Below are 461,373 nucleotides of genomic sequence, written 5' to 3' on the forward strand. Positions count from 1 at the left end.
TGGTGTCAGACTTTTTTATTAGTCTGGTTAAATCTAGACTTTTACTTAGACCTTACTCTCTTTTATAAAATTCTAGAAACTAGGGTTAAATCCTTTAAGTTTCACTCGACAAATAAATGCGTTATTCATCGTATTTTGATAAGATAAAATCATATTTACGATTACCTAGGGGGGATTACAATGTTTCATGTCGAACAATACAACGAGAACCGTGTAGAAAATTACAAAATGGTCATAAAACAGTTATCTGCACTAATTGAGGGAGAATCAAATCCAATTGCTAATTTAGCGAATGCTGCTGCATTATTAAATCAATTTTTACAGGAAGTAAATTGGGTTGGGTTTTATTTAACTGAAAATAACCAGCTTGTTTTAGGTCCGTTTCAAGGCTTACCTGCCTGTGTAAGAATTCCTTTTGGCAGAGGTGTGTGTGGTACTGCTGCTGAAAACAAAAGAACTGAACGAGTTGAAGACGTTCATGCGTTTCCAGGTCACATTGCCTGTGATGCAGCATCACAATCGGAAATTGTCATTCCAATTATTAAAGATGGACTAGTGTATGGTGTGCTTGATATTGATAGTCCGATCAAAAATCGATTTGATGAAATCGATCAGGAATATCTTGAAGAATTTATTGGAGTGCTAAGTAAACATTTATAACAAGAAAAGCGCAAGGCGCCCGTTTATCGGCGACAGGCATAAGACAGGCCGGCTTGAAGGTTTGCTTTTTAACCTTCACGGCGGATTGGCTTATGACCCCGAGCCGATGGCGCCTGGAGCTAGACACTAAGAAAAGCGCAAGCGCCTTGTTCAGCCCCGACAGGCATAAGGCGAATCACGCAGGAAATCTTGATTTCTGAAGTGATTTGACTTATGACCCCGAGGGGCTAGGCGCTGGAGCTAGACACCATGAAAAGCGGAAGCGCCTGGTCAGCCCCGAAAAGTGCTAGAGGACCCTGACTAGGAAGCTCGCTTCCGACGGAAGGGTCTGAAGCAATCGAGGGGCTAGGCGCTGGAGCTAGACACCAAAACCAGGTTCGAAATTTATATACTTTCTTATCTTGTAAAAAAGCAGGAGCGCCTTAAACTAAAGGCACTCCTGCTTTTTTATTGTATTAATAAATCCTGTACGACCACTTTATTTTTGCCAGTATCTTTTGCAATGTATAGTGCTTGATCGGCTCTATGGAATAATTGTTGAACACTGTCTTTGTGTTCGGCTGACCAATGTGCAACCCCGCATGAAATCGTAACCTGTGGTGTTGTGTTATCTTGTACCTTTTTAACTAGCCGATTAGCAATTACAATCCCTATTTCTAGGTCCACACCAGGCAAATAAACCGCAAGCTCCTCGCCACCCCACCTTGCCCCAATATCATTATCACGAATATTAGCTTCTAATACATTAGCCACCTGAACGATCACTGAATCACCAATTTGATGCCCGAATGTATCATTGATCGCTTTAAAATTATCGATATCAATTAATAGAAAAGTTCCGAAACCGTCTCTTTCCATAGATAAATGAATTTGATCATCTAAAAAGTTTCTTGAATATAGTTTGGTCAAATGGTCTGTAATGACTAAATTCTCCAACTCTTCTCTTAAGGTTGAATTTGAAAAAGCTAAAGTTGAATGATGAATTAATGATTGAAACAACTTGAAAGTTTCAAAGGAAAAGAAATACGGATTACGATGAAGAACAATCGCAAAGCCTATCACTACACCGCTTTGAACCATCGGCACAGCCATAATAGAACGAAATACACTGGATTCCTGATCTGCATCATTATCGCTACCATAGTCAAAATCGCCTATAAACAATGTGTCACGTTCTTGAATTAATCGACTACGAACATATTCAATGATTTGTAGCGAATCATCTGAAGAAAAATAAACTGTACTTCCATCTAACACTTCAATCTGATTATCTTTTTTAATAAAAACAAAACCAACCTCATCACCAAGTAAATACCTGCTAATCTGACCTGACATAAAAGAGATTGTATCGTTTAGTCTCAAATTAGAATTTAACTTATGGGTAGTATCATTTATTAACTGTAAATCTGCGACAAGGCGCTTGGATTGTTGGTAAAGTTGAGCGTTCTCTAAAGCACTTCCAGCAGTATTGGCGAGTAGTTCAATAAAATTAATTTCTTGATTTGGAAACTTTATATTACCTGAAGCAATTACTTCAAGTACTCCATATACACCTTGCTTACCCTTTAGCGGGGCATATAGTATTGACTTTTGATCCACAACAATATCTTCTTTTTGAATATCACCTGTTACATAAGCCTGAATCGCAGGTGAGTTATCATAATTATTATATTGTAGGTCCTTAATAGGTAGATTTTCATTTTCAACATTATCATGTGATAAGAGTAAGTAATACTTAAAGGATGGATACACCTTCTGCAATGTTAAAATGACCTCACCTAATACCTCATCTATATCCATTGAAGAGTGAAATTTTGCTGTCAATCCGAATAGCTTTTCGTACCTCAATTCTTCATTCAAAAACTTCGTATATTTTTGCGACCGGTCAATCACTTTCGTGCATTCTTCATTAATTGTCGTGATTAGCTTCTTACTAGTGGTCTGATTTTCCTGTAAATCCAGTAAAAGAAAACCAATAATGTTTTCTTGGTTTTTCATTGGCACCAACACTTGATTGTTTTCATTCGGAGTATGGAATTCAAGTATATGAATTTCCTCTTTCGAAATCTTCGTTCGGCGAGGTTCGTTTTTATGTAAATCAAGTGTCGAAGAGGCTGGAACAAACTGTTCTTCCCATTCATCAAATAAATAAATTGTCACTGCTTTTAAAGTAAATTCGTTTTTTATTAAATCTAAAAGCTTTGGTATAATCGTTGTGTGTTCATTTTCTAGCATTAATATCTCATACAATTTACTTTTAAATAGTATAAGCTGCTGTACCTCTTTATCATGTAATTCCAATTTATCACCTACATTTATATTGCCGATCTACTTTTAACTAAAGATAATATATCTATTATAATTTAAAAATCTTCAGATTTCCCCAATTTATTCACTTATTTTTCAGAAAATGTGATTATTTTTTTACACTAATCTGTAGCTTTAAGTCAAATAACTAAATCAGCTTGACTTAATGTATAAAAAATCATATAATGGTCGTTGTGTAAAATATTGCAGCATTTGTGGTCACTTTGTGTCATCATTTTGTTCCTCTTAAAGCTTAAGAAGGTGTATCGTGTAACTCTTTGCTGCTAGAGCGAGGATACATGAAAACAAAATGAGCATAATGAAAAGTCACATCTGTTTTTATTTTACAACAAAATAAAAACATTGAAGGAGGAGTCATTCATGGCTCGTTATACAGGTCCAAGCTGGAAATTATCCCGTCGTCTTGGCATTTCATTAAGTGGTACAGGTAAAGAATTAGAAAAGCGTCCATACGCTCCAGGACAACATGGTCCAAACCAACGTAAAAAGCTTTCTGAGTATGGTTTACAATTACAAGAAAAGCAAAAATTACGTCATATGTTCGGAGTTAATGAGCGTCAATTCCGTAACTTATTTGATGCTGCTGGTAAATTACAAGGTAAGCACGGTGAAAACTTCATGATTCTTTTAGAATCTCGTCTTGATAACCTAGTTTATCGTTCAGGTTTAGCTCGTACTCGTCGTCAAGCTCGTCAATTAGTTAACCACGGTCACATTTTAGTTGATGGAAGCCGTCTTGATATTCCATCATACCGCGTGAAGCTTGGTCAAACTATTTCTTTACGTGAAAAATCACGTAATCTTGACGTTGTTAAAGAAGCTGTTGAAACAAACAACTTCACACCTGATTACTTAACTTTTGATGCTGACAAATTAGAAGCAACATTCACTCGCTTACCAGAGCGTTCTGAATTACCTGCTGAAATTAACGAAGCACTTATCGTTGAGTTCTACTCTCGTTAAAACAAGCAACCCCAGGATTTATCCCGGGGTTTTTGTTTTGGTCTTTTTACCAAAAAACCACCAATTCCAATCCCCAAATAGCTTCATTAATGCTGGTACTAACACCATTCTAATAATAGATGCATCGATAAAGATCGCAATAGCAATACCCACTCCAACCTGCTTAACTGGCATGACACCGGTAAAGCCAAATGCTCCTGTTACAACAATCATAATTGCAGCTGCAGATGTAATGATTTTACTTGTTGCAGCAAGACCATCAATTGTTGCTGAATCATTATCAAGTGTTAGTTGATAATTTTCATATATACGAGAAATTAGAAAAACTTCGTAATCCATGCTTAATCCAAAAACTAAGCTAAAAACAAAAACCGGAACCATCAAACTAATATCAGTCGCTTCAAACCCTAAGTGACCTTGTTGAAAAACCCATACAATTATTCCAAATGCTGCAATTAAACTTAACATATTCATCATTATTGCTTTAATTGGAATTAATAAAGACTTAAAAGCAAACATCAAAATAAAAAATGTCGTTACCAAAATTAAGGTTAGTCCATAGGGAGATTTGTGATAAATTTCATCAAATATCTCTTGCTCAAAAGTTGGAGTACCACCATAATATAACTTTAGTTGAGATTGATGATTCTCTTTTTCCTTTTCCTTTCTTACCCAATCCTTTGCTTTCGTTTTATTTTCAAAGTAAAGATTAAATAACATCATATCCTTAGTCGTGTACTGATCAAGAATCTGTTTTACTTGTGGCGAATTGGATTGAAAAGCAAGGACATTCAATAATTCATCAGCACTGTCTACCTCCAATATTGTAAATAAAGATTCAATTTCGAGGGTGCCTCCTCCCTCTGCTTCCATCTTATTAATGGTATTTTCTAGCTTTGTAAGGTCTTCTTTCTCCATCACATTGCCACCAACTACCTCAGCAATCATAATAACCTTATGATCATCTTGCTTTTGCTCATCTACAAAGGTTTCGTTGAAAGTTTCAATTGCAGTTCTTGCTTCATAATTAGTTGGTAGTGCCTCAATACCTGGTATGTCTAACTTCATATCACGGACAGGCAAAGAACTAACCGTTAGAATGATAATGGCAATCAGCATCATTATAATGGGCTTTTTCATTACAAATGTGGCAAAAGACTTCCACATTCCATTTGTGTTATTTTGAACTTTTAAAATACTAAAAGTGTTCACTTTCGCCCCTAATATAGATAATAAGGATGGTAGTAAGGTTATCGCTGATATGACAGAAACCAAAACAACCAGCATTCCACCTACTGCAACATTCATAAATAAATCGATTTTTATAAAAAGTAACCCTAAAAGCCCAATAAATACACACACTCCTGAAAAGATTACAGATCGCCCAGCTGTTGCCAGGGTAATACAAATCGCATCATGAACGTCTTTGCTTTTAATTTCGTCTTTAAATCTGTTAATAAATAGTAGGGCAAAATCAATGCTTAAAGCCAGTCCAATCATCGGGACAATATTCAGAATAAAAATAGAGAAATCTAAATGATAACTAAACAGATAAAGAAGACCCATTGTAATGATGATCGAAATGACTCCTATTAACAGTGGAATACTTGCTGCAACAAGACTACCAAACGCTAATACTAAGACTAGAAGTGCGATAGGTAATCCAATCATCTCTGCTTTGGCCAAATCTTTCTGACTAGCTTCATTTAAGTCTTTTACAATAACTGGCTCGCCTGTAATCGTTACTTTCAATCCGCTTTCATTTCTCAAAAGTGCTCTTATCTCTTCAATTTTCTCACTCATTGACTCTGATTCTTCATTGAATAAAAGAATTCCATAGGCTACATTTTTCTTAATCATACCTTCTTGATCAAAGGGTGTGATAAACCCTTCGAGGTTTTCAATTCCATTAATTTGACTAAATGTTTCTTGAATATACTGTTTCCATTTACCTTCTGAAATAACATCTTCTTTTTCAAATAGTAAAATAATTGATGATTCTGCTTGATTAAATTCATCCTTTAGCAAGTTCGTAGTCTGCTGATAAGAACCTTCAAATTCAAACCCATTTCCACTTAAAACTGAAGGAAGCTTGAAAGCGCACATGCTAAATATGATAATTAAAATGACCCAAAGGAATACAATCGTTTTCCGAAATCGGTACAGATAATCTCCTAGCTTATTCACGCTTTAACCTCCAATACGTCATAAAGATAGCATTTGTTAATATGAGTTACCGTAATCATGTTTATTAAAAAAACAAAAAGAGAAGTGGTTTAAACCACCTCTCCTCTTTTGTACTTAGTATTTAATTAAGTAGTATTTTTTCTTTCCTCTTCTAATGACTGTAAATTGACCTTCGATTCGGTCGTTCTCTGTAATTATACGATCTAGAGCCTGTTCTCTCTCTCCATTAATATAAATGGCACCATTTGTAATATCTTCTCTAGCTTGGCGTTTCGAAGGGGTAATTTTACTATTTACTAATAATTCAACTAAAGCTATCTCAGTTTCTCCCTCTACTTGGTATGACGGGACATCTTTAAACCCCTGAATAATTTCAGCAGCAGAAAGATCACGAATCTCTCCACTAAATAAACTTTCTGATATCTTAACCGCTTGAAGAAATGCCTCTTCACCATGAACTAGCTTTGTAACTTCTTCTGCTAAAGCTTTTTGAGCTAATCTCTTTTCTGGTGCATTTTTTATTTCCTCTTCAAATTGATTAATTTCTTCTTTCGTAAAGAATGTGAAGTATTTAAGGTATCTTATTACATCACGATCATCTGTATTAATCCAGAACTGGTAAAACTCATATGGAGAGGTCTTTTCTTTATCTAACCAAATCGTACCTCCCTCAGTTTTTCCAAACTTCGTACCATCTGATTTTGTAACAAGAGGAATCGTTAAACCAAATGCCTTTGAATCATCCACTGTTTTTCTAATTAATTCAAGTCCAGCGGTAATATTCCCCCACTGATCACTACCACCAATTTGTAATTTACAGTTTTGAGTTTCATATAGTTTCAAGAAATCATATGACTGTAATATCATGTAACTAAACTCTGTGAATGATATACCTGCATCAAGTCTTGATGAAACAGAATCCTTTGCAAGCATGTAGTTTAAACCAAAGCTTTTTCCAATATCACGTAAAAATGTGATTAAGTCTAGTTGGCCAATCCAATCATAGTTATTAGCGATTTGCGCTGGATTTCCTTCTTTTTCAAAATCTAGAAATTGAGAAAGTTGATTCTTTATACTTTGGCTAAAGCCTTCTACCACATCTTGTGTATTTAATGTTCTTTCAGCCTTCTTACCACTTGGGTCACCGATTAGTCCGGTAGCTCCTCCTACTAATGCAATCGGCTGATGACCAGCCATTTGGAATCTTTTAAGCGCCAGAACTCCCACTAAATGACCTATGTGTAAGCTATCTGCAGTAGGATCAAAACCACAATATAATTTAACACTTTCTTGACTTAATAATTTCTTTAAACCTTCTTCATCAGTAATTTGATTAATTAAACCTCTAAATTGTAAATCATCCAATATTTGCATTAAAATCGTCTCCTTTTTATCTTTTAGACAATAAAAAAACCCGCTCCTTCGTAAACGAAGGGGCGAGTATTATATCGCGGTACCACCCTACTTAAAAACAAAAATAATTGTTCTTATCTCAATTTTCTATAACGGGAAAAAACCGTCTTTTGCTACTAACACAAATGTTATGTTCACAAAAGATGCTCAAGGTGGTAATTCATGTTAACCTATGTACTGATTCACACCAACCATCAGCTCTCTGGGACATGGAAGTTATACACTACTTTGACCTCTCATTGCATAATCATATTAATGTCTTTTTATCATAAAAGGTAAGTTTATGTCAAATAAAATAATGGAAATTGCGAAAAATATAATACTTCCTTCCCTCTTTATGCTATAATGTACATGATTTTAGGGGGCTGATGATATGAATTTTAATAAATCTCAGTGGAAGGAACGACTACAATCGTTCGGACAAGTTCTTACAAATAAACAAGCCTGGAAAGGAATAAGAATTACATATAACGTGATTTGGAACTTATTCTTAATTTTCCTCATTATAGGTTTAATAGGACTATCTTTTGCTGGTGGTGTTGGCGCAGGATATTTCGCTTCACTAGTGAAAACAGAACCTGTTAGAGCTTATGAAAGTATGCAAAAAGATATTTACAACTATGAAGAAACAACAGAAGTTTACTTTGATCATGATATTTATTTAGGTACATTACGAACTGACCTCGAACGTGAGGAAGTTGACTTAAGTGAAATTTCCCCTCATTTAATTAACGCTGTAATTGCGACAGAGGACGAGTATTTTTATGAGCATAATGGGGTAGTACCTAAAGCGATTATGCGTGCCCTCCTACAGGAAGTCACAAATTCTCCAATGCAAAGTGGGGGAAGTACACTTACCCAACAATTAATTAAAAATCAAATATTAACAAATGAAGTATCGTTTGATCGAAAAGCAAAAGAAATTCTACTAGCAATGCGTTTAGAGAAATTCTTTGAAAAAGATGATATTTTAGAAGCTTATCTAAATATCGTTTCTTTCGGAAGAAACTCAAATGGTCGAAATATTGCTGGTGTACAAGCAGCAGCTAAAGGACTTTTTGGTGTAGAAGCAAAGGATTTAACAATTGCTCAAGCGGCTTTTATAGCAGGCATTCCACAAAATCCATATGCACACACTCCATTTTATAATAAACCTAACGCAGAAGGTCTTTACGTAAAAGATAATCTAGAACCTGGTTTAGAAAGAATGAATACTGTCTTAAGGAGAATGCTATCAGCAAAATTTATTACCCAAGAGCAATATGAAGAAGCTTTGGCGTTTGATTTAAGATCACAATTAATAAAACCTTTGAACTCATCACGTGATGATTATCCTTGGTTAACTGCAGAAGTCGAAGAAAGAGCTGCAAATATCTTAATCTATAAAATTGCCGAAGAAGATGGATATGAACAGAGTGACCTAGACGCTGATGAAGAGCTAAAAAGCTATTACAATTCCGAAGCTCTTAAGCAACTACGTCAAAATGGGTATCGTATTTACACCACAATTGATAAAAACATTTATGATTCTTTTCAAAAAGTGGTCGATGAATTTGCTTACTATGGCAACGATAAGAAAAATAAAAAGCCAGATCCAGAAACTGGTGAAGCCGTTTTTGAACCACTTGAAACTGGTGCAGTTTTAATTGAAAATAAAACTGGAAAGATTATTAGCTTTGTTGGAGGTCGTGATTTTAATAGAGAAGAATTAAATCACGCAACAAAGGCAATTCGTCCAAATGGTTCAACAATGAAGCCTTTACTTGATTATGCCCCAGCATTTGAATACGGGACACTTCAACCTGGCTCAGTACTAGCAGATGTTCCTTATAAATACCCTGGTAGCCCAAAACAAGTTCACAACTATGGGGGAGCATATGATTATAAGGGATTAATGTCTGTACGACATGCGTTAAAATTATCTCGAAATGTTCCAGCTGTTAAAGCTTATGTTGATAACTTTAACCGAAGACCACTTACCTTCTTAGAAAAAATGGGCTTTACATCATTAGTTGATGAAGATGAACATGCTTATGCAGTTTCATTAGGTGGATTAACTTATGGGGTATCGGTTGAAGAAAATGTCAATGCATATGCGACATTTGCGAATGAAGGAAAATTCATTGATGGATATATGATTGAGAAAATCACGACTAAAGATGGGGATATTGTCTATGAACACAAAGTTGAAGCAGTAGACGTATTCTCGCCACAAACAGCTTATTTAACGATTGATACGATGAGAGACGTTATAAGAAGTGGAACTGCTACATCATTATACAGCCATCTTAAATTCAATTCTGATTGGGCTGGTAAAACAGGAACTGGTCAAGATTTGAAAGATGTTTGGTTCGTTGCTACCAATCCAAATGTATCATTTGGTACTTGGATGGGTTATGACACACCAAAACCAGTTGATAACACTTATAAAGGTGTTGGCTACTCACAACGTAATATCATGCTATGGGCGAAATTAATGAATGCTGCCTATGACATCCGACCAGACCTCGTCGATCCTGAGGCGTCATTTAAAATGCCTGGAGGGATTGTTCGACGCTCATATTGTGTTTTATCAGGATTAATTCCTTCTGCGTTATGTAGCGAAGCAGGACTAGTAGAATCAGACATCTTCAATGCGAAATTCGTACCAACTAAGGTCGATGATAGTTTAACAAAAGGAAAATATATAGTAGTTGATGATAAAGCATATCGTGTACCAGCTAATGCTCCTGCAGAGTTTGTACAAGAAGGCGTAATGATTAAGAAGGAATTCTTAGAGTATCACAAATTAACAGATACAAAAGCGATAGAGAAGATTTTACCTAACACTGCAAAGTGGAAAAATTTAGTTATCACAGAAGATAAAGAAGTAACTGACAATGGCGCTGTCCCTTCGACAGTTAATGCATCAATTGCTGGTAGTACTTTATGGTGGAAAAAGCATGATCATAATGATGTGCTCGGATATCGTATTTATCGTGCGAACAATTTCACGACAGATTTCAAGCGAATTGGCAGTGTTCCTGCTAGAGATACACTTCAATTTAATGTCGGTAATTCAATTGCTGCCTATTATGTAACAGCAGTTGATGTAAACGGAAATGAGACACCATTATCACAAAGTACACTTGTTAAATCTGGTGATTATCAACAAGAAAAACCCAAAGTGGAGGCTCCACCTGAGCCTCCACCAGTGGAACCAGCCCCTCCTGAAGAGGTCAATCCTCCTGAGGAGAAGCCTCAACCTCCGAAACCTGAGGGTCAAGGCGAACAAGATCAAAACTAAAAACACCGGATTTTCTTAAGAGGTAGACACATTCGTCTACCTCTTTTTGATATAACAAAGAGGCTGACCCGTGCATTCTCTGCTTTGGATCAGCCTCTTTGTACTTAATCTTCCATCGTTGATAAGTCCCCTGTTGGTAAGTCTAATTCCCATGCCTTTAAGACACGTCTCATAATTTTACCACTTCTTGTTTTAGGTAGCTTATCCCGGAATTCTATTTCACGTGGTGCAGCATGTGCTGCAAGTCCTTTCTTCACAAAGTTACGAATGTCATCTTTCAATTCCTCTGATACCTCATAACCATCACGAAGCGCTACAAACGCTTTAATAATTTCTCCTCGTACAGGGTCTGGTTTCCCGATAACACCCGCTTCTGCGACCGCTGGATGCTCCACAAGCTTACTCTCAACTTCAAAAGGCCCTACTCTTTCACCACTTGTCATAATGACATCATCAATACGTCCCTGGAACCAGAAGTAACCTTCCTCATCCATATAAGCTGAATCTCCAGATACATACCAATCACCCGGCATAAAATAAGATTCATATTTTGCTTGATTATTCCAAATTGTATACATCATTGATGGCCAGCCTCGTTTAATGGCTAAATTACCCATACGATATGGCGGAAGCTCCTGACCTTGATCATCGACAATCGCTGCTTTTATTCCTGGAATTGGTTTGCCCATGGATCCAGGCTTTATTTCCATACATGGGTAATTACAAATGGTCTGTCCACCAGTTTCTGTCATCCACCACGTATCATGAACTCTTAAGTTAAAAACCTTCATTCCCCAGCGGATTACTTCAGGATTCAAAGGTTCTCCAACGCTTAATATATGTCGTAATGAACTCATATCAAATTGTTTAACTAATTCATCTCCCGCTCCCATTAACATGCGAAAAGCAGTTGGAGCACTATACCAAACCGTTACTCCATATTCTTCAATTGTTTGATACCAAGTTTCCGGCTTAAAACGACCCCCTAAAATCACATTGGACACACCTGATAACCACGGTCCAAATATTCCATAAGAAGTTCCTGTAACCCACCCAGGATCTGCAGTACACCAATATACATCATCATCTTTTAGGTCTAGTACCCACTTAGCTGTTTGATAATGCTGTACCATTGCATTGTGTACATGTAAGACTCCCTTTGGTTTCCCTGTAGAGCCTGAAGTGTAATGAAGGATTAAGCCATCATTTCGATCTACCCACTCAATCTCAAGGTCTTTACTAGCACTTTTCATTCTTGTATAAAAATCTATGATAGGTCCTTCTTCTTTTATGTTTTCACCCACGAGTACCACATGCTTTAAAGCAGGAAGATCTTCTAACGGTACTCTTTCTAATAGTTCGGGAGTTGTTACAATCACTTTGGCCGCACTATCTTCTAACCGGTCTTTTACTGCGCCTTCCATAAAAGCTTCAAACAATGGTCCCACGATTGCACCCAATTTTATTGCACCTAATATTGTAAAGTAACACTCAGGAGATCTTGGCATGAACACAAAAACACGGTCCCCTTTTTCCACATCCGCAGCCTGTTTTAATAGATTTCCAACTCGATTGGACATCTCCTTCATTTCTTTAAATGTATACTTTTCTTCCCTTGAAGGATCACGGTAGTATAATGCCACCTTGTTTTTTCGCTCTCCTTGTGCATGGCGATCAATTGCTTCATACGCCATATTCACCTTTCCAGTTTCAGACCATGAAAATTGTTTTTCAATTTCTCCCCAATTGAATTCACGATACATTTCATCATAGTTCTTTAAATTAAAATCCCCTTTAATTACTGGTAGCGCTTCCACTTTCATACATAAATCCCCCTTATGTAAGTCTTTACCCTTCTATTATAGTACAAATGGATTTTTTTCTCAATTTTTAAAATTCTTTTATTAGAACCTAGCAGGCTGAATACACGTAGACTCCTGCTCAGACCAGTGGCCAAAGTGAGACCCCACAGGAGCACTAGCGACGAGGAGGCTCACTAGTCACCCGCCGGACGCGGAGTGTATACAGCCTGCGGCTTTTAAAGCAACAAGCTAAACAGTCAAAGATTTTTCAGAAAATATCATGAAAACGCTTTATTCACCTTATTTTCATGTATAATAGGAACAAGTACTTTTACATGGTGGTGATGTGATGGAACATCGAAAAACGTATAATGCAAAGGAAATAAAGACGCCTAGTGGAAACTTAATCATTGAAGGCCCAATTTCAGGAAAAAAGCTAGAAAGCTATGAGTTTCACCATGACCTTGTTGCTTTTCGTCCACCTGAACAACAAAAAAAGGCATTGGTTGAGATTGCTGATTTACCAGAAGGTAGAATCATTATCGCAAGAGATCGAGATAAAATAATTGGCTATGTTACATATCTCTACCCAGATCCATTGGAAAGATGGTCAGAGGGTAAAATGGACAATTTAATAGAACTAGGTGCAATTGAAGTGGTTCCAGACTTCCGTGGCTATTCTGTGGGTAAGAATCTGCTACAGGTTTCGATGATGGACGATGCAATGAATGATTATATTATTATTACAACTGAATACTACTGGCATTGGGATTTAAAAGGTACCGGTTTAAATGTATGGGAATATCGAAAAGTGATGGAAAAGATGATGAATGCTGGTGGCCTTGTATGGTTTGCTACTGACGATCCAGAAATCAGTTCACACCCCGCAAACTGCTTAATGGCTAAGATTGGCACACGAATTGATAATGAATCGATCCAAAGATTTGATCAATTAAGATTTAAGAATCGTTTTATGTATTAACAAAGGAGGATTATACCATGATATTAGAAGATATTATGAAAAAAAGCGTGATAGCCGTCTCTCCTTTGGAACCGATAAAATCTGCTCTTTCTCTCATGAATCAGCATCATATAAGACACATCCCTATTATTGATAGTAATCAGAAGATTGTAGGGATAATCAGTGACCGTGATATCCGGGATGTCAGTCCCTCTATTTTCCATCAGGATGAGCACTTGGAAGACCTTGAAAAACCTGTTCAAACGATAATGACTAAAGATGTAATCACAGGTCATCCAATGGATTTTGTTGAAGAAGCAGCTGTCATCTTTTTTGACCATAAAATTGGTTGCCTACCTATAGAAAAGGATAATAAGCTCGTTGGAATCGTGACAGAAACAGACATATTGTATACACTTGTTCAGCTTACCGGAGCACATCAGCCAAGTTCACACTTAGAAATTAGAGTGGCAAATCAAACTGGAGTGCTTGCTGACGTTGCGGTCATTTTAAAAAAATTCAATATTAATATTGCAAGTGTGCTTATTTATCCTGAACAAGACGTCCGATATAAGATTCTAGTGTTCAGGGTTCAAACAATGGATACAACCAGAATCGTTTCAGAATTGAAAAAGAATGGCTATACTGTTTTATGGCCTAGTGACCAGGAGTTTTTACATGAGTAAGTCTTCCGTTTTTATTTATTCAGAACTTTTTTCAACGTATAAATTTAACGATACACATCCGTTTAATCAATTGAGAGTTCAATTAACCTATGACCTTCTAAAAAGCGTGGATGCACTGAATGATTCTATGATCGTTACTCCCCGTATTGCCAACGATGATGAGCTTTCACTTTTACATGATCCGAAATATATTGAGGCAGTGAAACTCGCAAGTAAAGGGGATTTAGCTTTAGATATTGCTGCAAATTATGGACTTGGAACTGAAGATACACCTATTTTCCCCAACATGCATGAAGCAAGTTCCTTACTAGTAGGTGCAACACTAACTGCAGTTGACTTTGTGATGAATGGCAATGCAACTCATGCTCTAAGTATTGGCGGTGGACTTCATCATGGATTTCGCGGAAAAGCGTCAGGCTTTTGTATTTATAATGACAGTGCAGTGGCCATCAAGTATATTCAACAAAAATATCAAGCTCGGGTGTTATATGTAGATACAGATGCTCATCACGGAGATGGTGTTCAGTGGGCTTTTTATGATGACCCTACCGTTTGTACCTTCTCGATTCATGAAACTGGCAGATACCTTTTTCCTGGAACAGGCAATGTAAATGAACGGGGATCAGGTAAAGGGTATGGCTATTCTTTTAATATTCCTTTGGATGCATTTACTGAGGATGAGTCATGGTTAGATGCTTATACTACCGGTCTAACAGAAGTAATAAAATTCTTTAAGCCTGATGTAATTCTAACTCAAAATGGAGTTGATTCACATTACTACGACCCCTTAACACATCTATCTACAACAATGAAAATATATCGTGAAATCCCTAGACTCGCACATCAATTAGCACATGAATACTGTAATGGGAGATGGATTGCTGTTGGTGGGGGTGGCTATGACATATGGAGAGTTGTCCCAAGAGCTTGGTCATTAATTTGGCTTGAGATGACAGAACAAATGACTAAAATTGAAAGTCAGCTACCAGAGGATTGGATTAACAAATGGCAAAGCCAAGCTCCAGTCACTATTCCAAAATTTTGGGATGACCCAATCAATTTATATCAACCTATCCCACGCAAACAAGAAATCACTGAAAAAAATGCGAATACAGTTTCGAAAGCACTATTTACTATAAGAAATAATTAAAGTGTCGTAGTGTTTTGATATGTATAAAAAGGAGGCTATCCCAATGGTTAATGGGTAGCCTCCTGATTTTACAAAGCATTTGTATTATTCCTTTTCAATCATTGATTGACGATATTCAATTCGATGAGGTAACTCGACGATATGATTTTCAACGATTTCTTTGTTCATAAACTTTGTTAATAGTCTCATGGCTACTGCCCCGATATCATACATTGGTTGAACAACCGTTGTAAGACGTGGTCGCACCATAGTTGCAAGTCGAGTATTATCAAAGCCTATAATTTCAACATCCCCAGGAACAGAAATTCCCATATCTGTTGCACCATGGATTACACCAAGAGCCATTTCATCTGTGCTAACAAAAACAGCAGAAGGCCTATCAGAAAGTTCTTGAATCTTTTCGAATGCTTCCATTCCAGATTCATAACTATAATCACCTTCAACCACAAACTCTTCAACAAACGTTAAACCAGCTTCCTCAAGGGCGCGACGATATCCAGCAAATTTTTCCACACCCACTTGTTCCTCAACTGGTCCAGAAACAAATGCAATCTTCTTATGGCCCTTTTGAATTAACGCTGCTATAGCGTCATATGCTGCTTGCTCATAATTTATTGTAACAGAAGGAATCTTTTTACTACCTTCTATTGACGCAGCTAACACAATTGGAGCTGGTGATCTTTCAAACTCATATACATGCTCTTCAGTTATATTACCGCCCATAAACACAATTCCATCTACCTGTTTACCAAGCATTGTATTTAAAAGATGTAATTCCTTTTCTTTATTTTGATCAGAATTACTTAGGATAATATTATATTTATACATGGTTGCAATATCTTCGATTCCACGTGCTAATTCTGAATAAAAGATACTTGAAATATCCGGAATAATAACACCAACAGTTGTTGTTTTTTTGCTAGCTAAGCCACGTGCTACCGCATTTGGACGATATCCTAATCGATCAATCGCCTCTAACACTTTTTTCCTTGTTGTCGGTTTAACATTTGGATTTCCGTTAACTACGCGTGAAACAGTTGCCATGGAAACATTGGCTTCTCTTGCTACATCATATATTGTGACATTCATCGACAACACTCCTTATACGTACATTCAATATTTATTAGTATGAGTATATATAGTCATAATCATTACTTATTTGGCCTACTTGTTGATTTTATTCATAAAGAAACTTTACCTTTATGTCAAATTTTCATACTTTATGTATGTAATCATACGACACAATACCCGTTATCGCAACGACTTTACATACATTTTGTGAAAAACTTTCAATATATTGGGCTATTTTTTAGTGTAAGCGTTTAATCACACTCTTTTAAAAGTAGAAGCTCATTACTACTCAGTTTCCAGATTGATTATTTACATGAGACCTCTCGTCATCTTAATTCTTTGAGATTTTTGATTTTCTCCACAAAAAAAAGCTGACATTTGATTGTCAGCTTTTTACTGTTATGCTTTAACAGCAGCTAATTTTTTTAATTGAGTAATGTATTCATTGAATTGATCAAAATCCATTTGCTGTGCAGAATCTGAAAGAGCTACCGCTGGATCTGGATGAACCTCTGCCATAACGCCGTCTGCACCAATCGCAAGTGCTGCTTTTGCACACGGAATTAATAGATCACGTCTACCAGTTGAATGTGTAACATCAACCATAACCGGTAAATGTGTTTCTTGCTTTAAGATCGGAACAGCAGAAATATCAAGCGTGTTTCTTGTCGCTCTTTCATATGTTCTAATTCCACGTTCACAAAGAATAATTTGACCATTTCCTTGTGAGATAATATATTCAGCTGCATTAATAAATTCATCAAGTGTTGCAGCTAAACCTCTTTTTAATAATACTGGTTTGTTAACCTGACCTGCAGCTTTAAGTAAATCAAAGTTTTGCATATTCCGAGCACCAATTTGAATGACATCAATATAGTCAATTGCCTTTTCAATGTCTGCAGGGTTGACGATTTCACTAATCGTAGCCATATCATACTCATCAGCTACACGCTTTAGTATTTTTAATCCTTCTAAACCAAGTCCTTGGAAATCATATGGTGAAGTTCTAGGTTTATATGCACCACCACGAAGTAGCTTTAACCCTTGAGATTTAGCAACAGCTGCTACTGCTGCAACTTGTTCATAGCTTTCCACAGCACATGGGCCAACTACAAAGTATTGACTTCCGTCCCCAATTTTTTCACCTTTAATGTCTACAATCGTATTTTCAGGCTTTTTCTTCCTAGATACTAGAAGAGCCTTTCGGTGATCATCCTTTTGAAGCTCAAGACCTGCTTTGAAAATTTCTTTAAAAATATGTTGTAATGTAGATGTTTCAAACGGTCCATTATTATTTTCATTGATTAAATTTAACATATGACGTTCACGCACTGGGTCGTATTGATTAACACCCTGTACCTCTTTAGCTTTACCGATTTCTTGAACTAGGTGTGCTCGCTCATTGATTAAATCTAATAATTTTAAATTAATTTCATCTACTTTGTCACGAAGTATATCAAGTTCCGCGTTACTCATCTCTCTCATCCTCTCTCAACTTTAAAACATGTGATTATCTTTGATTAGGCTTATTATAAAACATAAAGTAATGATTGTCACTAAGAAACTTTAACATTTAAACGCTTTTAAGCGATAAAGTATTATAAATGATTCTAAATCATTAAAAATATTAGTGTATTTTGAATATAGTACATGATAAAGCCTATGTAAGCAAGGAGAATATGTCTATTAGATCTTGTTAGTTTACTCAGTATATAGAAAAACGTGCAAAAAAACTGTTCCCTTTATATGCCCGGCGTTGCACAGTAAGGAACAGTTCTTTTTATTATGCCATTATTTCTGCTAAAGAAGTTTTCGTTATTTTCCAATGTGAAGCATTCCAAGAAACTGAATTATTTTCAAACACTAAAGCCTGTGGTGATTCATGTTTAACTCCATATTCATCGGCTATGTAGTTTGATAATGGTCTAGCTTCTTGAACATATAAATAATATGATTTCACTTCAGGATTTTCCTTCATAAATGCTTCATATTCATCAAATGCTGCCAGACTAACCGGACAAGTTAAACTATGTTTGATCAACAAAACTTTTTCATTTTGCTGCACAACTTCTGCAAATTCTTCAACTGTTTCAATTTTCACTTGTGTCATTTTACTTCTCCTTTGTACGAAAAAAGAGAGGTGAAGTAAATTCCACCTCCTTCTCGTCTTAGTGATTATTTATTTTCAGCATCTTCCAACGCTTTTTGTGTTTCTGCTAGTTTTCGTTGAAATTCCTCTGTCCCACTGATTGTAGAATTAACTGCTTCTTCAGTAGCCTCCTGGACAGTTTCTTGAGCAGTGTCAACTGCCTCTTTTGCTTCCTCAGCTGTTTTATTACTATAATCTTTCACCTTATTATAAATCTGTGACGATTGCTCTGATACAACATTAGTCAGGTGTGCTGATTTTTCTTTCGCCACTTCTGTTAAGTGTGCCGTTTTCTCTTTAGCCACCTCAGCAATGCCTGTTCCTTTGTCAATTGCGGTATTTTTTAATTGGTCAGTTTTTTCTTTGACTACACTCGCCTGTTCAGTTAAATTTTCACGAAGCTCTTTTCCAGATTTTGGAGTTAAAAATAACGCAGTTGCTGCTCCAATAACTCCACCAATAATTGAACCGGTTAGAAAATCCTTGCCACTCATACCTTTTTTACCCATTGTTGTTCATCCCCCTTAAAAATTTTAATTATATAAGTAATCTAGACCTGTATATTAATGGTCTACATCATTCTTATGCATTAATGGTTGTTTCTGTTTTTTATCTTTCCACATATCCCAAATATCTATTACAACATTCCCCCATTGAACGACCTGTGATACTTTCTCCTGATTTTTATGAAGCTGATATGTAACTGATTCTGAAACCTCTTGAATCGAACCGTTGAACTTTTGAATTGAGACACCAACATCTTTGACAGCGTCAACTACAGGATTTAAACTTTCAGATTTCTTTTGTAAATCGTCAGCTAGAAGGTTTGTTTTTTGTAAAAGAACTGCTGTTTCCGATGTAATGCCTTTCATTTGTTGTTCAAGACCTGATAAGGTACCAGCAACTTGATTTAAAGTTAGCTGCAACGATTTCAATGTTTTTCCTAAGTATATGACAAGGACCAAGAATGCCAAAGCAACAATGGCCACACTTATGTATACGATTATGATCATGATTTACACCCCCTCTTTAATGATACATTAATTCTTTACCCTAGAAAATGCAATTCAAAACCTATAGCCTTCAATATTTTTTAATTCTTTTTTCTTTGTGAGTATTTTGATTCATTTTATATGATTTGACTAAACAGGTTTATATTTAACTTCGACATAAGTTCTATCAACTCCTCCCCTCTATTTAAATGTCTTGTTACTAGCCTATAAATCCGACCTATTATTAAACAATTATCACAGATTAGGTTACAATATACAGGTATCTTATTTTAGTAGATGGAGGCTTTTTGATGAAAGATAATCGCATAGAAACTTTGGCAAGAAATTTAATAAATTATTCTGTACGCCTACAAAAAGGGGAAAAAGTATTAATTGAGAATTTCGGTCTACAGCGTGAGCTAGTAACGGCATTAGTAAATGAAGCATACAAAGCAGGGGGCTATCCCTTTGTGTTACTGAAAGACCATCAGGTAGACCGCGCATTACTTCTCGGGGCTCAGGAAGAACAATTTAATATGATTGCTGAGTATGAAGCAAATGTAATGAGTAATATGGATGCATACATTGGGTTACGTTCAGGTGATAACATTAATGAACTTGCAGATGTACCAGATGATAAAATGAAGATTTCTGGAAATACCATTGGTAAAAAGGTACATAGGGATATAAGAGTTCCAAAAACAAAATGGGTTGTGTTACGTTATCCAACTTCTTCAATGGCTCAATTGGCAAAGATGAGTACAGAAGGGTTTGAAGATTTCTACTTTAATGTATGTAATTTAGATTATGGAAAAATGAGTGAGGCAATGGATTCACTTGTTGAACTTATGAATAAAACTGATAAAGTTCGGATTACTGGTCCTGGTACTGATTTACAGTTTTCAATTAAGGACATTCCAGCAATCAAGTGTGCTGGCCAAATGAATATTCCAGATGGAGAGGTTTATACAGCACCAGTTAGAGATTCTGTTAACGGGACAATTACTTATAACACTCCATCACCATATCAAGGATTTACATTTGAGAACGTGAAGCTCACTTTCAAAGATGGAAAAATTATTGAAGCAACAGCCAACGATACTGAAAGAATCACAAAGATATTTGATACGGATGAAGGCGCAAGATTTATTGGAGAATTCGCAATTGGAGTAAATCCTTATATTCTTCACCCAATGCAAGATATTCTTTTCGATGAAAAAATTGATGGTAGTTTCCACTTTACACCTGGCCAGTGCTATGACGATGCATTTAACGGTAACTCGTCAAATATTCACTGGGATATGGTAAACATCCAACGTCCTGAGTATGGTGGCGGAGAAATGTATTTTGATGATGTCTTAATTCGAAAAGATGGCAGATTTGTCATAAGTGAATTAGAAAAGTTAAATCCTGAAAACTTAAAATAATTTGGGGGTGCCAGGCACCGCAAACGGGACAGAATTTGTCCCACAAAAAAAAGAGGATTAAGTCGATTTTCAACCGATTTAATCCTCTTCTTGTTTTCACTATATTAATACATTTTCATAAGCTTCTTGAAACTTTTGAATATCTCCTGCACCCATAAAGATTAATACACTGTTATCATGCTGCTTAAGCACAGCAGTGTCAGCTTCATCAATAAGTGATGCATTTCCAATCTTATCTTTTAAATCTTGAATTGAAAGTTTGCCATGGTTTTCTCTTGCTGAACCGAATATATCACAAAGATACACTTTATCAGCATTACTCAAGCTTGAAGCAAATTCATTTAAGAATGTAAGAGTTCTCGTAAAAGTATGGGGTTGAAACACGGCGACAATTTCTCTTTCTGGATACTTTTGTCTAGCAGCTTCTATTGTAGCGTTAATCTCAGTAGGATGATGGGCATAATCATCTATTAAGATTTGTCCCCCTATCTTCTTCTCAGAGAACCTTCTCTTTACACCTTGGAATGTGTCTAGTCGTTCTTGAATAATCGATACATCAATATTTTCATATTGACATAATGCAATGACAGCTAATGCATTCAATACATTATGATCTCCATAGCCTCTAATTGAGAACGAAGCATAAAAAGTATTACGAACAAAAACATCAAAAGTTGAACCTTCAGTTGTTTTATTTACGTTTCTTGCTTGAAAGTCATTATCTTCAGCAAATCCATAAAAAACAACTGGAACATTTGCACGGATACTTTGAAGATGTTCATCATCACCACATGCAATAATTCCTTTTTTAACTTGTAATGCCATTTCTTGAAACGCACTAAAAACATCTTCAACATTTGCGAAATAATCAGGATGATCAAAATCAATATTGGTCATAATCGCATAATCAGGATGGTAGCTTAGAAAGTGGCGTCGGTATTCACAAGCTTCAAAAACAAAGTACTTATTATTTTCCGCACCTTGACCTGAACCATCTCCGATTAAATATGAAGTTGGTTCCGCTCCTTGCATAACATGAGCTAAAAGGCCGGTTGTTGATGTTTTTCCATGTGAACCAGTTACGCCGATACTTGTATATTTTTGCATGAAATCACCTAAGAAACGGTGATATCTTACCACTGGAATTCCTAGCTCTGTAGCAGCGCTTATTTCTTCATGTGTATCTGGGAAAGCATTACCTGCAATAACAATTTGATTTGATGTAATATTGTCTTTGCTAAATGGAAGGATTCGTATGCCACGTTCCTCTAAAGGTTTTTGGGTAAAGAAGCGCTTTTCTACATCTGATCCTTGTACTTCAAAATTCATATCATGAAGTACTTGAGCTAAAGAACTCATGCCAGTGCCCTTAATGCCAACAAAATGGTAAACTGTCATATAAAGAACCTCCAACAATCGTCTATCTGTAAACAGTATATGATATTCATCTATTTTTGCTAATTTGAACTCATATGATGGGGATGATTACATAAAATGCTAGTTGTTATGTTATTGTTACTGTTGGCTTATTACTCAACGATTATGTATTCATTTTCCAACAGCCAAAACTAATAAAAATCACTAAAAAGATAAGGCATCAATCAACCCGCATTTTTTCATTATAGCATTAATTAAATCTGGTGACTACGTATATTATAACTAGGTAAAATTTCTTAAAGACACTCTGTGATACAATGGGGATTTTCATTCGCTGAGCCGCAGGCTGAATACACTCCGCGTTCGGCGGGTGACCAGTGAGCCTACTCGTCGCTCATGCTCCTGTGGTCTCACTTTGGCCACTGGTCCCGCTGGAGTCTACGTGTATTCAGCCTGCTTGTATAACTTCCATTTCAATGTTTTATGACCTAAACAAAAACTATGAGAAAACAGCCTTTACAAAAAGGCCTTATAAAAAAAACTGGTGGAATGTTTCCACCAGTAGTTTCTCCCTATTTGCTGTATTGTATTAATTCATGTTCAACTATTTCTAGTTTTGGATTGGGACGGTATTTCCTTCCGGCTTTGGCACTTGGTTGACCATTTAATATGACATTGTCACCTGTGAAACCGATATTTATCTTTAATAAGCTACCACCTACACCATACATATCTACTGGTGCATGTGCTTCTTCAAATTCTGTAATACGTTTTTCATTAAAGCCACCACTCACCACTATTTTTACATGAGAAAAACCTTCTGAATCCAAAGCTTCTCTCAAGGCAAAAATAAGCTGAGCGTTTACTCCTCTTGGATCAAATGTTCCCATAAGTTCAGGATGACGAATAAAATGCTGATCAATCATGGTTCTTGATGTATCTACACGGACCGCCTTAAGCTTATCACCGAATTCTCTAGCAACTTTTAGGGCATCTTCTATACAATCGTTATTATAATCAACAAGAACGATTAACTCATCTTCTGGGAATCTTGCATGATATGCCTTAGCAGCTTCAACAATATCACCATCAAACAGTTGAATTAAAGCATGTGGCATTGTGCCCATCCCCTTCTTGCCCCACCATTCACTCATAGCATGAGTTGCCTGCGCAGTGGAGCCTCCTATAAATGCAGCATATCCGTCACCAGCTTGTTGAGTGTAATGATCATCACGATCCCCCATAAAAATAACTGGCTTCTGAACACCAGATACTTTTGCTGCCTTGACCACATTATAGACATTGGTTGAAACCGAGGTTCTTCTTGAAAAGATCCCATCAATAATTCCTTCTAAATATCCGAAGTTTTGATAAGGTCCTGTAATAGTCAAAACTGTTTCAAATGGAGTAATCTTGTCTCCATCCTTTAACGAATGAATTTCTAATTTCTCAGGTTCATCTGCAAAGGTATGAATTAATGCAATTACTTCATCTGTACCACATAATACAGCATGCTCTTTTTGAAAAAATTGCATCGTAATAATATTATCAGCCTTGAAGGCTTTTGTGATTTCTTTCGTTTTAAGGAAATATACGGCTGAAAACCATCCATCCTTAATTCTTTCATCGAATTTAAACGTTTCGTTTGTTAAACGTTTAATGTGTCCCTTGAGCTTTAATTCAATCTCTTTCATCAAAACAGTTCCCTTCTTATGTCCATGTAAATCTTAATTCTCTTGTAAACTATTCAATTCATCCTCTGAAATAAGAATTTCTCTTGGCTTACTTCCACGTGCCTCTGATATTATCCCTTGATCTTCCATCATATCAATTAATCTCGCGGCTCTATTATAGCCGATTCTAAATCTTCTTTGTACACTTGATGTGGATGCTCCACCTTGTTCAAAAACAAATTCGCATGCTTCTGGAAATAACTCATCATCATCACCTGACATATTCGAGTGTTTCTTAATTAATTCATCCTGTTCAAATAAATAAGACGGTTTTACCTCTTTTTTTACATGTGAGACAACCAGCTCAATTTCTTCGTCAGAAACGAAATTCCCTTGCACTCGCTTAGGTTTTGATGACCCATTCTCAAGAAATAGCATATCACCTTTTCCTAATAGTTTTTCAGCACCACTAGAATCAATAATGGTTCTAGAATCTACTTGTGAGGAAACTGAGAACGCTATTCTAGTAGGAATATTAGCTTTTATTAATCCAGTAATGACATCAACAGAAGGCCTCTGGGTTGCAAGAATTAAATGAATACCGCAAGCCCTAGCTTTCTGAGCAATACGACAGATCGCTTCTTCAACATCTCCAGGTGCAACCATCATTAAATCAGCAAGTTCATCAATAATGATTACTAGATATGGTAGTCTGCCACTTAGCTCCTGATGCTTGTCCACCAATTCGTTATAACGGGAAATGTCACGTACACCTGAGTGTGCAAACAGTTCATATCTTCTTTCCATTTCCTCAACTGCCCATTTTAACGCCGCAGTCGCAGCCTTTACATCTGTAATAACTGGACTAACTAGATGTGGAATGTGGTTATAAGGTGCCAATTCTACCATTTTAGGATCAATTAATAATAACTTGACTTCATGTGGGGCAGCTTTGTACATCAAACTTACAAGCATTGTATTTATACAAACACTTTTCCCTGAGCCTGTTGCTCCAGCGATAAGTCCGTGAGGCATTTTATTTAAATCAGTAATGATTGGATTTCCAGAGATATCAAGACCTAATGCAACAGTTAATGGTGAAGAACTATTTCTAAACTCCTGGCTATTAACAATTTCATGAAGGAATACTGGTTTGCTTACCTTATTTGGCACTTCGATTCCGATTGTGTTCTTACCTGGAATCGGTGCTTCAATTCGAATTTCTTTAGCTGATAAATTTAACTTAATATCGTCAGACAGATTCGTAATCTTATTAACTTTAACTCCAGGTTCAGGCTGTACTTCAAATCTCGTTACAGCAGGACCTTGGGTCACATTTACAACTTGCGCTCTCACTTTAAAGCTCTTTAATGCTTCATCTAAAAGCTCTCGCTGGTCTTCTACCCAATTTTCATCTTCTTCATGACCGACAATTTGTTGATTCAAATAAGATAAGGAAGGGAATGTATATCCTGAATGATTATCCGGAGTATCCGTTAACGCTTTTTGAGTAGATTCATTATTCTTAGCAATACCCTGCTGGACATTTGTATCTTCTCTGGACAGAGGACCTACACTTCTCTGGACTTGCTGTGTTTGCACAGCCTGTTCAGTCGTTTCTTGATATTCTGACTGAAATACTGGTGCTTCCTGATCTCTTACTTCTTGTTGTTTTTTTCGATCCTGCTTTAACATCAGTACATTGAATGGAATCGGTCTTCCACTTCTTACATTTCTAGGAGGATCGCTTTGTTCTACTTCCTCAGCTATATTGTCCTCATTTTCTATTTCAACTACAGACTCCGTTACCAGCTCTTGATCTACTGCTTGTGCACGTTCATCTTCATTTCGTATAGGGATAAGTGGTTGATCTTCAACGAATTTGTGAACATTTATATTCTCTTGAGCTTCCGGCGGTTCCATTTCAATAGGAAGTTCATCCTCTTGCTCTTTTATATCTTCATCTATTTGAAGTTTATTTAATAAATCACTTATGTCTACTGTCTTAGCAGATTCGTTAGTTGAAATGAGGGTCTCAGCTTGAGCATCCTGGTGGGCATTTTCAAATTCTTTTTCGATAGTAACCGATGTTTCCTCCAATCCATTTCTAAACACTGGTAATTGTTGTCTAAGATTACTATTATCTATTGAGGGAAGTTCAAATTCGATTACACTTTCCTCTTTCGCTAATCTAGTAACCGGTGGTTTAAAGCCATGTACCGCCGAAGGAATCTCAGTAGGACGGAATGGTTTCTTCTTCTTCTCTTGTTCACTAGTTGAATGTTGTTTCTCTTGTTTAGGTTTGAGACGGATTGGCTGCTGGCCAACTGTATGTTCTTGTCGACTAGTTCTTTTTGATTTAGTGCGGTCATCGTTCCCGTCAGGTATGATAGGGAATTTAAATTGACCTTTTGGATACTGATATGTGACCTTTGTATCAATATTTTTATGAGGTATTCTCTTGTTTTGATGTGTGGTATTTGTTAAGGGTACATCATCATTCTCAATTTCTTCCTCGTTAAACAATCCCTTTAATTTCTTAAACCATTTCATGTAATCACTCTTTCATTTCTTCTACTTCGTCACTTACTATCTTATTGTAACAATAAATCATAGAATTTGAAGTAAAAATTAAATAAGAAAAGCGCAGACGCCGAAAACTGCGCTAAAACTCTTATCCTTTCATAAAAACGGAAAAATACCAGGTACGCTTATTTAATATCTAGCACCTAGAACTAAGTCTAGAATTCTAAATACTTGATAAACGTAACTGGTATATTTATTAATTGTTCCTTTGACCTCTGCTTACCGGTCTATTTTTTCCAAGGATGAAAATGGGCTCAAGCTTACCATTCTCATAAATAAATGATAGGGCAGTAATTGGCACTCTACCATTTGCAAAGAAACTCATCGTCATTTGTGCGAGAACATCATAGCCCGTATCATTTCGTATATCTGCTATAATTAGCACATCTTGATGTGGAACAGCTACTGCCATATTGCCTTCTATTTGTTGGCTTATCTTTTGTAGAAAATGATCATTTAGAATTCGACTCGCATCATATCCATCATTTTTATTTAAAAAATAAAACGTATTGCCAGCGACAATATCTTCTTTCAACGTATAGTCTAATGACCTCATATTAAACTGAGCAATTTCTTTTATACGATCAAGTTCCCATTTTTCTTTTTCAATAATGTTTTGATCGATTAACCGGTAAGTTGTCCCCAAATCTAAAGCATAATAGATTCGTGTTTCCGCGGTATGCTCTTCGAATATGAGGGCAATCCCCTCATTTGATTCGGTTGGAAACGAGGTGGATCGGATGACAGGAAATATTTGTTTCTCCTTGCCTCTTAACTCCAACTCTTTATTCATAACCGTTAAGGATTCTTCAATATAATAGACGATCTCATCAATGGCTTTTTCCTTTTCAACATGCCATTTTGAAATAACACTTGGTATCGTTAAGTTCATTCCTTTTTTTGTTGTGCGGTCCTCAATTCTCAAAGAGTCCTTTTCACGATCATAGGTGAACGACCACTCATCTCTTTTGAGTCGGTCTTCTAAAATCATTCTCATTTTTTTACTGTCCATCTTCATTTTCTTACCCTCCCATTCTAAAGAAATGATCGTTTGTTGTACAAACCTTTTAAAAACTCAACGATTTCTTCTTTTGTTTTTCTGTCTTTACTTACAAATCTCCCCAACTCCTGCCCTTTATCAAAGGCAACAAAACTTGGGATTCCATAGATTTCTAGGCTTTGACAAAGTTCAATAAATTGATCACGATCTACATAATAAAATTGAAACTCATTAAACTCTTCCTCAATCTCAGGTAAGATTGGTTCAATTACTCTGCAATCCGGGCACCAGTCAGCCGAAAACATAAGGACTACTTTTTCGGTTTGTAACAATTCTTCATATTGTGAAAGATTCTCAAGTTTTTTCATATCATTTAGCCCCCAGTTTTTATTTTCATATCACCATATTTTATCCAACCTTTTTTTCTCATCCACTCGGATAATACCAAACTTATCACTGCAGGGCTAATAATATGCAACAAAAGGACTTTCCAAAAAATATCAAATGTAAATCCATTGCTTGTAAATGTCATGATTTGCCCTACAAGACCACTGGTCCCCATACCTGCTCCTTCAGCAACATTCGTTAATTCGAAGTAAACTGTACTGAATGGAGCCAAAATCATCCCAGCTATTGTAGGAGGAATCAAAATGAGAGGATTTTTGATGATATTCGCTACTTGAAGCATCGAAGTTCCAATACCTTGAGCAATAAATCCACCAAATCCGTTTTCCCGATAACTACTTACTGCAAATCCTATCATTTGAGCACAGCATCCAATTGTAGCTGCACCTGCAGCAATACCGTGCAAATCAAGCATCAATGCAATGGCTGCACTTGATATTGGAGCAGTTAATGCCCATCCCATTAGTACAGCCACTAGTATACCCATCACAAATGGTCGCTGTTCTGTGGACCACATGATCACTTCTCCAAAACTTTTTAAAACGAATTGAATGGAAGGACCGAGTGTTTTCGCTGTAAGAAAACCAATAAATATGGTCGTGAAAGGAGTAACAATAATATCAATTTTGGTTTCATTGCTAATCGCTTTACCTACTTCTGTCGAAATCAAAGCCGCAAGATAACTACCAGCTGGACCACCAAGTGATGCACCAGCTGCACCACTAATGATTGCTGAAAACAGGACAAGTGGTGGAGCCTTCAAGCCATATGCAACTGCTGCACCTATTGCAGGACCAACCAAACTCATTGCAAGACTTCCCATATCAGTAAGAAACACAAAACCTAATTGCTTTCCAATTGTATTAATAATTAAACCTATGATTAAGGATGAAAATAATCCTAAAGCCATAAAGCTTAATGCTTCAATAAAATAAACCTTTGGTGAAAGCGTTACTCCCTTTTTATTAAGAAATGATCTCACTATTAATCCCTACCTCTTAAAAGACTTTTTTTCAATTCTTCTACTATTATGTACGGTAATACATTTATTAAAGCAAATAGCGCTAACTGATCTAAGAATCTAGAACCTTCTAGACAATTATTAATCAGGAAGCGCTATTATGTTAATAATCAACAGATGAAACAATTTGCATCATTTTCTCTGCATTTTCTTCTATCTTGTTAAGTTTAGTAACGGTTGTCATTTTCACTCCACCGATCCCAATCGATAGCTGGTAGCTATCCTCCTCAACCTCTTCAACTTTTATATAGCCAAATCGCTTATCATCTTTAAAGGTTTCATTTAATAAGTCACTCTCTGTTTGTGCAACAGTTGACTGATATAGCTCTTCACTGCTTTTTTCTTCATTAGGGTTCACAAAAAGAATAAATAATTGCTTGCCTTTTTGAAGAATAAGATTATTTTCTTCTACAGTTTCTTCTTTCATATCACTCGGTAAGAAATATGAAAATGTTGTTTCGGTTTGATTTGGTTCAATTGGATCTGCTTTAAAAGCTTCCTCAGTTGTTGTTTCTGTTTCTTTGATCACTTCATCAACCGAAGCAGAGCAACCTACCAAAAGTCCTATTAAGATCATATAGGAAATTATACCTTTTTTCACCATTTTCTCACTTTCCCCTTTGCAATTAAGGAAGTTTTTTTGGATTAATCTCTATAATAATATACCTAAGTATTGTACTATGACAACCTTTTCTATGTAATTTCACTGATTTTACTAATTTAAAAACCTTTTGGTAAACTATGGTACAAAAGATGTGTTTCTAGTTTTTATAAGAATACTGCCCAACTAACAGCCTTGTAACATGAGTAAACATTTCTGTACGATCAATATATCCATTCGTAAAAATACCAATCGCTCCCTCTTTTGTTCTTACATTATTTTTCTTCGTAAACTCATCCATGATTTCACCTAATTCTCTCCCCTTTCTTAAATCTTCTTTAAAGTCTTCAGGGAGTAAAATACGAGCTCCTCCAGCAAGGATTGGGGAATCTTCCATATGATATACTAATGCTCCCCAATTACATAAAAATAATCCATAATCTGTTTCAATTACTCCACCTTCAAGCCCAATACCGATATCTGCATTTTTCTGTAGTCTAGATTCACGAGCCCTATTAATCGCTCCTTGAATTGTTTCTTGGTCTGACATAGGTTGAGCTGAAACACCTGAAGAAACCGAACATGGATGGAAGCTAACTTCTAATCCCTCAAACCCTTCTTTCACAGCACTGACCTTTGTAGGGTTCGTTGTTCCAATTGCAATACGCATAAATCTAATCCCTCCTTTTATCATAGAGAAGAGGTTTCCCTTGACATGGAAAACCTCTCTTAGTCTTAACTTTTCTTAGCTATTTTGACGAATAGATTCCACTGTAGATCGATCAGATGACTTAACAAGTCTTACTAATAGTTCTTTTGCTGCTGCATAATCATCAACATGCACAATTGATGCGGCTGTGTGAATATAACGAGAACAAATTCCAATTACTCCAGAAGGTACACCTTCATTTGAGAGATGAACCCGTCCAGCATCAGTCCCACCTTGTGAGATAAAATATTGGTATGGAATGTTATTAGTTTCTGCTGTATCTAAGATAAATTCTCTCATTCCTCTATGTGTCACCATTGAACGATCATAAATACGAAGTAATGCACCTTTTCCTAATTGTCCAAACGAATTCTTATCACCTGACATATCATTGGCCGGACTTGCGTCTAATGCAAAGAAAATATCTGGTTTAATCATATTAGCAGCTGTTTGAGCTCCTCTTAAACCAACCTCTTCTTGAACGGTTGCACCAGAATATAACAGGTTAGGGAGATTCTCATCCTTTAGTTCTTTTAATAATTCAATAGAGAGCCCACAACCATAACGGTTATCCCATGCTTTTGCTAGAATTTTCTTTTCATTAGCCATTGGTGTAAATGGACAGATTGGTACGATTTGTTGCCCAGGCTTTACTCCAATTTTCTTAACATCTTCACGGTCATCTGCACCAATATCAATCATCATATTTTTAATGTCCATTGGCTTATTTCGTTGTGCTTCCTCTAATAAATGAGGTGGAATGGAGCTAATCACTCCAATAACAGGACCATTGTCTGTAATGATTTGTACTCGTTGAGCTAGTAATACTTGACTCCACCAGCCACCAAGTGTTTGAAAGCGAATTAAGCCTTGATCTGTAATAGATGTAACCATAAAGCCAACTTCATCCATATGTCCCGCAACCATTACAGTCGGACCAGATTCATCTCCTCTTTTAACACCAAATATACTTCCAAGTCCGTCTTGGACTACTTCATCTGAATATTTTTCAAGTTCACTCTTCATAAACTGACGTACAAGGTGTTCATTACCAGATGCACCTGGTAGCTCAGTTAGTGTCTTAAACATTGATAATGTATCTTGATTCATATTCTCTCTCCTTTAGAAACCTATGTATTATTTATTTAGTATAACGAAGTTATTACCCTCTTTCCACTTTTAATCCCCCTTAACATAGCCTATTAAAATTTGTATACTATATAGAGAGAGAATAAATTTGAGGAAAGTCGGTGACTTATCCAATGAAATGGCAAAAGTTTTTCCTTGGTGTGGGTGTAGGCTTTGCAAGTGCCTATTTTTTAAATAAAACCATTACAGAAAAAGGAGTTTCAGCTGAAAAAGCACTGGGTAATGTAAAGGATGCCTTTAAACAAGATGGTCCTATTAATGGCTCATGGATTCAAATGGTACAAGAGGAATACAAAAAAAACCACATCCTCTATAAAGTTTATAAAGGTGGAATTTCAAGAGAAATAAATGGTATGTTAGAACAATACGAGTTCATCGTTGATGCAACAACCGGGACTATTATTGAAATTAATCCTTTAAATTGATAAAAAAGAAGAGGTTTTCCTATTTAACCAATATAGGGGAACCTCTTCATATTTATTAGTTAGTTTCTTTTTAAATGTTCACTAATATCACCATGTTGATCAAACTTTACCGCTCGATAAATGGCATCATGGTAAAAACTAAACCAGGCTTGTTTTTTCTGCATCAAATTCATAAACTTCTGCTTCATCTCAATTGATCTCATTGGATAATCATCATATGCCATAACCCATAAGACATGTTTATGAGCATGTGTAGGCATGAGATCTGCTAAGTGAATTAATGTCTCATTCCCACTTTCAATCATAATGATTGAATGCCCTTGACTATGCCCCCCCGTATGCACCATCGTTAATCCAGGTACAATCTCAATATCGGTTTGAAAGGTTTCCACCATTTCTTCAATAGCTTCCCAATTTTCTCTCCAATACGTATTTTTAGAACGTATATTGGGAGATCTCATCTCTATCCATTCAATTTGTTGAGTATATATTTTCGCCCTAGGAAAAGTAGGTACTAACTGATCTGACTCCCATGAAGTTAGTCCACAAGCATGATCAAAATGCATATGGGTCATTAACACATAATCAATGTCAGTCGTACTTAGGCCTAATTGATTTAATGATTGCTGAATTTTAGACTCTTCAGTTACTCCATAGTTTCTTCTTTGCTTATCTGACATTTTATTATTTCCAATACCTGCTTCAACAACTATATTTTTTCCATTTGTTTGAATGAGGATGGGATCAGTTCTTAATTCAATTTGATTCTGTTCATTATATGGGTATTTTTTGGACCATAATGCACGTGGGACTACACCAAACATCGCTCCGCCGTCTAAATGGGTCACTCCTCCATTTAACCAAGTTAATGTAAAATCACCAATTTTCAACGTTTCCACATCATCACCTCATCGTATTATTCTTCTATTCTTAACCCGAGAATAACCAAATCTCTTTCATCCTGATCAAGTAAAGCTACCCTTGGCAATAGAGCCATTTGCGTGAACCCAAATCGTTCAAATAGTTTTAAACTAGGTTCATTATGACCGAAAATAAACGCCAATAAGGTTTTGATCTTTAACTTCGGACATTCATTAATCGCGCGCTGAACCAATTCTTTACCAATGCCTTTTCCTCTATAGTGTGGATGTATGTAGATACTGATTTCTGCGGTTTGATTATAGGCTGGGCGTCCATAGAATTTTTCAAAGCTGACCCAGGCACAAATCTCTCCATCTATTTCAGCAACCCACAAAGGTCTGAAACCAGGAGAATGATTGAAAAACCATGGTTCTCGGTCTGATACCGAAACAGGTTGAAGATCTGCTGTCACCATGCGACTTTCGATCGTCGAATTATAAATGTCAACAATAGTTGGAAGGTCCTCTTTAACAGCATCTCGAATAAACATTGGATTTTCCATAGGTAAATCTCCTCACTTATATAGATATGTTTCAATAAAGTCTTTTCAACCTAAAATTACTAAACGGAGAAAAAAATCCGCTTAAGTAGACAGTACAATGGATTAATTATACTGTCCACTTTATAGCGGAAATTTTTTATAAATTTAGGATGTATTCGTATGGAGTGTTGCTCTTTAAATAAAGCCGCAGGCTGAATACACTCCGCGTCCGGCGGGTGACCAGTGAGCCTCCTCGTCGCTTATGCTCCTGCGGGGTCTAACTTTGGCCACTGTTCCCGCAGGAGTCTACGTGTATTCAGCCTGCTTGTACCATTCCAAGTTTTATGTCTAAACAGCTAACTTTGAGAAAACAGCCTAAATCAATGATTTATTTTGTTTTAAAACGGGACTCACTTCGATAAATAGGATGTCCTAATTTTGAGAACTTTTCTTCATACTCCGTCATAATGTTTCCTTTGAAATCACTTTTGTGTAAGTCGAGACTTACATAGGTTAACAGCATTCCATAGTCGGAAAAGCTCATAAGAGATGATTCAAATAATCCTCGGTTATCCGTTTTAAAATGAATCTCGCCTTGATCGACTAAAATGTTTTCATACATTTCAAGAAAGGTTCGGAAAGTAAGCCTTCTTTTTGCATGTCTTTTTTTCGGCCAAGGATCTGAAAAGTTTAAGTAGACTCGATCCACTTCACCTTCTTCAAAGAAGTTCAATAACCCCTCTGCTTTAACGTTCATTAACTTTAAATTTGAAATATCTGCCTCAATTGCTAAATCAAGTGCAGAAACAATTACACTTTCTTGTAACTCAATTCCAATAAAATTAATTGAGGGATGAGCCTTTGCCATTCCAGTAATAAATTGGCCTTTTCCAGTACCAACTTCTATATAGATTGGTTGTTGGTTATTGAATATAGTATGCCATTTTCCCTTGCATTCCTCGGGATTAGCTATTACATACTGTGGATAAGCTGCGAGCTTATCTTTTGCCCAAGGTTTATTTCGTAATCTCATGATGCCACCTCTTTTTAATACAATTGATATTTTTAAAAAACAATATCGTAAAATGATGATTGGGTAAGGTGTTATGCTAAATTCTATAGATGAATTGGGTAAAGCCTTACGCATAAATTAACCCTTCATTACACACTTTAATATCAGGCACTACACTTATAAAGGAGTGAAATTGATGTCTTTAAATCATACAGATCAAATGCATATTCTAAAAGACATATTAACGAATCACCAAGATGATTGTTCTGGAACTGTTGCTGAATGCGAACAAATGGAACGATTAGTTAAATCTCTTATGGTTAATTCAAATGTTGACCAAGACATAAAAACGTTATTAACAGATATCTATTCCTATAGTCAACAAGGGAAATACACTCAACATTTAGATGCTCATATAAATGAACACCAGGATCAATTATCACAGTGGATTTCAGAGATTGACCAATTCTCTTAATTTTTAATTAATAAGTGATGAAGATATTGTAGCCAGTGCTTAATTTCTTTGTCACTATTTTTAGATGTATACCATATAATTTGCATGATTGTCTGGGAAGTTACATACCATTTCATTCGTCTATATAAATGTTCAGATGGTTCAATTCCATAACGGGTAAGCCATTCGGTCCACTCTTCCTCGTTGATATACCAATATAGTAGCATTCCAATATCAATAGCCGGGTCAGCAATCATTGCTCCATCCCAATCAATTAGATAAAGCTGGTTTGTTTCAGTTAACAGCCAATTATTATGATTGATGTCACAATGACAAACAACCATTTCTTCATATTGGACCTGCATTAATTCTTGTTCTAACAAGTCGATTGCTTTCCGAATCTCCGATATTTCCGCTAAATGTGCAAAATCAGTAAGAGACTGTTTAAGATCGAATAAGATGGCCTCTGGCTTTAAGGGTTGTTTTCCAAGACGCTTTAGCATAGATAAGAGCTCTTCTGACCGGTGTATTTTGTGAAGGAGCTCTGCTACATTTTGACCATTCATATCCTTAGGTTTCAGCTCTACACCACTTAACCAATGTTGAGCTGTAATTACATCACCGTTTTCAAGACGCTTTGTCCAAATAAGCTTTGGAACAATTCCTTCTGCTGATAGTACTGCAAGAAAAGGCGAAGAATTCCTTTTTAAGAATAGCTTTCTTTCATTAAATTGTGCAAAGTAAGCATCCCCTGTAGCACCACCTGCAGGAGAAATTACCCACTCATTACCTAATACATCTTCCAACCATTTCACCTTCAAATTCAACACAACATTTCATTTAGGGATTAAAATTCTATATAAGAAAAGCGGAAGCGCCTGTTTAGCCTCGGGCAGGCATAAGGCAGAGCACGTAGGAAATCTTGTTTTCCGTAGTGATTTGACTTATGACCCCGAGGGGCTAGGCGCTGGAGCTAGACACTAAATCTGAGTACGAAGTTTTATACTTTCTTATCTTTTAAGAAAAGCGCAAGACGCCTTGATCAAAACTGAGTCGAACAACATCATCACTTTACATGATATTTATATTTAAACTACATATTAGTTTTAGCAAATAAAAAGATAGCTATTGATTTAGCTTTCTAAACAATAGCTATCTTATAAATTTTAGCTTCTTTCTCTTTTGAAATCAAGAGAAACTATATCATTCTCCATTGTTTTCATATAAAACAATGGTACTAATAGGTGAAAGCTTGATCGCTTCCCCCCGAACTGTGTAAAGACTCCTAATTCCTGCATTTTCATTGTCACAAATTACCTCCCATATTCCTGCAGTTGGTAATTCTACTAGAGTCTCTTCATGAAGATTACTGTGCATAACGACTAAGTGATTCCAGGGCCCGTAATGCTTCACCTGATTTAATGAGTAAAGGATGATTCCATCTTGAGATTTATGGAAAGTTAAATGCTTTCTTATAAGAGCAGCGGTAGGAAGTCTGAATGCTCCGTGTGTTTTCCTAAGCGTAATCAACCCTTTGACATAATTTACTTCGTCTATATTTTCTTCTTTACGCTTCCAGTCCATCCAGTTTATCTCATCAGGTGATTTGTAACTATTTTCAACACCCTGCTTTGTTCTATAAAACTCTTGGCCACTATGAATAAACGGAACTCCTTGTGAAAGCAAAACAAGCGAAGAGGCTAACCGTTGTCTCTTTTTACGGGTTGTAACACTTTCATTCGAGTTACATTCTTCCATTTTATCCCACAATGTATGATTATCATGGGACTCCACATAGTTAATCGTCTGTGAAGGCTCATAAAAAAGACCCTTTTCTCCTTTTCCTAATGAAATACTGCCAGCAATTGATTGTTTCACATCATATTCCTTATGCATATTGCCTAGGGCATATCCACGATCATACAAATTAAATGTACTTCCCTTAACTACATCACGAAAACGATCATTAAATTGTCCAATCCCTGGAAGATGTCTTGCATTCTTAATAACCGCTTTTTTATCAAATGGAAGAGGTGTATTTAAATCCCAACCTTCCCCAAACATGATGATGGTAGGATCAATCTCATCAACAACTCTTCTGATTGTATTCATTGTATCAATATCTAAAATCCCCATTAAATCAAAGCGCAAACCATCAATCCCATATTCTTTAATCCAGAATACAACAGAATCTAAAATGAACTTTCGTACCATTTTCCGTTCAGAGGCAATATCATTTCCCACCCCTGTTCCATTAGATGGCATCCCATGTTCATCATGTCGGAAATAATAACCTGGAACAATTTTTTCAAAAGACGAATCTTCTCGGATATAAACATGGTTATAGACGACATCCATAATGACTCTAATCCCATGTTGATTTAATACATCGATGGCCTTCTTCAATTCAATGATTCGGGAATATGGATCAGACGGTTTTGTCGCATAACTCCCTTCTGGTGCGTTAAAATGCAGAGGATTATATCCCCAGTTATAACTTTTATCCGGCTCTCTTTCATCAACACCACCAAAATCATTGAAAGGTAACAACTCAACATGTGTAATACCAAGTTCCTTCAAATACGATAGTCCTGTTGAAGTATGATTATTTCTTCTGGTTCCTAATTCAGTTAAACCTAAGTATTTGCCTTTGTGATGAATACCACTCTCTGGGTGGATCGTAAAATCTCGAATATGTGTCTCGTAAATAACCGCATCTGTCATATGTTGAAAGTAAGGTAATATCCTTTTTGTTGTACGTGTTTTCCGTAGATCAACGACGATTCCATACTCTCCATTAAGCGACAGAGCTACCGTATACGGGTCTACCGCTTCACGCCATACCAAATTGACACAGACCTTATATTTATAATAAAAGCCATCAAGATCTCCCGGAATTGATAGCACCCATACACCGTTATTTTCTCTTGACATCTGATGAATTTCTTCACGATTAGATTGTTTTTGATAGAGCACTAACATTACTTCAGAAGCTGTAGGTGCCCATAATTTAAATTGAGAAGAAGTAGACTGGTAAGTTACACCTAAGTCATCTCCCTCATAATAGTAGGCTTCATCAAATTCCTTTGTTCGAATGACAGCACCAATCTGAAGGTCTGTTTCTGCTTGATATTCATCTCTAATTACATAGGAGGAACCAATATCTAAAAATGCATTTACCGTACATTGGTATTTATTATATCCGTCAATCACAGCTACTTCTTTAATTTCAAGTTCCCATAAATGATGCTGTTGATCATACAATGTAAAGGTGGTTGACTGTCCATTGTTATATGAATGAGGCATTAAAATGGTAATGACATTAAGTCGATCGAGATACGCTTCAAACACTCGTGAAATCTCCGCCAATTTTTGCACCTCCTATTCAACAGGATTATCTCTTACTTCTACAGATTAATCTTACCTTTTTAGGTTCAATCGAAATGGAAACTGGAGAACTTCCAATAAACTCTCCATCTGCATGAAGTGGTAACTTTGTCTCTGGTAATATTCGAATCTCTTTTCCCTTAAAACTGTCTACACCTTTAAATAGAGTGTGTTTACCCATATAGACGGTTCCTAATAAAAGTAATAACTTAAAGGGTGAAAAATGATGTACAACAGTCACATTTAATAATCCATCAAAAGGACTTGCTTGTGGTGAGATTCTCATACCTCCACCATAAAACCGTTGGTTTGAAACCGTGACGAACCACACATTTTTATAGTGATGGATGCTTCCATCAATCTCAACATCCATGCTACATGGTTTGTAATTAAATAATTGATTCAAAATCGCCCCTAGATATACAAAAGGACCTAACTTTAGTTTATTAAAATACCTTTTCATTTTAGACTGATTTACTTTTTTTGATACCTCTGCATCAAAACCAACCCCTAAACTATTCACAAAATAAAGAGGCTTTGATCGTTCTCCTAACTTAAAACGACCTACATCTATCTTCGTAATAGACTTTCTTTTCATTAAGATGTTGCGAAGTGCGACTTTCGGGGATGTAGGTATATGAAATCCACGACAAAAATCATTAGCAGAACCCGCAGGAATATACCCGATGGTTACACTTGAACCACACACACCATTTATCACCTCAGAAATCGTGCCGTCACAACCTACAGCAACGATTGCCTCGATTTGTTCCTCATGAATGGCTGCAATTTGCTTTCCAAGTTCTACTGCATGCTTTTCACTATTCGTAAAAAAAGAGCGATAATTAACCTGCTGCAGGTCCAATTCTTTTTTTACTTTATCCCAAACTTTTAATGATGCTCCATTTGCTGCAACAGTATTAACGATAAAGAAATATTTTTTCATAGAAGGTTCCTTCGATTGATAAGATTTTATCTATTATTCTACAAAAAAATGAAAAATAAACAAATAGATTTATCAAAATGGTAAAGATTATTAATTTTCAACCGAAATATATACTATGGTATCTTACACGACTAATACTCAGAATAGGAGTGCTCATCTATGTTTCATACTAACCCCTGTGTAGAGTGTGGTATTCCAATGGTTATCCATGACACTGGATATATATTAATTAAAGGGAACTCAGTATCTACTCTATTTGATCAAATGAACATCGAATATGAAGTCAAACAAGATAAAGTTATCTATTATTATTCAAGTCGAGATGTTCTTAAGACCTTAATGGACAACCTTTTTCATCATGTTGATAACATGAGTCATTTTCAGGCAAGTATTCACCAATCTAAAGATAGCCTAAAGTACAATTTAATCCCACTTCTTCATTTATATGAAAGAATTGTCAATGAAAGAATCGTTACTTTTATTCAGAAGGGTGAGTTCATCAGTTATATTCAGCCAATTATTGACTTAAATAAACATCACCAACTTTATGGTTATGAGTCATTATTACGTTCAGCAGATCCATCTGAGAATATATATCCTAGCGAAATCTTTTCTGTAGCAGAGAAAACCGGCTTAAAATCAATGCTCGATCAACGAGCAAGAGAAGAAGCCATCAAGTCGCGATTGAACAAAATTAGCCCTGGTGTTAAGAGTTTTATTAACTTTCTTCCGTCAACTATCTATAATCCTGAATACTGCCTACGACACACTTTTGCGATTGTTGAAAAATACAATGTGAATCCGTCTGACCTTGTATTCGAAGTAGTAGAAACCGAAAAAATCGATGATGTTGAGCATCTTAAGAACATCTTAAGAACCTACAAAAATTCAGGAATGAAAGTAGCCTTAGACGATGTTGGAGCAGGCTATTCTACGATTAATATGTTAACTGAATTAAAGCCTGATTATGTTAAAATTGATCGAGAATATATTTCATTTTGTGATCAAGACTCAAGAAAACAAGCCTTTTTAGATCAAGTTATTTCAATTACAAAACAATTGGGGATTATTGTATTAGGAGAAGGAATTGAGCGAAAAGAAGAGCTTGATTACTGCAAACACATTGGGATGGACTTAGCTCAAGGCTATTACATTGGAAAACCAAGCCCAGAAGCAGCAAATATCCCTTCAATGATTTAGAACACAAATTAGGTCGTCTGTTTACAATGTAAAGGTTTAATCTCGGGTAACGAGATTCCTTATTGTAAACAAACGACCTTTTTTATAACTATCCCTGACGTTTTATATAAGTGGCATGGCAATGCGTAAGTAGTGATTGCGCGGCCTTTATTTGAACAAATTTCAATGGTGATGTAACTGCTCTCATACTATTAAACCATTCTTCATAAGCCTTTTTATCCACAAACGTAATGTCATACGGTGCGAATGGATAGTCAAAAAAGCCACTTCGATTTAATATAATCTTTTTAATTGGTAACTCAATTCCATTTAACTGGTAAATTTGGCGAATAACCTTTTCAGTTCGATTTAATCCAATCAGTGGGGAAAGTACTTTCTTTTCTTCTTTCCCGTTTTTTTCTATCCAAAAGCGTTCCTTAGATCCCATGAACACACTATTTTCTTCACCTTCCAAAAAGCTTATACACAATGTAGCAATGGGAGTAATTAGAATGATTTCAAGCTCTACAGGTGCCTGCTTTAAAAGAAATACAGGTTTATATAATACAAAATAAGTATCCGGGAATCTTTGTAAGAAATATTTTAAATAAGGATCATCATAAAAATGGTCATCAACAAATGACCTCTCTCGAATCGTCGAGCTAGCCCATTTCATTTGAAATGAAAAAATAGAATCTAAAAAAGATTGCTTCATTTCTTGAATCGAATCTGGTCTTTTGGAAAATGAGAATAAAAGAGTTGACTCCTCATCGCCTTGGCTCATTTCCTCAAATTCGTCGGACTCATCTCCAGAGAAAAGTTTTCTTCTCATCTTAGTAAAAGGATTAAACAAGTTTCTCTTCTGACCATCTATATTTTTTTGTTCTTTTTCCTCATCAATTTTGGATAACTCGTTCTCCCACTCGGTTCTCACCTTATCCCACTGCTGTTTCTTTAACCGAATAAACTGACTAGGATATCGGTACATATCCATTTCATAACGTGAGATATAATCCTGAAGCTTTATTAATTGACCCAGTTATAACAACCCCCTTTCCAAGAAAAGCGCAAGTGGCCCGTTTATGTTCAATAAAGTAACCTTAAAGAACAACACTAATTAAAATTGGACAAACAACAGCTGCAAATATCGCACTTAAAATCATTGAGATTGAACTAATTGCTGCCTCTTTTTGACCTATTTCTAATGCTCTAGCAGTTCCAATCCCATGAGATGCTGTACCAAATCCAACACCTACCCCAATATAGTGATGAATACGACATAGTTTCAAGATTGTCGGACCAAACATTGCTCCACCAACTCCAGCAATCGTTACATAAACAGCAGCCAACGTAGGTATCCCTCCAGACATTGAGGCGATATCCATTGCGATTGGTGTCGTTACATTTTTAGGGATAAGAGAAATTAGTACCTCTTTATCTATATTTAATAATGATGCAAAAGTCAATCCAGACAAAATCCCAATAGATGCCCCTATAAGGACCCCGACGACTACTGGAGCAAAGTATTTTTTTAAGATTTCTTTATTTTTATAAAGTGGAAATGCTAACGCTACAACCGCAGGACCTAACAACTCCCCAATCCAACTTCCACCTTGTAAATATGTATCGTATGGAATATTGAAAAGAAGTAACAAGACAATGATTACTGTTGTTGAAGTTGCAACTGGCACTAATAAAGGATAGTTATACTTTTGGTATAGTGCCTTCATCAATTGAAAAATTAAAATGGTGAATACACAAGTTCCAAATGCCCACAAGATACTCAAGCCTCAAATCCCCTCTCATTAGCAACTTGCTTCTTTTCCTCATGAGTAGAAATGGTTTGAGCAATTAGACCTGAAATTGTCATGACCATTACAGTACTAATAAAAGCTACAACAACCGTTAAGAATCCCCATCCGGAAAAAAAAGAAAAATACTCCATTACCCCAACTGTAGCTGGGACAAATAAAATGGCTAAATGATTTAATAAGAAGGTGCTTCCTTGAGCCAACCACTTCTCTTTAACAATTTTCAATTGCAATAATATGAATAAAAGCAGCATTCCAATTATACTCCCTGGAATACTAATGTTTAATAATTTCTGAATTAAACATCCGATATAATAAATTCCATATAAGCTACCCATTTGAACAATCGTGAGTAGTATTTTCATAAATTCCCCAATCCTTCCTATTCGATAAACCTAAACCTTGAAATCTTTTCATACTTAGGTGTCCGTTTTAGATGTGTTTGATATAAGACTATTTCTTCACACCGAAAAGAAGTATTTTCTTGTGATTGATTAAACAGATCTATTTGTAATTTCTTATAGTCCTCTTGCCCCTTCCACCTTCTGGCTAAGGTAATATGTGGGTTATATGGTCGATTATCTAATGAGAAGCCAATTTCTGTACATACACTATGAACCTTTTTCTGCAAAGCATTTAATTCTTCCGACCCTTCTACTCCTGCCCAAAAAATTCTGGGTGCTTCCTCTCGGCCGAAAATACCAATTCCGTTCATCGTTAGATCAAATGTATTGGTTTGATCCGAAATGATTTGCATTTCCTCTTGAATCCTTTCAAGTATCACTTCTTCTGTCTGTCCAAGAAAAGCTAATGTTAGATGAAAATCCTCTGGATGCACCCATGATTTGAAAGGGAATTGATCCTTTAAACGATTACACCAATCACTTAACATCTCCCTAATATGCCCAGGAATTGGTACTGCAAGAAAGTAATGAGTTTGTTCAGCCATTTTTCTTGCTCCTTTACAAAGTAATAGTACATATTGTACACCATTATAGGCTCGTTATTAAATTAGATTTATCACATAATTTCAACAAACAATAGTCAAACTACTTTGACTTATTAGTATGGCAAGTTCACTATGTATATTTTATTGATTGTCATATGATAAAATATAAAAAAACCTTACTCAAGTATAAAGAAATAAGGAAGTGAAATTATGAAGGTTGTTTCTAGTTTATCAGAATTAATTGGGGATACCCCCCTATTAAAATTACGTAAATTAAACCCTGAAAATGGAGCTCAAATTTATTTAAAGTTAGAGTTCTTTAACCCAAGTGGAAGTGTAAAGGATCGCGCTGCATTAAATATGATTATTGAGGCCGAAAAGGCGGGTTTAATTAAACCGGGTTCCACGATCATAGAACCTACAAGTGGCAACACAGGTATTGGATTAGCCATGAACGCCGCTGCAAGAGGCTATAAAGCCATTCTTGTAATGCCTGATACGATGACAAAGGAACGGATTAACTTATTAAAAGCGTATGGTGCAGATGTTGTTTTAACACCTGGTCAGGAAAGAATGCCTGGTTCAATACGGAAGGCACAGGAATTAGCTGAACAAATCCCTGATAGTTTTATTCCAATGCAATTTGAGAATAACGCAAATCCAGATGCTCATCGTCATTCAACTGCTGTTGAAATCATCGAAGCCATGAAAAGTATCGGCAAACCGTTATCAGCTTTTGTGGCAACTGCGGGTACCGGCGGAACGATTACTGGAACTGGTGAGGCATTGAAAGAATATGATAAAAACATCTCTGTTCATGTCGTTGAACCAGCAGGTTCACCTGTCCTTTCTGGAGGACAACCTGGCAATCACAAATTAGTTGGAACAAGTCCTGGATTCATTCCAGATATTCTTAATCAAGATGTGTATGATGAAATTTTTAAAATTGAAGATGACGATGCATATGATATCACTAGAAGATTAGCAATTGAAGAGGGAATCCTTGTTGGTCCGTCCTCTGGTGCTGCTTGCTATGCTGCAATTCAAGTAGCAAAACGCTTAACACCAGACGATATTGTTGTTTGTATCGCCTGTGATACAGGTGAACGTTATTTATCAAGTGATTTATTTCAATTTTAATTGATTTGGTTCACATCTAAATAAATTACGCTTGGGAGTTTATCCTAAGCGTAATTTTTTAATCTTTTCTTACATTTTCATTTACTGCCCAATCACATTAGGCGAATTTCCATATAATGCCTTTGTTATAAATCAATTTTGGGAGGATTTAGAATGTACTACGGTTATGAGATGCCACGTCAGCAGGGTACTACTAACAATCTAAATACGCAATATCAAACAATGGTGGATCCATTTGTTGTTCAAACATTCAACAAATTGTCTGAATTATGCCAGACAATTAAGCCCTTCTTTTAAAACACGTATCATATTTGTCATACTGGGAAGACTCCAAGTATGACATTTGATGTACTCGCAATAAGAAGGGGATTTTTTTGAAATGAACGATGTTAAACTTTCCACCTCAGAAATCGCACATCTATGGACCACATATATGAATGATACTTTAGCCTATACTGTCCTTCCACATTTTTCACAAAATGTAGAAGACGAAAAAACAAAAGAACTGTTAGAGTTTGCACTATCAACTTCACAAGAACACTTGAAATTTTTGACAAGTCTTTTTGAACAAACTCAATTCCCTATCCCAACCGGATTTACGAAAAATGATGTAAGTCAGACAGCACCTAGATTATACAGTGATGTATTTTACTTATGCTATTTAAAAAACATGTCATTTATAGGTGGAAACGGTTATAGCCTTGCTTTAGGTAATTCTGCCAGACAAGATGTCCGAAAGTTCTTTATGGGAGCCATTGATAAATCAGCTCAGTTATATGACCGATCTGCAGAAGTGATGTTAGAGAAAGGTGTTTTCTTAAGACCATCTCAAATCAATTTTCCTGATAAGGTAGGCTTTGTTGATAAACAAACCTTTCTTAGCGGTTGGTTTGGTGATAGAAGACCCTTAACCTCGATCGAAGTCATGAATCTTACGTTTAATATTGAAAGAAATGAATTAGGTAGATCACTGTTAACAGGCTTCCAACAGGTTGCTAAATCCAAGGCTGTTAAGGATTTCTTATCTAAGGGAATAAAAATCGCTTCAAAACACGTTGAAATATTTGGATCTATTCTTAGTGAATCAGGCTTACCTACTCCTATGATTTGGAATACACTTCCTACTGAGTCTACCGAATATACTTTTTCTGATAAATTGATTATGTTTCATTCAGCCGCCTTAACAGCAGCTAGTACTAGCCATTATGGTACAAGTTTAGGCTCTAGCCCAAGACGAGATATCGGTCTTCATTACACAAGGCTCATACTAGAGGTAACAAAGTTTGGGGAAGATGGAGCTAATATCATGATTGATAATGGATGGCTAGAGCAACCTCCTTCAGCTTCTGATCGAGAGGCATTGAAGAATAAAAATTTATCTAAATAATGTCCCACTAATAAAATAGACTCTCACTGGAAAAGTGAGGGCCTATTTTTTCTTCGCCCGAAGATACATAATAGCTGTTGCAAATATAAGAGATTGTCCAATCAGTAGGATGTAGCCTCCTATTTTCTGTTCTTTTAAAGGGGGATATGGTAGTAAATCATTAAAGAAATCCTCTGGTATTGATTCAACCGATACCCCTGGTGGTAGGCAGACTTCAAGTGATGATTTAATTAAATCAGGATCCATATACAAGGAATATAGGATGTTATTTGACATCAAGAGATAGAGACTGACTGGAATGAAAAGGGCAAGATTTAACACACAATATTTCATCTTTTGTTGACATGATATATGAGTTAATTCTTTCTCGTTTATCATAATAGGTGCCCATAGCAAAAGCGCTGCAATAAACAAGCATAGCAAGTAGAAATAATTTAGAAAATAGTTAACTCTAATAAAATCAAATAAGCTAGGTACATGATAACCAATAAATAAAACATGAAAAACAGGAATCGTTAATCTTGGATCAACTACTATTTTGAAAAAACTATTTATTCTAGGAAAGGTCATTGCCTTTTTTATGATTTCTGTTTTGAAGCCTAACAGCAATAATGGTGCAGCAATTAAAAGTAAGATAACCATCTGAATCATGTGTCCTCTAAACACAATTCTGCCCAGTAGATTTAACGGACTTCCCACTGTAAGAAAGATTAAAAACAACCCACTTATAAATATAATCGTCTTCCATATAGGATGCTTATTAGATGATGGTAAAAGAAATAAATAAAAAACAGTTCCTAATAAAACCATTAACAAGATCCCAGCATTCCATTGTGTATGAAACGTAAAATTTTTTAATAAATCGAGCATTAGTACATCTCATCCCTCAGCTAGTCTTTCCTTCTATTGTAAAATCAAGTGAGAGAAAGAGATGTGACAAAAATCACCATACAGGCTTTATATTAGCAACTCAAAATGTAATTATAATCGGTACCTTGATAAATACTCCAAAAATTCGAGCTGAAGAGAATGCTCGTATTTAATGACAGCAAAGGTTGAGGCTTCAGGTAATTGAATCGAATGACAATTCACTTCCATTAATCTCCCTTCTAGTAGTTCTCTTCTAACAACAGACTCAGGGAGAAACGATACACCTAATCCTTCTACAATGAACCTTTTCGTAATATGAGTCTGCGATACTTTCATCATTCGAATACTAGGAAATTTTTGTTTAATAATCGTTGTAAGTTCATCCCAGTAACCAGGATGGTTATGCGTTAGTACATAGTTATTGGTGAGAACCTCTTCCTCGTCTAATGGAATTGCTGACTCACTATCCATGCCATCATGTGAACAAACAAGTATAACGGGATCCTTACTTAATATACGACTAATCGTTTCTGGATGATTTCCTTTAAGACATGATAAGCCTATATCTACATTTTCATCTAGAACAGCCTTTTCAATTTCTGTTGACTCTAGAATCATTACTGAAATTTCTACATGCGGATAATCATTCAAATAACGCTTTAACACATGTGGAAGAATGGTTTCTGCAATTAATGGCGAAATCGCAATTGACAAGGTTCTCGTGAAGCCTTGATTACTTCTATTCATCTCTTCCAAGCTTTGTTGGTAGCTACTAATTAGTTTTCTTGCATGTTTTAAAAAAGTTCTCCCTTCTTCTGTTAGTTTAATTTTCTTGCCCTCTCGATTAAATAAAGAAACTCCTATTGCTTTTTCTAATTGTTTTATATGAAAAGTCACTGACGGCTGAGAAATATACAATAATTCAGATGCACGTCTAAAATTCTCTGTTTCAGCCGCAACCACGAATGTTTGGAGCCAATTAAAATCCATATCAACACACCTTATTAATTTTTTTAATTAATATCTTTTAAAATATTTAATTTTCCTTATCAATTATATTTTATAAAATAAAAGCAGGTATTGAAAGGGGAAAAAAATGATGTTTTCAAAGGGACTAAAAGGAATTATCGCAGCAGAAACAATGATCTCACAGGTTGATGGTGAGAATGGGGAATTACTATATAGAGGTTATGAAATAAAAGACTTAGTAAAAGGGAAATCATTTGAGGAGATTGCTTATCTTTTGTGGTATGGGGAGCTTCCATCCTCAGAACAGCTTGATGAGTTAAAAAATACTTTAATAAAAAATCGCTATTTACCTGAGCATATGATAAAGATTTTAACGACGCTTCCTGCTGAAATGGATTTAATGAGTGTTATTAGAACCTGTATTTCAGCTGAAGGATTACAAGAATATGGTTGGAAACCTACTGTTGAACAGGCCATTCGTTTAACTTCTATCATTCCAATCATTATTAGTTATCGAACTAGAATAGTAAGGGGTCAAGAGATTATTACTCCAAGTCTAGAGTTAGGACATGTCGCTAATTACTTATACATGCTCGAAGGGAAGCTGCCAAATGCTGCACACTGTGAGGCATTAGAGATGTATATGATTTTAACACTAGAGCATGGGATGAATGCTTCAACCTTTTCAGCAAGAGTAACAGCGTCTACTGAATCAGAAATGATATCAGGCATTACTTCAGCCATTGGTACGATGAAAGGTCCACTTCATGGTGGTGCACCTGCAGGTGTTCTTGCTTTCCTTGAAGAGATTGATGAAAGCGAAGATTCAACGATAGAATGTATTCGCAAGAAGATTATCAAAGGTGAGCGATTGATGGGCTTTGGCCACAGAGTTTATAAAACACTAGACCCTAGAGCAGCAGCATTAAAAGCAAAGCTTATGGAACTAGTTGGCGAAGATCGTTGGCTAGATCTTGCGATAGAAGTAGAAGAGCTTTCAATTAAAGCTTTAGAAGAATTAAAACCAGGTCGTTCTCTATATACGAATGTTGAATTTTACGCAGCAGCCATTATGAAGGCCATTCATTTTGATCCTGCATTGTTCACTCCGACATTTACGGCAAGTAGAGTCGTTGGTTGGTCTGCTCATGTATTAGAGCAAGCAGAAGATAACACGATTTATCGTCCTGAATCCACTTATATTGGGCCGAAATATTGAGCTTGAAGTGAGCTTGATAATACGGTTAAACAGGTAGTTTCTAGCAGGCTGAATACACGTAGACCCTTCTCTGACTAGTGGCCAAAGTGAGACCCTACAGGAGCTGTGCTGTGAGGAGGCTCATTGGTCACCAGCCGGACGCGGAGTGGATTCAGCCTGCAGTTTTAAAAGCAACAATCTAAACAAAACAGGAAAAAAAAGACTCCCCTCCATTAAAATGGGAAAGGCAGCCTATTAAAGTATATGTATTTATGATTATGATTGGACTTGTTTTACACTAGGTCCTTTTGATGTTTTTACCTCATATTTTCCATGACTTACATCAATGATATGATCTGGCTTTGGTTGACCTGCTTTTTGACGATGACCCGCAATATGCTCTGGACTCTTTTCCCATTGTTTCCAGTGGTCTTCTGATTCCCAACGTGTCATAACAATTACTTCCTCATCGCCACGTCTAACTTTTTTAACTAAGACACTTAGGTCAATAAATCCTTCTGATTTCTCGATGATGCCTTCACCTTTAAACCGATTGACAACAATATCTGACGTACCTTCTTTTACAGTAATGGTCTTTGTCTCAATAAACATTTTCCAAACACCCCTTTTCAACTATTCATACTAATTCTAATGATAAAGATTCTCATTGTCAATTAATTGATCATAATATTTCAACAATTCCCATCCAACTAACAAAACCTTTTAACTGGAAATAACAACCTTGCTTTGGAGTTTTTACAATATTTTATGATCCACTTTAAGGGGAATCTAAGAATGTGTAAAACCAAAGGAGGAAACTTTAGTGCCGGTTAGTACATTTTTTATAAAAGATATAAATGGGGAAAAACAAATTCAAGACCTTGAAGTGTTCTTAACTAAGGTGAATGGAGTCGAACGTGCACTATTTGACACCGACGATCATGAAATCAAAATTGAATATAATGAAAAAGAAATTGAATTAAAAAAGATTGTCGAAAATATAGAAGGTCAAGGATTTCAAATCCAGTAAATCCCCTAAAATATATGGAGGCTGATTCTTTCAGCCTCTTCTTTAGAGTGGAATTATTTCCCGGGACGAACAGCATTCGACACATGGTGCCAGGCACCAAAACGAAAAAGCAGCTCCTAGTACCACCAGTTCAATAGGTAGCCACCGACAAAAAAGGTTAAAACGATAACAAAGACAAACATTAACCAATATGTTTTTGTTTCTGAATTAATCGGATTCCGCCATTTATTAGGAACGATTCTTCGACTAATGAAATCAAACAAACGTGAATATAGCCAGTAAAGCGAATACGAATCTCAAAAATCCCAGCCGCCTCTAAATTCAATAAAACCGACAGCATCTTTTAGTATTATTTCCATTGAAAAAGTAACGTTCAATGTCATAAAGAAAAAGGGAAACGTGTATGTTTCAGGACGAAACCGAGTAATAAAAAGAATGAGAAAACCAAAGCTTAAAATTACCGCTGGGAGAATCACAGGAAGGGGATAAACAAACCGATAAAGGTTATTATAGTAGAAAAATACGCATAATAACGAACTAGATATAGCGCTTAGACAAAATAAGACTCCATATCGCAATACATTCTTACGAATAAGATAAATACAACCAATTCCACTCACTATAATGACTAGGCATAAGATTATTAAATGTATTTCTATCATTCTTTTTCTCCAATCGTCGATTACAAGAGTTTCATATTGCTATTCCTTTTTCTATTTTTCACATTAATCGAGTGATTATGTTACATCAATGGAATTGGGGATATTAACCAATTATTACGAGAGAAACCCGCCGGACGCGAAATGTATTTAGCCTGTGATTTAAATGGAACAATTTATACAAAAAAAGATTAAAAACAGTCACATGCTTATGCAACGTTTTTAACCTCTTTTTTTTTTTGATCCAAATACCTAATGATGAACAAAGTTAATATCCCTATAAGAGTTAACGATGTGAAAAACAAATAAACATTTAATATGCCTGAAGTTTCCAAAATAACCCCACCTACATACGTGCAAAACCAACTACCTAAGCCATTTCCAATTGCTGCGTATAAAGAAACAGCCGTTGCTCTTACGGAATTCGGGGATATATCCCGAACATATTGAAGTGCAGCAGGGATAAATAAACCAACAGATACTCCTTGTGCAATGGTCGTTGCATACACAAGCATTAAGGACGGTTCCACAAAGTAAAAAGCCCATCTTAAGCATGAGATGATTCCGGCAATCAAAAGAATATGCAGCATTCCGAGTCGCTGAATCCAGTTTCCTGCCACCTTCATAAATGGTGCCTCACTACCAGCGCTAAGCAAAAACGCAATTCCAACCCCAGTTAATGTGCCACCCATATCTGTAATAAAGATTCCAAAATAGACATTATTAGCCGCTATGGGTCCAAAGATCATAAAAGTAGTTAATAAGAATAAGACAAATCGAGGCATTCTAAATAAGGTTGTGACCCCTTTTTTTAGGTCTACTTGAGCACTTGATCGCTCATTTGGCATTTTCCAAGCAATAATAGCAGTTATGAATAATGTGATAGAAAAGATATAAAAGATGACTGACAGACTTACTATTTCTGATAGCCGTCCTGAGAATAAGACAGCAATGGCGAAACCAATTGCTCCCCATAGACGGAGTGCCCCATAGTTTCCCTTTACCCTTTGTACATAAGAAATTGTAAGGCTATCTGAAATAGGAATAACTGCACTTTGAAAAAAAGAAAGCATTGCTGCTATGAATATTAATATGGAAAAAGTATTGACTGAAGAATAAATCAAGCCAATTACAGCCGCCGTAATTAGCGTACCAGTTAATACTAATCTTGGCTTTTGTGTATAATCAGTAATCATTCCCCACATTGGTTGAGCAATAATCATCACAATCGGCGTAATCGACATGACCGTTCCTATCTGGGTACCTGATAATCCCATCTCATTTAAATAAACGGATAACAACGGAGTGAATGAGCCGAGTCCAAAGAAAAAGAAAAAATAGAATATGCTAATCGTTAAATTTGTTTTACTCTCTTGTTGACCATTAGTTTGTTTTAGTGACACTTCCATTAAGTGACTACTTCCTTCCAGATGACTACGAAGTAGATATTTAGTAGTAAGTTTAAATGGTAACTGTTCAATTTTTGAACAGTCACCCAATTGTTACTAAGAATATCTCTCCATAATTATTACTTTGCTAACTCAGAGATTGCTTGAGCATAAATCGCGGTTGCTTTTAACAAATCATCGATAAAAATATGCTCATCCTTTTGATGTGCAACATCCTCTCTTCCAGGAAATAATGGTCCAAATGCGACACCGTTTTTTAATGAACGTGCATATGTGCCCCCACCAATTGATATGAGGTCTGCATCTTGACCAGTTTGTTCAACATATACTTTTTGTAACGTTTGTATAAGTGGATGATCCTTAGCTACATGATGTGGTGGTGAGTCACTGAAATTGTGCAAGCTAAAAGAATGCTCTTCACATACTTTTTGAATTTGTTCTCTTGTCTTAGTGATGTCATTTGTTACAGGATAACGCATATTTAACCCTATAACACCATCACTATGATTAGAATAACTAACTTTCCCTACATTAAGGGTAAGTGCTCCACTTATATCATCTTCAAATCCAATCCCAAGACATTTCCCTCGTGAATCTTCTGAAAAATAGCTTACTATAAATGATAGAAATTCATCTGCTTTTTGATCCCACTTATATTGATTTAAAAAGCCAGCTAAACAAATCGCTGCGTTCTTTCCTAAATTAGGTTCCATTGCATGTGCTGATTTACCTTCAACCTGTAAGATACATAGGGTATCTAATAAGATAGCCTTACCTATATATCCATTTACAGATAAATACTCATTAAATTGCTCCACAAACGAAGTGTGAATACCTGCAACCTTCATTTTAGCTTCTGCAAAATCGGGGACCATATTGTATCGTCGACCTGACTGAAAAGAAATTAACTTGGACTCTTGTTCCTCTTTAAGCACTTCATGATTCTGAACTAAGTCAAAATCAACGATTCCTTTCTCTGCATAAATGATTGGGAAGTCTGCATCTGGTGCAAACCCCACCGCTGGCATCTCTTCATGCTTGAAATAGTGGGCCACACATTGCCAATCACTTTCTTCATCAGTGCCAATAATCATACGAACACGTTTAGACAAAGGTAGGTTCATTTCCTTCACAATTTTCATTGCATAAAAAGCCGCTATTGTCGGCCCTTTATCATCAATTGCTCCTCTTGCAAAAATTTTCCCCTCTCGAATTTCAGCTCCAAACGGATCACTAGTCCAACCATCGCCTTCAGGTACAACATCAACATGACAAAGAATTCCGACGATCTCTTCACCTTGCCCCATTTCGATATGACCTGCATAACCGTCTACATTTTTCACTTGAAATCCTTCAGAGGAACCCTTCTTCAGTAAAAATTCAAGCGCTTCGTTTATTCCGTTACCAAAGGGAGCAGTGACTGATGCTTCGCTTTCATCTAATACACTCTTTATTCGCAAGAAGTTTTGCGTATCCTCAATGATTTCTTTTCTATATTTAGATACTTGCTCCATCCATTCATTCATGTTTGTCACATACTCCTTTTAAGACTTATGTATTTGAAATTTTTTCATACGAGGTTTTGTCACAAATAATATAAAGTTCCATGTCCCGTTCGATCGGATCATCTAATCTTCGACTAATATTAATTCCTTCTCTGTTTGCAATTAATGTTGCACCTTCAAGTATTAAAGCATTAAATGCATCACGGTAGGTTTTCCAATCTGGCCTAGGTGTAATTTGGTACAAATCGTCACCATATTTATGACTCATAAGTTGGGAATACACGTAAGAAACACCTTTTGTGAAGGCTGAACGAACCGCCATTCTAGAAACGGTTTCGTGAGTAACAACAAACTCATCTACATGGACATGAACGAAATTTTCAATATGTTCCTCATGCAAGACTTCAACGGTAGTGTGAGCGTTTTTGGCAAGTCTTTCAACAGCAGTAGCAATTAGTAATGTCTTTCCATCAGCTAGCAATGAATCTTCAATTTTATGATCTGCAAAAATAATAACAGCTCTACTCCCTATAATATTCGCTTTTTCTAAAATGATATGATTTGTAGCACTACCTTTTACATAAAATACCCGATTATTCGCACATGGAGTCTTTTCTAGTAGGTCTATCAGTACAATTTCCATGCTCGGATCTGTTTGAAGGATCTCTTCAACCGCATACTCAGCCTTTTTTGACCATCCAATAATGACAATATGATTCTTACCCTTATAGTCCAATTTGCCCTCCTCCCTCATTTTGCGTAACACACCAAATGAGTCTATTATTTTTCCGATGACCACCCCAATTAATCCAATACCGAAGATATATAAGAAGATCGCATATATTCTTCCAGTGATTGTAACAGGATAATAGTCCCCATATCCAACTGTTGTTACAGTTGTCATCACCCACCAAAAGGAGTCAAACAAGGTCGGAAATGTTTCTGGCTCAAGTGCTACCATCATAATGGTACTCACTAGAAGTAAGGTCGTACTTGACCAAAATAAGATCCAATTATTTAAATGAACTAATTTTAAAAGGATTCTATGAAGTGAAAACAATACATAACCTCCTTTCGATTTCTAGTAATTATTCTTTTCCTTCCATTACATTATAGCTAAAAAAAATGTCAATTTCTAAAGTTTTCCTATTTTTAAAACATTAATAAATCTGTAATGTGTTTGTTACTTAAGAATAATAGAAATAAATTATGATAATAATAGAATTAATGAAGGATTTTGACAATTTATGTAGAAATAGTCATACTATTCAGAACCAGTTACATATAGATAAGTAAAAGCTACCGTCCACAACCCTTGGACACGCAAATCCTTTATTCTTACAACTTATTAAATTGTGATAAGTAGTGATTGAAAGGAGCGATGCCAATATTAAAAATTTTACCAACAAGAGGTTAAAGGTGTAAAAAAGGAATCTCTAGTATTATTAAACTAATTTGTGTAAAATGTTAAGAAACATCAGATAATTTCATTTCCTGTAAACGAACATGCCATGCGAAAAAAATATGAGGAGTGGTTCTTTGAAACCTTCAACAGACCGTATGCTAAATCGTATCAAATCCGTCTACATGTTTATCAGTGAAAAAGGAACTGTTTCAACACAGGAGCTTGTTGACGAATTTGGAATAACACCAAGAACCATTCAACGTGATTTAAACGTGTTAGCATACAACGATTTAGTTCGCAGCCCTAGTCGCGGCAAATGGACAACAACAAGGAAGAAAGTAAAGATGACATCATAACAATTACTGCGCTAACTATGAAGAGGAATCGATAAAATCACTCAATCTTAGACATTACATATAGAACCTAAAATGAAAAAGCAAGGTGGGACACTCGAATCCCCCTTGCTTTTTTTTAGTTTTTAAAGATGATGATTTTTTAGTTCTGTTAGTTCTTCATCAGTTAGTTCCCGATACTCTCCTAATTCTAATGATTCGTCCAATTGAAGCGGTCCCATGCTTAATCTTTTTAAATACTTTACACGCTTTCCAACCGCTTCAAACATCCTCTTTACTTGATGAAACTTGCCTTCCATAATGGTTACCTCGATATCTGAAGTTATTCCACTTTTTAAAACATCAAGGTGCGCAGCCATTGTCTTATAACCATCATCTAATACAACGCCCTCTTTAAATGCATCCACATCCTCTGATGTTACCTCACCTTCAATTACCGCAAAATAGGTTTTGGGTACATGCTTTTTAGGTGATAGCAATTGGTGTGATAATCCACCATCATTGGTGATCAAGAGCAATCCCTCTGTATCTTTATCTAATCGACCAACTGGAAAAGGATTAAAAACCGCATCATCAACCTCTAGTAAATCTATTACCGTTTCATGTAGAGAATCCTCGGTGGCGGATATCACCCCTGGTGGTTTATTCAACATTAAGTAAATAAACTCCTTATATTCAATTACATCACCATGAATAGTGACAATATCTTCTCCAGGTTTAAAATGAGCACTTGCATCTTTTACAGGTTTTTCATTTATCTTAACAAACCCGGATTTAAGCAGTTTCTTTACTTCCTTCCTACTTCCATACCCTCTATTTGCTAATAACTTATCTATTCTCAAAAATCATACCACCTTTCATTTGTACGCGGGACAGCAACCGTCCCACTTTCGGTGCCTGGCACCAAAAAAAGAAAAAATTTGTTGTTTGGGCATTTTCCTTATACCGTTTTGCACACCCATCATAGACTACTATCATGTTACAAATACCTAACAAAATCTAATTCTAAAAGGAGTGTTTTATATGTATCAGCATCGTCAACAAGTACCACAAAGTGGAATTTATCTTCCAATCCCTGGATTTCCTGGAGGAGGTTATCCTGGTGACGGCTATCCTGGTGATGGCTATCCAGGAGGCGGGAGCATCTATCGTCAATTAGAAAGATTAGAACGTCAAGTTGAAAGAAACTCTCGTCAAATCCAACGATTAGATCGCAGAATTGATCGATTAGAACGCCGTCTTGGAGCATATGGACAGCAATACTAAAAGAACAAAAGGTGCCAGTACCGCAAAGCGATGCTTGGCACCTTTTACTGTTATTGTTCTTTGACTTGCTTTCTTTTAAACCTACTTAAAATTTTCTCCAACTGATTTCCCATTAGTCTTTCTAACAAATGGGAGCGATAAGTCAGAAATAGGTAAATACCTGCCCCTACTCCGACACCTACCAACAATAAAATAACAGAATAAATTTTTCCATCTTCATAGGTAAACACATTTGAAAACAAATAATTAACCAATAAAATACTCACCATCATCACTCCAGCAAAAATGCTCATTAGGAAGGAGCGTCTAGCAAATAATTTGAATTTATAATGAGCATGTCTTGAAATCATCCAAAAACTATAAAGAATCGATAATGTGAAACCAAGAGCCGTCGCAAGGATTGCTCCGATTTCGCCAAACCAAAGAATAAATGGAACATTAAAGATCATCTTTACAATAAAACCAAAAAATAAGCTAATGACAGCAAACTTTTGTTTGTTTATTCCTTGCAGGATTGCAGCAGTAATCGTAAAGAATGAAAATAAAATCGCTACTGGTGCATACCACTGTAAAATCCTACCCCCAGCCTCACTTATTTCATAAAACGAAGCATATGCTGGATAAGCTAACACTGATAATCCTACAACTGCAGGTAAAACAAGAAGCACACAGATTTGAAAGGTTTTATCGATTTGCCTTCTAAGTATAGTAAAATCACCTGAAGTAAAAGAATTTGTAATTGTTGGCACAAGCGTTAAACTAAACGCGGTTGCCAATGAAACAGGAATCATCACAAGCTTGGGCACAAAAAGATTAATCATACCGAATAACTCTTCTGCAATAGCCCCTTTTCCGATTTCCACCATTGCCCGATTAAAGGTTAATTGATCGACATATTGATATAACGGAATTGCTAAACCGACTAAAACAAATGGTCCTGCATAAGAGAATAATTCCTTGTACATCTCTTTCGTCGTCATTACCGCTGCAGGTCGACTTTTTTCAAGCATTTCATCTAAATGAGGCTTTCGTTTGATCCAATACCAAATCAACACCCCTAATCCACCAAGTGCACCGATAAAGGCTGAAAAGGTTGAGAACGCCACTGCAGTTGCAATCTCTCCTTCTAATACTCTCATAATGATAAAACTTGATCCTAACAGAAAAGCAATCCTGACTACTTGCTCCACAACTTGTGAAACAGCTGTCGGTCCCATTGATTGATATCCTTGGAAAAAGCCACGTAATAAACTCATGATAGGAACAACAATGAGCGCTACACTAACCATCCTCATGACTAGCACAACGTCTTCCACCTTGTTTCCGTGTTGATCACCACTACCACCAAGTACAATTTCCGCTAAGATCGGAGCGAAGGAGAATAAAACTAAAAATCCTAAACCTCCCATTAATGTCATAACAAGTAAACCTGATTTTAATATCCTTCTACCTGTATAGTAGTCACCTAGAGAATTGTATTTGGAGACAAACTTTGAAACTGCAAGTGGAAAACCTAGAGTCGATATAAACAAAAAAATCGTATACTGCCCATATCCATATGAATATAATGCCCCACCAATTTCACTGACTAAAGCATAAAACGGAATAACATAAATCATTCCTAAAATACGAGAAATATAAGTCCCCAATGTCAGCACAAATGTGCCACGAAGTAATTTAGATTCAGACATAAAAATCCCCATTCTTCTATAAAATGTCTTCTCATTAGAAGACCATCTTTTTCTATGTATTACATTATTTAACTAATCTATTTTAACATAAACAAACAACTTGTCATTTTATTTGTGTACTATATGTGAGAATAATTTGTGAAGATATAATCAATCGCTTTTTTTCTTTTCACTCTTTTACTATATAATAGTTGTTGGACAAAAGAAAATTTCAAGGTTGGTGTATGATTTGAGATATGATGTAGTCGTAATAGGTGGAGGGCCTTCTGGCTTAATGGCAGCCATTGGTGCTGGTGAAAAAGGTGCAAAGGTATTACTTATAGATAAAGGAGACAAATTAGGGCGTAAATTAGCGATTTCAGGTGGCGGACGTTGTAATGTAACAAACCGCCTTCCCATTGATGAAATCATCAAACATATTCCTGGGAATGGCCGCTTTCTTTATAGTGCGTTTTCGTTATTCAGTAATGAGGATATCATACGTTTCTTTGAAAACCTTGGTATTAAATTAAAAGAGGAAGATCATGGGAGAATGTTTCCAGTAAACGATAAGGCCCAATCAGTAGTTGAAGCACTAATTGAACAATTAAAAAAACTAAAAGTGACAGTGAGAACTAACACACCTGTGAAAAAAGTGAATTATCAAGATTCAACAGTAAAAGGTGTAGAACTCAAAGATGGTACATATATCGAAACGACTTGTGTTGTGATCGCCGTTGGAGGAAAATCTGTTCCACATACAGGGTCAACCGGTGATGGGTATGCTTGGGCAAAAGCTGCGGGTCACACGATTACAGATTTATTCCCAACAGAAGTACCCGTGACATCAAACGAACCTTTTATTAAAAACAAAACACTTCAAGGGCTGTCTTTAAGAGATGCTGCACTTAGTGTATTGAATCCAAAAGGAAAAACGGTAAAAACTCATACGATGGATTTGATCTTCACTCACTTCGGCATCTCTGGACCGGCAGTCCTAAGATGTAGTCAATATGTGGTTCAAACAATGAAGAAGTTCAATGTGAAAGAAGTGACAATGAGTCTTGATGTTCTTCCACATATGACAGAAGAACAGATTTTCCAAAGCATTATAAAAATGGCCAAGGAAGAACCGAAGAAAGCGCTAAAAAACCTATTAAAAGGTTTCCTGCCTGAACGTTATTTATTATTTTTATTAGAAAAAAATACGATTGATCCACTTGTTACTGCTTCAAATCTTACACATGAAAACATTAGAGGATTTGCAAAGGACTGTAAGCAATTTCAATTCAATGTACACGGAACATTGCCGATTGAAAAGGCTTTTGTAACAGGTGGAGGTGTTTCTGTGAAAGAAATTCATCCAAAGGAAATGGAATCAAAACTAACGAGTGGTCTTTTCTTTTGTGGAGAAATCCTTGATATACATGGATATACAGGTGGCTATAACATAACGTCTGCCCTTGTAACAGGACGCCTCGCAGGAATCAATGCAGGATTAAAATCGAAAAATTACTATAAATAAAAACAAAAGAAGGCTGGGACAAAACTAAAGTTTTAACAGAACTTCCGAACAAATCATTGCCTTAGCGGATGAAATATACGTAGACTCCTGCGGGATGAAAAGCAACGGTGAGACCCCGCAGTGCGAAGCCGAGGAGGCTCACCAGCTTCCCGCGGAAAGCGAAGTATATTTCAGGAGCGGTGTTTCTACTGCACCTTTGATTGTTCGAATTTTCATTTAGTTAAAACTTATTTGTCCCTGCCTCTTTATAGATGATACAAGCCGAAAAACAATAAATTTGTTCATCCTCTTCTGATACCGAACATGCTACCTGATACTTGATATCAATAACCTCATCTTCTTCTAATCCATCTAAAAATCGATTTACAACCTCTTCTAAATCTCTTTCATGACATTCGTCAAACACCTTAATTCGAATAGCCATTTCATCACCTCCTTACCATTATTAACAAGGCTCTGTATTTTTTAGACTGAATTAGTTTCCGATTAAAATAAGAATCAGTATAAGTCTAATGTTTTTATTCATACTAGAAACATATGCGAGGATAAGGAGTATAATCATGAAAAAAAAATCAGTAGTTGCTTTTTTCCTTATTGTAATAGGTGGCTTATTGGCGGTTCGGTTTATTGGTTTTGAGTATGCATTTGTACCTTTAGATGATAAAATTATAAACTCTAACCAGGTTGGACCAGCCATTCAAGGTTCAAATCCAGTTAACGAGGAACAAATTAATCTCGGGAAGGAAATGTTTTTTAAAGAAACGTTCGGGAATGAGGTTTTCTTCACAGACATCCTTGGGATGTTTAATGGTCCCTTTACGCTTGGAAATCTTGCAGAGGCAATTATCAAGTTAAAAGGCGAAGGGACATCAAATTTACAAGTAGAAGCTGCAGATTCTTTTTCAGCTGGTGATGTACATATAAAAAAAGGTGGTCTCATAGATACTGGTCTAGATGTTGCAAAAGGCTCATTAACCCCACTTGGCATCAAAATTTCAATGGATGAAGGAAGACCAAAGGTTGGAATAAGCTGTGCGGCTTGTCATGCTTCTGTTGATCGAAAAGGTAATGTGGTAGCAGGCATTCCTAATGCAGATTTAAATGTCGGACTTGCATTGGCGATGGGAACAAATACAGCCTCCTACTTTACCCATACCGAAATGGAAGGCTTAAAGGAATATCTACAAAAACATGAAACAAGCACACTTAAAGTAAAAGGCGAAGAAATGAAAATCCCAGATATGAAAACATTTGAGGAATTCGTGGATTCACAAGTTGTTCAATGGCCATTGGGGAGCAATGATACGACAATTGACTTTAAGAATAACCCGGTTCAAATTCCTGATACCTTTACAAAAGGAGATCACCCATATGGTTGGAGTGGTCAAGGTCAACTTGGTCCTTTTAAAGGATTAAGTGCAGCAATCAATAATGCACATTCACAAAATATGGATGCTGTTTCACAGTCACATATTAGTAAAATAGTTTTTGATATTGAGGAAGATGTTTATCTAGGTACCTTACTACAAAACGCTGCCAACCCTAAATATCGGTACAATCTAAAAAGTGGTGCATCACCCACTGACTTTTTCAAAGAAGTTGACCCAACCCCTGAAGTACCTGGTGTGAACGAATTAATCCCAAGTCCAACCTATCCAAAGATGAACTATTTAACAAGTATAGGTCTATTATCAAGTTCACCAGGATTCAATGCATGGGAACAAATTAATGCAATGAGCGCTTATATGAATACATTACATCCACCAACCACAGGATTAGAACAAGACAAAGCAAAAATGGAAGAGGGTCAGATGGTCTTTTCAAAAGCTGGTTGTATTTCATGTCATGGTGGACAATATTTCACAGAGAATAAAGTAATTCCATCTGAGGAAATTGAAACAAACCCTTCAAGAGCAAAAGCATTCAAAAAAACGGAGCTATTTTATGCTGACCCTAAAACATATTCAGAAGATACACCTGTACCATTACCTAAAGATCCTAAAACAGAAAAATTAACAATAACAGAAAAACAACAACAACAATTAAATTTAGCGTGGGCACATAATAATACAAATGGGGGCTATAAAACGATTAGCTTATATGGTCTACATTGGAGTGCTCCCTACTTAAATGATGGCGGAGTTGCTGTCGGACCAAACCACGAAATGGGGGTCACTAATACATTGTCTAAAAATATTCAGCCAGACCCGACTCTGAGTTTAAAAGCTCTTATCGACTCTAGCATGCGTAAAAAGGTGATCGACGCCAACCAAACAAAAGACCCATCTTCAACAGTAAGAGTTACAGGAGAAGGACACGAGTTTTGGGTCGATCAAACAACAGGATTTACCGACAAAGAACAAGAAGCTTTACTGTATTATTTACTCCGTTTGACAGATAAATAATTAACCAAAAGTAGCTGGAATATCTTCTTCGGCTACTTTATTTTTTTGTATGTTTTCTGAAAGGCTGTTTTCGTATAGATTGTTACTTTTAAAACCGCAGGCTGAATACACTCCGCGTCCGGCGGGTGACCAGTGAGCCTCGTCGCTAGCGCTCCTGTGGGGTCTCACTTTGGCCACTGATCCCGCAGGAGTCTACGTGTATTCAGCCTGCTTGTAACACCGTTTGAATGTTTTATAGGAAAACAACCATCTTTTAAAAACAGCATTTCTAAAAGATTGTTGTTTTAAGCCTTATTTAATGTGGTAGAGCTCGTTGATTGGAACGGAAGGTATGTGACTCCAGCGGGATGCGCAGGAAGGATGAGACCCCACAGGAGCTTGGCGACGAGGAGGCTCATCACCTGCCCCGCGGAAAGCACATACCTGTAGTGCAAATCAACACAACCTAGTCAAATAGCAACAAAAATTTACGAAAACAGCTATTCCCAAAAAAACTTAGGAATATTCACCAAAATAACTAACACTTCATCCCTTGTAATCCAACCTATCCCCCTGTATAATTATATATTGTATTTTTTGCAATTAACACTTCAGAACCATTCTAAAGCTTTCGCATAAACTACTTAAAACTAAGCAAGTGTACGTTCTGAAAACACCGAAGAAGGGAGCCTTTAGATCATTGCTTTTTAATAGACTACAAGAGGATGAGTATCAGAGAAAAGACCCATTACAAGTAAGAAAAGAACTAGTGGATCTTGAATTCCAAGTATTCCGAATGCAGGAAAACATAAAAGAAATATCTAAAAAGAATCAAATCATAGGAATTGACCAGACGAAGGATGATAAATGGGTCATCGTTTCAGCAGAGGATAATGGCAATCAATGTAAAATCATGATTAATGATTGTGAGAATCCATATCGAGGAAAATGGGATTTTTCCATTCATGCCGAGTATGCGGACGAAAATAAGATTCATATAGGTGATATTAGAGGCCCTGCCAATAAAGGCTACGGCTCAATCTGTATGAACTATCTTAAAGAGCTTGCTCGTGATCAAAACATCCCCTATATTACTGGTGATATAGCGGAAAGAGATTGGGATCATGTTGAACGTCTTGTCCATTTCTATGAAAAACACAACTTTTCAGTTGAAATTGATTATGAAGAAAAATCTGGAGAGATTGTGTGGAGTGAATAAAAAAGCATTCCTAAAAGACACGGAGTCGTTTTAGGAATGCTTTTTTTATCATGGTTTGCTAATCGTTATGAAATTCTTCTTCACCTATTTTAATCACAGCTGCAAAAACATTTTTCTCACTATTAACCCGAAACGAAACATAAAATGTTTTTGGTTCAATGCCATCTCCTTCATACCAAGGTCGTAAGGACTCGTATAAAAGTGTGCTTTTCAAATTATAAACGACCACTGCCCCATCCTTTTTACTAACCGTTTCCGACACTTCCATATCAATAGGAAGATGTTCCTTCAAATGTTCAAAAGCTTGCTCGTGTGTTTCTATTCCATCATCAAAATAGAGGGTTGCCCCTAAACAGAGCTGACGATCAGTCTGCATACATTGCATTTTAAATAAGGGAGTGTGGAGACTACCTTGAGAATACTCGTTACCTTCCTCTTTACCTTCTGCTCTAATGAAATCCATTGGATCACCAATTCCACCTTTTAATGTAATTGGCTCTGGATTTTTCTCCACTGTATCTTCAGGTTTTTCATTAGGTTGAGATGATTGCACTTCCTCCGTCACAATGGCTGGTCTTGATTCATCTAAGGCATATTCCATAAATAGAAACACCACAATTGCAAAAATAAGATAGCCAACCAATACATTAATGATCTTCCTTATTTTAATCACCTCACTTGCTTCAATTAATTCGGTATGAACCTATGCCTTAACCCACCTTTTCCGTAAACCTTCACCTAATATGTTAAAGGTGAAAATCACATATGTAATCGCCAAAGCCGGAAATAACGGAATCCAAGTCGCATTTAAAATATCATTCTTCGTATCTCCTAATAGAGAGCCCCAATTATAGCTTGTATTTACAAGTGGTGGCGTCCCCCCTATAAAAATAGCATAATCAATAAATACCTTGAACACCCCAAGCTGTCCTATAAGTAACGCCATCCTCCCTAAATCCATAATAAAATGAATGAAGATTTGTGGGCCTAGAACAGGCAGGTAGTGGCCAAACATAATAGAAGTCGGTCTACTTCCAATGGTGATGGCAGCATCGATATAAGGCTTATTTGAAAGTGAGTGTGCTTGCTGTTGGAAAACCATCCCTACCTTACCAACCTCTAGCATCGCAACCGTAAAAACGATGAGCAAAAACCGTTCACCTGAATAGTTAAAGAGCGGCAAATTAAATAAAATAACTGCCATAAAAATGAGCGGTATACCTGATAAAACAGAATTCCAGGTTGAAAGAATAAAATACACAAACCCCTTACCCTTACTTGCTAACAGCCCTAAAGGCACAGCTAGTAAATGTTTGATAAATGTACAAGAAATCATAAATAATAGAGTATCTTTTGCACCTAAAACCATTAAACTTAATAAATCTCTGCCATCACGATCCGTCCCTAACCAGTCTTCACTTGATGGAGGATGGGGAGCTTTTGAAAATTTCCCAGTCCCTTCATAAAATCTCATTCTACCTTCCTCAAACTCTGTATCAATAAATGGAAGATAAGGACCGATGAATGTCACGAGAAGAAGCGATGATAATAACACTAGACCTAAAGTTAATTCTTTATTCCTCATGAGGCACTCCTTTCTCTCGGATCAAAATAATACCGGAGTAGATAGGATACAATTTGTGTAATGAACACAATTGTCATAAACAACCATGCAAGAGCAATTATCAGCTCTCTCTCTTCAGGAATTGCCATAAACAATCGATAGGCAGCCCCCTTATAATCTAGAAACAATTCTAAGACTAATAGATTAGATAATAAAAGCAGCATAATCGATGGTAGATGACTAAAAACAGTACCTAAGGAGTTATGTAACATATGATTCGTCACAACAAAACGCTGTTTGAACCCTTTTGCGAAAGATACTTGTACATACTGTTCTCCTTGCTCATCCAAAAGTGCATTCATGGTAATCTTTGAAACATAGGTTAGTGGATACACAGAAACAATAAGCGAAGGTAAAATAAATCCGTACCATTCCTCATATGCAAAAACATCAACAAAAGGAAAGTAAAATAATAAGATCCAAATCAACGCAAGAATAAAAAAGAAGTCAGGAAATGACTGTGCCAATGATGTAAAACGGTTACCCAACAGGTTCGTCCAACGAAATTGGTGTCGATAATCAAATACCCCTTTTAATACCCCTAATACGACAATTAAGAAAAATGAAGTTAATATAATCTTCACTGTTCTAGGAAATACCCGCTCTACCTCATCAGTTACTAGCGTATTTGACCTCGTTAAACCGAAAAAACCGTCTGTTACTACTTGTTTTACAAAAGTAGTGATTTCAGGAATATAGGTATCCCATGAACCATGAAAAACTGGGACGATTTTACCAGGTTCCTGCATGATCACGGCATCCTTCGGAAAATAGACAATGAATACAATAAGTAATGCAGCCAGAATATAGATAAATACCGTTCGAATCAAAAAGCGTGCAAGCAATGACATCCCCCCTGAATTCTGATAATTCTCTATTTTAATATATTAACAGAACCTTACATATTTTGGTAGATTGGTTTTCTTTACCGACAATCTTTTGATACTACTTCCTAAATACGAAAAAAACTGGCAAGTGAATAACCAGTTTTAATGATAAAATTTCTTAATCATAGTATTGAAATAACAATTAATATGGACCTCTAATATAATCTGCTACATGCTCACGGTAAAATGCATTCAACTTACCAAGTTCCTCATCTGTAAAGGTTGGAACATTCGCAGCCTCCAAATTAGCTAATACTTGCTTTTCTGTTTTAAAACCAGGGATTACACAAGTAATTCCTTTTTGGTCAAGGCACCATCTTAGAGCAGCCGTGGCCATTGAGGTTCTTCCTTCTTGAATCCAATTTACCTTCTCACTTAACTCAACACCACGATTGAATTCTAAGCCAGCAAACGTTTCACCTACATTAAATGATTCTCCGTCCTTATTGAAATGACGATGATCATCTGACTCAAACGTTGTTTCTTTTGTGAATTTGCCTGTTAGTAATCCACTAGCAAGTGGGACACGAGACAAAATACCTACTCCTTTTGCTTCTGCTTTCGGAAATAACTCATCTAATGGCTTTTGTCTAAATAGATTAAAGATCACTTGAAGAGCACTAACATTAGGTTGATCTAAACAGAATAAACCTTCTTCTACAGATTCAACACTTACTCCATAATATCGAATTTTTCCTTCTTGCTTTAGCTGGTCAAGGACTTCAAAAACACTTCCGTCTTTTAGAATCTCAAAAGCAGGACAATGAATTTGATATAAATCCACAGCTTCACGGTTAAGGCGTTTTAAACTAGCTTCCAAATATGTACGAACTTGTTCTTTTGAATATGTTTTAGGGTCGTGAATATCTCCTGCTCGACAAAATTTTGTCGCAATGTGAATACGATCTTCTTTCCCTTTTGTTGCTGTAGCTAGGAGCTCTTCCGCATGTCCGTCACCGTATACATCTGCAGTATCGAAAAAGTTAACACCATGTTCCATCGCTGTTCCAAGTGCTCTAAGCGATTCCTTGTCATCTGTTTTCCCCCATGAACCACCTATAGCCCAAGTACCAAAGCTAATTTCACTTACCTTTAAATCCGTGTTTCCTAGTTGACGATATTTCATAAGTAGTGCCTCCCTTTTCAGAACGATATGTGCTAAGAATAACAAACTAGAATGGATACGTTTTCAAAGTTAATTCTATCTTTTTTGTTTCAGAAAGTAAAACAATTAAACCATTAGAAAAGGCTGACCAGGAAAGAGCCATCGACTCCTCTATTTAAGAAGAACAGTCTGATTCTATCATAGTCAACCTACCTAATTCATTGATATATACTACCATTTTGCTCCCGCTGGATTTGGGCACTTTTTATAACCCAATCTAGCTCTAAATTCCACAAAGCATCCACAGTGAGTACATGTTGTTTGAGACGATAATGATGAACAGCTTTTACATTGATGAAGTCTGCTTTCATATAATTCATCAGATACAAGATTCGTTTCTAATTGTAACTGCTCCTCAACAAGCTGTCTAACTTGTTCATCCGACATAAGTGGCGATCGAAAACAGCCTTTACACTTTGATTCTGTCTGCTGATTACTCATCACTTTATCCTTTTATTGTGCAGCTGTTAACAATAGCACTGACATTGGTGGCATTTCAACAGTTAAAACATTATTTTCAATTGTGAAGTTTGTGAATTCAACTGGTTTAACAACGTCTGGATTTTCGAAATCATTATGAGCATTCATAGAAGTAGCTGTTAATACAGTTCCTTTAACATTAGCTACACCATTTGTTAATCCTCTTAATTCAACATTTACAGTTGAACCTGTGTTGTAATCTAGATTACATAGAGTAATATTTACATCACCATTAGCTGCTTTAGATGCTGATGCTTGAACAGCCGGAAGCTTATCATCATTGTTTTCATAGCTAGCAACATTCGCATCAGTCGGAAGTAATGTTGCATCTTGGTGAACTTTGTACATATTAAACACGTGATATGTTGGTGTTTTAATCATCTTGTCACCTTCAGTTAATATCATTGACTGAAGTACATTAACGGTTTGAGCGATATTTGTCATTTGTACACGATCTGCATGATTATTGAAGATGTTCAAATGTAGACCAGCAACTAGTGCGTCACGAATCGTGTTTTGTTGATATAAGAATCCAGGATTTGTACCAGGCTCAACATCAAACCATGTACCCCACTCATCAATAATCATACCTACGCGTTTTTCTGGGTCAAATCTATCCATAATCGTACCGTGCTTTTCAATTAACTCTTCCATGAACAGTGATTTTTTCATTGTGATAAACCACTCATCTGTTGTGAAATCTGTTGCAGAACCTTTTCCTAACCAGAAATCACCTGGAATTGTGTAATAGTGAAGACTTAAACCATCCATCATTTTTCCTGCTTCACGCATAAGAACTTCTGTCCAGTTATAATCGTCAATATTCGCTCCACCAGCAATCTTGTAAATCTTATTGTCACCATAATTTCTTACATAGGTTTGGAAGCGACGGTATAGGTCAGCGTAATATTCTGGACGCATATTACCACCACAACCCCAGTTTTCATTTCCAACACCAAAGTACTTAAGTTTCCATGGTTCTTCTTTACCATTTTCAGCACGCCAGTTTGCCATCGGTGACTCACCATTAAATGTCATGTATTCAACCCACTCAGACATTTCTTGAACTGTACCGCTTCCTACGTTTCCACAAATATATGGCTCTGCCCCAAGAAGTTCACATAGCATCATGAACTCATGTGTACCGAAGTGATTATTTTCTACAACGCCGCCCCAATGGGTATTAACCATTCTTTTACGAGATTCTCTAGGACCTACGCCATCTTTCCAATGATACTCATCAGCAAAACAGCCACCTGGCCAACGTAATAGAGGAATTTGAATTTCCTTAAGCGCTTCCAATACGTCATTTCGAATTCCATTTGTATTCGGAATTGGAGAATCCTCACCTACCCATAGTCCTTCATAAATACAACGTCCTAAGTGTTCAGCAAAATGCCCATAAATATTTTTGTTGATTTTACCTTTATCAATATCAGTATTTACAATGATCGTGTTCTTTGTCATTTTTACACCTTCTTAGCATTAGTATTTTGTTCATAGTTTGATTGATTAACTAAAATATTAATCAATAATAAAACCATTAACACTTTATAGTGTAAGTATATTTATTAATAGAATACATGTCAATGTGTTTTCAATAAAAAGGATGAACTTATTTCGGACAATTTTCGCCTTCTTTCATGGAGACGTTTTACTTGACTTATCAATATTGTTTACGCTTTCTTAAATTACCATATTAATTAACCATTAGAGGACTTCTTGATCATGCCTTAATACTGTGTAATCTTCTTGTGAATATACTAACTAGAGTGTATAGTAAATTTACTAACCAATTTATTTTTTCTTATGGAGGATCCCCATGAATATAGATATATCGAACGAACATTTACCAGTTTACGAAGCACTTGCTAGTGCTGTTCGTTTAAAAATGATTCAATTACTTGCTCACCGACCAATGAATATTAGAGAACTAGCTGAAGCGACGGAATTAAGTAGTGCGATTATGACCATGCATGTTAAAAAACTTGAAAAAGCTGGCATTATTTATACGGATATGATACCAGGAAAAGCAGGCGTACAAAAATTATGTGTACTTGATGTAGAAAAAATTGAGATTGCCTTTCCTGCTAATCTGAGTCAAATTAAGGATTTTCACCAATTTGATGTGTCTGTTGGTCACTATACCGATTTTCAAATAGAGCCAACCTGTGGACTAGCTACAAGAGAGAAGATTATTGGTGAATTTGATGAGCCTCGCTATTTCCTTGATCATGATCGTGTAAATGCAAGTATACTCTGGTTCGGCCAAGGGTATGTTGAATATAAGATCCCTAATTTCTTACTTTCTAGTAACAAGCCTGAGGAGTTAGAGATTTCAATGGAACTTTCTTCGGAGGCACCTGATTCAAACAGTAATTGGCCCTCTGATATAAGCTTTTACCTAAATAATATCCTTTTAGGACAATGGACAAGTCCTGGTGACTTTGCAGATAACAAAGGAAAATATACACCTTCATGGTGGCCGAGTATTATCAATCAGTACGGTCTATTAAAGTTTCTTCGTGTTACTTCGACTGGCACATACATGGATGGCAACAAAATTTCTGATGTGACGATTGGAGATATAGGAATCCGTGATAAACAATGGACATTCCGAGTTGCTGTCAACAAAGATAGCGAGCATGTTGGAGGAGCTACATTATTTGGTGCTGGATTTGGAAACTATAATCAGGATATTATTTTCAGATTGTATTATACAAAAGAGCAAAAACAAAGCTAACCATTCGCCACCCTAAGGGAAGTAATTGCTGAACTTACCTAGGGTGGTTTTTATTGTTAATAGATTTATTATTGATTAATATTGTTATATATATGATAATGTAATCTATAGGTTAAAAGTAGCAGAGTTTTATTAATTGTAAATGAAAGGGTTTTCTACCTATATTGTGTTCTCTCTACTAACAACCTCTACAACAACACTAGTTTTACGATCTTAGGAGGTTTTTTATGAAAATGATTAAGAACTTAACCATTGTTGGGTGCTTATCTCTATTTTTAAGTGCTTGTAGTGGTAATGATTCAACACCAATGACTGAACCTAGCTTCTCAAACGTAACGGTTCATGATCCATCAATCATTAAAGCAGATGACACCTTTTATGTCTTTGGTTCACATCTTGCTTCTGCAAAATCAGAAAACTTAATGGATTGGACACAAGTCTCAAATGGTGTGCAAAAAGGGAATCCATTAATACCAGATGCACGTGAAGAAATGAAAGAAACATTTGAATGGGCTCAAACTGACACTTTTTGGGCAGCCGATGTGATCCAATTAGAAGATGGAAAATATTATATGTACTATAATGCATGTAAAGGCGATTCTCCAAGGTCTGCAATGGGACTTGCTGTATCTGACAATATAGAGGGCCCTTATGAAGATTTAGGGATTTTCATGAAATCTGGAATGTGGGACCAGCCTAGTGAGGATGGAACCATTTATGATGCGACGGTTCATCCTAATGCAGTCGATCCTGACACCTTCTATGATAATGAAGGAAAGTTATGGATGGTATATGGCTCATATTCAGGAGGAATTTATATTCTTGAAATGGACCCTGTAACAGGATTCCCGCTTGAAGGTCAAGGTTACGGTAAAAAATTATTAGGTGCAAATCATAGCCGTATTGAAGCACCATATATGATGTACAACCCTGATACAAAATATTACTATCTATTTCTTTCGTATGGTGGTCTAGATGCGATTGGTGGGTATAATATCCGTGTATCACGTTCAGAAAATCCTGATGGACCTTTCTATGATGTTGAAGATCAAGATATGATTCATGCACATGGAAAATCAGGAACAGTTTTTGATGATCTCTCAATCGAGCCTTATGGTGCGAAATTAGTTGGAAACTTTGACTTCGTTCAACTTGAAAGTGAAGAGAATACAATTAAAGAAACCGGATATGTCTCACCAGGACATAATTCCGCTTATTATGATGAAGAAACAGGAAAGTATTTCAATATCTTTCATACACGTTTCCCTAATTCTGGCGAACATCATGAGGTAAGGGTTCATCAAATGTTCTTTAATGAAGACGGTTGGCCGGTCATGGCCCCACATCGTTATGGTGGAGAAACGATTGAAGCTTATGATAAAAAAGAGGTTGTTGGTGAGTACAAATTTATTAATCACGGAAAAGATATTTCGTCATTAATCAAAGAGTCAGAGCTTATCACTCTTGAGAAAAATGGAAAAGTAACTGGTTATGTTAGTGGTGAATGGAAACAAACCGGTGAGAATTCAGTACAATTAGAAATCGATGGAGTCACATATGATGGTGTATTTTTACGCCAGTGGGATGAAGTAAACTCTAAAGAAGTAATGACATTCACAGCTTTATCTAATGATGGAACAGCTATTTGGGGAAGCCAGGTAGTAGAATAATAAGAAAAGCGCAAGGCGCCCGCTTATCGGCGACAGGCATAAGACGAGCCGGCTTGAAGGTTGCTTTTTAACCTTCTAGTCGGATTGGCTTATGACCCCGAGCCGATGGCGCCTGGAGCTAGACACTACGAAAAGCGCAAGCGCCTTGTTCAGCCCCGACAGGCATAAGGAGAATCACGCAGGAAATCCTGATTTCTGAAGTGATTTGACTTATGACCCCGAGGGGCTAGGCGCTGGAGCTAGACACTATGACTAATTACAAATTTAAATTTCTATTTTTAAACTAGGAGGCCTTTTCGACATAGGCCTCCTATTATTTTAAAGTGTAAAGTAGTTGATTTAACATTAGCTGCAATCAACTACTTATCTAAATGATTTACTATACTTTCAAAAATTATTAGCCATAGTACACTGAAACGATAGTAACAAAAGCAGGCTGAATACACGTAGACTCCTGCGGGATCAGTGGCCGAAGTGAGACCCCACAGGAGCAGTAGCGACGAGGAGGCTCACTGGTCACCCGCCGGACGCGGAGTGTATTTAGCCTGCGGCTTTAAAAGCAACAATTTATTCTAAAAAGCCTTAACTAATTTGAACTATTGAATCCGTCTTGATCGATTGATAACAAGCTTCAATCACCTTCATGTTTAACACAGCTTTTTCTCCTGGGTAAAGTAGTTCTAATGTTTCATCTAAAACAGCAGCAGAGAAATGTTCTACTTGAAGTACATATTGTTCTCCGATATAACTTTCCTCTCTTTTCACTGAACCTTTTTCGATGATCACTTTTCCGACATTTCCATTCACATCAGGACGAAATGCTGCTGGAACCTTAATGGTGCCTTCTGTTCCGATAATCTCATATTCTTGGCGAGAAGCCATATTAAAACTTGAATCAAAAACAACATCAACTCCGTTGTCCATCTTCATCTTAACAAACGATGTCGTTTCAACCTTGTATGTATCATCCACTATCGCATCTACCATGACTGATACTGGTTCGCTATCAAGCAGGTATCTGGAAGAGTGAATACAATAGCAGCCTACATCAAATATACTTCCTCCACCCATATTCGCGTCCATTCGAATGTTTGATTCACGGGAAACTGGATCCATAAAATATGAAAAACTAGATTTCATCAATTTCACTTCACCTATTTCACCCGATTTAAGGATTTCCTTTACTCGAGTATGCTGTGGATGAAATTGGTACATAAACGCTTCCATAAAACGTACACCATATTGTTTACAAACAGTAACCATGTCAAGCGTATCAGCAGCCGTAAGCGATGCTGGTTTTTCACATAATATGTGCTTTCCTTTTTGTGCAGCTTTTATGACCCATTCCTTATGTAAAAGGTTAGGAAGTGGAATGTAAACGGCATCAATTTCCTGATCATCGAGTAACTCTTCATAACTTGTATAAGCTTTAGGAATTTGTAAACTTTTTGCTACTTCAATTGCTTTTTCTCCTCGGCTAGCTATTGCAACAACTTCTGCATTCTTTGCACCTTTTATTGCCGGTATTAATTGTGTTAGTCCAATATTCGCTGTACTTAAAATTCCCCATTTTACTGTTGTCATCTTATCGCCTCCACTATTTATTATACTAATGATTGAATACTAGAAACAATCATTGAATTTAGATCCTACTAAAAATGCCTAACACCATTAAACCACATTGGAGTTAGGCATCCTTTCTTTCTCTTACTTTCTAAATTCTTTAAGGCCTTCATTTATTTCTTTCGTTTGCTGATAAATCATTTTATAGAGATCGAATAGCTTTTTATAAGCAGCCACATTTTCCTCAATAGGCGTAAATTTCTGAGCAGGCTCGGTGAACACATCTGCACATTCTTGAAGCGTGTTGAACCACCCAGAACCATAGGCAGCTAAAATCGCTGCTCCCATTCCAGGACCTTGCTCACTTTTCAGCTTAACAATTTCCGCCTGAAAGATATCTGCTTGAATTTGTAACCATGTATTATTTTTCGCTCCTCCGCCAATAGAGATAATGGTGTCAATTGTCTTCCCATTTTCACGGAAAATTTCAATTGACTCATTTAAGGAGAACGTAATTCCTTCTATGACAGAGCGAACAAAGTCAGGACGTGTATGTGATGTATCCCCACCAACAAAGCTTGCTCGAATAACCGAATCTGCATGTGGTGTTCTTTCACCAACGACATAAGGAGTAAACAATAGTCCATTTGATCCAACCGGTACTGTCTCTACTCCTTCTACAAAACTCTCGAAACTTTCATTAGCTGCAAATACATCCTTAAACCAACTAAGACTGTATCCTGCAGCAAGCGTCACGCCCATTGTATAGAACGCATCTTCTTTACCATGATTGAAATAGTGAACCTTACCTTCAAAATCAAGATCCCTATTAGATTCATACGATAAAATAACACCTGAGGTACCGATGCTACATAATGTCTTCCCTTCAGATAAAATCCCTGCCCCGATTGCTCCACAAGCATTGTCTGCTCCGCCTGCAAACACCTTTGTGCTTGCAGATAATCCAGTTGCATTTGCAAACACTGAATCAATCGTTCCAACACATTCATGTGACTCTACCAGTGGTGGGCATAAATCAACCGGTATATCAACTAAACGACAGATTTCTTCACTCCAACTTTTTTCAGCCACATTTAATAAAAGTGTTCCAGCAGCATCCGAATATTCACTATGTAACATACCTGTTATTCGGTAGCGCAAATAATCCTTTGGTAACAAAAAGACTGAAGCTTCAGCAAATACTTCTGGTTCATTTTCCTTAACCCATAATAGTTTTGGTAAAGTGAATCCCTCAAGTGCTGGATTTTTTGTAATGTGAAGTAACTTTTCTTTTCCAACTAGATTATAGATGTCTTGACATTGCTTTGTAGTTCTTGTGTCATTCCAAAGAATCGCTTGACGGAGGACTTGGTTAGAATTATTTAGTAAGACTAATCCATGCATCTGACCAGAGAAGCTAATCCCTTCGATGTCTTCTACATTCCCTTTAAATTGATGGAGGATGTCAGTAATAGCAACGGTCGTTTTTTCTACCCACTCCTCAGGATCTTGTTCACTGTATCCTGATCTTTCTTGAATGAGTGGATATGATTTTGATGTTTCGTGGGTGACATCACCTTGTTGATTGACTAGTAAGACTTTAACCGCACTTGTTCCTAAGTCGACACCAAGTACATATTTCATTGTGTTCTTCATCTCCTATAAAAAAGGATGTGCTATGGTCACTAACACATCCTTTTGTTAATTTTGCTATTTTGATAGTAGGTCTGTTGTAGTTACCATTCGCTACAGTCCGTTCGCGCCGCGGGCAGTGCTGAAAGTTTAAAAAATATTAAACAGTTACACCTGCTGATACGTTTAGGATATAGCGGTTGATTGTTGCTTTTAGTAGTTCTTGACGGCCTGATTTGTTTTGGATTTCTGGTAAGTCTAATGCGTATGCTTCAAGTTTATGAAGATCTGTTTTTCCTTCGACAATATCAAGGCCAATTCCTTGTGTGAAGCTACTGTAACGATCTGCAACGAAATCATCTAACACCTTATCATCAATTAACTTCTGTGCTACTTTTAACCCGATTGCAAAGCTGTCCATACCAGCAATATGAGCATGGAATAAGTCGTCAGTATCAAATGAGCCTCTACGAACCTTTGCATCAAAGTTTAGCCCACCTTTACCAAGTCCACCGTTTTTAATAATTTCATACATTGCTAGTGTTGTTGTATAAAGGTCTGTTGGGAATTCATCTGTATCCCACCCAAGTAGTGTATTTCCTTGATTTGCATCGACTGAACCTAGCATTCCATTAATTCTGGCAAGATGTAATTCATGCTCAAAAGTGTGTCCTGCAAGTGTAGCGTGGTTAGCTTCAATATTAAATTTGAAAGAATCTGTTAGATCATATTTTTGTAAGAATGCTAGACCAGTTGCCACATCAAAATCGTATTGATGAGTTGATGGCTCTTTTGGTTTTGGCTCAATTAAGAATGGTGCGTCAAAGCCAATTTCCTTCGCATAATCCACAGCTAAGTGGAAGAAACGAGCTAAGTTATCTAACTCAAGACCCATATCTGTATTTAGTAGTGTTTCATAGCCTTCACGGCCACCCCAGAATACATAGTTTTCCGCTCCTAATTCTTTCCCTACCTCAAGTCCTTTCTTTACTTTTGCGGCTGAATAGGCGAAAACATCCGCATTACAAGAAGTTGCTGCTCCATGAACATAACGAGGGTTTGAGAACATATTTGCCGTGTTCCATAATAATTTCGTGTTGCTAGTTTTCATATATTCTTTAATCATCGAGATAATTACATCGAGATTTTTATTCGTTTCTCTTAACGTACTTCCTTCTGGTGCTACGTCCACATCATGGAAGCAAAAGAATGGTGCGTTCATCTTTTCAAAAAATTCAAAAGCAGCCTCAACACGTGCTTTAGCCAAATCCAAACCAGTCAAATGATTCCATGGACGAAGTGCTGTGCCTACACCAAATGGGTCAGAACCGTCACCTGTAAATGTATGCCAGTAAGCAATCGAATAACGAAGATATTCTTTCATTGATTGACCGCCCACGATCTCCTCTGGGTTGTAGTATTTAAATGCAAATGGATTGTTTGAATCAGAACCTTCAAATTTAATTTGGTTAACATTCGGGAAATAAGTCATTATACGTTCCTCCTAAAGATTATTGGTTAAAAACTAATAAACTAGCATTTAATTAAAACTAAGGTTGTAAGCGTTTTTATGTAACAACTTAATCTGAGTATATCACCAGAAACTTACTTTGTCTATCCAATAAACAAAGTTTATGGTAAAATTATTTTATCAAAAGTCTATTTCTACAGGAGCGAAAACGATGCAATTAACATGGAATCAACAGGTTGTTAAACGTAATAATAAATCTCTAGTTCTACAAATGATTAAAGAACAAACTCCTCTTTCCCGTGCAGAGATCTCACAGCGCACCGGTTTAAATAAGTCAACTGTGTCTTCATTAGTAACTGAATTATTGGATGATGAACTCGTATATGAAACTGGACCAGGTGAATCGAGTGGTGGTAGACGTCCTGTGATGCTTTTATTTAATCATATTGCAGGCTATTCAATTGGCATTGATATAGGAGTGAATTATCTATTAGGAATTCTGACTGATCTTCAAGGAAAAATTATTTCTGAAAAGAACATTCCTTTACATGAGCTTGATTATAAAAAAGTAATGAATCAAGTAAATCAAATGATTACTCATTTAATAGATATGGCTCCAACCAGTAGATACGGTGTAGTTGGTATTGGAATTGGTGTCCCCGGTATAGTGGATGAAAAAGGAGAAATCTTACTAGCACCTAATCTTGGTTGGAAAGATACTTTGATTAAGGAAGAACTTGAAGAAACGTTTCAGCTCCCAGTCATTATAGAAAATGAAGCAAATGCTGGGGCATATGGTGAAATGAGATTTGGTGCAGGCCAACTTTTTGAAAATATTACTTATATAAGTGCAAGTATCGGGATTGGTGTTGGCTTTATTTTAAAAAGTGAATTATATCGTGGGAAGAATGGCTTCTCCGGAGAATCTGGTCACATGATGATTGATATGAACGGTAGAAAATGTAGCTGTGGTAGAAATGGCTGCTGGGAAGCATATGCCTCAGAGCACGCACTTCTTAATGAAGCAAAACAGCTATTAAAAGTAGATCTCACTTTAGAACAATTGATTGATGAGGGTAAAAAGGCAAACCCAGAAGTCATTGCTCTATTTAAAAGAGTGGGACAATATTTAGGAATTGGGATTACTAATTTAGTTAATACACTTAACCCACAACAAGTGATCATTGGAAATCGAATGTCAATGGCAAAGGAATATCTTCAGGAAACAGTAAATTATACAATTCTTGAGCAATCTCTGCCTTTTCATCATAAAAACCTATCGATTCAATTTTCAGAGTTAACGATTTACTCTGCAGCGCTCGGGGTTTCAGCGTTTGTCGTTGAAAACTTTTTTATAACAGAGGAATTAGTTGAGCAAACATAAATTCTGTTTGATGATTGACAAATAATTGTCTAATTCTCATAATTTAAGTTTGGTGCATTTGTTAAAAAGGAGCTATTCTATGACGATAAAAAAAGCGGTTAAACCCATTCATCCATTATATGACCCGTGGGAAGCATACTTAGATTTCGAGGAATATCAACAGCTTTCCTTGACAAATATTGAATTCACAACCACAACTCTTTGTAACATGAGATGTGAACATTGTGCAGTTGGCTACACATTACAAACAATAGATCCAAATGCATTACCTATTGAGCTAATTTTAAAGAGACTGGATGAAATCCCTGCACTTCGCACCTTAAGTATCACAGGTGGTGAACCGATGCTGTCTCTTCAATCAGTAAATAATTATGTAGTTCCTATTTTAAAATATGCTCACGAACGTGGAGTTCGTACACAAATTAATTCAAACCTAACATTAGAACTTTCACGGTATGAGAAAATTATTCCGTATCTTGACGTACTCCACATCTCACATAATTGGGGAACGGTTAACGATTTTGTAGAGGGTGGCTTTGAGATGATGGAAAAAAAGCCATCCTTTGAACAACGTGTGAAATATTTTGACCGGATGATTGAAAATGCGAAAAGCTTAAGCAACTCTGGTATTCTAGTATCTGCAGAAACGATGCTTAATAAACGAACACTCCCTTATATGAAAGAAATACATGAGCAAATAGTTGGTGAAATGCAATGTGCAAGACATGAGATTCATCCAATGTACCCAAGTGATTTTGCTAGTAAACTCGAAACTCTTTCACTTTCAGAAATTAGAGAAGCAATTCATCAATTACTTGATATTAGAGATGAAAATACATGGATGCTCTTTGGAACTCTTCCGTTTTATGCTTGCAGCACGAATGAAGATGATCTTCAATTATTAAAAAGACTTTATACTAGCAAAAATGTGACAGTTAGGAATGACCCTGATGGACGTTCAAGATTAAACGTGAATATATTCACTGGGGAAATCATAGTTACAGATTTTGGAGATGCACCACCATTAGGGAATATTAAAGACACTCCCCTTCCGAATGCGTATAAGAATTGGAACCACTCCAAACTTGCACGTTCAATCAATTGTCAGTGTCATGAAGTTAAATGTTTAGGACCAAACCTTCTCGTAAAAGATGCATACTATAACGAGATTGACTTTACGAAAAATAAAGCCGCACTTACATTTGAGTAGTGTAAATTCTTTAGTAGGGCTGTCCCATAAGTGCCTAGCACTTTGCTTCTGGGACAGCCCCTTTATATATATTATTCCTTCGGCATCCAAATACGATAATTCCCACTTAAAGCCAGCATACTAAACAAGTACAAACAGTTATCATAATACCTTCTCACACCTGTTCTTACTGGTGTATTCCAAAATAGTTCAACTGATTCACGAGCATGTGGACCATCAACAGTAGCTAATGCAGCCATCGCATTTGTTGAAATTAATCCAACAGGATGCAAAGATTTTTCTTCAAATGCCGCGCCATCGATTTTATATCGACGATAATCCTCAGGCTGTTTATCAGCAAAAAAAGCTTGAATTTTATCTGCTTGCTCAGTTTGCCACGGGTCTTCTCTAAACCACTCATAATCCAAACCGATATTAGCTGCAACACGATAAGAATCACTGAAAAAATGACCATATCCTTTCTCATCATTTGGCGTTCCATCATAAAATGCATACTCTGGTGCCAACCCTGTTTCGGGATGACACGAGATTTTCAAATAATCTCGACTTTCTTTCGCCGCTTCCTTCCAAAATGGACGATCCTCTGGGTTAGCCCATAATGCAAACAGCTCATAGAAATGTGGGAGATGATATGATGGGTCTGAGTATTCTACCTCAGGAACAAACTTAATCAATTTATTATTAGGATTCCACATTGGATAACCGTCATTATTTTCTCCCTTATGAATACAATCACTCAAAAGCTGTCTTGCTTGAGCACTGTAGTTGTATGGCTCTTCCCCATCTCCCCACCGATGTGATGCGAAAAACAAAGCTAGTGCGAAAAACTCTTCTCCATCAGGAGCAGGACCATATGCATTTTTCGTTCCATCAGGTTTACAAGACCAAGCAAAATAACCTGCATGCAACCCTTCAGTCATATACATATTTTTCTTTGTCCAATACCATATACGATCAAATACATCCTTCTTATCAAGCTGAACGGCCATCATCATCCCATAGGACATGCCTTCTGTTCTGACATCTAGATTCCCTGTATCTAGTAAATAGCCACTCTTTTCATTTGATTCATAATAAATCTTTGTATCTTCATCACCATAAAAAATTTTATCCCAGCTATCCTCAAGTCTAGCCTGAATCTCTTCTTCAGAATATCCATATTCCTTAAATAAGTTTCGATAAACACCCGTATAAAATGAACCCTTGTTTGTCAAAGTCGTCATTTGTATTCCTCCCTTATTTTTAATAGGCTGTTTTCGTAAACTTTGTTGCTATTTTATTAAAGGTAGTAGTTGATTTCCCAGGTACGAGCTTTCCGCGGGGCGGGCGCTGAGCCGCAAATCCCGCAGGAGTCTCGCACCCGTTCCAATCAACCAGTACCATATAATGCATAATAAATCTTACTATAAACAACAATCTTTTAGAAAAGAGCCTTTTAATAAGAAGTTATCCTTGGCTTTCTTTCACCTTTTTTTGTCTCTAGTAGATTTTTCTATTTAAATCATCGTTAATTCCGGATTTACGATAAAAATACGTATTAATTTGGTCACGCCACTCGCGGGAGTGTTTTGCTTGCTCTTGTAGACGATTTAGAATTCCTCCAAATCTAGTATAATCAATTTTTCCTTCAAGCTGCTTCCAGTCTTCAACAAGCTTATCTGCTTGTTCTACCCCTTCAAAATGTGTATTGTAAATATGTTGAATGACAGTAACACCGGATTTTAACCTGTGAGTATATGGAACATAGTGGAAGAAGAGTAGTAGCTCATCAGGACAAGTTTCAACAGATTCATATTGATCTTTATTTTCTTTAAAGTACTGGCCCGTGTAACCTGTTCCGTCCTTCAAGGTACGATTCACACCAATCCCGTGGCAATCCGCAAAATGATAGGTTCCCCATACGGAGTACTCATATCCATCTACGTTTGGTCCGTAATGATGATCTGTATTCACCATCCATCCTACACCAAGTGGCGCTGTATAATTTTCATAGATTTCCCAAGATTTTAATAGCATAGAAGAAACGGAAGCTACTACCTCTGAATCATTACCAAAGGTTAAACGAATCCATTCCTCTGTTATTTCTTCGGCGGTTAAATCAGGATTCCAAATCAAACGCCCATAGCCATAAAAGTTGGCTTGTGCAAGAGAATGACCAGTCCAGTTTCGATCATTACCTATATTTGATACAGCAGTAATTCCACTATTTTGATAGTTATAAAGCTCTCCATTAACAATTCGTTTTACAGTTGCGCCTTCTCCTACAGCATATGTATCAAAGTCAAGTACTCCCTTCCATTGAGGAACCAGGTAGCAAAGATGCTTTTGCTGTCCTGTATATTCCTGAGAAACTTGGAACTCAAGAACCTGGTTGGTATTTGGCATAGAACCGAATAGCGGTGAAACAGGCTCCCTCACTTGGAAATCCATTGGACCATTCTTTATTTGGAGGACCACATTATCAAGGAACTCTCCATCAAGTGGTTTAAAATGGTCATATGCCGCTTTAGCCCGATCTGTACTTCGGTCACGCCAGTCTTGTAAGCAGTTATAGACGAAACATCTCCAAAATACAATTCCTCCAAATGGCTTTAATGCTCTTGCAAGCATATTAGCTCCATCTGCATGATTTCGGTTGTACGTAAACGGACCTGGACGATGTTCAGAATCAGCCTTGACCACAAATCCTCCAAAGTCAGGGATATAGCTATAAATCTCTTTTACTTTTTCAATCCAACATTCTTGCACATTTTTGTCTAAAGGATCTGCCGTATCAAGCCCGCCTAGCTGAATCGAGCTCGCGTAGTTTGCACTTAGGAACGTTTTAATCCCGTACGCTCTAAAGATTTCAGCCACACGAGCAACATCTGGTAGAAACCTAGAGGTAATTAGATTTGTTTCGATTTCATGTACATTCACATTATTAATCGAGACCCCATTAATACCTACAGATGAAAGAAGACGAGCATAATCTTTAAGTCGGTCAACGTCTCCCGTAAACCGGTTATTCTCATAATAGATGGAATCCCCTGCATATCCTCTTTCAATTGATCCGTCCATATTATCCCATTCATTGATCATTCTTATTTGATTTTTAGGAGATTCAACGATGTATAAGTCATCTAGATTCTCTTCCATTTTAATCAAGCGGAGCAGATGAAATGTTGCATATAAAACACCTATATCAGTTTTACCGACTATTAATAATTGACGCTGACTACCGCTATGAAAAGAGGTAATTATATACCCTTCTTCATTCAAGTTCTGAAACTCTTCACTACTTAAATGGTCTGTCAGAGAAGGATGATCCTTATAAGTCGCTAAGACAATACCATATTGACTCGTCAGCTCATTCGAAAGAGTCGGAGTTATCCCAGCCATTGATTTAATGGCTTCAAAAAGTTCTTGTTTAGCTGATTTAACGACCATGGAACCATTCAAAACTATTATCTGTGATAAGAGAGACTGATGATGTTCAACCCACTCTCGATTACTAATACTTGTATATTGTAACCAGCATGAATAATCGTCATATTCAGTGCGTCTTAATCGGTCAACTTGAATGTCTATCCCCTGATTTTCCATTGGATTCCTCCTCCGATTTTTTCGTTCATCATTCTAAGTAGCATCCTCTTATTTGTTTACGATGCTCCAAAACGATGACTTAGGTTGATGTTTTGTATCAAAGAGAAATGGCCAATTCTTTCTACCTACAACCGGAAAATCATCTAGCCATGTATAATCATCTGCAATTCCCCAGAACGTGACATTACTAATTACCTCTTTATATTCCTTGAAAATGGAGAAAAATTGCTCATAGCGTTGTTGATGTAACGCTACCATTTCCTCTGTTGGCTCGGTTAGATCTATTCTTTGATCCTCGAAATTAAACATCGAAACGTCCATCTCTGTGATATGTAGCTGTAAACCCAAAGAAGCATAACGTTCAATTGCACAACGGATATCATCCAGTGATGGATTATAGAGATTCCAGTGAGCTTGAAGTCCAATACCATGGATGGGTACACCTTGTTCAACAAGTCCTTTCACAAGTGTATAAATTTTCTCCCGCTTTTCAGGGTTTGATTCGTTATAATCGTTGTAAAAGAGTGTAGCATCTGGATCAGCCATGTGTGCAAAATGAAATGCCTTGCTAATGTAATCTTCTCCAATTGTTTGTAGCCATTTCGAATCTCTTAATAGATCAGGACCACTATCTGTGACCGCTTCATTCACCACATCCCAAGCATGGATTTTCCCTTTATATCTTCCGACAACAGTTGAAATATGCTTACTCATACGCTCAAGAACCTGCTCACGTGATGCTTGCTCCCCACAATCATTCTTAAAAACCCAATCTGGTGTTTGATTATGCCATACCAATGTATGTCCACGAACAAGCTTGTCATTTGCTGCTGCAAAATCGATTATTTGATCAGCGTTTTCAAAAGTGTATACACCTTCTTGTGGCTGAATATTCTCAAACTTCATATGGTTTTCTGATGTTAAACTTTTAAATTGCTTAACTAGTAAATCGTTTCCACTTACTAATGTACTTGGATTTACTGCAGCACCAATTGGAAAGAACTCCTGTAAAGCCTTGTAAAATGAAGGAACATCTTTTTGAATTTGTGTCTGTTTCATGGTTCTCCACCTTTTCTATAGTAGTCTCAAACTATAAGGATGATGGTTGATCATCCTTTTACTCCACCAATCGTTAATCCCTTTACAAAATACTTTTGTAGGAAAGGATAAACGAGAATAATTGGAACACTTGCAATAATCGTCATCGTTGCTCTAATTGAGGTTGGTGTGACGACATTGGCACTGGCGTTTGCATTAGCAAATGCATCTGCTGCTGTTTTACCAGACATCGAAGCATTTGAGTTTTGTAAAATTTTCATAAGCTCATATTGCAATGTGCTTAAATTCGGAACCGAGCCATTATAGAGAAAGACATCAAACCAAGAATTCCATTGATACACCGCTACGAATAGTGACACAGTTGCTAAAACTGGTAACGATAGTGGTAAAACAATTTTGAAGAAGGTTGTAAAATCTCCAGCTCCATCCATTTTTGCTGATTCCATTAAACTATCTGGAAGCCCTTCAATGAATGAACGAATAACAATTAAATTAAAGACACCAATAATTCCTGGTAAGATATATACCCAAAAACTTCCGATTAATTCAAGGTCTCTCATTAATAAAAAGTTAGGAATTAATCCTCCATTAAAATACATTGTTAAAATAAAGGCGATTGTTGTAAACTTCCTTAAAACAAATTCACGACGGCTAATTGTATAAGCAACCATTGCTGTACAGAGAACAGAAACGAACGTACCGACAACCGTTCTTGAAACTGACATAAAGAAAGAACGAACTAAACTTGCTTCCCCAAAGACATGTTCATAATTATAGAGAGTAAACTCCCGCGGCCAGAGGAAGATTCCACCTTTGATCGAATCTGTTGCATCATTTAAAGAGATAGCCAATGTGTTAATCATTGGATAAATCATCACTATGCATAATAAAATCATAAAAGTATAGTTACTGATATCGAAGATGCGATCTCCTAAAGAGGAATGGCGCGCACTGACCTTGAATAATTTTTTCATAGGAACGCCTCCTAAAATAATCTTGCTTGGCCAAGTCTCTTGGCAATAGAATTGGCAGTAAATAAGAAGATAAAACTAACAACTGTTTTAAAGATCCCAGCTGCAGTAGCTAATGAGAAATTCCCCATTGAAATCCCGTATTTTAGAACAAAAATCTCAAGCACCTCTGAATAATCAAGGTTCATTGGGTTTCCTAATAAATATTGAGCTTCAAAACCAGCCTCAAGGATATGTCCTAGATTCATAATTAATAAGATAACGATAGTAGGTTTCAATGCTGGTAGTGTGATGAACATCATTCGTTGCAATCTAGATGCACCATCAATTTCTGCCGCTTCATATTGTTCTTGGTCAATCATAGTAATTGCAGCTAAATAAATAATGGTATTCCAACCAAGATTTTTCCAAACTTCACTTGTTCCGAGTATTCCCCAGAAATACTCACCAATTCCTAACCAAAGGATCGGTTCATCAATAAATCCGAACTTCATTAATGCAATGTTAATAATTCCATTTTCCAATGAAAGTGTATAAGAGATGATACTTGCTGCTACTACCCATGAAAGGAAATGTGGCATATAGCTGATTGTTTGCACAACCTTTTTAAAGGCAATATGCCTTAGCTCATTTAAAAGCAGAGCAAGAAAAATAGCTGTTACAAATCCGAGGATCAAATTAATTGCACTCATAGCAAATGTATTTCGAAGTACACGGAGGAACGCTTCATCACCAAATAGAAAGGTAAAGTGCTCGAGTCCTACCCATTCTTGTTCACTAAAACTCTTGGCTGGTTTAAAATCCTGGAAAGCCATCGACCAACCCCAAAGTGGGACATATTTAAAAATAAACAACCAGATTAAAAACGGTACACTCATGGCTAAAAGTGCTTTTTGCTGTCCACATTTTTTAAAAAACAGCTTGAGTCCAGTAGGTCTATTCGGTTCTGGTGATAAGACTACAGGTACTGGTTCACTTTTTATACTCATGACTAACCCTCCTTTTTCTCATCTTAATAAATGCTAAATTTAGAAGCGGATCCTGTTATAAGAAAAAAGGAGGAAAGGACACATCAAACCTATGTTAGGCTGTTGGCCTTCTCTCTCCTTCAAAGAAACACGTTCTTATTTGTTATCTTCGATTCTTTGTTTAACAATTTCAGTCAGTGTTTTTTCATACTCTTTAACATCTAGCTTATTGTATTCATTTAAATATTCTTCCCAAATAGCTTCAAAGTTGGCTTCTAATACTAGCTTAGGAAAATATTTTCTCTGTAAATCAGTTTTCTTTTGAATATAAATTTGTGCAGGTGAGCCTTGCTCTAATTCTGCACTCCATGCTGGATACCATGGGCGATCATCTGGATCAGAAAACAAATCAGCAAACACTTCAGCTTCATATTTCGCTAGAATTTCTTTATCTCCATCTGTATAGGAAGCTTGAGCAACTTCTGGTTGTCTACGTGGCTCCCAAGCATTTCCATCAGAGAACAAACCATTTCCACGAGGCCAGTACCATTCAAATTGTTGGAACCCAAATTCTTCACGGAACTCTTGATTTGAAGTTGTTGCAATTTGTTCGTCAGTTCTAATATAACGACCATTATCATTCACAAATGTTTCTCCTTCAATTCCCCACATAATCAGTTTTTGATTTTCTTCTTTTGCCATATTATCTAAGAATTTCATGATACGAACTGGGTCCTTTGCACTTACCGTAATACCAATTCCACGATTGTTTACAAATGACGGTGGTTCAATATACTGATCTTTAATATTTTCATCAAATACGATTGGTAGTGGCATGTAACGCTTATCTTCGTCACCAGCTTCTTTTAAAGCATTTTCCGCTTGGCTAATTTGCCATCCGTAATCAAAGAAACCTAGTACTCTACCAGACGTTAATTTTGCTAGATACTCATCATAGTTTGCAACAAATGCCTCTTTATCAAACAGGCCTTTTGTGTTTGCGTCATTGAGTTTCTCGAGCCATCTTTTTGTATATTCACTATTTCCATACACCTTTGCCTCATGTGTCTCCATATCAACAATGACTTCTCCATCATTTGGATAACCAGCTAAATGTGCAGGTGTGTTAGTCGTTGAAAAGAATCTCCAGTCATAAGTTAAGGCTGTGAAACCAATCGTACTAGCACCATCAACTTCTGGATATTTTGCTTGATATTGCTCTATTAATTCAAAATATTGATCAAGAGTTTTGATTTTTGGATATCCAAATTCCTTTAATACTCCACGTTGAATAAAAAATGCACCTTGATCAATGTTAGGGTTAGGAAGGTGTCCTTGACTTGCACCAAATGGGATAAAGTAAATGTTTCCGTCTTCAGCTTTCATTCGGTCTAAGTATGGCTCATATAGTTTCTTAAGATTAGGAGCATGCTCATCGATTAATTCATTTAATGGAATAAATGCCTCTGCTTCTAAGACTTTATCGATTGCGATATCTGGGTTTAACACATCAGGATATTGACCACTTGCAATCATTGTCCCAATCTTTGTGTTAATATCACCTACAAGAAATTCCATCTTTACGTTTGTACCGGTTTGCTCTTCAAAAATCTTTCCGATTTTCGTTTTATTTGAATCAATGTCTTTACCAGGTGAACCTGCGTTAAAATAAGTAAATGTAAATGGTGATGTGTCATTCTCTGATGTTGCACCATCATTATCTTTTTCATCTGTTGATGCACTATCATTCTTACAACCTACTAAAGCTAAAAATAAAATGAGAGATAAGAAACCAATTAGAAACTTTTTGCTCAAAACCATTTTGAAGCCCCCTTATCCTTTTTTGTAAGCACTTTCATTGTAAAACGCTTTCATTTTTTTGGTTACCCAATAAAGTATAGATTTTACTTAAAATAATTAACATGAAAGAGATTATCTTATAAAAGATGATTTCTTTGGAGAGGTAAATGGACAGAAACAATCGTCCCTTCATCTGAATGACTCTTTATTTTAAATTTGAAATCAGAACCATAATACATTTTTAATCGATAGTACACATTTTTAATTCCTACATTATCACCAATCGCCTCTTCTACTTGTAGCGATTCTAGCATTCTAGCTAATATTTCCTCTTCCATACCTGGCCCATTATCCTTAATTTCGCAGATGAGGTATTCTGAATTGCATTTAATATAAATCTCAATGATCCCTTTTTCCTTCTTAGGCTCAATCCCATGAATACTTGCATTTTCAACAAATGGCAAAAGGATCATATTGGGGATTATTACCTCATATGCATTTTCATCAATCGATATCTCATAATCTAGCTTTTCATCAAAGCGATACTTTTGAATTTCTAAAAAGCTAAGTACAATGGTCATTTCTTCTTTAACTGTGACCCAATCTCTTCCCCATGTGAACGATTTTCTTAACATTTTTGCCATGTTTTGAATAATCTTAGCGGTTTCATTTTCTTGCTTAATAATACTTCGCATTCGAATGGTTTCTAGTGCATTAAATAAGAAATGTGGGTTGATTTGACTTTGTAAAGCACTAAGCTGTGCTTGTTTTCTTTGTAAATCCAAGTCTTTTTTTTGAATATTAACTACATATACATCATTGATTAACTCATTTATTCTTTTAGACATTCGATTAAACTCACTGGTTAGTTGACCTATTTCATCCTTATATTTAATACCCTCAATTATCTCAAAATGTTGGTTTTTCATTTTTTTCATATATTTTAATACTTCATTTAACCTTACATTTAATGATTGAGAAATTAACACAATGATGGCTGTGGGCACTATAAAATTAAAGAAAGCTAAATAGAAAATGAATTTTCTTGAATCTGAAACATTATCTAGTAATTGTGATTCATCCAAAACCGCGATAATTTTCCAGTTTGTTAAATAGTTGTTAATGTCATAGTTTTCTTCAAGAGTAATAACCTTTTCAGGTTTCGTTACTTCTTGAAAGCTAACAACCTCCTCTTTCCAGTTAATTAAGGAATTTGTTGTATATTCAATCCCCCCATTTTCATTAAGGAGATATAATTCACCCTGTAAATTGGCATTCTCAAAAATATGGTCAATCATGTCTTGATCAATATCGATTTTCACGATTTTTGTAGCATTTTCATAAACCCTAAAAAAGTTTAATTCCCGAATGACGCTTATCGTATCCCGACTATGATTACTACTTGTCTTTGTAACAAGAGGGATTGAATCTGATTTTTCAAGAAGGGCCTGATACCACTCTTCTTCTTTCGTTAAGGTTGAAATTGGATTAACCCCTCCTGAAAAAACAACAGTAGGATTATCTGTATAAAAATGAATCGATTGTATCGCTGAAAATACCGGAGTATATTTATTAAATCCTCTTAAATAGGTATCATATGCCTCAATGTATTCTGAAGAGGATTGATATTCTTTTTCTAGGAATTCATTCATTTTGTTATCTGTGTAGAGTGCAGATGAAATACCAACGGCATGCTCGATGCTTTCTAAGAATTCACTTTTTATCTGATTCAGCACCTTTGAAAGATCATTCATTTTTTGCTCTTTTACATTATTAGTAGTTACTTGATAGAAAATAATATTTGTTAAAATGATGGGGAGAAACACTGAAAAGATATAAAGAATGACTACTTTATTTCGTAATTTAAGGTTGTTAAAGTAATTCTTCAATGATTCTACCTACTTTCTATGAGTTGAGAATATGATTTCGATATTCGGTAGGAGTAGTTCCCTCATGTTTTTCAAATTGAGTTACAAAATAATCAGTACTCCCAAATCCAACCTCTTCAGCAATTTCATAGACTCTCTTATTGGTTTGACGAAGTAGTTTCTTTGCTTCAGTTAACCGTAAGTTTAATAAATATTCCTTAAAGTACATCCCATACGTCTTCTTAAAAAGCTGCCCCATATATACTGGATTCAAAAAAAAGGTATTGGCAATTGTTTTAAGACTAATATTTTCACGAAAGTTCGATTCTATGTAACTTTTAATTTTATAAATATCTCCTTTTGAATTTTCCTTTCGCAGCTTGATAATGAGATTAGCTGATTCAATCATAAAATGTTTAAACTTCATTTTTAGTTGAGCTGTGGACCAATTATATGATTTCCAATTGATTATTTCCTCTAATGTTTGAAGCGATGATTCATCACCGTCAAATTCTTTTATTTTTCCAATCACACTATGTATACATCGGTTAATTGATGTACTAACAGCCTCTGGTGCAAATGTCCTCGTTTGAAATTCGATGAAAATCTTATCAATAATTGAACAAAATCCATCAGAGTTATTCTCTTCGAGCTGCTCCATTAACTGATTAAAAAGGTTTAAATCCAATTCAACATATTTTAATTCTAGATTTTCTACATTTCTATAAAAAATGGGTTTAGAAGTTGATTGGGTATATTTAAATTTCATCACATCATTTGCTGTTGTAAATGCAGATTTCAACTCTGCTATATGTGTGATTTCTTTTCCTATATATATCGTAATCTCTTCTTTTGTTTTACGTTGAAGTTCTTCTATCATTTTCTCTACAAAAAGAGTTAAATTACTCTGATAGTGTACTATATCATTTGAATTTATAATCACTCCAAACACACCTTCTCGTAATTCATAGAGGTAAATACGATAGTTTGTTCGACAAACAAACTTAATAGTCTCATATATCTGATTCTTAATCACCTCAGTCTTCTTTGAATTCTTCTCTATACCATTAAGCTCCATAATCATATAACAATAAAATGTATGTCTTGGATCGATTCGAAGAATTTTTTTCTGTTGAGGCGTTAAATTAGGAGTATTATAATCAAGTAATAAATCTTGTAACATCAGATTGATCGAAAATTGATTTTGAATGTCAGCTTCTTTCTTTTCTTGTGTGATAAAAGCTTCTAGTTTAATCAATGTCTCTTCTAATTCATCTTTGTCGATTGGTTTTAAGATAAAGTCTCTCACTCCAAACCTTAAAGCTTGCTGTGCATACTTAAAGTCATTAAATCCGCTTATTATAATGAATTTACTCATAAAAGTTGTCGACTCGGTGACATTCTGTATTAATTTCAGACCATCTAACACAGGCATTCGAATATCTGTAATGACTAAATCTGGTTGACACTCATTGATTAAATGAAGTGCATCCTCACCATTACCTGCCTCAGCAATGACCTCAAAGCCACAGCCTGCCCAATCAATTAAACTCATTAACCCTTTTCTAACAAATTGCTCATCATCAACTAAAAGAACCTTATACAGTATAATCTCCCCCTATGAATAAACATATTGCTAGTTGAAAGCCACACTGGAAGCGTTATCATCTATCATTATTCTAGTAGAATTTTCAATAATCTCAACTTAGACTTTGATACCGTTGGTCAAAGAACGGTTATGGGGCTTCAACAATCAGTGATATTGTTGATAAACATCTAGGGTATTAAGATCAAAACGGTGAGGAACAATCCAATAATCTGGATCGCTCTCCTTTTTATTTATTCCACTCACTAGCTAGCATCCCGTACACAACATGGTCGACATAATGATCATATAACCACTCTGCCTGGCGGATAACTCCCTCTTCCTGAAAGCCTAATCTTGTTGGAACTCCCCAACTTTTATCATTACCAACAGCAGCACGAATTTCAACCTTATTTAGATCTAATTCTCTTAAAGCATAATCTGTTAATGCTTTGCTAACCCGTGTAATAATACCTTTTCCTTGATAGGCTTCACCTAGCCAATAACCGATATAGGCAATTTTATTTGTCCAATCGATTGAATTGTATGAAGCCACTCCAACAATTTCTCCTTGAAAGGAGATAACTGTAGTCACACCTTTATTCTCAGCATATTGTTTTAATACCATTTGAATAAATCCCTTCGTATCCTCTACACTTGTTGTTGAATCCAACCATGGTAACCAATTCTTAAGATAAGCTCTTGATTCCTCTGTAAGCTGAAATACTCTCTCTGCATCTTTTAGTTCGATCAATTTCAATGATAACTCTTGGTCTATTTTATGAAAGAACATGTTATTGCCCCCTAAATTTAGCTTATACTTTTCTGGAAATTCCTTGCTATAAATGTTAACACATTTCTCCTTTTATCATGCATTTATTTTACTTGTTGTTGATAAAAATAAATGCATACTTCTAATCAATATTATGAAAAATAAGTACAAAGAAATCAGAGGTGATATTCCATTGAATCATAGAAGATTAAGGAAATCAAAAGAGAAGGACCATTGTCCGGAATGTCGTGGTAAAGGGTTCCACGCATTTGCAGGCAGTGATTTTTTTGTTTCTGATCCAGCACATTGCTCTGGCTGTAACGGAAGTGGCTTATTCGACATTTGGCAAAAACGAAATCCATTTTAAAAATGAAAAGCGGAATGCGCCCGTTTATCGGCTTATGACCCGAGCCGATGGCGCGTGAAGCTAGAAACAAAGATTGAGTTCAAAAAAGCAGTAATCTATATGGATTAATGATGTCCACGAGATTACTGCTGTATCCTTTTATTGGTTTAAGAAGCGTTTTTTCTTATTCTCTTCCTCGTTTAAAAAATCAATAAAAGTATTCAACGCGATAAACGGTTGTTCATCCACCCATCGAATGTACTCTTTTTTTCTACCGTCTGTTAAATAATCACTACGATTAATTCGTTCGTTAATATATTGATTAGCTATTCTTTTAATTTCAATATTAAAAAAACGCGTTTCTTTAACAAGAGCCATTCCAAACGCACCAAATACTGCTAATGCGAAAATCATAAAAAGAGTTTGATCACTTGAAGGTGCATAAAAAACAAGAAAGTAAAGATTCGTCAATGAAATCATTAATAGAAACATCGAGATAAACATATAAACAGAGCTCTTTTTCATTAATGGAGATACACACTGTTTGATTTGCTCTAACTCTTCTTGTGCATAGTCAGGCACATTATCCGACATAAACGTTTTCACTTATCTTCCTCCTTTTGTCATCTTTAAACGATTCATCAGCTAAAAATTCTCTTTATCTATATATAGTATAAATTCCACTTCAACATTCAACAAAACATATGCTTCCATCTATCTTCTCCAGAGTGTTCTCACTTAAACATTTATAGCATATCACGAACTAAAATTTACCATTTTCTCTTTTTATTCGTTTTTTCAAAATAAAGGGTTCCAATTATCGTCTATTTCCGATATAATCACTTTCATACACAAACTATATAACAACTCGTATAATCTTGGGAATATGGCCCATAAGTTTCTACCAAGTTACCGCAAATGACTTGACTACGAGTGATACACTGACATTTGTATTGGACCATATTTTTGTGGACCAAAGAATACTTGGGCATCTTATAAATGGAACCCGAATGTCAAGGCATCACTTTTAGTCAAAAAGTGGCCTTGATGTTCGGGTTTTTTGTATGTTTTAGTATCTCCGCACACACTTTATATACAAATTTAAGGAGGCAATAAATTGGAACAATTAAAAAATGCCATTATTGAAAGAGGATCTGTTGTTTCTGATGGAGTCCTAAAGGTTGATACCTTTCTGAACCATCAAATCGATACGAACCTCATGATTCATATAGGAAAGGAATTCGCCAATCGATTCAAAGAATCGAAGATCACAAAAATCTTAACAATTGAGACATCTGGTATTGCACCAAGCTTTATGGCAGCAAACGATTTAGACGTTCCTCTTGTGTTTGCTCGGAAAAAGAAATCGTTAACGATGAACAATGATGTTTTCACAAGTAGTGTTTATTCATTTACAAAACAAGAAACGACCGAAATAGCAGTCTCTAAGAACTTTTTACAGGAAAATGATCAAGTGCTTATTATTGATGATTTCCTTGCAAATGGACAAGCGGCTCTTGGATTAGCAGCTATTGTTGAACAAGCAGGTGCTACAGTAGCTGGAATTGGGATTGTCATTGAGAAGTCGTTCCAAAATGGAAGAAGCTTACTTGAAGAAGCAGGATACCGAGTAGAATCACTGGCACGTATTGAATCATTAAAAAATGGAAAAGTCACCTTTTTGGCGGATAAAACCGTACAAACTATCTAATTGGGGGAAGACAACATGAATAAAACGGTAAACTATCCTTGGTATAAAAAAGAAGATACTGACGCATTTTTTGCATTGTTTCAAAACAACCTAGCAAACTTCGTCCTAATAGCAGTGACTATGCTTGGTATGGGCTTTCCAACTAGTATCGTGTTTGGAAAAGTAATTCCTGGTGCTGCAGTAGCAGTTATGGTGGGTAATCTCTATTATGCCTATATGGCAAATCGCCTTGCTCAAAAAGAAGGTCGTACAGATGTGACCGCACTTTCTTATGGAATTAGTACACCGGTTATGTTCGTGTTCTTATTCGGAGTTTTAGCACCAGCAAAGGCTCTAACAAATGACCCTGAGCTAGCTTGGAAAATTGCTGTTGGTGCTGCATTCTTGAGTGGTCTGATTGAAACACTTGTTAGCTTCACAGGAAACTGGGTTCGTAACCACCTTCCTCGTGCAGCCATGCTTGGTGCTCTTGCTGGGGTAGCAATAACATTTATTGCTGGGGAAATGTTATTTAATACATTCTCAATTCCAGTTGTTGGACTTGTATCTCTTATCATTATTATTGTTGGTGTTGTTGGAAAAATGGCGATGCCTTTTAAAATCCCTACTTCCTTATTTGCAGTGCTAATTGGTACGATTTTAGCATTTGTGCTTGGTTATCAGTCACCTGAAAAAATCTCAGAAGGTCTTGCTAATGTTGGATTTTATCCTATTTTACCAAGCCTTGCAGCTTTTGAAGGGATGACCTATTTATTCGGTTCATTAATTGGACTTCTTGCTGTTATATTACCTATCACGATCTACAATGCGATTGAAACGATGAACAATGTCGATGCAATGGCAGCCGTTGGTGATTCTTATGATGTTCGTGAAAGTCAGGCAGTTGATGGTGTTGGAACAATGATCGGAGCTGTTTTCGGTGGTTTATTCCCAACAACTGTTTATATTGCAACAGTTGGGTCAAAAGCAATGGGCGCTGGTCGTGGATATAGCATTTTAAATGCGATTGTATTTGGAATTGCCGCTATGACTGGTGTCATTGCAGCATTCTCTGCAATCATTCCGTTAGCTGCTGTTGCACCGATCCTTGTATTTGTTGGAATGTCGATGGTGGTTACAGCATTCCAAAACAATGAAACGAAGTACTTCCCTGCAGTCGGTATCGCAATGCTTCCTTATTTCGCAAACTATGTAATGACACGTTTTAACAATGCTGCTGGAGAAGTCGTTGAGAAGATCTCTGGTGGAATTGTACCACTTGGCCAAGGGGCAATGTTTACTGCCATTATTTTAGGAGCCATTACAGTAGCGATCATTGATAAAGAGTTTGTAAAAGCGAGTATCTTCTCATTAGTCGGTGCATTCCTCTCATTTGTCGGGTTTATGCATGCACCAAAATTAGCATTTAACGCAGCACAAGACTTTTCAATCGCTTACTGTTTAGTAGCTGTATTTTTAGGATATTGTGCATATCAACAAGCAAAAATCTCTCAAAAAGAGAATAAGGATATTCAAAGAAATTTATCAAAAGTTTCATAAGAAAAGAGAGTCAGCTAATAATGGCTGACTCTCTATTTCTATTATACTACCTCTACCTCATTCAATACGTTCGTTTTAAATTTACTTCTCCGCTGAACATAAATTAATCTAGCCGTTAATCCGATTCCTGCGGCAAGTAACCCGGCTGTTAAACCAATCCAGTATCCTGGTGCACCAATCGATGTATGGTTAGCCAATAGATACCCTACTGGTAAGCAGATCAACCAATAGGCAATCAATGTCATAATAAATGCGAGATTCACATCTTTATATCCTCTTAATGCAGCAAGTGCGGTCGCCTGAATGGCATCCGAGATTTGAAAGAATAACGCATAGATCAAGAAATGTGCCGTTAATGTGATAACCGCTTCTTCATTTGAATAAAAACCTGCCACCTGATACCGAAATATCACGACTAATAGTCCTGTAACTAATGCAATCAAAATTGATAAATTAATTCCAATCCAGCTATAAGAGCGTGCATCCTTATACCTTTTTGCTCCGACTTCATACCCAACCAACACAGTTAGTGCCATTGAAATACTAATTGGAATCATATATAAAAACGAAACAATATTTAATGCAGACTGGTAAGCTGCAATGGTCGTGATATTAAATCGACTGATTAAAATCGTCACAACCGCAAACATACTTGTTTCAAAGAATATAGAAAGCCCCATTGGTACCCCAATTTTCAAGATTTCCAGACATTTGCTAAATGAAAACTCTTTAATACTAGCTAATGTAATAAACGTCGAAAAGGGTTGCTGTGTTTTGATCACAAATGCAGTTAATAGAGCAATCATCCAATAAGTAATCGCAGTCGCATAGCCAGCCCCGGCCCCACCTAATTCAGGAAAGCCCCAATGACCAAAGATCAGCACATAATTTAAAAAGAAATTAAGTGGCAATGCCGCTAACAGGATTACCATCACCACACGCGTTTTTCCTAATGCATAGAAAAAGGATCTTAGTACATTGAATATAAATAGTGGAATGATTCCAAAACTTAGTCCAACCAAATAATCATGTGCCGTTTCTTGTACACTTGGTGGTAAATCCATGATGGTGAGAATGGGATTAAGCAAGAAGGTCCCAAGCAGGATGACTGTAACTCCAATCATCAACGCTAGATAGATTCCATTTGCAACAATGGATGAAACTTCCCGTTCCTTTTTCTCACCAAAATATTGAGCCACAATGGGGGAAACCGCAAGCAGGATTCCACTTAAGCCTGTGAAAATTGGATTCCAGATTGAAGAACCAATCGCAACACCCGCTAAATCAGATGGGTTATATTTACCTGACATGATCGTATTAAAAAAGACCATTGAGAACATACCAAGCTGGGTAATAAGAATCGGAATTAATAAGATAAAAATCTGCTTAACCTTTTCCTTCATTGTAAAAGTTTGATTCATAAGTGAAGACTCCCTGGAAGTTTTATAGAGTAATAGCAAACCTATTATAAACGATAATTACATTTTTTATAAAACACCTACCCTAAACGTTTATTAACTATTTCAAAATAGTGGTTGATTTCCACTCCAGGTGCGATCTTTCCTTGGTGCAGGGATGCACCTCTCGTCGCTAAGCTCCTGCGGGGTCTCATCTGTCCTGCACATCCCGCAGGAGTCTCGCACCCTCCGTTCCAATCAACTAGTAGTTTCATTTAGTATAGTAAATCTTCCAAAAAACACACTTTTCGGCCTCATAAAAATAAACTTAACCCTATTTTCTAGGGTTAAGTTTATTCATATACCTTACTTATAAAACACTTTATCAATATTGTACTTTGATTGAAGTTCGTTAATGATATATGTTTCGTAAATTTCTCGGTCCATCGGGTCTTCTACATAACTAATATCGATTCGATATACTTCGTCTCTGTATTTTTTCATTGGTGATACGTTGTCTTCAAAATGCTTTTTAATTCTTTGTCTTAACTTACGTGCTTTTCCAACGAATAAAAGCTCGTCATTTATGTTAAAGAACATGAAGATTCCACCTTTATCTCTTGGAATCTGATGGAAATCAATGAAGCCGTATATATCTTTAATTTCTGGCTCATTTTCTCTTCGAATTTGTTCTCTTTGAGTAATGCTAAGATCTGTGTTTGGAATGTCAATTTTAATCAAATGGTTCACGTCCTTTATTGTATAGTGTTTAATCGTATCATAAGAGTAACAAAAAAGCTATTACACCTTTCCAAGTAATGCTCCAGCTACATCATAATGACTAAGGTCAATCTCAAGCTCTTCACCTAAAACAAGATTTGCTAACTCCCTACCTAAGTATGGACCAACTGTTAATCCAGAAGCACCTAATCCGTTAGCGACAACTATTCCTGAATAGCCTGGCAACGGCCCAATCACAGGTAGAAATCCTGGTGTAAACGGTCTGAAACCAACTCGTGTCTCAAGGATCGTACTATTCGCTAATTCTGGTGCGACCGAGAGAGCTTTATCCAACACTTCATGAATTCCACCAGCAGTTACTCTATGATCAAATCCGGTATCATTTTCATGGGTAGCTCCAATCACCACTCGTCCATCTTCAAAGGTCAATATATATTGATCACTTGGTGGCATGACTACTGGCCATTTCTCTGTATCATATTCCTGTACATGAAGGTGGATAATCTGCGCTTTTTGAAACGATACTTGAAATTGAACACCTAGTGGATCTAAGACTTCATTCGCCCATGCACCTGCTGTCACAATCACCTGATTTGCCTCAACGCTCTTTTCATCAATCTTTACACCTGTTATTTTCTTATCATTAAACAATAACGAAGCATTGCCTTTCACTACGTTTACCCCGTATTTACCTGCTGCATGAATTAATGCATTCCTCAGGGCTCTTCCATTTACCCGTGCAGCTCCACTAATATGTACAGATCCAAACTCCTCAGATAATACTGGAAAAAGGGCCTTCGTTTCCTTTGGTGATAATCTCGTGATTTCGCCAATTTCAGGAGCATCTTCACGCCGTTTATAAGCACGTTCTTCCATTTTATCTAGCTTACTATCATCATGATGTAAACTGATCGCACCTACTTTTTTATAGCCTGTTTCAACTTCACCATCTTGTTCTAGTTGGGTAATGAGTGTACCGTAATATTTTGCCCCATTTTTCGCTAAATTGTACCATGCTTTATTTCTCCGTTGAGAAAGCCAAGGGCAAACAATTCCCGCTGCTGCATCTGTTGCTTGTCCTAGGTCCTCTCGGTCGACAAGGGTCACATGAACCCCTGTTTTTGAAAGATGGTAAGCTGTTGAGGCACCTAATATTCCTGCTCCAATAATAATGACTGATTTCATGTTAACAAACACCTTTTCAAACTGATTTTAACTAACTGCCTCATTCGAACTAAATTGGCTATAATAAAGGTCTGCATAAAAGCCTTTTTGTTCAAGAAGTTCGTGATGGGTTCCTTTTTCAATAATATCTCCTTCATTCATCACTAAGATTAGATCGGCATCTCGAATGGTTGATAGGCGATGTGCAATGACGAAGCTTGTGCGGCCTTTCATAAGAACATTCATCGCTTTTTGGATATTCATCTCTGTTCTAGTATCAACACTACTTGTTGCTTCATCCAAAATCAAGATTTTCGGATCTGCTAAAATCGCTCTTGCGATGGTGATTAATTGTCGTTGACCTTGAGAAATATTCGTTGCATCTTCACCAAGCACAGTGTCATATCCTTCAGGCAATGTTCTTATAAAATCATCAGCATACGCACTTTTCGCGGCTGACATGATTTCTTTTTCAGATGCTCCCTCACGTCCATAAGCGATATTATCTCGAATCGCCCCATTGAAAAGCCATGTATCTTGAAGCACCATAGCAAACATTGATCTTGCTTGTTCACGTGTTAAATCATTTAAATCTACCCCATCAATGATAATACGACCACTATCTAACTGGTAAAACCTCATTAATAAGTTGATAATTGTCGACTTTCCAGCACCCGTAGGGCCTACGATGGCAACTGTTTGTCCTTCAGTGACTTCCAAACTTAAGTCTTTTATAACAGGTGTTCCTTGCTCATAGCCAAAGCGAACATGTTCAAATGTAAGGTTGCCTTTAAGCTTTTCTAGATCAACCTGTCTTTCCTGTTCTAGCTCTTGTTCTTCTTCATCCAATAATACAAAAATACGCTCTGCTGATGCCATTGCTGCTTGAATCATATTTGCAATACCTGCAGCTTGGGCCATTGGCTGTGACAACTGCTGGGAATATTGAATAAAGGCTTGAACATCCCCAATTCTTATACTTCCATTTAACACAAGCAGTCCACCTGCAATACTCACAAACACATAGCTTAAATTACCGACAAATGTCATCATTGGCATCATCATACCAGAAATAAACTGTGCCCTCCAACCAGAATGATAAAGTCGGTCATTAATCTCATCAAATTCCTTGATTGCTTCCTCTTCATGTCCAAACGCTTTGACAACTTGATGTCCAGTAAACATCTCTTCAATATGTCCATTAATGTGACCAAGTTCATTTTGCTGGGTAACAAAGTGTTTTTGTGAAAATGAAGTAAAAACACGTATGACAACTCCACTTAAGGGAATCGAAATTAATGCTACTAACGTTAACCATGGACTAATCACTAACATCATGATGATGATCCCAATAATTGAAATAAAAGAAGTAATTAATTGAGAAAGTGCCTGCTGCAATGAATTATTAATATTATCGATATCATTTACTGCCCTACTCAAAATATCACCATGTGGATGCTGATCAAAATACTTTAGTGGTAATCTTGTTAACTTTTCATTTACCTCTTGCCTAATTTTTGCACTTGTTCGTTGTGATACGCTTGCCATAATGTATTGCTGAATAAAAGCAAACAGTGCTGAAAGTAGATAAAGACTAATTAAAAGCATCAGAATTTGTCCGATAAAATCAAAATCCACTCCGACTTTAGCAGTGAAACTCGCAAACAATGAAGTTGTTGCATCTCCTAATAATTTAGGGCTTATCACATTAAATAAAGTGGAAAAAATCGCTGCAATCATAACAAAGGTTAGTTTAATCTTTTGTGGTTTCAAATAAGCAAGCAAACGTCGGAACGTTTTCTTAAACTCTTTTGGTTTTTCGACTGGACCAAAACTAGGTCCACCTTTTTTTGGAGTTGGAGTAGTTGAAGAACCAATTCCTTTTTTCACCTGTTTTTTCATGCGCTCTCCTCCTCTGTTTGTTGAGAAGAAACAATTTCTTGATAAATTCTATTATCACGAAGCAATTCCTGATGTTTACCAATACCAGCTATTTTTCCTTCATTTAGGACGATAATTTGATCAGCATCAATCACTGTATTCACTCGCTGTGCCACAAGAATTATCGTTGCTTCTTCTGTTTCATTTTTTAGCGCATGCCTTAGCTTTGCATCGGTTTTATAGTCTAAGGCAGAAAAACTATCATCAAAAATATAAATCTCAGGCTTTCTGACAAGTGCTCGTGCAATTGATAATCTTTGCTTTTGTCCACCTGATAAATTTGCACCTGCTTGTTCGATGATTGTATGAACTCCATCTTCTTTACTATTAACGAAGTCTATTGCCTGTGCTGTTTCAAGTGCCTGTTTGATCTCTAATTCTGTTGCATCCTTTTTACCATAACGGATATTTTCAGCAATCGTTCCACTAAATAAAGATGCTTTTTGAGGAACATAGCCAATCACTTCTCTTAATTTTTGTTGCGTAAGCTTTTTTATATCCACACCATTAACTAAGATAATTCCACTTTCGATATCATAAAACCTAGGAATTAACTTTACTAGAGTTGATTTACCTGAGCCAGTACTTCCAATAATCGCTGTCGTTTGTCCAGGTTTGGCTTGAAAACTAATATGTTCTAATGCTGGACGTTCCGCACCTACATAACGAAAGGTGACATCTCTAAATTCAACATACCCATGATCCTGGACTTGTTCTGAATGTTCAGGGTCCACGATATCAGGTTGTAGCATCAATAGTTCATTGATTCTTTTGGCAGAAGCTTGGGCACGCGGAATCATAATGAATCCCATTGAAAGCATGATAAGAGACATTAAAATCATCATTGCATATTGCAAAAATGCCATTAAGTTCCCTACTTGCATTAATCCTTGGTCGATCCGAATTGCTCCAAACCAAATAATTGCTATATTCGTGAAGTTCATCATAATCATCAGAATTGGGAAAAGGGAAGCCATGATTTTATTTACTTTAATACCTGTATCCCTGAAATCCTCATTTGCAGTATTAAATCGCTTTTTCTCATAATCAACGCGATTGAATGCTCTAACAACTCGAATTCCTATTAACCCTTCGCGTAATAATAAATTTAACCGATCTGTTTTCTTTTGTAGGGATACAAATAAAGGAATAGCCTTTCGTGTAACGAAAACAATTAACCCTGCCAAGACTGGTAAGGCCCCAAGAAAGATGAGAGAAAGAGTCGAATCACGTGATACCGCTAAAATAACTCCCCCGACCAACATTAAAGGTGCTCTTGTCATCATTCGGAGCATCATATTTATGACATCCTGAACTTGTTTGATATCGTTAGTTGTTCGTGTAATTAAGGAGGAAGGACCTATTTTATCAAACGCTTGTAGTGAAAAGTTCTCTACATTAATAAATAATTTCCTCCTAATATCTCTCCCAAATCCTAGTGCAACTTTTGAAGCAAAATAGGAAACTGCAACAGTAAGTAGTACAGCAAAAATAGCACTGACAATCATCAAGCCACCAGTTCTTAGAATAAAAGGAATATCCTGATTTACAATCCCTATATCAACAACATCTGCCATCAAGGTCGGCAAAAAAAGCTCCAACATGCTCCCCGCTAGTGTAAAAACAATAACAAAAAAGATTTGCAAACCATAAGATTTTAAGTGTTTCATCAAATCCAGCATTAATCAATCACTTCCTGAAATTTAGTTAAGTTAGTGAACCATTTATCATGTTATCTATTTTTTCATTTTATATAGAAGAAAGTCAAATTCTAGTAATCAGAAAAAGAAAATTATGTTTACCACTAACCAAAATCGGCTAAATATTAGTAAATAGTATATAGAAGGAGCGATTAGATGGGATTTCATAAAACGATTAAAAAGCTTGAACATACACAAACAATGAAACCAGACAAAGTTTTAACAATGTATTTAAATACAGATTTAAGTGATCAGGATCAGCAGGGTGGCGAATGGGAGATTGCACTCAAGAACGGCTTTAACCGGCTCGAGGAATACTTAGATGTAAGCTCTAAAGAAGAACTAAAAAAATTGAAACAGCTACGAAAAAAAATTGATGATTATGTTTATAGCTTAAAACGAAGTCTGCCTCGTAGTATCGTTGTGTTTGCTTCTGTTGATGATGCTCTTTGGGAGACCTTTGAACTTCACGTCCCAGTTGAAACGTTTTTCTACTGGGAAGAGAAACCGATGCTAGATCAATTAAAAGCTCTACACGCGAAGCACCCTTTAACTGCTTTAGTATTAATGCAACAAAATCAAGTGAAAATTATCGAAACTAGCTTCGGTGCGATTCATGGATCCAAAATGTATGAATTTGATTTAGATAATGAAGACTGGAGAATTCACTCAGGTCCACATCCTACAGGACCTAGCAATGGGACGCAAATCACACAGCATGATCATTATGACCAACGTGTTAAAGTGCATCAACAAAGATGGTGGAAAAGCTTTGGAAGCAAATTAGATCAGAAAGCAGCTAAACAGCAGTGGGAGAGAATTATCCTTATTGGGGATAAAGAAGAATCTGATGTTCTTGAAGACGTGATGAACAAAAAAGTAGATGCTAAGATCCATAAGAACTTATTAAATGAGAATGAACATAAGGTACTAAAAGAGTTAGTAGGTTAACATCTTGTTCATATAAGGCAAAGCAAATTTCGATTGATTTTGCTTTGCTCTTTTTTATCCTTTCTCTTTGTTTGTTAAGCAACAAAGTGGACTAAATGATCGTTCAATAGGTATACTATTGATGAAAAATGAAGGAGGAAATAACATGCTTATTGAAATGTGGACAGACTTTGCTTGACCATTTTGCTATATCGGCAAAAAGCGTCTGGAAGATGCTATCAAACAAATTAATCACCCGATTGAAGTTGTATATAAGAGCTTTGAGCTAGACCCTACATCAGATCGAGACATTCCATATAATATTTATGAGGCTCTTGCTAAAAAGTATGGAATGAGCATTGAACAAGCAAAAAGTAATTGTAACAATATGGTTCAGATGGCAAAAGGAGTGGGAGTAGAATTCAACTTTGATACTCAAATTCTAACGAATACATTTGATGCACATCGCCTAACCATGTTTGCTAAAACGCAAGGACTTATGCACGAAATGACAGAACGTATTTTACGTGCTTACTATACAGAATCAAAGCATATTGGAGATCACTCAACATTAATTGAGTTAGCAGTTGAAGTTGGGCTAAATCGTGAAGAAGTTACGAAGATGCTTGCTAGTACTAGCATGAGTAATGAGGTTCGGGCTGATGAGCAGGAAGCTTCGGAATACGGTATTAGAAGTATCCCATTTTTCCTCGTTAACAAAAAATATGCAATATCAGGTGCTCAAGCAACAGAGGTTTTTGTGGAATCAATGAATTCAATCATTGATCAAGATGGTCTATCTAAGGAACTAACTGAAGATGGTCAAGCTTGTGATGAAGATGGATGCGAGATACCGAAAAGATAAGAAAAGCGCAAGCGCCTTGCTCAGCCTCAGGCAGGCATAAGGCGAAGCACGTAGGAAATCTTGTTTTCCGTAGTGATTCGACTTATGACCCCGAGGGGCTAGGCGCTGAAGCTAGACACCAACACCGGGGCAGTAAAAACAGACATCAATAAACAGTCCAATGTAAAAGTTGGACTGTTTTTTAATTATATTCCTCATTATGTTCCAACGAGAGTGGTAATTGAATCGTGAAAGTAGTCCCTTGGTTGACAACACTTTCTACCGAAATGAATCCTTTATGGTTATTTTTAATGATATTCTCTGTCATCATAATCCCCAATCCAGTCCCAGTTTGCTTTGTTGAATGAAAAGGAGTACCTAATTTCTTTAGTTCCTCTTCTGTCATTCCCTTCCCACTATCTTGAATGATTAGATTGAGAAAATTATTGCGCTTGCTAATTTTTATAAGAATGTGTCCGCCATTTTCAATTGCTTCCGTCCCGTTTTTTAATAGATTAATAATAACCTGTTTAATTTGGTGTGGTATACAATAGAAAAGAATATTCTCCTCTTCAAACTGAGTGATCATCTCAACATTATTTAAGGTAGCCTGTGGTTGCATCAAAAATACTACCTGTTCAATCAATTCCACAATATTACAATGAAGATATTGCTCTTGTTGAGGTTTTGAAAAGACAAGTAAGTCTTTAATGATAGATTCAATTCGATCGAATTCTGAATCTAAAATAGAGAGATATTCTTTGTTAATTGTAGGGTTATCAGCAATTAATTGTAAGAACCCTTTTATAGAGGTCAAAGGATTTCGTATTTCATGAGCAATACCAGCAGCTATTTTACCAACCGACGATAATTTCTCCGATTGTAAAAGTAGTTCCTCTGTCTTCATTTTTTCTGTCATATCTCGAAAAGTAATAACAGTCCCAGCATATGTACCATTTTCATACATTGGATTGATCGTATATTCGACTGGAAAGCTAGTTCCATCTTTTTTCCAAAAGATATCATCTTCAACAAAAAGCTTATTTCCATTATTTAATGCATGATAAACAGGGCATTGAGTAAGTGGCACATGCTCCCCATTCTTATTGGTATGGTGTGTTAAATCATGAAGATTCTGTGTTTCGAAGTCTTGTTGAGTAAACCCTGTTAGCTCTTCTGCCGATTTGTTCCAAAAGATCACATTCGCATTAAGGTCAATCCCATAGATTCCTTCTGCAACTGAATCAAGGATTAATTGATTAATATGATTTGCTCTTTGCAACTCAAGGGTAATATCTTTTAGATTTTCATTCATGTCTGCTATTCCTTTATCTTTAATTTAATTAAGATTAATATTATTTTGAAGATAATTCCATTATTACAGTGGAATAATACCTTCTAACATTTTTTCTTAGATCAGACTATATCAAGTAAAAAGTAGCCCAATTTTATATGAATTGGGCTGCTTTTTAGTTTGGAGTGAAGATTGTAACAATAATCCTTCCACCAGATATTCGCGGTCTATTGATTCTTCGTTGTACCAGGAATGATACACCCTTCTGGACCACAATCAACTTGGGATTCTTCCGCTCGTTCCTTTTCTAACTGTTTCTGTTGCCATTCTATATCAATAGTGGGAGCAAACTTTTCTGGAAAACGGATATACCAGCGCTGCTTCCGAATTAAGAAATTATCGGTATCAAGTTGGAGTGCCTGATCCAGTTCATTTAGTGCTTCCTCTATTTTCCCACTCTTTGCATACTCCATCCCAAGCCTAAACTTTGTTTCAGAAAGTTGTTTTTCAATACTAATGACTTTTGTTTTTGGTGAATAATACTCATCATCTAATAGGACTTGTTCCACTTTGCCCTCGATTAAGTTCTTTAAGGCATGAATATGATCATTATTTGTCACATGAAAGCCTTGTTTTAACAGGCGGATGGTGCCTTCCTTATCAATGAAGATTCCATTAGGAACAATTTTGAATCCAAAAAAGTTAGCCAATTCATTTTCTGAATCAACAACAGTTGTAAAAGATGTGCCCTCTGTATAAGGTTTACATACCTCAGGTCCTTGTATATCCACTGAAACAGATAGCAATTCAAAATCTTGGTCCTTGTATTCATTGTAAAAATCCTGCCAACCTGGCAGTTGTTCTCGACAACGTCACCAAGACGCCCACATAAAGATCAATGTGTTTTTTCCTTCAAAATCACTGATAGATACAGGATTACCATTTAAATCTGGAAGTGTAATGTTCTTCATTTTGGTTAATAACATACAAAAACCTCCTTTTGTTTAATTGTACAATGGTTTCATGAGAATTCAACTAATCCGATTTCTTATGATCGTTAGGAGAGTTTCCCCTTCTTCATAGCATATATTTTTCGGTAAAGTCCATTCATCATGATTTCTTCATCTTTTATGATTTCTAATTGTATCTCAACATTTCGATATAAATCATAAAAGTCCAAACCGATATCGGTTCCTAGCCATTTTATGATAGGTCTAAGTACTTTTTGCTTAAGGGTGCTTTGTTTATTCTTCGGAATAAATTTATCAAAAACAATTAATGAACCATTCTGCTTTAAAACTCTCACACCCTCATTTAGCGCCTTGATCGGATCTGGCACAACACTGACTACTAAGCTAGCAACAACGAAATCAAATGATTGATCATTAAACTCTAGCTGTTGAGCGTCCATTTTATAAAAAGTAACAGACTTATTTTCAAATTTCCTCTTTGCTACATTTAACATTTCTGTTGAAAAATCAATTGCTGTGATTTCATAGCCTTTATTTATAAAATAAGGAAGATCTGCCCCTGTTCCTACACCTATAAAAAGGATTCTACTCCCCTTTTCTATGGGTAAATCTTCAAATACCTTTTGCCTCGCTTTTAAAAACATACCAGAATTAAAGATTCTCTCATAAACCGGTGCCCAGCATTTATAAATCCATTGATTCCAACTATTTTTCATCCTCAGGTCCCCTATGATATGGTATTATAATTTATATATATATATCTCCTAGCGGTGTAGGCTCTTAATCTTTCCAAATTCAGTTTCATAGAGTTTTTCAAAAATCTCAATTCCCTGAAAAAATGAATGTTTGCAGTTTCCATCATCATCTACGCTCCACGAGGTTGCTAATACCGAGTGACAATATCCCCATAATAATAGTCGTTCTTTGTTCAGGTTTAGTTTCTCTGTAAAAATGTCAACTCTTCTCTTTATTATACTAAATGCCCCTGTCTCAGGGAGTTGATTTAACATAAATTGAATGAAGTCATACTCGATTTCACCAATTAACCCTTTTGGGTCAATCGCAGTCCATTTTCTGTCACCAGAAGAGATGATATTGTCATGATGTAAGTCTCCATGAAGAAGCAATTCATGTTCTTTTGTATGATTTAAATAAACAAATACATTTAATGCTTGTTCTAATACTTGAACAGGAATTGGCCCAAGCCCGTCCGGATTCTTTATCACAATCTGACGAAGACTTTCTTCCCTTGTACAAGTAGTTGGAAAATTAGCTGATTCTGATGGTATAACCAAATTGCTGATTACCTCCGCAGCGATTTCACATGCTTTCTCTTCATCGTTAATGTCTGCCAATGATTTTCCTGGGGATAGCTTTTCAAGAATGAGGATTCCATTGTCTTCATCTGAATCAAGCAGTTTGACAATCTTATTCTGCCCCAGTAGCCGTAATGCCTCTTTTTCTTGAAGAAACTCTTTTCCTGGGATACAAATCTTAACAACTACCTCTCTTCCATCCGCCATAACGGCAGGAGCAACATAGTTAACAGAAAGAGAATAAGGTTCTTCCATTTTTAGTGACCATTTCTCTTCACAAAATTTTATGATGGTTGGTAATTTCTGTAGCCAAACCTCTCCTTGTTCTTTGAAGTATAAACGAACTGAATGAACAAACCGTTTTTGTAGGTTCATAGGGTTTCTCCTTTTTTAGCTGTTCTATATCTATTTATAGTTCCATATCCCCTAATTTTAGTCAATTCTGTTCTATTTTATCTATTACTTAGTTTGCTGGTTACTGTGTTTTATAAGTTATTAGCCTACACTAAGAGATGTCCTTATTTTCTGATATAAAAAAGATTACTGTTCCAACCTTAATTCTGCATGGAATGCATGATCAAATCATGCTTACCTCCATTAGCAACTGCCCTTCATCAAACAATTAAAACATCAAAATTAGTTTGGTTTGCTCACAGTGGTCATGGGTTGTTCTGGGAAGAGAAGAATAAGTTTAATAGAGATTGGAGTTTATCGGGTAATTCACTTGGTAACATATATTTTAGAAAAAATAAAAAAAACGAAGTGTAGAGGGACATCCAAAAAATGCTAGCCCTAGGTATAGAACACTTCGTTTTCTTATTTAAAAGTCTATATAAACAATAACTTAAAAGATTAACATTTTTGCTTCGCTTTTTCCAAATGATCCATATGAACAAGAATTGTATTAACTACTGATGAATGCCGCTCAGTCAATTCACAGTTCCCATTTTCATATATCCAAAGAATTACATAATTTTTAAACTCATAAAGAACATTATCACCTATTTTAAACAAATTAACCCTCCTGCAATGCCTAGGGCTAACTTTCTAACTATAACTTAACAACCATTCAAAAGATATATAAATATAATATACTTAGACATTCAATCAATATGAAACCCATAAAAAACGGCATAGAGTCAACTCTATGCCATTTCACTTACTTTAAAGGAGTTATATACATATATTTATTTCCCTAAACGAATCACATTCCAAGAAAGCTTTGGAAGATGCGCTGTTAATTGACCACCATCAACAGATGCGTCTCCATTACTATGTGGGACAACATTTGAACGGTTAATTTGGTTTGTTGCTTTTACATCATCGTTTTCAAGAACAATATGTTCAACAACTTTATAACCTTCGAAGCTTCTAATGTCTGCTTGTAGTGAAAGTGTATCAGTTTGGTGTCGATTCACTGCAAAGATTGTTACTGTATCGTTTTCTTCATTATATACAGAAACCGTATCAAGATATGGAACATCAGTGAAATCCTTACTATCATACTTAGGTGAGGAAACAATCGAATTCAATGCAACCCCTCTTCCTAAGACTGAAGCATGCATATAAGGATAGAAGATTGGTTGTTTCCAAGCTTCTCCACCTTTTTCCGTCATAATAGGAGCGATTACGTTAACTAGTTGTGCAAGACAAGCAATCTTCACGCGATCTGCACGCTTAATCATCGAAATTAACATGCTTCCTACTAATAGGGCATCCTCAAATGTATAAATATCTTCTAGCTGTGGTGGAGCTATAGACCATGGCTCAATCTGCTTATCTGCATCATTTGAATGGAACCATACATTCCACTCATCAAATGAAAGATTTATTGTTTTCTTGCTACGTTTCTTCGCTTTAATATAATCAGCAGTTGCAATGACTGAATAAATAAATTGATCCATATCTAATGATTGTGCTAAATAGTTTCCAAGATCATTGTCGCGGTTTCCATAGTAAGTGTGAAGAGAAATGAAATCGACATGGTCATATGTATGCTCTAATACAGTAGCTTCCCACTCTGCAAATGTCTTCATATGACGATTCGAGCTTCCACATGCGACTAATTCAATTGTTGGATCTACCCATCTCATCGATTTAGCAGTTTCAGCAGCTAGTCGACCATACTCTGTAGCAGTTTTATGGCCGATTTGCCAAGGTCCATCCATTTCATTTCCTAAACACCAGGTTTTAATTTTATGAGGATCCTTATATCCATGGGAGATACGCAGGTCACTCCAATAAGAGCCTGAAGGATGATTGCAATATTCAACTAGATTACGAGCAGCGTCAATTCCTCTTGTTCCAAGGTTAACCGCCATATTTACTTCGGCATTAATTTTCTTTGCCCAATCCATAAATTCATTCGTACCAATTTCGTTCGTTTCGGTTGTTCTCCATGCAAGATCCAACCTGCGTGGACGATTGGCAACTGGCCCTACTCCATCTTCCCAATTGTATCCTGAAACAAAGTTACCACCTGGATACCTTACTAGTGGTACTTGTAATTGTTTAACTAACTCAATAACATCTGTGCGGAAGCCTTGTTCATCAGCTGAAGGATGACCTGGCTCATAAATCCCTTCATAAACAGCTCTACCTAAATGTTCGATAAAAGATCCATATATACGATTATCAATTTCACCGATTTTAAATTCTTTATCAAGTGTCATTGTTGCTTTAATTGTCAATGTAATCTCTCCTTTTATTAGAAAATAACCATAAAATTCAAGGAAAGGGCCATACTCTTAAAAAGAGCTGGACCCTTACTCCTACTTATAATTCTAATTAGTCTATTTACTGCATATTTGCTTCAACTGTTTTTTGAGCTTGATCTAACGCTTCTTTTGGCGTTTGCTTATTCTCTCTTAATACATTAATAAGTGTGTTTGTATTAATTTCAGTTGCAACATCTGGAGTGTACTCTGTAATGTTGACTGCATTAATTTCATCTTTAACTGATAATAATGTATCAAAGATATCTGTTCCGAAGAATTGATAGAATTTGTTATCTTCTTTAACAGCAGGATCTTCCCAAACATCCCAACGTGGAGGATCAAATCCTAAAACGTTCCAAAGCTTGATGTTTGCTTCTTTTGACAACTTTGCAAATGCTAAGAATTCCTTAGCAAGTTCTGGATGTTCTGTTTGGTTTGTTACAACTGTACCAGTTCCACCCATTCCAGCTGAACGCTTTCCGCCCTCTTCCCATGCAGGCATTGGACGAACAACCATCTTACCTTTAAGATCTGTCATGTAGTCTGTGAAACGACCCATATACCACATTGGCATTGAAACTGAAGCTGCTTTCCCTTCATTCATCCAAGCGTAAAACTCTTCAGCATGTGGTGCACCACCAGGCATTACTTCAGCTACCTTATGCTTATAAACCATATCTTGTAAAAATTGAAGTGTGTCAATATTTGCTTGATTATTTAATGTTAAGTTTCCATCAGCATCAAACCAGTCAGAGTCACGTTGACTAATCATTTGCCAAACTGGTAAGAAGTCACCAGTTGGAACACCAGTCAAAACAGCGTCAGTATTTTCTACTACTTTCTTACCTGCTTCTACATAGTCATCCCAAGTTTTAATTGAATCGATATCTACACCAGCAGCGTCCATAATTTCTTTATTGTAGTACATAACAGATGCCCCAACATGTGTTGGCATACCATAGTAATTTCCATCTTTTGAGTAGATATCAAAACGTGATTTAATGAAATTATCAATTTCAGGCTCTACATAATCGTTCATTGGTAATAATTGAGGTTCACCCTGTAAGTAGTTAGGGAAACGTCCAACTTCGATATCTGAAATATCAGGAGCTCCTGTACCTGATTGTAGTGCTAATAATAAGTTATTATGCATGTTGTCGTACGGGAATGTTTCAGCAACCAACTTAATTGGACGATCTGGATTTTGTTCATTCCAACGAAGTGCAGCGTCCTTAAAGAATTCCATGTGTAACTCAACAAATGTCCAATACTTTAATTCTGTAGCGTTCTCAACATCTCCACCAGTAACTTCCGACTCTGTCGCTTCGTCACCAGCAGCCTCATCACTACCACCAGCACAAGCCATAAGCATAACAGCCATGAATCCGAATACAAAAGCAAGTAAATACTTCTTCATTCTTTTTTCCCCCTGTCTTTTTTTGAAAATGACTTTAAGAGTTTAAAGCAAAATGTCCTAAATGAATATTCACCCCCTTAAAGTTTGAAAACGAACAATAAGTAAACGTTTTCAATTACTTAAATGAAATACATTTATTCAGCCATGTAGAGAACACTTCACAATACTTATGTAGTTTCGCTTAGAAGTAATAAAGAGATTGTTTTAGTTGAAGTGTTTCATCTACAAAAACTAGCTAAGAATCAACCTTTCACTCCACCAACAGTTAAACCTGCAACGAAATAGCGTTGGAAGAAAATGAATAGAATGATAATCGGAACAATGGTCATCAAAGATCCGGTAATTAATACATCATAGTTATTTCCATAAGGTGTTAACATTGTTGCTAATCCTAAAGGTAAAGTAAACATCGAATTTGATCTTAATACAACTAATGGCCATAAGAAGTTATTCCAAGCTCCTAATCCTTGAAGGATAGCCATTGCCGCAAGAGATGGTGTCATTAATGGCAACATAATTTTAAAGTAGATTCCATATTCAGTTGCTCCATCCATTCTCGCAGAATCCATAAGCTCCTTTGGTAGACCAAGTGCATATTGTCTAAAGAAGAAAACGGCAATAGGCGCAACGACTGCTGGTAAAATAACAGCTGTATAGGTATTTACTAATTGCATTTTAATCATCATTTGAAACAAAGGTAGCATTAAAATCTCAAAAGGAACCATTAAGATGAAAAGTACAAAACCAAAAACTACGTTTCTTCCTTTAAAATCATATAAAGCTAGTGCATATCCTACCATTGCAGAGAAAAATAATGATAAAACAACGGTAATAAGTGCAATGATAAGACTATTACCATACCAACCCCAATAAGTAGAAGCCTCTGTAAAGATAAACTTATAGTTATTAAGATTTAACGAACTTGGATCAAACACTAAGCTAATTCCATTACGCATGATCTCAGATGCTGGTCTAAATGAAGATAGAACTAAATTTAAGATTGGGAAAAGCGCAATAAAAGAAATAATGACAAATGCTATGTTTATAATCCATTTTAAGGCGGTTGAATTTTGTTTTTTCATTTATTGCCCCTCCTTCTTAAATGCTCCAGTAAGAATTAATTGAATAAAGCTAACAATAAAGATAATTAGCATTAAGACCACACCGATTGCGGCACCAAAGCCCATATCGTTTTGTTGAATACCTTGTTGATATAAGTAACCGACAACAGTTAAACCAATATTACCTGGTGACCCTGCTTCCCAGAATACGAAGCTTTCTTCAAACATTCTAAAACCATTAATGACTGAGATTGTTGCAACGAAAATAGTAACCGGCTTTAAAAATGGAAGTGTTACAAACACAAACTTTTTAAATGCACTAGCTCCATCAATTTCAGCTGCCTCGTATAATTCCTTTGGCACATTTTGAAGTGCTGCTAAGAAATAAAGAATATTAACTCCCATCCACTTCCAAGAGCAAAGTAATACTAATAAGAACATTCCTGACCATGCATTATATCTCCAGTCGACAGATTCTAATCCGATCCAATTTAAAATTTGGTTCGCTGTTGCAGTATCTGTTTCACCAAACATCAAGCGGAATACCATCCCTGAAACGATTGTTGATGCTAATGCTGGCATAAAAAGAGATGCACGGAATATAGTCTTGAACTTCACAATCTTTGAATCTAGTAACACAGCTAAAATAATTGGCAGTATGAGCAAGATCACAACTGTAAAGATGACATATATAGATGTATTTGAAAGCGCTTTATAAAATGTTGGATTAAATACCCTTGTATAGTTTCTAAGTCCAATGAATTCAATTTGTCCAGGTAATACACTTTGAAAACTCATGATGATTGCTTGTATAGCTGGATAAACAGTGAAAATTAGAAAAGAAATAATGAATGGCGAGACAAACAGATAAGGAACGACTTTCTTCGAATTTAAAAACTTAAATAGTTTATTCGGTTCTTTACTGGGTGGTACTGAAAGATTCGCTGTTGTTTCATTCCTTGACGTTGGTAACATAAGAAAACCCCCTTCGGTTAAACTAGCTTTAGATGAGACCAGTGAAAATTGACTAAATTAGTACATAATTGAAGAAGCCTCTGAACTTACATTAACAGAAATTTCTAATAACTAACGATACAAAGCTAGATTATTCTGTAACTACCAGCTTAAAACTAAGTGTCTTATTATTCATTTTTCATAGTGTTTTGTAGAAAGTGATGGTTTGTCTAAGGGTGTATTGTTTGATGTTAGTGATAGAAATTATGAAAAGTAAAACAACTCTTAAAAATTTGTTCTTTACCAAAATTATCACATAGTTGTTGGAAAGTCTGAGGAGTTTAAAATTGGAATGTTGTTTGTTTGAAAATCATGATGATCATTGACTTGTTTCGATGCCCTCCTTATTTCTTAATTTGGTGAATGATTTCTTAAGTATAAGTAGTCAACTGTGTTATCGCTTACAATTAAGATTTTTAAATAAATCATTTTAAAATTCCGATTAAAGTAAGCGGCGATGTTATACGAACGTATTTGGCATATTTGCTAATATTTGGATTAAACGTCCGTAAGTGTTCTATAAGTTGATTATATGAGACTATCTTGAATTTGACAATAGTAAATTTACAATTTTATTAATATTTTACATATTTACCAACATTGTGAAATTTTGATCAGCTTTATTTGGTCGTTTCTTATGATCATTTATTAAATTCGACTGCGTTACTACTATGCTTAATCTCTTTCGTTGAACTCCTAACAATAAGCTTTGGATCAAAGACAACTGATTGAACTTGTTCACCTGTCTTTTTTGAATGACCATTTGTTTCATTGATTTTTTCTACGATGAGCTTTGCTGCAAGCTCACCCATTTTACTCTGTGGATGATTAATTGTTGTTAATTTCACTTCTGTTACTTTTACCATGAAAGAATCATCGAACCCAACTATTGATAAGTCCTCTGGCACCTGAATATTCTTTTCGCGCAGAATCTCTAATAAATTGATTGCAAGTTCATCATTATAACAAACAATACCAGTTGGCTTTTTCTGGTTACCTTTAGACAGTTGTATACGTAGTTCTTCCATAGGAATTGAATGCTTTTCATTTGATCGATAAGTGATGATGCTATTAGGATTTATGGCTAAACCATAATTACGATGAGCTTTTATAAACCCTTTCATCCTTTTTAACCCTTGAACATCATCTGATTTAAAGAAACCTACAATCTCTCTGTGTCCAAGCTGGATAAGGTGCTCAGTCTGAATATATCCACCTTTTTCATCATCCATTGTAATGCTTAGTGGTTCCAATTGGTCGTAATAGGCATTGATCATGATATATGGAGTATTTTGCCTTTCTAGATTTAGATAATAATTAATATTTGGGTTAGGTAATGCGCTTTTTGTTGGTTCAATAATGACACCATCGAAAGGTTGACTCAATATTTTTTCAAGAGCCCTCTTTTCATTCTTATGATCATTGTTCGTACTAAACAGACTGACATTATAACCATTTTCACTTAAATACGACTCTGCACCTCTAATGATGGATGGGAAGATATAATCTGAAATATAGGTTGTAATAATAGCAATGTTCTTCTGAGTAATTGCATTTGATATCTTCTGATTATTCGTCCGATCTGCGCAGAATGTTCCAGCGCCTTGTTCTCTGTAAAGCCAACCTTTGTTTACAAGCTCCCCGAGTGCAGCGCGAACAGTGTGCCTGCTAACTCCAAACTGCTTCATCAACTCACTCTCTGATGAAATTTTCTGATGAGGTTGAAACGTACCATCAAGTATTTTTGATACAATTGATTGTTTAACAATGCTAAATTTAGTCTCCATTCTGTCACCTCTATATCCATTTGTCTATGTACCTTAATTAAACTTGCAGAACATCACGGAAACGCTTACAAAATAAAGTCGTTAAACAAGTGAATTTTCTTTACTTGTTAACTTATACGGATGTCTTATTTCATATATTAATGATATTACAAATTGTCCGTATACTCAATCAGTTTTTTTCCTTTTTTTGATAATATTTGGATTTAAAATGGATTTAGGACAATAGTAGGGGCTGACATGGTGGGTTTTGTATAGTTCATCTCTCCTATTGGACAAAGATAGTGCTAGCGCGGGCTCTTTTGTCTAGTTGAGTCTTCTTCTCTCTCTCTTTATAACAATCAACCCGCTCAATACTAACCCATACAACACATGTCCAATTAGCCAGAAGAAAATGGCTGGAATGGAAGTAAGTTCTGGAGTTCGACTAGATAAAGCTGTAGTTGGATAGAGTGCTATTCCTATTATTAAGGAAATGACAGTGACCCTTACAACTATTTGACAATTATTCCAATCATAAAACCTGATAATAAATAAAATGACAACCGCAAGAATAAGCGATATGATCAGATGCAAAATAAACTCAATAAGTTCAGATAGAGTAAAATCTTTTAATAGTGGGATATAATCTACGTTTAATAGCAATGTGTAAACTTTGACCCCAAATAGAGTTTCAATTAATTTTAAAAACAAGCCTAAAATGATTCCCGAAATTGTGCCAATTACAATACCTTTATAAATTAAATGATTACGTTTCATTTTTCATTCCTCTTTCATGTAGTTTAGTGGACAATAGGAGCCTTCTATATAAAAGTCTTTCCAGACCACATGGACTTTCCAACTTTTTTTGGTACAATAGTAAAGATTCTGTAAAAGGGAGAAATTTATGTTACACACTATTCTAGATGCATTTACTGCAAACGTATCGTTAATTATTGCTTTTATGTATGTTGGACTTAAACTAAAGGAAGTCTTAGTTGCGAAGGTGAGAGATTTCTCTAAGCACATCTATGTCGTACCTTTTGCAATTAGTATGTTGAGTATATGGGTCATGCATCACCCCCTATTATATGCAGGTATGAGAATTGATTTAAGAAGTGTACCTATATTTTTCATCTCCTATTTAGGAGGCTGGAGACTAGGCTCTATTGCTATTCTTCTACCACTTTGGTATCGATTTGAACTTGGTGGGCCAACTGTTTTCCAAGGTATGATGCAAGTGATTCTTTTGCCTGCATTAATTGGGGCTCTATTCCACAGGAAAAAGTCATTCAAGCCACCGTACACCTTGTTGAACATTAAGCACATGGTGGTCGTCTTTATTATATATGAAGTGATTAAGTCAGTCTTAATGTTTTTTACAACGCCAGCCACATTTATTACGATTATACTAATGTTTATTTTTGAACTAATGGCACTACTAATCATTGCATGGATTAATAATGACAGCAATCGAAATATGATTAACAAAAAGGAATTAGAAATACAGTCCCGAATTGACAATATGACCAATCTCTATAATCTTCGTTATTTCAAAAGTAAAATCAATGATTTGATAACGAATAAGACACCATTTGTGATCGCCATGTTTGATGTTGATTATTTTAAAAATTATAATGATACACACGGACATCCCGCAGGCGATGCAGTTCTAAGGACAATTGGTCAACTTTTAAAAGATAGTATGAGGGAAGGCGATTTATTCGCAAGATATGGCGGAGAGGAGTTTATTATTTGCTTCTCTAATGTCACAAACCTTCAAACGGCTAATGTAATTGCCGAACGTTTTCGAAACTTAGTGGAAACCTATCCATTCTATGGAGAAGATCAACAACCAGATGGGCAATTAACAATATCCATCGGAATAAGTAGTGTCTCTGCTGACAAAGATCTTGATCACCTAATTGAAGAAGCAGACAAAGCGCTATACAGTGCAAAAAGCCAAGGAAGAAATAGGGTTCGTATATTCGATATGATTCATTAAAAAGTAGTAGAGTCAGTCAATTTAATAAATTGTATAGGCTGGGACATAACTAAATTATTTAACTGGGTTTCCCAATTGAAATGGTAATTACAAGCAGGCTGAATACACGGAGACTCCTGCGGGACCAGTGGCCAAAGTGAGACCCCACAGGAGCGTCAGCGACGAGGAGGCTCACTGGTCACCCGCCGGACGCGGAGTGTATTCAGCCTGCGGCTTTATAAACAACAATCTATACGAAAACAGCCTTTAGTTAAATCTCATTTATCCTGGCCTCTCTTTTTTCCATCTCCCTAGATAGATCCTATAAAATTCTAAAGATTAATGGAATCCTATATGTTTGCCCCTCATATGCTTTAATCGCTCCAACGATTGTAAAGACAACCCCCATAACACCTACAATAGGTAATAATAGAAAGCCTACAATCACAAACACTAAGATTCCACTTATTATGCTATAAATAATATAAGATATAAAAAAGTTGAAATATTCTCTCCCATGATAATCAATAAAACTTGAATCATCCTTTTTTATTAACCAGATAACAAGTGGACCAATAAACACAGTAAAAAAGCTTATTAGATATATCGCTGCAGCCATTAATCTCTCTTCATTGCTTGGCATATCATTCTCTCCTTTCATTTCCTTACTTAACTTACGAATAGCACTACCTTAAAGTTTCGTTCCAACATGATTAAGTTAGAGCAACTAAGCCCATATTAAAGATATATTAAATTGTTCAAAGGAGATTTTCACATGGAGAAGGATCCACATTTAAAAGATCAAGTGCTTTTCATTACAAATTCTGCCTATGAGGAAGTTCAATCGTTGAACATAGCAGAAGAAGGATCAAGTCACAGTGTACAAAACCAAAAAGAATCAGAAACTGATTAAAAGGATAAAGCTCTACTTCCATAGTCCGACCAAATCTCTTCAAAGTAGCTCTTGCTTATTCTTACATCTTTTTCCCCTGTCCATGGGTCATTAAAATAGAAATAATTTGGATCAAATCCTGTAAGTGTCAAAGCATGAACTGTAAAACCATGCATGGATGATACCAACACAACAATTGGTTTATTGTTTAACAGTTGCTCTTCAAGCAATTCCTTAGTTGTGTTTGTTAAATTCGTGGCTTGCCCTGAATATTTACGTACTAATTCCACTAATGCTGAAGGATAGATGGTCCATCCTTCAGTTGTAAAAGGATCACCCACATACCCTATGCTTGGGTCTTCTAGGTGTTTTGGCATTTCTCTTGCTAAAGCAACCTTATCCACATTTAATCCCTTGTACCTAAGCATCATTGTAATGGCCGTGATTTCACACCCAGTTGGAAGCTCGGGTAATTGACTAATGATTGGTACATTTAATTGGACGTTAGCCACGTTTTCTTTCACATGATCCCCTACCATTCTATTTAATTTCACGTATGTCTATTTTACTCTATATCCTAAAACAGGATAATATTCTTAGTTTCTAGCATTTCATTCAAACAATACAATATATCTATTAATATTTAACAAAAACATTTACGAAGGTAAGGAAATTGTGTATCCTTTCATTAAGAGCATACAACATCTGTATTTCTAAAATAGATGAGATGAGGGGTATTATGCAGACAGTTACAACCTGGTATATAAGATTTGGCGACTGGGCCCTTAAGTTATTTTTATTGAATCTATTATGGATTCTCTTTTCTTTCGTCGGGTTATTCATAGGTGGAATTTTCCCAGCAACAGTTGCACTTTTCGCAGTTATGAGAAAATTACTTATGTCAGATGAAAATGAAAACATACCTCTGTTTAAGTTGTTTTGGACCACGTATAAGAAAGACTTCTTTAAAGCGAATTTCTTAGGTTATCCATTGTTAATTGGAGGGTTGATTTTATTTGTAAATTTAAGAGTCTTACAGCAATTAGACTCTAGTCCGATAAATATGTTACTAAACGGAGCTACATTGATCATCGCTTTTCTATACTTAATGACTTTGTTAAACCTATTCCCTGTTTTTGTTCATTTTAATTTAAGGAACTTTCAATATTTTAAATATGCTTTTGTTCTTTCAGTTGGTAAGCCCTTACAATCAATTTTATTAATCGCAGGAGTAATTATAACGATTTTCGTCCTTTTACAAGTACCTGGACTTATTCCAGTCTTTGGAGTAAGTGTACTAAGCTTAGTTGTTATGAAAATTGCATTAAGCTCGTTTCCAGAGCGAGATAATACGATATAAAAAAACCTATTGATCTTTTTAGATCGATAGGTTCTTTTTTAGCGTTTAAGTAAGTATGTAATTTTGAACTCAGTTTTAGTGTCTAGCTCCAGGCGCCATCGGCTCGGGGTCATAAGCCAATCCGTCTAGAAGGTTAAAAAGCAACCTTCAAGCCGGCTCGTCTTATGCCTGTCGCTGATAGGCGGGCGCCTTGCGCTTTTCTTAGGTTATATCAGCCTTTAACCGAGCCAATCATTACTCCTTTTTCAAAATACTTTTGTAAGAACGGATATACAACTAAAATCGGAAGAGTTGAGACAATGATGACGCCGTATTTAATTTGATCCGCATATCTTTGTGCATAACCACTACCAGTACTTCCAGCACCTTCAGCAAATACTTGATTTGAAATTAAGATATCCCTCAGAACAATTTGGAGTGGTTGTAAGCTATAATCCCGAATATAAATCAACCCAGTAAAGAAGTCATTCCAATGCCACACTAAATAGTAGAGACCGATAACAGAGATGACAGCCTTTGATAATGGAACGACAATTTTTGAGAAAAAGGTAAAATGGTTACAACCATCCATAATGGCCGCTTCGTACATTTCTTGCGGAATGGTGCTTTCAAAAAACGTTCTCGCAATAATAAGATTAAAGACATTGACTGTGACAGGATTAAAGATGAAGACCCACATCGTATCAATCATGCTCAAATCCTTCATTAATAGATAAGTAGGAATTAATCCACCATTAAAGAACATAGTGAAAACAAAGAAAAACATTAATGGTCGACGGGCTCTAAATTCATGTCGTGATAACGCATAGGCTGCTGGTAATGTGAATAATAGGTTCACAATCGTACCACCTAAAGCATAAATCATCGTATTCTTATAACCAACCCAGATTCTTGAATCCTGAAAGATTTCTTGATAACCGAAAAGACTAAATCCTTTTGGGAATAGCAATACCTGACCTGTTGAAACAAGAGTTGAATCACTTACAGATGCGATGATGACAAAATATAAAGGGTAAGCAACCACTAAAAACACAAAACCACAAATAGCATATACAATAATATCAAAAATCTTGTCCGAGTATTGATTTATTTTGAATGTTCTAGTACTACTCATGACGTTCCCTCCTATCAGCTAAGACAATTACCACAAACTAATCTTGGATGTTCTCTTGGCAATATAGTTCATCGTTAACAGTAATGCGAAATTAATTACAGTGTTAAACAAACCAATCGCTGCCGCATAGCTAAATTGATTCGATATAATCCCTATTTTATAGACATAGGTTTCAATAACCTCAGAGACTGGTAAATTGAGCGAATTCTGCATTAGGAATATCTTTTCAAAACCAGTACTAATAATACTGCCCATATTAAGAATCATTAGAATGATGATTGTTGGGATAATTGCAGGAATCTCCACATTTCGGATAATCTGCCAACGATTGGCTCCATCAATTTTAGCTGCGTCATATAATTGTGGATCAACACTTGCTAGAGCGGCCAAATAAATGATACTGTTCCACCCAACATGTTGCCAAATATCTGAAAGAACATATACAGGTACAAATGTACTTGTCGAAGCTAATAGATTCACATCAAATCCTAAGTTTTTCGCTAAAAGTCCGATGATTCCTGTACTTGGTGAAAGAAGGACATTTAATAAACCAACTAAAACAACAATTGAAATAAAATGTGGTAAATAGACGGTTGTTTGGAGGATTTTCTTTCCTCTTTTCCATCTAATTTGATTGATTAGCAACGCTAAAATAATTGGGGCTGGGAATCCGATCACAATCGTAGTAATACTCAATGTTAGTGTATTTCTCAATAAATCACTAAACATGTGGCTATTAATAAATTGTTCGAAATACTTAAAGCCGACCCATTCTCCACCTGTTAGACCAGCTGTAAAGTCATACTCACGAAACGCTAATTGAATCCCGTACATTGGAATATAATTAAAAATAATGACACATATAACAGCCGGAAGAACGAGTAACCATAGCTGGTAATCTCGCTTAAACGTATTTACAATTGTTTTCTTTTTTTGAACAGGCAAATCAACCAAAGGTTCACTTTTCTTCGTTTGAGTGTTCATAAAGGCCATAACTTAATTCTCCTTTATTTATAGAAGATGCTATACCACAAAATAGAATGGTATAGCCTCTTCAAGATTTCTAACTGCTTGGCAGTCCTAAGTACAACAACGATCTTTTATTTGTCTTTATTGCATTTGCTTTTGATACTCATCATAATATTCTTGAATGATCTCTAAGTTTGTTGGTAGGCCAATGTTATTTACTTGCTCAACATATCCATCCCACTCAGAATCAATGCCGCCTTCTGTAACCCATTTAGAGAAGCTAGACATTGCAAGGTTCATAAATTCTGTATTAATTAAACTCATTGTATTGTTGTCTTCTTCTGTATACTTTAAGAATGTTCCAGGTAATACATCGTTCTTTGTATCAACAGCATCTAATGCTGGTTGAAGAGCTTCTGTTTGACTACCAACGTTTTGCATATCTGTTCCTAATGTTAATTCTAAATCATCAGAAATATAGAATGCTCCGTTATCTGCCCATGAAGAAGTCCACTTCCATGTACCAGGATCCATTTTCTCATCTGCTGGCGGTAAAATGCTATATGAACCATCACCATTATCCTTGATGTTAGGCCCAATTGATCCAAATAGAACCTGCATTCCAACGATTGGATCATATAATTGATCAATGAATTTCATCGCTGCAGCTTTATCTTTCGTCTTAGATGACATTTGAACCATATTCACACCATAATTTAGAACATCATAATCATATGTCCAAGATGTCTGAACATCCGAGCTTGCATCTACCTTAAGTGGAGCAATTGAAGCATATTGATCAGAAATTTCAGTACCAAATCGGTCTGTTAATTCCCATCCGTACGTATATCCAACTTTTGCATTTGTTCCTTCTCCACGAGCTACTGACTGATATTTTGTATAATCTTGTGTGAATGCTTCTTCACTAATTAATCCTTCACTATATAGCTTGTTTAAGAATGTAACAAATTCCTTATAGCGCTCATCAACAAAGAAGTTTTTCACTTCACCATCTTCAGCGATGTAACCTTGACCACCGCCACCAACAATCGTCATACCCATACTTCCAAGTAAGACTGTCGGATGGAAGAAGCCGAATCCACCAGTACCAATTGGTGCAAAGTCCATTGGAATTTCATCGTTTGGATCGCCATTTCCATTTGCATCTTCTTCTTTAAATGCTTTCAATACTTCATATAATTCATCCCAGTTTGTTGGTTGCTCAAGCCCTAAATTTTCTAACCATTGCTGATTAATAAATTGCCTTGTAGCTGTACCTGGCCAATATCTTTGATACTTCGGTAAACCAAATACCTCACCATTAAGCTGAGTAGAAATCACTTTTAATTCAGGCTTTTCTTCAAACATCTTTTTAATGTTTGTACCATGCTCCTCAATAAGTGGGTTCAAATCTTCAAACAAACCTTTAAACTTTGAAAAGTCTGCATCTGTTATTGCATTAGGTCCGACAATAATATCTGGAATATCACCACCAGCAAGCATTGCTCCTTTTTTCTGATCCCAGTCAGCTGTTACTTGCTCCCATTTAATATCAACACCAGCAGCCTTCTCTGCTTCTTCTAACCATTCCATCTCTTCAAGATCTTTTGTTAGTGGATGTTTTGTAATGAGACCTGTTAACTTGACTCGTCCATCTTCTGTTACCTCAGGTTCTTTACTAGCACTATCACTTTTACAACCTGCTAAAATAGCTGTAAACAAACTTAAAACTAGTAAAATGCTTAACACCTTTTTCATTCAATTTCCCCCTGTTTGATTGTTTTTATCGAAACAGTTTTCAGACTTCAACTTTTACTCTTGTGCTGAAAACTATTGTTTCCAAAATAATTCAAAAATTGTTCACAAAAGCATTAACTTATTTGTTAAGATAATAAAAAGGTAGTAAATTGGTTTGAATGTAAATGTAAGTGTTTTCATTTGTTAATATCATAATATCACTACCAATATTTTCTGTCGGTAGTCAAAAATAGATAAAAAGTGGATAAATCACACTACATTTAGTTAATATTTATATTAACTAAATGTATAAGGAAAAATTTCCATTTTGTAATAAAAGGATAATCTAAAGCAATTTAATTATTAAACTAGTACACTTTGTGATGTTCAATTGATGAACCTTTAAATACATGACTTTAAATAGGTGGGGGATAAATTGAGAGAATTTGTTAAAATACAAGCTAAATCACCTGTTGAATTCCATTTAGGTGGTCATTTCATATCAAAAGTTCCTTGGATTCACGCAAAGCGTACATTACATGATCATGAAGTGATTGTTGGCATTGAAGGTGCTTTATATATGGAGATCGAAGAAATTCAATATGAAGTGCGTCCAGGAGATATTTTAATTATGCCGGCTAATATGGTGCATACAGGCTATAAGCACTGTTCACCAGGTTTATCTTTCTATTGGTTTCATTTCTCAGCGGAAAGCGATTTAGAATTCATTGATGAAAACAAGTTAAAAAGCGAGATTACGTTGCTTAAAAGCAATCGATTTTCAGATCTTAATCAATCAGATATCTTGCTACCCATTTACTCGAAACCAAAGGATATTAATCGAATTCACATTTTATTTCACCAATTACTTGATATCGCTAATTCCAATTATTTTAACCGATTTGCAATTAATTATTTGGCAACTTCTTTACTAATAGAGCTCTCTGAACAATTTATTACGAAGTATAATGCGATTCAAGAAACGTCTTTAACAGATAAGAATTTATTAAAAGTAATGGAATGGATTCGGTTGAACGCATCAGATGAAATCAATGTTAGCTCTGTTGCAGACTATTTCAACTATAATCCTAATTATCTATCAAGAATGTTCAAGGAAAAAACCGGAAAAAATATAAAAGATTACATACAATCATTAAAAATAGTCCGAGCTAAGGATTTACTTATACGAACAAATGAGAGCATAAGAGATATTTCTAATGCTGTTGGAATTTCTGATGAAAAATACTTTATGAGGCTCTTTAAAAAATTCGAAAATCTAACTCCGACTGAATTTAGAAAGGCCTATTGTAGGAAGACGTTGAATAAAGAATAGAAAGGCGGAGGCGCCTCGTTCAGCCCCGACAGGCATAAGACGAATCACGCAGGAAATCTTGTTTTCCGGAGTGATTTGACTTATGACCCCGAGGGGCTAGGCGCTGGAGCTAGACAATAAAACTGAGTGCGACGTTCATACTTTCTTATTTTCAAAAAAGGGAAGCTTCTCGAGCTTCCCTTAATTACTTGAATTACTACTAGATAGTGTTAATTCGATACTGATTTTCTCTCCATCTCGATAAACATCTAGGGTTACTTTGTCGCCAACTTCAAGTTCGGTATATAAATACTTTCGTAATTCATCCGAACTTGTAATTTGTTCACCATTCATCGCTACAATGACATCTTCTGTTTTCAGACCAGCTTGAGCGGCAGCTGAATTTACCTCTATATTGGTGATCATAGCGCCTCCTTCAAGGTCTTGTGGGAGATTTTGCAAGTACATAGATGGAATCTCTTCCAAACTCGCTAATCCAACACCAAGATATGGTCGTTCAACTTGTCCAGTTTCAATCATTTCATTAATGATAGGGACTAAATCATTACTAGGAATTGCAAAGCCTAATCCTTCTACTCCATCGACTGAGATTTTCAAGCTATTGATACCAATTAATTGACCCGCTGTATTAATCAGTGCCCCACCACTATTTCCAGGGTTAATCGCAGCATCTGTTTGTATAACATTTAAATCCCAATTTCCAGCAGATGTTGATACACTAATGGTTCTGTCTACCGCACTAACAATTCCCTGTGTGACCGTATTGGAAAATTCAAGACCAAGAGGATTTCCAATTGCTAATACAGTTTCTCCAGCTCTTAGCTTACTTGAGTCACCGAAATTGAGTTGATTTGTCGCATAGTTTGCATCAATTTTTAACACAGCTAAGTCTGTTAATGGGTCTGCTCCAATTAACTCAGCAGTTGTTTTTTCTCCTCCATGAACCGTAATTTCAAGTTCAGTTGCATGTTCAATCACATGATTGTTCGTAACCACGTATGCATTCTTTTCATCAATTTTAAATATAACACCAGTACCAGTTCCGCTTTCGACGGCTTCAGAACTGCTTGAATTAGGGTAGAACCTACCTTGTGTTTGAGGTTGTAAATTCACAATACCAACAATTGCTTTGGAAGCTTCCTCTACTATGTCTGCCATTGATCCGGATGAAGGCGATGTTGTCGTTGTGACTGCAGTTTCTTTTATAGTTACTGCTTCAGTCTCATTACTACTATTGCTGTTCTCAGTCGTTGTCGAAAACTGTGATACCTTTGATTCCACCGAAGAATATAAATCCTCGACATACCCTGAAATAGGTATAAGTGAGAGAGTTAGCATCGAACCAATGACTCCACCACCGACCAATGTCAGTAGTCCTCTTCTGCTCTTTTTTTCCTTTTTAGGTTTTGTTTCTTCTATATCATTTTGATGATCATTAAAATATTCATTCATGTTACTAGCCTCCTCATTTTCACCAACTCTATTAATAGCTTTTGGCGTTAATCAAATGATAGCGTGAAAATATGAAAGAATTGTTAACAAATCTGTAAGATAGAGAGAAGTTTTTCAGACATATTATCCGATTTCTCAATTGAAAATGGACCGCCAACTGACGATCCATTCCACTCCACACTCTTGTTATTCATGATTCTCGTTATTACTCTTTATGACCGTGGAAAAAATGAATCCCTTTTTTATGTGGAAACAGATTTAATTCTTCTAGCTTCTCTCCATGATTTGTCATCATCTCATCTAGAAGTTCAAAGGTAGACTTACCTTCTGTTTTCATTCCTAGTTTTTCTGCTGCTTGCAAAATCCTTTTTTCTCGTACTTCATGAGCTACTTGATGATGATCCTTATTATCAGTTGTTATTCCTAATTCTTTTGCTTCTTTAATAATTTGAGCTTTGTGTACTTCCTTACCCAATTCTTTTAAATCCTTACCCTTAAGCGATATTCCTAATTCTTGTGCAGCTTTTTTAACCGATGTTTCATGAACTTCTTTGGCTAACGCTTTGAGTTCTTTTCCTTCCGTCGAAATCCCCAATTTCTTGGCTGACTTTTGTAGTTCTATATTACGGATCTCATTTACAATAGAATCAATATCTTTCCCTTCTGTTTCAAGACCAAGTCCCTTAGCTCTTTTCTTAATCATGTTTTCTCGTATCTCTTTTACAATTGTCTCTGTGTCTTTTCCTTCTGTCTCAATACCTAGTGCTTCGGCATGTTTTTTTATAACCTCCGGATCGTGTTTAAAATGTTTGTGATGGCTATGTACCTCAGTTGATTTACCTTCTACTTTGTCATCTGCTGCAAAGACTTGACCCACGCTAAGCAATCCAAGAACCAATGCAATGGAAAATAAGTAAGAAATCTTCAGTTTGTTCATTCTAAAATCCTCCTAAAAAATGATTGGTTGATCATGTGTTAGGATGTCCGAAAGATATGACCAAATTATGAACAAATTATTAAATGTTATGTATTGCGATGATAAATGGAAAGTTTCGTTGAAAATATTTAAAAATGTGAAATGAAGAAAAGATAAAATTACTATTCTATCTCTATTTTAAGAAGGAACGACTGTGTATTTTCCTGTCACAAAGAAAACGGAGATTCCTACTATTTGAGAATAGCCGGTATCTTTTATAAAACAGTTCGATCATTTTCTACATCATCCGTTCTTAACAAAGGCAACTGATAGCTAAAGAAAAAAATAATGCATATATTTGAAAATGTATCAAAAACTAAAAAAACTACATATATGAAAAGAGCTGATAGATTTGGAACAAGAAGAAAAATTGAAAACTGCTGCAACTGCAATGATGAGTGATTTCAAGGTGCAAACTTTTGGAGGTGCTGAGAAAACAACTGATACTGTGGTTGCTATGGACACTGTTTCAAGTATTATCGATGATTGGAACGCTATGTCTAAAAAGGCAGCTAATCTTACAATTAAACAATACGGTCCTCCAAACGAAGCAACACAAAGTAGGTTAATTTGGTATAACAACGGACCTTGGAAACGAACAATTGTTTATCGTGATGAAATTCCACACGATTTTCCACAACCACACACTGATGTTATCGAGAATTATATTAACTATTCCGTTCCTCCTGAAATGTTTAGTGAGATTGCAAAATTTGATGGAAGTGTAGTCGTTGAACGGACAAAAGGAGAAGTATCTTCACGATGTGATATGGAAGCCGCTAATATCCTTGCTCTAAACTTAATGAATGATATTGTAACAGGTAAATTAAGCGTTGAAGAAGCCCGTGATAAGTATTGTGAAGTGACGTCTACTTTTATGATGAATAGACCAGCTCCTTATGCCGAGAAACTTCAATTCGATGTAAGAAAAGACGAAAAGTATGATACGGACATTGTTATGATTGCTGATGAAATGGTGGAACAAGCCATAGAAAAAGTTAACGATATAGTTGGTGATAGTATGGGTAATAACAGGCTTCATTGAAAAATTGATTGATTCTCTATAAACTGTCTTTCCAGACAGTTTTTTTATTGAACTACACTGAGCCGAAAAACTTTATATTAAATAATAGGACTTTAATTAAAACATCTTTTTATAGGCTGTTTCTCAAAGTTTGTTATTTTAAACATAAAAAACATTTGGATGGTAGTTACAAGCAGGTGGAATACACGTAGACTCCTGGGGAGCAGTGAACAAAGTGAAACCCAACCCCACCGGAGCATGGGCTACGAGGAGGCTCACTGGTCACCCGCCGGACGCGGAGTGTATTCAGTCTGCGGCTTTAAAAGCAACAATCTATACAACAGCCTTTATAAAACCATTTTATGGACTTATTTATCTATAGCCTGTTTGCTAAGATAACTGATTACAGTTCCGATTAATGCACTTCTGATCACATCATATGGGTAGTGTGCAGCTGTCCATACTCTTGAAATTCCAGTTAAGGTTGATAATAAGAACATGATAATCCCTAATTTTTTGTGATAAATATAGATGATTGTTGAGCTAGCAAAGGTTAATAATGTGTGTTTACTCGTATAAGTGGAATCCTTTTTCACTGGGATTAGAACCTTTGCTTTTTGAACCAAGAAAGGCCTTGGCTTAAATTTAAAATAATTTACAAAGGTATTGATCATTATATTGACCATGATAGAAAGAACTGACACAATGAATACTTTCTTTTTTGAACGATTTCGCAAAAAGATAAAGAGTAGAGCAATGGCATAGATGTAACGTAACTTATTTGACGCAAAAACCATTATAGAATCGACAATAGAATTTCTACCTGCTAATTGATTGATCTTTTTAAATAACATTTGATTCATCACAATATCCCCTAGATTTTATTTCTATCTATCCTTCCTCTAGTTATTGAAAAGTATGTATAAAACCAATTAAAGTTCAGCAAGTATCATAGCTATAGCAGTCTTAACAGACAAAATATCAGTATAGAACTATATTAAAAAGTAATATTAATCTAGTATAATATGAGTTATGATAAGAGAAAATAATCTTACAAGACACATAAAAGTTATATTGTTATAGAATTATCCGATTTTAGAGTAAAAGAAAAGGAGACTTAACTGAATGAAGAAGAAACCATTAATCATTTCAGCAATTATTGTCCTATTACTAATGAGTGCTTATGTTGCTGTCGGTAATTATTTTTACAATTTCGCTCTTGTAGTAGATCAAGAAAAAGAATTTATGGAGGATAATCCTCATTTAAAGGAAAGTGAAGCAGTTATAGCTGAGGTGGCTAAAGAAGACAGTCTAGCCAACGCGGAATTTGAAAGTCAGCACACACCTTCACCCCTACCTGTTGTATCAAATGACAAGCTGAAGTTAAAGCTGCATGCAGATGTATATCATAACGGGGAGAAAAATCATAACTGGGCCATTGTTGTTCACGGGTATACAGGTGAAGCCTCTGATATGACAAGATGGATTCGTAACTTTTACGATAAAGGGTACAATGTCCTTGCCCCTGATCTTCGTGGTCATGGAAATAGTGAGGGCGATTATATTGGGATGGGATGGCATGACCGTAAAGATGTTTTATTATGGATTGATGAGATCATTAAAATGGACCCTGAAGCAGAAATCGCGTTATATGGAATCTCTATGGGGGGTGCGACAGTCATGATGACGGCTGGGGAAGATCTACCTTCCAATGTAAAGGTCATTGTCGAGGATTGTGGATATTCTTCTGTTAGTGGTGTGTTCAAGTATCAACTTGATGATTTATTCGGATTACCTGAGTTTCCTATACTGAACGCTGCAAACACTATCACCCAATTACGTGCAGGATATGATTTATACGAGGCTTCGGCCGTCAATCAGGTTGCGAAAAGTAAAGTACCGATCTTGTTTATCCATGGCGACCAAGACTCGTTTGTACCATATGAAATGTTAGATGAAGTGTATGAGGCAGCAAAGGTTGAAAAAGAACGGCTAGTAATACCTGGGGCAGGGCATGGTGAAGCAGCAAAAGTAGACCCTGAATTATACTGGAATACAGTTTGGGGATTTGTTGATCGTTATATTGAATAGCAGTTTTCAAAAAAGAGGAGATCAGCAAACATGTTGATTTCCTCTTTTTTTAGGCTGTTATCGACTTCTTCTACCTCTAGTCGATGATGTTGACTTACTTTGTGGTCGACGATCATCTGTACTTCTTCTTGATGAAGGACCAGTACCTCTTCGTCGATCATCTCCTCTACCTTGAGGACGACGTGTCTTGTTTATTTGTTCAGTACGTTCTTGTTGGTAATCTTCACGATCAGGAATGCTGATTCCTTTAATGACTTGTTTATCTAAGGTTTGATTAATTCCTTTTTCGATCATACGTAAGAAATCCAAGTCTTTAGGAGCAACTAGTGTAATGGCAATACCATCTCCACCTGCACGACCTGTTCGACCTATTCGGTGAACATAGCTTTCAACATCATGTGGAATATCATAGTTGTATACATGTGTTACACCTTCTACATCAAGACCCCTTGCAGCTACATCTGTCGCAACTAGAAATTGAACCTTTGCTTCTCTAAACCGTTTCATCGCTTTTTCGCGTTTAGCCTGTGTTAAATCACCATGTAGCTCATCTGCTTCATACCCATTGCTAATAAGGGCATCATACAATTTTTTCGCTCGTATTTTGGTACGACAAAAGATGATTGCTAAAAACGGACGATGCTCTTCAATTAAATGAAACAATGTCGCTTGTTTTCTACGATCCGTTGTTTCAATCACCACTTGTTTAATCTCTTCAACTGTTACTTTTTTAGCTTTAACTTCTATTATTTCTGGTTCAACCATATATTTTTTCGCAAGCGATTTAATTTCATTTGGCATGGTTGCTGAGAACAGCATGGTCTGGCGACTAGAAAAGGTTTCATAAATGATGTCATCTACTTCTGGAAGAAAACCCATATGTAACATTTGATCTGCTTCATCTAGCACAAGCATTTCAACTGTTGAAAGATCAATCGTTCCACGGCGAATGTGATCAAGTAATCGGCCTGGAGTTGCAACTACAATATGTTGAGCACCTTTTAACTTTTTCAACTGATGTGTAACGTCCTGACCACCATAGACTGCTAACACATTAACGCCTTCGATATTCTCAATCATTTTCTTTATTTCTTTTGTAATTTGCTGAGCCAATTCACGGGTGGGTGTCAAAATCAATGCTTGAACATCAGATTTGTTAATATCAATTTTTTCAAGGATCGGTAGTACAAACGCAAGTGTCTTACCCGTTCCCGTTTGCGCTTGTGCAATGACATCCTTCCCCTCAAGTGCAGTAGGAATGGTCCGTTCCTGTATCGGAGTTGGTGTCACAAGTCCTAATGACTTTAATGTATGATGTATTTCTTTTCGAATTCCAAGTTGTAAAAAATCAGTCAACGGTCATCACTTCTCTTTTCTTATTTTGATACTCTATTGGATAACTTAATAACTATAGCATATTGGTTAGTATTATACAGAGAGAATTTAATTATTTATACTTTGGGTGTTAATCTAAACTCAAAAAAATAGTACAACCGATGAAGGTTGTACTACTTTTTTTATTATTTATAGATTGGAAACTCGAGATAAATCGTATAAGGTTCCATTTTGTAGACTTCATACATCGTGTTGATTTGTTTAGCAGCCCAGCCAATGTCTGTTGCATATTGGTGTCCGGCTACTTTATTAGTAGACATGACCTCAGGATTCCAACGCATTTCATATAACGTATTTTGAACAGATTTATACCAATTATTCCCACGTAAGTATTCGTCACTAATAAATGCAGCTCCACCTACGATGGCTTTATATGGAGAATCCCATCCTTCTTCATAAGCTCTTTTCACTCCACAATCAAGCGGACAAGAGTCATATGCACCTATTCCATACATGTTATATACTTTTACACCGTTGTAGACGACTCCATTTGCTAGAGTAGATTTCCCGTGTCCTGTTTCTAGTAGAGTATGAGCCATTAAGTAGACTTCATTAATTCCGTATATTCTTCCGGCATCAATAAATGCTTGACCTTGACCAGCTAGAATACCTTTTCCAGTAAGATATTGATCTAGTGTCCCTACTGGCACATCACTAGATTTCGTTAAGTTCATGAATTGTAATCTTTGCTTTTCATCGTTGATAAACGTAGTAGGGTCCAAATAGGCTTGTACATCTGAAGCTTTTGCATTCCGCCAAGCTCCAAGCTTTATGCTGTACCAACCACTTGAATCTTCTGCTAAAACATGTAAAAGTGAACCTGACTTTGCATATCCATAAATATGACTAGTTGCATTTTGTTCAGCACGAATACTTAGACTAGTACTTGCAGTAACTTGACCTACCCTTAAGCTGCTACTAGCAAGACTACTATGGACATACATTTCTTTGTTATCATATTTAATCTTATACCATAATGTACTTCCAGAGACCGACTCACCCGTCACATTTTTATCAAGCAATATAAACAGAGTATCCTTACCAACAGTCGCCGCTATAGTGGCTTTTGTAGTTGGAGATGTTCTTAAGTTGACAGTACTTCCAGTGATAGCACCCCCATTAAACATCTGTAGATATTGACTGCTTACATATGCTGGGTCATTTCTATATTTATCTGTTTGAGGAGAAACCTTCATTTGCATAGCTAATGCTTCACTTAAGGTTATATTATAGGTGCTAGTTGCACTAATTAAACTTGGTTTAATAAAAGGTTTAGCTGTTGGTCCTGGTGCATTCCCACCTTTAGCTACTAAACGGATCTCAATAGCTTCCAAGCGTTTTGAAACAGCTTCGGTACCTGCAGATTGTCCGTTTTTAGCCCAGTCTAACCAACCATATGATTGTGCGTGAACACGATAGTAAATATCGTAATGTTGCGCCATTTCACCTGTTAAGTTCATTTGGATTGCTTCCAAGCGCTTGCCTTCTCCATATGTTCCTGATAGAGCACCGTTCGATACTGGGTTTAACCAACCATAGGTTTCTACGTGGGTTTTGTATGAAACAGCTCCTGAATATGGCAGATCCTTTAGGGTAATCTTGATTGCTTCCAAGCGCTTTGATTCTCCAAGAGTTCCTGACATAGCCCCATTAGATACTTGACTTAACCAGCCGTTACCTTGGACATGAGTGGTATACATGACAGATGGATCCATAATCAAAGGGTTGTTTGTTTTCCCAGGAGCGGCTCCTCCTTTTTCAACTATGACTACCTCAATAGCTTCTAACCGTTTGGACAATCCTTGTGTACCTGAAGATTGACCATTTTTAGCCCAGTCTAACCAGCCATAGGTTTGTGCATGTGCACGATAATAAATATCATAATGCACGGCCATTTCACCTGTTAAATTGATTTGAATGGCTTCCATCCTTTTACTTTCCCCTGATGTACCAGAGAGAGCACCATTATATACATTGCTCATCCAGCCGTAGCTTTCGACATGGGTTCTATACGTGATGTCCCCTTTATAAGGGGTGTTTTTCAATGAAATCTTAACGGCTTCCATGCGTTTTGATTTTCCAATGGTTCCTGATGACTTTCCATCAGAAACAGTGCTTAACCAACCGTAATCTTGAACATGTGTTGTATAAGACACTGATGGATCAAGAACAAATGGCTTGGAGGTAGATCCTGGAGCAGCAGCACCCTTTGGAACTAGAACGATTTCTAATGCCTCCAAACGTTTTGACAGTCCTTGTGTACCGGCATTTTGTCCGTTTTTAGCCCAACCTAGCCAACCATAATCTTGTGCATGAACACGATAATAAATATCGTAATGTTGGGAAATATCACCCGTTAAATTGATTTTGATCGCTTCCATACGTTTCGATTCTTTAGAAGTACCTGACATTGCACCATCTGATACCGGATTTAACCAGCCATGTGTCTGTACATGTGTACTGTAAGTAACAGATCCGGTATATGGAGAGTTTGCTAATGAAATCTTAATAGCTTCCATGCGTTTCGATTCCCCAGAGGTACCTGACATTTTACCATCTGAAACTACAGGTAACCAACCGTAGTCTTGTACATGTGTTGAATACACAACAGATGGCACTGAAGTTGCACTAACCGATTGAGTTTGAACTGGTGTTGAATCAGCTTCTACTTGACTCTCTGTTTCTTCAGTAGCTGGTGCTTCAACATCAGCGGTTGTTTCTTCAGTTGTTGGCTCAACAACTGTATTTAAAGAATCATATTCTTCTTTCGTAATGACTGTTTTTTGATCAATTCCATCGATAAAGAAATAAATTAATTCTTTACTTTTAATCAAAGTACCATATTCATCAATCGTACTTTTTTCTTCAATAGATGTACCATTGTCGTTTTCCTCAACAACAGTCAGTTGTTCGTTAAGCTCTAGGGGTGTCACTTTTTCAGCACTAAATGTATCTGAATTAGTTACCCGATAATATACACTCTTACTTTCTGTTATATACAGTTCATTTAACCCTTCACTAACCTGCAAACTTGTTTCTATTGTTTGGTTATTAGAATCAGTTACTGAGCTGCTAACAGCTGACTTATCTTCATCTATCCATCCACTTAATTTTAATGATACTTCTTCATCAATTACTACTTCTTGTTCTTCACCATTATAGTGAATGAAATAATAACTAGATTCTTCAACGGAACCTGTTGTTTCTAAGTTTTCCGAAGCAAATCCAATACTTATGTTAGAAAGAAAAGATAAACTTATTAATAGAGTACTAATTAATAATACAAAGCTTTTTTGTACCATCTTCAATTTTTCTCAGACCTCCTATAAAAATAAAATAGAATAAACATATTATATAATTATTATAATAGTAGATGATCGAAAAGCTATAATTATAAAATCATATAATAGTCCCTATCATTACAAAAAAGTTTCTTGTTCAACTATGTAATAGTTGCTGCAGTCAATTAAATAAAAGGCCAATAAACACGAACCACTCTCCTTATGCTTTAATAAAGTTAGATTGTTCCTAATCTATTAATTTCATAGATTAATTCTTTTAATTATAAACAAAAAATATAAAAAGGAATAGATGTAGATTGCACTATTCTACATTTTTCGAGAATTTTCATAATTCAACATGATAATAAAAAAAGTAGAACAACTAGATTAGTTGTTCTACTCAGATAAGACTCTATTAAACTTTTATTTATAAACAGGAATTTCGAGATAGATTGTATATGGTTCCAATTTGTATAGTTCATACATTGTGTTAACTTGTTTAGCAGCCCAGCCAATGTCTGTTGCATATTGGTGTCCGGCTACTTTATTAGTAGACAACATTTCAGGATTCCAACGCATCTCATATAATGTGTTTTGAACGATATTATAACTGTTATTTCCACGTAAATATTTATCGCTGATAAAAGCAGCACCACCTACAATGGCTTGATATGGTGTGAACCAGCCTTTTTCATATGCTGTTTTTGCCCCACATTCAAGTGGACATGCATCATATGCACCAATACCGTACATATTATACACCGTTTTACCATTATATAAGACTCCTTTGGCAAGTGTTGAAGTCCCATGTCCTGTTTCTAATAATGTATGTGCCATTAAATAGACTTCATTAATGCCATAGATGTTACCCGCGTCGATAAATGCTTTTCCTTGATTAGCTAAGATCCCTTTTCCTGAAAGATATTTATCTAATGTCGAAACTGGTACATCACTAGGTTTTGTTAAATTCATGAATTGTAATCTTTGCTTTTCATCATTGATGAAATTAATTGGATTTAGAAAGGCTTGTACATCTGCAGCTTTTGCGTTACGCCAAGCACCAACACCTACTCTGAACCAACCAATTGGATCTTCCTCTAAGACAGTTAATAAGGTACCCTTCGGTGCGGAACCATACACATGACTCGTTGCATTCTTTTCCGCTCGAATCACTAGTTGATCTGCGGTAACTCTACCAACTCTTGAATGAATCTTCGAAAGACTACTATGAACATATAGTACTTGACCTTTGTATTCAATCTTGTACCACAATGTACTATCAGAGAACACATCACCTGTCACATTTTTATCAAGTACGAGAAATGCTGTCCCTAATCCAACATTCACTGCGATATTATCATCGGAAGTTAAAATTGGAGATGTTCTTAAATTCACACTCGTTCCAGTTATTGAACCGCCGTCATACATCTCTAAATACTGACTACTTACATATCCAGGATCATTTCTGTATTTATCAGTCTGTGGAGCTGTAGAAGCTTTCATTTGCATATTTAACGCTTCATTTAACGTAAGATTATAGTGAATATTAGTACTAATTAAGCTTGGTTTCACAAAAGGTCTAGTTGTAGCTCCTGGTGCAGTTCCGCCTTTTTCAACTAAAACAATCTCAATCGCTTCTAAGCGTTTTGATAGTGCTTCAGTACCTGCAGATTGACCGTTCTTGGCCCAGTCTAACCAGCCATAAGTCTGTGCATGTACACGATAATAGATATCGTAATACTTTGCCATTTCACCTGTTAAGCTTAGTTGAATGGCTTCCATCCTTTTACTTTCACCAGATGTACCAGATAAAGCACCGTTTGAAACTGCATGTAACCAGCCATATTTTTCGATATGCGTTTTGTAAGTGATTGCACCGGAATACGGCAGATTTTTAAGTGAAATCTTGATCGCTTCCAAGCGTTTTGACTGTCCGGATGTTCCTGACATTTTGCCATCTGAAACTGGCTTTAACCAACCATATCCTTGGACATGTGTGGTATAAGAAACCGATGGATCCAATATAAATGCTTGATCAGTCGCCCCTGGAGCAGATGCTCCTTTTTGAACCAAAACGACTTCGATCGCTTCTAAGCGCTTCGATAGTCCTTGAGTACCAGCAGATTGGCCATTTTTTGCCCATCCTAACCAGCCATAGGTTTGTGCATGAACACGATAGTAAATATCATAATACTGAGCCATGTCACCTGTTAGGTTTATTTGGATGGCTTCCATCCTTTTACTTTCACCAGAAGTACCTGATAATGCTCCATTTGACACAGGACTTAACCATCCATAGTTTTGAACATGTGTCTTATAGGTAATGTCCCCAGAATATGGACTATTCTTCAATGAAATTTTAATTGCTTCCATTCGTTTACTTTCGCCAGATGTACCTGACATTTTACCATCAGAAACTGTAGATAACCAACCGTAGTTTTGTACATGTGTTGAATACACAACTGAAGGCATTGCAGTAGCTTTAATGGATTCAGTATCTACTGATGATTGATTTACAGCAGGAACACTGGTTGTTTCTTTAACCGCATTTATTACATCATATTCTTCACTTGTAATCATTATTTTTTGACTATTTTCATCTGTTACGTAATATACTAACTCATGATTCTTAATTAATGTATCATATTGATCAATTGTATATTGTTCTTCAATCGACGTTCCATTTTCGTTCTTCTCTATTACAGTTGAGTGTTCATTTAACTCGAGTGATGTTACCAGTTCTGTTTTATATTCACCTGATACAATGACACGATAATAAATACTCATGTTTTCTGTAATTGGAAGTTCATTTAAACCTTGACTTACTTGAAGGATTTTCTCTTCTTGGTCATTAGTTATCCCAGAAATAGCACCGCTGACAGTGGACTTAGCATCATCTGCCCATCCAGTAAGTAACAATTTTGTTTCTTCATTAAAGCCTATTTCTTGCTTTTCACCATTATAGTGAATAAGATAGTAACTAGACTCTGCGTTTGTTTCATTTGTTTGTGAGTTTTCTGATGCATAACCCATTTGAATATTGGAAAGAAAAGATAAACTCATTAATAGTGAACAAATAAGTAGTGGAAAGATTTTTTGCACCATTTTCAATTTTTCTTTAGCCCTCCTAATCTAATCATATATAATAGAAGTTAACGATTTTTTTAGTTGAAAATAAATTCATCCCTAAATCGAACTATTACTCTTGGATTATACTAAAGTAGCTAGTTCATGTATTCAGGTAATATATGAGAATTCAAGATTTGTAGGGTTTAAAAAAGTTTTTTTGATTTTAGAAGAAAAATATCGAAATTTGTCTTTTGCTATAATAGAGGATGTGCTATTATAAAAAGTGCGATTGGAAAGCTCCTATTCGAAATATTGACTCTTTCCTAGCAGATAATTTTTGACCCCTTCCTTTTACAAGGAATGTGAAGGCCATACGGACAGCCAGGTCAAATGCCGATTGGCAACATTGTTGCCCTATTGATTGAGTTAGAAGCTCAAATTTTATAAGTTGGTTACTTTATAACCAGTGCATTGCACATCAACTTGTGAAACGGTCAATAAGAGTGGTAAAAGTAAATTATTTGCTATTTAGACTCTGATCCTTTTAAGGTATATTTCGAATATTGAAAAGCTCCTATAATAAGTCCTTTCATGTTTTTACATATTTTTGCCTGGACTTACTCATGCTATTTAATATTGAAAATTATATCTGAAGCAAGTGTGATACACGTGTATGCGTGTTTGCACTTGCTTTTTATTTTTCAGGAGTGATGACAGTCTCCTGTCAGACCTTCCACCATAGTTGAAGTGTTATGTATGATTTAAAAAAATTCATTGAATGAGGGGATAACAAAATGGGAAAAGCTCTTGTTATTGGTTGTGGTGGAGTGGCATCTGTAGCCATTCAAAAATGTGTTCAAAATAGCGATGTATTTGAAGAAATTTGTATTGCAAGCCGTACAAAATCTAAATGCGATGATTTAAAAGCGAAACTTGACGGTGGGAAAACTAAAATTACAACTGCACAAGTGGATGCAGATAATGTGGATGAACTAATTGCTTTGATCGAAGAAGTGAAACCAGATATCGTCATGAATCTTGCGTTACCATACCAAGACCTAACTATCATGGATGCATGCCTTGCGACGAAAACACATTATATGGATACAGCGAACTATGAACCAGAAGATACTGCAAAGTTTGAATATAAATGGCAATGGGACTACCGTGAGCGCTTTGAAAAAGCTGGAATTACCGCTCTATTAGGCAGTGGATTTGATCCAGGTGTTACGGGTGTATTCTCGGCTTATGCTCTAAAGCATTATTTTGATGAAATCGAATATATCGATATCCTTGATTGCAATGGTGGAGATCATGGCTATCCGTTCGCAACGAATTTTAACCCTGAAATCAATATCCGTGAAGTATCTGCTAACGGAAGATACTGGGAAAACGGTGAATGGGTTGAAACAGAACCAATGGAAATCAAACGCGTATATAACTTCCCAGAAGTTGGCGAGAAGGATATGTACTTACTTTACCATGAAGAACTGGAATCTCTTGCTCAAAACATCCCAGGACTTAAGCGAATTCGTTTCTTCATGACATTTGGTCAAAGTTATATTACACATCTAAAGGCATTAGAAAATGTTGGAATGACTTCTATTGAACCAATTGAATTTGAAGGGAAACAAATTATTCCACTTCAATTCTTAAAAGCAGTATTACCTGATCCAGCAACATTAGGACCACGTACTGTTGGTAAAACGAATATCGGGTGTATCTTCAAAGGGAAAAAAGATGGCAAAGAAAAAACATACTATGTATACAATGTATGTGACCACCAAGAATGCTATAGAGAAGTTGGTTCACAAGCAATTTCCTATACAACAGGTGTACCTGCAATGATCGGAGCTGCAATGATCTTGACTGGTAAGTGGAATAAACCAGGTGTATATAATATAGAAGAATTTAATCCAGATCCATTCATGGAAGAATTGAACAAATGGGGACTTCCATGGGTTGAAGATTTTAATCCTGTGCTTGTTGACGAAGAAACGTCAGAAACAAAAGTACCGGAGTTTGTTCGATAAGATGAGGTTCGAAGAATTACCAACACCATGTTATGTCGTAGATGAAAAGCTGATCGTAAGAAATCTAGAGATCCTAAACGGTGTTATGCAACGAACAGGTGCTAAAATTGTTTTGGCTCAAAAAGCTTTTTCAATGACGAGTATGTATCCCCTAATCGGAAAGTATTTAAGTGGCACAACCGCGAGTGGTTTGTACGAGGCTCGCCTTGGTAATGAAGAAATGGGCAAAGAAACACATGTCTTTGCCCCAGCTTACCGGGAAGATGAAATTGATGAAATCGTATCTATTTGCGATCACATCATTTTTAATTCGTTCTCACAGTTAGAAAAGTTTAAAAGCAAAGCACTTCAAGGTGGCAGAAAAATAGGCTTGCGTATCAACCCTGAATGTTCTACACAAGATGGACATGAAATCTATGATCCTTGTTCACCAGGTTCTAGATTTGGGGTAAAACGAGAAGATTTCCGCCCTGATTTGCTTGATGGTGTCACAGGATTACATTTCCATACCTTATGCCAACAAAACTCAGATGATTTAAAAACAACATTAGATGCGGTGGAAGAGAAATTTGGGGAATGGCTATCACAAATGGAATGGATCAATTTTGGTGGTGGACATCATATCACAAGAGAAGATTACGATCTCGCTACCCTCGAATCTTGTATTAAGAGAATGCAAGACAAGTATGGTTTAGAAGTTTATCTTGAACCAGGGGAAGCAATTGCTCTTAATGCAGGCTACTTGGTTACTTCAGTTCTAGATCTCCACAAGAATGGAATTGATATTGCGATTATGGACACATCTGCAACATGCCACATGCCTGATGTGTTGGAAATGCCGTATCGCCCTCCTCTATTTGGTTCTGGAGAATCAGGCGAGAAAGAATTCACTTATCGACTTGGTGGACAGACTTGTCTTACTGGTGATGTAATTGGAGATTATTCGTTTGATCAACCATTAAAGACTGGCGATCGTTTAGTCTTTGGTGACATGGCCATTTATACGATGGTTAAAACCAACACATTCAATGGGATGCCATTACCAGCAATTGCTGTACAGGATCGAGATGGTGATTGTAAGGTCGTTCGTACTTTTGGGTATGAAGATTTTAAAGGTCGATTAGCATAGAGTGACAGTAATATAGAAGATAGTAGAAACCAGACTCGATATTGAGTCTGGTTTTTTAGTGGGAAAATATAGATGGTGCACTTTCCATTCGCTACGAGCCACTCCCTTTCCGCGGGGCAGGCGATGAGCCTCCTCGTCGCTAGCTCCTGTGGGGTCTCATCTGTCCTGCAAATCCCGCAGGAGTCTCGTGGCTCTTCGCTCATTCCAAGGAACTTAGTTTTATCATTCCATCACTAAACTATTAATTTAATCCGACTATTTCGATATTTTTTATTATATTTTAATAAATATTTTGACTATTACAAATTAAAATGAGGTATAATAGAGAAAAATCAAATAGAGAAGATGATACCTGTGCTGTATAAAAGTATTGAATTCAAAAATGTTGATGGACAGAGAGTAAAAGTGAGTGAAATTCCTGTTTTGGCAAATCATCACCGTTATTACTTTATGGTAGATATTCGTTTACAAAGCTTAATTTCATCACTGTATAATCAATTACAAGGCAAGACCCATGTTTCTTTTCGGGAGTATTTGAAGCAAAAAATCAAATGGTCAGAGTACAAGGAATTATTTGATATTGAATCTTATCGAAATAATGCTTAACGATCAAAAACAACCAGCAGGTTTAACTGCTGGTTGTTTCAGAGTGAAGACAAAGTATAATTTGTAAAACCCAGGCTGATTGAAAACGCTTGAAGTCGAGGCGCGAACCCTTGGGAGGAGCGGAGTTACCATGAGGGTAATGAGCACCGAGCGAGGGTTCACAACGAAGAATGCGAGCGTTTGTCAACAGCCTGAAATAACCAGCAGGTTCATCTGCTGGTTGTTTTCTTATTTATAGTAGATTATATCGAACCGAAGTTAATTCTTCCGATAGATCCCACAGCTTCTTCATGGTCTCTTTGTTATAGACGTTTTTACGCGGAGTTTCGATTGTTGGGTTTCCTTTACGGTTCCCTGCACCATCTGGACCTATATACTCTCCCCCAACTAACGTTTTATCAGTCGCTGCCATAATGGTGGGTAAAACCCCTTTTTCGGCAGGCTGGGCGATTAGCTTAATTAGTGGTTTAATATACCATGGAGTGCTTTCTTTCCCAATTCTAAAAAGATTGGTCGCTGAAATTCCTGGGTGTGCAGCTAAGCTAATGGTCTTATAACCATTACGTTTTAAACGTTCATCCAACTCTTTTGCAAACATAAGATTGGCTAGCTTGCTTTGACTATAAAACTTCATCGCTTTATATCCTTTTGTACCATCTAAATTATCAAAATCGATCACACCATTTCGATGGGCAATTGAGCTAAGCGTTACAACACGAGGCTGTTCTCCTTTTTCTAAGAAAGGAAGCAATAAGCCAGTTAACGCAAAGTGACCTAAATGATTGCTCCCAAATTGAAGTTCATATCCTTCTTCTGTTTTCGAATAAGGCGGTGTCATAACTCCTGCATTATTAATTAGTAAATCAAGTCTCGTATAGTTTTTTGAGAATGTTTCAACAAATTGATGGACGCTTGTTAAACTTGCTAAATCAAGATGCAGGGCGTCTATCTTTGCTTCCGGGAATGATTTCAATAACGCCGCTTTCGCCTCTTCACCTTTGTTTTTATTCCTCACTGCCATCACGACAATATTTCCTGAATCTACAAAATGTTTGGCTGTTTCGAGACCTAAACCACTGTTAGCACCTGTTATAATGATTACTTTATCAGACATGTTTTATCCATTCCTTTTTTGTCTACTTTTTAATGTCTATTGTACAATCATTATAGCTCAACGTTAAGGAATAGCATACATATTCACAAAGCTTCTGTATAATCAAAATTGTTTACTCAAAGTTTGTTGTTTTAGACATAAAACATTGAAACGCTAGATACAGCAGGCTGAATACACGTAGACTCCTGCGGGATCAGTGGCCAAAGTGAGACCCCACAGGAGCATTGCGACGAGGAGGCTCACTGGTCACCCGCCGGACGCGGAGTGTATTCAGCCTGCGTCTTTAAAAGGAACAATCTATACGAAAAACAGCCAATCATAAAAACAAAAAAGATGATTCCCCTTTTATCAGGAATCATCTCTTTAAAGTGTACTTATTTTACATCCAACACAAGAATAGTAACTGAATTTGGAGCTAATGTCACGACTGCATGATTGTCCTGTAACTCAAGTTCTGCTTCAATTGGTGTGACTCTTTCATCGTTCTTTTTATTCACATTCGGGACATTAAGAAGCGATTCATCGCCAGTTACTGTCACCATTTTTCCTGTTGAAGCAACATTTAGGTCCTTCAATGTAATCTTTGTTGTTTTTTCAACAGAGTCTGCATTAACAAGCTTCACATACACATGTTGATCATCTTTAGTTACTGAGTTAAAGATTTCATTGTTGTAAGCTTCTAATTTGTAATCTAATACCTTACTTGTTGTCTTTCCGTCTGTGTAAGAGCAGATCAGACGATCACCTGTCCCACCACCATAATTGACTGAAATGTTATAAGGGGTATCGTTTTCTAATTCTTCATAGCAGCTTGCACGAAGGTTTCCGGCTGCTGTACTCGATGAATAGTCTCCTAACGTATAGCCTTGAATTCCCTGCTTATACACCTTCACACCGGTTGCGTTTCCGTTATATCCGATGCTATATTCATGAACATCCTTCTTCTCTGGTGATATATCAGTTAACCCAACACCTACATAGAAGCCGTCTTCACCTGCTATTTTTGTTGCTTCCACTTCGACCTTATAGTTCGTCCAAGCATCGCTCGGGATATATAGACCGTTTAATCCACCGTTTTGTGCTTGTAAAATCAACCCTTTTTCCGGATCAATTTTGTATCCTGTTGAACCTGGGATTACCTCCCAAGACGAATCTAATTCCTTCGTGAAATCTTGGTCAAGTAATACACGCTCACTTTGATTATCCGTTACTTTTACACGCTTCACATGGATTTCTGCATTGCCTGTTGCAATTTCGATTCCTCCACGAGGAGTAAGCTCTGTCAGCTGTCCCTTACGGTAAGTTGAAAACGAAGTCCCCAATAGCTTGGATCCTAAGTATTTAGCAAATAGATGCTGAACATAGTAGTTAGGAGTGTACCAAACTGTTTCATCGTCAAACCAAATTAAATCTGGTGTCCAACGATACGTGCCGTCTGTTAAAACTTTATTAAAAAGTGGCGCATATGCAGCTAATCTTACCACATCCGAATTGCGTTCAAAACCAGTCATCAAAGCTGCTTCCGCAATCGCTCCCGCTAGTGTGTTCTTATCAGTTGAAGCAAATTCACCAACGAAAACCTTCGAGATTTCAGTTTCATTTTTACTGCCATCAGGCTGGTATGCGCGGTCATAATAATTGTACCTGTCAACATTGTTTAACAAATACTCGTTTGAGCGGTAATAATGCTCATCAGCTATTGTATCCATGTAATTTGGTTGTTTTTCATACCAAGTTACCGTTTCTTCCATTACATTTTTTCCGTCCGTAAAAGTTACGGTTTCTGATCCTTCTAGATTACCACTTAAGAACTTCCAACCTTGTTGATATGCATCATCATCAGCTTGTGCACCAACAGTCGAAATGATATGCAATTCATGATCTGGATAATGCTTTACCATATATTCATCAATCGCTGCTTTAAAGTATTCAAAGTTTGCAAAGAATTCAGTGCCCCAATTTTCATTACCAACACCTAAATAGCGAAGGTCGAATGGTGCCTCATGTCCCATCTGCTTTCTTAGTGCAGCCCATTCGTTTTGTTCAAAGTCTGTATTGATGGCAAAATCGATTAAATCAGTGAAGCTCTTAACATAAAACTCTCTTAGCTCTCCGCCTGCAGGATGGACATAGTCAGATCGCGCCTGACAAAGTACACCACAAGCCATGACTGGTAGAGGGATTGCATTTAGGTCCTCAGCTAATTGGAAGTATTCCATATAACCTAATCCCATTGTCATCATATAACCCCATACATTAAAGTTTTCTTTACGTATTTCAATATCACCAACTGAATCCTTCCATTCATACACATTTTCCCAAATAAATGATCCTTCAGATATACATCCTCCAGGGAAACGAAGGAAGGTCGGATGTAAGTCAACCAACGCATTGACTAAGTCCTTTCGTAAACGGTAGTTAGGATTTCCTCGGAAATTAGTATGAGCCGTTTGAGATCTTTCTTCCTCATCAGCACCCCATACATCACGCGGCATTAGTGAAACCATATCGATTGAAATGTCACCATTAAAGGTTAATGCTAGCTGACCAAGTAAAGTTTTAGCTCCAGTTAACGTAATCTTTGAATCAACACCATATTTCTTCCAAGTGTTTCCACCTTCAACTTGTACTGTTACTGTATCACTAACTGATTCTCCATCTTGGTTTTGAAGCTGTACTGTGATGGTTCCTGGGTTTTCTGCTTTGGCCCAGATTGTTAAATCATATTGATCGCCTTTAATAATACTCATTGCACAATGATGATTAGAGTCTGTGAAGCCTTTATTAATGATTGTTGCTCCTGATGTTGCCGTTACATAATGAGAATTAACATCCTGATCAGTAATACCAAAGTGGGTGTTCAATCCACCACTATTTTGAACGGTTACTTTGTCTAGATCGCCAAACCAAGCATGTAGAGGTTTGTGATCTCTCCCTGTCGAGCAACCACACTCACCTGATGCATGTGAATACGTGTCAAATGCGAACGATTCAAATGAACGGTTTTGAACAAGCTCCGCGTAAATACCTCCATCTGCCGCATTATTTATATCTTCATAAAATAAGCCATATAGAGTTTTACTTATATCTAATACTTCATTATTTCCATCAATGGTTAACTCGTGCGTTGGTACCCCTTTAGGGAGAACGGAAATCTCAAATTCCTTTTGCAGTGTGCATTCGCCTTTGCTTAAGGAAGCCGTGTAGGTTAATCCCTTTGGTTCATTCATTTCACCTAGTAAGCCTTCATTTGATAGTGCTTCAGGATTGCTTGATTTCCAAGACACCTTCACCTTCCCGCCCATTAGTGAAGAAGGCAGTGAAAGATCCTTTGACACAATCGTTGTTGGGAATGTTAAATATTTATCCCTAGCAAGCTGAACGATTTCTTCATCTGTCAACGATTCACACATTACCTCAATCACATCGTCTTGTGATAATCCCGCTTTAAAAATGCGGAAATCAGTAAGTGAACCAGAAAAATCATCATCTGCTTCGTGCTGTGATTTACCAATATAATTGTGAATATAGTTATCAGAGTTTGTAAAGCTATCAAACCACTCGCGAAGTTTTGCATAGGTTCCACTAGAGGTTTGACTAATCGAACCATCAGCAACTACTTCACCATTTACATAGATAATAGGTCCAGCACTACTTAATGTACCACCTTCTGTGCCTATTACCGACATTGCAACATGAAGCCATTCTCCGTCAGCATAGGTTCTACTTGCATCTGCAACAAGATCTCCACCTAAAAAACAAACCCCTCTTAAACTTCTAGTCAAGAAAAGGTATGGTCCTGTTGGCCCTTTGCCGAAATCAAAAATTCGTTCCCATACGTTTGTGCCTTTTCTTAAGTAAACCCATGTACTAATCGTAATACCTGTATGGTCACCGATATCCTTAAGCAATTCTTGTGGAAGTTTCAGAAAAGAAGTGCCGGTTTTTCCACCTTTAAGTGTTACAGCAGATCGACCACCAACGGTTTCAATAATAGGTTTGTTAACGCCTTCTGCCGTCGCATCGCTTCCATTTCCAGAGCTATCCTTCCCTATATGTTCAGGGTCATTAAAATAATAATGTGCAATGATGTTTTCACTGTTATGTTTCATTTTTTCTCTCCTTGAAAAGAATTAGCTTTTTTGATAATAAAAGTATGAAAGATTAATATATTTATTAATAACTAACATAATCATAACTTTTATTATCCTACTTTTCAACAGATTTACTCAATTTTTGTTTTTTCTAAAGGCTGCGCTTATAGCCACAGGCGAATACACTCCGCGTCCGGCGGGTGACCAGTGAGCCTCCTCGTCGCTTATGCTCCTGTGGGGTCTCACTTTGGCCATTGGTCCCGCAGGAGTCTACGTGTATTCAGCCTGCTAGAAACGTCCTTTTAATGTTATGTCGAAAACAACTAATTTTAATGAAATAGCATACAAAAAGACCCTGATGATTGCTCAGGGTCTAATTTCTTACATTTATATTTTCATTAATGATCAATCGTTGTTACACATCTGCTAGCTTAACCTTCACTTCACTAGCTACCTCTTTTGTCGCACTCTTCCAATAAAATGTTAAAGTGATTCCTAAAGCGATGATTACAGACGCAAAATAGTAAGGATAGTTAATATCGATATCAAATAACATCCCACCGAGAATCGGTCCTATAATGTTTGCTAAACTTGTAAACATCGAGTTCATTCCTCCAACAAAGCCTTGTTCATTGCCAGCGATATTGGAGAGATAAGATGTAACTGCTGGGCGAAATAAATCGAACCCTACAAAAACAATAAACGTGACAAGCAAAATAGAAAAATAGGAATGAACGACTGTCATTAGAAATACTAGTACACCTGATAATAGTAAACTATAGCGAATCAGCTTAATTTCTCCCCACATTCGAGTAAGTCGCTCAAATAAAATGACTTGTGCAATTGCACCGAAGATTGCGCCACCTGTAATCACAATCGCGATATCAGTTGGTTTAAATTGAAACTTGTGATCAACAAACAAGCTAAAAAACGATTCAAATGCTGCCAAGCCGAATGATGCTATGAAAATTAAAACAAACGCAAAGAAATACCTTGGGACAAACATTCGTTTGAATCCTTTCTTCATTTCTGCTCCCAGTTCAGTTGTTTCTGCTACTCGTTTAGGCTCAGACAATAAAATAATCGAAAGAATCGCTGAAACCGTACCAAGTACTCCTGCGAAATAAAATGGTACACGGGTTCCAAAGTCTGCTAGAAAACCACCAATTCCTGGTCCAATGATAAATCCTGTACTAATTGCCGCTGACATATAACCAAGTGCTTTTGGACGAGTTTCCGTATTTGTTATATCTGCAATATACGCTGTAACAGCTGGCATAATGAAAGCCGCACTTATACCACCTAGAATACGCGATATAAATAATGTTTCAATCTCTTTCCCCATACCAAATAAAAATTCTGACAAGCCGAAAATAAATAACCCTATAACAATCATAATCTTTCGACCAAACTTATCTACTGCTTTCCCTGCAATTGGAGAAAAAATCAACTGTGCAAAAGCAAAAGCTGCTGTTAAATAACCGATTGTTGTTCCTGTGATTCCTAATTCATTCATTAAAGTAGGCAAAACTGGAATGACTAGTCCTATTCCTAAAAATGCAATGAATAAGTTCATTAATAATAAACCCAAGGTAACTTTATATGATTTCATCTTTTCTCATTCTCCTTAACTAAACGAATAACCGTACGATAAAAACACCTTTAATTATCTCGCTCTAATGTAAATATCATTGGGTACTCTTATAAAAGAATTGTAATTTTTCTTTAACAGAATCTCGGTATGACGATTCCTTCCTTTTTTACAATAAACGATGGTGTTACACTATAGTCAAGAGGTGAATGTGAAAATGGATATGAACTTACAAAAAACTCATTTAACAACAGGACAGTTCGCCAAGCTAATGGGGGTAAGCAAGGATACTTTATTTCACTATGATAAAATTGGAATTTTTTCTCCAGAAATGAAGGCAACAAATGGCTACAGGTATTATTCGATCAATCAGTTAGATGTTTTCATTGTGATATCGACTCTTAAAGAATTAGGAATGCCTTTAATAGAAATAAAGAATTACTTGATCAAGAGATCTCCCCATGAATTAATTAATCTCCTTGAAAAAGAAACGAAAAATCTTGATGAAAAAATGAACAAACTACAACGGATGAAATATGTGATGGAAGAGAAAGCAAGACAGACTAAAGCTGCCATCAATACCAACACCTCTGACATCATTCTGGAAGAAAGAGAAGAAGAACGATTCATCTTAACAGAAGCATTACCTTTCACAGGAGAAAAGAGCATATATGATTCAATGATCAAGCACTATGAATTTCTAACAATCCATCATATCGAAACACTTCATTCAGCAGGATGGATGATTGATATTAATCATCTATCGACAAGAGAAAACCCCCGGTATGATTATCTATACACAAGAGTGACAAATACATCGAATCATTATAATTTTATTAAAAAGAAAGGTTCCTATTTAGTTGCTTATCACAATCATGGATATTCAAATATATTCGATACATATGAAGCATTGATAAAGTGTGCTACTAATCGCAACCTTCAACCCCAAGGATATTTCTATGAGGAAGTACTGTTGGATGAGCTTTCCATCAAGGGATATGAGGATTATTTGATTGAGGTTTCTGTTCAGGTTTTACAATAGAGGTGTTTTAAAAAAATCATTGATCACCAAAATAGCTTATCCAAAATAACCAACAAGAAAAATTTTATAAACCTTTCAACTTTGTAGGCTTTCTTCATACAATGCTTTTAGAGGTGATAAAATTGGTTAGAGTAAAATACACAGACAAGGATATCGATTTAGTAGCCAGAATGATGAGGGCGGAAGCCGAAGGTGAAGGAAAACAAGGGATGTTAATGGTTGGAAATGTAATTGTAAACCGACTTAAAGCAGATTGTTTAGACTTCAGAGATTTAAAAACAATCTCCCATGTTATTTATCAAATACAAGGGGGAAATTACTCTTTTGAAGCTGTACAAAAAGGAAATGTCTTTTACAACAGAGCAAGAGAAGTAGAAAAAAGGTTAGCTAAACAGACCTTAGACTACTGGAGGGAACATCCTTCTAAATATTCTCTCTGGTACTTCAATCCAAGTGGAGAATGCCCACCAACATGGTACAATCAACCATTTACAGGACAATATAAACAACATTGCTATTATGAACCAATACCTAATACATGTGAAGGTGCTTATCGATACTAAACGAATAGTAAGAAAAGCGCAAGCGCCTTGTTCAGCCCCGACAGGCATAAGGCGAATCACGCAGGAAATCCTGATTTCTGGAGTGATTTGACTTATGACCCCGAGGGGCTAGGCGCTGGAGCTAGACACTAAAACTAAGTTCGAAATTTTATACTTTCTTATCCATGAACAAAGGGACGGTTCTCACGTATCATTATGATACGTGAGAACCGTCCCTTTGTTTTATTTTTTGTATCTTCCTGGTATATACTTTTCACTTGCTTTGAAGTTGTATACTGGTTTGATTACGCATGAAATGTCGGCGGTTTCTTCGATTTTTTCTAAGATTTCATTCATTGGCTTGTAGGCCATTGGGGCTTCATCAAGGGTTTCTTCAGACACTGATGTCGTCCAAATCCCCTCCATCGTTTTAACAAACTCATTCATATCTAACGTTTTCATTGCCTTTGACCGACTCAATACACGTCCTGCTCCGTGTGGTGCTGAATAATTCCAATCCTCATTCCCTTTACCAACTGCCAAAATTGAACCATCTCTCATGTTCATCGGAATGATAAGCCTTTCTCCTTTTTGTGCAGAAACTGCCCCTTTTCGTAAAATCAAGTTCTCTGTATCAATATAATTGTGAACTGTATCGAAACGGTCCAGTTCCTCAAATCTCATATTCTCAGTAATAGATCTTGCGATTTCTTCACGGTTCGCTTTTGCAAATGCTTGTGCTAACCTCATGTCATGCATATAATGATGGAAGTCCTCTCCTTCCAAATATGCTAAATCATCTGGAATGACTGGATTCTTATCCTTATACCTTTGAATCGCTGGTTGGATTTCTCTTTCTCGTCCTTCGGCTTTTAATCGTTGGATCAAATCAGTTAACCCATGTGTACGAAGCTTTGAGATAGCTACTTTTTGATAGTAGTTTGCGATCTTTGCCCCAACATAACGGCTTCCCGTATGGATAGTTAAGTAATGATGTTCTTCAGAATCAACAGACACTTCAATAAAGTGATTTCCCCCACCTAACGTTCCCAAACTGTACAGACTTTTATCTTGGTTCAATATGTGCTTAGCTTTAAACTCTTCTCTGGCTGGGAAATCGGTATTTATAAAAGATACAGTTTCCTCTGTATGAAGCTCATGTCCACTTGGGACATATGTTCGAATAACATGATCAAGCTTGTTAAAATCAACTTTTTTATCTTGCAGCTTAACGGTCAAGACACCGCAGCCGACATCGACCCCAACCAAGTTAGGTACAACCTTATCCTTTAGCTCAATAGTCGTTCCAATCACACAGCCTTTTCCAGCATGATAGTCTGGCATAATACGAATCTTTGAATCCTTTAAAAAAGGTTGATTACATAACTCTTGTATTTGCTCAACCGCCGTCTCCTGTGAATAATTCGAAAATACCTTAGCTTCTGTTTGCGATCCCTTTACTTTAATCACTTTACTTACCTCCTTGAAAAGGGGGGACGGTTCTCGTGTTTCAAACACTCTTATTTCCCCTTTCGTTCATTTTGTATTTTTCTTATTTACTATTCCACTAGTATAATGACACACTAGATTTATTATCGACGGTCCTGTACCTCGTCTCAAAAAATAACTATAATCCTGTGTTACTCCATTTATTCCTTATGGATATATTACATTACATATTCTGTTAATTCTATACAATTATTTCAAATATAATTGAAACAAGGGGGGCGGTTCTTACGTTTAAAATGAAACGTGAGAACCGTCCCCTTTTCCCTTGTCAATAGACTTACAAGTACATATAATGAATGGAACTAGTAAGAGCTGTAAGTGTTCCTACTTTGTCTTTAAATACAACATTAATGGAGGATTTAGGTCTTCTATCAATGTCTATTAAGTACTAACAATATGTTTAAGTGAGGTTTACTAGAATTATGGTTAAAATCAACTATAAAAAAAGATGGCATAAGTTTTTCATATTGGGTCTATTATTTGTCATTCTTGTCATAGTAGCGGTTTTTATATACGTAAATGCTGTTACTTACCAACCATCTCCACAAGCTCATACCGCCTTTCAAAGTGATAAACAGGTCCTTGTTACCGAGGTGAATGATGGGTATAAATTCGAACCAGTTATTGGAGAAAGTAAAGAGCCCAATATCATTTTTTATCCTGGAGGGTTAGTCGAGCCAGTCAGTTATTCCCCATTAGCAAGAGAACTAGCAAAGGCTGGGCATCGGGTTTATATTGCTGACATGCCATTAAACCTTGCCATATTTGGTCAAAATAAGGCGGACTCTTTTCTTAGAGAATATCCTGAGGAATCATTTGTAATTGGCGGACATTCGTTAGGGGGAGTATTTGCAGCAAGATATGCTTTAGAACATAAGGAGAACTTTAAGGGAGTCTTCTTCCTCGCCTCATATGCAGATGAAGGTGGATCAATTAAAGATACAGAGTTATCAGTACTCCAAATTACGGGATCAAACGATGCTGTTCTGAATAAGGAAAAATGGGAAAGCTTAAAAAGTAATTTACCTACGAATACCACTTATATGACGATAGATGGTGGAAATCATGGACAGTTCGGGTCGTATGGCATGCAGGCTAATGACAATAAACCAACTATCTCAGAAAGCATACAAATAGAAAGAACTGTTAAGGCAATGGAAGATTGGTTTTCTCAAATGAACTTAACACAATAAGTAGCCGCTCTTTTGAATGAAGGGGCACTTACTTCCTAATGGACGAAATCATTACGGCACCACGGTTTGTCTAATACAGGCTTTCTATTGGACAAAATCACTTCACGGTACCGGCGGTTTGTCTGATATAGGCTTCCTATTGGACAAAATCGCTTCACGGCACTGGCGGTTTGTCTAATACAGGCTTCCTATTGGACAAAATCGCTTCACGGCACTGGCGGTTTGTCTAATACAGGCTCCCTATTGGACAAAATCGCTTCACGGCACTGGCGGTTTGTCTAATACAGGCTTCCTATTGGACAAAATCACTTCACGGCACCACCGGTTGTCTGATACAAACTTTCTATTGGACAAAATCGCTTCACGGCACCGGCGGTTTGTCTAATACAGGCTTCCTATTGGACAAAATCACTTCACGATACCACCTGTTTGTCTGATACTTGTCTGATGCTGGACCTCTTCTACTTATAATAAAAAGACGATTGCTCAATTGAACAACCGCTTTCTGCAGCTACTTACTTTTTTCAACAACTTGAAGACGCGTTTCAGTTTGAGTTGATTTGATGTACTTCACAAAGATGAAACGTACAAGAGGTCCCATAATTAGAATTTGTAGTGGTAATGCCATCAATAGATTTTTACCAAGCACAGACAGGTAATCACCAATGATAAAGTTAGAAGTATAACCAGTGTGAATGATTTGTGTAGCTAACCCAAATATAGACATGAACGAAGCCATTCCGACCACCATGAAGGTTGAAATTGCTAAAATCGTATATAGTTTATTAGTAGATTTTGCCGTTAATTTCAAAGCTATTTTTTTTGCATTCGGACCCACAAGAAACAGATCAAGTAGTAGTGCAATGATAAATGCAAAAATTAAATCGGTCACTACTGCAATGAATGTCATCTCACCAAACATTCCATTTAAGTATAAATTATAAAACGTCATCACTACTACCATTCCAAAACACATAATCGTTCCAAAATAAAAACTTTCTTTCTTCGTTGTTGGCATTTTCATCATCCCTTCTTTGATACTTAGCTATTATAGCTATCATATAAAAAGGCATGTAAGTGAACATTTTGTGAACTTTTTGTAAAAACCTATCAAAATGGTGCCTGGCACCATCAATGATTATTCGCTCTCTTCTTCACGTTGGTATTCTAAAAGGTCTCCGGGTTGACAGTCTAACGCCTTACAAATCGCTTCTAAGGTAGAGAGTCGAACCGCTTTTGCCTTCCCATTTTTCAAGATTGAAAGGTTCGCCATCGTGATACCTACTCTCTCGGAAAGCTCTGTTACGCTCATTTTCCTTTTCGCTAACATTACATCAATATTAATAATAATTGCCATAGTTTTTCACCTCAGACTATTAAGTCATTCTCTGATTTTATATCGATGGCTTCTTGTAGGAGTCTTTGAAGAACAGCAGCGAATACCGCAATTACCATGGGAGCAAAGATCATCGCCATTCCAACGAGGATCAGACCTGGTGCGTCATCAACCTCTGCTAAAACATAGACGAATGGGATTGCTACTACATATAAACCACTGATTATAAGTGCACAATTCTTGATTTTCTTTAAAGCTGTTACAGATAAATCTGAGAAAGCCTGATTTTTATCGATATAGCTTAACAGGTTAAAAGATTGATACAAAGCGAAGTAAAATGGTACCGCTGAAACATACATCACCATTAAAATCGCATAAATAGCAAAAGCTAAATCTGAACCTCTTGCTGCTGCTTCATTTGCTTCCTCCGTGATTTGAGGTAATAAAAATAAACACAGAGCAAGCACAGGAATACCAATACAAATAACAGCTATCCTCAAAAATAGGGTTGAACTTCGTTTCATATGAACACCTCATTTATTTTTTGTCATTATGAATTTACCACACTTTTTATTGTTTTACAATAAAACATTATTGTTTTTTATGTTATTGTTATTGAAATTGAATTATTCATGCAAATGACCAGAAGCAAGCTAAGATGAATTTTATCATAAAAAAGCCGATTCCCTAAACGTAGGAATCGACTTTTAAATATGACTTGAAAACTACTAACCTAAGATCAGTCGCTCTCCTTAACTCCACCAGAAAGTAAATTATACTTGAGTTTTTTCTTGAAAATTAATTCTCTCCCCACATACACTCTACAATTTAAGCTGATGAGTCCACCCAGTTTAACCTTTATTACTTGAGGTTGATTTTGTACGACAATCGTACCTTTCAACGTTTGAGATGGAGCAAGCCAAGTTGACACACCATTTCTTTTTTTCTCTGACACTAGTTCACCATTTATGAACAATTGTTCATGATTATAACGATTTACGATTTGAATCTCATTATTTTCATAAGTTAAATTCCACGTTTTCTCGAAATCCTTCGTTGCACTTGCTATCATTTCATCCCATGTTTCATGATCCTGCTCTTTAGATTCCTTTTCTTCAGTGTTTTTATTTTTCTTAAATCGACTAGCAATCCATTCAACTAAGAAAATAAAAATAAACATAGATATGATCATAGCAAAAAAGTTATCAAACATAGTACCTTCTGTAATTTTTCCGTAGGAATAGCCGATTATAACAAATACAACTAAATAAAAAATAAATTTAAACAATAATGTCACTCTCCTATAAATCTAAAACATTCTGTGTTTATTATACCATTTATTGTTTTTATAATATTACTTTGTCTTACATATATGTAATCTATTGGTGCTACTACCCTTAAAATGCTAGCCTTCGATTTATTGGTTTCTTATTGATTAGATTCAATGAAAAGAACCAAGTTTTTCTAAACATTCACATATTCATTCCACTTATTGGTGAAATTAAAGTAACAATACGATTATGGAGAATAGAGATGAAACTTACTTCCCCACCGTTTTTTAAAAAGAAGAAACAAAAGAAGTCTCAAGAGAGTCCTTCTGATTCGAATTCTGAACAGAAGGTAACCATGTTTGAAAATCTAGATGAAAGCATGACCTTTATTAAACAAGCATTTTCAAATACAGACGATCTAATCGTAAAAAAGATTCAAAATAGAGATACAAACGGGTTTCTCGTTTATTTAGATACGATGACAGACAGTGAGAAGATACAGAAGAATATTCTAAAACCTCTGATGGAGGCAAGCAATGATCACTTAACTAATGTTCTTTTTTCTACTTTTAAAAGTTTGAATTTCTTAAATAAAGCACATATAGAGCTTCTGAATGGATCTTGTCTCTTCTTTTTGGAGGGTGAACAACAATTCTATAGCCTAAATGTGGCGTTATCAAAAGATCGTTCAGTCGAGGAACCGTCCAATGAACAAGTTATTTCGGGATCTCATGAAGGCTTTGTCGAAACTCATATTACAAATCTTCACTTAGTACGGAAAGCACTTAAAACACCAGCCTTAAAATTAGAACATGTAACCGTAGGGGACCAAATTCCTTCAAAGTTAACACTTGTTTATCGGGAGGATCTTGCCAATAAAGAAATCATTGAAGAGTTTAAAAAAAGAGTGGAAAACACCTCAATCGACCATATACCTAGCTTTGGATTTCTCCAAGAACTAATTGAAGATTCAACATGGTCACCCTTTCCACAGATCTTGTATACAGAAAGAGTGGATCGTGTAGTAGGTCATATAAATGAAGGGAGAGTTTCCGTTCTTATTGAGGGTAGTCCCTCTTGTCTCATTATTCCAGTTACCTTTTTTGCCTTTTTCCAATCCCCAGATGATTATAATTCTCGGTGGATGATCGGTTCTTTTGTTCGTACCTTGAGATTATTAAGTATTGCAATCGCTGTAAATCTTCCTGCAGTTTATATTGCGATTATCGGTTTTCATTTTGAAGTTCTGCCAGATGAATTAGTTCTCCCTGTTATCAGTTCGATTCGAAATATACCTTTCCCCCCTTTAATCGAAGCTCTTATTATGGAATTGACGATTGAGCTAATTCGTGAAGCTGGGGTAAGGCTTCCTTCGAGAATCGGTCAAACCATTGGTATTGTAGGAGGACTTGTTATTGGGGACGCGGTTGTACGTGCGGGTTTAATTTCCAACACGATGATTGTTGTCGTTGCCATCACTGCCGTTGCAGCCTATAGCATTCCAACAACTCCAATGAGTGATGCTGTTCGATTTTTACGCTTTCCTCTTATGCTCTTATCATCAACATTTGGATTTGTAGGAATTGTTATTGGGACCATCTTTATCTTAGCTCATTTATGTAGACTAGAATCGTTTGGAACCCCTTACTTTGCTCCCTGGGCACCATTTCAGCTACAAGATATTAAAGACACCTTTATCCGTCTGCCTGTTTGGAAGTTCAATACCCGTCCATTAGAAACAAAAGCGCAGTCACTAGGAAAACAATCTTCAGCAAGGGAGTGGAAAACGAATGAAAGGCGACATAAATAAAATCACGAATAATCAACTGATTTTTATGATTATCCAAGCTCAAATTGGGGTAGGAATTCTTTCCTTGCCCCATGATGTCGCCGTAGTTGCTAAACAGGATGGATGGATTTCCACTCTTATCGCTGGATTGATTTCACAAGCCATTATTATCATCCTTTGGTTACTATGTAGAAGATTCCCCTCTCTTTCTTTATATAAAATCCTTCCTAAATTACTAGGAAAGATTATAGGAAACATCATCATTCTCTTCTACTCTCTTTACTTTATGATTACGGGTTCTCTAGTGTTGGCTCGATATAATGATATTATCGATAAATGGATACTGCCTCAAACTCCCAATTGGGTAACCATGGTATTAATTCTACTCACTTGTATTTATATTGTGAGTGCTGGTTTAACAAGTATTGCAAGATTTTATACCCTTGTTTCACCGGTCTTACTTCTATTGTTTATTTTGATTATGTATAGTATGAAAGATGCGAATTTCCTCTATATTTTACCTATAGGCGATCAGGGCATCCCGACTTTATTTCAAGGTTCAAAAGAAGCAGCTTTCTCCATGTTAGGGTTTGAGTTATTTCTATTTATTCACCCACATGTACAATCGTCAATGAAGGACAAACTTAAAGCCATGACGATCGCAAATACATTTGTGACTCTATTTTATACATTTATGGTGTTTGCAGCATTAGTCTATTTTGAAACAAATGCAGATATTGCACTCACACCAGAGCCATTATTATATATGATTAAAGCCTATTCGTTTCAAATCTTAGAACGAACAGACCTTTTTTTCTTATCCTTATGGTTAATGGTCGTTGCTACTTCAATCGCGAACTGGTTATTATTATCTTCCATGGGACTATCAAGCTTAGTAAAAAAAAGTTACGCACCCTTTCTCCCACTAGTAGCCGGATTTTATCTAGTTTTAGCACTTATTCCAGACCGTGATAAAGATTTCGAAAGCTTTAATCAATTTCTTGGACCGAGCCATTATATTTTTATTATCTTGATTCCTTTATTACTATTAATCAGTTCAATCGTCTTTTCCAAGAAAGATGAGGTGGAAGAAACATGAGAGTTAAACAACTATTTATCATTCTCCTTTGTGTCCTACTAACAGGATGTTGGGACCAACATTTAATGAAGAATGCGATACTCGTACAAGTATTAACTTATGATCTCTCAGAAAAGGACGAATTTTTATTAGGGATTTCAATTCCTATCATTGAAGGGGGTTCTGGAGGTTCCGAACTTTCTGTTACAAGTGAAACATTCTCCGCTACCGGTTTCACACCAAGGGACTCCAGAAAAAAGATAGCTCGTGAAATATCCGGAGTATTAGATACCTCTAAAAATAAATTAATTCTCTTTGGTGACAGGATGGCCACAAACGATATTTATCCTACATTAGATGTCATTTGGCGTGATTCAAGAAATTCATTAGGTGCTACTCTTGCCATTGTAGACGGCAAGGCCCTTGAGATTCTAGAAATCGAACCAAAACATAAACCTAACGTAAGTGAATATTTTCACGATGCCCTTACAAGTGCAGAAACAAATACCATTATTCCACCTGAAACCATTCAAACACTTGCATCAGAAATACTTGATCCAGGTGAAGATGTTGTTCTCCCCTACTTGAAGGCAAATAGTAAGAAGAGTGCAATTGTAGTTGGACTTGCTCTAATGGATGATCGAAAATATGTTGGAAATTTATCACCTCAAGATTCAACACTTCTCCTTTTAATGAATAATAAAAAAGGAAAGTTCGCGCGTTTTACTAAGAAAGTAAACGAAAAAGAGAAATACGATTATAATAACTATCTTTCTTTCAATGTGGAAAAGAATAAACGTGACTTTAAGGTAGAAGTGAACGAAGGACAGGTTATGGTTTCACTTAACCTAAAGATGATGATCAATGTTGATGAATATCCTAAAGGAAATGTACCAGAGGAGATAGATAGACTTAATAAGGTCTTAACCGAAGAGCTTACAAAGGATGCGAATGATCTTATTGCCACATTACAAGAAAAGAATTGTGATGTGTTTGGAATTGGCAGAAGATTGATGGCCTTTTATCCTGACACTTGGGAAAAGCTTGATCAAAAGGAGTATTTTAAAGATATTACATTTAATACGAAGGTGGATGTAACGATAGTCTCGCATGGTATTGTTATGTAAAGCAAGGCTGTTTTAAAAGATCAATATTCTTTTATCTCTCCAGTTACAGTACAATGGATTTATAATCTAAGATATTTGCTGGCACTCTGAAGAGAGGAAGATAAGATGTCACTTGAATTAGACTTATCTCTTTTAATTATTTTAATTGTCTTTGGATTTTTAGCTTCGTTTATTGATTCAGTTGTTGGGGGCGGTGGACTAATCGCTTTACCTGCACTATTGTTTACAGGTCTTAGCCCAGCATCAGCAGTTGCAACAAATAAATTAGTTGGGACAATGGGCTCTTTAACTAGTACATTGATGTTTTATCGTTCTGGAAAGTTAGAATTGAAATCAGTCTATAAGTTCTTCCCACTTGTATTTATTGGGTCAATGGTAGGTGCGTGGACTGTTTCCTTGATGAATCCTGAAGTACTTAAACCATTGATGTTGATTATGCTCGCTACTGTTGCGATTTACACCATTTTCAAGAAGGATTGGGGAAGCATCTCAACCTACAAAAAATTATCCTCGCGCAACTTCATTGTTTTTATGGTGATCATCACTGCCATTGGTTTTTATGATGGCTTTCTTGGTCCTGGAACAGGTTCATTTTTAATGTTTGCTTTCTTAATGATTGGATTTGATTTTATAAAAGCAGCTGGGAATGCAAAATTTCTGAACTTCGGCAGTAATATAGCCGGCTTATTAATGTTCATGTATTTAGGAGAAGTGAATTATACATACGGCTTACCTATGGCAATAGCTGGGATTGCTGGTTCAATTTGTGGCTCGATGTTCGCGATTAAAAAGGGCAGTGGATATGTTCGAACATTGTTCATTACAGTAACCTTTTTACTACTTGCTAAGAATCTATATGACCTATTCTTTTGATACATGGGGACGGTTCTCACGTTCTAAATGAAACGTGAGAACCGTCCCCGTGTTATTCTACTTTTACAACAATTGTATAAGATACTTCGTTGTTGTTCCAACGGGATATTATTTCATATATATATTCTCCCTGTTCAACAGGTGCTATGAATTCGTTATCTTCTAGTTTAACTTCCTTTTCTGGTTCTTTATCATTCCACTGAATGGCAGTTATGTTTGACTCTTTTATATCAGTTTTAAATGCAAGAGTACTATTTGGTGCTACTTTTATAGGTTCTAATGTTTCTGCTATTTGGTTAGGACTCGCGCTATCTGTTGTGACCACTTCTGTTTCTAGCCCTACCTTTCTTTCTAGATGAAATCCTCCTGTCTGCAATTTTGCTTTGTGATGATCAATGATGATATATCCATTTGGAATTTTCAACTCTTCGTCAGTAGCGTTTCCTTGCAAAGAACAACCCGAGATATAGATAATGAACGAACATACCAATATACTGAAATGTTTCATCATACCCCCTCCTTCTCTTATTTAGACGACAAAAGAAGTAAATGGTTACAACAATTATTTGGGTACATATTTGAATACGCTATTACTTTATAAAAACAAAAAGTGAAACATTAACTGTGCGTGAAACGTAGACTACTATATGAGGTGATGATAAATGGAGACCACGATTAGAAGAATAGATATGCAAGATGCCTGGACAATTCGGCATCATGTAATGTGGCCTGATCAGCCATTTGACTTCATTAAATTAGAAGACGATCCTTCAGGTATCCATTTTGGATTATTTAGTGATAAGGATCTCGTTTCTGTGATTTCTCTGTTCATTTCTAATGAAGAAGCGCAATTCCGTAAATTTGCGACTGTTGAACATGAACAAGGTAAGGGTTATGGTAGTGTATTATTAAGCTATTTATTAAAGGAAGCAAAATCATACGAAGTTAAGCGAATTTGGTGTAATGCTAGAGAAAATAAGATCAATTTTTATAAAAAAGCAGGGCTCCAAGAAACAAAAGATCGTTTTGTAAAGGCAGGGAAAGCATACATCATTATGGAGAAGAATTTAGACACATAGGGACACATAGGGACGGTTCTCACGTTCAAAATGAACCGTGAGAACCGTCCCCATGTTTTAACTTATGTGTATATATTCCTTCTCTAATTCTACTTCTTTTTCTCTAATTAAATCATATGTAATACACATCGGTCTTCCTGTTCTTGGATCACGTCCGACTTCAGCATCAATATTGAATACCTCTTTCAATATGTCCTTTTGTATCACGTCTTCACATTTGCCTGATTTAATAAGGCTACCATCTTTTAATGCGATAAGATTATGCGAAAAACGGGCTGCATGGTTTAAGTCATGTAAAACCATGATGATTGTTCTATTTTGAGTTTCATTTAAGGTTTTCAATAATTCAAGTATTTCTAATTGATGTGCCATGTCAAGATATGTGGTTGGTTCGTCTAAAAAGATAATTTCCGTTTCTTGAGCAAGGGCCATCGCAATCCATACACGTTGCCTTTGACCTCCTGAAAGTGAATCAACTGACCGATGCTTATAATCAATTGTATTTGTAACCTCCATTGCCCAATTAATGACCTCATAATCGCGAGAGGACAATTTACCAAAACCATTTTGATATGGAAATCTACCATATGATACTAACTCACCTACGGTTAACCCGCTTATATGATCATGGGTTTGAGGGAGAATCGCCATTTTCTGTGCCAATCTTTTCGTGTTTTCCTTTGCAATTGATTGGCCGTCTAATAAGACCGTTCCTTTTGAGTGTGGGATGATTCTGGTAATAGCCTTTAGCAAGGTCGACTTCCCACAACCATTCGAACCAATAATCGTCGTAATTTCATTGTTCTCAAAAAAGAGATTCATATTTTTCAGTATCGTATGTTCATCATAACCTACATATAAATCGTTCGTTAACAAACGTGTCACGTCATAGCCTTCCTTCCCGTAAACTTTAATCTTATATTTAAATAATTCCATATGAAGTATTGAAGTGGATCTTTCTAATTTCTCTTGTTGGGTAATAGCGAGATAAATAGACATTTTATTAAAAATCTCACTCAATTGAAAATGATTCTCGTTATTAATTAAAGTATAGTATGAATTATTTGTCAATTAAATATAAATTTCATTTCTCAAAATGTCTCTGTTGTTTAGCAACCCTTGGTAAATAGGCTAGTTAATTGATTAATCATTCTCTGACATGTAAAATAAATACGTCATAAACTAATTAGAATAGAGGGAATATCTATGATTCAACGTACTGTACTTGTAAAGTTTGCTGAAACAACGACACAGGACCAATTGGTAGAGGTTGTTAACCGTTTCAAAGCACTACAAAATGTTTTAACTGGAATTGTTGAAATTCAAGCAGGCCTTAATATAGCTGAAAAAAGCAAGGAATTCCAAGTGATGCTGATGGTTCGCTTTGAGAATCAAGCTGCATTGGATGCATATGCTGTAAATGAAGATCATCAAGCTGTTGCAGCATTCATTCGTGAGGTTGGACGTGTTGATAGCATTGGAGTAGATATTGAGCTTTAAGAGGCAAATAGGATTAGATTAACTAGGCATTGCAGCTTGCAATGTCTTTTCACTTTTTCCTAACTAACAAATCTAAGAGTAACCTTACATTTTCATCTTAAGAGAACGCTCTACAATATACCCAACTATTAATCCAGTAACAATAGGAAGAAATGAAATATCTGCACTAAAAAAAAATCCTTCATTTAATTGCTCGTTTAGAACAATTGAAAACCTTAGAAGTGATAAATCAAAGGTGTTACCAATCAAATATAATAGAGCCATTGTACCGACTGATGTTAGTAGTGGAAACCATTTACCTTTTTTCATGAAACTCCCCCTTTTTCCATCTAAAGTACATCTATATTACGCTTCAGAAGTGAATATACATATGTATCATATGCCTCTCCATTTTGATACATGTAATCTCTCAAAATGCCCTCTTTTTGAAATCCAACCTTGGTTAGCAATTTTATAGATGCTTCATTATCAATGAAAACAACTGCACCTATGCGAGTAAGACCAAAGTCGGTAAATCCGTATTCAATGACTTTCGTAACAGCTTCAGAGGTAAAGCCCTTTCTCCAATGGTCAGGGTGAATCTCATAACCTAGTTCTGCCCTTTTATGTTTAGGAGACCACGCATTAAATCCGATGGTTCCTATTATTCCTGGTAATCCTTTTACTTCAATCCCCCATCGAATACCTCGCTTCTCCTTATAACTTTTTGCAAAAAAATCGACAAATGCTTCTGCTTGTTCCATACTCTCTAGTGTTTCTTGTCCATAAAAACGAGTTACAAGTTCATTAGAAAAACAAGAATAAACGCCTTTCACATCATCCTTAGATATCTCTCTTAAAATCAATCTTTCAGTTTCTAATGTTGGAAACATCTCTTCCCTCTTTTCTGTCTTTGTATATGCAATAGCACCATCTGGAAAAAATTGATAGTCTTATTTTATCATAGGTTACTTACTATTGAATAGATTCCCTCTTTCATCTAAGTTTAATAAACAACAATAAGTAAATAATAAAATTCAATAATGTTTTATTGTAATTCGATAAATTATTTGTTACTATAAATTGAATAATAAATAAGTGAGGTGCTTTTTATGAAACGAGGATCAACCCTCTTTTTAAAGTTAGCTGTTATTTTGATTGGACTTCCAGTTCTTGCTTTGTGTATCTTTTTGGTGCCTGAAATCGCACGTTTTGCTGCAGAATTGTACCCGGATATGGCTTCTATTAAATATTTAGTCTTTATTGATTTGTATGCAGCTGCAATTCCATTTTATTTTGCTCTGTACCAAGCATTTAACCTTTTAGGTTATATTGATCGTAACAATGCGTTCTCAGAGTTATCTGTAAGAGCTTTAAAAAAGATCAAATTTTGTGCAATCACAATTAGCTCTATTTTTGTATTAGGTATGCCACTCTTCTTTCTGATCGCTGATAAAGATGATGCACCAGGAATTATCCTAATTGGAATGGTTCTGATTCTAGCTTCAATGGTGATTGCAGTCTTTGCGGCAGTTCTTCAAAGACTTTTACAAGAAGCAATTCGTATAAAATCAGAAAATGATTTAACAGTCTGAGGTGAGATAATGGCGATTATCATTAATATTGATGTAATGTTGGCTAAAAGAAAAATGAGTGTAACCGAGCTATCAGAGAGAGTTGGAATCACAATGGCGAATTTATCCATTTTGAAAAATGGAAAAGCGAAAGCGGTTCGGTTATCAACCTTAGAAGCAATTTGTAAAGCATTAGACTGTCAGCCTGGTGATATCCTTGAATACAGAGGTGACTCCGAATAAAAATTTGAAATAAAAGGGATGAGTAGATGAGGAAATTATGCTTGTACTTACTTTTAATTTTTTTATTATCAGCTTGTTCAGAGGAAACAGTGACTCCTCCTATTGAACCAAATGAGAATACAATGATTATCACGTTCAAAAACAACGCAAATTTTGATTTTTATTCGATTGAAATGAGTGTCAATTCTCATACTGGAGGTATAAGTAATGCCGATGGTTCTTCCATTGAAAAAGGGAGCTCACTTACCTTTGAGTATATTGATCAGGTAGATTTAGATCTTGAAGGAAACCAATCTTTTGAGGTTGTACTTGTAGGGAAAGAACCAACTCGAGTTCCTTTGGAGGACTTCACCATTGAATTAGAAGTGAACAAGAAATACTCCTTTGAAATTACAGGAAATTCTATAGAAGATGCAGAATTGAAAAGAGTTAACTAGGAGATGCAAGGGGACGGTTCTCACGTGTCATTTAGAACATGTTAATAGGTGCCAGGCACCACCAAAACTTAACAATCCACGATAAAAGCTGACCAATTTAGTTGTGAATTGGTCTGCTTTTTCCTATGCTCTTCTATTACTCCGCAATTTGTATCACTAGAACGTTGCTATAAAAAAGTTGTCGAAAAATGTAGATATTCACTAATGACGTTGAATATCATTCTTATCTGAGTGATATCCTATTGAATAAAATGACTATGGAGGATGAAATGAACTTTGTTGTATTTTTCTTTATTTCATGGCTTGTGGTTTTATTCTATGGTGTAATGAAAAAAAAATTAAATTTAATAGAGAGTACATTAATTTTCTTAATCAGCCTTGTAATAAGTATTAACTTTTCATGGATTGTTATCAATGAATGGAATTTAATAACCCTTACTAACAAGGGATTGCCCTATTCAGCATTTCTTTTAAATCGTAGTATCATTATCCCTTTTATCATCTTAATACTCCTTAATTTTGTCATGATGACGAACAAACTTTTAAACAAATTAATGATATTAATGGCTGGTGTCTTGTTATTAGTAGGTATAAGTTTCTTATCAACCTCTCTTAACGTAACGGACTTTAACAAATGGAGTCTTTGGTATGAATCGATATATTTTCTAAGTCTGGGGCTCATTGCAATAATCGCGTACGAATTGTTCAATAAAGCCTTTAGAAATGTGGTGAGAGACAAATGATACTTTGGGAAAGCTATGATAAAAATGAAGCTTACGTCATCGTTATGTTACTTATTGCTTACGCAGCTGTTTTTGGCCTTCCAAAAAAACTCCCTCCACAAATAGCCATATTGTTTTTAGTCTGGGGGGTTGCAAGTGCTACACTTTTTGACTTTACCATTGGAGGAGGCATGCTTGATTTTTACAAAGTAAATGATTCTAATAAATATGAGCTAACAGATTTATTGACGTACTTTTTATTTGCTACCTTCAGTTACTTTTTTGTTTATTTTTATCAAGTCTTACGTATACGGAAGAAAACCCTTATTCCTTATATCTTAGCCTGGACCATCATAGGTTTATCGATGGAAAAGATATCTTCAATTATGGGAGTGACACAATACCAAAATGGATATCAAATGCACTTTTCAATCATTGTTTTTCTAGTTATTCAAACAACAACTGCATTATACTTTGAGTTAATTAAACGCAAATTTAAAATGACAGCCTAAGAATTGGGTGCAAGGGGACGGTTCTCATGTTCTAAATGAAACATGAGAACCGTCCCCTTGCACCCATTTTCTTGCTCAAATGGAGCAATTTGAATATAGGTGAGTATACTGTAGTGAAAATCACTATATAGAAAGGAAGTTGATCATGGACGCTAATGTTAATGCTTCACCTTATATGGGAGCGAATGTAAATATGTCACCTGTAATGGGGGCTAACGTAAACGCAGCACCTTATATGGGAGCGAATATGAATGCGGCACCTATTATGGGAGCTTACGAAAACATGGCACCTGTAATGGGAGAAAATATCCCACCACAACCTACTCAAATTGCCCCTAGTTATGGATATACGGCTCCTAGTTACGGATATGCTGCTCCTAGTTATGGTTACGCTTGTCCCACACCTACTAATGATAGCTTTGTATTAATTGTTGTATTATTTATCTTACTAATTATCATAGGCACTTGCTACTTTCCTAAATGCTAATTAAGAAAAGAGTAAGCTACCACTCATCGGGTCAGGCCTAAGACGAGTCGGCTTGAAGGTTGCTTATTAACCTTCAAGGGCCGATTGGCTTATGCCTGACCCGCTTTAGTTACCTTACTTGATCACTCCACCATCATTTCGGGAACTTATCTCCGCTTTAGTTACCTTTTTCATCGTTCCACCACAATTCCGAGAACTAATCTCCCCTTTAGTTACCTTGCTTGGGCATTCCACCACCTTTTCGGGAACCTACCTCCACTTTAGTAACCAATCTCTTCTCTCCACCACCATTCTGGCAACATATCTCCACTAAAAAAATATAAAAGCTCATAGTCCAAAGACTACAAGCTTTCTACTATTACATTCATTTACAATCCTGGTAAAATCCCAGAGAACAAGCTCAAGATTAAAACTGTAGTAATAGCAGTTAATCCTGCGATAAATCCACCTAGTGTCCAAGCTTTCAATGTTTGTACGACAGTCAATTTACCAAAGCGGTTCACTACCCAGAATCCTGAATCGTTTGGAAGAGATAGACCAATTCCCCCAGCACAAATTGCCAGACCTAAAAGGATTGGTGAAACACCTAAGTCAACTGCCATTGGCCCAAGAATACTTGATGTTGTAACAAGTGCAACTGTTGCAGATCCCAGCGATGCACGTAGAATTTGAGAAAAGATGAATGCTAGCAATAAGACTGGAATACTCCAACTTTGCATCGTTGCGATCAAATGATCACCAATACCACTTTTATTAATAACTGCACCAAAAGCTCCACCTGCACCAGTAATCAAAATGATGATTCCAGCAGAGTTAATCGCTTCTGAGTAAAGTCTGCTGTTAGGTATAGAAATATAAGGAGCAAGCAAGATAATCCCAGCAATTACACTGATAAATAATGCAATGTTTTTATCTCCAATGAAACCTAACACACTAGCAAAGCCAGTACCAGGGAAAAGCAATTGAGAAACAGTGTTTGCCAAAATTAAGACAATCGGTAATGCTAGCATGAAGAAACTTAATCCTGTGCTAATTTCTTTTTTAGGTGCATCTTCTAAACTAACTGCTACTTCTTCAATTGCACCAGAGTGCTTGATGCGCTTTCCAATAAACAATCCGTAAATGTATCCACCAACAAGTGTCGCTGGAATCGAAACTAAAATTCCGTAGATGATAAACAATCCAAGCTCTGCCCCAGTGTTTTCTGCAACAACAAGTGGGCCAGGTGTAGGAGCAATCATGTTATGAGAAACAATTAATCCGACACCAAGAGCTGTAACAAAGGATACTACTGAAATACCTGTTTTATTTGATAAACTTTTAATTAATCCACTTAAGATCACAAATGCAGCGTCAAAGAAAACAGGAATCGAAACGGCAGTTCCTGTTAAAGCAAGACCAGCAGGTGATTTGTTAATTCCGAACACTTTTAATACAGCTGCAGCAATTTTTTCAACAGCTCCTGATGCTCCTAAGAACTGACCAAAGATCACGCCAAGTCCAATCAAAATACCTACACCGGTTAATGTATTTCCGAATCCTTGCGTAACGGTAGAAGCAATTTCATTTAGCGGCATACCAATTACTAAAGCTGTTGCGAAAGCGATTCCAATCAATGATAAAAATGGTTCAACCTTCAATTTTAAAATTAAGAAAAAGAGTCCTGCTAATGCTAAAAAGAAAACCAAAATCAACATATTCCCCGTAATCATCCCCGATTACCCCCTTGTTTGTGTCAAACATTTATCGATAAGAGCAATATAGTCCCTTCATAATAACAGAACTATAACGCCTCTTATACCCCTTAGTAACAGATTCTACTATCCTTCTAAAGTTAAAACCACATCTTTTAATGTACCATCAGCGCCTACATTCCCTGGAAAAATCACATAAGGAATATATGGAAATGTACTTTCTTCTCCCGTTTTCCAAACAGGAATCCCTGGCGCAATTTGCCCTGCAACGGTGGCACGCTTCACACACAATCCTTTCGTCCCAACATCACTTGAGGTAATACCACCTTTTGCAATTAAATAGTTAGGTCGAACCGAGAAATCTCGAACAATGCTAGTCACCGCATCAGAAATCTCAACAGAAAGCTGTAACTCCTGCTCCTCCATCCCATCCCCGAGATCAAGTCGCTTACGCTTTGTGAAGATGACGGTCGTTGTACCATCCGCCACTTTATTCTCTGCTTCAAGTCTGACACGTTCTACTTCCTGTTTGAACGCTTCCTTGTTTAACACTAAATGCGCATCAAATTCGATAAAATGTAAGGAAGACAACGTTTGCAATTCTATTAATTGGTTCGTTGTTTTTTGAACATGAGAACCTACAATAACCAATCCACCATGTGCTTGTTCCTCTGTAATTAACTCTTCTCTTTGTAGCAATGGTCGTGAAGAAATATCCCCAATCACCTTCGTGAATGCCGCAGCTGTTCGGAAAATGAAGCTCTTCCCAGATTGAATGGCCAAAATAAGTGCCGTTGAAAAAATTCTCACATCATCTTCATCCATTGCATTAACGACTACCTTACCGAAGTCATTCACTTGAAGTAATTGTTCAACAATTCCATCAAAGTCCATTTTTCGAAGCGATTCTAAAGAAATGTATGTCACACTTTCTTTCGAGAAAGCACCCTTGGTCTTCTCTTCAATCCACTCACCCAAATGGCTCGCAGCATAACCAAACGTTCGATCCTTTGCAAATTCCGTTTCTCCCGCTGGCACTAATACGTCATCCTGTTTGACAAAATGAGTATTATCAACTGTTAAACGTCCACCTTCTTTGAAGAATGGTAGAATCACTTCACCGTCTACCTTGCTTTCGCTGTTTTTTTCAATTGCTTGACGGAGGACCTCAGTTTCAAGAGGATAATGCCCTCTAAGCGTAGAATCGCCTCGACTAATAATGAGATAAGCCTTTCCTTGCTCTTTAGAAATCTTTTCTACTCGTTCGGCGATATCACGGTGTACTCGTTCTGTCTCTTGAGCTGTAAACGCTCTAGAATTTGTTAAAATGAAGAAGATCTGTTGCTCATCCAAGAACCCTGCTTCAATCGTTTCTTCATTCCAATCCGTATAAACAGAAACACCATGGACTGTTTGAACTCCAGTTGGATCATCGTCTAAGACAATGATTTTATGTGTAAAAGAAGATCTAACTTCCTTCCATTTACTTTGTACTTTTTCCACATCTATTGGCAGGTAGGATTCAATGATTTCATTCGCATTGTACGTTTTAATCACTCTTTCTCACCCTTTACCTCGAAATTCGCAAGCTTTTCGTAGAACTGAATTAATCCACCATGATCATCTGCTGCTTTCCCGTCTGCCATAAGAGAATGGTACATCTCCAGAACCTGACTTGTTAAAGGAAGTGGGACACCAATTGAATCAGCTGTATCCATGACATTTGTTAAATCCTTTGCATTAATATCAATTCGTCCACCAGCAACGAAATTACGTTCAAGAATTAACGGAACCTTTGCATCAAGTACCGCACTTCCAGCTAGGCCACCACGAATCGCATCATACATTTTACTAATATTAATTCCTGCCTTTGATGCTAAAATAAGTGCTTCTGACATCGCAGCAATGTGAACATTCACAAGAATTTGGTTTGCTAGCTTAGCGGTTGTTCCACATCCGTTATCACCAACAAGGGTAATATCTCGACCCATACTTTGTAAGACAGGCTTTACTTTTTCATAGACATCTTCTTTACCACCAACCATGATTGCGAGTGTTCCATCAATTGCTTTAGGTTCCCCACCACTTACCGGAGCATCTAACATTTCGATTCCCTTCGTTTCAAGAGCATCCGCAATTTCCTTAGATTGAACAGGTGAGATTGAGCTCATGTCTACAACAATCGCTCCTCCTTTCGCCCCTTCAATAACACCGCTTTCATTAAACAAAACACTTTTTACATGTTCGCCTTTTGGAAGCATTGTGAAAATGATATCACTGTTTTCTCCTACTTCTTTTGGAGACTTCGCACCATGTGCTCCTTTGCCAACTAACTCTTCAATTGCTAACTGATTAATATCAAAGACGGTTACATCATAACCACTATTTAATAGATTGATTGACATGGGTTTTCCCATAATTCCTAGACCAATAAAACCAAGTTTCATATGATTCCCTCCATTGTAAAACGTTTTCATTTCCTTCTTGTCACCAATTGTACACAATTTAAATAATTTTGGATACAGTTTTTTATAAAATGTATACAAAAATTTATTCTTTCTAAAATAAACTTTTAAAATTCCCTATCTCGTTCTATACTTTTAGAAAAGGGTTTCAATTTGGGAAACCGAATAATGTTGAGGACTGCAAGATGTCTCAACCTTCAATTGGAGTCGATACGATGGAAAAGAAAACACAGCAATCAGCCTATCAAAAATCATATGAATATATCCGAGATCAAATCTTAAATGGTGAACTTGAACGAGGGACAAAATTAATTGAAGAAAAACTCGCAGAAGAAATTGGAGTAAGTCGAACTCCCATTCGCGAAGCAATCCGTAAGCTTGAACAAGAAGGCCTTGTTCAACAAAAAAGAGTCGTAAATCCAACAGAAACAGAGTTGCGTAATTATTTTCAAGTTAGAATTCTGCTTGAAGGATTTGCAGCACGGTCCGCCGCTACCTATATGAACGAAGAAGACTTAAGCAAATTAAAGGAATGTGTTCATATCGGACGAACTGGCACACCTGAGGAAATTATGGAGGCCAATGAAAAGTTTCATGACTTAATTGTCCGATCTACCAATAACCCTGTCATGGTCGACACGATTGAACGAATGCAATCAATTATTTACTTATTCCGTAAAACCGTTGTTTATCATAAACGACCGTTTCTAATTGATGAGCATCAGGATATTTATGAAGCCATTCTCTCACGCCAACCAGATGAGGCCGAAAAGCTGATGAAGGAACATATACAAGCTGACCTGGACTTTTGCTTGCATGTGATGAAGTAGTGATTATACTAAATAACAAAAAAGATTTAATGAGACTTCTTTCAAACCACTTTTTAGCCATAAAAAAACTGCACCTTATTGTTAGAATAAGGTGCAGTTCACTTTAGGTTATTCTATATAATCGTTATTTCACGTAAGGCCAACCTTCACTATCCCAATATAAAGGTCGAATTTGCAAGGTTGGTTTTCCTTCTTCTAAGGCATCATAAGCATGATTGACGAGTAGAGACGAGTCACCTGATAAGTATACCGCACAATGTCCAGGTCCTATCCAACGGTCATCTCCAGTATCAATCGATGTTCCGCCTCCCTGCATCATGGAGACTCCTTCTTTATCAACATATGTCCCTGTGATATCCTTCGAGCGTCCAACCACAATATTGTATGTGCTTTCTACACCACGGCAGCAAAAATCAAATGAGACAAATTGATAATAATAGCCGTTACGATAGATGATGAAAGGTGCTTCAATTGTATTAGGCTGTTCTGTTCGGCTAGATATACCTAGTAGTTCTGCCCCCGCTTGAGGCTTCATCGTTTCTGGATCCAATTTAATCAATTTGTTTCCTGACCAGAAGGAACCAAAGTTTAACCAAGGCTGACCTTGTTGATCAACAATCAAATTAGGATCAATCGCATTATAATCATCGTTCTCTGTCGAATGAATCACATGCCCTTTGTCTACCCACTTATAATCAGGATTGTTTGGATCAAGAGTTGTATTTGTGACTAAGCCAATTGCAGATGTATTTTTTCCGAATGTAGAGACTGAATAATATAAATAGTAAATGCCGTTATAATAAGAGATATCTGGAGCCCACAGACTATCCTCTTCTTTTTCCGGTACAAATTCTTTACTCCATTCTGGTAGGCTTTCGAAAATGGACCCTATCGCCTTCCAATTCGAACCATCTGTGGAAGTTTTGATTTGTACTCCTCTACCTGTATGAAACACATACCAGCAATCCCCTTCTCTAGAAATAACGGGATCATGTGCCCATAATTGACCTTTCAAATTCCAATCTATTTCATAAAAATTAATTCCCTCAAAGGGTTTAGAATTAAACATTAGAGTAACTCCTTCATCTTTTTTATAGACACCTGTTCGTTCAATTGTCTTTTTCTATAAAAAACCTTGAAACTAGTTTTTCACAGGTTTTCCATCTGCTACTGGAACACCGAATACAGGGTAACCATGATCATCCCAAGTAAGGATTTGAGCTCTAGTATGACGGTTTGGGTCATAAAGAGGGTCACCTTCTATTTCCTTATAGTTTCTTGCATGATAGATAAACACATCATGTTCTCCATCTTCAGAAACAGTAAAACTATTATGTCCTGGTCCATATTGACCATTTTCTTCATTTGTAGTAAATACTGGTTCTGGGTGTTTTTCCCATGACTTAGGATCTAATAAATCACTATTTTCATCAGCTATCAAAAGTCCCATACAATAGTGATGATCAGTTGCACTTGCAGAGAAACTAATGAAAACCTTTCCATTCTTTTTCAAAACGGCAGGACCTTCATTTACTAAGAAACCAATTCTCTCCCAATCGTATTCAGGAGTCGTGATCATCACTTGTTCACCTTTTATAGTCCATGGATTTTCCATTTCAGCAATATAGATATTTGAATTCCCCTCAATATCAGGATCTTTTTGAGGCCAAACTAAATAATGTACACCGTTATGCTCAAATTGTGTAGCATCAAGAGCAAAGGATTCCCATTTTGTTTTAATTTGTCCCTTTTCTACCCATTCTCCCTCAAGTGGATTTTCTGAAGCGTTTTCAAGTACAAACATACGATGGTCGAATAATCCATTATTCGTTTCTGTTGTTCTAGCAGCAGCATAATAGATATACCATTTACCCTTTATGAAATGAATTTCAGGTGCCCAAATATTTGCACTCATGGGCCCAGTTTCATATTTTCTCCATGCAACGACTGGTGTTGCATCATTTAGACCTTCAATCGTTTTTGATCTTCTCACTTCAATAAGGTCATACTTTGGTACAGACGCAGTGAAATAATAATAACCGTCTGTATGCTTATATACCCATGGATCTGCACGTTGTTCTACTATTGGATTTACATATTCTATTAGTTTACTCATATACATTCTCCTTATTTAAAAATAGATTAAATGCCTATGATTAATTTTAACATTAACTACTTTATAATCCAATTAATAATTTTGTTACATATCAAAAAATTCAAAGATTGATTATCTTTAGAACTTATTTTAACTCTAGCAAAACAGAACTATTTTGTGTTGGTGTCTTCTGTTTCCTCCCAACAAAAGTTTTTTTATAAAAGGCTCTTTTCCTATGTTGCTATTTGACTAGGTTAGTTGATTTACACTCCAGGTATGTGCTTTCCGCGGGGCAGGTGATGAGCCTCCTCAGAGCAAAGCTCCTGCGGGTTCTCATCCTTCCTGCGCATCCCGCAGGAGTCACATACCTTCAGTTCCAATCACCGAGCTCTACCACATTAAATAAGTCTTTAAACAATAATCTCTTAGAAAAGAAGCCCAGGACCATCCCCGCGCTTCTCTATTAGATATTATAATCGACGATCGGTCAGACAAAAATAAAGGATGTTCATACCTTAATTTTACGACCCTTCCAACTTACAGAGTGGAAAATATTCACCCTGATGAAGGAATATAGATAGATCCCGACGAAAAACAAAAACAGTATCGGATAAAAGGGGAAAACCGCCCATCTGAAATTGCCGACTCTGCTAGCAAACCATGCTGTTTGAATCGTATATAAGATATACAAGATTCCACTGAACAACATTGCGGCAGGGTTCCATTCTGTAATGGAAGAGATCAATGCTCCCGAAGCAATGAAACTGCCGGAAATCCAGAGGATCACCATCAGCATGACAACAGAATGAGTTGACTTGGAACCGACAGCAAAACTTTTACACCAACCCTCGATCAGACTTCCCACGCCTTCTGGGTACATGCGCAGTGATATAATTCCTTTACCGCCAAGGCAGTGAACAGGGAGATCTTGTTCAAGAAATGCCTCGCCAAGTGCCAGATCATCCATGATGGCTCCCTCGATTTTTTGATGCCCTCCAGACAAAAAGTAATCATCTCGATTACATAGTATGCATGGACCGAACGAACCAGCGGTCTTAAACCACGATCCCCATATCGTAAATAGATTCATCCCTACCACGACGATGATGTTGAATACAACGGAAATGTGTTCATACAAGCGCTCAACTGTATGAAAAGGCTGTAATGCTGTAATACCTTTTGCTCCCTTTCTCTGATAGAAATGAAGCAGATTGCTTAACCCATCCACACTGGTGAATCTTGTATCTGCATCTAAAAATAATAACCAGCTCCCTTTGGCCTGTTCGGCACCATGCCAGCAGGCTGATGATTTTCCTGCCCCTGTATTCTGCAGAACCTTTGCACCATAGCTTCGCGCGACAGCCGTAGTATTGTCGGATGAATCGTCATCAACAACCAGAATTTCAAATTGGCTGAAACTCTGCTCCTGCAATGATTGCAATAACGGTGTGATCCTGCCTTCTTCATTCCTAGCTGGAATAATGATGGACAGAAACGGAAGAGCCACCTTAGGTCTGGAGGAGAAAACAGGAATCGGCAAAGACCAGAACATGATGAAGCCAATCACAACTGCCACAAATCCAATCGCGAGATTAATCACTTCTAAAGCAGTCATAGTACCTGCCTCCTTCCGTTGCGTGTAAACACATAGCTTTTATCTTTATAATCCTTAAAAAAAGTCTTCATTTTACTGAGTAATCAAACAAATTGCCTGTATCGTCTTGTATCAGTTCCTGTGCGGTAATTCTGGCTGATAATAGCACGATTGGGACACCAGCGCCGGGATGTGTACTGCTTCCGGTAAAGTACAAATTTTCACAATGGCTCGCCTTGCTTTGCGGACGATAGTGATTGCTTTGTTTCAAAATTGGCTGCAAACCAAATGTGGCACCATTATAGGCATTGAATTTCGAGCTAAAATCTAAGGGTGTTGTATGCGTTTCGGTAACAATCTCCTCATCAATGTTTTCAAAACCACGAATTTTCTTTAATTCATTTAAAATGTAGCTGCGATAATAAGAAATGGTTTCCTCGTCCCATTCATAGTTTGCTGTCGCTATATCCGACACGGGCATCAAAATATACAATCCATCCTTTCCCTCAGGCGCAAGGGAAGGATCCATTTTTGAAGCGATATATACATAAAAAGAGGCATTCGTCAGTTTCTTCCCATCAAAAATGTCTTTAAGATTCTGATCAAGGTTTTCGTTGAAAATAAAATTATGTACATGGTCTATTTCTTCATATTTCCGGTCCATACCGAGATATAACAGAAAACATGAACAAGAGTATTTCATACTGTCGATTTTCTTATCGGTATATTTCCCTTTGGCAGTTTCGTCTTTTACTAAGTGCTTCATCGCATATGGAAAATCTGCATTACAAACCACATAATCCGAAGAGATTTTCTGTCCATCCACAACAATCCCTTCCGCTTTGCGATTGTCAATGCTGATCTCCTGCACATCCTTCCCATAGTGAATGGTTCCTCCAAGTTCCGTGAAGAGCCTCTCCATCGCCAAAGCCATCGTATACATTCCACCTTTTATAAACCATACTCCATATAAAAATTGAATCATAGGAATCATGGTGTAAAAAGAAGGACTGTTAAGAGGGGAAATACCTATGTATAACGTTTGAAAACTGATTAATTGTTTGAGCCTTTCATTCTTAATATATTTTCCGATAAACTTATCTGCCGTGTCGTAAGGTTTCAGTTTCAATGCTTTCTTCAACATCGGGAGGTTATAAAAATCTTTCCTTTTTCGAAAAGGTCTTTGAAGAATGTGATGCTTTGCAATGACAAATCGTTTGTAAATCTCATGCAGATATTGAAAAAAACCTGCCGTGTCCTCTTCGCTAATTGATTCAATCGTCTTAGTCAATTTGGTAAGGTCAGAGGAGATATCAAAAGGCTTGTCGGGAATATCACTGAAATAAGCCCGGTAAATGGGGTCCAGTTTTTCCATTGGAATGTAATCATCAGGATCGCGGCCGCATAGTTCAAATAATTCCCGATACAATTCTGGCATCATAACGATGCTGGGCCCCAAATCAAATCTGTACCCCCCATCGAGTTCAATACGATTCATTTTGCCTCCAGGTGTTAAACCTTTTTCATAGATTTCTACCTGATAGCCCGCATGCTGCAGTCTTATGGCACTGGCAAGCCCTGCAACACCCGCCCCAACGACAATCACCTTCTTCTTCATGTAAATTCCCTCGCTTCCAAAAAATATTCTACGTTGACATAATTCCCCGGAATTTTCCCAGAGGAAGTAAAACAATCATGATTCCTTATAAAAAGGCACAACCCGTGTTCAATACTCCTATTACAGCAGCCACTTTCTTAACTTTTTCAATGCTTGCATATTTCGGTCAGAATACGGCGGAAATTTACCTTGAAAACGCAGATAATGATACGTTTTGTACTCTGTTTTTTCATAACTAAAAGCTAGAAAACCAGATTTGCCGTGATAAGCACCGTATCCGCTTCTTCCAACTCCTCCAAAAGCGATATGGGGGCTTGCGGCATGGTGGATCACTTGATTGACACTGATGGTTGGTGAACGCATATGGTCCTTGAACTGTTGAATTTGATGCTCATCTTTACTGAATATATAACCCGTAAGTGTATCGCGCTGAAGCCTGCCACTGGCTAATAACGTTTTTAAGTCTGTATAGGGAATGACCGGAAGTACCGGACCGAAAATTTCTTCTTCCAGAATCGGACTTCCCGGTTTGATATCAGTTACCACGGTTGGGCTGATGAACCGATCGTTTCGATCATGCTCACCTCCAAGCCGGACATTCCCCTGCCCGATAAACTCAACCATCTTTTGAAAATGAGCATCGGTACAGATTCTGCCATAATCCCTACTTGCCTGTGGTCGATCTCCGTAGAAAGCGGAAATCGAAGCAGAAATTTCATTCAGCGCTTTTTCATAAATGGAATGATGGACAAAAAGGGTATCTGGTGCAATACAGGTTTGTCCAGCATTAAGAAATTTACCCCAGACAATTTCCCTAATGGCGCCTTTTGAATAGCCTGTTTCATCCATCATACATGGGTTTTTCCCGCCGAGTTCCAGTATCACCGGTGTTAGCTGTTTCGCTGCTTGCTCTGCCACGACTTTCCCAATCTTTCCACTGCCTGTAAAAAAAATCAGGTCAAAAGGGGCTGAAGTCAACAGACTTGCGGTTTGGCCATCTCCTGTCACAACATGTAATTGTTCGAGTGAAAATGCGTGATTGATGATTTTTTTTAGCAGTTCAGCCGTTGCTGGTGCATGTTCAGATGGTTTAATTACGCACCGGTTTCCGGCGGCAATTGCACCAATGGCAGGCATCAAGGAAAGCTGAACCGGATAATTCCACGAACCGATGATGAGTATACTCCCATAAGGATGCCTCACTTTTTTGAGTGCTTCCACATATCCCAATTTAAGGTGACGGGACCGGACAGGCCGGTTCCATTTTACTAGATGCTTGCATACATACTCGATTTCATTCAATAGAATAGCGATTTCAGATGAATAGGATTCGAATGCAGGTTTTCCCAAATCTGAATGAAGGGCCTCGATCAATGCTGCTTCGTGCTCCAAAAGAATGGTTTTCAGCTTCAAAAGCTGTTTTTTACGCGCTTCAAGTGAAGGCCTTCCCGTGGACAAAAGTTCCTCCCTCTGTATTACCGGTAATGTCTTAAGGAAATGATTGTCGTGATCAGGCATGAGATGAGTCCCTCTGAACGATTTTCTTGCTTACGAGCTGGCCGCTTAAGGTGACCATCGGCATTCCGCCGCCGGGGTTTACGGTTCCACCGACAAAATATAGATTGTCATAGCGTTCACTTTGTTTCGGATGCTTGAATCCTTTATTTTTCTTGCGGTCTGACACTGTTCCATAAATGGCACCCCGGTCAGAGCCGTACATCTGCCTAATATCCTCCGGTGTCCATACATCTTTTGTCACGATATGATCCCGCAAATCATGTAAACCCATTTTTTCTAATTTGATCAAGACCCGTTCAGCGAATTGTTCATAATCCTGCTTTGTGAAAGGCTTCTGATCCCGAATATAAGGAATATGAGGCAGTACTTTTATATTTTCATGTCCTGCAGGAGCCTGCGTCGGATCTGTTTTATTGACGTTGACCAAATATATGACCGGATCGTCCGGCAATTCATGACGATGGAAGATCGATTGCATTTGCTCTTTTATATTTTCTGCGAAAAAGAAATTATGATGGCGCAGCTGCGGATAGCTCTTTTTCACGCCCAAATGCATCACAAGACCGGAGCTTGCAGGTTCGAATTTCTTCTTTAATTTTTTCACAAAATGGCTATCTTCCTCCAGTAATCGTTCGTAAACCGGGATAACTTCCATATTGGAAACATAATAATCTGCTGTTAGCTTTGTTCCGTCTTCCAAAACGGCTCCTGTGATTTGGCCGTTCTTTTTTTCAAGCTTGACAATCTTTCTGCCCAGGTGGAAGTGAACACCCACTTCGTTAGCAAGCTTCACAAGTCCTTCCGACAGTTTATGCAAACCACCGGGTACATACCAGACACCTTGGTCATGCTGCATGTAGATCATCATGTTCAAGACAGCCGGTGCATCGTAAGGGGACGAACCCACGTACTTAATAAAATAGGAAAGCATATCACGGAACTGGTCATTACTTATCCGTTTATCAATGGCTCCATGAACGGTAGAAAACAAATCAAAGTTCTTTAAAGCAGTGAAAAGGCCCGTATGTTTCATGATTTCTCTCGTCTTATCAACGCCATGCTGAAAATAGGTTTTATCCGTCATATCATATAGTCTTTTCGAATACTGAAGCAGATTTTGATATTCACTCATATCCTTTTCACTCAAAGATGGGTTCTTTTCTTGCATTTCCTTCAAATCTTCATATAAATCTATGATCTTTCCATCAGGGAAAAAGGAGCGCCATTGATGGTCAAGCTTTTCAATCGGGACATAGTCCTTCATGGATTTTCCACTAGCAGCAAATAACTTTTCAAAGATCTGGGGCATCGTCAGGATAGATGGGCCCAAATCAAAACCGAAACCATCCTGTTCTAGTCGGTTCAGCTTTCCTCCAATATGATCATTTTTTTCATATAAGGAGACATCGTATCCGGCCTGCGCAAGTGAAATCGCAGCCGACAGTCCACCGAGTCCGCCTCCGATAACTAGTACGTTTTTATTTTTCACTGTTAATACAACTCCTTCGCAAATCAAAAATGTTGTTCACGCACAGCGTCCATTATGCTCTGTAAACATGAGCAGACAAATAGACGGGGAATTGACGATCTCCATCCTGTAGCTCTATGTAAAAACTTTCTATCTAATAATTCGGCCGATAGAAGTTCTTCAATTACCATGGGATTCGGCCGTTGCCTTGATTTTCCAAGCGACAAGCTTCCAAGCCTCTTCTGCTTTTTCTTTTGGGCCTAGATGGGTAAACGCATGTTTACAGTCTCTGAATAGTTCTTCTTGAACGTTTACTCCAGATGCTTTTAATTTCTCAGAATAAGATTCGGCTTCTGGCCTGAATGCGTCGTACTCCGCTATCAGAAAAAGGGCAGAAGCTAAGCGGCTACTCACCTCAGCACGAACTGGGGAAGCGAGAGGATTCTCTGCTTGTCCTTTGTCAGGTACGTAGCACATGTTCAAAAAATGTGCTACTTGAGGATATCGGGCACGCCATTTATCCGGTTCCGGTTTATCTGAATAAGGGGTGGCAAAATCCAGCATCGGGCAAGACAGCACTTGGAGCAGCGGCTGATTTTCCCCTTTCTCTTCCAGATAGAGACAGAGGGCTGCCGCTATATTCCCCCCTGAACTTTGTCCGCCAACCATCATTTTTTCCGCATCGATATTCAACTCATCAGCTCTACTCTTTATCCATTGAAAAATATCATAACTCTGTTCAATCGGCTTGGGAAAAGGGTACTCTGGCGCTTTCACATAATCGATATTAACAACTACACATTCAGCCTGATTGGCCAGGTAGCGGCAATAAGGATCATCCATCTCCTTTTCATGCATGATGAACGCTCCACCATGAAAATTAAGATAAACAGGGAGCTTTTTCTGTCCTGCTTCCAAGGGATAGTATAAGGAAATGGTAGTAGGTTGAACAGATGTTTCAACGACCATATCTTTTTTCATTTTCACTTTCTGCAAGGAGATCATAGGTGTCTTTTTTGCTTGATTAGGTAGGAGACGAAGTAATTTTGCAATCATAACAGTGAACATTCGTGTACCCTCACTTTTTTACCATTTTAACTTTAATGAAACACATTTATACGCCAACAATCACGACTATTATCCAGGAAGTACAAATGGGAATGGCGACACTCCCCCATTGTTTTTGATCGATTATATGGTCTGTCCGCCCAAAAAATCATTTGATTTCTAATATATGATTCAAAGACTGAGAGAGTGTAATGAACTCTAGATTTATTTTCATTTTTGACATATATTCCACTGCCCCAGGTCCTCCTAGGTAGAAGTCTGTTTTCTTGCAGGTTCCTGCAAACTGGTCTAACCTGAGCAGGGCATTAGGATCCTCTTCGAACGGAGTCGTGGTGGTTGCTGATAAAATGACACGATCTGGGAGGAGCTTCTGCACGGTGTTTTCAATAGACCCTTGGGCGGGCGATGCTCCGATTAACACGGTTTTCCATCCCTTTACCATTGCCTTCAAAAGAATGAGCATGACCGGAATTTCATGTTTTTCGTATGGAAGACATGCCCCTAATAGGGTTGGCGCTTCTTTTCGAACAATGAAGTTTCTACGAAGCCCAATCAGAAAATCTCTCAATGCCATACTCGCGCCCGCTTCCTGATACTCCTCCCATTCGCCTGTTTCCCATCGTTTTCCGATCTCAAATAAAAAAGGAAGGGCGACTGAATGAATAAAATACTCTAGTCCTTTCTCGTGATATGCGCGTTGAAAAATATAGTTCATACCGGCTTCATGACAATTTGCGCCTTCTTTTATTAGTTCATTTACATATTCATTGGACGCTTGAGGTAGAGACTTCATTTGTCCATCAGGAGTTACCGGTGTTGGTTCTGGTGTTGGTTCTGGTTTCGTTTCGATTTTGTTAATGAAAGAGGCAGCCTGCTTCACTGAGTACCCTTGGTCGGTTAAACCTTTTACTGCAAGAATTTTGTTTACATCCTCTTCTGTATAGACTCTGTATCCATTTTCAAGTCGGTTAGGAATGACAATTTGATACCGTTCCTCCCATTTTCGAATGACAAGCTTGGACAAACCTGTTATTTCAGAAACTTGCTGAATGAAATATAAAGGTTTTTCTATCTTCATGGTTAACATACCTTTCTTTTCTTTAGAGCATGGGAAAGGATCTTTTACTTGTATAAACCATCCCTTTCGTTGCACCCGACATCTTGCTTTTTAAGGCTGTTTTCGTATAGATAGTTACTTTTAAATCCGCAGGCTGAATACACTCCGCGTCCGGCGGGTGACCAGTGAGCCTCCTCCGCCCAAATGCCCCTATGGGCTCTCACTTTGGCCACTGGTCTGAGCAGGAGTCTACGTGTATTCAGCCTGCTTGTTACTACAATTTCAAAGTTATATGTCAAACAACAAAGTTTGAGAAAATAGCCTTTTTTAAACACCCTAAAAACTTCTAGACAGAGGTCTTTTAACACTAATATCCCACTTGCTTGATGGATGGTGTGTTCTTCAACTTGTTTATGGATGCAGCTCCAATGCTAAACATCGCAGCCTTTAATTCATACTCTGTTTGAGTGAAGCGCTCGATTAATGCCTTTTCCGATGTTACGGCTTCTGCAAGAATGGATCGACCAAAGCCAGCAAGATCGGCACCTAGCGCAATAGCCTTTGCTGCCTCTACTCCATTGTTGAGCCCGCCACTAGCAATGATCGTTCCGGACCCTTCATTTTGTTTTAAATCAAGAAGACACTCTGACGTTGGAATGCCTAAGCCACTAATCGCATCAGCTACTGCTCGTTTTAACGGATCCGTAGAGCGAAGTTTTTCGACCTGACTCCAGTTCGTCCCGCCAGCACCAGCCACGTCTATAAATGAAATGCCCACATCAACTAATCGCCTAGCCAATTTACTATTGATTCCCCACCCAACCTCTTTCACACCGATTGGCAAGTGGAATGATTTACACAGCTCTTCAATTTTTTGAAATAACCCACGGAAGTTTGTATTTCCTTCAGGCTGAATTAATTCCTGCAGACTGTTTAAATGTAGAACTAAAGCATCAGCTTCCACTAAATCTACAATTTTTTTGCATTCATCCACACCGAAGCCATAATTAAGTTGCACAGCCCCCACATTCGCAATAATCGGAATGCTTGGTGCGTACTTTCGTATTCGAAAGGTATAAGCTCTTTCAGGGTCTTCGACTGCCGCTCTTCCTGATCCTACAGCAAATGACCACCCTTTTTCTTCTGCTGCGATGGCAAGGTTTTGGTTAATTGTCATCGCCTTTTCGGTTCCTCCGGTCATCGAGCTAATGAGAAATGGAGTAGCCACTTTCTTTTTAAGAAAAGAGGTCTCCACATTAATTTCTGCAAAATCCACCTCAGGAAGAGCTTGGTGGATAAATGAAAATTTCTCGAAGCCTGTTGTCATTCCTCTTCCGTTCACATCGTCATTAAGACAAATTTGGATATGATCTGCTTTTCTCTTGTTCACATCATCACGTCGATTCAAAGATTTCCCCTCCTTCTCACTATGATTGAATAATTACGCTTCAATCGATTGAACACCATCCTCTAAAGCGCTTTGTAACGTTGTTAAGTAGATTGCTTTTTTCTTTTTATCACTCACGACGGCTCGTTTTGTATAAACTTGATAGTCATTCATTTTGACAGCTTCCATAATGGCAGCATAGTAGTTGGATGCTAGTTTAATTGAGAACGCACTTTCAGTTGGGTAGGATTCAATGTCTGCCAGTCCTTTTTTAAACCAACAGCTAGCAAGGTCCATCAGACCATTGATCATCTTCTTAAACCTAAAATTGACCGTCATCTCGTCAAATTCAGTATGGGTATATTGATATGTAGCCAACCATTCATCCGGAATATATCGGCGTCCTCTGTTTGAATCCTCTCCGACATCCCTGATAATGTTGACAATCTGCATCGCTTTCCCGAGCTGAATTCCTGCCATTTGCACATCTAGTGTCGGCGAATCATGAAGAACAGGTAGAAGCATTTCTCCAACAGATCCGGCTACCTTTTCACAATAAACTTCTAATTGCTTCATTGATTGATAGTGTGTTAACGATAAGTCCATTCGTTGACCCGATATTTGCTTTAAAAATGGTTCTTTATCAATAGGAAAGTTGTCAAACAACCACCTTAAGGAAGGCCAAATAAAGTGTCCCTCTGATGACTCAATCTGTTTAAATTGCTCTTCTAGTTCTTCAAGTGTAAAAGGTGAATGTTCAGGCTCGTCAACAGAATCATCGATTAATCTACAAAATGCATAAATGACAAACACGGCTTCTTTTCTTGGGGAAGGAAGAAAACGAAAAGCCTCGTAAAAACTAGCAGAGCCTTTCTTCATCATTTTTTCACACTCTAGTATCAAGTTAGAATCAATCATGCACCCAACTCCTTTTTAATTAATTCGCTTAAAATACGTGCCCCTTGTAGCACAATTGGAACCCCACCTCCAGGGTGAACAGAGGCACCGACACTATACAGGCGTTCAATGTTGTATGGAGATAGTTGGGGTCTGAATCCTCCTGACTGAAAAAGAGTCGGCGCTATACCAAAGCTTCCGCCTTGAAATAGACCATCTTTTATGGCATCTTTTGGCGTACGAATCTCCATCCACCTGATCGATTCTCGTAACCCGTTAAAATGTCTCTCTTCAGCCTTTTGCAGCACCTTTTCGACAAGAGCTGGTGCTGCCGTTTCCCAATCAATGTCATCGCCAGAAGGTACAGGAATGAGAAAGTAAAGGACACTTTCTCCAGGAGGTGCTGCCTTTTCATCTAAGGCGACAGGGTTAAAGATATAAAAGGAAGGATCATCAGGAAGCTGTTTTGTTTTAAATACTTGTTTCATATTTTTTTCAAAGTGTTCCGGTAAGTAAAATTGATGAGCTTTCATCTCCTGAAACCGTTTCTCCACTCCTAGATAAACGAGGACACAGCCCGATGAAGACTTATAGCTTTTCTTCCGTTCATGCGTATTAATCATAGGATGTAAATTCGGGAAATCACCATTGAATACGACTGCGTCAAAACGGCAATCTTCATTGTTCACAACTAACCCTTTGCACACATTCTGTTCAATTTGAAGGCGCTCTACCTTTGCTTTGACATGAATCGTGATCCCCATTCTTTTACAGGCTTTCTCTAATACTGGTATTAGACTATAATAACCTCCTTTTAAATACCATATACCAAAAGCATGCTCACTATAGGAGACTAATCCATACAGACCTGGTACCTCTAGCGGAGACCCACCAATGTATAGGGATTGTAAGGAGTATGCCTCTTGAAGCTTTGATGGTGAAAAGTAGGAAGCATTAAAGCTCTTCAAATCTTTATAGGCTTTTGAATCAATTAATAGCTTCATGTTTTCAAAGGTAAGAAAGTCTCGTTTTCTTTTAAAGGTCTTGCTTAGAAAAGCTTTCATTCCTAGACGATAAACACGAGACATGTCAGAGAGATAACGAAGAAAGTGATCAGACTCCCCAGGAAACAGTCGCTCTATTTCGGCGAGCTGGGTAGGCAAATCTCTAAACTTGGTATACGTAGTTCCATCATTAAAATGAATATCGTAAAGTGGGTCACACGGAATGAGCTCCAATTCTTCTTCTGGTATCCCAGCCTCCTGAAGGATTTCCTTCAATAAATCTGGTAAAAGGACAATGGTTGGTCCTTGATCAATTCGATACCGTTCATTTCCTTGAGACGTGAGTCTACCTCCTAAGAAAGCTTCTTTCTCAAATATGGTGACAGAGTTTCCTTGTTTAGCAAGCAATAGGGCCGTTACAAGTCCGCCCACTCCTGCTCCTACAATTCCTATTTCCATAATGCGTTCTCCTCTTTTAATAACCCATCATCTTGTGTGAAGTAGACTTCTTTCTTTCCATATTGCTTGTTTACAAGGTTTGCGCTAATTCGTGCTGATTCAAAAATCGTCGGCAAACCGCTACCTGGGTGGGTTCCTCCTCCAACTAAAAAACAATGACCGACATCTTCAAATTGATTATGGGGTCGGAAATACATCATTTGATCAAGGCTGTGGGCTAAATTAAACGTCGCTCCCTTGTAAACATACACTTCGTTTTGCCATTCAAGAGGAGAAATTACTTTTTCAACTTCAATATGTGAACGAATGTCTTGTAGCTCTGGCTCTTGCTCCAAGATTGATAGCATTTGCTCTCGTACCCTCTCTTTTTCAATGTTCCAATCAATTTCAGCCGTTAAGTTCGGCACTGGCATTAATACGTAGAGAGAGGATTTCCCTTTTGGAGCCAGGGTTGGATCGGATATAGAAGGATTGTGAACATAAATGGATGGATTCTCCGATAATTTCATCGTTTTCGTCATTTCTTCCACGTTTTTCTTATAATCATCTGCAAACACAATCATATGATGTGGAAGATTTAGCGGTTTGTTCACACCTAAGTACAGCATAAATGTAGAACAAGATAGCTTCTTTTTTTCTACATTTTCCTTTCGATATTTCTTCAAATCTGATTGATCAAAAAGGGTCGTAACTGCATGACCAAAATCGGCATTTATGATAACATCATCACTAATCACCGTTTCTCCATTTTCCAACCTAACTCCTACCGCTTTTCCTCTTTTAACTAGCACTCTTTGTACACCTGTTTCTGTATAAATCTTCCCTCCATATTCTTCGATAACGGAAGCCATTGCCTTACATAGCTGATTGACTCCACCAATTGGGTGGAAAAGCCCGTACCGATGCTCAAGATAGGAAAGAATGGTGAATGTGCCTGGACATTCCCACGGGGACATCCCCAAATATTTGGCTTGGAAGGAAAACGCCCATTTAAGTCGTTCGTCTTTAAAATATGTAGATAAACGGTTATACACTGTATCAACCGCATTTAACTTAGGTAAAGCTCTAACCATATTTCTTGTGATAAGATCAGTCAGCTTCGTAAAGGGCTGCTGAAGTAATGGGGTAACACGGTCAAACTTCTCTCCTTCTACCTTCATAAATTTCTCATAACCAGAGAAGCTTCCCGGGAACTTTTCTTCCATTTCTGCTCTCATCTTGTCCTTGTTTCTCGATGGAGAAAAGGTCAAGTCACCAAATTTCAATGTATATAACGGATCAATTTCCTGTAGTTCCATATAATCCTGAAAACGACGTCCACTCATCTGAAATAATTCTTCAAGGATGGAAGGCATCATAAAGAAAGTGGGACCTAAATCAAAGGTGTAATCACCTAGTGTGAGTTTTGACGTCCTGCCGCCGATGATTGGTTGCTTTTCATACACAGTCACCTCATAGCCCTGTGCGGAAAGAAGCATAGAAACAGCTAGCCCACCAGGACCTGCACCAATCACTGTGACCTTTTTCCTCTTTGTCAAATTAATCAATCCCTCCATCATCATTATACAAACATTATACACATCTGTATAATGTTTGTATAATTCTTTCTTCTGAGCATTTGATATTTTTTTATTTTAGGCTGTTTTCGTATAGATTGTTGCTTTTAAAGCCGCAGGCTGAATACACTCCGCGTCCGGCGGGTGACCATGAGCCTCCTCGTCGCTTATGCTCCTGTGGTCTCACTTTGCCCACTGATCCCGCAGGAGTCTACGTGTATTCAGCCTGCTTATATAACGAACATTTCAACGTGTTTTATCTTAAATAACAAAATTTGAGAAAACAGCCTTTAGAAAAGAGCCTTATTTTAATAAATTATCCAGTTATAACAACATATTTCTACGAATTTTTGAATAGAACTAGATCTTTGTACAACCTTCGTATAGCCTGTTTCAAATACTTAGACAACCTTAGATACAAGGGTAACTCCCAGGGGACAGAGACTTGGAAAGGAGTTGATGTGTTATCGAGAAAATAAAAAAGAACTCTATGAAATCTGGAATACAAAAAAACGACTGCTCATATTGAACACTCGTGACACTTAATTAAGATACATTTCAGCTAATCCGAATTACTTAGACTGAGTAGGATTACAAGCTTACCAGTGTGCTTGAAGTTTATTACCATTTGGATCATAAAAGTGGAAATAGGCATGACCATTATCTTCTTGTATATCCTCGACCTTCACTTGATTATTAATTAAGTGTTGATGAAATTTAGATAATTCTGGGCTTGTAAAGCCGATACTAAAAGCTGATTCATTATTAATTGTAAAATGCGAAAATGTTTCATCGTCTGTAGGAACTAAGATAAGTAAAAAAGGTCCCTCATTTACTTTAATAATCGCAAATGGATCATCAGTACCGGTTAATAACTGTAACCCTAATACATCTCTATACCACCCGGCAGACTGTTCTAAATCTTTTACAGGAATTCTAATATAATGCACTTGTTCAATAAATGATTTACTCATAATTTACCTCTCTTTTATAAAATCTGGTATATTAAGTAATTCTCGTTTTATATACCTTTTCCCTTCCAATATATTGAATTCACCTTCCCTTTACTGCATAAAAAAAGCCATTCTTATATTGAAGAATTAGCCCCGTTAGTTGAATTAAAAGGTATGCTTTATCTTTATTAAAACTAAATAGGTTATATCTTTATCTTTTCTCTAACTATGATGAGAGTTTAGACAAGTTATTTTCCTTTTCATATATTGTGATTGAGTTCAAATAAAAGGAGGTGTTTTTATGACTCACAATCCACAACACAACCCAAACCAAGTAAACGACGACCAACAGCAAAACCAATGTCCTGAAGGTTGTTGCGAAGGTAATGAACTACTTTGTGTTTCTATCCCATGTCCAATTACAATTGTACTTCTGGGACTTGAACTTCAACTAGAATTACCTTGTATTAGATTAACTTCTCAAGATAATTTAACTCCAGACCAAGTACAACAACTTTTAGGTTTCCTTTCTAACCTAATTGGTAACCTTGGGACTAACATCACATCTCAATAAGAAGTATTAAGGCTGCGTTTATTACGTAGCCTTTTTACTTAAACTATCTTGCACCGTTAGCTTAAGTGTTCAAGAAATAATCTACGATTGCGATATCGGACGCTATATAGACGCACTTCAACGTTATTTTTCTTTATTTCGTTGAAAAAAAGGTGCAAATTAGTTTCCTAATCGCACCTCTAAAGGATATGTTATAACTGTTCTCCTATCAACCAATCGGATTACACTTTTTTCATAAGGCTTATTCAAACGAACGATTAATCAATAAGTTAAATCAAACCACCCATTTTCAAGTGTTTGTTTGTACCAATAATAGCTATCTTTCTTCGTTCTAACTAATGTACGGAAGTCGACATGAACGATTCCGAATCTCATGCTATAGCCAAATGCCCATTCAAAGTTATCCATGAGTGACCATGTTAAGTAGCCTTTTATATTTACGCCAGAATCCATACTGCGTTTTAGGGCAGCTAGATGTAGCTGTAAATAGGTGATGCGACGTTGATCTTTTACACGTCCATTTTCCGCCTCATCATTGTAACAAGCTCCATTTTCAGTAATATAGATTGGAACCTGTCCATAAAGTTCTGTTATATAAGTTAGTACTTTATAAAATCCCTCTGGATAGATTGGCCAACCGATATCGGTACGCTCGTAATTCATATCTAGGTCTTCTGAGTCAAATAGCCCACTATTTTCTTTGTACCTTGCAACATTCCCGGTATAATAATTGATTCCTAGGAAATCGATTGGTTGACTAATATCTTGTAAATCCCCATCTTGAATATTCATCTTAACACCCTTTGATTCAAACCAGTCTACCATAAATTGTGGATAGCTTCCTTTGAATACTGGATCCATGAACCATTCTACAAACCAGCCTACTTCTCGTTTACATGCATCAATGTCTTCCTGCTTATTACTGAAAGGCTCTTTCCATGTAACATTTGGAGCATAGCCGATTTGTCCATCGATCTTAAGAGTTCTGAATGCTTTTACTGATCTGCCGTGAGCAACCATTAAATGATGAGAAATATCTGTTGCTAACTGTAAGTCCTTATTTCCTGGAGCGTGCTCACCTATAAAGTTAGATAAAAATGATACACACCAAGGCTCATTAAGGGTAATCCAGTTTTTTATCTTTCCTTGAAACTCCTTGAACATAAATTCAGAGTACTCTACAAAGGCATCAATGGTCGAACGGTTTGCCCAACCACCTTCATCTTGAAGTGCTTGAGGTAAGTCCCAATGATATAGGGTACACATTGGTTCAATACCATTCTCAAGAAGTGTGTCAACGAAACGATGATAGAAATCAACACCAGGTTGATTCACTTCTCCTCTCCCATTTGGAAAAATACGTGGCCATGCAACAGAGAATCTGTATGAATCAATCCCTAATTCCTTCATCAATTTTATATCTTCTTCATAACGATGATACGTATCACATGCTACATCTCCGTTATCTCCATTCAGAACTTTTCCTGGTGTTCTTGAGAAAGTATCCCAGATGGAAGCACCTCTTCCATCCTCAAATGCTCCACCTTCTACCTGATAAGAAGCAGTTGCTGCTCCCCATTTCATATCTTTTGGAAATTCTATAATAGCCATTCGAAAGCCTCCCCTGTCTTAGATCTCTGTATTATTGATTACGATTCTTACTACCGCATGATTCCCTGATCATTAGCTCGGAATCGATGAACATTGGCTTTAACTCTGAAACCCCGTTAATTAAATCATTTAGCATATTTGCACCTAATTTACCGAGGCGGTCCTTATCTTGCTTGATCGTTGTTAATTTAGGATCACTATAACGACATGCATCAATGTCATCACAGCCTACAATCCGAATATCCTCAGGAACATTTAAACCACTTTCCTTTATCGCCCTTAAGGCACCGAAAGCCATCATATCTGAAGCTGCAAAAATGGCCTGTGGATACGGCTTTTGCTGCAAGATTTCCTTCATTGCCGTGTATCCACTTTCTTCATGAAAGTCTCCGTACTTCATCCAGCTTTCATTTATCTTTAGACCTAACTGACTCATTATATCTATAAATCCTTTTTCCCTAAGTGAAGCGATGGCAGAATCCTTCTTCCCCCCAATAAATCCAATTTCTCTAATGTTATCGAGGTAAAAGTGTTGGATGACCTTTCTGGAAAGATTCACATTATCGGTCATCACGTAACTTGCCTTGGGGCCATTTAATTCAATGTCGATTCCCACACAGGGAACTCCATTCTCGACTAGTTCATAGATATGATCTTCAATTTCCTCACCAGCTATAATGAGACAACCATCTACATGAAAATGTCTACATCTAGCAAGGTAGCTTCCATTATCTTTAGAGAATTGTTCATTTGAAAACATCAGAATATCATACCCTAACTTTCCGATCGTCTTTTTAAAAGAAGTCACAACTTCATTAAAAAAAGGATGTGTAAACTCAACATTTACTTTTCCAGCATAAATCAAACCAATCAAATTAGACTTTTTAGTGGCAAGTACTTTTGCAGAAAAAGTAGGTTGATAATCATGCTCTACAATCACATCCATTACTTTTTTCTTTGTTTCCTCACTAACGCCGCCATAATTGTTCATGATTTTAGATACTGTTGATGGAGCCACACCAGCTAACTTAGCAATATCTTTTATCGTTAAATTCATTGTGATCCCTCTATGCCTTAAGAATAATTTTAATATCGTACTGATAGAATACTAAGCTTCTCATTAATAAGTAAAGAACGATTCATAAAACTTACTTGACTGCTCCCTCTGTGATACTCGAAATAAATAATCGATTAAATAAAAGGAAGATAATAATTAAAGGTACAGTTGCCCAAAATACGCCTGACATAATCATACCAAAATCAATATTAAAGGTATTACTTAATGTTGCAAGTGCAACCTGAATCGTATACATTTCTGGATCTCTAAGAATCGTAAACTGCCATAAGAATTCTCCCCATACTGCTGTGAAAACAATAATTCCAAGAGTTGCGAACGCTGGTAAAATGATTGGCAGGGCAATACTTCGATAAATTTTAAAATTTGAAGCACCATCTAATTTAGCCGCTTCGATTAGTTCATCAGGCACCGAGTTGCTCACATACTGTCTCATTAGAAAGATCCCTAATGGATTTAAAAAGAACAGAATCGCTACCCCTTGTAACGTATCTAATAATCCAGCTTTAGATATTAAATAATATTGCGGAATTAATCCCAGCTGTGGTGGGATCACCATTGTTAACAAGATTGCTACGAACAGAGCGTTTTTGCCAGGAAATTTAAATTTAGCAAAAGCATACCCAGCTAATGAACTAATAATAAGGACAACAAGTGTAACCGAGATACATAAAATGACTGTATTCCCCATTGCTCTGAAGAAATCAATCGCTCCTAACACTTTCTGGAAGTTCGTTACCAATAAATCCCCCGGTGTGATGGTCGGTGGAATTGAATTATACGCAGCACTTGGCCGTGTCGCCATCACAAACATCCAGTAAAATGGGAATAACGACAGTAGAGATGCTAATGAAAGAAACAAATAAATAAATATTCTTCCTGGTGAAAACTTTTTTGTTCCCGCTTCCTGACTCATTAGTATGCTCCTTTCTTCTTTCTGCCAAATCCTGATGTAACTAAAGTGTTAATAGCAGAGAATATGATAATAATCACTAATAAAATAATGGCTGTAGCAGATGCTGTACCAAAGGATTGTAATTTAAATGCATCTCGATATAGATACATAACAACCGTCATGGCTTCATCTCTCGTAAATGCAGAGGCACCTAGGAATACGGTTGGTTCTGCAAAAAGCTGTAATGAACCGACTGTAGAGAAAAAGACAGTTAAAATAATAAAAGGTTTTAATAAAGGCATGGTGATGTGTATAAGCTGTTGGAATTTGTTTGCTCCATCAATTGTTGCTGCTTCATACAAATCATTTGAGATACTTTGGATTCCAGCAAGATAAATGATCGTATTATATCCGACCCATCTCCAAAACACCATAATCGAAATCGCAATTTTTGTTCCCCATTCTGATGCTCCCCAGTTAACTGGATCAAAACCAAGTAATCCTAACGTATAATTGGCTAAGGATGATTCATGATTACTAAATAACACGCTAAAAATCAGGGCTACTGCAACCATTGACGTAATATAAGGCATGAAGATCGTAACTCGGAAGAAATTTTTAAAACGGAGAAACGATAGGTTTAATAAAAAAGCAAGAATAATCCCTATAATTAATTGTGGTGCTGTTCCCATTAACCCAATGATGATTGTGTTATACAAGGACTTCCAAAATAACGGGTCCATTAAAACAACCCTAAAGTTATTTAATCCAACGAATTCCATTGGAGCTAAACCATTCCATTTTTGAAAGGCTAAAAACGTACTGAATAGTGCTGGATACAAACCAATTACGGCAAATATGATAAAGAATGGTGCGATGTATAAGTATGCTGAAATCATATCCTTTTTTTCTTCAGACATTGATTTCTTAGTTTTTGAAGTCTTTTTAGCTGAAGCTATTTTCACTGAAGCCATTTTCACTCCCCGTCCTTCTTTAAACCTATAATATGGTGTCCAAGCAGGACACCATATAAAGGTTAATAATAATGTTTACCCTTATCGACTTACTAAATCCTTCGCACGTTTAACAGCTGCTTCCCATTCTTCTTCTGGGTCTCCACCATTAACTACGTTTTTAAGACCATCAACAATTTGTTGGTGAACTGGGAAGTACTTTTCACCTTTATAGACGATTCCATCGATATCTTGTGCTGCTTGAGCAAATACTGCAGAGGATACTTGACCACCAAAGAACTCGTCTTCGTTCGCAGTAAATTCAGGCATTTCATACACAGATGGTGCTGATGGGAATAATCCATGACTTTGGAATGACTTTAATTGATTTTCTGGTGATACTAACCATTCGATAAAGTCATATGCTTCTTGTGCATGTTCAGTTTCGCTAGGAACAGAGATGTATGAACCACCCCAGTTTGCTGCAAATTCTGTTGGTAATGTTGCAACTCTAAATAAACCTACAGCATCAGGAGCATTTCCTTCCATCCAACCCTTTAACCATCCAGCTCCTAATTCAGCAGCAAAGTCACCTGTATTAACAGCACTTGCCCACTCAGGAGTCCACATATCATATTTTCCTACAAGTCCAGCTTCATGTAGCTCAACTGCATAATCCCATGCAGCTTTTACAGCACTACCTTCTTGATCAAGAATTAATTCCCCTTCAGGGTTCAAATACGTTTCAACCGCTGGATCAAGCTTTGCTCTGAAAGCCATTTCAATACTGTCTACGAACGGTTTACCTGTAGCTTCCTTCACCTTTATTCCAGCTTCTTTAAAAGCTTCTGGAGAATTGATAAGAGCTGTAACTTCTTCTGGATCAGTCGGTAATCCTGCAGCTTCAAATACATCTGTACGATAGTAAAGTGCTTTAGGACCGATGTCTGTTGGCATTCCTAGTAGGAAATCTTCACCAGTGATTTCACCAGTATTCCATTTCCAATCAAGGTATTGATCTTGAACATCTTTTGCCCCGTATTCATATAAGTTAGCAAAACGATCTTGAGCCGCTTTAAAACGATCAAGCTGATCAACCTCTAACATCGCGATATCAGGTGCACCACTTCCTGCTGATAGTGCAGTAAATAACGCATCATGGTGCTCAGCCGTTTCAGCAGATCTAAATTTTATCTTAACATCAGGATTTTCACTTTCATATTGCTTCACTAAGTCTTCATATCCAGTAGACCCGAATGCCCAAAAGCTTAGTTCTACCTTTTCTTTTCCACCTTCATTATCCGAAGCACCTTCATCATTATTGCCATTACATGCTGCAAGCGAGAATGCTAGGAGTGATGCCATACCTAAAGTCATTAACTTTTTCATACTCTTCATCTTCATTTCCCCCTTAATGTTTGAATAAACAATAGAATAACTACAAATAAAGCACAGTTCCTACTTTAGTTTGCATTTACCTCCCTAGATTACTAGATTACTAGAATCGGAAACCGGTTTCCATATCTGGTTTGTTTTATCTGCGGAAAACGCTTTCTTAATCAGATTGTAACCCCGTATATTAGATAAATCAACTGTTTTTTTGAAAAATATTGATATTTATAAAAATAAAGATTAATTTAAGAAAACCGGTTTCCATGAAACGCTTTATTATCAATACTGAAATCGATCTCAAGTACTTATTCATTTATTCATACTTTATGCCTGTCTCCGGTGTCTGAATCTTACTTGACTTCGGACAGGATCAGACAGGTCTAACCTAGACGAGTCCGAACATGATCGGACTTCAGACAGATTGGCAATTTCAAATCCACCCGTGTCCGAACTCAGCCTACCTTCGGACAGGTTCAGCGATTTTAAATCCAATCGTGTCCGAACCTATCCTGACTTCAGACTGGATTAGCGATTTCATATCCAAGCGTGTTCGAACCTGGCCTGACTTCAGACAGGGATAGTGAATACAATTCCAAGCGAGTCTGAACACACCCTAACTTCAGACAGGATCACGAGGTCAAATCCAGACGTGTCCGAACCCGCCCTGACTTCAGACAGGATCAGTGATCTCAAATCCAGTCGTGTCCGAACCTCACCTACCTTCAGACAGGATCAGCGATTGCATATCTAGACGTATCCGAACCTGATCGGGCTTAAGATAAGATTCGTGATTTAATTGATTGTGACGTTATAATTCGAATTTTTCTTTGATGATCATTGCCACTTCTTCTGCATTCAAGTTTGTATTATTTATCTTTAGATAGTTTGAAAAGGTAATTTCACCTTCTAAAGAATTCAATCTGTATTTCTCCATCGACTTTTTTAATCGATCTTCTGACGATTTAATAACCCTCTTTGATGGCTTGTGTTCAAGTCTATTAGCACTTTTATTTCGCTCAAGTCTTTCTTCTAAATCTGCCTCAAGCTCAACATAATAAACAGTAGCTCCTCTTGATTCGAACAACCTAGAGACATGATGAACATAATCCCAGTCCTCTTGCATATCAAATGCCCAGAGGTAAGTAAAAATCATTCCATACAAATTGCTCTTTGATACTTCTTCAAAGATCTCTTGACGGAACAGATTGACTAATCTACGACCTTCTTTAGTGCCGTAATCAAAGAAATGACCAACTAAATCTATCGTCATATGATTATGAAAAAGTTTTAAATCCGTTATTTTGGCTAATTCTTGTCCAACTGTCATTTTCCCAACGGCTTGAGGTCCAAATACTAGAACAAATCTCATAAGCTCCCTCCTTTCTGAAATTTTAACATATATTTACAATAAAAAGACTGACTTAGTCTTTTTTTCTATTAGTTACAGTAAACTAAAAAACTGGTAAAATCCGTCTCTTATTATTGGAAAGTGTCATCCTTTCTTGATAATAGTCAGTTCCTGTTTAGCTAGGGTTAAAAGTTAGATATACAAAACATATTTCACTTTTATCGCCCCTCCTTTTTTTGTTGCAAATGCAACAATTTTACATTACATTATATATAGAGAATATTTATTGCATTTACAACATTTTTTAACAAAGGAGCTTATTATGAAGGAAATTCTTCGTGAAATTGGAATGATTGCAAGAGCTTTAGATTCTATCAGTAATATCGAATTTAAAGAATATGACCTTACAAAAGGGCAGTATTTGTATCTTATGCGAATATGTGAAAACCCTGGAATCATTCAAGAAAAGCTAGCTGAGATGATTAAAGTCGATCGAACAACTGCAGCTCGAGCTATAAAAAAGCTTGAAATAAATGGGTTTGTTGAGAAGAAAGCTGATGAACATAACCAAAAAATTAAAAAACTCTTTCCTGCAGAGAAAGCGAGAAATGTTTATCCTTTCATAAAAAGAGAAAATGATCATTCCAATAAGGTTGCGTTAGAAGGGTTTTCTGAACTGGAAATGGAAACTATTTTAAATCTTCTGCAACGAGTTAGGAAAAATGTAGAAGTCGATTGGGAATTCGTTAAGAAAGGCAACAAGCGAATTTATTGATTAAATAATAGGAGTGACATATTAAAATGACGAAAATAACTATTAAAAAATGCAGTCTTGAAGATCTAAGAACACTACAAGAAATTAGTTATGACACTTTTAACGAGACATTCAAGGATCAGAACTCATCAGAAAATATGAACGCCTATTTGGAAAAAGCATTTAACATCAAACAATTAGAAACAGAACTATCAAACAGTTCTTCGGAATTCTTTTTTGTTTACTTTAATCATGAAATTGCCGGATATATAAAGATTAATACTAGTGATGCTCAGACTGAAGAAATGGGTGATGATTCACTTGAGATCGAGAGGATTTATATAAAGAGCAAATTTCAAAAACACGGACTTGGTAAAATACTGCTAAATAAAGCGATTGAAATTGCGACGGAACGCCATAAGAAGAAGATTTGGCTTGGTGTTTGGGAGAAGAACGAAAATGCGATTGCGTTTTATCATAAAATGGGGTTTGTTCAAACTGGAGCCCACTCCTTTTATATGGGTGATGAAGAACAAAAAGACTTTATATTGACCAAAGCACTCTACTAACATTTTTGAGAGGTGGATATTATGTACATACCTAAGGATTTTCAAATTGATGAAGAAGAAGAAATCTATGATTTTATCGAAAAGTTTAGCTTTGCAACCTTATTTTCTCAGCATCATGGTGAACCCTATGCTACTCACCTTCCATTAATGGTTAATAAATCTGAACATGCTTTATATGGTCATTTTGCACGTCCGAACGAGCAATGGAAGGATGCTGAGAACCAACAAGTGCTCGCGGTTTTCCACGGTCCCCATTGTTATATTTCACCTACTTGGTATGAAACACCTAAAGCAGTACCTACTTGGAATTATGTGTCTATCCATTTATATGGAAAGTTGGAAATTATCGAAGATCGTAAAGTAATAGTTGATTCTTTAAATGACTTGGTAACTAAATATGAACAACCTGATAGTCCATACAATTTAAATGATGTTGAACCTAGTTATATCGAAGGAATGAGTAAAGGAATTGTGGCGTTTAAAATAAAAATCTCAAAAATAGAAGCAAAAGCTAAATTAAGCCAAAACCATCCTGTGGAACGCCAAGAGTTAATAATTAAAAACCTAGAAAACACTATTAATCACGATCACATACAAGTGGCAGCTCTTATGAGGAAAAATCTAGAAAAGTAGAATTTTTGACAATGGGAAGAGCTTTTTTATATTGTAGCTTTGAAATAAAGTTTGATTAGATGACCTCTAATAACCTTGATAAAATAGTAAATAGACAAAGCGTGTTTTTGAAAAAAGATTGATCAAAACACGCTTTAAATGTATTCAATTAAACCATTCGTTATAAATAAATTTGTTTATTCTTGATCTTCCAGACTAGTCTGCACAAAAGGGCATGAATAAGTATTCTAACAAGATATGTTTAGGATCGTACTGAATAGATTTGATTAATAATGGTAACAACATTCCTTGTTCTTCCGGGCTTATATTTAAAGGAACGTTACCCTTTACTGTACTATTGAAAAGATGTTTGATCCCTTGGAAATAGAAGCCGATACTTCTTGAAATGGCCATATCGTTTAGAATTTGATCGTAAACCTGATTTAAAATTTCGGGATGATTGTCTACAAAAGAAAGAGACGATGGTAGTTCAGGTAATTCGAAGATAGACTTCATATTTTTCTTAATCTGTTCGATGGAAAGATCATGATTACTCTGCTGTTCCATGCTTTTATAATCAATGGTATTTTCATAGTTAAGCTGGGAAAGGTATCCAGGTAGGAGATCGTTTATGAGATTAATAACTACTACTAATGTCTTCGCCTGCAATTCGATTGAATCAGCTAAATGATTACATATTTGTGGATCTAAAGGAGTATGTGAGGAAGGACTAGGATGAATGGCTAAATCATTTAACAGCTTTAAGATGTTTTCATAAAACAAGGTAAAGTCATGATTAGATTCCCATTTTTTATTTATGTAGTGTTTTCTTCCCTTTCCAAAAAGACCACCTTCCTTAATAATAATCAATTTTTTTATTGTTCACTTTAATGATAATACTTTCCGGTTCTGGTTCTGTTTTTGGCTCTTTTTTCGGTTGAGATGAATGATGAATAGAGGCGAGGTTTTTCTCCTTTTTCACCTCCTTCTTTACTTCTTTTTTTTCCTCCTCTTTTAACCCGAAATTATTACCAAAGTTTATATTTCCCTTATTTTCTTTTACATCTACTTTATCAAAATGAAAATTAACAGGGATTTCATGCAATGAATCAATAATAAGATTAACCCGCTCTACATTTAGGGTTATGTTTAATTGCTCATATTTAAGGTTCGAGTCTTCCAGGAGTTTTTTTAATTGTTCAAGATCAAGGGTAATGTTTGCTTCTTTGCTCATGGTTTTTGTTTAATCAATTTATTATGTGTATGAGAGACAGTGTTTTTATCCCCACTTATTTCACCGAGTCCTTCATTTTTGCTTGAAGAACCCTTGAAATGATGCAGTTTATTATCGCCATAGAAAATACCACTGCTATTTGATATAGAATGAACAGATAATTTTTTCAACTCTATACTAGGCTTCATATGTTTGACCCCTCCTACCTACACGTTTATGTAAAGAGGAATCTTCTTATGTCTAATCATAATAACAAATTAGTTTGTTTTCCTTCTTTTACTATTTATAAAATGATCTATACAATCATGGTCCGTTATGGAGTTAATATTTTGACAGAAGGATGATTGTCCCTCCTCATTAATATGGTTAGGACCTAAACCCACGTTTTGCTTTTCTTTTATTCTCCACCCATGACACTGACTTCCCCCTATAAAAACCCCTGAATTGGAGCTTTGTCCGTTGATATTAATAGTTCTAAAGGTGATACATCCGTCGTTTTTATCCATATTATCAACTCCCAGAAATAGTTTGATTGATTGTACTTGGTGAATCGATTGTATCAGGATCTATCACAATATTAACGTTCCTGAAGGTCTTGTTTCCATTACCAGAAATAGATCCTAGGCCATGATTTGCCTTAGAATGAGTAGACCAGTAGGATTGACGATTGGTTCCAATGAAAATACCTGCATTTGTTTGAATGACATTTACATTTATATCTTGTAAGGTAACATAAGGGTTCTTGATGTCAGTCACACTCCTTTGTTAAGTGTATGCTAATTTGTTTTTATACTATGTTCCGTTGGTGTCTAAAGTGCCTAACCCATTAGAGAATTCACATTCATACCTCTTTATACATACACTACGTTATGGAAGAATGGAGGGAACGTTATGACTGCACCCATTGTCTTTAATATGGTCAATGTGAATGGAATTGAAAGTTTAGGTGGGGTTTTTATTGGAGATACATCTGCAAATGGATGGGAAGTAAATGAAAAACTAAACCAATCGATGGGTATGAATTTTGCTGCATTTGGTGGGAGCACACCAATGGGAGGTAACATCAATTTAATTAGTGATCCAGATGCGATTGACCATCCACTGAGCCAATTGGACAATAATCCAGCATCCACTATTTAATGGGGGACGTCCTATGAAACATAATAATAAGATTGACTGGACCAAATTTGAAGAATCGTTTTCGAACTTTAACCCTTATCAGTTTGGAGAGGATTTCCATGCAAAAGATAGACAATCCTTTCTTCATGAATTAATGAAAGGAAATCTATATGTACATTCACAGGAAAAAGAGGATTCGTATTTAGTAGATATCGAACTGCCGGATAGCATTGATTATAACCATATACATTACAAAGTTACAACTACTACAAAACCATCTGGGAAAAAATATAAAAACCTTACTATAGTCATTCCTAAAAAATAGACAGTTTTTCAAATCCCCACGAACGGTTCATTTAATAGGGTCTTTATGAGGAAAATAAAGAAGAGGCTGGGGCTCACCTAAAGTGTTATCAGAATATCCGAACAGATTATTAACTTAGAGGATGAAATATACGTAGACTCCTGCGGGATGAAAAGCAACGGTGAGACCCCGCAGTGCGAAGCGCGAGGAGGCTCACCAGCTTCCCGCGGAAAGCGAAGTATATTTCAGGAGCGGTGTTTCTCCACCATCTATAATTGTTCGGCTTTCATTTAGATAATTCACATTTGTCCCGGTCTCTTTTTATAGAATTCAATTAGTGAAGCTTGAGGATTTTTTCGATTACATTAAACTAAAAAATTGGTAAAATACGAGTAGATGTAAATTTTTGTCTCTTATTATTTAGGAGGTATCACTCATGATCGTAGTCAGTTCCTGTTTAGCCGGGTTAAAGGTTCGATATAACGGTACACATAGTCTAGATGAAAAGATTAATAAATTAGTTGCCGAAAACAAAGCCGTCACCATCTGCCCTGAACTACTTGGCGGATTTTCAACACCAAGGGAGCCTGCTGAAATAGTAGGCGGAACCGGAGAAGATGTACTAGATGGAAATGCTATAGTGGTTGATCGATCTGGTAACGATGTTACAGAACTATACATAAAAGGAGCCTACGCTACTTTAGCAACAGTGAAACAAATACACGCAACAACTATTGTTCTTAAGGAGAATAGTCCATCCTGTGGAAGTTCAATGATTTATAATGGTGAATTTAACGGCACGAAAATGGCTGGAAATGGAGTTACTTCTGCCTTACTTAAAAGAAATGGGTTGCAAGTCATTTCAGAGGACCAATTACCTGAGGATTTGTAGTAGTTATTCTAGTTACAGATTAGTAGGCCGTTGTCTTTTTCATAAAGGAGGAAAGCTCGGGTTATGCCTTTGATTCAGGATTTTAGAAAAATAGATAAATCGAAACTCATGACAAAACAACGAACCATACAATTCATTGCTTGTTTTCTTTTGGTGGTTTATAACTTAATAGGAAGTTTGGCCTTACGAAATGGAAGTAGAGACTATTTTTAAACTTAACACCGGTAAAGGGGAATATTACTTTATGTAGTTTAATCGCTCAAATTAACTAGGCTGTATAAGAAGATAGCGAATCCCTTTGTTGAATATTAGCCGCCCCCGTTCGTTAAAGCACGTTTTGTATTTTTAAAAAATAAAAAGGCTTCAGATTCTTTAAAAACCTAAGCCTTTACATATTTTAATATCGATCATTTTCCATAATCGAATAGCTCCGTTTAACACATCTTCTTTCATACTCCAATGAATCGCGTTTTCTGTTACGACATCGACTTTAATATCGAGTAGGTCTTCAACCTCTTGTTTAAATTGAATCAAATCAAATAAACTTCTGCCTTCCTCAAATTCTACATTACTCTAATTAGCATTATATCATGTCTTTGTCTTTAACTATTTCAACTTTATTAAAATTTATATGTGAAAATGCATAGCCGCTGATTAAAGGTAAGCAACCAATTCTTGCAGCAAGAAATGAAAGATTTTTTAACCACTGCTCATTCCATTGAAAATATAATTCATTATTTTCCCTTTGTAAAAAAATGAAATTATTCCTCTTTCACATCAACTGCTTTATAAAAATGATCAACAATAGGGTGAATATCAGGTTCAGTATAATAATAAGTATCATTTACTGTCGTTAACTCAAACTGAAAAGTATATTCATCATCTTGGGAAAGAGTAATTGAGTAACGCCAACCATCTCTGGCTTCTTGATTATCTTCTGGAATAAACTTTATATCCTTTACCTTACCTAAAAATTCCTCAATAACGGCATGATCAGCTATTGTTTTCTTATATCCTGTACTTCCGTCTACTATTACAATCTTAGTTACATTTTGTAAGTCCTTTTCGTAAAATTCAATTAGTGTCTTTGTATCTAAACGATTTGTGGTTAAATTATTACATCCAACAAACATCAAAACTAAAAACAAAAGACTAACATTTTTCATTTTCCCACCAGCCTACCTATTAGACATTAAAACTGGAATACAGCAGTTAGTACAAAAAAACAAAAAAGCGATATAACTTCTTAGATTATCGCCCCTGGTAGCACAAAACATTATGTCTATTTATTTTCCTTAACTGATAGAAGTTTATCTAATTTATCTTCGACACGTTTTAGTCTGCTCATTCCTTTTCTATATGTAACAACTAATATGATAATTCCCAGTGGAATAGCTAGAACCATCACAAACGCTATTAATTGAAAAATAATATCACCAATGTTTGGTCTTAATGCTGCGGCTAATAAGTACACAAAAATCACTCCATACTCGAGATTTTTCCATAAAACCCAGGCAAGAAAGTGGCAACTACTTTTTGTGCTAAACACTCATAAAAGCCATATATGAAATAACGATTAAAAATATGGCAAGCACAATTCCGAATATGCTACATACGATTCCTGAAATTGCCATTCTTCTTCCTTCTTGGTCAAAACGCTTAATTTCTTTAAGTGCAATAATACCAAGTATTAGGCCGACTACACCGCAAATAACTCCAATACCGCCGAAAATAATAGTCACTATTGATAGAACACCTAATATTAAAGAAGCAATTGCTTTACCATTTGTTTTCCTATTTAAGTCAATGTTATGATCCAAACTAAAAACTCCCTCTATTAACTTTCTTATTGACTAGTAATATAGTGGAAATACACATCTCGAACATTCCTTTGTCTTCATTTCAACATTTTAATTGTATCATTTTACCAATTGGAAGTTTAATTATTTTTATATTATTACTAAAAAGTTCATACCTCTGTTGTTTTCGGCTACAACACTTAATAACTAATCATGTAAGATTAATGTGTATTTACTTCTTCAAACATTAGATGAATGAATATAATCTTTAAAATGCTAATTAAATGGTAACATAATAATAGAAACTATTACCTCACGAAAAAAACAGATTAAAAGAGTTTATCAAAAATACAGAAACAGCACAAAAGATACTATTCGGGTTGTTGCTTTCACAAAAGAGGCGACCCATTTTTTCTGTTGAAAGAAAAAACTATAAACGTGTATTCATCCTGCTTGTATCTACCATTTCAATACTAATGTCTAAAACAACAAAGTTTACGAAAATAGCCATCTATTAATAAAAGGCACAATCATCATTTTTAATCATGGTGGTTGGTGCCTTTTTATCGTTTCCATCCTTAGTTGTCATACTCTCTTCTTACAAAAAGTCCTTTTTATATCGAATGGCCATATAAATTCCACTAGCTAAAATGGCTAGCGCATATTTGATCATGAAAAAAATGTTCCACATATACTCTTTGGGAAAACGATGTCACATAGTATAATGGTCAACAGCATAAAGTAACTGCTCTTCAATATCGTTCTGGTGTAATTCACTCCTTAAGTTTCTGAGTTAGACCCTAAGAACATGACAAAAGGCATGAAGAATAATGTTATTCAACATGCCTTTTGTGTACAATTTGTATTTTAATGAAGTAAGAGTTTTTTTATTTTACTATTCGTTTGTCTCTTCTTCAACTTCTTCAGCTTGTTCTGAAGGTTCTTCATCAAGGTCTGGTTCTTCTTCGTCACCAACAGGTGCGTTAAGTTCTTCTTCAACTTCTTCAGCTTGTTCTGATGGTTCTTCATCAAGATCTGGTTCATGTTCGTCATTTACACCTTCATTAATCTCTTCTAGTGGTTCTTCATCCAGATCCGGCTCTTGTGAGTCCATGCTACTACAACCAACAACCAAACCAAATGAGAGAATAGCTGAAGATACCTTAAATAGATTTTTTTTCATTTTTTTATCCCTCCATTATTTCTTGCTTATAAGGTTTATTCCCGATATTTTAACTTTAAAACATGAAACTTGTTTTTTTCTTTTTGACTATCTTAAAGGTCATTGTTGATTTAGTAGAAGACCCCTGACTCTAGCGGTCTTTTATAAGTGGTTTGGAATTATACTCAAAGCAGACGAGTTCTGTCTTTCAATCTAAGCCTGCTTCTTCAAAATAAACCTACAGTTAGGATAATTACTACACCCTGTGAAGCCTCCATACTTCCCTGATCGTTGTACGAGGACTCCCCCACATTTCGGACAAGTATTTGAAGTGATTTTCTGTTGCTCTACTCGCAGTGTTGATTTTATCTTTGTGACATGCTCTTTTCGTTTATTCATGTCTGGTTTATGTACAAATGATAGTCTTGTCACAATTCGTTGTACCTGTTGCTGGGTTAAGATCGGTTTGTTAAAGCCGTGGATTGTCTTAAGTAGATCCTGAGTATAAACAACCTTCACTCGTTCACTTTGAACATTCATTTCTTTTAACGTTGCTCTTGGACTAAAGGCAATAATTGAATGAAAGATTGAATCATCATCATTATCCAAGAATCCTTGTATAGCTTTAATATGACCATAGTTTTGATGGATTGGGTTGTAGAACTGACTTTTCTTATTAAAAATGGTTTGTGTCCAATACTTATTTCGTTCGCATCCAAAAATCCAACCTTTGTAGTTCTTTGTCTCAATCACAAAAATCCCATACACCGAGACGATGACATGGTCAATTTGACTCGTCTTGCTACCTTTTGTGTGAAGCATGAAATCGTTTTTGGTTTTGTACACTCCTTTATCCAGTTTACTTAGAATAAGACTTACTGATTTCTCTCCGATGAAGCCCTTCACACTTGGAAATCGGGAGAGGATGGCTAGTGCAATTAGTAATAGGATGATTAGTTCCATTTCTTCACTTCATTTCTTTTATTATTAGGCAGTTTACGTATAGTTGCTATTTAACCATAGTTGTTGATTTCCACTCCAGATGCGATCTTTCCGCGGGGCAGGCGTTGAGCCTCCTCGTCGCTTTGCTCCTTTGGGGTCTCACCTGTCCTGCGCATCCCGCAGGAGTCTCGCATCTTCCGTTCCAATCAACTGAAATCATATCATGTCACAAAAACAAAATTCCCTTAGTATAGAGCCTCTATTTATAAGTTCAATTGCATCTCATGTTAAGCACGATTAGAATCACTATCAATCTCTTTTTCTTAGTTTCGCATTATATCTTAATAAGTATTTAATAGTGAAAAATAAAGCAATAGGAATTCCTATCATGAATACCATCGAAAATATAATTGCAATAGCGATGCCTGTCATTTTATCTAACCTCCTATTGCCTTTATTTTAAACGTGTAATCTTGATCATGTTAAAATTTTACATTACTTTTTCACAAAAATAAATGTATATATTTTTAAAGGATGTCGCGTTCGAAATGTAACAAACAAATACCAATGAAATTCAATTCGAAACACTTCCAAATGATCCTCCAGCAGGGGCTTGCACTTTAATTCTAAAACTTAACAACTATTGATGATAAATGCTTCATATATTAAAAGCAGAAACTGGATATTTTTAACAAAAAGGAGTGATGAAGTGTGGGACTATACCATAAAATCTTTAAAGAGTATTGGAACCCCTACCTTGCTATCAGTATTGCTGGGGTAATTAGTGCTTTGTATTTTGGTATTACTGGAACAGTTTGGGCTGTAACTGGAGAGTTTACTAGATTTGGCGGACATGTCTTACAATGGTTTGGAATTGATGTTTCACAATGGGATTATTTTAAACTAGTTGGTCTACAAGGAACTTCAATTACTCGAACAGATGGTTGGATTGTTATCGGGATGCTAGTTGGAGCACTCATTACCGTTTTACTGAGCAACAGTTTTAAAATACGTGTTCCAAAGCAAAAGCGTCGTCTTGTTCAAGGCTTTACCGGTGGCATAATTGCTGGTTTTGGTGCGAGACTTGCACTTGGTTGTAATTTAGCTGCCTTTTTTACTGGTGTTCCGCAGTTTTCCTTTCATGCATGGATTTTCATGTTGACTACTGCAATTGGAACATATTTTGGTGTAAAGGTCGTCAATACAAAATGGTGGCGGGGAAAACCCAAGTTATTGAAGGGAGCCATCACTCCTCCTGTTACAGAAAACGTACATAGCAGAAACATTCAACCATTACTAGGGCTATTATTTGCATGTGTTTATGCTGGCGTCATTGTTTATTTTTTTATAACGGATAAGCCCTTATTAGCTGTAGCTTGTATTGCCGGGGCGCTTTTCGGAATTCTCATTGAACGTGGGCAAATTTGCTTCACATCTGCTTTTCGAGATTTATGGGTTAGCGGACGGGCAATTATGTCAAAAGCCATTGCTGTTGGGATGCTAATTAGCGTTGTCCTTACTTTCTTCTATATTCAAAGTGGTTCACTAGCACTGATCAAAATAGCTGCACCAAGTACAGTAATAGGTGGTCTTTTGTTTGGTTTTGGAATTGTTCTTGCAGGAGGCTGCGAGACTGGGATGATGTACCGTGCAATGGAAGGGCAAATTCTATATTGGGTAGTTGGAGCAGGCAATATCGTTGGCGCTACTGTATTAGCGTATGGATGGGATCATCTAGGGATCTTTGATATGTTGGCAAAAGATTGGCCAGCTGTGAACTTAATTGTACATTGGGGTCCATATACCGCTCTTATTGTAACCATCATGATGCTACTCTTGTGGTTTTTCCTCTCAGGCTGGTGGGAAAAACGTTTCCGCTATGGTACCGGATTTAAACAAGTTAAACAAAGTCAAATTGTTATAACAAAGGAGGTGTAAACCTTGTCACAAGTAATGGATGTTAATTACACGTTAGACATTCGGGGCGAACCTTGACCATACCCCGTCATTTATGCGCTGGATGCGCTAAAAACGATGAAAATAGGGGAAGTCTTACAAATTATTGCTGACTGTCCTCAATCATTTCAAAGTGTACCTGAGGAGACTGTCAAACATGGCTATGAGCTTGTCATAAATCCTAAGAAGATCACCCAAGACATTTATTTCTATATAAGAGTAATAAAATAATAAGTCAATACAATTAGATGAATCCTCTCTTAAATTCATCTATACCTATTAAACTGAAACAAGAAGTGATCAGTATGTATCACTTCTTGTTTGATTCTCAATATATTACTTTGTTTGATGAGGTAATTGAAAAGTCCGCCATAATTCCCCTGTATGCCTCTGTCCCCACGAAAAGAGAGCCAAAGCTCCAAGATTGATGAATGTCAGCGATGTAATCCCGTGAAAAGAGACGGGAATCCCGCGAAATTTCGAGATAATCCCACGAAAGGTCAGTGTAATCCACGAAGTTCCAAACTGACGAAGGTGTGGCGCGGATTATTTTATTATTTACAATCATTTACAAACACTTAACATGAGACTTACCCCAAATTAATAGTTTCTTTTTATGATAAAAAAAGTGAGTTTAATAGTTTAGTTTAAAGGGGGATTATGATGAAGAACAATTTGAGAAAAAAGGTCGTTGGAGTATCAATGGCTGCTGCAGTTGCTTTTTCTTCATTAAGTTTTGCTGTAAATAACGAATTAGCGGAAGCACAGGACAAAAAAAACCAACCTACTAATGTTATTATGATGGTCATGGATGGGACAAGTGCCGGTGCTACTAGTCTAGCTAGATGGTATAAGGGTGAAAACCTTGCGATGGATGAAATCGTTATTGGAGCGGTTCGTACCCATTCGGCTGAATCTGCAATTACTGATTCCGCACCAGCAGCAACTGCTCTAGCAACTGGGTATAAGAGTAATGACAAGGTTATTGGACTTCTTCCACAAGAGGTGAATACACCAGGCGTTGACGCGATCAATCCTAAAGATGCATATAAGCCAGTTGCGAATGTACTAGAGGGAGCACAACTTGCTGGGAAGTCAACAGGAATCATCTCTACTTCTGAAATTCAACATGCAACACCTGCTGGTTTCTCTGCACATGCAGCACACCGTAGTAATTATCAAGACATTGCTGAACAACAAGTATACCAAGGGATTGATGTTGTACTAGGTGGAGGGAAAGAATCTCTAGCACCAGGGACAACAAGAAATGCACGTGTTGATGGTGAAAATCTATTAGACGTGATTGATGAAAATGGCTATGATTTTGTTGAGACAAGGGATGCACTATTAAATTCAACATCAGAGAAAATTTGGGGATCGTTTGCTCCTTCTGCTCTAGCATACGACTTTGATCGTCAAGCGAAGAAAAATAGTGAACCATCCATTGCTGAAATGACAAAGAAGGCAATTGATACTCTTTCTAAAAATGATAAGGGCTTCTTCCTATTTGTAGAAGGAAGTAAAGTTGACTGGGCAGCACATGGGAACGATACAGTTGGAATCATCAGTGATGTACTAGCTTTTGATGATGCAGTAAAAGAGGCACTTGATTTTGCCAAAAAAGATGGTAACACAATGGTTATTGCCGTGAGTGACCACGGAAATAGCGGAATCACAATGGGGAATGTGAATACAAACTCAACATATCCCGCCATTCCAGTTTCAGATTACATCGAACCTTTAAAGAAAGCATCAATGACCCTTGAAGGTGCTTTAAGCCAATTAAATTCAGATCGATCAAATATGAAAGAAGTTGCAGAGCTTTATGGTTTAGATGGACTAACACCAGAAGAAGTTAATTCTTTAAAAGCATCAAAAACGGTACATACCGATATGGCAAAAATGCTAGCAAATCGTGCTAACATTGGATATAGTACTGGTGGTCATACTGGTGAAGATGTATTCCTCTACGCATATGGTCCATCAAAACCTTATGGATTAGTAGATAATACTGACATCGCAAAGACAATGGCAAGCTTTATGGGAGTTGACCTTGATTCAACAACGGACAAGCTTTTTGTAAATGCAAAAGAGTCCTTTGAGAAGAAAGGCTACACGACTCGAATTGATGTAACAGATGCAAAAAATCCTGTTTTTGTTGCGGAGAAGAAGAACTTAAAAATCGAACTACCTATTAATAAAAACATTGCAGAAGTTACTCAAAATAAAAAAACATTCACAAAGCAACTTGATGGTGTAACAGTATACAACGGAAAAGATTTCTATGTTGCACAAAATGCATTAAATCTATCTAAATAAGGAAAAAAGGGATCCCCTATTCTCGTGGGGATCCCTCTTTTCCTTTATTATCTAGATTAACGTTTGACATACCTATAAATTAAACCAATAAGGCCACCTAAAATACTTGGCAACAACCAACCTACTCCCTCTGAATATAAAGGTAGATACGCTAGCGCATTAGAAATATAGACAGACTCAAGCCCTGCTAAAACGAATCCATCATAAACACTCACAATACTCGCACCCGCTATTGCCCCAATATAAATAGAGCTTGAAATCGATTTGATTGATTCTAGTAGTGATAAAACAATCAATACAATCGTAATCGGATAAATAGCGATCAGTAGAGGTAATGAAAATGAAATTAACTGTGATAACCCTAGGTTAGCCATGGTAAAACTAAACAAACATAAAATCGCAATAATGACTGGATATGATACACGACTAAAACGCTTGGCTAGAAACTCTCCACACGCAGAAACTAAACCAATAGAAGTTGTCAAACATGCCCCAACGATGACTAAAGCAAGCAAAAGTGAACCCATTCTACCAAATAATAGAGAAGTAACAGATGTAAGAATGGCTCCCCCATTATCCTGGATACCAACAGCATCTACACTAGTGGCACCAATATAAGCGAGTGAAAGATATACAAACGAAAGACCAGCACCGGCAATCATACCCGCTTTAATTGTATAAGAGCGGATCTCTCTTACTTGATTAACACCTTTTTCTTGAATCCGATTAATAATGACAATTCCAAAAACGAGTGCTGCAATGGCGTCCATCGTTAGAAAGCCTTCTAGAAAACCGCTAAAAAACGCTCCCTCTTTGAAAGATTCCACTGGTTCGCGCATAACACCCAAGGGTGAAACAAACCCTTTAATCGAGATCACCACAATGAGGATAAAAAGAATAGGAGTTAGTATTTTTCCAACACGGTCAACGAGTTTTGCTGGATTAAGAGCAAGCCAGAACGTAACCGAGAAAAAGATGAGTGTCGAAAGAAATAAACTTAATTGACTCGGGCTATCTAGAAAAGGAACAACCCCAACTTCATAAGCCACTGTTCCTGTTCGAGGGATTCCAAAAAACGGACCAATTGTTAAATAAATAACGACTGGAAAAACTAGAGCAAATCTCTTATGTACCCTTTTTGAAAGGACGTCTAAATCTCCTTCAACATTCGAAATCGCAATAATTGCTAGAAGAGGAAGACCCACTCCTGTAGCTAAAAACCCGATCACCGCAGGCCAAACAGACTCACCCGCCTTTTGTCCAAGCAATGGCGGAAAGATTAAATTCCCCGCTCCTAAAAATAAAGCAAACATAAAAAAGCCTAAAGCAATAATTTCCTTTGTTGGTAACTTACTTCTCATAAAAAATAGATCCTCCAAAAATGATCATTTGAATAATCTTTGAAAATGATGACCAATTATATCGATAACATTCAGGTTACGTTTATCAAAGATTCAAATTGTGTTTTTAAAAATTCGACATATTTCAACATTAATTATGACAAATCCGTTTATAGTTTACCATTAATTATCGAAATTCGTACCTAAAGTTTCGAAATACTTAAATTGTTCATTATTTCCAGTAAGAAAAACCGTCTGAAGTCATGCCTAGTTAAGACTCTGGTGCATTTGCAATCACTTCTCTTGTCTGAAGTCGACCCTAGTTCGGACTCTGGTGCACTTGCAATCACTTCTCTTGTCTGAAGTCAGCCCAACTTCGGACCCTGGTGCATTTGCAATCACTTCTCTTGTCTGAAGTCATCCCAACTTCGGACTCTGCCGCACTTGCAAATCACTTCTCTTGTCTGAAGTCAGCCCAACTTCGGACCCTGATGCATTTGCAATCACTTCTCCTGTCTGAAGTCGACCCTAGTTCGGACTCTTTAAACTTGCAACCACTACTCCTTGTCTGAAGTTGATCCTGGTTCAGACTCTGGTGCACTTGCCATCACTACTCTTGTCTGAAGTCGAACCTAGTTCGGACTCTGATAAACTTACAATAACTTCTCTTGTCTGAAGTCGACCCTAGTTCGAGACTTAGGTACATTCATCTTCACAACGCCTGTCCGAAGTCATCCCAACCCCAGACTCTCTGCACAAGATAAATCTCCCACAATTATTAGACTGAGACAAAAATAAAAAACCTTCTTTTGCACCTGTTAAGAGTGCAAAAGAAGGTTTAATTCCTTACCCTATTACTTTATTTCTTTTTCTAATGATGAAGAGGATGCTAGCACCTACAACCATTAATAACGCACCAAATGTTAATAAATTGAATACATTCGTTGCTGTTTCAGGTAGCTTCTCTCCATTGCCTGTTTTTTCTTTGACTGGATCCTTTGTTTCTGGATCTTTTGCTACTGGTTCTTCCTTAGCTGGATCCTTTGTTTCTGGATCTGTTACTGGCTCTGCTGGACTTGAAGCAATTTCAAATACCCCATAAATACTGAAATGCGTAACCTCAGCGGTCAACGTATTAGTTTCAGCATCAAAAGTTCCTTTGAATACTTCGTCCGTTTTATTACCATCTTTATCAATATAAACCACTTTTAAATCAGCCGTATTCTTAACCTTTTTTGGATCGATTTTAAATGATAATGTGACTGGAGTGTTACCAAACTCCGATATTTTACTTCCATCACCATTTAAGATATTAAAATCAAATAACTCACTAACAGCGTTATTGTTTTTATCTACGACCGCTTTTGATACTTCACCAAACTTAAATGTAATGTCTGCACCTGTTTTTAAAAGAGCGACAGGGACAGCTGCTGTTACACCTTTATAAGTCATTTCAATCGAAGCATCATCTTCCAATTGGTCAAGGACTTCTTTTGTAATTGATGTTTCACTTGAAGCTTTTTTCGTTTTATACACTTTACCTTCTTTTACTAGCTCTTTCTTATCTTTTACTACATCTTTCACCGGATCTTTGACTGGATCTTTCACTGGATCTTTCACAGGATCTTTTACAGGATCTTTCACTGGGTCAGTCCCTGGATCTGTTCCTGGGTCTGTTCCTGGATCAGTTCCTGGGTCTGTTCCTGGGTCTGTTCCTGGATCTGTTCCTGGGTCAGTCCCTGGATCTGTTCCTGGGTCTGTTCCTGGATCTGTTCCTGGATCTGTTCCTGGATCTGTTCCTGGATCTGTTCCTGGATCTGTTCCTGGATCTGTTCCTGGGTCTGTTCCTGGGTCTGTTCCTGGATCGCCTACTACACTATCATAATAAGCTTTAACTTCTGCACTAGTAAGAGCAGTGTTTCCATAGATTAATAGGTCATCCATTAATCCTTTATATGGAGTATCCCAATAGTTAACACCTAATGAAAATACACCATCAGTCGTTGTAAATAGGTCTGTAAATCCTTCTCCTGCAAATGCTTCCTCACCATTTACATACACAGTGATTTGGCCATTATCAACAGTAAACGCTACGTTTGTCCATTCATTTACTGGGATCTGCATGCCTGTAGTTGCATCATACCACTGAGTACCAGACCATACCATTGTATCTCCTACACCTGGTCCAAATGGTACTAGACTTAACCAGCTCTCATTTGTTCTTGCTCCAAAGAAGGTTGTTGTATGCTGTGTTAACTCCTCTGGCTTTAACCAAACAGATACAGAATAAGAGTTGCTTGAAATAAGCCCATTTGGTAATTGGATACCTGAAGCTCCGTTAAATACTGCAGCTTTACCTTTAATACCTTCAGCAAATGAAATCTCGCCACCAGTACTATCAATAAAGTTACCAGTAATCGTTCCATCTGTATTGTTTGCAGTAAGATCAACTAAATCATCTTCAAACGCATAATTAGCAGTTAAGCCATCTGGATTTTCATATAATGATAGTACTTCTTCAGCTGGAAGAGCTACACCATTATATACACGAACCTCATCCATCAATCCTTTGAAAGGAGTATCCCAATAGTTAACCCCTAAACCAAACGCTGCATCTAATGTGTCAAACACATGTGGGAAGCCAGTTCCTTCAAACTTAGCCTGACCATTAATATAAAACTCAACATTACCTTTGTTAACCGTTAACGTTACATGGCTCCATTCATCTACAGGTATCGTCATATCTGTATTTGCATCATACCATTCGCCACCGTTATTTGACCAAACCATTGTGTTACCCCATGATGTATATGGTACAACACTTAGCCAATTCGCATCTGTTTTCGCACCGAAGAATGCGGTTGTGAATTCAGTAATAGCCTCTGGTTTTAACCATAATGAGATTGAATAAGTATCACCTGAAACTAACCCGTCAGCAAGACGTAGTCCAGAGTTACCATCAAATTTAGCGGCTTGTCCTACTACACCATCGACTAGTGTAATTTCTCCACCCTCATTATTAATTCTGTTACCAGTTACAGTCGCAGCAGCTTGATTTCCAGAACGGTCATTAAAGCCATCACTGAAATCATAATAAGCAGCAAGTCCACCTTGTTCCTCTGCAAGCACAGTCACTGTAATTGTTAGCGTCTCTGTTACGTCACCTAATGTAATCGTTGCTGTTAAATCTACTACTGCATCTTCTGCTCCAAAGGTTGGTCTTACAACCACTCCGTCAGTTGAAACGACTTCTGGATGAGAAGATTCCCAAGAGATTGCAGTTCCTCTTGTTGCTAGCGTTGGAAGGTTTAAATCACTAATCACAGTAGCTGGATACATCGTACTCATTTCAGCCTTAATTGCTTGTACGAGTTCTGCATCTGAAGAAGCTTCCACATGACTACCCCAAATAACAACTCCGTCACCTGACATTGCACTAAAAGTCATTACCCAGCTCTTTGAAGTAGGGTCATATTGACGAATGAATACACCATCATACGTACCTTCATTATCAATTGTTAACTCAGCTTTGTAGTTGTCATATAGTCTCCATGTACCAGTAACAGATCCAGAGATTGTTTGGTCAGCATTTAATTTCACCCATGTTGACTCTGTTAAATCACCAGTAATTTCTTTACCATGATTAATATATTTATAATCACCTAGTACATCTGTATTCGAAACTGTTTCGATCGTCTCACCAGCATAGTGGTATGGTGTTGGTACTGGCCATTGACTACTATTTTTAAATGCCTGGTGTACACGAACCTCATGCATTTCTCCTTGTTGTGGGAAACGTGTATGAGTAACGAAAAATTCCTTACCAGCCTCTTCATCAATATAATAAGAGTTATGTCCTGGAGATAGGTAACCTGTTCCAATTCCTGTACCAGCTTCTCCTAGATCTCTTTTAAATAAGAAGTTTCCGATCATTTTATTTCCAATTTCTTTATGATCATCATTTCCTGGGAAGTTTCCTACCCCAAGATCAAATGATTCTGGATGTACAGCTTGAGTTCCGTCTGCATCTACATAAGGACCCTCGATATTTTTCGATCTGAACTGTCTCATTTGATAACCACCATCAGACGCTAATCCGCCGTAAGTGATATATAAGTAATAATAGTCTGTTTGCGCATCATATAATGCATATGTTGCTTCTGCAGATCTACCATATCCATTTGCAATCTTCGTACCGAAATATCGATCAATCATTCTACCATCTTCTGTTTGTCCATCTACTCCAGGATAATATGGTAAGCCTGTTTGTTTATCTAATTCTAAAACGAATGTACCACCAGACCATGATCCGTATGTCATCCATAGCTTGCCATCTCTACCATATAGAATGTTTGCATCAATTGCATTTGTATAAAGCTTATTATTATAAGCACCAGTTGAAGTAAACCATGCTGGATTTACCTCTTTGATCGTACCATTATCGATTAGTTTTGATAGATTCGTGTTTGACCAGTGTTTATTTACTTGACTGTTATTATCATAGGCTTCTACGTTCGTAAAGCCTGAGTACATAATTGTATCTACATATTTATAAGGACCTTCAATATTCTTCGAAGACGCAATCCCTATCGCAGAACGAATATAAGTAGAAGAAACACTGTAATACATCGTATATGCACCAGTCGTTCCATCTTCATTCACAAAATCCTTATTCCAAATAATATCTGGAGCCCAAACTGCGAACCCATTTTTACTATCTGAATCATTTTCTCCTGCCCACTTAAATGACTCTGCTAGATTTGCAGATAAATCGCCATAAAGAGTGTTATTTGGAGTGCTATATCCATTTGTGAAGTTTTCCCAATTAATTAAATCGGTCGACTTAGCAGCAGCAATATGTGAACCAAACACATAATATGTACCGCTTTCATTATCTTTTATAATTGAAGGATCATGTACAGATGCCCTTTCAAAGGTCAGTTCAGGTGATTCTGTATTAGTTGTTGTTGGTTCCGCAGCAAAACTAGCACCTGGGAACAATAAAATCACTGCTAAAAAAACAAGTGTCATTCTTTTTAAGAATCGTTTATTCACTTAGCCTACACCTTCTCTTCTTATTATTATGATAGCGCAATCATTCTTTCGTTTTGAAAAAGCGACAAAGAAGCGACATTCTTTTTACTCAACTTTCTAAGTGACATATCCATACAAAAGCTCAAAAGTCGGTAAAATGGCTTACATAAACCCCCTCCTTCTCCCACACATGTACTTATAAGTGGTGAAACGCTTACAACAAAAAACTCAAATAAGTCACTTCAAAATTAACAATACTATAATTCTAGTAAAATCTCAATAAAATTAAGAAAAATATTACCATTTATAGTACATTATACTAAAAACAGCATTCAGCTTGTGCATACAACCAATTATTTTTTAAAAAAAATAAACAAGTCACACCATCTACACAATTATTCATACGTACAAATTGACAAAAAAACATAAATTCCTACAACTAGTTCTCCGTATGAATTAGCCATTCCCCCCAATTGTTATAGTAGCCTACAGCATGCAAATAAGTTTGCGGTGAAGATCTAGTAAAGTTGTATGAAAAAACTAGATTTTAAGTGGAATCTAACAGATTACTAGCCCAAATTCGACAACGATTCCCTATAAAATCTCAATTGTTTTATTTAAACAGAATATGTGGTATCCTTATCAATGGTAAATTATTCTATTTTTACCAACTAACAGGAATGTAAAGAACCCTGATTTTTTTTCGATTGTAAAAGGAGTAATAATAAATGAATCTGTTAACAATCTTAGTGCCTGCCTATAATGAAGAGGATGTCCTACAGCAACTATATGATCGATTAAATAAAGTGATAAGTAGTGTACCTTCCTACCAATTTGAAATTTTATTTGTGAATGATGGTAGTAAAGATCATACCTTATCGATTATAAAAAAAATAAGAGAACGAGATAAAGGAGTTTCTTATCTGAATCTGTCTCGTAATTTCGGGAAAGAGATTGCTATGATTGCAGGCTTAGACCATGCCAAAGGTGATGCTGTTATCATAATCGATGCTGATTTGCAGGATCCTCCAGAGTTAATCCCTGAAATGATTAAGTATTGGGAAATGGGATATGATGATGTTTACGCCAAGAGAAAGTCTCGGTCTGGTGAATCATGGTTTAAAAAATGGTCATCCTCCACTTTTTATAAGCTGCTTCAAAAAATAACAAAGATTCCGATTCAAGAAAATACTGGTGATTTTCGCCTCCTTGATAGGCGATGTGTGGAAGCACTTAAGCAAATCCGTGAGACTCAAAGGTACACAAAAGGAATGTTTAGCTGGATTGGCTATCATAAAATGGAGCTATTATTTGACCGTGATTCAAGAGCTGCTGGTGAAACAAAATGGAATTATGCTAGATTAGTAGACTTAGCCATCGAGGGAATTACTTCGTTTACAACGGCTCCATTGAGATTATCAGCTTTATTTGGTTGTGTAGTATCCTTTTTTTCTTTTATCTATATTATTTGGATTGTAACAAACACACTTTTATTCGGGGCATCTGTTGCTGGATATCCTTCTTTAATGACAGTCGTTTTATTTTTAGGTGGAATTCAACTGCTCTCATTAGGAATTATCGGAGAGTATTTGGGGAGAATCTTCAATGAGACGAAACGTCGACCACTTTATTTAATAGATGAATATAATAATCAAAAGGCTTTAAACCGAAACACAGATATAGCTGAAGTTAAAACATTTGTGCATCACTGAAACAGAGGGAGACTATGAACAATAAGAAAGAAATCATAAACTATCTAATCTTTGGGGTACTAACAACTGCTATTAATATTATCAGCTTTTGGATCCTTGATCGTCTGGTTGGGTTGGATTACCGACTAGCAACCAGCATTGCCTGGATTTTATCCGTCATTTTTGCTTTTGTGACAAATAAATTGTATGTGTTTAATAGTATTGGTAAAGATGTCTATTCCGTTATAAAAGAGTTTTCTTCTTTTATCTTTTTTCGCTTGCTGTCCTACGCATTAGACCTTATCACCATGATTATGCTGGTGGAATCCATTCAAATGGACAGCTTGTATGCAAAGGTACTAGCAAACGTATTGGTTGTTATTTTCAACTATTTCGCTAGTAAATTTATTATCTTTAAGACCTTAGAAAAATAGTAGAAAAAGTATACTTTGAGAACCCAGGCTGATTGAAAACGCTTGAAGTCGAGGCGCACCCCCTTGAGAGGAGCGGAGTTACCAAGAGGGTAATGAGCACCGAGCGAGGGGTTGCAACGAAGAATACGAGCGTTTGTCAACAGCCTGACTCATGAGAAATTGAAAGGATATTAGTTCATGAACAAAACAAAAGATGTACTGAAGCTCTTGGGGTTATTTATCACCCCTATTTTTATATTATTAACTGTACTTATAAAATTAAAAATAGCTCCGTTTGGTGAGGAATCGATTTGGTATATTGATCTCCCAGCTCAAATGACGATGTTTTATCATCATTTATATGATGTCTTTCAAGGAGACAGCAGCGCGATTTATACATGGAATTATGGAATGGGCACCTCTTTTTGGGCCACCATCTGTTATTATTTATCATCACCATTATCGATTTTAATCCTGCTATTCCCAGAATCTTATATGCCTTATTCTATCTTAATGATTTGGCTAGCGAAAATCGGGCTCAGTTCTGTGACCATGTCGTATTTATTAAAAAAGCATTTTACAAAACAAGGATTCATCATTTTTATCTTTTCAATCAGCTATGCACTGATTTCATTTTCGATTACCTATTACTTCTTACCAATGTGGTTAGATGCGATTTATTTACTACCACTGATCATTGCAGGCGTTCATGATCTATTAAAATCTGAAAAGCACTCTTTATTCTTAATCAGCTTAACGATCTTATTCTTTGCAAATTTCTATATTGCGTATATGGTTGGAATTTTTGTCTTTCTCTATTTTGTTGCTGAATGCATTGTACATCAATTTAACAAAAAAGAGCTGATAAATAGAGTCGTACTCTTTTTCAAGAGCGTCTTTTTCGCCTTTTTATTCACGTCATTCATCACTATTCCTACATACCTTGAACTAAGAAGTAATAAGTATACGTCTGAAGCAATTGAGTTAACTACCTATCTATTAAACCCGCTAGAGCTATATTCTTATTTTTTCAATGGTACGACTCCCATTCAAAATATAAGTATTTATGCGGGGCTCGTGGTTCTTTTATTAGTGCCTTTATATTTCTTTAATGATAAATACCATGTTAGAGAACGGGTTGTTTACGGATTGTTAGTAGCGTTTGTTTTATTCAGTATGACAAGCACTTTATTAAACATGGCTTGGCATGTTTTTGAAATGCCAAATGGTGCTTATTATCGCTATGCATTTATTGTGTCATTCTTAATGATCATCTTTTCTGTAAAAGCACTCACTAAGTTGGAATTCTCGACAATAAAGCCATTGATGATTGTGCTTATTTTTAACATAGTGATCTTAAGTTTAGCAAACAAGCTATTTAATCAGACGGTCTTTAATTTAGATTTAATTAATCGAAATATAGTGTTATTGGCTTTGTTTACCGTAATACTTGTTATTTTAATGAATAAGAAAATGTCTAGTAAGGTACATACTCTTGCTAAAATCGGCCTATGCCTTCTGATCTTTATTGATCTTGGGCTGAATATCCAAGCTGTTTTAGTAAACTATATGAAGGTTTCTCGACCATATAACTGGTATAACACCCATAACCCTTCATACTCAAACGCCATTGACCGATTGCATGAGATGGATGATTCGTTTTTCCGAACGAAGGTTGAACCGAGCCTATCACAATCAAAAAATGAATCCCTAAGATATAAATATAAAGGCATGTCCATCTATACCTCTACTGGTCAGGCAGAGCATAATCTATTTTTAAATCAGCTTGGTTACCCTGCTAATACTCGGGCAGCTGGGATGGAGAATGGAATCTTTTTGAGTGATACCTTATTAGGATTTAAATATGTCGTAACCACCCAAGAATTAGATGATAGAATCTATACGAAGATGTTTGAAGAAGAAGAGATTAATGTATATAAAATCAATACGAATCTTCCATTAGGATACATGGTGAATGAAGGATTTATGACTCACATCGGTGAAACAGACCTATTCAGCATACAAAACAGTCTAATTAATGGTCATAACAGCGATGCTTTCTATTATGAACAGCAAGACCCTCAACTAACATTAAACGGATTAGTGAGTCAATTAGATGCTGAGGGAAATAGTCTGCTACAAAGACAGACAGCAACTTCAACTCCTTCTATAGAAGCAAACATAAGCATCAATGAAACAAGAGAATTATATATGAAGGTGGACAGTGAGACTTATAAGAATGTTGAAGATAAGATCGAAATCTTCATAAACAACACACCTATTGTTGCGTTAAAGACGGAAATATCAAACTTACTTCATTTAGGTACTTACCAAGATGAAAAACTAACGATCAACATTAAGCTAAAAGATAGCCTACAAAGTCTTCAAACGCCTGTTTTTTATACATTAAATCATTCAATGTTAGAAAAGCAGATAAATGAGTTAAAAGGTGAATCTCTTGTCATTAAGGATTATTCTGATACGAATGTACGTGGAGAGCTCACGGTCAATCAAGACGAAGAGATGTTATTTATGAGTATTCCTTATGATGACAATTGGAAGGTTACAGTTGATGGTGTGACTACCGAATACACTAAAATAGGTAATTTTATTGGGATTCCGTTGGAGAAAGGGACGCATGAGATTCATTTAGAGTATATTCCTAGAATTTTGTATATTTGTATGGGAGTTTCGGCGGTATCATTGTTAGGTTATTTGGTTCTTGTTTTTGGGGGTAGGAAAAAGGATCGAAAGCGTAGTGGAGCATGAATGGTTAAGGCTGAGTCAAAGGGTTGTTGATTAACTTCCTTTTGACTTTTTCTATCTCGTTACTTAACTTGTGATTTTTCGTAAAAATTACTATATGAATAGCGAGTATGATAAGACCTTAAGTACTGATTTCAATGAGAATTTGTCAATCTTGATAGTTCGTCAACATACTATCTCTGCGATGTAAATGCCATCTCGCCTCGCCCATTTCTCTGTCTAACTCACTTTCACCTCCGCCTTCTTGTATCGATTTTTGTGCATGGAGGAGAATAGGAGGAGAATTTACCGCTATTGTTTATGGGAAGCTTAAAAAAGGAAGATTAAGGGGAAATATTACCGTTAACGGCTCTAAATTATTAGAAATCCAAGGATTTTCACTAAATAAGGGAAAAAACTCCTCTTATTATTAAGAAAATAGGGCTATTTCCATAAATAGGGGGAATTTTTCCGCTTATTTTTCATCTATGAAATTGAAAACTCCAGATTCAACGGTACCTGTTAGGAGCTCCACTCCATACTCTTGCTATACTGCCTTATCTTTCTACCAATTCAAGCTTCTCACCATTCGGACCTTCGAAAAACGCAATCTTCACTGTACCATTAAAAATGTTTCGAGGTTCCTCATCTACTAATTTGACACCAGCTTCTTTTAAGCGTACGAGTTCAGCTTCAATGTTGCCCACAGTAAATGCCAAGTGGTTTACAATTCCTTCGCTTTCAACCTTGACTCCATAGACAAGCTCAACCTCTGCACTCGGCTGCTCTGGGAAAAATAAAAACGCAAGCTCAACCGTGTCATTTAACCACTCTCTCTTTCTTAATTCTAAACCGAGGATATTTTGATAGAACGCTAAAGACTCGTCCATATCTTTGACCATAATTCCCACATGTTCGATTTTCACTGGGCATTCCTCCTACCAAAAATTAGTATGTATTGTACTCTTATATTATAATCTGAGGATGATTGTTCCGATAGCCAAAGATGTTTAAAATTATATCTTTCTACTTTCCCCTAAATCATACCATAACATATGAAATATAGAGTGCTTAACTGGTAGCTTTTCATCCCTCTTATCAGCCCATTTTTTTGGATGATAATCAGAAATCAGAGGCGTTCGCTCATCCTAAATTTCACAAAGGAAAAAGAGCGATTCCCATGATATCGCCCTAGTACAGTTATTTTATCGACCTAGCGATCTCAATCATTTCTTCCTTAGTAATCCGATGACTAGTCATTTCGATATAGGTCCCATCCTGCTTCCAGCAAAGAATCCCACCTAATGGTTCATTCTCCCATGCTTGAAAATAGGCTGGTTGCTTATTAATAATAAGATCATCCATACCATTATAGGATCGAAACGGATCAATTGAACCTCTTTGTTCGATCCCTACTTGCAGGAATTCATCATTAGCATCCATATAATGCAGACTAAAGGTTTTCACCACATTTGAATCAGGATAGGTTTTAATTTCTAACGTCCAACTCTCTGGAAATTCTTCAGGAACTAATACCATAAAGGATACCTTCTCCTGAATCTCTTCAATCGTTAAACTATCATGATTATACTTGATTTCTCTCGCATCGATGTTTGCCGGGAAACAAATGACTACTAGCATAATAGCACTGATAAAATAAACCTTAAAAGACATCTCACAACCTCATTTCTATCGCAACATTTGAGCTTAGTATTTCCGTCTTTTGATACACTTATCAAAAATGAATAGAAATCTATTTTGTTGATTAAAATGATGCTATCATGATAACCATGGTGGTGCTAAAAAATGAAGATTCCCGCTAGAGAACTCTATTATTTGGACGTCATTCAGAAATTACCTCATCGAACAAAGACTATTTTAGGAGAATTGATTTTTCGAGGATCAAAGGATGGTTTCATTGTTTTGAAAAAGAGGACACGGGAGATTCAACAATTAATAGAGTTAGGCTTAATTGTAGATAACCCGATTTATCGTGGAAAAGGATTTAGCATATCAATCCTCCCCACTGCGCCTCATCTTCACCGAGCTTATAAAAGGAAGTTTCAACGAGAAGGTGGAGTTGTGATTGAGAAGGAGTCTAGTTGAACAATCATATTGACTAGACTCCTTTTTTGTATTCTTTGTTTACTTTTTTCCTACATCATTTTTTTACAAGCTATGGTGTATAAATACTTGGCATAGACGGTGTTTTCATTCCACTTCCTAAGTAGAAGCTTGTATGAGGTGGTTGATTATAGCCAGTATTTTGAGAAGCGATACTTGTACGGTACAGAGCATCATGCATAAGTGTGAAAATTCTCTGAGTGGTAACATGAGTAGTGGTATAAATTCGTAAAGCACTGCTATCTTCTGTTCTCCAAATTACTTCTTCTCTCCAGTCACCAAATAAGTCAACTTGTAGACTAGGGTTTCCTTTAGTCCCATTATTAGAAAAAGTCCCTGATGCTGTTAAAAGGGTGTCTAGCTTATTTTGTTGATAATTCCATTTATAGATTGTACCAACACCAAACGATCCACTCCATTTATGATCAAGGAGCTCCCGAGAAAGGTCTCCGTCCCACCATATAGTAGAATTCATAGAAGAAGGAGGTGTGCTACTAATTTGGGAACCTGTAACAGAATATAATGCTTGACCGGAAGCCCAAAGCTCAGTACCTGCATAACGAGGATCAATGTCCGCAGCTACACCTCGACCAGTATCTTTACCTGTTTTAATTCCCCATAGTAGTTGGCCTGAATCTCCATCGCGAATTCCCATACCGATAGGAGAATTAGCATTTTCATGTACTTGATAAATCTCGATTCCTGAGTGATTAGGATTTAAATCACCAACATGATGAGCATCACCATGCCCCCAACCTGTTGTATGTAGGCCTCGACCATTATCATCAATAGCCATTGCACCATAAACGATTTCATCTTTTCCGTCTCCATCAAGATCTGCGGCGGAAAGACTATGATTTCCCTGTCCTGCATAATTTTCATTTCCTGAATCATCACTATCAAATGTCCATAACTCTGTTACATCACCATTTCTATAATTATAAGCAGTAAGCATCGTTTTATTATAATATCCACGGCCCATGATCAAGCTTGGTCTCTGACCATCAAGGTAGGCAACACCAGCAAGGAAGCGGTCGACTCTGTTACCATAACAATCTCCCCAATCACATACATTCCCTCGTTCTGGTTTAAAACGAATATTTTCCAACGCACGACCAGAGCCTCCGCTAAAAATAGTTAAATATTCAGGCCCTGATAACACCCTTCCCTTTGTATCACGATAATCAGCATTAGCACTTCCTATCACAGATCCTTGGCCATCTACGGTACCATCAGCTGTTTTCATAGCTACTTCAGATCTTCCATCTCCATCTAGATCATATACGACAAATTGGGTGTAGTGTGCTCCTGCTCGTATATTTTTACCTAGATTTATTCTCCATAGTCGAGTACCATCTAGATGGTATGCATCTACGTAAACATTTCCTGTATATCCATCTTGAGAATTATCCTTTGAATTTGAAGGGTCCCATTTTACGATAATTTCATAATCACCATCTCCATCTAAATCTCCTACACTGGCATCATTTGCACTATAAGAGTAACTTACTCCATCAGGTGTCGTACCTCCACTTGGTTTTTGTATAGGTAGGTTTAAATAGTTTTGACCCCAAACTTTAACTGATTCAGATGCCGCTTGTTCTGTATTATTTATGACTGCCTTTATATAATAGGTTGAATCTGTGGATCCATTTGCATCTAAATAATTTGTACTTGATGAAATTGGATTAGAATTTACTTTCTGACCATTTCTATAGAGGTTAAATGAAACATTACTAGGTTCTGTTCCAAATAGCCTCCAGCTTATAAACACACCTTCAAACGTTTTTACAGCTGTTAAACCTCGATCTAAGGATTCCATTTGTCGTGATGAAGCCGCTTGAACATTGTTTTGTGTAGTTAGTGGTATTACAAGTGAAGAAACCACTAGAGTACCTATTACAATACCTTTTGCCATCTTAAGGTATGCCCAATTCTTTGCCAAAATTCACCAACTCCTATACAAAAGTTTAAATATGCTTGTTCTTGGTTGCATTGCTTTATTTCTAGGATTTATTGTGAATAGTAGCTGTATATTAGAGGGAATAAATGAGGAGTAATAGAAAAAATTCACAAAAGAGAAACTTATTTTTAAATGCTTTATGAATCATACTTAAAATTAATTAACCATTAATCACCCCATCCTAAAAATGGTAAACATTCACAATTATTATCAACCTTCTTTTTCTAAATTCATATATAAAAAACAGATATTATTGTTTAAAAAACAGATTAAAAATCTTCTGGAGTTATCCCCTCTTAACCTGTTTAAAGTAGCTACGAGTTCAACCTTATTAGTCGCCACATCCCTCCCACAAGACGTGTTAATAACACTTTTCGTTCATTCCCAATAACATAAAAAACGTCTTACCCTCTATATATCAAGGGTCTAGACGTTTTTTTGACTCTAGTTTAGATATGTTAATAGATTTTTTAACGGTTAAGATTTCAAGTGTTATTCCCCAATCTTGTATTAGTAGGTTGGCCATCCTTGAGAATCCCAGTTTAAATCATTGATTAATAAAGTTGGCAGACCATTGTTTTCAGCATCATACGCATGTCGGACGATAACATTATTATTATATACATCTTGGTGACCAGGTCCCTTCCAACGGTCATTACCAGCATCTAGAATCGTTCCGCCACCGTTCATCATGCTTACTCCATTTTTATCAAGATATGGTCCTGTTATATTCTTTGATCTACCATAAGCGATTTTGTACGTACTATTCACACCTTGGCAACATCTATCAAATGATACAAATAAATAATAGTAACCATCTTTATAGGTAATACTAGGAGCCTCTACTGGATTGTTTGGTATGTTGGGTCTTGATACAATCGAATAGACACTTCCAGTTGGCTTCATCGTGTTTTTATCTAATCTAGTTAGTTTAATTCCACTCCAAAAAGAACCATATGACAACCACGGGTTACCATCTTTATCAATAACAAGGTCACCGTCAATTGCATTAAAATTACTTGAGCTTGTTGAACGTACAACTAGACCATCATCCCTCCACTGACCAGAATTTATACTGTGTGTAGATAAAAGTCCAATAAGTGATGTATTTGAACCAAAGCTAGAAACTGAATAGTAAAGCCAATACCTTCCATTATAATATTGAATATCAGGAGCCCACTGATTTGTTTCATGGTTTGGTACATATGTTTTCCACCAAGATAGAGCAGTAGGAAAAATGACAGGTGTTGTGTACCAGTTTGTTCCATTATCAGATTTTAAAACTCTAATTCCATTTTTTCCAGCTTCACCAGTCCCAAAAACATACCAAGAGTTTCCTTCTTTAATAATTGAAGGATCATGTATCATTTTTTCTCCTGTTACATTCCAAAATGCGGCACTTGCAGTTAATTGAATGTTTAATAGGCACACGATAACAAATAACATAGATATTTTCTTCACTTTCTTCATCAAACTAATCTCCTCCTAACATATTATTATTAAAAATTTAGACCTTACAAATCTATCAATCACCTCCTTAATGCACACTTAATTCTTCATAAAAAAAAGATATACGATATCAGGATGATTTTCTTTCTCATAAATCGTATATTATTATGCTTTTTTGGATCATAAGCACTAATTGAGTGACCACGAGCACCTATTTCATAAGAACTATTAATTACATCTCCATTAGAAGAGATGAAGATTTTGGGATGTTTACCATTTGTTTGATCAAATAACGTTTGGCTGGCGTGTACTGCTACATACCCCATGACTATTTGCGATCATCATCACAAATTCACCATATCCCCCATTTTTCTTAATTACTAGATAGACATCCTCTAAATCATTTTCATGCCTGTCAGATGGAATCAAAGCATCATCAATTGCATGATAATATTGATATCCTAGAAAATAGTGAGTGGATGTTTCAACGAATGAAGTATATGCGTATGCAGGTAATGCTCCATACTTATCCTGCTCGTCACGAATTCGATCCCAGCTGTTGCCTAAGTCCCAATCATTATCAAAATTTGCTTTTGTAATATGATCACATGCAACACTATTTACAAGAGTAAACAGTTTGTATTGAGGTCTTATTACTAAGAAGTAAATAACGTGTTAAAAAATATATAATTTGTTATAGTTTGTAAATGAGTTTTAGAGACTAATAAACTAAATTTCTTATCAGAAGCTCTATATAAAACAGAACAAATCGAAAATGATATTCAATATTAATATAGTCCGCACCCATATAGGATCGAAACGGATCAACTGAACCTCTTTGATCGATTCCTACTAGCATGACCTCGTCATTGCTTAGGTGGATTTTGAATACTGAAGAATTTTCTAGATATTTTTCCACAAAAGGCTAACATAATCCAAACTGGTTGAATATCCTAGGGAGGAATGAAGGGAGAGTGTTCAAATGAATACTTACAATCAAATGGATCCTCAGGACCAGCGTAATCAAATGAAAAACCTTTGTAAAAGCTATATGAACTATCATGTTATCGGGCAACTGAGTGATGGTTCCCAGTTTGAGGGAATTATTGATAGCATGGATGAGGAAAGTGTGACCATGTTAGTTCCAGAAGAAGTGGAAGAACAACAGATGACTAGGTATGGATATGGCAATGGATATAATGGCTACGACGATGATTACTATCCTCCTCGCAGAAGAAGATATCGTCGATTCCGAAGACGTCGTTACCCATATGGGAATTTACTAGGACTCCTACTTTATCCTTATTTTGCTCCGGCTTATCCACCATACCCATACCCATACTACTAGGTAAGCGATGATCGATAATAGTCAGATGTAACTTGATGATTGATGGGCAGCTACATAGTTGCCTGTTTTTTTCTGCCCTTTTTGAGCAAACTATACATTCAGTTTCATACTCACATGGTTTCATGCTTGTTTGTACACCTCATTTACAACACATGTGAAACTACAAAATGGTACGTTTTTTATCCATAACCCGATTTATCGTGGAGTCCCTCTATTTTAAACCTTTAATAGTTAAGTAGTTAGTTTTTAATCTATCAATCCTTCTATATTGAAATCTGCAGAATATATTTCAACATAAAGAACTCCCCAAAAGATAAAACAGATTATTTATTTGATCTGTCTACCTTATGGAGAGATTTTATCATGTACTGGGGGCTCTGGACCTATTCGATTTTGTGCAAACTTCCTTTTTCCAGTGTTTCACCTACAGCATTTTGAGAGTTTTCACCAACTACTTTTAAGTAGACTCGGTTTTGGTAATAGCCTGTTGAATTCGCTATATTCAATAATTTTTGAGGCCATTCTCCTGCCCATCGGTAACCATCTCTTCTTTCCTTCTCAATTTCATGAATCGTATGCTTGATCACACCATCTCTTCCTGAAAAAATGGGTTGATTGGTACTAATGTCATAGAAGCGGTACCATGTGTTTGTGGATGAATCTGGATAAAAATATTGACCAGCAGGATCTCCTGAAACATATTTTACCCCATCTACTTTAGCTTCTTCAAACCAAGTTAAAGCACCATCGATGGCAGCCTGTACTTCAGTCGAAGGATTAGGCAATGACATGAGATATGCCACGACTCCTACTGACTCTGAACCTGAAATAGACGGATGTTCGTATGAACGAGCTTCCTTCGGTTCATAGGTGACAGGATCATGTTGAGCACACCATGCCGTTAATAAACCGTTCACTGTAATTTGAGAGTTCAAAATATAATCTAACCCAAGACCTAGTGACTTGTTAATCTGGTTTGAAAGATCATCTGCAACGATATCTGTATTGAATGGATACTTCTTTTCCGACGCCATTGTTAATACATTCATCACGCGTATCATCGCATTATCGTTAAATGTCACATAGTCAGAATAATTCCCCCTTGCAGGGTATACCTGTGGCCAGCCACCAGTATCATATTGAGCCTCTACTAAATAGTTAATACCTTTTAAAACAGAATCTTTATATCTAGTATCACCTGTTTCTTTGTACATGAGAGCTAAAAAGAGAATTTCATTTGTTGTTGCGTTATTATCGATGACTCCCAGTTCTCCAGCTTCAGGAGTATACATTTCGGATTTAGGTTCTTGTCCGTTCCATGGACGAATATATTTATCCTCCATGTTTTTATACCATCCGCCATGATCCATTTGCCATGAGAGTAGCGCATCAGCTTGCTTTATATCATTCGCACTATTTCCACTATAATAAGGGGCATTTAAATATGGAATATGATGCGGATCTTCTTCAATTGGTTTATTTATTGTTCCATCTTCATTAAATGTCTCCTTTGTTTTTATCACCACAATTGTTTGTTTTTCTTGGTTCACTTTTGTAGTCATACTTTCTATGTTTAAATTTGGTGTAAGACCAGGGTCAAGTGCTGTCCAATCGTTTGTTGCCGACAGCAATTCAAGATCGCTAGGATCAAAGTTTTTTAGCTTACTATTAAATGTAACTTCAATCGTATTTGAACCGGTTACTACACTTTTTACAATATTGATTGGACCGGGTGGTACAGCATTCCCTTTTGGGACAATGTTGAGAATGATAGGTTTGGATTCATTTCCTGCTCGATCAACTGCCGAAATGATTACTTTATTTAATCCAGGCTTCAGATTTACTTCAGAACTAAATGTATAATCAACTGCAGATGTTACTTCCTCCCCATTAATCTTTACAATCCCTGCTTCGTTAAGCTTACCGGAAATCTGAAAAGGGTTGTTCATCACATTATAGTGATTCCCGACTTTCTTTCCTACAAGTTCATCTAGTGTCACAACTGGTATCTTATGATCATATTCAACCCTTAAGACTGCAGAAACTGACTCATTACCTTCAGAATCAACGGCTTTCAAATTGAACGTGTTCAGTCCTGATTCAAGCTCAACGGTTGTACTAAAACTAAAATCCTTGTTTACTGGAATTTCTTTGGTATTTACAGTAACAGTCGCCTCTTTGTCGACTTTACCTGAAATCGTAAAGGTTGGTTTATTTACAATGGTGTCTTGTTGATCAAGCGTAATGATTGGTCTTGATTTTTCCGTTATTGGGATAATTCCAAGTCTAGTTGGATCCCAACCATCAGAACCTTTTAGTATATTTTGAACGGTGTATTGATTTGCTTCTTTAGCTGTTAGTTGCTTAGTCCATGGATCCCGTTCTTTTGAATTTGCTCCAGGTCCTTTACTATTGTATTCTGAATATCTTGCGGTCTCTTCGTTTGCCTGTTTCCCCCAGTTATCCCATCCATCAGGAGCAATAGATGCATCAATGTCAGTATTGATAAAGGAAACAGCTGAATATGGACGCCAAGGTCTGCCAAAGCGTACCCCTTCTATTCCTTCGTCAGACGTAATTTTTGAATTTAGGAAGACATAGCCAAACTGACTCTCTTCTGGTGTGCTTGCAGCTGTTAACATTCCCCCGTCACGATTACTGTGAATCTGACATTCATCAAAAACAGCTGTCGCAGCGCCAAAAATGAAATCAACATCACCTTCGATATAGCAGCCTTTATAATACTCTCTTCCAGAATGTGTATACAACGTATCCTGATAACCTAAAAACATGACGTTTTCAAAGTATGCACGGTCACCTGCAACATAAGCGGCTACCGCTTGTCCTGTACCTTGACCGGAATCATTTTCAATCGTTATATTTTTTGCAATAAAATCATCAGCATAAATAAATAGGCTCGAACTTTTTGAAGTCCCTAAGGGTTTGCCATCCTGTCCTAATGTGTTTGCATTGTCACTATATACTAGGACAGTGCCTTCTTTACTTTCCCCTACAAAACTAAGATTTGTTTTGCTTGCTGGTATTGTTAACTTTTCACGATACTCTCCATCTTTAATGAAAATCACATGACGCTTTGAACTGTTATCCGGTGCAGCATCAATCGCTTCTTGAACCGTTTTAAAGTCGCCGCCTTCTTTTGCTACAACCGTCACTTTGGCAGGTGTAACTGCTATTGGTTCAGAGTTGAAGCTCTCACCATTTTCGTTAACTGCGGAAATCACATAATCATAGGTGTCACCATTCGTTACTCCTGTGTCTTGATAGCTTGTAAGCTGAACATCCGTCGCAATAACTTCATATTCTCCACTATTAAATGAACCTCGTTTAATCGTATATGTGTCAGCTCCATTAACAGAAGGCCATGTTAAGATAACTTGCCCATCGCCAGCAGTCGCTTCCATTCCCGTTGGAATCGCAGGAACTCCATTATCTGGAGCAGGAATTGCAAGTATTGGCTTGGAATTTGCACTCTGAGCATTTTCATTGTTGGCAGATATCACATAATAATACCTATCACCATTTGTTAAGCCCGTATCCGTATATTCCGTTTCAGTTAATCCATCTTTAATTACCTCATAGCCGATCCCCTTTTCTTTACTGCGAAGGACTTGGTAAGTGGTAGCTTCATTAACTGGTTCCCATTTAAGTGTGATCTTTTCATTTCCATTACTTGCTGACAAGCCGGTTGGTGCTTGCAATGGGGATGTAGGCACCGCACTTATTACCTCTGAGGGTTTACTTTCCCCACCAATATTTTTTGCTGAGATAACATAATAATAATTCGTGCTATTATCTAACCCTGTGTCACGGAATGTCATTTTCTCATGAGTATCAGCAATCGTCTCAAAAGGACCTTCCTTTGTTGTACTACGTTTTACATGATAGGTTACTTTATGAGGATTCTCCTCATCCATGCCAAGCGCCCATTTTACGGAAGCATCAATCAACATCCAACCCTCTTCCGTCATGCTATCCTCTAGTCCGGCAAATAAAAATGTAGATACTCGTCGCGCAGGAACAGGGTCTCCATTTACATTTTTTGCGCCCTTTTCATATGCAAAAATGGTTGCTTTACTATTATCATCTGCTGCAGTAGCAATAATGATTGCTTCTTCACCAGGCTTCCCAAAATTGACTTTTCCTGTCTGATTATATACTTTAATCGTCCCATTTAATCCAGCAGCTAGTGTGTGGTTGCTATCATGAACGGTAAGAGAGTCTTGATTTTCATAACTTCCAAATGATCCAGAAGCAGCTTCACTTAAATGAACATCATCAAGTGCATAAGGTTCCGCATAGACAACAGGAACTGGTGAAGTCATGAATTTTTTGCCAATATAGGCGGATCCTGAAGATTCACCAATAAACACTAAATCATAGGAAAGCGCATCCTCACTGGTTACTTCATTATCTTTCTTAAAAGCTACCGAGTAACCAAGCGATTCTAAATGATCGATTGTTTTTTCATCAGCAGGGATTCCTGTACCAACAAATAAAATCTTTTTTTGATCACCAGAATTCCAACTTAAATCTACCTGACTCTCTCTCGAAAGAACGTTTAATCCTGTTGGTGTTGATGGAGGGTCCGGAATTTCAATAGGTGTCACGCTGACTTGCTTCGAATTGTTGCTTTCTCCTATAGAATTCACAGCAGAAATAACATAATAGTAAGGTGTACCATTCGTTAATCCGGTATCGACATAACGAGTTTCAGTTACATCTGTTGAGATTACTTCATAAGGTCCCCCGTCTTTTGTGCTTCGCTTTATTGTATATGTTTCTGTCTGCTCCTTTTTATTTTCAAGTCCTAACGCCCACATAACAGATTGGTCTATCAACTTCCAGCCTTCTCCAGTCATATATTCCTCTTGCCCAGAAAATAAAAACGTAGATACTTGACGAGCTGGCACTGGATCTCCATTTACATTTTTAGACCCTTTTTCATAAGCAAAAATGGTTGCTTTGGTTTCATCATCTGCTGCAGTGGCAATGATGATTGCCTCTTCACCAGGAGTACCATAATTGATTTTCCCAGCTTTATCGTAAACCTTGATGGTACCACTTAAACCAGCAGCTAAAGGATGATCTTTTGTATTGATATTGAGAGAATCCTGACCTTCATAGCTTCCGAACATTCCAGAAGTAGATTGGCTTAAATAAACATCATCAAGCGCAAATGGCTCGGCATATACAACAGGAACAGAAACATTCATAAATTTCTTCCCTATATTTCCTGAGCTTGATGATTCGCCGACAAATACTAAATCAAAGGATCCTGCATCTTCTCCAATTACGTCTTTATCTTGCTTGAACGTTACCGAAAATCCAAGTGATTTTAGATGGCTCATGGTCATTTCATCAGCAACGTTCCCTGAACCAACATACAGAATATGTTTTCCTTGACCAGCCATCCAAGTTAACTCAACCTGCTGACTGTCATGTGGAACAGCCATCAATTCGATTGGCTCTGACGGTAGTGTTTCATATTCTCCTAACTCTGCTGCTCTCACGACTGGAATAACGCTACTCTGAAAAATTGAAAGAAATAACAGTAAGCTTAAAAAAACGTTTATAACCTTCTTCATTCTTTTCCTCCTCGTAACCTTCTTTTACAACAGTTCCACATCAATATGTAGGTCTGGATGAAAGATCATGCACCTTAAATAAAATCACCTCCTTAAAGTAAGCAAAAAAACTTAATCAGAATGATCATATATAATGAAGCTTGTACGATTAAGGACAGTTAAACCTATTACTAGCGCGTCTTGACACGATATCCAACTAATGAAAGCACTTTCATTTTGATCCTAAAAAAAAGCAACAACTTCTGAAAAATTAACAAAAATCTTTCATTTCCATTTCGATTACTACTATTGCAAAGCTTGGTAGGATACACTTCGAATCATAAACAAAAGGTTCTTTTTCATATATAATCAATTTCTAATAACTAAGAAAAAAGCCTTATAAATTAACATGAATAGTCAAGTAATGAGCATGATTCACAATGAAGATTATGTCTAAATTCACATTCTAAAAGAACTATAAAAAGCTAAAGCTCTTGGTGAAATAATGCTTTTAACTAAACAAAATCAATTTGACATCAGCATCCTGTTTAGTTTGACTTTAATCCTGGGGAAAATTCTTGAATACAAAAGGACATCCCGTTTTGAGGATGTCCTATTTTCATGGTCTATAATTTCTTTTTTGAGCGTCTTTCTATCATTCTAAAAATAGACCAAAGGTACTTTTTTCTGTAATCTTAAAACATTTTCACCCTACTTTTTTTCTGTATATTCAATTGACGGGAATGCTTTCTTAATTATAATGCTTATCTCTTTCCTCACAGTTGTTAAACTATCAAAAAAACTAGCATATTGTTACAATTACCTCAACACCCACTTATTAAAAGGAGTTTCATTCATATGATTGAACTTAAAAGTAATGTAAATGCTGATAAGCTTTTCAAGCAATTATTAGTAGTTGTAAAAACAAATGGTCATCAATTTGATAGAGAATATACAATTGAAGAAATTGGGAGTCTAATCCCTAAATCAACTTCTGGCATTGAAAAATATGAATCTTATAATTACTCAATGACAATTATGTTTAGTGAACAAAAAGGGCGAGATTATTTTCTGTTTATGAATCCAGACATGAAGACTATTATTACGGATCTAGCGAATACTCGAAATCGAAATAATCGAGCGTGGAATACCATTTATGGACATGAAAGAGTAAGAATCAATCCAAAATATCTTACTTCAAATATAGTATGGCCATATCAAGATGTTGAAGAGATTCGTATCTTACCAATGTCAGAGAGTGATCCAGAATTTGATGGATATTCTATTCATGATATACAGGCCTGGTTTAGTGATGTATTACCTGGTACAGATTTTAATTTTACAAAGGGAATGAATGTCGAGGCAGGGACTCTCGTTTTATTCCAATACAAAGCTCATATTATCGCTTCAGCCATCTTAGATAAAAAGGTTGTATTTGAGGAAAAGTCGGAAGATACATATCGTGGATGTTATAAATTCAAGGCCAACACCATCGCTATCTTCCAACCATTGAATCGTGAGGTAATGAATAGTTGTTGGCCAAGTTTCAAAGGATTTAACCAAACACAACAGAGGTTAGATGTATTCGGTTATCAAAGGTTTTCTAAGATATTACTAGAGAAAGAACTAAGATTTGTCCTCGATATAGAGAATGAAGCGGCATTTCAGTCCGGCATTGAAAATATCAATATTACCTTACCCTCAGTATCTGATATACCGGTAGATCCAGTAAATCTTTCCACTTCTAGCCAATCTCAAAGGTGGACAAGAAACCAAGTGACTGCCAAGAGAGCCATCCTTCGATCAGGATACACCTGTGAATATAATCCTTCACACTCATCATTTAAATCGAAGGTGACTGGTCAAACATATGTAGAAGCTCATCATTTAATTCCAATGGAACAGCAAGAGAACTTCAATAAAAGCTTAGATGTTGAAGCAAACATCGTATCATTATGTCCTTTATGCCATAAGACGGTTCATCACGCAGACACAGATGAGGTTGAACCAATCATTACGAGTTTGTTTTCCAAAAGACAAGCTCGCCTTCAGACATGTGAGATTGAGTTAGATTTGGCAACCTTGATGTCGTATTATGAGTAAAATAAGATGTAGAAAAATTGAATTTTGAATCACTCTAGGTGCGGCTTTTTGTAACTTAATAGTTCAGAATACACCACTATCTAAGAAGTTTAATTAGCTGAGGCTATATCGCTGAAATATTAAAAGAAGCTTGTAGTGCAAAACTACAAGCTTAAATATGGCTTTAACCATTTTGGGGATAGGATGGGACGGTTCACTCGTTTACCAATTCTTGTTTAGATATAAAGCCTTGAGACACGAGAATGAACTGAGCCGTTGTCTCCTATCGAAATAAACTTTTCACTCGTCTGATTTGTCCGATATGGGTATCAATATGTTCAATAGAATGTTCAAAGATCTCTTTAAACGTAAGTTGGCCATCTTGGTTATGTGTGCCAATTCGTAAATAGTCCTGATCAGTTAATTGAAGAAGAATAGGTTGAAAGCTTTCACGCATCGTTTTGAAAAGTTCAAGATATAATTGATGATCAACTTGTTGGGATTTTAAACGAGTCGTCCATAAATCCTGATCAAAGGCAGTTAGGACAGGATTGTTCTCAGATAATACAGCTTTCATTCGGTGAATATGTACTAGTTCAGCATCCGAAATATGAATGATAATTTCCCTAATACTCCAATCTTTTTCAGATGGCTTAAACAAAAATTGCTCTTCTGTAAGTCCTTCTATTTCTTTAAGAATCATAGAGTATCCCTGTTTGTATTGTTCAATTAATAATTCCATTCAAAATCACTCCCTTTCGAATTATATCAAACATTGTTTTCAGCACGTTAACTCTTTTAGAAAAAAATGGATTTTTTAACAGAGATATAATAAATGGTATTTTGACGTCATTCAGAAATTACCTCATCAAACAAAGACTATTTTAGGAATTGATTTTTCGAGGATCAAAGGATGGATTCATTGTTTTGAAAAAGAGGACACGGGAGATTCAGCAATTAATAGAGTTAGGCTTAATTGTAGACAACCCGATTTATCGTGGAAAAGGATTTAGTATATCGATTCCTCCCACTGCTCCTTATCTTCACCGGGCTTATAAAAGGAAGTTTCAACGAGAAGGTGGAGAATATGCTTGAGAAGGAGTTTAGTTGAATAATCTGTTTTTCCTAGACTCCATTTTATATTAAGATGAATGCGTGTAGCTATCTATTTTCGAAAGAGTATGGACGTAGCGATTGAAGAAAGTCCTAGTCCTACCACAATAGCTAATGGAACTGACCGAGCTAAAATACAAAAAGCCACCCATTATGAGTGACTACTACCTATATGTTCTAACTGTGTTCTCCATCTATTAATATGTGAACCTGGATACTGAAAATAGCTAACTTTCAGCTTAACGTTATGCTTATTAGCAATTGACTCCATAGCTTCTTTTTGACTTGAACCAGAATCGACCATTTCTAATACGTCTCTTTTAAAACGATCGTCTGGTTTATAATCTGTATTGGCTCCATCATTTTTTGCCCTTATGAACTTCGGAACTTCATTAGATGCCAAACCTTTTATCCATTTACCGAAACTCCAAAGAGCTGCATCAGCAATTTTTATAGTTACTAAAGAGGTTTCTTTACTGTAATTATTATAAAATTCATAAAAAAACGTTTGATATTCCTTATAGCTTTCTATATTCAGTTGATTTGGCTTAACATCTATCTCTTGTCCGCATAACGCACGTTTTCCCCGCTCCACGTGCTGATCATAAAGTGGATAAAAGATTGGCGATATGATGTGTAAGATAAAAGAGGGAATGACAACTGCGTTAGAATTATATAATTGGAATCTTGAAGAAAACTCATATAATAACTCCTCCTCAAATTGCCTGATCTTCATGACAGACTTTGCCCAATTGAAAAACTCCTGTGAACACAAGATGTCATAATGCTTTTTAGGATTATATGTATTAGTTTAGGGTTTAAAAGTCTGTAGGTATAACCCGATACACAAAAGTCACCTTGTTCATCTTCCCTAACTTTTCCGTCCTTCCAATGTAGCATCCCTATTACCAATTCTCCTAACCTATTAGGGTCATTCGTTTTCTGGATTTCTTCTAAACAAGAATAGTAAAACTCAAGTGAATACTTATCAAATGAAAATCTGTCTTTCCACGCATCTACAAATGATTTCATTTTTACAACTCCCAACCTATTGAGTCCATAAATTAATGCAATAAACCTACTTTACTACATCCTGTAATAGAGATATTCTGTTGATTGTTAAACAAGATCCCAATCAGATCTCAGGCAAGTATTCGCAGTTATTTGTTGTTGAGATATTCAATTACCTTCATTTTTATCTATTCTGACTTATCTCTTCCATCCATTTGATAAAGCGAGTTTTATTTTTGTCATACCACTGGCTGCACATTAAATAACGTTCATCATTAAAATTAATTGGATTTTTCCAGTAACGATTATACCCATTAAAAATTCCTTGTTGATCTAATGGTATTCCTTGTTTAATTTTAATTAAAAATGGATAGTTGATGTCAAAGGTTCTTTTAGAGTACTTAGAGTCACATAAGAATTGAACTTTTTCTTGTGATAATTTATTTTCTCTAGCGTAATTATGCATAGTTTTTTGAACAAGCTCTCCTACTTTTATCTCTTCAAGTTCTTCTAAATCAAGAACAGGTTTTGGAGAGGATTTTAATGTACTAGTAGTTCTAGTTGATTCTTCCTTGTTTGTATTAAACATGTTATACATTTGAATACTTCTCATAAATAGTTCAGAAGTATCCGCAACAGATGATGCAACATCTAATACTGGCTGAAGAACTAAACTATCAAATGACTCATTAGCATATAGGATAAAATCAAAATCAAGGGATAGTGATTGGAATAATCCTTTCAAATCTATTATACAAGAATTAATTAAATCAATTTGTGATTTATGTATTTTGGGTGATGCAAAGATTATTTTACCTGATGTAACATTGAAATACGCGTAAAGCATCATTGCCGTCCTGATCATTTTCTTCATTATTTTTTCAACCGTCTGAGTACTACCACCATAATTCAAACCATTTTCATGGAATGCAATATCCACTCCATAAATAGTGGCAATATCTCCATTACTAATTTCTATTCCTAGCACATCAATCTCGCCTTGTTTAAGGAGTTGGGTATGTGATTTGGTATTTTTAAAGATATTAAGATTATGCTTATCGCTAAAATATCTACTTGATTGTTCCATAATATATTTAATGCGATCTTCTTTTTGAATACTCCATGCAGAAGATGGTTTCCAATTGGTTTGTACTGATTGACACACCCTAACATGTCGTAACCATGAGGAAATTAGCGATTCTCCCATTTCTATTTTCATGTTATCACTCCTAATTACAAGGTTTTTTTATCCTTTACTATATCTACCTCATCTATTTTTTGAATAGCTTCAAGGTAATGAGTAAATTCAGACTCACCCGAATACGAAAGACACAGATACTGCTTCGCTCTTGTCATTCCTATGTATAGTAACGAAACTTCCCGCTCTTTATCTTCTTCTAAAGGAAACGGCATGTTATCAATATTTACAATGAACACTGCCTGAAAATCTAATCCCTTGCTGCTATCAATTGTGCTTATCTTGACGGTGTTATCCTCTTTTTCAAATGTACGCTTCGAGTTCTCATTTTCAGTAATCCAATAAAAAGGGACATTTTCATTCGTAAGTGATCGTTGGATAACATCAATTACGTTTATCTTATGTGTTCTCTTCACTCTGTAAAGAATCAGCATTTCTGAATAAGGAACCTTCTTGTCTATATTTAACTTCTGTATTTGCTTAGCAATGATGGCCATTTCTCGATAGAAGCTATCGGCTTTTAGAATGGCTGGTTCAGGTCCTTTTCTTCTAGTACTTTGAGGTGCAATGATTTCTCCCTCGAATTCACGGTCAACTACCTTGTTTTTCAACATCGAGTTCTTCTGGAAAAACTCCCATGCAAATTTAACAATTTGCGCGGTGTTACGGTAATTGATGGTCAATACCTTTGAACGCCCCTGGAAACTAAGTCCTGTATCTTGAACGTAACTCCGTCTTCTTTTATAAATAGATTGAGCACGATCCTCTACTAACAAAAGCGATTGTGTTTCTTCATTTAAAAGTATGCTTACTAACGCTAACCACTCAGGTTCAAAGTCCTGCCCCTCATCGATTAAAATCGCATCATATGTTGGGAGAATTGCTTCTTTTTGAGTTAACTTGTACAAAATAGTTGGGATTTGTTTTTCATTAATCCTCAAGTCATGTTTCAACCACGAATGAAAGTTCCGTACAATCACACTGTCATTATTTGCAACCGAGAGATCTTCACTTTCATTTGTAAAATCAAAATCAAATAAACTATCAGGTTCATTCATCATATGATTAACCATTTGACGGATACTTTGAGCTAGCGAGATGTTATAGCATAGAATTAACACTTTCCAGTCCGGGTTTTCTTTTAACAGAAGCTTAGCTCTACTTGCTAAAATGAGTGTTTTGCCACTACCAGCAACTCCTCTAATCAATCGGTTCTTATCTCCAATTTGTTTCGCCATGTTTTCCTGATGGAGGTCCATTGCCTTAATATCATGTAATGACAACAAGAGTTGGTCCTGGTACGGTACTGGTGGCCTAAATTCCGCACTAATACGAACCTCTGGAAACAAGTGATAACGGATAGCATTGATATCCTCTATTTCAAGTGGATCTCTTAATCGAAAGGGAACGACGAACATATTAAGAATCTTCTCAACTAGATTCTCCTCTGAAAATGATTCCTTCTCAGGATCAATTTCATCACGAGTCAGACAAAGGTCAGCGTCCATAATGCTGTACAAGCTATCTTTAATAAAATCCTTTTGTTGTAGTCGTGTAAAAACGACTCCATACCCATAAGGAAACTTTAAATTAAATTGGTATTTTCCTTCTGTTTGAATTAAATTCTTATCTTTCTTTAACATATCAACAATATGAAAAACATTATCTCGAGCCTGTTTCAAAGGACTTTTCGTTGTCGTTTGTTCACCATTGGAATTAACGATTGTCCATTCATCATGATTTAATTGAAATAACGTATTCCTTGTATAATCCTTCACTTCCAACACAACTAACCCCAAATCTGGTCCGATCACGACAAAATCAGGACGCCTACCATGGATTTCGGGTTCGTAATAGACAATATAATCGTCTGGTAAATACGTTTTTAACGTACGAAAAAGCAACCGTTCTCCTGCTGTTGCAGAGGAACGAATCGTTTCAGGGACAGACTGAGCCAAATCTACCACTCCATCGTTCTACATTTTTCTAAATTATACCACAACATTTGACATATATTAGACACTAACTGGTAGATTTATGTATTTTATGCTCTAATCAGACTATTACTTTTGGATTATGAAATGGAAAAATATTAGGTAGGAAGATAGAGTAGTAAACTGGCAAACTGATTCCCCATTCAAAATATTCATCCAAAAATAGGACATCTTTTTGGGATGTCCTATTTTCATTACTTGTTAAACTTCTGTTTTTTTGAATAACACCAATTAACTTTCTTTTAATTATCTTAAATTGCTTACTTGTTTTTCTAAGTAGTTTTTAAACTTCAAAAAAGTATTATTGTATTGGGATATACGCTCTTCGAAGGATTGATTATCATTATATGTTAATTTCACATTTAACTTATACAGTTCTGTATTCTTAACCCCTCGGAGTAATTCAACTTCGATACCTATTTCTTTAGTAAACTCTTGAAGCTTATTTTCGTAGATCTCCTTTATCAACTCAACTGCTTGCGGCTTGTCAGATTCAATAAATATAGAAGCCCAGTTTTCCTTCTTCTTATATACAAACACAAACTTCCAAGGAAGATTTAAAAATTGTCGACCTACAAAGTAATCTCGTTTTCCACTGTATCGAGCTCTGTAATCCGTTTTTGAATTTATATAATTTGAAACTTCTTGTAAGAACTCTGAAACATTCTCATCAATCTGAATTTTGCGTTCTTTTGCCACAGTTTTCTTGCTTATGTAGTAATTTTCCAACTTATACGGAGGGATTATTTGATTAGTATCAATAATAATCTCGTTTTCCATTTTATATGGTTTAATCGTTATACATTTAACATCAATGTTATTTTCATATAACCAAGTACAGACTGAAAGAATACGTTTATCAATTTCCTTTCCGACTATAATTATGCGCTGACTAGTGTTGAGTATAGTGTTGAGTTCTTCTTCGTTTTCTATATTTAAAAATTCTATCAAACTTTCTTTAGCATCAACTTCTAAACCACAGTCCTTTAGATAATCAGAATATAGTTCAAGAATATCCTGCGGACTTAACCGTGCACAATAGGATGCGTATTTTAGTGCTTGAAAGTCTACATAACCTCCAGTAACATCCCTTTTGACTTCAATTACTACTATGTTGCCTTCTTTATCTAATGCGAGTAAGTCAAGGCGCTCATTAATTTCAAACTTGTCGTACTCATGCCCAATAATGAGCAAGTCCTCTTCAAGAACCTCTGGACTTTTGCGAATCCACTCTTCAATATGCTCTCTCTCTTTTAAGTCATTTTCAAAAAAAGTTGTCTCTTGTATTTCTTCAAGTTGATTACTAACTGGGTTTAATTTATACATGTTACCCCTCTATTCTTACTAATTTGTTTAAATACCTTCCCCATTAATGAGGGAAGCCTACAATCAATTATTCTTTATTTTCCAAGGAGTATCAAGACATTACAATAAAAGACATACCATAGTTAATTTATAAAAAGGGCATCCATTTTGAAGGATGCACTAATCAGTCTACCTATTCTCTTTCCTCTCAAAATGCCAATGCAACCGATACTCACAAATTTCGTTCATCCAATTATATAAAATATCACGTTCCTCTGAATCCACATCAACATTAAAGAAAAATCGGTTGTCTTCAAAAAACACTAGCCCTTTTGAACTTCCACTCCATTTAGTCATTGGCATCTTCACGATGAGTTTACTTACCTTTTCCTCATCATACTCCCAAAGTCGCATTGAATCTTTATCAGAGAAATCGATTTTTTTTCTATATTCTTTCTCTGTTAAGTATTGATGAAAGAATGGTGCTACATCTTCTGGTTGAATTGGTTTATACCATTCAGAAGCACCTTTATTTAACATAGCTAGTAACACAACCATTTTATAGCTTTTAGCCATACCTGTTTTTTCGACTTCTACTATTAGTTCTTCAAAGCTTTTATAAACTTCACTCTCAGGTTCGGATAATTCCTCAGCCCAATATAAGAATGAAAGATATGATTTGAATTCTTGTCTATACTGGCTTGATTCAGAATGACCTTTAAGATGTAGCTCAAGATATGTTGGCCTACGACCTAATTCTAACTTCAAATCAAGGTAATCTTGAAGCAACTTCTCTTTCCGTGGTTGCCTTTTACGAGCCATTTCTTTAAGCAGATTAATCACATTGGTTTCAAGATTAAACGAACAAATCTCTGGCACACTAGGTTGAATATTTTTTCCAGGTCCTTCACCATGTTCCGTATCAAATAAGGATAATTTTATATCTGCATTGCGATAGTTACCAATCAAATCAATGATTACACAATAGTCTTTATGGTCATTTAAACGTAATCCTCTACCAACCTGTTGAGTAAAGACTGTTAAGGATTCAGTTGGTCGTACAAAGAGCAGCGTGTCAATTACCGGGATATCTACCCCTTCATTAAATAGATCGACTGTAAAAATCGCATCAAGCTCTCTAGCCTCAATCATTTCAATCGCTCGTTTTCTACTAACCGATTGTTGTTTTGAGTGTAAACTAAGTGTGCGATAACCATTTTTATTAAAGTGACCAGAGAGAAAATCAGCTTGTCTAATAGAAGAACAAAAGACAATTGTTCTTGTTTGCTTATGTTTATTCCATGCCTCAAGGATTTTATCTGCTAGCTCTTCACGTAGCTGGACCTGTAACAACTCTTCCTCAGAATATTTGTTACCCAGCCAAGTGATTTGAGAATAATCTGTATCATCATAGACTCCATAATATCGGAATGGAGCTAACCAACGACGCTGTATCGCCTCTAAGAAATCTATTCGATAAGCAACGTTCCCATCACATATTGCATATACATCTTTATTATCATTACGATCAGGAGTAGCTGTAATGCCTAGTAGGAATTTAGGCTTAAAGTATTCTAAGACGCGTTGATAGGAATCAGCTGCAGCATGGTGAAATTCGTCCACGATAATTAAATCAAAGTCACTAGGGGCAAACACTTCCAAATGATGTTTCATGCTTAACGTATAAATTGAAGCAAAAACACCATCAGCTTGTCCTTCTTTTTGTTTACCATTATAGATACCATACGTTCGGTTAGGCATAATAGTTTGAAAGGATTTCTGTGCTTGATGTAAGATCTCTTCTCTATGTGCAATGAATAAAGTCCTACCAAAGTTTTGCGCAAAAAATCCTGCAAGATATGTCTTACCCAACCCTGTCGCCATGACTACTAATGCACTCGAGTAATCTTCTTCTAATGTCTTCTCTAATTCTTCTAGTGCATCAAGCTGTGCGAACCGCGGCTGAATTGAGCCATATGGAATGGTTGGTTCGTTAATGATATCAGCTTCCTGACTTTCATCCTTTGGAGACAACATTAATTCAATTTCCTCAAGTTCTGTCCATTTATTTACTAAGTTAGGATACTTTTGATGATATTTTTCGTATTCAGCTTCATAGAGAGCAATTGATTCTTTATTAACTGGTATTGTTTGATTATGATAAAACAGCTTAGAAAACTGATCTAAGGCATCTTGAAATCCCTCTCGAGCTGACGTCTCACCTACTAATAGATTCCACTCTACTCCTGTAGTTAAGGCTGATCTTGATAAATTTGATGACCCTACGACTAACATACCTTCTTGATCATTTTGAAAAATATATGCCTTTGGATGAAACGATGTACCATTACTTCTCCATAAACGTACTTTAATGTTTTCATGGATCGTAGTTAATTCCTTTAGTGCTTCTGGTTGCGTTACAAATAAGTAATCTCCTGTACAAATCTTTATATCAGCACCACGATCTGCAGCTTGTTTAAGTGATTCCTTAAGAAGCTGCACCCCTGATTTCATTGCAAAGGAAGTTAGAATATAAATGGTTGTGGATTTCCTTATATTCTTAATTACCTCTTCTTTAAGGTTGTTTGTAACTAATTTAACGTTACTCATCCTCTACCTCAATTAAAAATATCTTCTCTTGGAAGCCGCCTCGCTTCTCTGCTTTTTCCTTACGAATAGCTTCTACTTCTTCTATTGAAGATCCATGTCCTTCTGCAAGTGCATGTATGATCTCAAGAACATCTGCGAGCTCCTCAAGTGCGTTACTTTCTGCATTCATATATTCCTCTAACTCTTCATAGCTTTTCTTTTTTAATTCTTTTATGTACTCATCATCATTTGATAGGATACGTGTAGTGAATGTTTTTCCTGTTTTTTCAATGATTTCTGGGATTCGGTCACGAACTAGTTTGTTGTATACTGGCATCTAATTATCTCCCCTATAAATAATCTTACTACCATTATATCTAGAATTAATAATTATCTCCATGTCCCTCTTAAATAAATGGTATTATAAAAAATAATAAAGTTTGTTTAGGAGGATCAAGTTGAAAAAACTAGTCAAAGTTGTAGCTGCAATCATTGAAAACGACCAAAACGAGATTTTATGTGCGTTAAGATCACCTGAAATGGCTCTACCGAACATGTGGGAATTTCCAGGTGGAAAGGTAGAAAAAGACGAAGACATATACTCTGCGCTAAAAAGAGAGATTAAAGAAGAATTAGATTGCGGGATTGAAACAATCGATTTATTCCATGACAATACTCACGAGTATGAAACATTTATCATCAATATTTTATGTATCACTTGTAAGATTACTGATGGTACACCAATTCCAAGTGAGCACTCTAAACTAATCTGGTTAAAAAGAGAAAACCTGGACTCATTAAAATGGGCACCTGCTGATATACCAGCTGTAGAGAAGTTAATATCCGAAGTGGAAATACCAGATTCTAATTCTTAAAGCCTTAAACCTGGTTTTCCACTGCTTAAATTGTTATAGCCCCCATTGACACAAACATTTTAAAGGTTTCATCAAAATTCGAGTCTCTTGGAATATAAATAACCATTCCTTTCCGTGCTCGAGTTAGAAGAATCCGATAAATATTCTCTACTATAATTGGAAAATTTTCAAATTTATTATGGTTGTTCTTATAAATTTCTGGTTCAACAATCCACTCATCTTGTTCAATATAATAGTCACCACCAAAACAAACGAGTGGAAAATCTAATTCCAATCCTTGACAAACAAACTCAGTGGCACCTTGACTCCAGGTTTTACTTTCCTTTAAGAACCATTTCCCAGCATCGGTGTCTTGCATATAACTTTTATATGTAGGTGTATTCAAGTATTTTCTGACTTCACTTTCTTTTGCCCTTGAAGAAACAAGGAATCCATACATACTATCGGGATACTCTTTACTTTTCTTCTCTATAAAATGTTTACACTCATCATAGTCTCGGGAGACCCTAAGTATGTAGCCTTTTTCTTGCATTAATTTTAATTCTTCACTTGCTTTCGTGATATTTTTATTTAATAATGCTTCAATCCAATGACTGGTGTTTATAAAATTACTCCTAATACTGGTATCTAGGAACAATTCTCCACAAACACGTTTAGGTATAGACCCAAATTGATCTTCATATGTAGGTGGTAGATGCACTGCCCAACCAGGGTATTTTATAAACGCTTCACGCCACAGAGCCAGACCTTTTTCTTCACCAATATGAATCGTTTGACCATCACCTATAAAGCATACAATCGTTACGTACCCTTTACTGTTAAATATTTTTTCTCCTACTTGTAGCAATCCTTCCGGTTCACTTACCTGATATCTGCCCATTTTCTTTGTGTCCCAGGCTCTCTGAGCTTCATCAAAAAAGATACAATGGAAAGGTGGAATTTTCTTAGTATTTAAGTATTCCTTTTTAAATGCTAAAACACCCTTGATAAATGTCTTTCCGACACTTCCATTGAATTCCGTATGTTGAAGTTGCTCTTGTAAAACATTAACCAGAGGACCATTACCCGAAAGATAAATCGCTGAAAGAGGATTATTGAACTCTAGAAACTGATAAGAATTATAATCATATAGTGTTTTTAATGCGACCAGTGTCTTCCCAGCTCCCGGAACCCCAGAAACAAAGATAATTTCTTTCCTTTTACTATTCGTTTCATTTAGGAATATTCTTTTCTTGATAAAATTGACCGTTCTGTTAATTGCACCTTCTTCGATACTTTTAATATGTGGAAGATGTCCATACCGAAAAAGATCAAGAGTTGCTTTAGTCACTGTTGGAAGTGGCTGATAAGGTGAATGAAGCCATTCTTTTACCTCATCTCTGCTTTGAAATTGTCTCTTAAGTTGTAATGATTTTAGAAAATTTGGGCGCACTAAGATGTCTACACCAAGAAATGAGTTTTGTTTTTCATCTGTATCCGTTAACACTAGAAACCCTTCAACTTGAAGATCTTTTTTTGCTGTTATATGATGAAACCTTTTTAGATCTTCTCGATAACCAATAGCTTGTTCAATGTCTTCTAATAAAACCTTATCTTTTTGCTTAAATTCTAAGATAATAACACGATCTTCTACCATTAAAAGCACATCAGGTCTTCTACCTTTTTCTAGTGGTAGCATGTATTCAAAAACTAAAAATAGTTCCCCATACGTTTCCATTTCGGGAATAAAAATATCCTGAAGAAACTGATAAGTATCCTCCCAGGAATCTATATGAGATTGTTCAACATCGAAGTCATTGTCCTCTAAGAACTCTGTTAAACTTGTTGTTAACTCTCTCTGATTTATCTTGAAAAGCTCATTAACTGTTCCTATCCAACCATAGTTTTCTCTTATTATTTTGATCACCTCATGACTAGGAAATTCGTTGTGTGTGAATATAATTATTTTACATCCGAAAGCTGGATTATCATACTTATTTCATGCTTAGAATTATAAAAAAACTCATAGTAATCTATGATTACTATAGTTTTAGTTTGAACTTTTATGAACGATTTTCCTTAATATGGATCTTCTCTTTTATTCTATTGTTGAAAGAGGTTTGATCTTTTCCATGATGAGATCTTCTATGGCAATTTGGACAGATAGCTGCAACATTTACTGGGTGGTCAATCCCACCATCTGATAAGCGATTAAGGTGATGGACCTCTAAAAATGGTTGGTTATTGACACCTATAAAAGGGGCCTCTTCATCACAAGACTCACAAATACCATTAGCCCTCTTCAGTGCATATACTTTTATAGCATTTGCTCTTTTATACACATTCGATTTCTGTTGTTGTAAGTTCGGTGTATGTGTATTATTAACGGTATTAATCGCTAACTGACGTAATTCTTCAAGTGTCTTGTTAAGAATATCCTCATTTGTTTCTTTTATTAAAGTTTGATTATATTCTCCCACAACTTCAAGTTCAAAAATAATGATCTCTCTAGTACTCCCGTTTTTATCTTTTCCATTTTTCAAATGATAACCAGTGCAATTAAATTGATTAATCAATTCGTAGTAACCACTTCTGTCACTTTTTTCAAACAAAAATAACTCTTTTCCATTTGCCAAATGATCTCTTAATGCTTTATTTCCTTCTTTAAACTCTTGATCTCCAACTTGTCCTTCTCCTGTATAATAGAAGGTGGTATTATCCTGCCAACCATCTTCATATCCATAGTTTTCTCCTGATTTCCCAGTAAATATAAAAATCATTGGATGGTCTTTTGAATTAGATATCCCTCTTTGTCGATTGCCACCATATTTATCATGAATTTCTGACCGTTTATATTCTTGCCCAGGTATAAATTTATTAACGTACAAAAGATTTCCTCCTTCTTTTTTTACTTTTTCTTCCACTTTCTCTAATATTAAATTAAAATATATTGCAAGGTATCTATCAACTATATCCTCAACCTGTTCCGTTTATAACAAATCAAAAATAATTGCTCTACCAATCACATTAAAGATATTTAGTAGCTTTAACAAAGAGATCTCTTGTAATTTAGACGAAAGTTTTCTAATAAATTATTATCCTACATAAATGTTTTCTCTAAAGGCCACTGAAAGGGTTCTTCAAGTGTACAACTGGGGGGCCTTCAGCTTACTTCCATCCCTTCTTTTACCCCTTCACCTGTGAATGGATCAAGATATTCCATCATACTTAATTTTTCTGCCGCTATATCATCTCGGATTTATTTACGAATATATTCTTCTATCACCTTTTTGTTTCTTCCTACTTTATCCACATAGTTTCCTTTGAACCAAAATTTTCTGTTCCCATATCTGTAGTTTGAATTTGCATGAAAATCAAATATATCACATCCAGTTCGCACCAAAGAATAGAAGGTAAGTAGTTTATGGGATAATAAAGAAAGATATAGATGAAATATTCCTCACCCTTTGTGATAGGAAAGGTATTGAGATAATTGAAGAAACAGCATGTTAAGATCACGTGTATCAGGATTTGTAGGTTATATAAAAGGAAAAACTAGTTTAATGATTATGTGTGCTAAACTATTATTGTCTTTTGACATAAGGACTTCCTCTGTGCTGATATTTTGGTTGGCAAACCAAAAAATATTTTAGCACCATGGGGGTTTTTTTATACGACGTTGAAAGTTTTTTGGAATCCCCGTCTTAGCCTGGGATTTTCATTTCAAATAAAACAAAGGAAGCACTTCGCTTCCTTTGTTTTTCTTTGTAACAGTTTATTGTGTACTTTCGATTAATTTAACTTCTGCATCAGATAGTTGATATAAATCGTAAATCATATGATTCAGCTTTCTATCTAAATCTGAAATATTTTTTTTCATATCTTGTACTATTTGTTTTTGTGTTTCAAAAAGCTCTATCAAATCAAATTTCTGGGTAGAAGTTAGCTTAACCTTTTGTTTACTCAATTCATTTACAAATTCAGCAAACTCTAAATCAAAGTAATTTACAATCTTATTAGATAGCTTTGTTGGCTTATATACACCTGATACATATTGTATAAATTTGCTTATTGTCTGGTAAGTATTTTCATTCTCTTCTAAAAGTAAGTTGGTTAATTCTAAAAATGGCTCCTCATTAGTCGGAATCTTAATTGGAAGACGTTCAACATATATAACCTTAACTTCTGCTAACGGTTTACCTACCATATGAAAGTTTTCATGTCTAAATATCCAATTTAATAAGGAAGAGTTAAGTAACCCTAATAAGTATTTTAAACTAATAGATGAAACATCCTCTTTTAACTGGATACAATGAACTGAATTGACACCAATTACATTATCTTCATCATAAACAGACATTAACTTGTCATCTGTCCTTCTCATAAATAGTTTTGGCTTCAGAAAAATATTAGAACTTCTCGGGGCAGCTAAACATGCTCCATATTTGACATACTCTCCTTGCTGCTTTAACAGATAACGATTTACGTCTGTACCCCTAATTAGCGGTAGCCAATCTTCACCCTCACGCACCAAACTTGTATAGGGTTTTATTTTTACAATCTCTGCCGTTTGTTTTGGTTCACCTTGTCCCTTCTCATATAGCTTAACACCAGCTTTAACATTTGCTAATTGGCTTAATGGTACAGTATTATAGAAAATTTTATCGATTAGTACCCGTTCATTTTCTGTTTCATTGTAATTAAATACAAGGTTATCTTTTCTAAATAAATCCATTTTGGAAAACTCTATTCTCTTACCTTGTGTAATAAAGTCAAAATGTCGATTGTAGTCCTTTGGAACAATGATTGAATCAAAACTATAATTTACACTTGGAAAGGTAGCCTTTAAAATAGAAACAACTGGTTCTACAACAGCATCTGGAAACACATCAAGAAGTTCTACAAGATGTTTAACTTCATTATTTTCAAACAAATATCGTCTAAGTAATTCGCCATTTTCCAAAACTAGATATGTATTTGGCGTTATTAACCCAATATATCCACCCTTTTTGACCAACTTAAAAGCTAACTCTATAAAAAGAGTATACGTATCGTAGTTATACTGTTGGGTTTTATACTGTTTATCTATGTATTGTTTTTGATTTTTCGGTACTTCCGCACCATAAGGCGGGTTTCCAATAATAATGTCGAAGCCTCCATTTTCAAAAACAGCAGAATATGCCTCTTCCCAATTAAAAGCTTCTTCACTATATTTCTCATCAGCTATAAGTGAATTTCCACAAAGTATGTTTTCGTCTAAAGAGGTAAGCTCATCATGCTTATTTGCAGTTTTTAGCCAAAGAGATAGTTTTGTTATCTCAACAGACTCTTTATTAAGGTCTACACCAAATAAATTATTTTTAAGAATATGCTTATCTAAATCAAATAATGTAACTTGTCCACCCTTTAACTCAGCAATAACATTATTAACCTGTTGCCCCTCATGATAAAGAAAATCGAAAGCTTGATTCAAGAATGCACCAGAACCACATGCGTAGTCTAATACCTTTATACCCGCCAATATATCACGATACATCTCCCAAAATTCTAAATGTTTATTGATTGCTCTTGTTCTAGAAGATTTTTCAGCCCTACTCATCTTCGGCTTTTCTTCGATAATAATTGGTAAGTCCTCTTCACCTAATTCCCGTCGACGTTCATCAAGCCAATTACCAATAGTTTTATCTACTATATATCGAGTTACATACTCAGGTGTATAAAAAATCCCGTCCTTCTTCCGCTTACTTTGTTTTTTCCCAAACTTTTCATTTCGAATCTCTGCTTTTATCTCTTCAATATCACTAATACTATGTTCAAAGATATGCCCAAGTATGTTTACATCCAAGTCACTTCCAAAATCATATTCAGCAATCTTTTCAAACTCAGTAAAGATATCATCTTTAATTATCAAACTATCTAGTTCAATATCAATCTTAAATAGACCACCATTAAAACGATTAATATTAAGAGGCTGGTTTCCTTTATCTATGCTATGGAACAATCCTTTTAGTTGGTTCCATATTTTAGTTTCTGTTAAATCAAAGGAATTGCGAGAAGCATCAATAACTTTTCGAAACACCCGTTCAGGCAATAACCCATTATCTTCACAGAAGCATACAAAAATAAATCGATCCATTAATTTTTGTGTCTTTTCAAAGATAATTAATTCATCTTTTCCAGCATTTTGTTCTTTCAAATGCTCAAATAAATTTAATCTAGCTTGTCTAAAATCTTGATAAAAGTGTCTTGAAATCTCTTGCTGTTCTACTTCATTTTTTAAGTACAAATCATCAATCATAGAGTTTTCATCACGCTTTATTAAATTATCATAGCAAAGGAGGAAATAAAAGCGACTAAACTCCTCATCTCTGTGAAGTTCTGTAATATGAAAAATTTCATATTCACTTTGGTCTGAACTGTGGTATAGTCGAATTTCCCTAAAGTTCGAAACAATTACCCATTTACATCTTTTCCCTGATTTTGAAGCATATGAGAAAGCCTGTTCGACAGGACTTAGTTTAGAATCACGTGCATGTTGTTTCTTATCAAGGTTTGTTTTAGCATCTTTTAATTCAATGACAACACGAATATCTTCTATATTTTCTGTAAAAAAACCAAGTGCTCCATCAGCTTTTGTTCCATCCACTTTTGTTTTTTGTTCTTGGGTAATATTCCAAACATTACTACCATAACGGTTTTTATAGCCTAGAATTTCAACAAAAAAGTGAGTTAAAAAATCTCCCTGGACAGATTCCTCTTTTGTCTTATTTAAATTACTATTTTCTATACTGTACTTCCAATTTCGAACAATTTTAAGTTTCAGTTCATAATCTGGATGTGTTTTGATATCAAGTGGGTTCATCTTCTTATTCAACAGTTTTCTATTAAATATATAGCCTTGATGATTCATTGCTAACCTCCTTTAACGTAAACAACTACCATTATCATAGAACGCTTAGTGAGACTTTAATTAATTGTTTAAAAGAATGTTATAAAACATTACGTTTTTACATGGGAACTACTTAATAGAATAACCACTTAAATTAGTTATTCATTAACCAAACTAAATTAACTATTAGTAACTATTTATACAAAAGTTGAGAATATCTTTTTTTATTTTGTTTTACCTCACTAATGACTGGGTTATAAAATATTTCAGCTTCATCTGACTTAGGCCTAAATTTCAGCTGTTTAATTTCAGTTTTTCTCAAACCCTTAAAGAGCTTTCTTCTCTCTGAATTACATTTATGATAAACCGCTCTTCTAAATTCTTTATTCGAAGAAAGTCTATAACTACTCTTAACATTATTTTCTTTATGTATTTCCCAATATAAGGAAGGGAGTTTCATTAAATGCCCTTTTTCATTTACATTATACGAAAGCAAGTATCGAGTATATTCATAACCCCCCCTTACCTTTTCACAATAGTGAAAATGATATCCAACGTGATGCTCATCGGTTTTTATTCCACTACCTTTATATCGATTTAACTCAGCAATTTTCTCAATAGGGACAAAGTTTAGTTTATCCGGTTGATTTATCCCATTTATCATCGGAGGTTTTACCAATGATTTGTGAAGTTCTAAATTTCCATTTCCTACCCTTACCATTGAAACTAAAGTTTGAGAATTTATAGATTCCAAATATAGCAAACTTAATAATTCTTTTACTTCTTCATCCTCAATATTGTATTCAATCTTATCTATACAATTTAATATAGTTATTCCGATGCCCTTAACTAGTTCTACACTGTTTTTATAACGTTTGTTTAGGATATTATATAAAAATTCGGATGTTAAATCTTTATTTTCTTTGATAATATCATTGTTAAGAATTAAGTTTAAGAGTACAAGTATTGGATGTTCTTCAAGTCTTACTTTAAGTATATATTCGTTCCTAAAATTCCCCTTCATGAATAGTAATCTTACTCTGTCTTCAAAAACTTTATCTTCCAAATGTCTAATTAATGTTCGATATCTGTTTGATTGTGAAGCTTTAACTTTTATTCTTCTATTACTATCACTTACTCTTAAACTCCATAGATAAAGTGTACTTTGTTCATTATTTATTGTTAGACCTGAAACTATGTCTGTTTTTAAATCCTGCCCAATAATAAATGTATTCATTAAAACATTCCTTCCAATAAATATCTATGAACCTATTTTTATTATAAACTTCTGAGAAAAGATTTCAGCACACCATATATATGGTGACAGACTGAAGACAAATTCCCCTTAAAAGGGAGATGTTTACAGTCTGCCACACCCTTATAGGTGTTTTCTATTATTCTAGACTTCTTCAATTAATTCAGTGATTAATATAAACTTTTTAGGAATTAATAACTCTGCCCTCTTAAAGTTTCCATTTCTTCTTTTAAATAACCCACCGCTACTCCACAGAATGGTAGGTATTTACCTCGCCGTTTCTTTACATATTTTTGAAGCTCTTTATCAAGAAATTCAAATGAATACTCACCTTCAACCTTTGCCTGCTCTATTCTATCTGTAATGATATCATAATATGACTTTCTGATTCTAATTAACTCTTCCTCATTAAGATTTAAAATAATATTCAAATCCCTATCATGTTGATCATCGGATGAATAAATATTCCCACCTGTTCCGTAACCCATTTTTTTTATATGCTCTGGATTTAAAGGATCTATTTGTAGTTCACTTTCTCCCTTTTTCACATCACAGGTGTGTCTAGATTTACCGTTACCCTCGTTACCCTCACAAGCCAAGAAAAGATTATCATATACTAATACTAATTCTTTGTATTTTCTTGGCTTATAGTGTTCTACTCTTACATTAGGAAGTACAATTTGTTTCATACAGTAAACACATAAATGACCTTGATTTGTAATTAGAGCATCATTTAATTCCTTTTTACATTTCCTATCATTAAAACTGTTACCATCTTTTCGATCTTGTCGAAGTGAATCTGGCTCAGCATCCTTAACTATATGTAACATTATTCATCACTCTCTAGCCATAATATATTTTTCATTCTTAGTATCTCTATGTCATTTTCACCCATTGCATCAGCTAATTCATCAATTAATTTTTCTGCCCTAGAAAAATCTTTCTTATCAATTAAGCTATATACTGATTTTATCTGATCATTAAATGTCTCTGGTCTAATTTGTGTATCCATTATTTCAAGCAATATAGAATTTATGTCGCGCCCTAGAGTAAACGGCGTATTAACTACCTCTCCCTTTTTAAGTATAAAAATATCGTCCTTACTTACAGTTTGTATAACATTAGGAGAGTGAGTTGTAACAATAAATTGCTGACTATTATTAAGCTTTATTAGATCAGAATTTAAGTTTGCCTGCCAATTGGGATGTAAAAATGCATCTGGTTCATCTAGTAAATATAATGTTTCTTTATACCCAAAAAACTCTGACAATCCCAATAGAGTTATAAATTGTTTTTCTCCTTCACTTAATGATGTACTATTTATACATTCTTTTTTATCTTCTATATAGTCCATATTTAAGTCTACGCTTGTTTCTTCAATTATGTTAGCGAAACCTAATATATCGAGAGCTTTTAGCACATCTCTTTCAGCCCCTAAAGCTTCTCTTAATTTATATAGAGATTGTTGATCATAAGTAACTTTTTTCTTCGATTTATTATGAATGGTTTCGCTGCTTTTACATTCTATAAATATGTCGTAATATATTTTAGTCTCTCCTCTTACGTTAGGCATTTCACTAATTTCAAAGTTAATAGTATTAATGCTTTCAATATTACATCTTTCAGAAAGTATATTAAGAGTACTTTCTGAAAGATCACCTTCAGGCTTTTGAGCTGATAGTAGGGATATAAGTATATAATCGAAATGCCTGTATTCAATATTGAATAAAATTCTTGGCTTAAAAATTGATTTCTTAAGATTTTCTGCAAAATTAGACTCAACATCTCTTACAATAGATTTGTACTTATTATCTATGCCTGCATAATAAGTTACAACACTATGTGGTAAATGCTTGTCTAAATTAAAACCTGGAGGAAAGTTAAACTTACCATCCTTTACCCCAGTAATTTCGATGTTTGTAATTTCACCTTCAACAATTATTTCATAACATAATACGAAAGAAAATGAGGGAGGGGCGTTCAAAGTGATATCCTTAAAAATAATTGCTATTGCTTCTAATAAATTTGATTTACCTGAACCATTTTTACCTACAACAAAGTTAATATTTCTGTTTGTGTCTGTAAAAGAAATTTTAAATTGATTTAAATTTTTATATTGATCTATCTCTAAATTTCTAATTTTCACCAAATACACTCCTTTCAAAGTCATCATTAGCACTATTTTTTAGATCCTCTGCTTCCTTATAAAGAGCTTTTGCTTTGTTAAATTCCTTTTGAATTTCTCGAGAAACTGATTTTTGTTTATCCAATTCAGGAAGTACAAACTGGATCTTTTTTAAATTGTCTAAACCTAACTCTGTTTGCTTTGTTGCCTGTGCAGACTTTAAAAAGTCTATTTGGTCCTGTACATAACTACTATTAAATTGATAAACAAGAAACAAAGGGTTTATCTTTTCTTTATTTACACGTAATAAAAGCATATGACTATCAATTAGATATCCATCAAATCCCTTTGTTATAAGAGATGCTCTACCAATTGTCCCTTCTCCAGTCGAATTTATAATAATATCTCCCTCTTTAGTAAGACGGTCATTATCAATTGAAGCTAACCAAGTTTCATTTACTGGTTTTGCATGTTCTAATTCAATATCATTTATTCTATTACATTTTTGGTTCAATACGACTTTTGAGCTTTTAGGATCATACTTCGGGCTTTTCCCTCTAAAAATATCAATGAATAACCCAGTATTTTGCATAAAGCTTACAGGAGTATAATAATTATATTTATATTGTAAAAAGCCAATATTTTTATCAACGCCCCATAATTGGAGGCTTTTAAAATTTATTAATTGTAAAAATGATTTCTTCTCTTTAACTTTTATATTTTTTTCTATCCCTAGTTTTGAATAAATCATTAACTCAACCTTATCAGGAACAAGATCAGCTTCGTTACTTTTTTCCCTTGATTTCACCATCATTATATGATGGGATAAAATTAATCTATTTTGAACTTCCAAACTAGGTAAGTATATTAATAAATTTAGAAACTTTTCCTCTTGAATCCTTTGACGACCAGTAGCACCACTACTTAAACTTTGCCATAACTTTTTATAACTTTCAGAGGATAGCAACCTTAGTAAATACTGTGGATTAACAAGTTCTAAGTTAACATCAAATGCTAAAAAGTCACTAGTAATAATTGCTCCTTCCAGTTCTTTAGGTACAATCCCAAATGCACCATTTCTAGCATCGATTTTTGAAACTATAAATTGGCCTGCCTTTATTTTATATTGTTTCTTTGTACCAATATTCTTACCATATTCCTTATCTCGGAGAAGGACACCCTTGTTATAAAGTCGAATCGTAACTCTTCTATATTGGACACCATCCTTTATCTCAACAATATCCTTACTTCTTGTAAGTAATTTACCAATTTTTATGCTTTCAGCACTAGTAAAGGCATTTTTAATAGCTGTAGAGAAATTAACACTCCAATTATTTAAATTGGAGAACCTCATAAATCTTAATAAAGTATTATCTTTTTTTACCATGTTAAGACTCTCTCCTCCTGATTGATAGTTCTAATTAAATTACCATCAGAAGCTAAAGAGTAAGAAATCTTAATTGCATTATCTTTCCAAAGTCCTGCCGCTTCATTGTATTCCTTGAACTCTACCTCTAATACTTCGAGCTCATTTTCCCCCTTGGCACCAGTAGTTGTAATACCTGCTTTGTCAACCTTTGCAATTGGTATTTCGTAATCAAAACGTTCTTTTATAAGGGGTTTTTGTTCCTCTTCAATTAGTTTTTCAATTTCTTTAATTTTACCTTTTATAATTCTAATTTTGTTTCTCTTATCTTTTATTTCTGTTTTCTCTAAGGAATCTAGATTCTCCTTTAAAATTGGCAATCCATATTTCTCACTTAGCTCACTGTTTATTCCATTGACTACTTCACTATATCTATTCTCTTCTTCTATTGTAAATCTCTTCATAAAGACTATACTTGACTTAACACTTGCACCAGCGGCAACAAATACATCCTGTGGAATAGAGCATACTAATACAATCTTTGCTCTACCTTCAAAGTACTCTCTTACTTTCTGAAGATTTGTATTGTTTAGTACACCCTCAGGTAGCACTATTCCCATTCTGCCTCCTTTTTTTAGGAGTTTAAGACAACGCTCCATAAATAATACCTCGGTTAACCCTGAGTATTTCCCCACATCAAACATATTTAAAATAGGCAACCCAACATTATCCTTAACACTATCAAGTGCTTGTTGATATGCTTGTCCATAACGTAGCTTGTATTTTCTGATTGCTTCTTCATCATCAAATATTTCTTCTTTAGAGACTAATAAGTCTTTATCAACACGAGACCCAAAAGGAGGATTTGTGATTATTACATCAAATCTTTCTTCAAATATTCCATTGATATTCAGTAGACCATCATGACGATGCACTCCACCATGACCATCACCATGCATAATCATATTCATTTTTGAAACACGTGCCATTCGAGGGTTTGCATCTGTCCCATAAATACAGTCGTGTGACAAAGTGTACAAACGACTATAAACCTTATCCTTTTTGACTGACTCAAGTTCCTTATTTAGTTTTGCGAATATTTTATTTACCCTCTGAGTTACTATTTGTTTATCATCTTCTACTAGATTTTCATAATTTTCACCTAAGAGTTCATTTTTAAAGCGGTCTTTCTCCCTTTGTATGTCTCTCTCTATTTGTTCACGAACATATTCAAACGCTTTAATTAAAAATCCACCACTACCACATGCAGGATCGCATATAGTCTCACCCTCTCGTGGGTCTAAGATGTGAGTCATAAAATCAACAATTGTTCTAGGAGTAAAAAATTGCCCTAATTCACCACGGAAGGTCTTTCCTAAAAACTCTTCAAATGCTATACCTTTTACGTCATCAGAGGTATCAGATAAATTATATTTTTGAAGCTCTTTAAGAATTGCTTCAAAACTATTTTCTTTTATTTTAAGCACTTCATTCTCTTCAAAAAGGTGGTCATCTTTATAGGTCTCTTTTGTTTGCTTAAACAGTTGCTGCATGTAGGGTAGTGGATTTTTAACTCGATGAATTCTATTGTACTCTTCAGTTAAGGCTTGATTTTCCTGGTATTTCTTTAATGTAAATACTTCACGACCTTGCTCATGTTTCTCATAATTTATTTTTATAAATAATATCTTACTAATTTCATCGAAAGCCGCTTCTGGTGAAAGTTTATCATTATTTCTAATAATGTTATGACACCTTACTAGTAGCTTTGTAAACTCATCACGAGTAAATGTTTTAGTTTGAGTTATTAATTCTTTTATTCTTTTCTCATCATTTATTTCTTCTGCTTGGGGAATTGCTAATATCTCTTCAAATGCATCCTCAGTATTAGGAATTTTATTAAGGTCAATATTAAAATACCTTGTCTCTTTAGAGTTGTGTAACACTAAAAAGGTTGCACGGGTATTTGCAGCATATTGTGTGCCTTGATAGAAATCCTTCATTCTTATCTTTACATTTTCTGCTTTACATTCAATTACAATAAATGAATTATAACCTTTTATTTTATCTTCTTTATTCTTCCAGATAACAATATCCGCTCGTGCCGCTCCAAGTCCTCTTTCTGATGGTATATTAGTACGTACCTCTTCATCCATTTGATCAAGGCTATAACCATAGTCATTAACTAAGGTTTCTACATATTTCTGCCTAACTAACTCTTCTGGGGTCTCAATGAGCCACTTTTTTCTAATATGCGAATAAATTTTTCCATTTTCTGTTTGTAGACTTATATTCATTTTGTTTCCTCCATTATTTCTCTTTATATAGATTTTCCAAGAAAGTTTTATTAGATAAATATAATATTGAATTAGATGCTTCTGTAGTTTAATATTTCTAAAAAAGTTGTTTTCTTAAATGAGGTTATCTTCCTTCACTATTATACTAAAAAACAAAAAAGAATACCTTTAGACTGAATAAAATAATATGGAAATTCCATGATATACATTGTTTTGGTAGTTCAAGGGTTATTAACAAAGCTTAAACAAGGGCAACAACTTAGTTGCCCTTTGTATATGTAAATTGACCTTTTTCTTTTAAAAATATAAACTTTTCTGAACACACAACAAGATGATCTTATACATCGATACCTATGATTCCCCCAGTTTCAACTAATCTTTTAGTAACTTCAATTTCTTCTCGACTCGGTGTAGGGTCTTTGCTGGTATGATTGTGGACAACTATTACCCATGCGAAATTTGAAAAATAGCTTGGTTTGAGTACCTCCCTTGGAAGTACTATACTGGCATTCAAGCTCCCTATATGAAAAACATTTATGTGGTGTACTGTTTTTTGCTACACCAGTTCTCTAGTTTTAAAACCTTAATTACGCGTGAAAGTAAGATACGGGTCAAAAAATCCCTCGAACCATTAGTCCGAGGGAACATAAATTTCAATTCAATATTCAACTAAAAATCTACTAAACCTATCGATAGTAAGCTATTCTAGTTCTATCATCGCTACGCACTAGACGTTTGTTAGGATTTCGATAGCTTAACCTCTTATATATTTTTTTTGTGAAAAATATATGTTAAGACCTTCATCAACAATCGCCCCGATAGTTGATGATCGTTATTGAACTAATCTCACCGTTAGTGAATAGTAATTTATGTCTTCACCCTATAAAATCAGATGACTTCAAATGTTCCTGTAAAGACACCATTAACAAATTATTATGAATCATCCAACGTGGAAATGCTCTATTGTTTATTTATTTCACCTCAATGTTCTAGGGGCTTACTCACCCACCATACCATCATTATCATTATCACTCATATAGGGGTATAACCAGTGATCACTCGTTATTGGCATACTAAAACCTGCTGCTTTCGCATCTTTAATCGTCACCTGTCCATTACCGTTTGTATCAACACTAGAAATATCACCGTTTGTGTTTGAGCTAGTTGAATCTGAAGGCTCACTGCCTCTTAAACCGAGTGTTGCGTTTACTTCATCAGGGTTCACATTGTCAAATGTATCAACAATGACGTTGCCCATTAAAGTATAGCTGTATTGATAACTTGAAGGAATCTCCGTTTCCGTATTAGGATATGTTATAATTGCTTCAAAATTAGTAGCTCCATTTGCGCTACGAATCGCTTCTTCCATATAAGATTGATCACCATGTCGGTTAAGCGTACTATCTTGTGGAGTAATATTATAACCATTCGATACCCCTCCAAGAGAATCAGCAATGATATGTCCTTCATCTAAAATATCACTTTCGACACCAGGAACCTTCGCCTCATCAGAATAATATCTGCCAGATGATAATACAGGTTCTTTACTGTCATCTTGTAGAATGATTTCGTCAGCAATGACACGTACTTGTTGCCCGTATTCATTAGTAAATACCCAATATTCACGGTCCCATAACCAATGTCAACGACGACTTTAGGTTCACGATATCCAGACAAATCAGCACCATCAACTTCAATAAGGTTGTATCCTGAGAACAATTCTGTATTTTGTTGGATTGGTGGTTCCTCTCCTACTGGTTTATCTACAACAGTAGTGACAGTTTCTTCTTTTTCACTAATTTTTTTGTATTAACTGTGGTAATTTCTTTTGTATCTCTTTCTACATCCGTGATGGATGCATCTTCTAAGTTGGTACAACCAACCATAAAGATGGTCGTTAAAAGTAAGATTAAATAATTCATTTTCTTTTTAATTTTATTTCTCTCCTATAATAGTTTCATATTGTTTATTCTAAAATCTCTGAATGTTAACCTTGATTAAAGTTGTTAACCTATTATATGTACATTCCAAGAATAACTTTTTTTCAGTAGATACTTTGTTCGAAGTGTGCAGTAAAACACTTAATCTATTGGTATACCCTCATTATTATTGTAGGATCTCATCAATAGCATTTTCGATTTTTAAATCAAAAATTCAGCTAGTTGAATGCTTATTGTGACAAAGTGTGTTTGATAACTACGGAGAAACGCCCAATTGCCGAAGATCAAAACTCCCTAGCGAATTGATCTATTTTCATCTTCATTGGCACTTATAATAAACTTTCAAATCGATATTCAGTACATATTTTAACATTAAAAACATGTTAACAAATATATTCTTAAAGAAATTCTCTACTCCTCTAAAATATCGGTCTATATTTCCATTATACCTATAGATAAGTAGGTTCCTATCAACGATTATTAAATTTCACAAATCCTGATTAATTCCTTCTACTTTTCTAACACTTACGACAAAAATCTAAATTCGGATATATCAATTTATCATTAAGTTAAAAAATTGTTAATGTACAACTGGACTTCAGAGGAACACAATTTTGAGTCGGTAGTCTTGAAAATTTAATATGAGTCCTTCTTTCGAACTTAATATTTTAAATTCATATGAACAAGAAAAACAAAATTTTTTCATTTAAAAACTCTAATTTAATCATCTTTATATACAGAAATTCCAAAAATAGCGTTTTGCTTAATTGTTGTTACTAAATTAATATTGAATTAGAAACTGGGTTCTTATAAAAAGAGATAGAAAGTAATAATTCAATTTATTATTTTAAAGAAAGCGAGGAGATTACTTTGATGTATTTATTTAATTTTTGGGATTGGTTATGGTTTTATAGAAGAGGAAATATAAAGTACAAAGTTTTTGATTTTGGGCAAACTTATATGGCAACTGCTTCAAACGGTAGAGTAACGGTAGTGAATTGCTATGGAGAGACAAAGCAATTAGCAATGAATAGCGCAAGAATTAGTTTACACAAAACACTATTGACAGAGAATATTCACGATTGATTCAACAATCTTAATTCTCAATGTTTAACACTCACCATATGTCTATATACTGGGATTTAAAAATAATAAGCTTGGATATCCTATTTTATTGTAGGTTAAAAATCTATATACAAGCTAAACTTACAAAATGATTGAAGTTCTATTGAATACTCTTTCCCTAAGAATCTAGGTTAAAAGAAAATGCGAATTATTATTCCCAACTCAAATCTCCCTATCTAATAACTTTTTCGAAGAAATAGTATATTATTGACTCACCCTTCAATTTATACCATACCAAAAGGAGCATATTTAAATTGCATAAGATAATGAATGAATATCATATTAACAAAAGCACAATGGCGCTATTACCTGCCAAAAATACATGTTATTCCACTATAGTAATTGAACAAAATCGCCAGATATTAGTCAGGAAAACTCCAATCCAACTCATTAAAACAGGCTGTTTAGATGGTGGATCAACCTATGATGGAAGAAGAAAAGCCGTCGCCCATTTGACTGGATGCATGCAAAAACCCCCAATTCCAATCAACCCTGGAAACCATTTATTTGCCTTCCCTACCCACTCACCTAGTGCATTTGAATGCAACTGGATCTTTTACAACCATATCAAGTCGATCAAACCATCTGTAAATAATAACGATATAAGCGTTCAATCCATCTTGCACTTTAAAAATGAACAGACTCTCCTAATGAGGGAATCCCACTATATCTTACAAAAGCAAATGCAACGAACGGCAATTTGTATTCTGCAGTTCTCTAATCAGGCACATGAGGTATTACGATATCAAGAGGTGAAAGTCCAATAGATTGGACTTCATACTATGATTGAGCGGAAATCTGGGCCAAAATGCTTATTGCTATTCTAGTGATTAATAGATATGTTGAACCTTCAACTTATCCACCTTATGTGAAATATAGCGATTATTTTGTGAAGTTTGCTAGGGAGGCGAGAACGAACAATATCGGGCTCTGAGCTTATGGAAGTGAGGGAACCACGAAGGGAGAATTGGATACAAAACAACCAGTTACAACTACCAAGCCGGCGCCAACAACACCTCCAGCCTCTGATAGTAGTCAAAAAGAGTATTTCTAAACTGTACAAAGCTGAGAAAGGTTTATCCTAACGGTGTTCCTTCAACTCACCCTGCTTATGACTCTAAGCATGATAGAGATAAAGATGATTATGCTTGTGAAAGATAGACAACAAAAAGATTGCTAAATTCGTTCTGATTAGAATGAAGGTGCATTTCCTATCGTTCTATTTAGAATCTTAGATCTTTATGTATTTCTTTTCTATAAGTTCTTTCACAACATCCAACTGATAGTTATACGAAATCCCATTACCTTCTGTAACCTGTTTCCACAGCTCAGTCAGATCATCAAGCAGGTTTGGTTGTTCTCTAACAATATTTACCGCTTTAATAGCATAATCCTTATTCTTAGAATTCTTCCTAGAGATATAGGTCCCTCGGGGAATATTCTCCACTAATCCTTCTTCACATAAACCAAGAAAAGAATTTTTAGGACATCCTTTCTTTTGACCCCAGGAGCCAGGACCAAATAACTCAGACGTTGCTCTTTCCCATGCATGAATTGGTGATTCTACCACACCCGTATTTACTAATTGAACCGCTTTTATAGCAGCTTGACTATACTTACTCATAGCCTTCCTCCATGTACCCGACTTTAGATTAACAATCTCAATTTTAGCTTACAAGATAGCCAGACAACAATAACTGTCCTATGTCCCTAGAAAATATTGAAAGTGTCTGAAAAGAGTGTCCGTAGCTGGATTCGTTCATCGTATTTAAAAGCTATAATAGATTGAAAAAGTTATTTAGTTAAAGAAGATGCCCTATTGAAATTTGTGAATGAAAAATAAAACCAACTGGTAATTCAATTTCAAACTAAATAGCTGTTAATAATTATTAAATATTACGATTTATCTATTTCTTTACTTTCCTTAAAAATTCACCTTTAGCAAAAACAATACAATCATGCGCTTTACCTACATATTCATTTCCTAATGTATCAAGTAAATATAATTTAAAGTTCAATTCTAAATCAGAATGACCGTATTCATCCATCTCTAAACGAATACAATCACTTGATTCAAAACCAAATCTAAAATCCTTTGTTATTTCGGCTTTTGGCGGAATCTCCAACCGATAGTCTGCACCTGATATATAACGGGAATGTCCAAAGAGACGATGTTGAGTTCTGTGTCCCACACTTCTAAAAACCCCTTATAAACAGTAATAGGAAAATCAGTACAGTTTCTAAAAGAACATTCGAGGGAGGCACAACCACTCTCTGCATCAACAGCTCCAAAGTATCCATCAAGAATATGAATTTCAAATTGCCCTTGCTTATAGAAATAATCGAAATCAGATCTTGTAGCATAATCATTTTTACTTCCTCGTCGAATATAACAAAAGCCTTTATGTAGTTTATTGTAATCTTTTTTAAGCAAGTACGGTTGGCAAATTGGATCTCTAATTTCAAGTACAGCTAACAAGTGATTTTTATATGTAAGATAATGTAACCGACAATCTAATTGTGGCTCAATGTTTTCGAAAACTAATTCTTGATAGGTGGCTGCATCAATTGGCTCTGTAATATTAAAAAGCTCTTTTTCTTGTTGAGCTGATTCTTTCACACCAAATATAATGTAGCGAGATCCATTAATTTTAGCATTCGCCATCGCAATAACATCTTTTAGTAAACTATCGTATTAGCTTTTACATATAACCCCTTTTTAAAATCTAAATGTTCACTCTCAGTTTGATTAAGTAATTGTTCGAGAAGCATTTTATCCACTTTATCCATTTTCTACCTCCTTTATCATTCATTTTACCACTATAAATAGAAAACTTGGCCTATTACATTTTGTAGAATTATGAACTTCATTTTAAACTTTGACAGACGTAAAATGTCTTGGAGTTAGAACAATTGGCCATTCTTTCTTCTAATTCGTTAGGTATCATACTGGAAAAGATACCAATACTATATGGTCAAGAAACCAAAGTTATTTGAACCCATATAGGAAAGCATTTTTAAGCTAATAGATGTCATCCGGTTCATTATAATAATGAAATTCATCTTCTATCTATCACATTCGGTACAATACAGCCAATATTCAAACTCCCCTTCGACAGCATATACGCCTTTTTTAGATCGCATCTTACATTATGCGACCGTCGTAACAATGGTCGGACAACCTTATCGGTTGAAAGATCATCTAGAGAAAGAAAACGAATGATTTTGTACATCGTTATACAAGCAAAAGTGTCATATTTGTTTTGACATTTATATGTTTTTTGTAATAAGCAATGTAATAAACTAAAGATTCTTCACTGGGATACCAATGGTTTCTGGTTATATTACCCTAGACATGAACGTGGAAAATCCCACTTCCCCTTTACTGTATAGTTGACCTGAATTAATTCAAATTCAAAATTATTCCTATGTTCAACTAGTCTTTTTGCTATGCGTTTTGTCCTACCAATTTTGACTCCTTCTCCGGATTGCAAATTTTAAAAATACACAAAGCCAGCTGTGTCTGTTTGGGTAAATTTACTGATACTCTTTTTATGACAACCCTTCTATTACAGTATTCTTAAGGAATTCAATGTATTTTCACCCCCATTATTTTTATATAATTAAGTGAAAATAAGTTATTTAATTTTATTATTTCAACAAAGTTTAACCCCTTTCCAATATTAGAAAGAGGTTAAAGTGAAAGAATGATCGCTTAATTATAATCTAATTAGTTCCACTAAAAAATTATAACATTAAATTCTAATACTAAATTATTCTTTTCTAGTACTTTTAGCAAGTATATGCTTATTATTATATACTTCAGTCGAAAATTCGGTCCTTAACTTCCTCTATTAGAATCCAATTTTACTTATGAAATTAGATGGGGATTGATACCTTGAATCTCCCCATGGCATTATTTTAGTTTGTGGATATGTAATATAGCATACCCGTCTTGCCCTAGTAAGCGCTACAAACATGTTATTAAGTTCTTCTTTTAACTCTTTATGACTCTTGGCTCTATAGTCAGGGAAAGTCCCTTCATTTAGTCCTATTAAAAAAACGATATCATATTCTAAACCTTTTGACATATGAACTGTCAACAATGATATCCCTGAATTATCGTGTGTTTGAGTCTTTCCAAGAGATACTTGATTTCTAAAATGAGACAAACTTCTTTGTCCCGCGACAGATTGACTGCAGTACTTCTGCCAATGTTCTTTCCACATTTCTATATCTTTTTGTATTAAATACTGTTCATTTTCATCAAGTTCTTCATCAAGAATTTCCTGTTTAACCAAGTATTCAACTATAATTTTTAATGCTTTTGAAAAGTTCTCTTCATCCTCCAATAAAATGCCCCATGCCTTATTTACAGCATTAAAAATATTGATATGTCCATTATCAATATTTTTTACATCCAAATTTAGCAACAAATCCAAGTAGCTGGAGTCGTTAGAGGTATTAATTTTATCTTTATACTTAATTAATCCTAATATTTGATTAAAATGAACATTATCATAAGGGTTAATGATGACTCTTAACCCTGCTTCGAAAATTTTGATCGCTATAGACTCACTTTCAACACTTCTAGAAACGGCACCCTGATTAACAGGAATATTATTTAGCATTAAAATCTCTTTGACTTTAGATAAAACATACCTGTTTCTAGCTATTATTGCTATATTTTCATAACTTATCTGATTTTCAATCCACTTACTTCCATCTACAATTAGCTTATTAATTTCTTTTACTATCCACAATGCCTCGTCCTTTTCATCACGGAACATATGAACTGATAATTCACCCTCTAGAGGATAAACAGCATTACTATCTACATTTGGATGAATTTTTTTGGCAGCATCAATAATTCTTCTAGTAGAACGAAAATTTTCCACTAATCTAAATTCGGTTGGTTTAAAGTCTCGTATAAAATCATTTGTCATAAAGTCACTATTTGACCCGTTAAAGCCATAAATTGATTGTGCAGGATCTCCAACCATCATGATATTTTCAAAGTCTTTACATAATGCTCTTATCACTTTATATTGAGCTTCATTTAAATCTTGAGCTTCGTCTATAAAAATATACTTATAAAGCCTTGTATAAGATTTAGCTATTTGTGGTCTCTCATTAAAGATTCTATATGCATAAAATAGTATATCATCAAAGTCCAATGCCCTTTGAGATAACATCATATTATTATATGATTCATAAATCTTTGCGAATTCAACTTCATTATCGTTATCAGAGTCTAGTAAAACTTCAGGCATAATAAAATTCTGTTTGTACTCACTTATTTGTCTTAAATAGGTCTTTAAAATATTACTTTTTCCATTTGTATGAAAAATTCTGTTTCTAAACTCAGGATTTTCATTTATCACCCTTTTCATAATTTCTAATTTATCAACATCTGATTCGAAAATAACCAGACCATTCGGTAGGCCTATTAAATTTCCTCTATTCATAACTACATCAAGGCAAAAACTATGAACAGTCCCCACAAGGACATCATCGTGCTTTTCTTCATCTAAATTCTGTTCAATTCTCTCAGATATTTCTTCTGCAGCTTTATTACTAAAAGTCAATGCAAGTACTCTTTTTTTCCCTAGGGTTAATAGATTTGTTATTCTTTCTGTAAGAACTCTAGTTTTACCGCTGCCTGGGCCAGCAATAACTAGTAGTGCTCCGTCTATATGTCTTACAATTTTCATTTGATTTTCAGTTAAGGGAAAGGTCATTATATATTCACCGCCTCATCTTCTTGAATAAGAATTTTAAAATCATTTTCTATTTCGATAAATAATTCTTCTATCATTGGTGGGATTTTTTCTGTTTGCCGATTATATATTATTGTACTAGCAATGATAGAGGAATAAGCAGTTTTATTATCATGTATACAATCAAGTAATGCTTGTACTCTACCATCATCATTACTATAGTCCCTGAAAGATTTTTCGTATATAAATTGATTACAGGTGTCACATTTGTCTTTAGTTGGTCTTGAACCATTAGATGTATTACCTTTTGCTGAAATATATTGCTCTAAAAATCCATCTCCCAATATTTCTGTCATTGCAATAGAAATTTCTTCGGCATATCCTGCATTAATTAGATACTTTTCAAAGTCACTTCCATCGGGCAAAAACTTAATACCTTTAGAAATTTCAGCAATTTCATCTTCATCGTAAACTGCTTTAACGAGTTTTCTTACTTCTTTAATTGTCTTTGGTTCTCCATCGCTCAATATGTAAACTTTCATATTTAAATCTTTAGCAATTCTTAAGAAAGGTTTATATTTACCAGAGCCTCCTACACTTATTATATTTATTCCTGCTTCAAATGCTTCACAATGGAAGTACTCTTTAAAAAAAGTTGGAATAGCTTGCTCCTCCGTTTCTCCTTCACACAATAAAATGGCATTTGCGAAAAGTAAATCTCCTCTTGATTTAAGTATTTCAAACTTAATTTTCCGTATGTCCTTCCCCTCTAAATTAGCCGTATTAATAAAGTTAATGTTAGATTTACCTTCAATCTTAGAAATGTGCCTTATATCATTTATGTCAACTTGTCCAACTATCATTGGAGAATGTGTGCTGACAATTTTTTGTCCTGATAAGTCATTTATTTGCTGAAATATTTTTCTTTGAGCTTGAGGGTGTAGATGTGCTTCTGGTTCTTCTAGCAACATTATTGGATGAAATGGTACTTCTTCTTTTTCCATCTGCTCAATTTTCCATGAAATATATGCTACTACTGTTAGAAAAGTAATCCAACTTCTTGTCCCCATACCATGATTTGATATAGGAAACCTTTCTGAATGTTCATCCTTAAAAGTCAAATCAATTCCTCTATTTAAATCTTTGATTTTTCTAGACACTGGATTGATTTTTATACTTGAATCACTCGTACTCACAGTTCTTGAGACTTTACTTAAATTATCAGTCAAATGTTTTAAAATAGGACTTTTATGAATAATTTCATTATTAATAGTATCTAAAGTAGTTTCTATATCTTCAATATCCTTACTATCTAATCCTACATCCCTAACTAATTTTCCCCAATATGAATTCCTATCTTTCATTTCTACTGAAATGTCCCTTTTAGCATCCATATAAAAAACAGGGAGTGCTTGTAAAACTTTGTCTGTTATTCGATTTTTTTTATATTCATTATAATTTTCCGCCGCTTCAGTCGTTGGCCAATCTATTAATGCTTTTCTCTCAATATCATATTCACCTTTTAAAGGATTATAAGATATTATAGTTCGTATAGCCAAAAATTGATCTAAGGTTACTGTGTCCTCACTTCTTAACTCGCCTATATGTTCAAACCATTTTTCATCAAATTCTTTGATTCCTTCTTCATTTTTCTCAACTGGAACAATTAACACATCAATAATAGCTTTTCTACTTTTAGGTAAAAGTTCATTTAATTCTACATAAATATCCTCTTCACTAACTCTAATACCTCTTAGAAATGCAACTTGTATAGCTTGCAATAAAGTAGTCTTACCGACATTATTTGCACCAATCAATACACAATTTTCAGATAATGTTATGTCTGCTGACTGGTAGGATCTAAAATTCCTAATACGTATCTCTTTAATGATAATCCCCATATTTTTTCTCCTCGTAACTAAAATGGTATTAATCCACATTATTACCATTTTACCATTACTTCCTAACCAAGTCTTTCATTTACAAAAGGGATATTAGGTAATAGTATATTTTAAGTATGTAATACAGATTCAAGTGCTATTAATAATCTGGAATCAGTCGGGGAATCCAGCCATCCATAGTCATTCAGAAATACTTCAAAAATCTACTGCAAAAAAAATGAGCTTGGAAAAGTATTTCCAAGCTCATTTTTCTATACAAAAACAACTATTAACTTTAAAATAGCCCAAATTAATAAATAAAAAGTCTTCCCAAAATATTATATAATAAGAAAATAAAAGATAATTAAAGGGCAAAAACAATATAATAGTATTAAATCAAATTTATGCAATTTTGCCTCTTGAATTCTTTTAAGATAAAAGTAGCTCAATTCCTATAATCTTCCCTGCCTCCGCTATTCTTTTAGTGACTTCTATATCTCTCTACTTGGCTCCGTATTTTATAAATAGTAATTCCAGAAAATACATGTATATCAACACGTTTACTTTGAATACATGTATTTATCGTAGGGAGAAATAATCCTCTCTGAATACTTCAACCGGTGTCTCTATTAACTAATTATATCTCTAAACAACAGGTATTTTTATTCACTTATAGTTATTATTTATCTATCTAACCTCATTGTTTTTTTGCTTAGCTCCTGGTTTAGAGCTCCAAATCATTCCTATATCCTCAAGCATCTTGAATCTTTCAAGTGTAAGATCATTGTTTTTATAGCTAACTCTTTGTGTTCTAATCCACTGTCCTAATTTAAAACCATTTTCACATACATATGTAGCCTTAACTTCCAAATTTTTATTTCTTAAAAAATATGCTTTTGCTTGCTCATATTTTTGATTCCATAGTTCATGTTGTAAAGTAGTATCTCTATATCTTCCTCTACATTGTGGGCAATTACGATTTCTAACTCTACTTGCTACCGTAGCCCTATACTCATGATTATTTTCACAAACCCACCAAACTTTTTTGTTGCTTCCTGGAGTTACTTCTGATGGGTCTAAATCGTAATTTTTCTCGTAATTCCACTCCCTAGCTAAATTGGGATATTTCGATTCAAAGTCATTGTACCCTGCAAGCACTTTGTGATTAGAACAATATGGACATCTGTTACCTTTCGCAACATTGATAACTGTTTCTTCCCATTCATGCCCTTCTTCACAATTCCACCATACTTTTTTATTACTCATTGCTGAAACTGTGTCAGGCCTTAATTTCATGTTCTTCTTATTATTCCACAAATTTATTAGTTCATGAAAGTTTGCAGCGAAGCTGTTCTTTTTCTGAATCATAATGTATTGATTCATAATTCCGATTCGATCTCTGTCAATATCCAATTCCATTTCAATTTTCTTTTTAGTTTTCACCTCTAATAAATGAAATAATTTTCTTAAGGCCGTTGGAAAATTTTTATATGAATGATTCACAATAAAAAATATTGTTTGATCTATAATTTCATCGGATTCATATGATTCCTTTATACGAATAAGGTCTAAACCTATTTCTGAAAGTGCATTGTTTTTTCTAATTTCACGTTCTCTAAGATGCTTTTTACTGTGATACGCAATCCCATCGTACTCAATTCCAATATTATAATCTGGCAAATAAATGTCTACTTCCCAACCATTGTGCATAGTTCTACTATCAACATTAAAAACTTTCGATAAATAGAAAATAATCGACTGTTCAGGAAAAGAACTCCTTAGTTCAGAAGAACACTGTGCACAATCTCTCCCTTGGTACCTATTGCTAACACTAGCTTGCCACTCATGACCTCTTTGACACTGCCACCATACTTTTTTCATTGAATAAGGGGAAATATTTTCAGGAATAAGATTTCCGTTTTTAGTGGGATGCCATTCTTTAGCTATCCTTGAAGATTTAACAAGTAAATTATTCTTCTTGGTTGGATATAATCCAGCGCAATATGGACAGCCATGTCCTTTACCTCGTGTGGCCGGTGGCGCTTGCCATTCATGACCTTTTTCACATTGCCACCACACTTTTTTATTTGAATTACTTGTTACATCCTTTAAAGTTAAAGCCTTGTTTTTTTGGGGATGCCATTCTTTTTCTAATTCAGGATGAACACTAAACAAACTTCCGTTTCTCTTTACCATTGTTTTATTTCTACGAATGGTTTTACAACCAGGACACCCTGAGCCTAGAGTACGGGAATATATACTAGCCTGATAACTATTAGTACAAATTGGACATTTCCACCAAACAATTTGATTTGAACCTATGGAAAAGTTAGATGGAACAATTTGCTCATTTAATTTATAGTCCCAGTCATTTAAAAGTTGAGGGGCTTTTTCTTGGAGAGAACCTGACTTTAATAACTTAGTTCTTTTTGATCTTTCTATTTGTTTTTTCTTAGAACATTTAGGACAACCTGAACCTTTTTTACTAGTCCTCCTATTTACCGATGTTTCCCAATCATATTTACATTTGAAACAAATCCAAGACACTCTTTTTTCGGATCCATAGCTCACAGTATCTGGACACAGGCCAACGTTTTTAGTTAAATCCCATTCCTCTAGAATTTCTAATTGATTAACTTCCATACACCATTCTCTAAGACTTTTTCTCATAAGAAAACACTCATCCCATTTAGTTCTTATTATTTCGTTATACCATTACTTTTAGATTGCTCTTAACCAAAAAATACAATTATTCTCTTTCATACAACTCTCCAAATAATTTTTGAATTTGGTTCTTTAATTTTATATCTTCTTCCATTTCCTTGACTATATTTTTTAATGTTTTAATTAATACTTCTTCGGATCGGGTATCGGGAGCTTTTCTTTAGTAAATATATGGCATTGGATGTTTTTTGCTGTTTACGGAGGGATTAATTCTTCGACTTATATCGCTTTCTTTACCCATTAATCGTCCTATACGGCGTCTTGAGACTGTTAAACCCGATTTAGCTTGGTCCCTCTTAATTTTCCGAGTGCCATATACTTGACGGTTATTGTTAAAATCTCTATAATTTTCTCTTTTAATTCTTACTCTTCTGCGAGCGAGTTGTAGGATTTTGAACATTGCTGATATCGAATATTTGTGACCATTTCTTCTATCACTCTATTTTCATCCCATGATCAGCGCTGCTTGCTTTAAAATATCGACTTCCATTTCTAGCTGCTTATTTCTTTTTTAAAATCAATAAATTCTTGTTCTTCTGGACTTCGGTTAGCCTCTCTTGAAAGGATCCAGACTCCTGGAATTGAACAATCCATCTGTCTAATGCTGAAGCAGTTAATTCATATTCACGGACAATATCTTTACGACTTTTTTCACTCTCATATAAAGCAACCACTTGCTACTTAAGTTCTGTGGAAAACTTTTTCTTTTTTGGACATAGTAGAATCGCTCCTCACTTGTTAGAGTCAAGGGGGACAGGTTTTCCTTGGACCAATGTTATATGTAGGCTGCTAAAGAACATCTATCTATCTATCTATCTATCTATCTATCTATCTATCTAAAATAGACAGACAATCTATAATTTGGATTGTGTTTCTGTATTCACAAATGAATCCCTTTGATATAATGCAGATAGAATGAAAAAAACTCGAATTACATTAATAATTTTTTGAGGTTGAGGAGGGAATTTTGATGTTACATACGAAAACACCTGCAGGAACTTACGATGAGAATGACTATTGGACTGTTACATACATTAACATTCTATCAGAGAATTCTGATGAGCACAAAGAAGTAGTTCGTGAGTATGGTGATTGTGATAATGCCTATGAAGATTATTGCTATTATAAAAAGAAATGGTGGGCACAAGACTGCACATATAATCACCATAGAAGATAAACCGAACTATAAAGAAAAACTTCGGTAAGATTGGATTATAGATTATCGCTGAGCTTTATTTAAAAGTACATAAGACACTTCGGTGTCTTATTCTATTTCCGCCTATTTTTCCAGTTAGGCCTAATTGTTTATTATTCCACTAACCACGCCCCTATAGTTTATAGTGCAGCCCTTTACAAAGTCACTTGACGCTACTCCTCTTTACTGCACAGTATATAGTTTACTACGTAATAAACGAGTTACACCACAATTTCCCTCTTTCAAACTACGCCGAAACTACTTAACCGATTACGGTAACATTCTTAGGGTAACTTGAACCATTTACTGCTTCAAAATCCACTACCTCCCAAAAAACCCACCCACAACCGGAAACCCTACAAACTCCTTCCTCATCTCCCGAAACGAAATAACTCCATTCCCCCTAACAACCTCAAAATCTAGCGGATATTCATGACAATTCATAGGCTGATTCTGATATGTCTTCACATAAAACTGAGTCGCCTCTTCCGGATTACGCGCAAAGATAAAGACAAATTCCCGGGGATTCATTTTCAAAGAATAGATATTAATCCGATGAAACCCCAACACATTCTGTTGAATAATTTCCGCAACCTTCTGATGATCCGCTTTATTCAAGTCTAGTTGTGAAATATCATCATGCAATGAAACCTTTTTATCCGAAAGTAAGTGGTATATGTAATGAGCCAAGGTTGATTCTTCACTAATTAAACAATCATGGTAAACATCTTTCACTAACATTCTTATCACCTCTATATAGGATATGTTTATCTTGTTTTACAGCAGTAAAAAGTTTAGTAGATATATCGGATAAACCGCGATTCAATTTGGACTATCCTCATAATCCTCAATCCTCCCAGTGAATTCATTGTATTTAACATTAATCGTACCAACCGGACCATTACGATTTTTCGAGACGATGATTTCTAGGGAGTTGTTGTCTGATTCTTTGTCATAGTACTTCTCTCGGTATAAGAACAAGATGACGTCGGCGTCTTGTTCGACGCTGCCTGATTCGCGGATGTCGGACATCATTGGGCGTTTGTTGGCTCTTGATTCGACTGATCGATTTAGTTGTGCTAAGCAGATAACCGGGCAGGCGAAGTCTTTGGCAAATGTTTTTAGGTTTCGGGATATTTCGGTTACTTGTAAGTGAGCGTTCCCTCCATAGAATTCGCTGGATTGGATGAGTGATAAATAGTCGATTAGGATGATTGGTTTTTTGGTTGGATATTGGTTCATGACTTTGCGTGTTTTGGCTCTCATTTCGGCCACCTTTTGTGCGGCACGGTCGAAGATTTGGATGTGGGTTTCACCTAGGTTGCCTAAGACGTTTGGCCATTTTTCTTTTTGAGGCTGACTTAATAGTTCTTTTGGATTTTTCATTTTTGATCGATTGAACCCTCCTGTGGAAGCTATTAACCGAGTCGTTAATAGCTTTTCAGGCATTTCTAGTGAGAAGATGATTGGTACATAATCTGACCATCCTGCTGATTTGGCAAGATGGAGCATGACGTCGGTTTTTCCCATTGATGGTCGTGCTGCTAGGATCGTTACTTCCCCGTCCTGGAAGCCTCCTGTCATTTCATCTAGCTTTTTGATTCCTGAAGGTGCGCTTTTTACGGTTTCTTGGTCTTCCCATGGTGCTTCATACAGCTTTGAGAGTGATTGTTGGATGGATGTATGATCAGTGACCTTCACGAGGTTTATGTTATCCAATGCACCTATGACTTTCGCAATCTCCCAGTTATGAAGAGCTGCGATCGTCAGGATGTTTCGCTTTTCACGTTCCTTCCACACATCGATGATGATCTCTTCGATGTTGTCGAATTTCTCAATGTCGGCATAGGATAACAGCTCTGACAGATAAGACATCCCTCCGAAGGAATCGAGGTCAGGGAGTGTTGATAAGGTGATTAAATCGATATTCTTACCCGCTCTGTTTAACTCTAGCATTCTTCGCATTAATTCTTTATGACACGTACTTTCTAGTTGTTCAGGTTGAATCACGGTATCTTTGATTAGATAGCTCTCTTTCATCAAGCTTCCTAGGAACGACTTTTCTACGATACTCACCAATCTTCACCTTCCGATAGATTTAGTTGGAATTCCTTTGTTTTGCCTTTATGTTCTGCTGGTTGCTCTTGCTCGGTCGGTTTCTTCTTGTGATAGAGATCAATTTCTTCGACTGTTAAGAGTCCTTCATTTTCCCAGTTTTTGAGGATTCCCACTACATAATTTAGCTTTCTGATATTGTTGGTGCATGCAATGGTCATGGCTTTCACGATGACATCCTTTGGGTTGAGAAATCGTGAATCGTCTAGCCAACATAATAGCTGTTCTTTGGCGTTCATGTTTGAGTAGCCGAATCCGTTTTGGTCCCAGAGCTCTATGATTTCTTTGACTTCTTCTTTTTTCTTTTTTGTGTTTTGTTGTTGTTTTTCTTTTTCTTTTTTATTTTCTTTTTCTTTTTGTCCACGCATCGTGTGACGAGTCGTTAGCGCAGCGTCGTTCTCTGTATTTTCGCTTTCTATGTATGGCTGGGTTACAGGATGATGTCCTTGTTCCTCTTCAACACCTTCTTCTTTTTCATAAAAGGATTTGAAGATAGTTTGGATGTCGGTTTTCGTGATGTGTTCTGCCACATATGGGATGAGTGAGGTGTCCTGGACTTGTTGTAGTTCTGAGATGATGCAGTCGATGACGGGTTTGCCGCCTTTGTGGAGGTTGTATTTCCCCCAGTTTTTGATGGCGAGTTCTCTGGTGTCTGGGTTGTAGCGGATGACTTGATGGTGTCGGTCCATTCGGTCCATTAGTGAGTGGATGGTTTCGATTGAGTAGCCTGTGTCAAAGGCCATTTGTTTTTTGGTTATCCGGTAAATTCCGATTTGTGTGGTGTGGGGATTTGTGAGGAGGTAGAGGAAGAAGTATTTGTCCTCGGGTGTCATTTCTTCTGAGACAATTGGGTTGGTCCAGAAATTTGTTTGGATCATTCGGTATTTGGCCATTTGGGCACGTTCCTTTCGATTTGGGGTTTAGTCTTTTCCTATTAGTTATAGGGTGGGGAGGGGGGAAAAGGGGCATGGGGGTTTTTGGGAAAATAAAAAAATACACCTCCAATTGTTAGTTGTGTCTAACAATTGGGGTGCAGTTCATGCCTGTCCCCACGTCCCCATATTTGTTCTTTCGATATAAAAATCAGCTCCGTTCAACACGAAGCTGATTTACTTTGCGCCTATTTATGGTCGATAATTGCCCAAAAAGCTGGTTTTACTTTGTATTCTGGATCAAATACGAAAGGTGCATCTTTTCCTGCACTTCTTTCAATATTTGCATATGGTGCACCTTGCTCTGTTACAACGTTGCCATCTGCATCATAGTAAACATCTGCACGGTCATTGAGCCAGGTATGGTTATCAGCAATGCCCCAAAATGTCACATTACTAATTTTATCGCCCAATTTCTCATACAACTTGAACAAACGATCATAGCGGGCTGCTTGATCCATAAATTTAAATTCTGGAATGGCAGCATAAGTTGGATACGCTCTTGGAGGGTAACCATACATACTAACATCAAGTTCCGTAATTTGGTTATCCAACCCAAGTTCGGCAAACATGTTAATTGACGTTTCAATATCTGATTCAGAAGGCCATCCAATTTGGATGTGTCCCTGATGACCAACACCATCAATTGGAACACCCTGATCTAGTAAATCCTTAACTAGGTTGTAAAGACTAGATCTCTTTGGTTCTACCTCTGTATTGTAATCATTGATATAAAGCTTAATGTCTTCTCCGCCATATTCTCTCGCTGTTTCAAAAGCAACTTTAATATAGTCTGGTCCTGCAATTTTATACCAATTAGAATCGGTACGTAACCCACCTCCATCAGAGATGACTTCATTGACTACATCCCAAGATTTCACATCATCTTTATAGCGTTCAACAATTGTTTTAATATGAGTTTCTAAACGCTCTAATAATAGCTCTTTGTTTGCCGCACGCTTTACTTCATCTGTTTCATTTGGCATCCATTCACCCTGTTTATTACTGAAGAACCAATCTGGTACCTGGCTATGCCAGATAAGGGTATGAAAACGAATGTCCATATTATTTTCTTTTGCAAATTTGACAATTTTATCTGCTTCTTCAAAGTTAAATTGACCTTCTACTGGCTGAATACTCACAGGCTTCATGACATTCTCTGCCACGATACTATTAAAATGGCGTTTTAACATTTGAGAATCTTTTTCATCTAATAATTGATAAGGCTCAGTAGCTGCACCAATAGTGAAAGAATCTTTATATCTCTGATCTAATTGTGGTGCTGTTAATGCGCTAATAGTTGGTTTTTTCTCAATCTTCGTAGTGTCAGCTAAAACATTCGATCCTGCTGGCACTAATAAGGCCAAAGCGAATCCAGTAATAATAGGCTTACGTAAAACTTTTAGCATGTTTTCAGCTCCTTTAATATTTTTTTGAAAAGGCTTACTAAAAGTATCGGAATCCCCCCTCCTATTAATAGTTTGCTAGCAGATAAATAAAGAAAAGGCTTTCAAAAGTTTCACTATGTTATGTACCTGCTAATCTCATTACAAGGATTATTATATCGTCCAATAGATTTCATCAATACCCAAAAAACTAAATGTTTTACTTTAATTTTTAAAGTAAATCGATTCCATATATAGAAAAAATATCCTCAACTCTTCAAAAAAGAAGAAGGATTATTTACGTTTCCACTAAAGAATTTTGTAAGCCCAAAAGAAATAAAATACTATTACCATAGATATCTATCAAATAGAAACGACTAATCTTAATTATAAACTCTTCCCCGTTAAGCTGAACAAGTTAGCAAAAGGTAAGCCTTTAAAGTCATCTCCAGCTTTTTCCCTGCTCCACCCGAATTGGAATAATTTCCCCCTCATTCCGCATTTCCATCTAAAAATTCGCACTAAAATTATAAGTTCCTTATTACTTAATTAGAATTGAAATTACGTGATTGATCTTAGCCACACTTTTCAAAATATGTATTCAACTTCTTTATCATTGGGTTTGTGATAGTAAACTCTTTAAGCGTAAAAGTAAAGTTCATTAGCTTAAGAACATTCTTTCACAAAGCCATCTAAAAATGAATATCTTTGCTGCACAGTATGTAGTCTAGATGTAGGGGATGAGTGAGGTGTCCTGGACTTCTTGTAGTTCTGAGATGATGCAGTCGTTGATTGGTTTGCCGCCTTTGTGGAGGTTGTATTTCCCCCAGTTTTTGATGGCGAGTTCTCGGGTGTCTGGGTTGTAGCGGATGACATCATGGTGTCGGTCCATTCGGTCCATTAGTGAGTGGATGGTTTCGATTGAGTAGCCTGTGTCAAAGGCCATTTGTTTTTTGGTAATGCGATAGATTCCGATTTGTGTGGTGTGGGGATTTGTGAGGAGGTAGAGGAAGAAGTATTTGTCCTCGGGTGTCATTTCTTCTGAGACAATTGGATTGGTCCAGAAATTTGTTTGGATCATTCGGTATTTGGCCATTGGGGCACGTTCCTTTCATTCTTCATTTATAGTCATATTAGTTATAGAAGGGAATGGAGGAAAAGGGGCATGGTTGGGAGAATTAATTGTGAACTTTTAATTAGGAGATTTCCGTAAAGAGATTCAAATGCTAAGAAGTGCATTATAAAAGACCTCCATTTGAGGTCTTCGTAATATTTATATTCAGTTAATTTTCTACCAGTAAGTATTTCAAATAGTTCTGCTGACTCAATTACATCCAATTGTGTATATTTACTTTCAGCGTTTATTGCTAGTTCGACTTTATCTTTATATGGAGTTATCCAAAGTTTGTATATTTTAAATTTACATTTAATACCACTAGTGTAACATTACACTAAAAGGGAAATCTCAGACAAACTAACATGTTCAGGGAAGCTCTTAAATTCTTTAACATTTAAAATCAAAGAAGAAGTTCTTTTTATAATTCATTTATACAATTGCAATCCAGATTTTTAAAAAAATAATTTAAATGAATAGAGGCGATGAATTTTGACAAGCAAGTCCATCATTGCAATTTTAATAACAGTAGTTGCTCTAGTTACTGGTCTGTATTACAATTTTAATAATTTTTTAGAAAAATGGGGTCAGTCCCCCACTGAAGTACCGCTTTACTCCATTGGGGGACTCGCCCCAATCTCTTATGAACTCTTATTTATCAACGCGCTACCTTTTTCTCGAAAAGAAGTGTCAGCCACTCGTTCAATTTCCGTTTGACCATCATGATAACGAACAACCGTCACACTACAGTTATCATGGATCGTGAAGTCTCTACTGTTTGTCAGTTGCAGCAAATAATTTCCGATCGTTACCCCATGTGAGAAAATTAATATATTTCCACCTTCTAATGCATGATTTGCTACGATTTCTTTGACTACCTCTTCTGTTCTAGTAAAAAGCTGTACAAAGCTCTCGCCTTCTGGAGCAGAAGCATCCAAATTCAGATTCAGTCCCGATCTAAACAACGTTTCTAGTATGTTCCCATACAGACTTTTAATTTCTTCCTCAACTAACGATTCTAATACACCAAAATTCATTTCTCTAAATCTCGCATCAATTTTCAAAGGAATGTTTCGGTCACCAATGGCATATTTGGCTGTATCTTGGACCCTTTGACTGTCACTTGCGTAAGCTGCAACAAAGTCAATATCAGCTAGCCCTCTACCAACCGACTTCGCTTGAAGAATTCCTTTTTCAGTTAGTGGCGAATCACAAAATCCCTGCATCCTTTTTTCAACATTATATTGCGTTTCTCCGTGTCGTACAAAATAGAGAGTAAGTTTATTGTCTTTTTCCATTTCTTCACATCCTTACATGGATACAAAGGATGGTTTCCCATCCTTCTACTTTTAGATCATTATAATACTTCACCATTACTAGCGATGACATTTTTATACCAGTCAAACGATTTTTTCTTTCTTCTTTCTAACGTCCCGTTACCATAATCGTCTTGATCAACATAGATGAATCCATAACGCTTAGACATTTCAGAAGTACCTGCACTAATTAAATCAATACAACCCCAGCTCGTATAACCGATAAGGTCTACGCCTTCTTTTATAGCCTCACTCATTTGCTCGATATGTGCACGAAGGTAATCAATTCGATAATCATCATTAATTGATCCGTCTTCTTCAACTTTATCATAAGCACCTAATCCATTTTCAACAATGAATAAAGGTACTTGATAACGATCGTACATTTTCTTTAATGTGACACGTAAGCCTTTAGGGTCGATCTGCCAACCCCAGTCAGATGTTTCTAAGAATGGATTTTTAATTCCAGTGAAGAAGTTCCCTTTTTCTTTGATCTTTTCAGGTGAACCACTTGCCACCATTGACATGTAGTAGCTAAACGATAAGAAATCGACTGTATGATTTAACAAGACTTCTTCATCACCTGGTAACATCTCAATATTGATGTTATTTTCTTTAAAATAAGCTCGCATAAAGCTTGGGTAATACCCACGTACTTGAACATCAGTGAAAAACAAATTCTTTTGATCTTCTTCTAATGCGGCTAATACATCATCTGGACTGCATGTTTCAGGATACACTTCCATACGAGCAAGCATACAACCAATCATTGCACCTGGAATGATTTCATGACAAGCTTTGACTGCTCTAGCACTTGCGACAAATTGATGATGAAGCGCTTGGTAAACAGCTTGTTCCTTATGTTCCACACGATCCACAAGAATCCCACTGCCAATGTACGCTGAAAAAGTGGAGATATTGATTTCATTAAACGTTAACCAATAGTTCACTTTTCCTTTATAACGATTAAAGACTGTCTCAGCATAATGGACAAAGAAATCAACTAAACGACGATCTGTCCAGCCATTGTATTTTTGTACCAAATGTAGAGGAATTTCGTAGTGAGATAATGTCACTAATGGCTCAATTCCATACTTTGCTAACTCGTCAAACACACGGTCGTAAAACGCTAATCCTTCTTCATTTGGCTCTCTTTCATCACCATTTGGAAAAATACGAGGCCATGAGATTGACATACGGAATGTCTTAAAGCCCATTTCAGCAAACAATGCAATATCTTCTTTGTAACGGTGGTAAAAATCAATCCCACGGCGTTTAGGGAAATTCCCTTCATCTTTTTTAGCTAACAATTCTTCTAATTCCTGATCACTTTTGACATCCATTTCAATATCATGACCACGCTCTTCTTTTGGTACAAAAGAAACCATATCAAAGATGGATAACCCTTTTCCACCTTCATTATACGCGCCTTCTAGTTGGTTAGCAGCCGTTGCTCCACCCCATAAAAATCCTTCAGGAAAATGTTTAGTTTTCATGTGATTTCCTCCTATTTTTTCACATCTATATGTGTTTTAACAAAAAATGTAAGTCCCTAAAATCATCATACAGCTCAGAACACAAAAAAACTGGTCTCTTTAAGACCAGTTGGAGTCATAGCGTTGATAGCGATTCATTAATACATCAAACAATCGTAAAAGCGTGTAACTACTCACACTACTATTTTCAATTCTGCCACATTGTAGAACTTGATGAAAACCCTCCAATTGCTCCAGCTCATTCGAAAATGTAAGAAGCAATTTTTTCCCTCTTGCAGCTTTTATTTTTTCAAGAATGATCGAATTGTGTGAAAGAATGTTTCCTTGAATGGATATAGTAATAATCATGTCTGCATCTGTTACATCAGATAGTCCATCCATTTGTTTATATAGATTTGTCCCACATTCACAAAGCTTGCCGAGCAGAACTAATTTCTTTTGCAACTCCATCGCTTGAATTTGATGCTTTTCAAAACCTAGAATGACAATTTTTTTCGATTGTTTTATTTGTTGTACAATCCATTCCAGCTGTGACTCAGCGATTTCATCAATCATTTTACTATTTTCTTCTAGCTGTTTTAAAAACGATGGTGTCGTTATCCCGTGGTCAGCTTGTTCTTGAATAGAGAATCCAGCTGGAATGGCCACACTATTTCTCATATGTGAAAAGTTCTTAAAGCCAATTCGTTTGCAAAAACGATTAATGGTAGAAGGAGCCACATTACATGCCTCTGAAACGCTATCTAATGAAAAACTCTCGATTTTATCGATATTCTCCAGCATACTTTTTGCAATATTGTAGTTGATATCTTTATTAAGAGAATTATTTATGTAAGCTAATAAAGTATAAATCAGTTGCTCCACTTTTCCCCCACCTTAACCTTGATCAATCAGTATGACACTAAAATAGTCTATTGTCTTATATTACCTCATTTTATAGGTTGTTTTCTCAAAGTTTGTTGTTTAGAAATAAAATAATAAAACGGTGTACAAGCAGCCTTAATACACGTAGACTCCTGCGGGACCAGTGGCCAAAGTGAGACCCCACAGGAGCTTGTGCTGTGAGGAGGCTCACTGGTCACCCGCCGGACGCGAAGTGTATTCAGCCTGTGGCTTTTAAAAGCAACAAGCTATACGAAAACAACATTTTTATATTACTGAACATGAAACGAATTCAACAAGAGAAAAGTTTGTTCAGAAGCAAATTAAAGATATATAAATAACATCCTTAGCCATACTAAGAATGATTTAAAATAACTACGATAGGAGGCAATATAATGGGTGGTCGAAATGACACTTCAGGATCAGCTAGTGGAAAAAGAACATTACCTCAAACTCCCAAAAATTTAAAAATAGCACCAGAGCGTGTGGACGAAGAATTTTCTCGTGAGCTAGGTGAAAAAGGGAAGAAAATGAGAGCTACTAGACCTCAATAACACAGAACACGGTGATATATACTCCCTTGCTGGGGGAGAAATATATCACCTTTTTATAAAATAACTCGCCGTCCTTGTATCTCTCTATACATACATAAAGAATAAATAGTATAGCCATGAGCATACTTAAAATAGGAAAATTCAAAAAAGGAGATCTTTAATGGATACAAAACATACTGTAGGTTTATCATCAACAGAAATTGCAGGATTATGGGCTACCTATATAAACGATAGTTTATCTATCTGTCTCACAAAGCATTTCTTGCACCATTCGAATAACGAAGATATTAAACCCTTAATTAAACGAACCTTAGATTTATCAAATAAACATATTGAGGAAATTAAGAGCATTTTTGAAAAAGAGAACATCCCTATTCCCAAGGGATTTTCCGATGAAGATTTAAATCTTTCAGCACCACCTTTGTTTTTTGATTTATTTCCTGTGAGTTACACATACGGAATGAGTCGTATGGGTTTGACGAACTATGGTATGCTATTATCTAACGTTGCCCGTGAAGATATACGGACTTTCTTCTCTAAGTGTTTGACCTCTACATTGGATCTTTATAATACATCAGTAAATCTTATGCTTTCAAAAGGGATATACGATCGCCCATCAATGATCCCATACCCCGATAAAGTTGAATTTGTTAAAGAAAAGGAAACTTTTCTATCCAAATGGTTCGAAAAGAAACGCCCACTAAATGTTCTTGAACTATCTGAAATGTTTTTTAATATTGAAAGGAACTATTTTGGTTTAGTCTTACTCACTGGTTTTATTCAAGTGGTGAAAGATGAACAAATCCAAAAATTTTTAACAAAAGGAAAAGAGTTAGCTATGAAACAAATTAAGTTCCTAAACCAAACCTTAATCAATGAAGATCTGCTTGGCACGATAATGATGAACTCTGAGGTGTCAACTTCTACTTCTTCTCCTTTTTCAGAAAAGCTCATTATGAACCTTGTAACGATGCTCAATACCCAAGGAATTACCTATATTGGTCATGCAATAGCTACATCAGCTCGAGTGGACCTCTCTACCGAATATTTAAAACTAATTCCTGAAATCTTGCAGTACGGGAAGGATGGTACAGACATTCTGATAGAACGGGGATGGAAGGAAGAACCACCACACGCTCCGAATAGGCAGGAGTTGGCGGGAAATTAGGTTCTGGCAAAACATTTATTGCACTGTATTTAGTCTACTACGTAATATTAGAGTTACTAAATAGATGAATACAGAAATCGAATATCCATACTTAATAACGCTGGTTTTAAAGGACGGAAGGTTTTCTCAAAGTTTTGTTTTAGACATAAAACATTGAAATGTAAGTTACAAGCAGGCGAATACACGTAGACTCCAGCGGGACCAGTGGCCAAAGTGAGACCCCACAGGAGCTTGTGCTGTGAGGAGGCTCACTGGTCACCCGCCGGACGCGGAGTGTATTTAGCATTCGGTTTTAAAAGCAACAATCTATACGAAAACAGCCTAATAAAAAAAGAGCCGTTTGAAAATCAAATGAGTCGAGTTCAATCTTTTATAGAACATTATTTAAATTCACGATTTCAAGAACAGCCTGTTCAGCTGCCAGGAGTGCACCTTCAAGATGTCCACCGTATTGTGAATTCGTCTCTGTACCAGCAAAAATGATCTTCTTTTCCCATACCCCTGAATTCGGTGGTTGTCCATACTTTGGAAAATCTCTTAGTGGGTCCAGATCTTCCTCAACAGCCGTTTCCAAATCTTTGGACCAATCTTTGTAAAGGGTCGCACTTACGTCTTGGGCAGAGGTTCCAAAGAGTCTTACCAATTGGTCGATGACTAATTTTAAAACCTTATCTTCTCCCATTTCTATGCGCGTTTTCGCTGGCATTCCGAAGAAACCAAATAATGCACCAGATCCTGTTTCAGGAGAAGCATCATGGATTTCTTGTAAGGGACCAACCCAGCTCGTTACAAATCCAGAAAAGCCTGATTCCCTCCAAAAGGGACGATCATAGATTGCAATTGCCTTGGCTTGACCTGCCATCCAAGTAGGTTTGTTTACAAGGTCTGTCATCATATTGGAAGGGAGAGAAGGAGAGAATTCAATATGACGAGCCACAATTCGAGGTGGCAATGCTAGGATAACAGCACTTGCCGAAACGCTTTTTTTCTTCCCATCTGCAAGGTTTGCTTCAACCGTGATCCCACCAGATTCATCAAGTCGAATTGCTGTAACTCGTGTTTCAAGCTCGATGATCCCTGATGGAATTGTATCTGCTACAGCATCAATTAGAGACTGTACACCTCCTTTGAAGCGAACTGACCTTTCACCCGAATTTTCCGGTAGAACATAACGCTCTGGTGGTTTGTTTTCGTATCGTTCTGAAAGCATTGCCCCTTTTGTGTACTGGACAAACGTTTCTAAATTCAGTTCATGAACAAGATTGGTAATCGTGTTCTCATACTGTGGCCAGAACCATGTCGGCCCAAGGTCAAATTTGCCCAGGTCAGGTCTGTTTAGATCAGAAGTGCTCAACACCCTACCACCAAACCTCTCTCTAGCCTCCAAAACCTTACAATTGATACCCTGTGCAGCAAGTAAAGATGCAGCGCGTAAGCCACTCAAACCTGCCCCAACAATAATTACAGGATCGTTCACATTCCATCCTCCTTTCGACCGTCTGTTTGCTTTATTTTAAAGTAAGTAGAAAGATTTATCTATTTAAAAACTAATTTAAAGAACATTATTAAATAATATAAAAAACGACCACCCTATAAAGTGATCGCTCATATGATTGTTTAGTTACGAGTATCTTTGTACTACACAGAGCCTATTTTTCTCAGTGTCCTTTTCCTATCACTTCATTATTTCTGCCACTAGTTGGTGGGAGTAAAGTCGGGCGCTGTGGTCATAGATCATCGTGCTCACCATTATCTCATCTGCCTTCGTCTTATCTAAGAAGGCTTGGAGCTTTTTCTTTACGTTGATAGGACTTCCGATGATCGTGGAGGCTAATTGTTTATCTAAAACTCCCTTTTCATATGGGCTCATAAGTTCATCCAAATTCTTTACTGGTGGTTGTAGCTGTGATGGTGTGTTCCTCATCATATTTAAAAAGCTTTGTTTGATGGAGGTGGCAAGCCATTCTGCTTCCTCATCCGTATCTGCCGCTATGATGTTTACTGCTACCATTGCGTAAGGCTCTTTATACTCATCCGACGGTTGGAAGTTGTCGTAATACAATTTTAGGGCTGGTAGTGTGTTTTCCGGTGAAAAATGACTGGCGAAAGCAAATGGCATCCCGAGTTGTGCCGATAATCTGGCACTAAAGCCACTAGAACCCAGCAACCAAATCGGGATATTCGTCCCTTCACCAGGGATTGCTCGTACCATTTCCGTCCCTTGGAAATAGGCTTGTAGTTGTTCTAATTGTGCCGGAAAATCATCGCCATTGGTATAGTTTTCCCCACGAAGAGCATGGGCTGTTCGTTGGTCCGTTCCTGGTGCACGCCCCAATCCTAAATCAATTCGACCTGGAAACATAGCTTCAAGGGTTCCGAATTGCTCTGCGATAACTAGTGGAGAATGGTTTGGAAGCATGATCCCACCGGATCCTACACGGATAGTAGAAGTGTGTGCCGCTACATGACCGATTACGATGGATGTTGCAGAGCTTGCGATTCCAGGCATATTATGGTGCTCCGCTAACCAGTACCGTTTAAATCCTAGTTTTTCGGTTAACTGTGCTAACTCTATCGAATGTTGAAAGGATTGTCTAGGCGTCCCCCCTTGCACGATGGATGCAAGGTCAAGGACGGAAAAAGATATTTCGTTGATAGATTTTGTTGGTCTAGTTGTAGACATAAAATATCCACTTCTTTCTCTTTTTATTTAGTTAGTTTTAGCTTATTTATTCGCACCTTACAAAATGGGATTTCATATTAACTTTTTTAATCATAACAGAAAATAAATCTCAACTGCATCCATTTGAATTTCGATAGTCTTTATTGGGATGGCTAATGAGTATAGATTAGATTAAATAGAAAATAATAAACTATAACTATTAAGGGTAAGTGAACCTTTCACTCTCTGGTCGACCCTCTTCATCGGTTACTTCTATATTTATGGACTCAGATGAATATAGAGAAAATAAAAAAATATATGGTATATGATGCTACAAAAAATTTGTCACTAATTGTCGAAATCGAAAGAAAGTTGTATAATAAATAAGAAATGAACGAAAGGACTATTAGCATTGAACTCCAAAAACAACGTAATTCATATACCCTACGGCGGATATAAAAACGAAACAAGTATTAATGGTGTTACGATTCGTCAACTAGTAGAAAGTAAGGGACTAGACATACTTCATCATAGACTTGGAGACAGTAACCGTTGGGCTGTTGGACCTATTGTAGGGTGGGACGGCCTTGAATTTGTTTATATCCTAAAAGGTTCTCTTTCGTGGAAGGAAAGAGATGAATTAAAGGTAGCTTCAGTAGGAGACTATCTTATAATGGATCCTATTTTAGAAGACACCTTATTCAAAGCAATTGGGGAAACAGAGTTTTTATACATTTCTTCTGGAAGCATGTATGAAAGCGTTGATGATCAAGTGAAGGAATATATGGATCTCGCAGTCACGGTGGAAGAAAAAGATGGATATACCGCAGACCATTGTAGGCGAATAAAGGATCTTTCAATGAAAATTGGTGAAGTAATGGAACTTTCATCAGAAGAACTGTTGGAATTAAACTTCGGCTCTTTCTTACACGACATTGGGAAAACAAAAATTCCAGATGCTATTTTGAATAAGCCTGGTAAATTAACCAATGAAGAGTATGAAGAGATGAAGCTACATACAGTTCATGGAGCTGACCTTTTAAGGAAAACTGGAATTCCAATATTGGAAAAAGCAAGCATAATTGTAGAACAACACCACGAAAGATATAACGGTACTGGGTATCCTAAAGGCCTTAAAGGAGACGAGATCTCGCTTCTAGCCAATATTGTAGCAGTTATCGATTCATTTGATGCTATGACGAGTGTACGTGTTTATAGTCAGGGACGGTCCGTTGAATCTGCCATTGAAGAAATCAAGCGAGAGAGAGGTCGTTTGTTTCATCCTCAAGTGGTGGATGCATTTTTGTTCATTCAATAGAAAAGGGGAATTATAAATGAAAATTAAATTAATGTCATTATTATTAGTTATTACTTTGGCAGTACTAACAATACCGCAAGAAAGTCAGGCTTCTTATTTATCTGAAGACGATATTACGCTTTCTATAAACCTAGCTGAGGATCTTATTCAGCCAAGTGGGTCACTTGGAACAACTAGCTTTGAAACACAAGAGGAGATTCATTCCACAATCACAAACGTTAGTGGAGCAGAAGTTGACCATTCTTACATCTGGATTGAACTTAATGGTGTTAAAATTTTAGCAGTTGATCCAATTAAAGTGGTATATTAAGTTTCAGAAATACACTTAACTAACTTAGTTAAATCATACACGACAAAACACCTATAAAAATTTTTATAGGTGTTTTTCTATAGAAATTGGCTAGAGTGCTGACAAGAGTTTCATTCCTTTACAGGACAAGGAAAAATGGGGCAAGCCTTCTAGTAGCAAACCACTATCAAACCGGCGACAACAACACCTACAACTTCTGATTCTAGAAAAAAAGTTATTTCAAAACTGTACAGAGCAAAAAAAGGGTTATCCTAACGCTGTTCTTTCAACTCCACCCTGAGCATGACGCAAAGCATGGTCGAGATAAAGATGATTATGCTTGCAGAGATAAACATTGGAGTATAAATCAAAACTGTTTCTTCTAGTTGAAGAAATCCTTGTTACTGCTCAGTTATAACCTCTATTAATTAGTTTTTTGAACTTTTTTTAATATCTTTGTCATCCAGTAAGAAATAAACACGATCACAACATCAATAAGGAAAAGATGAAATTGATGTGTTCCTTTTCGAAATTCAACAAAACCCATGGATTTTTCAACCGTTGCAAATCCAAAGGCAAACACAGCACTTAACAACAAAGTGTACAAAAAGAAATTTTTATTCCTATTGGTACAGTATTGGTATAGAAGTAGGAAACCAACTGGAAGCATTGATGCAGATACATTTATTCCATGGGGTAATAGAGGGGTTAAAAAGTAGTAATGTACAAAGTACCCCTTGGTTCCCATTGCAATAATAAAGTATGACCAAAGAATATGTATTGTGTAACCAAAGAAAAGTATCTCAAATAATCTTCTTCTATCTAGGAAAAAATAAAGGAATATAAGTGGAACTATTAACATGGAAACTGCTAACCAAAATTGCCAATCCCCCACACTTGAAAACTTATTCCAGTAAGAAGTTATTAAAGAATTTAACTCATCCTGTTTATCATAAATTTTCTCCCAATATTGTCTACGATCCACTTTAATACCCCTTTTCCTCTAACCTCTGTCACTTCATTTTCTATAATTTACCCACTTCTCACTTCAACATACATATGATATTAGATGAATTTTAATTTACGATTATTGCACAATACTGCTTCGTCGTTAGCACAAGAAGCCAAGGGGTCAGTCCTTGGCCCATTAATAAAACATTAGGATCGTTGTTTATAATAATAAAAACGTTTACACCTTAGAAAATTAATATAATAGAAAATTTAATATTTCTCTCTTCAACTTAAAAAATTTTGTGAAGATTTGGGGCGGTTCTCCCCTCTTTTGAAAAAATCATTCTAAACAAAAAAAACTTAGCCTTAAGAAAACAAGGCTAAGTTTTTTCACTATATGTTATATCCGTTTAAACTCAAATCTACCTTGTTCCTCATTGGATGTATTAAATCATATTTTTTTGACAATCGCTGATTCCTACTATCACAACCTAAGCCCTTTTCACAAATAATTCTAATAACTCTTTGGCACTATGTACTTCTTTATCCGGTTTATAGATAGCATTAGTCGGTAAATCTTTCTTACGATGATTCATCCAGATCGCTTGCCAGCCTGCTTGTTTTGCTCCGAATATATCTTTTTCAAAATTATCCCCGATATACACGGTTTTGATTTGGTCAAGGTCCATTTTCTGTTCAATAAAATCAAATACTTCTCTTTTGGGTTTTGCATGACCAATCGCACCAGAAATAAACGTCATTTCTGCAGGAATCCAACGACTAAGGCTAAGCTGTTTAATTTTCATTACTTGATGTTTTTCTTCACCATTTGTCAGAATCCCAAGCTGTTTCCCATCTTTGTAAAGTACATTGAGTAGTTCTTCCACTTCCGGAAACAAGGTAATATTTTTTTGTTCGGTCACATACGTTTCATGAAAAGTAATCGCTTTTTCCGCATTTATAATAATGTTAATATCCTTAAAGGCAGACATAATTCGTCCGGTTTGCCATTCAAATTGGGATATTTCACCTGCTTCACTTTGATCAAATAAAATCTCGCTATACTTACGACTAGCCTTATATAATTGATCAATTTCTTCGTCTGAAAATGGCTCTTGAAAAAGCTTCCTCACCGTTTTGTGAAAAGATTGTGCTTGATCATATAGTGTATCATCGACATCAAAAATTATTGTATCCATTCTCATAGCCCTCCTTGTCTTATAATGATATCACTTATTTATCAACGAGAGAAAATAGAGAGTCAATAGTTCCTATCTTAGAAAAATAGGGTCCCCCCCATTGAAGTGCCGCTTTACTCCACCGGGGGACTGGCCCCAAAACTGATAGTCTTTATTGTGATGGCTGATTAGTATAAAGAAGAAAACAAACAAATAAAGAGCCGAGGGACAGGTCCCTTGGCCCAATGCATATATCTATCCCTATCTTTTATACTCATGAAGTCAGGTGCCTACCCCCTCGTCCCTATAACCTTCAACTATCTATGTTAGTTCAAGTTTAAACGCTTTTACAATTATTCCATCGTTTGCAGGTTCAAAGTCGTATTCTGGACAACGTACAAATCCTAAACTTTTATATAATACTATGGCACTATTCATGAATTCTCCTGTGTGTAATCCGATGGCTTTTTGATCTTTTTGCTTTGTTCTTTGAATACACTCAGTGACTAAAGCCTTTCCAACACCTTGCCCGCGTGCGGCAGGGTCTACAGCGAGTAAGCGAATTTCAGCGTGATCCAACTCATCCAGAAAACCTTCATAAGCATTACTATTCGGTGGAAAAAGTGCTACACTTCCAAGTATTATTCCATCCTCCTCTGCGACAATCAGCTCCACCCCTGACTGGCTATCTGCATCAGATGATATTGCTTTCTGCAATGCATGAAAATGATCTTCCGGGATTACATTCTTATGGTCATAATACGCACGTAACCTCTGTTCCCGGATGAAGGGTATTTCTTCTTTTACTGCATCTCGTATTATCATAGACATCTCCTATTTCGTATAAAGGAATTTTTCTTCTTTCCCACTTACAGACTCTCTGTTATGAGAAGTTACCCATTTAGATTCATCGGGACCCTTAGGTAAAATAGATGGTTCTCCTTTTTCAGGATTAATTGTAATAGATAAATGGTAATGTCTCTTTATGCTATCAAAATCAGTTGTATCCCCGAAACCTGGAGTTTGGTATAAATCCCGAACATATCCCCAAAGATTTGGAAATTCTGAAATTAGAGTGCGGTTTGTATTAAATGCTGTGTAATAAGCTGCATCGAACCGGACTAATGTTGTATATAATCGAACATCAGAGTCGGTTATATAATCTCCAAATAAGAAACGTCGTGTTGTAAGGTGTTCTTCTAATTGATCCAATCTAGCAAAAAGTGTATCATAGGCTAACTCATAAGCTTCCTGAAAATGGGCAAATCCACATTTATAAACCCCATTGTTAACTTCATGGAAAATAACTTCGTTCATCTTATCAATATCTTGTTGTAAATGGTCGGGATACAAATTCGGCGCATTTTCTTTATGAAGTGGTCCCCATACCGTTTCGAAATAGTTCGTAAGCTTGAAATAGTCGTTATTTACAGCTTTTTTAGTCGCTATGTCTACCATTACAGGGACAGTTGGTCTCCCTGTATATTCAGTATCGGCAGCTAGATACAATTCGCTAACATATCGTACCCCTAGAATAGGATCAACATTTCCCTCATCTAATGCAAATTCCCAATCAACTCTTCCTACTCTCGGACGCATGGGACTTACCATCCCTAAACTGATCGCATCATCAAGTCCAAGGACATTACGAACAATTACTGTACGATGTGCCCATGGACATGCTGCACACCATATAAGACGATACTTACCAGCTTCTATCGGAAGCTCATTTGGAGAATTGCCAAAAGGAGTGATAAATCGATTGGTTTGCCTTACAAAACTACCTTCTTTTGAAATTTCTTTTGGTTTATTTCGCATAAAAACCACCTTTTTAAAAATTCTAAATAAAAAGATTTTATTAATTTCAATATAAGTTAGTTACTGTTGTTAGTCAAAATTTAGACAGTTAAAGGGTAGATAGAGGGCCAATGGGACAGGTCCCTTGGTCCAATGAAATATGTAGACTTTACGTGTCAGCAAAGAGCAAACTCTTGTATCCTAATCACTTCTACAAAAACATCCGATCAGGCAGTAATCTTTTGCTTATTTTATTACTGACCAAAAAATAGCTAAGTAAGCTCCGAATACTAATGCAAAAAATACAAAAGACCAAATCAAATTTTCTATTATGTTTTTCTTGCGGATTGTAGAAATAAGAAAAACCATTAAATTAGGACACCCGCCGGTAAATGCGAGCGCCGACATTGCCTTGAACAACTCCACTTTTGGCGTGTAATCCGGGGCGGAACCAAATCCCATGATTCCCGCGAAAAATAACAAAGGATGGGTAAATAATAGTATTCCATTAACTAATAGGTACTTTTTAAATACAGTCAAAGCTTCTCCTCCTGTTTAACCGAATAAACAAAAGGGAAATCCTGTCCTGTTGTTTACTGGTAATGTTCATAAAAATACTAATAGGGCTGAACCACCAAAGAGTGTAAGAGACACTTTTCCAGTTACAGGTATTTACCCAAGATCATAATCTATTTTATATAACGTTTCAATCATATCTCGTTTACTTCGAAACCTTTTGTTCATAAGATTACTAACTTAATGACCAAAGACTGGAAAATTGCTTAAAAAAACTCCATTTAAGATAACCAAATTTATTATTTAATCATATGGTGCCAGGCACCGAATAACTTCTTAAATACATAATTTCCCATACACTTTAAAATCATATTCTAACGTCTTTTTTCACATTCTAACAGTAAAATTGTTCGCTATACTTTTATTTGAAAGGATCTAAATGATGAAAAAATGTTTTATTCTAGGTCTCTTTTTAACTTTTGTATTTAATACTTATCCTGTACATTCTTTTGAAGGTAATAGTGTTAACAATGATAACCAATCTTTAACCCCAACTCCTAATCCATCAATAGAAACAATCGCAAGAGATGGACAATTTATCCTTATGACAAAAGAGGAATTTAAGAATTGGTTATTCAACCAGCAATTTAAAAGGAAAATAAACCTTATTCAACATCACCATACATGGGCACCATCATACAAGCATTTTAAATCGAACAACCACCTTCAAATGGTAAAAAATATGGAGCATTACCATAAAAGTCAAAAAGGATGGAAGACGATTGCTCAAAATATTACAATATTCCCTGATGGAAAAATCGTTATTTCAAGACCCTTTGACATGGCCCCTGAAGGTTCTATTGGTTCGAATGCAAATGCTCACGGAATTGCAATTGAAAACATAGGTAACTTCGATAGAGGACAGGATGTAATGACAAAAGAGCAAAAAGATACGATTGTTTATATTACAGCTTTATTATGTATGAAATTCAATTTAAAGCCTTCAATTGACACCATTACTTATCATCATTGGTGGCATTACAAAACAGGGGAAAGAATATTAGATAAGGGTGCTAGCAATGACGTTAAGTCCTGCCCTGGTACTAATTTTTTCGGTGGAAATTCAACGCAAAGTGCCAAAAAGTATTTTTACCCTCTTGTATCACGTAAAATCGAAGAAATTTCAGCTTCTAAATAGTTTTGAAAAAATCGCGTTCATTTATACGAATTTTTTACCCTATCAGTCCAACAATGGACTTGTAAATAAAAAAGAGCGCAATTCTTTACTGAAGAATTGCGCCCTTTTCGTGAATAACATCTATTAGATAGAACTCTTCTTATGAAGGTTTTATCGTTCCTTTTTCAACCTTTAATATTTATTCCACTCAAGAACATCATCAAGAGGTAGACGGTTTTTTGGAAATCCTGCTTTAGTGCCTTTACCAAGAGCGATGAGCATAACTGGTTCAAGGTTTTCTGGTACATCGAAGGCTTTTATAAATTTGTCTGCGTCATAGCCGCCCATCGGTACTGTGTCATATCCTTTAGCTTTTGCAGCAAGCATAAGTTGCATGGAAACTAGTCCACCGTCAATCATAGCAATTCTTGACAAACGCTCTGCAGGAGCATTTCCGTAATTCTGAAGAATGCTGTTTACATAATTTTCTTTTATCTCTTCAGTCATCAATCCGTTCTTAACTGATTCACTGTAAATACGATCAGCATTATTGTAAGCTTGCTTATCACCAAGAACAGCGATTACGACAGAAGCATCAACTATTTGCTGCTGATTAAAAGCGATTGGAAGCAATTCTTCTTTTGCTGCTTGATCCTGAATCACAAGGAATCTCCATGGTTGAAGATTAGAAGATGATGGGGCTTCAATCGCTACTTCTAAAATGTCGCGAATTTCACTTTCTTCCATTTTGAACGACGGATCATATTGGCGAACAGATCTACGTTCTTTGGCTACCGTAAAGAAATCTGTATTATCTAGCTCTTTTGGCTTCTCAGTAGTTGTATCAAGATCTTTTACTTTATTTAAATATTCTTCTCTGCTCATTTTTGTTGACAATTTGTTTCTCCCCTTTTGTAACTGTAATTATTACAGTTACAGTATAACGCCGAAAGGGTTCTCTAGTCAAAAACAGGTAATTAGAAAAGCGCAAGGCGCCCTCTTATCCACTTATGACACCGAGGGGCTCAACTGTGGCCTGATGATTAACACGGATATTGTAAGGTCGGAGTTTTTGTAGAAGTAGATTCGAATATTATGTTTTTACTCCTTATGATCTTGTCTTTGCTTCATATATCTCCAAATATAGAAACCAACCCAAATAACGATTGGAATCACAATCGTATATTCACTTGGTAGAACAAGGATTAGAATAAAAGCGATTAATAAAATGGGTATCATATAAGTCCAAAACTTTTTGTTGTTTTTCGCTTGGTTCGGGTTATCGTTAGTCATTAGATGTCTCCTCGTTTTCTTATATCAGGTGCAAAGCTATAGAACTCTTAGCAGCAAAGTCCTAGTTGTCCTTAAGGATATTATACTCCTAATAATTCTATTTTAATAACCATAAGGAGTGTTAAAATGTCAGTCACCTGGAGAGTTTCGTAAGAGTACACCCAACTGGATGACTTCCTCAAGTTCTGTTCTATTCGTTAACCAAGCATAATATCTTACTAACGTAGATAAATTATGTATAAGCATTAAGAATCCTTTTAAATTAAGGCTGTTTTCGGATAGATTGTTGCTTGTTAAGCCGCAGGCAGAATACACTCCGCGTCCGGCGGGTGACCAGTGAGCCCGCAGGAGTCTATGTGTATTCAGCCAGCTTGTAACTACCATTTAAGTTATATGTCTAAAACAACAAACTTTGAGAAAACAGCCTAAATAAAAAATCCAAAGTGGCAGTCAAAAATCGTCCACATGTAGTTAGTGAACTTTTAAGAGATTAAAGGACAAAGGGATAGGTCTGTCACTTTGTCCTATCATGTTTTTTAGAAATCCAATTATTTTTCACTGGAACATAAAAAAGATTCTCATAAAAAGAGAATCCTTAATACTCATTTTCCCATCCAATATTAGCACCACTATTAGTTGTTAATCTACCAATAAGATCCCCCAAGCTACAATCCGCCATAGAATCTAATCGATATTCCACCTCAGGAAATGTTAAATGTATGGTGGTTTCATTCGGCACAATTACACAGGTCAAACCGGCTCGTTTTGCAGCTAGTGAACCATTCGCGGAATCTTCGAAAGCAATGCAGACCTGAGGTTCAACGCCTAGCTCCTTAGCGGCTAACAAATAAAGTTCTGGGTTTGGTTTCACTTCAGCTACATCGTCTGAAGTCTTAATACACTCAAAATAATGAATTAAACCTAGACGATCTAAATGGTCAGAAACCCAGTTATAATTGGAGCTTGATGCAAGGCCTACTTTTAAGTTCATGGCTTGAGCTTCTCTAAGATAACTTTCAACACCTGGTCGCACCTTTAATGTATTTAGCCTTGTTTGCAACTTTTCTTGATTCACTTTTTTGAGTTGGGCACGATCAATTTGTTCTATTTCCTTTTCCAAAAGATCATATATTGAGAAATCTGATTGCGTACCAATATTTTGTATCCATTCTTCAAACGGAAATTCTAAATTATACGATTGGAACATTTCTTGATAGATCGTTGTATGAACTGATTCGGTATCCAAAATCAAACCATCAAAGTCAAAAACAACTGCTTTATACATGTATTCATTCCCTTTTCGTAAATTTTCAACCTCCAATTTAGTATTCCGTCTCTAAACGTAGCTTCACGCGATCTGCGATTAAAAAGTACTTTGAATAATGGATTGGAGTTGATTCCTCATTGTAAATAATTTTATCTACTAAAATAATAGGGGTCATCCTATTAACCTCTAAATACTTTTGTACCTCATCTGTTGGATGTACAAATTCAAGATCCTTACAGACCTTTTTGAAATCTATTCCATACTCTTCATTAATAATCTTAAATGTTGAACTTTCCGGTGTAATTTTTTCTTCGATTGACGGGTAAAGTGCTGTTGGAAAGTATGCATAATCCAAACTTAAAATTTGCTTATTGCGATATACTTTTCTTACTAGCTCAATGTACTCATCAAATTGATGATTAAATTTATGATTAATATGGGGTGTACCCTTTATTTTCTCCATAGAGATAATATCTTTTGTGATAAAATCACTCTTAGTCGTCAAGCCTTCTGTGTATCCCTGAAAATGTAATAGGTGAATCTCCTTACGAAATGTATTCACAAACGTACCTTTTCCACGAATAATTTGAAGAACATCTTCATCTACTAATTCTTTAATTGCACGACGAATGGAAATTCTACTAGCTTGAAATAATTCACATAATTCAGCTTCAGTAGGGATTTGATCACCTTGATTTAATTGATTAGATTCAATATATTGTTTGATTCCGGTCATGATTTCTTCATATAAATAATTTTGAATTTGATCGCGGTTACTCATAAAAGTCGCTCCTATATTGTTAACGTTACATTAATTATACATGACAAGAACCTTTAATGCAGTTAAACTATTTGCATTTCTTTTGGGTAGCCGAATCCCCCATAATCTTGGCAAGTTTTTTCGGCTGACCTTGTTCCTTTTTCAATAGCAGCTTCTATTGTATCACCACTAATATAAGAGGTTAAAAATCCAGCGATTAAACTATCCCCTGCACCCATTGTATCAACTACACTAATATTCTTTAGCATTTGCTCATATATCCTTCCATTTTTGATGAAAATTGCGGGTCTTCCTCCTCTAGTTAAACCAATGATTTCAAAACGAAAAGAAGCTAAATCCCTAATGAAACGTTCAAGCTCTTCATCTGAAAGTTCTGCAGCTGAGAAAAAGGCATAAGAAATATACGGAGCAATCGACTCAATATAAGTTAGATCTTTCCTATTTGAAAAGTCATAGGATACTTTCGATACTTGAGACAATTTAGATAATTCACTTTCCATGGAGGAATAGCAACTCACATGACTTAGATCAAATGTTTTTATATAATCCAACTCTTCTTGAACAAGCTGAATTTTAAATTTATGTTGTACAGTATTTTTAGGCCCACCAACAAATACACGGTCATTATCTCCTGTTAATGTAACCTGCGGCTGTCCAGTAATACCAGTAACATCGCGTGAATAACGATAATCGATCCCTTCTCGATTTAGTACATACTTAATATGTCCAGCAGGCTCATCATTACCAAATATCCCTAAATAAGCTACTTCACTAGCCCCATTGCGTTTAGCATTTACTGCTACATTTACACAATTACCTCCAGGATAATATTTATTTTGATCTAAATAGCAGTCAACTACGTTATCACCAATTGTTATTAGTTTCATTCGTTATCATCCTTTCACAGATCCTTCCGCAAGACCTCTAACCAAATATTTTTGTAAGAAAATAAGTAGAATAATCATTGGTACTGATGCGATTACCATTCCAGATAGCAATACTCCCCAGTCTGTACGAAGTGCATCACGGAAAACCATTAATCCTGACGGGATCGTTTTTAATTCACTAGAATTTATAAAAACGGTTGCAAATAAGAATTCATTCCAAGCAAAATATGCCGTTAAAATAACTGAAGTAAAAACGATAGGTAATGAAATTGGCAAATAAATTCGCCAATAAATACCGAATTCCGAACAACCATCCATCAATGCTGATTCAGACAACTCTTTAGGAACTGATAAAAAGAAGGCACGAATCAATATAATCGTTAAAGGCAATCGATAGGCTACATAGGTCAAAATAAGTGCCCAATGTGTATCTATTAAGTTTGTTATTGTTAGAATTTCAAATAAGGGGATTAAAGCAACTTGTGGATTCATCATTAACCCACCTATTGTAAATAATAACCCAGCGTCAATCCAACGATTTTTATATCTAGATAGTACGAACGCAGCCATCGAACCTATTAACACTGTTAGGATAATAGTTAATGAGGTGACATAAACACTGTTGAAAAAATAGCTCGAAATCCCTTTCGACCATGCTTGGGTATAGTTTTCAAACTTCCAATCTGTAGGTAAAGCCCAAACATTACTATAGATTTCCTGATAACTTTTAAATGAGGATATAAACATCCAAAATAGTGGGTATAAAATGATCACTGCATATGCTAGCAAACCCAGAAATACGATATTTTTGCTGATTCGTGTCTGGAATGGGATTTTAATTTTATTAGTAGTGATCGAGCTAGGGAGAGTGGTTTTTCTAAAATTGGTTTTTATCATATAAGTCAATCCTCCTTCCCTGTTTTAGAAACTTTAATTTGAATTAACGCAAATAGTGCAGATAATAAGAAGATAAGAGATGCTAATGTTGAGGCATAGCCCATGTCATCTTTAAAGAAACCTGTTTGATACATGTGAACCGCCAATGTCATCGAACTATTTCCTGGACCACCATTTGTAAGAATGTAAGGTTCATTAAATACTAGAATAGATCCAGTCACAGTAACTAATAAGTTAACAAAGGTTGCTTCTTTCACTTGTGGAACTGTGATAGTAAAGAATCGACGTACTTTTCCAGCTCCATCGATTTCTGCGGCTTCATATAGTTCTTTCGGAACTTTCTGAATTGCAACAATAAACAACATCGTAATTAGCCCAACACTTTGCCATTGAGACATGGCGATTACACTATATATGGCTGTAGTAGAATTACCTAACCATGGCTTGGCCAACTCTTCTAATCCAATTAGCTCCAGGAAACTATTTAACAACCCAATTTGGGGATTATAGACAAATCCAAATAATAAGGCAATAACAGAGATTGAAATCATGACTGGCATAAAATAAATAACCCTTAAAGCTGGTGCGAAGCGTCTGAAAAATTTATCCTCTAAAACAGCAGCAAGCACTAGAGCAAAAAACACTTGCAGTAACACGGATATGACTGCATATTTGACATTATTTTTTAACGCGATTATGGCTACCTCATCAACCAATAATTCTTTAATTTTACTAAAACCAACAAATTCTTTCGATTGAGAAAATACACTAAATTCAAAAAAACTATTATAAAAATTTTGAATTAGTGGTATGTAAATAAATAGTCCTAAAAATAAAACCGTTGGTAACATGAATAAGATCGGTGTTATATATGCCTTTTTAATCATCATTCCTAACCCCCCACCCTTCTTTTTATAGAATTGCCCTAACCTTCAAGCTAGTTAGGGCAATCCTATTAAATATTTCTATTGATTACGTAATTTCGCAGCTGCTTCCTGTACTTTTTTCATAATTTCTTCTGGTGTTGTTTGACCGGTTGCTAATTCCTGACCACCTCGCATGAAAATATCAGCAATTGAAATATCAATCGCATTATCAAACCAAGGGGTTGCATCTGATGCATCTAAAATAATTTGATAAGCTTCTAGACTTGTAGGATTTGAGGTTTCTTCCGTTACCCCACCTTTAATCGCATTCAACTGACCATCTGCTTTTGTAAATGCTCTAGCTGTTTCCTCTGAAGTTAGGAATTTTAAAAACTCTACTGCTTCAGGAGGAGCATTTTTACTCAACATCCAGCCCTCTGGTGCACCAGTTAATGATTTAGGTCTTCCTTCCCCATCCTTCACTTCCGGGAAATTAAAGAATCCAAAATCAACATCACCAGCATCTTGTACATATTTCACCTCAGCAAATTGCATGTATAATACTGGAACTTCACCAGCAGCAAACATGTTTCGAGCGGCTTCATGATCAATTGCTGTTGAAACATCACCCATGTATGTCGTTAATTCTTTAAAAATTTCAAGACCACGTATATATCCTGGATCTGTAAATTCACCTGTCTCAGGGGTATAATCTTTAACTAGTACACTATTATCTACAACTCTATCGAAAATAGTTCCCATGTAATGAGAGATTGCCCAAGCATTTGTTAAACCTTCTACAACAGGTGTTTCGTATCCTGCTTCTTTTAGCTGATCTAACGCAGTAATAAGTTCATCGTATGAGCCAGGTACAGCTATATTATTCTCTTCGAATATTTGTTTGTTATAAAAGAAAGCCTTACCATCGACAGTAAAAGGAATTCCGTAAGTAACATCATCAAAAGTAAATCCAGCATATTGAGATTCGATGATATTACCTGACCATTCTGTATCAGCCGCGATAACATCATTCAATTCCATGATTCGTCCGGAATTCACTAGATTTGCGGCAAATGTGTCTGACCAAGATGTGAAGACATCAGGTAAATCATCATTTGAAACCAATACTCTGATCTTTTCTTTGTAAGAATCATTTAATACAGCATCAACATTTATTTTTACATTTGGATTGAGTTTTTCAAACTCTGCAATTTTTTCATCATAGAATGATTTTCTAGGTTCATTAGGCCAACGATGGAAGAAATCAATCACTACTTTATCACCTTCAGTTGCTTCGCCATCACTTTCATTGGAGGAAGAACATGCTGCTAAAAACATAGAACTAACTAAAACAACAACTAAAAAGCTAAGAAACTTTTTCATTTATATTTCCCCCTAACCCAATTTTGCAGAATATTAGTACTCCATTTTCCACATATATCTTCTTACTGATAATGGATGTCCAGTATGTTCAGCTAAACCGTCAGCGTACAAACGTAATACAGGACCCGCTAGTGCTGGACCGAAATACTCTTTAAGGTCTTCGTCCACCCCAGTATAATCAAACTCTTTTACGTTAACAACTTCAACTTTCTCGCTATACTTGGTAACAAAATCAAGAGCGCGTTGATCAAGTGGTGTACTTGGTCCTTCCCCAACCACCATTAAAAATGGTACATCATAATCAGTCACTTCAAATGGTCCGTGGAAATACTCTCCTGAATGAATCGCATTGGAATGGATCCAAAGCATTTCCATTAACAAACAACTTGTGAAGGAATATGCATGGTGGATATATGCTCCACTTGCCATTGTATAAATAACCTTATCACGCTTATACTTCTTTCCAAATGCATCAGCTACATCTTTATATTTTGCTTGGTTGCTTTCAATTAGCTGATCTATTTTAGATAATTGGTCAACACCACGGAGAAATTTCTCTTCACCAGTTAGTAGATTAAGTAACTTAAAGAGTAGAGTGTAATATACACCAATTTCTCCATCTATTGCATCAGATCCATCTTTGTAATTGTAATGTACAGTATATTCTGATTCCTTGCAAAGAGCTGATTCAACATCCATTGAAATGGCAACGGTTAATGCCCCTTGTTCTCTAGCATATGTAGCTGCATCAACTGTTTCTGGAGTTGTACCAGAATGAGATCTTAGGATTACAAGACTATTTTCACCCAATGCCTTTGGTGCACGGTGAATAAATTCATTTGATGTATAAACAAAACTTGCCATGCTAGTATCTTTTGTAACAAAATACTCCCCCAGTGAAAGCGCTGCCATAGAACCTCCACACGCAACAAAGAAAATATTTTTAATATCCTTCCCTTTCGCAGCCTCGATGACGTTTTGAATTTGTTCTACATGTTCTTTTTTCATAAAATTACCTCTCCCTTCATTTTATCACTTAGTTTGGTAAGAATTTTGTTATCCTCATCTACCACCTAAGTAATTATGATGTCATATAACATCATATCTATAATCATAGTACATCATATGACGTTATAGGTCAACTGTTTATTTAAAATTTTCTAATAATTGTTCTTGAGCCAAGGTAAGCCAAGGTGAGCCAAGGGACAGGTCCCTCGTCCCAGTCACCAAATCAGTTGGAAACGGAACATTCCCCTCATCTCTTCCTTGATACACTCCACAATATACCGTTTTGAAGACATAGAAAAAACTCCCCCGAGGATAAACTGATTTTTTTTAATCTGTCTACCTTAAAGGGAGCATATCACTCTGTACTGCACCCCAAAAGTTAGAGTCAAAATCTAAACTTTTGGGGTGTTTATTTTGGCTAAAAAATATAGTTATTATTTGAAATTAACGGTGGTTAGAGAATACCAAGAGGGAAAATTAGGGATCAGACCCCTGGCCAAGAAGCATGGGATCAGGTCAAAGTCAGTAGTTGAAAGGTGGATAAAAGTATATGAAAGATTTGGTGCTGAAGGATTAAAAAGTAAAAACAAAACCTATACTGTTCAATTCAGACTAGATGTATTAAAATGCACTTCAAACCTAAAAAAACTCCCTCTAAGGATAAACAGATTTATTATTGAATCTGTCTACCTTAAAGGAAGTATCTCGCTTGGTGCCAGGCACCCGAATAAATATCCACTTACTTGAAAACATGAATGGATATGGGATATTCGTTACTTCCCTATTAAGTCCTCCCTAACAGGTGTGAAAGAATCTAATAGTGCAGATTCCTCCAGTGCGGTTACACTATGCTTGCTATTGCTTGGTATGTAAATCGTCTCTCCTTGTGAGATGATCGTTTCATTCCCATCGATTTGAAAAGCAATTTTCCCTTTTAGGCAGTAGCTCATTTGTTCATGTACATGACTATGCTCATAACCCTCTGCCCCTTGTTCAAAATGAACCTCCATCATCATTAATCCTTCACCTGGAGTAAATATCTTACGTGTTACACCAGGCTCTGCACTATCCCATTCATTTATTTTCCCCATATCTCCCTCTCCATTTCTCTAGTAGATGATTTTTATTGGCTCTTCGCAAACTATGTTGCTATTTGACTAGGTTAGGTTGATTTGCACTCCAGGTATGTGCTTTCCGCGGGGCAGGTGATGAGCCTCCTCGTCGCCAAGCTCCTGTGGGGTCTCATCCTTCCTGCGCATCCCGCAGGAGTCACATACCTTCCGTTCCAATCAACGAGCTCTACACATTAACTATGTCTAAAAACAACAATCTTTTAGACATATAACATTGAAATAGCTGTTACAAGCAGGATGAATACACGTAGACTCCTGCGGGACCAGTGGCCAAAGTGAGACCCCACAGGAGCATTAGCGACGAGGAGGCTCACTGGTCACCCGCCGGACGCGGAGTGTATTCATCCTGTGGCTTTAAAAGCAACAATCTATACGAAAACAGCCTTTAGAAAAGAGCCTTTTCATTTCAGGAAAATGATTCCTCTTTCTCTTCATATCCGTCATAGCTTTCTGCTTTAGAAAACACTTGGTAAGAAATATACATCATTAAGTAAGCTAGAAGACTCACACTGAAGAATGGAATAATCCCAGGCAGGATCGATAGCATTAGGTATAAAATAAACATGGCGATCATCATTCCAAATGTGAAATGTGGATAAGAAGCACCTAATATCAACGCATATTTAATATAACTAAGCGTTTTCCATTCATAGTGAACATAGACTGGAAAAATGTAAAGCACAATAATGATAAAGAAGAAGCCTATTGCAAGAACGCTAAAACGCAGCAATGTTAATAAGATTCCCTCAGTTGGTATGTAGGCTAAATCAACATATAACATATACCCGAATGAAAATAAAATGAGGCCGAGCATGTTAGACTTTATGAACTCCTTGCGAAAGGTTTTCGCAAAGGTTTGAAAGATTGGAAAATCCGTTCGTCCCATTACCCATTTTCGGGTAACTGAGAAAAGCGCTACAGTAGCTGGCATAATCCCAAAGGCAACTAAACCTGCTAACGAAAAAACGATCCAAAGGAAGTTTACATATGCAAATCTTGAAATCCATTCACTTATAAGAAAGAATCTCCCTGATAAACCACCTAATTTCATCATGTTAACCTCCTTTGGGTAATCAAGTTTACTAGCTTTTACTTACGTTTTTTTGCTTTTAACAAAGGATGTTGATTTACACTCCAGGTGTGTGCTTTCCGCGGGGCAGGTGATGAGCCTCCTCGTCGCTATGCTCCTGCGGGGTCTCATCCATCCTGCATATCCCGCAGGAGTCACACACCTTACGTTCCAATCAACTAGCAACACCTAATTAAAGTGAACTAATTATATAAGCAACATTCTCTATCAAGTTAAGAAAATAGCTTTTCAATTTCCATGCATGCGAGAATAAATGCTCCTGCTCCATGTAAATCATTTTCACTGCGCTCTCGGGTAATATAGTAGTCAAATACACCAATCGATGTACCAATACAAATATCTTTAATGACAACCGATTGATCCTTTTCTTCAATTTTATTCTCAATTAATCCCTGGAATCCTTTTTTTACGACTTCTGCCAACTCAGCATTCACATATTGTTTATTTACGGCTTTAGCGATTGTATAAAGAAACAAACAGGAAGCAGAAGATTCAAGCCAGTTCCCTTCATATGATCCTTTGTCTACAACCTGATACCAAAGACCAGTGTCTTTATCTTGAAATTTTGTTAATGAAACAACGAGATCCTGAATCACACCAATCCATTCCAGACGTTTAGGATGGTCTTCCGGAAGCAAATCAATCATGTCAATGACCGCAAGTCCGTACCAGCCAAGTGCCCTTCCCCAAAATTCAGGTGCGGTGTTTGTCTCCGCCTTTGCCCAAGGTGTTTCACCTAACTCATCCCATCCATGATAGTACAGTCCAGTTTTCTCATCCTTCGTATGCTTTCTCATTAGTGCTTCCTGATGGATGACCATATCTACCAGCTCAGGTTCATTAAATTCACTTGCATAATGGAGTGCAAATGGTCCCCCCATATATAAGCCATCTAACCACATTTGATAGGGGTATTTATCCTTATGCCAAAAACCACCTTCACTTGTTTTATTAATCGTGTTATATAAATTCCGAAGCTTTTCAGCTGCTATTTTATACTTAGCTTCACCCGTTTTTTTGTATAGCGGATACAATAATAATCCTGCCTGTATCGAATCAAGTTCATCTCTTCTAAAATAAAAATTTCCGTGTTCGTCTATAAGGTTATCCACATACTTTTTTACATATTGAAAGTACTGATCGTTCTTTGTTTTTTCCCATACACGCATCATTCCACACAAGAAAACACCCTGATGATAATGCCATGAACTTGCCGGTGGTAGTTCCTCTGGTGTAAATTTAGTCATTAACGTATCACACAATTTCTCTGCCCAATATAGGGGTGTTGTCACTTCTACACGTTCACCCATTCCATAACCACCCTTTATTATGATTTATTGTTCATAATGTAACCTACAAATGAAATTACATCTATAATCAATATGACAGAACCTTCAATATAGAGGAAAGCATGGCGTATCCTGCCCAAAACCTAATATATTGAACCAAATATAAGAAAATGATTATACCCATTTTTTCCTAATTTCTTTATAATAAAGATATTATCAACTTACTAAACTAGTTAAAAATAATTAATCATGTTAGGAGGATCAAATGAAGAAAAAATCACCCAATTTTTATGTGAAATTAATGACATTTATGATCGTTCTATCAACATTGCCGGTAATCGTTCTAGGGATCTTTTCTTATTTAAAATCCTCTGAGGTCATTCAGAATAATGTCGCGAAAGAAAAAGAACATAGTATCTACCAGATTCAAACGAACATCGAACAAGTGCTAAAAACAGTTGATCACTCTTTAACCCATTTTGTTTCTTCCTCACAACTGCAGGAAACATTAAATGAACCATTGGCGCCTGAACAGTTCCAGCTCTACAATCACATTAGAGAAGAATTGAGCCACCTTCAAACCTTTGATACTGGTTTAAATGATGTACTATTAGTCAGCCTCAGAGAAAATTGGATGATCAATAACAAGAGTCTTCGGAGACTAACGAGTGAACAAAACAAAGAAATACATGACAAATACCTAACACTAGCAAACCGCTCCACCTGGGTCTTAGATAAAAAGGAAGATCAACTTTTTGATTCTAAATCAGATGCTGCTGGTTCATGTGCGTTTCATATTAATCTAGTTAAACAATTACCATTAAATAGCGTGAATAAGACAGGCGTATCTGTTGCAAGCATTCCAATTTGTAAATTTGCAGGGATCCTTTCTCAGAATTCCGAACTTGAAACCACCGTCATTTTAGACGAAAAATTTCAAGTGATCGGCCATAGTGATTTCAGCAATATCGGGAAAGATTTTTCAAATAAGGATTTTATAAAAAGCTTACTAACGCTTGATCATCACTCTGGTCAATATAACCTAGAAATAAATGAAAACGATTACAAAGTTACCTATCGGAAATCTGTTTATAACAACTGGACTTATCTCTCTTTGATTAAAATAAGTGACCTGAACAAACAATCAAGCTCAATCGGCTGGTTTACGATTTATATTTGTACGTTCTTACTGATTCTATCCTTAACGATTTCGTTAGTTGGTTCAAATCGTATATACAGACCGGTTCGTCAACTACAGGAAGTCATAATCAATAAGATTCATCATAAGCCAACTATTCATCCAAAAAATGAATTTGAGTTAATCGAAAAACAAATTGAACATATGTTAGAACAAAATAGCCAGCTTGAAGAAAAAGTACGAGGCCAAGTGAATCAATTAAAACAGTTTTTTATGGTCAGACTCTTCCAGGGAAAAGTAAGTGAAGACGAACTTTCTACGAAACTAGCTTCGTTTGGATTTAACCAAACCTACAAGCGACTTTGTGTCTTTACCCTTCAGATTGATACACTTGAAGGCACCATTTTTGATAAAAAAGAAGAGGACTTGCTGCTCTTTACGATTAATACAATGATTGAGGATCTTGTACCAAGTCAACATCGATTTATTCCAATTGTGATGAATCGTACACAAGCTACCCTTTTTTTAAATAACCATGAGTCCGATGAAAAATACACCTATTATATCAATCAATTGGCTCAGCAAATCCAAGCAAAAGTAAAAGAAGAATTGAACATTCCCGTAAGTATTGGTATTAGTTTACCTTTTTCGAATCTGGTTTCAACTTACCATGCTTACAAGGAAGGATTAGAAGCGCTAAAATACACGTTAAAATTCGGAACGGAATCAATTATTTTCTTTGACAATCTAGAAAGAGCTACGTCATTTTACACCTTTTTTCCAAAGCAAATTGAAAATGAACTATTTGATGCGATTAAGGTATGTGATAAGGAGAAGGTTGACCAGATTCTGGGCCATTTTCTGGATTCAATCCTTGAGAAGGACTTAAACCATACTCAATATCAAATATCGATTGTGAGATTATTAAATGATTTGATTGAATTAATGCAAACATTAGGGATTGATCTTATTGAGATGGACAATAAAAAATCATTATTTGACCATCTTTATGAATTAAAGACGTTCGATGAAGTGAAGCATTGGTTTAAGAGTGGTATTATTCATCCATTATTATCTAAGATTGAGGAACGAACAGAATCGCAATATAAGAATCTGTCAGATAAAATCATTCATATCATTCAACAGGATTTTGATCAGGACCTTACACTTGATTCGATTGCGACAAAACTTCACTACAACCCTAACTATTTAAGCAGCATTTTCCGAAAAGAGATGCACATTTCCTTCAGTGAATACTTAGGGTTATATCGTCTAAACATGGCAAAACAATGGCTGATGGAAACGGATATGTCTGTCAAAGAAATCTCCGAGAAATTAAAGTATAACAATCCACAAAACTTTATCCGATCCTTCAGAAAAAACGAAGGAACCACACCAGGAAAATATAGAGAATTAAAAAAGGCTCAGTAGAAAGAAAAGCGGAAGCGCCTGTTCAGCCCCGACAGGCATAAGGCTAATCACGCAGGAAACCTTGGTTTCTGAAGTGATTTGACTTATGACCCCGAGGGGCTAGGCGCTGGAGCTAGCCACCAAAGAAAAGCGGAAGGCGCCCGTTTATCTGCGACAGGCATAAGACAAGCCGGCTAGAAGGTTGCTCTTTAACCTTCTAGCCGGATTGGCTTATGACCCCGAGCCGATGGCGCCTGGAGCTAGAAATCAAAACTCAGTTCTAAACCATAAAAAGCGGGAGCTATTCTCTATATGAGAAGACTCCCGCTTTCTTTATGGATGAACATTATATTCCTTATTAAATTCATGAATCATATCGTTTCCGCCTTTCCTTCTCCATGTTTGAACTCTTGATATGTATAAATCATCCCATTGAAAAAATAACCGCCTCCGCTTACCATTTCTCCTTTGCAAAATACGGAATCAGTAGCTGAATCGCCATAACTGTCATAATAATCCATGGAACAGTCACTGTATTGATCTCTTTTGAAAAAATCATAAAAATAACAATTCCTAAGCCTCTTCCTAGATTAATAATAGACTCTCGTAACACAACAGACTCTACTCGAAAATTTTCTTTGAGTGGCAACACATCCACCCAATTAAAGTAATGAACCGCATAAGCATTGGCCTGAAGTGGTTTAAATAGTGAATTGATTGACATGAATAAAACAACGGTCCATATTGAAATCTCAGAAAATAAAAAGAGCGAAGAAAAAATGAACCCAAAGGCAGAAATGGTTAGGTATTTTACCGTGGATTTTGAATTCGTAATCCGAGTAATCATATAACTGGAAATAATCGAAAGGCTTAAAAAAGCAACATTTAAGTAACCGACAACCTGTTCATCAGGAAAAATGTTATATAACAAAATAGACGGGATATACATTAAAATCCCTTGAGGAAAGCCGATAATAAACCATCCGAGTAAAGAGTGAAAGAACTTAGGCTTTCTTTTCAAAATTAATTGTAAATATTTCATGTAATAATCTTTGTGATGTACCGTTTCTTTTTTAATTTTCAAACTGCCAATAGTGGAAACAATGAACATGAAGAAGGCGAGTGAAAATACGATAATATATCCTTTCAATTCACTATTCATACTTATGATAAAACCTGCCAGTGCAGGCCCGCTCAAATTAGTAGCGCTCATCACTATTTGATTCCAGCCTAAATAGCGATGGCGGTTCTGGCCATTTGAAACCTCATGAGCTAAAGTGAAATATCCTAGCCAGTACAAGGCTTGAGATACTCCTTTCAACATGGCAAACAAGTAAAAATAGTGAACAATATTCTCCTGAGCCAAAATGATACATAGGTAAAATAATGCGGTTAAAAAAATCCCGTATCGATACGGGATTAAGCGATCCTTCTTCTTGGCATATTTCCCTATTAAAAAGGTTGTAATTCCCTGAGTGAGAATCGCAATTAAGTTAAAGAGCCCATTAATAAACAAATCATTTGTCAAACGCCAAAGATATAAATTGATAAAAATGAGTGATAACGAGTTCCCAAATTGATAGATTGCATGTATGACAAGTGTAAGTACCGCCTGTTCGGATAACCTTTGTTCCTTTGATAATGAAAATATCCTCATAAATAACCAACACTTCTTTCCTTATAGTAGTTGATAAAATTCAGTAGATTCTCTTAAAGGAACAATAGGTACTCCTGTTAGTTTATAAAGTTGCTGGCGAATGAGGGTAGTTTGAGTGCTTGCATTCATATCCCCTTCATACAGTCCATTACTTAAGTAAACAGGCTCAGGCATCGATGGGTACACCTCGCCTTTCTTGACCTGTGCCACATTGGGAGCAGGAGGTGATGATTCTATTTCTCTTGAAAAAGCGCCATCCTTCCTTTTTAGGCGTGCCATATTATCGATTGTGATATCCATTATCTCTACTAATTCTTTAGGAGAAATGGACAGATTTGCGTAGACTAATAGATCAATAGGATTCCGTATATAACACATATCACTCGCTTCCTCATGACGAAGACAGTGAAGAATCGTTTGATAAATACGGTCCGTGTTAGGCATGGGGATATTAAATCTACTGTAAAAAGTATGCAGTTTAAATGTTCCTGATATTCGAACGTATAAGCTTCCTTCTCCCCACAGCCCTGTTTCCGGATCTTGTATACTTTTTAAAAACTGTACAGCTTCCTTTAGAAATGGAGCCTGTTTTTCCTTTTCCATCTGAGCAATATATACACAAGAAGAAGCTAAAAGATCACAGCCTCTCCAGCTATTGCTTAAATCGATACTTTTCCACTTTTCTAGATAATCGCTAGGGGTCTTCACATAATCAGGAGCTGCCAAAGTCTTTAGTGGTAAAGGATATAAAGGTGTACTCCCCAGTATTTTCAGAGCTCCGGTTGAGTAGGAAATGGCTCGGTGTACCATGACCTCATCTTTTTTCATGGCTGGATTTTCATCAAAAAAGTAACCTGTTTCAGGGTCCTGCTTACTCCTGAAAAATCCAATCATTTTCTCCTTCATTTTCTGTGGCATACTTTCAAGCATTTGATTCCTAGTTATAATGTTTAAGGCTTGAGCAGTCGACTCGATATCGGGTACAAACCTTTTATCATGAATAGAACTCCTCGCATAATAAAACCCTCCAGTATGATCATCATACTGCCTTGCAAGCCATTGAAAGAAACCTTCAAACAAGTCTTCTAATCGATCGAGTCGGTCCATATATTCTAGATTCTTCACCATCTTTTCTCCACCTTTACAGTCATGTTGTTATTCCTTGATTGATCCTAGAAGTGCACCCTTCGTAAAATGCTTTTGTAAGAATGGATACACCAATAACACCGGCAAAGTAGCGACCACAATAACAGCCATTTTTACGGTTAGTTCAGGTGGCGGAACGTCTGTAAATTCCGAACCATCGTAATTTAGCCCCGTTGCCAATACAACAATTTGCCTCAATAGAACCTGTACTGGCCACAAAGCAGAATTGTTCAAGTATAAAATGGCGTGCATGTACGTGTTCCAATACGTTACCGCGTAAAAAAGTGAAATGGTTGCGATCGCCGGCATTGAACAAGGGATAATAATTCGAAATAAAATTCCAAAATCATTACAGCCGTCAATTTTAGCAGCATCCTCTAACGTATCTGGCAGCGCTTGGAAAAAGCTCTTTAAGATAATCATGTTAAACACGTTGATGGAAACCGGAATAATTAATGCTAGGAGTGAATCCAGTAATCCGGTTTGTTTTACTACTAAGAAGGTTGGGATCATCCCACCATTGAATAGCATGGTGAAAATAATAAAAAACATGATGAATCGTTTCCCAACTAAATCCTTGCGGGAAAGACCGTAAGCTGTAAGTATGGATAAAAACATACTCCAAAGTGTTCCTCCGACAGTTACCCCAATCGATACCAAGAGTGAACGGAAGATTGTATCCGTCGAGAAAATATACTTGTAGGCTGCTAAACTCCAATCCGTAGGAAATAAAACAAACTGTTTTTCAGCAAGCTCAGCACTCGTTGTAAACGAGGCGGCAATCACATGAAGAAAGGGAAGTACTGTAGCTAATGCGATTATTGTCAGTAAAAACATATTGGTGTAATTAAATATGCGGCTGCCTAATGATTTGTCTTCAACCATTGTTGTCCCTCCTAAACTATAACTAGTAGATTCCTTCTTGACCGTTTTTCTTGGCCACCCAGTTAACAAAAACAACTAAGATCAGCCCAATGATTCCTTTAAAGAATCCAACTGCGGTACTGTAACTAAATTGCCCTTGCTTCAATCCAGCGGTATACACATACGTGTCAAAGATCTCAGCTACTTCACGGTTTGCTGAATTTAATAATAGATACACATGTTCAAAGCCAAGCTCTAAAACATCTCCAATTTTTAAGATTAATAGAATGATAATGACATTTTTAATGGATGGTAATGTAATCCTCCACATCTGCTGTAACCGGTTAGCTCCATCCATTCTTGCTGCTTCATATAACTGAGGATCGATGGATGCCATCGCAGCGAGATAGATAATGGTGCCCCAGCCTGCTTCTCTCCATATTACCTGGGTAATATATGTTGGCCTAAACCAGTCTGGATTAAGAAGGAAGTTAACCTTTTCAAACCCAAGAGCTACTAAGATTCCATTGATAATTCCGCCATCAAGCGTTAACATGACATAACCAATTGAAACGATGATTACCCATGACATAAAATGCGGAATATAAATTAACGTTTGAATCGTTCTTTTGAAAGCAGTTATTCGTACTTCATTAAGCATTAACGCTAAAATAATTGGAATCGGAAAGAAGAAAATTAAATTTAGTCCAAATAAAATAAGCGTATTATTAAAAATCATCCAGAAATCAGGCTCGGAAAATAATCTTCTAAAATGCTCCAGCCCTACCCACTCACTCCCCATCACTCCGAGATATGGTTTATAATCCTGAAACGCAATGACAAGACCATACATCGGAATATATTTGTAAATGAGGAAGTACAAAATACCTGGTAAGATCATTAGGTAGATGAATTTATTCTTCTTTATTTTCCTCATTAACTCTTTACGTCGTTCCTTCTTAAGTAACACCGGATTTTTATCAACGACTAAATCAGTGTTCATCCATGTCATCCTTTCTTTATAATGGGAGGGCTGATTATCCATTATGAAGTCAGCCCTTCCATCAATTTGATACGATTATTTATTATTTAGATTTAGCATAAGAATCATTAAATTCCTCGATGATTTGCTCTCCGCCTTGCTTTTTCCAGTTTTCTACCGCTTGATCAAAGCCATCTTTGTCAAGTTGTCCCAACATATACTGGTAGGTTGCATCCACGATTATTTGATTTAGTCTTTCACCCTTCTCAATTATTGTCGGTGAATCTAATGGAGCAGTTGGATCATGAATCAGATAATTTTCATTATCAACGATGAGTTCCTCCGCTTTTGCCTTTACTTCATACGTATGGAATCCTTCATATCTTTTATTTGTTGACGGTTCACCAATTTCAAGCGCTTGGTATGGCTTAACTTCACGGTCAGTTAGGTCCGTATCTTCAATAGCTTTTGCTAATCCATCTTGAACTGAATAATGTTCTCCTTCAAGTCCCCAGAAAATTAAGTTGGCATTTTCAGGATCCATTAAATCATTAAAGAAGCTTAACGCACCTTTTAATTGTTCTTCGTCTTGAACCGATGATTTAGGGAATAATACAAGCGATCCATAACCTGGAATTGCCCACACTTTAAATTCACCATTTGGTCCTTTAATATTGTTATGAACATCTAACACAATATTTGGATTTAGTTTGACTGCATCTGCATGAAGACTTACAACATCCGCCATAGAACCAACATACATTCCCGCGGTTCCATTTTTAAATAATGCTTGTTGGTCAGGCTTACTTGTCACTGGGAAGTCTTGGTTCATATACCCTTTAGCACGAAGATCCTTGAAGAAATCCATTGTATCTACATACTCAGGGTACATAAACTCTGGAAGTAACTCCCCATCCTTTTCTCCCCATCCGTTTGGTACACCAAACCAAGAAGCCACAGTTTTAAATGCACCGTAAATTAAATCGCTTCGGTCTGTCAGTCCGAACGTATCATTTTTCCCGTTTCCATCTGGATCATCTTCTGTGAAAGCTCTTGCCATTTCTGCAAATTCGTCTGTTGTCGTTGGCGTTTCTAGTCCAAGTTTGTCTGCCCAGTCTTTACGGAATATTAATCCTTGACGTGATAGAGGTCTTCCTTGATACAATGCATAGACCTTTCCATCAACAGCTGTATTCTTTAATACTTCTTCCTTTAATCTACTTAAATTTTCATATTCACTTAAGTATGGTCCGATTTCCCAGAATTGATCATCACGGATGGCTTCTTTAAATTGAAGATAGGTTGTTTGGTTTTTCATGAATACGGTCTGTGGAAATGAGCCAGTCGCAAAGGCTGTGCTTAATTTTTCTTCATAACTACTGTCAGGAACCCACTGAATCTCAAGCTCAGTGTTTGTCATTTCCTCTAACTGCTTTTCAATTTTGTCTGAAGGTACCTCTGGAGTGTGAAGATTAGCCATGATGGATAACTTGAATGGTTCATTTGATTTTGTTGGAGTGCTTTCATCTGAGTTGTTTGTAGCGCTTTCATTTGAACATGCAGCTAATGAACCTAGTCCAATTGAAAGTGCACAAAGCGTGGTAAGAACCTTTCTTTTACGAATCATTTAACTTCCCCCTGTTTCATTTTATAGTGTGACTTGCACATCTCCAATATATTTGAAGCGCTTTCATTTCGTATATAATCAATTTCTTACATCCCTTGATAACAATGGTGTTTTAGCAGATTTTTACTTAATACCTAATATAATGATTATTGGTTTATGGTCAAAAGGGACAGGCAACCACCCTAAAAAAACTCCCTCTAAGGATAAACAGATTTTTATTATCTGTTTACCTTAAAGAGAGCAATCGTTATCACCTAAATGGTAGACTGAAGATATAACCGATATAGAAAAACAATTCTCTTAGGAAAAACGGAATTTTGCTATTCAATGTTGTATAAACGGAACTTTGTGTAGGTGATGAATATGCTTCCATTCCAGTGGTTTTTGCCATCAGAATGGCTCTTTTCATATGTAAGGGATCGCTTACTATTGTAAAGGTGCCGAAATTTTGATCACCCGCAATTTCATACGCATATTTTAGGTTCTCTTCTGTGATTTCTGATTTCGTTTCAATTAGAATATCATTAGGATCTACGTTGTGTTTAATCGCATATTCCCTTGCAACCTCAGATTCTGCATACTTATCTCCTATACCCTTGCCACCAGTAAAAATAATTTTATCCACATAATCATTCTCATAAAGCCAGATAGAATGATTGATCCTCTCGCGAAGAACAGGTGATGGTTCTTCATCCCAAGCAGCCGCACCAAGTACCACAGCCACATCAGTTTTCACTAACTGAACATTGTCGCTAAATGACCAAATACTGAAAGCTGAATAGCAAATGAAAAGAAGGGAAATAACGATAATGCAATAAACTAATTTTAATACCATTTTTTTGGTCATATTAAAGTAATCCTTTTAGAATAATGAATTTATTTATTAATCTATTTTATTTGCTACGAATCTAAGTCTCTCAGTATCTATTGAGAAAGAGTTAGGATCAAGAAAGTTGCCAAGCTGGAATTAAAGAATGAAACTTGAAGAAATAACTCATCGGTATATGTATGACTGTGTATATTGTCAGTGTAATGATATATGTCAGAAACCATTGAGGAACGGTGACGTTAAGAAATAAATATAATAAGAACATTCCTACTGGAAATGGAACGAACACGATTAACCAAATTGGACTTCCCAAAGCCTCAGTTAACGCCCCTAATGAAACAACAGAAAAACCTATTATTAGTGCTTGCCAAAATGGTAATTCATTTCTTAGAAGTAAGCTGGCAATGTAATAAGAACAACCCGTCAAAGATACTGCTAAAATGAAGTTAAGAAAATATTTCACTCGCCCGCCTCCTTAGTTCATCTAATAATATGGGACTAGATTCTATCTCAATTATCAGCCCCTTAAGGACAATTTCAGTTTAACATAATTTTCCTGTTTATTCAGTTTTTTTATTCCTAAAATAACACCCTTCATTGCTAAAGTCTTGATCCAAAGGGAATGACACATCGCACTACAAAAAAACTCCCTCTAAGGATAAACAGATTTTTTATTATCTGTTTACCTTAAAGGGAGTATCTCACCTGGTGCCAGGCACCTTAATAATCTTAAGCACTTTTCCCAATATTTCCATTAGTTGTCATTCTTTTTGGTTTAGATAATCTATTAACAACAAAAGTAATCAGAAATGCGGTTAAAAACGGAACTACCATTGCAATGATAAAACCAATCGCATTGTTTGCTAATAATGGTGCTGTAAATGTTGGGACATAAGCGGTTCCTCTCACATCAAACATCCCAACTAATGCTCCACCAATTCCAGCAGAAGCTATGGCTCCCCCAAATACCCACTTACTTGAAAACATGAATGGATAAGCAGATTCAACAAATGTACCAAACCCCATGTTAATCGCAAAGCCAGGTGCCGCAACAGCTGCTTCCCCTTTATCACGAGGAGAAATAATGTTTGCTAAATTGATACCCGCTGCCACCATTACAAGCCCAACCATGTCAACTGCACCTAAGAAGCTATTACCTGTCTTCTCCATTTCAAGCAATACAATTGGTAGGATTGCCGCATGATATACACCACCAAGAATAGCTGGCCAAATTAGGATTCCGGCAATTAACCCTGCCAAAATCGGATTAAACGCCACTGTTATCTCAATTGCTTGTTTAATAAGATCTCCTAGCGTAAGTGCTAATGGACCAATAAAGTAATAGATTAATAAACCTGATATGAGACCAGCAAATCCCCCTGCTGCAATATTGACGGTCGTCATCGGAAAGCGCCAACCAACGAACAGCTGGAATAGAAATCTGACAAGTAGTCCTGCGATAATACCACCGATCATTCCACCAATAATTCCACCATCAACAGACAGAACACCGGCAATGACCCCTGCTATAATAGACACTTCATCCAATTCTGATACTTGTTTTGCAGCAATTACTGCAATAACAATTGGTAAGGCACCAATGAGTACACTAAATACGTCTCCCAATACACCTAAACCAGGAATTTTACTAAGTGCCAATATTAGGGCCAGTGCAATAAAGCCAGGAAGTGCTGACATCATGATTCCTCGTATATTGATGTTTTTAATCCCTAAACCCTGTGCTGAATGAGCAGAATCAGAGCTATTTCCTAATATAGGTTGATACCTAACACCAAAGTGCTTGCTTAATGAAGTGACAAAAGATACGGCTCTAGTTCTGTTTGTTGTTCCAGTTGTGCCTGATGTCGCAATCACGTTACCTCCCTGCGAACTTACAAGTGCCATAGAAGTACCGCCTGTTCCAACGATTGGAATCTTCTTGTCAGCTGCTGCAGCAAGAGCTTGCTTATTTGCACCTTTTGGATCACCACTCATCATAATAATCCCATCAATTCCACCATTGTTGATTAACTCTGCAATCTCTTTATCTATAGCTTCTACCTTTTTATTAATCTCTTCTAATGTTTCAACTTCACTTTCAACAAATGATTGCCCCTTATCTACACTCCAAAGAGATGCTTTTGTAGTAGGCTTTGCTTTATCCATCGAATCCTGTGCTGCAATAAACTGTGTTGCCACAATTTCCATCCCCGCAGAGCTTGCTTGTGTTTTTAATTCACTTAATAACTTACTTGGATTTTTTCCCCCAAGATTGTATAAGTTTCCTCCGCTACTTCCTAAAATAACGATTCTCATAACCGGTTCCCCCACTTTTATATGTAGTTTCTGTGAATGAATGACTATCTCTTTATTACTCTACCATAATAAAGTGATAAAATAAAAAGATATTTCCGTTAATTTTCGTTTTTGTACCTGCACGCTATCACTCATCGTATTTTCCGAGTGTGAGGGAGAGTGTTAGTTGCCTAAAAAAATGCCAGGACTTCGAGTGAACACTTGTCCACACGTAGTGCCTGGCATAACAAATTCTAGCGATTATCTATCTCCTCATTAAGCTAACCATTTTTCCATATCTTTTTGATTATTTTTTAAGCTTAATAGCTAGTAAGAACTCCCCCTTAATCTAAAGGAAATCAGTGTAATTCCCAAGTTAACAGGAATTTCACCCTTTATTTTTCAATAGAACCAAGGGAACAGATCCCTTGGCCCAGAAATGAAAGGATCCACAGATCAATTCTGCCCCCATCCTATTCACTATTCCCATGTAGAACTATTTCTTCACTTTGACCTCCATCGACATTCATTTTGTATAAATGATAGTTGGGATCACCCTTCGCGAAGTTTTTATCCATCATAAAGTAAATCGTACTGCCATCTGTACTTACAACAGGATCACCTACATGTTCACCAAAATGAGTTAACTGTTCTTCTTCTTTAGTATCCAAATTATATGTAAATAATTCGTATTCATAAATGCCACCGTCATTAGGATTACTAATGGACTGAAAAATAACTTCATTTCCATCAGGCGTAATTGTAAAACTAAAAATAGAGACATCGCGTTTAGGATCTGACAGGACAGACATCTCATCAGGATTTTCTAACGGAATTTCAAAAATTCTTTGTTTTACATCGAAGCTATCTTCTGCCGTTTCCACATCTGAATCATCATCTCTCCCAATGAAAACACGATCACCACTCTGGGCAACATTCAGAGAATAGATCGAATACTGCTCAAGTTTTGTCTTTTGTATATGTGTTTTTTGGTCAAGGTTAAATTCGTAAACATCAAAGTTATGTGGTCTTTCCCCTACAATCGGTGAATAATTTTCAAATGTTCCAGCACGAAGGTATAACAAGGACGACTGGTCCGGATTAAATTCAACCTCTGTTACAGTAGAGGCATCCGTGAATACATCCGATATGGTCTTTTTTTCTAAATGATAAAAATGAACCGTACTTATCAATTCTGTTTCCTTATCTTTATTTGTAGTTATATAAGCTAATATGGAGCCATCACTTGAAAAGCTTGGATCTAGGATCATCGTTTCCTCATCATATTCTGCTACTACAGTATCCTCTGACTCCCCTTCATTCTGCAATACTAATTGCGGCTTGCCCATTTCATACACTACATAGGCAATCTTATTTTGAGAAGATACATCATACTGATTGGAAAGTCCATTCTGTTTTTCATTTTCTGTTTTGTTGAAAAATACCCCCAAAACCACTAGAGCTACTGTTAAACTACATAAAGATCCTATAAGAGTCATAAGGCTTTTTTTCTTCATAAAAAATCCTTTCTGCATTTGGGCTACTATTTATAAATAGAGTAAGGGTCCATATATCCAAAATAAGATTAGAATACCAGCTACAATGGGGATGAATCCCAATACAAATGCAATGTTTTTATTTTTCTTCACCAATTTTAATTGAGCTACATACAAAGCCGTCCAAACAGCAATAGGACTAGCAAACAGAATCATCATGAAATGAAATTCACCAATCATAATAAGACCGCCAACAATTAGAAATAGTGAAATCCCAATAATGATAATCCCACTCGCAATATTCAATCCATGCAGTAACTTCATATGTTTTTGATTTGAACCGTAGTCATAGATTGTGATCCAGTAAAGCAGACCAATACTTAGAGCAATGTTTAACCATACCCAAATGGTTAAGCCGACATTTGCTGAATGATCTAAATCTCCTACAATTAACCAACCATATAACTGCCCTAGCGTATGAAAAATCAACAAAACATTGATCCATAGCTTTCTATTTATGTGAAAATGTTGATTTAAAGGAAGAATCAAAATCAATGAACTCAAACACATCGAATAACACAGCCATCCAACATAGAAATCTCCTTCAACAAAAAGACTTAATACATAAATGCTGATTGTAAAAAGAAGAGAGGATATCGATAATGTGAGCATTAACTCCTTACGATAAGGAAAAAGTGCTTGTTGAATTTGGCTGCCAATTTCCCCTTCTTGGCCAAATAACTGTATAGCCCTTTCCTCTGCCTTTTCTCGTGTTAAACCTTCATTCTCAATTAAGTAATCGCTTGAAATCTTAAGGTGGATAAGTATTTCCTCATAAAGATCCTCTTTTTCTTCCTTAGAACATTCTGTATGACGGACAATATTCTCCACATACCGTTCTAATTTCGATTTCATATAAGACCCTCCGAGCTTTTTTGTACTAAATTCTCAATAAGTTTCCAATCCTTTTGTTTCTTCTCTAATTCCATCATCCCTGAATCTGTAATTTTATAATACTTTCTTCTCCCTGAAGGAGTTTCTGACCAATAGGCTTCAACCCATTCTTTCTTCTCTAGGCGTTTTAATGCTGGATAGAGAGTTCCTTCGCTCATTTCATAATGGTCATCACTTAGCTGCTTTAGTAATCTAGTTATCTCATAACCATAAAGATCTCTCTGGCTAATAAGCGATAACAGCAGAAGATCAATACTTCCTTTTAACATTTCCTTATCCATTTTTTCACCTATTTTCCTTAATTTGTATTTATATTGTAACACTATGTACATCGTGTTACAAGGTACAATTGTGTTTGATCCCCTTCCATAAGTAAATGAAAGTCATCACCATGATTTAAGTGGAGAATTTCCCTCTATTGTATAGAGTAGAGGCTTAAGAAGCAGGAATAAGAGGAAATAATCCCCTTAACTTCTCTAAATAACAAAAAATGCATTGATTTTGTTCATATAGCCGGAAAAACTCCCCTTATTTTTAAGGAAATTTAAGTATTTTCCAAGTTAACTGGAATTTTTCCCTTTATTTTCTACAAAAATAATCCTACTGGAATCAGTATCACAGATTCACAACAATCACCTCCAACTTACTATTATTCATACACAAATTATCAGAAAAACCCTAAAGAATACCGTTTCGGAACCAAAAAAACTCCCCCTAAGGAAAACAGATTTTAAAATAAATCTGTCTCCTTAAAGAGAGCATATAACTAGCGGTCAGCCCTTAAATGATGCATGAGAACCGTCCCCGTTTAACCTTAAATGAAGCTTGAGAACCGTCCGAGTTGTTCAAATTGATGGACGGGTAGTGGTTTGCTGATTAGGTAGCCTTGTATTTCATCACAGTTCATTTCTAGTAAGAGGGAGAATTGTTCTTCTAATTCTACTCCTTCGGCAACTACTTTCATCTTTAGCTGATTGGAAAGCTGAATGATGAATTTGGTAATAGCTTGGCTGTCTGTAGAAGTATGAATATCCTTAATAAAGGATCGATCTAGTTTAATTGTGTTAAATTTATATTTTGTAAGATAGCTCATTGATGAATAGCCAGTTCCAAAATCATCTATGGCAATGCGAATACCAAGGTCTTTTAAGTCTTCTAATTTCTTCAGCAAATCACCATCATCGTTAAGAATGAGACTCTCTGTTATTTCAATTTCAAGGCTTTTTCCTTCTACTTGATACTTTTCTAGAATGGCTTTTACTGTATCGACTAATCCTTTTTGTAGCATTTGTAGCGCTGAAAAGTTGAGGGATACTTCCAATCTCGGATATCCACTCTCTTCCCAAGCTTTGATTTGCTTACAAACATTTTCAAGAACCCATTCACCTATTGGAACAATCAATCCACTTTCTTCAGCTAAAGGAATAAATTCTCCTGGTGAGACTAGTCCCCGTGTAGAGTGATTCCAACGGATTAGCGCCTCTGCTCCAACAATTTGCCGTTTGTTTGAAAGGACCTTTGGCTGATAGTAGAGTTCAAATTCATCGTTCAAAAGCGCTTTATGAAGATCATTTTGCAACTCGAAATTTTTAAAAGATGTTCTTTCCATTTCAGGTGAGAACACATTATAACTATTAGCTTTCCTTTTCTTAGCCTCATACATCGCAAGATCTGAATTCTTAATTAAGCTCGAAAGGTCTTCGCTAGAGTTAGGATAGATAGCAATTCCAATGCTTCCAGTAACAAAAAGCTCATAATGTTCAACAATGATAGGCGTTTCAAGCTCTTTGAGAATGGTTGCTGCGAGCTGTTCTGCATACTCTTTGAAAGGTAGACTAGGACTTAGAATTAAGAATTCGTCACCAGCCATTCTAGCAACTAAATCCGTCTCAGACATAATTCCAGTTAGCATCCCTGTAATTCCCTTCAGTACTTTATCACCAATTACATGCCCTAATGTATCATTAATAAATTTAAACCGATCAATATCAAGAAGCATAACGGCTAATTGACTTTTATTTTTCTTCGCCGCTGTCAGTTCTTCTTGCAGCCGTTCTTCAAAAAAGCGTCGATTGGGGAGTCCAGTTAGGTGATCATGGTATGCCATGTACTGAATCTCCTGCTGAGCCTGCCTCATCTCAGTAACATCATGAAAATTAATCACAATTCCCCTAATATCAGGATCATCCATTAGGTTATTGGATAATACATGTAAGATACGCCAATTTTCATCCTTATGAAGAATTCTGACGTCAACAGCTTGCGACTCAGTAGGATGTGCCAGTAAATAGGAAAATCTATCTCTTACCATTTTAACATCATCTGGATGGACAAAGGTTAAAAATGGCTCACTTAAATCACCAGGTTTATACCCTAGTACCTTTTCGACAGAAGGACTTTGGTACGTTACTTCTCCTTGTTCAGAAAGAATGCAATTAACACTACTTGAATTTTTATCTAAAGACCTGAAACGATAATACTGTTTTCGTATCTCAGATTGAAGGCCAACTTCAACAGTGATATCTTTCGCAATTCCTAAAATTCCAAGCAATTCTCCATTTTCGATAAGTGGCACTTTGCTTGTTATAATCGTTTTCACTTGGCCATCATGCGCGAAAATTCGTAGCCTTTCCTCTTTTAACACCTTGCCATCTAGCGTTTCAATAAATCCACTTCTGGCAATTTGAATATCTTCAGGATGAACAATATCAAGGAAATTCGTATTCAAATAGGCTTCGCCAGGACCAACTAACGATGTAAAACCGTGGTTATAATCGATGAATTGCCCTTGTAGACTAATGACATAAATCGCTTCTGTAAAGTTCTCAAGCAACTCTTTATATGGATAATTTTTCATTTTTATATATTGGTCAATCTTGATGTTAGTCTCACTCATAGGTACCTCGCAAAAGTATAGATGACATGTTACTCATATTTTACCAGAAAATGAAGGAATTTAGTTGTGTAGTGTCTACTCAATCCACTGGAAAATATGGGTAAAGGTGCAAACAAAAAAGGACGATTCCGATACTCTTTTCGAAAAAAGAAGTACGAAACCGTCCGCATATACCATTAAGCTCCCTTTCTAATATCAATCGCCTCTGCTGTCTCCTTATTTTGCTTTCTAACCTGTATGATTGTAAATACAAAAGATCCAAGCGCTAAAATGAGAAAAGTTAAGGAGATTGGTCTAGTAAAAAATAACAGGATACTTGTATCCATTTGAAATGCTCTAGTCATTTCCGCTTCTAATGTTGGTCCCAATATTAATCCGAGGATAATTGGGCTTAATGGAACATCCATTTTCATTAACAGAAATCCGATGATACCGAAAACAAACACAATCCAAATATCAAAGATTTGATTATTTAAGGCAAAAGCACCTACTGTACTTAAAAATAAAATCGATGGAACTAAAAACTCTTTTGGTATAAAGGTGATTCGCGTTAGGATTGGTAATAATAAAGTTTGTAAAATCAGGACAGCAACTCCACTAATAATAATCGCTACATAAATTGAATTTACTAGAACTGGTTGGGTATGAAATAGTCCTGGACCAGGGGTAATTCCATGTAAAATGAGCGCACCGATCATGACTGCCTGTGCCACATCTCCTGGGATACCTAGTGTAATGGTTGGGATGAATGCTCCCCCAGCAACTGCATTGTTTGAGCTTTCGGATGCAACAATTCCTCCTGGATGCCCTTTACCAAACATTTCCTTTTCCTTACTAAACTTTTTCGCCTGATCATAACTTATAAAGTTCGCAGACTCTGCACCAGCTGCTGGAAGACATCCGATAAAACAGCCAATCAAAGAGGATCTTAACACATTCCATCTTTCCTTATACATGTCCTTTATAACCTGGAGATACGGAATTTTAACTTGTTGCTTTAAAATCTTTGTATCTTTTCCTGCAACACTCTTTTTAATTTCTTCAATATTTCCAAAAAGCGTCGATAGTGCAAATAATCCTATTAACACAGGAATTGGGGAAAACCCTGAGGATAATTGACTAATTCCAAAATCAAAGCGAACTTGCCCTGTAGGTGATATTCCTATCGTTCCGATCAATAACCCTAAACATCCTGCAAGCAAGCCTTTTACTAGCGATGCTCCACTTAATCCAGCAACAAGGGTTAAAGCAAATAAGATTAAGGAGAAGATTTCCCATGGACCAAATAATAAACTAAATTTTGCAATGATAGGGCCTAATAAGAATAAGACAATGGCTCCAATGAAGGTCCCTAGTACTGATGATGCGATACCAATTCCTAGTGCTCTCGCTGATTGACCTTGCTGTGTCATCGGATATCCATCAAACACCGTTACAACCGAAGACGGAGTTCCTGGGATTCCAAGAAGAATTCCAGAAATAAGCCCGCCTGATAATCCTCCTATATAAATACCAATCATTAAGGCAAGCCCTTGGACAGGATCCATACCAAAGGTGAATGGGAATGCCAAGATAATCGCCATGGTGAAGGTAAAACCTGGTATACATCCAGCAATGATACCAACAAGGACCCCGATAAAGATTGTAAGAAGCATCATGGGATGAAGAATTCCTTGAAATGCTTGCATGACCATTGAGATATCCAACTAATTCCCCTCCTTTTATGGTAAATAGATATTCAGCATTTGTTGAAATACATATTGAATGCTAACAGTTAAAGCAATCGCAACAAGTGCATTTGCTAATAGACTTTTCACTTTTTTAGGTCTTAGTATTGTAAAAGTAATGAACAAGAAGAAAATGGAGCTGATCAAAAAGCCAATAATAGAAATGAATAATACATACAGAAAGAAGAGGCCTATAATCGCTAAAACCTGATAATGCTCTTTCACATATTTTTTTATCATAATGGAAACCTTCTCTGATTCATCTCGTTTCAGGAAGCTTTTTACCAATAGGTAAAGAGATAACATTACGATTAAAAATAAGATGATTCTCGGAAAAAACGAGGGGGCGAAAGTTTGCACCCCTGATTTTTCTGAGAACTTAGTAGTTTGAAAGAAAAACAATCCACTAATAGCTAAAACTACGATTGCAAAGATTCGATTAATCATTCTTTTCGCCCCCCATATGGCATATTTATTAGAATTTCATTTTCGGCGCCAATTCACTCATCTTTGTATCTAACTCTTCAAGATGGTTCTTGTATTCTTCAGTAGCTTTATAATTTGGGAAACTTCCAAGCTCCTTAATCTTTTCTTGAAGCTCTGGTTCTTCCAATGCCTTCTTAAATGCTTCACTAATTGCTTCTACGATTTCAACAGGTGTACCTTTTGGAGCCAATATTCCTCTGTCAACTGTAACTTCAAAATCGATTCCTTGTTCCTTCACAGTTGGAACATCTGGTAAAAATGGATTTCTTTCTGCATCTACCATTCCTAATGGAACGAGTGTCCCTTCATCAAAGTAACCTTTCCCTGATGCATAATCACCTGTCATCCCATCCACTTGACCAGCTAAAATGGCAGCATATTGTGGAGCAGTTCCATCATAACTCACATAATTTAATGATCTAGGATCAACTCCAGCTGCATCCATCAATGCCGCAATTGTGTAATGATCCTCAGAACCTACCGTATATGCCCAAGTTAATTTATTCCCTTCTTTTACATAATTAACTAAATCTGTTACGTCTTTGATTCCATGTTCTTCACTGAATTTTTTGCTAACAGACGGAATATGTGGAGTAGATGTCATTAAGAAAACAGGATCAAACGATGAGAACCCATAATCTACAACTCCAGTATGCTGAGCCGTTGCCATAACCTGATGAATTCCTAGAACTGTATAACCATCTGGATCTGCATCTTTAACAAATCGAGAACCAACCGTTGCTGTAGCCCCTGCCATATTCGTTGGGACGATGGTTTGACCTAAATGCTTTTCTGCATACTGTGCGACAAGTCTAAACAACACATCTGTTCCTCCACCTGGTGGATATGGAATCACAAGCTTCACTGGTTTGTCAGGAAAATTACTAGCTCCATTACTTGAATCTGAACCCGTTTCATTTGAAGAACTTGCTCCATTTGAAGCACTTCCACAAGCCGCTAATGAGATTAAAAGCATAATTGATAGGAAAACGAACAGCATCTTTTTCATAAACGTATTACCCCTTTTCTTTTATGTAGTTTTACTTGACCTATTTAATAAACTGCAATAGCTCCATCGGTTCTTGATTCAGTCCCACCTTTTAATACACCTGTCTGATTGTCTCTCCAAATAATCTGCCCTCGTCCAAATGTGCTTGAATCAACAGCCACTTCGATCTCATGACCTTTTCTCGCCAATTCTTGTGCAATATGATTTGGAAAAGTGGGTTCAACCAAAATTCTCTTACCACCAGTCCATTGCCATCTTGGTGCATCAAGTGCTGCTTGTGGATTTAAATGAAAATCGATTGTATTCATAATGACTTGAACATGACCTTGAGGTTGCATAAATTCACCCATCACACCAAATGGACCTACAGGTTCGTTATCTTTCGTTAAAAATCCTGGAATAATGGTATGGTATGTTCTTTTCCCACCTTGCAAATAATTGTCATGATGAGGATCAAGGGAAAAGTTGTGTCCTCTATTTTGCAAGGAAATGCCTGTTCCAGGTACAACAATTCCAGAACCAAACCCCATATAATTACTTTGAATAAATGAAACCATATTCCCTTCACTATCGGCTGTTGCTAAGTAAACGGTTCCCCCTTTAGGTGGTTTACCTGGTTCAGGCGTAAGTGCCGTTTGACCGATAAGAGATCTACGTTTTTTTGCATATTCTTCTGATAGTAATGAAGCTACACTAACTGACATGTCCTTCATCTCAGTAATGTATTTTTTCCCATCAACAAATGCTAGCTTCATTGCTTCAATCTGCTGGTGATAACGTTCAGCAGAAGAGGTATCGATACCAGACATGTCAAATCCCTTTAATGTGTTAAGTGCGAGTAAGGCGATAAGTCCCTGCCCATTTGGCGGAATTTCCCAAACATCATAGCCTCGATAATTTACTTTGATCGGATCAACCCACTCAGGTTTGAATGCCGCTAAATCCTCTGTGGTTAAAAATCCATTGTACTTTTTCGAATAATCTGAAATTATTTTCGAGATTTCACCTCGATAAAAGCTTTCTCCATTTGTTTCACCAATCGCTCGAAGTGTTTTTGCATGGTCAGGTGAACTCCATATCTCACCAATTTCGGGTGCTTTTCCGTTTGGTGCAAATGTTTCAAACCAAGCAGTAAATTCTTCAGAGGTTAAATCTTTTTTATAAAGTTCAAACGCCTTATTCCAGTTCCTTCCTAGTATTGGAGAGATCGGAAAGCCTTTTTCAGCATAGTCAATCGCAGGCCGAAGGACATCAATAAGTGGTAGTTTCCCAAATCTTCTCGAAAGCTCTGCCCATGCTCCAGGTGCACCAGGAACAGTCACTGGAATCCACCCGTATTTCGGCATTTCTTCATAGCCTCGTTTCTTAACAGCTTCAATTGAAATACTTTTGGGTGCTGGCCCGCTTGAATTTAAGCCGTATAACTCCCCCTTCATCCATACCAAGGCAAAAGCATCACTCCCTATTCCATTTGATGTTGGCTCAACGACCGTTAAACAAGCAGCTGTTGCTATTGCAGCATCAACGGCATTTCCACCCTTTTTCAATACCTCCAACCCTGCCTCAGCAGCTAAAGGCTGTGAAGTTGCAACCATTCCATTTCTAGAAAAAGTGGTCATTCGTTGGGAAGTGTATGGATGGTATAAGTAGTTTGCATTCATTTAGGTACACTCCATTCTTTTACCAACATCATTAGTTAGCTTTTTTGATAGACTCGTGATCATCTTCTTTTTGGATATTCATGTCGTTAAACTGCTCTTTAAATTCCAACAGATGTTCTCGCATCATTCTCCTTGCTTCTTTCTCATTGCCTTTCTTTATCGCATCATATATTTTCTGATGGTAATACAACGTGTTTTCTTTGTTTTCCACCTGCAATAAATCAATTTTAAAAGAATGAAGTAAATCAGAAATGTAATGATAAACTTTTAACAAAACGCTATTTCTTGTCGCCATAACGATTGCTGTATGAAATAATTCATCAGGTTCGACTGTATCTTTTTTAGATTGAATCGCTTCAGAATAGGATTGTATAGCAAGCTCCATTTTTAACAAATCTTCCTCAGTTGCCATTAATGCCGCTATACCAGCTGTTTCAACCTCAAGTATTAGTCGGAAATCCAATATTTCTCTAGAAACCTTTGAATCAAGCAATGCAGATACAACAAACGTATCAACCAAATGGTTTAAATCTGTTTTCTTAACAAACACACCTACCCCATTTCGTTTTTCAATCACATCCATATCTGCTAATGTGCTTAATGCTTCCCTAACTGAGGATCTCCCTACCTTGAACATTTCCATTAATTCTCGTTCTGAAGGAAGCTTACTGCCAGTTGGATATTGACCACTTCTGATCATATCAGTAATTTGTTTCATCACAATTGAACTTACCTTCTTGGCCATCCCATTCCCCCTTTTCCAAGAACCTGTCTGATAGGTATCCGAAAAAAATTTAATGTTCGTTGTACCTGTCTGATAGCTTAGTTGATTAAACACAATTTATCACATGTAATTTTGTTTGTGTTAAAACTTGTAAGAAAACCTAACACAGAATTTTCAAATAATCTAACGAATGCGTTTTCACTGTAAACACAATTGAATTTTTAGATCAATTTTTCCTTTACTTGTTATAAATAATCTCATCGAGACTTCAATTTCAGATTAAACGTTCATTCCAAATGTTTAACATTCGTGAATGAAAGGTATAAGAAGATATATCGCTTTTGAAAGGAGCATTTAATATGGGAATGGGAAAAATAACTGCAGGACTTCAAGTTTTACCAAATGGAGAAGGTATGGATACAGATGGTGTGATTCCTGTAATCGTAGAGGCCATTAAGGAATCTGGATTAAAATATGATATTGGTCCAATGGAAACCGTCATTGAAGGAAGTTATGAAGAAGTCATGCTTCTCATAAAAAAAACTCAAGCAATCGGGATTGAAATGGGGGCATCTGAAGTAATCACCAATTTGAAGCTCCATTATAAACCAGATGGTATAACAATCAAAAATAAACTTACACATGTTTAAGAAATTCAAAGAAGCTGTTTTCCAAAAGTTTGTTATTTAGATAGTAAACTTTTAAACGCTAATAACAAGCAGGCTGAATACACGTAAAGTGGCCAAAGTGAGAACCCACAGGAGCATTGCGACGAGGAGGCTCACTGGTTTCCCGCCGGACGCGAAGTGTATTCAGCCTGAGGCTTTCAAAGCATTAAACTTTACGAAAAAAGTTATTAAAAGTAGAAAGATCTCTTCAAAGTCTTTCTACTTTTTTTGTTAGGAGAGTTATGAATGAATGAAAGCATTAAAGCCCTCATTTCTAATTCTTTATTCACTAAATTAATGATTGTATTTATTGGAATACCACTTATTGTAATCATCATTAGAGTCGTACAAAAAAGTGTAGGAAGATATATTAAGGACCAAGATAATCGCTATAAAACACGCAAGATGATCAATATCCTTGGATATATACTTACACTTCTGTTCATAGCAATCGTCTATAGTGAACAGATTGGTGGTCTTACAGTCGTACTAGGTGTTGCAAGTGCTGGTATCGCCTTTGCTTTACAAGAAGTCATCATCAGTATTGCAGGTTGGATCTCAATATTGGTTGGAAATATATTCAAGACTGGTGATCGTGTAAAACTCGGTGGAATTAAAGGTGATGTGATTGACCTAGGCGTATTACGAACAACGATTATGGAGGTAAATGAATGGGTTGATGGTGATTTATATAACGGGCGAATCGTTAAAGTAGCCAACAGTTTTGTATTCAAAGAACCTGTCTATAATTATTCGAATGACTTTCCCTTTCTGTGGGATGAAATAAAAATCCCCATTAAATATGGAAGTAACTATCAAGCTGCCAAATCAATCATTTCAAACGTGGGGATCGAAATTACTGGGGATTATGCAAACAAAGCAAGAGAACATTGGAATCAAATGGTACAGAAATATTTAATAGAAAATGCGAGTACACAACCAATGGTAACAGTCGTTGCTAATGATAACTGGGTTGAATTCACGCTTAGATATGTTGCTGATTATCGAACCCGTCGAACAACGAAAGACCTGTTATTCACAAAAATTTTAGAGGGTATAGACAACAGCTCCGAAAAAATCCAATTCGCTTCAGCTACATTTGACTTAGTTGAACTTCCAACTGTAGATGTCAATCTTAATCAGAAGCGATAATTTAAATGTAAGGAAGGTGTTTTAAAGATGGTATGGACGAAAAATGATTATCCAGAATCAATGAAGAACTTATCCCAATCTACTAGAAATAAAGCCATTGAAATATCAAATGCCCTAGTAGATGAGGATTATGAAGAAGGTCGAGCCATTGCAATCGGTATTTCACAGGCTGAAAAAATGAATGAATCAACACCTGTAACATACCACATTGTTCCACATGATGATGACTGGGCCGTAAAAAAAGAAAAGGCCTCACAAGCTTCAGATGTTTTCTCAACAAAAGATCAAGCATTAGAAAAAGGTCGACACTACATTAAAACAAAAAATGCCAAGCTGGTTATTCACCGTCAAGACGGTACAATTGAAAGAGTTCAACATACTGGGAGTTAAGGTGCGATTTTAGGTACCTCTAACACAAACAAGAAGCCTTCACACAAGGCTTCTTGTTTAGGTTTATGCTGTTTTCTAGCTACCAAATCTTTTATCTAGAGAATTAGACCCTTTTACCTTCTCAACAATATACTGAACCCCATACAAAAGATATGCCTTGTAGTGTATGTAAAAGAAAAATTGTAAATAGTTTAACCTATGTAATCGGAGAATCTTTATTTTTTCTAGAAACGGGATAAAGAGAAATGCAAAGATTGCATCAAAGATTCCGTTCACCAAAACAAATTTTTTGAAGTTTCCATATGTATATTTAAGTATCCACATTGAAGCAGGTACATAGGGACCGATATCAAATGGAAGCTCGTCCCTTAAGAAGTTTTTTGGCTTATCGTAAAACTTCCAATACTTTTTTTTCCGCCCCTGTACATGACTCAATATCTCATAAATGCCAATTATGATACTTGATAAGGAATAACGCTTAAGGCTTTTCTTCCCTATAAACAGCACGGTTAACCAAGGAATGAACACTAATAACAAGTTAAAAATTTTATGTTTCGTTGATGTCATACTTATACACCTCAACTATAATCTATATTTTTCTTAGTATGTCCAATAAAAAAAGAATTACTTATTCATTTCATCTACCCTTCTTAGATTTCACCTCAAGTTCAAAGGGACAGCTGCCTGAATGATGCATGAGAACCGTCCCCTTCTGTCACAGATATTCCCCCTAAGTCGTCTTGAGTGATATAAGACCAAAAGGAGGCTATTTTTATGGAAAAGAAATGGGATGTTGTTATTATCGGTGGTGGGCTAGCTGGACTCATAGCAGCCAATTATTTATCAAGAAGTGGCTTATCGATCTTAATACTCGAAAAAGGAAAAAAAGTTGGAGGAAGAGCTAAAACGGACCGAATCCATCAACAATATTTCAATTTAGGTCCACATGCGCTATATAAAAAAGGAAAAGCTATATCCATTCTCAAGGAATTAAATGTTCAGTTGCATGGAAAATCACCTCATTTAGCAGGTGATTTAATCAAGGATAACCTGAATTATTCTGCACCTTTTACTGCTTCAGGTATTTTAACAACCAATTTATTAAATTGGAAAGAAAAAATGGAATGGGTTGGAGTACTAGTGAGATTGATGACGATTAATACAGAAAAATTAGCACATCTATCTCTCGAGCAATGGGTTCAGCATACTACCAGCTCAAAAAACGTTCAGTCTTTACTCCATTCATTAGGCAGGCTTTCAACCTATTGCCATGCACCTGAACAAGCAAGCGCGAAAGTGATCGTATCACACATGAAGGCTTCCTTGAGCGGTGTACTTTATTTAGATAACGGGTGGCAGACCTTCATAGATCGACTCCATAATCATGCTGTAATCTCTGGTGTACAGGTGCAAACACACAAAAGTGTCAACCACATTGACCCTATCGAACATAATCAGTTTAAGTTAGTTCTGTCTAATGATGAGCAAATAGAGTGTAAGTATGTGTTAAGTACAACGGGTCCTCACGAACTCAATCACATGTTAGGAGAAAAATCTCCCTTCTGCCAGATTGACTCTTTTACTAAATTGACGTCAGTTAAGGGTGCCACACTTGATGTTGCTTTAACAAGGCTTCCAAACCCCAAGAAATTGTTCGCCATGGGAATAACAGAGCCAATTTATTTTTCCGTTCATTCAAATTATGCAAGACTTTCTGATGATGGGAAAAGTTTTGTTATGCATGTATTTAAATACCACCATCCAGATGCTAACATAGATATAAATAGAGTTAAAAATGAACTTGAAGACTTTTTAGAAATAATACAACCTGGATGGAAAAGCTACAAAATTACAAGTCGTTATCTTCCTCAAATCATCGTCAACCAACGCTTACCTCAAATAGGAGAAGAACAAATGCTAAAGTGTATTAAAAAAGTGATTCCTGGATTATATATAGCAGGGGATTGGGCTTGTACAGATTCAATTTTGTCAGAAGGAGCAGTTAGTAGTGGGAAACAGGCGGCTAAGGACATTTTAGAAAAGGAAAGAGGTTATTCTCTTGCAGATTAGTAATGAGGATTATGAGCAATTTAAACCATTGTTATTTTCAATCGCTTATCGGATGTTAGGTTCAATCGTTGAAGCGGAGGATGTTGTACAGGAAACCTTTTTAAAAGCATATCAAGTCAATGAGCAGCAAGTAGTTAATAAGAAAGCTTACCTCTGCAAAATGGTAACGAACCGTTGTCTTGATGAATTAAAGTCAGTCCGGCTTAAAAGGGAACAATATATCGGACCATGGAATCCCGAGCCCTTATTGTTTGGTAAAATCGATCGCACAGACCCATCTGAAATGTTGCTGCAAAAAGAAGGAATAAGCATTGCCTTTTTACGTATGATGGAACATCTGGCACCAGATGAACGGGCTGTCCTTCTTTTACGCGAAGTCTTTGAATTCTCTTATGAAGAGATTGCAAATTTTATAGAAAAGAAAGAGGACAATTGCCGGAAGATTCTCAGCCGTGCTAAGCAGAAGATCTTACGTATAGAGAATGAAAGTTTAGCCTATGAGGAGAATAAGTCACTTATTAATCGCTTTATCCATGCATTTCAATCACAAAATACCGAAACCATATTAAAACTTATAACTGAAGATGTCACTCTATTCTCTGATGGCGGAGGAAAAATCAACGCTGCTATCCGACCAATTCTATCTAGAGCACATGTTTTGTCCTATCTATATGGTGTAATCAAGAAAGCACCAGAAGGCGTTTATTTTGATATAGAAAATGTCAATTATCAACCAGCCATCGTGTTTTATTTGGATGGCAAGGTTCATTCCATCCTGAGCTTTTATATTTGTCATAATCAAATTAACGAAATGTATTTAACCTTGAATCCTGACAAATTACCACTTCTCTAAAGGACATTATAGAATTCTATAAACTATATTCATACTTCCCTCTTTAGCAAATATGGTGGGCTCAATGAGAGGATCAATCTCTATAAAGATAGGGCGAACTAATTGCCCTATCTACCTTACTTGAGGTTTATGTGAATTATTAAGAAAGGAATATCACAAAATTACATTACTTGAAACCAACTAAGAAAATAAACGTAGATATACTAACAATAGATATTGAAAGGATCGTGAATAATTGAAGGTTTGCCCCCATACATAATATCCTTAAAGAAAAAGAAGGCTTTCCAGTTTAAAATACATTAACAAATGATTGTTCGTTCAGTAAGGATATGTTTTAATAGCTTTGAAGCATTCATGGTGACAGATTGTACAGCATCAAGAGTGCCTAAAATGTGCACTTAATTAGAATACATAATTTCATAGGGGTGTTTTGGATGGGAAATAACATAGTTAGAATACTGGCATTCGTGTCAGGTTTAGCCTTGTGTCTGTTTAGTATACTTATTTTTATTGGGATTACGATTGATTTAAGCAGCGAAAGCTTATGGGTCAATATCCTATTATATGTTTTTGTATCCATCCTTCCAGGCATAGGAGGCTTTTTCCTATGCAAGTGGGCAATACAAGCAGACAAAGGCAAACGTACTAAATACGAAGAATTAGAGAATACCGTTTTTAAAGTAGCAGAAAACAGAGGCGGTCGCTTAACTCCCATTGAACTAGCAATGGACACAGACCTAACTTTAGAAGAATCAAAAGCATTGCTTGAAAAATGGGCGCTCAAAGGATATGTAACCATTAAAGTGAGTGAAAGTGGTGCATTAGTTTATGAATTTACAGGAATGACAACAGACCAAGAAAAACAAGCCGCAAAAGGGGTTTCAGAATTATAAAAATCCACAGAAGCAGCACGGGTTGGGCTAACTCTTAGTTCGTGTAATTTCGTAGATATAATGGTAATTTTAGTAGATATATTTTAAATTTCGTAGATATAAATCAATTTTCGTAGATATATTTTAAATTTCGTAGATAAATAGAAAAAGTGGACCAATCTTCTTCTAAAGGACCTACTTTTCCCACCGAAAATTCGGTATGCGTCTTTTTTCTTATTCGTATTTCATATCTAAATCACGATAGTATTCAAAAATAAAAAACACTCATAAACATTGGTATACCAACATTTATGAGTGTTTCATCATGATCATATTTTAATTCAAGGCTGTTTTCTCAAAGTTTGTTGTTCTAGACATGAAACAAACGGTAGTTTAAGCAGGATGAATACACGTAGACTCCTGTGGGACCAGTGGCCAAAGTGAGACCCCACAGGAGCTTCAGACACGAGGAGGCTCACTGGTCACCCACCGGACGCGGAGTGTATTCAGCCTGCGGCTTTTACATTAATCTCTCAACATTTATGAGTGTTTGATCCTTATAGTGATATGTCAGAAAACTTCCACAATCTTATTTCCCTTCATAAATAGCTTCCTTCGTCAAATGCCCATCTTTCACAACCGTTTCTTCAATATTATCTTTCGTTACAGCTACTGGTTCCAAAAGAATTGAAGGTACATCTAAATTACCGTTATTTATAGCAATGTCTGTTGAAGGTGATGTTCCCTTACCAACTTCCATTGCTAGAGTAGCAGCACTCTTTGCAATTAATGGAATTGGCTTATATACAGTCATTGTTTGTGTACCAGTCACAATACGCTGAAGTGCGCCTAATTCCGCATCTTGGCCTGTTACAGGAATGGTTCCAGCTAAGTTACCAACAGCTTCAAGTGCACCCTCAGCTAATCCATCATAACCTGTTACAATTCCATCAAACTTCACTCCACCGCTCTTTAGGTACTGTGTGATTTGTTCCTTTGCAACGTCTCCAGACCAGCCATCTGTTTGTTGATCATACACAACCTTTAATGATCCATTATCAATTAACGGCTGTAAGACAGAAAATGACCCTTCTTTGACGAGCTTCGCGTTATTGTCTGAGTTATCGCCTCCTACATAGGCAATGTTCCCTTGTTTAACTTCGTTCACCACATATTGCGCTTGAAGTTCCCCTACTTTTACATTATCAAATGAAACATAGTAATCTACATTCGCATTTAAAATCAACTTATCGTAAGAGATTACTTTTACATTTGCCGCATGTGCTAACTCCACGATTTTTCCTGCTGCAATTGAATCTGATGGTACGACAACTAATACATCGACACCTTCTTTGATTAATAGCTCAGCTTGTCTAATTTGTACTTCTGCGTCACCATTTGCAGCCAACGTTTTTACATTTCCACCAAGCTCTTGCACTGTTTTCTCAAAATGCTCTTTATCTTTATACCATCTCTCTTGCTGCAGTGTATCTAAGGCAAAACCGACATAGATTTTGTCAGGATCACTTGTTAGCTTTTGTTTTGAACTTTGTTGTTCTATCTCAGCTTCTTTATTGCTACAAGCCGCCACCAGTAATGATAGCGCGAGCAAACAAATCATCACGATCTTTTTCTTCATCTTATAGCCTCCTCTTTAAACGTCAAAACGAGATATTAATGTGTTCATTCTTTCAACAGATTGCTGTAATTGTGTTAGACCTTCAGAAACCTGCTCCATCGAATTTCTTTGCTCAATCGCAGATGCCGAGATTTCCTCTGAACCAGCTGCTGATTCCTCTGAAATGGCTGCAATATGCTCTACAGACATATTAATACTATTACTAGATTCACCTAGATAAATAAGGGTATTGGATATATCATCCACCCGTTTAGACATAATCGATACCTTTTCCTTAATGTCATAGAAATACTGACCAGATGTTTCAATTTGTTGCTTACCTTTGTTTACTTCTGAATATCCTATACTCAATTCTTCTGACATAGAGGATATTTCTTTATTAATCGTATCCACCAGTACAGTAATACTTTTAGATGATGCGCCAACCTCTTCTGCCAATTTACGAACTTCATCTGCAACAACTGCAAAGCTTTTACCAGCTTCACCAGCTCGTGCTGCCTCAATCGAAGCATTAAGTGCTAGCAAATTGGTTTGGCTAGCAATCGTTTGTATGATTTTTACGAATTCTGAGATCGCATCAGTTTGCTTTTCTACATCATTAATTTTAGCAACAGATTTCTTTACTGTATTTGTGATGATGTCCATTTGCTCAAGTGATTGTTTCATCTGTTGATCTCCATCAATGGACACTGTTAGTACTTCTTGAGAAAAAGTCACAAGCTTTTCTCCATGGTTATTTGCATCCATAATTTTATGATGGAACTCTCTTGTTTTCTCTGAAATATTACCCGCTTCGTCTGCTTGATTTGTTGCACCATTTGCCAACTCTTCAACCGTAATAGCGACTTGCTCACTTCCCTTTCTCACATCATCTGAGGTATGCAAGAAACTACTTACTTGTTCATTTACATTCGCTGCTAGTTCAGAGATTTCTAGAATCATTTCTTTCAAGCTTATTTTCATATGATTAATGGATACTGATAGTTTCCCGATATCGTTACTTTGATTGTCAACCAAGTCTTCAACAGATAGATTTCCATTTGCGATTGCATCACTTGCCTGGATGACTTGATTCAAGCTTTTCCTGATCGAACGACTTATGAAAAAGATCAACGCGATCGAAATAAATAATGAAACAGCTACAGAAATAAGTAAAGTTGCATTCGTTTCATCAATATTATGTTGAGCCGTTTCTATAAAAGTACGATTGGTGCTCACTGCTTCCTGTTTCAATTGGTTCGCCAATGTCATTGTATCCTCTTTCATTGTATTAGCATCGGCTTGTAGCTCCAAAAACAACTCAGTATTAATTTCTTGCACATTTGGCACAATCATACTGAAAAAATATTGATCTAACATATGATTGTTTTCGATTATTTGGTTGAATATTTCAATTTGTTCTTCCGTATTCAATCTTTGACGGATAGAGTTAGCGCTTTCAACAAAAGCTTCACTTGAGCTAATGTAGTGAAGCAAACGCTCTCTATCTTCTGCAATAATATACTCAGGGATATGGAGATACTTTTCCTGATAAATCGATAGTAATTCTGAGACCTCAATTACAATTTCGTTTTGTGTCTTTGTTTTTTCAATAGATTCATTCGTGTTTGCCAACAACCAATAGGTGATAGAAACGGATAAAATGAATAGGAGCATGACCATTGCAAATACAAAACTATATTTGATCCCAATGGATTTCCTACTCCAGTAATTAGTAATGTTTCTCAAATTCTTATCCTCCTAAGCTATATTATTCTCTCTTTCTATTTATCGACATAAAACGACTATTTTCAACAAGGCGTGAACAAATTGATCGATCTTTTTGAAAAAACTCGGCTATTCCTTTGCGAAAACGAAGTTGATTACTAACATTAAATGGTATAGATACCTATACGAAATGATATGATTAATACTGAAAGAACTAGGACGGGGTGATAAGGTTGGCTCTTGTTATAAAAGATATAACGATTTATGCAGAAGATGAAACACTACAGAGTGGGTTTATTAAGATACAGGAAGGAAAAATACAGGAGATCGGATCGATGAAAGATTACTCTTTAGTGAATGTTGATCATGAAATATCTCTTTCAGAGGATTATAAGATGGTCCCTGGCTTTATCGACTTACACATTCATGGGGTGAATGGATCAGACACGATGGATGGTACAAACTCCTCTTTACTAAATATGGCTGCAACACTTCCGAAAGAAGGAACAACGAGCTTTATAGCCACAACAATGACACAGGAAATATCTCTCTTGGAAAAAGTACTAAAGAATACAGGAGAATTTATTCATAGTCATCAACAAAAGGGACATGCGGAAATACTTGGCATTCATTTAGAAGGCCCTTTTATTCATTCAAAAATGGCAGGAGCACAACCTATCCATCACATAATTCCACCAGATGTAAACCTTCTGACGAGCTGGTTAGATTTATCAAAAAACACAATTCGATTGGTTACTTCAGCTCCTGAGCTACCAGGAGGATTAGAGTTAGTGAAGCTTTTAGCAAGAAGAGGTATTGTTTCCTCTATTGGTCACTCAATTGCCAATTATAATGAAGTTTTAGAGTCAATCCAAGCTGGAGCTACACATATTACTCATTTATTTAATCAAATGCGAGGATTACATCATCGTGAACCTGGGGTTGTTGGGTCGGCATTTTTACAAAAGGACTTAATGGTCGAGCTCATTGTTGATGGGATTCATGTGTCACCTGAAATGGTGAAACTTAGTTACCAACAAATAACAGCTGATCGACTCATTTTAATAACTGACTCAATTCGAGCAAAAGGACTAAGTAATGGAGAATATGATTTAGGTGGACAAAAGGTTTTTGTGAACAACGGAAGAGCTCTGTTAAATGAGCATACCCTTGCTGGAAGTGTATTATCAATGTCAGATGCTTTTAAAAACATCATTGAGTACACTGGTTGTTCAATCGAAGAAGCCGTTCAAATGAGTTCTACTAACCCTGCAAAACAAGTCGGTGTTCTTGATCGAAAAGGAACGATAAAAGAAGGAAAAGATGCTGATCTTGTTCTACTGAATCAAAGCAATGATGTGATGATGACTTTTTGTAAGGGACATCTAGTCTATGAAGCAAAGCAGTAGTTTACGTTGGTTGGTATGTGGTGTTTAGTCATTTCGTCGATATATTGGAAAATTCGTAGATATATTCTTATTTTCGTAGATATATTTTAAATTTCGTAGATAAAAATAGATTTTCGTAGATATATTCGATATTTCGTAGATAAACACAAAATATATCAAAAAAAGCATGATTCCGGTACAATACCGATCTCACGCTTTCTTAAAAGTGCCCATTACTCCTTACAATTGCTTTAAAGTTCACAGGCTGGATCCCTTATTTTCATGCTACTACTAGTAATTCTAGTAGCCAACTCAATCCTATTAAACACTAAAATGACTAAACTGAATTTCCCGATGACAAATTCTTTGGACAAGCTTAGCCTCATGACTGACAACGACGATCCCCATGTTTCTTTTTTCCGCAATACTAAGAACAGCATGCCAAATTTGAGCTTGGGTAATCGAGTCTAGCATTGTAGTCATTTCGTCGGCGATCAGAAAGCGCGTGTTTGGTCCCAATGCTCGTGCAACACAGAACCGCTGTAGCTCTCCGCCTGATAATTCATTCGGCCAGCGATCTAGCCAATCTTTCCTAATACCAAATAAATCTAGTAACTCTTGATCAGGCTCCCATGCTTCATTAAGGGTTTTTCGCATCTTCCATCGAGGGTTAACTGCTTTTTCTGGATGCTGAAGAATTAATTGAATAGGTTGATAGCCGCTTTTTTGTAACGGTTTTTCACCAAACGTAATCATTCCCTCTGTAGGCTCTTCATAACCAGCTACTATCCGGCAGAAAGTTGTTTTCCCACAACCGCTTGGTCCAGTAATCCCAATAATTTCACCTGGCTGTATCGTTAAGTTGACCCCTTGAAACAGCCATGGACTATTTTCATAACGAAATCCAATGCCTTTTGCATCAATTTGCATGGATACACCTCACCATTCCATCCCTTACATCTCTCATTTGTGGCTTCTCTTCATTACATTCAGGAGTGGCCAATGGACAACGAGGAGCAAATAAACAGCCAGTAGGTAATTCACTTGGATGGGGCATTGTTCCAGCTATTGGGATGAAGTCATTTTGAGGTAATGCTCTCCACAAGGCCTTTGTATATGGATGCCTTAGCTCCTCGCCCTTGTTTGTGAAATTTTCTACCGGAGCAATTTCAACAGTCGTTCCTGCATAAAAAACAGCAATGTGATCGGCAATTCGAAGGGCTGAATCTATATCATGCGTAATAAACATGACCGCACTGCCAATGTCTGCAAACTCGCGGATATTTTGTAAGGCTTCTTTCATTACAACAGGATCAAGTCCTGGGGTCGGCTCGTCTGCAATAATCACATTGGCTCCGCTAACCATAGCGGTTGATAGCAAGACCCTTCGCGCCATTCCACCAGAAAGCTGAAATGGATACATCGATTCAGTTTCTTGCTTTAATTGATAGCGTTCAAATACTTTTCGCTGAACTCCAACTGCATCCTCACTAATTTTCACTGAAGTACGAACTTGCTTTCCAACCTGCATAAGTGGGTCCAGGTAATTAACCGATTGAGGAACAAGGGCGATTTCCTTCCCTCTTAAAGCCTTTTGCCGGGCTGGGGTTAGAATCTCACCTTGATATTTAATCGTGCCACTGGTCCTAGCATTGCCCGGAAGGATACCTAGAATGGCATGGGCCAGTAGACTTTTCCCTGACCCACTTGCACCAACAATTGCAAGGATTTTACCTGCCTCTAGTGTGAGATCTAAGCTTGAAATGACTTGATTATGAATCTGCTTCAGTCCGGCTTTATACTGCTTAAACGAAACCGAAAAATTCTCTACCTCAAGGATCGCCATTTTATTCCTCCTCATCTATTACTCGTGGGCTCTAAATGGATCCATTCGCATTCTAAAATTTTCACCAATATGATCAAATGACCTTACTACCAAAAGCAAACAAAACCCTGGGAAAAAGGCAAGCCACCACATTCCTGATGATAAGTATTTCATTGATTCTGCCAAAATAATTCCAATCGCTGGTTCGTGAGGAGACATCCCTAACCCTATAAATGTAATGGCTGCTTCATGTAAAATCACATGAGGAAACATGAGCATAAAACCAATTAAAAGCTGTGGGAAAACATGTGGAAGAATATGATGGATCGCAATCCACCAATGTGATTTCCCCATTTTCTGAGACGCCTGCACAAATTCTGCAGAACGAACCTGCATCACCTCTGCTCGAATAACCCTTGCTAAGCTTGGCCAATGTGTTAACGCAAGTCCAATCACAATTCCTTTAAAACCGCCTCCTAATGTAAACGCAATAAGAATCAGTGAGACAAGGTGTGGCACGCTTAGAAAAAGGTCAATGAGCCAGGTGACAATAACATCAGCCACTTTTCCCATTGCTGCTGCAACTCCTAAGACTAATGCAATTGTTGTACTACCAATCGCTCCAATCACACCAATCCATATACTTAACGAGAGGCCCATAACCGTTCGAGCAAACATATCTCTTCCTAACCAATCTGTTCCAAACAAATGATTGAAGGACGGCAGAGCATTTCGATTTTGAAGATTAGTAGATAATTTTCCTTCATCTACTAGAAAGCTACCTATAATCACTGCGACTAAAAAAAGAAAGGCAAGTCCACTCGATATCAAAGCCCATTGCCTTTTATTAAGAGGGAATCGGTTGCTAATTGTATGAATCATTTCAGTCGCCCCTCCCTCATCCTCGGATCTAAAATTCGATAGATAATATCAGCCAATAAATTACCTACGAAAACAAATAGTGTACTAAAAATAACTAAACCTAATAAAAGCGGAACATCTCCTTTTAATCCAGCTTCTACCGTAGCCTGTCCTAGCCCAGGATAAGAAAAGACCTGCTCAGCCAGTACAACTCCACCGAACAATTCACTAAAGGCAGCGAATTGTAGGGTGATCGCTGGTAGAGCCACATTTCTTAATCCATGTCTCCAAAATAGGATAAAGCCATGCTCACCTCTCGCTCTTGCAAATAAAACATAATCAGATGCTAGAACATCAAGCAGCTTCTGTCTTGTATGTAACGCAATGTTCGCTACACCAACGATACTCAGTGTGAGTGCTGGGAGGATTAGATGTTTAATTCGATCCGCAAGTGTCACATCTTCTGCTAGAACCCCTGCTGGAACTCCCATGCCAATTGGAAACCATCCTAGCCAAACCGCAAAGACAATAAGGAGAAGAAGCCCCATCCAAAAAGTTGGAGTTGAGGCTAGTGTGAAGCAGTACCATTTAATCAAACGGTCAATCCATGTACCCTTTTTCAAGGCAGCAATAACACCCATTATAAATCCAATCAATCCTGATAAAATCCATGCAGATATCATGAGTGCGAGGGAATTAATAAATCGCTCGCTAATGATATCTGCTACAGGAAGACGATAAATCATCGAAGTACCTAGGTCGCCTTGTACTATAGCTGAACCCCAATTAAAAAATTGCACCATTAACGGCTGATCAAGGCCCCAATATTTAGCGATCAATTCTCGCTGTTCAGGACCTACCTTTAATAAATCAGCACCGATATAGGCTTGAATCGGATCAATGGGTGAGTTTTTTATTAATAGAAAGGAGATGAAACAAATGGCGACTAACAACGTCACCATTCTAATTCCTTTTAATAGTAGAAATTTCAGGAACCCTTTACCCATTGCTACTCATTCCATTTCCATTCTGTGATGTTATCAGTTGCTGGCCAGCCATGTCCATGAACATGGATTCGCTGCTCCCCGATATCTAAGCCATCCTTCACTAAATACAAGTGATTAATATTCACTAACCATGCCCAAGGGGCGTCATCCTTTGCACTTAAGCCCGTTGTTCCGTCCCATTGAGCACTCTTCCAATATTCATTCGCTTCATTTTCATCTGTAGCATGAAGAGCCTTTTTAAAATTGTCATCGACTGTCTTATTTTCATAATAGCCTGTGTTGTAGTACCCTACTCCACCAAATTCACTACCATAAATATTGTACATTTCGTGTGGGTCATGACTTCCCCAACCCATCAGAACCGCATTTGAATGCATATTCTTTTCAATCTCATCCCAGCTTCCACCCTCTAGCTTAATATGAATACCTAGAGGTTTCATCATATCTGCAACAGCAATGGATAAAGATTGTCTTACCGTATCATCTGCCACATAATAGAGAGTAAATTCAGCTTTTAAAGATCCTTTTTCAAGAATTCCATCTCCATCTTGATCCTTCCAGCCTGCTTTTTCTAAAAGCTTCTGTGCCCCGTCCATATCAGCATCTTCTATAACTGTATCCGGATTCCACCATGGAAGTCCATCAACTGACGTATAGGCGGGCGTTCCTTGACCTTCTAGTAATCCATCAACAAGTGCTTGTCTGTCCACCGATATGTTAATGGCCTGCCGAATCGCAGGATCAGCTGTTACATCATTTCCAATCGGATCTCCATCTTCAGTAAATTCTCCAGCTTTCACAAAAGGAAAAACAATACCGCGGTTATCAACCGTCTTTACCGATTCTAATCTCATACCTGGAACTGACTGCGTGCTAAATGCAGCTGGTATTGAAACAGCATCAACTCCACCTGCTTGAGCAGCAGCAAATGACGCATCCTCACTTAAAAATAAAAATGTGATCTTATTAAAATAAGGCTTATCATCATAGTATTCAGGATTAGCCTCTACAATAAGCTGTTGCCCCTTGTCCCACTGTACTAATTGAAATGGTCCTGAGCCTACAGGTTTTTCTGCATAGTTAGCACCATATGCATGTTTTGGCACAATCCCTGTCCCAATTAACGTATTCACAAACGTAGATTGCGGCTCTTTTAATGTGAAAGCTACTGTGTAATCACCCTTTGCCTCCACTTTATCCAATACACTCAGATCCACAACTGAACCTGCTTCTGAAGCTGTCTCAAAGGTAAAAACGACATCGTTAGCAGTTAAAGCTTGTCCGTCTGAGAATTTCACATCATCACGTAAATAAACTGTCCAGACCATACCATCCTCGCTCACTTCATAATCAGTCGCTAAATCATTCACAATTTTTAAGTCGTTATCTCTCTTTAACAATGTACTCTGAAAAAGGGGTGAACCATAACGTCCCCAGCCTGTCGTTGGATCAAACCCTGTTTCTGGCTCAGACCCAATCGCTAACACAAGCTCATCTTTTTGCTTTTCAGTTTCTATCGTTCTATCACTACTAGACTCATTTTGCTTCGATTGGCTACAACCCGCTATCACGAACAAAACAAGAACTGCCACAATAAATCCAAAACATCTTCTCCCCAAAAAAATTCACCTCATATTTTTTTCTGTATGTAAAATTGTTTCCAATATGTTCAATATTGGTGTGACTGGTTCCATAGTGGGCTACCATTCTTTTTTCAAAAATTTAGACACTTCCCCATTAAACACGATGTCTAAGAATCTATTATAATAATTGATCATAACACGCCTTGGTACTAAACAGAATAGCAATATTCCTCTAAAGTTTTAACTAGCCCAACAACCGAAATAGCGGTCTAGTTGGAATCAATAGTGGAAATAAAACTGATTTAAAACCTTACTCACCATCATACATCAAAATGAGATTCTCTTCCTTTAAAATAAAATGTCTTGTCCTTAATCACACAGCCAGGAGTAGTAAAATAAGCGGAATTTTTCCGTTTATTAACCAGACCTGATGCTTAACATGCTTTCCCCTTGATCCTTCTTTTATAAGGCTCTTTTCTATAAGATTGTTGTTTTTAGACATAGTTAATGTGTAGAGCTCGTTGATTGGAACGGAAGGTATGTGACTCCTGCGGGATGTGCAGGCAGGATGAGACCCCGCAGGAACGAGGAGGCTCATCACCTGCCCCGCGGAAAGCACATACCTGGAGTGCAAATCAACCTAACCTAGTCAAATAGCAACAAACTTTGAGAAAACAGCCTTTTATAAAAATAACTATTTTCATCCCCATCGAGTGCCACAATGAATGCAACCTCACATATGGATTGAAAATAAGCAATTTTTACCTTACCTCTACTGAATCGTGTTATAATATATAAAAAAAAATCGGAGTGATATTAATGGAAGAAACATTAAAATTAATTCTTAATGAACTAATAGAACTTAAAGAAGGACAACAAGAACTAAAGAAAGATGTTTCAAGTATTAAAGATAATCTTACAAACGGTCTGGGACCATATTTTGAACACATAGAGAAACATATTGATGAAAAGACAGCAGAATTTAAAGAAAGGTTAGAGGAGCAAGAAAGATTCCTTGATACTTTAGCAGCACGGTCAGTAAAACACGAAAGTGAAATCAAAAACTTTACACGCTTATTGAACGACAAATAAGGGAGTACTTTGATTTTATCTGTAGCATTTCCTCCTATTTCCACAATCTGTGTAGGTTTTGCTTAAGAAAAAAAATCACCCCAGCACATAGGTCTGTTCGTGATTTATTTTAATGATATTCAATTTTCTAAACCTCTTACCCTTCTTAAACACTCAAATACCGATATACATCTTCATCCTTTATCTCTTCTACAGAGCTTTCATAAACGATTGATCCATGGTCAATCACATAAATGTAATCTGCTACACTTTTTGCATAGTCCAAATTTTGTTCGACTAAAATCATCGATGTTTTACTCTTTTCTTTAATATCACGTATGACTCTTTGAATATCCTCAACAATATTAGGCTGAATTCCTTCTGTTGGTTCATCTAATAATAAGAATGATGGATTAGAAACCAAGGCTCTTGCAATCGCTAGTTGCTGCTGTTGCCCTCCACTTAAGTCCCCGCCATTACGCTTCTTAAATTCTTTTAAAATTGGAAAGTATTCATAGATATCTTCTCGAATTGTATTTTTCTTTGACCCACCACTTGCTTCTAGACCAATTAATAGATTTTCATAAACCGTTAGCTTCGGAAAAATCTCTCTACCTTGTGGAACATAACCAATCCCATGTGTAGCACGATAGGATGGACTTTTTTTCGTGATATTATCATTCTTAAAAAGAATACTTCCACTCTTCGGTGATAAGATACCCATAATGGCTTTTAATAAGGTTGTTTTACCAACACCATTTCGTCCCATAATACAAACCACTTGGCTTTCCTTCACCTTTAGCTGAATGTTTCGTATCACCATGCTCTCACCGTACCCGACCTCAACGTTATCCAGTTCTAGCATTTGATTAAGCCTCCTTTCGACCAAGATATACCTCACGAACCCGAGGATCATTTTGAACTTCTTCCATTGAACCTTGACAAAGTAATTGACCTTCATGCATCACTGTCACGATATCCGCGTACTCTTTCACAAAATCCATATCATGCTCAACAATTAATACGGTTCGATCCTTTGCAATCTCACGAATCATTTCTCCTGTCTTCAGTCTCTCAGCTTTAGACATTCCTGCGATCGGTTCATCTAATAAAACAAGACCTGGATCCTGCAGTAAAACCATTGCGATTTCTAACCATTGCTTTTGCCCATGTGATAGTGATCCTGCCTGTTGGTCCTTTTCATCGATTAACCCGGTTAAATGTAGCATTTTTTCAATATCTTCTTGTTGGCTTTTTGTTATTTTTGCAGTAATGGTTGCCCAAAGTCCCTTATCCTGTTTTAAGGAAATGACCATATTTTCATAAACGGTTAAGTTTTGAAAGATCGAAGGCGTTTGGAACTTTCGAGAGATTCCGATATGGACGATTTTAAAATCCTTTAATTTCACTAGATTTTGATCCTCCATATACACAACCTTTCCTTTACTGACTTGAGTTTTCCCACAAATAACATCTAATAAAGTCGTCTTTCCTGCCCCATTAGGCCCAATCAAGAAATGCACTTTATTATTTGTTACCTTAAAATTCAAATTCGTAATGGCTTTAAATCCACTAAATTCAACTGTAATTTTTTTCGACTCTAGCACTGTTTGGCTGTTTAGCATGTAAACCACTCCATCTCTTTTGGAATTTCTTAAATAGTCCCATCAAACCGTCTGGTAAAAATACAACGACAATAACGAACATTAGTCCTAAGAAATACAACCAAATATCTGGGTAGGATTCACTGAAGATTGTTTTAGCCCCGTTTACGATAATCGCTCCTAGCACTGGACCAATCAGTGTACCACGTCCCCCTAATGCAACCCATAACACCATTTCAATAGAAGGAATAATCCCCATCATCGTTGGTGAAATAATTCCTACCTGAAGAACAAACAACATTCCTGCTAACCCAGCAATACCAGCTGATAAAGCATAAATAAACGTTTTGAAGATCGCTGGATCATAACCTAAAAACCGAAGGCGATTTTCCCCATCTCTAATTCCGATCAACACCTGACCTAAACGTCCATTAATCAACATCTTACTTGCAAAATAAACAATTGCTAGAACCGCAGCTGTAATAAAATAAATAACAGTCTGTGTTGTTGTTGATGCTAACGAAAATCCAAAAATGGTCGTGAAACTTGTTAAACCATTTGTCCCACCAGTTAACCCTTGTTGCCCTACAAAAAGTGTGACCACAACAACAACTAATGCTTGCGATAAGATGGTAAAATAAACGCCATTAATTCGATTACGGAACGTTAACAACCCAAGAAGCATGGCAAGTACTAAAGGAATGAATATCCCAAGAATGATTGCTAGAATCGGATTTTGAAATGGCACCCAAATGAACGGAAGCTCTTGTACACCACTCCATGCCATAAAATCTGGTAGTCTAGTACCGGCAGCCTCTAGCTTCAAATACATCCCCATTGCATATGCACCAATTCCAAAGAAAATCCCATGTCCTAAACTCAGTACTCCTGTATACCCCCATAACAAATCCAAACCGATTACTAAAATAGCAAAAGCTAAATATTTACCTAGAAGATTCAGGCGGAAATCAGTTAGAAACAGCGGCGCTATAAGTAACACGATAAAACCTAACAATAGAAGATTTTTTTGATTAAAGATTGATGTATTCACTATTTTCCCCATAAAGTCACCTCGCCTTATTTTATTCGTCAAGTGCTCTTGAACGAGAACTTACAAGCCCTGAAGGTCTCCATTGTAAAAATGCAATAATTAGCATAAATACAAGTACCTTCCCGATTGTTGCTGACGTAAAAAATTCAAATATTGTATTGAAAAACCCGATTCCAAATGCACCAACCACTGCTCCTACAAGAGCACCAACTCCACCAACGACGACTACCATAAACGCATCGATAATGTAATACGTCCCAATTGTTGGACCAATAGGACCAAGTAAGGTTAAGGCACACCCTGCAATTCCAGCAAAACCTGAGCCAATCGCAAAGGTGGCTAAATCGACCCTTCTTGTTTGAACACCTAAACATTCTGCCATTTGTCGATTTTGCATAACTGCACGAACTCTTCTACCATTAGTCGTCCGATAAAAATATAGAAAAATAGCAACAAGACATAAAATCGAAAGACTTAATATAAAAATTCGTGAATATGGTAAAACTAGTGTACCGATCGTAAGTCCACCATTTAAAAAGCTCGGGCTCTGTACACCAACATTAGGTGCACCAAAAATCGATCTTGCTAATTGTTGAAGCATTAAACCAATCCCATATGTTGCTAGTAAGCTATCTAAAGGACGTTTATATAAAAACCGAATCAACGATACCTCTAGTAAAATTCCAAACGCTGCAGCAATTAAAAAGGCGACCGGAATGGATAATAGAAAGTAAAGATCAAAGAATGTTTCCGGTACATACTTTAGAAACATTGATTGAATGACATATGTGACATATGCTCCAATCATAATTAACTCTCCATGCGCCATATTTATTACCTTCATTAAACCAAAGGTAACAGCAAGCCCTAGAGCAATTAATAGTAAAATGGAACCAAGGCTTAATCCATTAAACAGGGTTAATATTGCACCACTCATATCCTTGCTCCTTTCCTGAAAATAACAGTTATTTGAAATACCAAACAATTTAATGTTTTTTAAAAATAAAATCGATTTTATATTGTTATAATTTCTAACAAAAGAAAAAGGGCAAAAAGTAGATAGAGGCCTAAAAACAAACCTCTACCTATTTTAACTATTTACTGCCCTAAGCTTTCAGCTAATCCGCTTGCCCAATCAAATCCTTTTAAGAATGGATCTGGTTTAACTGGTTCACCTGAATTCCATAGCTCTGTAATTTGTCCGTCCGCTTGTACTTCACCAATTCTTACTGTCTTATATACATGCTGGTTTTCACCGTCAACCTTTACAAGACCACCTGGTGCTTGGAATTCTAATTCCTTTGCAGCTTCTTTAACAGCATCCACATCAGTCGTTCCAGCTTTTTCTACTGCAGCAGCCCATAAGTAAACTCCAAAATAACCTGCTTCAATCGGATCTGCTGTTACACGATCTTCTCCATATGCTGCTTTGTAAGCTTCAACAAACTTAGTATTTTCAGGCGTATCCGTTGTTTGGTAATAGTTCCAGCTAGTTAAATGACCTTCAATCACATCTGCACCAATTCCTCGAACTTCTTCTTCAGCAACACTAACTGAAAGAACTGTAATATCTTCTGACGTAATCCCTGCATCCTTTAACTGTTTAAAAAATGCAACATTACTATCACCATTTAACGTATTGAAAATCACATCTGGTTTTTCACTCTTTATTTTCGCGATGACTGTGTTATAGTCTGTATGCCCAAGTGGTGTGTATTCCTCACCCGCTAAATCTGCACCCGCATCTTCAAGCTGTGCTTTAATCGCTGCATTTGCAGTTCTTGGGAATACATAATCAGATCCTAATAGGTAAAACTTCGTACCACGATTTTCTAATAACCACTCAACTGCAGGAACAATTTGTTGGTTTGGCGCTGCACCTGTGTAAAAGATGTTTGGAGAGCTTTCCATCCCCTCATACTGAACTGGGTACCATAGTAAGCCATTGCTTTCTTCTACTACCGGAAGCATCGCTTTACGACTCGCTGAAGTCCATCCACCAAAGATCGTTGCAACCTTATCTTGCTGTAATAATTTCTTCGCTTTTTCTGCGAATGTCGGCCAATCTGACGCGCCATCCTCAATAACTGGTTTAATTTGCTTTCCTAAAACACCGCCATTTGCATTGATTTCTTCAATTGCCAATAATTCTGCATCATGTACAGATGTTTCACTAATCGCCATCGTTCCACTTAGAGAATGCAAGATCCCTACTTCAATCACATCTTCTGAATCAGAACCACCTTCAGTTGATCCAGTGCTTCCCTCTTCTTCAGTAGTTGCGCCATTACTTCCTGAACAAGCTGCAATAATCGTTGTAATAGCTATCATTAGTAAAAAAAGATAAAAATGTTTAACTCTCATTTTTCTAACCCCCATTTTTTTGTATGTAAAATTTTCTGACAACTTGATGTTATCATCCCTGTAAATGATGTTCCACTACTTTGTAAGGAAATCTGACATAGTTTTTTTAAATTTTTAAAAAATGGCAGTGTTATTCAACTATTTTGATTCATGTAATTAGACTAAGCTTTAGGTGTTTTAGCTTTCAGAGCGCTCCTATTGAACAAAACCTTTCCCCAGACCCCTTGTTTTGTCCATATCGAACAAATTCTTTCCTCGAACCAGGCGTTTTGTCTAATAGACCGCCCCTATTGAACAAAACCTTTCCTAGGACCGTTTGTTTTGTCCAATAGACCGCCCCTATCGAACAAATTCTTTCCCCAGACCGCTTGTTTTGTCCAATAGACCGCCCCTATCGTACAAATTCTTTCCCCAGACCGCTTGTTTTGTCCAATAGACCGCCCCTATCGAACAAACTCTTTCCTCAGACCGTTTGTTTTGTCCAATAGACCGCCCCTATCGAACAAATTCTTTCCTCGAACCATGCGTTTTGTCCAATAGACCGCCCCTATCGAACAAACTCTTTCCCCAGACCGCTTGTTTTGTCCAATAGACCGCTCCTATTGAACAAACCCTTTCCTCAGATGCGTTTTGTCCAATATAAAACTCCTATCAACCAAAGCCTTTAAGCAAACTATCATTTTTTTCCATCCGCATGTAGTCAGCTCTAAAACAAAAAAGCACCTAATGCCTAATTAGACACTAAGTGCTCCACCTTACAATCTATTAACCTTTCCCTACAAAACCTATATCTCAATACTTCCGCCAAAGAATAGATTCTTTATTTAATAACACACGTCTAGCATATGTCTGGGCTTCTGCTATGATCGCTTCAATGACCCCAGAATGATTTGCTAGTAATCGCATAATAACGCCTTGATCTGGTAATGCTGATAACCCAAAATGAACATCGGGATATTTTTCATTTAAATGATCATACAAATGATCTAAAAACTTTTTATTCGCTCCTTCATGAATAAGAACAAACGTACCTGTATGGGTATACCCTTCCATTTGCATGATTCCGCTCATTTGATCGTCAGGCTCTAATAAAAGGTGATCAAATAACACGAGAACTCCGTCTCTATAAATCTTCAACTTCGACCGAATCCATTCATATTTAAAAAAACTCCCATCCTCCGCCCAGCCAGGAGTCATACTATCACTATAAAAAAAGCATGAATCATGCTCTAATTCAACCTCTGTTTCTTGTATAAAACGAGCGTCTTCATACGCAATCAAAGGATCTGGAATGTACTCTAGCACACTTCCAGATCCTAGTTTTATTTTTGTCATCTGACGTACAGGCTCTGTAGGAGTTTTATAAACTTTTGTTGATGATTGTGTCGTAACTACGAGATGTGCACCATCATCTACCTGTATTTGAGTGAAATAAGAATCTCCATTCACATACCCTCCACCAACATGAATGAGATAGATAGAAGGCGAATCCTCCTCCAGGTAGATCGGACGCGCTATTTTTAAGGCACCCTCATAATAGCAAGATGAGATAATCGTTCTTTCATTCTTTTTAGAGGCTAAAAGATCTAAAACTCCCGTGTAGCTCATGAACCTAATCCCATTAATAATGCGTTCTGTTTAATCCAATCAACAACCTTGTCTAAACCAGTTCCATCCTTCAAATTCGTGAAAATATACGCTTTATCTCCTCTTGCAGCAATCGTATCACTTTCCATAACCTCTAGACTCGCCCCCACATATGGCGCTAAATCAATTTTATTTATAATAAATAAATCAGATTTAATCATCCCCTGCCCGCCTTTTCTAGGGATTTTCTCCCCTTGAGCAACATCAATGATATAGATCGAGAAATCAACCAACTCTGGACTAAAGGTAGCAGCTAGGTTATCTCCACCACTTTCCACAAAAATCAATTCTAAATCAGGATGCAGCTCTGTTAGCTCATCAATCGCGGCAAAGTTCATCGATGCATCTTCACGAATCGCTGTATGTGGGCAGCCTCCAGTTTCAACACCAATGACACGGTCTTCAGGCAACACTCCATTTTTAATTAAAAAATTCGCATCTTCTTTTGTATAAATGTCATTGGTTACAACAGCCATACTTAGCTCTTCATTCAATGCTCGCGTTATTTTTTCAACTAGCATCGTTTTACCGGCCCCAACAGGACCACCAACCCCTATTCGTATCGGTTCCATTCTCATCTCTCCCTCTTCACATTTTTTAAGACATAAATAATCGGACAGGCAGTCGCTCATGGCGCATTTGCGCAATTTCTAAGCCTGGACTTACAGCACCTAAATCATCCTTTGTTAGCTTCATGATTGTATTTTTCGCCTCGTTAATCTTTACCTGTATTTCAACCAACAACCTTTGCCCATCTGTTTGCCCTAAAGGCACACCTCGAACTGCATTTTGAGTAAGAGATGATACAGAGGCAAATAGGTATGCTGACAGAATTTTCTCCTTATCAATCTGCAAATGATGTGCAACAAACGCAAACACAAGTGCCGAGTGACCAAACCCCTGTTTATTTTTTATAAAATAAAGATACTCCCCTAATGCAGGTATAGCGTATAAATCCATACACAGCTTAGCCATTCGCTCCTCAATTCTCCGATTACCCTCTCTCGTTTCCTTTGCAAGGGTAGACACAAACAATAGACGATCTATTTCAAGCAACTCATCCATACCCCTGCCAGATTCCAAGACTTCATATGATAGTCTACAAGCAAGACCATCCGAAAAAACGAGTTGTTTATCAACAAAAACAGACAGTGCCGTTTTAAAGCTTTCCTTATCTACAATGATTTGCTCTTGGATATATGTTTCTAAACCAAAGGAATGCGAAAATGCCCCAGAAGGAAAATTAGAATCACATAACTGTAGTAAAGGGAATAAATCATTATCCATGACTATGTCCTATATGACGAAACGCTTGACCCACTTTTCTCTTTTCACGTTTAAAAGGCACCTTTACCTGTGACAGTAGTTCCTCAACAAGATAATCATACTGAACCAGCATTTCATCACCTTCAAATTGAGCTGGAAGATGGCGATTTCCTAATTGGTGTGCAATATCACCCATTTGTCCAATCGAAGTAGGCATGATCACTAGAACATCATCCTCTTTTACCGAAATAACAATCATATTTTTTTCATCCATATGAAGAATATCACCATCAACCAAATCTTTATGATCCTTTAGACGAATTCCAATTTCTCGTCCATGATCTGTCACAACCCTCTGAATTCTTTTTACTAATAAATCACTTTCCAAATATACACGTTCAACATGTGGAGCTCTTTTCTCGATCGCCGAGACATTACCTAGCACTTTTTCAATGATCATTTTATTCACCTCAAAATAAGAAATATCGCTGAGCCATCGGAAGAACCTCAGCTGGTTCACATGTGATTAATTCTCCATCCACACGAACTTCGTATGTTTGTGGATCAACTTCAATATTTGGTGTCGCATCATTAAATATCATTGATTTTTTCGAAATGTTCCGAATTCCTGAAACATACTTCACTTCTTTTTGAAGTCCTAACTCTTTATGAACGCCATTTTCAAATGCTGCCTTAGAAACGAATGTGATCGATGTTCGATACTTCAAGCTTCCATGACTTGCAAACATTGGGCGGTACAAGACGGGCTGAGGAGTAGGAATACTTGCGTTAGGATCACCCATTAAACTATGAGCAATCATCCCACCCTTTAAAATCAGATCTGGTTTCACTCCAAAAAATGCAGGATCCCATAAAACTAAATCAGCAAATTTACCAACCTCCACAGATCCTACATAGTCAGAAATACCATGAACAATCGCTGGATTAATGGTGTATTTGGCAACATATCTTTTTACACGAAAGTTATCCCCTACTTCGAGATCCTCTTGCAATTTGCCACGTTGCTTCTTCATTTTATCGGCTGTTTGCCATGTACGGGAAATCACTTCACCCACACGTCCCATTGCCTGCGAGTCAGATGAAATCATACTGAACACACCTAAATCATGTAAAATATCCTCAGCAGCAATGGTTTCCTTTCTAATTCTTGAATCAGCAAAAGCAACGTCCTCCGGAACACTCGGATCCAAGTGATGACAAACCATCAGCATATCTAAATGTTCTTCAAGTGTGTTTACTGTAAATGGACGGGTCGGATTTGTGGATGACGGAAGAATATTTGAATATCCAGCCGCCTTAATGATATCAGGAGCATGCCCTCCTCCAGCACCTTCAGTATGGTATGTATGAATAACACGACCATCAATTGCCGCGATCGTATCTTCTACAAACCCACCTTCATTTAACGTATCTGTGTGGATTGCGATTTGGATATCATATTTGTCCGCTACTTTCAAACTCGTATCAATCGTCGCCGCAGTTGTTCCCCAATCTTCATGAAGCTTCAATCCAATCGCTCCTGCTTCTACCTGTTCAATCAGAGGCTTTTCATCTGAAGAATTTCCTTTTCCTAAGAATCCTAGATTCATAGGGTATTCTTCTGCAGCAAGAAGCATCCCATGAATATTCCATGGTCCTGGTGTACAAGTTGTTGCATTTGTTCCTGTTGCAGGACCTGTACCTCCACCTAACATTGTCGTAATACCCGAAGAGAGTGCAGTCTCAATCTGCTGTGGAGCAATAAAATGAATATGAGCATCAATTCCACCGGCAGTTACTATTTTTCCCTCTGCAGCAATCACTTCAGTAGAAGCTCCAATCACAATATCAACATTGTCCATCAATAACGGGTTTCCAGCTTTACCAATCGCAGCAATATAACCATCCTTCACACCAATATCCGCTTTATAAATGCCTGTATAATCGAGAACGATGGCATTAGTGAAAACTAAATCAACACTCTCGGCTCTAGTTGCTAATGGATGCTGTCCCATACCATCCCGTATTACCTTGCCTCCACCAAATTTCACTTCATCTCCATATGTTGTATAATCCTTTTCAATCTCGATAAATAGCTCGGTATCTGCTAAACGGACGGCATCCCCGACTGTTGGACCAAACATATCAGCATACTGCTTTCTGGACATCTTAAAGCTCATTATTCTACCTCCTTTCCAACCGGACCATTTGTTTTGTTGTTTAAACCATAGACCTTTTGTTCGCCAGAAAACAAAACAAGCTCTACTTCCTTTTGATCTCCAGGCTCAAAACGCACAGCAGTACCAGCAGGAATATTAAGGTGCATCCCAAAAGCTTGTTCACGGTCAAAGTGTAAACCTGAATTAACCTCAAAGAAATGAAAATGCGATCCTATTTGAATCGGTCGATCTCCTCTATTGAGAACTTGAATTTTCTTCGATTGCTTATTAGCGTTACATACAATCGGATCTTTCTTCAACACATACTCACCAGGAATCATTCACTCTTCCTCCTCTTATTAACGAATTGGGTCATGCACCGTCACAAGCTTTGTACCATCAGGAAAAGTCGCCTCAACCTGAATATCATGAATCATCTCAGGAACACCCTCCATTACATCTTCCCTTGATAAAATTGTGGCACCATACTGCATTAACTGTGCTACCGTCTTTCCATCTCGTGCACCTTCAAGAACTTCATATGTAATAATCGCTACTGCCTCTGGATAATTAAGCTTCAATCCCCGCCCTTGTCTCCGGCGCGCTAAATCAGCAGCTACAACCACCATCAACTTCTCCATTTCCCGTGAAGTAAGCTTCATTCTCTTCACCCTTTCATTTAAACAACATTAATCCACACAACTCATAACACCCATTGTAAGAAAACTTAACATACAAATAAAGTAACATATGTTGGTTTTTTTTACAATATTAAAAAAAATAAAAAAACTGGTGCACGGGGACGGTTCTCATGCACCATTTAGGAGTATTGGTGCAGCAAAGAAATAATGCCTAACAAAAAAATCACCTTACCACAAATGTGTAAGGTGATTTTTCAAATGACATCTCTAGGTTCAACTTTATTTAAATTTAATAATAAATGTTGATCCAGATGGACTAGTATTGATATCAATCGTTGCATTATGATTTTTTGCAATTCTATAACAAACAGATAAACCTAAACCATTACCTCCTGATTTAGTTGTTAAAAAAGGTTGTCCTATATTTTCAAGTATAGCAGCTGGAATACCTATACCTTCATCGGAAATTTCCATTATAACTTCATTTTCACAAGAAGAAAGTGTAGTCTTTATTGTTAAATGTCCGCACTGATTCATAGCCTCTATCCCATTACGACAAATATTTAATATAAGTTGTTTCATTTCCTTTTTATTTAATTCAATATCTGGAATAACACCTAACTCTAAAATTGCGGTTTTATTCTCTTTAATTGCGTATGATTCTATTAAAGGAAACATCTCTTCAATGATTCTATTTAGATTTTTTTGCTCGAAATGATAACTATCTGCTGATTTAGCTAATGTTAAATATTCAGTTATAATATCATTAGCTCTGTCTAATTCTTCAATCATTACTTGATTATAAATCATTTCTTTTTCAGGTAAATCCACAGATTTAAGCTGTAAAAAGCCTCTTATTGTTGTTAAAGGGTTTCTAATCTCGTGTGCAATTGTAGCTGCCATTTCTCCTATGGATGACAGTTTATCAAGTTTAGAGATTTCCTCTTCATATTTTTTCTGACTTTTTAATTTCTCAGCCATTTTATCTAATTCAGGTAATAATATATTTGATTGATGATTGCTATCGCTAATAATAGCATCAGTAACTTCCTTAATTTGTTTCTCTATATTATTAAATACTACTTTAATAAAAATTATTAACAACAATAAAAGAAATAACCCAAACAGTAATAGATTTATCAGGTATTTAGTAACGTTTTCGTATAGATCATCCATCTTTATATTTGTCCATGTATGACCAATAATCCGTCCGTCTTTTTCAATTGGATAAGTAATAGCAAAAATAGACTTTCCATACCAGGCGATAGAATCTCCGGAGTAAACATACTCATGCTTTCCAGTTTTATAAGATTTGAAGTAAGGAAAAGTTCTAGGTACTCTTTTTAAAAAATCTTCTTTAAATTCAGGAGCAATAGCGATAACACTATCAAGGTCGATAGAGTAATATCCCATTCCTAAATGAGGGTAGAGTCTGGAGTAATTTTCTAGAAGGGGCTGAATTTCTTCATTTAATATACGAACCTTTTCTTGATTGGATTGATTATGAGCATTTTCTTTAGTTAAGATATCATCAAAAGCAAAATTTAAATTCATCTCTAGTAGTTTTGCCACATTATAAATTTCCTTTGCTCTTGATTCTTTTTCTTTTTCTAAATAATTATTTGTAATAAAGAGGGCTAACGTTATAACAAAAGCTATCACTAACAAGACCGTTATAAAATACGCACGATTAATAATAGAGACTTTAAAAAAACGATTCATTAACTCAACACCAATCTATCTATAATAATTGTTACACTCTATTACATATTTTAACATACATAGATACTGAGCCTATTAAAACAACTAAAAGTTCCGCAATTCTCCACTTTCCTGTAAGCCACCAATCAAAAAACGCATATAGAGACAAGAGGACTGTTCCAAGGAAAAATTAGACTGTCTACAACGACAGCCTAATGAGTTTCAGACGTGAACCTTTTTACTTTTCTACTGAAAATTTTCTAGCTCTTACAAATGCATATAAACCAAATCCAAGAACTAGTGTCAGCGCACCGATTAACAGTAGAGAGTGGTTATTTGTTGCTGTATCAGGAAGATTATTTCCAGTTTCTTTTTCTTCTTTATCAGTTGCTGGTTCTTCCTTATCAGTCGGATCTGTGACTACCTCTGGATTTTCTGAATCAACCGGATCAGTTGGTTGCACAGGGTCCTTTGAATCCACTGGGTCTACTGGATCTACCGGGTCTACCGGATCAACTGGGTCAACCGGGTCTGTTGTTTCATCTTTCACTTCATTTTTTATAACAATCGTTGTTAACGGATCTAATGTTAGTGTAGTTTCCGTTAAATTGAAACCAGAAATCTCCGAAACTTCTACCACTCCTGCCTCATCACTATCTACTAATACTTTATAAGCAGTTAAATCCTCTGATAGTGTAAGTGTTCGTTCTTGATTATCAGCGTTTATGAATACATAGTAGCTTCCCGTTCCATCTGTTGATTCATTTTTATAACCAATTACTAAATCTTGCTCTTTCATTTCAGGAGATTCAATTAATGTAACATTAGAGTTTACTAAGTCCATTTCACCAAGCCTAAATGCGTTTGAAGACCTTCTAAGTTCAATAAGACCAGTTGTATATTCTCTTGTTACATTATTAACTGAGAAAGACTCTGAATTTGTTGCTTTTTCCCAATCAAACATATTAATTGCATCTGAAGAATCATATGAATCGTGAACAAAGTAGCCAAATATATTTCCACTTTCATCTTCTAATGCATGGTACTTTTGTTCTGGCACTCCATCTGCCTTCCATTGTTTTGTACGCCCAAGCTCTTGCCCTGCATGAATAAATGCAGTTCCTTGAGAGGTTAAAATCATCGCGTTTCCGATTCGGATTCGCTTATGGATTTCTAAGTCATTTTCAGCTATCGATGGATCTTTTTTAATCGATTGTGCAATAACATCATATAATGGTAGATTATCATGGGCTGCAATATATTGAACCATATCACCTGGATCATCTGCAGGTGTATTTGTTGGTTGACCTTTAATATTATTAAAGATTAAATTAATATCTCTTGCCCCACCGGTAAGGAATCGTGGCTCACCTTCTGAACCAAAACCAGATTTTAATTCATTTCTGATTTCATCAGAGAATACACCAACACTATCCGTTTGGTCCATCCAATCTTGGTCTGCACCCATTCCTTGAAGTGATGGATCAGCTAAGTGACCGCCAAATGTTCTCCAGCCTTCTCCAATAAATAATGCATCGGGATTGATTTCAGCTGCAGCATCATATGCTTTTTGAACAGAGTCATACGTCGCATCACCCATCATATCCCATCTCATACCATCAATCTTGAACTCTTCAAACCAATATTTCACTGAATCTACCATAAGCTTTTCTGCCATCTGATGATTCGTAGCTAAGTTATTTCCAAAACCACCGATAAAATTACCATTTGCATCCTGGAACGCATAATAGTTAGGTACAATATCATTTAAAAAGCTAGCTTTTGCCATATGAGTATATACATTATCAAGGACTACACCCATACCTGCATCATGAATCGCGTCAATTAGTTCTTTTAACTCTTGAATTCTTAGCTCTGGATCTTCTGGGTTCTCAGAGTACGCACCATCTGGAGTGAAATAATTGTGTGGATCATATCCCCAGTTATATTCATTTCCGCCAGCTGAATAATCTAATTCCCTTTGCCCCATGTTCGTTTCGTCTCCAAAATACCAAGCCATAACTGGTAATAACTGAACATGTGTCACTCCTAGAGACTTAATGTAGTCTAACTTATCAATAAATGCAGAATACGTTCCCCATCTACCATTTAAATCAGCTTCAATTGATGGATCTGATGTAAAATCTCGAACATGAACTTCCCAAATAATCGCATCTTCTCTTTTTTCATAGCCTTCAATATTTCCTCCATTAAAGCCAGAAGGATTTGTTTTACTTAAATCAACAATTGCTGCTTTCCCGACTGTATCCCCATCCGGACCAGCTTCACCCTTCGTATTCACAGTAAAAGCAGCCATAGATTTTGCATATGGATCTAATACTTGCTTTGTTACCCCATCATTTGTTACATCATATTGATAGTAATAACCTCTTAAGTCTGACACACCTAACTCAGCAGGTGTCACATCCTTAGACCATACTCCATCTTCACCTAGCTCAAGCTGAATGCTACCAATTTGGTTAGAAGCATTGTCTTTATCAAAAAAGTTTGCTGTTACATCACTAGCTGTTGGAGCCCATAACCTTAATGTGACATTTCCATTGTTATATGTTGCACCTAGGTCATTGCCATCATAAGAGTACATTTCATCCAATAATCTCCAACCTGCTTTTGCAGAAACAGTTCTTCCCTGGAATGTCACATTAAATGGGCCATTCCCCAAGTTGATTGGTGCATGAACAACAACTGATGTATCACTAGCAATTTCAACAGATTCAATTGTTACGGAGTTATTGTCTTTATCTGTAATACTTAGTGATTGTTGTAAATCATCAGCCGTTAATCCTTTTGTACTTGTAAAAGCTAGCAAGAATTTGCTATCAGATAAAACTTCACCTGATACAATCCCAGTTGGTGTTTCCCAATATGGCGAAATATAAACGTTATCATCACCTTTTTTAATCCATAAACGATTATAGTCTTGAAGAAGTGAGAATCCTTTGTCTCCACCTTCTTTTTCACCAGTTTCTCGGTTTACAACTAAGAAACCAATCTTTTGCGCATTTTCTTTCAACTCAACATCTACATATGCACCATAACGGTCAGTTTGTTCAGCCGTGAAAGGAAGAGCTGATGTTGGCCAGCTTTCGAATGTAGCTGTTACATCTTCCCACATCCAAAGGCCGAGATTTTCAAAATTATGATCGTCTCTTACATAATGAATTCTTACAGTATTTTCAGCAAGTTCTACTGGTTCATATGTAAAAACTTCATCTGTTCCTTCTTTAATCCAAATTTCATTCATTTCAGGGGAGTTTATTGTAAATCCTTTATCTCCACCCTCTTTTTCACCAGTTGTTCTGTTTACAACTAAAAATCCTACATTCTGTGCACCTTCGATAAGTTCAACATCGACATATGCCCCATAGCTGTCTGTCTGTTCAGCTGTAAAAGGAGTTGCTCCTACCGGCCAGTTGGCTGATGGTGTTGCAATATCATTCCATAACCAAAGTCCTAAATTTTCATAGCTATGATCTAATCTTTGATAATGAATTCTTAATGTGTTTTCTGGAATTTCTGTTACAGCTTGATTCGTTAAAGTCTCTGCATTTGCATCATATGGTAGTTGAAAGCTTCCAATCGGAAGCAATAAGGCAAAAACTACCATGAGGATTAGTGCTTTCTTTAATTTGTTCTTTTTCATAAACCCACCCTTTAACTAAGTATTCCGTAACACATTTTCACTTTAAAGAATAGATAGATTAATAGATACATTTGAAAAACGTTTTATCCTATCATAGAATTCTACAGAAAAACGATGTGTTAAAAATTATGTATGTGACTTCTTCCATTTTAATAAAACGCTTTCTCACTAAAAATAAGTATATATATACTAACCATAAACAATCCCTTCGTAAAGTGTGCAAACGGTTTCATCAATATTATAAGTTTCCAATGTTTTACTTGTCAACCATATTATGAAAGCGATTGCGCAATAATATCATAAGGTGAATGGATCAGACAATCAATGTAGCATTGTTTATCACAGTCTCTTGGTACTCACCCAAAATTAACTGAGTTTGTTACATAGGCTTTGGACTCTCTGCCTTTTTTACAAAACAAAAAACACCCATCACCGTTAATTTATCAACAGTGATGGGTGTTACTAACTATTTCTTTGGGCAAAATTCTCTGGACTAGTTACTTAAAAGTCATAGCACTGCGGTTTCATTTCTCTTAAACTTTAAAGTTACTAATTAATAATTGTAATGTTTCTGCATTCTTAGCAAGAACTTGTGCTGATGAAGCGATTTCTTCCATTGATGCTAATTGCTCTTCCGTAGCTGAAGAGATCGACTCCGAACTTGCTGCCGTTTCATCCGCTATTTCTTTTACACCATTAATCGATTGTGTCACTTGTCCCATACCTGAAGCTAATGAATTGACTAAGTTCGCTACTTCATCAATTTGCGTAACCACTTCAGTAATAGAGCCCTCTATATTATTAAAGATCGTTCCAGCATCTTGTACAACGACTAATCCTTCATTTACTTCCGAAGATGCAGAGGTTACAGTGTTCATCGTTTGTTGTGTATCTACCTGAATGACTTTGATTAGTTTAGAAATTTGGTCTGCTGATTGCGCTGATTGCTCCGCTAATTTCCTTACCTCACCCGCTACAACCGCAAATCCTTTTCCTTGTTCTCCTGCACGAGCAGCTTCAATTGCCGCATTTAATGCCAAGAGATTTGTTTGGTCTGCGATCCCAGTAATGACACTAGTAATGTTCCCAATTTCGTCTGTGCGTTCTTTTAATCCTTTAAATGCTTCTACTAATGATGTAACTGTTTGATTAATAGATTTCATTTGAGTGCTAACCTTGTTAATCGATTCTTTTCCTTCTTTAGAAAGGTGGGAAGTCTCTTGAGCATTCGTTAACACATGATCTGTACTCTTAGAAATTCTTTCAGTAGATGTTGACATGTCAACAATAACTAAGTTACTATTATCCACACTTTGCAATTGGTTTTTCGAACCATCTGAGAGCTCTTGTATCGTAGAAGAAATATGCTCACTAGCTCTTGTGCTTTCTTCTGCACTTGCACTTAATTCTTGAGAAGAAGCCGCTAATTGCTCAGATGTTTCACTCATCGTTTTGATGATCGATCTAACTCCACCAATCATACTATTAAATGAGCTAGTCAGTTTTCCAACTTCATCCTTTGATTTGTACGTTCCTTCTACTGTGAAATCTCCATTTTCTACTTCGGATAGAAATCCTTGTAATTGTCTAATTGGTTGAACAATCGATCTAGCAACGACAATGCCAACCAATAAGGAAACTAGCAAAGAAAGAATCATGATTGTTGTTAGAAAAACGCTCGTTTTCTTCGCAATAGTTTTATCTGCTTTGTATATAAATTCCGCATTTTCCGCATTTAATGCTTGGATGTCGGTTAACGCATTATTCACTTCATCTCTTAATGGCTTTACCTCTTCTAGATAGCTAGTAAAGGCTTCTCCATTTTTGTTCTCAAAGGAAAGACCAATCATTTTTTTAGCAACTTCACCTATTTTGGAGTTCTTTTGTTTATACATTTCATATTTTTCTTGGATATTAGGATGTAGTCTTAAACGATCTATTTCTCCCTGAAGCTTATCCACTTCCTCAGCAGTAGCGATAAGTTTCCCGAGGACCTCTTCCTTTTGAGCACTCTCACTCAATAGTATTTCTAAGCTATAAATATCTAATTTCGCATCAAGACTTCTCAATTCACCGAATAACTGATTAGGAATTAATTGTTCTTCATAAATAATCTCTTCACCTTTTGCTATTTTATTAACGGATGTTATTCCTTCCATCCCAACTAATCCTAGTCCTAATGCGGAAATGACTAATATGATTACTATTTTCTTGAAGACGCTTAAATTTTTAAAGAATGTAAATTTTGACCCTATTTTCATGATAGATCCTCCTTTTTTTCGACTCTATATCTTATTTATCGACATAAACCGACAAACTTTTAATCTATTTTTTAGTAAATTCAAAAAAACTCTCAGCCATCTATGCAGAAAAAAGTACGCATAGAGATTGAGAGTTTAAACAAAGTGTCGTCCTATATAATCAATCGTATTCTTTCTCAAACTAATAAACTTCTACATCTTACATAGAATCTTTGGACGTATGCCTATTTTTCTAGCACAGAAAGAACGACAGCTTGCTTTTATGACAAATCATGATCATCTAATATTCCTTTTCACAATAATAAAAAGGGATTTTTTTAGAATTATTAAAAATGGGTGTAAAGCAGCTTTGAAGTTCTATTGTAAAGGGGTGTAGATAAAATCCTTAGTTATTTAAGTTGGATGACACCATCCTCATCTAACAAACATAGAGTATATTAATCATTCTAAGATATCCGTTGGAATGTCCTTATAGCATTGAAAATACCTTAGATGGTCATGAGTAATAAGAGGTAAATTTTTAAAGCGTTGATTAACTAAGCGTTCATTTTTATCCATAGAACTGTATAGTCGTTGGTAGGACTTTTGTTGATAAATCTCGTCCATCAAGCATTGGTAATTACTTAAAATAGTGTCATATTCTTTTAAACACATAAAATAGGTCGCTCTTGCTTCCTTCATCTCAGTTAGTAATGGATTTAATTTGTTATGTTCTAATTGTGGTAATACATGATGATCCCAGTCCTTTGATCGTTCTTCACTAGTAGACCTTTTTTCTTTATGCCTTTTTTCCTCTCTATATTGTTCAAAACATTCCCATTTAATCAAATCTCCCATAAAAACCATCTCCTTTCTTTTAGAAGTATGTTGCGATTGGATAAGCGTAACGGTGATTGTCCTTTAATTGGACACAAATGGACAAATATCTTATCTATCTCTCCACACAAAAAGGGCTACATCTAAGATGTAGCCCTTTTAACAAATTAATTAGTAACCACCACCATAACCACTACCACCAATTGGATAGTTGTTACCTACGATGATTAATAGGATGAATAAAACAACTAAAAGTGTAAAGCTGTTTGACATTCCGCCTCCGTAACTCATGATATCACCTCCTTATAGATTGTGATTAGGTTGCATTTAATAACCTTGTGCAATTGGATAGTTAGATCCAACAATAATTAACAGAATGAATAATACGACTAAAAGTGTAAAGCTGTTTGACATTCCGCCTCCGTGACCTCCGTAGCTCATCAAATCACCTCCTTCAAAAATGATAGATTTGTGATTAAAGATTACTTCTAATAACCTTGAGCAATTGGATAGTTAGATCCAACGATAATTAATAGAATGAATAATACGACTAAAAGTGTAAAACTGTTTGACATTCCGCCACCGTAACTCATCAAATCACCTCCCTCAAAATAATAGATTGTGATAAAAGGTTACCTTAATAACCTTGTGCAATTGGATAGTTGGAACCAACAATAATTAGCAGAATGAATAGTACAACTAAAAGAGTGAAGCTATTTGAGCCGTTATTCCATGAACCCATTGATTCCACCTCCTTTATTAGCTTTGTTATATCCTATGAAAAAACTTTCATAGAGGACAAGGCATCTGTCTTTGTTTTGCAAAAAAAGGCGCTTTTCTTAATCCCCTTGTTCTGCAATTGGGTAATTTGTGCCAACAATAATTAATAAGATGAACAACACAACTAAGAGAGTAAAACTGTTTGAGTTGTTACCATAGGGGTTACTAGTACCATAGCCAGTGCCATAGCCACAATTGCCTGACCATAATCCCATATTTTCTCACCTCCTTATTGAGTACTTACTATACTCTATGAAAAAGGATTACTAGAGGACATGGCGATTAAACCATTTAAAGTAAAATTGGATGTTATTAATAGAAGAAATAGGAATAGACTTAGATCGTTCATGGTGTAGATCTCATATGTTTATACAAAAAAAGAAGCAGAGTATTCTGCTTCCATTCATATGATTAAGAGCTCGTAAACGATTAAAAGCTTTACCGATGTCTTAACCTTTTTAACATTTTTACATGTTGATCAGTTATCAGTTCCTCAAGATTATCTCAATTTACCTTTTAGTTCTGAATTGGAGAATTCACTGAATTTATCCCTTGGTTAATGTCCATTTGAATAAGAAACTCTCTTCTATATGATGGGAATAATCCACGACAATGTGCATAGTGGAAGGTTTTTTCATTCCTCCCAAAATAAAAGTATCCCTGTAGTAGTGATTAATTCTATTTCCTAATCTCACAAAAAAATGGCGACATCAAATGATGTCGCCATTTTGATTAAATCCTTTTTTAGTAACCACCACCTTATATTGAAAAAGAATCTATCAAAGTATACGAAAAGAATTAGATAATATAAATATGCTTTCTCCTTTGATTAAATATGTAAAGGAAGCCAATGAAACGACTTCCTTTTCCGTGAGGTGTTATGAGTTGCATTGCCATTGCAGGTGATATGGTTGGCATACTTTACTATATGTTTTCATTACTAGTTTGATAGGGCTTTTTGCTAGATTTTATAAAAAAGGCGCTTGTAACAAGTAATTCTAAGACTGAATGATAAACCTTATAATCCAAATAAAAAGAAGCCTGGTGCTGAGGCTTCTTTTTTCCGTAGAGATGTTAAATGAGTGTTTGCAGGTCTCCCTATACTCTATTAAGGAATCTATTAAAAGGGAAGGGCTCTTTGCTAGTTTTTATCAAAAAGGCGCTTGTCCTCTATCAGGCTACATTAGACGTTTAGTTGGATCTCCTTATTCATTCACTCCCATCTTCTTCAACTATTATGATTCACTCTACCTTGTATTGTATTCATCCCCTTTTCATTACGCAATGGACAAGTTCACCAAGACATTTATGGAAAATTGTACGAATGCCGCAGGACATGAACCCTTACTTTCCAAAGATATCTTGCATAAGATAACGTAACAAAGATGAATGGAGGTGTTGATATGAGCGGTGTAGTTGCAGGAGGCGGTTATGGATATGGTGCAGGATTTGCACTAATTGTTGTTTTATTTATCCTACTTATCATTGTAGGAACTTCCTATACAGGATATGGATACTAAAAACACAAGATAAAGGAGTGAAAAATATGTCTTGGTGTGGTTATGGTTACACAGCACCTGTTGCTTCATATGGAACGACTAATCATTCATTCGTATTGATTGTTGTTCTTTTTATCCTACTTATCATTGTAGGAGCTGCTTGGTGTTAATATAGTAGGTAGGAGGTCATTATGGCCTTCTATTTTTTTATGTATATAATTCATTTACCTTACAATGCACTTTTATATAAAAAAACGCGTTCAGTCTAATTGATTATTTATTGTACTTCCTTCCACTTCATCCCAATAAAAATTGGAGGGTAATAGATTGGATTCACCCAGTTGTAGGAACCATCTTCTTGCTATTGAGCGATTTGGAACTCTTTGTCTTCATCAAAACGAATCGCCCATTTATCACTAACAAACGTTTTATTTTCCTTCTCAGCAAGAATTGATGCTTCGTCAAAGGTTACATTTTCTCCTCAGACTTGTCTGCTTGTTGAGTGATATCACTAGTAGACTCAGAATCCCAGACTCCTATAAAGTCAAATCCCTTCAACCCTGACTCTATTACCTTATCTTTAAATTTATCTGAAACAAATACCTGGGTTTTTATTAATTTCTTTTCTTCATGATCCACAACTTTAAATATATCTTGTCCTTCCAAACATTCCTCTTTAAAAGCATATTTTTTATACTTCATGATCAAACCAGAGCGAAACCTTTTCACTTCTGCCTTTTCACCATCAATACAGTCAAGAACATTTATAACATTTATGGCATAGTATTTTTCTGATTCTTTGCTAATAGGCAGTACCTCTACCATATCACCTAACACGTCTTCTAATTCTTGAACCGCTTTATCACTAAAAACTGGTGGAGCTAAAAGACCCGGAGGAAAATCCCCCTTTTTACCACCTTTATATATTCCCACTTGATTATGTATCCAAATATCTTTTATCGGTACACCATTAAAATGATCATGAAAGAATTGACTATCATCTTCATTTAAAAAGCTTAATGTTTCGTAATCATCGTATAGTTTATGTAATAACCATATTTTCACGAGTCACCGTCCACCTTTCTAAAAAAGCTCCGCTAGTCATCTAATTTAATGGTCATAGCCCCATATTAGTAGAATCCCAAACCTCTATAAAATCAAAGCCTTCTAGCCCAGAGTCTATCACTCTCTGTCTGAAGATATCTGAAACAAATACAGCAGATTTCAGTATTTTCTTAGTATCATGAAATACGATTTTAAAAATATCTTGCCCACCTATTACTTCAGGTATAAATTCATATTTTGTATATTCCATTGTTCTACCATGAAACGTTCTGGAGACCGATAACTCTGGATTAATACAATCTAAAACGTTTACTACATTGATTACATAATATTTCCTATTATGATCTATTATTAATGGTAAAACCTCTACCTGACCTTCTATTAAATTTGCTAATACTTCTGCGGCTTTTTCACTAATCACAGGAGGAGATAAAAGCCCTGCTGGAAAATCACTTTCTTTTCCCTTTTTATAAGTTGTTACTTCCATTGGAGTCCAGTTGTTTTCCATCGTAATACCAACAAACTCTTTTTGAAAAACATCACTATCTTTTTCATTAAGGAATCCTAATAATTCGTATTTTCCGTATTGTTTATTTAATGACCATATTTTCATACTAAAATTCCTCCTACGTTTACTCTAAGATTCTCCACTTCATCTCAATAAACATAGGTGGATAATATATTGGATTGAGCCAACGAAATGTCCCATCTTCTTGAAGGTGACCAATTTGTACTTTTTTGTCCTCTCCAAGCCGTATCGCCCATTCATCACTCAATACTATTTTATTATGATTTCTCACTAACATAGAAGCCTCTTCAAATGTATAGAATTTTTCTGAGTTTCTATGAAATGAAGATATTTTGTTTTTAGTTGAACTTATCATACGTTTAGTAGAATCCCATACTTCTATAAACTCAAAACCACTAAGTCTAGCCTCTAACACTTTTTCTCTAAAAAGATCTGAAACAAACACTTGCGTTTTCAACAGTCTATACGTATCATGAGTGACTATTCTAAATATATGACAATCCTTTATAACATCTTCTATGAAAGCATATTTTAAATAGTCATCCACTAATCCACCTTCACCTACTTCTACTTCTGAGTTATCTTTGTCAATACAATCTAGTATATTTGTAACGTTCCCAACATAATATTTATCATCGTTTTCAGTAATCATCGGAAGTAGTTCAACTTCCCCCTTTAACAAATCTCCTAACACTTGTACTGCCTTTTCACTAAAACTAGGTGGGGATAAAAGACCACTCGGAAAATCGCTCTTTTGACCTTTTTTAAAGGTTTCAATTTGTAAGGTTTCCCAGTTCTCAGACATAGGAACACCTCTAAAGTTCTTTCTAAAAAGTTTCCCAGTACTTTGGTCGGAAAAACGAAATACTTCGAAATTCGCATATGCCCTTTTTAGTAACCATACTTTCATGAGGTTTCTCCTGTATTATCAATTAATAGTAGACTCAGAGTTCCACACTTCAATAAAATCAAATCCTTCTAAACCGGAATCTATAACTCTATTTCTAAAAGCATCTGAAACAAATACATCTACTACTTGAACTTTTTTTGAATCATGAAAAAGATACTTAAAGATATCTTGGCTAACAACTACCTCTGACTTAAAAACAATTTTAGGATATTCAATGGTGATCCCGTGAAATGTTCTTGCTTCAGATAACTCAGGATCAATACAATCAAGTGTATTCACTACATTTATTGCATAATATTTCTCATTATCTTTATGCATGGGAACAAATTCAACTTTTTCTTCTAATAGACTTCTCAATACTTCAACCGCTTTTTCACTCATGACTGGAGGACTTAGTAATCCTGCAGGAAAATCACTTTTTCGTCCTTTATTGTAGGTAGAGACATCAATCCGCTTCAAATCGCCCATTGAAACACCTCTAAAGCCTTCATGAAACACATTACTGTCATTATCATTTTCAAACTTAAGTGTCTCGTAATTTCCGTATAGTTTCTTTAGTAACCATATTTTCATGATACTACCTCACCCTATTACTTCTAAATATAGTAATATCATACAACAAAGCTAGAATCCTTCAACTATTTTTTTCCAGAACAGTGCATATTTTACTCTTTTAAACGAATGACAAAACCTTTTCCCTAGACAACAAAAAAAGATATTCCATCATGTAGGAAACAACCGCAAAATACATTCTTCAATAGACCTCGGTAGTCACATCATTTTACTCTAAGATTCTCCACTTCATCTCAATAAAAACAGGGGGATAATAAATAGGGTTTAACCAAAGGTATGTGCCATCCTCTTGCATATGTCCAATTTGAATTTGTTGTTCATTACCAAGACGAATCGCCCATTCGCCACTCAACACTATCTTATTATGTTTTCTTACTAGCTCTGATGCTAACTCAAAAGTATGCCATTCTATTGAATGATCCTGGAGGAACTTTTCTTCATGAACAGTCGAAATTTTTTTTTCATAATTAGTCGAATCCCAAACCTCAATAAACTCAAAGCCCTTAAGTCCTGCCTCGAGAACTGCTTCTCTAAAACGATCTGAAACAAATACTTTTGTCTTTAAGATTCGTTTTGAATCATGAACTAAAATCTTAAATAGATCCTCATCCTTTATTTTATCCTCTAAGAATGCATACCTCGTGTATTTCATCACTTGTCCATCATCAAACAACCTTACCTCTGCATGATCTTCATCAATACAGTCTAAAACATTTACGACATTCCCTGCATAATATGAATTTGCAACTTCTGTAAGCAAAGGAAGCAGTTCAACTTTTCCAGCAAATAAATCTCCTAATACATTAATAGCCCTTTCACTAAATGTAGGAACTGATAAAAGGCCTGCAGGGAAGTCACTTACATTTCCTTCTTTAAATTTATTAATATGTATAGGGTTCCATCCTTGAGTCATAGAATTCCCCCTAAACTCTGTTCTAAACATCTTTCGGTCTACTTCATTCGTAAAACCAAATTCAAAAAATTGACTAAATGCACTTTGGAGTAACCAAACTCTCATACTTTCACCCGTTTCGTTTCTAGTTTCATCCTTAAGCTAAGACATAATGATACGATACTTACCCTAAAACTATTAGACTATTAAAACTGTATGAACTGTGGACTTGCCCTTTTCCCATAATAAGAAAAAGGTCAGTATAATTGTATAAATACTGACCTTTTTAATGACAAAACTTATTAAGATTCCTTCCACTTCATCCCAATAAAAATCGGAGGGTAATAGATTGGATTAACCCAGTTGTAGGAACCATCTTCTTGCAATTGACCGATTTGGAACTCTCTGTCTTCATCAAAACGAATCGCCCATTTATCACTAACAAACGTTTTATTTTGATTTTCAGCTATTTTAGAAGCTTCATCAAAAGAATAGGTAGTTGATTTGTCATCGACTTCTTTGTTTTGCAACGGTTGCTGTAAATACTCACTTTTAATATTTACATTAGTAGAGTCCCAAACTTCAATGAAATCAAAACCCTCTAGGTTAGATTCAAGTACTTTCCTTCTAAATTGATCTGAAACAAACACTTTTGAACTTATAACCCTTTTTGACTCATGATTAAGTACTTTGAAGATATCTTGCCCTATAACCTTTTCTTCTAGAAAAGCAAAACGTTCGTATGATAATATTCTTCCACGTCTAGTTCTTACAACTTCTGAGTTTTCTCCATCGATACTATCTAAAACATTGATAACATTCATTGCATAATACGGTTTCCCATTTAAAGTAGTGAATGATAGTAACTCAACCTTTTCTCCCAATAAAAAGTCACGCAACACTTCTACGGCTTTTTCACTAAAAAGAGGCGCCAATAAAAGACCATCTGGAGAATCCGATTCTTTGCCCTTTGAGTATATTTTTACTTGGATCGGTCTCCATTTTTCCTTCATTGGTTCACCAAGAAAGTTTTCACTAAATAGTTCACTATCTTGATCATTCAAGAAAGTGAATACCTCATATTTATCAAACTGACGAGTTAATTGCCATACCTTCATCTTCTTACACACCTCTTCTGCAAAAATACGCTGCGAGTTGAATTATATGATTTAATTTAAAAGCTATGGTTACAACTCCCATATAATACTAAAATTCGAATTTGGTTTTTGTCGAAATTTGTAAAAGTTGCATAAATATTGAAAAATTTTATTACTTTTTGTTGTATTATTTTGTGAAAGGGCATCTTATTTCGGGCTACTATAATCAGACGGAAGACATAAACGAGGATCGGACGAGAGGAAAAGGGGACAGTTCAATAGCACTCGTACAGTATTAAATTCCAGTTAACTAACAACATATTCAAATAAACGGAACTTCCTGTTATGATGAAACGTATCAATAAGTATCGAAACTTGTCCTATATTATAAATGACAAAGAGGTGTTAACAATGAAATGGAGATATGCGATTGCATTCATCCTCAGCTTTCTAAGTTTTTTCGTATTAGAGTATTTTAATCTTGAAACTATTTTTACAAACGTGCTTGTATTTCTCTTGATTCTAGCCATTGTCTTTTATCCAATTCTTCATACCGTTCTATTTGAAACGAATATTGATAAGATCGAACGATTCTTACTGAAAAATAATAAAAATCCTAACTTTTATATGATCTATGCGTTAGCAAACGAAATGGATGATGAAGTGAAGGAACTAACAGATAAGCTATTAAAGAAATCTAACCAAGAGTCACGTCAAGCTATGTATAGGGTTGTTCAGGCATTGTATTTCAAGGATATAGCCGAGGCAAAATTGCATGTCAGTAAAATCAAACAACTGCATTATCGCTTATACTATCAATCTATCATCCTCTTAGAAGAAGGTGACTTGGATGGTGCTGTTGAATTAATGGAAAAACTTCCAAGCCCATGGATGCGGGATGTTATATTAGCCGAACATGCAAAGAAACTTAACAACTTACCAACTGCAAAAGATTATGCGAAAAAGGCATTGTTAAGTTCAAAAGGATTACAACACTATCTATTACATAAGACGTTTGAACGTGAATTTGGAATATAGATTACAACGACAACAAGCATTACTGGAAGCAGTAATGCTTGTTGTCGTTAATTACATATATATTTATTTCGCAAGTACTTTCATCAAAAGCAATTTCCCGCCAACATAACAAGCAACTCCAGCCATAACGTAATAAAGCATAACAGTACAGTACTATCTCGCTACAGTAGATGTTAGACACGTCACCCCCTTGTACAAATTAATTAGTTTTCAAAGAGAACATGTAATAAATATTTTGAAAATTATAAATTAAATCATGATACAATATTCTTGATTATCCAAGTCTAATTTAGAAAAGAAAGGGAGAAGACAATGACAGAAGAAATGAAGTATGTAGGATTAGGAAAAAGGTTTCTAGCGTTAGTTCTTGACTGCATTATTTTTTTTATACCATTTTATATGATTGACCTACTTATTTTCACTAATATAACTGGTGCTGAGATTTCAGAATATCTACCATATGTCTTAGGTGACCCCATTCCGGAATATGAAAGGTATGATGCAAATAGTAGTGTAATAGGTTTAATGTTAGGTATTATTTATTTTGTTATTTTAGTATCCTGGTTAGGAGCAACTCCTGGAAAACTTATTTTACGAATGAAAATAGTCAATAAACATGGGCATAAATTATCCTTCTTTCGTGCATTATGGCGTTATATGTTGACTAACTTATCTTATTTTACACTAGGCATTAGTTATTTAATGATAGCTTGGACTAAAAAGAAGCAAGGACTACATGATAAGTTGGCTAGTACCTATGTTGTTTATAAATAGTAACCAAATTAACAAGTAATATGAACACTTATATTTCCTTAAGTTAAGCAAATTATTTTATTGATGGCGGGATAATCTAAGAAGGATTAAATCAAGATATACTCTTTTATCATTTTTAATAAAAGAGTTTATCTATTTATAATTCATGATGCACTGCTTCTCCTTTTCACTTATTTCTAACTGCCCAAATAACAATCGGAATAAGCAGTAATGAAAGCATTGCACCTGCCATTGAAAGAGTTGCAAAACTAGAATACGCTAAAACCATTCCAGATAAACCTCCTCCAAATGCTCCCGACAAAGCAATCAAAACATCTACTGATCCCTGAGTCTTAGCCTGTGTAGAAGGTGAAGTTGCATCCACAAGAATCGCTGTGCCGCTAATTAAACCAAAATTCCAGCCAAGTCCTAGTAAGATAAGTGACAGATTCAGCACGATCATCGAATCAGCAGGTCCCAAAGCCGCTAGACTGCCAGAAATAAGGAGCGTAATAGCAGATGCAGTCGCCATCACAACACGGCCAACCTTATCAACAAGATAACCCGTTACTAATGAAGGTAAGAACATCGCACCAATGTGAAATCCAATAACAAGCCCTACCTCGTTCAAACCATGTCCATGGTGTCCCATATGTATGGGTGTCATTGTCATAATTGCCATCATCACAAATTGAGTCAGGACCATCACTGCAGCTCCTGCAAAAATACCTCTCCTGTTATACGATATTAAATTAGGTTTTTCCTTCGAAAGTAAATCAGCGCTTGTTCTTTTCGTTTCTGCTATTGCTTTTGCAATGATAAAGGGATCTGGACGAAGTAAAATGAATATAACTAAACCAGCAAGTAAGTATGCTATAGCAGCTAATATAAATGGACCAGCTAAAGCAGGAATTCCTATGGATAGCGCAAACTCACCCGTTACCCCAACCAGATTGGGACCTGCAACAGCACCGAATGTGGTAGAAACCATTGCCATACTTATCGCCTTTGCCCTTTGTTTTGAGTGTGCTAAGTCAGTCCCAGCATAGCGTGCTTGTAAATTTGTAGCCGTTCCTGCCCCATAAATAAGTAGTGAAAAAAATAAAAGGGGGACACTAATTGTTACTGCTGAAATGACTACTCCCAAGGCACCGATACCTCCAGCAAAAAAGCCAAGCGAAAGTCCAAATCGACGTCCAAACCGCTGAGAAAGCCTTCCCACAAGAAATGCTGCCCCTGCTGAGCCTAAGGTAAATAGAGCGGTAGGTAAACCTGTGCCACTATCTGCACCTAGCATGTCTTGTGCTAGAAGTGCTCCAACCGTTATTCCTGCTGCAAGTCCTGCTCCGCCAAAAATTTGGGATATGATCACAACAAACAATGTTCTTTTATATAACTGCTGTTGCTTTTCTGAAGAGTTAATGTAGCTTTGCACTAAAGCATCTTCACCACTCATCACTTCTGCACTTTCTTTATTAGACATTAGGCGAACCTACCTTTCTATTAACCTACTTCATTTATCCTCTAACTAGATTTGAATCATCATAACACGCGCAAAAAAACCATACAATATTATAATTGTATGGCCAATCATATTAGGTAAGAATTATACCTTGTTTATTTTAAAAAAACATTGTTGAAATGTAACCTCGTACAACGAGTTCGATTAGCATGACTTCCTACTGTGTCTGAACCTAGCATGACTTCAGACAAGAATAGTAATTTCAAACACAACTGAGTCCGAACCTCGCATTTACTCAGACACGACTCCCTATTTAGGTTTAGTAATAACTTTCCCATTATTCAACTCACACCAATCTTCTAACTCTTCATACGTTTCCTTTTTTCCGTATTTATTAAGAAATCCCTCTTTACTTTCAAATACCTCCATTAAACCATTCTCAATCAAGGTAATCATTTTATACGGATTAAGTTGAAACACCCTTGAGACAGCAATTAATTCACCTATATGGATCGCATTAGCAACATCTTTCACTCTTTCATCTCCTTTTACAAGTAGAGATTGTTCCGTTCTTACACGTGCAATTAAAGTACGCACCTCACCCGTATTATTTTCAGTTTTATTAATACTATGTGTTACTTTCTTATCTATAGAGAAATATCAGTAAAAATCTGTCAATCACAGTAGGATTTAGCGCTGTTATTGTAGAATTATTCGCAGTAACATTGAGCAAAGAAAAGGTATTTGCTAGTGGCAGGTTAATGAGAGTCTTTAATAATAAGGAGAGTGCTAATATGAGTATTATTTCGAGTAAGGTTGGAGCGATTTTTATCCCTGTAAGTAACATTTTACATGCACGTGAATGGTATTGTTCAATCCTTAATTTAGAACCTAAGTATGAAATAATTGCAGGTCATCTGTGTTGTATTCCGCTTGATAATAGGTTGAACCTTGTTCTGGACAGTAACATTTATGATGAGGAGTCTCTATACAAAAATCCCGCTTTCCATTTCAATACTGACGACATACATAAAGCATATCAATTCATGAAAGAGCGTAATGTTGAATTCGTTACCGATATAGAGAACGGACATTGGTTTAATTTCAAAGATCCTGATGGGAATTTACTAATGATATGTCATTGTTAAGGTTTGGTGCCAGGCACCTGAATTTCGGTGGTGCCTGGCACCCATTAGGAAAACCTTATTTATATTCTGGCAACCAATCACCATGTGCTTCAATCAGGTCATCACACAGGGAAATAATGTCATCAATCGATAATTCAGCTGCAGTATGAGGATCCAGCAGGGCTGCTTGATAAATCTTTTCCTTCTGTCTAGTTCGTGCTGCTTCAATTGTTAATAACTGTGTATTAATATTAGTGCGATTCAATGCTGCCAGCTGCTCTGGTAAATCCCCTACATATGTTGGGGTGACTCCACTTGCATCCACCAAACAAGGAACCTCGACAACAGCATTTTCAGGTAAGTTACTGATTAACCTTCCTTTATTTGATACATTACCACCAATTTTAAATGGCTTATTCGTTTCCATCGCCTCAATGATATAGGAACCATACTCATGTGTACGTTCATGGTGCAAGTTCTTATCATGAACAAGGTCATCACGCATTTTCTTCCAACCCTCAATTTGATTCACACAACGGCGTGGATATTCGTCTAATGGAATATTGTATTTCTCAATAAGCTCAGGATATTTATTTTTTATAAAATAAGGATGGTATTCTGCATTATGCTCTGAAGATTCTGTTACATAATAGCCAAACTTATCCATCAATTCAAAGCGAACCATATCAGTATGCTTTTCCTTTTGCTTCTCTTTGGCCCTTCTTTTAATCTCTGGATATAAGTCTTGCCCATCACGGGTAATCTCTAATAACCAGGCCATATGATTAATCCCGGCAATTTTCCAATGTATACAATCTTTTGGCATATCAAGTGCATCTAATAAATGATCTGCACAAATCTGGACACTATGACACAACCCTACCGTCTTAATTCCTTCTTGAAGCATCACATTTGTCAAAACAGCCATTGGGTTCGTGTAATTTAAAAACCAGGCATCAGGACATACTTCCTTCATATCACGAGCGAATTCCTGCATGACAGGTATGGTTCTTAAGTTACGGAATATACCGCCAATTCCTAACGTATCCGCAATCGTTTGGCGCAATCCATATTTTTTCGGGACTTCGAAGTCTGTAATGGTACAGGGATCATAGCCACCAACTTGAATGGCATTAATCACATACTTCGCGTCTCGTAATGATTCTTTACGATCATGATAAGCTACTACATTCACGCTTGAGTTCAAGCTTTGCTTCATATTATTTAACATCATCTCTGAATCTGTTAATCTTTCATGGTCAATATCAAACAATGCAAATTCAAAGTCCTGTAGTGCTTCTACCGTCATACAATCCCCTAGTACATTCTTAGCAAACACTGTACTTCCTGCACCTAAAAACGTAATTTTAGACATTTCATTTCCTCCCTCAAATTCATTTCTATACCTACAATATTAACGGGGAGAAAACGCTTAAACAATCGTAAATAAATCTGATATAAGTAAAATATTGCTCCTTTTTTAATCGAGAAATAATTGATTAACAGGCATAAATGATTGGCTATTACGGTACTCACTTGGTGTTACATCCAACACACCCTTAAAGACTTTAGTAAAATAATTCGCATTTGTATAACCAACACTTCTTGCGACTTCTTCAATCGATAACTCTTTCTTTTGTAAAAGATCTAATGAATGATTCACTCGAATTTTAGTTAAATATTTAATTGGCGTATCATGAACTGTTTTGTGAAACAATCTTGCAAAATGATATTTTGACAAACCAGAGATATCAACAATTGAAGATAGAGTCAGATCTTCTTGATAGTGTTGTTCAATGAAATTTACTGCCTTTGCAATGGAAACAGGTAATTTCTCACCTTCATTCTGGTCATGCTGAAAATATTGCATGCATTCCATTAAGAAAGAATAAGCATATGCTGACGCATCATAGGAATGTTGAATTCCAATCGTTTGAATTCGATCTAGTAAATGAAAAATATGTTTTATCGGTCTTGAATCTATCGATAGCTCCAATATATGCCCATAATTTTCAGTAAGGGTATGGAAATAATGAAGGGCCTCTTGACCATATACGGTCATATAAACAAATTCCCAATGGCTTGAATCGTCTGGCAAATAATACTCATGATCACTTGGAAGCTGAACTAAAAATGCTTCACCCTTTTTAAGTGAATACGTGTTTTCACCAATTCGAATTGCACCTTTTCCGCCTAGCGTATACTGAAAGATCACTCTTCCGTTCTCACTCCGCTTTAAACCATTCCATTCATAAACCTCATTTGACCTATATTCCTTACCAATCGAATGAATACCAGCAACACGCTCTTGCTACTCCCCCTTAAGTTTAAATCCGTATGAGTTGTAATGATTGATTTTTTTTATAAAATCACCCCAAACTATAAATGCTAACCATTCTATATCAGTGTAAAACCAAAGGATGTTTGACCTACTTCTTTCTCTACAATAATTTATTTGATTTTATCATGCAAGAATGAAACCCCTTGGAGTTCATTGGTCTCAGAACCTTCTTCCGAATGATTCAAAACCCTAACTCATCAGGCTCAGAACCCACTTCTGAATGATTCGAAACCTTACTCACAGGTTCAGAACCTTCTTCCGAATCATTCAAACCCCTCTTGCTAAGAATCAAAAGCTTGAGATACTGGAGCATTTTGGTGTGACATCAGATGCTTTATGAGTGAATAAGTGAAGATCAAGGTTTTGTTAATGTTGTCGTAGGTGTTCATCTCCCAACAAAGCTTGGTCTTCCAAAAGGAGTTAAACATGACTATAAAAAAAGTAACAGGAAAAAAGCCTATAAATATACGTAAATATATTGAAAATTTTAAAGGGATTTGGATCTAAGAATGATCAGATCAGTGGACAAATCTCTTGCCATCTTTCCTATAGGGTTTATCATTAGCAAAATAAACAGAACGACTGGACATTAATATCCAATCGTTCTGTTTTCTATTTAGACGTTTATTGTCTGCTAAAAAGGCCAACAGAACAACCCTCTCTCTCGTAAAAATGATACATAGGAACCGTCCCCTTACCTCACTCTGCTTCTATTAGATAGAAAATCGCGTGGAGTCATCCCTGTCATCTTTTTAAATACTGTGCGAAAGTGTTTTGGATCTTGATAGCCAACTAAGTACCCTACTTCACTTGATCTTTCTAATCCTTCATCAAAATATCTCTTTGCCTTATTCATTCTAAATTCCATCAGATATTCTGAAAAGGTCACTCCGATTTGTTCTTTAAACTCTCGGGATAAATAACTTAAGCTAACATGGTGGTCGTCTGCGAACTGTTGAAACGTAATATTATCTTGATAAGAATGTTTGATCCAGTCTATCACCTTTGGAATCAGGTTCTTTGGTGTAAGTTCCATCGATTTATTATGTTCACTAAGAAGCGATAGCATTTCTACCAACCATTCTTCTAATTCTATATAGCTTGAGAATTCACTTAATCGATTTAGGTTTAAACATGAATGTTCCACATTGTAGGTTTGATTCGTTAATTTATACATAATCGCGTAATACATATTATTGATTAATTGTGAAAGTTCTCTTACTGTCATCCTTTGGTCAGCAACTTCATGGATGATCTCACCAACTTGTTTTTGAACTTTATGTAAGTCACCATTTCGTAAACTCACTTCTAAGATCCGAACTTTCATCCAAATCTCTGTCAAATCTCTATCCACATTTGTTTGATCTTGTTCAACGAGTGAAGACTGTCCAAATAAAAGATGCATTTCTAGTCTTTTGTGAACATCATCGAATGCTTTGCGTAAGGATAAGTTAGTATCTTTCACCCCATAGCTAACATGAACCATCCCATATTGATTCATATATTGATAGAATCCATCCATTATAGACTGTAATTGAGTGTTTCTGATACTCTGATATGGAATTAATAGAAGCTTCCTTTGACTGTCAATGGTGACGATTTTCATTTCCCCCTTCAAATCATCTTGAAAATGCGCTTTGATAGTTTCGTTATCTATGTTCAAACTATCCCAGCTTCTAGAGGCTTTCCAATTTTCAAGTAATAGGTAAGTGATGATAAAAGGTCTCTCTTCGAACTCATTCCCAATAGAATGATCAGGATTCGATGAAAAAAGTAATTGATTAATAGACCATTGATGATGATGTTGAAGCTCTATTTTTTCAGCTTCTATTTTCTCTAGCGCTCGATCAATCACATCATAAAGAGCTTCCCGCTTAATAGGTTTTAACAAATAATCGAAAATCCCCAATGCAATTCCTTTTCGCGCATATTCAAATTCATCATGAACGGTTAAAATAATACTTTTAATAGTAGATTCAATCTTTAAAGCAGACTCAATTAGTTCGAGCCCTGTCATTCCAGGCATCGTAATATCCGTAATTAATAGGTCTGGGATGACTTCTTCCATTTTAGAAAGCGCATCTATTCCGTTCTCAAAAGCAAAAATGCGATGTTGATGCTCATATTTTTTTAGAGACTCTACCAACTCTTTTAATGCCCAATGCTCATCTTCGACTACAAATATCACCAATTTCATCTCACTCCTTCTTTAAAAAGATCGACGTATCGGCAACTTCAACGTCATTCTTGTCCCTTTATCACACTCACTTTGTATATCTAATCCATAACTATCCCCATACATTAACTTGATCCTTTGTTGTATATTCGTTAACCCAATTCCACTATCCTTGGTTTCGATGAGCAAGTCAGCATTTTGTTGATTCCTTACATGCTGTAATGTTTGTTCGGTCATCCCAACTCCATTATCCTCAACAGTTACAATTAGAAGATCCTTCTCTATTCCTGCAGTTAAGAGAATTGTTCCATATCCACGCCGCTCTAATCCGTGTTTGATTGAATTTTCAATTAAGGGCTGAATAATTAATTTAGGAACATATACGTTAAGAGCAGCTTCTTGTATGGACGACTTATATTGATAACGATCACCAAATCGATGTTTTTGTATGTTCATATAATTCGTTATATGCTCCACTTCATCTCTTAGGGGCACAGTTTTATCTAAATCTTTCATGGAATATTTAAAGAGGTCTGACAGTGATTCTGAAATATCTGCTACTTCATCCACCCCTCTTAATCGACTAATCGATTTCATCACATTTAAAGTGTTATACAGAAAATGTGGATTGATTTGCGATTGTAAGGCAGAAATTTTCGCATTTTTTTCTGTAATATTAAGTTCGTACACTTCTTTAATTAACTTATTAATACTATCTAGCATGCTATTATATACTCTTGCTAAAAGGTCCATCTCCTGTGAACCCGTGAAATCCATCCGCTCACTTAAATCTCCTTCTTCAACCTTCTTCATTTTCCTCATCATTTGAACTAATGGTTTTGAAAGATGGGAGGATAAGGAATAGGAAACCAATGCGATAATGGCAATCGCAATCAAACCACTAATTAGCACAAATGCTATGATTTGATTACGCTCATAAATAATAAAATCCTCCGCAATAAGGATTAAAATGTCCCAGCCAATATAATCTGAATGTTGAAATGAATATAAGTATTGATTATCTTCCCATGTGAGCGTATCACTCGTATAACGATTGGATGAAAGAGGAAAATCCAAATTTAGACTTTGTTTACCTGTTAACCTTTCTTGGTCGTCATAGATTACTTGTTTGTCACCAGTTAATACAAATAGCCTTGCATGTTGTTCCAAGTCATTTACATTTTCAAGATCAAGTAATCTCTTAAATATATCAATATTTATATCAATCTTCATTGAACCAACTTTATGACGATTGGGGATCATATAGATATTACGGACTAAAGAAACGACGTTTACTTTTTCCCCTCCCCTAGAAATGACCTCGTGTGTAGGAAGAAAGAGAAAATCTCTTTTCGGAAGCTTATCTAGCCGCTTTTGCCAGTAAGTCAACTCACTGTTATGATGAACTTCTATATCTCCTTGTTTTTCGTACTTAAAATAGGCTCCCGTATTTGTGTAAATTGAAATACTCTCAATGTCCTTCCTCGGATAAATTTGGTTAAATAATCGAGGATATAAATCATTTTTTATTAAAAGATCATTATAAACAGAAGTATTTTTTTCATAATGTCCTAGACTCTCCTGAATTAGAAAATCCGTATATACAATTAATGAAAGTCTTTCCATATCTTCAAAGTATAAATCAATGGTTCTAGTAAACTGTGTTGCCAATACTTGAGTTAATGAGCTTGTTTGATTTTTCATCTCATTATAGTTACTAATATAGATAGCAAACCCAATGATGCTTACCAGCAAAATGTAAGCGCCTGCAAAAATAAAAAACATTTTCGTTTTTATGGAGAAAGCTTTTTGTTTTAACATGAGAAGTCTCCTTATAAAATGGCCTACGACCCTTTCATTTTGCTATTACTTTCTTATTCTATTGAACTAGCCGTTATTCCTCTTTGTTCTTATAATAAACTATTAAAATGGGGAGGTTTTTGAAGAATTTACTTTATGAAGTCCACATCTTGTATGGTTACATATCTTTGGAACCCATCAAGGACAGTTAGATTAATTCTTCAGGTGGAATTGGTCACTGATACCTCGCCTCAAGGAATCTTAAAACTTTATTGACTTTCTCCTTGAAATCTTTTCAAGCAGTGGCTGATATCATTCTATTATTAGCTTTTATTTCTGTATAATTCACAATTTATTAGATAGATTTCGTAATGCGGTTTTAATAAAATAGAGGAAACTAGCAAAAAAAAGGATGTGGAGTATGAACTATAAAATTAGAACCGAACCACTAGAATTAAAGATCTTAAATTATTTAAGCCTAAGAATGAATTTATCTGATAAGGATGCGCGATACTACAACAATCTAAAAAAAGGTTTCGAAGGAGAGCTAATATTTGATACATTTACTACAGACCTAACCTGTGAATGTCTCGTTTTAAATGATTTGTTATTTAAATTGAATAATACCTTATTTCAGATTGATTCACTTATTTTTCTTTCAGATGCGATATATTTCTATGAAGTAAAAAATTATGAAGGAGATTTTTCGTACGAATCTGATAAGCTTTTCAAAAAACCAAATACTGAAATTAGTAATCCTATTACCCAATTAAATAGAACAGCATCCTTATTTCGCCAACTTATACAAAATCTAGGTTTGAACTATACAATTAACGCCTCAGTTGTTTTTATCAACCCTGAATTCACTTTATATCAAGCCCCTAATAACAAGCCAGTTATTTTTCCAACTCAACTTAATCGCTATAAAAAACAACTAAATTCCATACCTTCCAAGTTAACAAATAAGCATAAAACTCTAGCCGATAAGCTTATTTCTTTGAATATTGAAAATTCACCTTACAGCCAGCTACCAGATTATGATTACAATCTATTAAAAAAAGGAATTACTTGTTCCACGTGTAGCTCCTTTTCAGTTTCAGTTATCGGATATAAATGTGTTTGTATAAATTGTGGTAACCAAGAAATCATTGATGATGCAGTGATGAGAAGCGTCAAGGAATATAGTTTACTTTTCCCTACTCAAAAAATAACGACAGTTGCTATTCATGACTGGTGTCAAATAGTGACTTCTAAAAAGAGTATAAAGAGAATACTAGTGAAAAATTTACATTTGGTAAGTCTTAATAGGTGGACCTATTTTAAAAATAAAGAAGAGTAGTAGTTCTTTCGTTTTTTCCTTGATCTAGTTTAATAGGGGTATTAGATTTTCTATCATTACTTAATTGGTAATCTTGCCACTGACACTCCGCATCAAGGACTTCTCGGCAGCTTCTTCCACCCGATTGGTCTCTGACACCTCGCCTCAATGACTTCTCGAATTTCTTCTCCCACTCAAGTGGTCTCTGACACCTCGCATCAAGGACTTCTCGACTACTTCTCCCACCCGATTGGTCTCTGATACCTCGCCTCAACGACTTCTCGACTACTTTACCACCAATTCTGTCACTAACAACCTCCCCTAAAAAAGTCCTCAGCGAATACATCAATAAAAAAATCCTTGAAATCTAATTACCGATTTCAAGGACATTTAATTCAAGGTGATTCAACGATTTACTTTCCTACATTAACCGTCTTCTCAGTTTAACGTCAAACTGTCAATTCTCAAGTCAGCCTTTTTAAATACAACATATACATCGTGAGTACCTTTAACCTTTTTCGTTAATTCTGCTGCTACATCCACATAGCCCAGTTCATTCACTTGAACCTCAGTGTTTTTCGCAGTGTAAGTAACTTTATCTGTCACAGGTACGTCAATAGTCGCAAATGGTTCACTATCAGGTGAGCCAATGTGTAGTGTGATTTGACCACTATTTACATTCGACGCAACACTTGCTGTAATCTTCTTAGCTTTTGATAGGTTAACTTGTGGGATTGCTACCCATGCACCATCTTGCTTAGATCTAACTGAATGGTAACTGCCAACAACTTTTTCCTCTTTTAAACTTGCAGCAGTTCTATCTTTTGATACTTCATGATAGATTACTTCATTAGAAGCAAAACTATGATCAAATACATTGAATGTTTTATCTTGTAACGTTTTTACCGATTTACCATTAACTTTTACTGTTTTACTGTCTTTAATATCTTCAGATGATGTACCTACCATTAAATTATATTGACCACTTTCTACAATGAAATCACCAAGGTTTACATCCCAGATAGCAAAGTCATTAGGGTCAACCGTTAACGTAACTGCTTTAGTTTCACCTGGAGCAATTTGCACCTTTTCAAAAGCAACAAGCTGTTTTTGAGGAGCATATTCACCATAAGCTGAATCAGTATTGTTAATGTAGAGCTGTACAACTTCAGATGTATTTACTGTGCCTGCATTTTTCACCTTCACTGACACATCGAAAGGCTTATTACTATTCACATTTTTAGATACTGTAAAGTCACTATATTCAAAGTTACTGAATGAAAGCCCATAACCAAATTCATAGGTTACTGGTGCATCTGTGTACATATAGGTTAATTTAGATTCAATTGGATCAGAGTTTGTCATATCCACTGTAAAACGTGGATCTACATCCGCCAACGTACTTGGATTACCTTCTGGGATTGCATATTCATTAATAGCAGGTAATGCAGTGATGTCCTTGTACCATGTAGAACTTAGTCTACCTGTTGGTGCATAGTCACCGTATAATACATCTGCTAATGCATATGATTCATATTGCCCACCATATGGCTGATACACGATAGCTGATACATTTTCGTTGTTTTGAATTTCTTCCATACCCACTGGGAAGCTTGATTTAACAACAACAATTGTCTTCTTCCCTTCTGCTGCAAACGCTTCTGAAACCTTATCAACTAATTGATAATCCGCATCAGACATTTTCAAAGCAGAACGGTCATTTCCTTCACCTGCACTATGACGAGGTATTGCTCCAACAAACACGATTGCATAATCCTCTTCTGCTGCACGTTTTGCTGCCTCTACTCCAACATCCTGTACAACATGTGTTTCGTATTTAACTTCGTCACCGCGATTAGCAGCATTCTCAACATTCGTTAATGGTTCAGTAGTAACTAATTTACCTTCCTTAGTTGAAATAAATCTTCCATTTGAATAGTACCAATTGGAGAAATCGCCACTAAAGCCTGTACGGTAACCATTAGAAATAATTGAAACTGTTTGGTCAGTATTTTGCTCGATTCGTAATCTCGGTGGAATCGTACTCGTATCTCCGATCATCGCACCAAGGTTCCAGTCATTGTCTGTTAAATTCAAACGAGTATTGTCCGTATTTCCTACTTGTTCTCCATTTTTACCTGGTGAAGTTACCCAACGATTATTGAGTAATGATTTTAAACTTGATCCTTCTTGACCCCAGTCATATAGCTCAAACAGGTGTGCTTCATTCTCTTGGTTAAATGATTCAGCAGTTGTTAAAAGGGCTGAACCTTCTTCTGACGCATTAACATCAGCAGTAACTGTTTCACCATTTTGTTTAGATGCAAGACCAATAATTGAATTTCCAGTCTGATAGGATACTTTCTCACTACCGATTTCTTTAATAATCGCTAATAATGGTGAATTACCTGAATTTTCAAGGTCTGGTGTATTATTTACAGAATAAGTTGTCTTAAATCTAGCATCTGCATAGATTCCTGAAATGGCAGCCTTTTGATCTTTATTTAATGGCAATGTACCATCATTCTTTAAAAGAACAATACTTTCTTGTGCTGCTCTCAAAGCAATGTCTTGATGTTGGGCATCATTATAATCAGAAACTGTACTAGCAACATCTTTAGCATCAGATGCGAAAGGATAATATTTTGGAATTCCATTTTCATCCACTTCGTTAAAGATGCCAACACGAACCATTTGGTTAACATGTGAGCGAGCTGTTTCGATTAGATCCTCTTTTGTAACTCCATATACTCCTTTTTCTACAGCATCCACTAAAAGAGCGATATCTTCAGCTTGAGCTGCTGTGTTAACAGATGGACGGCCTGCTTGTGCATCTGCAAGAATCATTAAGATATTCGCATGTGTTCGATCAACTGCATATTTCGTATCATATCCATTACCAAACGTGTTTTCACCAAACACATGTGCATCTCCATTAAAATCAGGTGAACTATATGCACCATACTTAGCGTTATCGTTCAAAAGGATTTGATATGGTGATAGAATGTTAGGAATTCCATTCGTTCTACCAAATGAAGTCATTACCCCTGACACAGCACCAGAACTAACTGCTTTCATAGGACTTTTCGTTTGGTATTCAAAGATTGAACGAGCTCCAGCACTATTGTTTGCAGATTGGCGGAACCATTGCGCATTATAAATAGAATAGTGTTTCGTCCCTACTGCTGCACGCATCCAAAATCCATCTTCACTTTCAGGTTGATCCGTACCGCCGAGGCCAGCAGCCATTGTATCAATCATTTCAGCCGACATGTAAGCGTCCTCAGAAAAACCTTCATCAAAACGGCCACTTAACGGATTGATTCGCATATCACTTACTACAGTAAAGGCTACTGTTTGTGAAAAATCATTTGGGTTAGCTCCCCAACCAGTAGGATGTAAGTTAGAGTCTCCCTGTTTCACTTTTAACGTACTTATCTTTTCATTTCCTATCACTTTTCCAATATCGGAGAGCAACCCCTTATTCCATGACTGTCCCATTCCGATTAATGAAGGAAAATCAGTAGAAACACCTTGCACGTTATCTGCAGCAGATAGTGCACCCGGAATCTTCTTACCTGCGTTCTCTCCTTGTTGCAACGTATAATGGTTACGTGCACCAGAAGCATAAACAGCAGGTCCTTCTAGACCGGTGTATTCAAAATAGGTATCCACAAACTCCTCTAGATGCTCAGGATTTCCATTAAATAATGGCATTCCGTCAAACACACCACCGACCTGCTTCTTAAACACAATTTCCTCTTTATCGGTGTTTGCTTGTGCGATATGTGCAAATTCTGTGCTCAGCATCGCCAAGCCGAGTACCGTGACCATGCAAGTTTTTGCTAATCTCTTGAATCGTGGCATTCTACTTCACCCTTTCACTTTTGTAATTGTTTACATTTTGGGGTTCACGAGAAGTTTGAGAAAAATGAGATCTCGGTAACATAAAGAATTTGACTAGCAATCAAGTATGTACAACTTCTTTTAAACTAGTAAATACTTCACCCTGATGGTATCAAGCATAAAACCCTGTAATATAAAACTCTCCCCTTTTTTATTTTCGTATGAAATAAAGTTCTATAACCATACGCTTAATAACCATTTTAATAGGTTCAGAAGATATTAAAAACTTGTAGATTTAACTATTTAGGGGTGTTTATTTTACTATTCAGATTTTTTATTAAAATAGTTCCTCAATACCGAAAGCGAATGGTAAGAAGCTTCAATATCAAGACTACTAAATAGCTAAGAAAAGCCTACAGAACTGTGGTATAGTTCTGTAGGCTTTCAGAATAAAATTTATTTTTCTCTTATTTTACTCTAAACCAGCAACGATTGATCGGAATTCATAACTTCCAGATTCTAGTTCATAAACAGCCTCTCCATCTTTGAATTCGATGAACTTAACACCCTTTACCTTTTTCACTGGTTGATTCCCTTCCTTAATCGTATTCACATTATTAGTCGGGATATAGAGTGTAGCTGTTGTATTTGCTGGAACAGTTGCTTTGTAAGTAAAGGTTCCATTTTTTAGTTCCCAAGAGCTTTCGATTTTCCCATACATTGAATCGTAATGCCCTTTAGCATAAGTAATCGTTCCACCATATGTTGGTTTTAAAATGAAATGCTTAAATCCTGGATTGTTCTCGTCTCTTTGAATACCTAATGAATAGTTATACATCCACTCACCAACTGCTCCAAGAGCATAATGGTTAAAGGAGTTCATACTATTATTACCACCAAATCCATCTTCGATTGTGTAAGAATTCCAACGTTCCCAGATTGATGTAGCTCCGTTAACTACCGGATATAACCAAGAAGGATACTCCGTTGACTCCAACAAGTCATATGCTACCTCATTGTAACCGTGTGCGGATAACGCAGGATTTAACGGTGCAGTACCTACAAATCCAGTAGTCACTTTGTAGCCAAGCTCTTTTGTTAGTTCTGCAAGACGTGCAGCTGCAAAAGCTTCGTTCTCTTCATTGAAGACTCCATAGGATAATGCTAGAGAGTATGAAGCTTGTGTATCCTGAATCTCTCCTGTTCTTGTTTGTGTTTTATGAGTCTCTGCATTTACATAAGTGCTGTTCCATTCTGCCTTTAAATTCTTATGAAGCTCTTCATACTCTTTTGAAATTTCTTCTTTCCCTACGATCCCTGCCATTTTAGCTACTTTCTCAACAACGTATACATAAACGGCATTAGACAACATCTCAGTGTTGGTTGGAACGTATGATAAATGATCTGCAAGGAAACCAGTTCTACTTGTTAGATACTGAGAACCACTTAATTTCGCTTCTTTTAAATACTCAATCCAAGCTACCATTGAATCCATGTGATCTTCAATAAGTTGAGTATCTCCATATTGTTGATACGTTTCCCATGGTACGATAACGCCAGCGGCAGCCCAAGCTAAGCCAAGTGCGCTTGTTCCTCCATAATTAGGTGCAGTATTTGTGTAACTGCCATTTGCTTCATTTTGTGAATCACGTAACGTCTTTGTATATCTAGCAAAGAATTGGCTAACATCGGCATTATACGTTGCTGTACGAGCAAATACCTGCGCATCACCAGTCCATCCTTCGCGCTCATCTCTTTGAGGACAGTCAGTAGGTATACTTAAAAAGTTACCTAATTGAGAGCGAGTAATATTTTTGTATAATTGATTAACTAATGGATTGGAAGTTTCATAGCTACCAGTAAGTTCGGTAATAGAACTTAACACAACACCTTTAACATCTTCAACAGGAATTGGTTTATCAAGGCCTGTAATTTCAAGGTAGCGGTAACCATGGAAGGTAAATCTAGGCTGATAAGTCTCTCCGTTAGAATCACCCTTAAGTATATAAGTGTCAGTAGATAGTGCAGATCTTAAGTTTTCCGTTAGAATCATCCCTACCATACTAGAACCATTCATATCTTTATATTCTGGTAAGTCCGGATATAAAATTTCACCCGTACGTAATGTTACTTTTTGTCCTCTTTCACCCTTCATCGTAATTTTCGGGACGCCTACCATGTTTACTCCCATGTCGTAAACAAATACACCTGGTCTAGGCTCTGTATAAGACTTTGCTGTAAGTTCTTCAAATACTTTTACACCATCTCCGATTTCCGCGATGATTTCAGGATTTGCAAATTCCTTTTCTGGTATGATTACTACTGGCCTACTCCACTCTTTTGCATCAAATCTCGGCTCAGACCAACCTTCAATATCTTCTTCTCGTGTAGCGTCATAATCTTCTCCATTAAAGAAGCCTGCATAAGTAATTGGCCCCTCACCGTAATACTGCCAATTATCTGGATCTGTTACTACTATGTCACTTGTACCATCCTCATAAGTTACGACTAGTTTTGCTAGTAGTGATTGTCGGTCTCCATAGTAATTGTAATTTGGTAATCTCCATGACTGCCCATCACTCCACCAACCAGAGGAAAGCATCGCACCAAGTGCATTTTCTCCTTTTACAAGCATGTCCGTAACATCGTAAGTTTGGTACATTAACGTTTTATCATATTGAGTATGACCAGGTGGAAAGTACTCATCACCTACGCGCTCACCGTTTATATGGAACTCATAAATTCCACGTGCTGTTGCATAAAGTCTTGCACTTTTGATTTCTTTCGTAGCATTTACAGTTGTTCTTAACATTGGCACTGAAGTATGGCTTGGATCTCTGTAAACCATGACTCCCTCATTATTACCGCCTGTTACTTTAAACCCACTACCTTCAATTTTTACTTTTGTACCATCTACAACATCCTTAAAAATACCTTCATAATTTTCGTCGACAGTTTCCTTAAAAACAACTGAATTTGGTTTTCTAAACTCAGAAATTTTAATCTCACTAAATGTTGCTTCTTGGTTAGCATCTACTGAAAAACCAATTTCATTTAACCTTGGAAAAGTAGGAACCCCGCCATTTACGTTTAAAGGATTTAAAATCAGAGCGTCTTTGGCAGGTTCGTCAGGATATGCTGCTCTTTCCATCTTAACTGTTTTCCCATTAATAGTTGTAGTCGCTTCATTTCCAGAAACATTGATTTTAATAGAATGGTTGTTATGTTTGTTTGAATCATCAATAGAAGTTATAATTCCTGTTGCAATTGGCTTTGTTTCATCTAATTGACCAATATCCTTTTCTGGACCATAGCCTATACGATATACATGTAATTTCGCTGGTCCAGTACCTTCATTTAGTTCTGAAAGGTCAACTTCATACTTAATAAAGTTTTCCCCCTCAATACTATAGTTGTTTTTATTCCGGTCTGATAGCCTTGGATCATTTGCACCAAAAATCAAACTACCCTTTGAGCTTCCTTCAGAAATAGTCATATTGTATTCAAGATTAAATACTAGTTTAGATTTTGCATCTAACACATAATCAGGAGCTCCAATCCACTCTGCATTGTCCCACCCAGTTTCCATGAGTCCTGTTTCAAACCATGCTTTTTCACCGGTTGAGATTACCTTATTAGTTGCATCCCAGACTTTAACAGTCCAATAATATCTTGTTGAGGGGGACATTGGTTTTCCTTCAAATCTAATATAATTCGAATAACTTTTCGTTACTTTCCCACTATCCCAAATATCCCCTACGCCTTCATCCAATTTACTAGGACTAGATGCTACAAAAATTTGGTATGCTTTTTGGTGCTGCCCACGAATGTCAGATTCCATCATCCAGCTAAATCGTGGAATTTGTTTATCTACTCCGAGTGGATTCTCCATACCGTCAACCTTTAAGTTCGTAATCTTCGTGTCTCCACTTATTTCTTCTGCAGATATACTACCAGCAAAGCTTGATGAGATTAAAAGAATTACTAACATTAAAATCGATAATTTTTTCAACTTAATCTTATGACTCCTAAGCATTTTTCCACCATCCTTATAGGTTTTTACTTAAATAATTCTATAACCAGTTCTATCAATAAACTTGACAGATCACGTTACCATTTTAAAAAATCCAGCCTACCTCCTTACAAATGATGTGAAAGTTAATAGACTGGATTTTAAGTTTAATTTCTAAGAATTAATAAACATCCTTCCACTCAGCAATATTACTCGCATCAAACTTGAATGGATCTCCTAACATGATTTGTGTACCATCACCATCTTCTACAATTTCTAGGCTACCTTGGTCACCTGCTTCAAATGTTTCACCTAGTTCTCCTGTGATTGTACCTTCAACTAATGCATGTGCAGTATAACCAGCTACCTTCCCTACATCAATTGGATTCCATAAGTACATCCATGGAGAGACACCGCTTTCAATATAGCTCGCCATTTCACTTGGAAGTCCTAAGCCAGTAACAGCCACTTTTCCGTTTAACCCTTTATCTGTGATTACTTTACCAGCTGCTGCAATCCCAACTGTTGTTGGAGCAATAATTCCTTTTAAATCAGGATAAGATTTTAATAGAGCTTCTGTTTCGGAAACACTCTTATCACGTAAATCATCACCATATGCTACTTTTACTAGTTCGATATTTGCATACTTAGGATCTTCTAGCTCTTTTTTCATCCATTCAATCCATAGATTTTGATTTGTTGCCTGAGAAGTTGCACTTAGAATAGCAATTTGACCTTCTCCACCAATCATTTCTGAAACTGCTTCAATTTGAATACGTCCAATTCTTTCAGGGTTTGCTTGATTCACATGTAGAATACGGCTATTTGCATTTACTGCAGAGTCAACAGACAATACCTTTATTCCTTGATCCATCGCTTTTTTCAGTACAGGCTCTAATGCATCTTGATCATTTCCTGCAATCGCAATCGCAGCGACTTTTTGTGTAATGAGTTGTTCAATAATTTGAATTTGACCTTCAGCAGTCGGTTGGTCTGGAGAACGTAGAATTACTTCGCCACCAATTGCCTCAACCGCTTCTTTGAAGCCATCCATCATTTTCTCACCATATGGATTTCCTGTATTTTTAAAGACCATTGCATATTTCTTTTTCCCTTCAGTATCTTCACTACCTTGATCATCTGTTGAGCTACTGCTCTGTGGTGCACCTTGAGTACAAGCTGCAAGTAATGAAATAACCAATGCCATTGATAAAAACATACCTAAAAACTTCTTCATGTGTTTTCTCCCCTTTGTTTTTTACTAGTTTTATATACATAACAGTCTTTTTAAAAAACTGTAGTATCCTATCGTTATTTTCTTCTTATGAAGCTTGGTAATTTAATTTTTGGAACCGTAACAGCAAAGATTAATAGTGCTCCTACAATAATTAGAAGTGTTTGGGCTGGAATATTGATAAGTCCTAAACCATATTGGAGGTAACCTATAATAAAGACAGCAATTACTGTACCTAGTATCTTTCCTTTACCACCAGCTGTACTGATTCCACCTAAAGCTGCCATGGCGATAACATCCAATTCATACATATTAGCCACATTCGGTCTCGTACTTCCCATTCTTGAGGCTAGGAAGAGAGCAGTTACCCCTGCCATTAATCCCGCTAATGTGAAGACAATGATTTTGATTTTATCTACCTTTACACCAGAGAATCGGCTTGCTGTTGGATTTTTCCCCATTGCAAAGATTTGTCTGCCAAATGTTGTTTTGTGAAGTACGATCCCAAAAATAACAGCCACAATGATAAATAAGATTAAGATAAAGGGAATCCCAAACACATAGCCCCATCCAAAGAAGCCAAACCATTCTGGAAAGTTTCCTGAAGATTGATCTTCTAGGATCACGTAAGCAATTCCACGGTATAGAATCATCGTTCCCAATGTCACGATAACTGCAGATAGCTCCTTAAACTTTACAATTAATAATCCATTAATAAGTCCACAAAGTGCTCCTACTGCCAAACAAATGATAATGGCTAGCTCCATTGGTACACCCAAGCTGTTGTACATGGTAGCCATTACGACAGATGATAGAGCAACTGTCGATCCTACTGAAATATCAATATCTCTTAGGATCATTACCATCGCCATCGGAAACACAATGAATGCTTTATCAAGGAACGTCACTGTTCCATCTCGTAAACTTGGATAGTTTAGAAAGTAAGGTGAGAGAAGTGAGTTTATAACTATCACAGCAAGTAAAATAATAACAAGCATCCATTCCCACTGAAGGAAAAAGGTTTTAAGACTAAACTCTTTTTTATCAATGATATTTCTTTTTAAATATCCGTTATCATCTAGTAGTGTTTGAGGTTCCATCGTTATATTTTCCTCCTCATTAAGTTATTACGATCTACACCTCTTTTAACAAGTGTGTTTACAATGACAGCAACGAGGATAATTGAACCTTGAATTCCTGTTTGCCAAAATGGTGATACATTTAATAATGGCAATGCGTTATTTAATATCCCTATCAGAACTGACCCAAGAATCACTCCAGCTATTTTCCCAGATCCACCTGCAATACTTACTCCGCCAAGAATACATGCAGCAATCACTGTTAATTCATAGCCTGAAGCGGTATCACCTTGTGCAGAAGCAAACTTGGACACCCACAAAACCCCTGAGAGTCCAGCTAACCCTCCCATTACTGTGTAAACTAGCATGAGAATACGACCTTCTTTAATCCCACTTACTTTAGCTGAATCTGGATTACTACCCACGGCATAGATTTGACGACCTGTTCTTGTGTGATTGATCATATAGTAGATTAGGAGATAAATAATAATGGCGATCACTATTAAATTATTTATCCCTAACGTTTTACCAGTTGCAATTGATACAAAACCTTCAGGCATTTGGTAGGAACTAATCCATTCTCCACCGCTTATCTTATAGGTAATCCCTCTGAAGATGTTCATCATTGCCAGCGTTGCAATGATAGGAAGCAGACCCCACTTTGAAATTAAAAATCCATTAACCGCGCCACACACCATCCCAATCACCGTTCCCAGTAAAATCACGACGAATGGGTTCAAGTGTTGATACGTACTAACTGTTTGGGCGACTAGCATTCCTGATATGGCGATTGTTGATCCAATCGATAAATCTATTCCTCTTGTAATTAAAATCAACATCATGCCTAAAGCTAAAATACTTAGAATTGCAGTGTTTGTTACCATATCATTTATATTCTCGATACTTAGAAAACTTGGATTTCTAAGTTGAATCAAAATGGATAGAATGATAATAAACCCTAGTAATCCTAATTCTCTAAATTTATAAATCCCTGCTAATTTAGAAACCTTCACCTCTTTTGTTTCAACTTGTGGCGTGTTTTCGATTGCACTTTCGGGCATTATTTTCACCTCGTTTGTAATTCTCTAGCCTACTTGATTCTCAATTACTTCACTCATCGCCGCTTCTAGAATTTTTTCCTGTGTAGCTTCCTCTTTATCTAAAATCCTTGTTATTCTACCCTCGCGCATCACGATGATTCGATCGCTCATCCCCAAGATTTCTGGCATTTCAGATGACACCATGATCACCCCATAGCCCTGTGTAGCAAGGTCATTAATAATTTCATAGATCGCAGACTTTGCACCAACATCCACACCCTTGGTCGGTTCATCGAGAATAATGACATCTAAGTCTGCTGTCAGTAATTTCGCGACAGCCACTTTTTGTTGGTTTCCACCTGATAGTGAACTAACTAAATCAAAAATACTATTTGCCTTCACATTTACTTTCTCAGCCAGTTTCTTTGCAATGGCTGACTCTTTTTTATCATTTAACCAACCTTTAGTAGATAATTCCTCCAGGGCTGGTAACGTAATATTCCTTCCAATTCCCCAGTCTAGAACTAGACCTTGGAGCTGTCTGTCTTCAGCTAAATATCCAATTCCCAAATTCATCGCTGTTTTCGGGTCTTTTAATGAGATCTTTTGATCTTTTAGAAATACTTCACCTCTATCATAGGAAGTAATCCCAAAGAGAGATTGACAGACTTCTGTTCTACCTGCGCCAACTAATCCTGTTAACCCAAGAATTTCCCCTTTCTTTAAGGAAAAAGAGATGTCTGCAAAATAACCTATTTTGCCTATGTTTTTGACCTCTAACAACTTCTCCCCAACCTGATTTTTCTTCTTTGGGAACACCTGCGTGATTTCTCTTCCTACCATGGCTACGATTAACTTATCATTAGTAATTTCGTTTACTCCCCATGAGCCAATGTATTTTGAATCTCTAAACACCGTCACCTGACTAGCCAGTCTGTACATGTCCTCAAAACGATGAGAAATAAAGATAATAGATGCCCCTTGATCTCTTAATCGCTCAGTAATCTTATATAACTCCTCACTTTCTCTTGCTGTAAGTGCTGCAGTAGGCTCATCCATAATAATGATCTTGGCATTGGTTGAAATAGCTTTTGCGATTTCAACAATTTGCTGTTGTGCAACACTCAGTGTTCCCATTTCTATTTTCGGATCAATTTTTGATCCTAATTCCTCTAATATCTTTCTCGCTTCTGCATGCATTTCTTTCCACCGAATCTTTTTTGTGAAAGGGTGTACTTTTTCATGTCCCATAAAGATATTTTCCGTCACACTAAGATCAGGGTAGTTTGTCACATGCTGATATATCGCGGCAATCCCCATCTTTTCGGCATCCTTTGGGTTTGTAAATTCTATCTTTTCGCCGTTTAGAAACATCTCCCCTGAGTTTGGTTGATGTACACCTGTTATTACTTTAATAAAGGTTGACTTACCAGCCCCGTTTTCCCCCATTAACGCATGGATTTCTCCCGCCTTTAGTTTAAAATGAACATTATCTAATGCCTTCACACCAGGGAATTCTTTCGTAATTCCTCTCAGTTCAAGAACATAGTTTGTCATTGCCTCACACCCTTTTTAGAAGTTCCTTTGGAGTTTTTACTTAACCATCCGTTTGTTGTATTCGCTTACATTAAGTTTAAAGAATTAGTCAGGAGAAAGGTAGGAGACGATTTTCGGATAAGGGTGGTAACTTTCTGTTCTTAGAAAATAAAAAAGAGGCTACCCCATAAGCAAAGTGCCAGGCACTTATGGGATAGCATCTAAGCGAGGTTAATTTTGCTCAAATAATAATCTGTCTCTAAATTTTGAAGGAACCTCTCCATAGTATTTTTTAAATAACTTACTGAAATACTTCGTATCTGTATACCCTACCTCAATGGAGATATCATAGATTTTCAAGTCTGTTGATAACAATAACTCTTTCGCTTTCTCAATTCTCATTCTTGTTACATAGTCTAAAATGGTTTCTCCGGTTTGAGATTTAAAGTATTCCGAAAAATAGGTAGGATTCATGTGCACCTGAAACGCAATTTTTTGAATGGTAATATTTTTATCTAAATTCTCGCCAATCCACTTCTTCCCTAGATCAACCGTATCAGTTGGTTGGATATTATTCTTATTTTTAATAATTTTAAGCACCTTGTTAACCCACTCATAAACAGCCACTTTCAACTCATTCAAAGTCATTAACTTATTTGTTAATTCAAATAACTCATTGATTAGTGTAAGATCATTTTTACTGGATGTGTCTTTCACAACATAGTTAATTAAACGAATTCCTAATAGATGCAGGGAATGAGTAATATCCGTTGGAGAAGATAATGATTCAACTGAATCTAAGAAATTCCTAATCTCTTTTCTTACTTGTTCCTGATTTAAGCGGTCTAATGAAAAAATAACTTTGTCAATTTTAAGTTCTATTTCACTAGATGTTCTTTCTTCATGTCCGGTTTTTAATTTATGTACCTTTGATGATGAGTAGATTTTATTTCCCCCATACACTAAGCGATATTTCATATATGTTAAAAGTTCATCCTTCACACTTGATAAAAGCGCTAAATCGGTTATCTTCTCACTAATTGCAATCGAACAAGTAAAAGGTGTATAACGACCAATACTTTGTTTTAACTCATCAGCAAACTGGTTAATTATTGTGGTGCTTCCTCCCTCATCTAGTTGATTGAATAACATCCAATATGATAATCCATCTCCCTTCCATTTCCACGTATTATTCGTAGTTTTATTCATCAATTCATTAGAAATATTATCAAAAGCGAATATCCAGGCATCCCAATCCTCTTTTTGAAATGCTTTTGTTTTACTACTAACAAGATGATCCACACACACATAAAGTAATTGGTACTGACCCTTTGGAAAATCCTTTGTCCATTCCAGTTGTGAAAGGTCAACCTCTTGTCTTAAAGTGATTTCACTGAGCATTTGTAATTGTTGAACATATGGAAGCCTCGATACTTTCTCTTGAATGTCCTCTAAGTACCTCGAATGATTCCAGTCTGAGATGATTTTGTCTCTTATTTTATGAATTTGACTCTTAAATTCTTCTCGGTCAATCGGTTTAATCAGGTAGTCACTCGCACCTTCACGGATAGCGGTCTGAAGAAAGTGAAAGTCATCAAAGCCACTAATTACAATTGAATGAAAATTCATTATTTTTTTTAATTCTTTTATTAATGTCAGTCCATCCATTTCTGGCATTTTAATATCGGTAATTAGTAGGTCAAATTGTATGGAAGACTCGTAGATTGCTTCTAAACATTGTTTTCCAGTACCAAATGTAGCAACAACTTCAAAGTCTTCATTATTAAATAAAACCAACCGTTCAATTCCACGCCTCAATCTAGCTTCATCATCAACGATAATTGTTCTGACCTTTTTATGCACTCGCTTCACCTCTATTTTCAATTACTACGTCATGACCTGTCATGGCTGGAATTCTCACAATAACCTCTGTTCCATTATTATGTTCACTTTTCACCTGTAATCCAAATGGTTCACCAAAAATCATTGCTACCCTTGCATGTACATTAATTAGTCCAAACTTTGAATCTCTTCGTGTCATAGGGTCTAACTTTAAAGATTCATTGAGTTTAATTAAGATATCTTCATCAATCCCTGGACCATTATCCCTAATAGTAAGATAGACTTCGCGGTTTTCCTTCATCATAATATAAATTTCAATTCGACAATTATATTGTTGTTCAAGCCCATATTTAATCGCATTTTCAATAATCGGTTGTAAGACAAACTTTGGGATAAAATATTGTTCACCATCAAGCTCTTGATGAAACTTAAAATCAATTCGATCTTCAAATCGAAACTTTTGAATGGTTAAGTAATCATTGATATGCATGACTTCATGAGAGATTGGAACTAGTTTTTCTTTATTATTAAGTGAATATCTTAGCATTCGTCCTAACAATGTAACCATTTTTACAACAGCCTCTTTATCATCCTCTTCAATGGCATAACCGATTGTTTCAAGTGTGTTATACATGAAATGTGGATTAATCTGTGATTGAAGCGCATAAAGTTCTGCATCCTTTTGCCTAAGTTCAATTTGATAATTTTGTTTAATTAACTGGTTAATTTCTTGAATCATCGAATTAAAACTTCTCGCTAACATTCCCACTTCATCCTTGGATTTAATAGAAAGATCCACACTAAAATTTCCTTGTTCGACTTGATTCATTAACTTAGCTAACTTTTTCAATGGATTGGAAACATTCCAAGCAAGGATAATTGAAATAATTGCACTTAATAACACAAAAATAATAAAGACTACAATTGTTCCATTCCTTACTAGATTTGATTCTTTAGTTAAATTTTCTAAGGGGATACTATGAAACAGAGACCAACCTAGACCAATCGATTTATTCCTACTGATTAACTGATGTTCGTGATTGCCAGTAGTTCTAAAACTACCGTTAATCCTTGGATAACTTGGATACTCTATATCCACTTGCCCGATTAATCTGGGAATCGTATGATAAATAATTCGACCAGTCGAGTCAGTAATCCAAATATTTACTTCTTGGTCCTGGTTAAGACTTTTTAATGTTTTTTCCAAAAATGAAAGCTCCACAGCAATCAACATCGTCCCTAGTGTTTCTTGATTTTCATAATCTCTTAGTTGCCTCATTAACAAGATGAAAGGTGGATTTCCTTCAAAAGTCAAATCTGTTTGATATGGAAGAATCACCTCTTCTCTTCCTAATATTTCAAGGTCTTGCCCATATGGAAATGAAGACGTCTGGTGATCCAGTCCATCATATTTGCTTTTTGTACTTCTAAATAATCGATTTTTAGAAAGTATAAAAACTCCTAAAATATCAGCATTCCCACCATTAATATACGTTTTTGATAAGAAGCTGTTTAGTTGAAATTCATCTTGAAGTAAGCTAGATTGACTTTGATAAGAATCCTTTCTTAGTACCTCTATAACATGAGGCGAATTGTATAAGATGTCGGGTAACTGTCTAATCTTATTCATCTGGTTCGTAAGATTTTCATTTGACTGCTCTAATAATTGTGGAATGTATTTCCCAACTTGTGTTTCAACCGATTCTGTGTATTGCCAATATGCCACATATCCAAGTAGAGATATTGGGATAACTGTCAGTAATAGATAGGTTATCATTAGCTTTGTCATCAGCTTGAAATTCCTAAATTTAAACCATTTAAAAATCATACTGATCCACATTTTCCTTTGTAAAATCAATTGGTTCTCCCATAATCACCATATCACTGTTCATTCTTATTTTTCCTACTCCAGGAACTTCTTGATTATTATATGGGTGAATATCTTGTGCTAAGTTTTTGCTTAATGCAACAGTTAAATATCCCAATTTCTTAGGACTCCACAATGTGATTATTTGAGCTGATCCATCCTTCAAATATTCATTCATCGGATTTGGAGGAGATAATCCGACTACGGCTATTTGTCCAGATTTTCCTGCTTCCTTTACCGCTTGTGCTGCAGCTGGTGGTCCTACAGAGGAATTACCGATAATCCCTTTAAGATTTGGATAATCAATTAGAAGTTGTTTGGCAATGAGATAGGCCTTATGTGGATCATCATCTGTCGCAGATATATTCACTAGTTCCATATTTTGATAGTACTCATCACGTTGGATTTGAATCCATTTTAGCCATTCGTTTAAATTTGAAGCAGACTTTGCTCCAGTCATAATCGCAAATTCTCCCTTCTCTCCAGCGCTCCAAGCTAGAGTGTCCATTAAATGTCTCCCAAGGGTTTCTGGATTCACCATATTTATAAAAAACTCTCTACCTTCTGGCGCTGTATCAGCATCCCAAGTGATTACTTTAATTCCATTCCTTTCTGCTTTATTTAAAACGGGTAGCAGTTCTATTGGATCATTCGCCGATACGGCTATTACATCAATATCTGTGTGTTCGATAAGGTCATCAATAATCTTTATTTGATGTGATGCTTCAGCTACCGTTGGTCCGGTATAGATTACATTTACGCCAAGATCCTTACCAGCTTCTAATGCACCCTTCTTAACTGCGTTGAAGTAAGGAATATTAATCACTTTAGGAATAATCGCAATCGTATATTCTGTTTTTTCATAGATTTCATCCTCATAATTTAAGGCTTCATTTGTATATACAACCTCATAAGTATTAGCATTTTGAGACATCGAACTGCAACCGCTTACAACAAAAAGAAGAAAAACATTCAAACAAAAAAGATTTCTAATCATTTTTACCCCCCTGTGTTTGCACATTTTAACTGATAATTATCATATAGTGAAAATTCAGAAATCAAAAATTATATATATCTACTTTTTATACCAGTTTACATTGAGTTTAAAGCAATTTTTGTCGATGGTTGGAAGAATAGAATTAAAAAATAGATTTAGAGACTGTTTTTAATACATTAAACCACTAGGTTTGCATAACAAGCCTCAAAAGAATTTAGCAACTTAAACATTTTATACATATAGAAATTTCAATTTAAAAAAGCCCCAGAAAGTTAGTTTAACAACTTGAATTTCTGGAGCTCATAGTTATCAGTAAATCATGACCCTAAACAGAGTCCACCACTATTAAAGATCATACTTCCGAATCAAGTAAGTCGGTGTACAACTCCAAGCATGACAATAACTGTTAATTAAATGACTACCATATGGTGAGTACTCTTTATTATTTGGGTTATAAAGTTCCCAAAATGTATCTGCACCATCATTAATCATGCCACCCCAGTAATGTTTTAAAAAGGAGATGGCCTGCTCTTTTTCACCAACCAGTAACAACGCTTCGACAAAATGATGATTCATATATGGTGTATTCATGCCGATAGCAGGATTTTCTTCTATAAGTTTATTTAATAATCTCTTACTAGATTCATGGTCTAGGACTTCTGCTAGCACCATCCAAACTTGGCTTGCCCATGATCGTTGATTTAGATCGCCACTTACAAAAAAGCCCACTTCTTCACTCCATAAATGTTCAACAGTTGCTCTTTCAATCTCAACTAGCTTATCTTCAAGAAAGCTAGTTCTGTTATCTTGTAGAATCTCGGCTAATTTAATCACTCTTTTTAACGTATAGATTAAGATTGCTTGAGAAGGGGCCTGCTTATTCAATTCCTCATGCCAGTCAATGAAAGACCACCATGTTGGGTCATCTTTAACAATGTTTCGCTCATCCAATCTTTCTAATGCCAGTTCCACTTGCCTATACGCTATGGGCCAAAGTTCTTCGAGCGTCTCTTTGTCATCTGCAACCATATAGTAATCGTATAGTGTCGTTGCAAAGAATAAAGAGTAATCAAACAAATAAGTATCATCTGCAATGATTGATGGTTTCATAAACAAATTGGCTGAGACCCGCCCTTTCTCATCAGGTACACCAGCAAACAAATATAAACAACGTTTTACAAGATCATTATTTTGGAATGTTTCATAATTAGCCAATGCCTGTAACCGCAAATCACCTAACCATAATCTTCGATCTCGTTTAGGTCCATCTTCAAACACATCTTGCATACAGTCTTGAAGCGTTTTAATACTAACCTCATCAATCTTTTTCATCATCTCATCTTTGTGTAACAAAGTGACGACTTTCGTTTGATCGGCTGAAGTCACTGTCATACAGTGCATATTTTCAAAAGAAACTTTATACTTTGGTGAAGTATCCAAGACATCTATTTTTAAATATCGGAAGCTATACCTTCTTGGGAGGTTCAACTCTTCTGGTAAAACATCTACATGAAGTACCTCTTCTTGTAACCAAGAACTGCTAATCCAACCATTATATTCTGAAAAAGGCTCAGACACCTCTACAGGCATTTCCCCAAACGTAAACTTAACATGTAATGGTGCATCTGGAGGGCTTCCAACTGGAACAATTCGCATTGAAAGGTAGCCAACAAGATGCTCACCAAAATCAACAATAACTGAATCACCTTTCCCAAGAGCATGATTCTTTAACGATTGAATGGCTTCAACCTTTTCAGCTTTCCAACCATGTATATAATCTTGGTCTTTCTTTGTCTCCACAATCCCGATTGGCTCCACCTTTTCTTCTAAAAGAGGAGTCAATAAATCGTTAGCCTTATCAATAAAGGGTTGATAAACGTTAATTACCCTGTTTTCAACTTTCTGTATATGCATGAGATTTCCTCCCAATGTGATTGAATTATAAAACAGTTAATTCCGCTGACGTAACATCATTCAGTTCCCTTACAAGCTCATCTAGTTGATCATGTTGAATTTTTGCTTTCCCTGCTGCAGCCAATTCTTTTAGTGTTAATACTTTCAAATTCGCTGTAGGATTAGGCTTTGAGATACCTGGTGCGTACTTCTCGATAATAGCCTTTGTTTCTTCATTTTCTAATAAGTCTATAAGTCTAGTATCAATTGTATAAACCTTTTTAAGTCCTTTATAATTCGGATACACAAAACGGTATAATCCTGAACCAATTTCGACTACAACATAGCTATTTTCCTGAGTTACTGACATAATACCTTGTGAATCGCTAATGATTATTCCTGATTCTTTTACATCATCTTTAATGGCATTGGGAAGCATCACTTCCGCTGTTGTGTTGGGTGGAACTTGGACGAGAAGTTGAATGTCATCCTCTGTTGTTTTCCAAGATGATTCAATTTTTCCATACATTGAAGCGAATGCTGCTCTTACATGCGTAATCTCTCTTCCGCCTATTCTAGGTTTGATTTTTATCTTTTTATACGCTGGTAACCTTTCGTCCACATCGATACCTGCTAGAACTCGATACATCCAATCCCCAATCGCCCCATATGCATAATGGTTAAAGGAGTTCATATCATCACTCCAAAAGCTCCCATCAGGCTTAATACTGTCCCAATGCTCCCAAATGGTTGTCGCACCTTTTGTAATTGAGTACAGCCATGAAGGGTACGTATCTTGTAACAGTAATTTAACGGCTGTTTCATGATAACCATTGTTGGATAATGCAAAGCAAAGGTAAGGTGTCCCTACAAATCCTGTTGTAAGATGATAATCATTTTCTATCACATGCTCATTTAGTTCAAACGCCGCTCGTTCGCGTACCTTCCCTTCTACCAAATCAAACACAAGGGCAAGAACATAGGCTGTCTGAGTTTGTGAGGATAGCCTTCCGTTTGCTGTTACAAATTCGAGATTGAAATGCTGGATAATTCCTGCAAAAAGCTCACTATATTTGCGTACATCCTCTGCTTTCCCTAGAACGACCGCTGTTTCTCTCAGTAACCTTGTTGAATATGCATAAAATGCCGTGCTAATTAAGTCACGTGCAGTAGCCCCAATATAGCTGTTTTCTTTTGCATCCAATCCAAGCCAGTCACCAAGCTGAAAACCGGTATTCCAGAGAAATTCATTCTTACCTTGGCGTCTAATATATTCAACCCAATTTTTCATACTTTCATATTGTTCAGCTAATAATCGTTTGTCACCATTAACTAAATAGACAGTCCAAGGACAAATAACAGCTGCATCACCCCAGGCTGTGGAAGAAGATTCACCATCTGGTAAAACATCCGGGATCACAAACGGAACTCCGCCATCTTCGAATTGATCAGCCTTTAAGTCTCGGAGCCACTTCGTAAAAAAGGGTCCGCCTTGATAGTTAAACAACGCTGTCCGGATGAAAACTTGGGCATCTCCAGTCCATCCTAATCGTTCATCACGTTGTGGGCAATCTGTCGGTACATCTAAAAAATTCCCTCTTTGTCCCCAAACAATATTTTGCTGAAGCTGATTAACAAGTGGATTGGACGTCTCAAACTCACCTGTACGCTCCATATCAGTATGAATCACTTCTCCTACAAAATTCTCAATCGGAAACTTGCCATTTTCTAAAGGATATCCTTCCACTTTCACATAGCGAAAGCCTTGGAACGTGAAGAAGGGTGCATATTCTTCGACCCCTTCACCTTTTGCAATGTACTCAACTGTTTGTCTAGCACTTCTTAAGTTGCCAAAGTAAATATTTCCGTTCTTATCTAACACCTCAGCATGCTTTAACACAATTTTTGTACCCGCTAGTGCTTCTACTTTTAACCGAATTCTTCCGACCATATTTTGTCCCATATCGATGACTGTATCACCCGCTGGTGTTGTGAATACTGATTGTGGTTTAAGTGTTTCAGTTACACGTGTCGGGTCGTTCTCTTGTGCAACGAAGTTCGTCGGGAAACCGGTAGAGACAACGGTACCTTTCCAATCGGAATCATTAAATCCAAGTTGGTCCCAACCGCTTTGTTCTATTCGTGCATCATATGTTTCACCGTGATACAGCTCTGAGTAAAGAATAGGACCTGTTGACGCATTCCAAGTCTCGTCTGTTAGAATCCTTTCTTCTGTTCCGTCTTGATAGCGAACGTGCAAATGAAGTGTTACACCACGCATGTTACCATAAATGTTCCTTTTGTCTTCCCATGTAAGATCACCTTTGTACCAGCCATTTGCCAACATGACACCAATGACATTACCAGCTTCATTTAGCTGTGATGTTACATCATAGGTTTGATACTGGATTCTCTTATCGTAACTAGTCCATCCAGGAGCAAGTAAATCTTCTCCAACTTTTTCACCGTTTAATCTTAATTCATATATCCCTACACCTGTCGCATAGATGCGAGCTGAAGCAATTTCATTCTTTAAAGAAAATTCTTTTCTCAGCAGAAAAACCGGAGCTGACATTGGATCAATCTCATCTGGATTTGGTGTAATCCACTGAGCCCTCCACTCACCTTTATCAATGAAGGCTGTTTCCCACCAAGCAACATCGCTCCATTCGGATTCATGACCATCTTGATTCCAGATTTTCACACGGTAATAATACCTTGTTTGTGACTCAAGTTCTGGACCTCTGTATTCGATATGTAACGATTGATCAGATTCGCAGTAGCCGGTATCCCAAAGTGGATTTTCAAAGTCAATCTCCTTAAGTGAAACTTGATATTGATAAGCCCTTTGCATCGTTCCACGTTTAGTTGATTCGATTTGCCAACTAATACGAGGATTTTCCACATCAATACCAAGTGGTTTCGTTTTATATTCACATGTAACATTGACTACTTTTAGATTGTGCATTTGTCATCTTTCCCTTCGTAAAAGATTATGATGATCGACTAGTAGCAAGCTTTTCTGGTAATAACTTAGGTTTGTGAGTTTCATACAGAGTAAGAAACCTATTCGCCGGATGCCGTGAAACGTCTGAGAGCCTCCTATCAGAGACCTTTGGACAGCTTCTTCGGTTGATATCGTCATTGACACCTCTCATCAGAGACCTTTGGACAGCTTCTTCGATTGATATGGTCATTGACACCTCTAATCAGAGACCTTTAGACCACTTCTGCTCGTCACATGGTCATTGACACCTCTTATCAGAGACCTTTGGACAGCTTCTTCGATTGATATGGTCATTGACACCTCTCATCAGAGACCTTTAGACCACTTCTGCTCGTCACATGGTCATTGACACCTCTCATCAGAGACCTTTAGACCGCCTTTGCTCGTCATACCGTCATTGAGACCTCTCATCAACGACCTGCAAACTGATTCTGCTCGTCATATGGTCATTGAGTCCTCTCATCAGACCTTTGGACAGCTTCTTCGATTGATATCGTCATGACACCTCTCATCAACGACCTGCAAACCGATTCTGCTCGTCATAACGTCATTGAGTCCTCTCCTCAACGACCTATCCTGTCCCCCCACCTAATTAGCCGTAATCAAAAACATATTATTTGTATCTGAAACAAATTCTTTCCCGTTCACTTTCACTCTAGTGTTTTTGCTCGTCTCTATTTCAACTTCCACTTCATCTGGCAGGGTAATCTGCAAATCTATATAGTCCCCTAGATCTTTGCAATAGATATCAATTTTGCCTTGTGGAATCGGCACTGAGCCTTTGATCCACTTTAGTCCATTTAAATTTGGAGAAATGCTCACTTTTTTAAATCCTGGTTCTAATGGCTTTACACCTAAAAATAGAACACCAAAGACATAGGTTGGAGCAGCTGACCATGCGTGACAGTGACTGCGACTAAAGTCTCCTTCAATTAATTCCCAGCCTTCCCAACAGGTGGTCGCGTCATGTTCTAGCATATACCCATAAATATCTCGGATATTATCTAACACCATTTCGTTTTTCCCTACATTCATTAATGCTTGATAATAGAAAAACAATACAAACGGACTTTTTATATGAACGAAATCTTCCGGAGGGTTTACAATATAATCCTCAACTATTCCTCTCCGTTCTCCTTCTGCACAATCTGTTAAATAGACCACTAGATTGGTTTGGATACTATGTACATTTGAAAGGGCTCCATCCTCATGGATACTATCTATATACACTTTTTCTGTATCATCCCATAGGTGCATATTTATCGCCTGTTTCAACTCATCTGCCATTAATAAGAATTCCTTTTCATCTTCAACTTCACCTAAGACTGAAGATAAATAAGCTGTTTGCCTTAATGCATCAACAAGAAGAGCATTTTGATGGGTTACGATCGTATGATTAGTATCCATTGGCGCCCAATCTAACATGTTCCAAGCCGAGATTTCTATTAACCCATCTTTGTTCAAAAAACCTTTGAAACGCTCTATCGTTAGCTTGAGCTCCGGATAGACCTCCTCAATAAACTCTTGGTCTGCAGTGTAACGATAATATTCTCTACATGACATCACCCATAAAATCGACCAGGCCGTTAAAACATTTTGCCAACCACTTGGCACGTGTGATTCTGGTAATGGCGAACGATATACTGATTTAGAGATCAATCTTAAGCATCTCTTAACTAAATCATAATTCCCAAAAGCATAGTAATTCATTAACGAAATATTATAAGAATCACCTGTCCAAAGAGCCTGTTCATATGCAGGACAATCGATGATGGTATCTTGTGCACACATACGAATCGTGTGTTTTGAGATATCCCAAATTTTATTTAATAAATAATCAGAACTGCTAAATCCTCCTACATTCCCTGTTGGAAAAGTAGTTACATTTACTTTCACACTATGGATTTTGCATGGTGCATTCAAGTTTCGAATCGTAAGCATCATAAAGCGAAATCCTCTTGGAATAAAGGATCGATACACCTGGCGACCTTCCTTTGCTACATACCTTAACGAATTGTTTAATGAAAATGTATGTTCAATTCGTCCATCTTGATGGATGCTTTCAAATAAAAAGAAGTCAAAGACAGTTCCTTTAGAAGCCTCAACTTCAAATTCGATGTGCCCCAAGTATTCCTTACCAAAATCGATTAAATATTCTGTATCCCCATTTTCCATAGGCTCAACATATGTAAAGCTTTGGTTTGGTAAAACCATATTTTGATGTTGGAATGGTAAAGAATGCGTTTTAATGTCTTTTTTAAACATAGAAAGTAGAGCGACATGATCTGTACATACATGCTCGTTTGGAATCTCTTTCGCCCACTTTTTGAAAGATTCTAACTCACTTAAAGACTTCACATCTTTCATTTGGACATATTCTTCATCTAACGGAATCGATTTTTCAACAGGGTATCCTATCTGAAGTTGTGTTGTACGATAAAACGGACCCATTGCTATGAATCTAGCGTTCGATTGACTAAAAGGGGCTTTCACAGTTATCTTTTCAGGAAGATCAAACGCTAAATGAATAATCGGTTCGTGAAAAAAACCTCCTACATCAACGATTAATAAATTGCTACCCTTTTGAAGCTTTATGTTTTCATATTTTCCATTTTTCGTTTTATATTCTTTTCCATTCACACTGAATTCCCATTTCGCTTCTGCATGTGGATCAAAGGTTAACGTCATGACCCCTTCTTGCGCATCTTCGCTATGAATTTCAGTCACTACATAACCTTGCATGATTTTACCTGAATTATTATCATATTCATCTGGGAAAAAGGTCGGTTTTAAATCAATTGAAAAGTGCTGTGGAATCGGAGTTACTTCTTTTAGAGAACGAACATTTTTCGGGTATGTGACTTCATCTGTTAAATGAGGGATATCTCTTGGGATTAATTTTTTCCAAGGTTCCATCCCACAAGAACCAATGACGATAGCTTGATCCCAGAACGAATCATCAAACACAAGTTGTGTCCACTCCTCTGAAAATAAGCGAGCATCATAAATTTCCGACCATGATAAACAATTAGACATTTTAACGGTTTCTTTTATAAAGCCATCATGATTAGCCGTTTTCCATTTTTCGTCTGTGATCAATTGATGGGCTACTTGACCTCTCTCATAGAAATCTAATTGTGCAATTAATCCTCCGCGTCCTTCGATATAATGCATCGTACTCATCCCATAATGATTGACTAGAACTGAGATTACGTTGTTACCTTTATTTAAATTAGTTAATTCATATTGATCATAATGCCATTCAGACTGCCAACCTCGGACTGGTCCTGAACCGATCAATTCTCCATTCAAGTAAAGGGTATATTTCGTATCTGCGGAAATCGAGATTGTTACAGATTCATAATCTGATGGGGTGGTGAATGTTCTTCTAAAACAAGACCATTGATTTCTTGGATGTTCACCACTATTGTCCCAAATCCATTTTGATTTCCATTCCATATAGACTCCTCCATTAATTAAGACCCGAACCTTCAGTCACAACTGCAATTCTCGGGTCTCCATTTTAATTTTTTTTAACCTCTTCTATTTCACAGAACCAGCTGTCATCCCTGCTACAATTTGCTTATTAAAAATCAGGAATAAAATCAGTGGTGGAATAGAGATTAATAGAACGTTAGTGAAGAGTAGATTCCATTGTGTAATGTACATACTCATAAAGTTATAAAGTGTTAACTGTAAAGTAGCATTATCTCCACCTGGGAAGAAATACAACGGGTTCACAAAGTCATTGTAGATGTTAACTGCAGTTAATACGATAACTGTCGCCGATACTGGTTTTAACAGCGGTAAAATGATATTGAGGAATAAGCGGAATTTTCCACACCCATCAATTAATGCAGCTTCATCAAGAGATTTCGGAATCGTTACCATAAACCCTCGATACAATAAAATCGTAAACGGCAAATTAAGAGCCACTTCTACAAGGACAATACCTGGCATCGTTTTGAAAAGTCCGATTTCTTGTAACACCCAAATGGTTGGAACAACGGCTGGAGGTACAATTAGACCCGCTAGAATAAGAAAGTTAAAGAATGGCGTCCACTTTGATACTCTACGCTGTAGAATATAACCTGCAGCAGCACCAAAGAGGATTAAGAGAACCATAGAAAACCCTGTAATCATAATGCTGTTAAAAAAGGCAGTCATTAGCATACCATCTCTCGCGGCTATTACCTCTTTCAAGTTATCAATCAGATGAATCGTACTTGGCCAATCCATATTTAACAAGGAAGATTCTTGTCTATCCTTAAGCGAGTTTACAATGACAAAATAAAATGGAATACCAAAGATCACAAGTGTTGCAAGAACAGCAAACGTTTCAACAAAAAATTTCACAATCTTTTTGCGTGTCTTCACATAGCTTTTCTCAGTGGTTATAGGCTTTGTATTTACGTTAACCTGGCTCATTACAAATCTACCTCTTTTCTATTGAGATAAGCATATAGTGGGAATGCTAGTGCAGAAACGAGTACAAATAATATAACGTTACCAGCTGTAGAAAGACCATAGAAACCAGCTTGGTACTGCTTATAAATGATCGAAGCAATCAAGTCTGTCGTAAAACCTGGCCCACCTTTTGTCATTGCCCAAATTAAATCGAAGGTACGCAAACCTCCAATAAATGAAAGAATGATTACAGTATTCATTGCTGGGCGGCTAAGTGGCAGAATGATACTTTTAAATTTATGCCATGCATTTCCACCATCAATCATTAGTGCCTCATAATAATCTTGCGGAATGGACATGATCCCCGCAATAAAGATAACAGTTGCGATCCCAACACCTTTCCAAACATCAACAAATGCTACTGACAAAAGAGCAATACGTGTATCTCCTAACCAGTCAGGACCAATAATACCAAGTGCATTAAGAGTCACATTAATAATTCCTTGAGAAGGATGCATCATCATTGTGAATGCAATACCAACAGCAATCGTACTTAATAGTGTTGGAAAGAAGATCATTGAACGAATAAAACCAACTGTCCTTAACTTTGTACTTAAAAAGATCCCAAGTAATAGACCAATAACGACCTTCAATGTACATGTGACAAATGCATAAATGATCGTGTTTTTAAATCCTATATTTAAAGAAGGTTCTGTTAAAAACGTTCTAAAGTTTTCAAACCCGATAAACTCCCAGTCAGTTAGTGTCCACCATGTCATACTGAAAAAGAGAGACATTATTGTTGGTAACAAAAAGAAAACAAAATAAACGATTCCAGCAGGTAGTAGAAAATAATATGAATACGTTCTTTTCGTAAATGTATTCACCCTGGTGCACCTCTTTCCTGTCTTATTATAAATTTGACCCTGCTAGAAACTAGGCAGGGTCAAATTAAGATCATTAATTATTTTTACCAGCCTTCAAGACCTAATTGTTTAGCTTGTTTTTCAACATCTTTGTCATACAATTCAGCACCTTCTTTAGCTGTGCTAATTCCACTACCAACTTGTGTTGTAATTTGCTCTAAGTTCGGGCCTTTAACTGGGCTTAAGAATTCAAGAGCAGGAGCATTATTTCCATTTTCAAAATACTGAATCATATCTTTTACTGCTGGATAAACATCTTCAGGTAACGCTACACCTTCAATTGCGAATGGACCATCTGGTTTTACTACTGAAGTATATAAATCAATTCCCTCTTGAGAAACATAGAATTCTAAAAATTTCTTCGCTGAATCGATTTTTTCACTATTTTTATTAATGAAAATTCCAGCTGGCATCCATACTGTTAAACCATTAACATCTGCACTGTCACTTGGTTGTGGGAAGAATCCGATATCTTGCATTTGATCAGGATAGTTTGCTGCAATATTAGCTAAAGCGAATGTAATCATTGGATAATGTGCACCTGTACCATCAGCTAACATCTTTAATCCTGCATCATAACCAGTAGCAAGGAAATCTTCGTTCATGTAACCATTTGCAAATACTTCTTCTAGCTTCTCAAAACTACGAAGAGCAGCAGGTGTCGTCGCAATCTTTGCCTTGTTTCCTGTAAAATCTTCAGCAAAAGTTGGGTTCTCTGCAAGGACATTATAGTTGTCTGCAAGATAGATAACTTGAGATGTCCAAGTATCCTTAAATGTTCCAATTACTGCTGTTTTCCCAGCTTCTTTAATTTTTTCGTTGTTAGCCATTAACTCATCCCATGTTGTTGGTACAGTAAGGCCAAGCTCTTCATATACCTTTTTGTTATATAACCAACCACCAGCATTTGTTGGTGTACCAGGAATACCAAATACTTTTCCATTTCCTGAAACAGCTTCTTTGTAACCATCAATAATTGTATCCATAAATGGTTCACTTGTAAGATCCACAAAATTTTGCTCTGGGTTTAGCGCTTGTAACTGTGATCCTGAGTTATTCCAAACTAAATCTGTCATATCCCCAGTTGCCAAACGGGTTTTGATGATGTTATCACCCTCTACCCCACCAGGGCGAGTTTCAATTTCTACTTTTATATTATTCTTTTCTTCAAACCCATCAATTACTGCTTCAATTCCAGCCAATTGGGTTTGGTTGTCAATTAAAAATGTGATTGTTTCCCCTTCATCACTTTTAGTACCACCAGAAGCTTCTTCCTTGTTGCTACATCCAGCCAGAACACCAGCTACTAATGCGCCACTAAGTAATAGTGAGACAAACTTTTTTCTCTTGTTCATCTTTTTTCCCCCTATAGAACTATTTTTGATCACTTAGGAGCTATTAGTCTATCTCCTTGTGATACTCTAATTATAAGCGCTTACATCTATAGTTATAAGTGATGCATTTTTTGGAATGATATCCGATTTTTTTGGGAGCGTTTACAACAACAAGAAAAATACTACACTTATTACACGCTAATTTTTTTAAACTGTGTTCTTGAATTGCCCTGGTTTTATCCCAACATATTTTTTGAAGACTTCTGAAAAATGACGAGGACTATGATACCCAACTTTTTCACTAACTTCTGCCACTTTGCAACCCTTATTTAATAAATCCTTTGCTCGCTCCATTCGGAAACTTGTTAAATACTTGATATACGATTGATTCATCTCTTCTTTAAATAATAGACTAAAATAGGTCGGGTTCATCCCAACATAATCGGACACCTCTTGAAGTGTTAGATCTTTGCTATAGTTCTCCTTCATATAAGCACAAGCCTTACTGACGGAAATGTGTTTTGTTAACTGACGAACATTATTACTCCAATTCACAAATAACTCCATTTGAGCTTTCAACCAACTAAACATTTCCTCTTTCGTGTTTAATTTTCTTATTTCTAAATGTGGAAAATAGTCATTCAGTTTATCATTATCCTTGTCTATCCCTCTTGCTACCTCGATTCCAAGATAAACTAGTTTTAATATTTCTCTTTCCAAAACTTGAGGATTAAGACGTTCGGTCTTTACTTGATTAATAAACAATTCAAGATGTTCCTCTAATCCTACTTCGTCCCCTGTACGCAAGAAGAACAAGATATTTTCCTCTTGTTTAGAGAGATTACTAGGAAGATGCATATCCCCTCCGATATCATCAAAACTAGTCCACTCTTCATCCAGAAATGTTCCATATCTTAACGCTTGCTTCGCTTCTTTATAACTTTTTTCGATATCTACTATGCTACTGTAAGTCCTTCCAGCGCCTACGTATACCTTACTTTGCTCAGACCAATCTTCTATTTCTTGAAATAAGCCAGCAATTTCATCTTCTAAATGAAAGATAACTAGCAAATGCGCTTCACCATTATGCAGGGAGACAACGTGGTAAGAAGGGTCTCTATCTATGTACAGAGGTTTTTCTGTAAGTGCCAGGACAGTGACGCTAATTACTTTTTCAGCTATTTGACCAAACAACTCCCTCCACTTTGATTCCGCTTTTACTCCAGACAGTAGCAAATCTAATGTTGCTTTTTCGAGTAGTTCCTCTTTATTTAATTCCCATTGAGATTGTAATTTTTGCTGATTCATTTTTTCAATAATTCTCTTAATAGATTCCTCAATCATATCAATTGTAATTGGTTTTTCTAAGTAATCGGTAACTCCAAGTTTAATAGCCCTTTTAACATATTCAAATTCATTAAACCCGCTAAAAACAATACATATTGTTTCTGGTTTAGATTCCAGTATTCTCTCAATAACATTTAAACCATCCAAGCCGGGCATTCGAATGTCTGAAAATACAATATCAGGATTATATTCTTCAAACACCTCTAATCCTTCAATCCCATTTGTTGCTGTTGCAACGATTTCAATCCCAAATTTTGCCCAATCAATCATCTTAAAGCCTTGTAGAACAATATATTCATCATCAAATACAACTGCCTTTAACATTCATTAGCCCTCCTTAGAATGGATCGGAAATCGAATTTCCACAGTGGTTCCAACTGAAACCTTACTAGAAATGGTGAGTGAGCTTTCTTTTCCATAAAATAACTGTAATCGTTCAATTACGTTTGTTAGCCCATATCCTTGCTTGGTAGCGTTTAGATCCTCAATTCCTATACCATCATCACTAATAGAGAATAGTACCCATTGATTTTCGATTTTTCCGGTTAATTTAATCGTGCCTTCTCCGATTTTTGACTCTAACCCATGATAGATTGCATTTTCAACAATGGGTTGAAGAAGCAATTTCAATATTCTTAGCTCTTTTAATTCCTCTTCTACATTTTCTTCATAGTGAAAGCGGTTATGAAATCGAATGTTTTGTATCGTTACATAGTGACTAATATGCTCTAATTCCCTTGAGACTGGAATCAAATCCTCACCACTGTTTAAGCTTAATTTAAAGCTTTGAGAAAGAGCTACGGCTATCTTTGCAATGTCTTGGTTGTTATTCATGATCGCCATCCAATAAATCGAATCTAATGTATTATATAGAAAATGCGGCTTAATTTGGGCCTGCAATGCACGTAATTCAGCCTCTCTCTCCTTTAATTGCGATTTAATCAGCCTCTCATTTAACTCTTTATTTTCAATCGTAATCTGCTGAAAAGTCTCACCGATTGTATGAATATCATCCTTTGCTGTAGATTCAATTTGATTCCTTAATCCCTTTCTCCATTCAAGTGTCATATTTTTCAATTTCAACAAAGGTCTAGTAATAGTGCCTGAGAGAATGAATGAAAAATACAAAACTACAAGTGCTATGATTGATGAGATCGATGCTGTTATGAGTCCTATCCTATCGGCCTGTTTCAATAGTTCCTCTTCATGGATCACATTTGTAAAAATCCAACCGGTGGTCCGATTCTTAAAGCTACTTGTTATAAACCCATTATTTTCAAAGTCATCTACATTCTTATTTTGTTGAAACGTCTGCGGAAATTGATACAAGATACTCTTTTGAATACCGTTAGGATCGACAACCATAAAAGTGCTATCATTGTTTTCAGTAAAGACTCTTGAAAACATTGATTTCTTTATATTGACTACCAACAAACCAATTACCCGAGGTTCAAATAAACGATTTGGATCTTTAAGTAATTTAACAGAAGAAAAAGTATTCGTTGAATGGCTAGAAAGCACATTGTGACTAAAAAAGATTGGCCTCCCTTTTGCTTCAACACTACTTTCATACCAATCCTTCAAGGAAAGTCCTTTATATGTTTCACCATTTTCAAACTTGCCAATGCTACCTGAATTTCCGTAACAGACTGTACGAAAGTTGACATCAAACAAACAGACAGAATCAATATATTGTGTATCAATTAAATAATTTGATAATAAATCCTGGATTCTGTCTGTTGTAACTTTATCTAATACTGCGCCTTTATCTCCAGCCCCTTCGAACTCGGAGCTACTAATTAACTCCTGACGCACTTCCTTACTCCAGGAAATAAGACGCTGCATATTTGCAATGTTTCGAAATAATAAATCAGCTGCTTCACTTGAAGTTTGAAGGTGATTATATGTCGTCTGGTACTGATTTTTCACTAACGTGTCTTTGGCTATGTTATAAGAGATTAATCCAAGTAATAACAGGGGGAAAATAGAAAGGCACATCATGAAAATAAAATATTTATACCTCTCCCTTTCATTTTGAAAGCCTTTTAAAAATTTCATATATAAATGCTTCATTTAGACTAATCCTACCTTTTGGAGTAATTTATTAAATTATAGCAAAATTCCGAAACATATATTGAACTTTCTTGTATGAGCATCTCTACTTTTCGGTATCGTTAATAATTCCTTCATTTGCGAAAGTTTAGTAGGGCCTTTTCAATCGTAATCTCAAAAAAAAACAGAACACTTGGATATTAGAACCCACGCGTTCCGTTTTCTATTGAGTACTTTTTAGTGTGCATTCCTCAAGGTTAAAAAAGATACACGAGAACCGTCCCCGTTTACCTCCTCAAAAATAAAGAATTGGCCCCTTGTCTCTCATGGACAAGGGGCCAATCTCCATCGCTCACTATTAAGCTCTTTGTTTACGTGTCATTACATCAAAGATAACTGCAAGTGCTAGTACTCCACCACGAATCATATATTGAGGAGCAATACCTACTCCTAATAAGTTCATTCCATTTGTCAATGTTGCCATAACAATTGCACCAATAACTGCTCCGGTAACTTTTCCAACACCACCTGCTGCAGATACACCACCAACGAATGCCGCAGCGATTGCATCAAGCTCAAACAACGTACCAGCTGTTGTCGTTGCTGATTGTAAACGCGCTGTAAATAGAATACCAGATAATGCGGAAAGCATACCCATTGAACCAAAGACAATAAACGTAATTTTGCTTACATTAATACCTGTAAGATGAGCTGCTTCTGGGTTACTACCTACTGCATAAATATGACGTCCAAGCACTGTTTTCGTTGTTATGAAATGGTAGATTAGAACGACTAAAAGAATAACGATAACAGTCCATGAGAAACCATTGTAGCCTGCAAGAAGCCAAGTAACATAAGCCATAATTCCTGAAACAAATAACAACTGTAAAATAAAAATCGGTTTTGATACTACGTCAAATTCATATTTAATTTTGTTTTTACGACTAGAAATTGCACTATAAATGTAAAACAAAATTCCAACTAAACCAACAAGTAATGATAATAAATGTAATCCACCTACTTGCGCAATTGAAGGGATATATCCGTTACCAATTGCATTAAATGCATCATTATCTACAATAATCGTACCCGTTTTTTCTGTTGCCATCAGGATTGCGCCACGATAGATGAGCCATCCAGCTAATGTGGCAACGAATGCGGGAATTCCTACTTTTGCTACTAATACACCTGTAATTCCTCCAGCACACATACCAAGAATCAATATAATTGGAATGACGATATAAACAGGCATACCAACCTGCATGAGGAGAATTGCTGCTATTGCTCCAAGAAACCCAGCTAAAAATCCGATCGATAAGTCAATATGTCGGATAACAATTACAAGCATAACACCGACAGCTAAAACAGCAATATAACCTGCTGAATCTAGTAAGTTACTAATATTTCGTGAGGACATGAATAGTCCGTTCGTAAGGATTTGAAATGTGATCATAATAACAAATAATGCAATATACATCCCATAATCACGAATATTATGCTTTACAAGTCCTTGTAGTTCTTTAATATATTTCATACATGTCTACCTCCTATTGCGTCGCAAGTTCCATAATCTTTTCTTGGTTCGCTTCCCCTGAAGACAATTCTCCTTTGATTTCGCCTTCAGCCATTACATATACGCGGTCGCTCATACCCAGAACTTCACCAAGCTCTGATGAAATCATGATAATGCTCATACCTCTATTGATCAGTTCATTCATCACTGTATAAATTTCAAATTTTGCACCAACATCAATACCTCGTGTCGGTTCATCTAATATTAATAGTTCGGGACCAACAAATAACCATTTCCCTAAAGAAACCTTTTGTTGATTTCCACCACTTAATTTTCCAACAAGCTGTTGTAGTGATGGTGTTTTAATTGTTAACGATTCTCTATATCCTTGTGCAATAACAATCTCTTCATTTTCATTCACAACACCCTTAGGTGAGATATTGTTTAAATTCCCAATCGAAATATTATTTTTTATATCTTGTTGTAAAAATAAACCGTCACCTTTTCTATCTTCTGTTACATAAGCAATCCCTGCTTTAATGGCTTCACTTGGATGTTTTAATTTAACAGCTTGCCCTTTTACAAATAAATCTCCTTGTATCTTGTACTTTGCTGCATTTCCAAAGATACTAAGTGCTAGCTCAGTTCGCCCTGAGCCCATTAATCCAGCTATCCCAACAATTTCTCCTTTTTTCACATGAAGATTTACATTATTGGCAACGTTTCGCCCAAGCTGTGGATCGTAAGCTGTCCAATTCGTTAATTCAAGGATATTTTCACCAATGTCTTTTTTTGGTCGTTTTGGATAAATATCCTCAATTTCACGACCAACCATGTTTTTAATAATGGCATCTTCCGTTATTTCACCCTTTGAGCCATCTAATGTACAAATTGTTTCCCCATCACGGAGTACGGTTGCTTTATCTGCAATTGCGGTTACTTCTTTTAATTTGTGGGAAATCATGATTGAGGTGATCCCTTGTTTTTTTAATTCAAGAAGTAGTTCCAACAAGTTGGCACTATCATCTTCGTTTAGTGCTGCAGTTGGTTCATCTAAGATAAGTAGTTTTACTTCTTTGCTTAATGCTTTTGCAATCTCGATCAATTGCTGTTTCCCTACTCCTAAATCTTTAATTAATGCTTCGGGATTTACTTTCAAGCCTACTTTATCTAACATTTTTTTTGCTTCAGCGATCGCTTTATTCCAGTTCATCACGCCGCCCTTTTGAATCTCATTACCTACAAATATATTTTCATAAACGGAAAGATCCGGGAACAGAGCTAGTTCTTGGTAGATAATCGCAATTCCTACATCCACACTATCAGTGATTTTGTTGAACTGTTGAACATTGCCATTATAAACAATATCACCTGAATATGACCCATGCGGATATACACCGCTTAGTACTTTCATTAATGTCGACTTACCTGCACCATTTTCTCCTACTAAAAAGTGGATTTCTCCTTTTTCAACTTTAAAATTGACATTAGAGAGCGCCTTCACACCTGGAAATTCTTTTGATATTTGGTTCATCTCTAAAATATATTCGCTCATCGTTCTGCCTCCTTAACAAGACAACTTTACAATTGGAGGAATGAGCATTAGACGTTATGCTAACACTCATTCCTATGCATCTCTATTTTTCTATTATTCTAATCCAGTAAATTCACTCTCATCGTAATAACCAGAGTCAACTAATTCTGCTTTCACGTTGTCTTTGTTCACTACGATAACGTCTGTTTGTTTTGCTTTTACATCTGTTGCACCGTTATCGTAAGTTCCCGTAGTTTCTGGAGTATTACCATCTAAGATTGTAACTGCCATTCCCATAGCATCTTCAACTAATGTACGAACATCTTTGAATACTGTCATAGATTGTTTGCCATCAATAATATATTGGATAGAAGCTTTTTCAGCATCCTGACCAGTGATCACATAGCTAGTGATTGCACTATCTGATCCGAATACATCAGCAATTGAACGAGCTGTACCATCGTTTGGAGCAAGAATCGCTACATCACCTTTGAATTCAGCAGCTGCAGCTGTTAAGTTTGTTTGTGCTTTGTTTTTTGCTTCGTTTGGATCCCAGTTTGTTGTAACCTGACCTAAAATTTTACCCATTTCATCTCGACTTAAAGTTGCTTTATCTTTTAATGCTTCAGCTTCGCTAGAGTTAGCGATTACAAATGTACCATCAGCAATTTTTGGTTGAAGAACACTCCAAGCACCTTCAAAGAATAAGAATGCGTTGTTATCAGAAGATGCACCTGCGAATAAGTAAAGTGGAACACCAGAACCTTGTGCATTATCAACTAAATATTGACCTTGTGCTTGACCAACAGCAATGCTGTCAAATGTTACATAATAATCAACCGCGTCTGTATCAGTGATTAAACGATCATAAGAAATTACTTTTATTCCTTCTTTCTGTGCTGCTTCTACTGCAGAACCAGCTGCCGGACCATCGTGAGGTGCAATGATTAACACATCGATCCCTTTATTGATTAAAGTTTCTACGTTTTCTTTTTCTTTCGCAGAAGAACCTTGGCTAAATAAGATTTCAGTTGTATATTCAGAATCTTCTAGTGCTGCTTTAAATCTTGCTTCGTCTTGAACCCATCTTGGCTCATCCTTTGTAGGTAGTACGATACCAACGCTTACTTCAGTTGCACCACTACCATTTCCACAAGCTGCAACAAAAGTTAACATAAGTGCTGCTAATAAAACACCGAAGAACTTTTTACCTTTTTTCATTCTATTGAACCCCTCTCGAAATCTGTTTTTGTTTTGTAAATGCTTACAAGATAACTATATCAGTAGAATTTGAAGGTGGAAACGCTTACTAATAGTACTATTTTGTTATTCACCTGTACTTTTTTAACTTATTAAAAATATACTAGCTCGGGTAGAATAATAACTACCTGTAATTATTCGGAAATGAAAAAGCCTAAATACACAAGAATGTGTACTCAGGCTTAGAACTTTTTTAACTTTTTTATATAAATAGACGATGATTAAGCAATTCAAGCATTACTCCTTCAAATAAACATCCTCTCTCTTATGGAAGTGATCAGCAAGTATTGTTTCTTCTATATTAGTTTGATCAACGACAATGGGTGTTAGGAGGATGGATGGTACCTCCATTTTCCCGTTGTTTACTTTCATTACATTCTCAACTTCCTCACCCTTTGCTAACTTAATCGCTAGCTCGGCCGCTAACTCAGATAGTTCTCTAATCGGTTTATAAATGGTCATCGTTTGTGTTCCTTGGACAATACGCTGAACTGCAGCAAGCTCGGCATCTTGACCGGCAACTGGAATTTTCCCTTCGAGCCCACGTTCCTTCAATGCCTCCACGACTGCACCAGCCGTTGCATCATTGGCCGCAATCACTGCATCAATATCGTTATTGTTCGCATCTAACGCCAGCAACATATTTTCTTTCGCATATGTTGGCATCCAGTCTTTCGTCCATTGATCAAACACAACGGTTATATCACCTTTATCGATTAACGGTTGTAATACTTCAAACACACCTTTTTTGAACATATGAGCATTATTATCCGTATCAGCACCACCAATATAAACATACTTCCCTTTTGGCATAATACTTGTAATTGCCTTTGCTTGAAGAACACCAACTTGTTCATTATCATAGGACACATACATGTCAACTTCTGCATTTTTCACAAGACGGTCATATGATAACACCTTTATCCCAGCAGAATGTGCTTTTTTGACAATGGCTGCAGTTGATTCTGCATTATGTGGCACAATAACTAATACGTCAATCCCTCGACTAATCATTGTTTCCGCTTGCCAAATTTGTAGAGCATCATCACCATGAGAAGCCATTACTTCAACTTCTGCCCCTAGAGCCCTGATGGATGCCTCGAAAAGGTCTCTGTCCTTTAGCCAGCGTTCCTCCATTAATGTGTCCATCGCAAAACCAATTTTCAGTGGATTGTTCGTCATTTCTTCTTCGTTTTCCTTGTTAGCATCTGTCTTTGGTGGTGTCTCTGTTTCGCTTCTCTGGTTGTCTTCGTCTGTACAAGCAGTGAGAAGTAAAAGTAAAATGAGCACCATTCCTATATTGAATAAGAGCAATAACTTCCTCATTGGACTCTCTCCTTGTTGTGTTCATATAAAATAACTTTTCTTACGAAAATAACTTTTTCCGATATTCCTTTGGAGAGACATTACATATCTTTTTAAATACTTTACTGAAGTAATTCGGATCATGATAGCCAACTTCAAACGTAATTTCTTTAAGGCTTTTCGCTGGGTCTCGCATTAATTTCTTCGCTCTTTCAATGCGACAGTCAGTTAAAAAGTCAATGTAGTTAATGCCAAGCTGCTCTTTAAAGATTCTACTAATGTAAATTGGGCTTAAACCTACTTCTCTTCCAATCATATCTAAAGATATATCTGAATGAGCATGATCTATAATATATTGTTTTATTTGTTGGATTGTATCAGCCTCAAGTTCAGCGTAATGCTCTTCGTAAGACTTACGCATCCTTTCTAATAGATGACGCGTTTCTGAACGCAGTTGTCTGAAATCCGTTGATTGATATGAATACAATGGAACATCTGATTCTACCCCCATCTCACTTAAAACGCGAGAAGCCATCCAAAATAGCTCCATTACGCGTTGTTTAACTTGCTCTAGAATCATACCTTCTTGTTCTAACCGATCAATAATGAAGGATATTTCCTGATGAATTTTCTCCCATTCTCCGTTCCGGATCCGTTCAAAATATAGTTCTTCGTTTTCCTTCATCTTTTGCTCGTCTATGTTAGGTGTAATTGCTTGAAGATCTGCATAAAAGCGAAATTTCCCCGGAGTGGTTGTATCTCTCGTCGCTATTAACGATTCCTGGTACGACTGCCTAATTTGTCCTAGGCTGTTATATACATTTCCAATCCCTATAAACCAACCTATATCTCCATCTTTCTTAGCTAATGTCAAAATATCCCTTGCTAATAATATCGCTTGCGTCCGGAAAGATTGCTCTTTCTTGCGAAACACGATAATTGGTAGTTGACGTCCATATAAAGCACCAATCCATGCACTACCTGTTTGATTCACTTTTTCTTTTACTGCTGAATAATAGGTTTCAAATCCTTTAGGCACGATTAAACTAATGACAAACTTTTCATCTGTTGCTTGAATATCTAACAGCTCCATTAGCTCAGCTAAGTGGACTTCATGAACATGATCAAATAACAGCTGGGTTACAACATCTGTTTCAAACAAGGACATTGCTTTTTGGAGTGTATTTTCTTGTTGTTTATTCGCTTCTACTACTCGTTGCTCCTCGCTAATCTGTGAGAGTATCGTTTCAACAGATTCAACAATTTCCTTCACACGACTTGGTTTTACTAAATAGTTAACAACACCTAGTTGCATTGCCTCCTTTGCATAATCAAATTGTGCAAAGGCAGTTACTAAGATAAATTTAATCCGAGGGTTGTCTGATTGCATGTTCTTAATCACTTCGAGTCCTGTCATACCTGGCATTTGAATATCCATAAACACTAAGTCTGGTTTATATTCTTCTGCTATTTCTAAAGCGATTCTTCCATTTTTCGCTTGTTGAATGACAATATTTGAAAAGTGCTTCTCCAAAATAGTCTGTAGCCCGTCACGTTCCACTTGTTCATCATCCACGATTAGTATTTTTATCATGCTCTTCAAGCCCCCTATCTTTCAAAAGATGAATCATTACTTTCGTACCACTACCCAGCTTACTTTCAATTTTCATTACTTCTTCACTTCCATTGAAAAGGCGAAGACGTTTCACCACATTACTTAAGCCAATTCCGGTGGCATGCCCACTAGTGGTGTCTTCCTTCCCTTCTAAAATCTCCTGAATTTTCTCTTCTGTCATACCAGGACCGTTGTCTTCTACTTCAATTGTGACCTTAGCTCCATTATCTTTGATACGAAACCAAATCGTTCCTCCTTCCTCTTGTGGCTCAACCGCATAGATGACGGCATTTTCAACAAGAGGTTGTAACGTAAGACCAGGAATAGCAATAGAAAGGCATGATTCATCTATCTCAGTCACAAAATGTAGTCGATCGGTATAGCGTGATTTTTGAATATCAATATATTGTTTTAACACGTTAACTTCATCAAATAGTGTCATCGGCTTATCCAAATGCTTTAAATTATACCTTAACAAACCGGCAACGCTTACAAGTAGATCACTCGTTTCTTCTGACCCTTCCATATAAGCCTTTTTCGAAAGTGTATTTAACGTATTAAACAAAAAATGTGGGTTTATTTGACTTTGAAGATGACGCAGCTGGCTTTCTTTTAAAAGAAGCTTGCTTTGTTGTAACTCTTTTTCTAGCTGTGCTTTATGCTGTATCTCGGAAATCAAATTGTTAATGTTCACACGCATTCGATCAAACATTTTTGCTAAAAAGGCAATTTCATCATGAGAATCTACCTCAACTTTTAAATCAAACCGACCTTTCGAAAGTTCATTCGCTGCACGTGTTAGCTTTTCCACGGGTTTTGTTATTCGAAGAGAGAACCAATAGGTAAACAGTAAAAGTAAAAATGTTATTAAGAGCAGCAACCAAAATCCAAGTCGCTTCAAATCTTCTGACTGATCCATAATCCCTCGATAAAATAAATCATACGTTCGTAGCTCTAAATCAATTAATGTAAGAGTTCTTTCAGAAATAAAGTTGGAAATATGTGTTGCTTCTTTAAACGCTGTCATCGAGTATTCGGTTTCCTCCTCTGTTTGGAAAAACACCGATCGTTCAACTGTATCTACAAGACTATCAATCAAATTTACATAGTTTGTTAAAGCTAATTCGTTTTCTACATTTTTAAATAATGTAACTTCGTGTTTCATCATTTGAATTTGTTTTTTATTCTCATCAATTACTTCAAAGTTCTCAATAGACGGAATTAGTAAATAGTTATTCAGAGCTGTTACTGTCTGCTGACTTTTCCTTGATATTTCATTCATGATTAAATATCGTTCAAGAATAGCATTATATTGATCAAGCATCTTTTGGTTATAGTATATGAGTGAAACCCACGTTATCGCCATAATTAACAGGACAATAATCGCAAGTCCCCAAATTTTCTTTTGTATGCTGTTCATTGTTCGTCCACCTGTTTTATCATTCGTATATCTGTAAGATAGCCATCCAAATTAAGTGGTAAATTCTCTTCGTTTAACCAATTCATCATTAATTCAACACTAAGTGTTCCCATCATTTCAGGAGACTGTTCAATCATCCCATCTATCTTCCCTTGCTCTAGTAGGGATACTGAGGCAAGATCATCATCAAACGAATAGATATAATACGTTTCAGCGTTTGAGCGTCTGTCTATTTCCTCAACAAGATCATCAGCAAACTTAGCATTCACCGCAATGAAGGAATCTACATTTGGCATTCTGTTTAGTAGATCCTTTGTCGTCGCAATCACTTGTTCTCTCGAATCTTCCGTTTCTGCTTCAATTAACTTCACATTAGGATATTCGGAAAGAAAGTCTTGAATTCCCTTTAATCGTTGTGTTTGGTAATACTCCTGTGTACGATCAAGCATCAGTACAACCTCACCCGATACTCCCATATCATGTACGAGCTGCTCGGCGATTAATCTACCTGCTAAATACTGATTAGAACCCACGTATGTTCTACGTAAGCTTTCAGCCATTGGCACATCATTCGCAACCGTTATGACAGGAATTCCGTAGGAAGCTGCCGTAACCTTTGTTAGTTCTTTGAATTCATTTGTATCAAGCCCTTGTACGATAATTCCATCTACCTGTGAATAAATCGCAATTTCTATTTGCTTTAGAAAGTCTTCTTGATTATTTCCATAGCTTCCCCATATCTCGAGTCTTGCACCATCCTTCTCAGCCTGCTGTTTTGCTCCTACACCAACTTTATCCCAAAAAGGCGTGTCCAACTCTTGAGTGATTAAAACAATGCGATGATCAATGAGCTCTCCAGTAGATTTCTCTGGTAGCTGCCAGTCATCATCAAGTACTGCTAATGCTGACTGAAACGTAAAATAAAACAAAATTACGCATATGGTAACGGTTACAAAAGTAACGATTTTTCTCATGAAAGGTAACTCCTTATGTTAGTTATTAATCAACTAATCTTCATTATAGCAGAAAGACTATTGCTAGAGGGACTTGTGTATGGCAAAATAGGATTGGAATGATTTTACAAAAAAGCTACATGCATAGGCCCCTTGTTCTACAACCAAAGTATGATAAGCCACGATATTAAATAAGTGAAAGGATCGTGTAAAAGTGGAAATTAATAACAATTTCAAAGTCATACCTAATGATCTTAAAGGAAAGCAAGTTGAGGATGTTGCTATTACCACAACTGCGGTAGTCATTAAATTTACAGACGGTACGTTTTTTGACATTTATCACGATCAAACAAAACAAACATTAAAAACTTCAACAAATAAGTTAGAGGGGTAAGGCGTACATCACACTAATATGTTAAATAACATCTAAAATAAACAGAACGCTTGGAATTATAAAATCTCCATTCGTTCTGCTTTTTCTATGGTATGAATTAGTTTACAACCCTTAAGGTCAAAAATGATACCTGAGAACCGTCCCCATTTCCCATTATATTTTAAATCGATTCAATAGCTGTTTCAATTCTTCAGCGAATTGGGCGGTTTGTTCAATTGATGCTGTAATATCTTGTATTGAAGATAATTGTTCTTCAGAAGAGCTAGCTACTTCGTGAATGTATTTAGTCGACTCTTGTGTTTTATGTGAGTTATCATTGATGACTCTTTCGACATCTTCTACTTTAGATAGCAAGTTTTCAATTTCAATAAAGATTTTATCTACTTCCTTTGTTGATTCTTTTGAAGACTGATACACATCATGTAAACTTCCATTGACCTCTTTTAATTTTTCCATCCCTGTTCCAAATTGTTTTGTTCCAACTTCCATTTTATGAACCGCATTAGACGTTTCTGTTTGAATTTCCTTCACAAGTTCAGAAATTTGTTTTGCTGACTGAGCAGATTCCTCGGCTAATTTTCGCACCTCATTAGCAACTACTGCAAATCCTTTTCCGTGTTCTCCTGCTCTAGCAGCCTCAATAGAAGCATTTAAAGCAAGTAAGTTTGTTTGTGCTGATATTCCAGTAATCATTCCAACGATATTGCTAATTTCAGATGAACGATTTCCTAAATTCTTAACAATTTCAGATGAATGGCGAACAGAGTCTTGGGTATCGGACATTTGACTTAACAACGAAATGACTTCCTCATTTACTTTCCCCACTTCCAAGTAAGACTTGTTCGTCTTCTCAGCTACTAGTGAAGAATGATCTTTAATTTCCGAGACACTTTGTGTGATCTCGTTAATAGATTCTAAATTTCTGTGATTTCCTTTTTCTTGTTCATTGGAAATCTCTGCTGCCACTTGAACATTTTGGGTAACCACTCCAGATAATTGAACCATTTCCTCAGCATGCTCTGACAGGACCGTTGTGTTCTCTGCCACAACTTCTCCTTTTTTCGCAATATCACCAATTAATACCTGCAATGTATCTAGTAGATTATTAAAACTATTTGCCAACTTCCCAACTTCATCTTTTCGATTAATACGTAATCTTTTTGTTAAATCTCCTTCATTATGTGCCAATTCCTCAATTTTATATGTCACTTCTTTAATTGGTTTTAATGATCGTAGATTTATAAAATAAATTAAAACCGCGCCTAACAGGATAAACGCAACTGTTATCATAATAAAGTAATTTAACAACGAATTCGCATCAGCATATGCTTCACTTGTTGGAACAGAAATCATAATTCCCCAATCCATTTCGTTTGCTTTGCTATAAAACACTAAACTATTCTCACTACCAACTTTTGTTTCAATTACTCCAGTTTGACCACTTATACTTTTTTCAACCAATTGGTCTAACTCACTATTTTCATAATCAGAAATATTCTTAGTTAGAGTATCCTCTTTGTTTTCACCTGCAACGATTGTACCATCACTCGTAAAAACTCTCACATATCCAGTTTCCCCTAATTTTATACTAGAGATAATATCGATAAGGCCTTCAATAGGATGTCCACTTGTGGCAACTCCGACAACTTCTTGATTTTGATTATATACCGGTGAAGAAGTTAAAATGATTGGCGCACCATTCAAACTCGGTGTTGCCGATGGGACTGGATTATATGATTTGGTCAGTTCTTCCATCCCACCTTTATAGTGTTCATATTCTTGAGCAGGTATTTTATTTCCACCTAAATATAAGAACCCGTCCGCACTCATATATGCGAATGAATCTGGATTCTCAATTCTCTCTGCAATTCTAGTACTTAAAGCATCCGCTTTTACATAGTCAGCTACTTTCAATTCCTCTGCTTCAGCTATGTATTCCAATGTTTCATTTTTCCCTTGAATCCAAATATCAATATTTGCCTTCACTGACTCAAGCTGACTATAAGCCTGCTCCTCAAAACGTTCATATAAAAACTCTTTTGCTTTCATATATCCAAATGCAGATATACTGATTGTGGATATTGTTATTAACAAACTAATAACAATCGTATTTTTCACTACTAATCTCATGATGACACTCCCCATTTTTATTAAGACTCTCTTTTAAAAAGGCTGATTTCGTATAGATTGTTGCTTGTAAAGCCGCAGGCTGAATACACTCCGCTTGATCAATGTTTTAACTACAAACTTTGAGAAAACTGCCTTTTAAAACACAAAAAACCACCCCTAAAAGGTGGATTTACATACAGGTAAAGCCATCTTATTAGGTAACCCAGCTGCCATCACATTTCTGCCTTAGGCCTGAAGTTTTGCGTCCCTACCTTTCGATAAGTTTGCCATTTTCTTTAAGTTTCAAATTATTACTCATATTACAAACTAGTTAATTTGAAATAGGTAAAATGCACTATACATGCCGAGATTTCTATTTTACACAATTATTGCTAAAATTGCTATATTTTAGTGTTGGTAAAAACCGGTTTATTTTACAAAAGTGTTATCTATACTACTAGTACGCTAACGTTTACTTAGGGTAGCACCAAGATTTAATAGGGATTGATTCCTACTCAAAAATATGAACAATCACACTTGATATATTAACAGTATGTAATAGTTAAAAGAATACAGTTAACCGTAGAATAGTGCTAATAAAATAAACTCAAAATCAGAGCTCTGCACGATACACTAATACTGTAAGCGCTTTTATATATAAAAAAAGGGGGGAATCACTAATATTTAGGAAGTACCTTTAATCCTATATCTGTTAAAGTATTTTCAAAAAAGGGAGGAAGAATAATATGTTAAAAAACAATGTTAAAACATTCTTATTCATTATCTTTACTGCGATACTATCACTTTCCTTTAGTGTTGGTGTATTTGCAAAGAGCGGGAATACCGAAACATCTTATCGTAGTGTTACAGAAATACACGACTGGGGTGCAGCGATTACAAAGTTAATTGTTGAAGTAGGTACACCAATTCCGAAGGATTCAGTTACAACTGAAACATTTAATGTGCATGTTAAAAGAAGTGATTCTCGATTAGCATCTCCTCTTTTAGAAGAAGGTGATCGAGAAGTGATAAATGCTTATGTCTCTGATAAAAATGGAAATCCTGCAACAAGAGGAAATTATGTAGTAGTAGAAATGAAAATCGGTCCAACTGTATCACTTGGCTCTCCTCTTAACTATTATGCTGGGTCTAACAACTGGATTGAGTCTGACTATACAATCACACAAGAGAAAGATATTACATTTAATTCTGGAAAGTCTGGTACCATTTCTGGATTAGTGATTGATACTTTTGCCGGAGAAACAAGAGTACTAGTTGATGAGTTTTCATCGGGTAGTGCAACTTATAACGATGTTACATTAACCTATGCAGATTATGCACCAGCAAAAGATAAGGATAAGAATCCATTAGTCATCTGGTTACATGGTGGCGGTGAAGGTGGTACTGATCCAACCATTCCATTATCTGCAAATAAAGCAACTAACTTTGCTTCTGATAGCATTCAGTCCTATTTTGATGGAGCTTATGTATTAGTTCCTCAAACACCAACGAGATGGATGGATGGGGTTACAGGAATAAGTGATGGAACTTCAATCTATACAGAAGCTCTAATGTCATTAATTAAGGATTATGTTGCTAATAATCCTGATATTGATCCAAATAGAATTTACATCGGCGGTGCTTCTAATGGTGGTTATATGACCATGGTAATGGTCCGTGATTATCCAGGATACTTTGCAGCAGCATTTCCTGTTTGCGAAGGTTTAGCTGATCGTTTAATTACTGATGAAGATATCCTAAAAATTGCACAAACTCCAATCTGGTTTGTTCATGCAAAAAATGATCCTATTTTACGTCCAGTTGATAATACAATTCCTACTTACAATCGTTTAATTGACGTTGGGGCTACAAATGTTCATCTCACTTTATTTGATGATGTTCATGATACTTCTGGCCTTTATAAAAATGCAGATGGCACACCATATCAATACTTTGGTCACTTGTCTTGGATATATGTTTACAATAACGATGTAGAAACAACAATTAGTGGCCAAACAACAACTCTGATGGAGTGGATGGCCGCACAGTCAAAATGAATATGATAGTAGATTAATAAAGAATCACTAAAAGATGCAAAGCCTCGGACATTATCTTTAAATGTCCGAGGCTTTTACATGTTACAAATGGCTTATTAAAGAGCTTATACAATATAAAAGATAGAGGATCGGCTTAACTCCTCTATCTTTGTCCGATTAATTTAATTTAGATAGCTCGTCGAACGCTACATTTGGTTCTAGAGCATTATTTACCTCTTCAACTACTATCTCTTTATCAACTTTAATGGTTGTTGTGCCTTTAATATTTTCAGATGATGCACCTATCCTAACCTCGTACACTCCCTTTTCAACAATCCACTGATCCTTCTCTGAGTCAAAGGATGCTAAATCCATTGCATCAAGTTCAAATGTAACTAACTGACTTTGATTAGGTTTTAGTTCTTTCGTTTTATCAAAAGCTCTTAATTCGATTTCTGGCTTTTCTAGCTCTCCATCTGGAGCTGAGACATATAGTTGCACAACTTCTTTCCCTGCAACATCACCTGTATTTTTGATGTTCGCAAAGACAGTAATAGTATCCTTGAATTTCCCACCTTTGTTGACTCTTACATTACTATACTCAAATGTTGTATATGAGAGCCCATACCCAAACTCATATGAAGGCGCAACATCAAAAGTTGAATGATAACGGTAGCCAACATAAATATCTTCTTCATAAACAACCTGTGTTGGATTCTCTGCAGGCGTACCTGGGAAGTTAGAAGCTGATGGCACATCACTATATTGTTTAGGGAATGTTGTTGCTAACTTTCCAGATGGATTCACATTACCAGTTAACACATCTGCAATTGCATAACCTGCTTCTTGTCCTGGTTGCCAACCAACTAGAATAGAGTCTACCTTATCCTTCCAGCTTTCAACCTCAATTGGACCACCGATATTTAATACAACAGTTACCTTTTTTCCTGCTTCATGATAAACAGTTGAAATGTTTTCAATCATTTCTTTCTCTGTATCAGTTAACAGATAATCACCTTCAACATGTTGACGGTCAGCAGATTCTCCTGAATTGCGATCAATGACAATAACAGCTGTATCTGTGTCTTCTTGTACCTGAGTGATTTCATTAACTTCTAATGGTTTTTCAGGGATAATCGGAATTTCTTTACCAAAATCCTCGCCCCATGGACTTGGCTTAATCTTGTATTCATCCTGTTGTCTTAGTGTATCAATGTAATCCTTATAATCATTTACTAAGTCCTCCTGCAGCTGATACCCTGCTTCGGTTAATCCATCCACAATTGATACTGTATAGGCAGCATTTACATCACCACTACCAGTACCACCCTTTACCGTCTCAATTTGACCATTTCCAAAGAGGGCAACCTTATTTTCCTTCTTCAATGGTAATGCCTTATCTTCATTCTTTAATAACACCATTCCTTCAGCTCCTGCTTGTCGAGCAACCTTGGCATGTGCAGCTAGATCAGGAGAATCTGAGTTTGCATAATCCTTAAAATTAGGAGATTTAACAACAAATTCTAGTATGTTTTTAACATTACGGTCTAGGAGACTTTCATCAAGACTACCATCTTTCACTGCATTTATAATAGCTGTCGAGCTTGAAGGAAAGCCTGGCATAATCAAATCGTTACCAGCTCTCATCTGATCTACTGGATTTGTTCCCGCAAACCAGTCAGTCATAACGAAACCTTCATAGCCCCAATCATCTCTTAAAACAGTTGTAAGAAGTTCCGTGTTTTGTGAAGCAGGTGATCCGTTTAATAGATTATAAGAACTCATAACGGCCCAAGGATTTGACTCCTTCACTGCAATCTCAAAACCTTTCAAATAAAGCTCTCTAAGAGCTCTTTCTGAAACAATCGTGTCAATTGTAAATCGATTTGTTTCTTGGTTATTAGCTGCAAAATGCTTAACCGTTGCTCCCACTTCATTTGATTGTATGCCATTTACAAGTGCAGCCGTCATTTTACCAGTAATTAAAGGGTCTTCTGAAAAATACTCAAAATTTCTTCCATTCAAAGGGTTACGATGTAGGTTTAAAGCAGGTGCAAGTAAGATGTCCACACCATACTCTTTTACTTCCTTTCCTTGTGCTTTCCCAACAGCTTCGATTATTTTTGTATCCCATGTAGATGCAAGATTTGTTGCAATAGGGAAGGCAGTAGCATAATAGGTTTTTGTTTCACCTTCTCGGGTTGGACTAATTCTTAAACCAGCTGGTCCATCCGCAAAAAACATCGCAGGAATTCCGAGTCGTTCGATTGCTGGTGTACCACCTACTGCACCTGCTACTGAAAGCTTAGGTATCCCAAAAAGTCCTGGCATACCAACACCAACGACAATTTTAGCCTTTTCGTCAAGTGTCATCGCTCCGATTACTGCATTAATAGAAGCAGCATCAATAAGTTTTGGAACCTCGTTGTGAACTTGAACTGTATTACCTGTAGAGTCATTTGCAAAAGAAGTCGTACTATAGCCTAAACCACTAATCGTAACTCCAGCAGCAAGTGCCATCGCTAATAGTCTCTTTCTCTTTGCTTTCTTCATTTTCTTCAGCATTAAGATTTCCTCCCTTATTTAAATAAAGGAAGCCTTATTAAGCTTCCTTTATTTTCTTAACATTTAATTAAATTTTGAAAGTGTGTTTATTTCAACCTGAGGTTCTAGAACATCATTCACCGTTTCTACTAAAATATCTTTATCCACTTTAAATGAAGTAGTTCCTCTAATATCTTCTGAAGAAGCACCTACAAGAACTTCATATGTTCCTTTTTCAACAACCCAAGCGGATTTTTCTTCATCAAAGGAAGCTAATTCTTTTAAGTCTAATTCAAACTTTAGATTTTCTTTCTTACCAGGTTTTAACTCTTTTGTTTTTGTAAATGCTTTTAGTTCTAACTCAGGTTTTTCTAGCTTTCCGTCTGGCGCAGAAACATAGACTTGAACTGCTTCACGACCTGTAATATCACCTGAATTTTCAACTGTTGCAAATACAGTGATTTTGTCCTTAAAGCTTCCGTTACGATTCACTCTTACATTGTCATAGTCAAATGTTGTATAAGACAGACCGTAACCGAATTCATATGCAGGTTTTAATCCAAAGGTAGAATTGTAGCGATACCCAACATAAATATCCTCTTCATAAGTAAATTCATTGTTTTCACCAGGATAACGATCAGCATAAGGAAGCTCCTCATAATCAACTGGGAATGTTTGTGGAAGTTTTCCTGATGGATTCACTTTACCAGTTAAAATATCTGCTACTGCATTACCCAACTCTTGACCTGGCTGCCAAGAAAGGACAATACCATCAACTTTATCTTCCCAGCTTGCTGTTTCAAGAGGTCCCTCTACATTAAGGACGGCTATAACTGGTTTACCCTGTGCACGATATGCCTTTGATACGTCATCAATCATTTTTAATTTTGATTCAGATAAGTAGAAATCTTCTTTTGAACGGTCAGAACCATAAGTACCAAATTCTGAAGAAAGAACGATAATTCCTACATCTGTACTTTCAGCGGCAGCAATAGCATCCTGTGTTACATCCATTTCAGGAAGAGTTGGAAAGGTTGAGACAAAAAAGTTTCCTGGTGTTTGTTTATACTCATCTGACGCTCTTAATTCATCTACATAAGTTTCATACTTGCTTAACAACTCTTCATTAATTGTTAAACCTGCATCTTTAAGACCTTCAGGAATACCAATTTGATATGGAGCGTATACTAATGCACTTCCACGTCCTCCTGTCATTGTTTCAATAGTAGGAGTACCAAACAATGAAACGCTTACACTTTCTGCTATAGGTAGTGCCTTTTCTTCATTTTTCAGAAGTACCATACCATCAGCAGCTGCTTGTCGAGCAATCTTTGCACCAGCTTCTAAGTCTGGAGTATTGGTTGCTACATGCCCTTTAAAGGTTGGAGTTTCAATAACTACGTTAAGAATCTCCTTAATGTTACGGTCTAGATATTTTTCATCAAGACTACCATCATTCACTGCAGCAATAATACGATTAACCTGGTTTAAGCTTCCTGGCATAAGTAGGTTTGTACCTGCTTCAATTTGCTTAACAATGTCTCTTGCACCGAATTCCCAGTCTGTCATCGCAAAGCCTTTAAAGCCCCAATCTTCTCTTAATACACTTGTTAATAAATCCTTATTTTCAGTTGCATAGGTTCCATTTATCATATTGTAAGAATCCATGATTGCCCAAGGTTGAGATTCTTTTACTGCGATTTCAAATCCTTTAAGATAGATTTCTCGTAACGCTCTTTGACTTATAATCATATTTCCATTATTGTTTGTTCTTTGATTATAAGCAGCAAAGTGCTTAATTGTTGTTCCAACTCCATTATCCTCAACACCGTTTACAAATTCGGCTGTCATAGTTCCTGTTACCAGTGGATCCTCTGAAAAATACTCATAGTTTCTACCATTTAATAAATAACTTTGTATATTCATTCCAGGTGCTAATAGAAGATCAATTCCATATGCCTTAAGTTCAGCTGCTGTTGCTACCCCAACTTTATTCACTAACTCTGTATCCCATGAAGACGCAAGTACATTAGGTGAAGGGAACTTTGTTGCATAGAATGTTTGATCTGTACCTTCTCTAGTTGGATTAATTCGAACTCCCATAGGACCATCAGCTAAGACGATTGAAGGAATTCCAAGTCGAGGAATAGCCTGTGTCTGTCCAGCTGCCCCAGGTACTTTTCGTGATTGTGTTCCGATAATTTCTCCATTCACAGGATCAAGAGCCACTGAATTCGCACCAACCACCATTGCTGCTTTCTCTGTCACTGTCATTGCGGCAATAACAGCATTAATAGAAGCAGCGTCTACCAATTGTGGAACCTGTTGCTGGCTCACAGACTGCTGTGTAACAACTGTCTTATTGCCATTTGCGTTAGAAGCAAATGTTAAATCCAGGTTCACCCCTGAAACGATCACTCCTGTTGCTAAAGCAATTGCTAGTAACTTTCTTCTCTTCTTTTTCCACTTTTTTAACATATCTTTACCCCTCTCGTCTTTGTATCACTTCTCAAAAATGTAACCGTTCACATTTTTTAGTTTAATAGAGTTCTACTACTATTTGTTTGTTAAAAACCCTCACTATATTGTTGTTACTAGTACAATTTTGTGATTGTGTAAAAAACTGATGTAGAAATCTATAAATGTTCAATTTTTACATATTTTTGTCGATAGTCTTTCGGAGTTTCTCCTGTTTTCTTTTTGAATACACGACTGAAATAATTCGGGTCCTTATAGCCACAATCAAAGCAAATTTCCTTTAGGCTTTTATCTGTCATAATCATTTCTTTTTTTGCAAATTTAATTCTTACATCGGTCATGTAATCAATAAAAGTTACGCCCATTTTTTCCTTAAAGATTTTACTAAAATAAAAAGGAGTTAAATTCACATAATCTGCTACTTCTTCCAACGTAATTGTGTCCCCAAATCTTTGATCAATAAATTCCTTTGCCTTATGAATAATTCCTTTTAGATGAGACTTCTTCCATACATGAACATGCATAAGGATTTCCAAAATTCTTTCTTTTGAAGCTTCTCTTAATTCATTGTTTGTATGTATCTCATGATGCAATGCCTTTAACTCTAATTTGTAACCAAAATTATATAAATCACGAGAAATAACAACAAAAAACTCCTCAACAGCCTGAACAAGCTGATTGATTTCTCCATTTGTTTGATCGAGTAATCCATCAAAATAGATTTCAAATTCATGAAGCAATTTCGTTCTATCACCTAGTTTTATGAGCTCTAATAGTTCATTTTCTTTTTCGTATATATTTTGTCTATTCACCTTCTCTACTACTTCCTCAGATATTATTCCATAGGAAACTTCGCTTTCACGTATTTGTTCAAATGCGATAATTGCTTCGTGATAGGATTTAATAAAGTCCTCGCTTTTCTGATATGGTAGACCAATTCCCGCTTTAAGAGATGCTTCAGAAAATTGTTCATTAAACTGATTGATTACTGAACGACAGTATGATCTAGCAAATGCTTTAACTTTTGTATCTCTCGTTGTTTTTTTCACTAGTAGTAGCACTGGTACCTTTTCATCTATCATTGGGCCAACAACAATATCATCATCCATATCTTTTTGTTTTTTCTTCAACCAGTTATAAAAAACCTTATTCATCTCTTTATCTATTAAAATGTTCTTCCCTTTGAACGAGAATAAAATGATACACCCCATGACTGCTTCAATATTTAAGAGCTTATTCCATTCCTGTAAATACATTTCTTCTACTTGCTCAAGTAATAACGACGAAAGCCACCCTGATTCCATTAGAGATAAAGCGGTATTATATTTATATTCAATCTCTAGATTCTTCTTATGCTCAGCTAAATCCTTTTTCACACGCCTTAAAGCCCCAATTACATCGTCTTTCATACTCGGTTTTAGGATATATTCTTTTACACCTTCTTGCATAACCCCTTTTGCGTACTCAAATGTATTAAAAGCTGAAATCATTATAAATTTAATATCCTTATTTTTTTCTCGAATCATTTTGACTGCCTCTACCCCATCCATTCCGGGCATTTTAATATCCATCAGCATCACATCAGGATGAAGTTTTTCAGCTAGTTCAACTGCAGTTCGACCATTCCTTGCTTCACCCAAGATGGTAATTTCCGGCATTTCTCTCTGAATCATCTTTGATAACCCTTTTCGTTCTAACTCCTCATCATCAACAATGATTAACCGCATGCTACACCATCCCCTTAATTTGTCATAGGAAGTTTTATTCGAAAGAGAGTTCCCTTTCCTAGCTCCGATTCTATTTCAACCATTTCTTTATGTTTAAAATAAATTTCCAAACGTTTAATGACATTTTTGATTCCGATTCCGGTTGAGTGTCCAGATTTGTGAACATCTTTTCCTGTTTCTTCCTCATTATTTAAAGAATTTAACAATTTCTGTCTTGTCTGTTCATCCATCCCTACGCCATTATCTATAATGTCAATAATTGTTCTCCCTTGTTTTTGATAGATCGTAAGTAATAATCGGGCCCCCTCCTCATAGTCTTCAAGCCCATGAATAAATGCGTTTTCAATAATAGGTTGAAGTGTCATTCTTGGTATGAGTTGATAAACACACTGATCATCAATATCCATTTCAAATACAATACGATCACTAAACCTTGTTTGTTGAATGGTAAAATACTCTTCAACAAGTTTAATTTCATCCCTTAAGGTCGTTGGCTTCTCTAAATCAGCGAGATTATATCGGAGAAGAAATGACACAGATTCAATTAACTTACTCGTTTGATTTGCGTCCTCTAAATATGCTAACTTTGCTATGATATTTAACGTATTAAATAGAAAATGTGGATTAATCTGATTTTGTAGACTCTTAAGTTCTAGTTCTTTCAACAGGGTATCTAATTCTGACTGTTCTTTAATTTCAATGACAAGGTCCCTAATATTTTTGCGCATTTCATTAAAAGTTTCCGTTAATAGTTTCAATTCATCATTTGAATTTGTTTTAATATCCTCTCCAGAAAATTTACCTATCGATATCTCTTCAGCTGCAAGGGCTAATTTATGAATTGGCTTTGTGATTCCCCTGGATATAAGGATTGCTAGTAACGTGCAAAAAATAAAAATTGAAACAACTAAAAATATGCCCATTAGTTGGTAATTCGAATTTCTATGTGATAATTCATCATAGAAGTTCTGATAGTCTGTTAGTTCACTATTAATCAGAGAAAGAGTTGATTCTAAAATAAAACCAGAAATTTTTACTGACTGATTATAATGATATGAATATTGATCAATATTTCCCTGTTCAAATGCTTTTATTGTAGACTCACATTCCTTAACAAAGCTTTCTATCATGTTTTGGTAATTTCTTAAAATAACATAGTTATTTTCATTCTCCACCTCTAAAGAAAGGCGTATTTTGTTCTCTTGTAATGCATAAAGATTTTCTTTGTATTCATTTATAAAAACCTGATCCTTTTCTACAATGAAACCATTAACATATTCTGTCATTTCATTTGTTTGTTGTGAAATTTCTTTTAGAAGTAGGAATCGGTGAAAGCTACTATCATATTCATCCATAATATTTTCACTGCTATCATAAAGATAATAAATAACACCATTCACTAATAGTAGAATAACTCCAAAATAGAGTAGTAGTTTAGTTCGGATCCTAATCATTGATGTTTCCACCTATTTGTTTATCTGAAGATAAATCTTCTTTTTGGATGATTAAAGTATCTGTATAATTGATTTCTGGAACCTTTTTCCCTTCTAACAGTTGCACCATAAGTTCTACAGACTGATAGCCCATTTCAAATGGTTGTTGTGAAACAGTAGCATTTATAACTCCATCTTTTATATATTCGATGGTTTCTTTCAATGTATCAAACCCAATAATGTAGATATAATCTCGGTTCAACTGTTGTACAATTTGTGCAATACCTATACCATCAAGAGCACTAGTACCAAAAAAAGCATTTACCTGAGGATATTCGTTAAGAATTTGGTACGCTTTTTCCGCAGCACGGATTTGAGAAATTTTTGATTCCTCTATCGCAACGATTTTTATTCTTTCCTCATGCTTAACTGCTTCTTTAAATCCATCTACTCTCAAGCTTTGATTAGAAGAGTGAAAGTTACCAGTAATTATTGCTACATTCACCTCTCCTTTTGTATCCTCTATCAATTTCGTCCCAGCAATAAAACCTGAATAATAATTATTTGTTCCTATGTATGAAATTCTTTTACTGTTTTCGGAATCAGTATCAATGGTAACTACAGGGATTCCCTGATCTATTAAACTATCAATAAGAGGTGGAAATTCCTCCTCATTTAAGCTTTGTGTAATGATGCCATCAACATTAGAGGCAGCTGCTTTTTCAAGCGTTTTTAAATGCTCATCAATGTTCCCTTGTTTCGGACCTACATACTCTAATAACACATGGTTTTTCCTGGCAGCTTCCTGGGCCCCCTTTTCTACCAATCTCCAATAATCATTATCAACCTCTTCGGGTACAAGAACAAAATGATACTTATAATTAGGAATTTTACTATTTACAGAAGTCTCACCGTAATTATTCATTCTTTGCGAGAAGTAAACAGCAATCGAAAATGTAAATAAGAACAAAATGATTCCAGTTAAAAAAATTAGTTTTGAAAGATGTCTCAAACATTCTCAACCTCACAATAATTATTTTTTAATTCGACCTTTTCTGAATTTCCTTACTATAACTAACATTTCAAAAATAAGTCTAATTATATAATTATTCTAAACTTTCTTTGAAAACCCTTTCAAACTACATTTTAAATATATCGACATTTTCCTACCTACTTCGACTACTTTGAAAAAGTTTATACCTCTTGGGTGTCCTCTCTAATTAGTAAACTGGTTCATCTTGCTTCGTTCAATTTCTATTTCATTTAACACCTTACCAACAATTTCTTTAATTTCACTTAACTTACTAGGTTTCAGTAGATAATCTCTTACTCCTAGTTTTATCGCAGAACGAGCGTAATCATATGAATCATAAGCAGTTACCATAATAAATTTAATATTGGAAGAATCTTCACTAATTCGTTCTATTGCTTCAAGTCCACTCATCCCTGGCATTTTTATGTCCATTAACATGACATCTGGCTTGAATACTTGTGATTTTTCTATTGCAATTTTTCCGTTTTTCGCTAATTCAATGATGAGTTGTGGAAAGGACCTTTGTAGTATAGCTTTCATTGCATCCCGCTCAATTTGTTCATCATCCACAATCAGGAGCTTGATCATATTTATGCCTCCTTATTTTGGGTTATATCAAGAAATACAGTAAATTATTACTATTATGAGATAACAACATGAGTAATTCATATTACCTCAAAAACCAAACTTCTGAATAATTGGGAAGAAGTGATAGACGACTCTATCACTTCTTTCCATTATCTTTTCAATCAACTTTTATAGACCTGTAAATTCGCTAGCCTCATAATATTCTGAATCAATTAGTTCCATTTTCACATTTTCTTGCTCGACTACAATCACATCTGTTTGTTTAGCCTTTACATCTGTCTTTCCGTTATTATAGCTACCTGTCGTTTCAGGAGTATTACCATCTAGGATATCAATAGCCATGCCCATAGCATCTTTAACAAGGGTGCGAACATCCTTAAATACTGTCATTGATTGTTTTCCATCAATAATGTATTGAATCGATGCTTTCTCAGCATCTTGGCCAGTTATAGTAAAATCAGTAATTACATTGTCTGAAACAAACGTATCAGCGATTGAGCGAGCAGTTCCGTCATTCGGTGCTAAAATGGCTACACTACCTTTCATGTCTTCACTGACTGCTGTTAAATGTGTTTGAGCTTTATTGATTGCTTCGCTTGGATCCCAGTTTGTTGTCACTTGTCCAAGAATCTTACCCATTTCGTCACGAGAAAGCTCTGCTTTATCCTGTAAAGTTACAGCTTCACTTGAATTTGCAATTACAAACGTTCCATCAGCAATTTTAGGTTGAAGCACGCTCCACGCTCCTTCAAAGAATAAAAAGGCATTGTTATCAGAAGCAGCACCAGCATACAGATATAATGGAACATTCGTACCTTGTGCATTATCAACTAAATATTGAGCTTGAGCCATACCTACAGCAATGCTATCAAATGTAACATAATAATCTACCGCATCTGTTTCAGTAATTAGGCGGTCGTAGGCAATAACTGTGATACCTTCTTGCTTAGCTGCTTCAACTGCAGCACCAGCAGCTGCACCATCATGAGGAGCAATAATTAACACTTTAATACCCTTACTAATCAAGGTTTCAACATTCTCTTTTTCCTTTGCTGAAGAGCCTTGGCTGAACAATATCTCTGTTGTATAATCAGAATCTGCTAATGCATCTTTGAATCTTTGTTCATCCTGTACCCATCTTGGTTCATCTTTTGTTGGTAATACGATTCCTACACTAACCCCACTGTCACTAGCACCGCTATCTCCGACTTGTTCTCCACTGTTACATGCTGCCAGCATACCAGCTAACAAAGTTACTACTAGAAAAAGCGATAATGATTTCCACACCTTCTTCATTCGAATTCCCCTTTCAGTCTCTTGTATATTTACAAGTTTTATTATATGACTAATAAGAACACTTGAAAGCGTTAACAATTAGCATTCTTTTGGTATTACCTATATTTTTTTATCTTTTTTGATTTGATGAAGGTTGCTTATCATCTGGAATTACCCGATTAAAAGGGGGACTATAATTCTATAAATAAAAGAAAGGAAATCACATTGTTGTGATCTCCTCCCTTTAAAACTTCTATTCTATTTATTACCTTTAACATGTGTTTACTTATAAACCTAACGTCTTATTAGGTACTTTAATCCTAAACGTAATATGATCATTCTTCAAATCAAAGCTTTGAACCTTAACTTTGAAGTTACTTTTGACATCCATCTGTGTCACGCTTATATAGATTAGTTGATTTTTCGGGTCAATCTCCACCCATTTAGGAGCATTCAGTTCTTTCTTCACATATTCTAGGATTTTCTTTTCTGGCAGTTTTAATAATCCTAAAGACATGTCCTCGGCATACAAGACAAGGTCTCCATTTTCTTGAACAGAAGGTTCTAGTGTAATGGTAATTGGAATATCAGCTTGAAAGGCTTCGATTGAACCTAATAACTGAACCTTTTCATCAAAGATAACCGTATACTTATCTTCTGTATCCTTCATGATTTTATCTACATATTCATTAACCAATTCATTCAAGTTTTGCTTACTTGAATGGACCGTAAATTCAGCTCCTGGTTCTTCTTCGATAAATGATTTAGTAGGCTTTTCCGTTTTTGTTACAGGCCATAGCAAAAAGATAAAGAAAAAGATTAATAACACTGCATTTAATCCAGCTAAGCCTAGAAATAATTGTTTCCATGATAATTTTGCCTTTAGGCGTATCTCCATTTACTTTCACCTTCTATTCGCTATCTTCAATTGGTAAATCCGCTTCTTCATTATATTCATTTAAATATTCAAGAACACGCTGTGCTATTAGTTTATAACCACTTGTATTTGGGTGGAAATTATCATCAGCCAATAAATTAATGGTTGTATCGGAAAATAAGTCTTCTGTAGGAATATAGTTTACATTCTCAAACTCCTCAGTTACTAATTCTCCTGCAGTATTCCAATTCGTTAGAATCATTTCTAATTGTTCAATATCACCAAAGAACCGCTCAAATGGATTATAAAAGCCAATCAAGTAAATTTCGGTATCTGGATTTAATTCATTTATTTTAGTAAAAATAGCTTTTAATCTCTTAACATATTCAACCCGTTCTTCTTCAAAAGGCTCAATACTAAGGTTTGTGTAATTATTTCTTACGACTCTCATAATATCATTCGCACCGATTGTGACTAAGACAATATCAGCATCCTTAATAGCAGACGCAATCTCTTCTTTTTCTAACCTTTTCAACAATTGATCTGTCCGATTCCCTCTTTTACCAAAGTTCTCAATTGAAATATTGATGTTATTTTCTTCAAATGTATGGTTTAAAACCCCAACATAACCGCCACTCTCAGTTTCATCTCCGACTCCTTGTGTAAGTGAATCACCAATCGAGATGATTTTTTTATCATGACTGAAAAACTCTATTGCACCTTCAATGATTGCTCTGACTTTTTCCTTAATCGCTGCTGACACTGGTTTATTTATAATAATAGCCTCTTCTTGTTGTACCTCTTCTTTCTCAATCGTTTCAGCCGGTTGACTCTCTATTCTTTCATCATTCACTTTTTCTACAACACTGACAGTTTCTACCTTTGGCTGATTAAACACCGGAAGAAATAAATAAAGAATGAAACTTACTAATATAAGACTAGAAAAAATGATCCATACTTTCTTACCCTTCAAGTAATTCACCACCCATTTATATGAATATCGTTATCTATAAATAATAAAAAGCTAATAAGTTATTTTATCATTCATTCATTAAATGATAAAGTAAGGGATATTATTGGAAACTTCTTTTATGATACATAGTGGAATATTATTAAAAGCGATATGTTACACACTTTACAAGAGCAATAACATAAAAACCATAGGACACTGGTTCCTATGGTTTCATTGTTATTTTCAAATACACACGATTGTAGTGATTAAACCCTCTCAAACTCCCTCCACTCCTCTGGCAATAGCTCCTGATACTTCTGCGTCAAAAAACGGTCATCCACTAGTACAATGATACCTGTATCTTCCTCAGATCGGATTAATCTTCCCCCAGCTTGCAGTACCTTGTTCATTCCAGGGAAGACATATGCGTAATCATAGCCATTTTTTCCGGTTTCTTGAAAATAGTCCTTTATCACATTTCGTTCTAGACAAAGCTGTGGTAAGCCTACTCCAACAACAATCACACCATTTAGCCTGTCTCCTTTTAAATCAACACCCTCTGAGAATATCCCACCTAATACAGCAAAACCAATGAGTGACTCAGTGCTTCCTTCTTTAAACGCTAGTAAAAATTGTTCTCGTTCATCCTCTGACATACTGTGATTTTGAGTGATTGTTGAAATCGTTGGAAACATCGCTGTAAATTCTTCATACACACTTTTCATATATTTATATGAAGGAAAGAAAATAAGATAGTTTCCTTGTCTTTTAGAAACGAGCGAACCGAGCATTTCAATTATTGGTTTCTTCGTATGGTCTCTATCATGATATCGTGTTGATAAAGGTTGAATGAATACCTCGGTCTGCTTTTTTGCAAATGGAGAAGGTATCGAAATGGTGTAATCCTCTGGTGTTCCTCCAAGCATATTTAGAAAATATGAAAGTGGTAAGAGTGTGGCAGAAAAGTAGATTGTCGAATGAAACTTTTTACTAACCTGCTGCAAAAGATGAGAGGGATCTAAACAAAACATCTTAAGTAGAACCTCACTTTTCTCTACTTCCACATAGGTAACATAACGTTCATCAAAGAGATTCGCTATTCGAACAAATCCTGTTGAAGCAAAGTAAGTATCTACTAACAATGCTTGCTCATCTAATTTTGTTGGCTGCAATAATTCAATCTCCGCATGATGAACGAATTCCTCGATTAATTCTACTAGGTCCTCTTCTACATTCTTCGAAACTAGTTGTCCCTTATCAGAACACTTTTTTCTAACTTCAATAAAATATTTGTTAATCTTATTAATAGAATCATACAGTTTTGTCCCTTTATATTCACGTTTCAATGTAAGAAAGCTTGATTTGTGAAGCTCTGCTGAAAACATTTCTCGCGCACGATCTACTAGATTATGTGCTTCATCAATTAGTAAGGCTGTTGATTTTTTATGCTCATCAAAGAATCGCTTAAGTGATACTTTCGGGTCAAAGATATAATTATAATCACAAATAATCGCATCAGCTACAAAGGCCAAGTCTAAGGAAAATTCGAATGGACAAAGGGTATGCTTTCTTGAATAGGTCTCAATCGTAGCTCGGTTAATGAACGTTTCATTAGAAAAAATGTCAAGAAAGGCTTCATTGATTCGATCATAATATCCATTCGCAAATTCGCAATAGTCCTTCTGACAACGAGTTTCTTCTTTAAAACAGACTTTATCCTTGGCCGTAATCGTAACAGCACTCATACATAATCCTTTATTTTTCATTTGTGAAAAAGCTTCTTCTGCGGTTTGTCTTGTAATGGTCTTAGCCGTTAAATAAAACATTCGTTCAAGCTTGCCTTCACCTATTGCTTTAACCGCTGGAAAGATGGTTGAAATCGTTTTTCCAATACCAGTAGGTGCATTTGCAAAAATAGTTTTTTCCTCTGAGATTGTCTTATAAATAGCACCAGCAAATTTTCGCTGACCCTCTCGGTACTTTTCAAAAGGAAACTGTAATTCTTTTATACTTTGATCTCTAAGATTTCGATGATTATGAAGAAGAGATGCATATGGTGTATAATCCTTCACTAGATCTTTAACAAACCGTTCAAGCTCTTGAAAGGTAAAACTCTTTTGAAATTGTTTTTGCTCCTCTGTCACCACTTGCACATAGGTTAACTGAACATTCATCTTTTTCAGATCATGATTCTTTGCATACATATAAGCATATACCTTTGCCTGTGCCCAATGTACAGGAGATGTATCCTCTTCGATTCCGTTTAGATCCCTTGAGGTAGATTTAATCTCATCAATCAGAATCGTATCATCACGAAAAATCACCCCATCACATCGTCCTTCAATCATAAACAACATCTCTTCATGTTCAATCTCTGTCTTCAGAAACAATTCCTTCTGATCATGTTCGTTATACGTACTTTGTATCGCTTTGTGAGCTTTTGTTCCTTCAGTAAGCGTTGTTACCGTTCGAAATTTATTATCAATACTTCCACTACGAAATACATATTCAACTAATGAACGAACAGAGAGCTTTATTTCGGTTCTCATTTTATCACCTATCACCTAGATTCAATTAGTTATAATGGTACAGGGTTTGACCCTCGTACGCAAAGGGAAAATTGAGTAAGTGGTTTTCTTCAAAAGAATGATCCTACACAAAAAAGACACCAACATAAAGATGGTGCCTAATTCCTTGCTAATCTAGTACATCTCCCTCAACATTCGCTTTGCACGAAACAGTCTAGATTTAATCGTTGAAAGATTAATATTTAATCGATTCTCCATTTCTTTCAACGATTGGTCCTGAAAGTAGAAGAGCGTAATGACTTCTTGATATTTATTGGGGAGCTGGTTTAATTTGTCCCTTAATTCCTCTTTTTCACAACCTGTCATAACCTCAGATTCTGGTGTACACATTTCCTGATCATTAAATCGCTCAATCTCTTCATGAAGCATATCACGATGACGATTCCCTTTTCGTAAAAAATCAATACAATGATTGATCGCAATTCGATACATCCAGGAATGAAAGGAACACTCCCCTTTAAACTTTTCACGAGTGATATAACATTTTACAAGAATGTCATGTGCAAGGTCTTCTGCTAGATATCGATCTTTCACATAAGAAAGTGCCAATCTGTATAATCTCTGATTATATTCTTCATAAAGCTCATTCACTTTTGTTTCATTTGTCTGATGAGCAACATTCTCTAGAAGAATGGACTTATTATCTTTTGTTTTCATTAGCACAAACCACCCTTTCTGTCATAGAAATACTTGCTACATCAGACTCAGATCGACGTTTATCCTGCTCTATTCTGAAGCGTCCCTCTGATTTTGCCTCTTTCAAACTATTAAGATAAAAATTACCAAACTTTTCCTTTTAGTGTAATTTTACACTATTCGTGTTTTTTGTGTCAACAGAAAAAAGGAACATGCTCTATGTCTCATTCGACATACAGTCTTGGCACACGAGAACCGTCCCGAAACGTCCCTTCTGACACTTCTTTTTAATTCACAAACATTTCATGAATGTATAGCTCGAAGTTACCCTCTCTTTTCGATGAATCTTTTAAAGCTATTTGACCTTTGAAAAGAATCTCACCTTTCAATACATCCGCAACAATGATATTCCCTGTCATATCAAACCTTGGACTCATTTGAGAGGAAACAATATATAATTTATCGTCTTTGACCGTTACTATTTGACCCTCAGCATTCAATTCTCCTAATATTGGGATACTAAACGGTTTGCCTACTTGATCGTCTACTAAACTATAAGGAATCACTACGTACTTTTCGCCTTCCGATCTAATGAAATAAATAGTAGACCCATCAAAGAAACTAAGTTGGTTCTCATTTAAACTTAAATCTGGCACATTAATGACTTCTTTTTCTTTCGTTGCTAGGTTGTAGGAGATGATTTCTTGATCTATCTCTTCTTCTCTATATGATTCCATATCATCAATCACTTTTACTTCCGTTTTCACAAAAATAAGTTGCTCATTCGCTCTTGTAGGGTTTGACCCAATTAATTGTAAAGTAAAATATGTTTCACTTTGCCCTTGAGTTGGTGCCCCAATAATAGCTTCATGACTGCTTATTTTTTTATTCGCCAGATTAACTGTATAGATATGTTTTTCATCATAATTTTTTCTCATCACGTTATGTGTAATAATGAATAACTCTCCTTGAACTAGTTGTACATCTTCTACAAAAAGATGCTCTATTTCATTACCACCTGGGACTGCTAACTTGAAGGAAGCTGTATGTCCCTCCTCTTTGTTTAGCACAGAAATAGTTAACTTATGATCTCTCGAACTAAACGAGCCATCTTCTACATCTGCATAAGCCAAAAACTGATCGTCCTCAAAGTATAAGTTTACCCATGCAGTTTTTCCTCTCATAAAGGTCCGATATTCTTTCTGTAACTCCTTAATTAAAGTAGGAGTATGTCCGAATACAAGATCTAAAAAAGAATGACTTTTGTAAGTAGAACCTCCTGCGGAGATATTCACGTTCGTATAGGCATAATACATCGAGGAACTCTCTTCATAAGATCCCTCTAATACCAATGATTTTATCTCATCTTCATCACCGCTCTCGGTTTGAATCACAAACTCTGGGAATTGTTCCTTCGACAGGGCAGAATTTACAAAGAACGTTCCAATGCTAATCACAATAACAGCGACGATAGCCGTCAGTTTCCAGTATTTTTTCATTATAAACCCTCCTTATACGGTGATCTTTTTTGTTAATAAGAATCCACTCGTCCAAATAGATGCTGCTAGTACAATTAACCCAAACACGATTTCAAGGATAAATAATTCAATCGGATAGAAAAACCCATGAAAAACAAATGCTTGTAATAGTAATGGTGAAATTGTAAGGATTACAGCGACTGCTATATAAATAAGTCCAGCAAAAATCCCTTTCCACCTGAAACTTCTTTCCATTAGGATCGCAGTAAATAAAATGGCAACAGCTAATAATCCTGCTCCATAATATACAATAAGCTCAATCATACTACTTGGAATAATGATCGATAATTCCGGAATTCTAGTGACAATTTCGCTTACTGTCAAATCTGCCCTGAATTCTTTAGGTACCATACTTTTCATAACCAAGTTCTCAATCGGTAGTAGAACTAGTTGAAATGCAATCAACCCAAATGTCATGATCATGATATTGGTAATTTTCGCATAAAAGATATTCAACCTTGTTGTTGGAAGCATTAATAATCGGTATATAAATGTATTTTTCCCCATCCAATCTCGATACCAAATAAGAAAAATGTAGAAACCTACACCAGCGATGCATAATGCAATTGGACCAATAAACCACACACTATATACAACTTCTAAAAAACTCATTTGACCGTAACTTTCCAGAAACTCCGCTTTAGGCATCATCTCTTTATAAATCATTTCATTCGCCCTGTTTAAATAACTTTTTGATTGCACAATCACTCCGACAATCTGCACAATAAATGTTATTGCTAGTAGAACTGCAAATAGTTTTCCAATACGATTAAACTCAAAATTTACTAGTTTCAAGTAATTACTCATCTTTGATACACCTCTCTCATCACATCAATGACAGACTTACCCTCGTTTTCACGTTTTTCTTCTGCACTAAATTCCTTTGTCACAACACCGTTATCTAATAGAACAACCTTATCAATTAAATGCTCGATATCGCCTACTTCATGTGTAGTAATGATTACCCCGCGATTTTCAATCAAATGACTTGTGAACACATTTGCAATTTCTTCTCGACTAAACATGTCAATTCCCGAGAATGGTTCATCCATTAACACATAATCCACATCAAGGGCTAATCCAAGTAATAGATTGACCTTTGCTGTATTTCCTTTTGATAAAGAAGAGATTCTATCATTTAAATTTAATCTGAAAAAACCTAGTATTTCTGTCGCCCGTTTCTGATTCCAACACGTATAAAAATCATTCATAAACTCCATTGCCTCTACTATTTTCATCTGTGGGAGCATTGTAATGGCATCGGGAATAAAAGTAATTTTTTCAAATGAGTGTTTATCTAACGGTTTCCCATCGATTAATATCTGTCCATTATTAATCGGTGTAAGTGCCATAATTGCATTTAAGATTGTCGTCTTTCCAACCCCATTTATTCCTATTAAACAAGTAATTTCACCCTTGTTTGCAGTAAACGATACACCTTTTAATATTTGCTTGCGTCCAAATCTCTTTTCAACCTCTATTACTTCAATCATGTTTTAAGCCTCCTTATCATCGTTAGCGATGTACTTTACTCTAACCAAATCAAGCAGTTCGTCGACTGGTACATTAATCGACCGAACAGATGTCACAAACACGTCAACTGCCTCTACAAGCAGCTCCTCCCTCACCATACCTAATACCTTGTTATCTGTCGTAATTTTACTTGGATGATTTTTCTCCGTATAAATCAATCCTTGTTCCTCCATTTCTTTGTACGCTCTTTGCGCGGTATTAGGATTCACTTTCATCCTATTGGCCAACTCCCGTCTCGACGGAATTTCCTCTCCAGGCTTCAATTCACCAATAGCAATCTTCTCTTTAAAATAACGAACAATCTGTAAATAGACCGGATCACGATTATTAAAATTCACATTCATCTAAACAACTCCTATATGACATTCGAAGTGTGTGTATTAACTAGTTCATACACTATACACTGTATTATATGGTTAATACACTAAACTTGTCAAACTACTTTTTTATTTTTCATGAATCAACAAAAGCACCCTATAGAACAAGCTTTAAGGGTGCTTTTTGTTATAAATATCATTAAGTTTTTAATACAAAGAATTTGTTTAATCATTAACCGCCATTCTTCCAAGCGGACCATTTTCATCAATGATATCTTGTAAATCATATACTGAAATTGGAAACATTGGGAAACCGTAGACATAGGGAGTGAGGTCGTATAGTTGAAAGTAGATGACAAGTGCTTTGTCTGCAATGTAAAAGTCTTGATTTGGTTGAATGGTTGTGAAGTTATTAAGAACCGGGATATCACGTTCTTCTATCTGTGCTTTTATGAGAGTTGAGATTTTAGTTACATATTCACTTCCTGGCTTAAACAAATCTTTAAGCTCACATAACTTTCTCTTTTTCAAATCGAACGTTAACGAGGTTATATATGTCATTCCATGGGCAGCTTGCTGATGATACGTATAATTAGAGAGTGAAAGGCTTAGAACTTCACGCTGATTGTTTTTAATTTCATATAAACCATGCATTTCATCCACTGTTGTCGGCATTTCCCCGACTTGCTTATTGATGAGTTGCTGTTCTTCATGAACAATGGATTGATTGATGAACTTTTCAAATGCTCTATCATACATTCCAAATACATGGGGATAGAAAACGTTCTTTTTCGACCCCCTACTAACTTTCGCCGTTTTAATCTTTACTGGAAAAAAATGACTCACCTAAATCCACCCTTTGTCTTTTTACTTCACTTTATTCCAACTTTAGGTAAAGGTACCAAAAGAAAATAATGCTTAGGCTTTTTAAACATAGAAAGGGTGTTAAAAAGGACTAGCTTATCCTAACAATCATCTAATGACTATATTGTTTCAATTATTAGATTTAGGGTTCCAATATTTTTCATTGCCTGTAAAAGACTCTGATAAATAGATTGAAAACGTCTCATCCTTTTCACCTTTTGAAAATAATGTAATAAAGTGTAGTAAGCCATTCATTTTAAACACCCCTTAAATTTGATGTTATGTTAATTATCATAATATTCTAAATAAAGGTGCAAGTCAATAGTTTTCTTTTTTTCTAACAATCAATGTTATATTTCATTCCATTTAAAACTTTTTTTGAATAAAAAAAAGCGTTGGATCCACTCCAACGCTTACTTCATACAACACTTCTTATATTTCTTACCACTACCACAAACGCACGGATCATTACGCCCTACTTTTGTATAGTCTTTAATATTAATGACATTTGACTTCGCTAGTTTTGGCTCATTAGTTGGAATATTTAATGGATGTAAATGTTTTTTTTCTTTTTGTGATAGCTCATTAGGAGTATGTCCTTTTAACACCCATTGTCTCGTATTATTAGACACATTCACGATACGCTCTGTTAACTGCTGTAGAAATTCAAATGACGGAAACTCAAATAGTTCTTGCAGATAATCCATGACAGCTGTAGGATTCACTTCATTATTGATAATGTAAATTAATTCTGATGCGATTTTATTTTTATCATGATCTGTTAGATCATATCCTTCTTTCAAAAACTGAAATAAACGTTCCATTTCTTTCGAGAAATCAACATATCCTGGCTTACTAGCTTGGATTAGCTCCTTCTTTGTAAAAGGATAATAATCGATTGTTTTCCTACTCTGTTGTTCATCTAGAATTTCTCCACCGTTAAATATTTCGTAGGCTGTTAGCTTATAAGGACTATACTTTACTTGATTATAATAGTCACATGCAACAGAAACGATATTCATATAATCAGCGACTTTTACTTCACTCTTCATGAGACTCTCTGTTTTCTTAATAGCAAGAGAAGTTTCAATGACTCCGTAGAAATAAACCATCCCGAAAGTTAACTGTATCCATCCGGTATTCCGGTCAATCACCGTTTGTATTTCATTTCGATCAAAGGTTTCGAAAAGCCCCGCTAGTTCCGGTGGCATCGTTAATAGCTTGCGATCTCCATCCTTAACAGGATAGGCAAGTCCATATTTCAATAGCGCTTCAGCTTTCTTAATCGGAAAATCTTGATCGACAACCACATATCCACTATTCTTCATTTCCTGTAATAGATCGTAACGTTCTTGGTCTAAAAGCAATATGATTTGCTTAAAATGAGCAGGAATTGCCTCTTCAAGTACGTCAGCAAGCTCAGCTTTTTTGAGCTTACTTACTCCAGATATATTCAGGTTTTTTCGTATGTCATCAAGCTCAGTCTTCGTCAACAAACTTAACATATTTCCAAGTTCAAATGACGGAAAACTCTTCCTCCAAAACCGAGTCTCTCTCATTAATTCTGCCTTCTTAGTCTGGGCTTTTGAATACTTTAATGCTCTAAGTAGCATTCCTTCTAATTTTTTTTCCATTTGAATCTCCTTTTCAAAAACATAGGGACGGTTCTTGAACAAACCTTACAAGCTAAATATTATAACATAGATTGATAGAATTTGTATGTTGCCGCCTTGTTTCAACACCAAAAAAGCCATGAATATTTTGGCTATATTCATGACTCTTAACTCAATATTAGTTTTGAATTAGTAGACTATAAAAGCTTATAGTGTGATGTTTTCTACTTTTTTATTACGAGGCTTTACCCAACCACCAACCGGTTGATCAACGACTATTTCTCCATCGTTAAAGATGAGATTTCCATTATTAATGGTTGCTACAATTTTACAAGGGAAGCTATGTCCCATATATAAGGTTTGTTTATGCTTAGCATAATAATTTTCTTCTGTAACCGTGTGAGATTCCTTCAGTGATACGATAGCAAAGTCAGCATCCGCTCCTTCAACAATTTTCCCTTTGTATTGTGAAAGACCAAATCTTTCTGCAGGGAAGGATGCCGTCCACTTTGCTACATATTCAAATGGAATGTTGTGTTTGATTGCAAGTTCAATTGTCGATAAAAGTGAAAATTGACCTCCACTAATCCCTCCCCACGCTTCAAACAAATTGTATACATTTGGATCCTTTAAATCATATGGACAAGGTGAATGATCTGAGGAGATCATATCAAATTTATTGTTGATTAATAACTTTATCAATTTCTTTTGCTCTTCTTCTTCTCGTAAAGGTGGCGCACATTTTGCAATCGTGCCCAACTCTTTCAAATGCTCATGATGGAACAATAAATAATGTGGACATGTTTCAACCGTAATGTCCATTCCTCTTTGTTTTGCTTTTTCAATTCGATCAATAGCTTCGGCCGAGCTGATATGAACAAAATGTAGTGAACATCCTGTAATTTCTGAGTAATAAATCGCTCGTTCAACCGCCTCAACTTCAGCAATAATAGGGCGTGTTTCTAAATAATCATCAGCACTAACCTTGCCTTCCCTCTCCTTCTCATCTTTTAACCAATTTGTGATTGCAGCACTTTCTGAGTGAAGGGCCAACACTTTCCCAAGCTTTGCTATGCTTTTCATCCCATGCAATAAGGTGATATCATCAACTGCTTCAAATTCTTTATTCCCAGTGGTAGAGAGAAATGCCTTAAATCCAATTACTCCAGAATCAGCAAGTTCTTTTAAATCCTGTTCATTTCCTGGTACAAGTCCACCCCATAAACTAAAATCCACATAGGATTTTTCCTGACCAAGTTCGGCCTTTTGCATTAGAGCATCTCGATTCACAGTTGACGGAATTCCGTTTAAAGGCATGTCAAAGTATGTAGTGCAACCTCCTGCTGCCATCATCTGTGAACCAGTATGGAACCCTTCCCAATGCTCCCTACCAGGCTCACTAAAATGGACATGTACATCAATCATTCCCGGGAAGATATATTGACTTTGAGCATCCCATACCATGGCCGCTTCATTTGATATCCCCTTTTGTATAAGTACAATTTTCCCATCTTTAATTCCAATGTCTGTTTCAACCACACCATCTGGAAGCACCACTTTGCCATTTTTCAGAAGTACATCTAACCGTTCCATACTAGGCTCACCCCTTCAAATAAATTACTTACACTAGATTCGTAGATTTATAGATACAATAAATTGACTCTTAGTAAAATTTATAGAGTGTTTGTTTTTTGGAGGACGTCTTCTTGAATTTCTAGATCTAGATGATTCGTATTCTTGAAACTTTGTTCCATCCCTTCACTTACGTAGCGTTCATGCTTCACCACCCACACCTTCATAACAACCACATAAACAACTGCTGCTGGAATGATACCAAGGAGCCAAGACAAGTCAACATTTATAAATGAAAACACCGTTCCAACTCCAATGGCAATAAATGCAGCAGGGTTCCATCCTTTAAATGCCTTAAACAAATTCTCTACTTCATATAATTTAGCAACATTATAATTTCCTTTATGAATCACATAAAAATCGGCTACCATAACGGCAAAAATCGGACCTAAGAATGCTGAAACAACTGAGATGAACATTAAAAAAGCAGAGTCTGTCATAATCCACCAAGGGCAAGTAAACACCCCGAGAACACCTACAATCACACACGCTTTTTCCCACGAAATTTTAAATAATTCCATCGCCACTAGTACTGGCGGCATTATATTTGCAACCAGATTGGTCGTAATTTGAGCGATTGCAATAAAAAGTAAGATAACGATACTTGCAAATAAATTAGAAATGTGTCGAGAAATGATATCAACAGGATTCCAAATTCCTACCGCTGCAGCTCCAAGTATCCCAACAAAAGGAAGTAAAATCATAGGAGGAACGATTCCAACAATATGTGATCCTATAAACGTTTTACCAGATGATTTACGAGGAAAGTATCTGGTATAATCTGAAACATTCAATAGTAATGCTGAGAACTGACCAATTAATACGGCCATAGCCAACCAGAATGGTATTCCCCACGAGCCATCAATATTGGTTGTTTCTTGTACTTCAAAACCAAAAGTGTCAAGGAATAGAAAAATTAAATAGATCACTCCAAGCATAATCACGATTGCACCAACAATTTCAATCCATTTAATCGACTTTATCCCTTTAGCAGATAAATAAATTTGGAAGGCCTGGAAGGCGAAAAACCAAACCCATACATTGTTAAACCCAATAATATCTGTAAATATTTGATTTAGCGCCATAGCTCCAAGCCATGACTGGACACCATACCAAAACAAAGCCGGCACTGCCCTCATTAATGAAGGAACCTTTGCTCCTATTGGCCCAAAAGAAGATCGAAGTTGAACAACCATCGGAATTCCATGCTTCCATCCAACCTTCCCATTCAATGCAAATAATAAAGCAGCTAAAACGTTAGCCAAAATTAATGCTAAAAAGGCTTGTGTTAAATTCAATTGTCCGAATGGGGGAATTAAGCTGGAACCTAACATAAAGGATCCAACCATAACCGCATCGCCCCACCACATTGCGACATAGGATTTCGGACCAAGAATTCGGTTTTTCTCATTCATAATTGGTAGTAAACTAGAATTTATTTGCATTATATATCCCCCTTTAAAATATTTTATGTAATCATTAGTAACAAGTAATGTTAAAAAACCTTACATCAACATTTTAATTGAAATATATTTACAATACATTAGAAAAATTGTTAATTTTTAGATTTCTCTTTGTAGCTTTTACACAAAAAACATCTGGAGGGGTTTCCAGATGTTTTTTTCTCTACATTTATTTTATGAGTCATTACAAAATATTTATATCAATTAACTCCTGATTGTGTTCCCCTCATTTTTATAGAAGAAATTGTTCGAGAGCGCTCTCTTTTAATAGCTACTTTTGTAGAACGACCACTTCTTTTGATAGCTTTTGTCACCTTGAAGGAAAAGGACTCTATGTTTGGAGAATATAGTCATATCAAACTACTACTGATTTCACAGTGAAAGGAAAGGGACTTATATATGACTACTACTCAATTTTTAAAAGCATATTCCATTAACGAAGTATCTGAAATGATCAACACACCAACTGGCACAATTAGACAATGGGAGAAAGATTTAAACGGATTACTTATCATCCCTCGTACAAAACAAGGTGCGAGATTTTATACAGAAACAGAAATCGCTTTACTTCAGAAAATAAAAGAAATGCGCGATCAAAAGGTTCATAAAAATTTGATACGATCATTATTAGCAAAGCATCTTGAATCAGCTTCAGAACCTAGTTCAGAAGCTTTCGAACCCTCACACGCGAGCACTAACGAGCATGAAGTTCAGGTTGTTTCCAATGAACCCCCTGTTCAACAAGAGAACCAAATTGAAGAAATGAATCTCCGAATGGAAGCTTTTAAACAACAGTTATTACAGGAAATCAAGACAGAAATGGCACATAATAAAAATGAGATCGTCGACGAAATAAAAAATGAGCTTGTAAATAATTCTTTACATACAGTTCAAGGAATTTCAAAATCGATTCAACGTTCCAATGATAAAAGAAAGGTTGAAGTACAAGTGTTATCTGATAGTATTCAAGAGGCTTCAGAACGCACTTCCGAAAGACTCGAAACCCTTTCATCTCAAGTTGCGAACGATTCGCAGGGCACTTATGAACAACTAGAAATTCTATCATCCAACATTGCGAAAGATTCAGAACGAACTTCTGAACAACTATCTAGAAAGATTGATCAATCAATCAAAGCCACTACTTCAAACAACTTAAGAACCCTGTCAAAAGTGAACAATTCAATTGGTGATATGCGACATGAACTAAACGAGTTCTCGAAATCACTAGGAAATGAACAAAAACAAATTAGCCAGATCAATCAAACCATCCATGAACTAAAAGAATACACAGAAACCCTACACCATCGTGAAGAAGTATTTCAGGAACTTGTAACAAACTTCCGACAAGTCGCAGCCTCCAAAGAAAAAAATCGTTGGTGGAAATTCTGGTAATGGTGCAATGGTGCACGGGGACGGTTCTCATGTATCATCTTTCAAATTATGGGGCGCGAGAACCGTCCCCGTTTCTCAAACCAAAATCGCTTTCATTATTTCATCCGTATGAATAAATTTAATGGCTTTATCTCTATATAGTTCGTCGTGTAAGTACGTATATCGATTCGGTTTTATACTAGGTGCAAGTTCAACTGCCTGAATATACTCTTCTTTCTTTAAACCTAATGTTTTCACATACTTAAAAAAACCTGTTCTCTCAAACACTTTTTTCATTCGTTCTGCTCTATGCTCCTGAACATTCGACATGATATAAGTTGCGACTCCCACCTGAATACCGTGAATTTGAGGTTTCACCGAAATTTTATCAAGCGCATGTGAAATTAGATGTCCAGATCCACTAATCGGTGAACTATTACCGCTTATGATGGTAGAGATTCCCCCCATTGCTAATGAACTAACCAATTCCTTCATAAAAATGGTTTTCTTTATATCATCCATTGGAGTTCTTATAAAGCTATTTACAGCTTTTTTACTCATCATATAGGCAAATGCATTAACATGACTTCTTTCTTGTTTCTCTTCAAACTCCCAATCATACAATGCAGTGATGTTAGACATCAGGTCCCCAATTCCAGCTAGAATTAAATAGTCTGGTACATGCTTTAGAATATCTAAATCTGCAATGATCCCATAAGGCACACTTGCTGGTACCGTTGTTTTCTTACCATTAACTACAATAGAGCAATTACTACTCGCAAAACCATCATTAGAAGGTGACGTAGGAATGCTTATAAAAGGAAACCTTCTTAGAAACGCTATATATTTCCCATAATCTACAATCGTTCCACCACCCATACTAATGACTACATCAAAGCCTTCCATTGAAAAAGCTTTATTAAAAAGGTCATCCATTTTCAGACTCGATGGTAAAACCTCAATCGTCATATTTATAGATTTGAAAGAATGAATCATCTCTTTTCCGTATGTATGATAAATAAAATCATCAAAAATCATCATTACCTTTGTAAAACCATGCTTCTTCAAAATATGTTCAAGCTGATATACCACTCCAGACCCAATCTCTAAAATCGCTGGAATCGGAATATTCGTTATTGGTTTTTGCATTTTATCAGTCCTTTCATACTCTAATCAATACATGAAAACAGTCTAGTTTAAATCATTATACTTATCAATTATCCCCTCAGCCTATCTAGGTTCTTCCCAGACCAAGATTGGTCTGATTATGTGGTTGTAATTCTGCCTTTGGGATTAAATCTTGTAATCGGATATTCTATCTGAAGTCAAAAGAACATATTTGAAACCTGTGTTCAACTAAGTATATTGATCGTTACAAGATTTATAGTTCCCCAGTCCTTCACATTATAAAATCAACAATAATCTTTAACAGCACAAAAATCTATTGTCAACCTTAATGGAATATTATGGTACAATTATTACGAATATAATATCAAAGGATGATAACAAGTCATAAAGAAATAGAGGATTAACAAATTTACAGAATCAAGCTTGTGAACTCTCTCAATCCTTAGCGTATGTTTGCCGTTACGTGGGAGAGGCCATATATCGAGATAAAATTTGCTATAGGCATAAGGTAAAGGTTGGATTGGGATAGGAGACAGATAAATGAAAATTGAGTTTGATAAAAAGGATAAAAATTTCCCCTTTGTTGCAACCAGTCTTCTTTATTTAACTGAACTAGTTTTATATCTTACTGGTTTCATCTCTGGTACACTCTTTTTAAATTTCCTGTTATTAATGAGTGTCTTATTTCTTATATTCTTGTTTATTATTAGGAAAAAAAGAGTAGAAAAACGTGCATTTGTGTTTTCAGCCATTTTATCATTGTTGTTACTGATATACGAGTCGCCACTTATACTTATTGATGAAAAAGTATATTTGGTTACTAGCTACAGTGACCCATTGGAGTTAATTAAAGGAGCTAATATATATATGTTATCTGTAAATGTTTTTCAGATAAGTGGTGTAGAAAACGAACAAGAGGTACGAGACATGTTTATTTATAGTCAAGGAGTTTATGACATAATTCCTGGTAAAAATTATATGATCTATGGAAGTAAAAACACAGCAATCTTCGAATATATAGGTTTATATAAAAGTGAATTTGAAAAGTCGTTCGAAAATGTTACTGCTTATTTAAATACAAGTAACACTGAAATTGATGAATTTTATTCTCAAGATAACTCAGACGGTGGCAGTGCTGGTTTAGCTATAGTACTATCTAGTTTTTCCAAAAACGGTAAGCTTCAAAATAATGTCCCAATTGCCGTGACAGGAGCTATTAGTAAAACTGGGGAAGTAAAGAAGGTTGGAGGTATGAAAGAAAAAATACAGATTGCAAATGAAAATGACTTCTCTTATATGATTGTCCCAAAGGCAAATCTTGCTGAAGCCAACGAAGTTAAAGGAACATTAAACCTTCCAATTGAAATAATTGGAGTCACGGATGTTGATGAAACTATTCAACTCATAAACGATCTTAATAGAGTAGAAAGTAACAAAATATAG

390 protein-coding genes, 7 pseudogenes, 2 riboswitches and 1 other annotated feature are annotated in these 461,373 nt (G+C 36.2%); of the genes and pseudogenes, 103 read left to right on the forward strand and 294 right to left on the reverse strand.

The window, feature by feature from the left end; genetic code table 11:
* Positions 1 to 180: 180 nt before the first annotated feature.
* Complete coding sequence (locus BLQ56_RS00815) at positions 181 to 660, forward strand: GAF domain-containing protein (protein ID WP_090849223.1); 480 nt, start codon at positions 181 to 183, stop codon at positions 658 to 660.
* A 447-nt stretch (positions 661 to 1,107) separates the two neighbouring features.
* On the opposite strand, the gene BLQ56_RS00820 is transcribed toward BLQ56_RS00815, so the two are convergent.
* Entirely contained in the window at positions 1,108 to 2,961 is a 1,854-nt protein-coding gene (locus BLQ56_RS00820; protein WP_238457126.1) for a sensor domain-containing diguanylate cyclase, read from the reverse strand.
* Between the two features lie 387 nt (positions 2,962 to 3,348).
* Here BLQ56_RS00820 and rpsD point away from each other — a divergent pair, with 387 nt between their 5' ends.
* A complete protein-coding gene (gene rpsD / locus BLQ56_RS00830; protein ID WP_090849228.1) occupies positions 3,349 to 3,951 on the forward strand; it encodes a 30S ribosomal protein S4 in 603 nt (200 codons plus the stop codon).
* An 18-nt stretch (positions 3,952 to 3,969) separates the two neighbouring features.
* On the opposite strand, the gene BLQ56_RS00835 is transcribed toward rpsD, so the two are convergent.
* Positions 3,970 to 6,138 (reverse strand): MMPL family transporter, encoded by a 2,169-nt coding sequence (locus BLQ56_RS00835; RefSeq protein ID WP_090849230.1) that lies wholly within the window; start codon positions 6,136 to 6,138, stop codon positions 3,970 to 3,972.
* A 114-nt stretch (positions 6,139 to 6,252) separates the two neighbouring features.
* Entirely contained in the window at positions 6,253 to 7,512 is a 1,260-nt protein-coding gene (tyrS, locus tag BLQ56_RS00840; protein ID WP_090849232.1) for a tyrosine--tRNA ligase, read from the reverse strand.
* 55 nt (positions 7,513 to 7,567) lie between these two features.
* Positions 7,568 to 7,800: a binding site (T-box leader), on the reverse strand.
* Between the two features lie 124 nt (positions 7,801 to 7,924).
* Here tyrS and BLQ56_RS00845 point away from each other — a divergent pair.
* Entirely contained in the window at positions 7,925 to 10,837 is a 2,913-nt protein-coding gene (locus tag BLQ56_RS00845; protein WP_090849234.1) for a transglycosylase domain-containing protein, read from the forward strand.
* A gap of 104 nt (positions 10,838 to 10,941) precedes the next feature.
* On the opposite strand, the gene acsA is transcribed toward BLQ56_RS00845, so the two are convergent.
* Positions 10,942 to 12,660, reverse strand: coding sequence for an acetate--CoA ligase (gene acsA / locus BLQ56_RS00850; protein ID WP_090849236.1), 1,719 nt, complete (start codon positions 12,658 to 12,660; stop codon positions 10,942 to 10,944).
* Between the two features lie 328 nt (positions 12,661 to 12,988).
* On the opposite strand from acsA, the gene BLQ56_RS00855 reads away from it, so the two are divergent.
* The 3 genes from BLQ56_RS00855 to BLQ56_RS00865 are packed head-to-tail and all read left to right on the forward strand — an operon-like array spanning position 12,989 to position 15,436.
* Positions 12,989 to 13,621: a GNAT family N-acetyltransferase gene (locus BLQ56_RS00855; protein ID WP_090849238.1), complete on the forward strand. Its 633-nt coding sequence runs from the start codon at positions 12,989 to 12,991 to the stop codon at positions 13,619 to 13,621.
* Between the two features lie 17 nt (positions 13,622 to 13,638).
* Complete coding sequence (locus BLQ56_RS00860; RefSeq protein ID WP_090849240.1) at positions 13,639 to 14,286, forward strand: acetoin utilization AcuB family protein; 648 nt, start codon at positions 13,639 to 13,641, stop codon at positions 14,284 to 14,286.
* On the forward strand, positions 14,279 to 15,436 hold the full coding sequence (locus tag BLQ56_RS00865; protein WP_090849242.1) for an acetoin utilization protein AcuC: 1,158 nt from the start codon (positions 14,279 to 14,281) through the stop codon (positions 15,434 to 15,436). The genes BLQ56_RS00860 and BLQ56_RS00865 overlap by 8 nt, the downstream gene beginning before the upstream one ends.
* Positions 15,437 to 15,520: 84 nt before the next feature.
* Here the strand turns inward: BLQ56_RS00865 and ccpA are convergent, their stop codons facing one another.
* The 5 genes from ccpA to BLQ56_RS00890 form a co-directional block, all read right to left on the reverse strand.
* Positions 15,521 to 16,525, reverse strand: a complete 1,005-nt coding sequence (gene ccpA, locus BLQ56_RS00870; RefSeq protein WP_090849244.1) for a catabolite control protein A — start codon at positions 16,523 to 16,525, stop codon at positions 15,521 to 15,523.
* Positions 16,526 to 16,906: 381 nt separating this feature from the next.
* Positions 16,907 to 17,983, reverse strand: a complete 1,077-nt coding sequence (locus tag BLQ56_RS00875; protein ID WP_090849246.1) for a bifunctional 3-deoxy-7-phosphoheptulonate synthase/chorismate mutase — start codon at positions 17,981 to 17,983, stop codon at positions 16,907 to 16,909.
* 307 nt (positions 17,984 to 18,290) lie between these two features.
* Positions 18,291 to 18,617, reverse strand: coding sequence for a bacillithiol system redox-active protein YtxJ (gene ytxJ, locus BLQ56_RS00880; RefSeq protein ID WP_090849248.1), 327 nt, complete (start codon positions 18,615 to 18,617; stop codon positions 18,291 to 18,293).
* 65 nt (positions 18,618 to 18,682) lie between these two features.
* The gene (locus BLQ56_RS00885) at positions 18,683 to 19,165 is read right to left on the reverse strand and encodes a YtxH domain-containing protein (RefSeq protein ID WP_090849250.1); all 483 of its coding nucleotides are present in this window, start codon (positions 19,163 to 19,165) and stop codon (positions 18,683 to 18,685) included.
* A gap of 54 nt (positions 19,166 to 19,219) precedes the next feature.
* Positions 19,220 to 19,669 (reverse strand): DUF948 domain-containing protein, encoded by a 450-nt coding sequence (locus BLQ56_RS00890; RefSeq protein ID WP_090849251.1) that lies wholly within the window; start codon positions 19,667 to 19,669, stop codon positions 19,220 to 19,222.
* A gap of 290 nt (positions 19,670 to 19,959) precedes the next feature.
* Here BLQ56_RS00890 and BLQ56_RS00895 point away from each other — a divergent pair, with 290 nt between their 5' ends.
* The gene (locus BLQ56_RS00895; RefSeq protein WP_090849253.1) at positions 19,960 to 21,075 is read left to right on the forward strand and encodes an aminopeptidase; all 1,116 of its coding nucleotides are present in this window, start codon (positions 19,960 to 19,962) and stop codon (positions 21,073 to 21,075) included.
* Between the two features lie 99 nt (positions 21,076 to 21,174).
* Here the strand turns inward: BLQ56_RS00895 and murC are convergent, their stop codons facing one another.
* The 9 genes from murC to BLQ56_RS00940 form a co-directional block, all read right to left on the reverse strand.
* The gene (murC, locus tag BLQ56_RS00900) at positions 21,175 to 22,473 is read right to left on the reverse strand and encodes a UDP-N-acetylmuramate--L-alanine ligase (RefSeq protein WP_090849254.1); all 1,299 of its coding nucleotides are present in this window, start codon (positions 22,471 to 22,473) and stop codon (positions 21,175 to 21,177) included.
* Between the two features lie 551 nt (positions 22,474 to 23,024).
* A complete protein-coding gene (locus tag BLQ56_RS00905) occupies positions 23,025 to 24,146 on the reverse strand; it encodes a nicotinate phosphoribosyltransferase (protein WP_090850015.1) in 1,122 nt (373 codons plus the stop codon).
* Between the two features lie 33 nt (positions 24,147 to 24,179).
* The gene (locus BLQ56_RS00910; RefSeq protein WP_090849255.1) at positions 24,180 to 26,678 is read right to left on the reverse strand and encodes a DNA translocase FtsK; all 2,499 of its coding nucleotides are present in this window, start codon (positions 26,676 to 26,678) and stop codon (positions 24,180 to 24,182) included.
* A 229-nt stretch (positions 26,679 to 26,907) separates the two neighbouring features.
* Positions 26,908 to 27,723: a DUF1444 domain-containing protein gene (locus BLQ56_RS00915; RefSeq protein WP_090850017.1), complete on the reverse strand. Its 816-nt coding sequence runs from the start codon at positions 27,721 to 27,723 to the stop codon at positions 26,908 to 26,910.
* A gap of 23 nt (positions 27,724 to 27,746) precedes the next feature.
* Positions 27,747 to 28,079 carry a thioredoxin family protein gene (locus BLQ56_RS00920; protein ID WP_090849256.1) on the reverse strand — a complete coding sequence of 111 codons (333 nt, stop codon included), beginning with the start codon at positions 28,077 to 28,079 and terminating at the stop codon, positions 27,747 to 27,749.
* A 5-nt stretch (positions 28,080 to 28,084) separates the two neighbouring features.
* Entirely contained in the window at positions 28,085 to 29,098 is a 1,014-nt protein-coding gene (locus BLQ56_RS00925; RefSeq protein WP_090849257.1) for a PTS sugar transporter subunit IIC, read from the reverse strand.
* Positions 29,099 to 29,240: 142 nt separating this feature from the next.
* Positions 29,241 to 29,741 carry a hypothetical protein gene (locus BLQ56_RS00930; protein WP_090849258.1) on the reverse strand — a complete coding sequence of 167 codons (501 nt, stop codon included), beginning with the start codon at positions 29,739 to 29,741 and terminating at the stop codon, positions 29,241 to 29,243.
* 157 nt (positions 29,742 to 29,898) lie between these two features.
* Positions 29,899 to 30,408: a DUF84 family protein gene (locus tag BLQ56_RS00935; RefSeq protein WP_090849259.1), complete on the reverse strand. Its 510-nt coding sequence runs from the start codon at positions 30,406 to 30,408 to the stop codon at positions 29,899 to 29,901.
* Between the two features lie 75 nt (positions 30,409 to 30,483).
* Complete coding sequence (locus BLQ56_RS00940; protein ID WP_090849260.1) at positions 30,484 to 31,557, reverse strand: M42 family metallopeptidase; 1,074 nt, start codon at positions 31,555 to 31,557, stop codon at positions 30,484 to 30,486.
* Positions 31,558 to 31,697: 140 nt separating this feature from the next.
* Between BLQ56_RS00940 and BLQ56_RS00945 the strand changes: the two genes are divergently transcribed.
* Entirely contained in the window at positions 31,698 to 32,021 is a 324-nt protein-coding gene (locus BLQ56_RS00945) for a PepSY domain-containing protein (protein WP_338011831.1), read from the forward strand.
* 59 nt (positions 32,022 to 32,080) lie between these two features.
* On the opposite strand, the gene BLQ56_RS00950 is transcribed toward BLQ56_RS00945, so the two are convergent.
* From BLQ56_RS00950 to trmB, 3 genes are all read right to left on the reverse strand, one after another.
* On the reverse strand, positions 32,081 to 32,920 hold the full coding sequence (locus tag BLQ56_RS00950) for a YtnP family quorum-quenching lactonase (protein ID WP_090849261.1): 840 nt from the start codon (positions 32,918 to 32,920) through the stop codon (positions 32,081 to 32,083).
* A 17-nt stretch (positions 32,921 to 32,937) separates the two neighbouring features.
* The gene (locus BLQ56_RS00955) at positions 32,938 to 33,444 is read right to left on the reverse strand and encodes a GNAT family N-acetyltransferase (protein WP_090849262.1); all 507 of its coding nucleotides are present in this window, start codon (positions 33,442 to 33,444) and stop codon (positions 32,938 to 32,940) included.
* A gap of 367 nt (positions 33,445 to 33,811) precedes the next feature.
* Positions 33,812 to 34,456 carry a tRNA (guanosine(46)-N7)-methyltransferase TrmB gene (gene trmB / locus BLQ56_RS00960; protein WP_090849263.1) on the reverse strand — a complete coding sequence of 215 codons (645 nt, stop codon included), beginning with the start codon at positions 34,454 to 34,456 and terminating at the stop codon, positions 33,812 to 33,814.
* 175 nt (positions 34,457 to 34,631) lie between these two features.
* Between trmB and BLQ56_RS00965 the strand changes: the two genes are divergently transcribed.
* Entirely contained in the window at positions 34,632 to 34,910 is a 279-nt protein-coding gene (locus BLQ56_RS00965; RefSeq protein WP_090849264.1) for a YtzH-like family protein, read from the forward strand.
* On the opposite strand, the gene BLQ56_RS00970 is transcribed toward BLQ56_RS00965, so the two are convergent.
* The 3 genes from BLQ56_RS00970 to BLQ56_RS00980 all read right to left on the reverse strand — a co-directional run bounded on the left by BLQ56_RS00970 (position 34,907) and on the right by BLQ56_RS00980 (position 39,222).
* The gene (locus tag BLQ56_RS00970) at positions 34,907 to 35,695 is read right to left on the reverse strand and encodes a phosphotransferase family protein (RefSeq protein ID WP_090849265.1); all 789 of its coding nucleotides are present in this window, start codon (positions 35,693 to 35,695) and stop codon (positions 34,907 to 34,909) included. The genes BLQ56_RS00965 and BLQ56_RS00970 overlap by 4 nt on opposite strands.
* A gap of 397 nt (positions 35,696 to 36,092) precedes the next feature.
* Positions 36,093 to 38,258 carry a type I pullulanase gene (pulA, locus tag BLQ56_RS00975; protein ID WP_090849266.1) on the reverse strand — a complete coding sequence of 722 codons (2,166 nt, stop codon included), beginning with the start codon at positions 38,256 to 38,258 and terminating at the stop codon, positions 36,093 to 36,095.
* A 25-nt stretch (positions 38,259 to 38,283) separates the two neighbouring features.
* A complete protein-coding gene (locus tag BLQ56_RS00980; RefSeq protein WP_090849267.1) occupies positions 38,284 to 39,222 on the reverse strand; it encodes a diacylglycerol/lipid kinase family protein in 939 nt (312 codons plus the stop codon).
* 159 nt (positions 39,223 to 39,381) lie between these two features.
* Between BLQ56_RS00980 and BLQ56_RS00985 the strand changes: the two genes are divergently transcribed.
* Positions 39,382 to 40,422 (forward strand): EAL domain-containing protein, encoded by a 1,041-nt coding sequence (locus BLQ56_RS00985; protein ID WP_090849268.1) that lies wholly within the window; start codon positions 39,382 to 39,384, stop codon positions 40,420 to 40,422.
* Between the two features lie 88 nt (positions 40,423 to 40,510).
* Here BLQ56_RS00985 and BLQ56_RS00990 read toward each other — a convergent pair whose 3' ends face one another.
* The 4 genes from BLQ56_RS00990 to thpR form a co-directional block, all read right to left on the reverse strand.
* The gene (locus BLQ56_RS00990) at positions 40,511 to 41,335 is read right to left on the reverse strand and encodes an NERD domain-containing protein (RefSeq protein WP_338011833.1); all 825 of its coding nucleotides are present in this window, start codon (positions 41,333 to 41,335) and stop codon (positions 40,511 to 40,513) included.
* 166 nt (positions 41,336 to 41,501) lie between these two features.
* A complete protein-coding gene (locus tag BLQ56_RS00995; RefSeq protein WP_090849270.1) occupies positions 41,502 to 42,188 on the reverse strand; it encodes an LrgB family protein in 687 nt (228 codons plus the stop codon).
* On the reverse strand, positions 42,185 to 42,577 hold the full coding sequence (locus BLQ56_RS01000) for a CidA/LrgA family protein (protein WP_238457127.1): 393 nt from the start codon (positions 42,575 to 42,577) through the stop codon (positions 42,185 to 42,187). The genes BLQ56_RS00995 and BLQ56_RS01000 overlap by 4 nt, the downstream gene beginning before the upstream one ends.
* Positions 42,578 to 42,594: 17 nt before the next feature.
* Positions 42,595 to 43,161, reverse strand: coding sequence for an RNA 2',3'-cyclic phosphodiesterase (gene thpR / locus BLQ56_RS01005; RefSeq protein ID WP_090849271.1), 567 nt, complete (start codon positions 43,159 to 43,161; stop codon positions 42,595 to 42,597).
* 210 nt (positions 43,162 to 43,371) lie between these two features.
* Here thpR and cysK point away from each other — a divergent pair, with 210 nt between their 5' ends.
* The 3 genes from cysK to BLQ56_RS01015 all read left to right on the forward strand — a co-directional run bounded on the left by cysK (position 43,372) and on the right by BLQ56_RS01015 (position 45,688).
* Positions 43,372 to 44,301, forward strand: coding sequence for a cysteine synthase A (gene cysK, locus BLQ56_RS01010; RefSeq protein WP_090849272.1), 930 nt, complete (start codon positions 43,372 to 43,374; stop codon positions 44,299 to 44,301).
* A gap of 153 nt (positions 44,302 to 44,454) precedes the next feature.
* On the forward strand, positions 44,455 to 44,598 hold the full coding sequence (locus BLQ56_RS23280) for a hypothetical protein (RefSeq protein WP_175490139.1): 144 nt from the start codon (positions 44,455 to 44,457) through the stop codon (positions 44,596 to 44,598).
* Positions 44,599 to 44,680: 82 nt separating this feature from the next.
* Positions 44,681 to 45,688 (forward strand): DUF3231 family protein, encoded by a 1,008-nt coding sequence (locus tag BLQ56_RS01015; protein WP_090849273.1) that lies wholly within the window; start codon positions 44,681 to 44,683, stop codon positions 45,686 to 45,688.
* Between the two features lie 42 nt (positions 45,689 to 45,730).
* On the opposite strand, the gene BLQ56_RS01020 is transcribed toward BLQ56_RS01015, so the two are convergent.
* Positions 45,731 to 46,558, reverse strand: coding sequence for a cytochrome c oxidase assembly protein (locus tag BLQ56_RS01020; protein ID WP_090849274.1), 828 nt, complete (start codon positions 46,556 to 46,558; stop codon positions 45,731 to 45,733).
* Positions 46,559 to 46,669: 111 nt separating this feature from the next.
* Positions 46,670 to 47,548, reverse strand: a complete 879-nt coding sequence (locus tag BLQ56_RS01025; RefSeq protein ID WP_090849275.1) for a LysR family transcriptional regulator — start codon at positions 47,546 to 47,548, stop codon at positions 46,670 to 46,672.
* Between the two features lie 109 nt (positions 47,549 to 47,657).
* Here BLQ56_RS01025 and BLQ56_RS01030 point away from each other — a divergent pair, with 109 nt between their 5' ends.
* Positions 47,658 to 48,746, forward strand: a complete 1,089-nt coding sequence (locus BLQ56_RS01030; RefSeq protein ID WP_090849276.1) for a citrate synthase/methylcitrate synthase — start codon at positions 47,658 to 47,660, stop codon at positions 48,744 to 48,746.
* Positions 48,747 to 49,001: 255 nt separating this feature from the next.
* Here the strand turns inward: BLQ56_RS01030 and BLQ56_RS01035 are convergent, their stop codons facing one another.
* Positions 49,002 to 49,337, reverse strand: coding sequence for an antibiotic biosynthesis monooxygenase family protein (locus tag BLQ56_RS01035; RefSeq protein ID WP_090849277.1), 336 nt, complete (start codon positions 49,335 to 49,337; stop codon positions 49,002 to 49,004).
* 211 nt (positions 49,338 to 49,548) lie between these two features.
* Here BLQ56_RS01035 and BLQ56_RS01040 point away from each other — a divergent pair, with 211 nt between their 5' ends.
* The gene (locus BLQ56_RS01040) at positions 49,549 to 49,755 is read left to right on the forward strand and encodes a heavy-metal-associated domain-containing protein (protein ID WP_090849278.1); all 207 of its coding nucleotides are present in this window, start codon (positions 49,549 to 49,551) and stop codon (positions 49,753 to 49,755) included.
* A gap of 868 nt (positions 49,756 to 50,623) precedes the next feature.
* Here the strand turns inward: BLQ56_RS01040 and BLQ56_RS01050 are convergent.
* The 3 genes from BLQ56_RS01050 to BLQ56_RS01060 all read right to left on the reverse strand — a co-directional run bounded on the left by BLQ56_RS01050 (position 50,624) and on the right by BLQ56_RS01060 (position 54,388).
* Complete coding sequence (locus BLQ56_RS01050) at positions 50,624 to 51,823, reverse strand: MFS transporter (RefSeq protein WP_090849280.1); 1,200 nt, start codon at positions 51,821 to 51,823, stop codon at positions 50,624 to 50,626.
* Between the two features lie 119 nt (positions 51,824 to 51,942).
* A complete protein-coding gene (pepV, locus tag BLQ56_RS01055) occupies positions 51,943 to 53,349 on the reverse strand; it encodes a dipeptidase PepV (RefSeq protein WP_090849281.1) in 1,407 nt (468 codons plus the stop codon).
* Between the two features lie 25 nt (positions 53,350 to 53,374).
* Entirely contained in the window at positions 53,375 to 54,388 is a 1,014-nt protein-coding gene (locus BLQ56_RS01060) for a potassium channel family protein (protein WP_090849282.1), read from the reverse strand.
* 479 nt (positions 54,389 to 54,867) lie between these two features.
* Between BLQ56_RS01060 and BLQ56_RS01065 the strand changes: the two genes are divergently transcribed.
* Positions 54,868 to 55,089: a DeoR family transcriptional regulator gene (locus BLQ56_RS01065; RefSeq protein WP_090849283.1), complete on the forward strand. Its 222-nt coding sequence runs from the start codon at positions 54,868 to 54,870 to the stop codon at positions 55,087 to 55,089.
* 122 nt (positions 55,090 to 55,211) lie between these two features.
* Here the strand turns inward: BLQ56_RS01065 and BLQ56_RS01070 are convergent, their stop codons facing one another.
* On the reverse strand, positions 55,212 to 55,928 hold the full coding sequence (locus tag BLQ56_RS01070; protein ID WP_090849284.1) for a pseudouridine synthase: 717 nt from the start codon (positions 55,926 to 55,928) through the stop codon (positions 55,212 to 55,214).
* A gap of 181 nt (positions 55,929 to 56,109) precedes the next feature.
* On the opposite strand from BLQ56_RS01070, the gene BLQ56_RS01075 reads away from it, so the two are divergent.
* Positions 56,110 to 56,352 (forward strand): hypothetical protein, encoded by a 243-nt coding sequence (locus BLQ56_RS01075; RefSeq protein WP_090849285.1) that lies wholly within the window; start codon positions 56,110 to 56,112, stop codon positions 56,350 to 56,352.
* 50 nt (positions 56,353 to 56,402) lie between these two features.
* Here BLQ56_RS01075 and BLQ56_RS01080 read toward each other — a convergent pair whose 3' ends face one another.
* Complete coding sequence (locus BLQ56_RS01080; protein WP_090849286.1) at positions 56,403 to 58,043, reverse strand: putative polysaccharide biosynthesis protein; 1,641 nt, start codon at positions 58,041 to 58,043, stop codon at positions 56,403 to 56,405.
* 229 nt (positions 58,044 to 58,272) lie between these two features.
* Here BLQ56_RS01080 and BLQ56_RS01085 point away from each other — a divergent pair, with 229 nt between their 5' ends.
* Positions 58,273 to 59,547 (forward strand): BaiN/RdsA family NAD(P)/FAD-dependent oxidoreductase, encoded by a 1,275-nt coding sequence (locus tag BLQ56_RS01085; protein WP_090849287.1) that lies wholly within the window; start codon positions 58,273 to 58,275, stop codon positions 59,545 to 59,547.
* Positions 59,548 to 59,767: 220 nt separating this feature from the next.
* Here the strand turns inward: BLQ56_RS01085 and BLQ56_RS01090 are convergent, their stop codons facing one another.
* Positions 59,768 to 59,971 (reverse strand): sporulation protein Cse60, encoded by a 204-nt coding sequence (locus BLQ56_RS01090; RefSeq protein ID WP_090849288.1) that lies wholly within the window; start codon positions 59,969 to 59,971, stop codon positions 59,768 to 59,770.
* Between the two features lie 136 nt (positions 59,972 to 60,107).
* Here BLQ56_RS01090 and BLQ56_RS01095 point away from each other — a divergent pair, with 136 nt between their 5' ends.
* Together BLQ56_RS01095 and BLQ56_RS01100 are read left to right on the forward strand one after the other, a co-directional pair.
* Positions 60,108 to 61,952: a hypothetical protein gene (locus BLQ56_RS01095; RefSeq protein WP_090849289.1), complete on the forward strand. Its 1,845-nt coding sequence runs from the start codon at positions 60,108 to 60,110 to the stop codon at positions 61,950 to 61,952.
* A 679-nt stretch (positions 61,953 to 62,631) separates the two neighbouring features.
* A complete protein-coding gene (locus BLQ56_RS01100; RefSeq protein ID WP_090849290.1) occupies positions 62,632 to 63,150 on the forward strand; it encodes an N-acetyltransferase in 519 nt (172 codons plus the stop codon).
* Between the two features lie 58 nt (positions 63,151 to 63,208).
* Here the strand turns inward: BLQ56_RS01100 and BLQ56_RS01105 are convergent, their stop codons facing one another.
* The 6 genes from BLQ56_RS01105 to BLQ56_RS01130 all read right to left on the reverse strand — a co-directional run bounded on the left by BLQ56_RS01105 (position 63,209) and on the right by BLQ56_RS01130 (position 68,773).
* Positions 63,209 to 63,823, reverse strand: a complete 615-nt coding sequence (locus tag BLQ56_RS01105; RefSeq protein ID WP_139163052.1) for a hypothetical protein — start codon at positions 63,821 to 63,823, stop codon at positions 63,209 to 63,211.
* A 30-nt stretch (positions 63,824 to 63,853) separates the two neighbouring features.
* Complete coding sequence (locus BLQ56_RS01110; protein WP_090849292.1) at positions 63,854 to 64,735, reverse strand: ABC transporter permease; 882 nt, start codon at positions 64,733 to 64,735, stop codon at positions 63,854 to 63,856.
* A complete protein-coding gene (locus BLQ56_RS01115; RefSeq protein WP_175490141.1) occupies positions 64,732 to 65,619 on the reverse strand; it encodes an ABC transporter permease subunit in 888 nt (295 codons plus the stop codon). Before BLQ56_RS01115 ends, BLQ56_RS01110 begins: the two co-directional genes overlap by 4 nt.
* 184 nt (positions 65,620 to 65,803) lie before the next feature.
* Positions 65,804 to 66,787, reverse strand: coding sequence for an aldo/keto reductase (locus BLQ56_RS01120; RefSeq protein WP_090849294.1), 984 nt, complete (start codon positions 66,785 to 66,787; stop codon positions 65,804 to 65,806).
* 210 nt (positions 66,788 to 66,997) lie between these two features.
* Positions 66,998 to 67,267 carry a DUF6171 family protein gene (locus BLQ56_RS01125; protein ID WP_238457128.1) on the reverse strand — a complete coding sequence of 90 codons (270 nt, stop codon included), beginning with the start codon at positions 67,265 to 67,267 and terminating at the stop codon, positions 66,998 to 67,000.
* A 12-nt stretch (positions 67,268 to 67,279) separates the two neighbouring features.
* Positions 67,280 to 68,773 (reverse strand): alpha-N-arabinofuranosidase, encoded by a 1,494-nt coding sequence (locus BLQ56_RS01130; protein WP_090849295.1) that lies wholly within the window; start codon positions 68,771 to 68,773, stop codon positions 67,280 to 67,282.
* Between the two features lie 355 nt (positions 68,774 to 69,128).
* Between BLQ56_RS01130 and BLQ56_RS01135 the strand changes: the two genes are divergently transcribed.
* Both BLQ56_RS01135 and BLQ56_RS01140 read left to right on the forward strand, forming a co-directional pair.
* On the forward strand, positions 69,129 to 70,049 hold the full coding sequence (locus BLQ56_RS01135; RefSeq protein WP_090849296.1) for an ArsR/SmtB family transcription factor: 921 nt from the start codon (positions 69,129 to 69,131) through the stop codon (positions 70,047 to 70,049).
* 227 nt (positions 70,050 to 70,276) lie between these two features.
* Positions 70,277 to 71,719 carry an arabinan endo-1,5-alpha-L-arabinosidase AbnB gene (locus BLQ56_RS01140; RefSeq protein WP_386756453.1) on the forward strand — a complete coding sequence of 481 codons (1,443 nt, stop codon included), beginning with the start codon at positions 70,277 to 70,279 and terminating at the stop codon, positions 71,717 to 71,719.
* 582 nt (positions 71,720 to 72,301) lie between these two features.
* Here BLQ56_RS01140 and BLQ56_RS01145 read toward each other — a convergent pair.
* The 3 genes from BLQ56_RS01145 to xylA all read right to left on the reverse strand — a co-directional run bounded on the left by BLQ56_RS01145 (position 72,302) and on the right by xylA (position 76,406).
* Positions 72,302 to 73,303, reverse strand: a complete 1,002-nt coding sequence (locus BLQ56_RS01145; RefSeq protein ID WP_090849297.1) for a Gfo/Idh/MocA family protein — start codon at positions 73,301 to 73,303, stop codon at positions 72,302 to 72,304.
* 123 nt (positions 73,304 to 73,426) lie between these two features.
* A complete protein-coding gene (xylB, locus tag BLQ56_RS01150; RefSeq protein WP_090849298.1) occupies positions 73,427 to 74,926 on the reverse strand; it encodes a xylulokinase in 1,500 nt (499 codons plus the stop codon).
* A 148-nt stretch (positions 74,927 to 75,074) separates the two neighbouring features.
* Positions 75,075 to 76,406, reverse strand: coding sequence for a xylose isomerase (gene xylA / locus BLQ56_RS01155; RefSeq protein ID WP_090849299.1), 1,332 nt, complete (start codon positions 76,404 to 76,406; stop codon positions 75,075 to 75,077).
* A gap of 190 nt (positions 76,407 to 76,596) precedes the next feature.
* Here xylA and BLQ56_RS01160 point away from each other — a divergent pair, with 190 nt between their 5' ends.
* Positions 76,597 to 77,769: an ROK family transcriptional regulator gene (locus BLQ56_RS01160; RefSeq protein WP_090849300.1), complete on the forward strand. Its 1,173-nt coding sequence runs from the start codon at positions 76,597 to 76,599 to the stop codon at positions 77,767 to 77,769.
* A 79-nt stretch (positions 77,770 to 77,848) separates the two neighbouring features.
* Positions 77,849 to 78,979 carry a radical SAM/CxCxxxxC motif protein YfkAB gene (gene yfkAB, locus BLQ56_RS01165; RefSeq protein WP_090849301.1) on the forward strand — a complete coding sequence of 377 codons (1,131 nt, stop codon included), beginning with the start codon at positions 77,849 to 77,851 and terminating at the stop codon, positions 78,977 to 78,979.
* A 71-nt stretch (positions 78,980 to 79,050) separates the two neighbouring features.
* Here yfkAB and BLQ56_RS01170 read toward each other — a convergent pair whose 3' ends face one another.
* The 9 genes from BLQ56_RS01170 to BLQ56_RS01210 form a co-directional block, all read right to left on the reverse strand.
* Positions 79,051 to 80,202 (reverse strand): family 8 glycosyl hydrolase, encoded by a 1,152-nt coding sequence (locus BLQ56_RS01170; RefSeq protein ID WP_175490142.1) that lies wholly within the window; start codon positions 80,200 to 80,202, stop codon positions 79,051 to 79,053.
* Between the two features lie 256 nt (positions 80,203 to 80,458).
* Complete coding sequence (locus BLQ56_RS01175; protein ID WP_090849303.1) at positions 80,459 to 82,564, reverse strand: alpha-glucuronidase family glycosyl hydrolase; 2,106 nt, start codon at positions 82,562 to 82,564, stop codon at positions 80,459 to 80,461.
* Between the two features lie 48 nt (positions 82,565 to 82,612).
* Entirely contained in the window at positions 82,613 to 83,623 is a 1,011-nt protein-coding gene (locus tag BLQ56_RS01180; protein ID WP_090849304.1) for an endo-1,4-beta-xylanase, read from the reverse strand.
* Positions 83,624 to 83,673: 50 nt separating this feature from the next.
* Positions 83,674 to 84,597 carry a carbohydrate ABC transporter permease gene (locus BLQ56_RS01185; protein ID WP_090849305.1) on the reverse strand — a complete coding sequence of 308 codons (924 nt, stop codon included), beginning with the start codon at positions 84,595 to 84,597 and terminating at the stop codon, positions 83,674 to 83,676.
* A gap of 11 nt (positions 84,598 to 84,608) precedes the next feature.
* Positions 84,609 to 85,583 (reverse strand): ABC transporter permease, encoded by a 975-nt coding sequence (locus BLQ56_RS01190; protein WP_090849306.1) that lies wholly within the window; start codon positions 85,581 to 85,583, stop codon positions 84,609 to 84,611.
* A gap of 135 nt (positions 85,584 to 85,718) precedes the next feature.
* The gene (locus tag BLQ56_RS01195; protein WP_090849307.1) at positions 85,719 to 87,383 is read right to left on the reverse strand and encodes an ABC transporter substrate-binding protein; all 1,665 of its coding nucleotides are present in this window, start codon (positions 87,381 to 87,383) and stop codon (positions 85,719 to 85,721) included.
* A gap of 116 nt (positions 87,384 to 87,499) precedes the next feature.
* Complete coding sequence (locus tag BLQ56_RS01200) at positions 87,500 to 89,251, reverse strand: sensor histidine kinase (RefSeq protein WP_090849308.1); 1,752 nt, start codon at positions 89,249 to 89,251, stop codon at positions 87,500 to 87,502.
* Positions 89,252 to 89,267: 16 nt separating this feature from the next.
* The gene (locus BLQ56_RS01205) at positions 89,268 to 90,785 is read right to left on the reverse strand and encodes a response regulator transcription factor (protein ID WP_238457129.1); all 1,518 of its coding nucleotides are present in this window, start codon (positions 90,783 to 90,785) and stop codon (positions 89,268 to 89,270) included.
* Between the two features lie 280 nt (positions 90,786 to 91,065).
* Positions 91,066 to 91,608, reverse strand: coding sequence for a GNAT family N-acetyltransferase (locus BLQ56_RS01210; protein ID WP_090849310.1), 543 nt, complete (start codon positions 91,606 to 91,608; stop codon positions 91,066 to 91,068).
* Between the two features lie 172 nt (positions 91,609 to 91,780).
* Between BLQ56_RS01210 and BLQ56_RS01215 the strand changes: the two genes are divergently transcribed.
* Positions 91,781 to 91,954 carry a hypothetical protein gene (locus BLQ56_RS01215; RefSeq protein ID WP_238457130.1) on the forward strand — a complete coding sequence of 58 codons (174 nt, stop codon included), beginning with the start codon at positions 91,781 to 91,783 and terminating at the stop codon, positions 91,952 to 91,954.
* A gap of 138 nt (positions 91,955 to 92,092) precedes the next feature.
* Here BLQ56_RS01215 and BLQ56_RS01220 read toward each other — a convergent pair whose 3' ends face one another.
* Positions 92,093 to 92,539 (reverse strand): DUF5392 family protein, encoded by a 447-nt coding sequence (locus BLQ56_RS01220; RefSeq protein ID WP_090849311.1) that lies wholly within the window; start codon positions 92,537 to 92,539, stop codon positions 92,093 to 92,095.
* Between the two features lie 242 nt (positions 92,540 to 92,781).
* A riboswitch (purine riboswitch) is annotated at positions 92,782 to 92,883 on the forward strand.
* Between the two features lie 167 nt (positions 92,884 to 93,050).
* Here BLQ56_RS01220 and BLQ56_RS01225 point away from each other — a divergent pair.
* Entirely contained in the window at positions 93,051 to 93,644 is a 594-nt protein-coding gene (locus tag BLQ56_RS01225; RefSeq protein WP_090849312.1) for a xanthine phosphoribosyltransferase, read from the forward strand.
* Positions 93,645 to 93,659: 15 nt separating this feature from the next.
* Positions 93,660 to 95,183 carry an NCS2 family permease gene (locus BLQ56_RS01230; RefSeq protein ID WP_090849313.1) on the forward strand — a complete coding sequence of 508 codons (1,524 nt, stop codon included), beginning with the start codon at positions 93,660 to 93,662 and terminating at the stop codon, positions 95,181 to 95,183.
* A 41-nt stretch (positions 95,184 to 95,224) separates the two neighbouring features.
* Here the strand turns inward: BLQ56_RS01230 and BLQ56_RS01235 are convergent, their stop codons facing one another.
* The 5 genes from BLQ56_RS01235 to BLQ56_RS01255 all read right to left on the reverse strand — a co-directional run bounded on the left by BLQ56_RS01235 (position 95,225) and on the right by BLQ56_RS01255 (position 102,108).
* Positions 95,225 to 96,604, reverse strand: coding sequence for an MATE family efflux transporter (locus BLQ56_RS01235; RefSeq protein ID WP_090849314.1), 1,380 nt, complete (start codon positions 96,602 to 96,604; stop codon positions 95,225 to 95,227).
* A gap of 342 nt (positions 96,605 to 96,946) precedes the next feature.
* On the reverse strand, positions 96,947 to 97,321 hold the full coding sequence (locus tag BLQ56_RS01240) for a nucleotide excision repair endonuclease (RefSeq protein ID WP_090849315.1): 375 nt from the start codon (positions 97,319 to 97,321) through the stop codon (positions 96,947 to 96,949).
* A gap of 60 nt (positions 97,322 to 97,381) precedes the next feature.
* Positions 97,382 to 98,506 (reverse strand): NAD(P)/FAD-dependent oxidoreductase, encoded by a 1,125-nt coding sequence (locus BLQ56_RS01245; RefSeq protein ID WP_090849316.1) that lies wholly within the window; start codon positions 98,504 to 98,506, stop codon positions 97,382 to 97,384.
* A 27-nt stretch (positions 98,507 to 98,533) separates the two neighbouring features.
* On the reverse strand, positions 98,534 to 100,387 hold the full coding sequence (locus BLQ56_RS01250) for an ABC transporter ATP-binding protein (protein ID WP_090849317.1): 1,854 nt from the start codon (positions 100,385 to 100,387) through the stop codon (positions 98,534 to 98,536).
* Positions 100,384 to 102,108 (reverse strand): ABC transporter ATP-binding protein, encoded by a 1,725-nt coding sequence (locus BLQ56_RS01255; RefSeq protein ID WP_090849318.1) that lies wholly within the window; start codon positions 102,106 to 102,108, stop codon positions 100,384 to 100,386. Before BLQ56_RS01255 ends, BLQ56_RS01250 begins: the two co-directional genes overlap by 4 nt.
* A 174-nt stretch (positions 102,109 to 102,282) precedes the next feature.
* Between BLQ56_RS01255 and BLQ56_RS01260 the strand changes: the two genes are divergently transcribed.
* Together BLQ56_RS01260 and BLQ56_RS01265 are read left to right on the forward strand one after the other, a co-directional pair.
* Complete coding sequence (locus BLQ56_RS01260) at positions 102,283 to 103,077, forward strand: VLRF1 family aeRF1-type release factor (protein ID WP_090849319.1); 795 nt, start codon at positions 102,283 to 102,285, stop codon at positions 103,075 to 103,077.
* Between the two features lie 190 nt (positions 103,078 to 103,267).
* Positions 103,268 to 103,921 carry a DsbA family oxidoreductase gene (locus BLQ56_RS01265; protein WP_274380197.1) on the forward strand — a complete coding sequence of 218 codons (654 nt, stop codon included), beginning with the start codon at positions 103,268 to 103,270 and terminating at the stop codon, positions 103,919 to 103,921.
* A gap of 181 nt (positions 103,922 to 104,102) precedes the next feature.
* On the opposite strand, the gene BLQ56_RS01270 is transcribed toward BLQ56_RS01265, so the two are convergent.
* From BLQ56_RS01270 to BLQ56_RS01315, 12 genes are all read right to left on the reverse strand, one after another.
* Positions 104,103 to 105,215: an ATP-binding protein gene (locus BLQ56_RS01270; protein WP_090849321.1), complete on the reverse strand. Its 1,113-nt coding sequence runs from the start codon at positions 105,213 to 105,215 to the stop codon at positions 104,103 to 104,105.
* A gap of 206 nt (positions 105,216 to 105,421) precedes the next feature.
* Positions 105,422 to 106,051, reverse strand: coding sequence for a thioredoxin domain-containing protein (locus tag BLQ56_RS01275; protein WP_090849322.1), 630 nt, complete (start codon positions 106,049 to 106,051; stop codon positions 105,422 to 105,424).
* Positions 106,052 to 106,066: 15 nt separating this feature from the next.
* Entirely contained in the window at positions 106,067 to 106,180 is a 114-nt protein-coding gene (locus tag BLQ56_RS24185) for a peroxiredoxin family protein (RefSeq protein WP_139163053.1), read from the reverse strand.
* 71 nt (positions 106,181 to 106,251) lie between these two features.
* The gene (locus BLQ56_RS01280) at positions 106,252 to 106,881 is read right to left on the reverse strand and encodes a class I SAM-dependent methyltransferase (protein WP_090849323.1); all 630 of its coding nucleotides are present in this window, start codon (positions 106,879 to 106,881) and stop codon (positions 106,252 to 106,254) included.
* 48 nt (positions 106,882 to 106,929) lie between these two features.
* Positions 106,930 to 107,856 carry an aminoglycoside phosphotransferase family protein gene (locus BLQ56_RS01285; protein WP_090849324.1) on the reverse strand — a complete coding sequence of 309 codons (927 nt, stop codon included), beginning with the start codon at positions 107,854 to 107,856 and terminating at the stop codon, positions 106,930 to 106,932.
* Between the two features lie 477 nt (positions 107,857 to 108,333).
* Complete coding sequence (locus tag BLQ56_RS23285) at positions 108,334 to 108,495, reverse strand: hypothetical protein (protein ID WP_175490143.1); 162 nt, start codon at positions 108,493 to 108,495, stop codon at positions 108,334 to 108,336.
* Between the two features lie 173 nt (positions 108,496 to 108,668).
* Positions 108,669 to 110,153 carry an arabinosylfuranosidase ArfA gene (gene arfA / locus BLQ56_RS01290; protein ID WP_175490180.1) on the reverse strand — a complete coding sequence of 495 codons (1,485 nt, stop codon included), beginning with the start codon at positions 110,151 to 110,153 and terminating at the stop codon, positions 108,669 to 108,671.
* Positions 110,154 to 110,277: 124 nt separating this feature from the next.
* Positions 110,278 to 111,615 carry an ABC transporter substrate-binding protein gene (locus BLQ56_RS01295; RefSeq protein WP_090849326.1) on the reverse strand — a complete coding sequence of 446 codons (1,338 nt, stop codon included), beginning with the start codon at positions 111,613 to 111,615 and terminating at the stop codon, positions 110,278 to 110,280.
* A 242-nt stretch (positions 111,616 to 111,857) separates the two neighbouring features.
* Positions 111,858 to 112,697, reverse strand: a complete 840-nt coding sequence (locus BLQ56_RS01300; protein WP_090849327.1) for a carbohydrate ABC transporter permease — start codon at positions 112,695 to 112,697, stop codon at positions 111,858 to 111,860.
* Positions 112,698 to 113,651, reverse strand: a complete 954-nt coding sequence (locus tag BLQ56_RS01305) for a carbohydrate ABC transporter permease (RefSeq protein ID WP_090849328.1) — start codon at positions 113,649 to 113,651, stop codon at positions 112,698 to 112,700.
* Between the two features lie 680 nt (positions 113,652 to 114,331).
* Positions 114,332 to 115,477, reverse strand: coding sequence for a GntR family transcriptional regulator (locus tag BLQ56_RS01310; RefSeq protein ID WP_090849329.1), 1,146 nt, complete (start codon positions 115,475 to 115,477; stop codon positions 114,332 to 114,334).
* A gap of 303 nt (positions 115,478 to 115,780) precedes the next feature.
* Positions 115,781 to 116,233, reverse strand: a complete 453-nt coding sequence (locus tag BLQ56_RS01315; protein WP_090849330.1) for a hypothetical protein — start codon at positions 116,231 to 116,233, stop codon at positions 115,781 to 115,783.
* 127 nt (positions 116,234 to 116,360) lie between these two features.
* Between BLQ56_RS01315 and BLQ56_RS01320 the strand changes: the two genes are divergently transcribed.
* Positions 116,361 to 117,458 (forward strand): GGDEF domain-containing protein, encoded by a 1,098-nt coding sequence (locus BLQ56_RS01320; protein ID WP_175490144.1) that lies wholly within the window; start codon positions 116,361 to 116,363, stop codon positions 117,456 to 117,458.
* Positions 117,459 to 117,759: 301 nt separating this feature from the next.
* Here BLQ56_RS01320 and BLQ56_RS01325 read toward each other — a convergent pair whose 3' ends face one another.
* Positions 117,760 to 118,080 (reverse strand): DUF4870 domain-containing protein, encoded by a 321-nt coding sequence (locus BLQ56_RS01325; protein ID WP_090849331.1) that lies wholly within the window; start codon positions 118,078 to 118,080, stop codon positions 117,760 to 117,762.
* Positions 118,081 to 118,212: 132 nt separating this feature from the next.
* Here BLQ56_RS01325 and BLQ56_RS23290 point away from each other — a divergent pair, with 132 nt between their 5' ends.
* Positions 118,213 to 118,350 (forward strand): hypothetical protein, encoded by a 138-nt coding sequence (locus BLQ56_RS23290; protein WP_175490145.1) that lies wholly within the window; start codon positions 118,213 to 118,215, stop codon positions 118,348 to 118,350.
* On the opposite strand, the gene BLQ56_RS01330 is transcribed toward BLQ56_RS23290, so the two are convergent.
* Positions 118,347 to 118,853 (reverse strand): C39 family peptidase, encoded by a 507-nt coding sequence (locus tag BLQ56_RS01330; RefSeq protein ID WP_175490146.1) that lies wholly within the window; start codon positions 118,851 to 118,853, stop codon positions 118,347 to 118,349. The genes BLQ56_RS23290 and BLQ56_RS01330 overlap by 4 nt on opposite strands.
* Before the next feature lie 215 nt (positions 118,854 to 119,068).
* Here BLQ56_RS01330 and BLQ56_RS01335 point away from each other — a divergent pair, with 215 nt between their 5' ends.
* Entirely contained in the window at positions 119,069 to 119,689 is a 621-nt protein-coding gene (locus BLQ56_RS01335; protein ID WP_175490147.1) for a YesL family protein, read from the forward strand.
* A 211-nt stretch (positions 119,690 to 119,900) separates the two neighbouring features.
* Here the strand turns inward: BLQ56_RS01335 and BLQ56_RS01340 are convergent, their stop codons facing one another.
* The 3 genes from BLQ56_RS01340 to BLQ56_RS01350 form a co-directional block, all read right to left on the reverse strand.
* Positions 119,901 to 120,803, reverse strand: coding sequence for a carbohydrate ABC transporter permease (locus BLQ56_RS01340; RefSeq protein ID WP_090849334.1), 903 nt, complete (start codon positions 120,801 to 120,803; stop codon positions 119,901 to 119,903).
* 27 nt (positions 120,804 to 120,830) lie between these two features.
* On the reverse strand, positions 120,831 to 121,787 hold the full coding sequence (locus tag BLQ56_RS01345; RefSeq protein ID WP_090850031.1) for an ABC transporter permease: 957 nt from the start codon (positions 121,785 to 121,787) through the stop codon (positions 120,831 to 120,833).
* A 126-nt stretch (positions 121,788 to 121,913) separates the two neighbouring features.
* The gene (locus tag BLQ56_RS01350) at positions 121,914 to 123,530 is read right to left on the reverse strand and encodes a type 2 periplasmic-binding domain-containing protein (protein ID WP_090849335.1); all 1,617 of its coding nucleotides are present in this window, start codon (positions 123,528 to 123,530) and stop codon (positions 121,914 to 121,916) included.
* A 415-nt stretch (positions 123,531 to 123,945) separates the two neighbouring features.
* Between BLQ56_RS01350 and BLQ56_RS01355 the strand changes: the two genes are divergently transcribed.
* Complete coding sequence (locus BLQ56_RS01355; RefSeq protein WP_175490148.1) at positions 123,946 to 124,842, forward strand: AraC family transcriptional regulator; 897 nt, start codon at positions 123,946 to 123,948, stop codon at positions 124,840 to 124,842.
* 180 nt (positions 124,843 to 125,022) lie between these two features.
* On the opposite strand, the gene BLQ56_RS01360 is transcribed toward BLQ56_RS01355, so the two are convergent.
* Positions 125,023 to 126,294 (reverse strand): S1C family serine protease, encoded by a 1,272-nt coding sequence (locus BLQ56_RS01360; protein ID WP_090849337.1) that lies wholly within the window; start codon positions 126,292 to 126,294, stop codon positions 125,023 to 125,025.
* 205 nt (positions 126,295 to 126,499) lie between these two features.
* Positions 126,500 to 127,231 carry a hypothetical protein gene (locus BLQ56_RS01365; protein ID WP_090849338.1) on the reverse strand — a complete coding sequence of 244 codons (732 nt, stop codon included), beginning with the start codon at positions 127,229 to 127,231 and terminating at the stop codon, positions 126,500 to 126,502.
* 391 nt (positions 127,232 to 127,622) lie between these two features.
* Here BLQ56_RS01365 and BLQ56_RS01370 point away from each other — a divergent pair, with 391 nt between their 5' ends.
* Complete coding sequence (locus BLQ56_RS01370) at positions 127,623 to 128,315, forward strand: hypothetical protein (RefSeq protein ID WP_204381054.1); 693 nt, start codon at positions 127,623 to 127,625, stop codon at positions 128,313 to 128,315.
* Between the two features lie 347 nt (positions 128,316 to 128,662).
* Here the strand turns inward: BLQ56_RS01370 and BLQ56_RS01375 are convergent, their stop codons facing one another.
* Positions 128,663 to 129,157, reverse strand: a complete 495-nt coding sequence (locus tag BLQ56_RS01375) for a phosphatase PAP2 family protein (protein WP_090849339.1) — start codon at positions 129,155 to 129,157, stop codon at positions 128,663 to 128,665.
* Positions 129,158 to 129,419: 262 nt separating this feature from the next.
* Between BLQ56_RS01375 and BLQ56_RS01380 the strand changes: the two genes are divergently transcribed.
* Complete coding sequence (locus BLQ56_RS01380) at positions 129,420 to 130,385, forward strand: alpha/beta hydrolase (RefSeq protein WP_090849340.1); 966 nt, start codon at positions 129,420 to 129,422, stop codon at positions 130,383 to 130,385.
* 57 nt (positions 130,386 to 130,442) lie between these two features.
* Here BLQ56_RS01380 and BLQ56_RS01385 read toward each other — a convergent pair whose 3' ends face one another.
* The 3 genes from BLQ56_RS01385 to BLQ56_RS01395 form a co-directional block, all read right to left on the reverse strand.
* Positions 130,443 to 131,741 carry a DEAD/DEAH box helicase gene (locus BLQ56_RS01385; protein ID WP_090849341.1) on the reverse strand — a complete coding sequence of 433 codons (1,299 nt, stop codon included), beginning with the start codon at positions 131,739 to 131,741 and terminating at the stop codon, positions 130,443 to 130,445.
* A gap of 164 nt (positions 131,742 to 131,905) precedes the next feature.
* Positions 131,906 to 135,082, reverse strand: a complete 3,177-nt coding sequence (locus tag BLQ56_RS01390; RefSeq protein ID WP_238457163.1) for a glucosaminidase domain-containing protein — start codon at positions 135,080 to 135,082, stop codon at positions 131,906 to 131,908.
* A 402-nt stretch (positions 135,083 to 135,484) separates the two neighbouring features.
* Positions 135,485 to 138,166: a glucosaminidase domain-containing protein gene (locus BLQ56_RS01395; RefSeq protein WP_238457164.1), complete on the reverse strand. Its 2,682-nt coding sequence runs from the start codon at positions 138,164 to 138,166 to the stop codon at positions 135,485 to 135,487.
* A 758-nt stretch (positions 138,167 to 138,924) separates the two neighbouring features.
* On the opposite strand from BLQ56_RS01395, the gene BLQ56_RS01400 reads away from it, so the two are divergent.
* The 3 genes from BLQ56_RS01400 (at position 138,925) to BLQ56_RS01410 (ending at position 141,898) form a co-directional block, all read left to right on the forward strand.
* Positions 138,925 to 140,163, forward strand: a complete 1,239-nt coding sequence (locus BLQ56_RS01400) for a saccharopine dehydrogenase family protein (protein ID WP_090849344.1) — start codon at positions 138,925 to 138,927, stop codon at positions 140,161 to 140,163.
* 1 nt (position 140,164) lies between these two features.
* Complete coding sequence (gene nspC, locus BLQ56_RS01405) at positions 140,165 to 141,292, forward strand: carboxynorspermidine decarboxylase (RefSeq protein ID WP_090849345.1); 1,128 nt, start codon at positions 140,165 to 140,167, stop codon at positions 141,290 to 141,292.
* 345 nt (positions 141,293 to 141,637) lie between these two features.
* Positions 141,638 to 141,898: a DUF2535 family protein gene (locus BLQ56_RS01410; protein WP_238457131.1), complete on the forward strand. Its 261-nt coding sequence runs from the start codon at positions 141,638 to 141,640 to the stop codon at positions 141,896 to 141,898.
* Positions 141,899 to 142,130: 232 nt separating this feature from the next.
* On the opposite strand, the gene BLQ56_RS01415 is transcribed toward BLQ56_RS01410, so the two are convergent.
* The 3 genes from BLQ56_RS01415 to BLQ56_RS01425 all read right to left on the reverse strand — a co-directional run bounded on the left by BLQ56_RS01415 (position 142,131) and on the right by BLQ56_RS01425 (position 148,718).
* Positions 142,131 to 143,012, reverse strand: coding sequence for an oxidoreductase (locus tag BLQ56_RS01415; RefSeq protein ID WP_090849347.1), 882 nt, complete (start codon positions 143,010 to 143,012; stop codon positions 142,131 to 142,133).
* Positions 143,013 to 143,386: 374 nt separating this feature from the next.
* Positions 143,387 to 147,124: an alpha-L-arabinofuranosidase C-terminal domain-containing protein gene (locus BLQ56_RS01420; protein ID WP_090849348.1), complete on the reverse strand. Its 3,738-nt coding sequence runs from the start codon at positions 147,122 to 147,124 to the stop codon at positions 143,387 to 143,389.
* Between the two features lie 397 nt (positions 147,125 to 147,521).
* A complete protein-coding gene (locus tag BLQ56_RS01425) occupies positions 147,522 to 148,718 on the reverse strand; it encodes an MFS transporter (protein ID WP_090849349.1) in 1,197 nt (398 codons plus the stop codon).
* A 196-nt stretch (positions 148,719 to 148,914) separates the two neighbouring features.
* On the opposite strand from BLQ56_RS01425, the gene BLQ56_RS01430 reads away from it, so the two are divergent.
* Positions 148,915 to 149,739, forward strand: a complete 825-nt coding sequence (locus tag BLQ56_RS01430; RefSeq protein ID WP_090849350.1) for a MerR family transcriptional regulator — start codon at positions 148,915 to 148,917, stop codon at positions 149,737 to 149,739.
* Positions 149,740 to 149,861: 122 nt separating this feature from the next.
* A complete protein-coding gene (locus tag BLQ56_RS01435) occupies positions 149,862 to 150,302 on the forward strand; it encodes a cell wall hydrolase (RefSeq protein ID WP_090849351.1) in 441 nt (146 codons plus the stop codon).
* Between the two features lie 222 nt (positions 150,303 to 150,524).
* Here the strand turns inward: BLQ56_RS01435 and BLQ56_RS01440 are convergent, their stop codons facing one another.
* The gene (locus BLQ56_RS01440; RefSeq protein WP_090849352.1) at positions 150,525 to 151,751 is read right to left on the reverse strand and encodes an RtcB family protein; all 1,227 of its coding nucleotides are present in this window, start codon (positions 151,749 to 151,751) and stop codon (positions 150,525 to 150,527) included.
* Between the two features lie 461 nt (positions 151,752 to 152,212).
* Here BLQ56_RS01440 and BLQ56_RS01445 point away from each other — a divergent pair, with 461 nt between their 5' ends.
* Positions 152,213 to 152,983 carry an alpha/beta fold hydrolase gene (locus BLQ56_RS01445; protein ID WP_090849353.1) on the forward strand — a complete coding sequence of 257 codons (771 nt, stop codon included), beginning with the start codon at positions 152,213 to 152,215 and terminating at the stop codon, positions 152,981 to 152,983.
* A gap of 511 nt (positions 152,984 to 153,494) precedes the next feature.
* Here BLQ56_RS01445 and BLQ56_RS01450 read toward each other — a convergent pair.
* The 4 genes from BLQ56_RS01450 to BLQ56_RS01465 form a co-directional block, all read right to left on the reverse strand.
* Positions 153,495 to 154,001: a DUF2798 domain-containing protein gene (locus tag BLQ56_RS01450; protein ID WP_090849354.1), complete on the reverse strand. Its 507-nt coding sequence runs from the start codon at positions 153,999 to 154,001 to the stop codon at positions 153,495 to 153,497.
* Positions 154,002 to 154,121: 120 nt separating this feature from the next.
* Positions 154,122 to 154,340 (reverse strand): helix-turn-helix domain-containing protein, encoded by a 219-nt coding sequence (locus BLQ56_RS01455; RefSeq protein WP_090849355.1) that lies wholly within the window; start codon positions 154,338 to 154,340, stop codon positions 154,122 to 154,124.
* 11 nt (positions 154,341 to 154,351) lie between these two features.
* Complete coding sequence (locus tag BLQ56_RS01460; protein ID WP_090849356.1) at positions 154,352 to 154,843, reverse strand: DUF2975 domain-containing protein; 492 nt, start codon at positions 154,841 to 154,843, stop codon at positions 154,352 to 154,354.
* A gap of 215 nt (positions 154,844 to 155,058) precedes the next feature.
* Positions 155,059 to 155,607 carry a hypothetical protein gene (locus BLQ56_RS01465; protein ID WP_090849357.1) on the reverse strand — a complete coding sequence of 183 codons (549 nt, stop codon included), beginning with the start codon at positions 155,605 to 155,607 and terminating at the stop codon, positions 155,059 to 155,061.
* Positions 155,608 to 155,852: 245 nt separating this feature from the next.
* Between BLQ56_RS01465 and BLQ56_RS01470 the strand changes: the two genes are divergently transcribed.
* From BLQ56_RS01470 to BLQ56_RS01485, 4 genes are all read left to right on the forward strand, one after another.
* Positions 155,853 to 157,400, forward strand: a complete 1,548-nt coding sequence (locus tag BLQ56_RS01470; RefSeq protein ID WP_090849358.1) for a spore germination protein — start codon at positions 155,853 to 155,855, stop codon at positions 157,398 to 157,400.
* The gene (locus tag BLQ56_RS01475; protein WP_090849359.1) at positions 157,381 to 158,478 is read left to right on the forward strand and encodes a GerAB/ArcD/ProY family transporter; all 1,098 of its coding nucleotides are present in this window, start codon (positions 157,381 to 157,383) and stop codon (positions 158,476 to 158,478) included. Before BLQ56_RS01470 ends, BLQ56_RS01475 begins: the two co-directional genes overlap by 20 nt.
* Entirely contained in the window at positions 158,475 to 159,584 is a 1,110-nt protein-coding gene (locus BLQ56_RS01480; protein ID WP_090849360.1) for a Ger(x)C family spore germination protein, read from the forward strand. Before BLQ56_RS01475 ends, BLQ56_RS01480 begins: the two co-directional genes overlap by 4 nt.
* 105 nt (positions 159,585 to 159,689) lie before the next feature.
* The gene (locus tag BLQ56_RS01485; RefSeq protein WP_090849361.1) at positions 159,690 to 160,457 is read left to right on the forward strand and encodes a TSUP family transporter; all 768 of its coding nucleotides are present in this window, start codon (positions 159,690 to 159,692) and stop codon (positions 160,455 to 160,457) included.
* A gap of 52 nt (positions 160,458 to 160,509) precedes the next feature.
* Here the strand turns inward: BLQ56_RS01485 and BLQ56_RS01490 are convergent, their stop codons facing one another.
* Positions 160,510 to 160,965 carry a hypothetical protein gene (locus tag BLQ56_RS01490; RefSeq protein WP_090849362.1) on the reverse strand — a complete coding sequence of 152 codons (456 nt, stop codon included), beginning with the start codon at positions 160,963 to 160,965 and terminating at the stop codon, positions 160,510 to 160,512.
* 154 nt (positions 160,966 to 161,119) lie between these two features.
* On the opposite strand from BLQ56_RS01490, the gene BLQ56_RS01495 reads away from it, so the two are divergent.
* Entirely contained in the window at positions 161,120 to 161,536 is a 417-nt protein-coding gene (locus BLQ56_RS01495) for a GNAT family N-acetyltransferase (protein ID WP_090849363.1), read from the forward strand.
* A gap of 57 nt (positions 161,537 to 161,593) precedes the next feature.
* Here BLQ56_RS01495 and BLQ56_RS01500 read toward each other — a convergent pair whose 3' ends face one another.
* Entirely contained in the window at positions 161,594 to 162,421 is an 828-nt protein-coding gene (locus BLQ56_RS01500) for an ABC transporter ATP-binding protein (RefSeq protein ID WP_090850035.1), read from the reverse strand.
* Positions 162,422 to 162,742: 321 nt separating this feature from the next.
* Here BLQ56_RS01500 and BLQ56_RS01505 point away from each other — a divergent pair, with 321 nt between their 5' ends.
* A complete protein-coding gene (locus BLQ56_RS01505; protein WP_090849364.1) occupies positions 162,743 to 163,036 on the forward strand; it encodes a Dabb family protein in 294 nt (97 codons plus the stop codon).
* A gap of 84 nt (positions 163,037 to 163,120) precedes the next feature.
* Here BLQ56_RS01505 and BLQ56_RS01510 read toward each other — a convergent pair whose 3' ends face one another.
* Together BLQ56_RS01510 and BLQ56_RS01515 are read right to left on the reverse strand one after the other, a co-directional pair.
* Positions 163,121 to 163,345, reverse strand: coding sequence for a hypothetical protein (locus tag BLQ56_RS01510; RefSeq protein WP_090849365.1), 225 nt, complete (start codon positions 163,343 to 163,345; stop codon positions 163,121 to 163,123).
* Positions 163,346 to 163,365: 20 nt separating this feature from the next.
* Positions 163,366 to 163,908, reverse strand: a complete 543-nt coding sequence (locus BLQ56_RS01515; protein ID WP_090849366.1) for a GNAT family N-acetyltransferase — start codon at positions 163,906 to 163,908, stop codon at positions 163,366 to 163,368.
* Between the two features lie 219 nt (positions 163,909 to 164,127).
* Between BLQ56_RS01515 and BLQ56_RS01520 the strand changes: the two genes are divergently transcribed.
* The 6 genes from BLQ56_RS01520 to BLQ56_RS23995 all read left to right on the forward strand — a co-directional run bounded on the left by BLQ56_RS01520 (position 164,128) and on the right by BLQ56_RS23995 (position 166,990).
* Positions 164,128 to 164,610: a DUF2975 domain-containing protein gene (locus BLQ56_RS01520; protein ID WP_090849367.1), complete on the forward strand. Its 483-nt coding sequence runs from the start codon at positions 164,128 to 164,130 to the stop codon at positions 164,608 to 164,610.
* Between the two features lie 9 nt (positions 164,611 to 164,619).
* Positions 164,620 to 164,832, forward strand: coding sequence for a helix-turn-helix domain-containing protein (locus BLQ56_RS01525; RefSeq protein ID WP_090849368.1), 213 nt, complete (start codon positions 164,620 to 164,622; stop codon positions 164,830 to 164,832).
* A 26-nt stretch (positions 164,833 to 164,858) separates the two neighbouring features.
* Positions 164,859 to 165,269, forward strand: coding sequence for a hypothetical protein (locus BLQ56_RS01530; RefSeq protein WP_175490149.1), 411 nt, complete (start codon positions 164,859 to 164,861; stop codon positions 165,267 to 165,269).
* Between the two features lie 269 nt (positions 165,270 to 165,538).
* Positions 165,539 to 166,012, forward strand: coding sequence for a hypothetical protein (locus BLQ56_RS01535; RefSeq protein WP_090849370.1), 474 nt, complete (start codon positions 165,539 to 165,541; stop codon positions 166,010 to 166,012).
* Positions 166,009 to 166,503, forward strand: a complete 495-nt coding sequence (locus tag BLQ56_RS01540; protein WP_090849371.1) for a hypothetical protein — start codon at positions 166,009 to 166,011, stop codon at positions 166,501 to 166,503. Before BLQ56_RS01535 ends, BLQ56_RS01540 begins: the two co-directional genes overlap by 4 nt.
* Positions 166,504 to 166,648: 145 nt before the next feature.
* Positions 166,649 to 166,990, forward strand: coding sequence for a YjcZ family sporulation protein (locus BLQ56_RS23995; protein WP_274380190.1), 342 nt, complete (start codon positions 166,649 to 166,651; stop codon positions 166,988 to 166,990).
* Between the two features lie 368 nt (positions 166,991 to 167,358).
* Here BLQ56_RS23995 and BLQ56_RS01550 read toward each other — a convergent pair whose 3' ends face one another.
* The 3 genes from BLQ56_RS01550 to garR form a co-directional block, all read right to left on the reverse strand.
* On the reverse strand, positions 167,359 to 168,702 hold the full coding sequence (locus BLQ56_RS01550; protein WP_090849372.1) for a GntP family permease: 1,344 nt from the start codon (positions 168,700 to 168,702) through the stop codon (positions 167,359 to 167,361).
* 108 nt (positions 168,703 to 168,810) lie between these two features.
* Positions 168,811 to 170,241, reverse strand: a complete 1,431-nt coding sequence (locus BLQ56_RS01555) for a four-carbon acid sugar kinase family protein (RefSeq protein ID WP_090849373.1) — start codon at positions 170,239 to 170,241, stop codon at positions 168,811 to 168,813.
* Positions 170,238 to 171,161 carry a 2-hydroxy-3-oxopropionate reductase gene (garR, locus tag BLQ56_RS01560; RefSeq protein WP_090850039.1) on the reverse strand — a complete coding sequence of 308 codons (924 nt, stop codon included), beginning with the start codon at positions 171,159 to 171,161 and terminating at the stop codon, positions 170,238 to 170,240. Before garR ends, BLQ56_RS01555 begins: the two co-directional genes overlap by 4 nt.
* A gap of 203 nt (positions 171,162 to 171,364) precedes the next feature.
* Between garR and BLQ56_RS01565 the strand changes: the two genes are divergently transcribed.
* Positions 171,365 to 171,979, forward strand: a complete 615-nt coding sequence (locus BLQ56_RS01565) for a GntR family transcriptional regulator (protein ID WP_090850041.1) — start codon at positions 171,365 to 171,367, stop codon at positions 171,977 to 171,979.
* Positions 171,980 to 172,103: 124 nt separating this feature from the next.
* Here the strand turns inward: BLQ56_RS01565 and BLQ56_RS01570 are convergent, their stop codons facing one another.
* The 13 genes from BLQ56_RS01570 to BLQ56_RS01635 form a co-directional block, all read right to left on the reverse strand.
* Entirely contained in the window at positions 172,104 to 173,048 is a 945-nt protein-coding gene (locus tag BLQ56_RS01570) for an arabinan endo-1,5-alpha-L-arabinosidase (protein ID WP_090849374.1), read from the reverse strand.
* A gap of 72 nt (positions 173,049 to 173,120) precedes the next feature.
* Positions 173,121 to 174,095 carry a glycoside hydrolase family 43 protein gene (locus BLQ56_RS01575; RefSeq protein WP_090849375.1) on the reverse strand — a complete coding sequence of 325 codons (975 nt, stop codon included), beginning with the start codon at positions 174,093 to 174,095 and terminating at the stop codon, positions 173,121 to 173,123.
* 487 nt (positions 174,096 to 174,582) lie between these two features.
* Positions 174,583 to 175,689: a glycosyltransferase family A protein gene (locus tag BLQ56_RS01580; protein ID WP_090849376.1), complete on the reverse strand. Its 1,107-nt coding sequence runs from the start codon at positions 175,687 to 175,689 to the stop codon at positions 174,583 to 174,585.
* Positions 175,690 to 175,756: 67 nt separating this feature from the next.
* Entirely contained in the window at positions 175,757 to 177,286 is a 1,530-nt protein-coding gene (locus BLQ56_RS01585) for a phytoene desaturase family protein (RefSeq protein ID WP_090849377.1), read from the reverse strand.
* A 120-nt stretch (positions 177,287 to 177,406) separates the two neighbouring features.
* Positions 177,407 to 178,804, reverse strand: a complete 1,398-nt coding sequence (locus BLQ56_RS01590; protein WP_090849378.1) for an aldehyde dehydrogenase family protein — start codon at positions 178,802 to 178,804, stop codon at positions 177,407 to 177,409.
* Positions 178,797 to 180,293, reverse strand: coding sequence for a phytoene desaturase family protein (locus BLQ56_RS01595; RefSeq protein ID WP_175490150.1), 1,497 nt, complete (start codon positions 180,291 to 180,293; stop codon positions 178,797 to 178,799). Before BLQ56_RS01595 ends, BLQ56_RS01590 begins: the two co-directional genes overlap by 8 nt.
* A 159-nt stretch (positions 180,294 to 180,452) precedes the next feature.
* Positions 180,453 to 181,340, reverse strand: coding sequence for an alpha/beta hydrolase (locus tag BLQ56_RS01600; protein ID WP_175490151.1), 888 nt, complete (start codon positions 181,338 to 181,340; stop codon positions 180,453 to 180,455).
* Positions 181,341 to 181,488: 148 nt separating this feature from the next.
* Positions 181,489 to 182,418, reverse strand: coding sequence for a MerR family transcriptional regulator (locus BLQ56_RS01605; RefSeq protein WP_175490152.1), 930 nt, complete (start codon positions 182,416 to 182,418; stop codon positions 181,489 to 181,491).
* Between the two features lie 346 nt (positions 182,419 to 182,764).
* Positions 182,765 to 183,805 carry a type 2 isopentenyl-diphosphate Delta-isomerase gene (gene fni / locus BLQ56_RS01615; RefSeq protein ID WP_090849381.1) on the reverse strand — a complete coding sequence of 347 codons (1,041 nt, stop codon included), beginning with the start codon at positions 183,803 to 183,805 and terminating at the stop codon, positions 182,765 to 182,767.
* A 33-nt stretch (positions 183,806 to 183,838) separates the two neighbouring features.
* The gene (locus BLQ56_RS01620) at positions 183,839 to 184,702 is read right to left on the reverse strand and encodes a phytoene/squalene synthase family protein (RefSeq protein WP_090849382.1); all 864 of its coding nucleotides are present in this window, start codon (positions 184,700 to 184,702) and stop codon (positions 183,839 to 183,841) included.
* The gene (locus BLQ56_RS01625) at positions 184,699 to 186,144 is read right to left on the reverse strand and encodes a phytoene desaturase family protein (protein WP_090849383.1); all 1,446 of its coding nucleotides are present in this window, start codon (positions 186,142 to 186,144) and stop codon (positions 184,699 to 184,701) included. Before BLQ56_RS01625 ends, BLQ56_RS01620 begins: the two co-directional genes overlap by 4 nt.
* Complete coding sequence (locus tag BLQ56_RS01630; protein ID WP_274380191.1) at positions 186,135 to 187,682, reverse strand: phytoene desaturase family protein; 1,548 nt, start codon at positions 187,680 to 187,682, stop codon at positions 186,135 to 186,137. Before BLQ56_RS01630 ends, BLQ56_RS01625 begins: the two co-directional genes overlap by 10 nt.
* A gap of 617 nt (positions 187,683 to 188,299) precedes the next feature.
* Positions 188,300 to 188,674, reverse strand: coding sequence for a VOC family protein (locus BLQ56_RS01635; RefSeq protein WP_090849384.1), 375 nt, complete (start codon positions 188,672 to 188,674; stop codon positions 188,300 to 188,302).
* A 280-nt stretch (positions 188,675 to 188,954) separates the two neighbouring features.
* Here BLQ56_RS01635 and BLQ56_RS01640 point away from each other — a divergent pair, with 280 nt between their 5' ends.
* Positions 188,955 to 189,227, forward strand: a complete 273-nt coding sequence (locus BLQ56_RS01640) for a hypothetical protein (RefSeq protein WP_090849385.1) — start codon at positions 188,955 to 188,957, stop codon at positions 189,225 to 189,227.
* 261 nt (positions 189,228 to 189,488) lie between these two features.
* Here BLQ56_RS01640 and BLQ56_RS01645 read toward each other — a convergent pair whose 3' ends face one another.
* The 6 genes from BLQ56_RS01645 to BLQ56_RS01670 form a co-directional block, all read right to left on the reverse strand.
* The gene (locus BLQ56_RS01645) at positions 189,489 to 190,838 is read right to left on the reverse strand and encodes a GH1 family beta-glucosidase (RefSeq protein WP_090849386.1); all 1,350 of its coding nucleotides are present in this window, start codon (positions 190,836 to 190,838) and stop codon (positions 189,489 to 189,491) included.
* A 31-nt stretch (positions 190,839 to 190,869) separates the two neighbouring features.
* Complete coding sequence (locus BLQ56_RS01650; RefSeq protein ID WP_090849387.1) at positions 190,870 to 191,895, reverse strand: LacI family DNA-binding transcriptional regulator; 1,026 nt, start codon at positions 191,893 to 191,895, stop codon at positions 190,870 to 190,872.
* Positions 191,896 to 191,986: 91 nt separating this feature from the next.
* Positions 191,987 to 192,829 carry a carbohydrate ABC transporter permease gene (locus BLQ56_RS01655; protein WP_090849388.1) on the reverse strand — a complete coding sequence of 281 codons (843 nt, stop codon included), beginning with the start codon at positions 192,827 to 192,829 and terminating at the stop codon, positions 191,987 to 191,989.
* Positions 192,829 to 193,782 (reverse strand): carbohydrate ABC transporter permease, encoded by a 954-nt coding sequence (locus tag BLQ56_RS01660; protein ID WP_090850050.1) that lies wholly within the window; start codon positions 193,780 to 193,782, stop codon positions 192,829 to 192,831. The genes BLQ56_RS01655 and BLQ56_RS01660 overlap by 1 nt, the downstream gene beginning before the upstream one ends.
* A gap of 81 nt (positions 193,783 to 193,863) precedes the next feature.
* Positions 193,864 to 195,159 carry an ABC transporter substrate-binding protein gene (locus BLQ56_RS01665; protein ID WP_090849389.1) on the reverse strand — a complete coding sequence of 432 codons (1,296 nt, stop codon included), beginning with the start codon at positions 195,157 to 195,159 and terminating at the stop codon, positions 193,864 to 193,866.
* 802 nt (positions 195,160 to 195,961) lie between these two features.
* Positions 195,962 to 196,522 (reverse strand): AAA family ATPase, encoded by a 561-nt coding sequence (locus tag BLQ56_RS01670; RefSeq protein WP_090849390.1) that lies wholly within the window; start codon positions 196,520 to 196,522, stop codon positions 195,962 to 195,964.
* Positions 196,523 to 196,823: 301 nt separating this feature from the next.
* On the opposite strand from BLQ56_RS01670, the gene BLQ56_RS01675 reads away from it, so the two are divergent.
* From BLQ56_RS01675 to BLQ56_RS01685, 3 genes are read left to right on the forward strand one after another with little or no spacing between them, the layout of a single operon-like run.
* Positions 196,824 to 197,276 carry a MarR family winged helix-turn-helix transcriptional regulator gene (locus BLQ56_RS01675; RefSeq protein WP_090849391.1) on the forward strand — a complete coding sequence of 151 codons (453 nt, stop codon included), beginning with the start codon at positions 196,824 to 196,826 and terminating at the stop codon, positions 197,274 to 197,276.
* 26 nt (positions 197,277 to 197,302) lie between these two features.
* Complete coding sequence (paiA, locus tag BLQ56_RS01680; RefSeq protein WP_090849392.1) at positions 197,303 to 197,824, forward strand: spermidine/spermine N(1)-acetyltransferase; 522 nt, start codon at positions 197,303 to 197,305, stop codon at positions 197,822 to 197,824.
* A 21-nt stretch (positions 197,825 to 197,845) separates the two neighbouring features.
* Complete coding sequence (locus BLQ56_RS01685; RefSeq protein ID WP_090849393.1) at positions 197,846 to 198,457, forward strand: FMN-binding negative transcriptional regulator; 612 nt, start codon at positions 197,846 to 197,848, stop codon at positions 198,455 to 198,457.
* Between the two features lie 195 nt (positions 198,458 to 198,652).
* Here the strand turns inward: BLQ56_RS01685 and BLQ56_RS01690 are convergent, their stop codons facing one another.
* The 4 genes from BLQ56_RS01690 to BLQ56_RS01710 form a co-directional block, all read right to left on the reverse strand.
* Positions 198,653 to 199,306 (reverse strand): hypothetical protein, encoded by a 654-nt coding sequence (locus tag BLQ56_RS01690; RefSeq protein WP_090849394.1) that lies wholly within the window; start codon positions 199,304 to 199,306, stop codon positions 198,653 to 198,655.
* Positions 199,293 to 199,670, reverse strand: coding sequence for a hypothetical protein (locus BLQ56_RS01695; protein WP_090849395.1), 378 nt, complete (start codon positions 199,668 to 199,670; stop codon positions 199,293 to 199,295). The genes BLQ56_RS01690 and BLQ56_RS01695 overlap by 14 nt, the downstream gene beginning before the upstream one ends.
* Positions 199,667 to 199,858 carry a hypothetical protein gene (locus BLQ56_RS01700; RefSeq protein WP_090849396.1) on the reverse strand — a complete coding sequence of 64 codons (192 nt, stop codon included), beginning with the start codon at positions 199,856 to 199,858 and terminating at the stop codon, positions 199,667 to 199,669. The genes BLQ56_RS01695 and BLQ56_RS01700 overlap by 4 nt, the downstream gene beginning before the upstream one ends.
* 322 nt (positions 199,859 to 200,180) lie before the next feature.
* On the reverse strand, positions 200,181 to 200,426 hold the full coding sequence (locus BLQ56_RS01710) for a hypothetical protein (RefSeq protein WP_090849398.1): 246 nt from the start codon (positions 200,424 to 200,426) through the stop codon (positions 200,181 to 200,183).
* 135 nt (positions 200,427 to 200,561) lie between these two features.
* On the opposite strand from BLQ56_RS01710, the gene BLQ56_RS01715 reads away from it, so the two are divergent.
* From BLQ56_RS01715 to BLQ56_RS01725, 3 genes are all read left to right on the forward strand, one after another.
* Positions 200,562 to 200,810, forward strand: a complete 249-nt coding sequence (locus BLQ56_RS01715; RefSeq protein ID WP_090849399.1) for a hypothetical protein — start codon at positions 200,562 to 200,564, stop codon at positions 200,808 to 200,810.
* A 13-nt stretch (positions 200,811 to 200,823) separates the two neighbouring features.
* Positions 200,824 to 201,114: a hypothetical protein gene (locus tag BLQ56_RS01720; RefSeq protein ID WP_090849400.1), complete on the forward strand. Its 291-nt coding sequence runs from the start codon at positions 200,824 to 200,826 to the stop codon at positions 201,112 to 201,114.
* Between the two features lie 415 nt (positions 201,115 to 201,529).
* Positions 201,530 to 201,985, forward strand: a complete 456-nt coding sequence (locus BLQ56_RS01725) for a 2-thiouracil desulfurase family protein (protein ID WP_090849401.1) — start codon at positions 201,530 to 201,532, stop codon at positions 201,983 to 201,985.
* Between the two features lie 372 nt (positions 201,986 to 202,357).
* Here BLQ56_RS01725 and BLQ56_RS23295 read toward each other — a convergent pair whose 3' ends face one another.
* The 8 genes and pseudogenes from BLQ56_RS23295 to BLQ56_RS24000 form a co-directional block, all read right to left on the reverse strand.
* Positions 202,358 to 202,519: a hypothetical protein gene (locus tag BLQ56_RS23295; protein ID WP_175490154.1), complete on the reverse strand. Its 162-nt coding sequence runs from the start codon at positions 202,517 to 202,519 to the stop codon at positions 202,358 to 202,360.
* Between the two features lie 227 nt (positions 202,520 to 202,746).
* Entirely contained in the window at positions 202,747 to 203,151 is a 405-nt protein-coding gene (locus BLQ56_RS01730) for a hypothetical protein (RefSeq protein WP_238457133.1), read from the reverse strand.
* 116 nt (positions 203,152 to 203,267) lie between these two features.
* A complete protein-coding gene (locus tag BLQ56_RS01735) occupies positions 203,268 to 203,459 on the reverse strand; it encodes a hypothetical protein (RefSeq protein WP_090849402.1) in 192 nt (63 codons plus the stop codon).
* Between the two features lie 67 nt (positions 203,460 to 203,526).
* Positions 203,527 to 203,805, reverse strand: coding sequence for a DUF4190 domain-containing protein (locus tag BLQ56_RS01740; protein WP_175490155.1), 279 nt, complete (start codon positions 203,803 to 203,805; stop codon positions 203,527 to 203,529).
* Positions 203,806 to 204,382: 577 nt separating this feature from the next.
* A pseudogene (locus BLQ56_RS23780) lies at positions 204,383 to 204,540 on the reverse strand (DUF2178 domain-containing protein); the annotation flags it as partial.
* 139 nt (positions 204,541 to 204,679) lie between these two features.
* Positions 204,680 to 204,967, reverse strand: coding sequence for a hypothetical protein (locus BLQ56_RS01750; protein ID WP_090849404.1), 288 nt, complete (start codon positions 204,965 to 204,967; stop codon positions 204,680 to 204,682).
* 192 nt (positions 204,968 to 205,159) lie between these two features.
* Complete coding sequence (locus BLQ56_RS01755) at positions 205,160 to 205,909, reverse strand: NERD domain-containing protein (RefSeq protein WP_090850054.1); 750 nt, start codon at positions 205,907 to 205,909, stop codon at positions 205,160 to 205,162.
* Positions 205,910 to 206,197: 288 nt separating this feature from the next.
* Complete coding sequence (locus tag BLQ56_RS24000) at positions 206,198 to 206,320, reverse strand: hypothetical protein (protein WP_274380192.1); 123 nt, start codon at positions 206,318 to 206,320, stop codon at positions 206,198 to 206,200.
* A 279-nt stretch (positions 206,321 to 206,599) separates the two neighbouring features.
* Between BLQ56_RS24000 and yedE the strand changes: the two genes are divergently transcribed.
* The 3 genes from yedE (at position 206,600) to BLQ56_RS01770 (ending at position 210,163) form a co-directional block, all read left to right on the forward strand.
* Positions 206,600 to 207,826 (forward strand): selenium metabolism membrane protein YedE/FdhT, encoded by a 1,227-nt coding sequence (gene yedE, locus BLQ56_RS01760; RefSeq protein WP_090849405.1) that lies wholly within the window; start codon positions 206,600 to 206,602, stop codon positions 207,824 to 207,826.
* A gap of 69 nt (positions 207,827 to 207,895) precedes the next feature.
* Positions 207,896 to 208,075 (forward strand): sulfurtransferase TusA family protein, encoded by a 180-nt coding sequence (locus tag BLQ56_RS01765; protein ID WP_274380198.1) that lies wholly within the window; start codon positions 207,896 to 207,898, stop codon positions 208,073 to 208,075.
* Positions 208,076 to 208,507: 432 nt separating this feature from the next.
* Positions 208,508 to 210,163 (forward strand): alkaline phosphatase, encoded by a 1,656-nt coding sequence (locus tag BLQ56_RS01770; RefSeq protein ID WP_090849406.1) that lies wholly within the window; start codon positions 208,508 to 208,510, stop codon positions 210,161 to 210,163.
* Positions 210,164 to 210,219: 56 nt separating this feature from the next.
* Here the strand turns inward: BLQ56_RS01770 and brnQ are convergent, their stop codons facing one another.
* Both brnQ and BLQ56_RS01780 read right to left on the reverse strand, forming a co-directional pair.
* Positions 210,220 to 211,524 carry a branched-chain amino acid transport system II carrier protein gene (gene brnQ / locus BLQ56_RS01775; protein WP_090849407.1) on the reverse strand — a complete coding sequence of 435 codons (1,305 nt, stop codon included), beginning with the start codon at positions 211,522 to 211,524 and terminating at the stop codon, positions 210,220 to 210,222.
* A gap of 825 nt (positions 211,525 to 212,349) precedes the next feature.
* Complete coding sequence (locus tag BLQ56_RS01780; protein ID WP_090849408.1) at positions 212,350 to 216,558, reverse strand: LamG-like jellyroll fold domain-containing protein; 4,209 nt, start codon at positions 216,556 to 216,558, stop codon at positions 212,350 to 212,352.
* A 707-nt stretch (positions 216,559 to 217,265) separates the two neighbouring features.
* On the opposite strand from BLQ56_RS01780, the gene BLQ56_RS01785 reads away from it, so the two are divergent.
* The 3 genes from BLQ56_RS01785 to BLQ56_RS01795 all read left to right on the forward strand — a co-directional run bounded on the left by BLQ56_RS01785 (position 217,266) and on the right by BLQ56_RS01795 (position 221,410).
* The gene (locus BLQ56_RS01785) at positions 217,266 to 218,249 is read left to right on the forward strand and encodes a glycosyltransferase family 2 protein (RefSeq protein ID WP_090849409.1); all 984 of its coding nucleotides are present in this window, start codon (positions 217,266 to 217,268) and stop codon (positions 218,247 to 218,249) included.
* A gap of 14 nt (positions 218,250 to 218,263) precedes the next feature.
* The gene (locus tag BLQ56_RS01790) at positions 218,264 to 218,662 is read left to right on the forward strand and encodes a GtrA family protein (RefSeq protein ID WP_090849410.1); all 399 of its coding nucleotides are present in this window, start codon (positions 218,264 to 218,266) and stop codon (positions 218,660 to 218,662) included.
* Positions 218,663 to 218,839: 177 nt separating this feature from the next.
* The gene (locus BLQ56_RS01795; RefSeq protein WP_090849411.1) at positions 218,840 to 221,410 is read left to right on the forward strand and encodes a YfhO family protein; all 2,571 of its coding nucleotides are present in this window, start codon (positions 218,840 to 218,842) and stop codon (positions 221,408 to 221,410) included.
* A gap of 533 nt (positions 221,411 to 221,943) precedes the next feature.
* Here the strand turns inward: BLQ56_RS01795 and BLQ56_RS01800 are convergent.
* A complete protein-coding gene (locus tag BLQ56_RS01800; RefSeq protein WP_238457134.1) occupies positions 221,944 to 222,312 on the reverse strand; it encodes a VOC family protein in 369 nt (122 codons plus the stop codon).
* Positions 222,313 to 222,586: 274 nt separating this feature from the next.
* The gene (locus tag BLQ56_RS01805) at positions 222,587 to 223,060 is read right to left on the reverse strand and encodes a DUF4367 domain-containing protein (RefSeq protein WP_090849412.1); all 474 of its coding nucleotides are present in this window, start codon (positions 223,058 to 223,060) and stop codon (positions 222,587 to 222,589) included.
* 132 nt (positions 223,061 to 223,192) lie between these two features.
* Here BLQ56_RS01805 and BLQ56_RS01810 point away from each other — a divergent pair, with 132 nt between their 5' ends.
* Positions 223,193 to 223,492 carry a hypothetical protein gene (locus BLQ56_RS01810; protein ID WP_090849413.1) on the forward strand — a complete coding sequence of 100 codons (300 nt, stop codon included), beginning with the start codon at positions 223,193 to 223,195 and terminating at the stop codon, positions 223,490 to 223,492.
* A gap of 70 nt (positions 223,493 to 223,562) precedes the next feature.
* On the opposite strand, the gene BLQ56_RS01815 is transcribed toward BLQ56_RS01810, so the two are convergent.
* Positions 223,563 to 225,428: a rhamnogalacturonan lyase gene (locus tag BLQ56_RS01815; protein ID WP_386756460.1), complete on the reverse strand. Its 1,866-nt coding sequence runs from the start codon at positions 225,426 to 225,428 to the stop codon at positions 223,563 to 223,565.
* A 555-nt stretch (positions 225,429 to 225,983) separates the two neighbouring features.
* A complete protein-coding gene (locus BLQ56_RS01820) occupies positions 225,984 to 226,919 on the reverse strand; it encodes an arabinan endo-1,5-alpha-L-arabinosidase AbnA (RefSeq protein WP_238457167.1) in 936 nt (311 codons plus the stop codon).
* A 985-nt stretch (positions 226,920 to 227,904) separates the two neighbouring features.
* Here BLQ56_RS01820 and BLQ56_RS01830 point away from each other — a divergent pair.
* Positions 227,905 to 228,270, forward strand: coding sequence for a hypothetical protein (locus BLQ56_RS01830; RefSeq protein WP_238457135.1), 366 nt, complete (start codon positions 227,905 to 227,907; stop codon positions 228,268 to 228,270).
* A gap of 383 nt (positions 228,271 to 228,653) precedes the next feature.
* Here BLQ56_RS01830 and pelA read toward each other — a convergent pair whose 3' ends face one another.
* Complete coding sequence (gene pelA, locus BLQ56_RS01835) at positions 228,654 to 233,876, reverse strand: pectate lyase (RefSeq protein ID WP_090849415.1); 5,223 nt, start codon at positions 233,874 to 233,876, stop codon at positions 228,654 to 228,656.
* 837 nt (positions 233,877 to 234,713) lie between these two features.
* On the opposite strand from pelA, the gene BLQ56_RS01840 reads away from it, so the two are divergent.
* Positions 234,714 to 235,958, forward strand: coding sequence for an HNH endonuclease (locus BLQ56_RS01840; protein WP_090849416.1), 1,245 nt, complete (start codon positions 234,714 to 234,716; stop codon positions 235,956 to 235,958).
* A gap of 262 nt (positions 235,959 to 236,220) precedes the next feature.
* Here the strand turns inward: BLQ56_RS01840 and BLQ56_RS01845 are convergent, their stop codons facing one another.
* Positions 236,221 to 236,679, reverse strand: coding sequence for a DinB family protein (locus BLQ56_RS01845; RefSeq protein WP_090849417.1), 459 nt, complete (start codon positions 236,677 to 236,679; stop codon positions 236,221 to 236,223).
* A gap of 185 nt (positions 236,680 to 236,864) precedes the next feature.
* Here BLQ56_RS01845 and BLQ56_RS23300 point away from each other — a divergent pair, with 185 nt between their 5' ends.
* Entirely contained in the window at positions 236,865 to 237,032 is a 168-nt protein-coding gene (locus tag BLQ56_RS23300; protein ID WP_175490157.1) for a hypothetical protein, read from the forward strand.
* Positions 237,033 to 237,201: 169 nt separating this feature from the next.
* Here the strand turns inward: BLQ56_RS23300 and BLQ56_RS01850 are convergent, their stop codons facing one another.
* The 7 genes from BLQ56_RS01850 to BLQ56_RS01880 form a co-directional block, all read right to left on the reverse strand.
* A complete protein-coding gene (locus tag BLQ56_RS01850) occupies positions 237,202 to 237,786 on the reverse strand; it encodes a hypothetical protein (protein ID WP_090849418.1) in 585 nt (194 codons plus the stop codon).
* Positions 237,783 to 238,082: a hypothetical protein gene (locus BLQ56_RS01855; protein ID WP_090849419.1), complete on the reverse strand. Its 300-nt coding sequence runs from the start codon at positions 238,080 to 238,082 to the stop codon at positions 237,783 to 237,785. The genes BLQ56_RS01850 and BLQ56_RS01855 overlap by 4 nt, the downstream gene beginning before the upstream one ends.
* A gap of 163 nt (positions 238,083 to 238,245) precedes the next feature.
* Positions 238,246 to 239,280 carry a hypothetical protein gene (locus BLQ56_RS01860; protein WP_090849420.1) on the reverse strand — a complete coding sequence of 345 codons (1,035 nt, stop codon included), beginning with the start codon at positions 239,278 to 239,280 and terminating at the stop codon, positions 238,246 to 238,248.
* A 14-nt stretch (positions 239,281 to 239,294) separates the two neighbouring features.
* Positions 239,295 to 241,217, reverse strand: a complete 1,923-nt coding sequence (locus BLQ56_RS01865; protein WP_090849421.1) for a 3'-5' exonuclease — start codon at positions 241,215 to 241,217, stop codon at positions 239,295 to 239,297.
* 282 nt (positions 241,218 to 241,499) lie between these two features.
* Positions 241,500 to 242,579 (reverse strand): PDDEXK family nuclease, encoded by a 1,080-nt coding sequence (locus tag BLQ56_RS01870; protein ID WP_090849422.1) that lies wholly within the window; start codon positions 242,577 to 242,579, stop codon positions 241,500 to 241,502.
* A gap of 168 nt (positions 242,580 to 242,747) precedes the next feature.
* The gene (locus BLQ56_RS01875; protein ID WP_090849423.1) at positions 242,748 to 245,168 is read right to left on the reverse strand and encodes a DEAD/DEAH box helicase family protein; all 2,421 of its coding nucleotides are present in this window, start codon (positions 245,166 to 245,168) and stop codon (positions 242,748 to 242,750) included.
* On the reverse strand, positions 245,161 to 245,484 hold the full coding sequence (locus BLQ56_RS01880) for a nucleoside triphosphate pyrophosphohydrolase (RefSeq protein ID WP_090849424.1): 324 nt from the start codon (positions 245,482 to 245,484) through the stop codon (positions 245,161 to 245,163). The genes BLQ56_RS01875 and BLQ56_RS01880 overlap by 8 nt, the downstream gene beginning before the upstream one ends.
* A gap of 121 nt (positions 245,485 to 245,605) precedes the next feature.
* On the opposite strand from BLQ56_RS01880, the gene BLQ56_RS01885 reads away from it, so the two are divergent.
* Complete coding sequence (locus tag BLQ56_RS01885; protein ID WP_090849425.1) at positions 245,606 to 246,022, forward strand: (deoxy)nucleoside triphosphate pyrophosphohydrolase; 417 nt, start codon at positions 245,606 to 245,608, stop codon at positions 246,020 to 246,022.
* A gap of 25 nt (positions 246,023 to 246,047) precedes the next feature.
* On the opposite strand, the gene BLQ56_RS01890 is transcribed toward BLQ56_RS01885, so the two are convergent.
* From BLQ56_RS01890 to BLQ56_RS23785, 3 genes and pseudogenes are all read right to left on the reverse strand, one after another.
* Positions 246,048 to 247,928: a DNA/RNA helicase domain-containing protein gene (locus tag BLQ56_RS01890; protein ID WP_090849426.1), complete on the reverse strand. Its 1,881-nt coding sequence runs from the start codon at positions 247,926 to 247,928 to the stop codon at positions 246,048 to 246,050.
* 136 nt (positions 247,929 to 248,064) lie between these two features.
* Positions 248,065 to 248,889, reverse strand: a complete 825-nt coding sequence (locus BLQ56_RS01895) for an HNH endonuclease signature motif containing protein (RefSeq protein WP_090849427.1) — start codon at positions 248,887 to 248,889, stop codon at positions 248,065 to 248,067.
* Between the two features lie 275 nt (positions 248,890 to 249,164).
* Positions 249,165 to 249,383: pseudogene (locus tag BLQ56_RS23785) on the reverse strand (IS200/IS605 family transposase); the annotation flags it as partial.
* Between BLQ56_RS23785 and BLQ56_RS23790 the strand changes: the two are divergent.
* Positions 249,335 to 249,570: pseudogene (locus tag BLQ56_RS23790) on the forward strand (transposase); the annotation flags it as partial. The pseudogenes BLQ56_RS23785 and BLQ56_RS23790 overlap by 49 nt on opposite strands.
* A gap of 206 nt (positions 249,571 to 249,776) precedes the next feature.
* On the opposite strand, the gene BLQ56_RS01905 reads toward BLQ56_RS23790, so the two are convergent.
* The 8 genes and pseudogenes from BLQ56_RS01905 to BLQ56_RS01940 form a co-directional block, all read right to left on the reverse strand.
* On the reverse strand, positions 249,777 to 252,911 hold the full coding sequence (locus BLQ56_RS01905; RefSeq protein ID WP_090849428.1) for an Eco57I restriction-modification methylase domain-containing protein: 3,135 nt from the start codon (positions 252,909 to 252,911) through the stop codon (positions 249,777 to 249,779).
* Between the two features lie 172 nt (positions 252,912 to 253,083).
* Positions 253,084 to 254,127 (reverse strand): hypothetical protein, encoded by a 1,044-nt coding sequence (locus BLQ56_RS01910; protein WP_090849429.1) that lies wholly within the window; start codon positions 254,125 to 254,127, stop codon positions 253,084 to 253,086.
* A 209-nt stretch (positions 254,128 to 254,336) separates the two neighbouring features.
* Positions 254,337 to 254,975 (reverse strand): HNH endonuclease family protein, encoded by a 639-nt coding sequence (locus tag BLQ56_RS01915; protein ID WP_090849430.1) that lies wholly within the window; start codon positions 254,973 to 254,975, stop codon positions 254,337 to 254,339.
* Complete coding sequence (locus tag BLQ56_RS01920; RefSeq protein ID WP_175490158.1) at positions 254,975 to 256,291, reverse strand: AAA family ATPase; 1,317 nt, start codon at positions 256,289 to 256,291, stop codon at positions 254,975 to 254,977. The genes BLQ56_RS01915 and BLQ56_RS01920 overlap by 1 nt, the downstream gene beginning before the upstream one ends.
* Entirely contained in the window at positions 256,281 to 257,657 is a 1,377-nt protein-coding gene (locus tag BLQ56_RS01925) for a restriction endonuclease subunit S (protein WP_090849432.1), read from the reverse strand. The genes BLQ56_RS01920 and BLQ56_RS01925 overlap by 11 nt, the downstream gene beginning before the upstream one ends.
* Positions 257,651 to 259,933 carry a type I restriction-modification system subunit M gene (locus BLQ56_RS01930; protein ID WP_090849433.1) on the reverse strand — a complete coding sequence of 761 codons (2,283 nt, stop codon included), beginning with the start codon at positions 259,931 to 259,933 and terminating at the stop codon, positions 257,651 to 257,653. Before BLQ56_RS01930 ends, BLQ56_RS01925 begins: the two co-directional genes overlap by 7 nt.
* A gap of 337 nt (positions 259,934 to 260,270) precedes the next feature.
* On the reverse strand, positions 260,271 to 260,471 hold the full coding sequence (locus tag BLQ56_RS01935) for a JAB domain-containing protein (RefSeq protein ID WP_090849434.1): 201 nt from the start codon (positions 260,469 to 260,471) through the stop codon (positions 260,271 to 260,273).
* A gap of 459 nt (positions 260,472 to 260,930) precedes the next feature.
* Positions 260,931 to 261,867, reverse strand: a pseudogene (locus BLQ56_RS01940) (DNA/RNA non-specific endonuclease).
* An 879-nt stretch (positions 261,868 to 262,746) separates the two neighbouring features.
* Here BLQ56_RS01940 and BLQ56_RS01945 point away from each other — a divergent pair.
* The 3 genes from BLQ56_RS01945 (at position 262,747) to BLQ56_RS23795 (ending at position 264,159) form a co-directional block, all read left to right on the forward strand.
* Positions 262,747 to 262,959: a hypothetical protein gene (locus BLQ56_RS01945; RefSeq protein ID WP_090849435.1), complete on the forward strand. Its 213-nt coding sequence runs from the start codon at positions 262,747 to 262,749 to the stop codon at positions 262,957 to 262,959.
* A gap of 293 nt (positions 262,960 to 263,252) precedes the next feature.
* On the forward strand, positions 263,253 to 263,765 hold the full coding sequence (locus BLQ56_RS01950) for a competence protein ComK (protein WP_090849436.1): 513 nt from the start codon (positions 263,253 to 263,255) through the stop codon (positions 263,763 to 263,765).
* A 298-nt stretch (positions 263,766 to 264,063) separates the two neighbouring features.
* Complete coding sequence (locus BLQ56_RS23795) at positions 264,064 to 264,159, forward strand: excalibur calcium-binding domain-containing protein (protein ID WP_238457168.1); 96 nt, start codon at positions 264,064 to 264,066, stop codon at positions 264,157 to 264,159.
* Positions 264,160 to 264,229: 70 nt separating this feature from the next.
* On the opposite strand, the gene BLQ56_RS01960 is transcribed toward BLQ56_RS23795, so the two are convergent.
* From BLQ56_RS01960 to BLQ56_RS01970, 3 genes are all read right to left on the reverse strand, one after another.
* Positions 264,230 to 264,622, reverse strand: a complete 393-nt coding sequence (locus tag BLQ56_RS01960; protein ID WP_090849437.1) for a DUF6979 family protein — start codon at positions 264,620 to 264,622, stop codon at positions 264,230 to 264,232.
* Between the two features lie 283 nt (positions 264,623 to 264,905).
* Positions 264,906 to 265,124, reverse strand: coding sequence for a hypothetical protein (locus BLQ56_RS01965; RefSeq protein WP_090849438.1), 219 nt, complete (start codon positions 265,122 to 265,124; stop codon positions 264,906 to 264,908).
* A complete protein-coding gene (locus BLQ56_RS01970) occupies positions 265,097 to 265,663 on the reverse strand; it encodes an RNA-binding domain-containing protein (protein ID WP_090849439.1) in 567 nt (188 codons plus the stop codon). The genes BLQ56_RS01965 and BLQ56_RS01970 overlap by 28 nt, the downstream gene beginning before the upstream one ends.
* Positions 265,664 to 266,277: 614 nt before the next feature.
* Here BLQ56_RS01970 and tnpB point away from each other — a divergent pair.
* A pseudogene (tnpB, locus tag BLQ56_RS24235) lies at positions 266,278 to 266,391 on the forward strand (IS66 family insertion sequence element accessory protein TnpB); the annotation flags it as partial.
* A 461-nt stretch (positions 266,392 to 266,852) separates the two neighbouring features.
* Here the strand turns inward: tnpB and BLQ56_RS01980 are convergent.
* From BLQ56_RS01980 to BLQ56_RS24280, 4 genes and pseudogenes are all read right to left on the reverse strand, one after another.
* Positions 266,853 to 268,739, reverse strand: a complete 1,887-nt coding sequence (locus BLQ56_RS01980; protein ID WP_090849440.1) for an ATP-dependent helicase — start codon at positions 268,737 to 268,739, stop codon at positions 266,853 to 266,855.
* Positions 268,739 to 270,619, reverse strand: a complete 1,881-nt coding sequence (locus BLQ56_RS01985; protein ID WP_090849441.1) for an ATP-dependent nuclease — start codon at positions 270,617 to 270,619, stop codon at positions 268,739 to 268,741. The genes BLQ56_RS01980 and BLQ56_RS01985 overlap by 1 nt, the downstream gene beginning before the upstream one ends.
* A gap of 666 nt (positions 270,620 to 271,285) precedes the next feature.
* Complete coding sequence (locus tag BLQ56_RS01990; RefSeq protein WP_175490159.1) at positions 271,286 to 273,241, reverse strand: zinc-ribbon domain-containing protein; 1,956 nt, start codon at positions 273,239 to 273,241, stop codon at positions 271,286 to 271,288.
* Positions 273,242 to 273,347: 106 nt separating this feature from the next.
* Positions 273,348 to 273,557: pseudogene (locus BLQ56_RS24280) on the reverse strand (DUF6262 family protein); the annotation flags it as partial.
* A 735-nt stretch (positions 273,558 to 274,292) separates the two neighbouring features.
* Between BLQ56_RS24280 and BLQ56_RS02000 the strand changes: the two are divergent.
* Positions 274,293 to 274,499 (forward strand): hypothetical protein, encoded by a 207-nt coding sequence (locus tag BLQ56_RS02000; protein ID WP_090849443.1) that lies wholly within the window; start codon positions 274,293 to 274,295, stop codon positions 274,497 to 274,499.
* Positions 274,500 to 274,838: 339 nt separating this feature from the next.
* Here BLQ56_RS02000 and BLQ56_RS02005 read toward each other — a convergent pair whose 3' ends face one another.
* The 8 genes and pseudogenes from BLQ56_RS02005 to BLQ56_RS02040 all read right to left on the reverse strand — a co-directional run bounded on the left by BLQ56_RS02005 (position 274,839) and on the right by BLQ56_RS02040 (position 283,739).
* Positions 274,839 to 275,258, reverse strand: coding sequence for a hypothetical protein (locus BLQ56_RS02005; RefSeq protein ID WP_090849444.1), 420 nt, complete (start codon positions 275,256 to 275,258; stop codon positions 274,839 to 274,841).
* A gap of 81 nt (positions 275,259 to 275,339) precedes the next feature.
* Positions 275,340 to 276,593, reverse strand: coding sequence for a replicative DNA helicase (locus BLQ56_RS02010; protein ID WP_090849445.1), 1,254 nt, complete (start codon positions 276,591 to 276,593; stop codon positions 275,340 to 275,342).
* Complete coding sequence (locus BLQ56_RS02015; protein ID WP_238457136.1) at positions 276,590 to 277,525, reverse strand: DnaD domain-containing protein; 936 nt, start codon at positions 277,523 to 277,525, stop codon at positions 276,590 to 276,592. The genes BLQ56_RS02010 and BLQ56_RS02015 overlap by 4 nt, the downstream gene beginning before the upstream one ends.
* Before the next feature lie 227 nt (positions 277,526 to 277,752).
* Positions 277,753 to 278,973 carry an endo-1,4-beta-xylanase gene (locus BLQ56_RS02020; protein WP_090849446.1) on the reverse strand — a complete coding sequence of 407 codons (1,221 nt, stop codon included), beginning with the start codon at positions 278,971 to 278,973 and terminating at the stop codon, positions 277,753 to 277,755.
* Between the two features lie 706 nt (positions 278,974 to 279,679).
* Positions 279,680 to 280,045, reverse strand: a pseudogene (locus tag BLQ56_RS02025) (DNA replication protein DnaD); the annotation flags it as partial.
* Positions 280,046 to 280,704: 659 nt separating this feature from the next.
* A complete protein-coding gene (locus BLQ56_RS02030; protein WP_090849447.1) occupies positions 280,705 to 281,361 on the reverse strand; it encodes a histidine phosphatase family protein in 657 nt (218 codons plus the stop codon).
* A gap of 59 nt (positions 281,362 to 281,420) precedes the next feature.
* The gene (locus tag BLQ56_RS02035) at positions 281,421 to 282,875 is read right to left on the reverse strand and encodes a glycoside hydrolase family 1 protein (RefSeq protein ID WP_090849448.1); all 1,455 of its coding nucleotides are present in this window, start codon (positions 282,873 to 282,875) and stop codon (positions 281,421 to 281,423) included.
* Positions 282,876 to 282,974: 99 nt separating this feature from the next.
* Entirely contained in the window at positions 282,975 to 283,739 is a 765-nt protein-coding gene (locus BLQ56_RS02040; protein ID WP_090849449.1) for a MurR/RpiR family transcriptional regulator, read from the reverse strand.
* A gap of 413 nt (positions 283,740 to 284,152) precedes the next feature.
* Between BLQ56_RS02040 and BLQ56_RS23305 the strand changes: the two genes are divergently transcribed.
* Positions 284,153 to 284,311 carry a YfhD family protein gene (locus BLQ56_RS23305; RefSeq protein ID WP_175490160.1) on the forward strand — a complete coding sequence of 53 codons (159 nt, stop codon included), beginning with the start codon at positions 284,153 to 284,155 and terminating at the stop codon, positions 284,309 to 284,311.
* 160 nt (positions 284,312 to 284,471) lie between these two features.
* Positions 284,472 to 285,479 (forward strand): DUF3231 family protein, encoded by a 1,008-nt coding sequence (locus BLQ56_RS02045; protein WP_090849450.1) that lies wholly within the window; start codon positions 284,472 to 284,474, stop codon positions 285,477 to 285,479.
* Between the two features lie 370 nt (positions 285,480 to 285,849).
* Here the strand turns inward: BLQ56_RS02045 and BLQ56_RS02050 are convergent, their stop codons facing one another.
* Together BLQ56_RS02050 and BLQ56_RS02055 are read right to left on the reverse strand one after the other, a co-directional pair.
* The gene (locus tag BLQ56_RS02050; protein WP_090849451.1) at positions 285,850 to 286,956 is read right to left on the reverse strand and encodes a flavin monoamine oxidase family protein; all 1,107 of its coding nucleotides are present in this window, start codon (positions 286,954 to 286,956) and stop codon (positions 285,850 to 285,852) included.
* A 198-nt stretch (positions 286,957 to 287,154) separates the two neighbouring features.
* Positions 287,155 to 288,162: an LLM class flavin-dependent oxidoreductase gene (locus BLQ56_RS02055; protein ID WP_090849452.1), complete on the reverse strand. Its 1,008-nt coding sequence runs from the start codon at positions 288,160 to 288,162 to the stop codon at positions 287,155 to 287,157.
* A 391-nt stretch (positions 288,163 to 288,553) separates the two neighbouring features.
* Here BLQ56_RS02055 and BLQ56_RS02060 point away from each other — a divergent pair, with 391 nt between their 5' ends.
* Positions 288,554 to 289,459, forward strand: a complete 906-nt coding sequence (locus BLQ56_RS02060) for an HD-GYP domain-containing protein (protein ID WP_090849453.1) — start codon at positions 288,554 to 288,556, stop codon at positions 289,457 to 289,459.
* A 16-nt stretch (positions 289,460 to 289,475) separates the two neighbouring features.
* Positions 289,476 to 289,769, forward strand: a complete 294-nt coding sequence (locus tag BLQ56_RS02065) for a hypothetical protein (RefSeq protein ID WP_090849454.1) — start codon at positions 289,476 to 289,478, stop codon at positions 289,767 to 289,769.
* A 403-nt stretch (positions 289,770 to 290,172) separates the two neighbouring features.
* On the opposite strand, the gene BLQ56_RS02070 is transcribed toward BLQ56_RS02065, so the two are convergent.
* From BLQ56_RS02070 to BLQ56_RS02090, 5 genes are all read right to left on the reverse strand, one after another.
* Positions 290,173 to 290,733, reverse strand: a complete 561-nt coding sequence (locus tag BLQ56_RS02070) for a hypothetical protein (RefSeq protein ID WP_090849455.1) — start codon at positions 290,731 to 290,733, stop codon at positions 290,173 to 290,175.
* Between the two features lie 457 nt (positions 290,734 to 291,190).
* Positions 291,191 to 291,898 carry an HAD family hydrolase gene (locus BLQ56_RS02075; RefSeq protein WP_090849456.1) on the reverse strand — a complete coding sequence of 236 codons (708 nt, stop codon included), beginning with the start codon at positions 291,896 to 291,898 and terminating at the stop codon, positions 291,191 to 291,193.
* 300 nt (positions 291,899 to 292,198) lie between these two features.
* Complete coding sequence (locus BLQ56_RS02080) at positions 292,199 to 292,702, reverse strand: GNAT family N-acetyltransferase (RefSeq protein ID WP_090849457.1); 504 nt, start codon at positions 292,700 to 292,702, stop codon at positions 292,199 to 292,201.
* Positions 292,703 to 292,711: 9 nt separating this feature from the next.
* Entirely contained in the window at positions 292,712 to 293,695 is a 984-nt protein-coding gene (locus tag BLQ56_RS02085) for a glutathione S-transferase family protein (RefSeq protein ID WP_090849458.1), read from the reverse strand.
* 225 nt (positions 293,696 to 293,920) lie between these two features.
* The gene (locus tag BLQ56_RS02090) at positions 293,921 to 294,214 is read right to left on the reverse strand and encodes a hypothetical protein (protein WP_090849459.1); all 294 of its coding nucleotides are present in this window, start codon (positions 294,212 to 294,214) and stop codon (positions 293,921 to 293,923) included.
* 415 nt (positions 294,215 to 294,629) lie between these two features.
* On the opposite strand from BLQ56_RS02090, the gene BLQ56_RS02095 reads away from it, so the two are divergent.
* A complete protein-coding gene (locus tag BLQ56_RS02095) occupies positions 294,630 to 295,388 on the forward strand; it encodes a peptidoglycan recognition protein family protein (protein ID WP_090849460.1) in 759 nt (252 codons plus the stop codon).
* A gap of 171 nt (positions 295,389 to 295,559) precedes the next feature.
* On the opposite strand, the gene BLQ56_RS02100 is transcribed toward BLQ56_RS02095, so the two are convergent.
* The 9 genes from BLQ56_RS02100 to BLQ56_RS02140 form a co-directional block, all read right to left on the reverse strand.
* On the reverse strand, positions 295,560 to 296,264 hold the full coding sequence (locus tag BLQ56_RS02100) for a nitroreductase family protein (protein WP_238457137.1): 705 nt from the start codon (positions 296,262 to 296,264) through the stop codon (positions 295,560 to 295,562).
* A gap of 204 nt (positions 296,265 to 296,468) precedes the next feature.
* Positions 296,469 to 296,660 (reverse strand): hypothetical protein, encoded by a 192-nt coding sequence (locus BLQ56_RS02105; protein ID WP_090849461.1) that lies wholly within the window; start codon positions 296,658 to 296,660, stop codon positions 296,469 to 296,471.
* Positions 296,661 to 297,255: 595 nt separating this feature from the next.
* A complete protein-coding gene (locus BLQ56_RS02110; RefSeq protein ID WP_090850068.1) occupies positions 297,256 to 297,945 on the reverse strand; it encodes an HAD family hydrolase in 690 nt (229 codons plus the stop codon).
* 37 nt (positions 297,946 to 297,982) lie between these two features.
* Entirely contained in the window at positions 297,983 to 298,708 is a 726-nt protein-coding gene (locus BLQ56_RS02115) for a GntR family transcriptional regulator (protein ID WP_090849462.1), read from the reverse strand.
* A 62-nt stretch (positions 298,709 to 298,770) separates the two neighbouring features.
* A complete protein-coding gene (locus tag BLQ56_RS02120) occupies positions 298,771 to 299,595 on the reverse strand; it encodes a PfkB family carbohydrate kinase (RefSeq protein WP_090849463.1) in 825 nt (274 codons plus the stop codon).
* A gap of 6 nt (positions 299,596 to 299,601) precedes the next feature.
* Entirely contained in the window at positions 299,602 to 300,492 is an 891-nt protein-coding gene (locus BLQ56_RS02125; RefSeq protein ID WP_090849464.1) for a carbohydrate ABC transporter permease, read from the reverse strand.
* 5 nt (positions 300,493 to 300,497) lie between these two features.
* On the reverse strand, positions 300,498 to 301,379 hold the full coding sequence (locus tag BLQ56_RS02130; protein ID WP_090850070.1) for a carbohydrate ABC transporter permease: 882 nt from the start codon (positions 301,377 to 301,379) through the stop codon (positions 300,498 to 300,500).
* A 78-nt stretch (positions 301,380 to 301,457) separates the two neighbouring features.
* Positions 301,458 to 302,741, reverse strand: a complete 1,284-nt coding sequence (locus tag BLQ56_RS02135) for an ABC transporter substrate-binding protein (protein WP_090849465.1) — start codon at positions 302,739 to 302,741, stop codon at positions 301,458 to 301,460.
* Positions 302,742 to 302,774: 33 nt separating this feature from the next.
* On the reverse strand, positions 302,775 to 303,749 hold the full coding sequence (locus BLQ56_RS02140) for an SIS domain-containing protein (RefSeq protein WP_090849466.1): 975 nt from the start codon (positions 303,747 to 303,749) through the stop codon (positions 302,775 to 302,777).
* Between the two features lie 414 nt (positions 303,750 to 304,163).
* Between BLQ56_RS02140 and BLQ56_RS02145 the strand changes: the two genes are divergently transcribed.
* Positions 304,164 to 304,496 (forward strand): helix-turn-helix domain-containing protein, encoded by a 333-nt coding sequence (locus BLQ56_RS02145; protein ID WP_175490162.1) that lies wholly within the window; start codon positions 304,164 to 304,166, stop codon positions 304,494 to 304,496.
* Positions 304,497 to 304,522: 26 nt separating this feature from the next.
* Here BLQ56_RS02145 and BLQ56_RS02150 read toward each other — a convergent pair whose 3' ends face one another.
* From BLQ56_RS02150 to BLQ56_RS02160, 3 genes are all read right to left on the reverse strand, one after another.
* Positions 304,523 to 304,840, reverse strand: a complete 318-nt coding sequence (locus BLQ56_RS02150) for a cupin domain-containing protein (protein WP_090849468.1) — start codon at positions 304,838 to 304,840, stop codon at positions 304,523 to 304,525.
* Positions 304,841 to 305,288: 448 nt separating this feature from the next.
* Positions 305,289 to 305,933, reverse strand: a complete 645-nt coding sequence (locus tag BLQ56_RS02155) for a YesL family protein (protein WP_090849469.1) — start codon at positions 305,931 to 305,933, stop codon at positions 305,289 to 305,291.
* 251 nt (positions 305,934 to 306,184) lie between these two features.
* The gene (locus BLQ56_RS02160; protein ID WP_090849470.1) at positions 306,185 to 307,282 is read right to left on the reverse strand and encodes a glycoside hydrolase family 88/105 protein; all 1,098 of its coding nucleotides are present in this window, start codon (positions 307,280 to 307,282) and stop codon (positions 306,185 to 306,187) included.
* Positions 307,283 to 307,526: 244 nt separating this feature from the next.
* On the opposite strand from BLQ56_RS02160, the gene BLQ56_RS02165 reads away from it, so the two are divergent.
* On the forward strand, positions 307,527 to 309,830 hold the full coding sequence (locus BLQ56_RS02165; protein ID WP_090849471.1) for a helix-turn-helix domain-containing protein: 2,304 nt from the start codon (positions 307,527 to 307,529) through the stop codon (positions 309,828 to 309,830).
* A 433-nt stretch (positions 309,831 to 310,263) separates the two neighbouring features.
* Here BLQ56_RS02165 and BLQ56_RS02170 read toward each other — a convergent pair whose 3' ends face one another.
* The 17 genes from BLQ56_RS02170 to BLQ56_RS02250 form a co-directional block, all read right to left on the reverse strand.
* The gene (locus tag BLQ56_RS02170) at positions 310,264 to 311,466 is read right to left on the reverse strand and encodes an MFS transporter (RefSeq protein ID WP_090849472.1); all 1,203 of its coding nucleotides are present in this window, start codon (positions 311,464 to 311,466) and stop codon (positions 310,264 to 310,266) included.
* Positions 311,467 to 311,487: 21 nt separating this feature from the next.
* Positions 311,488 to 312,594: a prenyltransferase/squalene oxidase repeat-containing protein gene (locus BLQ56_RS02175; RefSeq protein ID WP_238457138.1), complete on the reverse strand. Its 1,107-nt coding sequence runs from the start codon at positions 312,592 to 312,594 to the stop codon at positions 311,488 to 311,490.
* Positions 312,595 to 312,621: 27 nt separating this feature from the next.
* Entirely contained in the window at positions 312,622 to 313,497 is an 876-nt protein-coding gene (locus tag BLQ56_RS02180; RefSeq protein WP_090849473.1) for a carbohydrate ABC transporter permease, read from the reverse strand.
* 22 nt (positions 313,498 to 313,519) lie between these two features.
* Positions 313,520 to 314,479 (reverse strand): ABC transporter permease, encoded by a 960-nt coding sequence (locus BLQ56_RS02185; RefSeq protein WP_090849474.1) that lies wholly within the window; start codon positions 314,477 to 314,479, stop codon positions 313,520 to 313,522.
* Positions 314,480 to 314,561: 82 nt separating this feature from the next.
* Positions 314,562 to 316,085 carry an extracellular solute-binding protein gene (locus tag BLQ56_RS02190; RefSeq protein WP_175490163.1) on the reverse strand — a complete coding sequence of 508 codons (1,524 nt, stop codon included), beginning with the start codon at positions 316,083 to 316,085 and terminating at the stop codon, positions 314,562 to 314,564.
* A 250-nt stretch (positions 316,086 to 316,335) separates the two neighbouring features.
* Complete coding sequence (locus tag BLQ56_RS02195; protein ID WP_090849475.1) at positions 316,336 to 316,932, reverse strand: YdcF family protein; 597 nt, start codon at positions 316,930 to 316,932, stop codon at positions 316,336 to 316,338.
* A 97-nt stretch (positions 316,933 to 317,029) separates the two neighbouring features.
* A complete protein-coding gene (locus tag BLQ56_RS02200) occupies positions 317,030 to 317,377 on the reverse strand; it encodes a hypothetical protein (protein ID WP_090849476.1) in 348 nt (115 codons plus the stop codon).
* Positions 317,378 to 317,643: 266 nt separating this feature from the next.
* The gene (locus BLQ56_RS02205) at positions 317,644 to 319,230 is read right to left on the reverse strand and encodes a PTS sugar transporter (protein ID WP_090849477.1); all 1,587 of its coding nucleotides are present in this window, start codon (positions 319,228 to 319,230) and stop codon (positions 317,644 to 317,646) included.
* A gap of 452 nt (positions 319,231 to 319,682) precedes the next feature.
* The gene (locus BLQ56_RS02210) at positions 319,683 to 320,726 is read right to left on the reverse strand and encodes a PD40 domain-containing protein (protein ID WP_090849478.1); all 1,044 of its coding nucleotides are present in this window, start codon (positions 320,724 to 320,726) and stop codon (positions 319,683 to 319,685) included.
* 30 nt (positions 320,727 to 320,756) lie between these two features.
* Positions 320,757 to 321,620, reverse strand: coding sequence for a permease prefix domain 1-containing protein (locus BLQ56_RS02215; protein ID WP_090849479.1), 864 nt, complete (start codon positions 321,618 to 321,620; stop codon positions 320,757 to 320,759).
* The gene (locus tag BLQ56_RS02220; protein ID WP_090849480.1) at positions 321,617 to 321,940 is read right to left on the reverse strand and encodes a PadR family transcriptional regulator; all 324 of its coding nucleotides are present in this window, start codon (positions 321,938 to 321,940) and stop codon (positions 321,617 to 321,619) included. The genes BLQ56_RS02215 and BLQ56_RS02220 overlap by 4 nt, the downstream gene beginning before the upstream one ends.
* 533 nt (positions 321,941 to 322,473) lie before the next feature.
* Positions 322,474 to 324,555: a sensor domain-containing protein gene (locus BLQ56_RS02225; RefSeq protein ID WP_090849481.1), complete on the reverse strand. Its 2,082-nt coding sequence runs from the start codon at positions 324,553 to 324,555 to the stop codon at positions 322,474 to 322,476.
* A 176-nt stretch (positions 324,556 to 324,731) separates the two neighbouring features.
* Positions 324,732 to 326,261, reverse strand: a complete 1,530-nt coding sequence (locus BLQ56_RS02230) for a tripartite tricarboxylate transporter permease (protein WP_090849482.1) — start codon at positions 326,259 to 326,261, stop codon at positions 324,732 to 324,734.
* Positions 326,262 to 326,276: 15 nt separating this feature from the next.
* Positions 326,277 to 326,729: a tripartite tricarboxylate transporter TctB family protein gene (locus BLQ56_RS02235; protein ID WP_090849483.1), complete on the reverse strand. Its 453-nt coding sequence runs from the start codon at positions 326,727 to 326,729 to the stop codon at positions 326,277 to 326,279.
* Between the two features lie 28 nt (positions 326,730 to 326,757).
* Positions 326,758 to 327,777, reverse strand: a complete 1,020-nt coding sequence (locus tag BLQ56_RS02240; protein ID WP_090849484.1) for a Bug family tripartite tricarboxylate transporter substrate binding protein — start codon at positions 327,775 to 327,777, stop codon at positions 326,758 to 326,760.
* A 44-nt stretch (positions 327,778 to 327,821) separates the two neighbouring features.
* On the reverse strand, positions 327,822 to 329,438 hold the full coding sequence (locus BLQ56_RS02245) for a gamma-glutamyltransferase family protein (RefSeq protein WP_090849485.1): 1,617 nt from the start codon (positions 329,436 to 329,438) through the stop codon (positions 327,822 to 327,824).
* A gap of 31 nt (positions 329,439 to 329,469) precedes the next feature.
* On the reverse strand, positions 329,470 to 330,183 hold the full coding sequence (locus BLQ56_RS02250; protein ID WP_090849486.1) for a FadR/GntR family transcriptional regulator: 714 nt from the start codon (positions 330,181 to 330,183) through the stop codon (positions 329,470 to 329,472).
* Between the two features lie 338 nt (positions 330,184 to 330,521).
* Here BLQ56_RS02250 and BLQ56_RS02255 point away from each other — a divergent pair, with 338 nt between their 5' ends.
* From BLQ56_RS02255 to BLQ56_RS02265, 3 genes are all read left to right on the forward strand, one after another.
* Positions 330,522 to 330,812 carry a thiamine-binding protein gene (locus tag BLQ56_RS02255; protein WP_238457139.1) on the forward strand — a complete coding sequence of 97 codons (291 nt, stop codon included), beginning with the start codon at positions 330,522 to 330,524 and terminating at the stop codon, positions 330,810 to 330,812.
* A gap of 264 nt (positions 330,813 to 331,076) precedes the next feature.
* The gene (locus BLQ56_RS02260) at positions 331,077 to 331,982 is read left to right on the forward strand and encodes a mechanosensitive ion channel family protein (RefSeq protein ID WP_090849487.1); all 906 of its coding nucleotides are present in this window, start codon (positions 331,077 to 331,079) and stop codon (positions 331,980 to 331,982) included.
* Between the two features lie 27 nt (positions 331,983 to 332,009).
* Positions 332,010 to 332,372 carry a DUF2188 domain-containing protein gene (locus tag BLQ56_RS02265; RefSeq protein ID WP_090849488.1) on the forward strand — a complete coding sequence of 121 codons (363 nt, stop codon included), beginning with the start codon at positions 332,010 to 332,012 and terminating at the stop codon, positions 332,370 to 332,372.
* Between the two features lie 75 nt (positions 332,373 to 332,447).
* Here BLQ56_RS02265 and BLQ56_RS02270 read toward each other — a convergent pair whose 3' ends face one another.
* Positions 332,448 to 332,939 carry a hypothetical protein gene (locus BLQ56_RS02270; protein WP_090849489.1) on the reverse strand — a complete coding sequence of 164 codons (492 nt, stop codon included), beginning with the start codon at positions 332,937 to 332,939 and terminating at the stop codon, positions 332,448 to 332,450.
* A 207-nt stretch (positions 332,940 to 333,146) separates the two neighbouring features.
* On the opposite strand from BLQ56_RS02270, the gene BLQ56_RS02275 reads away from it, so the two are divergent.
* The 3 genes from BLQ56_RS02275 (at position 333,147) to BLQ56_RS02285 (ending at position 336,188) form a co-directional block, all read left to right on the forward strand.
* Positions 333,147 to 334,442: a phytoene desaturase family protein gene (locus tag BLQ56_RS02275; RefSeq protein ID WP_090849490.1), complete on the forward strand. Its 1,296-nt coding sequence runs from the start codon at positions 333,147 to 333,149 to the stop codon at positions 334,440 to 334,442.
* A complete protein-coding gene (locus BLQ56_RS02280; RefSeq protein WP_090849492.1) occupies positions 334,432 to 335,295 on the forward strand; it encodes an RNA polymerase sigma-70 factor in 864 nt (287 codons plus the stop codon). The genes BLQ56_RS02275 and BLQ56_RS02280 overlap by 11 nt, the downstream gene beginning before the upstream one ends.
* Before the next feature lie 434 nt (positions 335,296 to 335,729).
* On the forward strand, positions 335,730 to 336,188 hold the full coding sequence (locus tag BLQ56_RS02285) for a hypothetical protein (protein WP_090849493.1): 459 nt from the start codon (positions 335,730 to 335,732) through the stop codon (positions 336,186 to 336,188).
* A gap of 568 nt (positions 336,189 to 336,756) precedes the next feature.
* Here BLQ56_RS02285 and BLQ56_RS02290 read toward each other — a convergent pair.
* Both BLQ56_RS02290 and BLQ56_RS02295 read right to left on the reverse strand, forming a co-directional pair.
* A complete protein-coding gene (locus tag BLQ56_RS02290; RefSeq protein ID WP_090849495.1) occupies positions 336,757 to 337,806 on the reverse strand; it encodes a sugar ABC transporter substrate-binding protein in 1,050 nt (349 codons plus the stop codon).
* Positions 337,807 to 337,821: 15 nt separating this feature from the next.
* Positions 337,822 to 339,534: a methyl-accepting chemotaxis protein gene (locus BLQ56_RS02295; protein WP_238457140.1), complete on the reverse strand. Its 1,713-nt coding sequence runs from the start codon at positions 339,532 to 339,534 to the stop codon at positions 337,822 to 337,824.
* Positions 339,535 to 339,737: 203 nt separating this feature from the next.
* Here BLQ56_RS02295 and nagA point away from each other — a divergent pair, with 203 nt between their 5' ends.
* Positions 339,738 to 340,922, forward strand: a complete 1,185-nt coding sequence (gene nagA, locus BLQ56_RS02300; RefSeq protein ID WP_338011834.1) for an N-acetylglucosamine-6-phosphate deacetylase — start codon at positions 339,738 to 339,740, stop codon at positions 340,920 to 340,922.
* A 300-nt stretch (positions 340,923 to 341,222) separates the two neighbouring features.
* Here the strand turns inward: nagA and BLQ56_RS02305 are convergent, their stop codons facing one another.
* The 5 genes from BLQ56_RS02305 to BLQ56_RS02325 are packed head-to-tail and all read right to left on the reverse strand — an operon-like array spanning position 341,223 to position 346,213.
* Positions 341,223 to 341,831, reverse strand: coding sequence for an ABC transporter ATP-binding protein (locus BLQ56_RS02305; RefSeq protein WP_090849497.1), 609 nt, complete (start codon positions 341,829 to 341,831; stop codon positions 341,223 to 341,225).
* Positions 341,821 to 342,747: an ABC transporter ATP-binding protein gene (locus tag BLQ56_RS02310; RefSeq protein ID WP_090849499.1), complete on the reverse strand. Its 927-nt coding sequence runs from the start codon at positions 342,745 to 342,747 to the stop codon at positions 341,821 to 341,823. Before BLQ56_RS02310 ends, BLQ56_RS02305 begins: the two co-directional genes overlap by 11 nt.
* Before the next feature lie 18 nt (positions 342,748 to 342,765).
* On the reverse strand, positions 342,766 to 343,608 hold the full coding sequence (locus BLQ56_RS02315) for an ABC transporter permease (protein ID WP_090849501.1): 843 nt from the start codon (positions 343,606 to 343,608) through the stop codon (positions 342,766 to 342,768).
* Entirely contained in the window at positions 343,605 to 344,594 is a 990-nt protein-coding gene (locus tag BLQ56_RS02320; protein WP_204381056.1) for an ABC transporter permease, read from the reverse strand. Before BLQ56_RS02320 ends, BLQ56_RS02315 begins: the two co-directional genes overlap by 4 nt.
* Positions 344,595 to 344,596: 2 nt before the next feature.
* Positions 344,597 to 346,213 carry an ABC transporter substrate-binding protein gene (locus BLQ56_RS02325; protein WP_238457141.1) on the reverse strand — a complete coding sequence of 539 codons (1,617 nt, stop codon included), beginning with the start codon at positions 346,211 to 346,213 and terminating at the stop codon, positions 344,597 to 344,599.
* Between the two features lie 783 nt (positions 346,214 to 346,996).
* On the opposite strand from BLQ56_RS02325, the gene BLQ56_RS02330 reads away from it, so the two are divergent.
* On the forward strand, positions 346,997 to 347,269 hold the full coding sequence (locus BLQ56_RS02330) for a hypothetical protein (protein ID WP_090849503.1): 273 nt from the start codon (positions 346,997 to 346,999) through the stop codon (positions 347,267 to 347,269).
* A gap of 145 nt (positions 347,270 to 347,414) precedes the next feature.
* On the opposite strand, the gene urtE is transcribed toward BLQ56_RS02330, so the two are convergent.
* The 21 genes from urtE to BLQ56_RS02435 form a co-directional block, all read right to left on the reverse strand.
* Entirely contained in the window at positions 347,415 to 348,113 is a 699-nt protein-coding gene (gene urtE / locus BLQ56_RS02335) for an urea ABC transporter ATP-binding subunit UrtE (RefSeq protein ID WP_090849505.1), read from the reverse strand.
* Positions 348,114 to 348,117: 4 nt separating this feature from the next.
* On the reverse strand, positions 348,118 to 348,873 hold the full coding sequence (gene urtD / locus BLQ56_RS02340) for an urea ABC transporter ATP-binding protein UrtD (RefSeq protein ID WP_090849507.1): 756 nt from the start codon (positions 348,871 to 348,873) through the stop codon (positions 348,118 to 348,120).
* Positions 348,827 to 349,915, reverse strand: coding sequence for an urea ABC transporter permease subunit UrtC (gene urtC, locus BLQ56_RS02345; RefSeq protein WP_090849509.1), 1,089 nt, complete (start codon positions 349,913 to 349,915; stop codon positions 348,827 to 348,829). Before urtC ends, urtD begins: the two co-directional genes overlap by 47 nt.
* A 19-nt stretch (positions 349,916 to 349,934) precedes the next feature.
* Positions 349,935 to 350,840 carry an urea ABC transporter permease subunit UrtB gene (urtB, locus tag BLQ56_RS02350; protein WP_090849511.1) on the reverse strand — a complete coding sequence of 302 codons (906 nt, stop codon included), beginning with the start codon at positions 350,838 to 350,840 and terminating at the stop codon, positions 349,935 to 349,937.
* Positions 350,841 to 351,001: 161 nt separating this feature from the next.
* Positions 351,002 to 352,234, reverse strand: coding sequence for an urea ABC transporter substrate-binding protein (gene urtA, locus BLQ56_RS02355; protein ID WP_386756461.1), 1,233 nt, complete (start codon positions 352,232 to 352,234; stop codon positions 351,002 to 351,004).
* Positions 352,235 to 353,059: 825 nt separating this feature from the next.
* Complete coding sequence (locus tag BLQ56_RS02360) at positions 353,060 to 353,875, reverse strand: urease accessory protein UreD (protein ID WP_090849513.1); 816 nt, start codon at positions 353,873 to 353,875, stop codon at positions 353,060 to 353,062.
* Positions 353,872 to 354,486: an urease accessory protein UreG gene (gene ureG / locus BLQ56_RS02365; protein ID WP_090849515.1), complete on the reverse strand. Its 615-nt coding sequence runs from the start codon at positions 354,484 to 354,486 to the stop codon at positions 353,872 to 353,874. The genes BLQ56_RS02360 and ureG overlap by 4 nt, the downstream gene beginning before the upstream one ends.
* 25 nt (positions 354,487 to 354,511) lie before the next feature.
* Positions 354,512 to 355,201, reverse strand: a complete 690-nt coding sequence (locus BLQ56_RS02370) for an urease accessory protein UreF (protein WP_090849517.1) — start codon at positions 355,199 to 355,201, stop codon at positions 354,512 to 354,514.
* Complete coding sequence (ureE, locus tag BLQ56_RS02375; protein ID WP_090849519.1) at positions 355,194 to 355,640, reverse strand: urease accessory protein UreE; 447 nt, start codon at positions 355,638 to 355,640, stop codon at positions 355,194 to 355,196. Before ureE ends, BLQ56_RS02370 begins: the two co-directional genes overlap by 8 nt.
* A 10-nt stretch (positions 355,641 to 355,650) precedes the next feature.
* A complete protein-coding gene (ureC, locus tag BLQ56_RS02380) occupies positions 355,651 to 357,360 on the reverse strand; it encodes an urease subunit alpha (RefSeq protein WP_090849521.1) in 1,710 nt (569 codons plus the stop codon).
* Positions 357,360 to 357,680, reverse strand: coding sequence for an urease subunit beta (locus BLQ56_RS02385; RefSeq protein ID WP_090849523.1), 321 nt, complete (start codon positions 357,678 to 357,680; stop codon positions 357,360 to 357,362). Before BLQ56_RS02385 ends, ureC begins: the two co-directional genes overlap by 1 nt.
* Before the next feature lie 18 nt (positions 357,681 to 357,698).
* Positions 357,699 to 358,001 carry an urease subunit gamma gene (locus BLQ56_RS02390; protein ID WP_090849525.1) on the reverse strand — a complete coding sequence of 101 codons (303 nt, stop codon included), beginning with the start codon at positions 357,999 to 358,001 and terminating at the stop codon, positions 357,699 to 357,701.
* A gap of 258 nt (positions 358,002 to 358,259) precedes the next feature.
* A complete protein-coding gene (locus BLQ56_RS02395) occupies positions 358,260 to 359,702 on the reverse strand; it encodes an ATP-binding protein (RefSeq protein ID WP_090849527.1) in 1,443 nt (480 codons plus the stop codon).
* A gap of 217 nt (positions 359,703 to 359,919) precedes the next feature.
* Positions 359,920 to 363,345: a pullulanase gene (locus BLQ56_RS02400; RefSeq protein WP_090849529.1), complete on the reverse strand. Its 3,426-nt coding sequence runs from the start codon at positions 363,343 to 363,345 to the stop codon at positions 359,920 to 359,922.
* A gap of 533 nt (positions 363,346 to 363,878) precedes the next feature.
* Positions 363,879 to 365,606 carry a methyl-accepting chemotaxis protein gene (locus tag BLQ56_RS02405; protein WP_090849531.1) on the reverse strand — a complete coding sequence of 576 codons (1,728 nt, stop codon included), beginning with the start codon at positions 365,604 to 365,606 and terminating at the stop codon, positions 363,879 to 363,881.
* Positions 365,607 to 366,047: 441 nt separating this feature from the next.
* Positions 366,048 to 366,443: a hypothetical protein gene (locus BLQ56_RS02410; protein ID WP_090849533.1), complete on the reverse strand. Its 396-nt coding sequence runs from the start codon at positions 366,441 to 366,443 to the stop codon at positions 366,048 to 366,050.
* Positions 366,444 to 366,593: 150 nt separating this feature from the next.
* Positions 366,594 to 366,713: a YjcZ family sporulation protein gene (locus tag BLQ56_RS02415; RefSeq protein WP_090849535.1), complete on the reverse strand. Its 120-nt coding sequence runs from the start codon at positions 366,711 to 366,713 to the stop codon at positions 366,594 to 366,596.
* Positions 366,714 to 366,749: 36 nt separating this feature from the next.
* Positions 366,750 to 366,863 (reverse strand): YjcZ family sporulation protein, encoded by a 114-nt coding sequence (locus BLQ56_RS02420; RefSeq protein WP_090849537.1) that lies wholly within the window; start codon positions 366,861 to 366,863, stop codon positions 366,750 to 366,752.
* Between the two features lie 47 nt (positions 366,864 to 366,910).
* The gene (locus BLQ56_RS02425; protein ID WP_090849539.1) at positions 366,911 to 367,015 is read right to left on the reverse strand and encodes a YjcZ family sporulation protein; all 105 of its coding nucleotides are present in this window, start codon (positions 367,013 to 367,015) and stop codon (positions 366,911 to 366,913) included.
* 44 nt (positions 367,016 to 367,059) lie between these two features.
* On the reverse strand, positions 367,060 to 367,164 hold the full coding sequence (locus BLQ56_RS02430) for a YjcZ family sporulation protein (RefSeq protein WP_090849541.1): 105 nt from the start codon (positions 367,162 to 367,164) through the stop codon (positions 367,060 to 367,062).
* Between the two features lie 97 nt (positions 367,165 to 367,261).
* On the reverse strand, positions 367,262 to 367,417 hold the full coding sequence (locus BLQ56_RS02435) for a YjcZ family sporulation protein (protein ID WP_090849543.1): 156 nt from the start codon (positions 367,415 to 367,417) through the stop codon (positions 367,262 to 367,264).
* Positions 367,418 to 368,605: 1,188 nt separating this feature from the next.
* Between BLQ56_RS02435 and BLQ56_RS02440 the strand changes: the two genes are divergently transcribed.
* A complete protein-coding gene (locus BLQ56_RS02440; protein WP_090849545.1) occupies positions 368,606 to 368,722 on the forward strand; it encodes a YjcZ family sporulation protein in 117 nt (38 codons plus the stop codon).
* Positions 368,723 to 368,748: 26 nt separating this feature from the next.
* Positions 368,749 to 368,871: a YjcZ family sporulation protein gene (locus tag BLQ56_RS02445; RefSeq protein WP_090849547.1), complete on the forward strand. Its 123-nt coding sequence runs from the start codon at positions 368,749 to 368,751 to the stop codon at positions 368,869 to 368,871.
* Positions 368,872 to 369,169: 298 nt separating this feature from the next.
* Here BLQ56_RS02445 and BLQ56_RS02450 read toward each other — a convergent pair whose 3' ends face one another.
* From BLQ56_RS02450 to BLQ56_RS02475, 6 genes are all read right to left on the reverse strand, one after another.
* On the reverse strand, positions 369,170 to 369,766 hold the full coding sequence (locus tag BLQ56_RS02450; RefSeq protein WP_090849549.1) for an imm11 family protein: 597 nt from the start codon (positions 369,764 to 369,766) through the stop codon (positions 369,170 to 369,172).
* A 52-nt stretch (positions 369,767 to 369,818) separates the two neighbouring features.
* Positions 369,819 to 370,379 (reverse strand): imm11 family protein, encoded by a 561-nt coding sequence (locus tag BLQ56_RS02455; protein WP_090849551.1) that lies wholly within the window; start codon positions 370,377 to 370,379, stop codon positions 369,819 to 369,821.
* A 19-nt stretch (positions 370,380 to 370,398) separates the two neighbouring features.
* A complete protein-coding gene (locus BLQ56_RS02460) occupies positions 370,399 to 371,205 on the reverse strand; it encodes an imm11 family protein (RefSeq protein ID WP_090849552.1) in 807 nt (268 codons plus the stop codon).
* 18 nt (positions 371,206 to 371,223) lie between these two features.
* Positions 371,224 to 371,778, reverse strand: coding sequence for an imm11 family protein (locus BLQ56_RS02465; RefSeq protein ID WP_090849554.1), 555 nt, complete (start codon positions 371,776 to 371,778; stop codon positions 371,224 to 371,226).
* Between the two features lie 208 nt (positions 371,779 to 371,986).
* Complete coding sequence (locus BLQ56_RS02470) at positions 371,987 to 372,691, reverse strand: imm11 family protein (protein WP_139163058.1); 705 nt, start codon at positions 372,689 to 372,691, stop codon at positions 371,987 to 371,989.
* 281 nt (positions 372,692 to 372,972) lie between these two features.
* The gene (locus BLQ56_RS02475) at positions 372,973 to 373,788 is read right to left on the reverse strand and encodes an imm11 family protein (RefSeq protein ID WP_090849558.1); all 816 of its coding nucleotides are present in this window, start codon (positions 373,786 to 373,788) and stop codon (positions 372,973 to 372,975) included.
* 390 nt (positions 373,789 to 374,178) lie between these two features.
* Between BLQ56_RS02475 and BLQ56_RS02480 the strand changes: the two genes are divergently transcribed.
* Together BLQ56_RS02480 and BLQ56_RS02485 are read left to right on the forward strand one after the other, a co-directional pair.
* Positions 374,179 to 374,805 carry a hypothetical protein gene (locus BLQ56_RS02480; RefSeq protein ID WP_090849560.1) on the forward strand — a complete coding sequence of 209 codons (627 nt, stop codon included), beginning with the start codon at positions 374,179 to 374,181 and terminating at the stop codon, positions 374,803 to 374,805.
* 312 nt (positions 374,806 to 375,117) lie between these two features.
* Positions 375,118 to 375,579 carry an RDD family protein gene (locus BLQ56_RS02485; protein ID WP_090849562.1) on the forward strand — a complete coding sequence of 154 codons (462 nt, stop codon included), beginning with the start codon at positions 375,118 to 375,120 and terminating at the stop codon, positions 375,577 to 375,579.
* Positions 375,580 to 375,745: 166 nt separating this feature from the next.
* Here BLQ56_RS02485 and BLQ56_RS02490 read toward each other — a convergent pair whose 3' ends face one another.
* Both BLQ56_RS02490 and BLQ56_RS02495 read right to left on the reverse strand, forming a co-directional pair.
* Complete coding sequence (locus tag BLQ56_RS02490; RefSeq protein WP_175490164.1) at positions 375,746 to 377,041, reverse strand: MFS transporter; 1,296 nt, start codon at positions 377,039 to 377,041, stop codon at positions 375,746 to 375,748.
* A 288-nt stretch (positions 377,042 to 377,329) separates the two neighbouring features.
* Positions 377,330 to 377,554 (reverse strand): hypothetical protein, encoded by a 225-nt coding sequence (locus BLQ56_RS02495; RefSeq protein WP_090849564.1) that lies wholly within the window; start codon positions 377,552 to 377,554, stop codon positions 377,330 to 377,332.
* Between the two features lie 260 nt (positions 377,555 to 377,814).
* Here BLQ56_RS02495 and BLQ56_RS02500 point away from each other — a divergent pair, with 260 nt between their 5' ends.
* On the forward strand, positions 377,815 to 378,168 hold the full coding sequence (locus BLQ56_RS02500) for a VOC family protein (RefSeq protein ID WP_090849566.1): 354 nt from the start codon (positions 377,815 to 377,817) through the stop codon (positions 378,166 to 378,168).
* A 55-nt stretch (positions 378,169 to 378,223) separates the two neighbouring features.
* Here BLQ56_RS02500 and melA read toward each other — a convergent pair whose 3' ends face one another.
* The 4 genes from melA to BLQ56_RS02525 all read right to left on the reverse strand — a co-directional run bounded on the left by melA (position 378,224) and on the right by BLQ56_RS02525 (position 384,485).
* Positions 378,224 to 379,522 (reverse strand): alpha-glucosidase/alpha-galactosidase, encoded by a 1,299-nt coding sequence (gene melA, locus BLQ56_RS02505; RefSeq protein WP_090849568.1) that lies wholly within the window; start codon positions 379,520 to 379,522, stop codon positions 378,224 to 378,226.
* A 105-nt stretch (positions 379,523 to 379,627) separates the two neighbouring features.
* On the reverse strand, positions 379,628 to 380,440 hold the full coding sequence (locus BLQ56_RS02510; RefSeq protein ID WP_338011836.1) for an AraC family transcriptional regulator: 813 nt from the start codon (positions 380,438 to 380,440) through the stop codon (positions 379,628 to 379,630).
* Between the two features lie 742 nt (positions 380,441 to 381,182).
* The gene (locus BLQ56_RS02520) at positions 381,183 to 382,685 is read right to left on the reverse strand and encodes a response regulator transcription factor (protein WP_090849571.1); all 1,503 of its coding nucleotides are present in this window, start codon (positions 382,683 to 382,685) and stop codon (positions 381,183 to 381,185) included.
* A gap of 12 nt (positions 382,686 to 382,697) precedes the next feature.
* Entirely contained in the window at positions 382,698 to 384,485 is a 1,788-nt protein-coding gene (locus tag BLQ56_RS02525) for a cache domain-containing sensor histidine kinase (RefSeq protein ID WP_090849573.1), read from the reverse strand.
* 400 nt (positions 384,486 to 384,885) lie between these two features.
* Here BLQ56_RS02525 and BLQ56_RS02530 point away from each other — a divergent pair, with 400 nt between their 5' ends.
* Positions 384,886 to 385,803, forward strand: coding sequence for a nuclease-related domain-containing protein (locus BLQ56_RS02530; RefSeq protein ID WP_090849575.1), 918 nt, complete (start codon positions 384,886 to 384,888; stop codon positions 385,801 to 385,803).
* Positions 385,804 to 386,220: 417 nt separating this feature from the next.
* On the opposite strand, the gene BLQ56_RS02540 is transcribed toward BLQ56_RS02530, so the two are convergent.
* The 24 genes from BLQ56_RS02540 to BLQ56_RS02655 form a co-directional block, all read right to left on the reverse strand.
* The gene (locus BLQ56_RS02540) at positions 386,221 to 389,649 is read right to left on the reverse strand and encodes a glycoside hydrolase family 3 protein (protein ID WP_090849579.1); all 3,429 of its coding nucleotides are present in this window, start codon (positions 389,647 to 389,649) and stop codon (positions 386,221 to 386,223) included.
* Positions 389,650 to 390,100: 451 nt separating this feature from the next.
* Positions 390,101 to 393,664, reverse strand: a complete 3,564-nt coding sequence (locus BLQ56_RS02545; protein ID WP_090849581.1) for a glycoside hydrolase family 78 protein — start codon at positions 393,662 to 393,664, stop codon at positions 390,101 to 390,103.
* Positions 393,665 to 393,821: 157 nt separating this feature from the next.
* The gene (gene rhaS, locus BLQ56_RS02550; protein WP_090849583.1) at positions 393,822 to 394,877 is read right to left on the reverse strand and encodes a rhamnose ABC transporter substrate-binding protein; all 1,056 of its coding nucleotides are present in this window, start codon (positions 394,875 to 394,877) and stop codon (positions 393,822 to 393,824) included.
* A gap of 74 nt (positions 394,878 to 394,951) precedes the next feature.
* Positions 394,952 to 395,974: an ABC transporter permease gene (locus BLQ56_RS02555; RefSeq protein ID WP_090849585.1), complete on the reverse strand. Its 1,023-nt coding sequence runs from the start codon at positions 395,972 to 395,974 to the stop codon at positions 394,952 to 394,954.
* Positions 395,975 to 395,976: 2 nt separating this feature from the next.
* Positions 395,977 to 397,014, reverse strand: coding sequence for an ABC transporter permease (locus BLQ56_RS02560; protein ID WP_090849588.1), 1,038 nt, complete (start codon positions 397,012 to 397,014; stop codon positions 395,977 to 395,979).
* 24 nt (positions 397,015 to 397,038) lie between these two features.
* Positions 397,039 to 398,550 carry a sugar ABC transporter ATP-binding protein gene (locus BLQ56_RS02565; RefSeq protein WP_090849590.1) on the reverse strand — a complete coding sequence of 504 codons (1,512 nt, stop codon included), beginning with the start codon at positions 398,548 to 398,550 and terminating at the stop codon, positions 397,039 to 397,041.
* 210 nt (positions 398,551 to 398,760) lie between these two features.
* The gene (locus tag BLQ56_RS02570; protein ID WP_175490165.1) at positions 398,761 to 400,392 is read right to left on the reverse strand and encodes a response regulator transcription factor; all 1,632 of its coding nucleotides are present in this window, start codon (positions 400,390 to 400,392) and stop codon (positions 398,761 to 398,763) included.
* Positions 400,385 to 402,160 (reverse strand): cache domain-containing sensor histidine kinase, encoded by a 1,776-nt coding sequence (locus BLQ56_RS02575; protein WP_175490166.1) that lies wholly within the window; start codon positions 402,158 to 402,160, stop codon positions 400,385 to 400,387. Before BLQ56_RS02575 ends, BLQ56_RS02570 begins: the two co-directional genes overlap by 8 nt.
* A 28-nt stretch (positions 402,161 to 402,188) precedes the next feature.
* Complete coding sequence (locus BLQ56_RS02580) at positions 402,189 to 403,235, reverse strand: autoinducer 2 ABC transporter substrate-binding protein (RefSeq protein WP_090849595.1); 1,047 nt, start codon at positions 403,233 to 403,235, stop codon at positions 402,189 to 402,191.
* A gap of 345 nt (positions 403,236 to 403,580) precedes the next feature.
* Entirely contained in the window at positions 403,581 to 405,149 is a 1,569-nt protein-coding gene (locus BLQ56_RS02585) for an alpha-L-rhamnosidase-related protein (protein WP_090849597.1), read from the reverse strand.
* 25 nt (positions 405,150 to 405,174) lie between these two features.
* Positions 405,175 to 408,096 carry an alpha-L-rhamnosidase gene (locus tag BLQ56_RS02590; RefSeq protein WP_090849599.1) on the reverse strand — a complete coding sequence of 974 codons (2,922 nt, stop codon included), beginning with the start codon at positions 408,094 to 408,096 and terminating at the stop codon, positions 405,175 to 405,177.
* A gap of 627 nt (positions 408,097 to 408,723) precedes the next feature.
* Positions 408,724 to 411,594, reverse strand: a complete 2,871-nt coding sequence (locus BLQ56_RS02595) for a family 78 glycoside hydrolase catalytic domain (RefSeq protein ID WP_090849601.1) — start codon at positions 411,592 to 411,594, stop codon at positions 408,724 to 408,726.
* Between the two features lie 84 nt (positions 411,595 to 411,678).
* The gene (locus BLQ56_RS02600; protein WP_090849602.1) at positions 411,679 to 412,563 is read right to left on the reverse strand and encodes a carbohydrate ABC transporter permease; all 885 of its coding nucleotides are present in this window, start codon (positions 412,561 to 412,563) and stop codon (positions 411,679 to 411,681) included.
* The gene (locus BLQ56_RS02605; RefSeq protein ID WP_090849604.1) at positions 412,563 to 413,429 is read right to left on the reverse strand and encodes a carbohydrate ABC transporter permease; all 867 of its coding nucleotides are present in this window, start codon (positions 413,427 to 413,429) and stop codon (positions 412,563 to 412,565) included. The genes BLQ56_RS02600 and BLQ56_RS02605 overlap by 1 nt, the downstream gene beginning before the upstream one ends.
* Positions 413,430 to 413,512: 83 nt before the next feature.
* The gene (locus BLQ56_RS02610) at positions 413,513 to 414,823 is read right to left on the reverse strand and encodes an ABC transporter substrate-binding protein (RefSeq protein WP_090849606.1); all 1,311 of its coding nucleotides are present in this window, start codon (positions 414,821 to 414,823) and stop codon (positions 413,513 to 413,515) included.
* Between the two features lie 186 nt (positions 414,824 to 415,009).
* Positions 415,010 to 416,473: a response regulator gene (locus BLQ56_RS02615; RefSeq protein WP_090849608.1), complete on the reverse strand. Its 1,464-nt coding sequence runs from the start codon at positions 416,471 to 416,473 to the stop codon at positions 415,010 to 415,012.
* A gap of 3 nt (positions 416,474 to 416,476) precedes the next feature.
* Positions 416,477 to 418,222 carry a sensor histidine kinase gene (locus BLQ56_RS02620; protein ID WP_238457144.1) on the reverse strand — a complete coding sequence of 582 codons (1,746 nt, stop codon included), beginning with the start codon at positions 418,220 to 418,222 and terminating at the stop codon, positions 416,477 to 416,479.
* Positions 418,223 to 418,559: 337 nt separating this feature from the next.
* Entirely contained in the window at positions 418,560 to 419,735 is a 1,176-nt protein-coding gene (locus tag BLQ56_RS02625; protein WP_090849610.1) for a sugar ABC transporter permease, read from the reverse strand.
* A gap of 13 nt (positions 419,736 to 419,748) precedes the next feature.
* Positions 419,749 to 421,269 (reverse strand): sugar ABC transporter ATP-binding protein, encoded by a 1,521-nt coding sequence (locus tag BLQ56_RS02630; RefSeq protein ID WP_090849612.1) that lies wholly within the window; start codon positions 421,267 to 421,269, stop codon positions 419,749 to 419,751.
* 93 nt (positions 421,270 to 421,362) lie between these two features.
* Positions 421,363 to 422,469, reverse strand: a complete 1,107-nt coding sequence (locus BLQ56_RS02635; protein WP_090849614.1) for a sugar ABC transporter substrate-binding protein — start codon at positions 422,467 to 422,469, stop codon at positions 421,363 to 421,365.
* 276 nt (positions 422,470 to 422,745) lie between these two features.
* Positions 422,746 to 423,834, reverse strand: a complete 1,089-nt coding sequence (locus tag BLQ56_RS02640; protein WP_090849616.1) for a sugar ABC transporter substrate-binding protein — start codon at positions 423,832 to 423,834, stop codon at positions 422,746 to 422,748.
* A 40-nt stretch (positions 423,835 to 423,874) separates the two neighbouring features.
* Positions 423,875 to 425,407, reverse strand: a complete 1,533-nt coding sequence (locus BLQ56_RS02645; protein WP_090849618.1) for a response regulator — start codon at positions 425,405 to 425,407, stop codon at positions 423,875 to 423,877.
* A complete protein-coding gene (locus tag BLQ56_RS02650) occupies positions 425,382 to 426,848 on the reverse strand; it encodes a sensor histidine kinase (protein ID WP_090849620.1) in 1,467 nt (488 codons plus the stop codon). Before BLQ56_RS02650 ends, BLQ56_RS02645 begins: the two co-directional genes overlap by 26 nt.
* Positions 426,845 to 427,822, reverse strand: coding sequence for a substrate-binding domain-containing protein (locus BLQ56_RS02655; RefSeq protein ID WP_090849622.1), 978 nt, complete (start codon positions 427,820 to 427,822; stop codon positions 426,845 to 426,847). Before BLQ56_RS02655 ends, BLQ56_RS02650 begins: the two co-directional genes overlap by 4 nt.
* A 193-nt stretch (positions 427,823 to 428,015) precedes the next feature.
* Between BLQ56_RS02655 and BLQ56_RS02660 the strand changes: the two genes are divergently transcribed.
* A complete protein-coding gene (locus tag BLQ56_RS02660; protein ID WP_090849624.1) occupies positions 428,016 to 428,195 on the forward strand; it encodes a hypothetical protein in 180 nt (59 codons plus the stop codon).
* A 153-nt stretch (positions 428,196 to 428,348) separates the two neighbouring features.
* Here BLQ56_RS02660 and BLQ56_RS02665 read toward each other — a convergent pair whose 3' ends face one another.
* On the reverse strand, positions 428,349 to 430,325 hold the full coding sequence (locus BLQ56_RS02665; RefSeq protein ID WP_090849626.1) for a methyl-accepting chemotaxis protein: 1,977 nt from the start codon (positions 430,323 to 430,325) through the stop codon (positions 428,349 to 428,351).
* 193 nt (positions 430,326 to 430,518) lie between these two features.
* A riboswitch (cyclic di-GMP riboswitch) is annotated at positions 430,519 to 430,603 on the reverse strand.
* 447 nt (positions 430,604 to 431,050) lie between these two features.
* Here BLQ56_RS02665 and BLQ56_RS02670 point away from each other — a divergent pair.
* Positions 431,051 to 432,361, forward strand: coding sequence for a prolyl oligopeptidase family serine peptidase (locus tag BLQ56_RS02670; protein WP_090849627.1), 1,311 nt, complete (start codon positions 431,051 to 431,053; stop codon positions 432,359 to 432,361).
* 156 nt (positions 432,362 to 432,517) lie between these two features.
* Here BLQ56_RS02670 and BLQ56_RS02675 read toward each other — a convergent pair whose 3' ends face one another.
* The 20 genes from BLQ56_RS02675 to BLQ56_RS02765 form a co-directional block, all read right to left on the reverse strand.
* Positions 432,518 to 434,905, reverse strand: a complete 2,388-nt coding sequence (locus tag BLQ56_RS02675; RefSeq protein WP_238457145.1) for a beta-glucosidase — start codon at positions 434,903 to 434,905, stop codon at positions 432,518 to 432,520.
* Positions 434,906 to 434,968: 63 nt separating this feature from the next.
* Positions 434,969 to 437,362 (reverse strand): glycoside hydrolase family 3 N-terminal domain-containing protein, encoded by a 2,394-nt coding sequence (locus BLQ56_RS02680; protein ID WP_204381057.1) that lies wholly within the window; start codon positions 437,360 to 437,362, stop codon positions 434,969 to 434,971.
* A gap of 158 nt (positions 437,363 to 437,520) precedes the next feature.
* Positions 437,521 to 439,089, reverse strand: coding sequence for a response regulator (locus BLQ56_RS02685; protein ID WP_090849629.1), 1,569 nt, complete (start codon positions 439,087 to 439,089; stop codon positions 437,521 to 437,523).
* A 14-nt stretch (positions 439,090 to 439,103) separates the two neighbouring features.
* A complete protein-coding gene (locus BLQ56_RS02690; protein ID WP_090849631.1) occupies positions 439,104 to 440,543 on the reverse strand; it encodes a sensor histidine kinase in 1,440 nt (479 codons plus the stop codon).
* A complete protein-coding gene (locus BLQ56_RS02695; protein ID WP_238457146.1) occupies positions 440,536 to 441,534 on the reverse strand; it encodes a sugar-binding protein in 999 nt (332 codons plus the stop codon). The genes BLQ56_RS02690 and BLQ56_RS02695 overlap by 8 nt, the downstream gene beginning before the upstream one ends.
* Positions 441,535 to 441,738: 204 nt before the next feature.
* Complete coding sequence (locus BLQ56_RS02700) at positions 441,739 to 442,143, reverse strand: response regulator (protein ID WP_090849633.1); 405 nt, start codon at positions 442,141 to 442,143, stop codon at positions 441,739 to 441,741.
* 168 nt (positions 442,144 to 442,311) lie between these two features.
* A complete protein-coding gene (locus tag BLQ56_RS02705) occupies positions 442,312 to 443,439 on the reverse strand; it encodes a sugar ABC transporter substrate-binding protein (RefSeq protein ID WP_090849635.1) in 1,128 nt (375 codons plus the stop codon).
* 265 nt (positions 443,440 to 443,704) lie between these two features.
* On the reverse strand, positions 443,705 to 444,316 hold the full coding sequence (locus tag BLQ56_RS02710; protein ID WP_090849637.1) for a YpmS family protein: 612 nt from the start codon (positions 444,314 to 444,316) through the stop codon (positions 443,705 to 443,707).
* Between the two features lie 13 nt (positions 444,317 to 444,329).
* Positions 444,330 to 445,268 (reverse strand): SGNH/GDSL hydrolase family protein, encoded by a 939-nt coding sequence (locus BLQ56_RS02715; protein ID WP_090849639.1) that lies wholly within the window; start codon positions 445,266 to 445,268, stop codon positions 444,330 to 444,332.
* 245 nt (positions 445,269 to 445,513) lie between these two features.
* Positions 445,514 to 447,796, reverse strand: coding sequence for an ATP-dependent DNA helicase (locus BLQ56_RS02720; protein WP_090849641.1), 2,283 nt, complete (start codon positions 447,794 to 447,796; stop codon positions 445,514 to 445,516).
* 153 nt (positions 447,797 to 447,949) lie between these two features.
* Complete coding sequence (locus BLQ56_RS02725) at positions 447,950 to 448,492, reverse strand: RNA polymerase sigma factor (protein ID WP_090849643.1); 543 nt, start codon at positions 448,490 to 448,492, stop codon at positions 447,950 to 447,952.
* 266 nt (positions 448,493 to 448,758) lie between these two features.
* The gene (locus BLQ56_RS02730) at positions 448,759 to 449,970 is read right to left on the reverse strand and encodes a hypothetical protein (RefSeq protein WP_090849644.1); all 1,212 of its coding nucleotides are present in this window, start codon (positions 449,968 to 449,970) and stop codon (positions 448,759 to 448,761) included.
* Positions 449,971 to 449,982: 12 nt separating this feature from the next.
* Positions 449,983 to 450,816, reverse strand: coding sequence for a hypothetical protein (locus BLQ56_RS02735; protein WP_090849646.1), 834 nt, complete (start codon positions 450,814 to 450,816; stop codon positions 449,983 to 449,985).
* Complete coding sequence (locus BLQ56_RS02740; RefSeq protein WP_090849648.1) at positions 450,813 to 451,502, reverse strand: ATP-binding cassette domain-containing protein; 690 nt, start codon at positions 451,500 to 451,502, stop codon at positions 450,813 to 450,815. Before BLQ56_RS02740 ends, BLQ56_RS02735 begins: the two co-directional genes overlap by 4 nt.
* Positions 451,503 to 451,505: 3 nt before the next feature.
* A complete protein-coding gene (locus tag BLQ56_RS02745; RefSeq protein WP_090849650.1) occupies positions 451,506 to 451,886 on the reverse strand; it encodes a GntR family transcriptional regulator in 381 nt (126 codons plus the stop codon).
* A 198-nt stretch (positions 451,887 to 452,084) separates the two neighbouring features.
* On the reverse strand, positions 452,085 to 452,705 hold the full coding sequence (locus BLQ56_RS02750; protein WP_175490167.1) for a DUF3298 and DUF4163 domain-containing protein: 621 nt from the start codon (positions 452,703 to 452,705) through the stop codon (positions 452,085 to 452,087).
* Positions 452,706 to 452,852: 147 nt separating this feature from the next.
* Entirely contained in the window at positions 452,853 to 452,978 is a 126-nt protein-coding gene (locus BLQ56_RS24005; RefSeq protein WP_274380193.1) for a hypothetical protein, read from the reverse strand.
* 158 nt (positions 452,979 to 453,136) lie between these two features.
* Complete coding sequence (locus tag BLQ56_RS02755) at positions 453,137 to 454,357, reverse strand: YecA family protein (RefSeq protein ID WP_090849652.1); 1,221 nt, start codon at positions 454,355 to 454,357, stop codon at positions 453,137 to 453,139.
* Positions 454,358 to 454,543: 186 nt separating this feature from the next.
* Positions 454,544 to 455,929, reverse strand: a complete 1,386-nt coding sequence (locus BLQ56_RS02760; protein ID WP_090849654.1) for an allantoinase — start codon at positions 455,927 to 455,929, stop codon at positions 454,544 to 454,546.
* An 80-nt stretch (positions 455,930 to 456,009) separates the two neighbouring features.
* Entirely contained in the window at positions 456,010 to 457,413 is a 1,404-nt protein-coding gene (locus BLQ56_RS02765; RefSeq protein ID WP_090849656.1) for an NCS1 family transporter, read from the reverse strand.
* A 417-nt stretch (positions 457,414 to 457,830) separates the two neighbouring features.
* Between BLQ56_RS02765 and BLQ56_RS02770 the strand changes: the two genes are divergently transcribed.
* Positions 457,831 to 458,823, forward strand: a complete 993-nt coding sequence (locus BLQ56_RS02770) for a MerR family transcriptional regulator (RefSeq protein WP_090849658.1) — start codon at positions 457,831 to 457,833, stop codon at positions 458,821 to 458,823.
* Between the two features lie 75 nt (positions 458,824 to 458,898).
* Here the strand turns inward: BLQ56_RS02770 and BLQ56_RS02775 are convergent, their stop codons facing one another.
* Positions 458,899 to 459,951, reverse strand: a complete 1,053-nt coding sequence (locus BLQ56_RS02775) for an iron-containing alcohol dehydrogenase family protein (RefSeq protein ID WP_090849660.1) — start codon at positions 459,949 to 459,951, stop codon at positions 458,899 to 458,901.
* 519 nt (positions 459,952 to 460,470) lie between these two features.
* Here BLQ56_RS02775 and BLQ56_RS02780 point away from each other — a divergent pair.
* Entirely contained in the window at positions 460,471 to 461,373 is a 903-nt protein-coding gene (locus BLQ56_RS02780; protein ID WP_090849662.1) for a S16 family serine protease, read from the forward strand.

The organism is Litchfieldia salsa (genome assembly GCF_900104555.1).
Lineage (GTDB): Bacteria > Bacillota > Bacilli > Bacillales > Bacillaceae_L > Litchfieldia > Litchfieldia salsa.

Excerpts from the sequence above, each read along its gene's own strand:
- BLQ56_RS01125 (WP_238457128.1), bottom strand. The coding sequence starts at position 67,267 with ATGAGTAATCAGCAGACAGAATCAAAGTGTAAAGGCTGTTTTCGATCG.
- BLQ56_RS02210 (WP_090849478.1), bottom strand. The coding sequence starts at position 320,726 with ATGAAGAAAAAAAGCCTTATGACTCTTATAGGATCTTTATGTAGTTTA.
- BLQ56_RS02435 (WP_090849543.1), bottom strand. The coding sequence starts at position 367,417 with ATGGGATTATGGTCAGGCAATTGTGGCTATGGCACTGGCTATGGTACT.
- urtA (WP_386756461.1), bottom strand. The coding sequence starts at position 352,234 with ATGATAGCTATTACAACGATTATTGCAGCTTGTTCAGGAAGTAATGGC.
- BLQ56_RS01485 (WP_090849361.1), top strand. The coding sequence starts at position 159,690 with ATGTCACTTGAATTAGACTTATCTCTTTTAATTATTTTAATTGTCTTT.
- murC (WP_090849254.1), bottom strand. The coding sequence starts at position 22,473 with ATGACAGTTTACCATTTTGTTGGCATTAAGGGCACTGGCATGAGTTCT.
- BLQ56_RS00920 (WP_090849256.1), bottom strand. The coding sequence starts at position 28,079 with ATGAAAAAACTTGAGAATCTTTCACAATATGAAGAATTGTTACAAACC.
- BLQ56_RS01530 (WP_175490149.1), top strand. The coding sequence starts at position 164,859 with ATGAGGAAATTATGCTTGTACTTACTTTTAATTTTTTTATTATCAGCT.
- BLQ56_RS02595 (WP_090849601.1), bottom strand. The coding sequence starts at position 411,594 with ATGGAATGGAAATCAAAATGGATTTGGGACAATAGTGGTGAACATCCA.
- BLQ56_RS02320 (WP_204381056.1), bottom strand. The coding sequence starts at position 344,594 with ATGGGTAAAGGGTTCCTGAAATTTCTACTATTAAAAGGAATTAGAATG.
- BLQ56_RS00955 (WP_090849262.1), bottom strand. The coding sequence starts at position 33,444 with ATGGAAAATCCAATGTTTATTCGAGATGCTGTTAAAGAGGACCTTCCA.
- BLQ56_RS01930 (WP_090849433.1), bottom strand. The coding sequence starts at position 259,933 with ATGAATATAAGTCTACAAACAGAAAATGGAAAAATTTATTCGCATATT.
- BLQ56_RS01320 (WP_175490144.1), top strand. The coding sequence starts at position 116,361 with ATGTTACACACTATTCTAGATGCATTTACTGCAAACGTATCGTTAATT.
- BLQ56_RS01335 (WP_175490147.1), top strand. The coding sequence starts at position 119,069 with ATGCAGACAGTTACAACCTGGTATATAAGATTTGGCGACTGGGCCCTT.
- BLQ56_RS01605 (WP_175490152.1), bottom strand. The coding sequence starts at position 182,418 with ATGAAGATAGAAAAACCTTTATATTTCATTCAGCAAGTTTCTGAAATA.
- BLQ56_RS02220 (WP_090849480.1), bottom strand. The coding sequence starts at position 321,940 with ATGGATAAGGAAATGTTAAAAGGAAGTATTGATCTTCTGCTGTTATCG.
- BLQ56_RS01135 (WP_090849296.1), top strand. The coding sequence starts at position 69,129 with ATGAATATAGATATATCGAACGAACATTTACCAGTTTACGAAGCACTT.
- BLQ56_RS01210 (WP_090849310.1), bottom strand. The coding sequence starts at position 91,608 with ATGTTCTTTCATAAAATAGACCAAGAGTTATCATTGAAATTGATCGAA.
- BLQ56_RS01565 (WP_090850041.1), top strand. The coding sequence starts at position 171,365 with ATGGAAAAGAAAACACAGCAATCAGCCTATCAAAAATCATATGAATAT.
- BLQ56_RS01245 (WP_090849316.1), bottom strand. The coding sequence starts at position 98,506 with ATGAAATCAGTCATTATTATTGGAGCAGGAATATTAGGTGCCTCAACA.
- BLQ56_RS02565 (WP_090849590.1), bottom strand. The coding sequence starts at position 398,550 with ATGACAAACTATGTTCTTGAACTGAGAGGAATTACGAAAGAATTCCCT.
- BLQ56_RS02080 (WP_090849457.1), bottom strand. The coding sequence starts at position 292,702 with ATGATAATACGAGATGCAGTAAAAGAAGAAATACCCTTCATCCGGGAA.
- BLQ56_RS02775 (WP_090849660.1), bottom strand. The coding sequence starts at position 459,951 with ATGCAAAAACCAATAACGAATATTCCGATTCCAGCGATTTTAGAGATT.
- BLQ56_RS02045 (WP_090849450.1), top strand. The coding sequence starts at position 284,472 with ATGGATACAAAACATACTGTAGGTTTATCATCAACAGAAATTGCAGGA.
- BLQ56_RS01120 (WP_090849294.1), bottom strand. The coding sequence starts at position 66,787 with ATGAAATATCGTCAACTAGGAAACACGGATTTAAAGGTAAGTGAAATT.
- BLQ56_RS00855 (WP_090849238.1), top strand. The coding sequence starts at position 12,989 with ATGGAACATCGAAAAACGTATAATGCAAAGGAAATAAAGACGCCTAGT.
- BLQ56_RS02475 (WP_090849558.1), bottom strand. The coding sequence starts at position 373,788 with ATGAAGGTATGGCAATTAACTCGTCAGTTTGATAAATATGAGGTATTC.
- BLQ56_RS02630 (WP_090849612.1), bottom strand. The coding sequence starts at position 421,269 with ATGAGCGAATATATTTTAGAGATGAACCAAATATCAAAAGAATTTCCA.
- BLQ56_RS01030 (WP_090849276.1), top strand. The coding sequence starts at position 47,658 with ATGTTTTCAAAGGGACTAAAAGGAATTATCGCAGCAGAAACAATGATC.
- BLQ56_RS01425 (WP_090849349.1), bottom strand. The coding sequence starts at position 148,718 with ATGAAATCATATAAAGTTACCTTGGGTTTATTATTAATGAACTTATTC.
- BLQ56_RS01755 (WP_090850054.1), bottom strand. The coding sequence starts at position 205,909 with ATGGAACTAATCATCCTATTACTAATTGCACTAGCCATCCTCTCCCGA.
- BLQ56_RS01180 (WP_090849304.1), bottom strand. The coding sequence starts at position 83,623 with ATGAAACAGACACAAATTCAAAAAGATGTTCCTTCATTTTACAAGGCT.
- BLQ56_RS02285 (WP_090849493.1), top strand. The coding sequence starts at position 335,730 with ATGGGAAATAACATAGTTAGAATACTGGCATTCGTGTCAGGTTTAGCC.
- BLQ56_RS02075 (WP_090849456.1), bottom strand. The coding sequence starts at position 291,898 with ATGGATACAATAATTTTTGATGTCGATGATACACTATATGATCAAGCA.
- BLQ56_RS01400 (WP_090849344.1), top strand. The coding sequence starts at position 138,925 with ATGGGAAAAGCTCTTGTTATTGGTTGTGGTGGAGTGGCATCTGTAGCC.
- BLQ56_RS02740 (WP_090849648.1), bottom strand. The coding sequence starts at position 451,502 with ATGATTGAAGTAATAGAGGTTGAAAAGAGATTTGGACGCAAGCAAATA.
- BLQ56_RS01925 (WP_090849432.1), bottom strand. The coding sequence starts at position 257,657 with ATGGTAAAAAAAGATAATACTTTATTAAGATTTATGAGGTTCTCCAAT.
- BLQ56_RS02120 (WP_090849463.1), bottom strand. The coding sequence starts at position 299,595 with ATGAAACTAATAACAATTGGTGATAACGTAGTTGACTGCTATTTAGAT.
- BLQ56_RS02480 (WP_090849560.1), top strand. The coding sequence starts at position 374,179 with ATGAAATGGAGATATGCGATTGCATTCATCCTCAGCTTTCTAAGTTTT.
- BLQ56_RS00865 (WP_090849242.1), top strand. The coding sequence starts at position 14,279 with ATGAGTAAGTCTTCCGTTTTTATTTATTCAGAACTTTTTTCAACGTAT.
- BLQ56_RS02730 (WP_090849644.1), bottom strand. The coding sequence starts at position 449,970 with ATGAAAAAATACTGGAAACTGACGGCTATCGTCGCTGTTATTGTGATT.
- BLQ56_RS01820 (WP_238457167.1), bottom strand. The coding sequence starts at position 226,919 with ATGTTATTTGTTATCGTGTGCCTATTAAACATTCAATTAACTGCAAGT.
- BLQ56_RS01970 (WP_090849439.1), bottom strand. The coding sequence starts at position 265,663 with ATGGCGAATGCTAAAATTAATGGATCTCGCTACATTATATTTGGTGTG.
- BLQ56_RS01365 (WP_090849338.1), bottom strand. The coding sequence starts at position 127,231 with ATGAACAAACTGAAGATTTCTTACTTATTTTCCATTGCATTGGTTCTT.
- BLQ56_RS01285 (WP_090849324.1), bottom strand. The coding sequence starts at position 107,856 with ATGAACCTACAAAAACGGTTTGTTCATTCAGTTCGTTTATACTTCAAA.
- BLQ56_RS02680 (WP_204381057.1), bottom strand. The coding sequence starts at position 437,362 with ATGTTAAAAAAGTGGAAAAAGAAGAGAAGAAAGTTACTAGCAATTGCT.
- BLQ56_RS01750 (WP_090849404.1), bottom strand. The coding sequence starts at position 204,967 with ATGAAAAAAAATCTATTTAAGGTATCTTCAGCTATTCTCTCATTTGGT.
- BLQ56_RS01685 (WP_090849393.1), top strand. The coding sequence starts at position 197,846 with ATGTACATACCTAAGGATTTTCAAATTGATGAAGAAGAAGAAATCTAT.
- BLQ56_RS02165 (WP_090849471.1), top strand. The coding sequence starts at position 307,527 with ATGAAGAAAAAATCACCCAATTTTTATGTGAAATTAATGACATTTATG.
- BLQ56_RS02635 (WP_090849614.1), bottom strand. The coding sequence starts at position 422,469 with ATGAAAAAAGGTAAAAAGTTCTTCGGTGTTTTATTAGCAGCACTTATG.
- BLQ56_RS01415 (WP_090849347.1), bottom strand. The coding sequence starts at position 143,012 with ATGTCTGATAAAGTAATCATTATAACAGGTGCTAACAGTGGTTTAGGT.
- urtE (WP_090849505.1), bottom strand. The coding sequence starts at position 348,113 with ATGCTAGAACTGGATAACGTTGAGGTCGGGTACGGTGAGAGCATGGTG.
- BLQ56_RS01505 (WP_090849364.1), top strand. The coding sequence starts at position 162,743 with ATGATTCAACGTACTGTACTTGTAAAGTTTGCTGAAACAACGACACAG.
- BLQ56_RS01810 (WP_090849413.1), top strand. The coding sequence starts at position 223,193 with ATGAAGATTCCCGCTAGAGAACTCTATTATTTGGACGTCATTCAGAAA.
- BLQ56_RS02015 (WP_238457136.1), bottom strand. The coding sequence starts at position 277,525 with ATGGCCAAATACCGAATGATCCAAACAAATTTCTGGACCAACCCAATT.
- BLQ56_RS02440 (WP_090849545.1), top strand. The coding sequence starts at position 368,606 with ATGAGCGGTGTAGTTGCAGGAGGCGGTTATGGATATGGTGCAGGATTT.
- BLQ56_RS01655 (WP_090849388.1), bottom strand. The coding sequence starts at position 192,829 with ATGAGTCAGGAAGCGGGAACAAAAAAGTTTTCACCAGGAAGAATATTT.
- BLQ56_RS02455 (WP_090849551.1), bottom strand. The coding sequence starts at position 370,379 with ATGAAAATATGGTCATTAAATAAACAATACGGAAAATACGAATTATTA.
- BLQ56_RS02485 (WP_090849562.1), top strand. The coding sequence starts at position 375,118 with ATGACAGAAGAAATGAAGTATGTAGGATTAGGAAAAAGGTTTCTAGCG.
- BLQ56_RS02095 (WP_090849460.1), top strand. The coding sequence starts at position 294,630 with ATGATGAAAAAATGTTTTATTCTAGGTCTCTTTTTAACTTTTGTATTT.
- BLQ56_RS02560 (WP_090849588.1), bottom strand. The coding sequence starts at position 397,014 with ATGCCCGAAAGTGCAATCGAAAACACGCCACAAGTTGAAACAAAAGAG.
- urtD (WP_090849507.1), bottom strand. The coding sequence starts at position 348,873 with ATGCTAAACAGCCAAACAGTGCTAGAGTCGAAAAAAATTACAGTTGAA.
- BLQ56_RS01805 (WP_090849412.1), bottom strand. The coding sequence starts at position 223,060 with ATGTCTTTTAAGGTTTATTTTATCAGTGCTATTATGCTAGTAGTCATT.
- BLQ56_RS01875 (WP_090849423.1), bottom strand. The coding sequence starts at position 245,168 with ATGAGTAACGTTAAATTAGTTACAAACAACCTTAAAGAAGAGGTAATT.
- BLQ56_RS01580 (WP_090849376.1), bottom strand. The coding sequence starts at position 175,689 with ATGACTGCTTTAGAAGTGATTAATCTCGCGATTGGATTTGTGGCAGTT.
- BLQ56_RS01840 (WP_090849416.1), top strand. The coding sequence starts at position 234,714 with ATGATTGAACTTAAAAGTAATGTAAATGCTGATAAGCTTTTCAAGCAA.
- BLQ56_RS02545 (WP_090849581.1), bottom strand. The coding sequence starts at position 393,664 with ATGCTTAGGAGTCATAAGATTAAGTTGAAAAAATTATCGATTTTAATG.
- BLQ56_RS01960 (WP_090849437.1), bottom strand. The coding sequence starts at position 264,622 with ATGAGTAAGTATAGTCAAGCTGCTATAAAAGCGGTTCAATTAGTAAAT.
- BLQ56_RS02460 (WP_090849552.1), bottom strand. The coding sequence starts at position 371,205 with ATGAAAGTATGGTTACTAAAAAGGGCATATGCGAATTTCGAAGTATTT.
- BLQ56_RS02620 (WP_238457144.1), bottom strand. The coding sequence starts at position 418,222 with ATGAAGCATTTATATATGAAATTTTTAAAAGGCTTTCAAAATGAAAGG.
- BLQ56_RS01250 (WP_090849317.1), bottom strand. The coding sequence starts at position 100,387 with ATGAAAAAACAGGTGAAAAAAGGAATTGGTTCTTCAACTACTCCAACT.
- BLQ56_RS01000 (WP_238457127.1), bottom strand. The coding sequence starts at position 42,577 with ATGAAAATACTACTCACGATTGTTCAAATGGGTAGCTTATATGGAATT.
- BLQ56_RS01345 (WP_090850031.1), bottom strand. The coding sequence starts at position 121,787 with ATGAACACTCAAACGAAGAAAAGTGAACCTTTGGTTGATTTGCCTGTT.
- BLQ56_RS00980 (WP_090849267.1), bottom strand. The coding sequence starts at position 39,222 with ATGAAAAAATATTTCTTTATCGTTAATACTGTTGCAGCAAATGGAGCA.
- BLQ56_RS02780 (WP_090849662.1), top strand. The coding sequence starts at position 460,471 with ATGAAAATTGAGTTTGATAAAAAGGATAAAAATTTCCCCTTTGTTGCA.
- BLQ56_RS02720 (WP_090849641.1), bottom strand. The coding sequence starts at position 447,796 with ATGAGAACCGAAATAAAGCTCTCTGTTCGTTCATTAGTTGAATATGTA.
- BLQ56_RS01640 (WP_090849385.1), top strand. The coding sequence starts at position 188,955 with ATGACTCACAATCCACAACACAACCCAAACCAAGTAAACGACGACCAA.
- pelA (WP_090849415.1), bottom strand. The coding sequence starts at position 233,876 with ATGAAGAAGGTTATAAACGTTTTTTTAAGCTTACTGTTATTTCTTTCA.
- BLQ56_RS01990 (WP_175490159.1), bottom strand. The coding sequence starts at position 273,241 with ATGGAAGTTAATCAATTAGAAATTCTAGAGGAATGGGATTTAACTAAA.
- BLQ56_RS02400 (WP_090849529.1), bottom strand. The coding sequence starts at position 363,345 with ATGAAAAAGAACAAATTAAAGAAAGCACTAATCCTCATGGTAGTTTTT.
- BLQ56_RS01035 (WP_090849277.1), bottom strand. The coding sequence starts at position 49,337 with ATGTTTATTGAGACAAAGACCATTACTGTAAAAGAAGGTACGTCAGAT.
- trmB (WP_090849263.1), bottom strand. The coding sequence starts at position 34,456 with ATGAGATTACGAAATAAACCTTGGGCAAAAGATAAGCTCGCAGCTTAT.
- cysK (WP_090849272.1), top strand. The coding sequence starts at position 43,372 with ATGAAGGTTGTTTCTAGTTTATCAGAATTAATTGGGGATACCCCCCTA.
- BLQ56_RS02675 (WP_238457145.1), bottom strand. The coding sequence starts at position 434,905 with ATGCTGAAGAAAATGAAGAAAGCAAAGAGAAAGAGACTATTAGCGATG.
- BLQ56_RS01080 (WP_090849286.1), bottom strand. The coding sequence starts at position 58,043 with ATGTCTGAATCTAAATTACTTCGTGGCACATTTGTGCTGACATTGGGG.
- BLQ56_RS24000 (WP_274380192.1), bottom strand. The coding sequence starts at position 206,320 with ATGACAGGCATCGCTATTGCAATTATATTTTCGATGGTATTCATGATA.
- BLQ56_RS02150 (WP_090849468.1), bottom strand. The coding sequence starts at position 304,840 with ATGGGGAAAATAAATGAATGGGATAGTGCAGAGCCTGGTGTAACACGT.
- BLQ56_RS02600 (WP_090849602.1), bottom strand. The coding sequence starts at position 412,563 with ATGAGCCAGGTTAACGTAAATACAAAGCCTATAACCACTGAGAAAAGC.
- arfA (WP_175490180.1), bottom strand. The coding sequence starts at position 110,153 with ATGACACTTGATAAAGAATTTAAAATCGGTGAAATTGATAATCGTATA.
- pepV (WP_090849281.1), bottom strand. The coding sequence starts at position 53,349 with ATGAATGAATGGATGGAGCAAGTATCTAAATATAGAAAAGAAATCATT.
- BLQ56_RS02410 (WP_090849533.1), bottom strand. The coding sequence starts at position 366,443 with ATGGGAGATTTGATTAAATGGGAATGTTTTGAACAATATAGAGAGGAA.
- BLQ56_RS23995 (WP_274380190.1), top strand. The coding sequence starts at position 166,649 with ATGGACGCTAATGTTAATGCTTCACCTTATATGGGAGCGAATGTAAAT.
- ureC (WP_090849521.1), bottom strand. The coding sequence starts at position 357,360 with ATGAGCTTTAAGATGTCCAGAAAGCAGTATGCTGATATGTTTGGTCCA.
- BLQ56_RS02205 (WP_090849477.1), bottom strand. The coding sequence starts at position 319,230 with ATGAGAATCGTTATTTTAGGAAGTAGCGGAGGAAACTTATACAATCTT.
- BLQ56_RS02490 (WP_175490164.1), bottom strand. The coding sequence starts at position 377,041 with ATGTCTAATAAAGAAAGTGCAGAAGTGATGAGTGGTGAAGATGCTTTA.
- BLQ56_RS02735 (WP_090849646.1), bottom strand. The coding sequence starts at position 450,816 with ATGAGTAATTACTTGAAACTAGTAAATTTTGAGTTTAATCGTATTGGA.
- BLQ56_RS02305 (WP_090849497.1), bottom strand. The coding sequence starts at position 341,831 with ATGCAAATTGATGCAAAAGGCATTGGATTTCGTTATGAAAATAGTCCA.
- BLQ56_RS01280 (WP_090849323.1), bottom strand. The coding sequence starts at position 106,881 with ATGAAAAATAGTTGGAATCAATGGATTTATAAATGCTGGGCACCGGTT.
- BLQ56_RS01190 (WP_090849306.1), bottom strand. The coding sequence starts at position 85,583 with ATGAGTATAAAAAGTGAACCAGTACCTGTAGTCTTATCACCAGAACCG.
- BLQ56_RS02160 (WP_090849470.1), bottom strand. The coding sequence starts at position 307,282 with ATGGGTGAACGTGTAGAAGTGACAACACCCCTATATTGGGCAGAGAAA.
- BLQ56_RS00965 (WP_090849264.1), top strand. The coding sequence starts at position 34,632 with ATGTCTTTAAATCATACAGATCAAATGCATATTCTAAAAGACATATTA.
- ccpA (WP_090849244.1), bottom strand. The coding sequence starts at position 16,525 with ATGAATGTCACAATATATGATGTAGCAAGAGAAGCCAATGTTTCCATG.
- brnQ (WP_090849407.1), bottom strand. The coding sequence starts at position 211,524 with ATGAGAAGTAAGTTACCAACAAAGGAAATTATTGCTTTAGGCTTTTTT.
- BLQ56_RS00895 (WP_090849253.1), top strand. The coding sequence starts at position 19,960 with ATGAAAGATAATCGCATAGAAACTTTGGCAAGAAATTTAATAAATTAT.
- BLQ56_RS02225 (WP_090849481.1), bottom strand. The coding sequence starts at position 324,555 with ATGAGTGAGACTAACATCAAGATTGACCAATATATAAAAATGAAAAAT.
- BLQ56_RS02590 (WP_090849599.1), bottom strand. The coding sequence starts at position 408,096 with ATGCACAATCTAAAAGTAGTCAATGTTACATGTGAATATAAAACGAAA.
- BLQ56_RS02770 (WP_090849658.1), top strand. The coding sequence starts at position 457,831 with ATGACTACTACTCAATTTTTAAAAGCATATTCCATTAACGAAGTATCT.
- BLQ56_RS02030 (WP_090849447.1), bottom strand. The coding sequence starts at position 281,361 with ATGGAAAAAGACAATAAACTTACTCTCTATTTTGTACGACACGGAGAA.
- BLQ56_RS02390 (WP_090849525.1), bottom strand. The coding sequence starts at position 358,001 with ATGAAGCTTACTTCACGGGAAATGGAGAAGTTGATGGTGGTTGTAGCT.
- BLQ56_RS02255 (WP_238457139.1), top strand. The coding sequence starts at position 330,522 with ATGGGAATGGGAAAAATAACTGCAGGACTTCAAGTTTTACCAAATGGA.
- BLQ56_RS01675 (WP_090849391.1), top strand. The coding sequence starts at position 196,824 with ATGAAGGAAATTCTTCGTGAAATTGGAATGATTGCAAGAGCTTTAGAT.
- BLQ56_RS02580 (WP_090849595.1), bottom strand. The coding sequence starts at position 403,235 with ATGATTAGAAATCTTTTTTGTTTGAATGTTTTTCTTCTTTTTGTTGTA.
- BLQ56_RS02235 (WP_090849483.1), bottom strand. The coding sequence starts at position 326,729 with ATGATTAATCGAATCTTTGCAATCGTAGTTTTAGCTATTAGTGGATTG.
- BLQ56_RS01475 (WP_090849359.1), top strand. The coding sequence starts at position 157,381 with ATGAAAGGCGACATAAATAAAATCACGAATAATCAACTGATTTTTATG.
- BLQ56_RS01325 (WP_090849331.1), bottom strand. The coding sequence starts at position 118,080 with ATGCCAAGCAATGAAGAGAGATTAATGGCTGCAGCGATATATCTAATA.
- BLQ56_RS01050 (WP_090849280.1), bottom strand. The coding sequence starts at position 51,823 with ATGGAAGTGTCACTAAAACAAACTAATGGTCAACAAGAGAGTAAAACA.
- BLQ56_RS01715 (WP_090849399.1), top strand. The coding sequence starts at position 200,562 with ATGACTGCACCCATTGTCTTTAATATGGTCAATGTGAATGGAATTGAA.
- BLQ56_RS02360 (WP_090849513.1), bottom strand. The coding sequence starts at position 353,875 with ATGAGCTACACGGGAGTTTTAGATCTTTTAGCCTCTAAAAAGAATGAA.
- BLQ56_RS02005 (WP_090849444.1), bottom strand. The coding sequence starts at position 275,258 with ATGTTAGTGAAAGATGTTTACCATGATTGTTTAATTAGTGAAGAATCA.
- BLQ56_RS01145 (WP_090849297.1), bottom strand. The coding sequence starts at position 73,303 with ATGACAACAGTAAAATGGGGAATTTTAAGTACAGCGAATATTGGACTA.
- BLQ56_RS02125 (WP_090849464.1), bottom strand. The coding sequence starts at position 300,492 with ATGATAAAAACCAATTTTAGAAAAACCACTCTCCCTAGCTCGATCACT.
- BLQ56_RS02665 (WP_090849626.1), bottom strand. The coding sequence starts at position 430,325 with ATGAGATTAGTAGTGAAAAATACGATTGTTATTAGTTTGTTAATAACA.
- BLQ56_RS00885 (WP_090849250.1), bottom strand. The coding sequence starts at position 19,165 with ATGGGTAAAAAAGGTATGAGTGGCAAGGATTTTCTAACCGGTTCAATT.
- BLQ56_RS01700 (WP_090849396.1), bottom strand. The coding sequence starts at position 199,858 with ATGAAGCCTAGTATAGAGTTGAAAAAATTATCTGTTCATTCTATATCA.
- BLQ56_RS01460 (WP_090849356.1), bottom strand. The coding sequence starts at position 154,843 with ATGAAACGAAGTTCAACCCTATTTTTGAGGATAGCTGTTATTTGTATT.
- BLQ56_RS02105 (WP_090849461.1), bottom strand. The coding sequence starts at position 296,660 with ATGACTAACGATAACCCGAACCAAGCGAAAAACAACAAAAAGTTTTGG.
- BLQ56_RS01720 (WP_090849400.1), top strand. The coding sequence starts at position 200,824 with ATGAAACATAATAATAAGATTGACTGGACCAAATTTGAAGAATCGTTT.
- BLQ56_RS01860 (WP_090849420.1), bottom strand. The coding sequence starts at position 239,280 with ATGAAAATAGAAATGGGAGAATCGCTAATTTCCTCATGGTTACGACAT.
- BLQ56_RS01815 (WP_386756460.1), bottom strand. The coding sequence starts at position 225,428 with ATGGCAAAAGGTATTGTAATAGGTACTCTAGTGGTTTCTTCACTTGTA.
- BLQ56_RS02020 (WP_090849446.1), bottom strand. The coding sequence starts at position 278,973 with ATGCTAAAAGTTTTACGTAAGCCTATTATTACTGGATTCGCTTTGGCC.
- BLQ56_RS01375 (WP_090849339.1), bottom strand. The coding sequence starts at position 129,157 with ATGAATCAAATGTTATTTAAAAAGATCAATCAATTAGCAGGTAGAAAT.
- BLQ56_RS01360 (WP_090849337.1), bottom strand. The coding sequence starts at position 126,294 with ATGAATGAATATTTTAATGATCATCAAAATGATATAGAAGAAACAAAA.
- BLQ56_RS02555 (WP_090849585.1), bottom strand. The coding sequence starts at position 395,974 with ATGGAACCTCAAACACTACTAGATGATAACGGATATTTAAAAAGAAAT.
- BLQ56_RS00940 (WP_090849260.1), bottom strand. The coding sequence starts at position 31,557 with ATGAATCAAGATACATTATCAATGTTTAAGACACTAACTGAGCTACCA.
- BLQ56_RS02240 (WP_090849484.1), bottom strand. The coding sequence starts at position 327,777 with ATGAAAAAGATGCTGTTCGTTTTCCTATCAATTATGCTTTTAATCTCA.
- BLQ56_RS02765 (WP_090849656.1), bottom strand. The coding sequence starts at position 457,413 with ATGCAAATAAATTCTAGTTTACTACCAATTATGAATGAGAAAAACCGA.
- BLQ56_RS02055 (WP_090849452.1), bottom strand. The coding sequence starts at position 288,162 with ATGTCTACAACTAGACCAACAAAATCTATCAACGAAATATCTTTTTCC.
- BLQ56_RS01185 (WP_090849305.1), bottom strand. The coding sequence starts at position 84,597 with ATGAAAAAATTATTCAAGGTCAGTGCGCGCCATTCCTCTTTAGGAGAT.
- BLQ56_RS01455 (WP_090849355.1), bottom strand. The coding sequence starts at position 154,340 with ATGGCAATTATTATTAATATTGATGTAATGTTAGCGAAAAGGAAAATG.
- BLQ56_RS01600 (WP_175490151.1), bottom strand. The coding sequence starts at position 181,340 with ATGTTCACTGTTATGATTGCAAAATTACTTCGTCTCCTACCTAATCAA.
- urtB (WP_090849511.1), bottom strand. The coding sequence starts at position 350,840 with ATGAGTGGTGCAATATTAACCCTGTTTAATGGATTAAGCCTTGGTTCC.
- BLQ56_RS02540 (WP_090849579.1), bottom strand. The coding sequence starts at position 389,649 with ATGCCACGATTCAAGAGATTAGCAAAAACTTGCATGGTCACGGTACTC.
- ytxJ (WP_090849248.1), bottom strand. The coding sequence starts at position 18,617 with ATGACACAAGTGAAAATTGAAACAGTTGAAGAATTTGCAGAAGTTGTG.
- BLQ56_RS01390 (WP_238457163.1), bottom strand. The coding sequence starts at position 135,082 with ATGGTACAAAAAAGCTTTGTATTATTAATTAGTACTCTATTAATAAGT.
- BLQ56_RS01175 (WP_090849303.1), bottom strand. The coding sequence starts at position 82,564 with ATGGAAAATCAGGGGATAGACATTCAAGTTGACCGATTAAGACGCACT.
- BLQ56_RS01980 (WP_090849440.1), bottom strand. The coding sequence starts at position 268,739 with ATGACCTTTCCCTTAACTGAAAATCAAATGAAAATTGTAAGACATATA.
- BLQ56_RS23290 (WP_175490145.1), top strand. The coding sequence starts at position 118,213 with ATGGAGAAGGATCCACATTTAAAAGATCAAGTGCTTTTCATTACAAAT.
- BLQ56_RS02760 (WP_090849654.1), bottom strand. The coding sequence starts at position 455,929 with ATGGAACGGTTAGATGTACTTCTGAAAAATGGCAAAGTGGTGCTTCCA.
- BLQ56_RS01985 (WP_090849441.1), bottom strand. The coding sequence starts at position 270,619 with ATGGGGATTATCATTAAAGAGATACGTATTAGGAATTTTAGATCCTAC.
- BLQ56_RS01725 (WP_090849401.1), top strand. The coding sequence starts at position 201,530 with ATGATCGTAGTCAGTTCCTGTTTAGCCGGGTTAAAGGTTCGATATAAC.
- BLQ56_RS02185 (WP_090849474.1), bottom strand. The coding sequence starts at position 314,479 with ATGAACACTGATTTAGTCGTTGATAAAAATCCGGTGTTACTTAAGAAG.
- BLQ56_RS00875 (WP_090849246.1), bottom strand. The coding sequence starts at position 17,983 with ATGAGTAACGCGGAACTTGATATACTTCGTGACAAAGTAGATGAAATT.
- BLQ56_RS01410 (WP_238457131.1), top strand. The coding sequence starts at position 141,638 with ATGATACCTGTGCTGTATAAAAGTATTGAATTCAAAAATGTTGATGGA.
- BLQ56_RS00860 (WP_090849240.1), top strand. The coding sequence starts at position 13,639 with ATGATATTAGAAGATATTATGAAAAAAAGCGTGATAGCCGTCTCTCCT.
- BLQ56_RS02175 (WP_238457138.1), bottom strand. The coding sequence starts at position 312,594 with ATGGTGAAGAATCTAGAATATATGGACCGACTCGATCGATTAGAAGAC.
- BLQ56_RS01650 (WP_090849387.1), bottom strand. The coding sequence starts at position 191,895 with ATGAATTTAACGATAAAAGATATTGCTAAGTTAGCTGGTGTGGCTCCA.
- BLQ56_RS02645 (WP_090849618.1), bottom strand. The coding sequence starts at position 425,407 with ATGATAAAAATACTAATCGTGGATGATGAACAAGTGGAACGTGACGGG.
- BLQ56_RS01130 (WP_090849295.1), bottom strand. The coding sequence starts at position 68,773 with ATGACAAAGAACACGATCATTGTAAATACTGATATTGATAAAGGTAAA.
- BLQ56_RS01515 (WP_090849366.1), bottom strand. The coding sequence starts at position 163,908 with ATGTTTCCAACATTAGAAACTGAAAGATTGATTTTAAGAGAGATATCT.
- BLQ56_RS01480 (WP_090849360.1), top strand. The coding sequence starts at position 158,475 with ATGAGAGTTAAACAACTATTTATCATTCTCCTTTGTGTCCTACTAACA.
- BLQ56_RS01785 (WP_090849409.1), top strand. The coding sequence starts at position 217,266 with ATGAATCTGTTAACAATCTTAGTGCCTGCCTATAATGAAGAGGATGTC.
- BLQ56_RS01535 (WP_090849370.1), top strand. The coding sequence starts at position 165,539 with ATGAACTTTGTTGTATTTTTCTTTATTTCATGGCTTGTGGTTTTATTC.
- BLQ56_RS01665 (WP_090849389.1), bottom strand. The coding sequence starts at position 195,159 with ATGAAGAGTATGAAAAAGTTAATGACTTTAGGTATGGCATCACTCCTA.
- BLQ56_RS01905 (WP_090849428.1), bottom strand. The coding sequence starts at position 252,911 with ATGAATCATCAAGGCTATATATTTAATAGAAAACTGTTGAATAAGAAG.
- BLQ56_RS02035 (WP_090849448.1), bottom strand. The coding sequence starts at position 282,875 with ATGAAAACTAAACATTTTCCTGAAGGATTTTTATGGGGTGGAGCAACG.
- BLQ56_RS01520 (WP_090849367.1), top strand. The coding sequence starts at position 164,128 with ATGAAACGAGGATCAACCCTCTTTTTAAAGTTAGCTGTTATTTTGATT.
- BLQ56_RS02260 (WP_090849487.1), top strand. The coding sequence starts at position 331,077 with ATGAATGAAAGCATTAAAGCCCTCATTTCTAATTCTTTATTCACTAAA.
- BLQ56_RS01635 (WP_090849384.1), bottom strand. The coding sequence starts at position 188,674 with ATGAGTAAATCATTTATTGAACAAGTGCATTATATTAGAATTCCTGTA.
- BLQ56_RS01845 (WP_090849417.1), bottom strand. The coding sequence starts at position 236,679 with ATGGAATTATTAATTGAACAATACAAACAGGGATACTCTATGATTCTT.
- BLQ56_RS02685 (WP_090849629.1), bottom strand. The coding sequence starts at position 439,089 with ATGCGGTTAATCATTGTTGATGATGAGGAGTTAGAACGAAAAGGGTTA.
- BLQ56_RS01205 (WP_238457129.1), bottom strand. The coding sequence starts at position 90,785 with ATGAGTTTAATTGATTGGGCAGGCTGTGGCTTTGAGGTCATTGCTGAG.
- BLQ56_RS02275 (WP_090849490.1), top strand. The coding sequence starts at position 333,147 with ATGGAAAAGAAATGGGATGTTGTTATTATCGGTGGTGGGCTAGCTGGA.
- BLQ56_RS02315 (WP_090849501.1), bottom strand. The coding sequence starts at position 343,608 with ATGATTCATACAATTAGCAACCGATTCCCTCTTAATAAAAGGCAATGG.
- BLQ56_RS01660 (WP_090850050.1), bottom strand. The coding sequence starts at position 193,782 with ATGGCTTCAGTGAAAATAGCTTCAGCTAAAAAGACTTCAAAAACTAAG.
- nspC (WP_090849345.1), top strand. The coding sequence starts at position 140,165 with ATGAGGTTCGAAGAATTACCAACACCATGTTATGTCGTAGATGAAAAG.
- BLQ56_RS02745 (WP_090849650.1), bottom strand. The coding sequence starts at position 451,886 with ATGAATGTGAATTTTAATAATCGTGATCCGGTCTATTTACAGATTGTT.
- BLQ56_RS02265 (WP_090849488.1), top strand. The coding sequence starts at position 332,010 with ATGGTATGGACGAAAAATGATTATCCAGAATCAATGAAGAACTTATCC.
- BLQ56_RS01430 (WP_090849350.1), top strand. The coding sequence starts at position 148,915 with ATGGATATGAACTTACAAAAAACTCATTTAACAACAGGACAGTTCGCC.
- BLQ56_RS01850 (WP_090849418.1), bottom strand. The coding sequence starts at position 237,786 with ATGAAGATCAGGCAATTTGAGGAGGAGTTATTATATGAGTTTTCTTCA.
- BLQ56_RS02170 (WP_090849472.1), bottom strand. The coding sequence starts at position 311,466 with ATGAGGATATTTTCATTATCAAAGGAACAAAGGTTATCCGAACAGGCG.
- BLQ56_RS02385 (WP_090849523.1), bottom strand. The coding sequence starts at position 357,680 with ATGATTCCTGGTGAGTATGTGTTGAAGAAAGATCCGATTGTATGTAAC.
- BLQ56_RS02585 (WP_090849597.1), bottom strand. The coding sequence starts at position 405,149 with ATGCATATACAGAAAGTTGAAAACAGGGTAATTAACGTTTATCAACCC.
- BLQ56_RS02430 (WP_090849541.1), bottom strand. The coding sequence starts at position 367,164 with ATGGGTTCATGGAATAACGGCTCAAATAGCTTCACTCTTTTAGTTGTA.
- BLQ56_RS02065 (WP_090849454.1), top strand. The coding sequence starts at position 289,476 with ATGAAAATTAAATTAATGTCATTATTATTAGTTATTACTTTGGCAGTA.
- BLQ56_RS01525 (WP_090849368.1), top strand. The coding sequence starts at position 164,620 with ATGGCGATTATCATTAATATTGATGTAATGTTGGCTAAAAGAAAAATG.
- BLQ56_RS02110 (WP_090850068.1), bottom strand. The coding sequence starts at position 297,945 with ATGTATAAAGCAGTTGTTTTTGACTTTGATGGTTTGATTTTGGATACC.
- BLQ56_RS01095 (WP_090849289.1), top strand. The coding sequence starts at position 60,108 with ATGAAAAAAAAATCAGTAGTTGCTTTTTTCCTTATTGTAATAGGTGGC.
- BLQ56_RS02705 (WP_090849635.1), bottom strand. The coding sequence starts at position 443,439 with ATGAAGAAGGTGTGGAAATCATTATCGCTTTTTCTAGTAGTAACTTTG.
- BLQ56_RS24005 (WP_274380193.1), bottom strand. The coding sequence starts at position 452,978 with ATGAATGGCTTACTACACTTTATTACATTATTTTCAAAAGGTGAAAAG.
- BLQ56_RS01075 (WP_090849285.1), top strand. The coding sequence starts at position 56,110 with ATGTATCAGCATCGTCAACAAGTACCACAAAGTGGAATTTATCTTCCA.
- rpsD (WP_090849228.1), top strand. The coding sequence starts at position 3,349 with ATGGCTCGTTATACAGGTCCAAGCTGGAAATTATCCCGTCGTCTTGGC.
- BLQ56_RS01260 (WP_090849319.1), top strand. The coding sequence starts at position 102,283 with ATGGGATTTCATAAAACGATTAAAAAGCTTGAACATACACAAACAATG.
- BLQ56_RS02290 (WP_090849495.1), bottom strand. The coding sequence starts at position 337,806 with ATGAAGAAAAAGATCGTGATGATTTGTTTGCTCGCGCTATCATTACTG.
- BLQ56_RS02395 (WP_090849527.1), bottom strand. The coding sequence starts at position 359,702 with ATGAATCGTTTTTTTAAAGTCTCTATTATTAATCGTGCGTATTTTATA.
- BLQ56_RS01625 (WP_090849383.1), bottom strand. The coding sequence starts at position 186,144 with ATGGAAATAGGAATTGTAGGAGCAGGAGTGGGCGGACTTGTAACGGCC.
- BLQ56_RS02725 (WP_090849643.1), bottom strand. The coding sequence starts at position 448,492 with ATGAAAACAAAAGATAATAAGTCCATTCTTCTAGAGAATGTTGCTCAT.
- BLQ56_RS01945 (WP_090849435.1), top strand. The coding sequence starts at position 262,747 with ATGTATTTATTTAATTTTTGGGATTGGTTATGGTTTTATAGAAGAGGA.
- BLQ56_RS02530 (WP_090849575.1), top strand. The coding sequence starts at position 384,886 with ATGAACTATAAAATTAGAACCGAACCACTAGAATTAAAGATCTTAAAT.
- BLQ56_RS01340 (WP_090849334.1), bottom strand. The coding sequence starts at position 120,803 with ATGAGTAGTACTAGAACATTCAAAATAAATCAATACTCGGACAAGATT.
- BLQ56_RS02415 (WP_090849535.1), bottom strand. The coding sequence starts at position 366,713 with ATGAGTTACGGAGGCGGAATGTCAAACAGCTTTACACTTTTAGTTGTT.
- BLQ56_RS02670 (WP_090849627.1), top strand. The coding sequence starts at position 431,051 with ATGTTAAAAAACAATGTTAAAACATTCTTATTCATTATCTTTACTGCG.
- BLQ56_RS01350 (WP_090849335.1), bottom strand. The coding sequence starts at position 123,530 with ATGAAAAAGGTGTTAAGCATTTTACTAGTTTTAAGTTTGTTTACAGCT.
- urtC (WP_090849509.1), bottom strand. The coding sequence starts at position 349,915 with ATGGGGAAAATAGTGAATACATCAATCTTTAATCAAAAAAATCTTCTA.
- BLQ56_RS01540 (WP_090849371.1), top strand. The coding sequence starts at position 166,009 with ATGATACTTTGGGAAAGCTATGATAAAAATGAAGCTTACGTCATCGTT.
- BLQ56_RS02520 (WP_090849571.1), bottom strand. The coding sequence starts at position 382,685 with ATGAAATTGGTGATATTTGTAGTCGAAGATGAGCATTGGGCATTAAAA.
- BLQ56_RS02755 (WP_090849652.1), bottom strand. The coding sequence starts at position 454,357 with ATGGAAAAAAAATTAGAAGGAATGCTACTTAGAGCATTAAAGTATTCA.
- BLQ56_RS01770 (WP_090849406.1), top strand. The coding sequence starts at position 208,508 with ATGAAGAACAATTTGAGAAAAAAGGTCGTTGGAGTATCAATGGCTGCT.
- BLQ56_RS01315 (WP_090849330.1), bottom strand. The coding sequence starts at position 116,233 with ATGAAACGTAATCATTTAATTTATAAAGGTATTGTAATTGGCACAATT.
- BLQ56_RS02445 (WP_090849547.1), top strand. The coding sequence starts at position 368,749 with ATGTCTTGGTGTGGTTATGGTTACACAGCACCTGTTGCTTCATATGGA.
- BLQ56_RS01020 (WP_090849274.1), bottom strand. The coding sequence starts at position 46,558 with ATGCTCGATTTATTAAAAAATTTTACGTTTCATACACAATGGAATGCT.
- BLQ56_RS02190 (WP_175490163.1), bottom strand. The coding sequence starts at position 316,085 with ATGATTCGTAAAAGAAAGGTTCTTACCACGCTTTGTGCACTTTCAATT.
- BLQ56_RS01160 (WP_090849300.1), top strand. The coding sequence starts at position 76,597 with ATGCAATTAACATGGAATCAACAGGTTGTTAAACGTAATAATAAATCT.
- garR (WP_090850039.1), bottom strand. The coding sequence starts at position 171,161 with ATGAAAACGTTTTACAATGGAGGGAATCATATGAAACTTGGTTTTATT.
- BLQ56_RS02130 (WP_090850070.1), bottom strand. The coding sequence starts at position 301,379 with ATGATTAAAAAGGCATATATAACACCGATCTTATTCATGTTACCAACG.
- BLQ56_RS00935 (WP_090849259.1), bottom strand. The coding sequence starts at position 30,408 with ATGCGTATTGCAATTGGAACAACGAACCCTACAAAGGTCAGTGCTGTG.
- BLQ56_RS01380 (WP_090849340.1), top strand. The coding sequence starts at position 129,420 with ATGAAGAAGAAACCATTAATCATTTCAGCAATTATTGTCCTATTACTA.
- BLQ56_RS01855 (WP_090849419.1), bottom strand. The coding sequence starts at position 238,082 with ATGAAATCATTTGTAGATGCGTGGAAAGACAGATTTTCATTTGATAAG.
- xylA (WP_090849299.1), bottom strand. The coding sequence starts at position 76,406 with ATGACTTATTTCCCGAATGTTAACCAAATTAAATTTGAAGGTTCTGAT.
- BLQ56_RS01590 (WP_090849378.1), bottom strand. The coding sequence starts at position 178,804 with ATGCCTGATCACGACAATCATTTCCTTAAGACATTACCGGTAATACAG.
- BLQ56_RS00930 (WP_090849258.1), bottom strand. The coding sequence starts at position 29,741 with ATGGTGAAAAAAGGTATAATTTCCTATATGATCTTAATAGGACTTTTG.
- BLQ56_RS02250 (WP_090849486.1), bottom strand. The coding sequence starts at position 330,183 with ATGGCCAAGAAGGTAAGTTCAATTGTGATGAAACAAATTACTGATATG.
- BLQ56_RS01620 (WP_090849382.1), bottom strand. The coding sequence starts at position 184,702 with ATGATTGATTCTAACTTGATACTAGAGTGTGAAAAAATGATGAAGAAA.
- BLQ56_RS01490 (WP_090849362.1), bottom strand. The coding sequence starts at position 160,965 with ATGAAACATTTCAGTATATTGGTATGTTCGTTCATTATCTATATCTCG.
- BLQ56_RS02405 (WP_090849531.1), bottom strand. The coding sequence starts at position 365,606 with ATGAAAATAGGGTCAAAATTTACATTCTTTAAAAATTTAAGCGTCTTC.
- BLQ56_RS02140 (WP_090849466.1), bottom strand. The coding sequence starts at position 303,749 with ATGAAAAAAGAACATGTAGAACAAATTCAAAACGTCATCGAGGCTGCG.
- BLQ56_RS01730 (WP_238457133.1), bottom strand. The coding sequence starts at position 203,151 with ATGAAAAATGTTAGTCTTTTGTTTTTAGTTTTGATGTTTGTTGGATGT.
- BLQ56_RS01575 (WP_090849375.1), bottom strand. The coding sequence starts at position 174,095 with ATGAGTAAACTAATAGAATATGTAAATCCAATAGTAGAACAACGTGCA.
- BLQ56_RS01645 (WP_090849386.1), bottom strand. The coding sequence starts at position 190,838 with ATGGCTATTATAGAATTTCCAAAAGATATGAAATGGGGAGCAGCAACT.
- BLQ56_RS01830 (WP_238457135.1), top strand. The coding sequence starts at position 227,905 with ATGAATACTTACAATCAAATGGATCCTCAGGACCAGCGTAATCAAATG.
- BLQ56_RS02245 (WP_090849485.1), bottom strand. The coding sequence starts at position 329,438 with ATGAATGCAAACTACTTATACCATCCATACACTTCCCAACGAATGACC.
- BLQ56_RS02370 (WP_090849517.1), bottom strand. The coding sequence starts at position 355,201 with ATGGATAATGATTTATTCCCTTTACTACAGTTATGTGATTCTAATTTT.
- BLQ56_RS01310 (WP_090849329.1), bottom strand. The coding sequence starts at position 115,477 with ATGGAGACTAAATTTAGCATTGTTAAACAATCAATTGTATCAAAAATA.
- BLQ56_RS02650 (WP_090849620.1), bottom strand. The coding sequence starts at position 426,848 with ATGAACAGCATACAAAAGAAAATTTGGGGACTTGCGATTATTGTCCTG.
- BLQ56_RS02195 (WP_090849475.1), bottom strand. The coding sequence starts at position 316,932 with ATGACCAAAAAAATGGTATTAAAATTAGTTTATTGCATTATCGTTATT.
- BLQ56_RS01585 (WP_090849377.1), bottom strand. The coding sequence starts at position 177,286 with ATGAAGAAGAAGGTGATTGTCGTTGGGGCGGGTGTTGCAGGGCTTGCC.
- BLQ56_RS02575 (WP_175490166.1), bottom strand. The coding sequence starts at position 402,160 with ATGACAAAGCTAATGATAACCTATCTATTACTGACAGTTATCCCAATA.
- BLQ56_RS01420 (WP_090849348.1), bottom strand. The coding sequence starts at position 147,124 with ATGAAACATAACAGTGAAAACATCATTGCACATTATTATTTTAATGAC.
- xylB (WP_090849298.1), bottom strand. The coding sequence starts at position 74,926 with ATGAAATATGTACTTGGTGTCGACTTAGGAACAAGTGCGGTTAAAGTC.
- BLQ56_RS01695 (WP_090849395.1), bottom strand. The coding sequence starts at position 199,670 with ATGAGCAAAGAAGCAAACATTACCCTTGATCTTGAACAATTAAAAAAA.
- BLQ56_RS01495 (WP_090849363.1), top strand. The coding sequence starts at position 161,120 with ATGGAGACCACGATTAGAAGAATAGATATGCAAGATGCCTGGACAATT.
- BLQ56_RS02310 (WP_090849499.1), bottom strand. The coding sequence starts at position 342,747 with ATGGCGATCCTTGAGGTAGAGAATTTTTCGGTTTCGTTTAAGCAGTAT.
- BLQ56_RS01550 (WP_090849372.1), bottom strand. The coding sequence starts at position 168,702 with ATGATTACGGGGAATATGTTGATTTTGGTTTTCTTTTTAGCATTAGCA.
- BLQ56_RS02500 (WP_090849566.1), top strand. The coding sequence starts at position 377,815 with ATGAGTATTATTTCGAGTAAGGTTGGAGCGATTTTTATCCCTGTAAGT.
- BLQ56_RS00815 (WP_090849223.1), top strand. The coding sequence starts at position 181 with ATGTTTCATGTCGAACAATACAACGAGAACCGTGTAGAAAATTACAAA.
- BLQ56_RS02155 (WP_090849469.1), bottom strand. The coding sequence starts at position 305,933 with ATGAAATTAGGTGGTTTATCAGGGAGATTCTTTCTTATAAGTGAATGG.
- BLQ56_RS01450 (WP_090849354.1), bottom strand. The coding sequence starts at position 154,001 with ATGCCAACAACGAAGAAAGAAAGTTTTTATTTTGGAACGATTATGTGT.
- thpR (WP_090849271.1), bottom strand. The coding sequence starts at position 43,161 with ATGGCTGAACAAACTCATTACTTTCTTGCAGTACCAATTCCTGGGCAT.
- BLQ56_RS02135 (WP_090849465.1), bottom strand. The coding sequence starts at position 302,741 with ATGAAAAAGTTTCTTAGCTTTTTAGTTGTTGTTTTAGTTAGTTCTATG.
- BLQ56_RS02710 (WP_090849637.1), bottom strand. The coding sequence starts at position 444,316 with ATGGAGATACGCCTAAAGGCAAAATTATCATGGAAACAATTATTTCTA.
- BLQ56_RS01305 (WP_090849328.1), bottom strand. The coding sequence starts at position 113,651 with ATGTTACCAACGTCAAGGAATGAAACAACAGCGAATCTTTCAGTACCA.
- BLQ56_RS01235 (WP_090849314.1), bottom strand. The coding sequence starts at position 96,604 with ATGAATCAAACTTTTACAATGAAGGAAAAGGTTAAGCAGATTTTTATC.
- BLQ56_RS02180 (WP_090849473.1), bottom strand. The coding sequence starts at position 313,497 with ATGGTTGAAGACAAATCATTAGGCAGCCGCATATTTAATTACACCAAT.
- BLQ56_RS01910 (WP_090849429.1), bottom strand. The coding sequence starts at position 254,127 with ATGAATACATTTATTATTGGGCAGGATTTAAAAACAGACATAGTTTCA.
- BLQ56_RS02655 (WP_090849622.1), bottom strand. The coding sequence starts at position 427,822 with ATGAGAAAAATCGTTACTTTTGTAACCGTTACCATATGCGTAATTTTG.
- BLQ56_RS01015 (WP_090849273.1), top strand. The coding sequence starts at position 44,681 with ATGAACGATGTTAAACTTTCCACCTCAGAAATCGCACATCTATGGACC.
- BLQ56_RS02700 (WP_090849633.1), bottom strand. The coding sequence starts at position 442,143 with ATGATCAAGCTCCTGATTGTGGATGATGAACAAATTGAGCGGGATGCA.
- BLQ56_RS00905 (WP_090850015.1), bottom strand. The coding sequence starts at position 24,146 with ATGAAAGAGATTGAATTAAAGCTCAAGGGACACATTAAACGTTTAACA.
- BLQ56_RS01295 (WP_090849326.1), bottom strand. The coding sequence starts at position 111,615 with ATGAAGAAGTATTTACTTGCTTTTGTATTCGGATTCATGGCTGTTATG.
- BLQ56_RS02215 (WP_090849479.1), bottom strand. The coding sequence starts at position 321,620 with ATGAAATCGAAATTAGAACGGTATGTGGAGAATATTGTCCGTCATACA.
- BLQ56_RS01255 (WP_090849318.1), bottom strand. The coding sequence starts at position 102,108 with ATGCTGGATTTGATGAAACACTTAAAATCTTATGGTTTGCAAATCTTT.
- BLQ56_RS01025 (WP_090849275.1), bottom strand. The coding sequence starts at position 47,548 with ATGGATTTTAATTGGCTCCAAACATTCGTGGTTGCGGCTGAAACAGAG.
- BLQ56_RS02330 (WP_090849503.1), top strand. The coding sequence starts at position 346,997 with ATGGAAGAAACATTAAAATTAATTCTTAATGAACTAATAGAACTTAAA.
- BLQ56_RS01445 (WP_090849353.1), top strand. The coding sequence starts at position 152,213 with ATGGTTAAAATCAACTATAAAAAAAGATGGCATAAGTTTTTCATATTG.
- BLQ56_RS02690 (WP_090849631.1), bottom strand. The coding sequence starts at position 440,543 with ATGATTAGGATCCGAACTAAACTACTACTCTATTTTGGAGTTATTCTA.
- BLQ56_RS00890 (WP_090849251.1), bottom strand. The coding sequence starts at position 19,669 with ATGATCATAATCGTATACATAAGTGTGGCCATTGTTGCTTTGGCATTC.
- rhaS (WP_090849583.1), bottom strand. The coding sequence starts at position 394,877 with ATGAAGAAGTTTTTAGGTATGTTTTTATCAATGGCATTGGTTATTTCA.
- BLQ56_RS01110 (WP_090849292.1), bottom strand. The coding sequence starts at position 64,735 with ATGAGGAATAAAGAATTAACTTTAGGTCTAGTGTTATTATCATCGCTT.
- BLQ56_RS00915 (WP_090850017.1), bottom strand. The coding sequence starts at position 27,723 with ATGGACAGTAAAAAAATGAGAATGATTTTAGAAGACCGACTCAAAAGA.
- BLQ56_RS01510 (WP_090849365.1), bottom strand. The coding sequence starts at position 163,345 with ATGAAAAAAGGTAAATGGTTTCCACTACTAACATCAGTCGGTACAATG.
- tyrS (WP_090849232.1), bottom strand. The coding sequence starts at position 7,512 with ATGCAAATATTGGATGATTTACAATTTAGAGGTTTAATTAATCAAATT.
- BLQ56_RS02525 (WP_090849573.1), bottom strand. The coding sequence starts at position 384,485 with ATGTTAAAACAAAAAGCTTTCTCCATAAAAACGAAAATGTTTTTTATT.
- BLQ56_RS01470 (WP_090849358.1), top strand. The coding sequence starts at position 155,853 with ATGAAACTTACTTCCCCACCGTTTTTTAAAAAGAAGAAACAAAAGAAG.
- melA (WP_090849568.1), bottom strand. The coding sequence starts at position 379,522 with ATGTCTAAAATTACGTTTTTAGGTGCAGGAAGTACAGTGTTTGCTAAG.
- BLQ56_RS24185 (WP_139163053.1), bottom strand. The coding sequence starts at position 106,180 with ATGTTATTAACCAAAATGAAGAACATTACACTTCCAGATTTAAATGGT.
- BLQ56_RS01140 (WP_386756453.1), top strand. The coding sequence starts at position 70,277 with ATGAAAATGATTAAGAACTTAACCATTGTTGGGTGCTTATCTCTATTT.
- BLQ56_RS01270 (WP_090849321.1), bottom strand. The coding sequence starts at position 105,215 with ATGAATGAAAATCTAAAAGATATTACCCTTGAGTTGCAAAGAGCAAAT.
- BLQ56_RS01880 (WP_090849424.1), bottom strand. The coding sequence starts at position 245,484 with ATGCCAGTATACAACAAACTAGTTCGTGACCGAATCCCAGAAATCATT.
- BLQ56_RS01790 (WP_090849410.1), top strand. The coding sequence starts at position 218,264 with ATGAACAATAAGAAAGAAATCATAAACTATCTAATCTTTGGGGTACTA.
- BLQ56_RS01395 (WP_238457164.1), bottom strand. The coding sequence starts at position 138,166 with ATGGTGCAAAAAATCTTTCCACTACTTATTTGTTCACTATTAATGAGT.
- BLQ56_RS01670 (WP_090849390.1), bottom strand. The coding sequence starts at position 196,522 with ATGAGATTTGTTCTAGTATTTGGACCTCAAGCCGTTGGGAAAATGACA.
- yfkAB (WP_090849301.1), top strand. The coding sequence starts at position 77,849 with ATGACGATAAAAAAAGCGGTTAAACCCATTCATCCATTATATGACCCG.
- ureG (WP_090849515.1), bottom strand. The coding sequence starts at position 354,486 with ATGGAACCGATACGAATAGGGGTTGGTGGTCCTGTTGGGGCCGGTAAA.
- BLQ56_RS01795 (WP_090849411.1), top strand. The coding sequence starts at position 218,840 with ATGAACAAAACAAAAGATGTACTGAAGCTCTTGGGGTTATTTATCACC.
- BLQ56_RS01170 (WP_175490142.1), bottom strand. The coding sequence starts at position 80,202 with ATGACGACTTTGACAAACAAGGGTTCATTTTATACGGGTGTTTATCGA.
- BLQ56_RS02465 (WP_090849554.1), bottom strand. The coding sequence starts at position 371,778 with ATGAAAATATGGTTACTAAAGAAACTATACGGAAATTACGAGACACTT.
- BLQ56_RS01870 (WP_090849422.1), bottom strand. The coding sequence starts at position 242,579 with ATGTATAAATTAAACCCAGTTAGTAATCAACTTGAAGAAATACAAGAG.
- BLQ56_RS01570 (WP_090849374.1), bottom strand. The coding sequence starts at position 173,048 with ATGTTTAATTCTAAACCCTTTGAGGGAATTAATTTTTATGAAATAGAT.
- BLQ56_RS01090 (WP_090849288.1), bottom strand. The coding sequence starts at position 59,971 with ATGGCTATTCGAATTAAGGTGTTTGACGAATGTCATGAAAGAGATTTA.
- BLQ56_RS02420 (WP_090849537.1), bottom strand. The coding sequence starts at position 366,863 with ATGAGCTACGGAGGTCACGGAGGCGGAATGTCAAACAGCTTTACACTT.
- BLQ56_RS23280 (WP_175490139.1), top strand. The coding sequence starts at position 44,455 with ATGTACTACGGTTATGAGATGCCACGTCAGCAGGGTACTACTAACAAT.
- BLQ56_RS02640 (WP_090849616.1), bottom strand. The coding sequence starts at position 423,834 with ATGAGGAAGTTATTGCTCTTATTCAATATAGGAATGGTGCTCATTTTA.
- BLQ56_RS00845 (WP_090849234.1), top strand. The coding sequence starts at position 7,925 with ATGAATTTTAATAAATCTCAGTGGAAGGAACGACTACAATCGTTCGGA.
- BLQ56_RS02085 (WP_090849458.1), bottom strand. The coding sequence starts at position 293,695 with ATGCGAAATAAACCAAAAGAAATTTCAAAAGAAGGTAGTTTTGTAAGG.
- BLQ56_RS02610 (WP_090849606.1), bottom strand. The coding sequence starts at position 414,823 with ATGAACAAGAGAAAAAAGTTTGTCTCACTATTACTTAGTGGCGCATTA.
- BLQ56_RS01230 (WP_090849313.1), top strand. The coding sequence starts at position 93,660 with ATGAATAAAACGGTAAACTATCCTTGGTATAAAAAAGAAGATACTGAC.
- BLQ56_RS02270 (WP_090849489.1), bottom strand. The coding sequence starts at position 332,939 with ATGACATCAACGAAACATAAAATTTTTAACTTGTTATTAGTGTTCATT.
- ureE (WP_090849519.1), bottom strand. The coding sequence starts at position 355,640 with ATGATCATTGAAAAAGTGCTAGGTAATGTCTCGGCGATCGAGAAAAGA.
- BLQ56_RS00910 (WP_090849255.1), bottom strand. The coding sequence starts at position 26,678 with ATGAAATGGTTTAAGAAATTAAAGGGATTGTTTAACGAGGAAGAAATT.
- BLQ56_RS02000 (WP_090849443.1), top strand. The coding sequence starts at position 274,293 with ATGTTACATACGAAAACACCTGCAGGAACTTACGATGAGAATGACTAT.
- BLQ56_RS02625 (WP_090849610.1), bottom strand. The coding sequence starts at position 419,735 with ATGAAATATATTAAAGAACTACAAGGACTTGTAAAGCATAATATTCGT.
- BLQ56_RS02115 (WP_090849462.1), bottom strand. The coding sequence starts at position 298,708 with ATGAGTAACCGCGATCAAATTCAAAATTATTTATATGAAGAAATCATG.
- acsA (WP_090849236.1), bottom strand. The coding sequence starts at position 12,660 with ATGAAAGTGGAAGCGCTACCAGTAATTAAAGGGGATTTTAATTTAAAG.
- BLQ56_RS02470 (WP_139163058.1), bottom strand. The coding sequence starts at position 372,691 with ATGACTCAAGGATGGAACCCTATACATATTAATAAATTTAAAGAAGGA.
- BLQ56_RS02615 (WP_090849608.1), bottom strand. The coding sequence starts at position 416,473 with ATGTTAAAGGCAGTTGTATTTGATGATGAATATATTGTTCTACAAGGC.
- BLQ56_RS02425 (WP_090849539.1), bottom strand. The coding sequence starts at position 367,015 with ATGAGTTACGGTGGCGGAATGTCAAACAGTTTTACACTTTTAGTCGTA.
- BLQ56_RS00985 (WP_090849268.1), top strand. The coding sequence starts at position 39,382 with ATGTTTCATACTAACCCCTGTGTAGAGTGTGGTATTCCAATGGTTATC.
- paiA (WP_090849392.1), top strand. The coding sequence starts at position 197,303 with ATGACGAAAATAACTATTAAAAAATGCAGTCTTGAAGATCTAAGAACA.
- BLQ56_RS23305 (WP_175490160.1), top strand. The coding sequence starts at position 284,153 with ATGGGTGGTCGAAATGACACTTCAGGATCAGCTAGTGGAAAAAGAACA.
- BLQ56_RS01915 (WP_090849430.1), bottom strand. The coding sequence starts at position 254,975 with ATGTTACATATAGTTAAGGATGCTGAGCCAGATTCACTTCGACAAGAT.
- BLQ56_RS01300 (WP_090849327.1), bottom strand. The coding sequence starts at position 112,697 with ATGAAAAAACAAAATTCAACCGCCTTAAAATGGATTATAAACATAGCA.
- BLQ56_RS01195 (WP_090849307.1), bottom strand. The coding sequence starts at position 87,383 with ATGGTTTTGAGCAAAAAGTTTCTAATTGGTTTCTTATCTCTCATTTTA.